Consider the following 461,373-nt stretch of genomic DNA (forward strand, 5'->3'; position numbering starts at 1 on the left):
GAGATCCTGGCCGCCAACGCCGCCGACGTCGAGGCCGCCCGCGAGTCGGGAACACCCGAGGCCATGCTGGACCGGTTGGCACTCAACCCGCAGCGGGTCGACGGCATCGCAGCCGGGTTGCGTCAGGTCGCCGGGCTGCCCGATCCGGTCGGCGAGGTGTTGCAGGGCCGTACCCTGCCCAATGGGCTGCAGCTGCGTCAGCAGCGGGTGCCGCTGGGTGTGGTCGGCATGGTCTACGAGGGCCGCCCCAACGTCACGGTGGACGCCTTCGGGCTCACCCTCAAATCCGGGAATGCCGCTCTGCTGCGCGGTAGTTCGTCGGCGGCCCGGTCCAATCAGGCCCTGGTGACCGCGCTGCGTTCGGCACTGGCCTCGGTCGGTCTGCCCGTGGATGCGGTGCAGTTGCTGCCCAGCCATGACCGCGCCAGTGTCACCCACCTGATCCAGGCCCGCGGGCTGGTCGACGTGGTGATCCCGCGCGGGGGAGCCGGCTTGATCGAGGCCGTGGTGCGCGATGCGCAGGTTCCGACCATCGAGACCGGTGTCGGCAATTGCCATGTCTACGTTCATTCCTCGGCCGACGTCGACCTGGCCGAGAAGATCCTGCTGAATTCCAAGACCCGGCGCCCCAGCGTCTGCAATGCCGCCGAGACCCTGCTGGTGGACAAGGCGCTGCAGACGACCGTGCTGCCCCGGCTCACCGCCGCGCTGCGCGAGGCCGGGGTCACCGTGCACGCCGACCCGACGGACGAGGAGCTGCACACCGAATTCCTCTCGATGGACATAGCGGTCGCGGTGGTGGACGGGCTCGACGGCGCGATCGCCCACATCAACGAGTACGGCACCGGGCACACCGAGGCCATCGTGACTACGGATCTTGCTGCGGCCCAGCGCTTCACCGAACAGGTGGACGCGGCCGCGGTGATGGTCAACGCGTCCACCGCGTTCACCGACGGAGAGCAGTTCGGTTTCGGCGCCGAGATCGGCATCTCCACCCAGAAGCTGCATGCCCGCGGACCGATGGGCCTGCCCGAACTGACCTCGACCAAATGGATCGTGTGGGGAGACGGTCAGACCCGCCCGGCTTAGCCGCCGACCAGATAGAGACCAGGAGACCACATGAGCGTGCCCGCTCGCCCCGCTCGTCCCGCTCCGCTGTTCACCGACATCGACGATGTCGCGCGGCGCCTGGCGGAGACCGGCTACCTGCCCGATACCGCCACCGCGACAGCGGTTTTCCTCGCCGACCGGCTGGGCAAGCCATTGCTCGTGGAAGGGCCCGCGGGCGTAGGCAAGACCGAGCTGGCCCGCGCGGTGGCCGCAACCACCGGCTCCGAACTGGTCCGCCTGCAGTGCTACGAGGGTGTCGACGAGGCCCGCGCGCTCTACGAGTGGAACCACGCCAAGCAGATCTTGCGGATCCAGGCCGGGCAGAACGCAAACGGCGGCGACTGGGACCAGACCAAGATGGACGTGTTCAGCGAGGAATTCCTGCTGACCCGCCCGCTGCTGACCGCGATCAAGCGCACCGACCCGACCGTGCTGCTGATCGACGAGACCGACAAAGCCGACATCGAGATCGAGGGCCTGCTGCTGGAGGTGCTCTCCGACTTCGCGGTCACGGTCCCGGAACTGGGCACCATCACCGCCGAGCGGCCGCCGTTCGTCCTGCTGACGTCCAACGCCACCCGGGAACTCTCCGAGGCGCTCAAGCGTCGCTGCCTGTTCCTGCACATCGACTTCCCGGATGCCGATCTGGAGCGCCGCATCCTGCTGTCCCGCGTGCCCGAACTGCCCGAGCACATCGCAGCCGAGCTGGTGAAGATCATCGGCGTGATGCGCGGCATGCAGCTCAAGAAGGTGCCGTCGGTCGCCGAGACCATCGACTGGGGTCGCACCGTGCTGGCACTGGGCATGGACACCATCGACGACGAGATGATCGCCGCCACCCTCGGTGTGGTGCTCAAACATCAGTCCGACCAAGTCAAAGCGGCCGGCGAACTGAGGCTGAACTGATGGGACTGAACTAGTGACCCCCCGCCGGGTTCGACCGCCCCAGCCGCTGGCCCCGCACGGCTTGCCGGGGCATCTCGTCGAGTTCGTCGAAGCCCTTCGTGGACAAGGCATCTCGGTCGGTCCGTCGGAGACGGTAGACGCCGGGCGGGTGATTACCGTGCTCGGGTTGGGCGATCGTGCGGCGTTGCGCGAGGGCATTGCCTGCGCGGTGCTGCGACGCCCCGATCACCGCGACACCTACGACGCGATGTTCGACCTGTTCTTCCCGGCGGCGCTGGGCGCGCGCACCGTGCTCTCCGATGACGAGACCGGAGCAGAGGGCGACACAGCGGACCGCCTCCAGCTCCCGCCCGAGGACATCGAGGCGATGCGCGACGCGTTGGTGCAGATGCTGGCCGACAACGAGGATCTGGCCAATCTCGATGACCGCATGGCGGCGATGATCGCGCGGATCGTCGAGGCCTACGGCCGCTACAACTCCAGCCGTGGCCCGTCGTACTCGTCGTATCAGGCACTGAAGGCCATGAGCCTCGACGATCTGGAAGGCCGGCTGCTGGCCGGACTGCTCGCCCCCTACGGTGAGGAGCCCACGCCGACCCAGGAGGAGATCGCCAAGGCGCTGGCCGCCCAGCGCATCACCCAGCTGCGCAAGATGGTCGAGTCCGAGACCAAGCGGCGCACCGCCGAGCAGTTGGGCCGCGACCACGTGCAGATGTACGGGGTGCCGCAGCTGGCCGAGAACGTCGAGTTCCTGCGCGCCTCCGGCGAGCAACTCCGTCAGATGCGTAAGACCGTGCAGCCGCTGGCGCGAACGCTGGCGACGCGGCTGGCCGCCCGGCGCCGCCGGTCGCGGTCGGGCGAGATCGATCTGCGTAAGACGCTGCGCAAGTCGATGTCCACCGGCGGTGTGCCGATCGACGTCGTGCTCAAGAAGCCCCATCCGGCCCGTCCCGAGCTCGTGGTGCTCTGCGATGTGTCGGGCTCGGTGGCCGGGTTCAGCCACTTCACCCTGATGCTGGTGTCGGCGCTGCGCCAGCAGTTCTCCCGGGTTCGGGTCTTCGCCTTCATCGACACCACCGACGAGGTCACCGATATGTTCGGTCCGGAGGCCGATCTGGCGGTTGCGGTGCAACGCATCACCCGCGAGGCAGGTGTCTATACCCGCGACGGGCACTCCGACTACGGGCACGCGTTCGTGTCGTTCCTGGACAAGTACCCCAACGTGTTGTCCCCGCGCAGTTCGCTGCTGGTGCTGGGCGACGGCCGGAACAACTACCGCAACCCCGAGACGGCACTGCTGGCACACATGGTGTCGGCCAGCCGGCATGCGCACTGGCTCAACCCGGAGCCCAAGCACCTGTGGGGCAGCGGGGACTCGGCGGTGCCGAAGTACCTCGAAACCATCCCGATGCACGAGTGCCGCTCGGCCAAGCAGTTGGCCGCGGTGATCGACGGTTTGCTGCCGGTCTGAGCCCGGCCGGATTCGCGCGGGTGCCAGGGCGGGTCAACGCTCCCGTAAGCTGCCTCTTTGTGGCAAGACGGCGCAGGCTGGGTGTGATGGGTGGGACGTTCGATCCCATCCATAACGGGCACCTGGTCGCCGCCAGTGAGGTGGCCGACCTGTTCGAGCTGGACGAAGTGGTGTTCGTCCCGACCGGTCAGCCGTGGCAGAAGCACGACCGGCGCGTGAGCGCTCCTGAGGACCGGTATCTGATGACGGTGATCGCCACCGCGTCCAACCCGCGTTTCTCGGTCAGCCGGGTCGACATCGACCGGGGTGGGGCGACCTACACCAAGGACACCCTGCGTGATCTGCACGATCTCAATGCCGACAACGACTTGTACTTCATCACCGGAGCCGATGCCCTGGCCTCGATCCTGTCGTGGCAGAACTGGGAGGACCTGTTCTCCATGGCGAGGTTCGTCGGCGTGAGCCGACCGGGCTACGAGCTGGACGGTGAACACATCGAGGCGGCGCTGCGAGAGCTGCCGCCGGACACACTGACATTGGTCGAGGTGCCCGCGCTGGCCATCTCGTCCAGCGACTGCCGCAAGCGGGCCTCCGAAGGCCGGCCGATCTGGTACCTGGTGCCCGACGGCGTGGTGCAGTACGTGGCCAAACGCGGGTTGTATTCCGCTGACGGGAAGGGTGAACACATCATGGAGCCGGTTCGATGAGCGCGACTGCTGAGGCCGTGGAGATGGCGACGGTGGCTGCCAAGGCCGCCTCGGCCAAGCTGGCCGACGATGTGGTCGTCATCGACGTGTCGGATCAGTTGGTGATCACCGACTGTTTCGTGATCGCGTCGGCCTCCAATGAGCGTCAGGTCAACGCGATCGTCGACGAGGTCGAGGACAAGATGCGGCTGGCCGGGTACAAGCCCGCGCGCCGCGAAGGTACCCGCGAGGGGCGTTGGACGCTGCTCGATTACGTGGACATCGTCGTACACATCCAGCATCAGGACGAGCGGGAGTTCTACGCCCTGGAACGGCTGTGGCGCGACTGCCCGACGGTTCCGGTCGAGCTGGAATCACCCGAGGTCGACGAATGAGGACGCGATGACGGTCCGTCGGCTGGTGCTGTTGCGCCACGGCCAGACCGAGTACAACGCGGGCAGTCGGATGCAGGGTCAGCTCGACACCGAGTTGTCCGATCTGGGCCGCGACCAGGCCGCGGCGGCGGCCGAGGTGCTGGCCAAGCGTCAGCCGCTGCTGATCGTGTCCTCGGATCTCAAGCGTGCCCTGGACACTGCGATGGCCCTCGGTGACCGTGCCGGGATCCCGGTAGCCGTGGACAAGCGGTTACGTGAGACGCATCTGGGGGACTGGCAGGGTCTGACGCACCAGGAGGTGGACACGGCATCCCCGGGCGCCCGCTCCGCGTGGCGCGAGGATGCGCGGTGGGCGCCACACGGTGGTGAAAGCCGCGTCGACGTGGCCGACCGCAGCATTCCGGTTGTCGCTGAACTTGTTGCCGGGCAACCCGATTGGGGCCAGGACGGGGTCGGTGGCGGGGCAGACCGCCCGGTGGTGCTGGTCGCACACGGCGGGCTGATCGCGGCGCTGACCGCGGGCCTGCTCGGCCTGCCGGTGGACAACTGGCCGGTGCTCGGCGGCATGGGTAACGCCAGTTGGGTTCAGCTGTCGGGACATTCCGAGGATTCCGGGGACACGGTGGACTTCGAAGCGATCCGCTGGCGGCTGGATGTGTGGAATGCCTCGGCACAGGTGGCCAACGATGTCCTCTGATCACGTGCCGTCAGAGACCCGGCGCACCCTGCTGGTGTTCTGTGACTCCCTGTCCTATTTCGGCCCGACCGGCGGGCTGCCGTCCGACGATCCGCGGATCTGGCCCAACATCGTGGCCGAGCAGCTGGGCTGGGACGTCGAACTCATCGGCCGGATCGGGTGGACCTGCCGCGACGTCTGGTGGGCCTCGACCCAGGATCCGCGGGCGTGGGCGGCGTTACCTCGCGCCGGCGCGGTGGTTTTCGCCACCAGCGGCATGGACTCGCTCCCTTCACCGTTGCCGACGGCGCTGCGCGAGCTGATCCGCTATGTGCGTCCGGCCTGGCTGCGACGCTGGGCGCGCGACGGCTACGGCTGGCTTCAGCCGCGGTTGTCGCCGGTCGCCCGCGCAGCACTGCCCCCGCATCTGACGGTCGAATACCTTGAGATGACGCGCAACGCCATCGATTTCAACCGGCCGGGTATTCCGGTCGTGGCCTCGTTGCCGTCGGTGCACATGGCCGACACGTACGGCAAGGCCCATCACGGTCGTGAGCCCACGGTCAAGGCGATCACGGCCTGGGCGGCCGAACATGACGTGGCGCTGGTGGACCTCAAGGCCGCGGTGGCCGACGAGGTGCTCAGCGGGCGGGGCAATCCCGACGGCATCCACTGGAATTTCGAGGCCCACCGGGCGGTGGCCGAGTTGATGCTCAAGGGCCTGGCTGAAGCCGGTGTGCCGCAACTGGATTCCACCGACTGACGATGGCGGTCATGGTGGTGACCGACTCGACCTCGCAGTTGCGGCCCGAGTTGTGTGAAGAGTGGGGCATTCGGCAGGTGCCGTTGCATATCCTCGATGACGGCAACGACCTGCGTGACGGGATCGACCCGATGCCGTCGGGCATCTATGACCAGCCCCGGGTCACCACGTCTGGGGCGTCGCCGGCCGATCTCGCCGATACCTATCGCCAGGCGCTGGCCGACAGTAGCGGTGATGGTGTTGTTGCAGTCCATATTTCGGCTGCGCTGTCGAGTACCTACAGCACCGCGGCGGCGGTGGCCCGCGAAATCGGGCCGGCCGTGCGGGTGGTGAACTCCCGTGCCGCCGCGATGGGGGTGGGCTTCGTCGCCCTGGCCGCGGCGGAATCGGCCCGTGGCGGTGGAGCACTCGACACCGTTGAGGCGGCGGCTCGCGCCGCGATCCCGCGCGGGAAGGCGTTCATCGTCGTACACCGACTCGACAACCTGCGGCGCAGTGGCCGGATCGGTACGGCGGCATCGTGGCTGGGTACCGCGCTGTCACTCAAACCACTGCTGCGTCTGGATGTGGATGGCCGACTGGTGCTGTCACAGCGCATCCGGACGACATCGAAAGCGCATGCGGCACTGGTCGATCAGATCGTCGACGCGGCGGGGGACCGTGCCGTGCGCGTGGTCGTGCACCATGTCGACAACCCGGACGGTGCCGAGGAGATCGCGGCGGCACTCACCGACCGGTTGCCGAAGCTGGGATCCCTGTCGGTGACCGACATGGGCGCGGTGCTCGCAGTGCACGTCGGTGGCGGAGCGGTGGGTGCGTGTATCACCGTGGAGGACGCTTAGCCCGTCCGGCGATTGCCGACGCCGCTTTCTACATCAGGGTTGTGGATTCGGCGGCGCGCACAACCGTCAGGTGGAAAACGGCGTTACAGTCGCGGTGATGCGCCTGAGCTAGCCGGCGAAGCGGCCGGTGACCGGCGGTAGGTCCTTGAGCGTGAGGATGCCCGGCGCTGCTGCCACCACCGCAGGCACCGCGTTGGTGACCGGTAGCGCGGTGTAGATCATGCCGAGCCCGTTGAGGCTGACCTCGCTCCAGTCCTTCGAGGGTAGGCAGTACACGACAGTGCGCATGTTGGGGACGCCGAACACCTGGATCACGTGACCATGCGCGACGGGCTTCGGCGGGGTGACGTGATTGCCCATGATCCAGTTGAATCCGACGCTGACGACGTTCTTCTCGCCGACCCAGCCGCGGTGGTAGCCGTACACACTGGCCACCGTGCCCTTGGGGATCTGCATGAAGCCCAGATCGGAATCCTCGGTGGCCGGGGTGAACGTGACGTCGAACGTGATCCGGTCCAGCTTGGCGCCGATGGCGTCGGCCATCATCGCCGCCGACTCGGCGAACACCTCACTCTCGAGGCGGACACTCTCGGCCAGTCCCGGTGTCTCGGGATCCTGTCCGAATCCCATTGCGGCCATGGTTCCGGCCGATTCGTAGACCCCGCAGTCCACGGACTCGGTGATCCGGATTTCGTCGACGCTCTCGCACGCGCTGGACAGCACCATGCCCATCATGTTGGTCAGGCCGGGATGGGCCCCGCTGCCGAAGATGGTGGAATTGCCTGTCTGGCAGGCTTTCTCGATGCGTTCCCGGTCTTCGGGGGCTTGCTTGCCGCCGGTGATCCAGGCGGCACTGGAACACACGTTGATCCCGGCCTCCAGTAGGCGGACCAGTTCGTCGATGCTGGGCCAGATCGGGTTGTAGCAGCAGGCATCGGGCTTCAGGGCGATCAGGTCGTCGATGGAGTTGGTGGCCTTGATACCGGTGGGCTCGGGTCGGCCGGCCAACTCGGCGGCATCGACACCGACCTTGTCCGCGCCGTAGGCGTATACGCCGACCAGTTCCATGTCGTCGCGGCCGATGATCGCGTGCAGCGACCGCCGACCGATGTTGCCGGTGGTCCATTGGATGACCCGAATCGGCCTATCCGTTGCGGTCATATCGCCTCCTCGTTGAGCCCTGCACTGGACCTAGACACTATCGGGGACTTGTTCACTCGCGATAGGCACACCGTCGTCGCACAATCGAACTGTGGGGCGGGCTCGCCCCGGCGACACCATGAATCGAGGTCAGATCATGGACATCCTCTATGCCCTCGCTGCGGCCGGGGCTGGCGCCATCGCCATGCTCTGGCTCGGCGTGAACAACATCCGCGTGGTCAGGCAGTACGAGCGCGGCGTGGTCTTCCGGTTCGGCCGGGTCCGGGCCAACATCCGGCAACCAGGGCTGACGATGCTCATTCCCGTCGCCGACCGATTACAGAAGGTCAACATGCAGATCATCACGATGCCGGTGCCCGCGCAGGACGGCATCACCCGCGACAACGTCACCGTGCGGGTTGATGCGGTCATCTACTTCAACGTGCTCGACCCCGTGCGGGCGGTCGTCGACGTCCAGGACTACATGTCGGCGATCGGTCAGGTGGCGCAGACCTCACTGCGGTCGATCATCGGCAAGAGCAACCTGGACGACCTCCTGTCCAACCGGGAGCGGCTCAATCAAGGTCTCGAACTGCTCATCGACAACCCCGCTGTGGGCTGGGGGATTCACATCGACCGGGTCGAGATCAAAGACGTGGTGCTGCCGGATTCGATGAAGCGGTCCATTGCGCGTCAGGCCGAGGCGGAGCGCGAACGACGGGCCCGAGTCATCACCGCCGACGGTGAACTGCAGGCGTCCGAGAAACTCGCCGCGGCCGCCGATGTGATGTCGGCCGACCCGGCGGCCCTGCAGCTGCGGCTATTGGAGACGGTCGTCGAGGTGGCCGCGGAGAAGAACTCCACCGTGGTCCTGCCGTTCCCGGTGGAACTGCTGCGGTACCTGGAACGGGCCACGCCCCAGCAGCAGTCCTCCACCCGCGCAGTGGGATAGCGACGGCGGTAATCCACAACGCGAGATTCATCCACAGCCTCCCGGTGCCGCAGGCCCCGCCGCCCGGAATCGTCATGACCCGGACCTACCGTCGCGGGCATGGGAACCGAATTGTCGATGGAGCGGCTTCACCGTCTGGGGAGTGGCCGTCCGGGCACCGAGCCTGATCGCGACACCGACGGTGACGACGAGGCGCATCGGGACACCGAGTCGGAGAGCGCCCTGTCGAGATGGCTGCCCGATACGGCACCGGCAGCCGGCCCGGGCTGGTTGACCAGGGTGCGTGCCGACCCGGGCCGTGCCGGCGCACTGGCGCTGGCCGGCGTCGGGGTCCTGGCGATTCTGGTCACCGTCTTCACCCTGATCCGTCAGCAGCCACCGCCGGTCGCCTCGGTGAATCTGCCACCGGTGCAGATGGTTTCGTCGGCCGGTCCGACACCGGCAGGTGACGCTCCGGGCGGGCCCGTGGTGATCAGCGTGGTCGGGCTGGTGCACAAGCCGGGCCTGGTGACCCTGCAGCCCGGGGCCAGAATTGCCGACGCGCTGGAAGCCGTCGGTGGGCCACTCGACGGTGCCGACCTGATCGGGTTGAACATGGCTCGCCGGGTCGGTGACGGGGAACAGATCGTGGTGGGTATCGACGCGCCACCGGGCGAACCGAGGACCATGGGCAGTTCGGTCGCGGGTGATGCGCAGGCTTCGTCCCCACCTGGCGCGCCGCAGAAAGGGGCGCCGAAAGCCAGCGCCGGTGCGCCGTCAGGGCCCGTGGACCTCAACACGGCGACGGTCGAGGACCTCGACGCGCTGCCCGGCGTCGGCCCGGTGACCGCCGAGGCGATCGTGGCCTGGCGGGCCGCCAACGGTCGGTTCGACAGTGTCGATCAACTCGGTGACGTCGACGGCATCGGTCCGGCACGGCTGGAGAAGCTACGTGAGCTGGTCCGGGCGTGATGTTTCCGACGGTGACGGGCCGCCCGGCGACGGGTGGGCCGCGGGGCAGCCACTGGATCTGCGTCTCGTCCCGGCCGCGCTGACCGCGTGGTCGGTGTCGGCGGCCGCGATCGTCTGGCACCCGGGCGCCGCTGTGGTGGCGGGTCTCGGCGCCGTCGGGCTGACCTGGTTGGCCGCCCGGTGGGGAAACGGTGACGGCGCGGGCGTAGCCGCGGCCGTTCTGGCCGTGGCGGCCGTCGCTGCCGGATTCGCGGTCGCGGTGGGACTGCGCGTGCATCAGGTCGAACATCATCCGGTCAGCCGTCTCTACGGTGGAACCGCGACGGTGGAGGTCGTTCCCGCCGAGACACCGCGGACGATCAAGGGCGGGCGGTTGATGTTCCGTGCTGCACTGCGTCGGGTCGACCGGGCCCCGATGTCGGGGCGGGTCCTGGTGTTCGCACCACCGGGCTTCGGCGAGGCGGGTCCGGGACGTCCGGTGACATTCCGGGCCGCCGTGGGGCGCCCAGACCGCAGGGATCTGAGTGTGGCCGTGCTGGCAGCGTCGGGACAGCCGTCGCTGGGGGAGGCCTCGGCCGTACAGCGCATCGCCCAGCAGATCCGTGCGGGCTTCGCAGAAGCGGCACGTGCGGCGCTGCCCGCCGATCAGGCAGCCATGTTGCCCGCATTGGTACTGGGGGATACCTCGACGGTCACCGGCACGACCACCGCGCAGTTCCGCACGTCGGGTCTCACCCATCTGACCGCGGTGTCGGGCGCCAACGTGACCATCGTGTGCGGGGCGCTGTTGCTCAGCGCGGCATTGGTCGGGCCGAGAGCCGCCGTGCTGCTCGCCGGCGCTGGATTGGTCGGCTTCGTCATCGTCGTGCAGCCCTCGGCCAGCGTCCTGCGGGCTGCCGTGATGGGTGCGGTGACCCTGCTCGCGGTGTTGACCCATCGGCGACGACAGGCGGTGCCCGCGCTGGCCGCCGGCGTGATCGCTCTGATGATCGCGGCCCCCGAACTGGCGGTCGATATCGGGTTCGCATTGTCGGTGTGTGCGACGGCGAGCATCGTCGTCCTCGCCCCGGTGTGGTCCGGGCGGTTGCAGGCCCGTGGCTGGCCGCGCCCGATGGCGGCAGCGGTCAGCGTGGCGGTGGTGGCCCAGTTGGTCACCGCCCCACTGGTGGCCGGGATCTCGGGAACCGTCAGCTTGGTGGCTGTCGCCGCCAATCTCGCAGTGGCCGGGGTGATTCCGCCGATCACGGTCCTCGGTACCGCGGCGGCCGTGTGCTCGACGGTCTGGCCCGGCGGAGCCCAACTACTGATCCGGTTCACCGGACCGGAGCTGTGGTGGCTGCTGTCGGTGGCCCGGTGGGGTTCGGCACTCCCGGCGGCCGCCCTGCCGTCGCCCTCCGGGTTGGCCGGTGTGGTGTCGGTGGCGTTGGGAGGGGTGGCGTTGACGGTGTTGTGGCGGCTGCGCTGGGTGCGTCGCGGGTTGGCCGCGGTGGTGTTCGGCCTCCTGGCCTGGGCACTGGCGGGCCAGGTGGTCGGAGCTGTCGGTTCGGCGTGACACGATCATCGGTGTGAGTCAACAGATCGACGGCCTGCACCTGGTTTTGGGCGATGAGGAACTGCTGGTCGAACGAGCTGTCGGCGCGGTGCTGCGGGCTTTACGGGGGCAGGCCGGGTCCGACGACGTTCCGGTGGACCGGATGCGGGCCGGCGAGGTCAGCACCAGCGAGCTCGCCGAGCTGCTGAGCCCGTCGTTGTTCGCCGAGGAACGCATGGTGGTGCTGGAGGCCGCCGCCGAGGCGGGGAAGGACGCCGTGGCCCTGATCTCCTCGGTTGCGGCCGATCTGCCGCCCGGCACCGTCCTGGTCGTCCTTCACTCCGGGGGCGGGCGAGCCAAAGCGCTGGCCGATCAACTGAAAAAGCTTGGTGCACAGGTGCATCCATGTGTGCGTATCACCAAGCCGGCAGAGCGTGCGGATTTCGTGCGCGCCGAGTTCCGCGCGCTGCGGGTGAAGGTTTCCGACGATACGGTCACCGCGGTACTCGACGCGGTCGGGTCGAACATCCGTGAGCTCGCCGCGGTGTGCTCACAGCTGGTGGCCGACACCGCCGGTCAGGTGGACCCTGTGGCGGTGCGCCGCTATCACAGCGGCAAGGCGGAGGTGAAGGGCTTCGACATCGCGGACAAGGCGGTCACCGGAGATGTCGCCGGTGCGGCCGAGGCGTTGCGGTGGGCGATGCTGGCCGGTGAGCCGCACGTGGTGCTGGCCGACGCGCTGGCCGAGGCGGTGCACACGATCGCGCGGGTCGGTCCGCTGTCGGGGGACCCGTACCGGCTGGCCGGCGAACTGGGCATGCCGCCCTGGCGGGTGCAGAAGGCGCAGAAGCAGGCGCGCAGGTGGTCACGCGACTCGGTGGCCGAGGCCATGCGGGTGGTCGCCGCGCTCAATGCAGACGTAAAGGGCGCAGCGGCAGATGCCGACTACGCCCTTGAGACAGCGGTACGCCGGGTGGCGCAACTCGCCACCCGGTGAACCGGGAATAGCTATTCGGGGGAAACCCGGAGATCAGAGCTTGTTCAGCGCCAGAGCGAGGGCCGACTTCTTGTTGGCGGCCTGGTTGGCGTGGATGACGCCCTTGCTGGCGGCCTTGTCGAGCTGGCGGTTGGTCGACACCAGCAACGCGGCGGCCTTGTCCTTCTCGCCCGCCTCGACGGCCTCGCGGAAGCCGCGCACAGCCGTACGCAGCGAAGACCTCACCGACTGGTTACGCAGCCGACGACGCTCGTTGGTGAGGATGCGCTTTTCCTGCGACTTGATGTTGGCCACGTAAAAATTCCTTCGTAGTTCTCTAGCTGGGGTTACCGAAAGTCTGGGTGCGCACACCCGCACTGCGGGCAGCGACTGTTCAGGTTACCAGCGAGGCGTCCGAACTCCCAAAGCGGCGCCGATCGCACCGGGGCTGCCTGCGCTCTGATTCGCCACCTTAATGCCACTGCAATCAGCCTTTGGCCTGCCGAAACGGACGCGCTGGGCCGGGCATTCATCGATCAGGGCATCTATTCGGGTGAGGCCGCGGATCTCGATGTGGTCGTGGGGATCACCCGGCCGGCTTGACCCGGCCCGCATCGCGCGGTCCGGCACACATCCCGGGGTGGACCTGTACGCGGTGCAGATCGTCGCCGAGCTCGATCTGCCGGTCGAATTCGGTGGCCGCCAATGCCCGCCACTGGTCCTCGGTGCCCGGAGCGATGGCCGGTACGTAGTGGGTCAGGATCAGGATGCCCACCCCTGCCCGGGTGGCGGTGGCGGCCGCCTCTTCCACCGAGGAGTGGTAGTCGCAGATGTCGCGGATCCGTTGCATCGGAAGCTGATTCACGAGGTCTTTGCGAATCACGGTGTGTACCAGGGCCCCCGCGCCTGCGGCCAGGACATCGAGGCTCTCGCACGGCACGGTGTCGCCGGCCAGTACGACCGACGCTCCGGCATGTTCGACCCGGAACCCGATGGTCGGGGTCACCGGCCGGTGATCGGTGGGTGCGACCCGGATGTGCACGCCGTCGTGGTCCCACACCGCTCCGTCGGTGTATTCGTGTACCTCCACCGGTGGCGGCCCCGTGAGGTCGGCGTGATGGGCGATGCGGTAGCCGACGTCGAAACCGAACGCCTTCAGCGTCGCCGCCACGACTTCGGCGGTCCCCGGTGGGCCGATGATCGGCAGCGGTGGAGCGTCCGGGGTGAAGGTGCTGACCCAGCGGGTGATGATCACATCGCCCAGGTCGGCGATGTGATCGCTGTGCAGGTGTGTCAGGAGCAGTGCGCTGAGCTGGTTGGCGCCCAATCCGACTGCCGCCAGTCGTTGTAGGACGCCGCGCCCGCAATCGATCAGGAAGGCCTGATCGCCCGCGCGCGCCAACGTGGCCGGTCCGGCCCGCTCCGGATCGGGAATGGGGCTACCGGTGCCGAGCAGTGTGACCTCGATCATGGCCCCATTCCTACCCCGATCCAGACCGAGCGGGCGTGGCTTCTTCCTAACTGACGAACACCGCTTTAGCCTGGTGTGAGGTGGATCACGATCGGAGGCTGCCGATGCGAATCGCGGACGTGCTGAAAAACAAGGGCACGGCGGTGGTGACGATTTCGCCCGAGACCACGGTGACCGAATTGTTGGCCGGGCTGACCGAGCTGAACATCGGTGCCATGGTGGTGATCGGGCCGGGCGGCCTGGCCGGCATCGTCTCGGAGCGTGATGTGGTGCGCAAGCTGCACGAAAGGGGCAGCAGCCTGTTGGCGCAGCCCGTGTCGGAGATCATGACCACGGTGGTGGCGACCTGTACGCCGCGCGACACCGTCGATCACCTGAGTGCGCTGATGACCGAGAACCGGGTGCGCCATATCCCGGTGCTCGACGGCGGCCGGCTGGCCGGCATCGTCAGCATCGGCGACATCGTCAAGACCCGGATGGAAGAACTCGAGGCGGAGCAGGAACAGCTGCAGGCCTACATCACCCAGAGTCGTTGATACACCGGCATTCGTAGTTGTGCGATGGTGGGCGGGTGGCTGCCGTCGATGTCCGTCCGCCGAACAAGACTGACGTGAAGCCGCTCGCCGCGGTGCTGGGCCGAGCCTTCTACGACGACCCGGTGATGTCGTGGATGTTGCCGGACGACCCGCATCGGAGACGGGCGCTGGCCCGGATGTTCGCCACCATGACCCGCCATCATTTCCTGGCCGCGGGAGGCAGTGAGGTGGCGGTGCGGGCAGGCGTCATCGGCGCGGCGGCACTGTGGGATCCGCCCGGGTGCTGGCGGCACACCCCATGGCAGGAGTTGCTGATGATGCCCGGCTTCGCCCGGGCCTTCGGACGCCGGGCCGGTCGGGGTCAGCAGGTCGCCGGGTTGATGAAGAAGCATCATCCCGAGGAGCCGCATTGGTACCTCGCGGTGATCGGGAGCGATCCGATGGTCCGCGGCGGTGGTTTCGGGCACGCCCTGATGCGATCGCGTCTCGATCGCGTCGACGCTGAACATGCGCCGGCCTACCTGGAGTCGAGTAACCCCGACAACGTTCCGTACTACCTGCGTTTCGGGTTCGAGGTCACCGGGGAGATCGTCCTGCCCGACGGCGGTCCCGTCATGACTGCGATGTGGCGCCGGCCGCGCTGAAGCCGGTCAGCCCCAGGAGTACTGAGCACGCAGTCGGATTGCGACCGCTTCGAACCGGCTGCGGTCCAGGATTGCGCCTTCGCGGCGAATGCCTTCCTCCGGCACGTCCAGCACCCGGTCCAGTCGGACCCAGCTCGGCCTGCCCTCGTAGTCCCAGGAGCCGATCCCGATGCCGATCCAGTCCGGATCGTCTTGGTGGTAGTCCTGGCTGGACAGCATCAGCCCCAGCAGGGTGCGCTGATCGCGGCCCACCACCAGGACGGGGCGATCCTTGCCCTGGGTCGGATCGTCCTCATAGACCACCCAGGTCCAGACGATCTCGCCCGGATCGGCCTGCCCGTCCAGATCGGGGGCGTACACGACTTTGCGGGCTCGATGGGCGGTGGGCACGGTGTGCTTCGACACCGGACGTCCCGCGGTGATCGCCTGCGGCGGCGGGGCTGCGGCGGCGGCGAGCACCCCCAGGCCCAGCTTGATGCCCTGCTGAAGGCCTTGCTGGATGCCCTGCTGCACCGTCCGCGGCACGTTGTCGGTGGTCTGAAGCTGGCGGACGAACTTCGGGGCCTCGTTGAACACCAGGTTCCCGGCGCCGTCCCTGACGTCCTTGAGAACCTGTTGGAACGCCTTCCACTGCGACGCCATGGTGTCGAGCATATGCGAGTGGATCCTTGGCGATTGTGTCGCAAGGGTGCTTGCTCGATACCCTGGAGACGCACAGCACCTGCTTGACACCCGCGCTCACCAGGAGATTCCCATCAGCAGCTTCGCCGACAAGACGTTCACTGCGCCGGCGCAGATCAGGAACTTCTGCATCATCGCCCACATCGACCATGGCAAATCGACGTTGGCGGACCGGATGCTGCAGCTCACCGGCGTCGTCGACGACCGGTCGATGCGGGCGCAGTACCTGGACCGGATGGATATCGAGCGTGAGCGCGGGATCACCATCAAGGCGCAGAATGTGCGGTTGCCGTGGGAGTCCAAGGGCGAACAGTTCGTTCTGCACCTGATCGATACCCCCGGCCACGTCGACTTCACCTACGAGGTGTCCCGGGCCCTGGAGGCCTGTGAGGGTGCGGTGCTCCTGGTCGACGCCGCCCAGGGCATCGAGGCGCAGACGTTGGCCAACCTGTACCTGGCGCTCGATCGGGACCTGACGGTCATTCCGGTGCTCAACAAGATCGACCTGCCCGCCGCTGATCCGGAGCGCTACGCCGGGGAACTCGCGCACATCATCGGCTGCGAGCCGTCCGACGTGCTGCGGGTGTCCGGCAAGACCGGCGCCGGCGTGGCCGAGCTGCTCGACGAGGTGGTCCGGCAGGTGCCGGCGCCGACCGGTGATGCCGACGCTCCCGCCCGGGCGATGATCTTCGACTCGGTCTATGACATCTATCGCGGCGTGGTGACCTACGTACGCGTCGTCGACGGCAGGATCACGCCGCGCGAGAAGATCGCGATGATGTCCACCGGCGCCACCCACGAACTGCTCGAGGTGGGCATCGTCTCACCGGACCCGAAGCCCAGCGACGGTCTCGGCGTCGGCGAGGTCGGCTATCTCATCACGGGTGTGAAGGACGTCCGGCAGTCCAAGGTCGGCGACACCGTGACCACGGCGCGCAAGGGCGCCACCGAGGCGCTGACCGGCTACCGGGAACCACGGCCGATGGTCTACTCCGGGCTCTACCCGGTCGACGGCTCGGACTATCCGGTGTTGCGCGAGGCGCTGGACAAGTTGCAGCTGAACGACGCCGCGTTGACCTACGAGCCCGAGACGTCGGTGGCGCTGGGCTTCGGATTCCGCTGCGGCTTCCTCGGCTTGCTGCACATGGAGATCACCCGTGAACGGCTGGAGCGCGAGTTCAACCTGGACCTGATCTCCACCGCCCCCAACGTGGTGTACCGGGTGATCAAGGACGACGGATCCGAGATCGTCGTGACCAACCCGTCGGACTGGCCCGAGGGCAAGGTGCGGGAGGTCTACGAGCCGGTGGTCAAGACCACGGTGATCGCGCCCAGCGAGTTCATCGGCACGATCATGGAGCTGTGCCAGTCGCGGCGCGGTGAACTGGGCGGCATGGACTACCTCTCACCCGAACGTGTCGAGCTGCGCTACACCATGCCGCTGGGCGAGATCATCTTCGACTTCTTCGACTCGCTGAAGTCCCGCACCCGTGGTTACGCCAGCCTTGACTACGAGGAGGCCGGCGAGCAGCAGGCCGACCTGGTCAAGGTCGACATCCTGCTCCAGGGTGAGGCCGTGGACGCGTTCAGCGCCATCGTCCACAAGGATTCTGCGGCGGCCTACGGCAACAAGATGACCACCAAGCTCAAGGAGCTCATCCCTCGTCAGCAGTTCGAGGTTCCGGTCCAGGCTGCGATCGGCGCGAAAATCATTGCCCGCGAGAACATCCGGGCGATCCGGAAGGACGTGCTATCCAAGTGCTACGGCGGTGACATCACCCGTAAGCGCAAGCTGCTGGAGAAGCAGAAAGAGGGCAAGAAGCGCATGAAGACCATTGGTCGCGTGGAGGTTCCTCAGGAGGCGTTCGTCGCGGCCCTGTCCACCGACGCGGCCTCGGACAAGCCCAAGAAGTAGTCGGGACCCGGCATGGGGTGGCCGCGGTGAGCGAGCAAGACCGCATCCGTTGGGACGCGGCGTATTCCGACCACGAGTCGGTTGCCGCGCCGGCTCTGCCGCAGGCCTTCGTCGGCCTCACTGACCGGTTTCCGGTGACCGGTTCTGCCCTCGATGTCGCGTGCGGCACCGGCCGGGGTTCGGTGTGGCTGGCTCAGCGCGGGCTGGCCGTCTGGGGGCTCGACGTGTCCGCCGTGGCGATCACCGAGGCGAGGCAGGCCGCCGCACGCCACGGGGTGGCAGAGCGCTGCCGTTTCGATGTCGCCGATCTCGACGAAGGTCTGCCGGCCGGACTGCCGGTCGACGTGGTGTTGTGCCATCGCTTCCGTGACCCTGGGCTCTACTCGTCCCTGGCCGCCCGGCTACGACCGGGCGGCCTGCTGGCCATCTGTGTGCTCAGTGAGGTCGGCGCGGAGCCGGGCCGATTCCGGGCCGTTCCGGGTGAGCTCGAGGCGGCCTTTGCCGGTCTGGAGACCCTGGGTGCGGCCGAGGGGGACGGCCAGGCCTGGCTGGTGGCCCGGGCACCCGCTACTGCGCGTTGACGGGTACCCGTCGGGCCTGTGCCAGCAGTTCACCCCAGGCGTTGAACGCTTCGGCGTACTCGGCCGAGGTGCCCGAGCTGCCACCGGCGAGGTCGACCAAAGCCTTTGCGATGCTGCCGATTCCGATGCCGGTGCGCTGCATCACCCTTACCAGCTCGGCGAACGCCTGATCCGGCGCGCAACCGCGCAGGGCGACCAGAACACCGATCGCCACGTCGATCTTGATGCGTGAAGTGTCGTCTGCACGGAGGCGGTTGTAGCTCATGGCCTGATGGTGCTCGCTCTGTATCGGCGGATCCAGAGATCCGCGCACGGTGATTGTGTCCGGAGGGGTGGCTTCGGTCGGCGACAATAGCCGTATGTCCTGCCGAACCGTGATGGTTGCTCTGGTCGCCGTGTCACTGCTGACGGCAGGATGCGCACAGATGGTCGACGGCCGTCCCCTGAGGGCGCAGGACTCCGTTCCGGTGGTCGACGAAACCCTCACCGATTCCGGACTCGAGGATCTCCTGGTGTCGCCCGAGGAAGCCGGCGAGATCATCGGTGTGGCGGGACTGGAACCCATGGAATTTCGCGACATCAGCGACACGTTGAACGTCAACAGCAACAGATTGTCTGAGGAGGATTGCCGCGCAGTGGTTTTCGGGGCACAGGAGGCGGTATACGCGGATTCGGGATGGACCGGGGTGCGTGATCAGGTGCTGACTACGCCGAAATCCAGACAGAGCGTGGAACAGACGGTGGTGCTGTATCCGTCGGACGATGAGGCTCGCGGATTCTTCGACTCGGCGAGGCAATCGTGGCAGGCATGTGCCGGACGCACCATCTCCGTCGGTACCGGACGTTTGATGACGCACTGGGATATCGCCGATGTCGTCGCCGAGGAGTCCCTGTTCACCCAGTTCTCGACCGAACAGCAACAGCCCGAGTGGCCGTGCGATCACGCGCTGGCGGTGGCCTCCAACGTCGTCTTCGAAACCTGGGCGTGCGGAGTGGGCATCGGTGGCAACCAGGCAGCCGCCCTCGCACTGCGCATGGCAGACAAGGCGGCCGCTCAGTAGCCGGCTACATCGGCGCGTTGGCGGGCTGGAAGACCCCGGAACTGTCGGACTCCTCCTCGGCGCGGATGACGTGCACCACGGCGTTGATCAGGGCCAGGTGAGTGAACGCCTGCGGGAAGTTGCCCAGGTGGCGGCCGGTGCGCGGCTCGATCTCCTCGGCATACAGGTGTAGCGGGCTGGCGAACGAGAGCAACCGCTCCAGCAGGTGCTTGGCCCGGCTCACCTCACCGATCTCGACGAGTGCCGACACCAGCCAGAACGAGCAGATGGTGAAGGTGCCTTCTTCACCGGACAGGCCGTCGTCGGTCTCATGGACCCGGTATCGCAACACCAGGCCGTCCTCGGTGAGTTCGTCGGCGATGGCCAGCACCGTGGCCCGCACCCGCGGGTCATCGGAGGGCAGGAACCGTGTCAACACCGCCAGCAGCAGCGAAGCGTCCAGCGCGTCGTCGCCGTAGCGCTGGGTCAGCACACCGCGGGAATCGACGCCGCGGGCCAGGATGTCGGCCTTGATCTCCTCGGCGGTAGCGCGCCACTGCTGCGCGTAACTCTTCTCGCCCTGCAGCTCGGCCAGCTTCGATCCACGGTCCAGCGCCACCCAGCACATGATCTTGCTGGACGTGAAGTGCTGCGGTTCGCCGCGCACCTCCCAGATTCCGCGGTCGGGTTCCTTCCAGTGCTTGATGGCTTCCTCGACCTGATTCTTCAGCACCGGCCACAGCGCCTCGGGGATCTGCTCGCGCGACCTCGCGTGCAGGTACACCGAATCGAGCATCGTGCCCCAGATGTCGTGCTGCATCTGGTTGTAGGCGCCGTTGCCGATCCGCACCGGCCGGGCGTTGTCATAGCCGGAGAGGTGGTGCAGTTCTTCTTCGACGAGGCTGCGTTCACCGCCGACGCCGTACATCACCTGCAGCGGGTGGCGTTCGCCGTTGTTCGCACCCGACACGTCGGCGATGAACGAGAAGAAATCGTCGGCTTCCCGGTCGAGCCCGAGGGTGTACAAACCCCACAACGCGAAGGTGGAGTCTCGGATCCACGAGTAGCGGTAGTCCCAGTTGCGTTCGCCCTGAGGGGTTTCCGGCAGTGACGTGGTGGGGGCGGCCAACAGTGCGCCGGTCGGCGAGTAGGTCAGTCCCTTGAGTGTCAGCGCGCTGCGCTGCAGGTACGACCGCCAGGGGTGGTCGGGGAAGTCGCCGATGTTGATCCACTGCCGCCACGACTCACTGGTCGTCCACATCTTGTCCGAGGCCTCTTCGAAGGTCTGCGGTGCGGGATGTTTGGACCAGCTCAGCGCGACGAACACGTTGTCGCCCTCGGTGAGCCGGGTGCGGGCACGTGCCTCGCGACCCTCGATGCCGATCCGCAGGTTCGTGGTGAGCCGCATCGTGGGGTGCGAATCCGGGTTGCGGCTGGCGCGGGCGATGGCCTCGCCGTAGGCCGGGCCGGAGTACTCCCACGATGCGCTGACGCGGTGGTAGTCGAACGCCGGCTCACAGTTCATCACCAGTTCGACGGTGCCGCTGACACAACGCACGGTGCGCAGCAGGATGTGCTCGGCGTCCCAGTCCATCGGGGTGCGCCGGTGCGTGCGTGAACGGGTGTCGAGGTCATGCCACGGACCCATCACCAGCGCGTCGCGCACGATCAGCCAGCCGGTGTGGGTCTGCCAGGTGGTCTCCAGGATCAGGCTGCCCGGCAGGTAGCGCCGCGCCGACGGGACGGTCACACCGTAGGGGCCGAGCCGGAAGTGGCCCGCATTGCGGTCCAGGATTGCGCCGAACACGCTGGGGGAGTCGGGCCGCGGTACGCACAGCCACTCCACCGACCCGGCCGAGGAGATCAGGCAGGTGTTCTCGCAGTCGGACAGGAAGCCGTAGTCGGCGATCGGCGGGAACGGGTTCCGCAGCGACGCGCCCGGCGAGTAGGGCACCGGGGCGGTCGCCGCCAGCGGCGCTTCGGGTGCCTTCGGAGTATCACGAGTCTTGTCGAGTGCCGCGACGACATCCGTGGGCTCGGTGTGTTGCAGAACCATCCGCACATCATCATCTGCGGATACAGGTGCCGTCTACCCGTGACACGCGTGTCGGACGTTACGGGTGCGACGGGATGAACACAGGGCGCCGTCGGCGATCGCCTAGGCTTGCCCCATGGCGGCAATCCTGAACTGGTGGGACGGCGTCGAACTGTGGCTCACCGGGCTGCCGTTCGTCGTGCAGACCGCGGTGGTGATGCCGGTGGTGTTGGCGTTGGCCTATGGCAGCGCGGTGGTGCTCGACGGCACGCTGGGCTGGGGAATCACGGGGTTGCGGCGGTTGCGCCACGCCCCGGCGGACGAAGTGGGAGCCGAATGAACGGTATGCCGCGCTCACGTGTCACTTTGATCTTGGTCTTGCTGGTCGTCCTGGTCATCGTGATGTGGTGGTTCACCCGCTGACTCCAGGCCCCGAATGCTCAACGGGCGCGACGCCGGAATTCTGATATTGTTCCCGCCATGTATTCAGCGTCCGGCAAGCTTGGGAGCCATGTCCTGGCTCTCATTGCCGTGGGTTCATGCGCTGTTGCTGACGTCGCCTGTTGTCGCTGACCCCCACCCGTCTGCGGTGTGGTGTCGGTGGCGGTTCTGTGCCCGGACGCTCCTTCTCTTGCGTCCCTCGCCTTCTTTCACCTTTCCGCATGACCGACCTCGTAATGTCCTCAGTCTGCAAGAAAGGTCATCCGTGCCTGTCAACATGCCCCATTTCCCTAAGTTCTGGCGTACCGCCACCGTCCTGGCCACCACCGGCGTGCTGGCCGTCGGGTGCGCCGGCGGCGCCAGTGATGTCGTCGGCGCCGATCAGGGCGCTGCGAATGCCAACACCACCCTGACGCTCGTCGCCTACGCGGTGCCCGAACCGGGCTGGAGCAAGATCATCCCGGCGTTCGCCGCCAGCGAGGAAGGCAAGGGCGTTGCCGTGCGCACGTCGTACGGCGCCTCGGGCGATCAGTCCCGGGCCGTGGCCGACGGCAAGCCGGCCGACATCGTGAACTTCTCCGTCGAACCCGACGTCGCCCGGTTGGTCAAGGCCGACAAGGTGGCCGACGACTGGAGCGCAGGAAACACGAAGGGAATCCCGTTCGGTTCTGTGGTGTCATTGGTGGTGCGCAAGGGTAACCCCAAGGGCATCAAGGATTGGGATGACCTGCTGCAGCCCGGGCTCGAGGTGGTCACCCCCAGCCCGCTGAGTTCGGGTTCGGCCAAGTGGAACCTGCTGGCCCCATATGCGGCAAAGAGTAACGGTGGCAAGGATTCTGAGGCCGGTCTCGACTTCGTCGACAAGCTGGTGACCGAGCACGTCAAGACGCGCCCGAGTTCGGGCCGCGAAGCCACCGATGTGTTCCTGCAGGGCACCGGCGACGTGCTGATCAGCTACGAGAACGAGGCGATCAATGTCGAGCGGCAGGGCAAGGCCGTCGAGCACGTCAATCCACCGCAGACCTTCAAGATCGAGAACCCGGTGGCGGTCGTCAAAAACAGCGCCCACGCCGACAAGGCCAAGGACCTGCAGAATTTCCTGTTTACCCCCGAAGGCCAGAAGCTGTGGGCAGAGGCCGGATTCCGTCCCGTCGACCCGGCGGTGGCGGCGGACTTCGTCAAGGACTTCCCGACGCCGGCGAAGCTCTGGACGATCGCGGATCTGGGTGGATGGAATGAAATCGACCCGTCGTTGTTCGACAAGGACAACGGTTCGATCACCAACATCTACAAGCAGGCGACTGGATGACGGCAGTTAAACAGACCGATGCAGCCCAGTCCTTTCCGGCTGCGCCCACACCGGGGGATTCCACCGGCGGCGTGCGGCCCGGCCGCTACGGCAGCACCTCGCTGCGCGTCGGCGCGGCCTCGATCTGGCTGAGCGTCATCGTGCTGCTGCCGTTGGCGGCGATCCTGTGGCAGGCGGCGGGCGGCGGGTGGAATGCCTTCTGGTCGGCGGTCACCTCGAACGCGGCGCTGGATTCGTTCCGGGTGACGCTGACCATCTCGGCCGGCGTGACGGTGGTCAACCTGTTCTTCGGCCTGGTGGTGGCGTGGGTGCTGACCCGCGACGACTTCCCGGGGAAGCGGCTGGTCGATTCGGTGATCGACCTTCCCTTTGCCCTGCCGACGATCGTGGCGAGCCTGGTGATGCTGGCGCTGTACGGGCCGGCCAGCCCGGTCGGACTGCACCTGCAGCACACCAAATGGGGTGTCGGCATCGCACTGCTGTTCGTGACGCTGCCGTTCGTGGTGCGCTCGGTGCAGCCGGTGTTGCTCGAACTCGACCAGGAGACCGAGGAGGCGGCCGCCTCGCTGGGTGCCAGCAACCGGGTCATCTTCGTCAAGGTGATCCTGCCGGCGTTGCTGCCCGCCCTGCTCTCCGGGGCCGGCCTGGCGTTCTCGCGGGCCATCGGTGAATTCGGTTCGGTCGTGCTGATCGGCGGTGCGATTCCCGGCGAGACCGAGGTGTCCTCACAGTGGATCCGGACCCTGATCGAGAACGACGACCGCACCGGTGCCGCGGCGATCTCCATTGTGCTGTTGCTGATCTCGTTTGTGGTGTTGTTCGTGTTGCGGGCGGTGGGATCCCGCGCGGCCAAACGTGAGGAGCTTTCGGCATGACGCTCTCGCCACGGGTGCGCTACCTGCTGCGCTTTCTGGCGTTGGCCTATGTGGCGGTACTGGTGGCGGTCCCGGTCGGGCTGATCCTGTGGCGCACCTTCGGGCCCGGTGTCGGCGCGTTCTTCGCCTCGGTGGGCACGCCGGCGGCGATCTCGGCGCTGAACCTGTCGCTGTTGGTGGTGGCGATCGTGGTGCCGCTGAACGTGTTGTTCGGTGTTCCGACCGCTTTGGTGTTGGCGCGCAACCGGTTCCGCGGTAAGAGCGCCCTGCAGGCGGTCATCGATCTGCCGTTCGCGGTATCGCCGGTGGTCGTCGGTGTCGCGCTGATCCTGCTGTGGGGATCGGCGGGACTGTTGGGCTTCGTGGAGAACGATCTCGGATTCAAAATCATCTTCGGGTTCCCGGGCATCGTGCTGGCCAGCATCTTCGTCACGGTGCCGTTCGTGATCCGTGAGGTCGAACCGGTGTTGCACGAGATCGGCACCGACCAGGAGGAAGCCGCGGCGACACTGGGATCGACCTGGTGGCAGACGTTCTGGCGGATCACCCTGCCGTCGATCCGGTGGGGTCTGACCTACGGCATCGTGCTGACCATCGCCCGCACTCTGGGGGAGTTCGGTGCGGTGATCATGGTGGCGTCGAACCTGCCCGGCACGTCTCAGACACTGACCCTGCTGGTGGCCGACCGCTACAACCGCGGCACCGCCGAATCGGTGTACGGGGCGTACGCCATCTCGACTTTGCTCATGGCGGTGGCCGTGATCGTCCTGGTTGTCCAGGTGATCCTCGACCGACGCCGAATCAAGGCCGCGCAGTAGGCCGCAGAAGGAGACAAGAGCTATGACCGACGCGATCGTGGTTCGGGGCGCCAACAAGCATTACGGCGATTTTGCGGCGCTCGACAACATCGACTTCGAGGTGCCGTCGGGTTCGTTGACGGCACTGCTGGGCCCGAGTGGTTCGGGCAAGTCCACCCTGTTGCGCGCCATCGCGGGCCTGGATCAGCCCGACACCGGGACCATCACCATCAACGGGCGGGACGTCACCGGGATACCGCCGCAGCGCCGCGATATCGGATTCGTGTTCCAGCACTATGCGGCGTTCAAGCACCTGACGGTCCGCGACAACGTGGCATTCGGCCTCAAGATCCGTAAGCGTCCCAAGTCCGAGGTCAAGGAGAAGGTCGACAACCTGCTGGAAGTGGTGGGACTGGCCGGTTTTCAGACCCGCTACCCCAACCAGCTCTCCGGCGGTCAGCGCCAGCGGATGGCACTGGCGCGGGCGCTGGCGGTGGACCCGCAGGTGCTGCTGCTCGACGAGCCGTTCGGCGCGCTGGACGCCAAGGTGCGCGACGACCTCCGGACCTGGCTGCGCCGCCTGCACGACGAGGTGCACGTCACCACGGTGCTTGTGACGCACGACCAGGCGGAGGCGCTGGATGTGGCGGACCGGATCGCGGTGCTCAACAAGGGGCGCATCGAACAGGTCGGCTCGCCGACCGAGGTGTATGACGAGCCTGCCAACGCCTTCGTAATGTCGTTCCTCGGCGCGGTGTCCGAGCTCAATGGAATTCTGGTGCGGCCGCATGATATTCGGGTCGGGCGTACGCCCGAGCTGGCCGTTGCCGCCGGTGACGGCACGGCCGAGGCCACCGGGGTGCTGCGGGCCACCATCGACCGGATCGTGATGCTGGGCTTCGAGGTGCGAGTCGAACTGACCGGTGCTGCAACCCATGTGCCGTTCACCGCCCAGATCACCCGCGGTGACGCCGAGGCGCTCGGGTTGCGGGAGGGCGACACGGTCTATGTGCGGGCTACGCGGGTTCCGCAGATCGCCGGGGGCACGCAGAGTCTGGCGAGCAACGAAGCGCTGACCGTCCACTGAGACGGTCAGCGCCGGCGACGCCGGGCCAGAGGATCAGGCCAGGGTCAGGAACAACTTCTCCAAGTCGGCGACGTCCATCGGCGCGGCACCGTCCGCACGCGTGCCGGCCATGCACTCGCGCAGGCTGGTCGCGACAATCTTGAATCCGGCCCGGTCCAGCGCGCGGGAGACGGCGGCGAGCTGGGTGACCACGTCCTTGCAGTCGCGGCCCTGCTCGATCATCGAGATCACGCCGGCCAGCTGGCCCTGGGCGCGACGCAGCCGGTTCAGGATGGCCGCGATGGACTCTTCGTCGCAGACCATGGCCTTCCCGGTGGAAGCCGCTGTGGATGCTGTCTTCTCGATTGAACTCATGCTGTAGTTCCCTTCGGTTATGTAGCGACGGTAGGTGGTCCGAACAGTGCCCGCATCGGACACCAGTGGAATCGTCGGCAGCTGAATCTGCCCAATGCGGCAAGTCCGATCAGCGTGGCGGTGACCAGTCCGGCTATCGGGTGCAGTTCCTCACCAAGGATCACCGCGGCCATGATCAAGACGAACCAGCCGAATCCTTGGCGCAGCGCATCAGGATTCACCCGCGACGTCAGCCGAGCGCCGAGCAGGCTGCCCAGCACCGCGGCGGCGGTGACCATGGCGGCCACCGGCCAGTCGATGACGACGCTGTTCAGGTGACCGGCCAGACCGGCGAAGGAGTTCAGTGCAATCACGACCAGTGAGGTGCCGACCGCGACCGGCATCGGCAGCCCGGCCAGCATGACCAGGGCCGGTACCACCAGGAAGCCGCCTCCGGCGCCGACGGCGCCGGTGGCCAGGCCCACGCCGAGCCCCAGTGCGGCGGTCTTGGCGACCGAGGTCCGGCCCGCCGGCTCGGATGTGGCGGCGTTGCGGCCCTTGATCATTGCCAGCGCAGTGGCGATCATCATGACCGCCAGCCCGATCAGTAGGACCGATCCCGGGACGAAGCGCCCGACGGCGCCGCCCGCATAGGCCCCTGCAATCCCGGCCCCCCCGAACAGCAGGGCACTGCGCCACCGGACCCGGCCCGCTCGTGCATGTGAAATGGCGCTGACCGTGCTGGTGACCCCGACCACGACAAGCGACGTGGCGATCGCCTGCTTGGCCTCCATACCGGCGACGTAGGCCAGCAGTGGAACGGTCAGGATCGAGCCGCCCCCTCCGAGGAGTCCGAGGGACACCCCGACCAGGACGGCCAGCACGACAGCGACGGCGATCATGCCAACATGCCGGAAGGTGTTTGCTTGGAACCGATCAGCTGCTCGACGACGCTCTGGGCATCGCACGACGCACCCCGGTTGTAGGGCAGCTTCGCCAGCATCATGCCCATGGCGCAGGTGTTGGTCAGCGCTGCGGTGGACAACCCCGCACCGATTGCCGCGGCAACCCACTTCAGCTTGGGTGCCGCGATGCTGCCCAGGACGCTGCTCAGCACGATCGACCCCGCAACCAGGCGGACCTGGCGTTCCAGGTCCCACCGCTGCGCACCGCGACGCACCCCGAATCCCTTGTCCTGCCAGGCGGTCATGCCGCCGTCGAGGATCGCGACATTCGGTAGACCGGCGTCGCGCAGGGTCTGGCCGGCGGTGCCCGCCCGCTGCCCGGAGCGACAGATCAGCACGACGTTCTCGTCGAGGTGCTGGGCGATCTCGTCCCGGTGTTCCTGCAGCAGATCCAATGGCACGTTGTAAGCGCCTGCGATATGGGCGGTTTCGAATTCGCCGGGTGTGCGGACGTCGATGAGCCGCGGGCCGTTACCGGTCTGCTTGAGTTCGTTCAGTTCGGCGGCGTCGATGGTCGACGTGGTGGACATCAGGCGAGACCTTTCAACATCAGGTTCCAGTACATGGAGGGCAGCCCGTACTTCTTCAGCAACCAGTACGGCCGGTGCGGCTTGACCGGATCGAGCAGGGGGAAGGACGGTTTGAGCGCGAAGTCGTAGTCGAACTCGGCCAGCAGCATCTCGCGCGAAGAGGTGACGATGGGGCAGGAGGCGTAGCCGTCGTAGGCCCCGGGCAAGGGGCGACCGCTGAGCACCGCACCGATGTTCTCCACGACGGCGGGGGCCTGCTTACGAATGGCTGCACCGGTTTTCGAGTTCGGCGACGAACCCGCGTCGCCGAGGGCAAAAACGTTCGAGTAGCGCACGTGCTGCATCGTGTGTTTGTCGATGTCCACGTAGCCGTTGGCGTCCCCGCCGACATGGCTCGTGGACAGCGGGCTGTTCTTGATCCAGTCCGGTGCCGACTGGTGCGGGACCGCATGTAGGACGTCGTAGGGCAGGGTGGTCTCGATGCCATCGGCGAGGTTCGTCATCGTCGCCTTGCGTGAAGCCGAATCGATGGACCGCACTTCACTTCCGGTGTGCAGTGTGATGCCGTAGTCGGCGATGACCTTGTCCAGGTTGTCGGCAATCGCGGGGATGCCGAAGATCCGCGGGGTCGGGACGACCAGGTGCACGTCGATGTCGTCGAGTACGCCTTCGCGTCGCCAGTGGTCGCAGGCCAGGTAGGCGATCTTCTGGGGTGCGCCGGCGCACTTGATCGGTCCCGAAGGCATGGTGAACACCGCGGTGCCGGATCGGGTGTTGCGGATGAATTCCCATGTGCGCGGGGCGAGGTCGAAGCGGTAGTTCGACGACACGCCGTCTTTGCCGAGGGTGTCGGTCAGGCCTTCGGTGCGTTCCCAGTCGAGCTGGATGCCTGGGGCCACGACCAGCACGTCATAGCCGTATGTCGTCCCATCAGCACATGTGACGGTGTTGCCGTCCGGGTCGACGGAGGTCACCGCGCTCTTGATCCAGGTGGCGCCGCGCGGCATCACGGACGCTTCGGCACGCTCGGTTTCGGCGGCTGTGGCCTGCCCGCCACCCACGAGGGTCCACAACGGCTGGTAGTAGTGCTTGTCGGACGGCTCGATGATCGCCACGTCGGTGTAGTGCTTGCGCAGCAACCGGGCCGCCACGGTGATCCCGGCCGTGCCGCCGCCGATGATCAGGACCTCATGCTTGGTTGGGGTGGACATACTGCTGGTGTGCTCCTGTTTCTTGAGAAGGTGTGGGTGGTGCCGGTTTCAGGCGACCTGGTGCATCTCGGACCAGGCGCCGTAGCCACCCAGGATGTCACTGACGTCGCTGAAGCCATGTGACCGCAGCAGGCTCGCGGCCACCGAGGACCGGTAGCCCCCAGCGCAGTACACCACGGTCGGGCGCTCTGGTTCGAGCTCGCCGATCCGTTCGGGCAGCTGGCCCACGGGAATGCCGATGGCACCTGGGATCATGCCCGCCTCGGTCTCACCGGGATTGCGGACGTCCACGATCTGCAGGCCGGCGACTTCGGCAGCGCGTTCGTCGAATGCCTGCGCGGTCAACCGCGAGGCCACCTCCACGTCGTCGCGGTGGGTGAACATCGTCTGCTCGGGTCCGTCCAGGTAACCGCTCACCCGATCGAATCCGATGCGGGCCAACCGGTTCTTGCCTTCCAGCTCCTGCCCCGAATCCGTGATCAGGATGATGTCGGTATCCGGTTTGACCACCGAACCGGCGAATTCCGCGTAGCGGCCGGCCAGCCCGATGTTGATTGCGCCGCGCAGGTGCCCGAGCGCGAACTCCTCGGGGTCGCGGCCGTCGATCAAGACCGCTCCGCCGGCCTCCGCCTCGCGTACCTGCTCATAGTCCATCGCCGGTGGGGGCGTGGTCTCATCGAGCAGTTCGCGATCCTTGCGGTTCAAGATCGCGTCGTACACGAAGTAGCCGGGGGCGGGCGGTTGTCCGGCGGTGACCAGCTCGATGAAGGTCTGCTTGTCCGGTGCACGCAGGGCGTAGTTGGTCTGCTTCTGCTCACCCATGGTGGACGACAGTTCGGTGGACAGGTTCTTGCCACAGGCCGAACCCGCGCCGTGGGCCGGGAAGACCCGGGTGGCATCGGGCAGCGGTATCAGTTTCTCGTGCAGCGAGTGGTACAGCTTGTCGGCCAGTTCGTCCCGGGTGAAGCCGATCGAGGCCAGCAGGTCGGGGCGACCGACATCGCCGATGAACAAGGTGTCACCGGTGAGCACGCCGTAGGGCTCGGTGTCGTCGGCGTGTTCGTAGACGACGATGCTCATCGATTCGGGGGTGTGTCCGGGGGTGTGGCGGAATTCCAGGGTCACGTCACCCAGTGAGTACCGCTGGCTGTCCTCGACGCCCATGAAATCGAACTCGGGTGCGGCGACCGACGAGTACACGATGGTCGCGCCGGTCGCGTCGGCCAGCTCGAGGTGGCCGGAGAGGAAGTCGGCGTGGAAGTGGGTCTCGATGACCAGCTCGATGTGCAGCCCCAACTTTTCGGCGTCGGCCACGTATTCGGAGACGTCGCGCTGTGGGTCGACGACGACGGCGCGTCCGGTCGATTCGTCGCCGATCAGGTAGGACGCGTGGGACAGACAGTCCAGGTAGTACTGGATGAACTTCATTGTTCGACTCCTCGGTGGGCGGGCCGTATACCTACGGGGGTATACCATTGGATCCCAATATACCCCTTGGGGTATAGGAGTCAAGCTGACAAAGGCGCCCTCGGTGGGTGTCCGAGGGCGCCTTTGATCTGCGGGTCAGGCGGCGAAACCGGCGCTGCGGGCGGCCAGTGCCTCTTCGTAGCGATCCAGCACCGTGGCCGCCACCAAGCGGTGCGGACCGAGCGGTTCAGCCATCGGAATTCCTGTAGCGCAGGCGAATTCAGCGACCCGATCGGTGATGCGGCCATGTGCCAGAAACCAGGGGGCGATCACCAGGCGACGGGCGCCGCGTCGGCGCACGCGCTCGACGGCCTCCGGCAGGGACGGCGTCTGGCCTGTGGCGAATGCCACCTCGGTGCCGGCCCAGCGGGTGCCCTCGGCGAGAACACCGGCCAGAGCCGCCGTACGCGCATTCGCGGCGGGATGGGACGATCCCACGCCGACCAGGATCACGCCGAGGTCGGCGTCGAAGCGGGACACTCCCACCGCGGTCAGCCGCTCCCGCACCACCTGCAGCAGACGGGGATCATCGCCGAGCACGTCGGCCTGGGTTACCACGGCGCCCGAGCCCGCGATCAGCTCGGGAATGTCGACCCGCGCGTGATAGGCGCTGCCTAGCAGCAGCGGCACCACCACGGCGCCCGGCGCGACGTCGGGCAGCACCTCGGTGAGGTTGGGCGCGTTCTGCTCACAGAACGCCACCCGTACCTCGGTGTCGGGCAGCAGGCGGCGCAGATGCCCGCCGATGGCGTGGGCGTTCGCCGACGAACGCGGGTCTGCGCTGCCGTGTGCGGTGAGAACGAGTGTCATGAATGCCTCACGAGGCGTGCAGCCCGCACTCCGTCTTGGACTGACCGGACCACCGGCCGCTGCGCGGATCGGCGCCGGCCTCCGGTTTCGCGGTGCACGGCGCGCATCCGATGGACGGATATCCTTCGTAGACAAGGGGATTGACGAGGATATCGTTGGCGTCGATGTAGGCCTGCATTTCCTCGTCGGACCAGGCCGCGATCGGGTTGATCTTGACCAGGCCGAAGGCGGCGTCCCAGCTGATCAACGGGGCGTTGGCGCGGGTCGGTGCCTCCACACGGCGAATGCCGGTGACCCAGGCGGTGTAACCCGCCAGGGCCTTGCCCAGCGGCTCGACCTTGCGCATGCGGCAGCAGGCGGCAGCGTCGCGGGCGAACAGGTCCTTGCCGTGCAGCTCGTCCTGCTGGGCCACCGAGTTCTCGGGGTGCACGTTGACCACGTTGACGCCGTACACCTGCTCGACGGCGTCACGGGTGCCGATGGTCTCGGCGAAGTGGTATCCGGTGTCCAGGAACAGCACGTCGACACCGGGCCGTACCTTGGCCGCCATCTCGACCAGGACGGCGTCCTGCATGTTGGACGCCACGACGTAGTTGCCGCCGAAATGCTTGTCGGTCCAGCGCAGTAGCTCCTCCGCGCCGGCGTCTGCCAGCTCGGCCGCACCGCGCTCAGCGAGCTCGATCAGTTCCGTCTCAGTCAATGTGGTCACCTCAAGTCGTCTTCGTCGGCACGAACGGCCCACTGGGCGAAACGCTCGCCGCCCTCGCGTTGTTTCACGAAATTGCGGACGATCCGCTCGATGTAGTCGCCGAGCTCGGTGGCCAGCACCTTGTGCTGGCGCAGCTTGCGTCCGAAACCGCTGTCCAGACCGAGGCTGCCGCCGAGATGGACCTGGAAGCCTTCCTCGGGACCGTTGCCGTCGTCCACCATCTGGCCCTTGAAGCCGATGTCGGCGACCTGGATGCGGGCGCACGAGTTGGGGCAGCCGTTGATGTTGACGGTGACGGGCACGTCCAGCTCGGCGTTGAGGTCGCCCAGCCGTGCCTCGAGCTCGGGCACCAGTGTCTGGGCCCGGCCGCGGGTGTCGGCGAAGCTCAGCTTGCAGTACTCGATGCCGGTGCAGGCCATGAGGTTTTGACGCCAGTGCGAGGGCTGCGACTGCAGGCCCAGCGCGTCCAGGCCGGCGCGCAAGGCATCGAGCTTGTCGTCGGCGACATCGAGGATGATCAGCTTCTGGTACGCCGTCATCCGGGCGCGGTCAGAACCGGCGGCCTCCATCAGATCGGCAACCTTGGTCAAGATGGTGCCCGAAACCCGCCCGGCGATCGCCGAGACGCCGACAGCGTTGAGGCCGTTGCGGATCTTCTGCACGCCGACGTGGTCGACGGTGTGTGGCACCTGCTCGGGCGCCGGGCCGTCGATGAGGGGGCGCTTCAGGTATTCCTGCTCGAGAATTTCCCTGAATTTTTCAACGCCCCAGTCCTTGATCAGGAACTTCAGCCGGGCCTTCGAACGCAGACGGCGGTAACCGTAGTCACGGAAGATCCCGACGACGCCGGCCCACACTTCGGCCACCTCGTCCAGTGGGACCCACACGCCGACGCGCTGCGCCAGCATCGGGTTCGTCGACAGGCCGCCGCCGACCCACAGATCCAGGCCGGGCCCGTGCTCGGGGTGGTTGACCCCGATGAACGACACGTCGTTGATCTCGTGGGCGACATCCTGCAGACCCGAGACGGCGGTCTTGAATTTGCGCGGCAGGTTGGAGAATTCCGGATTGCCGATGTAACGCTCTTCGATCTCCTTCAGCGCGGGCGTCGGGTCCAGTACTTCGACCAGCGAATCGCCGGCCAACGGCGAGCCCAACATGCCACGCGGGCAGTCACCGCAGGCCTCCATGGTCTGCAGCCCGACCTCGTCGAGGCGGCGCCACACCTCGGGGATGTCCTCGATACGCAGCCAGTGGTACTGCAGGTTCTCCCGGTCGGTGATGTCAGCGCTGTCGCGTGCGAAGTCGACCGAAATCTGTCCGAGGGTGCGGATGGCCTGCGCCGACATCGCCTTGCCGTCGGTGCGCACCCGCATCATGAAGTACTCGGCCTCGAGCAGGTCGGCGTTGTCGTCACCGGTGAAGGTGCCGTCGTAGCCTTCGGTGCGCTGGGTGTAGAGGCCCATCCACCGGAATCGGCCGCGCAGGTCGTCCATGGCGATGCTGGCAAAGCCATCACGCGAGTAGACGTTGAGGATGCGGTCACGCACATTGAGTGCGTCGTCTTCCTGCTTGAACTGCTCGTTGTGGTTGAGCGGCTCGCGGTTGCCGAGCGCCCACTGGCCTTCATCGCGGGGGCGTTTGGCGGGGCGGGCGGGGGCCTCGGGGGTTGTCACTGTTGTGCTCCTTGGAGAATGGAGCTGGCATGTAGACCGCGCAGATCACCGGTGGCTGACCGGCGGCGCAGATCCGGTGCCAGCTGAGACTATGGGGCGGGCGGGGTCCGAAATCAACGCATGATTCAGGGCAGACAGCAACAGCTACATACGCGCTTGAAATCGACATGCCGACGAGCCACCAGCGCAATGCGGGTGGAGCTGTTGTGGGCGGCAGTCACGCCGGCCATTCTGCCAGATTGTCGCCACCGGCCCTAACCGGGCCATATTTGCGCTCGGGGTGAGCGAAAGTCGTCGCTGGACAGTCTGGGAAAATCAGATCATGAACACCCGCACGGCACCCGTCGGTCAACCGCAGTTGGTCCCGATGCCGGGGCGCGCGTTCGGCATCTATATCCACGTGCCGTTCTGCGCGACGCGATGTGGATACTGCGACTTCAACACCTATACGCCGGCCGAATTGGGGGGAGCGAACCCCGACGGCTGGCTGGCCGCGCTGCGCATCGAACTGGCCCTGGCGGCCGCCACCGTCGGTTCCGTACCCGTCCAGACGGTGTTCGTGGGCGGTGGCACACCTTCGTTGCTCGGCGGTGCCGGTCTGGCCGCGGTACTCGGTGCGGTCCGTGACAACTTCGAGCTGGCTGCCGACGCCGAGGTGACCACCGAGGCCAACCCGGAATCCACCTCTCCGGAACTGTTCGCGATGTTGCGCGAGGCCGGCTACACCCGGATATCGCTGGGCATGCAGTCGGCCGCGCCGCAGGTCCTGGCGGTGCTGGACCGAACGCATTCCCCGGGTCGCGCGCCCGCGGCGGCCCTGGAGGCCAGGGTCGCAGGGTTCGAGCACGTCAACATCGACCTGATCTACGGCACGCCGGGGGAGACCGACGACGACCTGCGGCGTTCGATCGACGTTGCGGTGGGCGCGGGTGCCGACCATGTGTCCGCGTATTCGCTGATCGTCGAGGACGGCACGGCCCTGGCTCGCCGAGTGCGCCGCGGCGAGGTCATCCGGCCCGACGACGACGTACTCGCGCAGCGCTACGAACTGCTCGACGGCCGGCTGTCGGCGGCGGGTCTGAGCTGGTACGAGGTGTCGAACTGGAGCCGCGAGGGCGGCGAGTGCCGGCACAACCTCGGCTACTGGGGCGGTGGCGAATGGTGGGGCGCCGGACCGGGAGCGCACGGCTTCCTGGGTGCTACCCGATGGTGGAACGTCAAGCACCCCAATGCTTATGCGCAGTCTCTCGGCGAAAATCGGTTGCCGATAGCTGATTTCGAGGAGCTCGGTGCTCGTGACCGGCATGTGGAGGAAGTGATGCTGCGGGTCAGGGTGCGCGACGGCCTTCCGGTGGCGCTCCTCGACGCCGACGAACTGGCTCGCGCCGAAACGCTTTGTGGCGAAGGTCTTCTTCTTCGGCGGGGCGATGCCCTGGTGTTGACCGACCGTGGTCGCCTGCTCGCCGACGGAGTCGTGCGCGACCTGCTGGGGTAGGGCGTATGTGAGTGAGCTAACAGCGGACCGCGGTGACGGGCGATGTCGAAAAAGGCCGGTGCTGTAGCCTCGCCGGCTGACATAAGTGCACGTCACCGCCGCGGGGCGGCTCCCCGCGGGCTCCCGGTTTCGGTTCGGGGTAGAACCCCTGATCGGTTGGGCGGTGTGCCACTATTGTCCGCATGTCGGCACCCTATTTAGGCAAGCCTATCCAGACTTATGCCCGATCGGGATCCTGCTGACATGGCACTCGAGGCTTCTACCCCCGAACCCATTGCCGTAATCGGCATCGGTTGCCGCGTCGCGGGCAACGTCGCAAATCCAGCGGACTTCTGGAATTTCCTGCTCGAGGGCCGCAGCCACATCACCGAGGTGCCGCAGGAGCGCTGGGAGCCGTACCTACGGCGTGACCCACGCAACGCGGCCATCCTGCGCGAGGTCACCCGACTCGGAACCTTCCTCGACGATCTGGCCGGCTTCGACGCCGAGTTCTTCGGCGTATCGCCGCGTGAGGCCGAGGTGATGGATCCCCAGCAGCGGATGGCGCTCGAGGTCAGCTGGGAGGCGCTCGAACACGCCGGAGTGTCGCCGCGGGCGCTCGCCGGTAGCGACACCGCCGTGCTGATGGGCGTCAACTCCGACGACTACGGCAAGTTGATCATGGAAGACCTGCCCGGGATCGACGCCTGGACCGGCATCGGAACCTCCCTGTGCGGTATCGCCAACCGCGTTTCGCACCTGCTCGATCTCCGCGGCCCGAGCGTGGCGCTGGACGCCGCGTGCGCGGCCTCGCTGGTCGCAGTGCACCAGGCGTGCCAGATGCTGCGGGCCGGTGAGACATCGCTGGCGCTGGCCGGCGGGGTCAGCGCGTTGATCGGTCCGGGCCTCACCCGCGTGCTCGACGAGGCCGGAGCCACCGCCCCCGACGGCCGCTGCAAGACCTTCGACGCTGCCGCCGACGGTTACGGGCGAGGTGAAGGCGCCGGCGTCGTCGTGCTCAAGCGACTCGCGGACGCCCAGCGCGACGGTGATCGAATCCTGGCCGTGGTGCGAGGCGGTGCCACGGCGCAGGACGGCCGCACCGTGGGCATCATGTCGCCCAACGGAGCTGCCCAGGCGGACATGTTCCGGCGCGCGTGCGAGATGTCGGGTGTCGACCCGGCCGGCATCGGATATATCGAGGCGCACGGAACCGGAACCCCCACAGGCGATCCCACCGAGGTCGGGGCACTCGCCGAGGTGTACGGCACCGGGCGTGCCGATCAGGACCGGTGTCGCATCGGGTCGGTCAAACCCAACATCGGCCACCTCGAGGGCGGCGCCGGGGTGATGGGCCTGATCAAGACGGTCCTGGCGTTGCACCACGAGACGATCCCGCCCACCGCCGGGCTGCGCCAACTCACCGGCGCGGTGGACTGGGCCAACAGTGGCCTCCGGGTGCCCACCGAGCCTGAGCCATGGGCGCGGACGGACACCCCACGTCGGGCTGCGGTGTGCAGCTACGGCTACGGCGGCACGATCGCGCACGTCCTGCTGGAAGAGGCTCCGGCGGCCGCGCAGCCGTTGGTGGACAGCCTGTCCGGCCCGGTGATCGTCCCGCTCTCGGCGCGTTCGGGTGCGCGGCTTGCCCGGCAGGCCGACGCGCTGGCCGATCGCCTGCGGGCCGGGCACCACAATGTGGCGTCGGTGGCGGCCACCCTGTGGGTGCGGCGTGCGCACGAACCGGTCCGGGCCGCGGTGATCGCCGAACACCGGCATGAACTGATCGCCGGCCTCGATGCACTGGCTCGCGGTGAATCCGGCGCCGGCCTGGTCACCGGCGAACTCCCGGGCGGGCAGGCCCGCGACGCGGTGTGGGTGTTCTCCGGACACGGCTCGCACTGGGCCGGGATGGGTCGTGAACTGCTCACGGCCGAATCGGCTTTCGCTCGCGTCATCGACGAGGTCGACGAGGTCTTCGGGCGTGAGCTCGGGTTCTCCGCCCGCGCGGCGCTCAGCAGCGGTGAGCTCGGCGGCACGGACCGGATCCAGGCGCTGACCTTCGCGATGCAGGTCGGGCTGGCCGCGGTCCTGCGCGAGCGGGGAGCGCGGCCCGCCGCGGTGATCGGGCACTCGGTCGGCGAGGTGGCGGCGTGCGTGGTCTCCGGGGTGTTCGACCTGAGCGAGGGTGCGGCCGTGGCCTGCTACCGTGCCCGCGGCTTCCGGTCCGTGATGGGTTGTGGCGCCATGGCTTTGGTTCGGTTGCCGTTCGCCGAGGCGCAGCAGCGGTTGGGTGGCCGCACCGATGTGGTGGCGGCCATCAGCGCGTCGGCCGAGTCCTGTGTGATCTCCGGCCTCACCGACGCGGTCGAGGACGTTTGTGAATCCTGGGCCGAGCAGGGCGTCGTGGTGCGCCGGGTGAATACCGACGTGGCATTCCACAGCCCCGCGATGGATGACCTGACCGGCGCGCTGGCCGCGAACGTGGCCGGGCTTCAGCCCCCGCGGGATGCGGCGATCCCGCTGTACACCACGGCGTTGGCCGATCCGCGCTCCACCGCACCTCGCGACGCCGCCTACTGGGTGCAGAACCTGCGCGGGCAGGTCCGGTTCGCCGAGGCTGTCACCGCCGCGGCCGAGGACGGCCACCGGCTGTTCCTCGAGGTCTCCGCTCATCCCGTCGTATCGCATTCCATCGTCGAAACCCTGCTGCATCTGGGCATCGACGACCACGCTGTCGTACCGCTGCTGCGTCGCGACACATCCGAACTGCCGGCTGTCACGACCGCGATCGCATCGCTGTACTGCCACGGAGCCGAGATCGAACATGGTGTCGCCGAGACTGATTCGTGGGACGCCGACCTGCCGGCCACCCAATGGCAGCACCGGCACTTCTGGCGGATTCCCACCGCAGCGCCCGGCGGGCGGGCGGTGCACGACACCACCAGCCACACGCTGCTCGGCGGGCGCACCGAGGTGGCCGGAACCGTCACCACCCGTATGTGGCAGACCCGGTTGGACTTCGACACCAGGCCCTATCCCGGCGACCACCCGGTCCAGGGCACCGAAATCGTTCCTGCCGCAGTGTTGTTGAACACCTTCCTGACGGCAGCCGGCGCCGCGCTCACCGATGTGCGGCTGCGCACGCCGGTCGCACCGGCGCGTGCCCGCGACCTGCAGGTGGTGCTGGCCGACCGCGAGCTGACGCTGGCCTCGCGGCTGGCGGACGCGGACGAGGATCAGGACGGCGGATGGTTGACGCACAGTAGTGCGGTGGTTGCCCGTGATGACGCTGACGAGACCGCCGGCATGACTGTCGACCTCGCTGCGGCCCGGGCACGTTGCCCCGAACAGTTGGCGCCGCGCCACGTGATCGACACTCTCGCCGAGCTCGGCGTCGCAGCCATGGGATTCGATTGGGACATCAAGGATCTGCACCGTGGTGAGGGCGAACTGCTGGTGCGGGTGAGTTCCGCGTCGGATGGTGCGCGGCCCGGCACCTGGGCCTCACTGGTGGATGCGGCCACGTCAGCCGCCTCCACCAGCTTCGACGGCCCGCCCCGACTGCGGATGCCCGCCCGAATCGAACGCGTGCAGGTTTGGGGTGCACCGCCGGCCACCGCGCTGCTGTCGGTGCGGCGCAGGCCGGACACCACCACCACCGACGTGGCGATCACCGATGAGTCCGGATCGATACTGCTGGCGATCACCGGGATGACTTTTGAGGAACTCGAGAATCCGGGGCGCGAATGGTCGGCCACCGACGTCCGCCGGATCGTGCACCGGGTGGCGTGGAATCCGGTCTCGGCGCGCGACGAGGGGCCACCCACCGGGGTGGTGCTGATCGGCGGGGACGTCGACCGGCTGGAGACCGCGGTCGACGACCTGACCGCGGCAGCGGTGCCCTACCTGGCGCTCGAAGGCCCCGCCGAACTGGAGTCGGTCATCGAGTTCGGCTCGTTGCCAAGCGAACTCGGTGATTCCCCGGTGGTGTTGGCGTTGCCGCGAGACGATGACTCGCCAGAGGCGGCCGTCGACCTGGTGACCACTACGCTGGCGCTGCAGCAGCGCTTGGGCCTGTCGGCGCGACTGTGGGCGCTGACCGTCGGCGTGCACGAAGGAACCAATGTGACCCACGCCCCGCTGTGGGGACTGGGGCGGGTCGCCGCGGCCGAACATCCGCAGTTGTGGGGCGGTGTCGTCGATGTGGCCGACGGATGCCTGCCGCTGGCAGCGCTGGGATCGCTGGCCGGACACGGCGTATTGGTGGTCCGTGACGGGGTGGCCATGGCCGCGCGTCTCTCGACATCCGGCGGGGGTACCGCCGACCCGATGGAGTGTGTGCCGGGCGGCACGTACTTGATCACCGGCGGGACCGGAGCATTGGGTCTGCGGATGGCCCAGCGCCTGGCCGATCTCGGCGCCCGCCGTCTCGTCCTGTTGTCCCGCTCAGGCCTGGGCGACCGGTCGGCCTGGGCGGACGACACGCCCTCGGCGGCGATTCGCGCGGTCACCGCACTGGAGGATCGTGGCGTGTCGGTCACGGTTGCCGCGGTCGACATCGGGGCACCCGGGTCGGCCGACGCCCTGCGCGACGTGCTGCGACCGCTGCCACCGGTACGCGGTGTCATCCACGCAGCGGGGGTGGAAGCCGGTGCGTTGCTGATGAATACGACCTCCGACGAGTTCGCCACGGCCATGCACCCCAAGGTGAACGGCACGCTGGTGCTGCACGAGGTGTTCCCGCCCACGCAGCTCGACTGGATGGTGCTGTTCTCCTCGTGCGGCTACCTGGCCGGTTTCCCGGGGCAGGCCGCCTACGGCTGCGCCAACTCGTTCCTCGACGTGATGGCCCGGCACCGGCGCAGTCTCGGGGACCGCACCACGGCCGTCGCCTGGACGGCGTGGCGCGGACTGGGGATGGGCTCGGCATCGGAGTTCGTGGCAGCACAACTCGATGCGCTCGGCATGGGCACGGTCGCCGCCGACGACGCGCTGCTGGCGCTGGATCTGGCGATGCGGGAGGACACCGCCAACGTCGTCGTACTGCCGGTCCTGCCCGCGGCTGCGGCGGTGCCGATGCTGGCCGATGTAGCGCCTGAGGATGAGCCTGACGACGACCCGTCACCGGCAGCGGGAGAGTACGAGCCTGATCAGCTTGCTGCCCAGGTATTGACCGCGGTGGCAAGCCAATTGGGGCTCGCGGAGTCCGATGTCAACGTCGACCTGCCGCTGGTGGAACTGGGCGTCGACTCGATCATGACGGTGCGGTTGCGCCGTCACCTGGAGAAGCAGACCGGGTTGTCGTTGCCGCCGACCCTGTTGTGGGAGCACCCCACCGCGGCGGCGGTCACGGCCAGGATCATCGAACTGCTGGACCCCGACGCGAAGCGAGAGGTGCGGGCGGGACATTAGCCGGTGATCGCGGCGATCAACTTTTTCTTGTCGACCTTGCCCACCGCGGTGGTGGGCAGGGTCGGCATCGGGACCAGCACATCGGGCCGGGCATGGGCTGACGCGCCCCGCTGGTCGAGAAACTCGTTGAGCTGAGCCAGGTTGATCGGTGCACCCCGGAAAACCACCGCGGCACAGATTTTTTCGCCGAGGTAGTCGTCGGGCAGGGCCACGGCGGCGGCCGCGTACACGGCGGGGTGGGTCAGCAGGTGGTCCTCGAGGTCGGTGGCCGACACGGTCTCGCCGCCGCGGTGGATGACGTCCTTGATGCGGCCGGTCACCTCGACGTAGCCGGCCCGCGGTCCGTCGGTGAAGATCCGGACCCGGTCGCCGGTGCGGTAGAAACCGTCGGGGCTGAACGAGCGGACGTTGGCCTCGTCGGCGCGGTAGTAGCCGTTGAGTGTGTACGGTCCGCGCACCAGTAGCTCGCCCTCCTGGCCGGGCGCGACCTCGTGGCCGTCCTCGTCGACCACCCGCATCTCGTCGTCCGGTGACATCGGCCGGCCCTGGGTGTGTTCGACCACGTCCACCGGATCGCCGGGGCGGGTGAAATTCAGCATCCCTTCAGCCATTCCGAAGATCTGCTGCAGTCCCGGGCTCAGGCCCTCGCGGATGAAACGGGCCTCCTCGGGGGACATCCGCGAGCCACCTACCTGGACCACCCGCAACGAGGTGGGCAGCACCGGTTCCCAGTCGCAGGCCTGCGTCCAGAGTTTGGCCAGAGCGTTGACGAGGCCGGTCACCGTGACGCCGTGGGTGTCGATCAGGGCGAAGGCCGACTCGGGACTGGGGTCGTCGGTGTAGACCGTCGTCGCCCCCACCGTCATCGAGCCGAGCAGGCCGGGGCAGGCGAACGGGAAGTTGTGGCCGGCGGGCAGAACCGCGAGATACACGTCGTCGTGCACCATGTCGCACGCCTGCGCGCACGCCGCGGCGTTGTAGAGGTAGTCGTCGTGGGTGCGGGGGATGAGCTTGGGTAGCCCGGTGGTACCGCCGGACACCAGCAACACTGCCGGGCCGCTCGTATCGACGGCGATGTTCGGTGGTTCCGGGTCATCGAAATCCTTGAGAGCGGACCAGGATTGGAAGGGGCCGGGGTCGCCGTCGACGAGGACATGGCGCAACCGTGGGTGTGCGGAAGCGAGTTGAGCGGCCAGATCGCGGTAGTCGAATCCGGCGATGACGTCGGGGATCACCAGTCCGACGGCTCCGCTGACATCGGCGAAATGGCCCAGCTCGGCCGAGCGGTGACCGGGGAGGCACAACACCGGTACCGCCCCGGCACGAAGCAGACTGAACGCGGCGACCGCGAATTCGCGTGTGTTGGGCAGCTGCACCAGGATGCGGTCACCCGGCGTGATGCCTTGGTCGGCGAGCGCGGCGCCGATCCGGTCGGCGAGGGCGTCCAGTTCGGCGAAGGTGTGGCTGCCGGTGGCGTCGACGACAGCAGCCTTGTCGGGCCAGCGCTGCGCGGCCTCCCGCAGGATGCTGTCCAGTGCTTTGCCCTGCCAGTAGCCGGCTTGGCGGTACACCTCGGCACGGCCGTCGGGGAACCGTGTGAATCCGTTTGCCAGTTCGTCCTGTGCGCGGTCAAAACCGGTGGTCATCGGTGTTCTGGCTCCCGTCGGGTGAGTGTGTCGGCAGATCGAATATAGGGTAACCTCCGCTAAGTTAGGGCAGCCTTTACTAATCATTTGGAGGATGGTGAGCGTGGTGGCGACGAGTTCCCAGACGGTCCGCGACGAGGTCGCCGAACTCCTGGGGGTCAGCGCCGACGCGGTCGATCCCGATGCCGACCTGATCGCCTCCGGGCTCGATTCGATCCGGATGATGTCGCTGTCCGGCCGGTGGCGTAAGCAGGGCATCAATGTCGGATTCGCGACCCTGGCGGCCAATCCTACCGTCGCCGCCTGGATCGAGCTGGTTGCCGAGCACGCTCCCGATGCGCCGGCCGAAGCGCCCGTCCCCGACACCGTCCCCGACACCGCCGGCGCCGGCGAGGAAGGCGACACCTTCCCACTGGCACCCATCCAGCATGCCTTCTGGGTGGGCCGTAACCAGGATCAGCAACTCGGTGGTGTCGGTGCGCATCTGTACGTCGAATTCGACGGAGTCGGAGTCGATCCGCAACGGCTGCAGGCTGCAGCGGCGCAACTGGCCGCGCGCCATCCGATGCTGCGGGTCGAGATCCTGCCCGACGGCACCCAGCGGATCGGCAATCGGCCACTACCGGTCACCCTCTACGACCTACGCGACCTGGATCAGGCTGCGGCACAAGCGCAGTTGGAGTTGATCAGGGAATCCAAGTCCCATCAGATGCTGCACGATGAGGTGCTGCAGCTGAGCCTGTCTCTGCTGCCCGGTGGACGCACGCGTCTCCATGTCGACATGGACATGCAGTGTGGGGATGCCGTGAGCTACCGCAATTTCATGGCCGATCTGGCCTCGTTCTACCGCGGTGTCGAGCTGCCCGGGCTGGGCTACACGTACCGCGAATACCGCGCCCGGCTGACAGCCACGGCGCCGCCGCCGTCGGAGCAGGACAAGCAGTGGTGGGCCGAGCGGGTGCCCGATCTGCCGGATCCGCCTGCGCTGCCACTGGTCCCGCTGTCCGATCAGCGCAACCCGCACCGCAGCATCAGGCTGTGGGAAACCCTCGACGTGCCGACCCGCGACGCATTGTTCGCGGCGGCGCACCGGCGGGGCATCACCCCGGCCATGGCGGTCGGGGCCTCGTACGCCAATGCGTTGGCGCACTGGTCGACGCAGTCGCGGTTCCTGCTGAACCTGCCGATGTTCGGTCGGGAGCCCTACCACCCGGACGTGGAGAAGCTGGTCGGTGATTTCACCTCCTCGCTGCTCCTCGACATCGACCTGACCGGGGCAGATACCGCCATGGCCCGGGCCAGGGTGGTGCAGGAGACGCTGCACGCCACCGCCGCGCATTCCTCGGTGTCCGGGCTCGATGTGCTGCGCGACATGAGCCGCCACCGCGGCAGCCAGACCCTGGCCACCATCGTCTACACCAGTGCGCTGGGACTGGGCGACCTGTTCGCCGGCGACGTCACCGACCACTTCGGGGCGCCGGTATGGACCATCTCGCAGGGCCCGCAGGTGCTGATCGACGCCCAGGCCACCCCGCTCGCCGACGGCCTGATGATCAACTGGGACGTCCGGGTCGAGGCGTTCCGGCCGGGCGTGGCCGAGGCCATGTTCGCCTACCACCTGGCCGAACTGCGCCGCCTGGCCACCGATGGCGCGGCCTGGGATGCACCCGACCCGCCCGCGGCCTCCGAGTCGCAGCGTCGGGTGCGGGCCGAGCTGAACGCGTCGACCTCGACGCCCGGTGGCGACGTGCTGCATTCCGGATTCCTGGCCAACGCAGCCTCCACCCCGGATGCGCCCGCGGTGTTCTGCAGCGCCGGGAACCTCACCTATGGCGAGCTGCAGGACAAGGTGCTGGCCGTGGCCGCCGCCCTGCAGTCTCGCGGCGTGTGCCGCGGCGAGGTGGTCGCGGTGCTGGGCCCCAAGAGCGTCGAACAGGTCATCGCGCTGCTGGCCGTCTCGATGGTCGGCGCCGCGTATCTGCCGGTCGGGGTGGATCAGCCCGCCGATCGGGCCGCGCGCATCCTGCACACCGGCGGGGTCGACTTCGCCCTGGTCTGCGGTTCGGGGCCGGAGCATCCCGACCTGCCGCACCTGACCGTGGCCGATGCCGAGATCATCGGTGACCCAGCGCATTTCGAGCCGGTCGAGGTTGTGCCCTCGGACCTGGCATATGTGTTGTTCACGTCCGGCTCCACCGGTGAGCCCAAGGGCGTCGAGATCACCCACGACGCGGCGATGAACACCATCGAGTTCATCAACGACCACTTCGAGATCGGCCCCGCAGACCGTTGCCTGGCGTTGTCGCACCTGGAGTGCGACCTGTCGGTGATCGACGTCTACGGGACGCTGCGCTCGGGTGGCTCTCTGGTCGTCGTCGACGAGGAGCACCGTCGCGATCCGGATGCCTGGGTCACGCTGATCGACGAGCATCGGGTCACCGTCCTGCACTTCCTGACGGGCTGGCTGGAGATGCTGGTCGCGGCCGGCACAGCCGGCACTGCGGTGGGCACCGGTTCTCTCGCTTCCCTGCGGGCGGTTCCCACCGGCGGCGACTGGGTGCGTCCGGACCTGGTCCGGGCGTTGCGTGCCGCGTCGCCGCAGGTGCGTTTCGCGGGGCTGGGCGGGGCTACGGAGACCGCGACCCACAACACGATCTTCGAAGTCGGGTTCGGTGACGACGCGCTGCCCGCGCATTGGACCTCGGTGCCGTTCGGCGTGCCGCTGGCCAACAACTGCTGCCGCGTGGTCGATGCACGGGGCGAGGACTGCCCGGACTGGGTTCCCGGAGAGTTGTGGGTCGGCGGTCGCGGTATCGCCCGCGGGTACCGCGGCCGGCCCGACCTGACCGCCGAACGGTTCCTCGAGCACGACGGGAGCCGCTGGTACCGCACCGGGGATCTGGTGCGGTCATGGCCCGACGGCACGCTGGAATTCGTCGGCCGGGCCGACCACCGGATCAAGGTCAGCGGGTTCCGCATCGAGCTGGGGGAGGTCGAGGGCGCGTTGTGCCGCGTTCCCGGCGTGGATGCGGCCGTTGCGGTGCTGGTACCGGTCGACGGCGGGCACGATGTGCTCGGCGCGGTCGTCCGTGCGGATCGGACCGGCAGCGATGCGGAATCGGTGGCTCAGGTAGTCGCCGGGGCCATGGCCGAGCTGGTGCCCGCCCACATGATCCCGCAGGTGCTTCTGGTCGCCGACGAGATTCCCTATGCCCGGGGCAAGACCGACCGCACCGCAGTGGTCCGGATGCTCTCGGCGGTCGGCGCCCCCGAGACCAGGGGCTACCGGGCGCCGTCGGACCCGCTGGAAACGGCCCTGTGCGCGATCGTCGGGGAGGTTCTCAAGCAGACCGGTGTCGGGGCCGACGACGATTTCTTCGCCCTCGGCGGGGACTCGGTGCTGGGTACGCAGCTGGTGGCCCGGATCCGGGACTGGCTGGACACCTCGACCGTCATGGTCGCCGACGTCTTCGCGGCGCGAACGGTCGCGAAGATGGCCGCGCTGCTGACCGGCCGGGAGGCGGGTTCAGACCGCCTGCAACTGGTGGCCGAGCTGTACCTGGAGGTCACCGGCATGGACAGCACCGACGTCGCCTCCGAGTTGGCACGCGCGGCCCCAGAACCCGCGTTCGGCAACTAAGGTTAGAGTTACTTCAGTTAGGGCAGGCTTTGCTTATCGTCAGGAGGTCGTAGTGGACGCCGTGACCGAACCGCTGCACCAGGGTTTCTTCACACACACGCAGGCCGCGCCCGCCGACATCGCGGTCATCGGGCCGACTACCCGGTGGACCTATGGTCAACTGCGCGAGCAGGCGCTGGCGGTGTCCGGCGCACTCGCGGTGGCCGGTGTGCACGTCGGCGACCGGGTCGCTGTCGTGGGCCCCGCCGGTCTGGACACGGTGATCGCCACGCTGGGAATCCTCGCGGCAGGCGGAGTCTGCGTGCCGATCGAGACCACCGAGCCGGCCGAGCCGGTCCTGGACCGGACCGGTGTGCGGATGGCGCTGTTCACCGGAGACGGCCCGCCCAGCTGGCTGCCGGCGCTCACCGTCTCCGAGGCGCTGCGCATCGGCTCCCGCACGAGTGGCGTCAGCCCGGTGCGTTCCGCGCCCGGTGACCCGGCGTTCCTGGGCTCGGTCGATGAGTCGGGGTATGCGGTGGTGACCCACGCGGCCGCTCACGACGCCGTCGTGGAACTCGGCAACCGGCTCGACGTTCGCGGCGGTGGCCGCATCGCCGCGTTCTCGGCTGCGGGCGCTGCGGCTCCGATCCTCATGGTGCTCGTGGCACTGACCTCCGGCGCCGGCATCGTCGTCGCCGACGATGCGCCGCGCCGCAACCCCGAGCGGGGGATGAACGGCTTCGCCCTCGCGGTGCGGCATCGGGATGCGGTGGCTGCTCTCGACACCGCCCGGCCGTCGTGACCGGGCCGGACACCCAGATCACCGTCAAGCCCTGGGTCAAGCGTTATTCAGGGGACCAAAGTTCAACAGCCACACTGGTTTTCCCGCATGCCGGCGGAGCGGCGTTGGCCTACCGCGGATTCGGGACGGCGCTGGCTGCGGCCGGGTCCGATGCCTATGTCATGCAGTACCCGCAGCGTGGGGATCGGTTGTCCCACCCGGCGGCACCCACGGTGGGCGACCTCGCCAGAGATCTTTTCGATGCGGCCGATTGGGCCGGCGTCGGATCGATCCGGCTGTTCGGACACTGCATGGGCGCCGTGGTGGCCTTCGAATTCGCGCGGATCGCGGAACGCGCAGGCGTGGTGATCGATGCCCTGTGGGTGTCGGCCAGCGAGGCGCCGTCGGCCGTGGCGACCGCGCCGGCACTGCCGATGGCCGAGTCGGAGATCCTCGCCGAGATGGTCGACCTCGGCGGCACCGACCCTGCGCTGCTCGCCGACGACGACTTCGTCGAACTGCTGTTGATGGCCGTGCGGGCCGACTACGCGGCGTTCAACCGCTACGCGTGCGACGCCGAGGTGACGATCGCCGCGGACATCTACGCCCTGGGCGGAGAAAGTGATCACCGCATCAGCGAGGACATGTTGCGGCGCTGGGAATCTCACACCGCGGGTGCCTTCACGTGCTCGATGTTCGACGGCGGCCATTTCTATCTCAACTCCCAGCTGGAGGATGTGGCGGAGCTGGTCAATGAGCTCTAGCCGCCGGCTTCCCGGGCCCGATATCGCCGACCCGGTGGTGATCGTGGGGATGGCGCTGGAGGCGCCGGGTGGGATCGACACCGCCGACGACTACTGGTCTCTGCTGGCCGAGCAGCGCGAAGCGCTGGGCAGATTTCCCGCCGACCGCGGTTGGTCCGTTCGCGAGCTGTTCGACGGCTCGCGCCGCGACGGGTTCAAACGCATCCACGACCTCGGCGGATTCCTTTCCAGCGCAGCGACATTCGATCCCGCATTTTTCGGTATCTCGCCGCGCGAGGCGGTGGCGATGGATCCCCAGCAGCGCATCGGGCTGCGGATCGCGTGGCGGGCGCTGGAGAACAGCGGCATCAACCCCGACGACCTGGCCGGGCACGATGTGGGGTGCTACGTCGGTGCGTCGGGCCTGGAGTACGGGCCCGCGCTGTCGGAGTTCTCCCACCACAGCGGCCATCTGATCACCGGCACCTCCCTCGGCGTAATCTCCGGCCGGATCGCCTACACGCTGGATCTGTGCGGCCCGGCGCTGACCGTCGACACCTCGTGCTCGTCGGCGTTGACCGCGTTCCACACCGCCGTTTCCGCCGTGCGCGCGGGGGACTGCGACATGGCGTTGGCCGGTGGTGTGTGCGTGATGGGCACACCCGGGTACTTCGTCGAGTTCTCCAAGCAGCACGCGCTGTCCGATGACGGGCACTGCCGGCCCTACAGCGCACACGCCAGTGGCACGGTCTGGGCCGAAGGGGCGGCAATGTTCGTCCTGCAGCGCAAATCGGCGGCCGTCCGGGACGGTCGGCGCATCCTCGCCGAGGTCCGTGCGACCGCGGTGAACCAAGATGGCCGAACCACCGGTCTGACCGCACCCAGCGGCGCCGCTCAGCAGCGCCTGTTCGCCAAAGCGATCGAGCAGGCTGCCGTGCGCCCGGAGGACGTCGGCATGATCGAGGGACACGGCACCGGAACCCGACTCGGCGACCGGACCGAACTACGTTCGCTGGCACAGACATACGGCTCCACAAAGCCCGGTTCCGGCGCGCTGCTGGGCTCGGTGAAATCCAACCTCGGGCACGCCCAGGCAGCCGCGGGCGGGCTCGGCCTGGCGAAGGTGATCCTGGCTGCCGAGCGTGCGGCCATCCCGGCCACCCTGCACGTCGACGAGGTCAGCCGGGAGATCGACTGGGACAGTCAGGGTTTACGGCTGGCCACCAAGCTGACCCATTGGCCGGCGGTCAACGGTGAGCGTATCGGTGCGGTGTCGGCTTTCGGGATGAGCGGCACCAACGCCCACGCGATTGTCGCGGTTCCCGAGGGCCCAGAGGTTGCCGCATGAGCGAAGCTTGCGAGCGAATCGTGCTGCCTGAGTGCGAAGTCCACTCTCCTGGGTGCGAAGCCGACGCCCTGCCCGACGGGCGCACACCCGTGCTGCTCAGCGCGCACGCCGAGGATCTGATCGGAACCGACGCGGCGGCCATCCTGCGCTATCTGGATTCGCGTCCCGAGGTGAGTGCGGCCGATGTCGCCGCCACCCTGCGGTCCACCCGGCGCCTGCGCCGCCACCGCGCTGTGGTCCGGGCCGCCGACCGCGATGAGCTCGCCGAAGGCCTGCGTGCGTTAGCCGAAGGCGCCGATCATCCGCTGGTCACCCGCGCGCACGGTGGGGCGCAGTCATCGGGTTCGGGTGCACGCATCGCCTTCGTGTTTCCCGGTCAGGGCAGCCAGTGGCCGTCGATGGGCGTGCAGGCCTACGAGCGGCTGCCTGCCTATCGGGCCGAGGTGGACCGGTGCGCCGCGGAGTTCGAGGCCGCCGGCGCCGGGTCACCGCTGGATTACCTCCTGGCTGAGCCGGATTCGGGCGTGGTCACCAACGATTTCTCCCAGGTGCAGATCCAGGGCGCTCAGTTCGTCCACGGTGTCGCACTGGCCCGCGTCTGGCGGTCCTGTGGTGTGCTGCCCGACATCACCGTCGGTCACAGTCTCGGCGAGATCGGGGCGGCCTACGTGGCGGGCACCATCACCCTTTCCGACGCGGTGGCGGTGGTGATCGCCCGCGCGACCGTGCTGGACCGGTTGACCGGGCCCTACCGCGTCGCGGTGCTCGGGATCACCCCCGACGAAGCGTCGAACGTGATCGCCGAAACTCCCGGTTGGCTGGAACTGTCGGTGGTGAACTCCCGTTCATCGGTCGCGGTGTCGGGGGAGACCGACGCGGTGGCCGCCGCCGTGGCGACGGTGGCCGGACGCGGAGGTTTCGCCAAGGAGATCGAGATGTGGTTCCCGGCGCACACCACCGCGCTGGACGGGTCGCGCGGTGAGCTCGAATCGATGTTGCCCGTAGCGCAATTCAATGAATCCCCGGTGCAATTCATCGGCTCGGCCACCGCAGACGTCGTCGAGGCCGGCACCGGATTCGCCGACTACTGGTACACCAACCTGCGTAGCACTGTGCGCTTCGACCGGGCCATCGACAGGTCGGCTCGTCGGGGAGCCCGAATATTCGTCGAACTCTCCGCACATCCGGCGCTGCTGTTCGCGATGGGCGACCTGCTCGACGACGACGCCGAACTCACCGGCGGTCCGGCGGTGATGGTGGGATCAGGCCGGCGCGACGAACCGATCACCGACCGACTCAGTACCAACATCGTCTCCGTCGCGATGGCCGACCCCGGTTACCGCTGGGACGATGTGCCGAATCACGGCGAGCGGTCGCTGCGCAACTTCCCCTTCGCGCCGATGCGGGCCGAACATCTCTGGGCCGCACCGCAACCGCTTCCTGCGGTGGCCGGATTGACCGTAGGCGTGGAGCACTGGGAGCAGTGGCCTCTGCGCGCTCTGCCGGGACACCGCCGCGTCGCTGTGCTCGACCTCGCCGCCGGGCAGGGGCCAGCGGCCGCATTGAGCCGCGCGGTCGAGGAGAACGCCCAGACCACGGCCGTCGCGCCTGCCGATGCCGATCTGCTGATCGTGGTGGCGCCGGTATCCGAGGACCTCGACGCGGTGGCTGCGGCAGAAGCCGTGAGCCGCCGCGTGGACGAGGGTCTGCTCGGCTATGTCCGGGCGGTCACTCCGGACACCCGCGACGTGTGGCTGGTCACCGTCGGTGCCGAACAGGTGAGCCGCGCCGAGCGGTCACGGCCCGAGGCAGCGGCGCTGGCCGCGATGCACCGCAGCCTCGGCTACGAACATCCCGACCAGACCTTCCGTCACCTGGACCTGGCCGATTCGGCCCCCGACCCCGCCCACGCGGTGACTGCCATCACGGCGATGGTGACCGAAAGTGACGATATCGCGCTGCGGGACAACGGTTCCGGACTCACAGTGTGGCACCGTGGAATGCGCGACGACACCTCCGGTGGACGGTCCTGGACCGCCGAATCGGGGGCGTTCGACGAGGTGGTCATCACCGGCGGCGCCGGGGCGGTGGGCCTGCACTTCGCTCGCCACCTGGCCGAACACGGGGCCCGGCGCATCGTGTTGCTCAGCCGCGGCGGCCTCGATGACACACACGTGGCCGAACTGACCGCCCTCGGCGCCGAGATCGTCGCTCCGCGGTGCGATCTCACCGATCCGGCACAGATCACCGCGACGGCTGCCGAGTGGGCAGTCGGCCCGGCGTCGTTGGTGATCCACGCGGCCGCGTCCGCCACCATCGCCCCGGGCGGGGAGCTGACCGGCGCGACAGTGCGGGATACGTTCGCGGCCAAGGTGAGCGGCCTGGCCAACCTGACGGCGGTCTGGCCGATGCGCCCGGATACCCGGATCATGTTGTGCTCCTCGGTGTCCGGCCGGTGGGGCGGATACGGTCACGCCGCGTACTCCGCGGCCAACCGGCTGCTCGATGCCCTGGGCGGGCAGCTACGCGAACAGGGCCGGCACTGCACCTCGGTGCGGTGGGGACTGTGGCCGGGGGACGGCATCATCGATTCCGGTGAGGTCAGCCGGGTCGAGCGGTCCGGTCTGCGGGCCATGGAGCCGGACCTTGCGGTGGAGGCCGGGCTGCGCGATTACCCGGCCGATCCGTTGGTGTTCACGGCTGATGCCGACCGGCTGCAGACCTTCCTCGGTGCCAGTGACATCGCGAGCAGTTCCCCGCAAGCAGGAGGGGAGGCGGCCGAGGCGGCAGTGGCGGCCGACGCCACCGGCGCGATGCGGATCGCGCTGGGGGCCGTGCTGAAACTCGATGACCCCACCGGACTGGATCTCGACACGTCGCTCTTGGATCTCGGCGTCGACTCCCTGCTGGCGATCGACCTGCGTAAGAAACTCAAGAAGGCTACCGGCCGTGCAGTGCCGCTGGCCGACATCCTCGGTGGTGCCACCGCCGCCGAATTGATCGAGCATTTGGAAAGACCTGAAAAGGAAGCATTTTCGCGTGACTGACATGGTTAGTGCCGATCCGGCGGCCCCCCGCACCTCCGACGCGCGTCTGGAGCTGATGCGGCGCAGGCTTGCCGAGCGCGGCCTCGCGTCAGCATCGGGGGAACCCGGGCAGGCTGAGGTCAGCGGCGATAGCTCACCGGTCGATCCCACGGCGCTGTCCGACGGGCAGCGCCGGATGTGGTTCGTACAGAGCTTCGACCCGAGTGGGGTACTGCTCAACATCTGCCTGTCCTACCGGATGGGTGGGGCGATCGATGCCGAGCGGCTGCACGAGGCCCTGAACGCGGTGGCACAACGGCACCCGATCCTGCGCACGACCTACCACGCCGACGAGAACGGCGAGCCGACGGCGACGGTGCACGACGACCTCGCCCCTGGATGGTCTGTCCACGATCTGTCGGACAAATCTGAGCGGGCGCGCAAACTACGCGTCGAGGTGCTGGCCCAGCGGGAGTTCGGCACCGCGTTCGACCTGGCCGGTGACTCGCCGTTGCGGATCACCCTGATCAAGACCGGGCCGACCGAGCACATCATGTTGCTCGTCGCTCATCACATTGCCTGGGATGACGGTTCGTGGCGGGTGTTCTTCACCGACTTGACCCGGGCCTACTCCGGGGTGCAGCTTCCCGACCGGCCGCGGGTGACGGTTGCCGATGCGCCCGACGGCGACGAGGATCTGGCGTACTGGCGTGAGGTACTGGCGAACCTGCCCGAGCCGCTGGAGTTGCCCGGCCCGGCAGGGTCGGTGGTCCCCAACGGTTTTCGGTCCCAGCGCAGCACCGTGCGGTTACCCGCCGAGACCGTAGGGCAGGTGTCGGCACTGGCCCGCGAGACCGGCGCCACCCCCTACATGGTGCTGCTGGCAGCGTTCGGCGCGCTCGTCCACCGCTACACCCACGCCGACGATTTCCTGGTCGCCACCCCGGTGTTGAACCGCGACACCGACGGAACCATCGGCTATTACGGCAACACGGTCGCAATGCGGCTCCGGCCCCAGGGCACACTCGGGTTCCGCGAACTGGTCGCGGCCACCCGGGACACCGCCATCGGTGCGTTCGCGCATCAGCGGGTCAACCTCGATCGGGTGGTGGCTGAACTCAACCCGGACCGGCGCCACGGCGCCGAACGGATGACGCGGGTGAGCTTCGGGTTCCGTGAGTCCGACGGCGGCGGGTTCCGTCCGGACGGTGTGACGTGTGAACGTGCCGACCTGCGTGGCCAGCACACCCAGCTGCCATTGGGTTTCATGGTCGAACTGGACGCCGCGGGTGCGGTGGTGGAGGCCGAGCACCTCACTGAGGTGATGGATGCCGAGCTGGCCGCGCAGATGCTGCGGCACTTCGCAGTGCTGCTGGACCGCGCGCTCGCCGAGCCCGACCGGCCGCTGTCGGCGCTGGACCTGTTCACCGCCGAGGACGCCGAGTGGATGCGCGCAGTGTCGACCGGTGAGCAGTTCGACACGCCGGGAACCACCCTGGCCGCGCTGGTCACCGAGCAGGCCGCCCGTACCCCCGATGCCATCGCGGTGGTTTACGAGGGCCGCCACTACAGCTACCGCGAGATCAACGAGTCGGCGAACCGGTTGGCGCACTGGCTGATCGAGCAGGGCATCGGTACCGAGGACCGCGTCGCGGTGCTGCTGGAGAAATCGCCCGAACTGGTCATCACCGCGCTGGGCATCGTCAAGGCCGGCGCCGTGTACCTACCCGTCGACCCGACCTATCCCGAGGACCGGCTCACCTACATTCTCTCCGACTCCGACCCGAAAACCATTCTGCGCGAGCCGGTCGACGGATTGGCGGACTATCCGGCCACCGACCCCACCGACGCCGAGCGGATCCGGCCGCTGTGCCCCGACAACACCGCATATCTGATCTACACGTCGGGGTCCACCGGCCTGCCCAAAGGCGTGCCGGTGCCGCACCGGCCGATCGCGGAGTACTTCGTGTGGTTCGGTGGCGACTATCAGGTCACCGCGGCCGAACGTCTGCTCCAGGTGGCCTCACAGAGCTTCGACGTGTCGATCGGCGAGATCTTCGGCATGCTGGCCGCCGGTGCGCGCCTGGTGATCCCGAAGCCGGGCGGGTTGGGCGACATCGGATATCTCACCGACCTCCTGCGCGACGAGGGCATCACCTCGATGCACTTTGTCCCGTCGTTGCTGGGACTGTTCCTGTCCCTGCCGGGCGTCAACGAGTGGCGCACCCTGCAGCGGGTGCCGATCGGTGGAGAGGCGCTGCCCGGGGAGATCGCCGACAAGTTCCTCGCCACGTTCGACTCTCTGCTGCACAACTTCTATGGGCCGACCGAGACGGTGCTCAACTGCACGCGCTACAAGGTCCAGGGCAAGCAGGGCGCACGGATCGTTCCGATCGGCACGCCGAAGATCAACACCACGATCCACCTGCTCGATAATGCGCTGCAGCCGGTTCCGGTCGGTGTGATCGGCGAGATCTACATCGGCGGAACACATGTCGCGCACGGGTATCACGACCGCCCGCGACTCACCGCGGAACGGTTCATCGCCGACCCGTTCAATCCCGGTGCCCGGATGTACCGGTCGGGCGACCTGGCCCGGCGGAACGCCGACGGTGACATCGAATTCGTCGGCCGCGCCGACGAGCAGGTCAAGGTCCGAGGCTTCCGCATCGAACTGGGTGAGGTCGCCGCGGCCATCTCCGTCGACCCGTCGGTGGGACAGGCCGTGGTGGTGGTCAGTGACCTGCCGTCGCTGGGCAAGAGTCTGGTCGCCTACATCACGCCGGCCGCCGATGTCGCGCGGGTCGAGATCGACCGGATCCGGGCCAGGGTGACGGCTGCGCTGCCCGAATACATGATCCCGGCCGCGTTCGTCGAGCTGGCGGAGATACCGATCACGGCCCACGGCAAGATCGACCGCCGGGCACTGCCCGAACCGGAGATCCAGTCGGCCACCGAATTCCGTGCCCCGGATACCGATACCGAGCATGAGGTCGTCGAGTTGTTCGCCGAATTGCTCGAGCGTGACCGGGTCGGAGCCGACGATTCGTTCTTCGACCTCGGCGGTCACTCACTACTGGCCACCAAACTGGTTGCCGCGGTTCGGGCCCGCTGCGGTGTGGAACTCGGTGTGGCCGATGTCTTCGAGAACGCCACGGTGGCCGGGCTGGCCGCCAAAGTCGACGAACTGCGTTCCTCGGGCCTCGGCTCCGGCCTGCCGGCCATCGTGGCCACCGCCCACGACGGCCCGTCGCAGATGTCGGCGGCACAGCACCGGCAGTGGTTCCAGTTCCGCATCGACGGACCCAACCCGGTCAACAACGTGCCTTTCGCGGCACGGCTGACCGGACCCTGCGATGTCGAGGCACTGGCCACCGCAGTCAGCGATGTGGTCGCCCGCCACGAGATCCTGCGCACGACTTACCGCGAAATCGACGGTGTGCCATACCAGGTCATCGACCCGGCGGGCCCGGTGACGGTCCGCCGTGCCGGTGGCTCCGGCGAAGACTGGTTGCAGGGCGAACTGGACGCCGAGCGGCGGTACTGCTTCGACCTGGAGAACGAGTGGCCGATCCGGGCCGCGGTGCTGTCCACTCCGGATGCGCACGTGCTGTCGTTGATGGTCCACCACATCGCCGCCGACCACTGGTCGGGCGCAGTGCTGTTCACCGATCTGATGACCGCCTACCACGCCCGCCGGGCCGCGGCGGCGCCAGACTGGGTACCGCTGCCGGTCCAGTACGCCGACTTCGCGGACTGGCAGGCCGAGGTGCTCTCGGGCGACGGCGAGCGCGTCGAGGAGCAACGCGCCTACTGGACAAAGCAATTGGCCGGACTATCGGGGGAGCCGGACGTCGAGAACGGCCTGCAGCCGGACTTCCCGAGGCCGCCGGTGCCGACGGGCGAGGGCAAGGCGCTCGACTTCAGTATCGATCCGGCAGTCCGGGGCAGGCTCGTCGAGCTCAGCCGTGAACTCGGGGTCACCGAGTTCATGGTGTTGCAGGCGGCCGTCGCAATCGCCCTGCACAAGGCCGGACAGGGCACCGACATCGCGTTGGGCACCCCGGTGGCCGGGCGTACCGCCCCCGAACTCGATGCGCTGGTTGGGTTCTTCATCAACATCGTGGTGCTGCGCAACGACTTGTCGGGCAACCCCACACTGCGTGAGGTGCTCCGACGCTCGCGCGATATGGCGCTGGCCGCCTACAAACACCAGGATCTGCCGTTCGACCGGGTCGTCGATGCGGTCAGCCCGGTGCGTTCGCTGGCGCGCAACCCACTGTTCGGTGTGGTGGTGCACGTGCGTGAGGACATGTCGGCCGAGCAGGTCATCGATACCGGTGCCGACGGTGAAACACGTTTCGCCGCACTGGAACCCACCTTCGACGTGGCCCACGCCGACCTGTCGCTCAACTTCTTCGCCGAAACCGGCGCAGGCTATCGGGGCACCGTCATCTACCGCACCGAGCTCTATGAGGCGGCCACCGCGCAACGCTTCGTCGGCTGGCTGGGACGCATCGTCGCGGCATTCGCCACCGACGCCGAGCAGACCGTGCGCGACATCGTGGTGGTCGATGGGGCCGAGCAGGACCTGCTGGTCGGCGACTGGAGTCGTAAGGCCGTGCCGCCGGCCGGACTGCCGCAGATCGAGGGCGCGACCCGCGTCTACGTGCTCGACGAATGGCGGCAGCCGGTGGGTATCGGTGTCGTGGGCGACGCCTACTACGCGGGTGGCGCGGTAGACGAGGCGGCCGGCGCGGCCACCGGGGTCGACGCAGATCGCTTTGCGCCCAGTCCGTTCGGGGACGGGCAGCTGTACCGCACCGGGGACCGGGCCCGCTGGACCACCGACGGGCGGCTCGAGCCGATCACCAGCGGGGAGCCGCGTCTGCAAGGGCTGCTGGAAGCGCTCGACGGGGTCGCTGCCGCCGCGACCCGGTACTGGGACGTTCGCGGCACCACGACGCTCGCGGGCTACCTGGTGCCGGCGCCAGGCACTGTCGACACCGAATCCGTTCTGGAGACAGCGCGGGCCGCGCTGCCCGAGGAGTTCGCCGGGGCCGCGTTGACGGTGGTCGATGCCATCGAACCCGCCACCCTGACCCGTCCACGCATCACCGCGACGGCACCGGCCGAGCCGCCGGCCACTCCGACCGAGGAGACCCTGGCGGCGATGCTGGTGGCCCTGCTCGGTGTCACCGAAGTGGGACGGTATGACGACTTCTTCACCCTCGGCGGCGACAGCATCCTGGCGGTGCAGCTCGCGGCACGGGCCAGGGATGCCGGCGTGGCGATGACGGCCCGCATGGTGTTCGAATACCCCGGGCTGGCCGATCTGGCCGCCGCGATAGACAGCGCAGGCGCGGTGGCCGCCGACGTCCGCCACGAGCCGATGTCCGCATCGGGCCTGTCACCCGACGAGCTGGCCGCGCTGACCGCGGGATGGGGTCAGGATCAGGGGGTCTCGACGTGACGACCACCGGAACGCCGCCCGGCGTCGAGGACGTCCTGGCGCTGAGCCCGCTGCAACAGGGGTTGTACTCGCTGGCCGGCCTGACCGAGGGCGACGGCGGGGCCGACCCCTATGTCATCGCGATGGCCGCCGATATCGACGGGGAATTGGACGCCGAGCTGCTGCGGGCCTGCGCCGAGGCGATGCTGGTGCGCCACCCCAACCTGCGGGCCAGCTTCTTCCAGGGAAACCTCAGCCGCCCGGTGGCGGTGGTCCCGTCGGCCATCGACTTGCCGTGGCGGCAGGTGCAGGCCGATGACGAGCAGACCGTCGCCCTCGAAGCCGAGGAACGCGCCCGGCGGTTCGACCTCGGACGCGGGCCGCTGATCCGGTTCCTGCTGATCGAAAAGCCCGGGCAGCGTTGGCGTCTGGTGATCGTTGCCCACCACATCGCGATCGACGGTTGGTCACTGCCGGTCTTCGTCGGTGAGCTGATCGCGCTCTACGGAGCCAAGGGCGATGTGGCCGCGCTGCCCTCGGCGGTGCGCCCGTACCGCGACTACATCGGCTGGCTGGCCGGACGGGATCAGGCGGCCGGTCGGGCGCGGTGGCAGGCGCACCTGTACGGCATGGACGCCCCCACGTTGTTGTCGCCGGTGCTGTCCGGACAAGCGGCCGAGCCGGGTCTGCCGGCACGCACCGAGGTGACCCTCGACGAGAAGCAGTCGGCCGAGATCTTCGACGCCGCCCGGCGACGGGGCGTCACGGTCAACACCCTGTTCCAGATGGCTTGGGCGACAATTCTTTCGGTCTTGACCGACCGTACCGACGTGGTGTACGGCGTCACCGTTTCGGGTCGGCCTGACGAGCTGGCCGGTGTCGAGTCGATGGTCGGTCTGTTCATCAACACGGTGCCGCTGCGGGTCAGGGTTGATCCCATGCTGCCGGTGGGGAATCAGTGCCTGGCGCTCCAGCGAGAAGCTGCCGAGCTGCGCGAGCACAGCTACCTCAGCCACACCGAGTTGCGGTCGCTCGGTGGGATCGGCGAGCTGTACGACACGCTGCTGGTCTACGAGAACTTCCCACCCGGCGGGCTGGTCGGCAGCGACGAGTTCGCTCTCGGTGGGGCGGTGCTGCGGCCCGCGGCCCTGGAGAGCCTGTCGCACTTCCCGGTCACCATCGCCGCACATCCCACTCACGGCCGGCTCACAGTGCTCGTCGAAACCCTCGACGGGGCACTGGGCCAGCTCGATCCGCGGGCTCTGGGACAGCGGGTACTGACCGTCGTGCAACGGCTGTTGGACAGCTGGGAGCGTCCGCTGCGCGACGTCGCGGTCACCCTCGCTGATGAGCCGCAACCTGCCGGTGCGCCACCGATCACCCAGCGGGACAGTGGTTTACGTACCGGCTTTCACGCCGCGTTCAGTGAGATCGCCGCCGAGCGACTCGGTTCGGTGGCTTTGAGCTGGGACGGGGGAGAACTCAGCTACCGCGAGCTCGATGACGCCGCGGGTCGCCTGGCCGCTGAGCTGACCCGGCGCGGGGTGGGCGACGAAACTCCGGTGCCGATCCGGTTGCGTCGCGGGCCCGACTACGTGGTGGCGATGCTCGCCGTGCTCAAGGCGGGCGCGATGATCGTGCCGCTCGATCCGGCGATGCCCGATGAGCGGGTGGCCGAGATCGTCCGCCAGATCGGAGCGGGCGGGCCGGCACCGATCGTCGTCGACGAGGCGCTGCTGGCCTCGGCCGGTACCGAGTCGGATGCGGACTACCCGTCGGCGCCGGTGTACCCCGGGCAGGGCGCCTACATCGTGTTCACCTCAGGCACGACCGGAAAACCGAAGGGTGTCATCGGAACCCATCAGGCGCTGCTGGCCTACTCGGCAGATCATGCCCGCCAGGTACTCCGTCCGGCGGCCAAACGCCTCGGCCGTCCGTTGCGGGTGGCCCACGCGTGGTCCTTCACGTTCGATGCGGCCTGGCAGCCGTTGGCGGCCCTGCTCGACGGGCACACCGTGCACATCGTGTCCGACGAGGTGCAGCGCGACGCCGAGGCGCTGGTGGAGACGATCGGGCGCTTCGCGATCGACATGATCGACACCACGCCGTCGATGTTCGCCTCGTTGCGGGCCGCGGGCCTGCTCACCCAGGTGCCGCTGGCGGTCCTGGCGCTCGGCGGTGAGGCGATCGACACCGCCACCTGGCGCGGGATCCAAGCCGAGTGCGAGCGCACGTGGATGTCGGCGCACAACTGCTACGGCCCGACGGAGACGACGGTGGAAGCCGTCGTGGCGACGATCGCCGAGTACCCGCAGCCGGGTATCGGGCGTCCCACGGAGTCGACCGCGGCCTACGTGCTCGACAGCTGGCTGCGCCCGGTGCCTGACGGTGTGTGCGGTGAATTGTATTTGGCCGGTGGTCAATTGACCCGTGGCTATCTCGGCAGGCCCGGAGAGACGGCGGCACGGTTCGTCGCTGATCCGTTTACCCCGGGCGCCCGCATGTACCGCACCGGTGACGTGGTGCGTCGACGGGTGGACTCTGGTGCTCTTGAGTTTCTTGGCCGCAGCGACGATCAGGTCAAGATCCGTGGCTTCCGGGTGGAGCCCGGAGAAGTGGCCGCGACGCTGCACTCCCATCCCGGGGTGCGGCACGCCCACGTGGCGGTACGGCAGCACCGCAGCGGACCGCGCCTGATCGCGTATGTGGTGACCGAGGCTCCGGTCATCGAGTTGCGCGGGATGCTGACCGACACCCTGCCAAGGCATCTGGTGCCCCACCACATCGTGGCGGTCGACGAGATCCCGCTGACCACCAACGGCAAGGTCGACGACACCGCACTGGCGGCACTGGGTACCGGCGCACGCTCCGAGGGGGCCGAGCATCCCGCCACCGAAACGGAGCGGCTGCTGGCCCAGGTGCTGGCCGACGTGTTGGGAACCACCGGCGGCGCGGGCGTCGATGTCACCGCAGACTTCCTCGATCTCGGGCTGGACAGCATCGTGGCCCTGTCGGTGGTGCAGGCGGTGCGACGCCGTGGCGTGGCTTTGCGCGCCCGGCTGATGTTGGACTGCGCGACAGTTCGTGAACTCGCGGCAGCGATTGATGCCGATGCGGCCGCCGCCACCGCGCAGGCTCACGACGTGGCCGACGGAGCCGCACCCGAGACCAGTCCGATCCCGTTGCTGCCCAACGGGCGCTGGCTCTACCAGTACGGTGATCCGCGCCGGCTCGCCCAGACGGAGGTGTTCCGGCTGCCCGCCGGGATCACCCGCGCGCAGCTGGAAGCCCTGCTGCGCAACGTGATCGACGGGCACGAGGTGCTGCGCACCCGCTTGGACCGCGAGACCCTGACCCTGGCCCCTCATGCGCCGGCGCAGGTTCTCTCGGAGGCGACCGGGTCGGGTGATCTCGACGCCGCGGTGGTCGAGCAGGCTGACCTCTCGGTGCAACGCCTGGATCCGCAGCAGGGGTTGATGCTCGACGCGGTGTGGCTGCACCACCCGCAGACGGACGGCGGCCTGTTGATCCTCACCGCGCACGTGCTGGCGCTGGATCCGGCATCGTGGCGGATCCTGGTCGGTGAGCTGGAAAATGCCTGGCATGCACTGGCATCCGGGCGATCACCGCTGCCGGTGCGGGAACACACCTCGCTGAGGCAGTGGTCACGGCTGCTGTCCGAGCGGGCGGCCGCACTCGACACCTGCGCCTTCTGGGAGCGGCAGTTCGATGGTGGCGATCCGGACATCGGTGCGCGCCGGGTCGATCCGTCCGCTGACCGGATGGCCGATGTGACGATCACGATGGCCTTCGCCGAGCCCGACGTGACGGCCCGATTGCTCACCGGCGCGGTGCCGGTGACCGAGGTGCTGGCCGCGGCGACGGGTCGTGCGCTGAGCAATTGGCGTCGACATCGCGGCCAGTCGACCCCGGCGCCGTTGTTGGCGCTGGAAACCCACGGCCGGTCGGATGCGGCGGTGTCAGATCATGACGAGGTCGATACCGGCGACACCGCCGGGTTGCTCAGCATGATCTATCCGTTGCGGTTGGCCACCGACGATGCCCGTGGGGTTGCCGCGCAGGTGGCGGCGATCCCGGGCGATGCGATCGACTACGGGCTGCTGCGGTACCTCCGCGAGGACACCGCCGAACGACTGGGCACGCACCGGGATCCGCAGGTCCTGCTCAACTATCTGGGCCGGATCGAACTGGATGCGGCCGACCATGCCCTACTGCAGGACCGTTCGTTGCAGGCCGGGGTGACCGCGATCCCCGAACCGAATGTCGCTGTGCGCCATGAACTGACGATCATGGCCGCGGTGATCGACCGCGGCGGGTCGGCCGTGCTCGGCACCCAATGGCGGACGTTGCCCGACATTCTGTCCGCCGAGGACATCGCCACTCTGCAGGCGATGTGGGCGGACGCGTTACGAGAGGTTTTGCGAGAGGTGACCATATGAGTTCCCCATCGACTCCCACCCTGGCCGTCATCGGAGCCGGGCCCAAGGCCATCGCGGTGGCGGCCAAGGCCGCCGAGTTGCGCGAGATGGGGGTGGCCGCCCCCGAGGTCGTCGTCGTCGAACGTGCCGGGGTGGCCGCCAATTGGCAGGCCGTCGGCGGTTGGACCGACGGCAACCATCGCCTCGGTACCGGCCCCGAGAAGGACGTCGGCTTTCCCTACCGGTCGTCGCTGGTGTCGCGGCGCAACGCCGAGCTCGACGAGCGGATGACCCGGCACAGCTGGCAGGCCTACCTGATCGCCACCGGCGGTTTCGCCGAATGGGTGGACCGGGGCCGGCCCGCACCGACCCACAAGCGCTGGAGCCAGTACCTGGGCTGGGTGGCCGAGACCATCGGGCTGAATGTGGTTTCCGGTGAGGTGGAACGTATCTCGGTAGACGGAGATGCCCACCGGTGGGTACTGCACACCGCCGAGGACACGATCGGTGCCGACGGCCTGATGATCACCGGACCCGGTCAGGCCGAACGTTCGGTGCTGCCCGGTAATCCCCGGGTGATGTCGATCGCGCAGTTCTGGCATCAGGCCGGTAAGCACGAACTGATCACCGCCGAACGGGTGGCGGTGATCGGGGGCGGCGAGACCGCCGCGTCGATGCTCAACGAGTTGTTCCGCCACCGGGTTTCGACGATCACGGTGATCTCGCCGACGGTCACGTTGTTCACCCGCGGTGAGGGGTTCTTCGAGAACACGTTGTTCTCCGACCCGACCGGATGGACCGGGCTGACGCTGGCCGAGCGCCGGGATGCCCTGGCGCGCACCGACCGGGGCGTGTTCTCGGCTCGGGTGCAGGACGCGTTGTTGGCCGACGATCGGATCCGTCACCTTCGTGGCCGGGTTGCGCACGCGGTGGTGCGCGACGAGCGGATCCGGTTGACGTTGTCGACCAGTCCCAGGAGCGAAGCGTCGGGGGAACCTTCAGAGACCGTCCACGGCTTCGACCTGGTGATCGACGGGTCCGGCGCCGATGCGCTGTGGTTCGCCCCGTTGTTCAGCCAGGACGCGCTGGACCTGCTCGAGCTGGGCGTGGGTGGTCCGTTGACGGGGGACACCCTGCAGGAGCACGTCGGTCATGACCTGGCCCTGACCGATGTGTTCCCCAAGTTGTTCCTGCCGGGGTTGGCCGGGCTCACCCAGGGCCCGGGCTTCCCGAACTTGAGCTGTCTCGGCCTGTTGTCCGATCGGGTACTGGGTGCGAACCTGGCCCACCCCTCGATGAGGAGAGTCGATGAGTTCCAATCCGTTCGATGACGAGAACGGCACGTTCTACGTACTGGTCAACGATGAGGAGCAGCACAGCCTGTGGCCGGCGTTCGCCGATATGCCTGCCGGCTGGCGGGTGGCCTTCGGCGAGAGCAGCCGTGATGACTGCCTGAGCTACATCGAGGCGAACTGGGCGGACATCCGGCCCAGGGGCTTGCGCGAGGCGATCGGCAGCTGACGCGACCCGGCCGGATCAGGCCGGGTTGGGCGCGAGCGCGTCCATGTCGAACAGTCGGGCATGCAGGATGGTGCGATTACGCAGGGCCGAGCGCACCGCCCGGTGCAACCCGTCCTCCAGGTAGATGTCGCCGCGCCACTTCACCGCGTGCGGGAACAGGTCGCCGTAGAACGTCGAGTCCTCGGACAGCAGCCGGTCCAGTGCGAGCACCGTGGTGGTCGTGACCAGCTCGTCGAGGCGCAGCTGTCGCGGCGGGATACGGGACCAGTCCCGGTGGGAGAGCCCGTGCTCCGGGTACGGTTTGCCCTCTTGGACGCCCTTGAAGATCATCGCCGGCCCGCCTCCGTCACAGTGGTGCGCGGTGTTGCCATCGGCATAGTCGCCTAGGTTAATACCCTGATGGGGAATTGCCTGCGCCGGTGTCATCTGGAGTGACGGCCCGGAGCGTTTCACCGCTGAATCGGTAAACCCGCCGCTGGTCAGTAAAATGGATCAAGCAAAACACTCACATCGCTGCTGCGAAGGGTAGGTGAACAGGTGGGGAGTGCCGACGAGCGTCGTTTCGAGGTGCTGCGTGCCATCGTCGCCGACTTCGTGGCCACCAAGGAGCCGATCGGCTCCAAGACCCTGGTGGACCGTCACAACCTCGGCGTGTCGAGCGCCACCGTCCGTAATGACATGGCGGTGCTCGAAGCCGAGGGCTACATCACCCAACCGCACACGAGCTCGGGCCGGGTGCCCACCGAGAAGGGCTACCGGGAGTTTGTCGACCGGATCGACAACGTCAAGCCGCTGTCCTCGTCGGAGCGCCGGGCGATCCTGTCCTTCCTGGAATCCGGGGTAGACCTCGACGACGTGCTGCGCCGCGCGGTGCGGCTGCTGGCGCAGCTGACCCGGCAGGTCGCGATCGTGCAGTACCCGACGCTGTCTGCCTCGTCGGTCCGCCACCTTGAGGTGGTGGCGCTGACGCCGGCGCGGTTGCTGCTGGTGGTCATCACCGATTCGGGGCGCGTCGATCAGCGCATTGTGGAGCTCGGCGACGCGATCGACGAGCATGAGCTGTCCAAATTGCGCGAGATGCTGGGGCAGGCACTGGAAGGCAAGCCACTGACTGCGGCGTCGATCGCGGTGAGCGATCTGGCCACGCACCTCAACGGCCACGGCGCTCTGGCGGATGCCGTCGGCCGATCGGCGACCGTGCTCGTCGAGACGCTCGTCGAGCACACCGAAGAACGACTGCTGCTGGGCGGCACCGCCAACCTGACCCGCAACACCGCCGATTTCGGCGGATCGCTGCGATCGGTGCTGGAGGCGCTCGAGGAGCAGGTGGTGGTACTGCGGCTGTTGGCGGCCCGGCAGGAAGCGGGCAAGGTAACCGTACGGATCGGTCATGAGACCGAGGCCGAGCAGATGCTGGGAACATCGGTGGTGTCCACCACATACGGCAGCTCGGGCAAGGTGTACGGCGGAATGGGTGTGGTAGGTCCCACCCGAATGGACTACCCGGGAACGATCGCCAATGTTGCGGCGGTTGCTCTTTATATCGGCGAAGTCCTCGGTACTCGGTAATGCAGCCGGTCTATCCGGCATAGAAAGGTCAGGCAAATCAGCGTGGCACGCGATTATTACGGCTTGCTCGGAGTGAGCAAGGGCGCGAGCGATTCAGAGATCAAACGCGCCTATCGGCGGTTGGCGCGTGAGCTGCACCCCGACGTCAACCCCGACGAGGAAGCCCAGAGCCGGTTCACCGAGATCCAGGTCGCCTACGAGGTGCTGTCGGATCCGGAGAAGCGTCGCATCGTGGACATGGGCGGCGACCCGATGGAATCGGTCGGTGGAGCGCCCGGCGGCTTCAGCGGGTTCGGTGGGCTCGGCGACGTGTTCGAGGCGTTCTTCGGTGGTGGAACCGCCTCACGCGGGCCGATCGGCCGGGTCCGGCCCGGTGCGGATTCACTGCTGCGCATGCGGTTGGACCTCGAGGAGTGCGCCACCGGCGTGACCAAGCAGGTGGCCGTGGACACCGCGGTGCTGTGCGATCTGTGTCAGGGCAAAGGCACCAACGGCAAGTCCACGCCGGTCGCCTGCGATACCTGTGACGGTCGGGGCGAGATCCAGACCGTGCAGCGCTCGCTACTCGGTCAGGTGATGACGACCCGTCCGTGCCCCGTCTGCGGGGGAATCGGTGAAGTCATCCCTGATCCGTGCAACCGCTGCGGCGGTGACGGCCGGGTGCGCGCCCGCCGTGAGATCAGCGTGAAGATCCCGGCCGGTGTGGGCGACGGCATGCGGGTGCGGCTGGCCGCGCAGGGCGAGGTCGGACCGGGCGGCGGACCCGCAGGCGATCTGTACGTCGAGGTCCACGAGAAGCAGCACGAGATCTTCGTCCGCGACGGTGACGATCTGCACTGCACGATCTCGGTGCCGATGGTCGACGCTGCGCTGGGCACCGCGGTCACCGTCGACGCGATCCTCGACGGACCCACCGAGCTGACCATCCCGGCGGGCACACAGCCCGGCGCGGTGACCACATTGCGCGGCCACGGCATGCCGCATCTGCGTTCCGGGGTGCGCGGTGATCTGCATGCCCATATCGATGTGGTGGTGCCGTCACGGCTGGAAAGCAGCGATATCGACCTGCTGCGCAAGCTGAAGGAAAACCGCGGCCGCGATGTGGCGGAGGTACGTTCGACGCAGTCCTCGGCGAGTTCCGGCGGGTTGTTCAGCCGGTTGCGTGAGACATTCTCCGGCCGCTGACGCTGTGAGTGCAGCGCTTTTCTACGTCGACGCGCTGCCGGGCGCGGGGGAGCTCGCCGTCGTCGACGGCGACGAGGGCTTCCACGCGTCCAATGTGCGCCGCATCCGCGTCGGCGAGCAGATCGATCTGAGCGACGGCGCCGGGACGCTGGCCCATTGCGTCGTCGCGGACACCGCCAAGGGCCGGTTGTCGGCGACGGTGACCGAGCGGGTCGCCATCGCGGCGCCGCGCCCGGCTGTCACCGTGGTTCAGGCGCTGCCCAAGTCGGATCGCTCAGAGTTGGCCGTCGAGCTGGCCACCGAGGCCGGTGCGGACGGCTTTGTCGCCTGGCAGGCGACTCGGTGTGTGGCCCGCTGGGAGGGCCCGAAGGTGGAAAAGGGCCTGCGGCGCTGGGAGGCGGTGGCCCGCTCGGCGGCCCGCCAGTCACGGCGGGCGTACGTCCCGGCCGTCGAGGGCGTGGTCTCCACGGCTGCACTGACCCAGCGTGTCGCCGACGCCGTGGCCGGTGGTGCGGTGGTGCTGGCGTTGCACGAATCAGCCGCCGAGCCTTTGGCCGAACTGCCTCTGGCCCAAGCAGATTCACTGATGCTCATCGTCGGGCCCGAAGGTGGCATCGCCGATGAGGAGATCGCCGCTTTCGCCGCGGCGGGAGCGAAGGCCGTCCGCCTGGGCCCGACTGTCCTGCGGACGTCGACGGCCGCGGCCGTGGCGCTGGGGGCGATCGGTGCGCTCACTGCGCGCTGGGAAATCTAGCGCCCTCGGTATCTAGCACCCTCGGTACGGCCGGATTCGCATTACGCTCCAATCGTGAGTTTGCCGCCCCAGGGCCAGCCGCCCCAAGGCTCGCCGTCGCCCTACGGGCAGCAGCCCCCGTACTGGCCGCCACCACAACCGCAACAGTGGCCCGGCGCGCCGGGTGGTCCGAGCCCGTGCGGGCCGCCCTCGTACGGTCAGCCACCGAACTGGCCTCCGGTCGGACCGCCACCTGCGCCGAAGAAATCGGGACTCGGCAAGGTGATCGTCGGCATCGTGGTTGTCCTGAGCGTCTCGATGCTCGCCTTGGTGGGCTACGGGCTCTTCAAGGTGGCTGATGAGGGGCAAGACCGGACTGCCTACTCGGCGTCCAGTTTTTCCGCTGTCTGCGAGAACGACCGGATCAGCACCGCCCCGGAATACGGCAAGCCCTACAACATCGCGGCCTTCTACGAAGGTCTCGGAATCATGGACGAAACCTGGTTGCCGGTCCCTTCCGACAAATGGGCCGGGTCCGACGAGTTTTCCGAGATCAACGCGGTCGCCTGTCTGGAGCGAACGAAGGGTAGCGAGGCGAAATCCACGTCGTGCGACTATGACGATGACGGGAACAGCATCACCGTCGACTACTACTCCGCCGAATACGGGATCGAACTCCGCGAGGCCAAGACCGGCAAGGTCATCCGGGACCTGGGAACAGTGTCAGGTACTGCCGGCTCCTGTCCGTTCATCGCCTCGTACGATCGCCGGTCTCAGAAGATGTACGCCGCTCCCGACGGTGACGCCGTGGCGGCCAAGTTGGCGGAATTCGATGGCTAGCCGCCCCACATCACCTCGTTGACCTGTGCGTTTACTCGGTCGGCGGGTCCGGCTCGCCAACCGTGACGCGCTGATCGCCGCCGGCCCGCTCAACCATTGGGGCGTGTTGTTGACCAGCGGTAAACTGGCAACAGTACGACGGCAGCCAGCCGTTACGAGAACACGAAAGCAGGCACAAACTCCACGTGACGCCCCGCGACACGACCGCTGACACGTCGGCCACCCCATCGGAATCGGTCCGCAGCAGCATCACTGTTCCGCCCGACATCATCGTGGGCCTGCTCGGCTCCGCCGATGAGAATCTGCGGGCACTCGAAAGACTTCTGATCGCCGACATTCACGCCCGCGGCAATCAGATCACCCTCACCGGCGAGCCCGCTGACGTCGCGCTCGCCGAGCGCGTCGTCGCCGAGCTGATTGCCGTCGCCTCCCGCGGGCAGGCGGTGACTGCTGAAGCGGTGCGCCACAGCGTCGCGATCCTGACCGGTACCGAGGACGCGTCACCGGCCGAGGTGCTCACGCTCGACATCCTGAGCCGCCGCGGTAAGACCATCCGGCCCAAGACGCTCAACCAGAAGCGCTACGTCGACGCCATCGACGCGCACACCATCGTGTTCGGCATCGGCCCGGCCGGTACCGGCAAGACCTACCTGGCGATGGCCAAGGCGGTCAGTGCCCTGCAGTCCAAGCAGGTCAACCGAATCATTCTGACCCGGCCCGCAGTGGAAGCCGGTGAGCGCCTTGGTTTTCTGCCCGGCACATTGACCGAGAAGATCGACCCGTATCTGCGGCCGCTCTATGACGCGCTGCACGACATGATGGATCCGGCTGCCATTCCGAACCTGTTGGCAGCCGGGGTGATCGAGGTCGCGCCGCTGGCGTTCATGCGCGGGAGAAGCCTCAATGACGCGTTCATCATTCTCGACGAGGCGCAGAACACCACCGCCGAGCAGATGAAGATGTTCCTGACCCGCCTGGGGTTCGGCTCGAAAATCGTTGTCACCGGCGATATCACGCAAGTCGATCTGCCCGGCGGGGCGCGATCGGGCCTGCGGGCTGCGATGGACATCCTCGACGGGCTCGATGACATCCACTTCGCCGAGCTCACCAGCGCCGACGTGGTCCGACACCGCCTGGTGTCGGAGATCGTCGACGCGTACGCCCGACATGAGGAGCCGGCATTGCTCAACCGTTCCCAACGCCGTTCATCGAACGGGCGGCCGCGTAGATGAGCATCGAGGTATCCAACGAGTCGGGCATCGATGTCTCCGAGGACGAGCTGATCAGCGTCGCGCGCTTCGTCATCGCAAAGATGGACGTGCACCCGGCGGCTGAGTTGTCGATGGTGCTGCTGGACAGTGCGGCGATGGCCGACCTGCACATGCGGTGGATGGACCTGCCCGGTCCCACCGATGTGATGAGTTTCCCGATGGATGAGCTGGAGCCCGGGGGCCGGCCGGATGCGCCCGAGCCGGGTCCGGCGATGCTCGGTGACATCGTGCTGTGCCCGGAATTCGCCGAGCAGCAGGCCGCCAACGCCGGGCACTCGCTCGGTCAGGAGTTGGCGCTGCTGACGGTGCACGGTGTGTTGCATCTGCTCGGCTACGACCACGCCGAACCGGACGAGGAGAAGGAGATGTTCGCGCTGCAGCGTCAGCTCCTCGAGGAGTGGGTGGCTGATCAGGTCGAGGCCTATCACACCGACCGTCAGAGCGAGAAAGACCAGCGGTTGCTGGACAAGTCCCGATATTTCGACGAATCGTGACCGGCATACTTCCGCTGCTCGGCGCCGTGGTGCTGGTCGGGTTCGGTGGCCTTTTCGCCGCCATCGATGCCGCCCTGTCCACGGTCTCGATCGCGCGGATCGAGGAGCTGGTCCGCGAGGAGCGTCCGGGTGCCGCGCGGCTGAGCCGCGTAGTCGCCGAGCGGCCCCGCTACATCAATCTTGTTGTACTACTCCGCATTACCTGCGAGATCACCGCCACCGTGCTGCTGGCGTCCTATCTCGACGGGCATCTCGGCGTCGGATGGGGCCTGGTGGCGTCCGCCGCGATCATGGTGGTGACGAGTTTCGTGGTCATCGGCGTCGGTCCCCGCACGGTCGGCAGGCAGAACGCCTACTCCATCGCGCTGATCTCAGCCTTACCGCTGCAGGCGATCTCGGTGCTACTCGCGCCGATCAGCCGCCTGCTGGTGTTGATCGGTAACGCGCTGACTCCCGGCCGCGGTTTCCGCAACGGGCCGTTCGCCTCCGAGATCGAGTTGCGTGAGGTCGTCGACCTGGCGCAGCAGCGCGGCGTGGTGGCCGACGAGGAACGCCGGATGATTCAGTCGGTGTTCGAACTCGGCGACACCCCGGCCCGCGAGGTCATGGTGCCGCGCACCGAGATGGTGTGGATCGAAAGTGACAAATCAGCGGGTCAAGCGACGTCGTTGGCGGTGCGCAGCGGACATTCCCGCATCCCGGTGATCGGCGAGAACGTCGACGACATCGTCGGCGTGGTCTACCTGAAAGACCTTGTCCAGCAGACCTATTACTCGACCAACGGCGGCAGCGACACCAACGTGGCGCAGTTGATGCGTCCGGCAGTATTCGTCCCGGACTCCAAGCCACTCGACGAGCTGCTCAAGGAGATGCAGCTCGACCGCAACCACATGGCGCTGCTCGTCGATGAGTACGGCGCGATCGCCGGTCTGGTCACCATCGAGGACGTGCTTGAGGAGATCGTGGGCGAGATCGTCGATGAGTACGACGTCGGCGAGGTCGTTCCGGTGGAGGACCTCGGTGATCACGAGTACCGCGTGTCGGCGAGGCTACCGATCGAAGACCTCTGTGAGCTCTACGGCAGGGAGCCTGACGAAGACCTGGAACCGGACACCGTCGGCGGTCTGGTTGCGTTCGAGCTGGGACGCGTGCCGCTGCCCGGAGCCGAAGTCATGTGGGAAGGCCTGCGGTTGCGCGCCGAGGGCGGTTCCGACCACCGCGGACGGGTGCGGATCGGCACAGTTCTGGTCAGCCCGGCTGAATCCGAGAAACAGGAGACCCGAGATACAGATGAGTGAGCTCGACGCAGAAGACAACAAGCTGGTGGTGCTGGCCCGCGGCGCGATGGGCCGCGCCGAGGCTTCCACCGGTGCGGCGGTGCGCGACCAGGACGGCCGTACCTACGCAGGTGCCCCGGTGAACCTCGCCGCGTTCCAGTTGACCGCGTTGCAGTCGGCAGTGGCCGCTGCGGTGTCCAGCGGTGCCACCGGGCTGGAGGCCGCGGTGCTGGTGGGCGGCTCCGCCGACGACGCAGGCGTCGTCGCCGTGCGGGAACTGTCCGCCGACGCCGTGGTGATCGTCACCGACCTGGCAGGAGCCCCGGTATGACTGAATTCCGTTCCGGCTTCGTCTGTTTCGTCGGCCGGCCCAACACCGGCAAGTCGACGCTGACCAATGCATTGGTGGGGCAGAAGGTCGCGATCACCTCGAACCGGCCGCAGACCACCCGGCACACCATCCGTGGCATCGTGCACCGCGAGGACTTCCAGATCATCCTGGTAGACACCCCGGGGCTGCACCGTCCGCGCACATTGCTCGGGCAACGGCTCAACGAGCTGGTCAAGAACACCTATTCTGAGGTGGACGTGATCGGTATGTGTTTCCCCGCCGATGAGCGCATCGGCCCCGGTGACCGCTGGATCTATCAGCAGATCCGGGCGGTGGCACCCAGGACCACGCTGATCGCCATCGTCACCAAGACCGACAAGGTGCCCAAGGACCGGGTCGCCGAACAGTTGATGGCCGTCAGCGAACTCCTGGGGCCGGACGCCGACATCGTGCCGGTGTCGGCCACCGCGGGCGAACAACTCGATGTGCTCACCGATGTCCTCGTCGCCAAACTGCCGCCGGGTCCTGCCTATTACCCCGACGGTGAGCTGACCGACGAGCCCGAGGAAGTACTGATGGCCGAGCTCATCCGCGAGGCCGCCCTCGAAGGCGTGCGCGACGAATTGCCGCACTCGCTGGCCGTCGTTATCGAGGAGGTCGAGGAAAGGCAAGACCGAGACGACCTCATTGACGTGCGCGCCATCCTCTACGTCGAGCGTGACAGCCAGAAGGGCATCGTCATCGGTAAGGGCGGCGCCCGCCTGCGTGAGGTCGGCACAGCCGCCCGCACCCAGATCGAAAAGCTGCTCGGCACAAAGGTTTATCTCGAGCTGCGGGTCAAGATCGCCAAGAACTGGCAGCGTGATCCGAAGCAGCTTGGGCGCCTGGGGTTCTGACTGGCTTGGCGGTCGAGCGTGATGATCTCGGTGCGGGTGGCACCGCGCCTCGCTATTTACTCATCACCACGAGAACCGCGATCAGGATCGCTATCGCGACAAAGATGATGCCGAAGATCATGAGAGAGGTCTTGACGCGGTCTCGTGCGGTGTTGCCTAAGCCTTGCGATGAGGCGTCGGTGGCGAAGAACATCAGGTTGTCCAGAATCCGCCAAACCCGCGAATTTCCGTCGTCCTGCCTGGCGGCAGGCTGAGGGGGGACGGGCGGCAGTGGGTAATACGAGGCTTGCGGTTGGGCGGCGTAAGGCTGAGCGGGCGGGTAACCGCCGTTGGGTGAAGCGTTGGGCGGATAACCGTATCCGTAGGGTCCGGGCGGCGGCGGTGGCGCGGGCGGATTCGGCCCTGGTGGAGGTTGCTGCTGGGGGTGGTACGGATCCGGATAGCTCATTGCGGTACTCCCCTTGCCCTTTCAATAGCGTGCAAAAATCTTACATGGCCGACCAATTGGGGCCGATCAGCACTGCCGCCCCGGCCATTGTCAACGCGTCTGCTGACGATCAGTGTTCGTCTCGCAGATATGCGGCCATCGCCTCGGCCTGGGCCGCCTCGGCTTGGGCAGGTGTGGGCAGATCGATCATGTTGTCGATGAACTGTGCTGCGCGGCCATGGCGACCTAAATCAACACCACAACCAGCATCAGAATCGCGAACCCGACAAGAGCGACGCCGATGATTATCAGCTGGGTCTTGACACGGTCGCGTGCGGTACTGCCCCGTTCCGAGGAGCCGCTGACGAGACTCAACAGGTCGTCCATGATCCGCCAACCCCGCGAGTTACCGTTGTCCCGCTTGGCCTCTGGCTGAGGAGGGACGGGCGGCGGTGGGTAATACGGGGGGTGTGGCTGTGCGCCATAAGGCTGAGCGGGTGGGTAGCCACCGTTGGGCGGGTAACCGTATCCCTGGGGTCCAGGCGCTCCGGGCGGATAGGGCCCGGGCGAAGGTTGCTGCTGGGGGTGGTACGGATCCGGATAGCTCACTGCGCTGCTCCCCTTGCGCTATTCGATCGCCTGAAAAATCCTATATGACTGAACAACCCGGGCCGATCAGTGGTCGTCTCGCAGATATGCGGCCATCGCCTCAGCCTGGGCCGCCTCGGCTTGGGCAGGTGTGGGCAGGTCGATCATGTTGTCGATGAACTGTGCTGCGACGTCCTGATCCATCCCCTGATACATGAGCAGGCTCTGGACCATCGCGCGCTGAATTGCTCGACCCTGTATGTTGGCCAGCTTCGCAGTGGCCATGATGTCGCGGGCGAGGCCCGACTCGGTCATCGAGGTTATGGACGAGGACAACTCGACCCGGTTGATCGCGCCTGAGATCGTGGCTTGTGCGGTGATCGTCCCGGCGGGGTTGGTTACTCCGAAGGTGACAGGCCCCGACGTATCGTCGGAGTCATCGTGATCGGGCATGGGTGCAAGCGCATCAGCCGTTGGGCCGCTGGGGGTTTCGTCGACAGCTAACGCGTCGAGCCCTGACCAGTCGTCGTGGTTTTCATGGCTCTGCCCGTCGTCATCGAAACCGAGTGCATCGAGGTCGCTCGGGAATTGTTCGTCATCGGGATCGTCATCGTCCCAGGTGTGATCGGTCATGTGATCAGCAGTGCATGGTCCGGCCGAGGTTGCCGGACTCCTGCGTGTCGGTCTGGTCGTACTGGGAGGCTGCCGTCGTCAGCTTTTCGGCCAGGTCGTTGGACGTGTTCATCATCGTTTCGGAGGCGGATTTGCGGGCTTCGTTCGCTTCGCACAGGGCTTGTTGGGAGGACCAGCAGATCGGGCCGTGTGTTGCCAGCACTTTCCATTCCACAAACGATGTCGTATCGCCGGCCGCGGAGAATCCCGCCGCGGCCGTGTCGTGGATGGTCGAAATCTGTCGGAGGTCCGAGGTGAGAACTGTCAATTCGCCAGACATGAATTGATCCTTTCGCGGTTACAGTCCGGTCGGGAGATGCTGTGGGACGGCCGCATTCGTGGCTCCGGTGTCGAATGAAGCGTGGATCGGCGCACGACCGGCGTGCGATTCGGCACCTGCCGCGGCACCGGATTGTTCGGAGACGGTTTCGGGCTGGCCGTCACCGGTCTCGCCGACTTTCTCCTCGTTTGGTTCCTGCTGATCGGCTTGCTGTACTGCCTGAGTCACGGCCTGGGCAACCTGTCCTGCGGCACCCGCGAGACCGCCGAGTATGCCACCGCCGCCGCTGCCGGAACCGCCACCCATCTGAGGAAGCGATGGCATACCGCCCATTCCGGCGCCAGTGCTCGCGGCGTTCGTGGCGCCGGAAGGCATGCCCGTCGTGCTGGGCATCGTCGGCGTCGCCGGTGACCCGCTGCCGGCACCTGATCCACCGCCGCTGCCGCTGCCTGATCCGCTGCCTGATCCGTCGCCGGATTGGCCCCCTGAATCCCCAGTGCTTGTGGGTCCGCCCGGGCTACCGGGGTTGCTTGGTACGGGCGGAGTGCCCGGGTTGTCGGGCTCAGTCTGGCTGCCCGAGTCAGACGGTGACGCAGTTGAACCCGTTGATGGCGCCGCGCCCACCTGGCGGTACTTCTCGGTGGCTTCGCGTATCTGCGCGGCATTGTCTTGCACGTAGTTCATCAGGTTGCCAACCGTGAGGCCGGCGAATCCGCTCGCTGTCGCTACCGCAGCGATCTGGAGCGCAATTGACTCCGGGGCTCCCAAGACGGTGGCTTCCAGTGCCATTGCCACCGGAATCACCGCGGCCAAACCTTTTGACGCCCAGTCGACTTCACGGCGGGCATTGTCGACCTGTTGGGCCTGGGTGGACAAGATTCGCACGATGTCGTTGTCGGCTTCCAGCATGGTTGTCGCACGTTGGATCTGGTGCGAGTTTTGCGCCGTATAGGCGTCAGAAGCGGAGCCGGACCATGTCTCGGTGGGGTAGGCGCTCTCGAGGTTCTTCCCGTTGGACTGGAACAATTTGGCACCGTCGCTGAAGGCGCCACCACCATCTGGGCTACCCTCACCCATGCTTGCGCTGGTTGCCATCAGGACGTACAAGCCGCCTTGGATCACCGGTGTGGCAATAGCTGAGGGGACGAGCAACTGCGACCACTTGCCGGCGTCCCCAAGCAGACCGACCGCGCCCAGCGGATCGCCCTCCATGAGCTTCTTGAGGTCGCTGAAGGTGGTAAAGGCCAGCGTCCCTACCTTGAACTTGCTGGGCCCCTTGCTGCTCTCACCGCCCTCCGAACTCATGCTTGCGCCCGCGTATCGCCCATGGATTCATCAGTGTGCACGCCGATTGACCCTCCCGACAGCTTCAACGAATTTCGTCGCGGCGGCCCCACACCGCGCACTTGAGCGTAACAACGAGTCTGATGCGTTCATCGCACCAATTTCCCGGCTCGGCTCCTAACCAGCTTGTCCGTCAAGCGTATTGATCGCGGCGGCCGCCTGTGACGCATCCGTCTGCGACGGGGCATTCCACCAGATCTCGGGTTGCTTGGCGGCCCAGCCGGTGATCGCCTCCAACTCTGCGGCCAGCGAGATCAGCAGCGGCTCACTGTCGGCGGGCCCCATCAGTTGGACGCCGATCGGCAGGCCGTCGGAGGTGAAGCCGGCGGGCACGTTGATCGAGGGCCAGCCCAACAGGTTCCACGGCCACGTCACCGGGCAGGCGGCGATCGAGGCGCGCTCGGTGGCCGACCACCCACGACGGTCGAATTCGTGTGTGAGCGGCGGAGGTTGGGCGGTGGTCGGCGCGATGATGACGTCGACGAGGTTGAAGATCCAGGAGATGCGGCGCTGCGCGGCGGCCTCGTGTGCCCGGGCCTTGCGCAACACGTCCTGTGACAACAACCGGCCGATCCGCATGTTGGCCACGGTGCGGTCGTCGTAGGCCACGTCGCCGAGTCGGTCGGTCCAGTCCAGCAGGCCGGCCGTGGAGCGGGCCAGGAAGTCCCATGACATCCGCAGGCTGTAGTTCGGGTCTTTTTCCACCACGCTGTGGCCCAGTTGTCCGAGTTGATCGGCGACGGTCTGCAGTGCGTCGCGGATCTCGGGGTGCAGGGTGGCCCGGAAACCGGTGAACGGGAACTTCGTCGACATGGCGACCCGCAGCGGGCCGGGTGCGCGGCCGACGTATTCGGCGGCCTGGATCGGTGCCGGCTTGTGCAGATCACCCTCGGCGTTACCGGATGCGGCGTCGAGCACGAGCGCGGCATCGGTGACGGTGCGGGCCAGCACCCCGTTGACCGTGATCCCGTTGAACGCCTCGGGCAGCGGCCAGGTGGAGATGCGTCCGCGCTGCGGCTTGATGCCGACCAGGTGCGTCCACGCCGCGGGGATACGGACACTGCCTGCACCGTCGGATCCGATGGCGGCGGTCACCAGGCCCGCGGCGACGGCCGCGGCGCTGCCGCCCGAGGAGCCGCCCGGGCTGTGCTTGCGCGACCACGGGTTACGGGTGTGGCCGAACCCCGGCCCACCGGTGAACGGCCATTGCCCGAGCTCGCAGCTGTTGGTCTTTCCGACGATCACCGCTCCGGCCGCCTTCAGGCGGCGCACCACCTCGGCGTCGTCGGTGGCGACGCGCGTGGTGCCATCGGTGCCGAACCGGGTGGGCGTCCCGGCGACGTCGACGTCGTCCTTGACCGCGATCGGGATTCCCAGCAGTGGGAGTTGTTTGCCGGCTGTGCGAGCCGTGTCGGCCCTGGCAGCGTCGGCCAGCGCCTGCTCGGTCAGCACGACGCGGAACGCGTTGAGGGTGGACTGGCTCGCTGAGATGGCGTGCAGCGACTGCGCTACCAGTTCCTCAGACGTGACTGCGCCGCTGGCAAGTTGGTAGAGCTGATTGGTCAGGGTGGGAAACCGGGCAGAGCTTGAGTCGGAAGTCGCAGATTTGGCCATCACTTTCGAGAATATCGGCGGTGCGTAACGGAACCTGTCCGGCCATGGTGCGACACTGTCACGATGCGGCTGTACCGGGACCGGGCGGTGGTGCTGCGCCAGCACAAGCTCGGCGAAGCCGACCGGATCGTCACCCTGCTCACCCGCGACCATGGTTTGGTGCGCGCGGTGGCCAAGGGAGTCCGGCGTACCCGCAGCAAGTTCGGTGCGCGGCTGGAACCGTTTGCCCACATCGACGTGCAACTGCACCCGGGGCGCAACCTCGACATCGTCACCCAGGTGCAGGCCATCGACGCGTTCGCCGCTGACATCGTCAGTGATTACGGTCGCTACACCAGTGCCTGCGCGATGCTGGAGACCGCCGAGCGACTGGCCGGAGAGGAGCGGGCACCGATGCCCGACCTGCACCGGCTCACGGTGGCTGCGTTGCGTGCGGTGGCCGACGGCCGCCGGGCCCGCGAGTTGGTGCTGGATTCCTACCTACTGCGGGCGATGGCGATCGCCGGGTGGGCGCCGGCGCTGACCGAGTGCGCCCGCTGCGCCGCGCCGGGTCCGCACCGGGCATTTCACGTCGCTGTCGGCGGCAGTGTGTGCGTGCACTGTCGGCCCAGCGGATCCAGCACTCCGCCCCAGCCCGTACTGGAACTGATGTCGGCGCTGCACGAGGGTGACTGGGACTACGCCGAGGCATCCACATCGGGGCATCGCAGTCAGGCCAGCGGGCTGATCGCGGCGCATCTGCAATGGCACCTGGAGCGGCAGCTGCGGACATTGCCTCTGGTCGAGCGGGCGTACCGGATCGATCGGACAGTCGCCGAACAGCGCGCGACGCTGGTCAGGCAGGATATGGTCCATGGTTTTGAAGCGGGACAAGCAGGGCAAGACCACCTACCCACAGCTGCCCCCGGCGCCTGAGGACTATCCGGTCTTCCCGGATACCTCGACGTGGCCCGTCGTCTTCCCTGAAATCCCGGCCGGTACCAACGGCCGCTTCGCCCGCCCGCCCCAACACACGTCCAAGGCGGTCGCGCCCCGGATCCCTGCCGATCAGGTGCCCAATCACGTCGCCGTGGTGATGGACGGCAACGGTCGGTGGGCCACCCAGCGCGGCCTGGGCCGCACCGAAGGCCACAAGATGGGCGAGGCGGTGCTGATCGACATCACCTGCGGTGCCATCGAATTGGGTATCAAGCACTTGAGCGTCTACGCGTTCTCCACCGAGAACTGGAAGCGCAGCGCCGAAGAGGTCCGGTTCCTGATGGGGTTCAACCGGGAGGTGGTGCGCCGCCGCCGGGAGAACCTGAACGCCATGGGCGTGAACATGCGCTGGGTCGGATCGCGGCCCAAGATGTGGCGCAGTGTCATCAAGGAGTTCGACATCGCCGAGCAGATGACCGTCGACAACGACGTCATCACGGTCAACTACTGCGTCAACTACGGTGGTCGCACCGAACTCGTCGAGGCTGCCCAAGCACTGGCTGCCGAGGCCGTCGCGGGCAAGATCAATCCGAGCCGGATCAGTGAGGCGTCTTTCGCCAAGCATCTGCACCGCCCCGACATCCCCGACGTGGATCTGTTCATCCGGACGTCGGGGGAGCAGCGGGCCAGCAACTTTCTGCTGTGGCAGTCGGCATACGCCGAGTTCGTGTTCCAGGACAAGCTGTGGCCCGATTACGACCGGCGCGACCTGTGGGACGCATGCGAGGAGTACGTGAACCGCAACCGTCGCTTCGGAAGGGCTTGATATGGCCGGGTCCGGCGGGCAGGAGCGCAGCGACCGGGGAATGTCACTGCTGGAGCGGTTGTCGTCGGTACTCGGTGAGGTGATGTCCGTCGTCGAGGAAGCCGACGAAGCGCTGACCGTGACGGTCGACGGTTCGGTGGCCTCGGTGCGGGTGGTGGCCATCGCCGAGGACCTGGAGCTGGTGTCGCTGACCCAGCCGCTGGCCTGGGACCTGCCGCTGAACAGCAAGATTCGCGAACGGGTGTCCGACCATGCCAGCAAGACCATGTTGGGCACGGTCGTCCTGGTGGAAAAGCTGGTCGAGACGCCCACCAACGGCGCAACCCCCAAAGGCGCTGCGCGCAAGCGGCCGGCCAAGAAGGTCGCCGACGTGATGCTGCGCTACAACTTCCCGGCCGCCGGACTCACCGACGACGCGCTGCGCACCCTGATCCTCATGGTGCTTGCCACCGGCGGCGACGTGCGTCGGGACCTGATGTCGTGACTGCCGACGAGCGCTCGCGCGAGGAACCGACGTGAGCGCGGTCATCCGGATCGTCGCGGCCGTAGTGGTGGACGAGCACCACCGGTTGCTCCTCGTCCGCAAGCGTGGGACCACGGCGTTCATGCAGCCCGGCGGGAAGATAGAGCCGGGGGAGCAGCCAATCGAGGCGCTTATCCGCGAGGTCCGCGAGGAGCTCGGGGTCGGATTCGATCCCGCGGCTGCTGATGAGCTCGGCCATTTCACCGCCGCCGCCGCCAATGAACCCGGCCACTCCGTCGATGCGTGGCTGTACCTGGTGAGCCTCGACGGCGAGCCGCGGCCGCAGGCCGAGATCGCCGAGATGACCTGGATCGACCGTCACACACCCGGTGACATCGAGTTGGCGCCGCTCACTCGCGACGTCGTGTTCGGGCTGGTACGCGATCGGGCTTAGCTGCCCCACGTGTGAAGCGCCATGGCGGAAAATCGGCCGTGGGACCGCCTCCACGCTTCATAGGTGGAAAGTCGGTCAGTTGACCCCGTCGCCGCAGGCGCGGCACATGCCGAAGATCTCGATCGTGTGGCTCACGTCGGAGAAACCGTGTTCGCGGGCCACGTCGGCGGCCCAGGCCTCGACCTGGCCGCCCGAGATCTCGACGGTCGCGCCGCAGGCTCGGCACACCAGATGGTGGTGATGGTCCTCAGAGCAGCGCCGGTAGACCGACTCACCGGTGTCGGTGCGCAGCGTGTCGACGATCCCGGTGGTGGCCATGGTCTGAAGGGTGCGGTACACCGTGGTCAGGCCGATTCCCTGGCCGCGGCGACGCAGCTCGTCGTGCAGCTCCTGGGCGGAGCGGAATCCTTCGGTCTCATTGAGCAGGTCGGCGATCGCCGCGCGCTGCCGGGTGGACCGGACTGCCCCCGTCATGGGTGATCCTCACCGGCGTGGGCCACGGCGTCGGCGACGATGTGGGCCAGGTGGTGATCGACCAGGTGGTAGAGGACCTCGCGGCCGGCCCGCTCGCTGGCCACGACTCCGGCCTGCTTGAGAATCCGCAGGTGCTGGCTCACCAGCGGCTGCGGCACGTCGAGTGCGTCGACCAATTCGTGCACGCAGCGCGCCGACTGCTGCAGCTGCAGCACGATCGCGATACGCAATGGGGCGGCCAGTGCGCGCAGCAACTCGCCCGCGGTGGCGAGGACGTTGCGCGAAGGCATTTCGGGCGCCGGGGCAGTGTTGGGCTCGCGGGCGTCGTCGTGCTGGTTCTCCGCCAAATTGGAAATCGTTTTCATTACGGGCCAGAATACATGCGCGATATTGCATGTCAACCGGCCTGGCGGTCACGCCGGATTATCGCTGTCGACGAGCGGGTGGCTACGCTGATGCACCGTGGCATCCATCATCGATACCGTTGCGAACCTGGCGAAACGCCGTGGCCTTGTCTTCCAGTCCGGAGAGATCTACGGCGGCACCAAGTCCGCGTGGGACTACGGGCCGCTCGGTGTCGAGCTCAAGGAGAACATCAAGCGCCAGTGGTGGAAGTCCATGGTCACCGGCCGCGACGATGTCGTCGGTCTGGACAGCGCGATCATCCTGCCGCGCCAGGTGTGGGTCGCCTCCGGCCACGTCGAGGTCTTCAATGATCCGCTGGTGGAGTGCCTGAACTGCCACAAGCGTCATCGCCAGGACCACATGCAGGAGGCGTACGCCGCGAAGAAGAGCACCCGCGACACCGTCGTGGATCCAGACACCGTCTCGATGGCGGAGATCGTCTGCCCCGACTGCGGCACCAAAGGGCAGTGGACCGAGCCGCGCGACTTCAACATGATGCTCAAGACCTACCTCGGACCGATCGAGTCGGAGGACGGCCTGCACTATCTGCGCCCAGAGACCGCTCAGGGCATCTTCGTCAACTTCGCCAACGTGGTGACCACCGCGCGTAAGAAGCCGCCGTTCGGCATCGGCCAGATCGGCAAGAGCTTCCGCAACGAGATCACCCCGGGCAACTTCATCTTCCGCACCCGCGAGTTCGAGCAGATGGAGATGGAGTTCTTCGTCGAGCCGTCCACGGCGCCGGAATGGCACAAGTACTGGATCGAAACGCGGCTGCAGTGGTACGTCGACCTCGGCATCAACCGGGACAACCTGCGGCTGTACGACCATCCCAAGGAGAAGTTGTCGCACTACTCCGACGGCACCGTCGACATCGAGTACAAGTTCGGTTTCGCCGGCAACCCCTGGGGTGAGCTGGAAGGCATCGCCAACCGCACCAACTTCGACTTGACCACGCACTCAGAGCATTCCGGTGCCGACCTGTCGTTCTACGATCAGGGGACCGACACCCGCTACGTGCCGTACGTGATCGAACCCGCGGCCGGCCTGACCCGCTCGCTGATGGCGTTCCTGGTCGACTCCTACACCGAGGACGAGGCCCCGAACGCCAAGGGCGGGGTGGACAAGCGCACCGTACTCAAGCTCGATCCGCGCCTGGCCCCGATCAAGGCCGCGGTGCTGCCGTTGTCGCGCAATGCCGACCTGTCACCCAAGGCCCGCGACCTGGCTGCCGAGCTGCGCAAGAACTGGAACGTCGAATTCGACGACGCCGGTGCGATCGGCCGCCGCTACCGCCGCCAGGACGAGATCGGCACACCGTATTGCGTGACAGTCGATTTCGACACCCTGGAGGACAACGCGGTCACCATCCGTGAGCGCGACGCCATGACCCAGGAGCGCATCGCACTGGACAAGGTGTCGGACTACCTGGCCGTGCGGCTCAAGGGCGCCTGACCGCTAGAAGCGGCCGCCGCCGCCGCTGTAGCTGCGGCCCGACGAATGTGACGAGCCGCCATAGGATGTCGGACGTCCCATGCCGCGGCCGCCCCCGAAACCTCCTCCGAAACCTCCTCCGAAACCGCCGCCCCCGCCGCGCAGGATGTTGCCGATGAGGATGCCGCCGAGCACCGCGCCCATGTCCGAGCCTCCGCCGCCTCCGCCGTACTGGGAGGTGTAGGACCGCTGTGCCGTTCGCACGTCGTCGTTGGCCAGGCGTTGCGCCTGTGCGGCCAGCGTCGAAGCGCCGTTGGCGTGGGCTACCGCCTCGTCGGGATTCTCCGCGCGCTTGGCCGCGGCGGCCTGAAGCTGCCGTTGGGCCTCGGCCAGCCGGGTGCGTGCCTCCGGGCCAATGCTGCCGCGCCGGGTCTCGATGAAGTCCGACACCGCCTTGATCCGTGACTGGGCGGTGAACAGCGCCTGCTCCAGTGCACGGGCCAGCCGTTCGGCTGCCTCCTGTTGTTCGTGCACGCCGGCCAGCAGTTGATCGAGTTCGGCGTCGGCCTTGGTCAGCCGGGTGAAGGTACCCAGCGGGTCGGCCTTGCCGTTGGCCGTAGCGTCGTCGGCAGCCTTCTTCGCCGCGTCACGGACGGTACTCAGCTTGTCGGCCTGCGGCGTACCGGATTGCCCCAGAAGTGCATTCGCCTGGTCGATGCCGGCCTGGATATCGGTGATCGCCGCGGGTAGATCGGCCAGCGCCCGGTTGATATCGGAGGCCGCGCTGTCCACGGCGTCGAGCAGGGTCCGGGTCTGATCGAGGGCGGACTCGGCCGAACGCACCGCATCTACCAGCGCGGTCTGATCGTCGGCCGGCCGGGATACCAGGTTGCGGGCGGTGCTGATGTTGCGGTCGGCGAACGCCAGGCGTTCCTTGGCGAGGTCCACATTGGTCGACACCGAACTCAGTGCGGTGGAGTCGAATTGGGTGTGCAGGTTGGCAAGTGTCTGGCCGCTCGGTTCGATACGGGCGGTCAGGCCGACCATCTGTTGGGTCATGGCGTCGAGCCGGGTCGGGGCGTTGATCACCAGATCGCGCAACTGCTCGAAGGCCTGGCTCTGCGCGTCCAGTTCACGGTCGGCCCTGGCCGCCGACACCACCACCTTGGTCAGCAGATCCCGCTGTTGCAGCGGTGTCTCGGGGACATCGTCATCGAGCGTCTGACGCACGGTGAATGCTTGGGCCAGAGCCTTTTTCGCATTCTCCAGGGCCATACTGAACGGTTCGGTGCGCTTGGCGCCGAACTCCTCGACAGCCAGTTCCAGCTCGGCTTCACTGGTGCGGACGGCATTGTCGACGTCGACGACGATCGAGCGGGACAGCTCGTCGAGCGCCTCCAGCGGCACCGAGGCCAACGCGGTGGCGTCGGTCGGATCGACCCGCTTGGCGGCCTCGAACTCGGCGCGGCGGCGCTTGGCCCGGCGCCGGCGCGACCACCACCACAGCAACCCGACCAGTACCAGCAACACGCCAAGGGCGATCAGCATGCCCGGCCACGAGATTCCGGCTCCCGCCGGCGCGGCGGGAGGATTGGCCTTCAAACCGTTGGCGGCGGCGATGGCCGCGCCGGCCCAGTCGTCACGACGCAGGGCCGGTTCGACGCTGTTGCGTCGAATGTCGTCGGCGCGGGCATTGCCACCGGGGACGGTGCTCGGCACCTGGAAGGCGTACGACCGCGCGTTGGTGGCGACCGCCAGCAGCGCGTCGTCGTCACCGAGATCGCTCAGCTGAATCGTGCTCTGCGCCCAGCCCGACTGGTTCTGGCCGGAGAAGTCATCGACGAAAACCACCCACAGCTGAATACGTTTGGTGTCGTAGAGCTGGTCGAGGGCACGCTCCACACTGGCGCGCTGAGCGGCCGACAAGACCCCGGCGTGGTCGGTGAGTTGGGTGGCCAACCGCAGTGGCGGCTCGGCCGCGGCACCGGGGGCAACCAGCAGCCCTGTCATCAGGATCGCGAGCAGCGCAGAAAGCAGACGGGCGATACGCATGACCGCCAATCTAATGCGCTGCGGGGTCGGCGCGTCGGTTCCTGGCAGACTGTGCGTCGGTGAACGGGGATACGCAGGCCGCCTATGACGACTTCGACCGGCAACGTCTGGTGGTCGAGTCGCCGAAGGGTGCCGCGCTGCCCGGGACCGACACCGAGCACCGCACCGACTTCGCCCGTGATCGGGCCCGCGTGTTGCACAGCGCGGCGCTGCGACGGCTGGCCGACAAGACCCAGGTCGTCGGGCCACGACATGGGGATACCCCGCGCACCCGGCTCACGCACTCACTTGAGGTGGCCCAGATCGGTCGCGGAATGGCGATCGGGTTGGGCTGTGATTCGGACCTGGTGGACCTGGCCGGCCTGGCCCACGACATCGGGCACCCGCCCTACGGGCACAACGGCGAGCGTGCGCTCGACGAGATCGCGAAACCCTTCGGCGGATTCGAGGGCAATGCCCAGAACTTCCGGATCCTCACCCGGTTGGAGCCGAAAGTTCTTGATGCCGAGGGACGTTCTGCCGGGCTCAACCTGACGAGGGCCGCGCTGGACGCGGTGGCGAAGTATCCGTGGCCCAGCTTCGGCACCCGCAAGAAATACGGCTTCTATGACGACGACGCCGAGGCCGCCGAATGGATGCGCGCCGGCGCGCCCGCCGAGCGGCCGTGCCTGGAGGCCCAGGTGATGGACTGGGCCGACGACGTCGCCTATTCGGTGCACGACGTCGAGGACGGCGTGATCTCCGGGCGCATCGACCTGCGGGTGCTCGGCGATCCCGACGCGGCGTCCTCGCTGGCGGACCTGGGTGCCAAGAACTTTCCCAGCGTCACCCACGATGATCTGCTGGCCGCCGCCGAGCGGCTGTCCCACGTGCCGGTGGTGGCGGCGGTGGGGCGCTACGACGGAACGTTGGCGTCCTCGGTTGCCCTGAAGACGTTGACCAGCGAACTGGTCGGGCGTTTTGCCAATGCGGCGATCACCCAGACCCGGGCGGTCGCCGGGGGAGCGGTGCTACGTCGTTTCGATGCCGAGCTGACGGTCCCGCCTCTGGTGCGCGCCGAGGTGGTCCTGCTCAAGATGCTGGCGCTGCAGTTCATCATGTCCGACCACCGGCACCTGCAGATCCAGGCTGATCAGCGCACGCTCATCCACGAGGTCGCCCTGGCGCTGTGGGCGCAGGCCCCGGGCAGCCTGGACCCGCAGTTCGCGCCCGAGTTCGACGCGGCCGCCGACGACGGCGCCCGGTTGCGCGTGGTGGTCGACCAGATCGCGTCCTACACCGAGAGCCGGTTGGAGCGAGTGCATGAGGCGCGCTCACCGAGACCTCTAGAATGAGCCGGTGGCCGGCCGGATTTCAGATCGCGATATCGCGGCCATCCGTGAAAAAACCCGCATCGAGGATGTCGTCGGTGACTACGTCCAGTTGAGGCGGGCCGGGGCCGACTCGATGAAGGGTCTGTGTCCGTTCCACGACGAGAAGTCACCGTCGTTCCACGTGCGGCCGAATCACGGCCATTTCCACTGCTTCGGCTGCGGCGAGGGCGGCGACGTGTACGCCTTCATCCAGAAGATCGAGCACGTGACCTTCGTCGAGGCGGTCGAGTTGTTGGCCGACCGGGTCGGCTACACCGTCACCTACACCGGCGCGTCGACGACGAATGTGCAGCGTGACCGGGGCAGCCGCAGCCGGTTGCTGGCCGCCAATGCCGCCGCCCAGGAGTTCTACGCCGAGGCGCTGACCTCGGATGAGGCCGCCGAGGCGCGCAAGTACCTGACCGAGCGCAACTTCGACGCGGCCGCCGCCGCCCAGTTCGGGTGCGGGTTCGCACCGTCTGGGTGGGACAAGCTGACAAAGCACTTGCAGCGCTTGGGTTTCGAGTTCAAGGAGTTGGAGGCGGCCGGGCTGAGCCGGGAGGGCAAGCGAGGGCCGATGGACCGGTTCCACCGGCGGCTGCTGTGGCCGATCCGGGTGTCCTCGGGCGAGACCATCGGCTTCGGCGCACGTCGGTTGTTCGACGACGATCAGAACCAGGCCAAGTACGTCAACACCCCCGAGACGGTGCTCTACAAGAAGTCGCAGGTGCTGTTCGGGTTGGACCGCGCCAAGCGGGACATCGCCAAGGGACATCAGGCCGTCGTCGTCGAGGGCTACACCGATGTGATGGCCATGCACATGGCCGGGGTGACCACCGCGGTGGCGTCATGCGGCACCGCGTTCGGCGAGCAGCACCTGTCGATGCTGCGCCGGTTGATGATGGACGACAACTTCTTCCGCGGCGAACTGATCTACGTGTTCGACGGCGACGCCGCGGGCCAGGCTGCCGCGGTGAAAGCGTTCGAGGGCGAGCAGAACCTGTCCGGGCAGTCGTTCGTGGCGGTGGCGCCCGACGGGATGGATCCGTGCGATCTGCGACTGCGGTCCGGCGACGGTGCGGTGCGCGATCTGGTGGCCCGGCGAACACCGTTGTTCGAGTTCGTGATTCGCAGTGCACTGGCCGAGCACGACCTGGACAGTGCGGAGGGCCGGGTGACGGCGCTGCGGCGCTGCGTGCCGATCGCGTCCCGGATCAAGGACCAGACGCTGCGCGACGAGTACGCCAGGCAGCTGGCCGGCTGGGTCGGCTGGGACAACGTCGCGCAGGTGATCGGCCGGGTGCGGGAGGAAGCCAGCGGCGGCCGCAAGGACTCGCGACGTCAGCCTGCGCGGCAACAGGCCAGTCCCGCGGCGGCTCCTGTGGCGCGCCCCAATCCGACCGATCCGACGCTGTGGCCGCAGCGCGAGGCGCTCAAGGCCGGTCTGCAGTATCCGGCGATCGCCGGGCCGGTGTTCGATTCGCTGACCGTCGAGAGCTTCACCCACCCCGGGTACACCGCGTTGCGTTCGGCGATCGAGGCGGCCGGCGGCATGTCGTCGGGCATATCCGGGGCCCAGTGGATCGAGGCCGTTCGCGAGCAGACCACCTCCCCGGCCGCGGCCGGCCTGGTCAACGAACTGGGCGTCGAGGCGATCAACGTCGAGGACGACGAGCACCTGCCGCGCTACATCAGCAGCGTGCTGGCCCGCCTGCAGGAGGTCTGGGTGGGGCGCCAGATCGCCGAGGTGAAGTCCAAGCTGCAGCGCATGTCACCGGTGGAGCAGGGAGATGAATATCACGCCCTGTTCGGTGACCTGGTGGCCATGGAGTCCTACCGGCGCAGCCTGCTCGAACAGGCCAGCGGCGACGACCTCACTGCGTGATTTCCCGCATCGCGATAGGCTGAGGCGCAGTCGGGCCCAACAGACGCGAAAGAGGCACCCCCGGTGACACGTTTCAGCACGCGGACGCGGCGGTTCGTCGCCGCCGGCGCATTCGTCCTGGCTGCCGGTGCTGCTGCGGGCGCCCCGGCGCTCATCTCGACGTCTGCCCCCGGCCCCGAGGTCACGGCGCAGCCGGCCTGCCTGGCCTGGTTCGGCAACAAAGAGGACGGCAAGTGCCTGTCCTACTCCAACGGCATGCCTGCCAACATCGGCACACCGTGGGTCGGCGCCGGCGGCAATGGCGGATTCGTCACCGGGCCGCTGCTGCCCGGAACGTCGATCAATCAGGGGATCGGCTAGCAGCCCTACCAGCTGGACTTTTTGGCGCGATGCGTCGCCGAACCGTCGGTGCTCTCCTTTGGGGCGAGCACCGACGTTTCTGCGTCGATGGGGGTCATCGTGAGGAACTGCGGATCCGGCGAGACCTGCTTGGCGATCTTGCGCCGTCCGGCGTCGATCGCCGCCTTGGTGGCCGGATTGGCGGTCACCGCGCGGTAGGTGCTGGCGATCTGCTCATAGCGACGTCGCCCGGCCTTGGCGCCGAGCACGTAGCCGACGGCGATTACGGCGGCATAGCGGATCACAGAATTCCTCCCACAACGACGTGCCTCCCAGACGGCAGGTGTGTGCCCTCCATCCTGCCTCAACTCCACCCCGCCGCGCCCGTCTGGGCGCGAGTTGGCGGCAGCGGCGGTCGGTACGCTAGAGTCAACGCTCGGCCGCGGTGCTTCCGCGGAAGGTAGTCCCCTGTAGCTCAATTGGCAGAGCTCCCGACTGTTAATCGGGCGGTTATTGGTTCGAGTCCAATCGGGGGAGCAAGTTCTCGAATCCCAGTCCTATGACTGGGGCCGGGCCTGCGCCTGGCGCGCCGCCTGGGTCAGCGCCTCCACCAGTGGATTGGACGCCGATGCGAGGGCATTCCGCTCCTCGTCGGTCAATTGGTAGAACGTCCACACGCCCCAGGCCGCCGGCCGGACATACACCGTCACCTGTTGCCGGTTGTTCGCCAACACGGCCGGGACGGGTACTGCGCGATCGAGGGTGGCCGCGCTGGCCATCTCCTCGGCGATCTGTTGGACGTTGACTGATTCCTGCAGTTGGTACAGCACGGCCTTGTTGGCGGGGCCTTCCATGGCGAGGAACCAAGCCATCAGTGTCTCCTAGGGGTAGTGGTCTTCGACGGATCGCGGGTCGGATCGTCAACAGTGTCGCCTATCGGCGCGCCGCCGTCAGCTCACTTGCTGAGCCGCTCCGATTCGCTACCCTCGGGGTGTGCACCCACGGCTGATCGTCATCGTCGCCTTCATCGGTCTCTTTGCGGTTGGTTGCGGCTGGGGTCCGTCGTCCGCGCCGCCGCCCAAGCCCGATACCTGCGCACCGACCGACGGGCCCAGCGCCGACACGGTCGCCGACCAGATCGCCAAACTGCCCGCCCCTGAAGCGGGTCGGCAGTGGACTCAGGTCAACACCGGCCACACCACCAACTGCCGGCTGTACTGGGTACAGGTGGGCCAGTCCAACCCCGAGCCCAACAGCGCCGGGCAACTGCTGTTCTTCGACCGGCAGACCCCGCTCGGCCCGGCCACCCCGGAGCCCCGGCCCTACCTCAACGTGATCACCAATGCCGACGACACCGTGGTGGTGAACTACCAGTGGCAGCAGGGCCATGATTCGCCCACCGCGCCGACCGGCATCGCCACCGTGCGGTTCCGGATCGGAGACGACGGCAAACTGGTTGCCGTCGACCCGATTCCGAAGCCCTGAGGCGACTCAGCCGTTGACCAGTTCGGCGGGGTCGAGCATCGCGGCGTAACGCAACTGCTCGGGGATGCCGAACCCGTCGACGAGCGTTTCGATGTGCGGCCGCAATGAGCGGCAGCGTTCGTTGATACCGCGGGTGACGGCCTTGGCGCGTTCTGTCGACAGGAACCGGTGCTCGATGAACCAGGCCTTGTCGTCCTCGATCACCGACAACGTGTACAGATCGCAGACATCGGAGAGCAGTTCGCGGGCGGTGTCGTCCTCGCAGGCGTCGATGCCTGCGACGAAAGCTTCCAGGACGACCCGGTCGATATGGGCCTGTGCGGCGTGCAATACGTGGTCCTGCACGGCGTTGAACGCGTCGAAGGCCGACATCTCCTTGGCCTTGCCCTGCAGTCGCCGTGCCACCGAGGCCAGCATGTACTCCTCGCGGTCTTCGAACATCTTGACCTGGGTACCGCGGTTGAACAGGCTGCCTTCCTCCTCGTTGTCCTGGCGGGTGTCCAGGATGGTTTGGATGATGGTCTGGGCTGCAGTGCGTTTGACCACCCGCTCACCGGCGAAGTTCGCCGCGAACCGCACCCATTCGACCGGGCTCATCCCCTTGATGTCGTCGGCGTAGGCGGTGAGCAGTTCCTTGGCCACCAGTTGGGTGAGCACATGGTTGTCGCCCTCGAAGGTGGTGAACACATCGGTGTCGGCGCGTAGGGCGATCAGCCGGTTCTCGGCGAGATAGCCTGCGCCGCCGCAGGCTTCCCGGGCTTCCTGGATCGCGCGGCTGGCATGCCAGGTGTTGGTGGCTTTCAGTCCCGCGGCGCGGGCCTCCAGTTCGCGCTGCTCCTCGGCGTCGGGATCGTCGGAGGTCTGCAGCTCATGGCATTTGGCCACCAGTTCGTTCTGGGCGAACTGCAGCGCGTAGGACTTCGCGATCAACGGCAGCAGCCGGCGCTGGTGGACCAGGTAGTCCATGATCAGCACCTCGCTGTCGGCGTCGGGGGCCTCGAACTGCCTGCGTTCCAACGCATACCGGGTGGCGATGTCGAGCGCCACCCGCGCGGCCGCGGCGGCACTGCCGCCGACGGTGACCCGTCCGCGGATCAGCGTGCCCAGCATGGTGAAGAACCGGCGGCCGGGGTTCTCGATCGGCGAGCTGTAGGTGCCGTCGGGCGCGACGTCCGCGTAGCGGTTGAGCAGGTTCTCCCGTGGGATGCGTACCTGGTCGAACACGATGCGTCCGTTGTCGACGCCGGGCAGCCCACCCTTGTAGTGGCAGTCCGAGGTGGTCACCCCGGGCCGGTCGTTGCCGTCGCCGTCACGGATCGGCACCACGAAGCAGTGCACGCCGTGGCCCTCGCCGTCCGGGGTGATCAGCTGGGCGAAAACCGCTGCCACCCGAGCACTTTCGGCCGCTCCGCCGATGTAGTCCTTGCGGGCGTTGGGGGTCTCGGAGTGGATGACGAATTCCTGGGTGGCCGGATCGTAGGTGGCCGTGGTCTCCAGGGACTGCACGTCGCTGCCGTGCCCGGTCTCGGTCATCGCGAAACAGCCCGGCAGTTCCAGGCTGATCAGCGGGCGCACGTAGGCCTCGTGGTGACGTTCGGTACCCAGGTTCTCGATGGCGCCGCCGAACAGGCCCCACTGCACCCCGGCCTTGACCATGAGCGACAGATCGCTCATCGCCAGCATCTCGATCTGGGTGATCGCCGCGCCGACGTCACCATTGCCGCCGTGTTGTTTACGGAAACCGTCTACGGCTGCGCCGGCGGCCGCCATGATCTTGAGCTGCTCGCCCACCTTGGTCCGGGCAATGGTCGTGTTGGGGGTGTAGTGCGGTCGAAAGACCTCGTCGGAAAGCCTGGCCCTCATGGCGTTCTTGACGTCGCGCCAACGGCCGTCCAGCGCGTTTCGCAGATGCTCAGCAGTGGAAGTCATATCCGACGGTAACGCGTTCAACGATCAGGCGGGTCCGTTGAAACGAAGGCAAGCCTTCCTGGACAAGTGAGACCTTGCCGCGCAAGACTGGCGCTATGCCGGAGTCGGTCGGTAAGTCGCTGTCTCCCACCGGCTTGCCGCATGTCAGCTATCACCGGCATGCCGATGTGACCGGGGGTTGGCTTCGCGCAGCGACCTTCGGTGCGATGGACGGTCTGGTCAGTAACACCGCGTTGATCGCCGGTGTCGGGGCGAGCGCTTCCGCCCAGACCGTGGTGCTCAGTGGTGTCGCAGGTCTGTTGGCGGGGGCGTTCTCGATGGCGCTCGGTGAGTACACCTCGGTGACCACCGCCAACGAGCAGGTCGATTCCGAAGTCAAGGTGGAGCGCACGTCGTTCCGTAAGAACCCGCAGGCTGAGCAGGCCGAACTCGTGGCCATGCTTCAGGAGATGGGGATGACACCAGAAACGGCGGCGAAGGCCACCGAGGAAATCCACCGCGACGAGAATCGGGCGCTGAACTTTCATCTGGTGCAGGAGTTGGGAGTCGACCCCCGGGAGAAGCCGTCGCCATGGGTGGCCGGAGGGGCGTCGTTCGTGTTGTTCGCGATCGGTGCGATCATCCCACTCATCCCGTACCTGCTCGGCTTCGAATCGTTGTGGGCAGGGCTTGCCTGCGGTGGTGTGGGCCTGTTGATCGTCGGCGGTGTGGCGGCGACGTTCACCCGTAAGCCGGTGGCCATCGCGGGCCTGCGGCAACTGCTGTTCGGCGCCGTCGCGATCGCGGCCACCTATGGCGTCGGCATCCTGGTCGGCGCCGCCGTCACCTGATGTTGTACCGAATCCTGGCGGCCGGCCTGCTGGTCCTGGCCGGTTGTGCTCCCGCGCGTGCCACCGCGTATTTCGAGTTTCTCGGCCAACGTCAGATTTCTGCTGCTGAGGTGCTAGACGGCACGGTGATCGGCGGATTGTCGGGGATCAGCTACGACCCGGTCGCCGATCTGTACTACATCATCAGCGACGACCGTTCCGCCAACGGCCCGGCGCGTTTCTACACCGCACGGATCACAATGTCGGACAACGGCATCGGTGATGTCGAGTTCGTCGGCACCCATCCGTGGCTGGACCGTGACGGACAGCCGTTTGGCCCGTTGGACTTCGGCAGGTCCGACGGCGAGGCGGTGCCACCGGTCATCCCCCCGGACCCCGAGTCGATCGCCTTCGATGGACACCGACAGCGGTTGTACTGGACCAGCGAAGGGGAGCGGCGGGTCGACGGGCGCGGCGGGCCGCTTCTCCTGGACCCGTGGTTGCGGACCGCCGGGCTCGACGGCAGCTTCCTCGGCGAGTTCAGACTGCCCGAGGCCCTGCGGATGTCGGCCGGTGACCACGGTCCGCGCCGCAACAGCGCGTTGGAGGGGCTCACGCTGACGCCGGACGGACGGTATCTGTGGGCGGCCATGGAGGGACCCGGCTACGACGACGGCCCGCCACCCGACGAGCAGCACGGTGCCTGGGTCCAGGTGATCCGCTTCGTCGCGGACTCCGGGGTGGTCGACGGCCGGTACACCTACCCGCTGGACCCGGTCACCGCCGGTCCGGGCGGGGACAACGGGCTGTCCGACCTGGTGGCGCTCGACGACGGCACCTTCCTGGTGGTCGAGCGCGGCTTCGGCACCCATGTGGCGGTGCGCATCTACCGCGCGAGCCTGGTCGAGAGCTCCACCGCGATGACGAAGACACTGCTCGCCGATCTGACCGCCACGCCGGGACTGGCACCGCTCGACAACATCGAGGGAATCACCTTGGGGCCCAAGCTGGCCGACGGTCGGCAATCGGTGATCGCTGTCAGCGACGATAATTTCTCGCCTGCTCAGGTGACCCAGTTTCTGCTGTTCGCGCTGTAGGCGTGTGTGCCGCATCGAGATTGACACCAGGGTCGTGAATCTCGCGGCAGATTCATACGGTCAATGCAACATCCGTCAATGTGGGGGTTGCAATGCCGACTGGTTATCGGGCGCCGTGGTGGTTGAAGCGGCAGTTTTTTGATCTGGTGTGTGCCGGGATGTCGGTGCTGGAGGCCGAACGTCAACTCGGTGTGTCACGCAATGTCGGGCGGGCGTGGTGGCGTAAGGCTGGCGGTATGAGGCTGCGAATTGGCAAAGGTGATCTCGGGTTGGCCGAACCTGGTGACCTCACCCGTGCCGGCGGACGTGGTCACCGGCTGAGCTACGACGAACGCGTCCTGATCATGCGGGGGCTCGATCAACGACACCCACAGGCTGAGATTGCCCGCCAGCTCGATCGCGATCCCAGCGTCATCTCACGCGAGATCCGGCGCAATCGCACTGCGGCCGGGGACTATCACGCAGGGTTGGCTCATGCCAGAGCTAGTCAGAAAGCCAAGCGGCCCAAAGAGTTCAAGCTCAACGACACCCGGGTGTGCGCCGCCATCGAAACCTGGATGGATGACGGGTGGAGCCCGAAACTGATCGCCGAGATGTTGGCTCGTGACCATCCCGATGACAGGCTGACACGGGTGAGCCACGAAACCATCTACAAGTGCCTCTACGTGCAAGGCCGCGGCCAGCTACGCGCCGATCTGAACAAGTGCTTGTCGACTAAACGCGCCGCTCGCAAGCCCCGGGGCAGTACCGAGCGACGCGGGAAGTTCAGCGATGTGATCACCATCAGCCAGCGGCCCGCCGTGGTGGATGACCGTGCCGTGCCCGGGCATTGGGAAGGTGACCTGATCCTGGGCGCCGCAGGTGGCAGCGCAATCGGGACCCTGGTCGAGCGCAGCACCCGATTCACCATCTTGCTGCACCTACCGCACGATCACACCGCCGATTCGGTGGCCACCGCGATGATCGAGGCGATGAACGAGCTGCCTGCTCACCTACGTCGCACGATCACCTGGGATCGCGGCAGCGAGATGGCCCGCTGGCACGACATCAGCCTGGCACTGCAAGCGCCGGTCTACTTCTGCGATCCTCATTCACCCTGGCAGCGGGGCAGTAACGAGAACACCAACCGGCTGCTGCGGTTCTGGTTCGAAAAGGGCACCGACCTGTCCGGCTACACCAAAGCCGACCTCAAAGGAGTCCAAGACAAACTCAACACCCGACCCCGACCCACCCTGGACTTCGACACCCCAGCCCAACGTTTGGCCACTCTCCTCGATCAAGCTGCCTAACCGCGTTGCACTAACCACTTGACTTCGAGCGCCGAATCACGACCCTCACGTCAATCTCGGCGAGCGGACCGACTGCACGCGCCCTATTTCAACAACGCGTGGCGATCGAAGAAGAAGTATGTGTATGCCGCGGTGAGCCCGCAGACGAGGGTGGCCACCAGCAGCATCTGGGATCCGCTGACCACCACGCTGATGAAGCCGCCGACGATTGCGCCGCAGGCGAATCCGGCCCATAGCAGGAAGTATCCCAGCCAATCGCTCGCGTGGCCCCCGCTGAGATGGCGCTCGATGCCTTGGCCCATCTTGACGAGCGTCCCGGTCACATAACTCAGCGGGATCGACACCTCACCGTCGTTGACGAACGACGTGTTCAAGGCGCCGACACCAAAGGCTACGAACAGGATTGGAACGAACGGAACATCGTGGGCCGTCCAGCCCCGCATGACGGTGTCCACCACGGTGGACACCGCGAGCACAACCGTGGTCAACACCGTCGCGCCATGGGGATGATTCACCCAGACGTGGCGGCGGAACAACGATGCGATCACCACTCCGCCGACAAAGGCGGCCAGCAGCCAAGCTGCGCCGATCGCCAGCCACGTCTCGTCCTGGAACAGTCCGAGGAAAACCCGCTCGGTATTGCCTGTCATGAAGGTGACGAAGTACCCCGCGGAATGGGTGAACGCCACTGCTCCCAGCAGTCCGGCCAGGCCGGCCAGAATCCACGACAATCGTTCCTCGCTGTCGAACAGTTGCGACATGTCACCCATTGTGGGGAGCTTTGCGGCCCCTCGAGTCAGGATTCGCCAGCCTCGCGGCTCTCTAGCTGTCGCTGCCCACCGTGACGGCAGTTGCCTCGTCGGTGAGTTCGTCGAGCTCGTCTTCCTCTTCGTCGATGTGGACGAGGTGCGGCCGCGTCAGGAACAGCACACCTGCGCCCAACAACACCGCCGCCGCACCCACCCAGTACGGCAGGTGCACGCTGACGTGCTCTCCGAGCACCCCGGCCAGCCACGGTGCAACGGCGGCGCCGCCGAAACGCAGGAAGCTGTAGGCCGCCGAGGCCACTCCGCGTTCGACCGGCGCGGCCTTCATGACGGTCTCGGTGATCAGCGTGTTGTTGATGCCGATGAACAGGCCGGCGACCACCACACCCGATGCCAGCACGGTCTTGGAATCCGTCCACACCGCCATCACGGCCAGTACTGCGGTGAAGGCGAGCAGGTTGAGGATCAACACCCGCACCGTGCCGAAGCGGTGTTGGAGCCGCGGGGCGACGACCACCGAGGTGAAGGCCAACGCCAGCCCCCAGCCGAAGAAGATCAGCCCGATCTGGTGGGCGGTCATGTCCAGAGGGAAGGGGGTGAAGGCCAGCAGGGTGAAGAAGCCGAAGTTGTAGAGCAGCGCGGTGAGCGACACACCCAACAGTCCCCGGTGGCGCAGTGCCCGGAACGGGTCGGCCAGCGTGGTGGCACGGGCGGCCCGCGGGGTGGCGGGCAGCAGGAAGGCGGTGATCACCAGGGCGAAGGCCATCAGCGCCGAGACGCCGAAGAACGGGCCGCGCCAGGAGATCGAGCCGAGCACGCCGCCGACCAGCGGTCCGATCGCGATGCCCAGCCCGAGTGCCGCCTCGTACAGGATGATGGCTTGTGCCACAGAGCCTTTCGCGGAGTTGACGATGGTGGCCAGCGCGGTCGCGATGAACAGGGCGTTACCCAGGCCCCACAGTGCGCGCCACCCCACGATCTGCATCACGGTGTCGCTCATCCCGGCCAGGCCGGCGCCGGCGATGATGATCACCAGGCCGAGCAGCAGCGTGTGCTTGGGCCCGATACGACTGGACACCACGCCGGTGATCAGCATCGCCACGCCCATCACCGCCATGTAGCTGGTGAACAGCAACGACACCTGCGACGGTGAGGCGTCGAGGTTGTCGGCGATCGGTTTGAGGATGGGATCGACCAGTCCGATACCCATGAAGGCGACGACGGAGGCGAAAGCGACGGCCCATACGGCCTTGGGTTGGCGCCACATGGGGCGGTAACTCCTAACTGGGGTTGGGTGAGAGCGGATGCTCGTCGACGTCGGCGAGCATCCGGCGGATGATTCCGACGGAGTGCGCCAGCGTCCGGCGCTCCTCGGCGGTGAGCCGTTCGAGCCGCGGGTTGATGGTCGCGGCGCGGTCGGCCCTGGCTTGCTCCAGGGTCTGCCGGCCCTTCTCGGTGATAGCGATCAGCACTGCGCGGGCATCACCGGGATCGGTGGTGCGGGTAACCAGGCCGGCGTCTTCCAGGCGGCGAACCTGGGTGGTCATGGTCGGCTGCGAGCAGTGGTCGAGCAGCGCGAGGTCGGAGATGCGGGCCTCGCCCTGATCCTCGATGGTGGACAGCAGCCGGGCCTGCGCCCAGGGGACCGGCAGTCGGGTGCGTTGGGTGGCCAGTCGGTTCAACCGGGCGACGACCGACAGCAGGTCAGCGCCTAGCTCGGACTCGTCGGTTAGCGTGACATCCTCGGTCGGGGTCGACATGCCGATCATGTTTACATAGATTTACTATGTAGTAAACCCGCTGGGCGTGCTCTCGCTCACACCACGTGCAGCCGACTGCGGCGATCGCGGCTGGCAGAATCGAACGATGACCGCGATACCCCCGGCGACGACGCCTCGGCGCGGCCTCACACCCGGCGAGCTGGCGCAGGCTGCAGTGATGGCGGCCCTCTGTGCGGCCACCGCGATCATCGCGGTGGTGGTGCCGTTCGCGGCCGGCCTTTCGGTGCTGGGAACGGTGCCCATGGGTCTGCTGGCCTACCGCTACCGGCTGCGGGTACTCCTCGCGGCCACCATCGCCGCGGGCACCATCGCCTTTCTGATCGCCGGGATGGGCGGCTTGATGACCGTCATCGACTGCGCCTACATCGGTGGGCTGACCGGTGTGGTCAAGCGTCGCGGCAAGGGCACGGCCACAGCGTTCGGCACGGCGATCGTGGCCGGCGCGATATTCGGGATGGCGGCCATCGCCGCACTGTCTGTGTTGTCACGGCTGCGCAACCTGGTCTTCGACTCGCTGACTGCCGGGATCGAAGGACTGGCCAACGTCCTGGAACAGATCCCGCTGCTCGACGTGACGGCCGAACCGCTGCGAACCTCCTTCGGCACGCTGTTGGATTACTGGCCCGTGCTGATGCTGGTCCTGGGCATCTTCAGCATCACCTCGGTCAGCATGATCGGCTGGTGGGCGCTTTCACGGATCTTGGCGCGGCTGCTCGGGGTCCCCGATGTCCACAAGCTCGACGGCGGCGACGACTCGGCGGTCATCGGGCCGGTACCGGCCCGCCTGACCGACGTACGGTTCCGCTATCCGGGGGTCGGGCGCGACGCACTGGGGCCGGTTTCGATGGAATTCCAGCCCGGCGAACATGTTGCGGTGACCGGACCGAACGGCTCGGGCAAGACCACACTCATGCTGATGCTGGCCGGGCGTCAACCCACCTCGGGCAGCATCGAGCGGGCCGGCGCCGTGGGACTGGGTCGCATCGGCGGCACCGCAGTGGTGATGCAACATCCGGAAAGCCAGGTGTTGGGCACTCGGGTGGCCGACGACGTGGTGTGGGGCCTGCCCGTCGGCGCGACCGCCGACGTTGAGCGCCTCCTGACCGAAGTGGGGCTCGACGGCCTGGCCGAACGTGACACCGGAGGGCTGTCCGGTGGCGAACTGCAGCGACTGGCTGTTGCCGCGGCACTCGCCCGCGAACCCTCGCTGCTGATCGCCGACGAGGTCACCAGCATGGTGGACCAACAGGGCCGCGACACCTTGATGAACGTCCTGTCCGGGCTGACCGAACATCATCAGATGTCGCTGGTGCACATCACGCACTACAACGACGAGGCCGATTCCGCCGACCGGACGGTGACGCTCAGCGGCAACGGCGGCACCGCCGACAACACCGACATGGTTCAGACCTCCGCCGTGCCCCGGGAAGGGACGCGCGCCACGGCGGGCGCCGCGCCGGTGCTGGAGCTGACCGGAGTCGGCCACGAATACGCCAACGGAACCCCATGGGCGAAAACAGCTTTGCGGGACATCACGTTCACCGTCAACGAGGGTGACGGAGTGCTGGTGCACGGCCTGAACGGTTCCGGGAAGTCGACCCTGGCCTGGATCATGGCCGGGCTGACCGTCCCCACCTACGGCGCGTGTCTGCTCGACGGGGTGCCGGTGTCACAGCAGGTGGGTTCGGTGGCGATCTCGTTCCAGGCTGCCCGCCTGCAATTGATGCGCAGCACCGTCGGGCGCGAAATCGCCTCGGCCGCAGGCTTCTCGGCGCGGGAGAACGACCGCATTGCGAGCGCACTGGAGATGGTGGGGCTGGATGCGGCACTGGCCCAGCGGCGCATCGACCAACTCTCGGGCGGTCAGATGCGTCGGGTGGTGCTCGCCGGGTTGCTGGCCCGGTCGCCACGCGCGCTGATCCTCGACGAACCCCTGGCCGGTCTGGACGCCTCCAGTCAACGGGGGCTGCTGCGGTTGCTGGAGGATCTGCGCCGCAACAATGGGCTCACCGTCGTCGTCATCTCGCATGACTTCACCGGCCTGGAGAGTCTCTGCCCGCGCACGCTGCACCTGCACCACGGTGAACTCGCCCTTGCTCCGACGACTGCCGGGGGTTCGCGATGACCGCTCCGACCCGAGGACAACGTAAACCGGTCGTTCTGTTGCGTCCGGTCCCCGGCGACACCGTCATCCACCGACTGTGGGCCGGCACCAAACTGCTCGCGGTGGCGGCCATCGGCGTTCTGTTGACCTTTTATCCCGGATGGGTGCCGATCGCCTTCGTCGCGATACTGGTTCTGGTGACCGCGAGGCTGGCGCACATTCCGCGTGGCGCGCTGCCGTCGATCCCGATCTTCCTGTGGGTCCTGCTGGTGCTGGGCGGGGCGCTCGCCGCGCTGGGCGGCGGTGCCCCGATGATCGACATCGGCTCGGTGCAGGTCGGCCTGGGCGGGCTGCTCAACTTCCTTCGGGTCACCGCGCTGGCGATCGTGTTGATCGGGCTCGGCGCGCTCGTGTCGTGGACGACGAACGTCGCCGACGTCGCCCCGGCGGTGGCCACCTTGGGCCGCCCCCTGCGGCGGCTACGCATTCCGGTGGATGACTGGGCGGTGACGATTGCGTTGGCGCTGAGGGCTTTTCCGATGCTGATCGACGAGTTCCGCACGTTGTACGCGGCGCACCGGCTGCGCCCGGTCGAACCGGCCGAGACGTTCCGGGAGCGGCGCAGACAGCGGGTGGCCAATCTGATCGATCTGCTCGCCGCCGCCGTCACCGTGGCGTTGCGCCGGGGCGACGAGATGGGTGATGCCATCACCGCACGCGGTGGCGCGGGCCAGATCTCGGCGGCCCCGTCAGGGCCCAGGGCTCGTGACTGGATCGCCTTCGCCATCCTCGTCCTGGTCTGCGGCACTGCCCTGGCCCTGGAGCTCACCGTCCTGCCGACCAGCCTGCCGCGGCGGTGACGGCGGCCCGGTCCGCGACCGGGTCAGCCGGATGGCGACGTAGACGACCGCAGCCGCGATGACGAAGGCCGCCAGCCACGGCAGCAGCAGGCCGAACAACATCACGAATCCGGTGGCCGCTGACACGAAGCCGTGCCAGCCGCGCTCGACCTGGCCCCAGAACCCCTGATACTGCGGGGCGGGGCCACCGATCTGCTCGGCGGTGATGTCGAGATTGACCGTGCTGTAGTCGATCTGGTCGCCGAGCTGGGTGCGCTGCGCACGCAGGCTGTCGAGGTCGGCCTGGCGCTGCGACAGGGCGTTCTCGGCCGCGATCAACGCCTCGGGGTCTTTGGCGTCGCGCATGATCCCGAGCAGCCGGTCCACCGAAGTCTGCAACGCATTGATGCGGGCGTCGAGATCGACGCGCTGCGAGGTCACATCATCGGAGCGGACCTCGACGGTCTGCACCGTGCCGAGTTTCTTGAACCCGTCGAGGGTGCCCTCCAGTTTGGCGGCCGGTACGCGCAGCGCCAGGGAGATGTGTGCCCGGCCGGAGCTGGAGCCGGCGTCCTCGGAGCGGCTGTCCACCCGGCCACCGGCATCTGCGGTCAGTGCTACGGCCTTGTCGGCCACCGCAGCCGGGTCGCCGGTGGTGATCGACATCGATGCGGTCTTGACGATGTCCCGCTTGACGTCGGCGGGTGCCGGGGCCTCCTTGAACCCGGCACCGCTTTCCGGTGCCGGTGCCGAAGGCGCGAATCCGGCGTCGTTCGGCGGTGCCGCCGGGGCCGAGGAGGTGGGGGAGTGCCCGGCCGCGCAGGCCGGGGCGGCGGCCAACATGGCCGCGGCGAACAATGCCACCGTCACGCGGTGGCGGCATGCACTGGTGTGCCTGGGCATCAGCCCAATGTAGGCGATGTGGTCAGCGTGCGGCTGCCGTATTGGCGGCCCATTGAGCGTCGGCCAGGGACTTCTCGACATCGCGTCGGCCCAGGAACATCTCGTCGAAATAGGGCTGGAGGGCCTGATATCCGGCCGGGAAGCCGGCCGCTCCCGGCGCCGGGATCCGCGGACCCCGCAGCACCCGGAAGAACGGGCTGACGTCCACCCCGCGCGCTTTCCAGTAGTCGTGGTAGACGGGTTGGGCGGCCAGCACGGCCGGGATGGCGGCGCCTTTCACCCCGAGGAACTCGCTGCCCTGTTTGCTGCCCATCCACGCCAGCACCTCCCGCACCGAACCCGGGTGGCGGGTCGCCGAGTTGGCCGCTGCGGCAATGCCATTGGTGACACTGACTCGACCTTTGGGGCCGGTGGGCAGCATGACCACGCCCCACCGGAACCGGGCCTGGTTCGCGATGGCCGCCAGGTTGTAGGTGCCGGACTGGAACAGCGCCATTCGGCCTTGCAGGAAGGTGTTGCGGGAGAAGTCCCCGTTGCTGTTGGTGGCCGAGGCCGGTGGGGCGACGTGATCGTCGTTGATCATCCGTACCAGATACGTGAACGCCTCGACGGCCTGCGGGTTGTCGAAGGCGAATCGATCGCCGATGGTGAAGATGCCACCCGCCGAGCCGATGTAGTTGAGGTAGATGCCCTGAAGGTCGTTGGCGGCGTTGTAGCCCCACTGCCGGATCCGACCGGGGTCGAAACCCTCGGTGCCGGCTGTGCGGCCCTGCTCGTCGACGGTGAGCCTGGCGGCCAGCGACCGCAGGGTGTCGTCGGGTCCGTTCGACCAGCGCAGCGTGGTCAGTTCGGCGAGGTCCACCCCGGAGGCGTCGAGCAGGTCGGCGTTGAAATACACCGCGATACCGGCGTCGGTCAGTTGCGGAACGGCCCACAGGGCGTCATTGCGGGTGAACTGGTTGACCACCGAGGGTTCCCAGGCTCGGGCGGCGTTGGCGCCCAACGTCTGTCCGATGTCGAGCAGCCGGCCGTTGTCGGCGTACCCGGCCAGGTAGGCATTGGACAGCCAGAAGATGTCATCGGCACTGCCGCCTGCCACATCGGTGCGCAGGCTGTCGAAGTAGGACGAGTAGGCGACGGTGTTGACCCGCACGTCGATGTCAGGATGCTCGCGGGTGAACTCTGCGAACGACTCCCGGTAGGCGGCCGCCACCTGCGGGTCCCACAGCCGCACGGTCACCACGGTGCGACCTTCGGGTTCGGTCGTGTGGCCGAGCAGGACGGCAGCGACCAGCAGGACGGCCATGGTCAATGCCAGGCCGGCGGCCGCCAGCGTGGAGCGCCTCATTTGATTCCCGTCACCACGATCGAACGGACGATGTTGCGCGAGAACGCGATGAACAACACGATCAGCGGGACGATCGCGACCGTGGTGGCCGCCATCACCAGCGTCCACTGCGCGTTGTACTGCGTCTGCAGCCCGGCCGTCGCGACCGTGAGCACCTGCCACTTGCTGCCGCTCGTGATCACCAACGGCCACAGGAAGTTGTTCCACTGGCTCACCACGGTGATCAATGCCAGGGTCACGAGGATCGGCCGGCTGGCCGGCACCACCACGTGCATGATCACGTCCAGGGTGTGGGCGCCGTCGAGGCGGGCCGCGTTGATCAGATCGTCGGGAATCGATCGAAAGTACTCGCGCAGCAAGAAGATCGCGTACGGCGAGCCGAACATGAACGGCAGCACCAGCGCCCAGAAGGTATTGCGCAATCCCGCCTCGGCCATCATCAGGTACAGCGGCACCACGGTCACCGTCGCAGGCACCATCAGCGTCGCGATGTAGATCCAGAACAGGGCGTCGCGGCCGGGGAACCGCAGCCGGGCAAAGGCATAGGCGGCCAGCACTGAGAACACCAGTTGACCGAGCAGGATCACGGCGGTCATCAACGCGGTCACCACGATGGCGCGACCGAATCCGGCGTCGGACAACCCGACGTAGTTCTCCAACGTCGGCGGCGCGGGCGGTGATAGCGGGGGATCGGTGGCGAACTGCTCGGCCGAGGTGAAGGAGGTGAGCAACCCGAGGCCGAAGGGCAGCAGCGTGATCACCGCGCCGAGCAGAAGGCCCACGTAGATCAGTGCGTTACGTGAGGTCATAGCTGATCCTGCGGCGGAAGTAGACGTGCTGGAGCAGCGTGATGCCGACGAGGATGACGAACAGCACAATCGCCATCACCGAGGCCCGGCCCACCGCGGCCGCGCCGAACGCCTCGGCATAGATCCGGTGGGCCACCAGATCGGTGCGACCCTGGGGCCCGCCCGCGGTCAGGGCATACACGGTGTCGAATACCTGCGCGGCACTGACGATTCCGGTGACCAGGACGAAGAACATGGTCGGGCGCAGCATCGGCAGGGTGATGTGACGGAACCGCTGCCAGTCTGTCGCGCCGTCGGTGCGGGCGGCGTTGTGGACATCGGCGGGAATGTTGAGGATGCCGGCCAGGAAGAACAGCGTCACGTAGCCGACATTGGTCCACACCACGACGGCCGACACCACCGGCAGCGCCAGTCCGGGGTCGGTGAGCCACTCGATCGGCCGGCCCAGCACGGTGCTCAGCGCACCGTCGGTGGGGGCCAGGATCCATTTCCACAACACCGCGATCGCCAGCGGTGCACAGATCCACGGCAGCACGTACACGGTGCGGAAGAATCCGGTGCCCGGCAGTTCCCGAGCCAGTAGCGACGCGGCGATCAGGCCCAGCACGGTCTGCGTCGGCACCACCAGCAGCACGAACAGCAGTGTCACCCCCAGTGAGGTGGCGAACGACGAATCGGTGAGCACCGACGTCCAATTGTCCAGCCCCACATACTCGATCGGGCCCAGTAGATCCCACCGCTGCAGGCTCAACCAGACCACGACGAGCATGGGCAGCAACAGAAAGGTGACGACGCCGAACAGGCTGGGGGCGACAAGCGCGTACCCCAGTGCGGTCGTGCGGACACGCGAGGTGGCCATCGAATCATTAAAGCGGTTCGTCAGCTGCCGGCGCCACGGTGGGCAGGTACAACGTCCAAACGCGTCGAGGCCATCCCGGACGGGGCGATCATGCGCAGATGACGTACTCACCTGACTGTTCCGGAATCGAAGACCCGAGGGCGCACTTGTAGCTGGTAACAGCAACAGATGGACCGGGGGCCAATTCATGAGCACAGCGCAGCCAGCCCGCAGGGGCAGCGTGACGTCCACCGTGGCACAGTCGGCGATCTTCACCGTGTTCGGCGTGGCCGCGATGGTCTTCGGTTCGCTGGTCGGTCCGGTTGCCACGGCCCACGCCGCCGACGGATGCGCCGACGTCGAGGTCGTGTTCGCCCGCGGCACCAACGAGGCGCCCGGGGTGGGAGCCACCGGGCAGGCGTTCGTCGACGCGCTCACTGCCGACCTACCCGGCAAATCTGTGGACGTGTACGGGGTGAACTACCCGGCGTCACTGAACTTCGGCCAGGCTGTCGACGGGATCGCTGATGCGAGCAACCGGATCCAGTCGATCGCGGCAACGTGCCCGGCGACGCAGATCGTGCTGGGCGGTTATTCGCAGGGCGCTGCGGTGGCCGGCTACACCACCGCCGGCAGCGTGCCCGCCGGATATGTCCTGCCCGCCGGCATCAGCGGCCCGATGCCGGCATCGGTTGCCTCACACGTCGCGGCCGTGGCGCTGTTCGGAACTCCCGACGACTGGGTTCTGGGCCTGGCCGACCGAAGCGCACCACCCATCGCCATCGGTGCGCCGTACGTGGCCAAGACGATCCAGCTGTGTGCCCCCGGTGACCCGGTCTGCTTTCCCGGTGGCCTGAATCGTGCCGCCCACAGCTCCTACAGGGACAACGGTATGGCCGTCCAGGCAGCCGACTTCGCGGCCCGGCGGCTGGGCGCGGGTGCTCCGGCGGCAACCGTGGTGCAGGCCGTGGGCGGCATGAGCTAGCGCTCGAGCCCCTGAAACCCGGCAACGGTGTCGGCCAGGGTGATTCGTGGATCGCGGTAGGTGATGCCGAGGTCGCGTTCGCTGGGTGAATCGTCGGAGGCCGGCATCTGCGTGTAGTACTGCATCCCGGCTTCCGTGAACGGCGTCTGGAACGGCAGGAACGGACCCATCCGGTCGAGCACCTGCCCGGCGACGCGCAGGACGGTGTCGGGAACCGGGACGGCGAACATCGTCTTGTCGCCAACCTCGGTGAGCAGCTTGGCCAACTGGTCCACCGGAATGCGATGACCGCCGGCCATGTACCGGCGGGGCCCGCGACCGGGTTCGAGCAGCGCCACATGTAAGGCCGCCAGGTCACGTCCGTCGACGATGGTCCACGCTGCGCTGCGACCGGGAATCGCCCCGAGTTGCAGTGCGGCGGCCACCCCCTCGCCGGCCTCACCGAACTGGTTGCCGACCGGTGGACCCATGACCATGCCGGGATAGGTGATGTTGACCGGTGCGCCGGCGTCCTGCATCCCGCGGGCATAGATCTCGACCTGGGCCTTGGACCGGCCGTAGCCGTCCGTCCCGCCGAACACCGGCAGGTCGGCTTCCAGCGTGTCCACGTCCGGATTGAACAACGCGGTAATGCTCGACACATGGATGATCGGATCCAGGCCGAGTTCTGCTGCGCCGCCGAGCACATTCCGCGCACCGTCCATGTTGGTGCTCATCATCTGCGCGGTCTGGCTGGGATCGGTGGCGACCAGCGCCGCACTGTGCAGGACGGCATCGCAGCCCTCGAGTGCGAGCATCACCGAGTCGCGGTTGGTGATGTCGCCGACGGCATGGTCGGAGACGTCGACTCCGAGCTTGGCGACACTGGTGTGCAACCGGTCCGGGTTGCGCACCAGAAACCGAACGGAATGACCGGCGTCCGCAATCGCTTTCGCGCTCCACCCGCCGACAAACCCGGTACCGCCGGTGACCAATACGCGCATGACGCCAACCTCCTAGCGAACGAACAACTCGTCGCACAGACGCTAGTAGGTCAGGGGGCGCAACGAAGCGGTTTCAGCCCTGTGCCGGATATGTCGGCTCAGCCGCCCCTCAGCGTCGCGAGCTCCTTCATGTTCGCCCACCCCTGCTGCTGCGCCTCATCGAGGAAACTCGGCAGCGGCGCGCGCAGTTCGGGCAGCACCTCATGGTCGAGCAGCGCCTGCAGGGCGGCCTGCTTGGCGTTGTGGCCGGCCTGGTTGTCCAGCTCCCAGACTCCTGAATCGGTTGTGTAGTCGTATAACTCGTGGTGGATGGGCCGCGAGGTGTCGATGTCCATGCTGCCGGGTTTCCAGTACGTGTACATGCCGAGCTTGGCTTCGGGGGTACGCACGGCGACGATGTGGCTTGGTGCGGAGGTCGGGATGTCTGTCGGTGGGCCGGCTGCGCCGAACACCTTCTGTGCGAGCGGTGATTTCAGCAAGGCCGCCATCTCCTCCACCGACATGTCGTCGGTGGCGTGCGCGATCCACGGCCGGCCCGGAGCCGCCGCATCGGCGGCGATCCCGGCGATGTCGGCGCGGCTCGCCAGGTAGGAGTAGCGGGAGTCGGACCGCCAGCCCGTGCCACCGTGCGCGATGGTCAGCAAGAGCGGAGCCAGGTCGGCGCTGGAAGTCAGCTGGGTGCGGCTGTCGCCGGGGTCGGGTGTCAGGTGACCCGACGGGTCGCGGATGTAGAGCGGCACCCGGATGCTCTCTTCGTAGACCGCGGCGCCCTTGCCACGCAGGCCGTGCGACCCCGCGTACTCGCCGTGGTCGGAGGTGAACACGACGACGGTGTTGTCGTCGACATCCGGCCGCGCCGCCAGGATGTCGAGCACCCGGCCGATCTGGGTGTCCACCTGTTGATGCAGCCACAGGTACATGTCCAGGCAGCGCGCCCACTGCGCGGCCGCCTCGGGCCCGGTGTAGTCCATCGCGCCGGTCATCAACGGCGACATGAAGTTCATGTAGTCGATCTGCAATTGGGGTTTGCCCCGGCGGCGCAGATCCTCAGCGGTCTCGAAGTTCACCGGCTTGGCACTGAACCGGTGTGGAACATCTTCTGGCAGAGGATTTTTCGGCCACCAGCAGATGTCGTGCGGATTGACCAGGGACACCGTGGTGCACCATGGGCCCTCGTTCGCGTGGGCGTCGAACCACCCGGCGAACTGATCGACGATCGAAGGATCCTGCGCCAAGCCCTGATTCGGCGCGCCGTTGGGGGACGGGTAGGTGCCGCCGGAGAAGCCGTGGACATCCAGGCCGTCGGGGGTGTTGTCGGCCACGCTGCCCAGGTGCCATTTACCCCACCACCAAGTGCGGTATCCGGCATCGCGCAGCATCGTGCCCCAGGTGGGGAAGCGGGCCGCCAGCGTCGACTCGGTGGGGCCTTCGCCGGTGTAGAGGCACCCGGTCTGGTGTGAGTACAGCCCGGTGGTCAGCACCCCGCGCGACGGCGTGCACATGTTCGACGCGCTGTAGTGCGAGCCGAACGACGTGCTGCGCGTCCGCAACCGCTCGAGGTTCGGCAACAGCGCGCCCAGCTGCTGCGCATCGGGGAACCACTGGGGTGCCCGCATCTGGTCGACGATGACGACGAGGATGTTGGGCTGCCCGGCAGATTCGGGCCCGCGCCGCCCCAGCAGTTCGTAACCGCCGAATCCGACCGCGGCTGCACCGGCGGCCGCCGCCGCACCACCTAGGACTGTCCGCCTGCTGAGCTCTGCCATGTCCTCACGGTAGGCCTCGCTACGATCGGTCGGGTGTTGACGGCTCAAGATCCAGTGACCTGGGAGCCGCGGCGCATCGCCGTCGCCGGGGTGACGGGGTCGGGCAAGACGACTCTTGCGGCGCGACTGTCGCACGAGTTCGACCTGCCGTACGTCGAGATCGACAGTCTCTATCACGGGCCCGGCTGGGAACCCCGACCCACGTTCATCAGCGACGTCGAGCAGTTCATCGCGGGCGATTCCTGGGTGATCGAATGGCAGTACCGCGCCGTGCGCAGCCAGATCGTGACGCGCGCGGACACCCTGTTGTGGCTGGACCTGCCGACCCCGGTGGCCCTGCGCCAGTTGACGCGTCGCACCCTTCGCCGACGCCTCGGCCGCCGCGAGTTGTGGAACGGCAACATCGAACCGCCGCTGCGCACGATTTTCACCGACCGTGACCACATCTTGCGCTGGGGATTCCGGACCCGAAACAAGCTCCGCGACACCATCCCTGCGCTGGGATCGCAGGTGCCCCATCTGCACATCGTCCGCTTCACCCGCCACCGCGATGTCGAGGCCTGGCTGAGCCGCATTGCTCCCGCCTGAACCATGTCGCCCCGCAGCGCCGCTACCGTAGGAGCGTGACAGCTCAACGACGTGTGGACGCCGACTTCCTGGAGCTGCCCCGGTTCGAGTTGGCTGACGCGGCACTGTCCGCGGCAGCCGCCGCCGGCGCCAGCTATGCCGATCTGCGGATTCACCGCATCACCACCGAGATCATCCAATTGCGCGACGGAGAGTTGGAGATGTCTGTGGTCAACCGCGAGGTGGGGTTGGCGGTGCGGGTGATCGTCGATGGCGCGTGGGGATTCGCCTCCCATGCCGAACTGGCACCCGAGGTGGCGGCCGAGACGGCCCGCCGCGCTGTGCAGGTGGCCACGACGCTCGCGCCACTGAACGCCGAGCGCATCGAGTTGGCCGCCGAGCCGGTCTACACCGATGTGACCTGGGTGTCCGATTACGGTGTCGACCCGTTCATCGTCCCCGCCGCCGACAAGATCGCGCTGCTCGGCGACTACTCCGGCCGGTTGCTGGCGGCCGACGGTGTGGACCATGTGTCGGCGGGCGTGCACGCGGTCAAGGAGCAGAGCTTCTACGCCGACAGCTTCGGATCCTCGATCACCCAGCAGCGGGTGCGGGTGATGCCGACGATGGAGGCGGTCGCCGTCGACTCGGCCGCCGGGTCGTTCGAGACCATGCGCACACTGGTCCCACCGATGGCGCGGGGCTGGGAAGCGCTGGCCGGCGACGACGTGTGGGACTGGACCTCTGAGCTGGCCGAGCTGCCGACGCTGCTGGCCGAGAAGACCAAAGCCCCGTCGGTCGTCGCCGGCCCCACCGACCTGGTGATCGACCCGTCCAACCTGTGGCTGACCATTCACGAATCCATCGGGCACGCCACCGAATACGACCGGGCGATCGGCTATGAGGCGGCCTACGCCGGGACGTCGTTCGCCACCCCGGACAAACTCGGCACCATGCGCTACGGCTCGCCCGTGATGAACGTGACTGCCGACCGCACCGTGGAATTCGGCTTGGCCACCGTCGGATTCGATGATGAAGGGGTGCAGTCCCAGAGCTGGGACCTGGTGCGCGACGGCGTCTTCGTCGGCTATCAGCTGGACCGGGTGTTCGCCCCGCGACTTGGAAAGGCCCGCTCCAACGGCTGCTCGTATGCCGACTCGCCACACCATGTCCCGATCCAGCGGATGGCCAATGTGTCGCTGCAGCCGGGGCCGGAAGATCTCAGCACGCAGGATCTGATCTCGCGGGTGTCCGACGGCATCTACGTCGTGGGCGACAAGTCCTGGTCAATCGACATGCAGCGGTACAACTTCCAGTTCACCGGCCAGCGGTTCTACCGGATTCGCGACGGCCGGCTGGACGGGCAGTTGCGCGACGTGGCGTACCAGGCCACCACGACCGATTTCTGGGGTGCGATGGAGGCTGTCGGCGGACCGTCGACCTGGCGCCTGGGTGGGGCGTTCAACTGCGGCAAGGCCCAGCCCGGGCAGGTGGCGCCGGTCAGCCACGGCTGTCCGAGCGCGCTGTTCCGCGGCATCAATGTACTGAACACCCGGACGGAGGGCGGCCGATGATCGGCGCACAGCAGGCCATCGACATCGCCTTGGCCGCAGCGGATCCGGGCACAGAAACTGTAGTGCTGGTGACCGATCGGGCCGATGCCTCGCTGCGGTGGGCCGGCAACTCGATGACTACCAACGGCGAGACGGTCAGCCGCACTGTCACGGTGATCTCGATCGTGCGCCGCGGCGAGGCGGCCCATGTCGGGTCGGTGCGTTCCACCGAGGTGGACCCGGCGGTGATCCCGGAGTTGGTGGCCGCTGCGCAGCGCGCGGCGCTGGCCTCGCCCGAGGCGCGGGATGCCGCACCGCCGCTGCCGGGCTTCGGGGTTCCGGCCGACTGGGATGCACCGGTGGCGGGAACGGGTACGCAGGTGTTCACCGGCATCGCCGATGACCTGGCCAAGGGTTTCGCCGGTTCCGACCAGCTCTACGGATATGCCCGCCACGTCATGGAGACCACGTTCGTGGCTACCTCGACCGGCCTGCGCCGTCGTTACACCCAGCCGACCGGGTCGGTGGAGATCAATGCCAAGCGTGACGGTGCCAGCGCCTGGGCCGGGGTGAGCACCGCGGATTTCGTTGATGTGCGGGTGGATTCGCTGCTCGACGAGTTGTCGCTCAAGTTGGGTTGGGCGGAGCGGACCGTCGAACTTCCGGCCGGCCGGTACGAGACACTGATGCCGCCCTCGACGGTGGCCGACATGATGATCTACCTGACCTGGACCATGGACGGCCGTGGGGCGCAGGAAGGGCGCACCGCACTGTCGGCACCCGGCGGGACCCGGGTGGGGGAGAAACTCACCGATCTGGGGCTGACGCTGTACTCGGACCCGTTCGCGCAGTCATTGGCCTGCCAGCCGTTCGTCGCAGTGCCGAGTTCCTCGGAGCGGGTGTCGATCTTCGACAACGGCATGGACATCGGCCGGGTGGACTGGATCCGCGACGGCGTGGTCAATGCGCTGGCCTATCCACGGGCGGTGGCTGCCGAATACGGCACACCGGTCGCGGTGCCCGCCGACAATCTGCTGATGACCGGTGGCACAAACGAATTGGCAGATATGATCGCCGGCACCGAACGCGGCCTGCTGCTGACCACACTGTGGTACATCCGCGAGGTCGACCCGACCGTGCTGCTGCTCACCGGGCTCACCCGGGACGGCGTCTACCTGGTCGAGGACGGCGAGGTGACCGCCGCGGTGAACAACTTCCGCTTCAACGAGAGTCCGCTGGACCTGCTGCGGCGCGCCACCGAGGCCGGCCTCAGCGAGATCACCCTGCCGCGCGAATGGGGCGACTGGGCAACCCGCGCGTCCATGCCGACGCTACGGATCCCGGATTTCCACATGTCCTCGGTGAGCCAGGCGCAATGAACTAAGTGCTATCGCAACGGCAATTCACGACATACGGTCCCTCACACTGGGCCGTACTCGCCGTGTTTGTCGTCGGCGCGGTGCTGGCGATCTGGCTCGGACGCCGTCAGACCGGACGTCAATCCCGGGTCTTCGGCCGTATTCTCGGCGCCCTGACGGCCACGATCTACGTCGCGATATTCGTTTACACGCTCACTCCGCCGTCGATCCAACGTTCGGTACCCCTGCAATTGACCGATCTGGCGACCGTCGTGGGTGCCTACGCGCTGTGGTCGCAGCGGCAGTGGGCGTTCGTGCTCACCTACTACTGGGGGCTGGTGCTGAGTACTCAGGCACTGATCTCGCCGGTGCTCAAGAGCCCGGACTTCCCGCACTACACTTTCCTGGCGTTCTGGTCGATTCACCTGCTGGTGGTCTGGGCCGCGATCTATTTGACCTGGGGTCGTGGGATGCGTCCCCGGTGGCGCGACTACCGATTGGCGGTGGCGGTGACCGCGGCGTGGGCAGCGGGAACCATGACGTTCAACGGAATCGCAGGCACCAACTACGGCTTCCTCAACGCCAAACCCGCCACCGCGTCGCTGCTCGACCTGATGGGGCCGTGGCCGGTCTACGTCCTGGTCGCCGGCACCCTGGTGCTGGTGGTGTGGGCGCTCATGACGTGGCCCTGGAAACGGGCCGCGTAACCGCACGCCGTCGGGCCCGGTGGTGGATACTGCCGGTGTGTCTGCCGATCTGCTCCGCGAGTTGACTGACCTGGTTGCACTGTCCCCGCCCACGTTGGCCGATATCAACGCCGACGTGCGTGAGGTGTGTGCGTCGACGCTGGCGTTGCCGCCCCTGCCGGCGGAGACCCGCGGCGGCGCCGTCGATCCCATGGTCACCGAGTTCGCCGAGCAATTCAGCATCGACGTCGCCGGCATCACCACGGCGCAGCGGGCCGCGTTCTCCGATCTGCTCGGGCCCGACGTGTTCACCGTGGCGATGCTGATCTTTGTGGCCGACTTCGTGCCCCGGATGCGCGCCGGATTGTCCGCCCTTGGTGTGGGCTGGCCGGCCGAACCCGTCGCCTGGGACCACGAAACCGACCCGGCCAACTATGTGCTCGACACCTTCATTCCGGCCGTCGGGCGGATGACTGCGCTGGACCCGGTGACCTCCGAGATCGTGCGCCTGCGCGGGGCCCGCCAGCACAACTGCCGGCTGTGCAAGTCGCTGCGGGAAGCCACGGCGTTGGAGGCCGGCGCCACCGAGTCCGACTACGACGGCATCGACGACTTCGAGAGCTCCGATCTGTCCGACCGGCACAAGGCTGCGCTGCGGTACGTCGACGCGCTGATCTGGACGCCGGCCCAGGTGTCGGGTGAGGAACTGCGCCAACATTTTTCGCAGGACGAGGCCGTCGAGCTGACCCTCGACGTCATGCGCAACGCCTGCAACAAAGTGGCCGTCGCGCTGGGCGCTGACGCGGCCCGGGTCGAGGAAGGCACCGAGCAGTACCGCCTGGGTGCCGACGGCCAGCCGATCTACAGCTGAGCGTCTCAGCCGAGATTCAGACCCGGGTAGATCTGGTCGAGCACCGTGGGCAGCAGCGCGTTGGCTGTTGTCTGCCCCTCCGTCGACAGGGTCAGGTTTGTCCAGATCACCAGTGCCACATCATTGTCCGGGTCAAAACCGATGAACGAGTTGTACCCCGGCATCTCGCCGCCGTGGTAGTACATCGCAGCGTGCGGCCCGTACCGTTGAAAGCTGATCCCGTAGCCGTACTGCTGCCAGTCGGGACGGTCCGGATCTTCGGGGCGCAGGCTATCCCGCCACCGCTGGGTGAACTCGTCGTCGAACACCGTGCCGGTGACCAACGCCCGCATCCAGATGGCCAGATCGTCGGCCGTGGAGATGACGCCGCCGGCCGCGGTGGCATACGACGGATTTTGACGGGTGTAGTCGATCGGCTGCACGGTCCCGGCTCGCGCTGCGGCCGCCAGATCTGCCGGGTAGTCCTCATCGGCCAACGCGTACAACGTCTTTCCGTACATGTAGCCGTGCGAGTACGGCTGGGGAAGGGAGGTATCGCCGGCTGCGGGCAACGTCGTGGCGTCCATGCCGAGCGGGCCGAACAGGCGGCGGTCGAACTGCCCGGCCAGCGGGGCGCCGCCGGCCTTCTCCGCCACCAGGCCCAGCAGCGCGTAGTTGGTGTTGCAGTAGTCGTAGGCGGTGCCCGGTGGGGCCGTGGGCGGATGGGCGAACGCGATGGCCAGCACCTGTTCCGGGGTCCAGGCCCGGGCCGGCTCGGCGTCGAGTTGGGCCGAGAGCTCCGGGGCGAACGTGTAGCAGTACAGCCCGCTGCGCATCGTCAGCAGATCGGCCAGGGTGATGGTGTCGCCGTGGGGCACGCCAGGCACATACGCCGAAATCGGGTCGTCGAGGGTGAGCTTGCCGTCCTGGGCCAGCAGCAGGATCAGCGCGGCGGTCATGGTTTTGGTGTTGGATGCGATGCGGAAATGGGTGTCGGGTTGTGGCGGAGATGTCGTGCCCAGTTCGGTGGTGCCGACCTCGGCGGTGAAGGTGCCCTGCGGGGTCTCCAACAACACCAGTGCCCCGGGCACCCGAAGCTTGGCTGCGGCATTCTCGACAATCGTCTGGAATCGGTCCGCGTCAATGTTCTGGAGGGCCGGCGGCTTGGGTGACGCGCAACCCGCCACGATCAGCGCCGCAGCGACGATGAGGCGCGAAGACTTCATCGCCCTGACCTCGCAATCGGCGCAAGCAGTTCCAGAACGTCGTCGACTTCGGCGTCGGTGGTGGCCCACGAACAGACGAACCGAACGGTGGGGCGAAGCGGGTCGGGACGGTGCACGGCGTAACTGGCCGAGACTGTGGCATGGGCAAGAGGTTCGAGGTCGACGAACACCTCGTTGGCTTCGGTGGGGGTGGACAGCCTCAGACCAAGCGCGTGGAAGCCGGTGCTGAGCCGAGCGGCCATCCGGTTGGCATGGGCCGCGGTCTGCAGCCACAGTCCGTCGTTCAGCATCGCCTCGAACTGGGCCGCGACGAAGCGCTGCTTGCTGGCCAGCTGTCCGATCTGCTTCTGTACGAAGTGAATTCCGTCGAACAGATCGGGGCGGCGCACCAGGATCGCATCGCCCATCAGCATGCCGTTCTTGGTGCCGCCCACGGTGACGATGTCAGCGTCCGCGATGGCCGCTGCCGGAGGGACCTCCAGGGCGGCAATCGCATTGGCGATACGGGAGCCGTCGATGTGGACGAGCAGGTCGAGATCGTGGGCGTGGTCGATGAAGGTCTTGATGGCGTGCGGGGTCCAGAGCCGGCCGTTCTCGGTGGACTGGGTGATGCTGACGATGCGCGGTTGCGAATGGTGCACCGGTCCGCGACGGAGCACCGCGATGTCCAGCGTCGCCGGGTCGATCAGGCCGTCATCGCTGGACAGCTTCGTCAACGGGGCACCCGACAGCCGGACCGGCCCGCCGGCTTCGTCGACCAGTGAATGCGCGATGTCGCTGCACAGGGTCTCCTGCCACGGCCGCACCGCCGAGGCCAGCGCGATGATGTTGGCGGCAGTGCCGGTGAGCGCGAACAGCACCTCGGCGTCGGGGGAGTCGAATGTGGCCTTGAGGGCTTCGGCGACGCGCTGGGTGACCGGGTCGTTCCCGTAGGACGCGGTGGCGTCGGTGTTTGCCGCGACGATCGCGTCGATCACTCGCGGGTGAGCGGGCGCGGCGTTGTCGGAGGCGAACGCGTGGGAAGGCACGTCCGCCATGATCCCACCGCCGACCGTTACTTCGAGGCGACCTTCTTCTTGATGAACAGCGCCGGCAGCACCACCGTGGCCACGGCCGTGACCAGCCAGACCACCACGGTGGCTCCGATCCAGGAGCCGACGCCGCGAATGCTGAGGCCGTGGGTGAGCAGTGCGGCCAGGGCCAGCGCCACCAGGGTGGAGACCAGCCCGATGCCGCCCAGGAATGCCGACGCGTAGCGGCTGGCCATTTTGAGGAAGAACGGCGACAGGATTGCCTGCGCGACGGCGAAGATCACCACCGTGGTGACAAAACCCCACACCGACACCGAGACGCCGGGCACCAGCCACGCGGCGACCAGCAAGCCGAGGGCCGATGAGCCCAGGAAGATCGCTATACGCAGAAGAAAGCGGACCATCCGGTGAGCGTAACCGCGACGGGCCCGCCTGCGGCCCCTCATTGGCATCCGCGTCCGCGCTGTGTGCGACCATATTGCGGCGCAGACGCGCCTGGGGGCGGTAGCTCAGTTGGTTAGAGCCGGGGACTCATAATCCCTTGGTCGCGGGTTCGAGCCCCGCCCGCCCCACTCAACAGCCCCACTCTGAACAGCCCCTGAAGGCTTGCCACGAGAGGTGAGGGCCCGGCAGAGCCCTCCGCGTCGAAGTTGATGGTGTTTCGATAACGGTTTCGGAAAGTCTTCGATCGTTATGAGAAATGTTCTGCGCCGAGTATGTCGTTGCTGTTTCCCTGGATTTATCCATTACGGGTCGACACCACCCTGGCTCGATGTGGCGGCGCAGAAATGGGGGAACGACGAATGCGCATTGCGATTACCGCGATCACCATTGCTGCTGTTTGCGCCCTTGTTGCGGGCTGCGGTCAATCAACGGAACAAGCGGCGGAGAACACTCCGACAACGCCGATGATTACGTCGTTTCCTCCGACGCCGCTGAGACAGAAAACGCTGCCCCGATTGTTGCTTGCGCCCGAACAGATCAACGCGGCAATGGCTGCGGGGGGAATGGCCGTCACGGGTACCGACTCTCAAATGTCCGATGACAGCGGGACGATGGCGCCCCGCGAGTGCCTCGCGGTCGACGGTGCCGCGCAGGCGCCCGTGTATGCCGACAGTGGATTCACCGACGAGCAAGAGGTGTCGTTGAGCGAGCCGGACGTCCTTGCTCACTACGCCAAGCAGGCTGTGGTTCGGTTCGCCGACGCCGACCAGGCCAGGGCCTTCTACGACGCCTCAGTTCAGCAGTGGCCCGCGTGCAAGCACTACACCCACACCCAGACGGGCACTATGTGGGACGTGGGTCCTTACTCCACCGACGGCGGCGTGCTGAGTACGGTGACTACCCAGTCCAACGCCCGGGCAGGCGGGTGGGCTTGCGGTCGGGCGTTGACCGCGAACAACAACATCGTGGTCGACGTCAACACGTGCAGCGCGAACCCGGCGGATTCGGCAGTCAAGATCGTCAAGCAGATCTCCGCGCGGGTCGATGCACCGCCCATTATTTCATAGGCCCGTTGCCGTCAGGGAAGTCGTCGCTTGCTTGGGACTGCACCCGAGCGAAAGGTGTTGCACCGCCACACGTGAACGTCGGCAGAAGTTCCCGGCTCCCACCGGTCTTCTGCCGACGCTCAACGTCACGCCTGGGTGACGGTCGCCCGTCCCCGCGGTGCTAGAACCAGACTTTTCGTCCGCCGACCGGACGGCCGACCGCTCCGAGAATCCACAGGATGACACCGATTACCAAGAGGATTCCGCCGATGGTGTACAGGATCGATATGCCGGTGAAATAGCCGATCAAGAGAAGGATGATACCGAGCACGATCATGGTCAATCCGTTCGACGTAGGAACCCCGTGGGGCTGTCGGCGACAGGAATTGCCATATCCGTCGATTTTCAAACGTGCGGGCGCGTAGGCGCCGCTAGCATCCTCGATCATGGCGGATATGCACCGGCGCACAGTGTTGCTCGGGGCGGGAGCGTTCTTGTGCTGCTGCGGCGCACGTTCGCATTGGCGCAGGACGCCCGGCAGCGTGGCAGCGCCCCCTACGGTGCGCTGCGGGCGATCACCGTGATCGGCCCGCTGCTCGAAGATGAAGCCGCACAACCCCATGAGGGCTATTGGCACTAGCGCCCGGCCCCGTCGTCACGGTGGAGGCGGTGGCGGAGGTGGTGGCGGAGGTGGCGCCGGCAGCGTGATCGGCGGCAGCCCCGGGATCTCGATGACGTTGGGCGGCGGGGGTGGGCCCAACTGGTTGAGCAGGTCCCCGGGCGGCGGAGGTGGCGCCTCGGGCGGGGGAATATAGACCGGCGGTGGCACATATCCCGTGCTGGTGTTGATCGTGATGATCGAGCCGGGAATGGTCCTGCCCTTCGGAGTTGTGCCGACCACCGAACCTCTCGATGCATTGCTGTTGACGGCGGTCGGTTGGTCGGCAACTCGGAAACCGGAGTCCAGCAGGCGTTTACGCGCGTCGTCAACCTTCAAACCGGTCACACTCGGCACTTCGCCACCGGGGCCCCCATCGACGTAGCGCGGGTCGGTGGGAGGCAGCGCGACGGGGCCGAAGTCGTCGGCGATGGGACTCATTGCGGCATACCAGGTCAACGCCGGCTCCGTACCGCCGAACAGGGTGCCGTCGCCGCATTTGCGCAGCGGGTACGAGCACAGTCCCGACGGTGACGACGAGTCGTCGAAGACGTAGTTCGCGGCGGCGTACTGGTTGGTGAAGCCGAGAAATCCCGATGACCGGTGGGCCTCGGTGGTGCCCGTCTTGCCCGACATCGGCAGCTTCCAACCGACCGAACTCGCTGCGCCGGCGGCGGTTCCGCTCTGGGCATCCTTGCTCAGAGCGTTGGCCAACGTATTGGCAAGGCCCTCCGGTACCGCCTGATCGCACGGAACGGTCTCCACGCCCACTTCATGCCCGTTGCGATCGAACATCTTGTCGATCGGGCTCGGGGGGCACCAGGTACCGCCTGAGGCCAGGGTGGCGCCGACATTCGCCAACTCGAGCGCATTGAGCTCGAACGGGCCGAGTGTGAAGGATCCGATGTTCTGCCGCTTGACGTAATCGGCGATGCTCTCGTTGGATTCGGGGTTGTAATCGTGGGCGCTGCCGGGGTCGGCGTAGGACCTCAGGCCCAGCCGGACCGCCATGTCCACCGCACGCGGTACCCCGATCTGTGAGATGAGCTTGGCGAAAGCGGTATTGGGTGATTGCGACAAGGCGTCGGTGACACTCAGCGGGCTGCGGAAACCGTGAACGTTGCGCACACACCACGTTTCCTTCGGACACCCGGGCGTGTCGCTGCTCCCCAGGCCCTTGCCGAGAAACGTTCCGGGGACATCGAGTGGGGAGTTGATGCCCATGCCCATATCGAGTGCGGCGGCGGTGGTGAAGATCTTGAAGATCGACCCGGCACCGTCACCGGCCAACGAAAAGGGCTGCGGCTGCACGGTTTGGTTGGCATCGCGATCGAGCCCGTAGGTGCGGCTGTCGCCCATCGCGACCAGTCGGTGGGTGTCCTTTCCTGGCGTGATCACGCTCATCACGCTCGCGACACCCGCCGCGTTCGGGTCTGCGTACTTCTCGATCGCGGACTGGACGCTGTTCTGCACCTTGGGGTCCAGCGTGGTGCGGATCAGGTACCCATTGCGCGCGACGTCTTTCATGGTGAGCCCGGCACGCGCCAGGTATTGCAGCACATACTCGCAGAAGAAAGCGCGATTCCCCGCAGCGATGCAGCCTTGCGGAAGCGGATCGGCCTGGGGGAGTACCCCCAGCGGTGTCGCCTTGGCAGCGCGCAACTCCTCGGCACGGTCCGGCAGATAGTCGATCAAGGTGTCGAGCACGACGTTGCGCCGCGCCAGGGCGCCGTCGGGATTGGTGTAGGGGTTCAGCGCGCTGGTGGACCGCACCACACCGGCCAGCATGGCGGCCTGCGGCCAGGTGAGATCAGCGGCGTCCACGCCGAAGTAAGTACGTGCGGCGTCCTGAACTCCGAAGGATCCGTTGCCGAACGACACGAGATTCAGATACCTGGCCAGGATCTCGCTTTTGGGGAGGACCTTGTCCATCGCCAGAGCGATTCGGATCTCGCGCAGCTTGCGCACGGGACTGACCTCGACCGCGGCCCGGCGCTCACCGTCGGTGTTCGCGTTGACCAGGAGGTTGTAGTTCTTGACGTATTGCTGCTCGATGGTCGACCCGCCGCGGACCTCTTCGATGCCCCGCAGGTAACCGAAGAGCCCGTTCAGGGTTCCCTGGACATCCACACCGTTGTGTTCGACGAAGCGCTTGTCCTCCACCGAGACGATCGCCAACTTCATGGTGTCGGCGATCCGATCGGGAGGAACCATCCATCGACGCTGCTCGTAGAGCCAGGCGATCGGTTTGCCCGAGGTGTCGACCATGGTGGTGACGATTGGTGCGTCACCTTGGAGCACCTCGGCGGAATCCTGTGCCACGGTGTCGGACAGGCGCGCCGTCATGATGCCGACGCTGCCGACGACGGGGAACATCAACACCGCCACAAGCAACCCGGCCAGCACACAGTGCATGGCCAACTTGGCAACCGTAGACCGCGACCGCGGCGGCGGGTCGGACATGCCCTCAAGCGTAAGGCGATCAACGGTCTGCGATGGATATATCGCACGCAACACGTTGGCTACGTTGTGATTTCAGAACCCCAGAATGTCGAATATGAACGGATTGGCTTGGGGCGACGTCCGTTGTCTGTGGTGATTCGGTACCCGGATGCGCAACGGGACCGGCGGAGCGCCGCTAACGATCGCCGCGACTACAGTTCGGATTTGCCGGTTTGGCGGGCCAACTGCACACGTCGATGTAGGTCTTGTTGGCATAGCCGCCGCCGTCGAACACCCCGTAGGCATCGCCGTGGACGCCGGTGTAGGTGGCGCCGCCGCCTCCGCCGCCGCCCGAGGTGATGATCGTGGTAACCGTCCACCCCTTGCTCTGGAGCGCGTTCTTGTACGCGGTCATCACATCGGTCGGTGATCCGTTGACCTGGTAGTGCAGGTGGATCCCACCGTCGGCGATCTCGTCGGGGCCCCTGCTCTGCTGCACGTCCGCCGGTGTGGGCAACAGCGACGCCACTGCGGCGCCGTCACTGGCCGCGGTGGTGGTGGTCGTCGTGGTGGCGGCCGGTGCCGTGGTCGTGGTGGCCTCGGCTTTCTCGGTCACCGGGCTGCAGGCCGTGGCGGCCAGGCCGATTGCCATCGCCCCGATGAGGCAGGTTGTGGTGTGCTTCGGCATGCGCATCCCCGTTCGTTTTGCCGCACCGTACCAATGCCGGCCAGGGCGTTTGGAGGATATTGACGCCCGGAACGGCCAGGTAGTTCCGATGGCAACAACCGTCCAGCTGTTTGGCTGTCGTTGCCCGAATGTCGACTGCCGGGCAAGCAACGGTTCACCTGCGGCTTCAACGATGTGTCGATGAGACGCAGGTGGTTCGCGGTGGCGGCAGCATTGGTGTGCACGGCAAGCTTGGCCGCGGGGTGTGGCGGCAAGGATGACGACGCCTCGCTTCCGCTGCTCGATCCCGCCGCCGACGGCACCCTGTCCGAGCACGGCGGCGCAACCCGCGCCGGCGACGACCGCAGCCTGCTGATCGCGGACTCCATCAAGAACACCGGCGCCAAGAACGTCATCCTGCTGATCGGTGACGGGATGGGCGACTCCGAGATCACGGTGGCCCGCAACTATGCCCACGGCGCGGGCGGTGCCTTCCCCGGTCTCGACGCCTTTCCACTGACCGGCCAGTACACCCACTACTCCCTGAACAAGGACGGCAAGCCGACCTACGTGACCGACTCGGCGGCCAGCGGAACGGCGTGGGCCACCGGTACCAAGACCTACAACGGTGCCATCTCCGTGGACATCCACGGCACGGATCAGAAGACGCTGCTGCAGCGTGCCAAGGACGCGGGCAAGGCCACCGGTGACATCTCCACCGCCGAGATCCAGGACGCCACCCCGGCGGTGCAACTCGCGCACGTCACCGGACGCAAGTGCTACGGGCCGGATGAGACGACCGCGAAATGTCCGACCAATGCCCTGGAGAAGGGCGGCAACGGATCGATCACCGAGCAGCTACTCACCACGCGGGCCGACGTCGTGATGGGCGGCGGCGCCGAAACGTTCCAGCAGGTCGCCAAAGCCGGTGACTACCAAGGCAAGACACTCGAGGTTCAGGCCAAGGAACGTGGCTTCACCATCGTGCGCAACACCGATGAACTCGGAAAGTCCGACAAGGCTGACCAGGATGCACCGTTGCTCGGCCTGTTCGCCGAGGGGAACATGCCCACCCGCTGGAATGGCCCCGTGGCCGGCAAGGGCGGCTACCTGGAGCCGGCGGTCGAATGCAAGGACAATCCGGACCGTGGCGCATCGGTGCCCACGCTGGCTGCCATGACCGAGAAGTCCATCGACCTGCTCAAGGGCAATGGGAACGGATTCTTCCTGCAGGTCGAGGGCGCCTCGATCGACAAACAGGACCATGCCGCCAACCCCTGCGGTCAGATCGGCGAGACCGTCGACCTTGACGAGGCCGCCAAGGTGGCCCTCGACTTCGCCAAAGCGAACAAGGACACCCTGGTCATCGTCACCGCCGACCACGCCCACAGCAGCCAGATCGTCGAGACCATGAGCGTCGACGACGTCCGTGATGCCGCCGCCGAGGCCGAGCTGCCGTTCGAGGTCACCCGCGACGCCATCTACCCGGGCCTGACCCGCGTGCTCCACAGCAAGGACGGCCAGGACCTGACGATCTCCTACGGCACCTCGGACAACCTCGATGCCATGGACCAGGGGCACACCGGTTCCCAGGTGCGCATCGCGGCCTACGGTCCGGGCGCGGCCAATGTCGTCGGGTTGACCGACCAGACCGACCTGTTCTTCACGATGACCCGCGCCTTGGGTCTGAACGGCAACTGACCTCGCGGAGCGCGGTGTGATTCGTGATGGTTCCGTGGCGGTGCGGGTAGGCATCCTGACGGTGCTGAAACTTCAGGATGTCGGGGTTCAGTGCGGTGCCCTCACGAATCTCGATGGCCCGCGAGATCGTGTTGTCAGCATCCCAGGCCGCCGGACCCTCGAGCACAGTCTCAATGTGCGGCATCAGCGCCTCGCTGATCTCCCATGTCGCGGAGTTCCACAGGTAGGACGGGCTGTGGTCCACGGCGTAGTAGTAGACGTCGTCGGCGACCTTGCAGACCGGGTCGGCGAACGAGGTCGGGTGCGCCCAGCTGAACCCCATGCCGACATCGCAGGAGACGTCGACGAGCACGCTGCCAGGGCTGAACATGGCCAGATCATCTTCGGTGACGAAGATGAGGGGAGCGTTGGGATCCTGCAGCACGCAGTTGACGACGATGTCGTTCTCGGCCAGGAAACGAGCCACCGGCACCACGCCGTCCTCTGCTGTGTCGGCCCACGTCAGCTCGGGAGTTTCCTTGTCGCGTCCCATCTGCACGATCTGCGTTGAGTGGATGGGTGATCCGACGGCCGCCACCTCACGGTTGGTCAGGACGCGGACATCATCGACGCCGTGGGCGTTGAGTGCGGTGACCGCGCCGCGGGCCGTCGCACCGAATCCGATGACGGCGGCGCGGAGCCGACGACCGTAGCTACCGGTGATGCCGGCCAGTTGCATCGCGTGCAGCACGGAGCAGTAACCCGCGAGCTCGTTGTTCTTGTGGAAGACGTGGAGACCGAATCCACCGTCGGCCTGCCAGTGGTTCATTGCCTCGAAGGCGATCAGCGTCAGCCGGCGGTCAATGGCGACCTGCGTAAGGGCGGCATCCTGCACGCAGTGTGGCCATCCCCAGACCACCTGTCCGACCCTCAGCTCCGCCAGGTCCTCGGCCTGCACCTTGGGCAGCAGGATGATGTCGCAGTCCGCGATGATCTCGTCACGTGTCTTGATTCCGCCGACCAGCTCGGCCAGTGCATCATCAGTGGCGCCGAACTCCTCGCCGTAGCCGTGCTCAAGAAAGATCCGCTGCCGTAACGATGGATCGATCCTGCTGAAGTGCGCTGGGTGGATGGGCAGCCTGCGCTCGTCAGGCTTCCGGGAGTGGGCCATAACGCCTAGCGAAAGCGGTTGCACCTCAGCGTTTCTGGTCATGCAGTGCCACCTCGATGGACTGCGCCTTGGATCTTCGAGGAGAGATGTCAGACATCGCTGGGCCCCTTGACTGTGAGGGCCTGAGTGGTCCCGATGTCCTTGACACTACGCGGCGCGGAAGGCCGCCGGTGCCATCAGCGGCCGGTGCGCGCCATCGCCTGCGCCACCACGCCGCGCGCCGGACGCTGACGCACCAGCTGCGGCCACCAGAACCAGCGGCCCATCAGCGCCGCGATCGACGGAGTCATGAACGACCGGATCACCAGGGTGTCGAACAACAGGCCCAGTCCGATCGTCGAGCCCACCTGGGCCACCACGATCATCTCGCTGACCACCATCGACATCATGGTGAACGCGAACACCAGACCGGCGGCGGTGACAACCGATCCGCTGCCGCCCATGGCCCGGATGATGCCGGTGTTGATACCGGCGGGCAGCTCTTCCTTGAGTCGCGCCACCAACAACAGGTTGTAGTCCGCGCCGACGGCCAACAGCACGATCACCGCCATCGCCATCACCATGAAGTGCAGTTCGATCCCTAACAGGTGCTGCCACACCAGGACCGACAATCCGAACGACGTTCCCAGCGATATCAGCACCGTGCCGACGATCACCGCCGCGGCGACCAGGCTGCGAGTGATGATCAACATGATGATGAAGATCAGGCACATCGCCGAGATCCCGGCGATGATCAGGTCGTAGTTGTTGCCTTCCTGCATGTCCTTGAAAGCCGATGCGGTACCGCCCATATAGATCTTGGAACCCTCGAACGGTGTGTTCTTGATGGCTTCCTTGGCGGCCAGCTTGATGTCGTCGACCAGCCCGATGCCTTCGGGCGTCAGCGGGTCACCCTGATGAGAGATGATGAAGCGCACGGCTTTTCCATCGGGGGAGATGAAGCTGTCCATGCCGCGCTTGAAGTCGGCGTTGTTGAAGATCTCCGGCGGTAGATAGAAGGTGTCGTCGTTCTTGGAGTCGTTGAACGCGGTGCCCATGGCGGTCTGGTTTTCCTGCATCGCGGCCATCTGATCCTGCAGACCCTTCTGGGTCTGGTTCATCGTCAGCATCATCGTCTTCATCGTCCGCATGCTCTCGATCTGCGGCTGCATCATGGTGGCCATCTGCGGCATCAGGGCGTCGAGCCGATGCATGTCGGGCATCATCTGCTCGATGGTCTCGGTCATGCTGTCGACGCCGTCGAGGCCGTCGAACACCGAGCGCATAGACGCGCAGACGGGGATGTTGTAGCAGTGCGGTTCCCAGTACAGGTAGTTGCGCACCGGGCGCAGGAAGTCGTCGAAATCGGAGATGTGGTCCCGCAGTTCCTTGACGTCGACGACCATCGTGTCCATCTTGCCGACCATGCTGTGCGTGATGGAGCTCATTTCGCCCATCAGCGTGATCATCTGATCCATCGTGTCGATGGTCTTCTGCATCTCGTCGGCCTGCAGCAACATGTCGTCGGCGCGGTCAGTGAGGTACTTGCGGTTCATGGTCTGCATGACCCCGCCCATGCTCATCTGAGCGGGAATGGTGCTGAACTCCAGCGGTTCACCCTGCGGGCGGGTGATGGCCTGCACGCTCCCGACCCCGGGCACCTCGAAGATCCGCTTGGCGATTCTGTCGATCACCAGGAAGTCCGCGGAATTGCGGATGTCGTGATCGGTTTCGATGAGCAACAACTCGGGGTTCATCTTCGCCGCCGAGAAGTGCCGGTCGGCCGCGGCGTAGCCCTCCTGCGCAGGCAGATCGGTCGGCAGATAGTTGCGGTCGTTGTAGTTGGTCCGGTAGCCCGGCAGGGTCAGTAGCCCGACCAACGACAGCAGGATGGTGCCCAGCAGCACCGGGCCCGGCCAGCGGACCACGAAGGCTCCCAGCCGCCGCCAGAAGCGGATGCGCATGGCGCGTTTGGGTTCGAGCACCTTGCCGAACCGGCTGGCCACCGTGATCACCGCCGGCCCCAACGTCAACGCCGCCACCACCGTGACGGTCATGCCGACGGCCATCGGAATACCCAGGGTCTGGAAATAGGGCAGCCGGGTGAAATGCAGACACAATGTCGCCCCGGCGATTGTCATACCGGAGCCGAGCACCACGTGCGCGGTGCCGTGGAACATCGTGTAGTACGCCTGTTCTCGGTCCTCGCCGACGCTGCGGGCTTCCTGATATCGCCCGATCAGGAATATCGCGTAATCGGTGGCCGCGGCGATCGCGAGCGTGACCAGAAGCTGTGTCGCGAACGTCGAGAGGCCGATCAGGTTGTGGTATCCCAGGAATGCGACGAAGCCGCGGGCCACCGACAGCTCGATCACCACCATCGCCAGCACCAGGAGCACCGTGATGATGGACCGGTACACCAGCAGCAGCATCGTGATGATGACGAGGAACGTGACGCCTTCGATGATCTTGACGCTGCGGTCGCCGGAGATCTGCTGATCGGCTGCCAGGGCGGTGGGCCCGGTGACGTACACCTTCAGCCCCGGCGGTGGGGACAGCTCCGCGATCAGCTTCTGGACGGCTTCCACCGATTCGTTGGCCAACAACTCACCCATGTTGCCGGCCATGTACACCTGCACGTAGGCGGCCTTGCCGTCATTGCTCTGGGCGCCGGCCTCGGTCAGCGGATCGCCCCAGAAGTCCTGGACGTGCTCGACGTGTTTCTTGTCGGCTTCCAGCCGGTCGACCATGTCGTTGTAGAACCGGTGCGCGTCGTCGTTGAGCTTGTCGTCGGCCTCCAGCACGATCATCGCCGAGCTGTCGGAATGGAACTCGTCGAACACCTTGCCGACGCGCTTCATCGCGATCACCGACGGTGCCTCGTCGGGGCTCATCGACACCGAGCGCATCTGACCGACCACCTCGAGCGGGGGAACGGTCACGCTCAGAAACGCGAGCAGAGCGATCCAGCCGACAATCACCGGAATGGCGAGTCGACGGATCCATCGAGCAACCCCCGTGTGGGGGGCTCTGAATTCGGCCATCAGGAACCCTTGGTGGTCGGTGGGGAGAGCACGATGCAACGGTCGGGCACTGTGCGAAGGCTGACCTTACTACGTCGTGTCGTTCCCACCGTCTTACCAGACGGGGCGGGGCGGTGGGGCGCCAGCTTTCCCCACCACCGAGCTACACGCCGACCGAGTCGACCTCGCCGACGCGGCCCAGCCGCCACTGTCCCTCGCCGAGCAGTTCCAGGTGGGTGTTGTGATGGCGGTGCACGGTGGCGCGGTGGGTGACGCTGACCAACACAGTGTCGGGCAGCTCGCGACGGATCAGGCTGTAGATCATGAACTCCAGTGGTTCATCGAGCGCCGAGGTCGCCTCGTCCAGGAACGCCACCTTGGGTTTGGTCAGCAGCAGCCGGGCGAATGCGACGCGCTGCTGTTCGCCGGGGGACAGCACCTTGGCCCAGTCGGCGTCCTCGTCGAGCCGGTCGACGTAGCGCGGCAGCGCGACCGCGAGCAGGGCATCTCGCAGCGCCTTATCGGGCAATTCTCCGGGCTGGTGCGGGTAGGACACCACGGTCCGCAGATCGCCCAACGGAATGTAGGGCACTTGCGACAGGTACAGCGTTTCGTTGTCGCCCTGGGGGCACCGCACGGAGCCTGAGGCGTAGGGCCACAGCTGGGCGATGCTGCGAAGCAGGGTGGTCTTGCCGGTCCCCGATTTGCCGGTGATGATCAGCGCCTCGCCGGTGGCCAGGGACAGCGTGAGATCGTCGATCAACTGCTCACCGGCCGGGTTGCGCACTTCCACGTCGTCGAGTTCGACCAGGTTGTCGGCGCCTTCGGAAAGCTCGGCGACGTCCAACTTGGGCAGCGCGCGGCTCTGCTCGTCGGCGGTCACCAGGCCGTACAGGCGGATGATCGAGGCGCGGTAACCCGCGAACGTGTCATAGGAATTTCGGAAGAACGACAACGCGTCCTGGATGGCACCGAAGGCGGCCACCGACTGATTGACCGTCCCGAGCTGGATCTGGCCGGTGAACAATCGCGGGGCCTGCAACATCCACGGCAGCGGAATGATGATGTGGTTCATCGACAGGTTCCAGCCGGTGAAGGCCATGGTCCGGTTGACGAAGTGCTTGTAGTTGTCGACGACGGCCGTGAAGCGTTCCCGCAGCTGGGACCGCTCGACCTTCTCACCGCGGTAGAGCGCGACCGACTCGGCCGCATCGCGCAGCCGCACCAACGCGTAACGGAAAGCGGCGTTGAACTTCTCGTTGTTGAACGACAGCCGGATCAGCGGACGACCGAGCGCGAACGCGATCACGGTGGCGAACGCGACATAGACGAACACCGACCAGAACATCGCGCGCGGTATCTCGACACCGAAGAGGTTGAGCTCACCCGAGAGGTTCCACAGGATCGAAGTGAACGAGATGACCGAGACGATCGACGAGATCGCGCCGAACGGCAGCGTGCCGTTGCTGGTCTGATGCGGGGTATTGGGCTGCGGGCCCGAGAGCGCGGTGAACACATCGATGTCGGCCTGGATGCGCTGATCGGGGTTGTCGATGGTCTTGTCGATGAACCGGGACCGGTAGTACGCACGGCCGTCGAGCCAGTCCCCGGTGAGCCGGTCGGTCAGCCAGGCGCGCCAAGCCAGCATGAAGCGCTGCGTCATGAACAGGTCGACCAGCACCCGGGTGACCAGGATCGCGGCCAACACCATAAAGGTCGCCAGGGCAATCCAAAAGCCCTTGATCCCTGAGCTTCTCACCTCGTCATTGCCAATGGCCAAGCCCTCGACGGCGACCTGGGCGGAGGTGAACAGGTCGTTGCCCTGATAGCTGAACAACACCGACAGTCGCACGTTGATGATCACCGACAACAAGATCGCCGCCAATGTCAGCCACGGCTTGAGGCTGTGTCTCCCGGTGAAATAGGCACCGGTGACGGCCCAGAACTGGTGGCCCCAGGTGGTGAAACGAGCGATGAGGGTCAGCACGGCCAGAGTGCAGACCGCCGTGATGGTCCAGGCCTGGGCGAGCCACCACAGGGAGTGCAGCAGCTCGCTGCTCCAGTCGATCGAGGGCGAGAACGGCTTGACCTGGTTCACCGGGTCCCTCCTCATCTGCCGACGGACCTGCGTGAAGCTACCGCAGTCGGGCGTCGCCCGCGTCCATCCACGCCGCACCCGCTTCCGCAGTTGGGCGGCGGATTGCTGCTCGATCGTGACTGCAATCCGCCGCAGCGACGGCTATGCGGCGCGGTCGAGCAGCTCGAACCCGCACGCCGGCCCGCACGGTCGGCCGGATACCTCGATCCTGTGCCGCTGCAGCACCGCAGCGATCTTGCCGGCGGTCTGACATGGCCGGTCGAAAACCTGCGCGTAGGACAGCCTGACGGTGGACCGGCCGTCGACTGCGGCGTCGAGATCCCGCTCGAAATCCTGGTTCCGCGCGGCCACCGAGTCGTGGAACAGGCGGCCATCGAGTTCGACCACCAGCCGTTCGCCGTACTCTGAATCGCGATAGCAGACACCCACCGATGAGGCGGACCGCTTCTGTCGCGTGGCCCGCGGCAAACCATGCGCTCGCTCGACACGAACGAGATAGCCGTGCTCAAGCACCGAGCATGTGCCGTCGGCGATATCGAGCAGTACCGCCCGCAGCCATCGGCGACGGCGGAGCCGCCCCCGTGAATCGAGGGCTTGCAGCAGCCGCTGTGCGGTCGTTCGACGCGATTGGCAGGCATTGGCCAGGACTGCAATGGCATCGAGTTCTGAGCCGGCCCGGCAGGCGACGTCGAGTGCGGCGTCCTCGTAACGCATCCGCGGCGGCCCGACGTTCCACAGCGCACGCTCTTGGAGGTGTGCGACGCGGTGAATGCGGACGCCGGCCGGCTCAGTCAATGTCGACCGTTGTCGCTCGATGGCGACATGGATGAGGGACGTTTCGGCGCCCAAGGCCGATTCGAGGCACAGTGCCGCCGGTGCCGCGTAAAGCACTGCAGCCCAGGTGCGTTGCGACCAGGTCGGCGGGCCGGTGTGATCGACGTAGACGCCCGCAGACACCCGCGCCCACTCGTTGCGCCGGAGCAACCGCCGGATCTCATGCTCCTGAAAACCCGCAGCCAGCGCCTGTCGACGCGAGATCACCCCGTCCTGTTGGCGGAGCGCATCGTCGATGTCCACGCTTCGATACTTGTCGAGCGGCGCGACCGCCACCAGAGCACTACGGTGATCTGTGGATAACCCTTTACGCGGCGGATCGCTGCCACATAGTGACTGCAAACCGCCGCGTTGAGCCGGACTACTCGAGTAACGTCGCAGATGCCTGACCGCTCGGACAGTGAGGAAAACTGTTGGTGCTCTACGTGTTTCGTTGTGAGTCTGGCTGCGCTTCCACGGAGCAGCGGTTTTCGATGAATGCCCGCCCAGACGCCATCGACTGCCCGGACTGCGGGGGGCCTGCCCGCCGCATGATCTCCTCGCCGAACCTGGGCCGCGGCCCCTCGACCGCCATGGCGCTACAGGACACAACACGAGCGTCGGCCGACCGTCCTGCCGTGGTGGCCGGACTGCCATCCGGCGGCCGGCGGCAGAAGATCACCACCAACCCGCTCCATCAGAAGTTGCCCCGTCCCTGAAGTCCTGAAGGAGTACCAATGCCTGATGTTGTGTTCCCGCTCGACTCGACCAAGAAGTTCACCGATCAGGAGAAGCTGGGCCACAACCGCTGGCACCCTGACATCCCGGCGGCGGTGACGGTCAAGAAGGGCGACTCGTTCCGGGTGCACTGCCGCGAGTGGTTCGACGGTGCCATCGTCAACGACGATTCCGCCGACGACATCCTCAACGCACCGCTGACCACGGTGCACGTCCTCTCCGGCCCGATCGCCGTCGAGGCGTGCCAAACCGGGTGACCTGCTGATCGTCGACATCCTCGACGTCGGCCCCATCCCGCAGGAGGATTCCGGGCCGCTGGCCGGCCAGGGCTGGGGCTACACGGGCATCTTTCCCACCCAGAACGGCGGCGGATTCCTCACCGAGCAGTTCCCCGACGCCTACAAGGCGATCTGGGATTTCTCCGGCCAGAAGGCCACCTCACGCCACGTCCCGCACGTCGAGTTCACCGGCATCGTGCACCCCGGCCTGATGGGCACCGCGCCCTCGACCGGGCTGCTCGCGAAGTGGAACAGCCGCGAGGCCGCCCTGATCGCCACCGACCCCGACCGGGTGCCGCCGCTGGCCCTGCCGCCCGAACCGCGTGACGCGATCCTCGGCGGGCTGGCCGGTGATGCCTTCACCACGGCCGCTGCCGAGGCGGCCCGCACCGCACCGCCGCGGGAGAACGGCGGCAACCAGGACATCAAGAACCTCACCAAGGGCAGCCGGGTGTTCTATCCGGTGTTCGTCGACGGGGCGAACCTCTCGGTCGGCGACCTGCACTTCTCGCAGGGCGACGGTGAGATCACCTTCTGCGGTGCCATCGAGATGGGCGGCTTCATCGACCTGCGCGTCGACGTCATCCCCGGCGGCATGGAGACCTACGGTGTGAGTGAGAACGCAATATTCATGCCCGGCAACACCGACCCGCAGTACTCCGAATGGATCGCCTTCTCCGGCACCTCGGTCACCCTCGATGGTGAGCAGCGCTACCTGGACTCGCACCTGTCCTACCAGCGAGCCTGCCTGCACGCGATCGAATATCTGACGAAATTCGGCTACAGCCCCGAGCAGGCGTACCTGCTGTTGGGCGCCGCACCCATCGAGGGGCGCCTGTCCGGCGTGGTCGACATCCCGAATGCCTGTGCGACGGTGTACATCCCGACGGCGATCTTCGATTTCCCGATCGCGCCTTCGGCCTCGGGGCCGACGAAGATCGACCCGGGTATGGGGGCCCCGCACTCGTCGTTCGGCTGACGGGTCCCGGACACCGGTCGCGGCGGGCCGGGCCAAAGTCGAACTATCCTCGTCATCGAGATCAGTCCGATAGGTCAGATGTGCCCGCCCCCGACCCGGGGGCTTGGCGCAACCGGAAAGGATCGCGCAATGACCCCGCCCCCTGGTGCCTCGCGCCTCGGCACCCGGTTCGGACCCTACGAGCTGAAATCGTTGATCGGTGTGGGTGGCATGGGCGAGGTGTACCGCGCCTACGACACGGTCAAGGAACGCATGGTGGCGGTCAAACTGCTGCGCACCGAGATCGCCGCAGACGCGAACTTTCAGGAGCGGTTCCGGCGTGAATCCCGGGTGGCGGCCCGGCTGCAGGAACCCCACGTCATCCCGGTGCACGATTTCGGGGAGATCGACGGCGTCCTGTACATCGACATGCGCCTGGTCGAGGGTGCCAGCGTCAAGGAACTGCTGCGGACCAACGGCCCGCTCACCCCGGAAGGCGCCACCGCGATCGTCACGCAGGTGGCTGCGGCGCTGGACGCTGCGCACGCCGACGGCTTGGTGCACCGCGACATCAAGCCGGAGAACGTGCTGCTCACCCCCGACGATTTCGCCTACCTGGTGGATTTCGGTATCGCTCACGTCGGGGGTGAGGCGAGCGTCACGATGACGGGCATGCTGATCGGATCGAGCGCCTACATGGCGCCCGAGCGGTTCTCCGGCGGCCCGGTCGGACCGGCCGCCGACGTCTATGCGCTGACCTGCCTGCTCTACGAGATGCTGATCGGCCGGCCACCTTTCGAGACCGGTGATCTGCGCCAGCTGATGAGTGCGCACATGTTCGCGCCGGCGCCGCGGCCCAGCATCATGCGACGCGGCATACCGCGCGCATTCGACGAGGTGGTCGCCAAGGGCATGGCCAAGGACGCCGTGGATCGCTATTCCAGCGCCGGTGAACTGGCCAAAGCTGCCCGCGCGGTGGTCGGCTCTGCCAGTTCGGTTGCAGCACCGGCACCGGCACCACCGCCGCGACCGGCACCGCCGCCGAGCACACCGGGAACCCGCGAGTTCTCCTCGATCTACCCGAACCCGGATCACACCGGTTTCACCCCGTATCCGCCGGCGCCGCCCCCACCCCAGGTACCGCCGGCCCCCGTGCGTACAGCGCGGTTCAGCCGGACCCAGGTGATCCTGATCGTGGTGTCGGTGGGCCTGTTCGGGATTGCCGCCGTGCTGGCCGCGGTTCTGGCCAGTGGCGGCGATGGCGCCTCCACCCGCGAGACGCTGGCCGTACCGTCTTCGCCGAGCTCGACGTCCGAAGCGCCGACGAGCACCACCAAGGCCGGTTCGGCGACGGCCGACGTGAGCGGCACCGACGAGCAGGGCTTCATCGACCACACCGCGCGCTGCGTCGAGGGAACCACCCCCGCTGCGGTGATCCGGACCGCGTCCTCGCTGGCGGTGATCTGCCAGAGCGGCAGCGATTCCTTCTCCTACCGCGGTGAGCGTCTCAGCGACGGTGCCAATCTCCAGATCCCCACGGCCGAGCGTTCCGGCAACGGTTTCGTGGCGACCAATCCCGCCGACGGTGCACGCTATGAGGTCGGGCCCGACGGACTCACCATCAGCAGTAACGGCCACGTCGATTCGTCTGAACCGCCTCTGGAGTACGGCCGGCGCTGACGCGCTCAGGAGGCGGTTTTCACCGCGGTGGTGCTTGCGGCAACCGGGGCGTAGACGTCCACCGGATTGGCTTTGCCCTTGAGGGACAGCCCCGGGCGGGCCTCGAAACCGCCTCGGTCACCGGTGAGTTGACTCAGCGTGGCCGCCGTGAGCAGCACGGTGTCGCCAGTCTGACGGGTGGCGGATTCCACCCGGGAGGCGATGTTCACCGCGTCACCGATCACCGAGAACTCCAAACGGCCTGCGCCGCCGACATTTCCGGCGACCACCGGCCCTGAGTTCAGCCCGACGCCCACCGACAGCGTGCCGCTGAACTCGTCGTGAACGGCGTCGGCGATCTGTAACGCTGCGCCAAGGGCGTCGTCGGCGTGCCGGTCCTGGTGCCGGGGCGCGCCGAAGACGGCCATGAGGCCGTCGCCCGCGTACTTGTCGACGTGGCCGCCGTGGTCGTGCACGATCGGGACGATCCGCTCGAACAGCCGGTTGAGCGTGGTGACGACCTCGGTGGGCTGCAACTGCTCGGCGAGCGTGGTGAATCCGCGGACGTCGACGAACATGAGCGTGACGTCCACCTCCTGGGCTTGCACCGACCCGGAGGCGCGCAGAATGTGTTCGGCCACATCGCGATCCACGTAGGTGCCGAAGGCGTCGCGGATGCGTTCCCGTTCGGCCAGGCCCGCCGTCATGGTGTTGAAACCGGCTTGCAGTCGCCCGATCTCGCTGGCGTCGTCGACCTCGACCCGCGCAGTGAAGTCGCCTGCCTGAACCTGGGCCAGGGCCCGGCGCAACGCGGTGACACGCTCGGTGACCGACCGGATGGCGATCAGGATCGCGAACAGTCCGACCACGATCGCCACCGCCACCAGGATCAGGATGGCCGCGAAGCTGCGTTGGGCCCGGAAGCCGACGTTTGCGAGGTAGCCGACCGCTAGTACGGCGACGCCGATCAGCGGCACCCCGGTGGCCAACAGCCAGGCCATCACCAGCCTGCGCCCGATCGTCGGCCCGAATCGCCGGTCCGGCGTGGTGCCGTCGAGGGCACGAGCCGACACCGGCCGCATGACCCGCTCGACGATCAGGTACCAGACCGCGCTCGTCGAGATACCGCCCAATGCCACGACGCTGAAGATGTACACCGCGGTAGTCACCTGCTGACTGAGCGCCAGCGAGCCGAAGATCACCGCGCCGACACCCCACACCGCGGCCGACAACCGCACCGCCTCCCCGGAGGCGCCCAGCGTCATTCGCTGTTCCCGTGGGGTGGGCCGGCGGCCCTCGCTGAGCCAGGCGGTGCCGGCGGCGAACCGGTGGCGCCGCACCCGCATCATCACCGGGACCGCGACTGCGAGGAACACGATGAGTACCGCGCCGCCGCGCGTCAGCAAACGGTGGGTGTCCGCCGGGCTCAGCACGATGGGGGCCGCGAAGGCCAGGAAGGCGCCGACTACCCCGACGCCACCGGCGCTGACCACGGCCGCGCTGAGTACCCAGCGCCTGAAGGTCTGATGACGAAGTTCAGCCCCGGCGTCGCGGGCGATGACGTCGGGGGCGACAGCGACGGGCTTCCTGCGCTGGGACAACCCGTGAACAGTGGCGTCCATGCGCTCAGCTTGCGCGCATAACCACAACGGTAACTAGCGTAGTCGGCTACCTGTCTGCGGCCGATTAGTCTGGAATCGGACGCACGAATACCGGACCGCACGTACGGAACAAAGGGACGCAAATGAAGGTAGTGCTCGGGTATGACGGGTCGCTGGCGGCTACCGCGGCGATCAACAACGGTGCTGCGCTGTTCCCGGCCGCCGATGCGGTCGTCGTCTATCTGTGCACGCCACCGTTCGGCAGCAAGGGGCTGAGGGCCCGGTTGCGGCACTCCGCGCGCAACGTCGACGAGTTGATCGATCTCGTCGACAGCGAAAGCGAGCATGAGGCCGCGCGCCTGGTCGACACCGGCGTGATCCTGGCCCGGGCCGCCGGCTGGAATCCCGAAGCGCTGGTCAAGCGCACCTGGGCGGGAGAAGGCCTGGGGCTGGCACAGGTGGCCGAGCAACTTGAACCCGATGTTCTGATCGTCGGAGCCCGCGGCGCAGGCGCCAGCGACTCGAAGATGGGCAGCGTGTCGGACCTGGTGGTGCACCACTCACCCCGCGCGGTGCTCGTGGTGTCCCAGAACATGATCTCCGCTGAATACGACGCGGTCGCCGACGGGCCGGTCGTGGTCGGCATCGACGGCTCGGCCGGTTCCGATCGGGCGCTGGCCGCGGCCGGCGCGTTGTTCCCCGACCGTGAAGTGATCTCGGTCGGGGTGGACGACGGCAGTGCGGTCGACGTCGCCGCTGCCCAGCCCGGGCATCGCGTGCCCAGGTTCCGTGGATCCGGCGCCGGCGCCACCGCCGATGCACTGGTGGCTTTTGCCGACGATCAACGGGCCGGTGTCGTGGTGGTGGGTTCACGCGGCCGGTCGGCGTTGAAGAAGGTGGTGCTGGGCAGCGTGGCAGCAGCGACGTTGCAGCGCACATACCGGCCGGTCCTGGTGGTGCCCGGCGGCTAGCGGGAGGTGCTCATCCCGCGGTCTTACCGGCATCGACGATGTAGACCGCACCGTGTACGGCGGACGCGTCGTCACTGGCCAGGAACGCGATGGTCTTGGCGACATCAGCCACGTCCATCATTCCGCGGGGTGCGGCGATCCTCATGATCAGATTCCAGTCGGCGTCCTCCGGTGCGGCGAACTCGGTGGTCTGCGGGGTCAGCATGCCGCCCGGGCACACCGCGTTGACGCGGAGACGCTCCGAGGTGAACTCGATGGCCAGGGCACGGGTCAGCCCGACGAGTCCGTGCTTGGCCGCGCAATACCCCGCGGAGTAAACCTCGCCCTCGATGCCCGCGATGGACGCGACGTTGACGATGTTGCCGCCGGCCTCCAACAGCTGCGGCAGCGCCGCCCGGCACAGGAAGAACGGCCCGTTGAGGTTGACCGCGAGATCCTTGTCCCAGTCCTCGTCGGTCACCGATACGGTGTGCCGCATCTGGTGAAATCCCGCGACGTTGATCAGTGCGTCGAGTCGGCCGAACTTCTCTACGCACTGCGCCACCGCGTCCCGGCAGGCCTCCGAGGAGGAGATGTCCACCGACGCGTAGGCCCCGCCGGGCACATCCTCGAACACCGTGGCCATCCGTTCGGCGTCCCGGGCCACCCCGAACACCTTCGCCCCACGTGCAGCGAACAATTGGGCCACCGCCGCGCCGAGTCCCGATGAGGCACCGGTGACCAATGCGACCTTTCCATCCAGAGCAGTCATGGTTCACACCTTCTCACGCGGCCCGGCCGGCGGAACCGCGGCCAGCAGGGTGCGCGTGTAGGCGTGCTGTGGTGCGCTGAACAACTCGGCGGCGGGGCCGTATTCGACCACCTCGCCGGCCCGCATCACCAGCACCTCATGGCACATCCGGTGCACCACCGCCAGATCGTGTGCGATGAACAGATAGGTCAGGCCCAGCTCGCGCTGCAGATCCGACAACAGGTCGAGCACCCGTGACTGCACCGACACGTCCAACGATGCGGTGGACTCGTCGAGGATCAACACGTCGGGTTCGGTGGCCAGCGCCCGGGCGATGCTGACGCGTTGGCGTTGCCCTCCGGACAGTTCGTGCGGATAGCGGGACGCGAAATCGGTTGGCAGGCCCACAAGTTCGAGCAGTTCGACGACCCGCCCGGCGCGAGCCTGCCGTCCCGAGGTCAACCGGTGCACGCGCAGCGGCTCGCCGATCGCCGAGCTGACCCGGGCCCGCGGATCGAGTGAGGCGAACGGGTCCTGGAACACCAGGCTGATCCGACGGCGCAGTTCCCGCCCGCCTGCCAGTACGTCATCCCCGGCCAGCGTTGCCGTACCTACCGACGGTGTGGCCAGCCCGGTCAGGACGGCAGCCACCGTCGACTTGCCCGACCCCGATTCGCCGACGATCCCCAGCGTCGTCGCCCGTCGGAGCTGAAACGAGACGTCCTTGACGGCCCGGACTGAGCCGTAGCGCACCTCAAGCTCGTTGGCCTGCAACAGAACCGGGGTGTCGGCCGGGGCGGGGTCAGGTCTGGGGCCGTCGAGCAAAGGGCGGGCGGCCAGCAGTTCGCGGGTATACGGGTGCTGCGGGTGATCGAACACCTGCAGGATCGGTGCCTGCTCGATGACCGCACCGTCGCGGAGCACGGTGACCTCGTCGGCGACCTGGCCGATGACCCCGAGGTCGTGGCTGATCCACACCACCGCGGTGCCGAACTGGCGCTGCAGATCGCCGACGAGATCGATGATCTGGGCCTGGGTGGTGACATCGAGCGCGGTGGTCGGTTCGTCGGCGATGAGCAGTTCCGGATCGCAGGCCAGGGCGATCGCGATCATCACCCGCTGGCGTTGCCCGCCGGACAGTTGATGCGGGTAGGCATCGAGGCGCTCCTGGGGCAGCCCGACCGCCTCGAGCAGCTCACCCGCGCGGGCGTGGGCCCGACGACGGGTCATCTTGCGATGTGTCTCAAGGGTTTCGGTGATCTGACGTTCCACGGTCAGCAGTGGGTTCAGCGACGTCCCCGGATCTTGGAAGACGAACCCGATCCGGCTGCCGTGCACCGCGCGCAGTGCGCGGGCCGAGGCGCCGATCAGTTGGGCGCCACCGGCCAGCGTGCTGGCACCGGAGACCACCGCACCCGGTGCGTCCAACAGGCCGGTGGCGGCCAGCACCGTCATCGACTTGCCCGACCCGGACTCGCCGACGATGCCCATCGTCTGCTCACGATGGACCTCGAACGACACGCCCGCCACGATCTCGCGGCGGCCGATCGCCACCCGCAGGTCGTGCGCATGGAGGACAGGGCCCATTGCCGATTTCACTGCCGCCCCGCCCTTCTCGCCTCGATCGCGGTGCGTTGTTTGGGATCGAGCACATCGCGCAGCCCGTCGCCGAACAGGTTGAACGCCAACACCATCACGAAGATCGCCGCGCCCGGAAACACCGCCATCCACCAGGCCAGCGTGACAAATCCCTGGGCATCGAAGATCATCCGGCCCAGCGACGGCTGCGGCGGCTGGATACCCAGTCCCAGAAACGACAGTGCGGCCTCGGCCAGGATCGCGAACGCCAGGGACAGGGAGAGCTGAACGATCAACGGACCGGCGATGTTCGGCAGGATGTGCCGGATCAGGATGTAGCCGTCACCGGTGCCCATGCTCCGTGACACCGCGACGAATGGTTCCACCCGCACGCCCAGCGCCGAGGCCCGGGCCACCCGCGCGAAGATCGGGATGTAGACGATCCCGATGGCCAGCATCGTGGTGGTGATGCCGGGGCCGAGGACCGCCACGATCGCCAGCGCGAGCAACAACACGGGAAAGGCGAACATCACGTCGACGACACGCATCACCACGGTATCGATCCAGCCGCCCCGGTAACCGGCGAGCACACCGACCATCACGCCGATCCCCGCGGCCAGTGCCACCGAGACCACCGCGACCCGGAGCGACGCGGCGATCGCCACCAGCACCCGCGAGAACACGTCGCGGCCAAGCTCATCGGTGCCGAACCAGTGGGCGGCGCCGGGGCCCTGCAGCGCGCTGGGCACGTCGATGTCGTTGATGCCGTAGGGCGCGATCCAGGTGGCGGCGACCGCGATGACGAGCACGGCCAGAAGCAACCCGGCGCTGATCGCCGTCACCGGATTCGACAACAACAACCGCCAGGACGGCACCCGCGACGTGGTGGACGTCATGACAGCCGGATCCTCGGGTCGACGATCGCATACAGCACATCCACCAGCAGGTTGATCACCAGGAACAACACCGCGATCAACAGCACCGCGCCCTGGATCACCGGATAGTCGCGTGCCGCAACGGAATTGAACACCAGCCGGCCAAGGCCGGGCCAGGCGAACACCACTTCCACCACGATCACGCCTCCCAGGATCGTGGCCAACTGGATTCCGGTGATGGTCAACACCGGAAGCAGGGCGTTGCGCACGATGTGACGGAAGGTGACGACCGGCGGCGGTAGGCCCTTCGACCGGGCGGTTCGGACATAACCCATGGCGGCGACCTCCAGCACCGCGGAGCGCACATAGCGCGTCATGATCGCGCCGGCCACCAGTCCGACCGTGAGTCCGGGCAGAACGATGTGGCGCAGCCAACCGCCCGGGTCAGTCAGGAGCGGCCGGTATCCCGAGGTCGGCAACCAGCCCAGCGTCGAGGCGAACAAACCGATCAGCAGGATGCCCAACCAGAAATCCGGTATCGATACGCCGAACTGGCTCGCGATCCGCACGAGCGCATCGCTGACCCGGCCCTCCCGCAGCGCCGCGAAGATCCCGGCGGGCAGCGCGATCGCCAGGGCGATGAGGATGCCGACCACCCCGAGGGATAACGTTGCCGGCAGTCGGTCGAGGAGGGTGACGGTGACCGGGTCGCCGTTGCGGAAACTGACCCCGAGATCACCGGTCAGTGCCGAGCCCAGATAGGAGAAGAACTGCTCGACGATGGGTCGGTCCATCCCGCTGGCCGCACGCAGTGCGTCGTAGGCCTGCGGGGTGTAGCGGGTGCCCAGGGCAATCCGGACCGGATCACCCGGCACCAGGTGCACCAAGGCAAATACCACAATCAGAACCCCGATGAGCACCACCGCCGAGTAGAGCAGCCGCCGACCCAGGAACGCCAGGATCGGAGAACTCCGCAATGCCTTCTTGGTCACCGGGTTTCCCCTCGGTCAAGATCGGCGGTGCGGAACCGGACGGCACCGTCGCGGCGCACCTGATACCCCGACAAATTGTCGGCCCAGGCCTGGATCACCGACGGGTTGTACAGGTAGATGTAGCTGGCCTGATCCGCGATCCGGGTTGCAGCCTTGGCGTAGAGGTCTTTTCGCTTGGCGGCATCGGTTTCGGTGCGGCCGGCGTCGAGCAGCCGGTCGACCTCGGGGTCGGCGAACTTCTGGGCGTTGCTGGTGCCGTGCGAGTGATGCTGGGCGTAGTAGAAGTCGTCCGGGTCGATGTTGCCCAGCCAGCCCATCATCAGCATGTCGAAGTGGCCGGTGTTCTGCTCGTCCAGCCAGGTCGCGAAGTCCACGGTGCGGATGTTCACGGTGATACCAAGCGGCGCAAGGTTGTCGGCGATGATCTGGGCTGCCGTCACCGTCTCGGGGTACTCACTGGTCACCAACATGTCCAGATCGTGCGGGGCGGCACCGGCTTCTCGGAGGAGGCCACGGGCTGTCTCTACGGAGTAGTCGTACCGGTGGTAATCGGTGAACCACGGACTGCCGCGCGGGATCGCGAGTTGATTGACTTCGGCGGTGCGGTAGCTGGTAGCCGCGGCGATCGCTTCCCGGTCGATGCCGTACGCGATGGCCTGACGCGCCCGGGGGTCGTTCCAAGGCGGCCGGGCCTCGTTGAGCGCCAGGTACCAGTAGTCGTTGCCCGGCGTGACCGCCAGCGTCAGCGAATCGTCGTTGCGCAACTGGGCTACCCGCTGTGGTGGTACCGCATCCGTCCAGTCGATCTCGCCGGCCTGCAGCGCCGAGAGCGCCGTCGTCGCCTCGGAGATGAACCGGAACGTCACCCCGGATACCGGGGGAGTCCCTCCCCAATAGTTCGGGTTCACTTTCAGTGTGATCGAGTCGCCGCTGCGGCGTCCGGCGAACGAGAACGGGCCGGTGCCGATCGGATGGGTGGCGATCTGGCCGCTCTCGACATTGGCCCGTTGCACGATCGCCATCCCCTTGAACCCGCCGAGGTTGGTCAACAGGTTCGGGGTGGGATGGCGGACCGTGACCCGCACGGTCGCCGGATCGAGCGCGGTGACGCTGCTGACCGCACTGAACTTGTCGACGTTGGTCAACTGCTCATCGATGATTCGCCGGTAGGAATACACCACGTCGTCAGCGGTCAGCGGTGTGCCGTCATGCCAGCGCACGCCGTCACGCAGGTGAAAGGTCCACGCCAGTTGGTCGTCGCTGACGTCCCAGGTTCGGGCCAGTGCCGGCCGCATCTGCAGGTTCTCGTCCGGTTCGACCAGCGTGTCGAAGACGTTCTCCAGCACCTCGAACGAGAAGTAGGCACTGGTCCGGTGCGGGTCGAGTTGATCGGGTTCGCCCGCGATGGCCGCGATGAGGTTGCCCGACGCTTCGTCGCCCAGGTTGACGCGGCTGCCCGTCGAACACGCCGCCGAGCAGGCAGCCAGCAGGAACACCAGGACTGCTGCCAACGCTTTAGCCGCTGGTCGTGCGGTCACGATCTCTCCAGGATCACCGCGGGCGATCCGTTCGTGCGCTCACCCGCTAGGGCCGTCACATGGCCCGGTCTGAGGTGTCCCTACCCATACCGGTGACGGCGCTGATGAAGACTGCGATACTCACCCATTGTGACCTTCAAGCGCATGGCAGCAGCAGCCGCCCTGACAATCGCCGCCGCGACGGGGCTCGGTGTGGGGTCGGCGAGCCCGGCCCACGCAGAACCCGTGATGCAGGGTGTTTACAACTACACGCAGGAAGGGCTGGGTAATGAGACCTGGTCCATCTACCCGTCGTGCGTCCCGACGGTGGGCGATCTGCGTGAGCCTCTCGAACTGGCCGTGGCGTGCCGGTTGCACGTCGAGTCGACACGTGGCACCAAGGGCGGCGACGCCCGGCTGACGGGCGGACAGTGGGTCTTTTCGACTGCGGTGCTCGAGGGCATCCAGTGCAAGGACGGCAGCTGGGAGCCGATCAACGAGACCTACAAGTTCGACGACGTGGCGCTCACGGGCACCCGCAGCGTGGCCAACAACGAGGCCTGCGGCGGCACCCTGGCACCGGCGGTCCACACCTTTCCGTTCACGTTGAAATTCGATCGGCCCCTGCCGATTCCGAACAACCTTTATCCGATGAATTGTCAGACCTGGGGCCTGCGCTTGTGCATATGAGCGGTGCCGTCCCGCTGATCGATGGCAAGGTATGCGACATCACCGGTCCGGGACGCACTGACCGGTTCGGGGTGACCGCCACCGATCTGGGTGCGTCGATCATCGCGCCCAACGGCAAGTTGGTGTCGGTCTTCGGGGACACGTTCTCCGGCAGTCGTGTCGGGAAGGGCGACTGGCGCTCACCGGTGGTCCTGATCGGCACCGGCGACGCCAACCACGAGATCGTCTACGAATCCGCCGGGGGAGCAGACCCCGAGTACGCGCGGCAGCTGTGGCACTACCTCCACGACGACGAGGCATCCGGGTGGCGGCGCGGTGGCATCAGCACCGTGATCCCGTCGGATCTGCTGCGGGTCGGCGACTCGCTGTACCTGCACGCGATCGTCAATCATGGCTTCGGCACGGTCATCTGGACCGAGATATGGCGCTCCGACGACAGCGGGGTGTCATGGACCCATCTGGGTGAAGAGGCGAAGTTCCCGGCGGATCTGCACGATGGCCATGCCCAATGCTGGTCGTGGGACTTCGATCCCCACGACGGTTGGGTGTACGTGGTGGCAACGGGATTCCAACGGGACAAGGGCATCATCCTGATGCGGGTCCGCCCCGATCAGATCGGCCGACGGTCGCAGTACTCCAGCTGGGGGTTCGCCAACGGACGGTGGCAGTGGGGGCGTCAGGCCACGCCGATCACCCCGCCGGACGAGACGTGGGGTGAGCTGACCTTCCGCCGCACCGCTCCGGGCAGATGGGTGCTAGGCGGATTCCTGGCGTCGTCCTACGCACTGGGCTACCGGGTGGTGTCCTCTCCGGTGGCCAACATGTACACCACCGGAGTCCAGACACCGATCACCGGATCGTCGTGGGACGCCGAGGACCACGCGGACAGCAAGGTAGCCCAGTTGTACGGCGGCTACCTGCTGCCGGGCTCCCGCTTCGGCATCACCGGCGGTGTCGGACTGGTGGTCTCACAGTGGCGCACGGACACCGGGTGGCCCTACCGGGCAATGCAATTCAAGTCGAAGCTGAAGGACACGTCCAAGAAGCCGCAGCGGCCGGATCCGATCAACCTGTGAGCGATCAGGCGGTAAAGCCGCCGTCGACGTTCCAGTTCGCCCCGGTGACGTAGCCCGACTCCGGGCCGGCCAGGAAGCTCACCACGGCCGCGATGTCGCTGGTATGCCCGTAGCGTCCCAGCGCGGTCGTTTGCCTTACGACATCGGCGAATTCACCTTCGTCAGGGTTCATGTCGGTGGCGATCGGACCCGGTTGCACGTTGTTGACGGTGATGCCGCGGGGCCCAAGGTCACGTGCCAGCGCGCGCGTCAGGGAGGAAACCGCCCCCTTGGTCATCGCGTACACGGCGGTTCCACCGGTGGGCACCCGATCGGCGTTGATGCTGCCGATGTTGATGATCCGGGACCCCTGACCGAGATGGCTGACCGCAGCGCGGATGGCCGAGTACACCCCACCGATGTTGATGGCGACCAGCCGGTCGAACTGCTCCTGCGGGAACTCGTCGATCGGTGCCAGGTAGGCGGTTCCGGCATTGTTGACCAGCACGTCCAATCCGCCGAGCGCACCCACCGCCTCCTCGACGGCATTCGACACCTGTGCCGGATCGGCGCTGTCAGCCTGGATCGCGACGACCTTCGCGCCGTCTGCGCTCAACTCGGCGACCAGCTTGTCGGCCTCGGCGGCAGAGGCCCCGTAGGTGAACGCCACCGCGGCGCCGTCAGCGGCGAGCCGCCGCACGATCCCTGCGCCGATTCCGCGGGATCCGCCGGTCACCAGTGCGCGTCGTCCGGCCAGTGTGGTTGTGCTCATCGGAGTCCCTCTCGTGGTGAGTTCGAAGCTGTGCGAACCGATCGATTACTAAGGACATGCGGCCGCACGATATCGATGCCGGGTGTGACCGGTATCACCGTGCGAACATCTGCCGACGGGCTGGCCGGAACCGCCACGGGGAGCTAGGTAGTACACCTAAGGTGAACGCCGTGACGAAACGAGTTGTGGTCTGGGGCACCGGTTTTGTGGGCAGTATGGTGATCGCCGAGATCGTCAAACATCCCTTGTTCGAGCTGGTGGGGGTGGGTGTCAGCAATCCGGAGAAGGTGGGCCGCGACGTCGGCGAGATCTGTGGCCTGGGCGCCCCGGTCGGTATCACCGCGACCGACGATATCGACGCACTGATCGCGTTGAAGCCCGATGCGCTGGTCCACTACGGGCCGACCGCCGCCCACGCCGACGTCAACATCGACGTCATCACCCGGTTCCTGCGGGCCGGCATCGATGTCTGTTCCACCGCGATGACCCCCTGGGTGTGGCCCAAGATGCACCTCAACCCGCCCAACTGGATCGAGCCCATCACCGAGGCGTGCGAGGCCGGCGGGGCGTCGTGCTTCACCACCGGGATCGACCCGGGTTTCGCCAACGACCTGTTCCCGATGACCCTGATGGGCCTGTGTTCGGAGGTGCGTCAGGTGCGGGCATCAGAACTCCTGGACTACACCAATTACACCGGCGACTACGAGTTCGAGATGGGCATCGGCAAACCGCCTGAGCACCGCGCCCTGCTGGAGAACCCGGACATCCTGATCTTCGCCTGGGGCGCAACGGTTCCGATGATCGCGCACGCCGCGGGGATCGAACTCGACGAGATCACCACCACGTGGGACAAATGGATCACCCCGGACGAACGCAAGTCGGCCAAGGGCATCATCCCGGCCGGCAACGTCGCTGCGGTGCGGTTCACGATCAACGGTGTCTACCGCGGCGAGAACCGGATCCAGCTCGAGCACGTCAACCGGATCGGCCTGGACGCGGCACCGGACTGGCCGTCGGGAATCGACAACGACGTCTACCGCGTCGACATCGAGGGCACTCCGAGCATCTCCCAGGAGACCGCGTTCCGGTTCACCGACTGCTCCGGCCGCGATGCCGCCGCCGCGGGCTGCCTGGCCACCGGCCTGCGCGCCCTCAATGCCGTACCCGCGGTGAATCAACATTTGCCCGGATGGGTCACACCTCTGGATCTACCGCTGATTCCAGGGTTCGGCACCATTCGCTAGGTAACGCGCGCCGCGTCAAACGAGATGGACTACCGGATAGGGTTCTTCTCGAAACGGGGTGACATGGCTGACGGGATCGGGTTGTCGATCGGATCGACAAACCTCACAGCGGTAGTGGTGGGCCGCGCCGCGGTGACGCGGTCGCCGGTGCTGACGCTCTTCCCGCATCGGGCTGCCGAAGTGGGGGTACCCAGCGAGAACCCCAACCTGAACGAGCGCGGTCTGATCCTCACCGACTTCGTCGAACGGGTGGGGGACCCGGTCGGGATGCTCGCCCCCGACGGCTCGTCGCACCGGGGCGAGACCGTGCTGGCCGACGCCTTGGCGGCGCTGCTCCGCGCCCTGACCGGGGGACGACCACCCGCCGATCCGATCACCGTCACCCATCCCGCGCATTGGCGGCCGAACCAGGTCGAGGCGCTGCGCACCGAGCTGGCGGCTGTCGGCGGTTTCGGTGATCCGGTGCTGGTGCCCGACGCGGTGGCAGCGCTGGTCGCACTCCAGGACAACCCCGGGGTGCCGACGCGTGGCGTGATCGCGGTGTGTGACTTCGGGGGCAGCGGAACCAGCATCACCCTCGCCGACGCGGACAACGGGTATAGGCCGATTGCCCCGACCATTCGGCATTCCGACCTGTCCGGTGACCTGATCGACCAGGGTCTGCTCACCCATGTGGTGAACGACCTGTCCGCCGCCGGGTCGATCGATCTGGCCAGCACCTCGGCGATCGGCTCGCTCGGTCGTCTGCGCACCGAATGCCGGCGCGGCAAAGAACGGCTGTCCACCGAATCCGTCACGGCGCTGGTCGCCGAACTGCCGGGGCACCGCAGCGACGTACGGCTGAACCGCAACGAACTCGATGACGTGCTCGCCCAACCGCTGCGCGAGTTCATGTCCGTCCTTGGGGGTGCGATAGAGCGCACCGGGTTGCGCACCGGCGAGCTGGTGGCGGTGGCCTCCACCGGCGGGGGCGCCCGGATCCCCGCGATCACGACGACGCTGTCCGAACACCTCCGCCTGCCGGTCATCACCGCGGCCCAGCCGGAGCTGACCCCGGCCATCGGCGGTGGCCTGATCGCGGTGCGCGGCACCGTGGAGGACGGGAGAACCGCCATGGCCCCGGCGTCGGCGGCAGCCCCGCCAACGCAGGCCGCGGCTTTGGTGGCGCCCGAACCTCCGGCGGCGTCGCAGGCGTTGGCCTGGTCGGATGCTGAGCACCTGCCTGACGTCGCGCCGGTCGATGACTACCGCGCCGAGGAATACGGCGACGATTACGGGGCCGACTTCGACACCGGATTGGACACTGGATTCGACGCCGCAGGCGGACGGACCACGGCGCGACCTCAACTCGAGTTCGGCGATCGCGAGCTGACCGAACGCGACGAGATCGCAGCCCGGCCCTGGTATCGCCGTCCGCCCGTGATTCTGGGTGCCGGCGCCGCCGCCGTGCTGGTTGTCGTCCTGGCGGCGTTGGTGACTGTTATGGGGAGCGACGAGCCCACCCGTCCGGCGTCGACCTCCAAGGCAGTCACGTCGACGACGGCGGCCCCGGACGAGCAGGCGCCTGCCGTGCCGGTCGACGAACCCGTCACCGACCAGGCACCGCAGACCGTCACGCACGAGGCGCCGGCCCCGCACACCGTGACCCAGACGGTCGAGCAGCCCGCTCCAGAGGCTCCGCCGGTGACGCAGGACCCGCCGCCCGCCGAGACGACGCCTACACCGACGACGACGGAAGCGCCGCCGACGACCACGCAGCCGCCGACCACCACGCAGCCGCCCACGACCACCACGCAGGCGCCGACCACCACTCAGGCGCCCTGGAGTCCCACCGCCCCGTATCCGACGATCCCCGGCCTACCGTGGGTGCCGGCGCCGGGTGGCGGTCATACCGGGGGCTGACGTTTCACGTCGGCGTGCGGGCTAGGTGCAGCAGTTCGGGTCGAGCACCACGCATAAGGCCTGCAGGGCTTCGGGTTTCACCCGGTGAAAGACGTTCATGCCGCGCCGATCGGAGATCACCAACCCGGCCTTGCGGAGTTGGCCCAGGTGATGGCTGACCGTGGATTCGGCTAGGCCGAGCACCGCGGCGAGATCCCCGCTGGTCTCCTCCCCGGGGCGCGAACTGAACAACAGCGACGTGATCTTCACCCGCACCGGGTCGGCCAGGGCTTTCAGCCGCATAGCCACCTCCAGCGCATCGGCGTCGCTGAGCGGCCCGGCGGCCACCGGAGCGCAGCACACCGGGGCGGACATGTCGATCACGGGCAGCGCTTTGGGCATGGCATCTATCTTGCCACAGTTCTTGACATATATCGAAAAGGTGGCATTCTAGCGTGACGCGTCAGTTCGATATATGTCTCAGCCCTAGTGGGAGGTTCCTCATGTCCCGTGTTCAACTCGCCCTCAACGTCGACGATCTCGACGAGGCGATCACGTTCTACTCCAAGTTGTTCAACACCACCCCTGCCAAGGTGAAGCCTGGTTACGCGAACTTCGCGGTCTCCGAGCCGCCGCTGAAGCTGGTGCTGCTGGAAAACCCTGGCAAGGGCGGCACCATCAACCACCTCGGCGTGGAGGTCGAATCCAGCGAAACGGTGCATGCCGAGATCGCCCGACTGACCGGTGAAGGCCTGTTCACCGACGAGGAGATCGGCACCACGTGTTGCTTCGCCACCCAGGACAAGGTCTGGGTGACCGGCCCGGCCGGCGAGAAGTGGGAGGTCTACACCGTGCTGTCCGACTCCGAGACGTTCGGCACCAGCCCGCAGCTGCTCGCTGACGGCGAGCCGAGCGAGGGTGGGGTCTGCTGCGGCGGCAGCGCGGCAGACGACGCTGATCCCCAGACGGCGAAGGCGACATCCTGCTGTTAGCCGTCCCAGTCTGGGCCAGGTGGCGGTCGTCATGTCGCGGTTCTCCGCTCGTCGAAACCCAACGGCCGGACGGCAGTCAGTGTTCACCGACCACGCACTTGCAGGCGGTATCGATAACTGTCAATATCGATGTATGTCGAAATCATCGGATCCCATCGACGACGCGTGCTGCCCACCCGGGGCACTGCTGCGTGAACCCCTCTCGGCGGCGCAGGCCACCGACATGGCGGTCAAGCTCAAGGCCCTGGCCGATCCGGTCCGCCTTCAGTTGTTCTCGGCGATCGCCAGCCGCGCCGGCGGCGAAGCCTGTGTCTGCGACATCTCGGCCGGGGTGGAGGTCTCCCAACCCACGGTGAGCCATCACCTCAAGGTGCTGCGCGATGCGGGCCTGCTGACCTCACAGCGCCGGGCGTCGTGGGTCTATTACGCGGTGATACCCGAAGCGCTGGCCAGCCTGACCGTGCTGCTCGGCGTTGATGCGGCAGCGGGGGTGCCGGCATGACCGACACCGCCACGACGTCAACACCGGTGGTCGGTAAGCTCTCCACCCTGGATCGGTTCCTGCCGGTCTGGATCGGTGCCGCCATGGTCGCCGGCCTGCTGCTGGGCCGCTGGATCCCGGGTTTGAACACCGCACTGGAAAAGGTTGCGATCGACGGGATTTCACTGCCCATAGCCCTCGGTTTGTTGATCATGATGTACCCGGTCCTGGCCAAGGTGCGCTACGACCGCCTCGACACCGTCACCGGCGACCGCAAACTGCTGCTCTCCTCGCTGCTGCTGAACTGGGTGCTCGGCCCGGCGTTGATGTTCGCGCTGGCCTGGCTGCTGCTACCGGACCTGCCCGAATACCGCACCGGCCTGATCATCGTCGGGCTGGCCCGCTGCATCGCCATGGTCATCATCTGGAACGACCTGGCCTGCGGCGACCGAGAAGCCGCCGCCGTGCTGGTCGCATTGAACTCGATCTTCCAGGTCATCATGTTCGCCGTGCTGGGCTGGTTCTATCTCTCAGTGCTGCCCGGCTGGCTCGGCCTGGAACAAACCACCATTTCGACATCACCGTGGCAGATCGCCAAGTCGGTGCTCATCTTCCTCGGCATCCCCCTGGCCGCCGGCTACCTGTCGCGCCGCATCGGCGAAAAGGCAAAAGGCCGCGACTGGTATGAGTCGACGTTCCTGCCCAGGATCGGGCCGTGGGCGCTCTACGGGTTGCTATTCACCATCGTGATTCTCTTTGCCCTGCAAGGCGAACAGATCACCAACCGGCCCCTGGACGTAGTCCGCATCGCGCTGCCCCTGCTGGCGTATTTCGCGATCATGTGGGGTGGGGGCTACCTGCTCGGCACCATCTTGGATCTCGGCTACGAGCGCACCACCACCCTGGCATTCACCGCCGCGGGCAACAACTTCGAACTGGCCATCGCGGTGGCCATCGCCACATACGGCGCCACCTCCGGACAAGCACTGGCCGGCGTGGTCGGGCCGCTGATCGAGGTGCCGGTCCTGGTCGCCCTGGTCTATGTCTCCCTGGCGCTACGCAAACGGTTCGGCCACCACACCTCCCAACACCTCCCCGCCACTGGCTCGACGACCAGAACGGAACCCACCCCATGACTGACAGCCCCGTCACCCGACTGGAAACCGAGTTCGCAAACAGCTTCAGCGACGGCAAACCCACCGTGCTGTTTCTGTGCACCCACAACGCCGGCCGCTCCCAAATGGCCCTCGGTTACTTCACCCACTACGCCGGCGACAACGCGATCGCCTGGTCGGGCGGCTCGGAACCCGGCAACGAGATCAACCCGGCCGCCATCGAGGCGATGGCCGAGGTTGATATCGACATCAGCGGCGAATACCCCAAACCCTGGACCGACGAGATCGTGCAAGCTGCCGATGTCGTCATCACCATGGGATGTGGGGACGCCTGCCCGATCTTCCCCGGAAAGCGCTACGAGAACTGGGAACTGCCGGATCCGGCCGGCCAAGGCCTCGACGCGGTCCGCCCGATCCGCGACCAAATCGACCAACGCGTTCACCAACTGCTGGCCCAGCTGAACGTGCCCATCACCCAATAGCCGCCGAAAGCGCAAGGGAACACACCCCGGCGCCGTCACCGCACGCATGTACGAAACCCACCCCAGAACCCTGACCCGCACCGACACATAGCGCGGCCCACGCCCACTGCACTACTATCTGCGTATGAATGCAGATAGCGGAATAAGTGGGCCGCTCGCTGAGGACCAGGCCGGCCTGGTGGTCGAGGTGTTCCGAATGCTGGCCGATGTCACCCGCATTCAGGTGCTGTGGGCGCTGACCGTGGGGGAACGCTCGGTGACCGAGCTGGCCGAGCAGGTGGGTAAGCCAGCGCCGTCGGTGTCGCAACATTTGGCCAAACTGCGGATGGCACGCCTGGTGCGCACCCGACGCGCGGGCACCACGATCTTCTACAGCCTGGAAAACGAGCATGTGCGCCAACTCGTGGTCGATGCGGTGTTCAACGCTGAGCACGCAGGCCCGGGCGTGCCGGCCCATCACCGCCACGACCCCGGCGTGCGCACGGTGGGTCAGCGATGAGTGACCACGACCGCGAAACCGGAACGGCCTCAGCGTCTTCCGGTGGCCACGGCGCTCGCCATGGCCATGGCGGCGGGCAGCGTGCCCATTCACGCCATCACGGGGCAGGGCATCGTCATCGGGCCGGACTGCGTGGGGTGCTCGCGGAGATCTTCGCCCCGCACAGCCACGACTCCGCCGACAGTGTCGACAGCGCCCTGGAGTCCAGCGCGGCCGGAATCCGCGCGGTGAAGTTCAGCCTGCTAGTGCTGGGCGTGACCGCGATCGCCCAGATCGTGATCGTGGTGATCTCGGGGTCGATCGCGCTGGCCGCCGACACCATCCACAACTTCTCCGATGCGTTGACCGCGGTCCCCCTGTGGATCGCGTTCGCGTTGGGTGTCAAAGCCGCAACACGGCGCTACACCTACGGCTACGGCCGGGCTGAGGATCTGGCCGGTGTGTTCGTGGTCGCGATGATCGCGTTGTCGGCGATCATCGCCGGCTACGAGGCGGTACTGCGGCTGATTCATCCCCAACCCATCGACCACCTCGGATGGGTGGCCGCGGCCGGGGTCATCGGCTTTATCGGCAACGAATGGGTGGCGCTGTACCGGATCCGCGTCGGCCGTCGGATCGGATCGGCAGCACTGGTGGCAGACGGATTACACGCCCGCACAGACGGATCCACCTCCCTGGCCGTGGTGTTGGGCACCGGCGGTGTCGCGTTGGGGTTCCCGCTGGCTGATCCGATCATCGGATTGGTGATCACCGTGGCGATCATCGCAGTGCTGCGCACCGCGGCCCGTGATGTGTTCCGCCGGTTGATGGACGGTGTGGATCCGGCGTTCGTTGACGCCGCCGAGCGATCATTGGCGGCATTGGCTGGAGTGCGGGGGGTGCGTAGTGTGCGGATGCGCTGGATCGGGCACCGCCTGCATGCCGACGCCGAGCTCGACATCGATCCTGCGCTGACGCTGGTGCAGGCGCATCGCATCGCCCACGACGCCGAACACGACCTCATCCACGTGCTACCCAAGCTGACCACCGCACTCATCCACGCCTATCCCGCTGATGATACGAACACGGCTGACAAACACCGCCACGGCGCGAAATGTGCACCATTGCAACACTATTGATCATGGGATAGGTGAACGGGTCGCGCTATCGGTGCCCCGGGGGTAGGGCGCCGATGTCGAGGTTGTGTGCGGCTGCGCTTGTCGCCGGTGAGATTGTCAGGCCGGGCAGGGGTTGGGTACGTGCAGCGCGGATAGCGTTGAGGATGACCAGCACTTCGGCGAATTCGTGGATGAACACCACGGTGGCCAGGCCGAGCACCCCGAACGCGGCGAGCGGGATCAGTGATCCGATGATGGCCAGCGAGAATCCGATGTTTTGTACCATGATTTTTCGGGCGTGCCGCGTGTGGACCAAGACCTGCGGCAGGTGGCGCAGGTCTTCACCCATGAGCGCGACATCGGCGGTTTCGATCGCGACATCGGTGCCCATGGCTCCCATGGCGATTCCGATGTCGGCGGTGGCCAACGCGGGGGCATCGTTGACCCCGTCGCCGACCATGGCGATCGGCTTGCCACGAGCCAGCTCGGGCAGCAGCCTGGCCTTGTCTTCGGGCAGCAGTTCGGCATGCACGGTGGTGATGCCGGCCTGGGCCGCCAGCGCGTCGGCGGTGCGCCGGTTGTCGCCGGTGAGCATCGCCACCTCGATCCCGATCCGGTCCAAAAGCTGCACGGCCTCAGCGGCTTCCGGGCGCAGTTCGTCACGAACGGCGATGGCGGCGATGACGCGGCCGTCGCGTTCGAGAACCACGACGGTGGCACCCGCATCTTGCAGACGTGTCACATCGTCAGTCAGCGGGCCCGGTGGAATCCAGCTGGGCTTGCCGAGCCGGATCGTGGCGCCCTCAGCATGGCCCTGGATTCCGTGCCCGGCGATCGCGGTCACCTCGCTGGCCGGTGCGGTGTCCTCGGCGGCCGACAGGATCGCTTCGGCCAGTGGATGTTCGCTTCGGGCTTCCAGCGCGGCCGCGGTGCGCAGCGCCTGCGCCTCGGTGACACCGCCCACCGTGACGGTCGTGACGACCCTGGGTTTGTTGCGGGTGAGGGTACCGGTCTTGTCCAGGGCGACAACTTTGATCCGCCCGAGTTCTTCGACCGCCGCCCCGCCTTTGACCAGAGCACCTTGGCCGCTGGCGGCGCCGATGGCCGCGACCACCGTCAGCGGCACCGCGATCGCCAATGCACAGGGGGAGGCCGCCACCAGCACCACCAATGCTCGCTCCAGCCACAGCGTCGGATCCCCGAGCAGGGCACCGATCCCGGCGATCGCCGCGGCGAGCACCATGATCGCCGGCACCAGCGGTTTGGCGATCCGATCGGCCAGCCGTTGGCCGGCACCTTTGCGTTCCTGGGCTTGCTCGACGAGATGCACAATGCGGGCCAGTGAACTGTCGGCGGCCAGTGCGCTAACCGTGACTTCGATGGCACCGCCGCCGTTGATCGCCCCGGCGTGCACATCGCTGCCGGGTCCGGCCTCGGCCGGGACCGATTCGCCGGTGATCGCTGAAAGGTCCAGGTTGGTGCGGCCCGAGATGATCGTCCCGTCTGTTGCCGCGCGTTCCCCAGGCCGCAGCACCATCACATCGCCGAGCGCCAAATCCTCGGGCGACACGGTCATTTCGAGGCCGTCGCGGATCACCGTGGCCCTGGGCGGCACCAGCGACAGCAGGGCGCGCAGGCCGCGGCGGGTACGGGTGACCGCGTAGTGTTCGAGGCCCTCGGCGATCGAGAACAAGATTCCCAGCAACGCCGCTTCGGCGATCTGCCCGAGCGCGACCGCCCCGACCGCGGCGATCGTCATCAGCGTTCCCACGCCGATGCGGCCGTGCCGCAGGTTGCGTAGCGCGTCAGGCGCGAAGGTGGCCGCGCCGATCCCCACCGCCACGACTTCCATGGCCAGCGACCAGGATCCGTGTCCGGCCCGGGCGAGCAGCCATCCGGCCGCGAGCGGCACCGCGGCCAGCGCGGCCAGTTGCAGTTCGCGGACCTGCCACAGGTTCTCGGGGCCGGCGTGTGGCTCATTCTCCCGGGGCCCGCAGCATGCGTCAGACACGGTCGGTCTCGATGCGCGCAGTCGTCCCCAAGACCGCGGCGGTCAGCGTGCGACCGCGCTCAGTCAGCCGGTACATCACCAGCCGTCCGTTGCGGCGCGAGACCACCATGTCGGCGACCTTGAGTTGGCGCAGGTGATGGGACACCAGGTTTTGCGGGGCCCCGACAACCCAGGCCATATCGCAGACACACATCTCCTCACCGTCATGCAGGGCGGCGGCGATCCTCAGACGTGTCGGGTCGCCCAGAGCCCGGGCGGCCGCGGCGGCGGGTTCGACGTGCCCCAGGTCGGGCAGGGCGGTGCGGATCGCCTCAGCGTGCGGCAGATCCAGGCACAACAGGTCGCAAGCGTCCACCGATTCCTCATCCATACTCATATCCTAATGTATGTTGATATGACTACGGAAGGAAGCGTTGATTGCCCGTTCCGGTCGCATCTTGCTCACTGCGTTCGTGATCGCCGCGATGGCAACCGACCAGGTGCCGCACGTGGGGTAAGTCCTACTCACCTATGCCGAAAGCCTGTCCGGTGCAAGGTTTCGCACGCGAATCCAACCGCACCAGCAGGCACTTCGTCGGCTCACTCCTACGGAATGTGCAGCGATGGGGTCGGCCCGGACTACCGGCGGGGCGATGAAAGCGATCAGAAACACCACGACACCGACAACGCGGGTTGCGATGCCGATAACACTGAGGGCTACGACTGCTTCTCGCAGGCGATGCCGTCGCCGTCGCGGTCGAGGTGGTCGGCATAGCCGGGATCGTCGGTCGTCATGTTGGATCGGCCGTCGGCGTAGGCGTCCTTGCAGTACCGATACGGCGGATCGGCCTGCGCCATGGGGGCTGTACCAATGGCGCCGCCGATGAGGGCCGCTGCGACGGCGAAGGCACGAAACATGTGAACCCCGTGTCATCTTGAATTGATGAACTCGTAAGTAAGCGCATGGTAGTACGCGCAACCCGGCGCAGGGCACGTTTGCTGAGGAATCCCATCGGTTGTGCCCGGCGAGACCGGCGGGCCAGAACCAAGCGTCCCCGCACTGGCATCCCGGGCGGCGGCCGACCAATATGGACGGGTGCACAATGGCTGGCCGACATGTGAAAACCGCGCCGAGGGCGCCTCGTGAGTACCGGCGCCGAAGTGGTGGTGAACCGCCTGCTCGCCGAAGGTGTCGACGTGTGCTTCGCCAACCCGGGCACCTCGGAGATGCACTTCGTCGCCGCGCTGGATGCCGCCCCGGCCATGCGTCCGGTGCTGTGCCTGTTCGAAGGCGTCGCGACCGGAGCTGCTGACGGGTACGCCCGCATCGCCGGCACCCCCGCGGCGACCTTGCTGCACCTCGGCCCCGGAATGGCCAACGGTCTGGCCAATCTGCACAACGCCCGGCGCGCGTTCACGCCGGTGGTCAACGTCGTCGGCGATCATGCGACCTACCATCAACCGCTCGACGCGCCGCTGGAATCCGACATCGACGCGCTCGGGCGCTGGACACAGGGTTCGGTGCACCGGCCCGAATCGGCCGCCGACCTCGACGCCGCCGTCCACGCCGCAGTGCACAGTGCGACCAGTACACCCGGACGGGTCGCCACCCTGATCCTTCCTGCGGACTATTCCTGGGGCAGCACGCCGCAGAACCTCTTGTCGGACAACGGTGTCGGGGGATCGGAAACCGGCGACGCCGACACGCTCCTGGACGCCGCGGGCGCCGCCGAACTGCTGCGCGCCCAGGGGGAGCGTGCCGTGTTGTTGCTCGGCGGTGCCGCCACCCACGCCGACGGTCTGCGGGCGGCAGCGCGAATCAACGCGGCCACCGGGGCGCGCGTCCTGGTCGAGACCTTTCCGGCCCGGCTGACTCGCGGGCAGGGGGTGCCTGTCATCGAGCGCCTCGGCTACCTCGCCGAGCAGGCCACCCAACAGCTCTCGGGGGCAACACATCTGGTGTTGGTCGGGGCGAAGTCCCCGGTGTCGTTCTTCGCCTATCCGGGCAAGCCGAGCGTGCTGGTGCCCGACGGTACCGAAGTCAGCACCCTGGTTGTCGATGAATTGGTCGGCCTCGCCGACGAATTGGGCGGGGTGGCGCCGGCCCCAGCGCAACCCGGCCCCGCCGAGTTGCCGACGGGACCGCTCAACCCGCAGAACCTGGCGCAGGTGATCGCCGCGCTGCTGCCCGAGAACGCGATCATCTCGGATGAGGCCAACACCAGCGGCGTGTTCCTGCCGGCCGCCACCGCGTCGGCCCCGCGCCACGATGTCCTCACCCTCACCGGTGGCGCGATCGGGCAAGGCCTGCCGGTGGCAGTCGGAGCCGCGATCGCCGCGCCGCACCGCCCGGTCATCGCCCTGCAGTCCGACGGCAGTGCCGCATACACCATTTCGGCGCTGTGGACGATGGCTCGCGAGCAACTCGACGTCACCGTGGTGATCCTGAACAACCACGCCTACGCCATCCTGCAACTCGAGTTGTTACGAGTGGGTACCCAGGCCAACGGGGAACGGTCGCGCTCACTGCTCGACCTGAGCCGTCCCGACATCGACTTCGCCTTGATAGCACAGGGATTCGGTGTCCCGGCTACTCGGGCCACCACCGCGGAGCAACTCGCCGACCAGTTCCGCACGGCGCTGGCCGAGCCGGGGCCGCACCTGATCGACGCTGCGCTGCCGACCTGGTCGCCGGGTTGATCACTGGCTCGGCCGGCGCTTCTCCAGTACCACCGCTGCGATCGGAATGCGCATCTCCTCGGGCTCGGCGGACAGTCGCGCCGCGATACCGGCATGCAGCCGGTCGTAGAAGACCGGCAACCGGTCCGGGTCACCCTCGATTGCCGCGCCCAGATCGGCGAACGCGGTGAACCGGCAGAAATCGGCCCAACGGGTCCCGAAAGCGCTTGCGCCCCTGTCGCCTTGGTAGGCAGCGAAGATCCGGTCCTGCGCGTCGATCACCTCCACGTGCTGGATCTCCAGCCGCTCGAACCGGCCCGACGGGGCGAATGGTGCGGTGAAATCCACCGCGCGCCGTCCGGCGATCGGAAGTGACATCCGGGTCACCTCCTCGGCGCTCACCACACCGTCGGTGATCAGCTCGGTCAACGCGCCGGCGATGGAGCGGAACAACGGGCGATACCCCACGTCGCCGTCATCGTCCAGTGCGGTCGTCAATACCACCAGCCGGCCACCCGGATACAGCTCGCGGCCGCGAAAAGCAATGAATTCGTGCCAGTCGTGAGCGGCCTGCCTGGCATAGGCCGCGCGCACCCGTTCGTCGTTGCTGTAGGCCGCGACGACGTGGTCGGTGACCGGCATCGGCACCGTGCTCAGTCTCGCTACTGCCCATGCTGACCAGCCGAGGTGGACACTGTTCGAGGGCAGGATCTGGCTGTAGAACGACCGGCCGATCGCCGAACTGAAGGTGGCCGAATCCCGGTGCCGATAGGACTCCGGATCCTCCTCCAGGATTCGGAACATCGTGGTGAAGTCATTGTCGGCGACATCGGTGTGCGTCACCAGAACCGAGTGCTCGGGGCGGGTGCGGCCGCGGACGGCCGCGATGGCGGCATTGATCGGTTGCATCGAATTCTGCGCAGTGCCGGCCCCGTAGTCGGCGATGACGATCGGCTGTGGCGGCGTCGGGATCGGTACCGTGTGCGCCGCCAGCTGCAAAAGGCTGATCGCCGAACTCATTCCGGCGGTGTGCGGGCGGGGTGTGGTTCGGCGCGGCTTGGCCATGGCTAGGTTCGCCGTCGCCGCCGCAGCAGCAGTCCGATGAGAATGCCCATGACGAAGATGATGACCAAGATGAACCACATCGGCGACTCGACGGTCACCCACAGCACGTGAACACCCACCCGATCACGGTTCTGCGCGACGAAGATCCCAGCCAGGCCGACCAGGAACAAGGCAACCCAGTAGCGGAGTGCCACCCGGCGTGCCGGTCCTGCGGTCTCGGGGGCATCCGACTCGTCGCGGGGCATACCTCGACGGTAACCCGCGACTCACCGGCCATGACACACTTCGGAAGTGAAAAACGGAGGGGGAGCCGCGCGGACGGCGATCATCGTGCCTACCGCGCCACCACTCTCACCGTGGGCGGCAAGGGGCTGATGGTCCCTCCGATCCAACTGGACATCACACCGCCGGCCGGAGTGGCCAAACCGCTTATCACCGATTCGATGAGCAGTTCATCGAAGACCAACCGGGAAATCACCGTGCGGGTCTTCACGGCCCACATCAAGCAGGCCGGCACCTACCGTATTGACGCCAAGGCATCGGTCTTCGAATCTCAGAATCCCCGGTTGATATTCGGGCACAGCAGCCCGTACTACTGGGTGATGTGGCCCTTCATCGGGATGGCGATTCTCGCCGGCGTCGCGCTCGCCCTCTCCGCCGTGTGGGCGCAACGCTCGGGCAAGCGGGCGTATCCGGTATCCACCTTCACACCGACGTATACGCCGACCGATGTCGGGATCCAGGTTCCCAACGATCAGGCGGTCCGGATCGAACAGCTCAAAACCATTGCTGGCCTGCGTGATACCGGTGCGCTGACCGAAGCCGAGTACGAAGGCGAGAAGCGCCGGATCCTGGGCAGCTGAGGCTGCCCGGCCTGTCAGTGCCCGCGGGCGACCCACTCGTCGTAGTGCACGATCTCGTCACCGATGGTGGTGGTGTCGCCGTGGCCGGTGTAGACGACGGTCTCGCCGGGCAGCATTCCCAGCCGCTTGGAGATCGAGTCCAGGATCGTCGGGAAGTCGGAGAACGATCTTCCGGTGGCGCCCGGCCCGCCCTGGAACAGGGTGTCGCCCGAGACCACCGCGTTCAGCTCGGGGATCGACCAGCAGACTGATCCGGGGGAGTGTCCCGGGGTGTGCAGGGCGTGCAGCTCGATGCCGCCGGCGCGCAACACCAGACCGTCCTCGACGGTGTGAAACTCACTGTCGGGGTGGACGGCTCGCCACAGCATCTCGTCGGCCGGGTGCAGCAGCACCGGGGCGTCCAACGTTTTGCCCAATTCGGGAGCGACGGTGATGTGGTCGTTGTGGCCGTGCGTGCACACCACCGCGACGACGTTGCGCCCAGCCACGGCCTCGATGATCGGGGCGGCGGTGTGGGCCGCGTCGAACACCACGACATCTTTGTCGTCACCGACGACCCAGATGTTGTTGTCGACGTCCCAGCTGCCGCCGTCGAGTTCGAATTTTCCGCTGGTGACGACGCGCTGGATCTGAGAGGGCCCGCTCATTTCTTCAGCACCACCACGGACCGCAGCACCTCACCGGCGTGCATCTTGTGGAACGCATCCTCGATCGCGTCGAGGCCGATGCGCTCGGAGACGAACTTCTCCAACGGCAGCCGGCCCTGCAGGTACAGGGAGATCAGGGTGGGGAAGTCGCGCTCGGGCAGGCAGTCGCCGTACCAGGAGGACTTCAAAGACCCGCCGCGGGAGAAGAAGTCGACCAGCGGCATCTCCAGCGTCATATCCGGGGTCGGGACGCCGACCAGCACCACGGTGCCGGCCAGGTCGCGGGCGTAGAACGCCTGCTTCCAGGTTTCGGGGCGGCCGACCGCATCGATCACGACGTCGGCACCGAAGCCGCCGGTGAGGTCCTGGATGGTCTTGACCGCATCGAGCTCACGGGCGTTGATGGTGTGGGTGGCACCGAACTCGCGGGCCACGTTCAACTTCCGGTTGTCGACATCGACGGCGATGATCTTCTTCGCGCCGACCAGGGCGGCACCGGCGATCGCGGCATCACCCACACCGCCGCAGCCGATCACCGCGACGGTGTCGTCACGGGTCACCGCGCCGGTGTTGATCGCCGCACCGATGCCGGCCATCACCCCGCAGCCCAGCAAGCCGGCCACCGCCGGGTCTGCCGCGGAATCGACCTTGGTGCACTGACCTTCGTGCACCAGGGTCTTGTCGGCGAACGCGCCGATACCGAGCGCCGGGGTCAGCTCGGTGCCATCGGTCAGCGTCATCTTCTGGGCCGCATTGTGGGTGTCGAAACACAGATGCGGGCGACCCCGCTTGCAGGCGCGGCATTCCCCGCACACCGCGCGCCAGTTCAGAATCACGAAGTCGCCGGGCTCGACGTGGGTCACGCCCGCACCGACGGACTCCACGGTGCCGGCAGCTTCATGCCCCAGCAGGAACGGGTATTCATCGTTGATGCCGCCCTCGCGGTAGGTCAGGTCGGTGTGACACACCCCGCAGGCGAGGATGTCGACCACCACCTCACCGGGACCCGGATCGGGGATGACAATGTCGACCAGTTCGACCGGCTGACCTTTGGACCGGGAAATCACACCTCGCACCGTCTGGCTCATGCCTATAACTTAATCGACACCGGACAGGTGTCCAATTGCCGACCGGCGCTCGGCGTCCGTGGAATCCCGGCCCGGCGGAGCATCCTCGCGTTACCGTGGGTTGTGGTCGACGATCGAACCCAACTGCTGGTGGTCGCACGCTCGGCGTATCGGCGAAATGACTGGCGCACCAGCTACGAATCCTTCAGTCGCGTCGACGGGGTACAGACCCTCGGCACCGACGATCTGGCGGTGTACGCCGCCGCGGCCTGGCGTCAGGGCTACGGCCGCGAATCCGTGCGGATCAACGAGCAGGTCCACACCCGCTTGCTGCGCACGGACCCGGTGCAGGCGGCGATGAAGGCGGCCGAGCTCGGCCTGGCCTGGTTGGCCCGCGGGCACGTGGCGCTGGCGGGCAGTTGGGGGCACCGAGCGCAGGCACTGCTCGACGGCATCCCGTTGACCACCGCGCACGGTTACCTGGCGTACCTGCTCGCCGTGACGGCGGCCGATGCCGGCGATCACGTGCGGTTCGCTGCGGCGACAACACGCTTGGCTGCCGTGGCCGCAGAACTGGACGATGCGGCTCTGCTAACGCTCGCGCAGGCGCTGGGCGGCATGGCGGCCGGCGCCGCCGGTGACCCGGCCGGGTATCAGGCCCTCGATCAGGTGCTGCTGCCGGTGCTCGACGAACCGGTGCCGGTCGAATGGGCGGCAGACGTGTACCGCCGGGCGTTGAATCTGGCGCACCGCCGGGGCACCGCTGATCGGGTGACTTCCTGGTCGCAGTCGATGCAGCGGTGGTGTGAAGCCACCGAACCGGAATCAACACAGTCGTCCTACCGCGCGGTCTGTGACGTGCACCGGCTCTCGGCGGTCGCCGACGGCGATCCGGGTGAGCTGGTGCGGCGGGTGGTCGGCCTGCGTCGCCTGGTCGCCGATGTGGATGCGGTGGCAGCGGGCCTGGTCGAGGAATTGCTTTCGCGGAGCTTGGCAGCGAGTCGGGGGCGTGCCGGATAGATTTGGCCGCGATGAGCGTCGCCGAAGTCCTCCGTGTAATCGATACCTGGCCGGTCGACTCGGCCGCCGCAGCCGTGGTCGGCCCGTCCGGGGTCCTGGCCGACCGTGGCGACACGAGCAAGGCCTTCACGTTGGCCTCGGTGACCAAACCGCTCGTGGCGCGGGCCGTGCAGATCGCGATCGAAGAGGGCGCGGTCGAACTGGACACTCCGGCCGGCCCGCCCGGTTCGACGATCCGCCACTTGTTGGCGCACGCGTCGGGGGTGTCCATGAGTTCGGCCGAGGTGCTGGCGCGCCCGGGACAGCGCCGGATCTATTCGAATTACGGATTCGAACTATTGGCCCGCGCCGTCGAGGACGCCGCCGACATCGAGTTCGGCCGCTATCTGACCGAGGCGGTGTTCGAGCCTCTGCAGATGTCCACATCGACATTGTTGGGCGGGACGCAGGCGGCCGGGTTCGGCGGCGTGTCGACCGTTGCCGACCTCGCCGCGTTCGCCGCCGAGTTGCTTCGGCCGGCACTGGTGTCACAGCAACTGCACGACGACGCGGTGACGGTGCAGTTTCCCGGGCTCGACGGGGTGCTGCCGGGGTTCGGGGTGCAACGGCCGAACGACTGGGGGTTGGGGTTCGAGCTCCGGGACGGCAAATCGCCGCACTGGACCGGATCGGCAAACTCGCCGCGCACGTTTGGACATTTCGGCCAATCGGGCACGTTTCTGTGGGTCGATCCGGCCGCTGACCTGGCCTTGGTGGTGCTGACCGACCGCGATTTCGGGGACTGGACCTACCCGCTGTGGCCGGCAATTTCTGATGGTGTGCTGAGAGAAAACGGGACAGACTAGCGCAACACTGGCCTCACGGGGCACAATAGACACGCGCGACACAGACAACTGCATGCTCGATCGGAATACCAGGCCGTTGGGGAAGACGTCCCTCGTATCCGAAGGAGTAGCAGATGCGTGCGTCGAACCAATTCGCCGATGCGGCGACGGGCGTGGTGTATGTCCATGCCTCACCCGCAGCGGTGTGCCCTCACGTTGAGTGGGCGTTGTCGTCGACCCTGTCGGCGCGGGCGAACCTCAAGTGGACGCCGCAACCGGCCATGCCCGGCCAGTTGCGCGCGGTAACCAATTGGGTTGGGCCCGTCGGCACCGGGGCGCAGCTGGCCAATGCCCTGCGCTCCTGGTCAGTGCTGCGCTTCGAGGTGACCGAGGATCCCAGTTCCGGAGTGGACGGACACCGCTGGTGCCACACCCCCCACCTCGGCCTGTGGAGCGGTGCCATGAGCGCCAACGGCGACGTCATGGTCGGCGAGATGCGGCTGCGGTCCCTGATGGCCGGCGGCGCCGACATGTTGGCGGCCGAACTCGACACCGTCCTCGGTACTGCATGGGACGAGTCTCTGGAGCCCTACCGCAACGGCGGTGACGGCGGCGAGGTGTCCTGGCTGAACCGGGGCGTGGGATAGTTCGTCAGCCACGCGCCCAGAGGCAGTAGCCGCTGAGCTTCGTCGTGAACATGTGATCGCTGACCTCGAAGGTCAGTGACTGCCCCGGCTCGGCGCTGAACGTTGCGGGCTCCGACGTCTCGCCGGCGCCCAGGACGTCGACAACCTCGACGCTGCACCGTGCCTCGACGGTCTGCGGTGTCCCCGTCCACATGCCCGCCCGGGCTTCCGGGTTCCGCCGGCCCTGTCCGTGCAGGATCACCGGGGGCCCGGTGGTCAGCCAGTGGTCCGACGAGGGATAAGGGCCACCGAATGTCTGCCAACTGGCTCCATCGCATAACAGCAGGCGCCGATTGTTGCCGAGTTGTCCGGGATCTACCGGTGTGAGCGCCCCGGCAAGGCTCTCGGTGCACGCCGAGTTTGGTTGAGGCGCCGTGGTTTCGGATGGCCCCTGCGGCACCGGTTCGGGTTCTGCCTGTGCGCACGCACTTGTGCTGAGTGCGGCAGCCACAGTCAGAGCTGCCGCACTCAATGCCAACGCGCGAGACATCGGTTTATACCGAAATCGTCTTCATCGACGACAGGTCGGTGCGCATCAACCGGACGTTGTAATCACCCCAGTAGGACAGGTTGTAGTACAGGTATTGCGAGTTGTCCTGCACGACATTGCCGTTCTCGTCGACGGTGTTGAAGTAGTCGGTACCCGACATCGGATGGACCATCGGCGCGTACATACCGGAATTGGACGTCCCGTTGTTGTTCACCAGCTTCGTGGTATCCGACCATGAACCCTGGGGTGAATCGGACACCCGCATCACCACGTTGTTGCCGCCGTCGGTGTAGAGCACGACGTACTTGCCGAGATACTCGTTGTACTGCACCGACATTTCGCTGACATTGCCGCCCGTGGGCAGGCCGCCGACCCAGATACCGTTGGCGATCTTGGTGAACAGCCCGAGCGTGAAGAAGTCGGCCACCTTGTAGAGCGTCGGCAGGAAATCGGTACTGCTGGAGCCGAACACCGGGGCCGCGGCCGACGGGTCACCGGTCACCCACTTCCCGGCGCCGCTGGAATCCTCACCCGAGAAGTACTCGTAGGCATCCAGATTGCCGATCTGATCCTTCTGCACCCGGGCCACGTAGGCCGAACCCTGCCGGCCCGACGGTGTTCCGTACACGTAGACGTACGGGTCGGCCGGGTCGTCCGACATCACCAGAGCGTTCTGCTGGAAATGCTCGTCGCCGGGGACATAGGCCGGGCCCGCGCGGAGCCAGCCCGAGGACCGCACGGTGTCACGGTCGACGGTCCAGGTCTTGCCGCCGTCGTCGGAGTAGGCGATCGCCGAGTAGTTGGTGGTCCAGCTGCCCGGATTGTCCCAGGTGCGGATCGACATCACGGTGGCGTACTGCCGGTAACCGCCCACGGCGCCGGGGTTTTCGATCGCGATCGCCGACGTCGGGATCATGGTGTAGGTGGAGCCGAACAGTCCGTTGAGGCCGCCCGGATCGTAGATGATCTGTGCTGCGCCGGCCGGAGCACCGCCGGTGCCGTACCACGTCGGCGTGCCGGGATTGCCGGGCCCCGCGCCCGCGTGGATCAGCGCGTCGCTGAATTGCAGACCGTTGGACATATCGGTGTCGGAGGTGCGGAACAACACGTTGTTGCGCCAGTCGCCGGTCATGCCCGGCCCGCTGTAGGTATCGCCGAACAACGTGTAGATGACCGACTTTCCGGTCACCGGATCGGTGTAACCGCTGTCCCACATGATGCCCAGATCGGTGCCCGCCACGTACCAGTGATCGGTGACGCCGGAGCCGGTGACCCACGGGAGCTTGATGGTGGCGCCTTCCAACGACGCCGGGACCGCAGGCTTGGCTGTCAGATCATCGGTCTGCACCGCCGCGTTGGGGGCGGCCGCTGCCATCGGCTGGATGTCGCCTTCGGCCACCGTCGAGGCGGCATCGTTGGCCGAGATGACGCGGGAACTCAGCGGGTTGATCGACCGCTCGAATTCCTTACGGGTCCAGGCCATCATGGCCCACAGTGCGGGGGACTGGCCGGGGCCGACCGGGCCGGTGCCCGCGCCGAACGGTGCCAGGCCGACCACTCCCAGCAGGGCCGAGACGACTGGCGGTGCGATGACCTTGGGCGCGGTGGGCTCGGGCGTCGAGGGCGGTGCCTGCGGGACGACAATGCTCTTCTTCACGACGGCGGGGACGTCGAATGACGTGACCTCGTTGCGCACGGTCGACACGGTGTCGCGGCTGCGCCGGTCGATGTCCTGGGCCGCCTCCTTGAGGCGTACCACCACGGTGTTGGGTCGCACCGTGCGCTGCAGATCGGGCGCAGACGTCGCAGCTTCCGGGGTGATCCGGGAGTTATCGGGTTTGTCGGCCTTCTTGTCGGTGTCGGTCTTCTTGTCGGCATCGGGGGCGTTGGTGAGTGCGCCCTGAATCTTGCTCCGAACCTTGGTCGCCCGGTTCCGCAGCGGGGTGCGCGCGGAATCCAGACTGCTCTGCGTCTGCTTGATCGCGTCCCCGGCGTCGTTCAGGCCGGACTCGACATCCTTGCGGATCCGCTCGCCGATCTTCGACAGTGCACCGGACGGAGTGGTGCTCGGCTTCTTGATGCCGGCGGTCTTGCTCGGGCGCTTCTTCGTTCCCGGGCTCGGGGCGGAGCCGTCGGAGTTGCCCGCGGTCGATGTGCCAGGGTTGCCGGGTCCGTCTTCGGCCCAGGCGATTCCGGTCCCGGAGGTCAGGGCCGTTCCGATGCCCAGAGCAACGGCGAGTGCGCCGACGCGGCCGATGTATTTGGTCGATTCCATGACGCTCCGTACCAGTCCACTCAGTCATTACCCCGGCCCAGACGAAACGTACCCCGTACCGTTCACGGTGTCGGGCAAACACGCCGAATCGCCGAAATACGGCCTCAACTGCGAGCCTTCGCAGTTACCTGATGCGGTAGTGGGCGGGGTCCGGGGCCGACAACATGCGGGTGAGGGTGGCCCGATCGAAGGGCCACAGGTCGATGGTTCCGGCGTCGGTGAGGTACCACGAATTGCACCCGGTGTTCCACACTGTCGGACCGAGGCCGTCGGCAACCGCGGCGTTGAATTCGTCGGTGGCCTGCTCGGTGATCTCGACCTCGGAGAGTTCGGCGTTCGCAAACCGCTTGAGCCAGGCAACGATGTATCCGGCGGTGAGTTCGGCGGAGTACTGCAGCGGAATCGATCCGGTCGGCGAGTTCGGGCCCAGCACGGTGAACAGGTTGGGAAAGCCGGGGATCGCCGTCATGCGGTACGCCCGTGGGCCTTTGACCCAGGCATCGTCGAGCGTGATGCCGTCACGCCCCACGATGTTCATGGGTCGCATGTAGTTGTGCGCCTGAAATCCGGTGGCCAGCACCACGACATCCACGTCGTGGTTCGCGCCGTCGGCGGTGCGGATACCGGTCGCGGTGAATTCCTGGATGGGATCGTCGATCAGGGTGGTGTTGGGGCGTTTGATGGCGCGGTAGTACGAGCCCGAGACCACCTGCCGTTTGCACAGCGGCTCGTAGTCCGGGGTGAGCTTCGCGCGGAGCGCCCGGTCGCGGACCTGGGCGGCCAGGCTCCAGCGTGCATAGGACTGCACCAACTTGCGTCGCCACGACGGCGTGGTGACGACATCGGCGAGGATGTTGGATCCCCACTGCAGCCGCCGGAAGAGAAAGTCGTGCCACCCCGGCCGCCGCTGCAGGACCTTGGCGAGCACCGACGACTGCCGCAGCGACATCGGTGCCCACAGGATCCACTGCGGCGATCGGGCGAAGTGCAACAGCGTCCGGGCCTTCGGCTGCAACGCCGAAACCACCTGCACACCGGTCGATCCCGTACCGATCACGGCGATGCGCCTGCCTTCGGTCACCACCTCCGGATCCCATCGCGCGGTGTGCACGATCTGCCCGCCGAAGCTGTCCATACCGGGAATCTCGGGGATGGAAGGGTGATGCAGCACGCCGGTCGCGCAGATGACGAAATCTGCTGTCAGGGTGTCCCCGCCACCGGTGGTGACCGTCCACGACATCGTGGTGCTGTCGTAACGCGCCTCGGTGACTTCGGTGTTGTACCGCAGATGGGTGTCGAGACCGAAACGCTCGACGACGTCGCGGTGGTAGCGCTGAATGTCCTTACCAGTGGCCCAGATGTGGCTCCAGTCCGGTTTCGGTGCGAAGCCGAACTGGTAGATCTGGGACGGCACATCGCAGGTGAGTCCCGGGTAGCGGTTCCAGTGCCACACCCCGCCGACGTCCGAACCCTTCTCCAGGACCGTGAAATTCGTGAATCCGGCTTGTTTGAGCGTGTAGGCCGTGGCGATGCCGGCCATCCCGGCGCCGATGATGACGATGCGGACCTCGCGACTCATCGGGCCTCCTCGCTGACGGTGAGCGCACGCCGGACCGTGGCAGGTGCGGTGCGCATCGATGCCTCGAATGCCGACTTTCGTCGGCCACGGCGCATGAAGTGTGAACCCAGGCCCGCGAGGTCTGCCGCCTCAGGCCGAATCACCACGACCTGTGTGCCGCGGGCTCGCACCGCCGCCAACTCCCGGTCCAGTCCGTCCGACATCGGTCGGCGCAGCAGTCGGTGCTCCAGCAGTCCGCCGAATCCCGGTGCACGCGTGCCCGGTTCGGACGCCATGGGGGTGATCACGTAGATGGTGTCGGCTTCGTCGGCGCCGATCAGATCGACCGACGCAGTCGATGCGGCGCCGCCGTCGACGAAGTGCCTGCCGCCGATCGTCACCGGTGGCATCCAGCCCGGCACCGCCCAGGATGCGCGGAGCGCTTCTCCCGCGGTGGCCGCGGGAGCTCCCGGCGCCCCGAACACGACCCGCTCGCCGCGCTGATAGTCGAATGCGACCATCCGGATGCCAGGACGCTCCGGCCATCCCGAGGGACCCGAGAATGCCTGGGCCAGCCGCTGCAACCAGGCCGCGTTGCCGCGTCCCACCGGGGCGATGCCGGTGGCAGCAGCGAGACCCCGTTGGCTGCCGAGCAGCCGAGGGTTGAGCAGGCGGGGCACCGGAATGGGAGGCACGCTGGGTGGCGTGTCCGCGATATGCCGGCGTAGCCGCTCATCGGTGGAGGTACCGCGGTGCATCGCGACGAGATCGCTCACCGTGGCGCCGCCGCCCAGCATCGTGACCAGCTCGGCTCCCGCCGAAGTGCCTTGGAGAACCGCGGCGTCGCGCGGATCCCACCCGGTCTGTTCGGCCAGGGCCTGCAACGCTGCGACCGTCCACGCGCCTCCGATGGTGCCCCCGCAGCCGATCGCCAAGGCCGTGGTCATCGGTTCACCTCGGAATCAGGCTGTGTGGCGTGGGCTTTCGACTGCCGGTCAATACGTTGCAGGTATGCGGACCGGCCCTGTTCGTCGAGCTTGGTCAGGGCGCGGCGGTCATCGATCCTGGTACGCACTGCGCTCTGGAGCGCTTCGGGTACCAGGGCGTCGACGAGGGCCCACCCGGGAGCGACCCAACCCGGCACCGACGTGCGGGCAGCACGGGTGCGGACGGTCTTGAGGATCGCCCGGGCGACGTCATCGGGATCCACGGTGGGAAGGCCGCTTCCGAGCTGCACACCTGAGGCGAGCTCGGTGCGAACCGCCGACGGCAGCACGGCCGACACGGAGACCCCGGTGCCCGCGTACTCGCGACGCGCGGCCAGTGAGGCGCCCAGTGCGGCGAACTTGCTGGCGTTGTAGGTCACCATGCCGGGGATCGGGATCATGCCCGCCATCGACGCCACATTGACGACATGACCGCGACCGCGGGCCACCATCGATGGGATCACGGTGCGCATACCGTTGAGGACGCCGCGCACGTTGACGTCGAGGATCAGGTCGGTGGTGGCCTCGGGCTCGGCGTCGAACGCACCCAGCGGCATGACCCCGGCGTTGTTGACCAGGATGTCGATGCTGCCCGATTCCCCGACGGCGTCAGCGATGAATCGATCCCACGACGACCGCTGCGTGACGTCGAGGTGTGCCGTCCGGCAGCGGGGGATACCGGCCGCGGTCGTCGCGGCCACATCCGCATCGACATCGCCGATCCAGACCGTGGCGCCACGGGCGGAAAACAGCTCCGCCGTCTTGGCACCTATGCCGCGCGCCCCGCCGGTGACGATGACGATTGCCCCGTCCACCGACGCCTGTCGCTGTGAAAACCGCACGTCATGCCTCCCCTGAAGTCATCTCTCGGCCATTCGCATACCCACGGTATCTGAATACTTTGAGTTAATTCAATACCCAAAGTCCGCTTGGATCTATCATCGGCGCATGCCGCGGCTGACCAGGGCTCAACGCCAGGAACGGACGCGGGCCGAGCTGTTGGAGGCGGCCAAGCAGCGTTTCCTGCGCCACGGCTACGCCGGCACGAGCCTCGAGGACATCGCCGAGGATGCGGGCTTCTCAAAAGGTGCCGTGTACTCCAACTTCGGCAGCAAGCCCAACCTGTGCCGCGATGTGCTCGAACTGATCCACCGTGAGAAACTCGGCGCGCTGGCCGCACTCGCGATCTCCGACCATGAGATGGAGAACCGTGTCGCGGCGATGGGCGACTGGCTGGAGCGCACCGCAGGCGATGTCGGCTGGACCATGCTCGAACTCGAATTCGCGGTGCTGTCCCGCAACAACCCCGAACTCGCCCAGATGGTCACGACGCTGCGCGATGACGCCGCACGGATGGTGATCGGCGTCCTGCGGTCGATGTCGGCCGAACTCGGCATCACCGAAGCGCAATTGGTGAACAGCGATGTCGCGGCGAGCCTCGACGATCTCGGCAATCTGCTGCTCAGTGCCGGGATCGGCCTCGGTATCCAGCGGGCCATCGATCCTTCGGTGCCGGCGCGGCCGTTCACCGACGCGTTCGGGAACCTGGTGAAACTGCTTGCCGCCCTTGGGTCTTCGACCCAATCGGCGGACTGATACCGCTGTATCCACACGAAGGAGTCATGGATGGGTTCACCAACTGCCGCACTGTCGACGCGACGCCCCAGTCGCAGCTCACGTATGTGTTATGGCATCGCCCGCCGAACCCTACTCGTCCAGGTACGCAAATCGGTTTCCTACCAAGGAGATCGATCCGTCGACGATCGGCTCACCGCGATCGGGCGTCGCATCAACACGCTCGCGCAACTCCAGCGGCTTCGCCCGCGGCGGGGGCTACGGGTCAGCCGGATCACGCTCGGTCGGGTCAACGTCGAGACCATCCGCACCGCTGAATCGGCGCACCGCCCGCTCTCTGACGGTGCCATCCTCTACCTGCATGGCGGAGGATTTTTTCTCGGTGGCTTCGACACCCACTCGCACGTCGTGGTCGCGCTTGCCCGGCGGACCCAACTTCCGGTGGTGCACGTCGAGTATCGACAGCACCCCGATGTCACCGTCGACGAGTCCATCGCGGACTGCCTGCGCGCCTACCGCTGGCTGTTGGATCAAGGTGCGGATCCGGCAAAGACCGTCATTGCGGGTGATTCGGCCGGTGGATTCCTGGCGTTCGCCACCGTTCTCGCCGCCCAGGCGCAGGGGATCGGCGCACCGGCCGGCGTCATCGGCGTCAGCCCGCTGCTCGAACTCGACGGGGAACGGCGCTCCGGCCATCCGAACTTCAGTGCGGACCGGATGGGGATCGGACTTGCCCTGCCGATGATCGTCGAATGCGTCGGCCCCAAGAACTCGGACGGTGATGCCCTGTCACCGGTCAACGGGGTGCTCGACACGTTTCCACCGAGCCTGATCATCGCGGCCGAATCGGAGGCTCTGTGTTGCGATGCCGAACGCATGCATGAGGTGCTGACCGGATTGGGGCGGACCAGCACCCTCAAGGTCTGGCCCGGTCAGCTCCACGCATTCCCGGCGTTCCTGCCGTTCCTACCGGAGAGCCGTGAGGCCCGGGACTGCATGGTGGAGTTCATTCAGGACTGTTTGGGCACGAGCAGACGCAGTGCCCCGGGTACGGCCGAGACCGACACCGGCAGCGGGGCCGCGTAATCCCCGTCGGCGTAGGCATTGATACCGGGGCATTCGACATGAATTGTCTTGGCGCGCTTGGTCGTCACCTCGTCAAGGTCGACGTGGGTGCCCTTGAAAACGGTCGGGAACAGGCGGATCAACCTCGTGCGGGACGCCGAGGAGATCATCGTGACGTCGAGCAGTCCGTCCGAATGGTCGGCGCCGGGGCAGATCAACATGCCGCCGCCGTAGCTGCGGGTGTTGCCGAACGCCGCCAGCGTGAGGTCGGTGCGGATCTCCGGGCCGTCGTCGAACGTGAGCCGGAACGGCAGCAGCCGTAGCTTCGAGATCTCTGCGACCATCGCGACGTTGTAGCGCATCCGGCCGTGCGGCCAGCGCATCCGGTTGGTCCGGTCGCTGACCAGGGAATCGAATCCCGCGGCCATCACGGTGCCGAACCATTTGACCGCACCCGACGCGTCGACGATGCGGCCCAGGTCGACGGTCACCGTGTGGCCGTCGACGACGATATCGGCGGCCGCCTCGGGATCGTCTGTCGGCAAACGATATTCACGGGCATGATCGTTGCCCGTCCCGGCCGGGACGATGCCGAGTGGGACATCACCGTTGGCCAACGCCTGTAACGCCAGTGAAATCACCCCGTCGCCGCCGACCACCACGAGGGCGTCGGTGCCGCGGTCGAGAGCCTCGTCGACCAGCGTGCGGGCGTGTGCGGCGTCGGTCCCGACGATCGCGCACACGTCGATGCCGCGCCGCTGGAGTTGCGCGATCGCCCGCTCGGCCGCATGCGGCGCATTGCCGTGCCCCGACAGGGGATTGGTCAGGACCGTGACCCGATTCACGGAATCAGCTTGCCCGGGTTGAGAATTCCGGCCGGATCGAGCGTGGCCTTGACGGCGCGCAATACCTCGGCGCCGAGGTCGCCGATCTCCTCATGCATCCACGGGCGGTGGTCCGCACCGACGCCGTGGTGGTGGGTGATGGTCCCGCCATTGTGGACCATGGCCTCTGACGCGGCTTTCTTGGCGACCTGCCATTGTTCGATCGGGTTGCCGCGCTGGGCGGCGACGACCGTGAAGTACAACGAGGCGCCGGTCGGATACACATGCGAAATGTGGCACATCACCAGGGCCGCCGTGCCGGAGTCGGTGAGCGCGGTGGTCAGGGCGTCGGTGACCGCGGCCTTCAGGGTGGCCAGGTTGGACCACGTGGTGGCGGTCTCCAGCGTCTCGCACAGCGCGCCCGCTGCCAGCAGCGAATCGCGGAGGTACGGCGCGTTGAACCGGCCGTGTTCCCAGGCTCGGGCCGGACCCTCACCGAGCGAGGTGGCGCCGTGGGCTTCCAGGACTCCGCGGGTCTCCTCGTGGCGGCTCTCGGCGTGCGCCGCAGTGCCCTCGAACAAGGTGATGGCCAGGCAGCCGCCGGTGATGGTCTGCTCGCCGATGCTTTCCGTGGTGGCCAGGTTCACCCCGGTCTCGGCCTCGTCGGACAGTCGGATGACGGTCGGGCCGGTGCCGGTCTGGGTGATGGCCCGCAGTGCCTCGGCGCCGGTGGCGAAATCAGGGAAGGACCAGGCCTCGTAGCGCGTGGTCTCGGGCACCGGGTGCACGCGAACCCGCACCCGGGTGATGACGCCGAACACCCCTTCGGAACCAAGGAGAAGTTGACGTAGATCCGGTCCTGCGGCTGAGGCCGGGGCCCGACCGAGGTCCAGCGTCCCGGCCGGGGTCACGGTACGCAGGCCGCGGACCATGTCGTCGAATCGGCCGTAACCGGCCGAATCCTGCCCCGAGGATCGGGTGGCGGCGAACCCGCCGATCGTGGCGAACTGGAAGCTCTGCGGGAAATGGCCCAGGGAGAAGCCCTGTGCGCCGAGCAACGCCTCGGCCTGCGGTCCGGTGACGCCCGCGCCGAGTTCGGCCTCACCGGTCACCTTGTCGAGGCTGTGCAGCGCGTCGAACCGGCGCAGATCGAGTGCGATGACCGCGGCGAAATCACCGCGCACCGGATCGAGACCGCCCACCACGCTGGTCCCGCCGCCGAACGGGACGACAGCGATCCGGTGTTCGGTGCAGTAGCGGAGCACCTCGGCTACTTCATCCTCGCTACCCGGGAGCAGTACCGCATCGGGCGCATCCTGAATGCCGGAGTCATTGCGGCGCAACAGGTCCAATGTGGATTTTCCGCCGGCGTGCAGTAGCCGGGACGTGGTGTCGGTACCGAGGTACGTGGCACCGACGATGGTGGCGAGTGCCTCCCGGTCGGCATCGGGCAGTGCGGACGGCCGCAACTGCACCTGCTCGGGCGTCGGCTCTGCGGCCGGCGCGGCGTCGACACCCAGAGCCTGCTGGAGCAGGGCCCGGATTCCGTCGGAGAGCGGCTTGGCTGCGTTCGGGTCGCCCCAGGCATTCCACTTCATCGGAGGCAGAAACTGATCGGCCGGCTGAGTCATGCGTTACAGTATTACATATGATGTCAATCAGTAACGAGAGATCGCTGAGCGACCAGATCTTGGATGCTGCCGCGAGCTGCGTGCTGGCCTTCGGCGTCGACCGGGTCACCCTGGCGGAAATCGCCCGCCGGGCCGGGGTCAGCCGCCCGACCGTGTACCGGCGCTTCCCCGACACCCAATCGATCCTGGCTGCGCTGCTCACCGCGCGGATCGTGCGTGTACTAGACGACACCGTGAATCACGGGACGGGCCGGGCCTCCTTGGTGGATCGCATCGTCACCGTGGCCGCGCGGGTGCGTCACGACGAGGTGATCATGGCGGTACTGCACTCCGCACCCGACGTGGCGATGGTCTACATCGCCGAGCGCCTGGGTACCAGCCAGCAGATCCTGATCGATGCGCTGGCCGGGGATCTCAAGCTCGCCCAGGAAGCGAGCACCGACCATGACCGGGTCCGGGCGGGCGATCCGCGCCAGCTGGCGACCATGTGCCTGCTGATCACCCAGTCGGCCATCCAGTCCGCGCAGATGGTCGAGCCCATCCTCGACGCCGACGCTCTGGCGGCCGAGCTCACCCACGCACTGAACGGATACCTGACATCATGACCGGCCCGACTGCACTCAACCGCACCAGGCGCACAATCGAACTGGCCGCACTCGCCGACGGGCAACCGGTCGACGTGATCGTCATCGGCGGCGGGATCACCGGTGCGGGTATCGCGCTGGATGCCGCCACCCGAGGACTGAGTGTGGCGCTGGTGGAGAAGCACGATCTGGCGTTCGGAACCAGCCGGTGGAGCTCGAAACTGGTGCACGGTGGTCTGCGCTACCTCGCCACCGGCAACATCGGGATCGCGCGCCGCAGTGCGATCGAGCGCGGAATCCTGATGACCCGCAACGCACCCCACCTCGTCAAGGCCATGCCGCAACTGGTGCCGCTGTTGCCGTCGATGGGCCGGGGGTCACGGGCATTGGTACGGACCGGCTTCGTGGCCGGCGACGGACTGCGCAGGCTCGCCGGAACCAGCGCGTCGACCCTGCCGCGGTCACGCCGGGTCGACCCGCGTCGTACGGTCGAACTGTCGCCTACCGTGCGCACCGAGGGTCTCGACGGTGGCCTGCTGGCCTACGACGGGCAGCTCATCGACGATGCCCGCCTGGTGGCGGCGGTCGCCCGCACCGCCGCGCAACATGGGGCCCGCATCCTGACCAGGGTGTCGGCCAGTGCCGCCGGCGCCACCTCGGTGCGCCTGACCGACGAACTCACCGGGGATTCCTTCGTCGCGACCGCGCGGGCGGTCATCAACGCCGCCGGAGTGTGGGCCGGCGATCTCGATCCGGCGCTCACCCTGCGGCCCAGTCGCGGAACGCATCTGGTGTTCGATGCGGCGGCATTCGGCAATCCCACCGCGGCCCTGACCATTCCGATACCGGGGGAGCTGAACCGCTTCGTCTTCGCGATGCCCGAACAACTCGGCCGGGTCTACCTCGGGCTGACCGACGAGGACGCGCCGGGACCCATTCCCGATGTGCCACAACCGACTCCGGGCGAGATCGACTTCCTGCTGAAGACCGTCAACACCGCGCTGGCCACCGAGCTGACCACCTCAGATGTGCGAGGGGCCTACGCCGGGCTGCGACCACTGATCGACACCGGGGAGGGCAACACCGCCGACGTGTCCCGCGAGCACGCGGTGGTGGAGTCGGCGAACGGGGTGATCAGTGTCATCGGCGGGAAGCTCACCGAATACCGGTACATGGCCCAGGATGTGCTCGCCCGGGCGCTGGCCCTGCGCGGGCTCACGGCCTCCGACTGCCGCACGGCCAACCTGCCGCTCGTCGGAGCCCCGGCCAATCCGGTGTCTGCCCTGCGGTCGGAACATGCGCTGCCGTCGTCACTGGTCGCCCGGTACGGAGCCGAGGCACCCAACGTGATCGCCCGGGCGCGCTGCGCACGGCCCACCGAACCGGTGGCCGAGGGAATCGACGTCATCCGCGCCGAGTTCGAGTACGCCGTCACCCACGAAGGGGCCCTGTGTGCCGACGACATCCTCGACCGCCGCACCCGCATCGGGCTGGTCAGCGCGGACCGGGACCTCGCCGCTGAGGCGGCCGCCGAGATGATCGCCGAGTTCGGGGAAGCCGAATAGTCGCAGAACGCCGAATGGCCAGTTATCACACAATTTCTCGTCGAAAGCGTGCAATAACCGGCCATTCGGGCCGAGCAAGTGGTTACAGCGGGATGTTCTTGTGGCGGCCGCGCCGGTGCGGGGCCTCGGCCAGCGCCTGCGTCAGCTTGCTGCGGGTGTGGGCCGGATCGATCTTCTCGTCGACCACGCCGATCTCGATCGCGGAATCCACACCGCCGGCGATGCGCTCGTGCTCGATTGCGAGTTCCTCGTGCAGTGCCTCACGCTCATGCTCCGGAGCGGCGGCCAGCTTGCGCTTGTGCAGGATGCCGACAGCGGCCTTGGCGCCCATCACCGCGACCTCGGCGTCCGGCCAGGCGAACACCTTCGTGGCATTGAGCGAACGCGAGTTCATCGCGATGTAGGCGCCGCCATAGATCTTGCGGGTCACCAGGGTGACGCGGGGGACCGAGGACTCACCGAAGGCGTGCAGCAGCTTGGCGCCGCGGCGGACCACGCCGCCCCACTCCTGATCCACGCCGGGCAGGTAGCCGGGGACGTCGACGACGACGACCAGCGGAATGCCGAAGGCATCGCACAGCCGTACGAAACGTGCTGACTTCTCGGCACTTTCGGAGTTCAGGCAGCCGCCGAGGCGCAGCGGGTTGTTGGCGATCACGCCGACCGATCGACCCGCCAGCCGGCCGAGACCGACCACGATCGAGGGGGCCCACTTGCCCTGGAACTCCTCGAAGGGCACGCCCTCGTCGAGCAACGCCTCGATGATCGGGTGAACGTCGTAGGCGCGGCGAGCCGACTCGGGCATCAGCGCGGCCAGGTCGGTGTCGCCGGCCTCGGCCTTGGCGCGATCGAAATGGCCCTGCTGGCTGAACAATCCGACCAGACGGCGACCGCGCTCGTAGGCGTCGAGCTCGTCGTCGGCCACGATGTGGCACACACCGGACTTCTTGTGGTGGGCGTCGGGGCCGCCGAGCGACACCATGTCGACATCCTCACCGGTGACACTGCGCACCACGTCCGGGCCGGTGACGAACACCTTGCTGTCCGGGGCCATGATGATGACGTCGGTCAGGGCGGGACCGTAAGCCGCACCGCCGGCGGCGAAACCGACGACCACCGAGATCTGCGGGATGTAGCCCGACGCCCGGATCATCGCCTCGAAGACCAGGCCGACCGCATGCAGCGCCTTGACACCCTCGGCCAGTCGCGCGCCGCCCGAGTGCCAGATGCCCACGATCGGGCTCTGCTCCTCGATGGCGGTGTCGTAGGCGTTGACGATGTGGGCACAACCCTCGATACCCATGGCGCCGCCCATCACGGTGCCGTCGGTGCAGAACGCAATCGTACGAACGCCGTTGACCGTGCCTGCCGCGGCCAGCAGGCCGGAGCGATCCCGCTCGTGCAGCAGTTCGACGCTGCCGTCATCGAAGAAGGTCTGTAGACGCAGCAATGGATCGCGCGGATCGAGCGATTCTGCGGTTGTCTCGGGGGCCATGATCGTCATTGATGTCTCCTTAGTGGAAAGTGCCGGTTCTCAGTACTTCCCGAAGGCGAGCGCGACGTTGTGCCCACCGAATCCGAACGAATTGTTGATGGCGTATTTGAAATCACCCTGCCGCGGCTCGCCGGCCACCACATCCAGATCGATCTCCGGATCGAGATTGCGCAGGTTGAGCGTCGCAGGGATGACGCCATCCCGCAGTGCCATGACCGTCAGGATGGACTCGACCGCACCGACCGCACCGACCGAATGGCCGAGCGCGGCCTTGGGCGCGTAGACCGCCGGCCGGTGGCTGCCCATCGCATTGTTGATTGCCTGGCCCTCGGCCACATCGCCGACCGTGGTGCCGGTCGCATGCGCGTTGACGTGGTCGATATCTGTGGGCTGCAGACCCGCCAATTGAATGGCCCGGGTCATGGCGTAGCCGGCCTGCTCGCCGTTGGGGTCCGGCGCCACGATGTGGAAGCCGTCGGAGGTGACGCTCGCGCCCATGATGCGGGCCAGGATGTTGGCGCCGCGGGCCTTGGCGTGCTCCTCGGTCTCGATGACCAGCAGGGCCGCGCCCTCGCCGAACACGAAACCGTTGCGGTCCTTGTCGAACGGGCGACAGGCGCCTTCGGGGTCATCGTTGGTGTTGGACAACACGATGCGCATCTGGGCGAACCCGGCGATCGGCACCGCTTCGATCTTGGTCTCGACGCCACCGCAGATGGCGATGTCGGCCTCGCCGAGAACGATGTTGCGCCACGCGTTGGCGATTGCCTCGGAACCGGACGCGCAGGCCGAGATCAGGGTGCTGACCCCGGCCTTGGCCTTGCGGTCCAGTCCGACAGCTGCTGCCGGCCCGTTGGGCATGAACATCTGGACGACCAGCGGTGAGACGCCCCGCAGGCCCTTGTTCCGCATGTTGTCGTAGGCGAAGACAAGTTCCTCCGCCGAACCCATGCCGGTGCCGATCGACACCGTCAGTCGTTTGGTGTCGACCTCCGGGGAGCCGGCATTGGCCCAAACCCGGCGGCCGAGCACCGTCGACATCTTTTGCAAATATGACAGTCGGCGCATTTCGACACGCGTCAGATCGTGTTCGAAATCCTCAAGGAGGTGCCCGCCGATACGAACCGGCAGGTCGTACTCCTCGATAAACGGATCCGTCAGCGTACGGATGCCGCTCTGACCGTCCAGCAACTTCTTCCAAGTGCTCTCGGCATCGGTTGCCAGCGCCGTCGACATGGCTACGCCGGTGACAACCACATCGGGTAGACCCTTACCCGTGGACAATCCCGCCATATTTGCTGCGTAGTTCCTTCCGTGCTTTTACCTCGGTCGGTGCCTTCAGAGGTCACCTATCGGGTTTTTCTACCCGAGTCAGTACTTCCCGAAGGCCAGAGCCACATTGTGGCCACCGAACCCGAACGAGTTGTTGATGGCGTACTTGTAGTCGCCATAACGAGGCTCGCCCGCAACCACATCGAGATCGATCTCGGGATCTGGTGTCTCGTAGTTGAGGGTCGGGGGGATGACCCCGTCCCGCAATGCGAGCACCGTCAACACCGACTCCAGCGCGCCGACCGCGCCGATCGAGTGGCCCAGTGCCGACTTCGGACCGTAGACCGCGGCGTTCTGACATCCGGCAACCCGGATGGCATTGGCCTCGGCGGTGTCACCGATCGGGGTGGCCGTGCCGTGGGCATTGACGTGGTCGATGTCCTTGGCCTCCAGGCCGGCGGTTTCCAGCGCACGCTTCATCGCGGCGCCGGCCCGCAGGCCGTTGTCGGCCGGAGCCACCATGTGGAACGCGTCCGAGGTGATACCGGCACCCATCAGCCGAGCCAGCGGCTTGGCGCCACGGGCCAGGGCGTGCTCCTCGGTCTCGATGATCATCATCGCGCCGGCCTCGCCGAACACGAAGCCGTCACGATCCTTGTCGAACGGCCGGGAGGCGGCCGCGGGATCGTCGTTACGGGTCGACATGGCGCGCATCATCGAGAACGCTGCGATCGGCAGTGCTTCGATAACGCCCTCCACGCCGCCGACGACGGCGAAGTCCGCGTCGCCCATCACGATCTGACGCCAGCCGTGGGCGATGGCCTCAGAACCTGACGAACACGCCGACACCGGGGTGATGACCCCGGCGCGGGCGCCCAGCTCCAGGCCGGCGACCGCAGCCGCACCGTTGGGCATGATCATCTGAACGGCGAGCGGGCTGACCTTGCGGATCCCGCCCTGGTTCATCGCGTCGTAGGTTTCGACGATCTTCTCGCCACCTCCGAGGCCGGTGCCGATCACGACCGCGAAACGATCTGGATCGACCTCGGGCGCGCCCGCGTTCTGCCACAACCGCCTGGACAGCACGAGCGACAAGCGCTGCACGTAGGAATTGCGGCGCAGCTCGACGCGGGTCAGCTGGCTCTCGATGTCATCCACCAGGTGACCACCGATACGCACCGGAAGGTCCCACTTGGTGACGAAGTCGTCGGTCAGCTCACGGATGCCGCTTTCTCCGGCCTGGAGGCCCTTCCACGTGCTCTCGATGTCAGCAGCGAGCGCCGTGGTGGCCTCCACGGCGGTCACCACGACGTTCGGGAAGCCTCCGTTAGCAGTGGAAGGTTTGGTCATTCCGAGCCAAACTTCTCGCGCAGGGCGGCGGCGGCCTCGGGGTTCTCTTCTTCGAGCTTCTGGATGTAGGAGACGACGTCACCGACGGTGCGCAGGCCGGCCAGATCCTCGTCGGGGATCTTCACGCCGTACTTGTCCTCGGTCTGCACGGCGATCTCCACCATCGACAGCGAGTCGATGTCCAGGTCGTCGACGAACGACTTCTCCGGGGTCACCTCAGACGGCTCGATGCCGGTGACCTCTTCGATGATCTCGGCGAGACCGGCGATGATTTCTTCTTGGCTGGCCACAGTGGCTCCTTCTTGTTGTTGATAGCGCCCTCCAGGTTGGAGGGCATTTCGAGACGTTCGGTTGTTACTGCTATTCAGTTGTCGCTGGATTTACAGCTCGTCCAAACCATCCAGGTCTGCTGGGGCTTTAATAGCCCTGGTCGGCGCGCCCTTTAATTCACGCTTGGCGATCCCGACCAGTGTGCCCGCCGGCGGGAACTCGACGATCGCGGCGCGCTCGGCGGCCTGGAAGCGGTCCCGGATGGTGGCGGAGCACAGATCCCAGCGCACCGGCTTGGTCAGCTGGGCGACCAGCTTCTCCATGGCATCGGCAGCCGAGGTGACCGGCCGGCCGTCCGCGTTCGACAAGAGTGTCGCGGTGGGCTCAGAAGTTGTTACCTGCTCCACCGCGGCGGAGTACCCGTCCAGCGCGGAAGCCATGTACCGGGTGTGGAACGCGCCTGCGGTGGCCAGCTGACGGACGCGGGCCTTGGCCGGCGGATCCTCGGCGAGCTTCTCCAGGGCCGAGATCGCTCCGGCGGCCACGATCTGGCCGGCGGCATTGCGGTTGGCGGGGATCAGGTCGAGCGACTCCAGCCGGGCCAGAACCTCGGCCTCATCGCCGCCGAGCACCGCGGACATGCCGGTCGGCTCGACCGCGCAGGCCTTGGCCATCTCGGCGCCACGGGTGGCGGCCAGCTTGACCGCATCGTCGGCGGAGATGACGCCGGCAATGGCGTAGGCGGCGATCTCGCCGACGGAATGGCCCGCGACCAGCGTCTCGGCGGTCTCGGGCACACCGCGTTTGGTCAGTTCCTCATAGGCCAGCAGCGTGGCGGCCACCACCAGCGGCTGCGTCACCGCGGTGTCGGTGATCTCCTCAGCAGTGGCGGTCGTTCCCAGGCGCGCCAGATCCAGGCCGCTGATCTGCGACCACGTGGCGAGGCGGTCAGCTGCACCGGGCAGCTCCAGCCAAGGGGAGAGCATGCCGGGCGTCTGCGATCCCTGTCCGGGAGCGAGCAATGCGAGCACGGGTTGAGGCACGTCATTAAGAGAACACTGTGAAGACGGTTTTGTGGGGTGTAAGAGATTATGAACCTTGTCTTATGTTTTTGTAGGTTCCCCACAAAAGTGCACGTGATGCGACATTGCCTTCACCGGAGCGACATCTGTCACAGCTGCTCGGGCGTCGATCGGGTCCAGCTCAGACGCGTTGTCTGGCCGAATGTGCCGGGCGAATCGCCGGTATCACGATGGTTCCCGCAGCTGGCGTGTTCGGCTGGTAGGCCTGTTTGCTCAGTCTGCCGGCTGTCGAGGCCACACGCAGCACATAAGCGTCCCGCGGCACCGCAGGATCGCGGCCGGTGAAATCGCCGATCCGTTTCAGCCGGTAGCGCACCGTGTTTGGATGAACGAACAATTTGCGCGCACAAGCTTCGATAGCACCCCCGGAGTCCAAGAAGGCGTCCAGGGTCTCGGAGAGTGCCGGGCCGGCATCGGCCAACGGGCGCATGACCTCGCTCTCCAGTGCCGCGATGGCCGTCGTATCGCCCATCAGGGCCCGTTCGGGTAGTAGCTCGCGCGCGGCCACCGGCCGGGGTGCGCCCGGCCAGCCGGCCACCGCGTTCATCCCGGAGATCGCCTCGGTGGCGCTGCGGTGCGCGGCCGTCAGCGTCGGCGAGGTCGGCCCGGTCACCACCGGGCCGTCGGCGAACACCGACAACAGGTCGGCCAGAAAGCGGTCGGTTGCTGAGAGCGTGCCGGACACGATCGCCACCAACCAGGTGCCGTGCACATCGGACAATGCCGTCCGGTCGTGGCGCTTCACGACGTCATGGATGTCGTCGCGGGCCAGATCCAACCGATCCGGACGCGGCAGGCCGACGATCACCGTGGCCGGCGCGGTCGCATCCCAGTTCAGCGCCGCGGCCTGGGACTGCAACTCGGGCCCGGTATCGCCGCGCACCACGGCGTCGACGACATTGGCCTCCATCCGGAGGTCCCAGGCGCCACGGGCCTCGGCCTGGTCGGCGTAGGCGCTGGCGGCTGCAAACGCCAGGTCCCGGCTGTAGCGCAGGATGCCCGCGGTCAGCGCATTGAGCTGCTCCTCGGATCGGGCCAGCAGCGGCACCACCTCCTCGAAGAACTCCATCGAGGTCCGCACCATTTCGACCGACTGGCGCAGCGCGATCCGGCGCCGCAGGTCCTGCGGCACCACTTCGAAGGCCTGGGCGGTATAGCTGACGTCGCTGGTCGGGTCCCGCATCCATTCGACGAAGTTGACCACGGCGGTCTGCACCACCAGCTGCACGCTGGCCCGCTGCGACGCGTCGAGATCATTGAAGAAGTCGAGACGTTCGGCCATGGCGTGTACCGCCTCGGTGGCCAGCCGGCCCGAATACTGCTTCAACCGGCGCAGCGTCGAGTCAGGCACGCTCGCAAGGACCTCGACCGTGGATTTCGGCGGAATGAACCGCTTGTCGACCATCCCTAAAAGCTACGCCACTTTTCTGGTGGATTCCTCCAAGCGCTCCCCGGCGAGCAGACGCTTAGGTACCCGAAATGTCGAGATTCGGGGTACCTCGGCGTCTGCTCGCGCGGAGAAACTAGGCGCTGCCGGTGTCGACGTAGGACACCGCGGCGGCGAACACGTCGTCGATCTTGTACTGCTTGGCCGCCGCGATGGCCACCGACGGGTCGATCTCGCCGTCCCGCGCCAGCCCCTCCAGCGCCGCCACCACCACCGACTCGGCGTCGGTGTTGAAGAAACGCCGAGCCGCCGGTCGGGTGTCGGAGAAGCCGAAGCCGTCGGTACCCAACGTGATGTACGTGCCCGGGACCCACTGCCGGATCTGCTCGGGCACCGCACGCATCCAGTCCGACACCGCCACCACCGGGCCGGCCGCATCGGCCAGCGCGCTGGTGACATGCGAGACGCGGGCCGGCTGATCGGGATGGCGCAGCCGGTGGCGCTCGATCTCCACGCCCTCCCGGTTGAGCTCGCCCCAGCTGGTCACCGACCACACATCGGCAGCCACGTCCCAGTCCGCGGCCAGCATGTCCGCCGCGCGCAGCGCCTCAGGCATCGACACGCCCGACGCCAGGATCTGGGCGGTGTTCGTGCGTGGCTCGGGAGCCCGGCGGTAGCGGTACATACCGCGCAGCAAGGCCTCGGTGTCCAGGTTGGCCGGCTCTGCGGGCTGCACGTAGGGCTCGTTGTAGATCGTGATGTAGAAGTACACGCTCTCGGCGTGCTCTCCGTACATCCGCTGCAGACCGCTCTCGATGATGTGGGCGACCTCGTAGGCGAACGCCGGGTCATAGGTCACCGCAGCCGGATTGGTCGATGCCAGCAGCAGCGAATGGCCGTCGGCGTGCTGCAGGCCCTCGCCGGTCAGCGTGGTGCGACCGGCCGTCGCCCCGAGCACGAAGCCCTTGGCCATCTGATCGGCCGCCGCCCACAGGCCGTCGCCGGTGCGCTGGAACCCGAACATCGAATAAAAGATGTAGATCGGGATCATCGGCTCGTTGTGGGTCGAGTACGACGTGCCCACCGCGGTGAACGACGCGGTCGAACCCGCCTCGTTGATGCCCTCGTGCAGGATCTGGCCGATCTCGGATTCCTTGTAGGCCAGCATCAGTGCCGAGTCCACCGAGGTGTACAGCTGCCCGTTGCGGTTGTAGATCTTCAGGCTCGGGAACCACGAGTCCATGCCGAAGGTGCGAGCCTCGTCGGGGATGATCGGCACCAGGCGTGGGCCGATGTTCTTGTCCCGCAACAGTTCCTTGAACGTGCGCACCGTCGCCATGGTCGTGGCCACGGCCTGATTGCCGGAGCCCTTCTTCAGTGCCGCGTAGGCGTCGGCCGCGGGCAGCGCCAGCGGCGTGGTCTTGTTCCGACGGGCCGGGACGAACCCGCCCAGGGCACGGCGCCGGTCCAGCAGGTACCGGATCTCCGGGGTTTCCGGTCCCGGGTGGTAGTACGGCGGCAGGTAGGGGTCCTGCTCGAGCTGCTCATCGGTGATGGGCACCCGGGTGACGTCGCGGAAATCCTTGAGGTCTTGCAGCGCAAGCTTTTTCATCTGGTGCGTGGCGTTGCGGCCCTCGAAGTGGCTGCCCAGTGTGTAGCCCTTGATGGTCTTGGCCAGGATGATCGTCGGCTGACCCTTGTGCTCCATCGCGGCGCGGTAGGCGGCATACACCTTGCGGTAGTCGTGACCGCCGCGCTTGAGGTTCCAGATCTCCTGGTCGGTCATCGGCTGGACCAGGGCCTTGGTGCGCGGATCGCGCCCGAAGAAGTGGTCGCGCACGTAGGCGCCGTCGTTGGCCTTGTAGGTCTGGTAATCACCATCAGGCGTCGTATTCATCAAATTGACCAACGCGCCGTCACGATCGGCGTGCAGCAGGGCATCCCACTCGCGGCCCCAGACCACCTTGATGACGTTCCAGCCGGCGCCGCGGAAGAACGACTCCAGCTCTTGAATGATCTTGCCGTTGCCGCGTACCGGGCCGTCCAGGCGTTGCAGGTTGCAGTTCACCACGAAGGTCAGGTTGTCGAGTGCCTCGTTGGCCGCCACCTGGATCAGGCCGCGGCTCTCCGGCTCATCCATCTCGCCGTCGCCGAGGAATGCCCACACGTGCTGATCGGAGGTGTCCTTGATGCCGCGGTCATGCAGGTAGTGGTTGAACCGGGCCTGGTAGATCGCATTCATCGGACCCAGGCCCATCGACACCGTGGGGAATTCCCAGAAGTCGGGCATCAGGCGCGGATGCGGGTACGACGGCAGGCCGCCGCCGGGATGACTGTGCTCCTGTCGGAAACCATCCAGTTGGTCGGTCGTCAGGCGGCCTTCCAGGAAGGCGCGCGCGTAGATGCCGGGGGAGGCGTGCCCCTGGATGAAGACCTGGTCGCCGCCGCCCGGGTGGGACTTGCCGCGGAAGAAATGGTTGAACCCGACCTCATAGAGCGACGCCGACGACGCATACGTCGAGATATGCCCGCCCACACCGACTCCTGGGCGCTGGGCGCGGTGCACCATGATGGCCGCGTTCCACCGGATCCAGGCCCGGTAGCGGCGCTCGACGTCCTCGTCGCCGGGGAACCAGGGCTCCAGGTCGGTCGGGATGGTGTTGACGTAGTCGGTCGACGTCAATGCCGGAATCGCGACGCGCTTCTCGCGGGAACGTTCGAGCAGGCGCAGCATCAGGTACCGGGCTCGGGCCGGACCGGATCGCTCCAGCAACTCGTCGAACGACTCCAACCATTCTGCGGTCTCGTCGGTGTCGATATCGGGAAGGTATGAGGCAACCCCCTCCCGGATGACCCGTACCCGGTCGGGTTCGGCTGTGGTAGAGGAGTTTTGGGCCAGATCCTGGCGCACGAACTCGGTGGTCAACTTCCGCTCCTTGTTAGGCGGTAACAACTGACGGTGCTTGTGGCACCTTCTATCGTCCACCCATCTTGCCGCCTCCGCGCCGCTGGGGGTGGCGGTGCGTAAGTTACCCATGAGTTGCCTTGTGAACCGGTAACGTCTGCAGATCGTGCCGGTTGATGGGCGGTTTGGGGCAAAGGCGAGGATCGCCGCGTCCGTACTGGGCGGTGCGGCGATGATCGCGATGGTCGTGGTGGGTTGTACGTCCGTTACCGGCGGTACCGCGCAGGGTGATCCGTCGGCCGCCCCCGTGTATCGGGCGTCGGTGAAGGCGTCGATCGAAGAATCCTCGTTGAGCTCGGTGACCCGAGAATCCGAACGTCAGGCCTCACTGACCACGCGCGCCGTGCACACCGTGTGCGAGGACCTCAGCACCTCCGCCGTCGACGCGGTGAATGCGGTCAACGGCTACGTCGAGGCGGTCAACAACGGTGGCGACACCGCCGCCAAGGCCGGCCCCGCGATCGACGGGCTCAACCGCAGCGCCGATCTGGTCGGTTCCGGCCTGTCCGACGCGCTGTCCCCGGATCTTCACGCCGCCCTGACCGAATGGATCGACTCGGCGAGAGTCCTCGCCGCCGCGATTTCCGGCCATGTCGGCCCGGACCAGTTCAACTCCGCATCGCAGCGCTCGAACACCGCTCGAGAGAACGCATTGACCAGATGCGACAAGGCTTACTGACAGGTGAGCGGACAAACTCGCCCGCCGGACGCCCGCACTGATGCCTCGCCGTGCGACGATAGGACGCAACTCGCATCGCGCAGGCGACTGAACGAGCGATGGTCAAAGTCTTGAGATAAGGCTCGAACAACGGTTAGGAGGACCGACGGTGGTCGCGGCGGGGACGGACTCAGGCCCGAACTACGCCCAGATACTGGGCATCCAGAAGGATCAGATAGTCCAGGAACTGGGTTGGGACGAGGATAGCGACGACGACATCCGGGTCGACATCGAAGAAGCGTGTGGCTCAGAGCTGCTCGACGAAGATTCGGACGAAGTCGTCGACGTGGTTTTGCTCTGGTGGCGGGACGACGACGGGGATCTCGTCGATCGACTCATGGACGCCATCACTCCACTCGCCGAGGACGGCGTGATCTGGGTGGTGACGCCGAAAACCGGTAAATCCGGGCACGTGCTGCCCGCAGAGATCGCCGAATCGGCGCCGACGGCCGGGTTGATGCAGACCTCGTCGGCCAAGTTGGGGGACTGGACGGCGAGCCGCTTGGTGCAGCCGAAATCGAAGGCAGCGGGAAAACGGGGATAGTGCTCGCTGTCGGTGCCTCGGCGCCCGATTTCACGCTCCGGGACCAGAACGGCAGGCCGGTCACGCTCAGCGCGTACCGCGGTGTCAAGGACGTGCTGCTGGTGTTCTTTCCGTTGGCGTTCACCGGCGTATGCGAAGGCGAACTCGGAGAGATCCGCGACAAGCTGCCGCTGTACGAGAACGATGACACCGCGACCCTGACCATCTCGGTCGGCCCGCCTCCGACGCACAAGATCTGGTCCACCGAAAGTGGATTCCTGTTCCCGGTGCTCTCGGATTTCTGGCCGCACGGCGCGGTCAGCCAGTCCTACGGCGTGTTCAATTCCGATGCCGGATACCCGAACCGTGGCACATTCGTCGTCGACAAGACCGGCAAGATCCGCTTCGCCGAGATGATGGACCCGGGTCAGGCACGAGATCAGGAAGTGTGGCGGGAGGCATTGGCGGCCTTACGGGCCTGAGGAGGCTGTCAGTCTGTCCGGGATTTCCGGTCACGCCCCTGCGGCGTGTACCGTGCCTGCGACGGGGCGCGTAGCTCAGTGGTAGAGCTCTGGTTTTACACACCAGCGGTCGGCGGTTCGATACCGTCCGCGCCCACCAAGTTCATCATCAGCCCGTCAGGCGGCTTTCAGTGCGGGACAACGGCTCAGGCCGCCTGCGTCGCGATCAGAACGCTGTGGCTGTGGACAGCGTCACCCCTTGCAGTGCAGGTCGACGTAGACCGTGGTGTAGCGCGTCAGATTGCCCACCTGGCCGGCCGGTCCCCGGATGATCCAGTTGTGCTTGATGTCGTGGCCAGGACGCACTTTGGAGACGTTGCACTTATCCAACGACCCGGTGCCGACCTTGGCGACGATGACGTTGTAGCCGTCGGCCCGCAGTTGGTCGATGGTCTCTTGCGCGGACGGGTTCGACGGTGCGGCGACCGCGGGAGCGGCCACCATCAAGCCCAGGGCCGCTGCGCCTCCGAGAATCGCCGCTGCGCCTCCGAGAATCGCCGCAGCGCCTGTCACTCGGTTATATTGCGGTCCTTTCATCATTGGAAACACCACCTTTCGAGTAGGTGAAATATCCTTCAGTCTAGGTTTGAATAGAGGTGATATCGACCACCTCATATCGAAATCACATTATTTCACCGGACGGTACCCATGGAGAATTCATACGAATCGAATGGTCAATTCATAGAGGGCGCAGTGAAAACAATGGCCAGCGTCATATCTGTGCGCCGACGGCGGTCGACCTGAATTATGTTCTACGCTGTCATTGGCCTGACCGCAGCATGTATCCGACTCCGCGAACGGTGTGGATGACCGGCGAATGGCCGGTGTCGATCTTCTTCCGCAGATATGAGATGTAGAGATCGACGATGCTCGACCGACCGTCGTATCCGTAATTCCACACCCGGTCCAGAATCTCGGCGCGACTGAGCGCCCGGCGCGGGTTGCGCATCAAGTAGCGCAGCAGCTCGAACTCGGTGGCGGACAACGACACGGGTACCCCGTCACGCAACACCTCACGGCTGGCGTCGTCGAGCACCAGATCACCCACCTGTAGCGTTTCGACCTCGGGTGATGTCACGTCACCGGACCTGCCCAGCAGGCTGCGCAACCGCGCCACCAGCTCTTCGAGGCTGAACGGCTTGGTCATGTAGTCATCGGCTCCCGCCGCCAGCCCCGGTGTGCGGTTCATTACCGAATCGCGGGCAGTGAGGAGCAAGGTCGGCGTATAGCTGTCGGACTCCCGGACGCGTCGCAGAACCTCCAGGACGTCGATATCGGGCAGCATGACGTCGAGCACCACGACATCTGGGTCGGTCTCATCGAAACTTCTGACAGCTTCCCGGCCGTTGCGTGCGACCTCCATCACCCAGCCCTCGTAGTGCAGGGCCATCTTCACGAGGTTGGCCAGCGCCGGCTCGTCGTCCACCAGCAGAACACGGATGGGTGAACCGTCGGCACGGTGGATGCGCGCCTGCTGACCGGGGACTGCCCCGTGGGGTCGCTGCACACCTGTGACAGACACCGACGTCATGATTCTATTTTCCAGGCGACGGCTATCGCTGTCACCGAGGTCATATCGACTCCTAATGTGCGCAGCTCGCGATACGTTGAATGACGCGACGAACTGCATTCGAAGCGCAAATATTTGGGTTCCCTATGCGTCGGCCCGTATTGCTTGACGCCACTTTCCGACGATAAATAGCCTGGTATTGGAAAACGGGTAAGCGATGATCGCCTACCCGCGGGTGAATTCGTTCGTGAATATTGCACAGCATTCTTTTGGTGTCGACCGCGCGGCGATGAAAAGCCGCCTCGCCGACGTTGCCGTTTCGGGTCTGATTCGGCGCCGACCATCGACCGAAGGAGCCTGCCATTGCGCAGCGACTGACGCCGGCGACACAGCAACCCGCCGACGAGCCCGTCGGACCGTCGAAGCAGTCGCGTCTGCACTCACTGCTGCGCTATGACCTGCCGGCGTCGCTCGTCGTTTTCCTCGTCGCGCTGCCGCTGTCGTTGGGTATCGCCGTTGCCTCCGATGCACCTGTGCTCGCCGGAATCATCGCCGCGATCGTCGGCGGCATCGTGGTGGGCATTCTGGGTGGCTCACCTCTGCAGGTCAGCGGACCGGCCGCCGGGCTGACGGTCATCGTCGCCGGACTCGTCGCCGAGTTCGGTTGGGCTGTCACTTGCGCGATCACGATCTGCGCGGGTGTGCTCCAGGTCCTGCTGGGGCTCAGCCGGATTGCCCGCGCGGCGCTGGCGATCTCCCCGGTCGTCGTACACGCAATGCTTGCCGGCATCGGAGTCACGATCGCCTTACAGCAGACTCACGTGCTGCTCGGCGGCGACTCCGCGAGCTCGGCCTGGCGCAACGTCACCGGACTACCCGGGCAGATACTCGATGCGCACGGGCCCGGTACTTTCCTCGGCGTGCTCGTCATCGGCATCCTCGTCGGATGGCGCTGGATGCCCGCGCGGGTCAAGGTGGTGCCCGGACCGCTCGTGGCGATCCTGGGCGTGACGGTGCTCTCGCTCGTCGCGCCCTTCGATGTCTCGCGGATCAGGATCGACGGCTCGCTAATAGATGCCCTGCAACTCCCGGACCTGCCCGGCGGCAATTGGGGTGCATTCGCCACGGGCGTGCTGACGGTGGCGCTGATCGCCAGCGTGGAAAGCCTGTTGTCCGCCGTGTCGGTAGACCGCTTGCAAAGCCGCGCTCCACGCACCAATTTCGACCGTGAGCTGCTCGGTCAGGGCGTGGCCAACATTGCGTCGGGCACCATCGGCGGCCTGCCGGTGACCGGTGTGATCGTGCGCAGCTCCACCAACGTTGCCGCCGGCGCCCAGACCCGCGCATCAGCGATCCTGCACGGCGTGTGGGTGCTGGCGTTCGCAGTGCCGTTCGCGGGCCTGGCCAAGCTGATACCCACGGCGGCGCTGGCCGGTCTACTCATGGTGATCGGCATACAACTGGTCAAATGGGCCCACATCAAGACGGCCTGGCGCACCGGCGACCTCGCGGTCTACCTCGTCACGATCGTCGGTGTGGTGTTCCTCAACCTGCTCGAGGGCGTGCTGATCGGCCTGGCACTCGCCATCTCGCTGACCGTCTGGCGGGTGGTTCGGGTCAAGATCACTGCCGATCCGGCCGGCGACGCGCAGTGGCGCGTCGTCATCGACGGTTCGGTGACTTTTCTGTCGCTCCCGAGACTCAACAGCGTGCTGGCGTCGGTGCCGGAGGGGTCGCATGTCACCGTCGAAATGTCGGTCGACTTCATCGACCATGCCGGTTACGAGACCATCGACTCCTGGCAGCGTCAGCAGGTCGCGTCGGGCGGCAGCGTCGATATCCACGACGTCGGCGCGGTCGAGATGGACAGTGCCGTCGCTGGGCCACCGATGCGCGGATTCACCCCCATCGACAAACGCACCGGCGTGGTGCCCTGGAGTTCCTGGCAGCCGCGGCTGCGGCCGTCGGTGCTGCACGGGCTGGCGGTCTATCAGCGCCGCACCGCGCCTTACCTCCGGCCGCACCTGCAGGAGTTGCAGCATGAACAGCGTCCCGAGACGCTGTTCATCACGTGCGCCGACTCGCGGATCGTGCCCAACGTGATCACCAGCAGCGGACCCGGCGACCTGTTCACCGTCCGCAACCTAGGTAACTTCATCCCGACCGGGCGGCAGGACGTGTCGGTGGACGCGGCGATCGCGTTCGCGGTGAAGGCCCTCGATGTGTCGTCGATCGTGGTGTGCGGACATTCCAGCTGCGGCGCCATGAACGCGGTATTGCGCGATGGCCCAGGCCAATCCACCGGTGACGAAGTGCTGGACACCTGGCTGGAGTATGCACGGCCGACACTGGCCGCCTTCGACGGGGGCTGCCATCCGATCGCGCAGTCGGCAGCCGCCGAAGGGTTCGACGCCGTTGATCAGCTGGGCATGGTGAACGTGGTGTTGCAGGTGCAGACGCTGACCGAGCATCCGCTGTTGCGCGAGCGCTATCAGCAGGGTCGGCTCGACATTCTCGGGTTGTTCTATGACATCCCGAGCGCGGCGGTGCTCCGGGTGACGCCGACCGAGGTCAGCGCATTCGATCTAGGACGCGCGCGGTCGTAGTGGCGTACCCGGATCGTCGTGGCGTGCCTCGTCATTCCTTGGGGCGCAACATATATCCGACACCGCGCACGGTGTGGATCATCGGCTCGTGGCCGGCATCGACCTTCCTGCGTAGGTACGAGATGTAGAGGTCGACGATGCCCGATTTGCCGCCGAACCCGTAGTTCCACACTTGTTCGAGTATCTCGGCGCGACTCAGAGCCCGCCGCGGATTACGCATCAGATACCGCAACAGCTCGAACTCGGTCACGGTCAGCGTCAACGCCGCACCGTCGCGAGACACCTCGTGGCTGGCTCCGTCGAGCACGATGCCGCCGACTCGCAGCACCTCGTCGACCGGCGGTGCAATATGGCTGGACCGGCGCAGCAAACCCCGCAGCCGGGCGACGAGCTCCTCCAGGCTGAACGGCTTGGTCATGTAGTCGTCGGCGCCGGCGGTCAACCCCGATACCCGATCCACCACCGAATCACGCGCAGTGAGAAACAAGGTCGGGGTGTATGTCTCGGCTGCCCGCACTTGCTGCAAGATCTGCATCCCGTCGACGTCGGGCAGCATGATGTCCAGCACGACGACGTCGGGCTCAGTGTCGGTGAACAGGGCCATCGCGTCGCTGCCGTTGTGGGCGACGTCCACGGTCCAGCCCTCGTAGCGCAGCGCCATCGTGACCAGGTTGGTCAGCGCCGGCTCATCGTCGACCAGCAACACCCGGATCGGTGACCCGTCAGCACGATGCATCCGGGGTAGCTGACCCAGCATTGCCTGCCGGGGTGCTTGTCCACGTGGAGACACCGACGTCGCCGCCATAACACCATTGTCCGGAGGCATAGATGACTGTCACATGGTTCATGCCAAATTCATATTCTGGCAGTTCGAAGGTGGATGCCGGGGTGCTCCGCACCGATCGGACCAAAGATGTTCGGCCGCAACTCAAACGGGGATGGTCGAGCGCCCCAGCACTGCGGCCAAGGCCCTGGCTGAATTTCGGCCCTACGACCACACGGCCTTCGCGCGCTGCAGTGCGAGCCGACGGCCGCGCATGGCGGTCTCTCCCCAACATGACGGGCTCTCCTCGGAGAACTTCAGGTTGACGAATCCGGTGAGGTCGGCCCTGATTACGTACTTCAACGGAACCGGGCCGGTCTTGGATCCATCGGTCGGGCAGCGCACACCGGGGTTGATGCGCTCACCGACCCACGCACCCTTGTGCCGATCGGCGGCGGGGTCCCACAGCAGGTCCAGTTGCCACGAGCCCTCCGACTCGGGCGAGACCACGTGCAGGCACCGGGGGCCGCAATCGGACAGCGTCCAGTTGTAGGGTTCCGGCGCCCGGTCGCCCGACGTTTCGGTGACGGTGTAGACGCCCGGTCGAGGCAGCGGCGGGGCCGGCACCTCCGGGGCGGCGGCCGGCGGGCCGGATGACTGCAGGCCGCCGAGCGCGAATCCGATTGCCAGCGAAACGGCAACCAGGACAATGGCGTCTTTCAAAAGGGACCTCCGCGTCGGATCATATCCGCGCGTGTCGGCGATACCCTGCGCTATCACCCGTGTTCAGTTCCCGGCGAAGAACTCCAGGGCGATGCCGTCGGGATCGCGGAAGCTGAGTCCGGACCCGTACGGGGCGTCCACGATCCCGCCGTGGACGATGCCCAGCCCGTCGAGTCGGTCCACCCAGGCCTGCAGTTCCGCACGCGATGCGCAGCCGAAGCCGACGTGGTCCAGGCCGACCCGGAACTCGCTGAAACGTCCATCGGGAGCCGGGGTCTGGTGTTGATGGACGCCGAACAGCGTGCCGCCCTCCAGCAGCCACACCAGGTGATGGAAACCGGCGTCGGTGTCCTCGTCGAGCACCGGATCGGCGTCGAACAGGGCTCGGTACCACGGCCCGCTGACCGCCAGATCCCGGACGGTGACCGCCACATGAGCCAGTGCCGGAAACGCCATGATTCGCCCTCCTGAATCAGTCGGAATCAGACCACTCGTTTGCCGAGACGGTCACGGATCCGCATGTCCCACAGATAGATCTGATAGCCCAACAGCCACACCTCGTGCGGGATCACGCGATCGGCGACCCGCAGGCCGATCAACAGCCTCTCGAAACGCCGCTGCTGATCGTCCGTCCAGCCCAACTGCATATGGCTGCGGAACTCGGCGGGCAGGAATCCGGTGGTGGCGAACAGGTTGAACCGGCCGGCCAGCAGCCGCAGCGGAGCAGGCAAGAACGCCATCGCGGCGACCCCGTACAAATGCTCTCGCACCGGCAGGTCGATCCGCAGGTCCTGCAGCGACTGCTTCCAATACGCATCGAAGGCGTCCCGGTCTTCCGGCCACATCTCGTCGCGCACCTGCAAGGTGGTGCCCAGCGTGCGGGCGTCGGCGTAGATCGCGTCGGCGGACTCCTCGTCGAGCGGACCGTAGAGGAACTCGTGCATATCGATGTAGTAGCGGTACAGGCAGGCCGCCACCCACAGTTGCAGGCGCGGATCGAAAGCGTTGTAGGACACCGGGCTTGAGGCCCGTGAGCGGACCAGCGCGTGCACCTTGTCGATCTGGGTGCGCAGCAGCCTACGGTCGGCGTCGGTTCCCATGGTGGCCGCGGCCAGATAGGTGCCGGTGGTGCGGGCCCGTTTGAACGGATGCTTGTAGACGTTGCCGCTGTCGACCGGGCTCTCCAGCACCCCGTAACCGACACCCGGGGACGCCAGTTGCATGATGACGTTGGCCGCGGGCAGCAGCGCCGCCGCCGGGTTGAGCAGATCGGTGACCCGTCGCGGGCGTTGTGGCGGACCCAGCCTCATGACATCGAGTAGACCACCTTGTGAGACGCTGCCGGGGTGTTTGCGCCGAGAAGTCCGCGGGCGTGCCCGCCGGACTGGCACCGCCGAGCCGCCGGTATCGCCGTCGGGTTCCTGGCTGACCTGCTGCTGGGCGATCCCCGTCGCGGACATCCGGTGGCCGGGTTCGGCACGGGCGCAGCACGGTTGGAAAAGCTGATCTACGCCGACAACCGTGGGGCAGGTGTGCTGCACACCGGGCTGCTGCTCGGGGGTCTGGCCGGGCTGGGCTGGGCGGCGGGACGTGGTGACCGCATCTGGGTGACCGCGGCGGCCACCTATATCGCGCTCGGCGGAACCTCGCTCAACCGGGTGGGCGTCCAGATGTCGACGCGGCTGCAGACCGCCGATCTCGACGGTGCGCGTGCCCTGTTGCCCTCGTTGTGCGGGCGGGATCCGGCCGCGCTGGATCCTTCTGGTCTGACCCGGGCCACGGTGGAGTCGCTGGCCGAGAACACATCTGATGCCCAGGTGGCGCCGCTGTTGTGGGCGGCGATCGGCGGAGTGCCCGGGGTGCTGGTGTACCGGGGCGCCAACACACTGGACGCGATGATCGGGCACCGCTCGCCGCGGTACAACTACTTCGGTTGGGCGGCAGCCCGATTCGACGATGTACTGAACTACCTTCCGGCCCGGCTGACCGGGGTGCTGGCGGTGCTGTGCGCACCGGTGGTCGGCGGTTCACCGGCCGCGGCGTTGCGCGCGTGGCGACGCGACGCATCCCGCCATCCCAGCCCCAACGCCGGAGTGGCCGAGGCGTCGTTCGCCGGCGCGCTCGGGGTGCGTCTGGGTGGCCCGACGCAGTACGCGCATCAGCTGGAGATCCGGCCCACGCTGGGCGACGGGCGCATGCCCGAGGTAGCCGACGTGGCCCGGGCGGTGCGGCTGTCGCGCGCGGTGCAGGCCTCGGCGGCGGCCGTGTCGGTGCTGCTCGTAGTGGTCAGCGGCGCTTGCCGTAGCGGTCGGCGATCTTCTCCTCGCCGGTGAGTTCCCGGGGCGGTTCCTTCTCGGCCGCCTGGGCCGCTGCCCGTTCGCGCCTGCGCTGCTGCAACTCGGCGTAGACGAAGTAGCCGAGACCGAGCGGGGCGACGATGCCGAACGCGATCCACTGGATGCCGTAGGACAGGAACGGCCCGGCGTCGAGGTGCGGAAGGGAGATCTCCCCGAGCCCGCCCGGCTGGTCGGCCACCAGCTGCAGGTACGACCCGGTCAGCGGTACGCCGGTGAGCGAGGCGATCTGCCCGGTATTGATCGAGTACACCTGCTGTGCGCCGTCGTCGCTGCGGAACGGCGTCTTGCCCGGGATGAGGGCTTCCTCGTCCCGCAGACGCGCGGTGATCGACACCTGACCGGTGGGTGCGGCCGCGAACTCGGGCACCTTGTTTCCGTCGATCGGTTCGATGAAGCCCCGATCGACCAGCACCACCGGCCCGTCGTCGACGGCGAACGGGGTGAGCACTTCGAACGCCGGTGCGCCGTCGACCACCCGCAGCCGGACCAGCACCTCCGCCTTGGGCAGGTAGTGCCCGGTAGCGGTAACCCGCTGCCACTGCGCGTCGGGGGCGGCCGAATCCTGCTGTGGCAGAAAGGTGGTCACCGGAACCGGGTCGGCCTGCAGTGAATGCGTGATCTGGTTGTTCTCCCGCGAAGTCGAGGTGTTCTTGCCCAGCTGCCACGGCGCCAGCACCGTGAAACACAAGTAGGCGAAAGCGACCACCACGATGAAGAACGCCACCCATTGCGGTCGTAGCAGGAAGGCCAAGCGTCGCATCAGACTGCCGTTCCTCGGATTCCCCGCTCGGCCAGCGTCGCGTCGATCCAGGCGTGCAGACCGGGCAGGGATGACTCGATCACGGTGAACACATCCTCGAAATCCGTCTTGCCGCCGTAGTACGGATCCTCCACATCGAGGGCATGCGCTCCCGACCGCGGGTCGAACGAGCGGAGCATCCGCAGCCGGTCGCTCGTCACGCCCAGATCGGTCAGGATGCGCGTGTGATTGCGGCCCAACGCGACCACCATGTCGGCACCGAGATGGTCATCGCAGACCTGGGCGGCGACGTGATCGCTGGGATAACCGCGCTCACGCAACACCAGGCAGGCGCGGCTGTCGGCGCCGTCACCGGCGTGCCAGCCGCCGGTACCACCGCTGGTCACCCGAACCACGTCGGCCAGGCCGCGTTCGCCGATCTGGTGGGCGAACATTTTCTCGGCCATCGGGGACCGGCAGATGTTGCCCGAACACACGAATGTCACATGTAGCAACTCAGACACCGAGCACCTCCCGAAGGGCCGCGACGGTATCGACGTGGGCGTGCGCGGTCGCCCCAGCGAGCCCCGTGGGGCCGTCGAAATCTGCCGCGCCATAACCCCAGCCGACCACCACGGTGCCGATCCCGTGCTCGGCTGCACCCTCGACATCGTGCATCCGGTCGCCGACCATCAGGACGCGCTGCGGCAGGGGTTGCAGTTGGGCCAGTGCGTAGGCGACGACGTCGGCCTTGGCCGCCCGGACGCCGTCGGGGCTGGCCCCGGCGATCACCTCGAAGTAGCCGTCCAGGCCGAAATGCTCCAGGATGCGCCGCGCGGTGGGCTCGGCCTTCGAGGTGGCGACCGCCAGCCGCACCCCTGCGGACTGCAGATCTGCCAGCAGCGCCTCGACGCCGTCGAACAGGCTGTTCATCGCCCAGCCGCGGCTCGTGTAATCGGCGCGGTAGGCCGCGATCGCCGTGTCGGCATCGAAGCTCACCTCGCCCAGACTCAGCGCCTGCAACGTCTCGTGCATGGGCGGGCCGACGATGCGTCCGGCCAGGTCACCGTCCGGGATCCCGGCGCCGACGTGGGTCAACGCGTGGCGGAAACTCGACACGATCCCGGCCGCTGAATCGGTCAGGGTGCCGTCGAGATCGAACAGCACCAGCTGCGGTCGGGTGAGTTCCAGCGTGTCAGTCACGTACCCATTCTCCCGTATGTCGCCGGGAGTCCTCCGGATGCCCAGTTGAGGACCTCTGACCACTAGTGTCGTGCTGTGCCACACCCACCCCGCGCAGGCGCCCGCTACCACGGCGACCAGGCCGCATTGCCGGGCATGCTGGACTTCGCGGTGAACGTCCGCCCCGGTGGTCCGCCGTCCTGGCTGACCGACCGGCTCGCGGCCCGGCTGCCCGACCTGGGCAGCTACCCGAGCCAGGCCGATCAGCTCCGCGCCGTCGAAGCCGTCGCGGCGCGCCACGGCCGAAGTGAAGACGAAGTGGCACTGCTGGCCGGTGGGGCCGAAGGATTTGCCCTGCTGGCCGGACTACAGCCACACCTGGCCGCACTGGTGGCCCCGTCGTTCACCGAACCCGAAGCCGTGCTGGCCGCGGCCGGTGTGCCGATCCAGCACGTGGTGCTGCCGTTCCCGTTCACACTGGCGGGCAGTGCGGTGCCGGACGAGGCGGACCTGGTGGTGATCGGCAACCCGACCAATCCGACCGGGGTGCTGCACCCTGTCGACGCCATTCTGGCGCTGCGCCGGCCAGGCCGACTGGTGGTGGTGGACGAGGCATTCGCCGACGGCATTCCTGGCGCGGCCCAGACGCTGGCCGGAGAATCGCTGCCTGACGTGCTGGTGCTGCGCAGCCTGACAAAGACCTGGTCACTGGCCGGGCTACGGGTGGGATACGCGCTCGGTGCGCCCGACGTACTGGCCCGGCTCACCGCGCCGCGCCCGCACTGGCCGCTGGGCACCCTGCAACTGGAGGCCATCGCAGCGACCAGCAGCTCCGAAGCGGTGGCTGAGGCCGACACCGGGGCCCGTCGGCTCGCCGAACTTCGGGCCGCGATGGTCGCCGGGCTCGAGGCGCTCGGACTGGGCGTGGTGGCCGGCGAGGCGCCGTTTGTACTGTTCACCGTGCCCGACGCCGAGTTGATGCGAAAACATCTGGAAAGCAAAAGCATCGCAGTACGGCGTTGCGATACTTTCGTGGGCCTGCCGGATAATTACCTGCGTGCCGCGGTGCGGCCGGAATGGCCCGCACTCATCGACGCCATGACGGAGGTACTGCAATGAGCGCGCGACCGGCCGGGGTGCCGTTGGCCGACGTGATCGCCGCCCTGGACGCGGCGTACCCGCCGCACCTGGCCCACGATTGGGACTCGGTCGGGTTGGTGTGCGGGGACCCCGACGAAACCGTCGAATCGGTGACGATCGCGGTCGACGCAACCGAAGCCGTGATCGACGAGGTGCCCGAGCGCGGTCTGCTGCTGGCCCACCATCCACTGCTGCTGCGCGGCGTGGACACGGTGGCCGCCGACACGGCCAAGGGCGCCCTGATCCACCGGCTGATCCGCACCGGACGGGCCCTGTTCAGCGCTCACACGAACGCGGATGCCGCGTCACCCGGAGTATCCGACGCATTGGCCGAGGCGCTGGGCCTGACTGTCGAGGCGGTGCTGTCGCCGGCGGCGCCGGGCCCCGACCTGGACAAATGGGTGGTGTTCGTGCCGGCCGCGCACGCGGTGAGAGTGCGGGCGGCGTTGTTCGACGCCGGAGCCGGGCGCATCGGCGACTATTCGCACTGCAGTTGGAGCGTGCCCGGTACCGGGCAGTTCCTGCCGCACGACGGGGCCGCCCCGGCCATCGGCGAGGTGGGCACCGTCGAGCAGGTGGCCGAGGACCGGGTGGAGGTGATCGCGCCCTCGCGGCTGCGCGCTACCATCCTGTCCGCCCTGCGGGCCGCCCATCCCTACGAGGAACCGGCCTTCGACATCATCGCGCTGGCGCCGATCCCCGGCGACGTGGGAATCGGCCGGATCGGGCGCTTGAACCGGCCAGAGCCGTTGTCGGCCTTCGCCTCCCGGGTACGGGTCGCGCTGCCGGCCACCTCGTGGGGGGTGCGGACCTCGGGGGATCCCGACGCCATCGTGTCGCGGGTCGCGGTGTGCGGGGGAGCGGGCGACTCGCTGTTGGGCACGGTGGCCCGTACCGATGTACAGGCTTACGTCACCTCAGATTTACGGCACCATCCCGCCGACGAGCATCGACGCGCCTCACCGGTCGCGCTCGTCGACGTGGCGCATTGGGCCACCGAGTTCCCCTGGTGCGCCCAGGCCGCCGGAGTGCTGAACGGGCAGTTCGGTGACGCACTTGAGGTGCGGGTGTCCTCGGTGCGCACCGACCCGTGGAACGTCGAGTGCTGACCCGCAGTAAACGTATCAACGCAGAAAAATCCTATAGCTACATGAAAGTCAGGGCATGAAAGCCGAAGTAAAACAACAACGTTCGCTTCTCGCGCTGACCGAGGTCGATGCCGAACTCGGGCGCCTCGAGCACCGCGCCAAGCACCTGGCCGAACAGAAGAAGGTCGACGAGGCGCAGGCTGAGTACGCCGCCGCAGGCGACGGGGTGGGCGTTCTGGGTATCGCCCTGGAAGACCTGGAAGCCCAGGTGACCAAGCTCGAAGGTGAGATCGACTCGGTCCGTCAGCGTGAGGACCGCGACCGCAAGCTGATCGACGGTGGCACGGTCGGCGCCAAGCAGGTTGCCGAGATTCAGCATGAGCTGGAAACCTTGCAGCGCAGGCAATCCAGCCTGGAGGACTCCCTGCTGGAGCTGATGGAACGCCGCGAGGAACTGTCGGGGCAGCAGGCCGCGGCGTCGCAACGCATCGACGAGATGCAGGCCGCGCTGTCGGCGGCCCAGCAGGCCCGCGATGCCGCACTGGTGGAAATCGACGCGGCCAAGCATCAGGCCGCGACTCGTCGGGCAGGTCTGGTCGGTCTCATCGATCCCGAACTCGTCGATCTCTACGAACGGCAGCGGTCCCGCGGCGGGGCGGGGGCCGGACTGCTGCAGGGCCGGCGCTGCGGTGCCTGCCGGATCGAGATCGACCGCGGCGAGAGCGCCCGGATCGCCGCGGCCGCCGAAGACGACGTACTGCGCTGCCCGGAGTGCGGAGCAATCCTGTTGCGGTTCAAACAGTGAAGGTTCTCGTCGAGGCCGACGGCGGGTCCCGGGGAAATCCCGGACCGGCGGGCTACGGCACGGTGGTGTTCGATGCCGAGCACGCCGCGGTATTGGCCGAACGCAAGGAAGCGATCGGCCGAGCCACCAACAACGTCGCCGAATATCGCGGCCTGATCGCCGGTCTGGAGGCCGCCGCCGAACTCGGCGCGGCCGAGGTGGCGGTGTCGATGGATTCCAAACTCGTCGTGGAACAGATGTCGGGGCGCTGGAAGGTCAAGCATCCCGATCTGATTCCGCTGCAGCGTCGAGGGGCTGAGCTGGCCGCGGGTTTCGATCGGGTCAGCTACTCGTGGATTCCACGGGAGCGCAACAGCCATGCCGACCGGCTGGCCAACGAAGCGATGGACGCAGCCGCGGGCATCGTCGACGCGAAGCCCGCCGCCGAGGTCGCGCTGTCCGCGCCCGGGTGGACCGGCGCCACCGGATCTCCCACCCGGCTGTTGCTGCTGCGCCACGGCCAGACCGAATTATCCATCGCGCGGAGGTATTCGGGGCGTGGCAATCCGGTGCTGACCGAGGAAGGGCGCAGGCAGGCCGATGCCGCCGCGCGCTATCTGGGCGCACGCGGGGGAGTCGCGGCGGTGGTCAGCTCGCCGCTGGAGCGGGCGTATGAGACGGCTGCGGCGGCGGGCAAGGCCCTCGGTGTCGATGTCCGTGTCGACGACGACCTGATCGAAACAGACTTCGGCGAGTGGGAAGGATTGACGTTCGCCGAAGCCGCGCAACGGGATCCGGAACTACACCGGCGCTGGCTGCGTGACACCAGCGTCGAGCCGCCCGGTGGCGAGAGCTTCGATGCCGTCGCACACCGGGTCCGTCGGGCCCGCGACCGGATCATCGCCGAGTACGGTGACGCAACGGTTCTCGTGGTGTCACACGTGACGCCGATCAAGACCATCCTGCGGCTGGCGCTGGACGCCGGTGAGGGCATCCTCTACCGGCTGCACCTGGATCTGGCCTCGCTGTCGATCGCCGAGTTCTACTCCGACGGAGGTTCATCGGTGCGGCTGGTGAACCAGACCGCCTACCTGTAAGTCAGGCGTGCAGGTGTAGTTGCTCGCCGTGCGGGCCGAGGATGGTGATCGCCTCGACCGGGCCGTCCACGGCCCCGAACCAGTGCGGTGTCCAGGTCGAGAATTCCACGGCCTCACCGGGATTGACGACGAAGTCCTGTTCGCCCAGGATCAGGCGCAGCTGTCCGGACAGGACGTACATCCAGTCGCGACCCTCGTGGACGGGGAATTCGGCGGGCGGCTTGCGGCGCTTGGCGCTGATCCGGATCTTGTAGGCGTGCAGGCCGCCCGCCGGGCCCTGCCGGGTCAACGGCCAGTACGTGATGTCGTGGTGGGTGTGTGAGCTGCCGGTGACGCGGGGGTCCTCGGCCTGCGGTGCGCGCAGCAACTCGTCGGTGGTCACCGACAGTGCGGCGGCCAGGCGGGGCAGGTGGTCCAGGGCCAGTCGGCGTTTACCCGATTCCAGCCGGCTCAGCGTGGAGACGTCGATCTGTGCGCGGCGGGCGACGTCTTCGAGGGTGAGCCCGCGTTCGGCCCGCAACTCGCGCAGACGACTCCGGACCACGGCGTCGATGTCGGCGGGATCGACTGATTTTGCCTCCATGGCAAATCAGCTTGGCATTTTGCCATGTATTGGGCAACCTGGAGGGCATGGACAACATCTGGGATTGCGTCATCGTCGGCGGCGGGGCCGCCGGGTTGAGTGCGGCGCTGGTACTGGGCCGGGCCCGGCGCCGCGTGCTGCTGGTCGACGCGGGAGATCAAAGCAACCTGGCCGCACACGGAATCGGCGGCCTGCTCGCCAGCGATGGCCGCCCACCCGCTGAGCTCTACTCCGCGGGCCGCGCCGAGTTGGCTGCCTACCCCACGGTCGAGGTGCGTACCGGCGAGGTCGTCACGGGCGAGCCGGGTTTTGTGCTGGAGCTGGCCGACGGCACCCGCGAGCGCGCCAGGACGGTGCTGCTGGCCACCGGCATGGAGTACCGGCCGCCGAACATCGCCGGGCTCGAAGCACTGTGGGGCGACTCGGTTTTCCACTGCCCGTTCTGCCACGGCTGGGAGATGCGGGATGCGCCGGTCGCCGTCATCGCGCAGGGGGATCGCGCCGTGCACTCGGCGTTGATGATGCGCGGCTGGACCGAAGACCTGATGGTGCTCACCAACGGCGACAGCGGCCTGGACGACGCACAGGTCAAGGCGCTGGACGCCGCCGGAATCGGCATCGACGAGCGGCTGATCGCCCAGTTCGTAGCGGACGACGGCGAACTGGCTGCGGTGGAGTTCACCGACGGCGCCCGCCTGGCCCGGCGCGGCGCGTTGGTTGCCGCCACGCTGCACCAACGTTCACTGCTGGCCACGCACCTCGGCGCCGTTTCGGCACCCGGGCCGATCGCCGTGGACGCACTCGTCGTCGACGCGTTCGCCCGCACCTCGGTGCCAGGGCTTTTCGCCGCAGGCGATCTGGGCGCCCAGATGCCTCAGGTGGCCACAGCGGTGGCGTCGGGCAGTCAGGCCGGCGCCGCCGTCGTGCAATACCTGCTCGGCGAAGACGTCGGCCTACCGGTGCCGCCGTGGCCCGCCCAGACCGCCGTCACCGCCCAGTACTGGGAACGGCACTACGGGCAGCGCGGCCGCATCTGGAGTGGCCGCGTCAACGCCCAGCTGGCGAAGATCGCCGCGGATCTGCCCGCCGGCCGGGCCCTCGATCTGGGCTGCGGCGAGGGCGGTGACTCCGTGTGGTTGGCCGAACAGGGCTGGCAGGTCACGGGAGTCGACGTCTCCGACACCGCGCTCGCGCGGGCCTTGGCCGAAGCGCAGGACCGCGGCGTGGCCGACCGCACCACGTTCGAACGCCACGACCTGTCCGAGAGCATCCCGGACGGCGGCTTCGATCTGGTCTCGGCTCAGTTCCTGCAGTCGCCGATTGCGATGGACCGCGCCGAAGTGCTGCGTCGGGCCGCCGGCGCGGTGGCCGACGGCGGTCTGTTGGTCATCGTCGATCATGGGGCCGCACCGCCCTGGGCGCCCGAGCATGTCCGGAGGTTCCCGTTCCCCAGCGCCGACGAGGTCGTCGACTCACTGAACCTCGATGCCACGCAATGGGAACGCGTCCGGGTGGGTACCGATGAGCGGGAAGCGACGGGGCCGGACGGGCAGCCCGGAACCCTGATCGACAACGTGATGGTGCTCCGCCGCAGAGGCTAGGTCGGGTGTCAGATGAACAGCTTGGGGCGCAGCGCCATTCACATTGAGTAGACACGCTCTATACCGAGGATCGCTGCTCGATGCTGACTGCGATCCTCGGCATAGACACCGAACGCGCCGACTTAGTCGGTGCGCTGGGTCAGCCGGATGCTGTTGCCCGACGGGTCACGGAAGCCCGAGTCGATGCCGTAGGGCATCTGGTTCGGCGGTTCGGTGAATTCGACGCCGCGGGCGCTCAGCTCCTCGTAGCTCTTCTGGCAATCGTCGGTAGTCAGAAACACCGTGCCCGCGAAGCCTTTTGCGGTCAGATCCTGAACCTGCTTGCGGGTGGATTCATCCATCACCGGCTCGCCGGGCACGGCCATCAGCACGATGCCCACGTCGTCCTGCCCGGGCGGGCCGACCGTGACCCATCGAAAGGCGCCCATCTCCTCAGGGAACGAAACATCTTCGCGCACTTCCATTCCGACCTTCTCGGTCCAGAATTTCAGTGCGACTTCCTGATCGTGAACCCACAGGTGTGTGTATGCGATTTTCATCATGGGCCTGACGCTACGTTCGGTCGGGCCCCGTCGTCTTCTCCGTTTGTGCTGTCTTCGCCCGACCCGGATGGGCACGCCGGGTATCCCGCGCCAGGATGCAACTGGGCACCGGAGCGCGGAGCATCGCCGACGGCAGGCCGGCCCGGTAGGCCGCCGGCGGCCTGCCGTACACCCGCGCGAAGCTCGTCGTGAACGAACCGACACTCTGCAGGCCGACCATCACGCAGATGTCGGCGACCGAACGATCGGTGTTGCGCAGCAGTGCCGCGGCCCGCTCGAGCCGCCGGCTCTGCAGGTAGGCCCGTGGCGACTCGCCGAAGGTACGGGTGAACATCCGGCTGAAATGCGCCCGGGACAATCCGGCGGCTGCCGCGAGGTCGTCGACGGTGATCGGATCCGCATAACGGGCGTCCGCCAGGTCTTTCGCGCGGAGCAAATATCGTGCCGGTGGCACCTGTGGCATGCAATTGAGGGTACGGTGATCAGCGCGAACGAGTTGGCCGGGCGGCCGCGGCACCCGGGAAACCGGGGATCGAGGAAAGTCCGGACTTCACAGAGCAGGGTGATTGCTAACGGCAATCCGAGGCGACTCGCGGGAAAGTGCCACAGAAAACAGACCGCCACCCGAGCCCTTGTGGCAAGGGGGGTAAGGGTGAAACGGTGCGGTAAGAGCGCACCAGCACCCCGGGTGACCGGGGTGGCTAGGCAAACCCCACCCGAAGCAAGGCCAAGAAGGCCGCAACCTGGTTGCGGCCGCGCAGGCGTTCGAGGGCTGCTCGCCCGAGCCTGCGGGTAGGCCGCTCGAGGCACCCGGCGACGGTGTGTCCAGATGGATGGTCGCCACCGGCCCTCCTGGTAACAGGAGAGTCGGCACAGAATCCGGCTTACAGGCCAACTCGTTCGCCCCCAGCCCTCGGGCCCCTAGTGGGCCTTGCGCACCGCCTTGGCCAGCTTCTTCAGCGCGTCGTCCAGCAGCGCCCGGGACTGCTGAGCGGTGTCGTGCTCCTGTTGGTAGAGCAGCCCGTAGGTGAAGGTGTCTTCACCGGCGGCATGTGCGGCATCGGCCTGGGTGCTCAGATGCGCCTTGCTCACCACGCTGTCCTGGTGGTCGCCCAGCAAGGTCTGGATGCTCTTCGCCCGATCGGACACCTTGTCTGCCCCGGTGGCCGCCGCGGTGTAACGAAGCCGCTTGGCGCCCTTGCGAATCCGGTGTAGCGCCTCGTCCTTTTCCTCGGCGCTGGCATCGTCGGCCGCCACCGCCGCGGCAGCCTTGGCGGCCTTGCGAACCCGCTTGTACGCGGCGTCGATGGATACGGAAGTTGCAGCGGCGTCCGTGGATTCCGGCTTTTCGGCGCTGACCAACTCCTCCAGAGCGTCCAGCAGTCGGAAGTAGCGCGGCGACCGTATCGCCAGCAGCGAACGACGCCAGCCCGCGGTGTAGCGGCGGTTGGCACCCTCGACGAGTCGCTGGCGCACCGGGCCCCGGATCAGCTCGGCGGGCATCTCATCGAGCGCGCGCTGGTAGCGCTCACCCAGCACCTCGGCATCGCGGGCCACCCCCAGCACCGCGGCCAACGCCCGCAATTCGTCGAGCACCCAGCCGTCGTCGTCCAGTCCGAACGAGTCCTTGGATTCCTGCAGCAGGCTGCGGATCTTGCGGGTCGTCACCCGCATCTGATGTACCGAGTCGTAGGCATCGGCACGTACGGCACGGTCCCACAGCAACAGCTGGTCGACCTGCTCGGCGATGGCCCGGAGCACCGGATCGGCCGGGGGACTCGGGGCCGGGGCCTGATCGGTGCCCAGCACCTTGGCCAGCTTCGAACCATGCCCGGCCGGCTCCGCCCCGGCATCGGCCAGCCGATTCGCCAGCCGATCCATCAGATCGTCGGGTGCATCGGCGATGAGGAGCTCCAACTCCCACTCCCGCCAACTTTGTTGATCGGCTTCCTGTCCGGTGGCCGATGCGGTCACCCGGTCATCGCAGAACTCGGCCAGTGCGACGCCGTCGGCTCCGTGCAGGACCTCGACGCTGCGCTCGGTGCTGATCCGGGCCACCGGAGCCAGCGGACGATCCCGGACGATCGCCAGCACGATGTCGCGCAGATCCTCGGGCACCGTGTCGGTACCGGCGCCCAGCGGCGTACGGATCTCGGTGCGGGTGTCGACGCCGGCCGGAAGCTTCAGGTGCCAGCCCGCATCGGCGCCGCCGGTGCGGCGCCGCAACGTGATGCGATGTGCGGCAAGGTCGCGATCCGGGGTGTCGAAATACACCGCGTCCAGATGCTGCGTTTGAGTGCGCTCAACCTCGGCGACGGCCGACAATCCCTCGAACGACGGCGAGACGGTGCCTTCGGTGACGGCGAACTTCCGCTCGATTTCGGTGTACCTCGCGGTATGCGAACTGCCGGGGGCCATAGTCACCTTCGCTCTGCACCGGAGGCGGGAGATCGGATGGCACCAGCGTGCCATATTCGGGTGGGTGTCACGACCGGTGGCCGGTCACAGCAACATCAAGACTTGTCGCTGCCGCGACCGCGCTGTCGGTCAGGTCGGCACGCGTCTCCTACTGTTGCTGGCATGGGGGCTGACACGACACCGGCGAACGCCGCCACCGGACGCGGGCGCCCGCGGCTGGAGCAGCCACGCAGACCGGGGGCGACGGCCCGTGAGCAGATCCTGGACGCTGCCGCCGAACTGTTCACCAACCACGGGTACGCCAACACCTCGACCCGGCGCATCGCCGACGAAGTAGGGGTACGGCAGGCCTCCCTGTACCACCATTTCGCCACCAAAGACGACATCCTCGACGCGTTGCTGGCCGGCACGGTCGACAATGCCCTGCAGCTGGGCGCCGAGCTGCTCGACAGCTCGGGGCCGACGGCGCAACACCTGCACACGCTCGCGGTCGCCGATGCCCACCAGTTGTGCGCGAGCCGGTGGAATCTGGGGGCCCTGTACCTGCTGCCCGAGCTGCGCACCGACCGGTTCGCACCGTTCCGGCGCCGACGCGCCGAACTGCGAGAGGTGTACCGAAAGTTGTCGGACGCGGTGATCGCCGAATGCGCAGGGCCGCCCGATGCCGCTGACCTGCCGTTCCGATTGGTGGAATCGGTGGTCAACAGTCGCTCCGACGACGTCGAGGGCACACCGTCGCAGCCCTGGGCGATCGGGGCAGGGGCATTGCGGATCCTCGGGTTCGACGGCGAATTCGGCCCGCTGGTGGCCGCCACCGCCGCCCGACTGGGCGTGCGACCGCCGCAAACCCCGGCCCGCTAGAGTTCGGGCCGTGACCGAGCCCACCTATGAAGCCATCTCGTTCGAGCAGTCCGGCGCCGTCGCGCGCATCACGCTGAACCGCCCGGACGCCGCGAATGGCATGAACGACACCATGACTCGCGAACTGGCCGACGCGGCCCGCCGCTGCGACACGCCCGGCACCAAAGCCGTGGTGCTCACCGGTGCGGGCCGTTTCTTCTGTGCCGGCGGCGACCTGAAGTCGTTTTCCACCGCGCCCGACCGTGGTCGCTTCATCAAGGGCGTTGCCGACGACCTGCACCAGGCCATCTCATCATTCGCCCGGATGGATGCCGTGCTGATCACCGCGGTCAACGGCACCGCAGCCGGCGCCGGGTTCAGTCTCGCCGTGGCCGGCGATCTGGTGCTGGCCGCCGAATCGGCCACTTTCACCATGGCCTACACGAAGGTGGGACTGAGCCCCGACGGCAGCGCGTCCTACCACCTGCCGCGACTGGTCGGCCTGCGTCGGGCACAGGAGCTCATCCTGACCAACCGCACGCTCTCAGCCGTCGAGGCTCAGGAATGGGGACTGGTCACCGAGGTGGTCGCCGGAGACGAGCTCGCTGCGCGGGCCACGAAACTGGCCGAGCAGGTGGCGGCAGGTTCCGGCGGATCCAACGGTGCGGTCAAGTCGCTGCTGGTGTCCTCGTTCAAGAACAGCCTCGAAGAGCAGATGGCCGCCGAAGCCCGGTTCATCGCCGAGCGGGCCAACTCCGCCGACGGCCGCGAAGGCGTCGACGCGTTCCTGGCCAAGCGCAAGCCCGAATTCGCCTGACGGGGTTGCGCTCGGCCAGAGAAATCAGTAGCTGTGCTCTTCGGCCGGGAACACCCCGGTCGCCACGTCGTGGGCGTACTGCGCTGCCGCACGGTGCAGTTCGCCGCCCACGTCACCGAAACGCTTGACGAACTTGGCCGTCTTGCCGCTGGTGAGCCCGGCCATGTCCTGCCAGACCAGTACCTGGGCATCGCAGCTGGGGCCGGCGCCGATTCCCACCGTGGGAATGGTCAGCTTGCCGGTGATCTGGGTGGCCAACTCGGCAGGCACCATCTCCAGTACCACCGCGATCGCACCGGCTTCCTGCACCGCGATCGCGTCGTGGATCGTCTGGTCGCCGGAGTCGCCACGGCCCTGCACGCGGAACCCGCCCAGCCCGTTGACGCTCTGCGGCGTAAAGCCGATGTGGGCCACCACCGGGATACCCGCGGCGGACAGCATCGCGATCTGATCGACCATCCGCTCACCGCCCTCGAGCTTGATCGCCTGCGCTCCGGTCTCTTTCATGAAACGGGTAGCGGTGGCCAGGGCCTGGGTGGGGCTGCTCTCGTAGCTGCCGAACGGTAGATCGGCGATCACCAGGGCGTGTGGGGCGCCCTTGACGACCGCACGGGCCAGCGGGATCAGCTCATCGATGGAGATCGGCACGGTGGTGTCGTAGCCGTAGACCACGTTTGCGGCCGAGTCGCCGACCAGCAATACCGGAATCTCGGCCTCGTCGAATACCCGCGCGCTGGAGTAGTCGTAGCAGGTGAGCATCGCCCACTTGTGACCTTCGGACTTCCACTTCTGCAGCGTGAGCGTGCGGACCTTGGTGCGCGGCTTGGCTGCGGCAGAATCGGAAGCGCCGTAAACAGACTGTTCAGACATCGTCGTCCCTTGTGTGGTCGGTTCGATCCTCGACGCCACATGTCGTGGTCCCCGGGTTCGGCTGACAATCGTCAGTCTGCCACTGCGGGTATCGAAGGCAAAAGCGACGTTCGAGTGGATTTCCTCACAGTTTGCCCGCGGAGCCCTAACATCAGCGGCATGCAACGGCTCAGCGGACTCGACGCCAGCTTCCTGTATCTCGAAACCGCCTCGCAGCCCATGCATGTGTGTTCCGTGCTGGAACTGGACACCTCGACGATGCCGGGTGGCTACACCTTCGACCGGATGCGCGACGCGCTCTCGTTGACCGTCAAGGCGATGCCGGAGTTCCGCGAAAAGCTGGCCGACAGTCGGTTCAATCTCGACCACCCGGTGCGGGTGGACGACAAGGACTTCGACGTCGACCGGCATCTGCATCGGATCGGCCTGCCGGCACCGGGCGGGCGCGCCGAACTGGCGGAGATCTGCGGGCACATCGCCTCACTGCCGCTGGACCGGACCAGGCCGCTGTGGGAGATGTGGGTCATCGAGAACGTGGCGGACACCGACGCCCGGGCCGGCGGCCGGCTGGCGCTGATGACCAAGGTGCACCATTCCGCCGTCGACGGGGTGACCGGCGCCAACCTGATGTCGAAGTTGTGCACCACCGAGCCCGACGCGCCGCCGCCCGATCCGGTAGACGGGGTGGGTGGCGCCACCGGTGCCGAGATCGCCATCGGCGGTGCACTGAAGTTCGCGGCCCGCCCACTCAAGTTCGCCAATATGCTGCCGGCCACGGCGACCACGGTGGTCGATACGGTGCGGCGTGCCTTCAGCGGGCAGTCGATGGCGGCTCCGTTCAATGCCCCGAAGACCGCGTTCAACACCAATATCACCGGACGGCGCAGCGTCGCATTCGCCCAGCTGGACCTCGAGGACATCAAAACCATCAAGAAGCATTTCGACGTCAAGGTCAACGATGTGGTGATGGCGCTGGTATCCGGCGTGCTGCGGACGTTCCTCGGCGACCGTGGCGAACTGCCCGAAAGTTCCCTGGTCGCGATGGTGCCGGTGTCCGTACACGACCGTTCCGACCGGCCCGGCCGCAACCAGGTGTCGGGCATGTTCTCCAAGCTGGATACCCATCTCGAGGATCCAGCCGAGCGGTTGCTCGCCATCTCGGCGTCGAATTCGGTTGCCAAGCAGCACAGTTCGGCGATCGGCGCGACGTTGCTGCAGGACTGGACACAGTTCGCGGCACCGGCGGTGTTCGGTGCGGCGATGCGCGTCTACGCGGCCAGTCGGCTGTCGGGGGCCAAACCCGTGCACAACCTCGTCATCTCCAACGTGCCGGGGCCGCAGGTACCGCTGTACCTGCTGGGCTGCGAGGTCAAGGCGATGTATCCGCTGGGCCCGATCTTCCACGGATCCGGGCTCAACATCACCGTCATGTCCCTGACCGGCAAACTGGACGTCGGCATCATGTCCTGCCCGGAATTGTTGCCTGACCTGTGGGATCTGGCCGACGCTTTCCCCGTCGCGCTCGACGAACTGCTCGCGGCTACCCGATAGTGCCGCGGCGCCTCGTGACCAGGCCCGGCCTGCGGCGATGTCACGTCATGGCAGCATGGTGAGCCATGAAGTTCAGGATGAGGTTCGGCGCGCTGCTCGCTGTGACGGCGGTGGCCGCGACGGGCTGCACCCAGGTGGTCGAAGGCCAGGCCAGGATCGCGGTCCCACGGCCCGGAACACCGGTGCAATGGCTGCCGTGCAACGCCGGCTCGGGCGACCAGGTGCAGATCCCCGACAACGCCGAATGCGGGATGCTGTCGGTGCCGGTCGACTACTCCAAGCCCGACGGCGAGATCGCCCGACTGGCGATGATCCGCTTCCCGGCCGCGGGCAAGAAGATCGGCTCGTTGGTGATCAACCCCGGCGGCCCCGGCGAATCCGGGGTGGAATCGGCGGTCGCCCTGTTGTCGGGCCTGCCGCAGCCGGTCAAGGATCGTTTCGACATCGTCGGGTTCGATCCGCGCGGTGTCGGATCCTCGATGCCGGCGGTGTGGTGCAACTCCGACGACGACAACGACCGGTTGCGGGCCGATCCGACGGTGGAATACACCCCGGAAGGCGTTGAGCACCTCGAGAACGAAACGAAGAAATTCGTCCAGCGCTGCGTCGACAAGATGGGCACCGAGTTCCTGGAGAACGTCGGCACCGAGAACGTCGCCAAGGATCTGGATGCGATCCGGGTCGCGGTCGGCGACGACAAGCTGACCTACCTGGGGTACTCCTACGGCACCCGCATCGGCGCGACCTACGCCGAGCAGTTTCCGGAGAAGGTGCGCGCGATGATCCTCGACGGTGCCGTGGACCCGAACGCGGATCCGGTGGAAGAAGACATCCGTCAGGCCGCGGCATTCCAGAAGGCCTTCGACAACTACGCCACCGACTGCGCCACCAAGAACCCCGACTGCCCACTGGGCACCGACCCGGCCAAGGCCGTCGAGGTCTACAAGAGCCTGGTCGACCCACTCGTGGAGCACCCGGCCAAGACCCGCGATGAGCGTGGGCTGGGCTACAGCGACGCCATCGTGGGCACCATCCTGCCGCTGTACTCGCCGAATCTGTGGCGGCACCTGACCGACGGCCTGACCGGGCTGAAGAACGGCAACGGCGATGTGATGTTGGCGCTGGCCGACCTTTACATGGGTCGAGATGCCAAGGGCCACTACAACAATTCGACCGACGTGCGGGTCGCGGTCAACTGCGTCGACAAGCCCGCCATCACCGACCGGGCCACCGTCGTCGACGAGGACCGGCGGGCCCGCGAGGTCGCTCCGTTCTTGAGCTACGGCGAGTTCACCGGAAACGCGCCGATGGGCACCTGCGCATTCTGGCCGGTGCCGCCCACCAGCAAGCCGCATGAGATCTCGGTGAAGGGACTCCCTCCGACATTGGTGGTCTCGACCACCAATGACCCGGCGACGCCCTATCAGGCGGGCGTCGACCTGGCCCGCCAACTCGGGGGCACGCTGGTGACTTTCGAGGGCACCCAGCACACCGTGGTGTTCCAGGGCAACAAGTGCATCGACGACATCGCCACCACATACCTCCTGGACGTGACCGTGCCGCCGCCCGGGACCCGCTGCTGACGATCCAGACGGTCAAGGTCACCGGACGGTCTCCGGCCGATCTCTGCTCGGACTCAGGCGCAGACCCGGCGGCGCCCGCCATGCGACTATGACTGCCGTGTGGTGGGCGGGCAGACGGGCAGCGAGAGCATTAGCGGTGACGCTGCTCAGTGCAACCGCCGTGGTGTACCCGGTCGCCGTACCGGTCGCGGGCGCCGCGCCGGAATCCGGGCCGGAGTGGGGAAGTTGCGCACAATGGGTGCAAGACCCGGCACGGATTCCGACGGCGCAGTGCGGCACCGTCGCGGTGCCCATCGATTGGAGCGGTGCCTGGAATCCGTCTGATCCCCAAGGGGCACAGGCGCAATTGGCCGTCATCCGGATTCCGGCCACCGGCAACCGGATCGGTGCCCTGTTCATCAACCCCGGTGGCCCCGGCGCCTCGGCGGTGGACACCGTCGCCAGTATGGGTGCGGCACTCGCCGGGTCTCCACTCACCGATCATTTCGACCTGGTCGGATTCGATCCGCGCGGCGTCGGACATTCCACCCCGCAGTTGCGCTGCCGCACCGACGCCGAGATCGACGCCTACCGCCGCGAGCCGATGACCGATTACAGCCCGGCCGGGGTCGCCCACATCGAAGACATCTACCGACAATTCGCCCAGCAGTGCCTGGACCGCATGGGTGCGCCGTTCCTGGCCAACGTCGGCACCGCGTCGGCGGTGCGGGACATGGACGCAGTGCGGGCCGCACTGGGGGAGGACCAGATCAACTATCTGGGCTTCTCCTACGGCACCGAACTGGGTGGCGCCTACGCCGAACAGTACGGCGAGCGGGTACGCACCATGGTGCTCGACGGGGCCATCAACCCCAGCCTGGACCCGATCACCAAGAACGTCCGCCAACTCGCCGGCTTCCAGAAGGCCTTCGACACCTACGCCGCAGACTGCGCGAAATCGGCCGACTGCCCGCTGGGCACCGATCCGGCCCAGTTCGTCGGCAGGTTCCAGCAACTGGTCGATCCATTGGCGACGACGCCGGCCTCCACCTCGGACCCGCGCGGACTCGGTTACGCCGACGCCATCACCGGAACCGGCAACGCCCTCTACTCGGCGCGGTACTGGCCCTACCTGACCAGCGGGCTACTCGGGTTGACGCGCGGCAACGACGCCGGTGACCTGCTGTTGCTCGCCGACGACTACTGGCGTCGCGACGAAACCGGGCAGTACCAGAACATGCAGGACGCGTTCACCGCGATCCGCTGCGTCGATATGCCGTTCCCCACCGACCCGGCAGTGTGGGCCGACGCCGATCAGCAGATCCGCGCTGTGGCGCCGTTCATGTCCTACGGCGAGTTCACCGGGTACGCGCCCCGCGACATCTGCGCACTGTGGCCGGTGCCCGCGACGTCGGCGCCGCATCCGATCACCGGGCCCGGACCCGGCAAGGTCGTGGTGGTGTCCACCACCGGCGACCCGGCCACGCCCTATCAGGCCGGGGTGGACCTGGCCCGGCAAATGGACGCGGCCCTGATCTCCTTCACCGGTACCCAACACACCGTGGTGTTCAACGGAGACGCCTGTGTCGACACCGCCGTGCTCGGTTTCTTCGTCAACCAAACCTCGCCGGGCAACCTCTCCTGCTAACTCCTTGCAGGGCTGTAACACAGATTTAACAGCCGATGCCTACGCTGCGCTCATGGACCGCCAGAAGGAATTCGTGCTGCGCACCCTGGAGGAACGCGATATCCGGTTCGTCCGGTTGTGGTTCACCGACGTGCTCGGCTACCTCAAGTCGGTAGCGATCGCGCCCGCCGAACTCGAAGGCGCCTTCGAGGAGGGCATCGGCTTCGACGGATCCTCGATCGAGGGCTTCGCCCGGGTCTCGGAATCCGACACCGTGGCCCGGCCCGATCCGTCCACCTTCCAGGTGCTGCCCTGGACCACCAGCGCCGGAAAGCACTACTCGGCGCGCATGTTCTGCGACATCACCATGCCCGACGGCTCACCATCGTGGGCCGACTCCCGGCATGTGCTGCGTCGCCAGTTGGCCAAGGCCAGCGACCTGGGCTTCAGCTGCTACGTGCACCCGGAGATCGAGTTCTTCCTGCTGCAGCCCGGCCCGGACGACGGTTCGGTGCCGGTGCCGGCGGACAACAGCGGCTATTTCGACCAGGCCGTGCACGATTCGGCCCCCAACTTCCGTCGCCACGCCATCGAGGCACTGGAGCAGATGGGCATCTCGGTGGAGTTCAGCCACCACGAGGGCGCGCCCGGCCAGCAGGAGATCGACCTGCGCTACGCCGACGCGCTGTCGATGGCCGACAACGTGATGACCTTCCGCTACCTGGTCAAGGAGGTCGCCCTGGCCGACGGGGTCCGCGCCTCGTTCATGCCCAAGCCGTTCGGTGAGCACCCCGGCTCGGCCATGCACACGCACATGAGCCTGTTCGAAGGCGACACCAACGCCTTCCACAGCCCCGACGATCCGCTGCAGCTGTCCGATGTGGCCAAGTCCTTCATTGCCGGCATCCTGGAGCACGCCAGCGAGATCAGCGCCGTCACCAACCAGTGGGTGAACTCCTACAAGCGTCTGGTGCACGGCGGTGAAGCGCCCACCGCGGCCTCGTGGGGCGCGGCCAACCGCTCGGCGCTGGTGCGCGTTCCGATGTACACGCCGCGCAAGGCGTCGTCACGGCGCGTCGAGGTCCGCAGCCCTGACTCGGCATGCAACCCGTACCTGACGTTCGCGGTTCTGCTGGCCGCCGGGCTGCGCGGTGTGGAGAAGGGCTACGTGCTGGGCCCGCAGGCCGAGGACAACGTCTGGAGCCTGACTCCCGAGGAACGGCGTGCCATGGGCTATCGCGAGCTGCCGACCAGCCTGGGCAACGCCCTGGAGGCGATGGAGAACTCCGAGCTCGTCGCGGAAGCGTTGGGGGAGCATGTATTCGACTACTTCCTTCGCAACAAGCGCGCAGAGTGGGAGAACTACCGCAGCCACGTCACGCCCTACGAGCTGAAGAACTACCTGTCGCTGTAACGTCGAGTGATGGCCAAGCCTGCGACCGACCGCCCGAAACTGCCCAGCGTCGGTCGGCTCGGGCTGGTGCATCCGCAGGCGGCGGCCGAACTGGAACAGCTCGGCTGGAACACCGAGGCACACGTCGAGTTGTTGTGGTCGTTGTCGCGCGCACCTGACGCCGACATCGCGCTGCTGGCCATGGTCCGGCTGGCTGATGCGCTCGGGACCGGCATCGAGGAACTCAACCGTCAGCTGTTGACCGACAAGGCACTCCGGGGCCGGCTGTTCGGTGTACTGGGATCCTCTGTGGCCTTGGGTGATCACCTCATCGCCCATCCGCAATCGTGGCGGTTGCTCACCGGCGCGGTCGGGCTCCCCGGTGCCGACGAGCTGCGCAGCGTCTTCACCGCAGCCGCACACACTGCCGAGATCGACAAGGGCGCAAGCAGTGCCGTGCCCGCACTGCGGGATCTCTACCGTGACAGGTTGCTGGTCCTGGCCGCCCTCGACGTGGCCTCGACCGTCGAGAACGAGCCGGTGCTGCCCTTCGTCGAGGTCGCCGCCCACCTGTCCGATCTGGCCGACGCTGCACTGGCCGCAGCGCTGACGATAGCCACCCGCGTCGTGTGCGAAGACGGGGTGGAGCCCCGGCTGGCGGTCGTCGCGATGGGCAAATGCGGTGCGCGCGAGCTGAATTACGTCAGCGACGTCGACGTCATCTTCGTGGGGGAGGCCGTCCCCGAAGGGGAAGGTGATGACAACCTGGCCACCGTGACCCGGGTGGCCGGCGAGATGATGCAGTTCGCCGGCGAGGCGTTCTTCGAGGTCGACGCCGCATTGCGTCCGGAAGGCAAACGCGGCCAGCTGGTCCGGACGCTGGAATCCCACGTCGCGTACTACGAGCGCTGGGCGAAAACGTGGGAATTCCAGGCGCTGCTCAAGGCGCGTCCGGCCGCGGGTGACGCCGAACTCGGAAAGGCCTACCTCGAGGCAATGATGCCCATGGTGTGGACCGCCTGCGAGCGTGACGATTTCGTTCCCGAGGTGCAGGCCATGCGCCGCCGCGTCGAGGAACTCGTCCCGGCCGGAGTGCGGGCCCGCGAGCTCAAGCTGGGTACCGGAGGCCTGCGTGACGTCGAATTCGCCGTCCAGCTCCTGCAATTGGTGCACGGACGCAATGACGAATCGCTTCATGTGGCATCCACCGTCGATGCGTTGGCGGCCCTCGGCGATGGCGGCTACATCGGTCGCGACGACACCGCCAACCTGACCGCCTCCTACGAATTCCTGCGGCTCCTCGAGCACCGCCTGCAACTGCAGCGGCTCAAACGCACCCACATGCTGCCTGACGAAAGCGACGACGAGGCGTACCGCTGGCTGGCCCGGGCCGCGCACGTGCGCCCCGACGGCCGCCACGATGCGGCCGGCGTACTGCGCGACGAGCTCAAGCGGCAGAGCATGAGGGTGTCGCGATTGCACGCCAAGCTCTTCTACCAACCGCTGTTGGAATCGGTGGGCCAGCCGGCACTGGGCATCGGCGCAGGCATGAGCACCCAGGCGGCCGAACGACAGCTTGCCGCACTGGGTTACGAGGGACCGCAGAGCGCGCTGACTCACCTGGCCGCGCTCACCGGTCAGACCGGACGGCGCGGCACCGTGCAGCAGGTGCTGCTGCCGACCCTGCTGGACTGGCTGTCGGACACCCCCGACCCGGACTCCGGCCTGCTGGCCTACCGCCGGATCAGCGAGGAACTGGCCGAACAGCGCTGGTACCTGTCGACCCTGCGCGACGAGGGGGCGGTGGCCAAGCGGCTGATGCGGATACTGGGCACCTCGGCCTATATTCCCGAACTGCTGATCCGCGCCCCCGAGGTGATCCTGCTCTACGCCGACGGCCCCAACGGCCCGAAGCTGCTCGACAGCGATCCCGAAAGCCTGGCCCGCGCGCTGGTGGCCTCGGCCGGCCGACACCGGGACCCGGTACGCGCCATCGCTGCCGCCCGCACGCTGCGCCGTGGGGAACTGGCCCGCATCGCCTCCGCGGACGTGCTGGGCCTGCTGGACGTGATCGACGTGTGCAAGGCGCTGACCTCGGTATGGGTCGCCGTGCTGCAGGCCGCGCTCGACGCGGTGATCCGGGCCAACACAACCGAATCCGGTGCGCCGGCCCGCATCGCGGTGATCGGCATGGGCCGGCTCGGCGGCGGCGAGTTGGGATACGGCTCCGACGCCGACGTCATGTTCGTGTACGAACCGAACACCGGCGTCGAGGATTCGACGGCCGTGCGCTGGTCGGTGAGCATCGCCGAACAGGTCAGGGCACTGCTGGGGACACCGAGCGCGGACCCGCCGTTGGAGGTCGACACCGGGCTGCGGCCGGAGGGCCGTAGCGGGCCGCTGGTGCGGACGCTGGCGTCGTATGCGGCCTACTACGAACAGTGGGCGCAACCGTGGGAGATCCAGGCGCTGTTGCGGGCGCACCGGGTGGCCGGAGATCTGGAGCTCGGTGAGCGCTTCCTGCTCATGGTCGACAAGACCCGATACCCCTCGGGCGGGGTATCGGCCGAGACTGTTCAGGAGATCCGCCGGATCAAGGCGCGCGTGGACGCCGAACGGCTGCCCCGCGGTGCCGACCCAAACACACACACCAAGCTGGGCCGTGGCGGACTGGCCGACATCGAGTGGACCGTGCAGCTGCTTCAGCTGCGTCATGCACACAACTTGCCTGCGCTGCACAACACTTCGACGTTGCAGACCCTCGACGCAATCGGCGCGGCCGAGTTGGTTGCCGAGAGCGATGTCGAGTTGTTGCGGGATGCCTGGCTGACGGCCACGCGAGCGCGCAATGCCCTGGTACTGGTGCGCGGCAAGCCCACCGATCAGCTGCCCGGTCCGGGCCGTCAGCTCAACGCGGTTGCCCTGGCGGCCGGGTGGGGCAGCGACGACGGCGGGGAGTTCCTGGACAACTACCTGCGGGTGACGCGGCGGGCGAAGGGCGTGGTCCGCAAGATTTTCGGCGGCGAATAGGGGTAGCGAGTAGGGGTTGAGCCGCCCCGCGTGCACGACGTCGCAGTGGGTGATGTTAATAAGGGCATATAACAAAGTCACTGGGAGTCCGGATGAAGCACACGTTCGACGTCATCACCGCGGCCGAGCACGATCGACTCGAAGCGCTCTATGAGCCGTTCGCCCGTGCCATGCGCGAACTCGTGGATGCCGGAGTGCGTACCGAAGTGGACTCGCAGACCATCGTCGAGGCGACCGCGGCTGTCGAGGCTGTTACCGCATCGCTGCGCCGCGAACAGCGCGACGGCCCGCACGCGATGTTGCACGCCGAGACGAACCGTCCGGTGGTGTGGGCGAATCCGGTCGTCGGCCTGCGCAATGCGATGGCCCCGCCGTTGGTGATCGAACATGCCGAGGACGGCAGCTGCTGGAGTGAATTCATGTTGGGCGCCGCCTACGAGGGTCCGCTGGGGTGGGTGCACGGCGGGATCTGTGCGCTGGTGCTCGACCACATTCTCGGCGAGGTGGCCAGCGGGGGACTGAACGAGCCGCGGTACACCGGCACCATCACATGCCGGTACCGCCGAGGCACGCCGCTGGGGCCGCTGCGCGCCGAGGCGTACATCGACCGGACCGAAGGTGTCAAAACCTTTGCGAGGGGCCACATCAGCGATGGTGACGGGATCACCGTCGAGGCAGAAGGCGTCTTCATCACCCCGGCATGGGCCCGGGATGCCGGATGAAGTTCTACGTGAGCATGGCCTTCATGGACACCCGGGAGGCCGTCGAAGTGGCCAAGGCCGCTGACGATCTCGGCTACGACGGGATGGGCATCCCAGATCACGTGGTGAACCTGGAGACACTGGCCACGCCGTATCCCTACACCAAGGACGGCAAACGGCGCTGGGAGGCATTCACCGACTGGCCGGATCCGTGGGTGATGATCGGGGCCCTGGCGCTGGTCACCACTCGGCTCAAGTTCGTCACCACGGTCTACCTGCCCGCGATGCGTGACCCATATTCGGCGGCGAAAGCCATTGGCACCGCGGCCTATCTGGCCGGCGGCCGGCTGGAACTGGGTATCGGGGTCGGCTGGTGCGAGGAGGAATTCGACCTGCTGGGCCAGCAGTTCGCGCGCCGCGGGAAGCGCACCGACGAGATGCTCGAGCTGATGAAGAAGCTGTGGGAGCCCGGCTGGACGGAGTTTTCCGGCGAGTTCTACTCCACGCCGCGCCTGGAGATGGAGCCCACACCGCCGCGGATCCCGATCTACGTCGGCGGGCTGTCCGATATCGCCCTGCGCCGTGCGGCGCGACACGACGGCTGGATCGGCGATCTGATCTCCACCGAGGCCGCCTTGCAGCGCGTCGACCGGCTGCGTGACCTGCGCGCCGAAAAGGGTTTGACGATGGACGATTTCACCGTCATCACACCGCTCACCGATGCCTTCACCCCCGAGCACTATGCGCGCGCGGAGGCCGGCGGTATCCAGGGCATCGTCACCATGCCGTGGATGTTCTACAGCGGCCCCGGCGCCACCCTGGCCGAGAAGATCGACGGAATGAAGCGGTTCCGCCAAGATCTCGCGCTGGACTAGGTGCGCTTACCGCGCGCCGCATCCAATGCATAAGCGCCGCCACCGATGACGGCGAGCAGCAGGAAACCGAAGCAGAACAAGACGGCGGGTTCGCCACCGTTCTCGATCGGCAACAGGCCTTTGGACTGATGCTCGGTGAAGTATGCGAACGCCATCTGACCCGAGGCAATGAACGCCGCGATCCTGGTGAACAGCCCCACCATGATCAGCAGGCCCAACACCAACTCGATGACGCCGGCGTACCAGTACGGCCAGCTACCGACCGGCATGGCGCCGGTTCCCGAATCGACGGGCCAGGCAAAGAGTTTCGAGGCCCCATGAATGGCGAACATGAAGCCGAGCACGACACGGAACAAGCTGATGACGGCGGGCGAAAGCGAGCCGAGCCGGGTGTCCAGATTGGTCGTCATGGGCTGACAATACGCTCAGACAGTCAGGAAATTCACAGCTCCAGCACCACCGTTACCGGTCCGTCATTGACCAGTTCCACCTGCATATCCGCACCGAAAACCCCCGTTTCCACCACCGCGCCCAACTGCCTGAGCGTGCCGGCGAACTCGGCCACCAGCGGTTCGGCCACCGGCCCGGGCGCCGCCGCATTCCAGGACGGGCGCCTGCCCTTGTCGGTATTGGCATACAGCGTGAATTGACTGATCACCAAGATGGGGGCGCCAACATCGGATGCTGATTTCTCGTCATCGAGAATTCGTAACTGCCAGAGCTTTTCAGCCATCCGTCGGGCCTTGGCCGCGTCGTCGTCGTGGGTGACGCCGACCAGGGCGAGCAGCCCCTGCGGTTGCGGATCGATGGCTCCGACGATCTGTCCGTCCACCGACACGCTCGCAGCGCTCACCCGCTGCACCAGAACACGCATGGGTCCATTGTGCGGGGGAGCGCTGCGAGCAGACGCAAATGTCCCCCAAAACCGGAGTTCTGGGGGACATTTGTGTCTGCTCGCGCTAGGACTTACACGTCGTAGTACAGGCTGAACTCGTAGGGGTGAGGCCGGATCTGGATCGGCAGGATCTCGTTCTCGCGCTTGTAGGAGATCCAGGTCTCGATCAGGTCCTCGGTGAACACGCCACCCTCGGTGAGGTACTCGTGATCCTCTTCGAGGCGGTCGATCACCGCGGCCAGCGAGGTCGGGGCCTGCGGGATGTTGGCGGCCTCGTCCGGCGGCAGCTCGTAGAGGTCCTTGTCGACCGGGGCCAGCGGCTCGATCTTCTTCTTGATGCCGTCGATGCCGGCCATCAGCATCGCCGCGAACGCCAGGTACGGGTTACCCGAGCTGTCGGGGCAGCGGAACTCGAGGCGCTTGGCCTTCGGGTTGTTGCCGGTGATCGGGATACGGACACAGGCCGAGCGGTTGCGCTGGCTGTACACCAGGTTGATCGGGGCCTCGTAGCCCGGCACCAGGCGCTTGTAGGAGTTCACCGTCGGGTTGGTGAACGCCAGCAGCGACGGCGCGTGGTGCAGGATGCCGCCGATGTAGTGGCGGGCCAGGTCCGACAGGCCGGCGTAGCCCGACTCGTCGTGGAACAGCGGCTTGCCGTCCTTCCACAGCGACTGGTGGGCGTGCATGCCCGAACCGTTGTCACCGAACAGCGGCTTGGGCATGAAGGTGACGGTCTTGCCGTTCTGCCAGGCGGTGTTCTTGATGATGTACTTGAACAGCTGCACATCGTCGGCCGCGTGCAGCAGCGTGTTGAACTTGTAGTTGATCTCGGCCTGACCGGCGGTGCCCACCTCGTGGTGACCGCGCTCCAGGATGAACCCGGCGTTGGTCAGGTTGGTCGACATCTCGTCGCGCAGGTCGACGTAGTGGTCGTAGGGCGCCACGGGGAAGTAGCCGCCCTTGGGGCGGACCTTGTAACCGAGGTTGGGGCCGCCGTCGGCTTCGAAGGGCTCGCCGGTGTTCCACCACGCGGACTCGGAATCCACCTCGTAGAAGGTGCCGTTCATCTTGGAGTCGAAGCTCACCGAGTCGAAGATGTAGAACTCGGCCTCGGCACCGAAGAAGCAGGTATCTGCGATACCGGTGCTGGCCAGGTAGTTCTCCGCCTTGCGGGCCACGTTGCGCGGGTCGCGTGAGTACGCCTCACGGGTGAACGGGTCGTGCACGAAGAAGTTCAGGTTCAGCGTCTTGGCGGCGCGGAACGGGTCGATGCGCGCGGTATCAGGGTCCGGCAGCAGCATCATGTCGGATTCGTGGATCGACTGGAAACCGCGGACCGACGAGCCGTCGAACGCGAGACCGTCCTCGAAGACGCTCGCGTCGAACGCGGACGCCGGGATCGAGAAGTGCTGGACGACTCCGGGCAGATCGCAGAAGCGAATGTCGACGTACTCGACGTTCTCGTCCTTGATCAGCTTGAAGATGTCGTCGGACGTCTTTTCTGCCACTTCAGTGTTCTCCTTTACTGGTAACCCGCGGGTTGACGCTAAGGACACGATGTTGCGCAGTCGTCAACCATATGTTGCGCGCAAGTTACGCGATGGCCGCTCCGTGTGACATGAGCTACTCACCGGCACTCAACCGGACCAGCCTATTCTGACCCTATGGCGCGCACGATGGGAACTTGGCTGTCCGGACCGGGACCGTTCGACGCCGGTGACGGCGAGGACACCGAGGATGGCCGGGGCAAATACCCCGGTGAGCGCCTCGGCTTGCCCGAATCCGGCCCCGGCTCGCTTGCCCGCATGGGCCGGCGGGTGGGTGCGCTCTGTATCGATTGGCTGGTGGCCTACGGGCTGGCGGGCCTGGCGATGGCCTTGGGCCTGATTTCGCTGCCGATGCTGTCTACGGCGGTGCTGGTGATCTGGATGGTGATAGGAACGATCGCCGTGCGGCTGTTCTCGTTCACCCCGGGGCAGCTCGCGGTAGGTCTGGTCGTGGTGCCGGCCGACGGACGCGACGGAATCGGCATCGTCCGGGCGTTTCTGCGGGTGGTGTTGATCGCGCTGGTGATCCCGCCGCTCGTGTCCGACACGGATCTGCGCGGCCTGCACGACCGGCTGACGTTCACCGCGATGGTGCGTCGCTAGGAGCAGATCGCGTTACTTGCGGCGGGCGGTGCGCTGCATGCCGCGCATCTTCGCGCCGGCAGGCATCGGGCCCTTCGGCAATCCGGCCGCGCCGGCCTTGGTGCCCAGTGCGGTCAACCGGGACTCGATCGAGTCCATCTGCTTGACCGTGATGTTCGCCGGCAACTTGTTCAGGTGGCGCTCCAGCTTGGACAGCGGCACCTCACCCTCGCCGTTGCCGACGACGATGTCGTAGATCGGGATATCGCCGACCAGACGTGCGGTGCGCTTCTTCTCCTGCGCCAGCAGCGGCTTGACCCGATTGGCCGCACCTTCACCGACGAAGATCACACCGGGCCGGCCGATCACCCGGTGCACGGCGTCGAAATGACCGGTCGCCGCGACGCCGGGGGTGACGCGCCATTTGCCGCGCATGTTGTCCAGCGCCCAGGCCGCGGCGCCCGTCTGGCCCTCGGCCTTCGTGTACACCGACTTCTGGGCCCGGCGGCCGAAGATGATGAACGCGACCAGCGCGCCCAGCACGACGCCGAGGGGGATCATCGTGTACATCGTGAACCCGCCGATGAGCAGGCCGGCGACCACCGAGGCGCCGACGATCAGCACGAACGCGCCGATCATGTACGGCAGGAGACGCTTGTCCTCTTTGCGCTGGATCTGGAATGCCTGCCACAGCTGACTGCGCCGCTGTTTGGAGGCCACCTTGCGGGCAGCCTTCGCCTCGGCCTTTGCCGCTTTGGTCTCTGCGGCAGTGCGGGTTTTCGCCATTGGTTCAGGATACGGGGGGTTGATCCGCGAACCGAACCCGCGCGGCCTGGGCATAGAGCCGGCCCGCACGGTAGGACGACCGCACCAGTGGTCCGGCCAGCACGCCGGCGAATCCCAGGCCCTCGGCATAGCTCGACAACTCGACGAACTCGTCGGGGTGCACCCAGCGTTCGACCGGGTGGTGACGCGGTGACGGCCGCAGGTATTGGGTGATGGTGACGATGTCGCAGCCCGAGTCGTGCAGGTCGCGCAGCGCGGTCTGCACCTCGTCGATGGTCTCGCCCATTCCGAGGATCAGGTTCGATTTGGTGACCAGGCCGACGTCGCGGGCGGCGGTGATCACCGCCAGGCTGCGGTCGTAACGGAACGCCGGACGGATGCGCTTGAAGATGCGCGGCACCGTTTCGACGTTGTGCGCGAACACTTCTGGGCGCGATTCGAAAACTTCTGCCAGCTGGTCGGGGTCGCCGTTGAAGTCCGGCGCCAGCAATTCCACGCCGGTGTTCGGGTTGAGCCGCTTGATGTAGCGCACGGTCTCGGCGTACAACCAGGCCCCGCCGTCGGGCAGGTCGTCGCGGGCCACCCCGGTCACGGTGGAGTAGCGCAGGCCCATCGCCTGCACGCTTTCGGCGACGCGGCGCGGCTCGTCACGGTCCAACTCGGTCGGCTTGCCGGTGTCGATCTGGCAGAAGTCACACCGGCGCGTGCACTGCTCGCCGCCGATCAGGAACGTGGCTTCCCGGTCCTCCCAGCATTCGAAGATGTTGGGGCAGCCCGCCTCCTCGCACACCGTGTGCAGGCCCTCGCGGCGCACCAACCCCTTGAGCTCGGTGTACTCCGGACCCATCTTGGCGCGGGTCTTGATCCACGGTGGTTTGCGTTCGATGGGCGTCTGCGCGTTGCGCACTTCCAGACGCAGCAGCTTCCGACCTTCAGGCACCACAGTCACAGGTTCATCCTACGTTCAGAGCTACTTCCAGTCGTCCGTCCAGCGCATCGCACACCGCGGCGGCGACGCGGTCGGTCACATCCTCGACGGTGATGTGGCGGCCGAGTTCGGCGGTCAGCGATGTCACACCGGCGTCGTCGATCCCGCACGGCACGATCGACGAGAACGCCGACAGGTCACAGTCACAGTTCAGCGCGAACCCGTGCAACGTCGTCGCCCGAGACACCCGGACGCCGATCGCCCCGACCTTGCGGGCCGGCCGGAGCCCATCGCCCGGAACCCACACACCCGAGCGTCCCTCGACGCGGCAGGTCTGCAGACCGAGATCCGCGCACACACCGATGAGTGCTTCCTCAAGGCGCCGAACGAAATTCACCACATCGAGCGGCTCGGTCAGCCCGATGATGGGGTAGCCGACCAGCTGTCCGGGACCGTGCCAGGTGATCTTGCCGCCGCGGTCCGTGTCGACGACGGGCGTGCCGTCCACCGGGCGCTCGTGCGGCTCGGTGCGCTTACCCGCGGTGTAGACAGCGGGGTGTTGCAGCAGCAGCAGGGTGTCGGGACCACCGGCGACCCGGGCGTCGGCGATCTCGCGCTGCAGCGCCCAGGCGGCTTCGTAATCGATCCTGCCCAGGTGCCGCACATCGACGGGAGCCGCGGCCGAGCGGATGGATGTCACAGCCCCGACCGTACGCCCCAGCTCCGCGGGGACCCCAGCCAGCTGCGCGGGGACCCCAGCCAGCTGTGCGGGGACCCCAGCCAGCTGTGCGGGGACCCCAGCCAGCTGCGTGGACACCGTTGTCACAGGTCTTTGGTCGCGGTGGCGTAGGCCAACGCCTCGCCGACGGTGTTGTGGTGAAAGTTGAAACCGGCGCGCTCCAGCGCGGCGGGAATGGCGCGCTGGCCCACCAGCAGTCCTTCGTCGGCGATCTCGCCGAGCAGGGTGCGCAACGCGAAACCGGGAACCATCACCGGCGTCGGCCGGTTGAGGGCTCGGCCCAGTGCCGCGGTGAACTCGGCGTTGGTCACCGGGGCCGGCCCGGTGAGGTTGACCGGGCCCGACAAGCCGTCGGTCGCCATCGCGAACAGCACCGCGCGGACCTCGTCCTCCAGGCTGATCCACGGGATGTACTGCCGCCCGTTGCCCAAACGGGCGCCCAGGCCCAGTGAGAACAGCGGTTTGAGCCGGTTCACCATGCCGCCCGCCGGGGACATGACAAGTCCGGTGCGCAGCAGCACCACCCGCGACCCGGCGGCGACGGCCGGCGCGGTGGCCGCCTCCCAGTCGGCGCACAGCCCGGCCAGAAATCCGCTTCCTTCGGGTGCGGACTCGTCGGTCACCCGGTCCCGGGTGTCGCCGTAGTAACCCACGGCGCTCGCGTTGATCAGCACCGGCACCCCGGCATCGGCTACTGCACCGGCGAGTACCTCGGTGGGCTCGATCCGGCTGTCGCGCAGGCTCTGCTTGAAGGCGCCCGACCAACGTTTCTCGCCGACGCCGACGCCGCAGAGGTTCACCACTGCGTCCACGCCGTGCAACGCCGAAGCGTCGAACTCCCCGGTGTCGGGGTTCCAGAACAGCTCGTCGCCGTTCGATGGTGCCCTGCGAACGATCCGGAGCACCCGGTGATCGGCGGCGCGCAGCGTTGAGACCAGCGCCGAACCGATCAGACCGGATGATCCCGCTATCGCGATGACGGCATCCGCCACAGTGGGGAGCCCCTCCTAACAGCTGTTACAGCCCGAGGTCGGCTTCGAAAGCACCTTCTTCGAGCCTGCGCTTGATGGTAGTCACGAACCGGCCGGCGTCGGCGCCGTCGATCAGCCGGTGGTCGTAGGTCAGCGGCAGGTAGCACACCGAGCGCACACCGATCGACTCGTTGCCGTAGGCATCGGAGATCACCCGCGGACGCTTGACGATCGCCCCGGTGCCCAGCATCGCCGCCTGCGGCGGCACCAGGATCGGGGTGTCGAAGAGCGCGCCCTGGCTGCCGATGTTCGTGATGGTGAACGTGCCGCCGGACAACTCGTCGGGCTTGAGGTTGCCCGACCGGGCCCGGGCCGCGATGTCGGAAATGGCACGCGCCAGCCCGCCCAGCGACAGGTCGCCGGCGTTGTGGATCACCGGGGAGAGCAGACCCTGGTCGGTGTCGACCGCGAAGCCGAGGTGCTCGGCGTCGTAGTAGGTGATCTCCTTGGTGTCCTCGTTGTAGCTCGCGTTGATGTTCGGGTGAACCTTCAACGCGTCGATGACGGCGCGGGCGATGAACGGCAGGTAGGTGAGATTGACCCCCTCGCGCTCGGCGAAGTCGGCCTTCGCCTGGGCCCGCAACGCCACGATCTTGGTCATGTCGACCTCGTGGGTCTGGGTCAACTGCGCAGTCGCCTGCAACGATTCGCGCGTCTTCTTCGCGGTGATCTGGCGAATCCGGTTGGCCTTCTGCGTGGTTCCGCGCAGGTGGGCCAGGGCCGGAGCCGGCGCCGACGAGGCAGCGGGTGCGGCCGCGGCAGGAGCTGCCGGTGCGGCAGCAGGAGCCTGCGGTGCCTTTCTCGCCTCGGCCGCTGCGAGCACATCCTGCTTGCGGATGCGGCCACCGACGCCGGTGCCCTTCACAGCCGCCAGGTCAACACCGTTCTCCGCGGCCAACTTTCGTACCAACGGGGTGACATACGGCGAGCTGTCACCGGCTGCGGGGGCCGCAGCTGCCGGTGCGGCGGGGGCTGCCGGTGCGGCGGGGGCCGGGGGAGCCGCCGGTGTCGGTGTCGGCTCGGGCTTGGGTGCCGGAGCCGGGGCTGCCGGTGCGGGTGCGGGTGCGGCAGGAGCCGGGGCCGGGGCGGCGGCCGGCGCTGCGGCTGCGTCGCCGATCTTGGCCAGCTCTCCGCCGACGGCGACGACGTCGTCCTCCTCAGCGGTGATCGACAGCAGGGTGCCGGCCACCGGGGACGGGATCTCGGTGTCGACCTTGTCGGTGGATACCTCGACCAAAGGCTCGTCGACGCCGACCGAATCGCCGACCTTCTTGAGCCAACGGGTGACGGTGCCTTCGGTGACCGACTCGCCCAGTTCGGGCATCACGATGCTGGTGGCCGGGCCGGATGCGGCGGGTGCCGCCGCGGGGGCGGGCGCGGGGGCGGGCGCCGGTGCGGCTGCAGCGACAGGCTCGGGGGCCGGCGCCGCCGGGGCGGGCTCAGGCTCGGGTTCGGGAGCGGCCTGCGCAGGTGCAGGCGGGGCTGCCGCGGGTGCGTCGCCGGCTTCGCCGATGACCGCAAGCTCGCCGCCGATCTCGACGGTGTCGTCCTCCTGGGCGACGATCTTCGTCAACACACCCGCGACGGGCGACGGGATCTCGGTGTCGACCTTGTCTGTGGACACCTCCAGCAGCGGCTCGTCGAGTTCGACGGTGTCGCCCTCCTGTTTAAGCCAGCGGGTGACGGTGCCCTCGGTGACACTCTCACCTAGCGCGGGCATCTGGACGGAGATGGCCATGTGTATTGACTCCTCGGACGGTCACTTGTGACGACTCGAACTCTGGCTTACCACAGCTAGGTGCACCGGGTGCGGCACCTAGGTGGATTGTCGGACCCATCCTGTCACTGCAGCACCATTCGCACTCACTCAGGGTTGCTGATCCTCTGGCACTATCGGATGAGGGTTTGCAGGGCGGTTCGTCGAACTTCCCCAGAACTGAGGAGATCCGTCCGTTGGGCCTGTTCGATACGTTTCGCCGAGGCCGGTCGGCGCGCGGATCCGGCAGCGACCAGGCTGGGGACCTGCAGTATCTGCAACGCTGGGTGGCTGAACATGTCGGGGTGGAGGCATTCGTCGAGCCCCGCACCACGGTCACCGAGGTGACTGTTGTGCTCGTTGCTGCCGACGGGGAATGGACACGGCGCCGCACGGGCGGCGAGATGGGCGCGCGTCGGCTCAGCGACCGCCTCCAGGTCCCCGTGTATGACGTGCAGAAAGTGGGGTATCCGCAACGGATGCGGGACTTCGATGCGCGTCGCCGCATCGAACGGCAGCGCGCCGTGTACCGGGAGCTCGACGACCGCTAGAGTCGAGGAAACCGATACCTCGGGTATTGGATACTGTTCGTCACAGATACCTCGTGGAGGGTGGACCATGCAGCGCTTCGTCGACAGCCCGGACGGAACCCGCATCGCGGTGTACGAACAGGGGGATCGGCAGCGCCCCACGCTCGTGATGGCCCATGGATGGCCGGATTCGCATGTGTTGTGGAACGGCGTCACCGGCGAGCTCGGAGACCGCTTCCACATCGTGCGGTACGACAACCGCGGGGCAGGGGCCTCGGATGTGCCGAAGCCCGTCAAGGCCTACCGGATGGACCGCTTCGCCGATGATCTGTCCGCGGTGATCGACGCCGTGAGCCCCGGACGCCCCGTGCACGTGTTGGCCCACGACTGGGGGTCGGTCGGGGTCTGGGAGTACCTGAGCCGTCCCGAGGCCTCCGAGCGGGTGGCATCGTTCACGTCGGTATCGGGGCCGAGCACCGATCACTACGGGTCATTCGTACGTGGCCGCCTGGCCCGCCCGTACCGGCCGATCCGGTTCGCCAAGGCGGTGAACCTGGCCTCGCGGTTCAGCTACTGGATTCCGTTCTCGGTCCCTGTTGTCGCGCCGGCGTTGATGCGGCGTGGTGCGGCGCGTCGACTGCAGGCCATCGACACCGCCGGCCCCAAATTTCAGTCCGAGACGCTCGACACTGATGCGGCGAATGGTCTGAAGATCTACCGCGCCAACGCGATTCGATCGTTCACGACGCTGCGGAACGACCACCATGTGACGGTGCCCGTGCAGTTGATCTGCAACGACCACGATCCCGTGGTGCGCGGGCACGGCTATGACGAGTCGTCCAAGTGGGTGCCCCTGCTGTGGCGCCGCGACCTCAACGCCGGCCACTGGGCCCCGTTCTCGCACTGGCGCGCCATCGCGAACGCGACGGGCGAGCTGATCGATCACATCGAGGGCGCCCCGGCATCCCGGGCGCTGCGGCGTGCCCAGGTCGGCCGGTCACGCGAATCCTTCGGCGACACCCTGGTCTCGGTGACGGGCGCGGGCAGCGGGATCGGCCGTGCCACAGCGCTGGCCTTCGCCGCGCAAGGTGCCGAACTCGTGGTCAGCGACATCGACGAGGCTTCGGCCAAGGACACCGCCGGCGAGATCGCGGCGCGCGGTGGGGTGGCACATGCCTACGGCCTCGACGTATCGGATGCCGAGGCGGTGGAGCACTTCGTCGAACAGGTCTGCAGCACGCACGGAGTACCCGACGTGGTCGTCAACAACGCCGGAATCGGCCACGGCGGCAAGTTCCTGGACACCCCGGCCGAGCAGTACGACCGGGTGCTGGATGTGAACTTCGGCGGAGTCGTCAACTGCTGCAGGTCATTTGCCCGCCGCCTCGTCGACCGCGGCACCGGCGGCCACATCGTCAACGTGGCCTCGATGGCCGCCTATTCGCCGTCGGCATCGATGAACGCCTATTCCACCAGCAAGGCTGCGGTGTTCATGTTCTCCGATTGCCTGCGTGCCGAATTGAACTCGGCGGGAGTCGGTTTGACCACGATCTGCCCGGGCATGATCGACACCAACATCATCGACACCACCCGCTTTGACGTGCCCGCCGAGAAACAGGGCCAGGTCGAGCAGTTGCGGGCCCAGACCAAGAAGGCGTTCGCCGCGCGGCGCTACGGCCCGGACAAGGTGGCCAAGGCCATCGTCGCGGCCGTCCGAAAGGACAAGGCGATCCGCCCCGTCACCCCGGAGGCCTATGCGGCATACGGGGTGGCACGGCTGGTGCCCTCGGCGCTGCGCCGGGTCGCGCGTTCGGGATCGCTCTAACCGCTACTGCGGATACGCGGTGAGGTATTCGCCGACGGGGATCCGCGATTCGGCGGCATACCCGATCGGCAGCAGCACATCACCGGCGGTGGTGACGTAGTAGACGTCCCAGCGGTAGTACGCGCCGAACGCCGCGGGATCGGCGGTCATCGCGGCGGCGTAGTCAGTGACCGCCCGCACGTACTCGTCCGCGTTGTTGTACCGGAACAGGGCGTGGTCGGGATCGCCTGCAAAACCGTTGGCGGCCAGGTAATTCCCGGCGGCCATGATGCTGTCCCGAGGTGAGTGGATATCACCGCCCAGGCCGTACGCCGCGAAGGTGGACGGCATGAACTGCATGGGGCCCTGCGCTCCGGCCGTGCTGTCACCGACCACGCTGCCGAAGTGTGTCTCGATCAGATTGATCGCGGCCAGGTATTGCCAGCCCACGCCGGAGGCCGCCTCGGCCTCGCGGTAGGCGCTGAGCAGCACGTCGGCCGGAGTCGGCGGGTTGATGCGCCACGCGGGCAGGGTGTCCTTGGGTTCGGCAAGCGTGGCGAGTTGCCGCCGCGCATCGACATTGTGGTCGTAGAACGCGACAAGTTCGGCCGGGATACGCGGCCGGATGATCCCGTCCCATTCGGGGTGACGGCCGATTGCACGGTAGGCCACCTGTTGGCGGCGGGCGGCCTGCGTCAGCGTCGGCTCCGGAGTCGACGGGTCGCGCAGCGCGCGCTCGTCGGCAACGAGGTCCTCTGCCAGCCGGACGGGGTCCGGAGCCAGGCGCGGCTGCGCCGGGGCGGCCGGCGGCGGGGGAGCCGCATGCGTCGTCGACGTCGTCGTGCCAGGCGGAGTGGATGGCGGCGGGCTCGATGAGTCCGAACAGCCGGCGAGCCCCGCGCCCAACGTGAACGCGATCGCGAGATGCTGGGCAATTCTCGTCATCGTGTTCACGGTGGGCGGGAACATGACTAGCCGTTCGCGGCGATATCTTCCAGGACCGCGAACATCGTGCGCGTCGGCACTCCGGTGCCGCCCTTGGGGGTGTAACCCCAAGGGCTCCCGGTGTTGTAGGCCGGGGCAGCGATGTCGATGTGTGTCCACTGGACCCCGTCGGCGACGAACTCGCGAAGGTACGTGCCCGCCACCAGCATCCCGGCAAAGCGGGACCCGCTGACGTTGGCCAGATCCGCCACCGAGGATTTGAGATCGTCGCGCAGTTCCTCGGGCAACGGCATGGCCCAGGCATTTTCGCCCACGGCCTGCGACAGCGTCGCGACCCGGTCGCGGAACTCTTCACTGCCCATCACGCCCGGCGTGCGGGAACCCAGCGCGACGGTCTGTGCACCGGTCAGAGTCGAGGTCTCGATCAGGTAGTCCGGATCGTCCTCGCAGGCCCGCACGATCGCATCGGCCAGGATCAACCGGCCCTCGGCATCGGTATTGAGCACTTCGACGGTGATCCCGCCGTACTGCGTGAGCACGTCGCCCGGGCGCTGCGCCGTCGCCGACGGCATGTTCTCGGCCATCGGCACGGTCGCGATGACCTCGATGGGCAGTTTCTGCCTGGCCGCCAGCACCACGGTCGCGATGACCGCCGCCGCGCCACCCATGTCTGAGGTCATGTGATGCATATTGGCGGCCGGCTTGATCGAGATGCCGCCGGTGTCGAAGGTGATGCCCTTGCCGACGAGCGCGACGCGCTTGCCCTTCTTGGTGGTGCCCCGGTGGATCAACCGCACCAGACGCGGCGGACGCGAGGAGCCCTTGCCGACCCCCACGATGCCGCCATAGCCGGCCTTGGTCAGGGCCTTGTCGTCGAGCACCTCGACCTCAAGCCCGGCGGCCTCACCCAAAGCCTTTGCCCACTTGGCGAATTCGTCGGGGAACAGGTGGCTGGGCGGGGTGTTGACAAAGTCGCGAGCAGTAGCGACCGCCGAAGCGATGTCCACCGCGCGCTGTGCCTGCGCCTTCGTCGCCGCCTTCGTGTCGGCGGTCAGCGCGGTGATCGCAGTCAGGCCTGCGTCTTTCGGCGCGGTCTTGGCGCTACGGAAGGCGCTGAATCGGTAGGCGCCCAGGATCAGGCCCTCGACGGCGGCTTCCAGGTCGATGTCGGACAGCGTGGTGATGACCGTCTCGGTGCCGTTCAGCGACCGCGCGGCGGTACCGGCGGCCCGGCGGATCACGTCGGCGGGCCACTCGTCGCGCGGCGCGCCCAGGCCGACAACCAGCACGCTCGCAGCCGCGACACCACCCACCACCACCCTGGTGACCTGGTCGGTGCCCCCCTTTGCGCCGAGTGCCTTGAGCGCGACCTCGATCTCGCCGACCGCCTCGGCGTCGAGAAACGGGTTGGCGACGACGGTGGCGGTTGCATCGTCATCCGGCCCGCTGACCACGGGAACGATCAGCACGGCGTCGCTCTTGCTTTTGGGCAGCGACGAACTGACGGTGACATCGGGAACCTGGTAACCGGGATTTGCGGGGCTCACCCCGCCCACCCTAGACGCAGCGGATACGCCGTGACCGGTGCGGCGAACCCCTTCAACGTCAGAGAGCGAGCCGCCGCGAACGCCCGTTCATCAAGGAGCTCACACAGCGGTTCGGATACCAGGATCTGGCTGGGTTCGGCAGCGGCGACGAGACGGGCTGCCCGATTCACCGGATTGCCGAAATAGTCGCCGCCGATGGCCAGCACCTGGCCGAAATCGAGTCCGGCCCGCACCTGCAGGTTGGTCTCGGCAGCCCGAGGGTGAGTCACCAGGTCGATGGCGACCTGTAGCACCTCGGCAGGTTCGGAGCCGACCCACATGATGGCGTCCCCGATGAACTTGACCACGCGGCAGCCGGCGCCCTGCACGACCTCGGTGCTGACGGCGCTGAACTCGTTGAGCAGCGCCGACAGTTCGACGGTGGTCAACATCTGGGTCAGCGCGGTGAACCCAGACAGATCGGCAAAACCGATGCCGCACACCACATTCGACGAGTCGTCGCGGACCACGTGTTCGAAGTAGCTGCGCGCACTCATCACATGATGGCGGTGCACGGCGTCGATCATCGAGCCGATCCGCGGGATGAAGCCGGCGGCCGTCCGGTAGGCCTTGGCGGTGGTGAGCTCATCATGGCTGACGTTGAGTTGGATGTCGGGCGTGCTGGCCCGGCTCATCGACGACAGTGCTTCGGCCAACCGGGCCATACCCGAACCGATGACGCGCAGCAGGCCGGTGGCCTCGACATCGCCGACCAACACCCGCAACTCCGCCCAGGTGCGCAGGGTCTCCAGATCAGCTCGGCTGAGCGTCCTCACCTCGCAGCCGGCCACCGTCAGACCCAACGCGGCCCACGCCCGCTGAACGTCTTCCAGCGGGATGTCGATCTCGGCGGCCACGTCGGCCAGACAGTATTCCGGTGGTCCTGACCACTGCAGGACATCCCCGGCCAGTCCGAACAACCGGCCCCGGGACTCTGCCTCGATCATCTGCTCGGCGGTGAAACCCAACCCGTCCAGGTACTCGATGAGCGGGGCGCGCCCATGCGCGTCGGTGACCCCCGCGGCAGCCAGCGCATCGAAATCGACCACCAGACCAGTGTGCAGTTTGATGGTGTGATTGCGCGGGCAGATTGCGCCCGCAGATTAGGGTTGGGGCCGTGAGTGACGACCTGCTGCACGGACCGCTGGAAGACCGCCACCGCGAACTGGGAGCCAGTTTCGCCGAATTCGGTGGCTGGCTGATGCCGGTGTCCTACGCCGGGACCGTCGCCGAGCACACTGCCACCCGCGACACCGTTGGCCTGTTCGACGTCAGCCACCTCGGAAAGGCCCTGGTCAAAGGGCCCGGTGCGGCCGCCTACGTCAACTCGGCATTCACCAACGACCTGAACCGGATCGGACCGGGCAAGGCGCAGTACACCCTGTGCTGCACCGAAACGGGCGGCGTGATCGATGACCTGATCGCCTACTACGTCTCCGACGACGAGATCTTCCTGGTGCCCAACGCCGCCAACACCGCCGCGGTCGTCGCCGAACTGAAAAAGCATGCTCCCGACGGGCTCACCATCACCGACGAGCACCGCTCATATGCGGTGCTGGCGGTGCAGGGGCCGAAATCCACCGAGGTGCTGGAGGCACTGGGGCTACCCACCGAGATGGACTACATGGGTTACGTCGACGCGGAGTACGACGGCGTGTTCGTACGGGTCTGCCGCACCGGCTACACCGGCGAACACGGCTATGAGCTGCTGCCGGCCTGGGACCGCGCCGGCGTCGTGTTCGACGCCCTGGTGGCGGCGGTGCGCGCGGCCGGCGGCGAACCCGCAGGCCTGGGCGCCCGCGACACGCTGCGCACCGAGATGGGCTACCCGCTGCACGGCCACGAGCTGTCGCTGGACATCTCACCGCTGCAGGCCCGCTGCGGCTGGGCGATCGGCTGGAAGAAGGACGCGTTCTGGGGACGCGATGCGTTGCTGGCCGAGAAGCAGGCCGGCCCGGCCCGAGTGCTGCGCGGCCTCAAAGCGGTCGGTCGCGGGGTCTTGCGCGCCGATCTCGCGGTGCTCGACGGGGACACCCGGATCGGCACCACGACGTCGGGGACGTTCTCGCCGTCACTGAAAGTCGGTATCGCACTGGCCCTCATCGACACCGCCCACGACATTGCCGACGGACAGCACGTGAGCGTGGACGTCCGTGGCCGCGCTGTCGAATGCGAGGTGGTGAAGCCGCCGTTTGTGGCCGCGAAAACACGTTAGCCTCGGGCGATACAATCGCTGCATGACTAGCGGCCAACTCGAGTTCACGGTTTCAGCCAACGCGAATCCGGCGACCGATGCGGTACGCGAATCGATCTTGGCCAACCCGGGTTTTGGCAAATTCCACACCGACCACATGGTGGCCATCGACTACACCGCCGGGCAGGGCTGGCACAACGCACAGGTGATCCCGTACGGGCCGATCGAGCTCGATCCCTCGGCCATCGTGCTGCACTACGCGCAGGAAGTGTTCGAAGGACTCAAGGCCTACCGGTGGGCGGACGGCTCGATCGTGTCGTTCCGGCCGGAGTCCAACGCGGCGCGACTGCGTACCTCCTCACGGCGGTTGGCCATCCCGGAACTTCCCGAGGACGTGTTCATCGAATCGCTGCGCCAGCTCATCGCGGTCGACGAGAAGTGGGTGCCCGAGGCCGGTGGGGAAGAGTCGCTGTACCTGCGGCCGTTCGTGATCGCCACCGAACCGGGGCTGGGCGTGCGTCCCGCCAACGAATACCGCTACCTGGTGATCGGCTCGCCGGCCGGGGCGTACTTCAAGGGCGGCATCAAGCCGGTCAGCGTGTGGCTGTCACACGAGTACGTGCGCGCCTCACCCGGCGGTACCGGTGCCGCCAAGTTCGGTGGCAACTACGCGGCCTCGCTGCTCGCGCAGGCGCAGGCCGCCGACAACGGGTGCGACCAGGTGGTGTGGCTGGACGCGCTTGAGCGTCGCTACGTCGAGGAGATGGGCGGGATGAACCTGTTCTTCGTCTTCGGCAGCGGCGGTACGGCCCGGCTCGTCACCCCGGAGCTGTCCGGTTCGCTGCTGCCGGGAATCACACGAGATTCCTTGCTGCAGTTGGCCACCGACGCCGGCTTCGCGGTCGAAGAACGCAAGATCGACGTCGCCGAATGGCAGAAGAAGGCCGCCGCCGGCGAGATCACCGAGGTGTTCGCCTGCGGGACGGCCGCGGTGATCACCCCGGTGTCGAGGGTCAAATACGGCAGCTCCGATTCGCCGGAAGAGTTCACCATCGCCGACGGGCAGCCCGGCGAGATCACCATGGCCCTGCGCGACACCCTGACCGGGATCCAGCGGGGCACCTTCGCCGATACCCACGGCTGGATGGCCCGGCTGAACTAGCGGTTGCGTCTGCTTTGTCACGCCAGAGTGGCTGCCGACCTCGAGCGTCACGCCAGCGTGACAACCGGGCGCGGTGTCGCGAATGCCGGGGATGGGCGTGACGGCAGCGAGGCGTCAGCAGGTCAGCGAATCGCCAAACCGAGCGCCGTCAGCGTCGTCGTCACCTCGACGGCGGCACCCAACACGTCGCCGGTGATGCCGCCGAACCGCCGCACGCAGTGGGCGACCAGCAGCACCGAACAGCCCACCGCCACCAACACCACGACCGGGCCCTGCCACATCCGTGCGCCGGCCCACGCGGCCGTCGCGGCGACGGCGATCACCCACGCGGCCACCACGGCCATCGGTTGACTGCCCGCCACGGCACCACCCAATGAGCTGCCGGCCGCCGCGGGCACTGAACGGCGGCAGGCGACGACTGCCGCAACGCGGCCGGCGGTGACGGCGACGACGATCGCTACCGCGTCGAGCTGGGCGAATGCCATTGTCTGACAACCGATCACCACGATCACCGCGGCGACGCCGAATGGTCCGGCCGAACCGTCCCGCATAACCGCCAGCGCCCGCTCCGGAGGGCCGTAACACCCCAGACCGTCCACGGTGTCGCAGAACCCGTCGATGTGCAGCCCGCGGGTGGCCAGCAGAAGTACGGCCACCGCCAGCAGGCCGGGCAGTGCAGTACCGGTGCCGAAGGCCCACTGGCCACCGGCCACCACCGCGGCCGCCAGCGCGCCGAGCGTCAGGCCGACCACCGGCAGGGCGGTGAGCGCTCCGCGGCCGATGCCGGCCGACGTTCTCACCGGTAGCACCGTGCCGAACGCGAAGGCCCCGCCGAGCGCGGAAATCATGATGTTGATTCAGGCGGTCCGGCCACTGCAGCCTCATCGAAGGTGGCCATCGAGGCCAGGGTGGCGATCGCGGCCCGCAGGATCGGCAGCGCCACCGCGGCGCCGGTCCCTTCGCCCAGACGCATGCCGAGGTCGATGATCGGTTCCAGCCCCAACTGGGACAGCGCAAGGGTGTGGGCCGGTTCGGTCGACCGATGGCCGGCCTGCCACCACGCCTGCGCGCCCGGTGCCAGGTTCTCGGCCACCAGGGCCGCGGCCGTCACCACCAAGCCGTCCAGCAGAACCGGGGTGCGCCGCACCGCGGCCTGGGCCAGGAACCCGGCGATCGCGGCCAGGTCGGCGCCGCCGCACATCCGCAACAGGCCCAGCGGATCGGCGGTCACGGTGCGGGCCCGGTACAGCGCGTCGCGCACTGCGCCGGTCTTGCGCATCCAGCCGAGATCGTCGATGCCGGTGCCGCGGCCCACGACGACGACGGGTTCGGCGCCGGTCAGTGCCGCCACCAAAGTTGTTGCAGCCGTGGTATTTCCGATTCCCATATCGCCGGCGATGAGCAGGTCCGCTCCGGCGTCGATCTCCTCGTCGGCGATCTGGCGGCCGGCGTTGACCGCCGCCACCGTCTCCTCGGCGCTGAGTGCATCTTCGACCGCGATGTTGCCGGAGCTGCGGCGCACCTTGTGGGCGCCGATCGCGGGAGACAGCGGTTGATCGCAGTCGACGGCGATGTCGGCGACCCGCACGGTGGCCCCGGCCACCTCGGCCAGCACGTTGATCGCGGCCCCGCCGGCGTCGAAGTTGGCCACCATCTGGCCGGTCACTGCGGACGGGAACGCCGAAACCCCCGCGGCGGTGACCCCATGGTCGGCCGCGAAGACCACGACGCGGGCCCGGGTGAGCGCCCGCGGCGGGCATACGCCCTGGCACGAGGCGGCCCAGGCCGCGAGGTCTTCCAGTCGGCCGAGGGAACCGGGCGGTTTGGTGAGCCGGGCCTGACGGGCCCGCGCCGCCGCGGCCGCCTCGGCGTCCGGGGCGGTGACCGGGGCGAAGACCGGATCCAATTCCGTCATGACGGCTCCTTCACCGTGAGCGGGTGGCCGGCCACGACCAGCACCACGCGGTCGCACACTGCGGCCAGGCGCTGATTGACCGTGCCCAGTTCATCCGCGAACCGGCGTCCCGCCTCGGTCGCGGGGACCACGGTCAGTCCGACCTCCGGACTCACCAACACCAGGGGAGCGGCGAACGCATCCACCGCCTGAACGAGGGCGTCGACTTCGGGGCCCACCGGTGTTCCGGTCCAGGCATCCAGGCGGTCCATGGTCGCGGTGAGCCAGCCACCGATGTCGTCGACGAGCGTTGCGGTGCCCGGTGCTCCACCCAGATCGGCGGCCAGGTCCGTCGTTTCCACGGTGCCCCAATGCCCGGGGCGGCGGGCCCGATGCGCGCTGATCCGGCCGGCCCAGGCCGCGTCGTCGTCGGCGGCGCGACCGGTGGCCACGTAACGGACCGGCGCCCCTTCGGCGGTGTGCGCAATGGCCGATTCGGCCCACTGGGACTTACCCGATCGGATACCGCCGAGCACCAGGGTGCGCACTCGTCAGGCCGCCTGGAACGGCATCAAGAGATCTTGTCGCCGCGCTCGACCACCGGTCGTGGTGCCCGCATACGACGCAGCTGCGATGCCCGGCTGGCCGCGTAAAGTCCCAGCTTCCAACCACTTTCGGTGTTGTCAGGGAACTTGTCATCCACCATGCGGTTCACCTTGCGGCCGACGAGCACGCCGTCGACCAGCATGATGACCACCAGGATCAGCATCGCGTAGGACAGGATCTGCTGGAACTTCAGCGATGGCAGCGCCAGCATGAAGAAGATCATGGCCAGCGCCGCAGGCATGAACAGGCCGAGCACGTTGCGGCGGGAGTCGACGACGTCACGGACGTAGCGGCGAACCGGGCCCTTGTCGCGGGGCAGCAGGTAGGACTCGTCGCCGGCCATCATCTTCTCGCGGCGATCGCTCATGTCGGCCCGGCGGGTGAGACGCTCGATCTTGCGCTCTTCCTTCGACAACTTCGGCCCGCGCAGTTCCTTGCGCCGCGCCCGCGCTTCGGCGGAGGTCAGCGGAGCCGGGGCCACCGGCCCGCGTCGTTTGGTGGCGTCGTTGCGCTTGGGCGTCGGCCTGCCCTTGGGCGCGGTGCCCGCCGTTGATTCTGCGGACCCGCCCGCGCTCGTGACCTCGTCGGTCCCGGCAGGTTCGCCTTCGTTGTCGTTCTTACGGCCCAGCAGCTTCACGACTGCCAGGCTACTGCCCGCCGTAGGGGGCCCGGCCACATGCCCCGGCCTGTGGATAAGTCGGGAATAGCGTCGGAACAAGGTACCGTTGAGGTAGTAGACGCGTGGTACACCCGCGCGTTTCCGGAGGACTTCAGCTGTACCGGCATCGGAGATGCCCAGGGCTTAGGGAGAGCTATGACTGTTCAGGACGCCACTTCCACCGAAACCCACGGTGCGACCCTGTCCGATGCTGCGGCGACGAAGGCGAAGGCGCTGCTGGACCAGGAAGGCCGCGACGACCTCGCGCTGCGTATCGCGGTGCAGCCGGGCGGCTGCGCCGGCCTGCGCTACAACTTGTTCTTCGACGACCGCACCCTCGACGGTGACCTCAACGCCGAGTTCGGCGGCGTGAGGCTGGTCGTGGACCGGATGAGCGCGCCGTATATCCAGGGCGCCACCATCGACTTCGTCGACTCCATCGAGAAGCAGGGCTTCACGATCGACAACCCGAACGCCACCGGCTCCTGCGCCTGCGGCGACTCCTTCAACTGACGTGAGCTGACGCCCAGCGGTCAAAACAGGCCGCTGGTGCGCAGCACATACGAGCACACCAGAATGTGCTCGTTCTTCCCGTCCCTCTGCACCAGTAGCTGCGCCACGCCCTGCTGTTCCTCATTCATCGGGCGTTGTCCGCGTGCGGACCCGCTGGCCGGCGCCACCCGCATGGTGAACAGCACCTGGGTTTGGGTGGCCGACCACGGCACGTTCATGTCGATGGCTGTCACCTCGACATGGCTGAACTGCTTGCGGAATGCGTCGCTGGCCAGACTGGCCACCGCGAGGTCAGCCCGACGGTCCTTGACCCCGTCGTACAACCCGCACAGGGTGTGCCGCGCGATCGTTTCGCCGTCCCCGTCGATCAGTGCGTCCAGGTATTCCTGGATCGCGGCCTTCGCCTGCGCGTCGGAGACCACCACCGGTGCCGAAGCTCCGCGGCGGCCGGTGACCAGCACCGCGGTGAGCACACCTCCCAGCGCCGCCACCACCAGCAGGGCGGCCAGAATTTTCGGCCAGCGCCGCCGCTTCGGGTAGGGCACCGGTGGCGGCAGTGTCCCGGGGTAGGCAGACGGCGCGGTCGGCGCCGGTTGGGGATACTGCTGCGGCGGAATCTGCTCGGGGTACTGGTAGGAACCAGTCATCAAATGACGCTCCCCGCGTGATCTGGAGGTGGGTCAGCCGTCTACGGTGACCGGGAATACGGTTATACGCAGGTTAGCGCAACCCGCGAAGTGCGACCGTGCGTGCAGATCGCCAAAAGACTTGCGCGGGTACTGTTATGTAGCCGACTTAACGAAATGAGGGGTGCACTACGTGACCATCGCAGTTACCGGATCCATCGCGACCGACCACCTGATGCGGTTCCCGGGCAAATTCTCCGAGCAACTGCTGGCCGACCACCTGCAGAAGGTGTCGCTGAGCTTCCTGGTCGACGATCTGGTGATCCACCGTGGGGGAGTCGCGGGCAACATGGCCTTCGCGATCGGCATTCTCGGCGGTGACGTGGCCCTCGTCGGGGCCGCAGGTCAGGATTTCGGTGAATACCGGGCCTGGTTGGAAGGCGCCAATGTCGACTGCGGCAGCGTGCTGATCTCCGACAGCGCCTACACCGCCCGCTTCGTCTGCACCACCGATGAGGACATGGCCCAGATCGCCTCGTTCTACCCCGGTGCCATGTCGGAAGCCCGCAACATCTCCCTGGCCGATCTGGTGGCCCGCGTCGGGAAACCGGAGTTGGTGATCATCGGCGCCAACGACCCCGAGGCGATGTTCCTGCACACCGAGGAGTGCCGCAAGCTCGGCCTGGCCTTCGCCGCCGACCCGTCCCAGCAGTTGGCCCGGCTCTCCGGCGAGGAGATCCGCCAGCTCATCAACCGCGCCGCCTACCTGTTCACCAACGACTACGAGTGGGACCTGCTGCTGCAGAAGTCGGGGTGGAGCGAGGCCCAGGTGATGAGCCAGATCGGCATGCGCGTCACCACCCTCGGCGCCAAGGGCGTCGACCTGGTCAGCTCCGACGGCACGTTCGTGCATGTCGGCGTGGTGCCGGAAAAGCATCAGGCCGATCCCACCGGTATCGGCGACGCGTTCCGGGCGGGCTTCCTGACCGGTCGCAGTGCGGGATTGGGCCTGGAGCGCTCGGCTCAGCTGGCATCCCTGGTCGCGGTCCTGGTGCTCGAGGCGACCGGTCCGCAGGAATGGACCTGGGACGCGACCGAGGCAGTGCAGCGGCTCACCGACGCCTACGGTGCCGAGGCAGGCGCCGAGATCGGCAAGGCGCTCGGTAACTAGCCTGCCGAACAGTCACCCGCAAGCGGGTGGAGCCCCCAGCAAAACTGCCCCAAAACCACGGTTTTGGGGCAGTTTTGCGTCTGCTCGCGCCTAGAGCTGTACCGGGTAGTGCGGTTCGGAGATCTGCGGGGTCACGCTGTGCTCGACGAAGATGGCGTGCCACAGCATGAAGATCAGCACGGTCCACAGCCGGCGGCTGTGATCGCTGACGCCGCTGCGGTGCTCGTCGAGCATGGTGCGGACCACGGACCGATCGATCAGGGCGTCGGTTTGGGAGGACGCCGTCATGGCGTACGCCCAGTCCATCAGCTCGCCGGCGCGCAGCCAATGCCGGATCGGCACCGGGAAGCCCAGCTTCGGGCGGTTCAGCACGTGGGGCGGAATGATCGGCTCCAGTGCGCGGCGCAGTGCGTACTTGGTCGTCGAGCGGGTGATCTTCTGATCGACCGGCAGCCGGGAGGCCACCGCGAAAACCTCTGGGTCCAGGAACGGCACCCGCAGTTCCAGCGAGTTGGCCATGGTGATCTTGTCGGCCTTGACCAGGATGTCGCCCCGCAGCCAGGTGAACAGGTCGATATGCTGCATCCGGGCGACCGGATCCCAGCCGCGCGATTCGGCGTACAGCGGACCGGTGACGTCGGTGTGCGTCCATTCCGGCCGGAAGCCCGGCAGTACCGCCCGTAGCTGCTCATCGGAGAAGCTACGGGCATTGCCGTAGTACCGCTCCTCGAGCGTCAGCGAACCGCGGTGCAGCAGACTCTTGCCGCGCATCCCCTCCGGCAGCGGTTTGGACGCCTTGCCCAGCGACTTGCGCACCGGCCCCGGCAGGTAGTCGAAAGGCCTCAGGGACAACGGTTCCCGGTAGATCGTGTAACCGCCGAACAACTCGTCGGCACCCTCGCCGGACAGCACCACCTTCACGTGCTTGCGGGCCTCGCGGGCGATGAAGAACAGCGGCACCAGGGCCGGGTCGGCCACCGGTTCGTCCAGATACCAGACGATCTCGGGCAACGCCTCGACGAACTCCGCCTGGCTGACGACCTTGGTGACATGCCGGGCGCCGATGGCTTCCGCGGACGCGACGGCCACGTCCACCTCGGAGAAGCCCTCGCGTTCGAATCCGGTGGTGAATGTGATCAGCCGGGGATTGTGGCGCATCGCCAGCGCCGCGGTCGCCGTCGAGTCGATGCCGCCGGACAGGAAGGCGCCGACGGTCACATCGGCCCGCATGTGTTTGGCGACGGAATCTTCCAGGGCGGCGGTGATCTCGTCGTAGCGGGACTGCTCGGCACCCTTGACGAACGGCACCGCATTGAATTTCGGCACGAAGTAGCGGGTCACCTCGGGACGGCCACCCGGCTTCAACCGTGCATAGCTGCCTGATTCCAGCCGGCGGATACCGCGGTGCAGCGTCTCGGGTTCGGGCACGTACTGCAGCACGGTGTAGTGCTGCACGGCCCGCTCGTCGATGCCCAGGTCGAGTCCCAGCAGATCAGCCAGGTCCAGCAGGCACTTCTTCTCGCTGCCCACCGCGGTGCCGCCCGGCCCGGTGGCCATGAACAGTGGCTTGATGCCGAACGGATCCCTGGCGCAGAACAATTCACGCTCGACGGTGTCCCACACCGCGAACGCGAACATGCCGCGCAGTCGGCTCAGTGCGCCGGCGCCCCAGTGGTGGTAGGCCGCGACGATGGCCTCGCCGTCACCGTCGGTGTGAAATACCGCACCGAACTCCGCGCGCAGCTCCTCACGCAATTCCAGATAGTTGTAGATCTCACCGTTGAAGACGAGCGCGTAACGGTCCGGCGCCTCTGCGGGTCCCCAGCGCAACGGCTGGTGACTGTGCGCGATATCGATGATCGACAACCGGTTGAAACCGAGCACCACGGCGGCGTCGCCGCTGGTATCCGCCCACGTCCCGGGCTCGTCGGGGCCCCGGTGACGCATCAGGTGGGAAGCGCCCGCCACCGCGTCGACCAGCTGCGATCCGGCGTCGGGGGAGACATCACCCCGGGAGGATTCGGATGGGTCAGTTACCAACGCGAGCAGTCCGCACACCGCGCCAGTATGTCTGATCCGGCGGCTCCACGAGACCACCACCCGGGCCGTTGCGCCGGTCGCTCCGCTCCTGTCGCGACGGCATTCCCGAGTCGCTTCACTCCCGTGGACTGGCGTGGTCTACGCTGCGTAGTATTCGCAAAACAACGACCGGTCGCGGTCGCGAAATACCGATCTAGGAGGCGCCAACGTGACACCTCGCGGGCTTAAGAAGGTGGCCCGAGCGGCGTTGTTGACCATTGTCCTGGGTGGCTCAGCGCTATTGCTGAGCGGCTGCAGCTGGCAGGACGCACTTGCGCTCGGTTGGCCGACCGGAATCACTCCGGAGGGCAAACTCAACCGCGAGCTGTGGATCGGCTCGGTGATTGCGTCCTTCGTGGTGGGCGCCATCGTGTGGGCCCTGATTTTCTGGTCGAGTGCGTTCCACCGGAAGAAGAAGGGCGACACCGAGCTGCCGCGCCAGTTCGGCTACAACATGCCGCTGGAGCTGGCGCTGACGGTCATCCCGTTCCTCATCATCTCGGTGCTGTTCTACTTCACCGTGGTGGTCCAGGAGCGCATGTTGCACAAGGACCCGAACCCCGAGGTCGTCATCGACGTGACTGCCTTCCAGTGGAACTGGAAGTTCGGTTACCAGAAGATCGACTTCGCCGACGGCACGTTCGACTATGACGGTGTCGACGCAGAGCGCAAGGCTGCGATGACGTCCAAGCCGGAGGGCAAGGATGCGCACGGCAACGAGAAGGTCGGCGCGGTGCACGGTCTCAACCCTGAGGACCGCACCTACCTGAACTTCGACAAGATCGAGACCCTGGGCACCTCCACCGAGATTCCGGTGCTGGTGGTTCCGGTGGGCAAGCGCATCGAGTTCCAGCTCAACTCCGCGGACGTGATCCACGGTTTCTGGGTGCCGGAGTTCCTCTTCAAGCGTGACGTGATGCCCCAACCGGTGGCCAACAACTCGGACTACATCTTCCAGGTCAGCAAGATCGAGCAGACCGGCGCATTTGTCGGGCGCTGCACCGAGATGTGCGGTACCTACCATTCGATGATGAACTTCGAGGTCCGGGTCGTCGAACCGGCCGACTTCAAGGCCTACATCGACCAGCGCGAGGCGGGCAAGACCAACGCCGAGGCGTTGGCGGCGATCAACCAGCCGCCGCTGGCAACCACCACGCACCCGTTCGATACCCGACGCGGCGAGCAGGCACCGCAGGCGAGCAAGTAGGGGCTACACGCAATGCATATTGAAGCTCGACTGTTCGAGATCCTCACCGCGTTCTTCGCGCTGTCGGCGGTGGTGTACGCCGTATTGACGGCGATGTTCGCCACCGGTGGCGTGGAGTGGGCCGGTACCACCGCGCTCGCTCTCACCACCGGACTGACCCTGATCATCGGCACGTTCTTCCGCTTCGTGGCGCGGCGTCTCGACACCCGCCCCGAAGACTACGAAGATGCCGAGATCAGCGACGGCGCAGGGGAACTGGGTTTCTTCTCGCCGCACAGCTGGTGGCCGATCCTGATCGCGCTGGCCTTCTCGGTCGTTGCGGTGGGCACCGCCCTGTGGCTGCCCTGGTTGATGGTCGCCGGCATCTGCTTCGTGCTGACAGCGGTTGGCGGCCTGGTCTTCGAGTACTACTGGGGTGCTGAGAAGCACTGACCCGTTCGGACGTGCCGATTGTGGCCTGCTCAAGGTCACAATCGGGCCGTCACTTCATCCGCCACCGGCAGCGCCGGACTCGCCGGCTTCGCCTCGTTCGGTAATGTTGCCGGGGCACTGTCACCAGCGAACGGTTTCGTTCGTCCCGCGTGGCAGTGAAGTTGTCGAGAAGGATAGGCGTAGATGAGCGGGCCGAATCCCCCAGAACCGGGTGCCTCCGGTTCTGATCTGCCGGATCAACCCGGAAAACACTCCGCACCTGAGGTTCCGAGTCAGGTAGCGGGCGCAGGCGCGGATGACAGCGAGACGGATTTCTACTCGCAGGCGTACTCCGCGCCGGAGTCGGAGCAGTTCACCAGCGGTCCCTACGTGCCCGCCGATGTGGCGCTCTACGACTACGACGACTACGACCCGGCGACCGAACTGGTCGACACTGGTCCTCCGCCGCGCTGGCCGTGGGTGGTCGGTATCACCGCCATCATCGCGGCGGTAGCCCTGGTGACTTCGGTAGGCGTCCTGGTTTCGCGCGACGACGACACCACCAACCTGGCAACCCCGCAGCCGAGCAGCACCACGTCGGCGCCGCCGGTGCAGGACGAGATCACCACGACGACTCCACCGCCGCCTCCTCCGCCCACATCGGAGGAGGTGCCGCCTCCGCCGCCCCCGGAGACGGTGACGGTTACCGAACCGCCGCCCCCTGCGCCCGTGCCGACCCACGAGGCGCCCCCGCCGGCCCCAGGTACGACGACGGCGCCGCCGACCACCACCACGACGCAGGCCGGGCCGCGTCAGGTCACGTATTCCGTGACGGGTACCAAGGCGCCGGGTGACATCATCACGATCACCTACGTGGACGGGAACGGAAACCGGCGCACGCTGCGCAACGTCTACATCCCGTGGACCTTCACGATGACCCCGATCTCCAACTCGGATGTCGGCTCGGTCGAGGCGTCCAGTCTGTTCCTGGTCAGCAGACTGAACTGCTCGATCACGGCCAGCGACGGTACGGTCCTCTCGTCGAACGCCAACAACTCGGCCCAGACTGCCTGCTGATGTCCCGGCCGATCAGCGAACTCGACAACACCGACCGGGTTCTGCTGGGCGCGTGTGCCGCGGTGTGGCTCGCCGCGCTGGGTGCCGGAGTGGCGGCCGTCGTGGCCCTGGTGGACCTGGGCCGCAGCCATCCGCAGGGCTCCGAGAGTGCCGACACTCCCTGGCTGCTGTACACCGTGATCGGCCTGTCGGTGCTGGTGATCGCCGGGGCGGTGCCGCTGTTGCTGCGGGCCCGGGCCCAGGCCGGCAACCGCCAGCCCGGACGGCGGCCCCAGCCGCCGGCTCGCTCACCTCGCCCGATCGGGGGTAGCTACCGGGCTGCGCCGGTCGAGATGAGCCGCTACACCACGGGCAACGACGCTGCCGCGGCCGAGGCGGTGTGGCTCCGGTTCCTCCTGGCGACCGTCTGCGCCATCGGGTTTGGGGCAGCGGCCATCGGGTTGGGCACCTATCTCATGGCAACAGGCAGTGACGTGGCTGCCTGGTGCCTCTACGGCCTGGCCGGTGTGGTCACCGCGGGCCTCGTCGCGCTGCCGATCGTGGCGCTGCGGCAGCGCGACTCACCGTCTGTTTAGTCCTCCCCGGTCCGGAACCCGGCCGGTCGTCCAGGTACCTCACCCGCCGTTTGTTCGGCCCCGGGTCAGTCGGCTCAGCCACAACTGCGCTAAGCCCAACTGCTCTAAGCCCAACGTGGGAGTGCCCGCTCGCGCGTGTAGCGCTACGGCGATTCTCCGGCCGGTTCTGCGCCCTGACGCAACGCACGCGGAACACCGCGGAACACCAGGGGCGCAGCAGTGTCCGGCAGCTCCACATAAAACAATCGCCGCAACCTCTCCGGGGAGAGTGTTGCGGCGATTGTTTGGGTGCGACGGCGGGGCCGTCAGTCAGGCTAGGGGAGTGGTCAGTGATGACCGTTGGTGTCCCCGTTGCCATTTCGTTCCTGCTGCTCGCGCAGCGCGGTCAGTGCCTTGTGCTCGGAGGCGTGTGCGGCCTCGGTGAGCGCGTCGTTCTCGACGGCCGGATCGGCGAACAAGAAGCTGCCGGTGCCGGGTGAACCGGCCGACCCGAGCTTGTTCATCCGCTTCGGCAGGGCAGCACCCTGGTACTCCAACGGGATCGGGTGGCCGTGATCGTCGACCGGTCCCAGAGGCTGGTGCAGCTCGACGTAGGCACCGTGCGGCAGGCGCTTGATGATGCCGGTCTCGATGCCGTGCTCCAGCACCGCACGATCGCTGCGCTGCAAGGAGATCGCCCACCGGTAGGTGACGAAGTACACGATCGCCGGGAGCACCACCATGCCGATACGACCGATCCAGGTGGTCGCGTTCAGCGAGATGTGGAACTTGAACGCGATGATGTCGTTCATCGCGGCCAGGGTCAGCACCATGTAGAACGCGATCGCCATGGCACCGATTGCGGTACGCACCGGCACATCACGCGGACGCTGCAGCAGGTTGTGGTGAGCGTCGTCGCCGGTCACCTTCCGCTCGATGAACGGGTAGGCGATCAGCAGGCCGAAGACACCGCCCATGATCAACGCGACCCAGACCACCGCGGGGATGGTGTGGCCGAACGGGTAGAACTCCCATGCCGGCCAGATACGCGCCAGGCCTTCGGTCCACATCATGTAGAAGTCGGGCTGGCTACCGGCCGAGATCTGCGACGGTTTGTACGGTCCCAGATTCCAGATCGGGTTGATCGTCAGCAGGCCACCCATGAGGCCGAGCACGCCGGTGATCAGGGCGAAGAACGCACCCGACTTCACCGCGAACACCGGCATGACGCGCACGCCGACGACGTTGTGCTCGGTCCGGCCGGGGCCGGGGAACTGGGTGTGCTTCTGGAACCACACCAGCGCCATGTGCGCACCGATGAGGGCCAGGATGATGCCCGGGAGCAGCAGGATGTGCAGTGCGTAGAGGCGCGGGATCAGGATCTCGCCCGGGAAGTCACCGCCGAACAGTGCCCAGTGCAGCCAGGTGCCGATGATCGGCATGCCCAGGGTGATCGACGACAGCGCGGCGCGCAGACCGATACCGGACAGCAGATCGTCGGGCAGCGAGTAACCGAAGTAGCCCTCGAACATCGCCAGGATGAGCAGCAGCGAGCCGATCACCCAGTTGGCCTCACGTGGGCGGCGGAACGCACCGGTGAAGAAGATGCGCGCCATGTGCACCATGATCGATGCGGCGAACATCAGTGCGGCCCAGTGGTGGATCTGGCGGACGAACAGACCGCCGCGCACCTCGAAGCTGATCTGCAGTGCGGACTCGTAGGCCCGCGACATCTGCACACCGCGAAGTGGTTGGTACACACCGTCGTAGGTGACGTGCGCCATCGACGGATCGAAGAACAGCGTCAGCCAGACACCGGTGATCAGCAGGACGATGAAGCTGTACAGCGCGATCTCACCCAGCAGGAAGGACCAGTGGGTGGGGAACACCTTGTTCAGCTGGCGACGCACCGCCGCCGAGGGGTGGTAGCGCGAATCGATCGCATCGCCTTGGGCGGCTGCCATCTTGGCAAGGTCAGGGCTCATGATTTGCGCTCCCAGAATGCCGGTCCGACGGGCTCCACGAAGTCGCCGTTGGCGACCAGGTAGCCGTCTTTGTCGATGGTGATGGGCAGCTGCGCCAATGCGCGCGCAGCCGGACCGAAGATCGGCTTTGCGAAGTGCAACGCGTCGAACTGCGACTGGTGGCACGGGCAAAGGATCCGGTAGGTCTGCTGCTCGTACAGCGACGAGGGGCAACCCAGGTGCGAGCAGACCTTGGTGTAGGCGAACAGCTCACCGAAGTTGAAGCTCTCCTGGCCCTTACGCTTGACCACCCTGGACATGTCGGCCGGCTTGATGCGGATCAACATGACCGGGTTACGGACACCCATCGAGATTGCGGTCAGGTGATGCTCGGACTCGACGGTGGTGCCGTCGCCGTCCGACGCCCGCCACGGGAAAACGGTTTCCATGCCACCGGCGTCGAGGTCCTCGGGCCGCATCTTCACGAACGGCGACGAGCCGGGCCGTCCGGTTGCGCGGGCCAGGTAGATCGTCTCGCCGTGGAACCGAGGCGTCCACCCTGAGGTCCACAACTCGGCCTTCTTGCCTTCGGCGGTGGGAACCACGGGCTTCCACGGGTTCTTGATCAACCCGCCGATGAAGGCCACCAGTGTGCCGGCGCCGAATGCACCGAGACCGATACCCAGCGACAAGCCGATCAGCTTGCGGCGCTTGACGGTCGAGCCCTCCATGGCGTCGGTCAGGTTGGCCGCGATGGTCTTGCGGTCCAACTCGGGGGAGCGCCCGTCGTGGCGGTCCTGGACCGAGATCTCCTCGGGAATGAACTTCTTCTGGAACAGCACCGCGCCGATGCCGATCGCCAGGATCGACAGGCCGAAAGTGAGGCCGTACAGCGGGGTGGCCAGCGAGTAGAGGAACTCACCCTCCGAACCGAAGGGCTGGTATTCCCACGGCCAGAACAGGAAGATCACCAACAGCGCCAGACCCGAAAGGCCGCCGAGCAGAAGCCAGTAGGCGACCAGGCGCTCGCTGCGCTTCTCGGCCTTGGTCCCTGCGACCGGCCAGCGCGGCTCCTTGAAGATGGTCTCGACGCCGTCGATCTTGCCGCCGAGCTCGACGAGCTCCTCACGCGACATCTCGGCCAGTTCGGCGTCGGTCGGGATCTTCGGCTTGTTGTCGGTCATGCTCGTGCCCCGATCCACATCGCGATGCCGATAGCGGCGACCATTCCGATGATCCACATCGCCATGCCTTCGGGACCGGGACCGAAGCCGCCGAGTCCGTAGCCGCCGTAGCTGGGCGTCTGAGCCGACTCGCGGACGTAGGCGACGATGTCGCGCTTCTCTTCCGGCGACAGCTGCCGGTCGGAGAACTTGGGCATGTTCTGCGGCCCGGTCAGCATCGCCGTGTAGATCTGTGCCGGCTTGGCATCACTGAGGTCGGGTGCGTACTTACCGGAGGACAGCGCGCCGCCCTTACCGGTGAAGTTGTGGCAGGACGCGCAGTTCAGCCGGAACAGGTCGCCACCGCGGGCCACGTCGGACCCGATCAGCGACTCCTGGGCTACGCCGCCGTGCTCATTGCGCATCAAGGTGGGGCCGCCACCGTTGGCCTGAACGAAGGCGCCGAGGGCGTCGATCTGATCCTCGTCGAAGTGCTCGGGCTTGGCGGGTGCCTGGGCCTCACCGCGCATCGCGGGCATGCGACCGGTCGACACCTGGAAGTACACCGCAGCCTCGCCGGTGCCGATCAGGCTGGGCCCACGATCGGGCACACCCTGCAGGTTGGCGCCGTGGCAGGAAATGCACGACGTGTCGAACAGTTGCTTACCCGTGCGCAGCAGCGCCGACTGCGATTCGTCGGCAACCGCGACCTGCGGTGTGGGCGTCAGCGTGGCCGCAACACCACCTGCGACTGACAGGCCGACCAGCAGCAGGATCCCTGCTGACAGTCGTCGGCGCAGTCGTCGGCGCGACTTGCTGGTCATCGAACCCCTTCTCATCGAATCGAACATCGGCCGGCCGATCAGCGGACGAAGTAGATGGTGGCGAACAGCGCAATCCAGACGATGTCGACGAAGTGCCAGTAGTACGAGACGACGATCGCCGCAGTGGCCTGCGCAGGCGTGAATTTACTCATCTTGGTGCGGGCCAGCAGCAAGATGAAGGCAACTAGTCCACCGATGACGTGCAGGCCGTGGAAGCCGGTCGTCAGGTAGAACACCGATCCGTAGGCACTGCCCGGGATGGTGGTGCCTTCGGCGACCAGGTGGATGTACTCGTATCCCTGGCCCATTACGAAGAACAGCCCCATCAGGAACGTGATCACGTACCAGCGGCGCAGCCCGAACACGTCGCCGCGCTCGGCAGCAAACACGCCCATCTGGCAGGTGAAGGATGACGCGATCAGAACCAGCGTCACCGGAACGGCAAGGGCCAAATTGAGTTCGGTCGGCTCGGGTGGCCAGTTGCCACCGGCTTGCGCGCGCGCGGTGAAATACATCGCGAAGAGTCCAGCAAAGAACATGAGCTCGCTGGAAAGCCACACGATGGTGCCGACACTGACCATGTTCGGTCTGTTCAGCGAATGAACGCGCGACGTTATTGCCGTTCCCGAGGTACCTACAGCGCTCGTCACATCCGCAAGTATGACGCTTTGTAGTTGTCGAACTCCACCCGGGTCGAGCAATTGATCTGAAACGTGTCGCCTTCGGGTCGGCAGGGCCGAAGGGCGCACACCCGTGCAGCGATAACATTCGGCGGTGGCTCCTGCATCTTCACCTCAGTTCCTGCCGGCGGACCCGTCCTCCCGACGCTCGGGGGTGACGCCGTCATGGCCGGCCATTCTCGGGCGCCTGACCACTCAGCAGAGCCTGCCCAACGGTTACGCGGCATGGGCCATGGACCAGATCATGACCGGGGTCGCGACCCCGGCTCAGATCGCCGGCTTCGCGGTGGCGATGAAGATGAAGCGACCGACCTCGGCTGAGGTCGGGGAGCTGGCCGACATCATGCTGTCGCACGCACGCCGAGTGCCGACGGGACAGATCGGTCACGAGACGGTCGACATCGTCGGGACCGGTGGCGACGGGGCCAACACGGTCAACCTGTCGACCATGGCGGCCATCGTGGTGGCGGCTTGCGGCGTTCCGGTGATCAAACACGGCAACCGGGCGGCGTCCTCACTGTCGGGCGGCGCCGACACCCTGGAGGCGCTCGGGGTTCGGATCGACCTGGGCCCGGACGAGGTGGCCCGCAGTGTCGCCGAGGTCGGCATCGGGTTCGCCTTCGCGCCGCAGTTCCACCCCTCGTATCGGCACGCCTCGGTGGTGCGCCGGGAGATCGGGGTCCCTACCGTCTTCAATCTGCTCGGACCACTCACCAATCCGGCGGCGCCGCGGGCCGGCTTGATCGGTTGTGCATTCGACGATCTGGCCGAGGTGATGGCCGGGGTGTACGCCGCCCGTGGTTCCAGCGTGCTGGTGGTGCACGGCGACGACGGTCTCGACGAGCTCACCACCACGACCACCAGCACCATCTGGCGCGTCCAGGCCGGCACGGTGGACCGGTTGAAGTTCGACCCTGCGGCCTTCGGCTTCAAACGTGCCGACATCAGTGAGTTGGTCGGCGGCGACGCGACGGCCAACGCCGCCGAGGCGCGGGCCGTGCTGGCTGGGGCCAAAGGGCCGGTGCGTGACGCAGTCGTGCTCAATGCGGCGGGTGCCATGGTCGCCCATGCCGGGCTAGCCAGCGACGCCAAGTGGGTGCCGGCGTGGGAGGCCGGTCTGAAGCGCGCCGTCGAGGCGATCGACTCGGGTGCGGCCGAACAACTGCTCGCGCGTTGGGTGCGGTTCAGCCTGCAGTTCTGAGTTCTGCTGCTGGGCAGCGGCCAGCCGCGCCGAGCGGGCGGTGGCCGCCCACTCCGCATAGCGGCCCGCGGTCCCGATGCGTGTCGCGTAGCCGGTGTCGGTGCGCACGATGCGGACCCCGGGTGCGGCCAGCCAGCGGGCGATAAGCGCGGTCTCCTCCACGAGTGCGCCGCCCAAAGGCGTTGCGGTGGGCAGGATCACCTGCGCGGCCGCACAGATGGCGTCGACCACCGGCATCGGCGGAACTCCGCGCCCGGCGGTCCCCGCTCCGGCCAGTTGGCCGTGGCGGACCACCGCGAAGTGCCAACCGCCGTCGCCGTCGGCGCGGGCGGCCACGAGTTCGGGGACGTCGGCCAGCGCGCGCAACCGCTGCCCCCGCCACAGCGCCTCGATGGCCACCGCGGCGTGATCACGCAGCCGCGCCGCGCTCTCGTACCGCCGGGCCGCCGCAACCTCGCCGATGTGGATCAATGTGGCGGCGAGGGCACTGTGGTCGGTGCCGTCGACCAGCGCGGTGGCACGTTGCACCGCGGCCGCATATTGCGCGGTCCCGATGTCCTGCGAGGCCGGGCACGGAGACAGTTCGACCTCGGGGCAGCGGTGCGTGGCTGCCGCACCGAAGCGGGCCGTGCAGGTGCGCACCCCGGTGAACCGGGCCAGCAGCGCCGCCGACCGTATCGCGTCGGACCGGGCCGAGAATGGTCCGAAAGCGGTGCGGTGCCCGGGGTTTCGCACCGTCGAGAATCTCGGGAAGGCCTCGTCGGTGAGGGCAACCCACCACCATCGCTGCGGGTACTTGGAGCGCCGGTTGTACGGCGGCGCGTGGGCCGCGAGCAGTCGCAGCTCCCGGACGCCCGCCTCCAGATCGTGGGCGCATTCGACATGGTCGACGACGCGCGCCAGTGAGGCCATCTCCTTCATCCGGGCCCGCGGATCGGCACCGGTGAAGTACTGCCGGACCCGGCGTCGCAGGTCCACCGCCGTGCCGACATAGAGCACCTCGTCGGAAGGTCCACGGAACAGATAGACGCCGGGGCGGTTGGGCAGCCGGTCGGCCAGTGAGCGGTTGCGGCGCTGGGCCGGCGTGACGTCGGGCAGATAGTTCCGGAGGTCGGCGAAGGTGTGGATGCCTTGGTTGCCGACCCGCTCGATCAGCCCGTGCAGAACGTCGACGGTGGCGCGGGCGTCGTCGAGGGCACGGTGGGTGGGTGTGGTGGACGCGCCGAACAACTGCGCCAGCGCCGACAGTTTCACGCTGGGCGCCTCGTCCCGGGTGAGGACGCGGCGGGCGAGTTTCACCGTGCACAGCACCGGAGGCCGCGGCCAGCCGAGCTCCGCACGTTGGGCCGCGGCCCGCAGGAAGCCGATGTCGAACCCGGCGTTGTGGGCGACCAGTACCGCGCCCCGGGAGAACTCCAGGAATGCGGGAAGCACTGATTCAATGCGCGGTGCGTCGCGCACCATCGCCGTGGTGATCCCGGTGAGCTCGACGATCTGCGGTGGGATGGAACGGCCGGGGTCGACGAGCGTGGCCAGCTCGCCGAGCACCTCGCCGCCGCGAATCTTGACCGCACCGATCTCGGTGATGGCGTCGAAGGCGTCGCCCGGTGCCTTCGCAGTGGCCCGGCCCCCGGTGGTCTCCAGATCCACCACCACGAAGGTGGTGTCCGCGAGTGAGATGGTGTCGAAGCCGGCGCCGGGATCGAACTGCAGGGCCAGCTGCTCGGTGTCGGCGGTATTGCGCTGGCCCATGGGGATGACGGTAGATCCAGCCCCCGACAAGCGGGGCCAGGCTCGGCGCACCCGTTGACCTTTCTCGTCGCTGGTTGTCGGTGCACGGCGATACGGTGCGCCCAACACCGATCGAGAGGACGGTCAAGATGACCGGAATGCGCCAGGACCACTGGTTCTACGCCGACGAGCCGTACGGCGACGAACCGGACGCCGGCAGCGTGACCATCGACTGCGACGATTGCGCGGTACGCGGGCCCGGATGCCAGGACTGCGTCGTCAGTGTTCTGCTCGGGGTTCCGGAAACTTTGCTGGATGACGAGCGTCAGGCACTGGAAGTGCTCGCTGACGTGGGCCTTGCGCCGAGGCTGCGGCTCGTCCCGATTCACCGGAACGGTAGGTTCGGGGTCGCCTGACGACACGCAGCGCCTGACTCACAGGAAAATATCCAGGGTCGACTGTTAAATTTGCAGCTTCCGTTGGACAAGCCCGATGCCGTTTCGTAACCTATCTGAGACCTAAGAGCAGTTCGAGGCGGCTCGCCATCGCCATTTGTGAGGACGAAAACTTGAGGCACGAGCGCGCGCACCGGCCCACAAGTCGTGTCAAGCGACCCATCGCAGGTGTCATAGCGGGCTTGATCTTGATACCCGGATTCCTGGCCGCGAGTTCGCACGCCGATCCCGCCGACGATGCCATGGCAAAGCTCAACGAGCTGTCCCGCCAGGCCGAGCAGACCACTGAGGCCATGCACTCCGCCCAGCTCGACCTGAACAACAAGGTTGCGGCACAAGAGGCTGCGGAGAAGAAGCATACTGACGACACCTCGACGGTCGATCAGACCAAGTCGCAGCTGGCAACCTTTCAGTCTTCGGTCAATAAGGTAGCTGCGGCGCAGTACATGGGGGGCCGCACCTCCGGAGTCGATGCCATCCTGACTGCCGACTCGCCGCAGCAGCTGATCGAGCAGCTCGCCGTGCAGCGCGTGATGGCCACCGAGATGTCGGCGCAGATGAAGAACTTCCGCTCGGTGGGCGAGAAGGCCGCAGTGGCTGAGCGGGAGTCGGCCACATCGGCCGCCGAAGCCAAAACCGCCGCTGAGCAGGCCGCCGCAGTGCGCGCCGAACTGCAATCCAAGCAAAGTCAGCTGCAAGTTCAGATCGCCGTCGTCAAATCGCAGTACGAGGCACTCAGCCCGGCTCAGCGGGAAGCGATGAACGCCCTGCCGCCGGTCCCGCCGGTGCCTGCACCCGAGGCGTTGCCGCCGGCGCAGGATCCCGCAGTGTTGGCTGACCCGCCGAACGGTATTCCACCCGGTGACGTTGCCCCGCCCGAAGGCGCAGTCCCTGGTGAGGGCGGCGGGCATTCCGGCACCGTCATCCAGGCGGCGTTGAGCCGCATCGGCTCGCCTTACTCCTGGGGTGCGGCCGGCCCCAGCTCGTTCGACTGTTCGGGCCTGGTGATGTGGGCGTTCCAGCATGCCGGGATCGCGCTGCCGCATTCGAGCCAGGCCCTGGCCCGCGGCGGTCAACCCGTCTCGTCCGACTCGATGCAGCCGGGTGACGTGGTCACCTATTACTCCGATGCCTCCCATGTGGGCATCTACATCGGCGACGGGATGATGGTGCACGCGTCGACCTACGGCACCCCGGTTCGGGTCGCCCCGGTCAACAATGCGCCGATCTACAACGTCCGCCGGTACTGAGGGCACCCAGAAGTCCGGCAGCGGTACCGCACTGAGCGCGCGCCGGCGCCTGCTGGCCGCGTTGTTGCTGGTGGAACTGGCAGTGGCAGCGGCTCTGTTGTGGAAATCCGGCCCGGGCCCGTCACCGCCCCAGGCGGTGCCGCCGGGCATCACCACCGTGTCTGCCGTCCCTGCACCCGATCGGGTCACTGCGCTGGTGCTGCCCGATGGGCGTACCGCCCGGCTGCTCGCCCTCGGCGGGTCACAGTCCTCAGCCCTGCTTCAGCGGCTTCCCGCCGAACTTCCTGACGCAGTCGCCGCAGTTACCGAGTTCTGGGGTCCGGACTGGCCGCGCGACATCGAGATCGCGGTAGCGGGTTCTGATCAGCAGTTCCGGGTGCTGGCCGGCGGAGCCGCCGACATCGCCGCGACCACCACGGCCCAGCGGATCATGTTCGCCCCCGGCGCCGCCGGCATGAGCCCGGCCGCGCTACGAATTGTTTTGCGCCATGAGCTTTTTCATTACGCGGCCCGGTCGCGGACCGCGGCCGATGCGCCGCGCTGGCTCACCGAAGGAGTGGCCGACTACGTCGGCCGACCACCTGCCCCGCTACCCGGTCCGGCGCAGGCGGCGGCACTGGCCCAGCTGCCTACCGATGCCGATCTCGACACACCCGGCGCCGCCCGCAGTCTGGCCTATGACCGGGCATGGTGGTTCAGCCGCTATGTCGCCGACGCCTACGGTGTCCCGAAGCTGCGTGAGCTGTACCTGCGCGCATGCGGATCCGGCCACCCGAATGTGGCCACCGCAGTGCGCGAGACGCTGGGCGCCGACCTCGACGCCGTAGTTGCCGGTTGGCGTCGATGGCTGACCGGATAACCTGTCGCCGATGGACGGCAGAGGGCAGGGGATAGCGCGATGACGCGGGTTTTGTTGGTCACCAACGACTTTCCACCGCGACGCGGCGGTATCCAGTCATACCTGGAGGCGTTCGTCGGCGAGCTGGTGCGCGACGGCTCGCATCAGCTCACGGTGTACGCGCCGAAGTGGAAGGGCTGCGCAGATTACGATGCGGCCGCCGGGTACCAGGTGGTGCGGCATCCGACCACGCTGATGGTCCCCGAGCCGATGGTGGCGACGCGCATGCAGCGGTTGATCGCCGAGAACGACATCGAGACGGTGTGGTTCGGGGCGGCCGCGCCGCTGGCGCTGCTGGGCCCGCTGGCCCGGCGGGCCGGAGCCACGCGCGTGGTGGCGAGCACCCACGGACATGAGGTCGGTTGGTCGATGCTGCCGGTGGCGCGGAGCGCTTTGCGCCGCATCGGAGATGACGCCGACGTCGTGACGTTCATCAGCCGCTACACCCGCAGCAGGTTCGCGTCGGCGTTCGGTCCGCACGCGGCGTTGGAACGTCTGTCGCCCGGCGTCGACACCGACCGATTCGTACCCGACCCGGTGGCTCGCGCCGAGTTGCGTGCCCGCTACGGGCTGGGCCAACGTCCGGTGGTGGTGTGCCTGTCCCGTCTCGTACCGCGCAAGGGCCAGGACATGCTGATCCGAGCCTGGCCGGCCATCCGGCGCCGCATCCCCGACGCGGCGTTGGTCATCGTCGGCGGGGGACCGTATCTGCACAGTCTGCAACGGCTCGCGCACACGCATGACGTGGCGGCCGACGTGGTCTTCACCGGCGCGGTACCCGGCGCGGAATTACCCATGCACCACGCGATGGCCGACGTGTTCGCCATGCCGTGCCGGACCCGCGGCGCGGGCCTGGACGTCGAGGGACTGGGCATCGTCTATCTGGAGGCCTCGGCGTGCGGCGTGCCGGTGATCGCCGGAACCTCTGGCGGGGCACCGGAAACCGTTCTGGACGGCCAGACCGGCACCGTGGTGGACGGCACCGACGTCGCGGCGGTCGCGTCCGCCATTTCCGACCTACTGGCCGACCCGGGCCGCGCCGCCGCGATGGGTGTGGCCGGGCGGCACTGGGCCGTCGACAACTGGCAGTGGCGTTCGCAGGGCGCCCGGCTGACCGGGCTGCTGTCGGGCTGACCCGGGGTTCAGCTGTAGAGCGCCGCGATGTCGGCGGCGAACTTCTCGGCGACCACCTTGCGCTTCACCTTGAGTGTGGGGGTCAGTTCGCCGGTGTCCTCGGTGAAATCGACGGACAGGATCGCGAACTTGCGGATCGACTCGGCATGCGACACCGCCTGATTGGCATCCTTGACCGCCAGGTCGATCTCGGCCAGCAGGTCCGGGTCGTCGGTGAGATCGCCGACCGAGGCGCCGGCGTCCTTGCCGTTGCGCTGCTTCCAGCCGGGGAACGCCTCAGGGTCGATGGTGACGATCGCGGCGATGAACGGCTGCTGGTCACCGACGGCCATGGCCTGGCTGATCAACGGATGGGCCCGCAACCGGTCCTCAAGCAGCGCGGGGGCGACGTTCTTGCCGCCTGCGGTGACGATGATTTCCTTCTTGCGCCCGACGATGGTCAGGAAGCCGTCGTCGTCGATGGCCCCCAGATCGCCGGTGTGGAACCAGTCGTCGGTGAACACCGCGTTGGTCTCGGCCTCGTTGCCCCAGTAGCCGTTGAACACCACGCCGCCCTTGACCAGCAGCTCGCCGTCCTCCGCGAGGCGCATGCTGTTGCCGGGCATCAACTTGCCGACCGAGCCGACCTTGAGGTCGTTGACCCGGTTCACGGTGATCGCCGCGCTGGTCTCGGTGAGCCCGTAGCCCTCGTAGATGCTCAGTCCCACACCGCGATAGAAGTGACCGAGCCGCGCACCCAACGGTGCGCCGCCGGAGATGGCCGCCCGGCATTCGCCACCGAGGGCGGCCCGCAGCTTGCCGTAGACCAGCTTGTCGAACACTGCGTGCTTGGCGCGGAGCAGCAGGCCCGGCCCACCGGTGTCCTGGGCCTTGCTCCATTCGATCGCGGTGTCGGCGGCAATCGCGAAGATCTTGCCTTTGCCGTCGTTGCGGGCGTTCTGTTCGGCGGTGTTGTAGACCTTCTCGAACACGCGGGGAACCGAGACCACCAGGGTCGGCTTGAACACGCCGAAGGTCGGGACGAGGTTCTTGATGTCGCTGGTGAAGCCGAGGGTGACCTTGTTGGTGAAGGCCGCGATGGTGATCGCTCGGGCCAGTACGTGGGCCAGCGGCAGGAACACCAGCATCCGCTCACCCGGGGCCAGCTCATCGGGGAAGCAGGCCTTGGCTCCCCGGATCTCGTAGAGCAGGTTCGAATGGGTCAGCTGGCAGCCCTTGGGCTGGCCGGTCGTGCCCGAGGTGTAGATCAGGGTGGCCGGGTCGGCCGACCGGATGCCGGCGAGACGCTTGTCGAGTTCGGCGGCGTCGGCCGTCTTACCGGCTTCGGCCATGGCCTCCAGGGCGGGGGTGCCTGCACCGTCGATCTGCAGCACCTTGCGCAGCTCGGGCAGCTGGTCGCGGAGCTGCTCCACGGTCTTGGCATGCGATTCGGACTCCGCGAAGACGATCCGCGCCGCGGAGTTCTCCAGGACGAACCGCACCTGTTCGGCCGAGGAGGTCTCGTAGATCGGCACGGTCACCGCGCCGACGGACAGGATCGCGAAGTCGATGATCGGCCACTCGTAGCGGGTGGCCGAAAGGATCGCCACCCGGTCGCCGGGCTGGATGCCCTCGGCGATCAGGCCAAGGGCGACCGAGCGGATCTGACCGGCCGCCTCGGCGCAGGTCACGTCGGTCCAGGCGCCGTCGACCACGCGCCGGAAAATGATGTGGTCAGGGCTGTCGGCCGCGTGCGCGGATACCGAACTGACGACGCTGTCGTGCTCGCCGACGGTAAAGGAGGCGGGCACGCTGTACTCCCGCATGGACTCACGCACGATCTTGCCCTCCAGGCTTGTGATACTCGCTTTGCGAGTCAGCCTAGTCGGCCGCGGTAGGCAGGTGATCGGGCATGTGTGAAGCTAGTCCGCGATGAACAGCATTCAGATCGCCGACGAGACGTTCGTCTGCGCCGATCCGGTCGCCGTGGGCGCCGCGGTCGCCGATCCCGCCAGTTGGCGGCGGTGGTGGCCCGACCTGGTGCTCAAGGTCGTCGAGGATCGCGCCGACAAGGGCCACCGCTGGAGTGTGACCGGTGCGCTGACCGGCACCATGGAGGTCTGGCTGGAGGAGGTGATGGACGGTGTGGTGTTGCATTACTTCCTGCATGCCGAACCCTCCGGTGCCACGGCAAAGCAGTTGGCCGATATGGATCTGGCGAAGCTGAACCATCAGCGCCGCGTGACGGGCAAGGTGATGGCGTTCGGGATCAAACAGCGGTTGGAGTCGGCGCGTCCGGTCGGAGTGTCCCGACTGGCCTGACCGGTGTTGCCGGCGTCTCCCTAACGGGAGGGTAGATTTCTCGGCGAGAGCCAGACATCCCCGCGGGGAGAAGGGTGTGGCGGTGGCCGACAAGACGACACAGACCATCTACATCGACGCTGATCCGGTGACGGTGATGGATGTCATCGCAGATATCGGCTCGTACCCGCAATGGGTCGCCGAATACAAGGAAGCCGAGGTCCTCGAGACCGACGCGCAGGGCAATCCCAAGACCGCGAGGATGGTGCTCGACGCCGCGGTGCTCAAGGACACCATGGTGCTGGCCTACGTATGGCCTGCCGACCGCACCTCGGTGACCTGGTCGCTGGTGTCCAGTTCGCTGCTGCGGTCGCTGCATGGCGCATATCGCTTGGCGCCCAAAGGATCCGGTACCGAGGTCACCTATGAGCTTTCGGTCGATCTGATCATTCCGATGATCGGCCTGCTCAAGCGCAAGGCTGAGCGGCGGCTCACCGACACCGCGCTCAAAGACCTGAAGAAACGAGCAGAGGGCTGAGTGACTTCGCCGGACGGGAGCGCACGGACCCCTGCGAGGATCAGCCTGTTCGTCGGCAAGGGCGGGGTAGGTAAGTCGACGCTGGCGACCGCCACCGCGGTCCGGGACGCCGCGTCCGGTCACCGGGTGCTGATCGTGTCCACCGATCAGGCGCACTCCACCGGCGACGTCCTCGGGATCGCGCTCGCTCCCACCGGGCGGGGGGGTCCGACCCGGGTGCTCAGCGACCTGGACACCGGCCTGACCGACGCCGGCGGCGTCTTGGACGCACTTGCCCTGGACACGCTGGCGCTGCTGGGTGCGCGTTGGGTGGAGACGGCCGGCCCGTTGGCGGCCCGGTTCCCCGAGTCAGATCTGGGAAACATTGCCCCTGAAGAACTTTCGGCACTCCCCGGAATTCAGGAAGTCCTCGGACTGTACGAGGTGGGTGAGCTCGCCGATTCCGGACGCTGGGATCACGTGGTGGTGGACTGCGCCTCGACTGCCGATGCACTGCGGATGCTGACGTTGCCGGACACCTTCGGCTTGTATCTGGAACGAGCCTGGCCGCGGCACCGCCGACTGTCGGGCTCACCCGATGCGGTCAGTGCGGCCATCGTGACCCTGATCGAACGTGTCGATGCCGGTATCCGCCGGCTCGGCACCCTGCTCACCGACGGCTCACGGGTGAGCGCACATCTGGTGCTCACCCCGGAGCGGGTGGTGGCCGCCGAGGCCTCGCGGACCCTGGGATCGCTGGCCCTGATGGGCGTCGAGGTGGCCGAGATCATCGTCAATCAGATTTTGGTGCAGGATGATTCGTTCGAGTACCAGAACCTGCCTGCGCATCCCGCATTCGACTGGTACACCGAGCGGATCGCCGAGCAGCAGGCCGTCCTCGACGGCCTCGACGCCACGATCGGTGACGTGCAGTTGGTGCTCGTTCCGCACGTGCCGGGGGAGCCGATCGGCGCCAAGGCGCTGGGGGAGCTGATCGACGCTGCTCGACAGCGCGACGGGTCGCCGCCGCCGGGCCCGCTGCGGCCCATCGTCGACCGGGAGTCGGGGTCTGGACTCGAAGCGGTGTACCGGTTGCGGCTAGAGTTGCCGCAGATCGATTCGGCCGACCTCACGTTGGGTCGGGTCGATGACGACCTGATCATCGGCGTCGCAGGCATGCGTCGCCGGGTACGGTTGGCCTCTGTCCTGCGTCGGTGCATCGTGACGGATGCCCAATTGCGCGGTGGCGAGCTGACTGTACGTTTTCGTCCGAACCCGGAGGTGTGGCCGGCATGACGGGGTCTCATCCCGAGCTGGGTTCGGAGCTGCGGCAATTGGCGCAGGACATTCTGGACCGGTTGGATCCGGCGGTGCGGTTGGCAGCGGCCGCCCTTGCGGCGTCGGGCGACAGCGCCCCGGGCAAGTGCCAGCAGGTGTGGTGCCCGGTATGTGCGTTGGCCGCAGCGGTCAACGGCGAGCAGCATCCGCTGCTGTCGGTCATTGCCGAGCACAGTGTGGCGCTGCTGACGATGATTCGCGCTGTCCTCGATGAGGGAGCCGACGGTTCTGGCGGTAGCGGCTCGAGCGGAGGTAGCCCGGGACCCGATGGTGGGCCGGACGCTCCGCCGCCCGACGATTGCCCGCCCCCGCCGCCTCCCGGCCGGTACCAGCACATCCCGGTCACCGTACAAGACTGAGCAGACTGAGCAATTTGCTGTACCGCTGAGACTCAGCGGGTATCCAGGACTTGATGTGGTAGCCACAACATGGCCTGGGTACAGTTGTCCCAGAGCATTGCGCGGTGCACCCAAGGTGGAGGGTCCATGTGGTATTGGCTGTTCAAGTACATCCTGTTGGGCCCTATGCTGGCTGTTCTCGGCCGGCCGAAAATCACTGGGCTGGAACATGTTCCAGCCGACGGCCCGGCCATCCTGGCCAGTAACCATCTGGCGGTGATGGACAGCTTCTACCTGCCGTTGGTGGTCAACCGTCGCATCACTTTCTTGGCCAAGCAGGAGTACTTCACCGGTACCGGGATCAAGGGCAGGATTCTGGCCTGGTTCTACACCGTGGCCGGACAGGTCCCGATCGACCGCACCGATGCGGATTCGGCGCAGGCAGCCTTGGCCACCGGCGCCCGCATCCTCGGCGAGGGCAAGCTGCTCGGCATGTATCCCGAGGGCACCCGCTCACCCGACGGCCGCCTCTACAAGGGCAAGACCGGGCTGGCCAGGCTGGCGCTGGAGACCGGCGTGCCGGTGATCCCGGTGGCCATGGTCGGCACCGATGTGGTCAACCCGCCGGGGACCAAGGGGCTGCGGTTCGGCCGGGTCGAGGTCAGATTCGGTAAGCCCATGGACTTCAGCCGATTCGACGGTCTTGCGGGTAACCGCTTCATCGAGCGGGCCGTGATCGACGAGGTCATGTACGAGCTGATGGACCTGTCCGATCAGGAGTACGTCGACATCTACGCGGCGACCCTCAAGGAGAACCCCCAGCAGGTCAACGGTCAGCCGGTCGACACGACCAAGCCCGCGGCCCGTCTGCCGCACGCCGCGGCGGGTTAGGCCGCTTCGCCCCCGCTGAGTTGAACCAGCGGGGCGGCGGGCGCCGCGGTGGTCTGCCCCGACCTGGATGCGGACACGAACGCGAGGACGGCGATGACCGCGAGCGCCCACCACAGGTAGGCGTCACCGGCCAGCTGCCGCATCAACGATGCGGCGGTTTCCTGGTGCGGGGTCAGCAACGCGATGGGCGTCCACACCATCAGGGCGAGTCCGATCAGGGTCACCAGGGCCAGCGCCACCGCGGGCAGGCGGACGTTGCGCATCCGGTAGGCGAGCACGCCGGTCACCAACAGGGTGGGTAGTGACCAGACCCAGTGATGCGACCACGACACCGGCGACACCACCAGGCCGAACATCGCCACACAGATCAGGGTGACCAACGGCGCCTCGTCGGCGCCGGAGCGCAGGACCCGCCGGGCCGCCCAGACCGTCAGGGCCAGCACCGCGAAGCAGGCAACGACCCACAACGCGAACCGCGGCCCCTCGGACAGACCGAGCCGGGCCAGGGTGCCCGCGATGTTCTGGTTGGTGTTGAGGGTCGCCGTGCCGATCCGGTCGGTGTTGCGCACCGTCTCGGTCCAGTACTCGATCGAGTCGGTCCAGGCCAGGACGAACCCGGCGAGTGTCGCGGCCACGGTGGCCACGGCGGTGCGCAGCAGGGTGTGGATGTCGCGGCGCAGCAGGAAATAGAGCAGGAACACCGCGGGCGTGAGCTTGAGCGCGATCGCCAGGCCCAACAGGACGCCGCGCGGCCACGGCGTGCGGCGCGGCACGCAGTCGGCGATCACCAGCGTCATCAGCACCACGTTGATCTGCCCGAACTCGAAGTTCGACCGGATGGGCTCAAGCCAGATGACCGCGGGTGCCACGAGCGCGACCGCCAGCCAGCAGCGCCGCAGCCAGGCCGGCTCGGCGGTGATCGTGGTGTCCGGCCAGACGTCCAGCCGGGTCAGCACGATGACGGTCGAGACGATCAGAAGTACCAAGGTGGTGGCGGTGATCGCCACACTGGCCGCGGGCAACGAGAGCCAGGCGAACGGGGCGAACATGATCGCCGCGAGCGGGGGATAGGTGAACGGCAGGTCCAGGCCGCCCTGGGTGTGGAAGATGGCGCCGTCGGCGTATAGCGGCTGGTTGTCCAGCCACGCCCGCCCGCCCATCCGATATACGTCGATGTCGATGCGATAGGGGACGTGCCCCAGAAGCCGCCAGCCGACCAGGATCAACCCAGCCGCTGTGAGCAACTGAAAAAGCCGCCACCCGATCGTCGGTGCCCAACCAGCCCCACCGGGCGACTGCCGCTTACTCATGTCCTCAACAGACTATCGGGGGCCACCCTCTGACGGCGCATCCGCACTCGCGACGCGCGCGGGGCGGCGTAAGTTCTCTGTCCGTGCATGCGACCGTTCATCTCGATTTCCTCACCCGCGATCGCCTGCCGTTGCTGTGCTGCCTGGTGGCGTTCATTCTCACGTTCTTCGTGACGCGCCTCGTGGTGCGTTACATCCGCCGGAACGCCGGCGACGAACGGCCGCCGAAGTGGTGGCAGCCCCGCAACATGGGGCACGGTTCGGTGCACATTCACCACATGGTGATCGGCGTCGTGCTGGTGATGGTGTCGGGCGTGACGATGGTGACGCTCGCGGTCAACGGCGGTGTAGCGGAGTTCACCGTGGCCGCGGTGTTCTTCGGTATCGGCGCGGCCCTGGTGCTCGACGAGTTCGCACTGATCCTCCATCTTTCGGATGTGTACTGGGCCGAGGACGGCCGTACCTCCGTGGATGCGGTGTTCGCCGCGGTGGCCGTGGCGGGCCTGTTGATCCTGGGTTTCAATCCGCTGTCATTCTTTGATATCGGTATCTGGCGCGAGGACCAGTCGCCGGCCGCCCGGGCGCTCGTGATCGTGGTTGCGGTGCTGACCCTGCTCCTGGCGGTGGTGGTTCTGCTCAAAGGCAAGGTCTGGACTGGATTGGTAGGCATGTTCATAACCCCGTTGTTGTTCGTCGGGGCGGTTCGGCTGTCGCGACCGCATGCGCCGTGGGCGCGCTGGCGCTACACCGGCCACCCCCGCAAGATGCACCGCGCACTGGAGCGGGAGCGCTGGCTGCGCCGGCCCGTGGTGCAGGCCAAGCTGTGGTTGCAGGACGCGATCACGGGCATGCCGAAGTTCCCCGACGACGCCACCGTCGACGCGCAACTGGATCGCGAGATCCACGCGGCCCCCGCACCGGCGTCGTCAACTGTGGCCATCCGTGAGCGGACCGGACGGACCGCCTGATGCGCTACTTCTATGACACCGAATTCATCGACGACGGCCACACGATCGAACTGATCTCGATCGGCGTCGCCGCCGAGGACGGCCGCGAGTATTACGCGATCTCGACGGAATTCAATCCGGACCGGGCCGGCCGGTGGGTACGCAAGCACGTGCTGCCCAAGCTGCCGTCGCCGTCGTCGAAGCTGTGGCGGTCCCGGCGGCAGATCCGGTCGGAGCTGGAGGATTTCTTCGATATCGACGGTGACGAGCCGATCGAGCTGTGGGCCTGGGTGGGCGCCTACGACCATGTGGTGCTGTGCCAGCTGTGGGGGCCGATGACCGATCTGCCTCCGGCGATGCCCCGGTTCACCCGCGAGCTGCGCCAGTTCTGGGAGGAGCGTGGATCGCCGCGGATGCCGGCACGTCCGACCGATGCGCACGACGCGCTCGTCGATGCCCGGCACAATCTGCACCGGTTCGGGTTGATGACGGGGATCGGGCTCCCGCCGGCGCGGGAATCCGGGACCACACAATCCTGAAATCGGCCATTCACCGGCGGCTACCATGAACGGGTGAACTGGACCGTTGACATCCCCATCGACCAGCTGCCGCCATTGCCCCCGCTGACCGACGAGCTGCGTCAACGCCTCGATGCGGCGCTGGCCAAGCCGGCTGTGCAGCAGCCCAGCTGGGACGCGGACGCGGCGAAGGCCATGCGTACCGTCTTGGAGAGCGTGCCGCCGGTCACCGTGCCGTCGGAGGTCGAGAAGCTCAAGGGTCTGCTGGCCGACGTCGCCCGCGGCGAGGCCTTCCTGCTGCAGGGCGGCGATTGCGCCGAGACGTTCGTGGACAACACCGAGCCGCACATCCGGGCCAACATCCGCACGCTGCTGCAGATGGCGGTGGTGTTGACCTACGGCGCCAGCATGCCGGTGGTCAAGGTGGCCCGCATCGCCGGCCAGTACGCCAAGCCGCGGTCGTCCGACATCGATGCGCTCGGCCTGAGGTCCTACCGCGGTGACATGGTCAACGGCTTCGCCCCCGACGCCGCGGTGCGTGAGCATGACCCGTCGCGGTTGGTGCGGGCCTACGCCAATGCCAGCGCCGCGATGAACCTGGTACGTGCGCTGACCTCGTCGGGCTTGGCGTCGTTGGATCTGGTGCACAACTGGAACCGCGAATTCGTCCGGACCTCGCCGGCCGGGGCTCGCTACGAGGCGTTGGCCGGGGAGATCGACCGTGGCCTGAAGTTCATGTCTGCCTGCGGGGTGGCCGACCGCAACCTGCAGACCGCCGAGATCTTCGCCAGTCACGAGGCGCTGGTCATCGACTACGAGCGGTCGATGCTGCGCTTGGCGGACCGGGCCGAGAACCCGGACGGGCCGTCCAAGCTGTACGACCTGTCCGCGCACTATCTGTGGATCGGGGAGCGCACCAGGCAACTCGACGGGGCCCATGTGGCGCTGGCCGAGGTGATCTCCAATCCGATCGGGATCAAGCTGGGGCCCACCACGACTCCGGAGATGGCCGTCGAGTACGTCGAGCGGCTGGATCCGAACAACGAGCCGGGTCGACTGACGCTGGTGACTCGGATGGGCAACAACAAGGTGCGCGATCTGTTGCCGCCGATCATCGAGAAGGTTCAGGCCACCGGCCACCAGGTGATCTGGCAGTGCGACCCGATGCACGGCAACACCCACGAGGCATCGACCGGTTACAAGACCCGCCACTTCGACCGCATCGTCGACGAAGTGCAGGGGTTCTTCGAGGTGCACCGCGCCCTGGGTACCCACCCCGGTGGCATCCATGTCGAGATCACCGGTGAGAACGTCACCGAATGTCTCGGTGGGGCGCAGGACATCTCGGATTCGGATCTGGCCGGCCGCTACGAGACCGCGTGCGATCCGCGGCTCAACACCCAGCAGAGCCTGGAGTTGGCGTTCCTCGTCGCGGAGATGCTGCGCAGCTAGAGCGATTCCGGGCGGGCCGGTCGGCTAGAGCAGTGCGCCGATGTTGCTGCCCAGCGTCCACGCTGCGGTGGCGACCAGGCCCGTCAGGGTGAGTACCGCGATCACCCAGAACACCAGCACCCGTTTGGCGCGTTGGCGCGCCCAGTGGAACTCGCCGAGCTCGATACCGGCGAATTCCCCTGCCCCGAGCGAGTATTCGGCCGCTTCCGGATCGGCCGGGATCGGCGCCCAGTCGTGCTGGTCGCGGGTGATCTCCCGGGTGGGATGGCGCGGTGCGGGAGCAACCGGCGGGGCGGGAGGCGCGGCCGTCACGACGGTCGTGGTCTCCGCGCGGCGATCGTCGGGGGCCCCGAGGTCATGCACGCGGGTGGCGGCCAGGTGCTGTGCCGACTGCTGTGGTGCGGGTACCCGGAATGCCGGAAGGCCGAGGTTGTCGACGATCTCGGCCAGCTCGGCCCGCATCGCGTCGGCGTCGACGAAGCGCTGTCCCGGATCGCGTGCGGTGGCCCGGCGCACGAACTGGTCGAATTGCGTTGGTACCCCGGCGATTACCCCGCTCGGTGCGGGTACATCGTTATCCATGCGCTGATAGGCCACGGTGAGCGCTGAGTCCCCGGTGAACGGCGTGACGCCCGTGAGCAGTTCGTAGGTGAGGATGCCGACGGCGTACACGTCGCTGCGCGGGTCGGCGTCGCCGGTGCTCACCTGCTCGGGGGACAGATATGCCGCGGTTCCCAGGATCACGCTGGTCGAGGTTATCTTCGCCTCGGCGACGGCGCGCACCAGACCGAAGTCGGCGATCTTGACCTCGCCGTCGTCGGAGATCAGGACGTTTTCGGGCTTGATGTCGCGGTGCACGAGGCCGGCGCGGTGTGCCACCGCGAGCCCGCCGAGCAGCGGAGCCAGCACCGCGGCAACCGCGTGCGGGGGCATCGGGCCGCGTTCGGCCAGCAGTTCGCGGAGCGTGCCGCCCTCGACCAACTCCATGACGAGAAACGGGTGTTGATGGTCGAGTCCCTGGTCATAGACGGCAACCAGTCCCGGATCCTTCAACCGGGCCACCGCCTTGGCCTCGCGCCCGAACCTGGTCAGGAAGTGGCTGTCGCCGCTGTAGCGGGAGTCCATCACCTTGAGCGCCACGGGGCGGTCCAGGCGGACGTCGAGGCCGCGGTAGACCGTGGACATGCCGCCGGTTGCGATGGCGGTGTCCACGCGATAGCGCCCGTCGAGCATGGTGCCGACGAGTGGATCCGATTGCTGCTCCACGGGACACATGTTACGAGTTGCGGCCGTGGTCCTAGAATCAGTGTGGTGAGCAGCATTCCGGTCGCCGATGACGTCTTGGACCCCGATGAGCCCGTCTACGACCTACCGACGGTGTCGCGTTTGCTCGGCATCCCGGTCACCAAGGTCCATCAACAGTTGCGCGACGGGCAATTGCTCGCCGTGCGCCGCAATCGCGTCATGGTGGTGCCGGAGATCTTCTTCGACGAGAACGGTCAGGTGGTCAAGCACCTGCCCGGCCTGCTGGTCGTGCTGCGCGACGGCGGGTACCGCGACACCGAGATCGTGCGCTGGTTGTTCACCCCGGACGAGTCGCTGACGATCACGGCAGACGGCCGCACCGACCGGGTGCCGAATGCCCGCCCGGTCGACGCCCTGCATTCCCACCAGGCACGTGAGGTATTGCGCCGCGCGCAGGCGCTAGGTTACTGACGGCTGGTTCTCGGCCGCCGGCTCAGGCTCAGGCCGCTCGGGTGCGCGGTACAGCGAGTACCACGCCACTGCCGCACATGCCGTGGTCAGCAGGACGTGCGCCCATGAGTACATGCCGTGTGCCCCATCGGGTTTCCACATCACCATGATCCAGGTGGACACTCCGGCCACCACCGCGATGGCGGGCCGGGTCTGGATCAGGGCGGCCGCCACCGCCAACGGCCACGTGTAATACCAGGGCAGTGCGGCGGGAACGAACAACACGACCACCGCCATGGCCAGGGCGGTGCCGATGAGGGCTTCGCGGTCGGTGTGCCGGTAGCGCCACCACAACAGCGGCAGGGTGATCAGAATGATGAGGATGCCGATGATGCGGGTGACCTCGAGCACGGCGTAGAAGTTCACCGGGAAGATCAGGCCACCGATGCCGTTGATCAGGTTGGCGGCGGCCGTGGGGACGGTCAGCCAGTTGATGATCTTCACGTTGCCGGCCGCGAGGGCGGACAGCCAGCCCAGGCCGACGCCGGCCAGCCATGACGTCACCGCGAACACCGCGGCGAGGATCGCCATGGAAGCGGCGGTCGCCAGGACGAATGCCCGCACCGGTGGGTGGCCGTGGCGGTCGCGCAACTGGCGCGTCCATACCCAGACGACGAACGGAAGTGCAAGGCCCGCGGTCGCTTTGACTGCGACGGCCATGGCGATCAGGCCGACACCCCAGACGGGGCGTTGCCGGAATGTCAGTGCGATGCCGGCCATCATCAGCCCGACCATCAGCATCTCGTTGTGTACGCCACCCATCAGGTGGATGATCACCAGCGGGTTGAGCACGCAGACCCACAGCGCAGTGGCCGGACTCGCGCCGATGTGGCGGGCGACGCGCTGCGTCGCCCAGATCAGCAACGCCAGGCCGGGCAGCATGCACAGCCGCAGCAGCATGGTGCCCGCCACGATGTTGTCGCCCACCAGCATCGTGACGAACTTCGCGACCAGGATGAAGGCCGGTCCGTACGGCGCGGTGGTCGTCGTCCAGATCGGGCTCACGTTGTCCAGCAGCAGGTTCGGATTCTCCACCGGCCCCACCACGTAGGGGTCGAACCCGTCGCGCAGCAGCGCCCCCTGGGCGAGGTACGAGTAGGTGTCCCGGCTGAACAGCGGAACGCTCAGCAGCAGGGGTGCGAGCCAGAAACCTGTCGTGGCCACCATGGTGTATTCGGTGGCGGTGCGGTCGATCACGCGCCGGCCCAGCCACAGCCAGGCGATCAGCATCACCGCGATGCCGACCCACAGCAGGATCGAGGACAGCACCAGGCCGTGCCCGAATCGCAGCCAGGACAGGTGCAGGGACTCCAGGAGCGGGTCGTGCAATCGGGTGCTGCCCGCACCGAGTCCGCCGATGGTCAGCAGGGTGGCGCCCAGGAAACCCAGCCGGGCCGGGCGGGCATCGGCGGACACCGCGAATGCGGCCAGGCGTGAGAGGTGTTGCGCGACCCCGGTGCTCGAGGTCTCGGTCGGTGTGTGTGTCATGACGTGCTGGCCGTGCTCCTATGCCGACCGGTTCGCCGCGAACCGGGCGATCTCCGCCAGACCGGTCTTTGCCTGGGCGTGAATGGGGGCAGCCGCCAGTGTGTCCAGGGCGCGGTTGGTCAGCAGCTCGATGTGCGCCTCGACCGCGGCCAGGGCGCCCACCGACTCGATGGCCTGGCACAGGTCGCCGACCTGGGCGTCGGACAGCTCGGTGCCCACCGAGGTGCGAAGCAGCGCTGCGGCTGCGGGGTCGGATTTGTCGGCGAGCTCGAGTGCCTCGGCCAGCAGCACCGTGCGCTTGCCGGATCGCAGGTCGTCCCCGGAGGGCTTTCCGGTCACCGCCGGATCGCCGAACACCCCGAGCACGTCATCGCGGAGTTGGAAGGCGACGCCCAGGTCGTTGCCGACCTGGTGGAAGATCTGCTGCACGTCGGGCCGGTCGGCGGCCGCGGCGGCGCCCAGCTGCAGTGGCCGGGCCACGGTGTAGGACGCGGTCTTGTAGGTGTTGACGTTCATCGCCGAGGCCACCGATTCGGCACCGCTGGATTCCGCGACGATGTCGAGGTACTGGCCGCCGAGCACCTCGGTGCGGATATGGCGCCAGACCTGCTGAACGCGCTGCTGCGCGTCGGCGGGGATGTCGGCCGATGCGACGATGTCGTCGGCCCAGGACAACGCCAGGTCGCCGGCCAGGATGGCCGCCGACAATCCGAACTGCCGCGACGAACCGTGCCAGTTGCGGTCGCGGTGCCGGTCGGCGAACAGCCGGTGGACGGTGGGCAGGCCACGGCGGGTGTCCGAGTCATCGATGACGTCGTCGTGTACCAGCGCGCAGGCCTGAAGCAATTCCAACGCGGCGAAGAATCTCAATACATCGGGACCTGCGGGTCGGTCGGCCGGTTCGATCACCGCGCGCCAGCCCCAGTAGGCGAAGGCCGGGCGCATCCGCTTGCCGCCGCGCAGGACGAATTCCTCGAGAGCCTCGGTCAGTTCGGCGTAGTCGGTTCCGATGTACTCGCTGTCGTGGCGGCGCTCACGCAGGTAGTCGCGTAGTTGGTCGGTGACGGCTCCGGCCAGCTCGACGGTTGACGGAGCCGATGTCTGCACGCTCAGCGCCCGCCCCTTTCTGTCGTCAACGGTGTGTCCGGTGAGTGCATTCAGGGTAGAGCGTGCCACGTGTTTCGTATCAAGTGCGTGGCGTAGCGATGCGCTCGGCGGGGGACGGTGCGTGCGGTCAGTCGCTGCCGGCGACCGGGTCACCCGGCTTCGGGGAGGTGTCGCGGCTCATCCAGGCCAAGGCCCCGATGGCGCCGGCGACCAGGAATGCGCCGACGATGAGCCAGATGGTGGCGGTGGTGAAGGACCGGGCGCTGGGATCGGTGTAGCGGGCCTGGGCGCTCATGGTGCTGACGATGCCCGGCCGCAGTTTCCATTCCACGATCGAGGAACTGACCTGGTCGCCGTTGGTCGAGGTCACTTCTCCGGGGAACGACACGGTGAGCAGAACGTCGGCCTGCGGATCGTTGAGTGAGGTGAGGTCCACCCGGCCCTCCAGGATCACCAGGTCACCGGCGCGGCGCAGAGAGATGTCGACACCGGCGGCATCCCGGTTCATGCCGGCCAGCTGGGGCAGCTCGGCGAACGTGAGGTCGGAGAACACCGCCTGGGAGCCGACGAAGTCGTCGCGGCGGTAATCCGAGACGGCGACCTTGGGGGCGAAGGGGAGGTTGTTCAGCAGTTGCGGACCCCGGTCGTCGGCGTCGCGCGGCTGGGCTGCGGCGATGATCTGACCGGACACCCGGTCGTCGGGGGAGACCGTGATCGAGGCGCGGACGCGGACGCAGCCCACCACCATGGGCAGGATCACCAACAACATCATCCACGTGAGCAGGCGGGTGCGGGTGCGGCGGCTCGGTGGTCGGACATGCACGCTGGTCATCGTGCCAGATCTCACAACGGCAGTGGGCGACCGAGGATGGCGAACGGGCGGGGGTCGCCGGCGAAGTGGTAACCGCGGATGACGTCGGTGAAGCCCAGCCGCCGGTACAACCGCCACGCCCGATTGGACTCGCCGATGATCTCAGGGGTCGACAACAGCACGTGAGATTCGGCCCGTCCGGCCAGTAGTTGCCTGGTCAGAGCCTCGCCGAGGCCTTGTCCCTGAGCTCGGGGCTCGATGTGCAGCTCGGTGAGTTCGAAGTAACTGGCCATCAGGTCGGCGATGTGCCCGGGGTTGGCGCCGATTCTCTGCAAACCGGAGATGACCTGTTGTTGCCACCATTGATCCGGCGCGCCGCTGTAGCCGTATGCGATCCCGTTCAGTGGTGCGTCGAGCAGGTCGGCCCGGTCCGGGCCGGTTCCGGATTCCGGATCGGTGTCGGCGGCCTCGACCGCGGCCACACATTTCCAGCCTGCGCGCCGGGTGTGTTCGAGCCACAGCGCGGCGCGCTGCTCCTCGGTTCCGCGTGGGTAACGCATGGCGTCGACGTACACGCGCAGCGCCTCGGGAAGCCGGCGCTTCATGTCGTCCGGCGACAGATCGATGAGATACGTCGCCAATGCCTTCGCCCTTCCGCCCGCCTGGTGTCCTGCCCCACTCATTATCTTCAGCATTATCCGGGCAGAGGACGTTCGGTCCCCTCGACCCGCGTCATCTCACGACGACCTACAATCGACGGCGAACAAGGTGGTACGGCTCGGATCGACCTCGTATCATTAGCGTTAGGTGCCCGTGATTGCGGGCACGTGAAATCTTGACAGCGACGGCGGCGTCGGCAAGGAGGGACGAATGCCACTCTCCGATCATGAGCAGCGCATGCTCGACCAGATCGAGAGCGCGCTCTATGCCGAGGATCCCAAGTTCGCCTCGAGCGTTCGTGGCGGCTCTTTGCGCGCGCCATCAGCTCGGCGCAGGCTTCAGGGCGCGTTGCTGTTCGTCCTCGGTTTGGCCTTGTTGGTAGTCGGCGTGGCGGTGGACTCACTGTGGCTCGGGGGTTTCCCGGCTCTGTCGGTGGTGGGCTTTGTGGTGATGTTCGGTGGCGTGGTGTTCGCCGTCACCGGCCCGCGCGTGGCCGGTGGTCCGGGGCGTACGGCCCAGGGGGCCGGCAATGCGACGCGGCAGCGTCGTCAGCGCGGCGGGTCGTTCACCACCCGAATGGAAGATCGGTTCCGACGCCGGTTCGACGACTGAGCCGTCAGACGGATTCAGGGGGCAGCCCGTAACGGGTTGCCCCCTTTTTTGTGCGTTCTGGACGGCCCGGGCCGGGCGTCGGGGGCCGGTCCAGCGACACGCCGGTGTCGGCTGCCGGGCGGGACCGTGGGGCGGTGTGGGGGAGGACCGCGGATTCTCAGGGAATTTCGCCCCACATCCCCCCACACTGTCACCGCAGGTCTCTACCTGCGGTTTTTGCATTTTCCCGATCCAGGCTTGCGGGTGAAGACGCGCTCAGCGTGGAGATTTGGGGTGTCTAGGTGGGGAGTGCACCCAAACATGGCGGATTAAATGGAGCAAAGTGGGGGATCGTGGGGTAAAGTGGCGGCCAACGGGAAAACGGAGTCCCGTTCGGAGGGCAGAAGGCAAAGCGACTCGGGATCCGAACCGGGTGGCGGGAGGTGTCCAGATGTTTCTGGGTACCTACACGCCCAAGCTCGACGACAAGGGGCGGCTCACGCTGCCCGCCAAGTTCCGCGACGTACTGGCAGGAGGGTTGATGGTCACGAAGAGTCAAGATCACAGCCTGGCCGTGTATCCGCGGGACGAGTTCGAGGAACGCGCACGCAAAGCGGTGGAAGAAGCGAAGGCGAATCCGGAACGCCGCGCGCAGTTGCGGGTATTCGCCGCGGCCGCCGACGAGCAGCGTCCGGATGGACAGGGTCGGATCACCCTGTCGGTGGATCACCGTCGCTACGCAAACCTGTCCAAGGAATGCGTGGTCATCGGGTCGATCGACTACCTGGAAATCTGGGACGCCGACGCGTGGCAGACCTACCAGCAGACCCACGAAGAAAACTTCTCCGCGGCCACCGATGAAACTCGCGACGTTCACTGATGGCGCCGCTGATGCGGCCGCTCAACCGGCGGCCGGCCTGGACTTAGCCCGTGCAGCGAGGCCTCTGCCCGAATTGGCCCTGGCGTACTTCCCCGACGCCAGGTCCGTTAATTCGGACAGAGACCCCGGTGCAGGGGCCATTCCGAGCGGAGGTGTTTCAGCGATGCCAGATTCCCCAGACGAGTCCGACTCCCAGGACCACGGCCACATCCCGGTTCTACTCGACCGCTGCGTCGAATTGCTCGCCCCCGCGCTCACCCGTCACCACGAGGACGGCACGGACGCAGTGCTGGTGGACGCCACCCTCGGCGCAGGCGGCCACTCCGAACGCTTTCTGACCGACTTTCCGGGTCTACACGTCATCGGGCTGGACCGCGATCCCACCGCGCTCGGCATCGCCGGTGCCCGGCTGGCCCAGTTCGGCGACCGGCTGCGGCCGGTGCGGACCCGCTACGACGGAATAGCCGGGGCGATCGCGGAATCCGGCTTCACTCGGGTCGACGGTGTGCTGTTCGACCTCGGGGTGTCCTCGATGCAACTCGACCAGACCGAACGCGGCTTCTCCTACTCCGTGGATGCGCCACTGGACATGCGGATGGACCCCGACGGGCCGCTGACGGCCGCGGACATCCTCAACACCTACGACGCCAAGTCGATCGCGCGGATCCTGCGCGACTACGGCGAGGAGCGCTTCGCCGGACGGATAGCCGACAAGGCGGTCAAACGGCGTGCGCACCAACCGTTTTCCACCACCGGCGAGTTGGTCGAGCTGCTCTACGAGGCGATCCCGGCCCCGGCCCGCCGTACCGGGGGGCATCCGGGCAAGCGCACCTTCCAAGCGCTGCGGGTCGCGGTCAACAGCGAACTGGACTCGCTGCGCGCCGCACTGCCTGCCGCGCTCGCCGCGCTGACCGACGGCGGACGGATCGTGGTGATGTCCTACCAGTCGCTCGAGGACCGGATCGTCAAGCAGGCTTTTGCTGCGGCCACCGCATCGCGGACCCCGCCCGGTCTGCCCATCGAACTGCCGGGCCATGAACCCGAATTCGTCACGTTGACCCGCGGCGCCGAGAAGGCCCGCCAGAGTGAGATCGATCGCAATCCGCGTAGCGCTCCGGTGCGGCTGCGGGCACTGGAAAAGGTGGGGGAAGGGGGCAACCGATGAAGGTCACGCGACCCGAGCAGCTGCGTGAGGCAGACCGCAGGCGTCCGGTGCGTCAACCCGCGCGGGGTGGCGGGCGGCGCACCGATCAGGCCCCGCCGCGCAAGCGCCGGCCAGGTTCCGAACAACGGCCCGCGCGCACGGCACCGGCTGCCGGACCGACTCAGCGGCCGGGTACCCGTCCGGCTCGGCCCAAGAGCACCAGCCAGGCCAAGGCGCGGGCGAAGGCTCGTAAGGCCAAGGCTCCCAAGGTTGTCCGTCCGCCACTGCGGGTCCGGCTGCGGGAACGTCTGCTGATCCGACTCGCCTCGATCGAGCTGAACCCGCGCGTCCTGCTCTCACGTGTCCCGTTCGTCGTGTTGGTGATCGCGGCGCTGGGTCTGGGACTTGCCGTCACGCTGTGGCTGTCGACCGGTTCAGCCGAGCGGTCCTACCAGTTGGGGCACGCCCGCCAGGTCAATCAGGGCCTGCTGCAACAGAAAGAGGCGCTGGAACGCGACGTGCTCGAGGCGCAGGCCGCACCGGCGCTGGCCGAGTCAGCCCGCAATCTGGGCATGATCCCGTCCCGCGATACCGCGCACCTGGTGCAGGATGCAGCCGGCAACTGGACCGTCGTCGGTACCCCCAAGCCCGCCGAAGGGGTACCGCCGCCCCCACTGAACACCCCGTTGCCCGAGGAGGCCCCGCCGGCCCCGCCCGCGCCCCCGGCCCCACGGGTGGTTGATCCGCGGGAGCTGACGGTGCGGGCGCCGCACCCGGGTTCACCTGCAGTTCCCGGTATCCCGGTCCCGCCGGTCGACGCAACCCATGGTGTGCCGGGAGCCGTACCGTCGGTGCCCGGGCCGGTCCTGCCGGGACCGCCCGCGCCGGCACCGGGCGTGCTCGCCGCGCCGGCGCCGGCCCCCCTGGTGGCACCCGCGCCGGTTGATCCCGCGCCACTCGCACCGCAACAGGTCACCGACCCGGCGCAGGCGCCCGTCGCCGGGGTGCCCACCGCGCCCGGGCCGGTCCTGCCTGCACCGGCCGCTCCGGCGCAGGCGCTGGCCGCCCCCGGCCCCGTCGTTCCGCTGGAGCAGTTCAGCCGACCGACGGCCCCGGCGGCGCATCTCCCGGCTGCCCTCGTCAACGCCCCGGCGCCCGCCGTATGAGCCGGCGCCCGGGTGGCCAGGGCCGGTCTCCGAAGCCGCAGCGGGCCAAGAAGGCCTCGTCCGGGCCGGGGCACGAGGCCGGGGTGCGTCGCACGCGGGTCGCGGCTGCCGAAACAGGTTTGCGCAGCTCGTCTTTCGTGTTCCGGCACCGCGCCGGAAACCTGGTCATGCTGTCGGTGCTGGTGATCGCGGCCGTGCAGCTGTTCACCCTTCAGGTGCCGAAGGCGGCGGGTCTGCGCGCCGAGGCAGCCAGCCAGCTCAAAGTCACCGACGTGAACCCGGCCATGCGGGGCAGCATCGTGGACCGCAACGAGGACAAGCTGGCGTTCACCATCGAGGCCAAGGCGCTCACATTCCAGCCGGTCCGGGTTCGCAAGCAGCTGGCCGAGGCCAAGGAAAAATCCAGCGAGGCACCGGATCCGGATCGACGGCTCTCCGACATCGCCAAAGAGGTCGCCACCCGGCTGGACAACCGGCCCGATTTCAAGACCGTGCTCAAGAAGCTCCGGAGCAACGAGACTTTCGTCTATCTGGCCCGCGCGGTTGACCCCGCGATCGCCAGCGCCATCATGGACAAGTTCCCCGAAGTCGGGGCCGAGCGCCAGGATCTGCGGCAGTACCCGGGTGGATCGCTGGCCGCCAACATCGTCGGCGGTATCGACTGGGACGGCCACGGTCTACTGGGGCTTGAGGATTCGCTCGACGCGATGCTGGCCGGTTCCGACGGTTCGGTCACCTACGACCGGGGATCGGATGGCGTGGTGATCCCGGGCAGCTACCGCAACCGGCACGACGCGGTCAACGGCTCCACTGTGCAGCTGACCCTGGATGACGACATCCAGTACTACGTCCAGCAGCAGGTGCAGCAGGCCAAGGATGCCTCGGGCGCCAAGAACGTCTCGGCTGTCGTGCTCGACGCGAAATCCGGTGAGGTACTGGCGATGTCGAACGACAACACGTTCGACCCGAGCCAGGACCTCGGTCGGCAGGAGAGTCGGCAGATGGGCAACCTGCCGGTGTCCTCACCGTTCGAGCCCGGCTCGGTGAACAAGATCATCACGGCCTCGGCTGCGATCGAGTACGGTCTGGCCAACCCGGACGAGGTGCTGCAGGTACCCGGTTCGATCGACATGGGTGGGGTCACCGTCCGCGACGCGTGGAACCACGGCGTGATGCCGTACACGATGACCGGTGTGTTCGGGAAGTCGTCGAACGTCGGCACCCTGATGCTGGCTCAGCGCGTGGGTCCGGATCGGTTCTACGACATGGTCAGCCGGTTCGGGCTCGGTCAGCGCACCGGCGTCGGCCTGCCGGGTGAGAGCCCGGGTCTGGTGCCGCCCATCGATCAGTGGTCGGGCAGCTCGTTCTCCAACCTGCCCATCGGACAGGGTCTTTCGATGACACTGCTGCAGATGACCGGGATGTACCAGACGATCGCCAACGACGGCGTGCGTATCCCGCCGCGGATCATCAAGTCCACGATCGCGCCCGACGGCAGCCGTACCGATGAGCCGCGGCCGGAAGGGGTTCGGGTGGTGACACCGGAGACCGCCCGCACCGTGCGCAACATGTTCCGGGCCATCGTGCAGCGTGACCCGATGGGCTACCAGCAGGGCACCGGCCCGCAGGCGGCGGTCGAGGGTTATCAGATCGCCGGTAAGACCGGTACGGCGCAGCAGATCAATCCGGCGTGTGGCTGCTACTACGACGACGTCTACTGGATCACCTTCGCGGGCATGGCGCCTGCCGATGATCCCCGTTACGTCATCGGCATCATGATGGACGCACCGCACCGCGCCGCGGACGGCTCACCGGGGTCCTCGGCTGCACCGCTGTTCCACAACATCGCCTCGTGGCTGCTGCAACGTCACAACGTCCCGCTGTCGGCCGATCCGGGGCCGCGGTTGACCCTGCAGGCGACCTGACCCCCATCGCCGTGGGTGGTGCGGTCGGTGGACCGCAGATGGGTACTGTGGCATGGCCATGAAGCTGCGTCCCAGCCGTCCCGTCGGCCAATCCCTCGTGCCGCTCGCCGAACAGGTCCAAGCGGTATCCGCCACCGGAAATCCCCTGCCGGATCTTCGGGTGACAGGAGTGACCCTGCGCGGCCAGGACGCCCGGCCCGGGGACCTGTTCGCCGCGTTGCCGGGGTCGGCGGTGCACGGTGCACGGTATTCGGCCGACGCGGTGGCCGCCGGTGCAGTGGCGGTGCTGACCGATGCTGCCGGCGCCGCTGAGTTGGGCGCGCTCCAGGTGCCGGTTCTGATTCACCCGGACCCTCGTTCGGTGCTCGGTGAGGTGGCGTCCGAGGTGTACGGACGTCCGTCGGAACGTCTGACTGTCATCGGGGTGACCGGAACCTCGGGTAAGACCACCACGACATATCTGGCCGAGGCCGGGCTCCGGGCCGCCGGCCGGGTGGCCGGACTGATCGGCACGGTGGGTGTGCGCATCGCCGGACGCGATCTGCCGAGCGCGCTGACTACGCCCGAGGCGCCGGATCTTCAGGCGTTGTTGGCGGTGATGGTCGAAAGTGGTGTCGACACCGTGGTGATGGAGGTGTCGAGCCACGCGCTGACACTGGGCCGGGTCGACGGGATCGTTTTCGCGCTCGGCGGGTTCACCAACCTGTCGCGCGATCACCTGGATTTCCATCCGACGATGCAGGACTACTTCGAGGCCAAGGCCGGCCTGTTCGATCCGGCGTCGCGCAACCATGCCGCCGCCGCGGTGGTCTGCGTGGACGACGATGCGGGCGTGGCGATGGCCGGCCGGGCCGAGAAGGTGGCGACCGTCAGCGCTGCGGGCGCCCCAGCGGACTGGCAGGTGCGCCGGGTCTCGTCGGTCGGCGTCGGGTCCCAGGAGTTCACCCTCGTCGACCCGGCGGGCGTGGCCCACGAGATTCGGATCGGGCTGACCGGTGCCTACAACGTCGCCAACGCGGCGCTGGCGATCGCACTGCTGGACGGGGCCGGGGTGCCGCCCGAGCAGGCGGCCCCGGGACTGCGGATCGCGAACGTGCCGGGTCGGCTGCAGCCGATCGACCGCGGACAGGAGTTCCTGGCACTGGTCGATTACGCGCACAAGCCGGGCGCCCTGCAGGCGGTACTCGAGACACTCAGAGATTCGGGACCGGGCCGCATCGCGGTGGTGTTCGGGGCCGGTGGCAACCGGGATTCGGGCAAGCGCGCGCCGATGGGTCGGGTCGCGGCCGAATTGGCCGATCTCGTCGTCGTCACCGATGACAATCCCCGCGATGAGGACCCCGCATCGATCCGTGCGGCGATCATGGCCGGGGCCGCTGAAGCGCAGGATGGCGCCGAGGTCGTGGAGGTTGCGGATCGGCGGGCGGCCATCGACCGCGCGGTGGCCTGGGCCGGGCCCGGCGACATCGTGCTGATCGCCGGTAAGGGCCACGAGAGCGGGCAGACCGGTGGCGGTCACACCAGGCCGTTCGATGATCGTGACGAATTGGCGGCGGCGTTGGAGGCACTCACCGAAGGGGAGTCGGGCACGTGATCGAGATGACCATTGCCAGGATCGCCGAGATCGTCGGCGGCGAGTTGGCCGACATCACTGCCGACGAGGCTGCCGCGACGCGCATCACCGGCACCGTGGAATTCGACTCCCGCGCGATCGGCGCCGGTGGATTGTTCCTGGCGCTACCCGGTGCCCGCTCCGACGGCCATGACTTCGCGGCGCGGGCGGTGGCGGCCGGGGCTGTGGCTGTGCTGGCCGCGCGCCCGGTCGGGGTACCCGCGATCATCGTGAAAAAGCCCAGTGTCGCCGACGGGGGCGTCGATGTCTCCTCTGGCGCTTTGGAATTCGATACCGACGGGTCCGGTGCGGCGGTCCTGGCCGCGCTGGCCAAGTTGGCAGCGGCAGTGGCCGCCGAACTGGTCGCCGACGGGCTGACGATCATCGGGGTGACGGGATCCTCGGGCAAGACCTCGACCAAGGATCTGCTGGCGGCGGTGCTGGATCCGCTCGGGCAGGTGATCGCGCCGCCGGGCTCGTTCAACAACGAGCTCGGGCATCCGTGGACCGTGCTGCGCGCCACGCCCGAGACCGACTACCTGATCTTGGAGATGTCGGCCCGGCATCCGGGCAATATCGCCGCTCTGGCCGCCATTGCCCCGCCGCAGATCGCGGTGGTGCTCAATGTGGGCACCGCTCATCTCGGTGAGTTCGGTTCGCGCGAGGCCATTGCCAGTACCAAAGCTGAGTTGCCGCAAGCTGTTCCGGCCTCCGGTGTGGTGATCCTCAACGTCGACGACACCGCGGTGGCGGCGATGGCCGGTAAGACCGAGGCCACGGTGGTGCGGGTCTCGCGGGAGCCCGGCTCCGCGGTCGACGTGTGGGCCGGGCCGGTCACCCTCGACGATCTGGCGCGCCCGCGGTTCGCGCTGCACGCGGGCGGTGGGGAAATCGAGGTGGCGCTGGCGGTGCACGGCGATCACCAGGTCGGCAATGCGTTGTGCGCGGCGGCGGTTGCGCTGCAGTGCGGCGCGAGCCTGGACCAGGTGGCTACCGCGCTGGCGGGCGCGGGCCCGGTCTCGCGGCACCGGATGGCGGTCGGCACCCGTGCCGACGGTGTGACGGTGATCAACGACGCCTACAACGCCAACCCGGATTCGATGCGCGCCGGCCTCAAGGCACTGGCCTGGATGGCCCGCCAGGGTGGTGGCGATGCGGGCGGTGACCTGCACGGAAAGCGGCGCAGCTGGGCAGTGTTGGGTGAAATGGCCGAACTGGGCGACGACGCGATAACCGAGCACGACGCCATCGGACGGTTCGCGGTGCGCTTAGATGTGTCTCGGTTAATCGTCGTCGGAACCGGGAGGACTATGAACGCCATGCACCACGGCGCGGTGATGGAGGGTTCGTGGGGATCTGAGTCCACGATGGTCGATGACGCCGATGCCGCGCTTGCCCTGCTGCAGGCTGAGCTGCAGCCCGGGGACGTGGTGCTGGTGAAGGCATCCAACTCGGTGGGGTTGGGTGCCCTGGCCGACGCGCTGGTTTCGGCAGAAGCTGGATCGCCGTCTCCGATGGCAGAAGAAGTTGGGAACGCCGACCGATGAAGCTCATCCTGATCGCCGTCGGTATCGCGCTGACGGTTTCGATCCTGCTCACCCCGGCGCTGATCCGGTTGTTCACCAAGCGCGGGCTAGGGCACGAGATCCGTGAGGACGGCCCGGCCAGCCACGCCAAGAAGCGCGGCACGCCGTCGATGGGCGGTGTGGCGATCGTGGCCGGTATCTGGGCGGCCTATCTGGGCGCCCATCTGGTCGGGGTGGCGCTGGGCGCTGAGGGACCGTCGGCCTCGGGCCTGCTCGTGCTCGGGCTGGCTACGATGCTCGGTCTGGTCGGCTTCGTCGATGACCTGATCAAGCTGCGGCGCTCGCGCAACCTGGGTCTGAACAAGACCGCCAAGACCGTCGGCCAGCTGACTGCCGCGGTGCTGTTCGGCGTGCTGGCGCTGCAGTTCCGCAACGGCGACGGTCTGACCCCGGGCAGCCCGGAGCTGTCCTATGTCCGCGAGATCGCCACGGTCACGTTGGCGTCGTGGGTGTTTGTGTTGTTCTGCGTCGTGATCGTCAGTGCCTGGTCCAACGCGGTGAACTTCACCGACGGTCTGGACGGGCTGGCGGCGGGCGCGATGGCGATGGTGACCGCGGCCTACGTCCTGATCACGTTCTGGCAGTACCGCAATGCTTGCGCCACGGCTCCGGGCCTGGGTTGTTACAACGTGCGCGACCCGCTGGACCTGGCGATCGTCGCGGCCGCGACCGCGGGCGCGTGTATCGGCTTCCTGTGGTGGAACGCCGCGCCGGCCAAGATCTTCATGGGTGACACCGGTTCGCTGGCGCTGGGCGGCATCATCGCCGGGTTGTCGGTGACCAGCCGCACCGAGATCCTCGCGGTCGTCCTGGGCGCACTGTTCGTGGCCGAGGTGACCTCGGTGGTGGTGCAGATCCTGGCGTTCCGCACCACCGGCCGCCGGGTGTTCCGGATGGCTCCGTTCCATCACCATTTCGAGCTGGTGGGCTGGGCCGAGACGACGGTCATCATCCGGTTCTGGCTGCTGACGGCGATCGCCTGTGGTCTGGGTGTGGCCCTGTTCTACAGCGAGTGGCTCACCGCAGTCGGGGCCTGATGGTGGCGGGCCCATCCGGCGGGCGCGGCGGTGGCGACGATCTCTCCCTGCTGACCCCGGGTGCCCCGGTGTTGGTGACCGGTGCCGGGGTGACCGGACGGGCCGTGCTGGCGGCGCTGGCGCCCCTCGGCGTGGCGGCGACGCTGTGTGATGACAATGTCGATGCCCTGCGCGTCCTCGCCGAGCAGGGCACCGCCGTCATCGACCCGGCCGGGGCCATCGCCGGCATCGCCGACTACGCCCTGGTGGTGACGAGCCCGGGATTCCCGCCCACAGCTGCCGTGTTGGCCGCAGCGGCCGGGGCCGGGGTACCGATCTGGGGCGATGTGGAGCTGGCCTGGCGGTTGGATGCCGCGGGTCGTTACGGTCCGCCTCGGCGCTGGCTGGTGGTCACCGGCACCAATGGCAAGACCACCACCACATCGATGCTGCACGAGATGCTGCTGGCCGATGGGCGTCGAAGCCTGTTGTGCGGCAACATCGGTGACCCGGTGCTGGCTGTTCTGGACCAGCCCGCGGAGTTGCTGGCGGTCGAGCTCTCCAGCTTTCAGTTGCACTGGGCGCCCTCATTGCGCCCGGACGCCGGCGTGGTGCTCAACGTTGCCGAGGACCATCTGGACTGGCACGGTTCGATGGCCGCCTATGCCGCCGACAAGGCTCGCGCGCTGGCCGGCCGGGTGGCCGTGGTGGGTCTCGACGATCCGGTGGCCGCCGGTCTGCTGCCGGCCGCCGGGGCACCGGTTCGGGTCGGCTTCCGGCTGGGTGAACCGGCCGACGGCGAACTCGGCGTGCGTGACGGCACGCTCGTCGACCGCGCGTTCGGCGACGGTGTCGAGTTGGCTGATGCCGCGACGATCGGGGTGGCCGGTCCGGTCGGCGTGCTCGATGCGCTGGCGGCTGCGGCGCTGGCCCGTGCCGTCGGGGTGGCGCCCGATTCGATCGCGAGCGCGTTGGCGTCGTTCCAGGTCGGAAGGCACCGTGCCGAGCTGGTCGGGGAGGCCGACGGGGTGCGCTACGTCGACGATTCCAAGGCCACCAATCCGCATGCTGCGCAGGCCTCGATCACCGCGTTCGACCGCGTGATCTGGATCGCCGGGGGCTTGCTGAAGGGCGCTTCGGTCGACGAGTTGGTGCGTGAGGTGGCGAATCGCCTGGTTGCTGCGGTGCTGATCGGACGGGATCGGCAGATGGTTGCCGATGCGTTATCGCGACACGCCCCGGATGTCCCCGTTGTCGAGGTTGTGACGGGGGAGGATTCTGGGGTGCTTGAGACAAATGAGTCTATTGGTGATCATGTGACTCGTGTGATCGACGTCGGGGACCGCTCGGTCTCCGACGCGGTCATGGCGGCGGTCGTCGATGTCGCCCGCGGGCTGGCCGGCGCGGGTGACACCGTGTTGCTGGCCCCGGCAGGCGCGTCCTTCGATCAGTTCAGCGGCTACGGCCAGCGTGGCGATGCTTTCGCCGGCGCCGTTCGCGCCGCGATCGGGTAACCGAGGTGGCCGGCATCCTGGCCCGGTTGCGCCGCCGTGACGGTGCCGCAACGGGCGACAACTCCGATTCAGCCGCAGCCGGATCATCTGAGGCCGCACCCGCCTCGAAAGCCGCGGCTGGATCGTCCGAGGCTCCACGGACCCGGTTCGGCGCCTGGCTGAGCCGTCCGATGACCTCGTTTCACCTGATCATCGCGGTCACCGCGCTCCTCACCACACTCGGTCTGATCATGGTGCTCTCGGCATCGGGGGTGTATTCGTACGACTTCGACGGGTCGCCCTGGGCGGTGTTCGGCCGCCAGGTGATGTGGACGGGCGTCGGACTGTTTGCGTTCTATGTGGCCCTGCGGATGCCGGTGCGCACCCTGCGCCGGATTGCGTTCCCCGGGTTCGCCTTCACCATCGTGCTGCTGATCCTGGTGCTCATTCCCGGAATCGGCAAGGTGGCCAACGGCTCTCGCGGCTGGTTCGTCGTTGCCGGGTTCTCGATGCAGCCCTCGGAGCTGGCCAAGATCGCCTTCGCCATCTGGGGCGCGCACCTGCTGGCGGCCCGGCGCCTGGAGCGGGCCTCGTTGCGCGAGATGCTGATCCCGCTGGTGCCCGCCGCGGTGATCGCGCTCGCGTTGATCGTCGCCCAGCCCGACCTCGGGCAGACCGTCTCGCTGAGCATCATCCTGCTCGGTCTGCTGTGGTACGCGGGCCTCCCGTTGCGGGTGTTCCTGTCCTCGCTGTTGGCCGCGGTGCTGGCGGCCGGCGTGCTGGCACTGTCGGCGGGCTACCGGTCCGACCGCGTGCAGTCCTGGCTCGACCCGGCGGCCGATTCGCAGGGGATCGGCTACCAATCCCGGCAGGCCCGGTTCGCCCTGGCCAACGGCGGTGTCTTCGGTGACGGCCTGGGCCAGGGGACGGCGAAGTGGAACTACCTGCCCAACGCCCACAACGACTTCATCTTCGCCATCATCGGCGAGGAGCTGGGATTCGTCGGCGCAGTGGGTCTGCTGGCCCTGTTCGGACTGTTCGCCTACACCGGCATGCGCATCGCCCGCCGGTCCGCCGATCCGTTCCTGCGCCTGCTGACGGCCACCACCACACTGTGGGTGGTCGGCCAGATGTTCATCAACGTCGGCTACGTGGTGGGCCTGTTGCCGGTCACCGGGCTGCAGCTGCCGTTGATCTCGGCCGGTGGATCTTCGCAAGCCACAACACTTCTGATGATGGGGCTGATCACCAACGCGGCTCGGCACGAACCGGAGGCCGTGGCGGCGCTGCGGGCCGGGCGTGATGACCGGATGACCCGGCTGCTGCGGCTGCCGTTACCCGAGCCCTATGTCCCCACCCGCCTTGAGACCGCCCGCAACCGGCTGCACGACCGTCGAAAGCCATCCGCACGCGGTGCGGGCAAGCCTGCAGGCAAGACTGGCGCCAAGCCGACGGCCGGTAAGCAACAACGCAGGCCGGCCGGATCCGGAAAAGGCGGGACCAAGCAGGGGCAGGCGGGTGCCCGACGCCGCGCGCCGCATGCCGCCGACCGGCCGGTACGCCGGTCCGGACGCGCCGCTGGTCAGCAGCCGCCCGGGGACGGTAAGTCCCCGGTCCGATATGGTGCAGGCCAGCGGAAACAGGGTCAACGGACCCGGACTTTGGAAGGTCAGCGTTACGGGTGAGTGAGGGTAAGGCGGGGCGCGGGATATCTGGTCCTCGGGGGCAGGAGCGCAGCGACCGGGGGATATCCGTAGTTCTGGCTGGGGGCGGCACGGCGGGTCACGTCGAACCGGCCATGGCGGTGGCCGATGCGCTGCGGGATCTCGACCCGCAGGTTCGGATCACCGCTCTCGGAACGGCCCGCGGTCTGGAGACCCGGCTGGTTCCGCAACGCGGCTATGACCTCGAGCTGATCACTCCGGTGCCGCTGCCGCGCAAGCCGTCGGGAGATCTGGTGCGGTTGCCGCTGCGCGTGCGTACCGCGATTCGCCAGACCCGTTCGGTGCTGGCCGGCGTGGAGGCCGATGTGGTGATCGGGTTCGGTGGCTACGTCGCACTGCCTGCCTACCTCGCGGCGCGTGGCGGCTTCGGCGTGCGCGGCCGTCGGCGCGCTGTCCCGGTGGTGGTCCACGAGGCCAACGCGAGGGCCGGCCTGGCCAACCGGGTCGGTGCGGTGTCGGCTCGCCGGGTGCTCGCGGCGGTGCCCAAACCCGGGCTGCGCAAGGTAGAGGTGGTCGGGGTGCCGGTGCGAGCGGCGATCACGTCGCTGGACCGTGCGGCACTGCGCGCGGAAGCCAGGGAATTTTTCGGATTCGCGCCGGATGCCAAGGTGCTCTTGGTGTTCGGCGGTTCGCAGGGGGCGCAGTCGATCAACCGTGCGGTGGCCTCGGCTGCCGAAGCCCTTGGTGCTGCCGGTGTTTCGGTGCTGCATGCGCACGGGCCGAAGAACACCCTTGATCTGCCGCCGGCTGCGTCGGGGGCACCGCCGTATGTCGCGGTGCCGTATCTGGACCGGATGGACCTGGCCTATGCCGCAGCCGATCTGGCAATCTGCCGGTCCGGGGCAATGACAGTTGCCGAGGTGACCGCCGTCGGACTGCCCGCCGTGTACGTCCCGCTGCCGATCGGCAACGGTGAACAGCGGCTCAACGCCCTGCCGGTGGTTTCGGCCGGTGGCGGCATCGTCGTCGACGATGTGCAGCTCAACGGTGAATTCGTGGCCGATACGGTCGCCGGCCTGATGACCGACGACGCGCGGTTGGCGGGGATGACGGCCGCCGCCTCGCTGTCGGGCCATCCCGATGCCGCTCGGCGGGTGGCGCAGGTCGCCCTGGATATCGCACGTGCTCAACGAAAGAGACTGCAGTGAACGGTAATTCACTTCCGGCTGAACTGCAGCGGGTACACATGGTCGGGATCGGGGGAGCCGGGATGTCGGGCGTGGCCCGGATCCTGCTCGACCGGGGCGGCCAGGTGTCCGGATCCGACGCCAAGGAGTCGCGCGGCGTCGTGGCCTTACGCGCCCGCGGTGCCGAGGTCAGAATCGGTCATGACGCGTCGTCACTGGATCTGTTGCCGGGCGGGCCGACCGCGGTGGTCACCACCCACGCAGCGATCCCCAAGACCAATCCGGAACTGGTCGAGGCCCGGCGCCGCGGAATCCCGGTGATCCTGCGCCCGGTGGTGCTGGCCAAGCTGATGGCCGGCTACACGACACTGATGGTGACGGGGACCCACGGCAAGACCACGACGACGTCGATGCTCATCGTGGCGTTGCAGCACAGCGGATTCGACCCGTCGTTCGCGGTGGGTGGCGAACTGGGCGAGGCGGGCACCAACGCCCATCACGGCAGCGGGACGTGCTTTGTCGCCGAGGCCGACGAGAGTGACGGCTCGCTGCTGGAATACACCCCGAATGTCGCGGTGGTCACCAACATCGAGGCCGACCACCTGGATTTCTTCGGTAGTGAGCAGGCCTACACCGCGGTGTTCTCCGCATTCGTGGATCGCATCGCACCCGGCGGTGCACTCGTGGTCTGCACCGATGACCCGGGGGCTGCTGCGCTCGCCGAACACACTGACTCATTGGGGATCCGGGTGCTGCGCTACGGCAGCACGCCCACCGGCGACCTGGCCGGCACCTTGCTGAGCTGGGAACAGCACGGGACCGGGGCCGTGGCGCATATCCAGCTCGCCGGTGAGCCGCACCCGCGCGCGATCCGGCTCGCGGTGCCCGGCCGACACATGGCGCTCAATGCGCTCGGTGCGCTGCTGGCCGGGATCGAGGCCGGTGCGCCGACCGAAGCCGTGCTCGACGGGCTGGCCGGATTCGAGGGGGTGCGACGGCGGTTCGAGCTGGTCGGATCACTCGGCGGTGTCCGGGTCTTCGATGACTATGCGCACCATCCCACCGAGGTCCGGGCCACCCTGGAGGCCGCCAGGTCGGTCGTCGACCAGACCGGTGGCCGGGTGGTTGTCGCGTTCCAGCCGCACTTGTACTCGCGCACAGCGACGTTCGCGACGGAGTTCGGCGCCGCCCTCAGCGCTGCCGACGAGGTCTTCGTGCTCGACGTGTACGGCGCGCGTGAGCAGCCGCTTCCCGGGATCAGCGGAGCCACGGTCGCCGAGTATGTCAGCGCGCCGGTCACCTACGTGCCCGACTTCTCGGCGGTCGCCGCGGCGGTCGCCGCCTCGGCCCGCGTCGGTGACGTGGTCCTCACCATGGGTGCCGGTGACGTGACCATGCTGGGCAAGGAAATCGTGACCGAGCTCGGAATCAAGGCGAATCGCCATGCGCCGGGCCGTCCCTCGACGGATTCGGCGTGACCGAAACGGGCCCCGGCGGTCCTGACGAGGCGGCCGAGGAACCCGGTCCGGCCGAGTCCGGTGAGTCGCCCGTGGCTGAGTCCGACGAGCCCGCGGCTGGATCTGGCGAGGCAGCGGGTGAGTCCGGCGAGCCCGCGGCCGGTTCTGATGTGCGGGACGCCGACTTCGAAGGACCCCGCCGACGCGCCCGGCGCGAGCGCGAGGAACGCCGGGTGGCGCGGGACCGGGCGGTGGCGATCGAGCATGCCCGCCGTGAGGCCAAGCGCAAGGTCAACGGGCAGCCCTCAGACGCGCCGAACACGTTGGCCCGCGGCACTATTCGCGGTCTGAAGGTGCTGTTGTGGTCCGCATTGGCCAGTGTGGTGGCGGTGGCATTAGGTCTGGTTCTGTACTTCACGCCGGCGATGTCGGCGCGCAATGTGCTGGTCAGCGGCGCGGCCGCAGTGCCGCAGGAGCAGGTGCTGGCGACCGCGGCGGTAGCGCCGGGCACGCCGCTGTTGCAGATCGACACGGACGCGGTCGCCGAGCGGGTGGCCATGATCCGGCGGGTCGCCACCGCCCGGGTGCAGCGTGAGTATCCGTCGACCCTGCGGATCACGGTGGTCGAGCGGGTGCCGGTGGTGGTCAAGGACTATCCCGATGGTCCGCATCTGTTCGACCGCGACGGAGTCGATTTCGCCACCGAACCGCCGCCGCCGACGTTGCCGTATCTGGACGCCGACCATCCGGGCCCGGCTGATCCGGCCACCAAGGCTGCGCTCGAGGTGATGTCGGCACTGCCGCCGGATGTGATCGCACAGGTGGGCCGGATCGCGGCCCCGTCGGTGGCCTCGATTGCGTTGACGCTGACCGACGGTCGGGTCGTGGTGTGGGGGACCAACGATCGGACCGAGGAGAAGGCGCTGAAGCTGGCCGCCCTACTGACCCAACCGGGGCATACGTACGACGTGTCGAGCCCAGATCTACCGACTGTCAAGTAGTTCGAGGCAAAATTGCCGCGCGGCGCGTCGGCGCGCCTGCCGCGATCACCGGCGTCGGCCCCCTACCGTTCTGTTTGCGCGGGACTACTTGACATAACTCTAAGCCTATGGTTGAGGTTGAGAGTTTGCAGGACAAGGGTTCCGCGGCCATCAACACCCAACCTGGGAGGAAGACGATCCATGACCCCCCCGCATAACTACCTCGCGGTAATCAAGGTGGTTGGTATCGGCGGCGGCGGTGTCAACGCCGTCAACCGGATGATCGAACAGGGCCTCAAGGGCGTCGAGTTCATCGCCATCAATACCGACGCACAGGCACTGCTGATGAGCGACGCCGACGTCAAGCTCGACGTCGGCCGCGACTCGACCCGTGGACTCGGCGCAGGTGCGGACCCCGAAGTGGGCCGCAAGGCTGCCGAGGACGCCAAGGACGACATCGAGGAGCTGCTCCGCGGCGCCGACATGGTGTTCGTCACCGCCGGTGAGGGCGGCGGCACCGGAACTGGTGGCGCACCCGTCGTCGCGTCGATCGCGCGCAAGCTCGGTGCACTCACCGTCGGCGTCGTCACCCGGCCGTTCTCCTTCGAGGGCAAGCGCCGAAGCAACCAGGCCGAGAACGGTATTCAGTCTCTGCGTGAGAGCTGCGACACCCTCATCGTGATTCCCAACGACCGGCTGCTGCAGATGGGTGACGCCGCAGTCTCGTTGATGGACGCGTTCCGCAGCGCTGACGAGGTCCTGCTCAACGGCGTCCAGGGCATCACCGATCTGATCACCACGCCCGGTCTGATCAACGTCGACTTCGCCGACGTCAAGGGAGTGATGAGCGGCGCGGGTACGGCGCTGATGGGCATCGGCTCGGCCCGCGGCGACGGCCGGGCGCTCAAGGCCGCCGAGATCGCGATCAACTCGCCGCTGCTGGAAGCTTCGATGGAAGGCGCGCAGGGCGTGCTGCTGTCGGTGGCCGGCGGCAGTGACCTCGGCCTGTTCGAGATCAACGAGGCTGCCTCGCTGGTGCAGGACGCGGCCCATCCCGAGGCCAACATCATCTTCGGCACGGTGATCGACGACTCGCTCGGTGACGAGGTGCGGGTCACCGTGATCGCGGCGGGCTTCGACATGGCCGGGCCGAGTCGCAAGCCGGTGGTCAGCCCGAGCGCAGCGCAGACCCAGCCGATCGCATCGGCCCGCTCCGGCAAGGTGACCACGTCACTGTTCGAACCGACGGATGCGGTGAGCGTCCCGGCACACACCAATGGCGCCACCGTCAGCGTCGGTGGCGACGGAGACGGCGGGATCGCCGACGACGATGTCGACGTGCCGCCGTTCATGAGGCACTGAGCGGGGCCCGGCAGCGGGTTCGGAAACCGGGATTGTGACTGTTCGTATTCGGCGGGTGACCACCACCCGCGCCGGCGGTGTCTCGGCACCCCCCTTCGATTCGTTCAACCTCGGCGACCATGTCGGCGACAATCCGGCGGCCGTGGCCCAGAACCGGCGTCGCCTGGCGGCTGCCGTCGGAGCCGACGCGCTGGTGTGGATGAATCAGGTGCACAGTGATCACGTCGTCACGGTGGACGGGCCGCGCGACACTCCGGTCGATAACACCGACGCATTGGTGACGACGACACCGCGTTTGGCATTGGTCGTGGTGACCGCCGATTGCGTGCCGATATTAATGGGCGACGCCCGCGCAGGAGTGATCGCTGCTGTCCACGCCGGACGGGTCGGTGCACAGAACGGCATCGTGGCGAGGACCGTGGAGGCGATGCTGGCCGCCGGCGCGCATGCCGGGGATATCTCGGTGCTGCTCGGCCCCGCGGTCAGCGGAGCCAATTACGAGGTACCCGAAGTGATGGCGGCCGAGGTGGAGGCTGCCCTGCCGGGTGCTCGCACGACCACCTCGCGTGGTACGCCCGGGTTGGACCTGCGGGCCGGAATCTCCCGGCAGTTAAAGAGTTTGGGTATCGCCTCGATCGACGTGGACCCGCGGTGCACCGTCGCCGACCGTGCGCTGTTCAGTCATCGCCGGGATGCGCCGACCGGACGCCTGGCGAGTGTGGTGTGGATGGAGCTGGGCCGCCGATGACGACTGGAACAAGTCCCGAATGAGCCTGGAGTGAGGGTGAGATGAGCACCGTGCAGCGCGGGCGTGATGCCGATCGGACGGCACAGTTGACCGCCGCACTCGGTGCCGCGCGGGCGCGGTTGGCGCGGGCCGCAGAATCGGTCGGGCGAAATGTCAATGAAATTGAATTACTTCCGATAACGAAATACTTTCCGGCCTCCGATGTCATTATTCTCAATCAATTAGGGTGCCTCGCATTTGGTGAATCCCGCGAACAGGAGGCCGCCGATAAAGTCGCTTCTGTTCGCGCGGAATTAACGGACGTTCCGATTCGCTGGCACATGGTGGGGCGCATCCAGCGGAACAAGGCGCGGGCCGTCGCGGGTTGGGCGCACACCGCGCACTCGGTCGACAACACCCGCCTGCTGACCGCGCTGGACCGGGCCGTGGGGGAGGCGCTGGCCGCCGGCACGCGCACCCGGTCGTTGCGCGTGTACATCCAGATCAGTCTCGACGGCGACTCCGAACGCGGCGGAGTCGATGTGAATGTCCCCGCTCTTGTCGACGAAATCTGTGGGTCAGCGAACTCCGCCGAGGCGTTGGAGTTCGCCGGCCTGATGGGAATCCCGCCACTGGCATGGGATCCCGACGATGCCTTCGCACGACTGGACGCCGAGCGGCACCGGGTACAGCGCGACTACCAGCACCGGCTCGAACTGTCGGCGGGGATGTCCGGAGATATCGAAAGCGCGGTCAAACACGGATCGACGTGTGTGCGTGTCGGTACCGCGCTCATGGGGCAACGCCCGCTAACGTCACCGGAAGTAGTCACACCAGTCACATCTTCATCACAGACACCACCACCCCCATCGCCCGCAGAAGGGTCGCCGAGATGAGCACACTGCACAAGGTCAAGGCCTACTTCGGCATGGCGCCGATGGAGGACTACGACGACGAGTACTACGAGGACGACGACCGCGGCGCGGCGCGCAGCTACGCCCGACGTCCCCGTGACGAGCGTTTCGACGAGGACGGCTACGGCTACGAGGGAGCCGAGTACGACGAGGGTCCGGCCTATCGGGGCGGCTATCCGGGCGGTTTCGCCGAGGAGCCGCGGTTCGATGCGCGGATGCGTACCCCCCGCGAATTCGACCGTTCCGCACCGCGTCTCGGCGCACTGTCCGGATCCACCCGGGGTGCGTTGGCGATGGATCCCCGCCGGATGGCGGAGCTGTTCGAGGCGGGCAGTCCGCTGGCGAAGATCACCACGCTGCGGCCCAAGGATTACAGCGAGGCCCGCACCATCGGCGAGCGGTTCCGCGACGGCACCCCGGTGATCATGGACCTGGTCTCGATGGACAACGCCGACGCCAAGCGCCTGGTCGACTTCGCCGCCGGTCTCGCGTTCGCGCTGCGCGGCTCGTTCGACAAGGTGGCCACCAAGGTCTTCCTGCTGTCACCGGCTGATGTCGATGTCAGTGCCGAGCAGCGGCGCCGGATCGCCGAGGCCGGCTTCTACGCCTATCAGTGAGTCGCGACGCCCGTCGCAGCTCGGTGGCGCCGCCACGCATGGCTGATGCCCAACAGGGCACAGGTAGGCTGGCGGCGTCGCACTATCGGTTGACCACGTCTTCTGTGTGAGATGTGTCCGACCGACGGCGACCTGTATCCAATGTCACACATCCTGCTGTAGTGAGGTCGGCTCAGTTGTCGCTGTTCTTCGAAATTCTCGGTTTCGCGCTGTTCGTCTTCTGGCTGCTGCTGATCGCGCGCGTCGTCGTCGAGTTCATCCGGTCCTTCAGTCGCGACTGGCATCCCAAGGGGCTGACCGTCGTGGTCCTGGAGCTCATCATGACCGTGACCGATCCGCCGGTGAAACTTCTGCGGCGCCTCATTCCCCAGCTCACGATAGGCGCGGTGCGCTTCGACCTGTCGATCATGGTGCTGCTTCTCGCGGCATTCATCGGCATGCAATTGGCGTTCAGCGCGGCGATGTAGAACGGTGGGTGAGTGAGTGGGGACACCCGCTCTCGGCGTTTGCCGAATGGTCCACAAATGCGTAAGAAGATTGAAATTCGTTCTTAAAAATAGGCCTCCACTGCAACCGCCGGGTCTGGTGTGACAGGATGGACTCCAGTTGCGATCAAGCGAGGCTTTACACTTTGAGATCGGTTGACGGTCCAAGACTTCAAGGGGGCAGACAATGCCGCTCACACCAGCGGACGTCCATAACGTCGCGTTCAGCAAGCCGCCTATCGGCAAACGTGGCTACAACGAGGACGAGGTCGATGCCTTTCTCGATCTGGTTGAGAATGAGCTGACTCGGCTCATCGAGGAGAACGCCGATCTTCGGCAGCGCGTGTCCGAGCTCGATTCTGAGCTGGCCTCGGCGCGGTCCGGAGCGGGCGGCGCTCAGTCCAGCCAGTCCATCCCGCTCTACGAGCCGGAGCCCGAGCCCACGCCGGCCCCGCAGCCGGTCTACGAGGCCCCGCCGGTGCCGGTCGCCCCTGTCGCTCAGCCGAGCGAGGAAACCGCGGTGCGTGCCGCCCGGGTGCTCAGCCTCGCGCAGGACACTGCAGACCGCCTGACCTCCACGGCCAAGGCCGAGTCGGAGAAGCTGCTTTCGGACGCGCGGGCGCAGGCCGACGCGCTGGTCAGCGACGCCCGCACGACCGCCGAGACCACGGTCTCGGAAGCACGGGCCCGTGCCGACGCCATGCTGTCCGATGCACAGACCCGTTCGGAGACCCAGCTGCGTCAGGCGCAGGAGAAGGCCGATGCACTGCAGGCCGACGCCGAGCGCAAGCACTCCGAGATCATGGGCACGATCAATCAGCAGCGCACGGTCCTGGAGGGCCGCCTGGAGCAGTTGCGCACGTTCGAGCGTGAGTACCGGACACGTCTGAAGACCTACCTGGAGTCTCAGCTGGAGGAGCTGGGCCAGCGAGGTTCGGCCGCGCCGGTGGATTCCAGTGCCAACAACGACTCGGCGGGTGGTTTCAGCCAGTTCAACCGCGGCAACAACTAACCGGCAAGACCGACTTCCTCACACTGTCGTGAACCGGCCCGATCACGGGCCTCCAGACTTAGGGTTGAACGATGTTGATCATTGCGCTCGTGCTTGCCGTCATCGGCTTGGCTGCGCTGGTGACCGCCGTGGTCACCAGCAATGAGTTGATCGCCTGGGTCTGTATCGGTGCCAGCGTGATCGGCGTGCTGCTGCTGATTGTCGACGCATTGCGGGAACGCTCGCGCGGAGGGAACGCCGGCAGCGACGACGACGCCGACGACGAGGCCAATGCCACCGAGACCACGGAGACCTTCGACGCGGTCGAGGCGCCGGTGGATTACCCCGACGACCTGGTTGCCGAACCGGAATCTGATGTCGCCGTGGAGTCCGACGCCGCAGACGTCGACGTCGAGGCCGACGACTCCGCCGAGAAGTACAACAAGAGCTAACCCGCGCCGGGTTCGGTGGTGGGCTCGGCCAGCAGGCGACGAACCTCGTCGTCGCTGACCTGGTGGAAGTCTGCGAACGCCTGGCCGACCGCCTCGAACTGGGGTGGTGTGCTGGTGCAGACCACGTCGTCGGCCTCCTCCAGGAGCTGACTGCTCACCGTCGGTGGTCCGACCGGTACCGCCACCACCACCCGTCGGGCCGCCCGCACAGCCCGGACCGCGGCCAGCATCGTGGCCCCGGTGGCGATGCCGTCGTCGACCAGGATCACCGTTCGATCGGTGACGTCCGGTGCCGGGCGTCCGCCGCGATAGGCCTGTTCCCGTCGCTCCACCTCGGCGGTCTCGTGCCGGATCGTCTCGACGAGGGTGTCATCGTCGATACCGAGGCGGTTCACCAGTCCGTCGTTGATCACCAACCCACCGCCCGAGGCCACCGCGCCCATCGCGAGTTCCTGCCACTGCGGCACACCCAGCTTGCGGACCACGAAGACATCCAACGGTGCATGCAGGTGCGTGGCGACCTCCCAGGCGATCGGCACTCCGCCCCGGGCCAGGCCCAGAACGAGCACCTCGGGTCGATCTCGGTAGGACACCAACTGCTCGGCCAGGACCCGGCCCGCCTCGTGGCGGTCCTGGTAGGTGCGTTCGCTGCTCGCTCGCAGACTCCAGGCGTTCATCAGCATTGTGGCCGGCACTGAAGGCAATTGCGCCGACTGATGTCAGCCTACGTCGATGGTTGCGCCCGGACCACCCGACTGAGGAACCCCCGGACCAGCGTGCGTAGCCGGGCTGCCGCGTCATCGATGAATTCTCTTGTGTGCAAGCGCAATTCGTCGGGGCTGCGGCCGATTTCGGCCAGTGCGCCGTCACGGTCGTGGGCCAGCCAGACCTCCAGCAACGCGGAGTCGAGTTCGGGATGAAACTGCAGCGCCAGTGCCGTGCCCAGTACGAAGGCCTGAGAGGCGGCGGGCGTCCGGGCGATCTCGATGGCGTCCGGCGGGAGTGTCCAGCGGTCGAAATGCCATTGGAACCATCGGCCACCGGGAACCAACCGTTCGTCGTCGGTGGCGACGTCGTACCAGCCCACCTCGGGTAACGGCGACCTGGTGACCGAACCGCCGAAGGCCTGGGCGATGAGCTGACCTCCGAAGCACACGCCGAGCACGCCGACCCTGGCTTTGACCGCCCGGCGCACCATGGCCATCTCGGCTCCGACCCAACTGTTGCGCAGAGCCTCGTCGTGGACAGCCCAGCGGGCGCCCAGCGGAACGATGACGTCATAGTCGGTCGGGTCGGGGAACGTCACCGCGCGGGCGGGGTCGTCGTCCTGCCCGGGCGCAACGACGTCGAAGGTGTCGACGTCGAATCGGCATTCGGTAAAGACATCGGCCAGCATGGCCTCGGTGGCCGTGCAGTCGTTGCGCAGGAACAGGACCTTCGCTGTCACACCGCCATTATGCGATGCCCTCCGAGTTTCCGGTCCAATTATCAGACCTTCAGGCTGCCTCGAAGATCAGCGGCAGTGACGCGGGACCGGTGATGCCGGTCATCGGCTTCCACGGGGCACGCCCCTCGCACCGGGGGTTGTGTAACTTCCGGCTGAGTACGCGCAATGCCTCGGCGAGCTCGACCCTGGCCAGGTGTGCACCCAGGCAGTAGTGCAATCCACCACCGAACGTCATCATGGCCGGGGGACCGATGCGGTTGACATCGAATCGCTCGGGCTCGTCGTACACCTCTGGATCCCGGTTGGCCGCAGCGAAGTTCACCACCACCTGGGTTCCGGCCGGGATGGTGAGGCCGCCCAGTTCGACGTCCTCGCGGGCGATCCGCACACTGCTCAGTGCGATTGGCGTGTGGCGCAACAATTCGTCAACGAAAAGTGGTGCCATATCCGGATTCTCGGCCAGTATCAGCCACTGGTCCGGGTAGTCGCACAGCACCTGGACGGCCGCCGCGAGTTGATTGCGGGTGGTGTCGGTGCCGGCCAGAATGACACCGCCGGCCAGCATCAGCAGCTCGGAATGGGTGAGGCGGTCACCGTCGACCTCCGCCCGGATCAGATCCGAGAGGAGATCGTCGGTGAGGCTGGAATTCCGTTGCACCACCATGCCATCGACGTAATCGTCGAGTTGCAGCCACGCCGCCTCGACCGTGTCGGCGTGGTCGCCGAGGTTCCAGCTGAACATCTTGAAGATGTCATCGGCCCACTGGGAGAACAGATGCCAGTCCCGGCTCGGGGCACCGAGAAGCGCGCAGATCACCGGGATCGGATACTGCACCGCGATGTCGGCGACCATGTCGCAGTGTCCCTCGGACAGGTGAGGGTCCGTGAGTCGGGTGACGATGTCGACGCAGGTTTCCCGTAGTCGGTCGGCGCTGCGGGGCGAGAACGCCTTGGCGACGAGACGGCGCAACCGGGTGTGCGATTCGGCATCGACACCCAGCAGGCTGCTGTTCGCCCGGTCCCACAGCGGCCCGGACGTGATGCCCTGCGCGGCCAGGAACACGCCTCTGGGGACCTCGAAGCGCGCATCGCGCAGAGCGGCGCGGACCAGGTCGTAGCTCAACAACTCCGGACCGTGGGCGCCCATCGCGACCGGGGCGTGGGCGCGGGCCGCCGAGATCAGCCGGTGTACCGCCTCCGGGTCGGTCTCGTGCTCGTAGTCGAGCGGGGGAAGGCCGGCATCGGTTATCAGGGTCATGACAGCCTCCGCGTGATCGGACGACAACCTACTGATAGTGATGCTGGTCCGATTGGCCCCGCGGGTCGTGAGTAGCGGGCTACGTCACCGGCCGACACCTCGCCAGCGGTGCGTACCACCCAGCCCGGGGCCATTAACATGCCCTGAACAGTGGTGATCGGTCTCACCGCGGGCGCATCCGCGCGGTGAGGATCAGTTTTCGTGGCGATAACGTTGCCGGAAAGATCCGACAACACCGCCACCGCACGATGTGGGCATGGCGGATGGCGCGGTCCCGGGTTCGGTCCCGGACACGACGAAGCGCACGGCATGTTCGTACTGCGGCGTCGGCTGCGGTATCGAGGTCACCACCAGGGTCGATGACGACCGCACCGTGATCGCCCGGGTGAGCGGCGACAAGCTTCACCCCGCGAATTTCGGCCGGTTGTGCACCAAGGGGGCGATGCATGCCGAGATGATGTCCGCCACCGATGACCGCCTGGAGTCCGCGTTCCTGCGGTTCACCCGCGACGACGAACTGCTGCCGACACCGGTCGACGACGCGGTGGCCGAGGCCGGACGCCGGCTGCGGGCGATCGTCGACGAGCACGGCCCCGATGCCGTCGCACTCTACGTCTCCGGACAGATGACGCTGGAGGCGCAGTATCTTGCCACCAAGCTGGCCAAGGGCTTCCTGCGTACCGTGCACATCGAATCGAACTCTCGACTGTGTATGGCCAGTGCGGGAACGGGATTCAAACAGTCTCTCGGCGCTGACGGGCCTCCGGGCTCCTACACCGACTTCGACCGGGCCGACCTGTTCTTCGTCACCGGCGCCAACATGGCCGACTGCCATCCGATTCTCTTCCTGCGCATGGCCGATCGACTCAAGGCTGGCGCCAAACTGATCGTGGTGGACCCGCGTCGCACCGCGACCGCCGAACGCGCCGATCTGTTCCTTCAGATCAGACCGGGAACCGATCTGGCGCTCCTCAACGGCCTACTGCATCTGCTCGTGCACACCGGCGACATCGACCGGCAGTTCATCGCCGAGCACACCACGGGTTGGGAAGCGATGCTGGACCTTCTGGCTGACTACCCCCCGGCCCGGGTCGCCGAGATCACCGGCCTACCCGAGGCCGATATCCGCACCGCCGCAGCGATGATCGCCGAGGCCGGCGAGTGGATGAGCTGCTGGACCATGGGCCTCAACCAGAGCACCCACGGGACGTGGAACACCAACGCCATCTGCAACCTGCACCTGGCCACCGGGGCCATCTGCCGTCCAGGTAGCGGCCCGATGTCGCTGACCGGTCAGCCCAACGCGATGGGCGGGCGCGAGATGGGCTATATGGGACCGGGTTTGCCCGGTCAGCGGTCGGTACTCGCAGCAGAAGACCGGACGTTCGTCGAGACCCGGTGGGGCCTCGAGCCGGGCGCGATCCGCTCGGAGGTAGGCCCGGGAACCATCGGAATGTTCGAGCAGATGGAGCAGGGCCTGATCAAGGCCTGCTGGATCATCTGCACGAATCCCGTTGCCAGCGTGGCCAACCGGAAGACCGTGATCAACGGTTTGGAGGCCGCCGAGCTGGTCGTCGTCCAGGATGTCTACCGCTCCACGGCCACCAACCACTACGCCGACATCTTGCTGCCCGCCGCCTTGTGGGCGGAATCAGAAGGTGTGATGGTCAATTCGGAACGCAACCTGACGTTGCTGGCTCCCTCGGTCGCCCCGCTGGGCCAGTCGCGGCCGGACTGGCAGTTGATCTGCCAGGTGGCCGCGCATCTGGGCTTCGCCGAGCACTTCGATTACCGGTCCGCCGAAGAGGTCTTCGCCGAGATCCGTGAGTTCGCCAACGCGAAGACCGGATACGACCTGCGCGGTGCCGACTATGAGAGGTTGCGCCGAACCCCGTTGCAATGGCCGGTCCCGCCGGTCGATGCCCCCGGCGGCGACGACGACCGGCACCCCATCCGCTACCTCAACGACGGCATCAGCCAGGACCTGTTCGTCGACTCCGACGGGAACCGGCCGAGACTGGCCTTCGCCACGCCCTCGCGGCGTGCGGTGTTCCTGGCCCGGCCACACATGGACGCCTCGGAGTTGCCCGATGACGACTATCCGTTCGTGCTGAACACCGGTCGGCTGCAACATCAATGGCACACGATGACCAAAACCGGGAAGGTGGACAAGCTCAACAGACTCAACCCGGCGCCGTTCGTCGAGATCCACCCGCTCGATGCCCTGGAACTCGACATCGTCGACGGTCAACCGGTCGAGTTGACCTCGCGGCGCGGGCGCGCTGTGTTGCCCGCCGTACTGAGCGACCGCGTCCGCGCCGGCAACTGCTTCGCACCATTTCACTGGAACGACGAACACGGGGAGTACCTCGCCGTCAACGCGGTGACCAACGATGCCGTCGACCCGGATTCGCTACAGCCTGAATTCAAGGTGTGTGCGGTCAGCCTGCGGCCGGTCCGGTCGGTCGACGGCGCTTCGGCGCTGCATCCGTTGGCCGCCGAGGTGGGATTGAATTCCACCCACAAGCCCGCCCTGAGTCAGGACGAAAAGATCTATTTGGCCGGGTTTTTCACCGGTCTTCCGGATGATCCCGTCGGCGTTCCGGTCCTTCCGGAAACGGCGCCGCTACGCGCCACCGTACGACTGTGGGTGGACGGGGTGCTGGCGGGACGCTATTGCCGGGCCGGCGCGCAGGACCGGTTCGAGCGGTCCGCAGGAACCGGTCCGATGGTGTTGTGGGCCTCCCAGACCGGCGCTGCCGAGGAATTCGCTGCCGGCCTGGCAGCCCGCATCGCCGGTGCGTCGTTGGTCAACATGGACGAACTCGCGCTCGCAGACCTGGCCACCGCGCGTGACATCCTGGTGGTCACCAGCACCTTCGGTGACGGTGGGCCACCGGACAACGGGGCCGATTTCTGGAGTCGGCTGCAGTCCCCGGACGCACCGCAAATGCACGGGATCCGTTACGCGGTGCTGGGCATCGGTGACAAGTCCTACGACAACTTCTGCGGTCACGCCAAGTCCCTGGACCACCGGTTGGCCGATCTGGGGGCCACCAAGCTTCTCGACCGCGTCGACTGCGAGGCCTATGACGACAAGCCGTTACGGCGCTGGGCCGACGCGGTCACCACGGCGCTGGCAGGTGCCACGCACGCCCCGGCCGTCGTCGGGGCGGCCCGCACCGTCATTCCCATCGAGCCTGATGAATTCACCAGGCCCAAGCCGATTCTGGCGGCGCTGGCGCGCAACGAGCTGCTGACGACGTCGAGGTCGGCAAAAGAGGTGCGCCAGTTCGGCTTCGACGTCTCCGAGTACGACGTCAGCTACGGCGTCGGTGACTCGTTGGGGGTCTACGCGAGCAACGACCCGGCCATGGTGGACGCCTGGCTGGCGGCCACCGCCCTCAGCCCGGATTCGGTGATCGAGGTCGACGGCGTCGAGCAGTCGTTGCGGGACGCTCTCATCTCGTCGTACGACATCTGCCGGGTGACCCCGGATCTGTTGCGGTTCGTCGCGGACACCTGTGGCGACCGTTCGGCGACCAAGATCCTGCGCAGTTCCGGTGAGCGACGCAGCAATTGGCTGCACAACCGTAACGGCCTCGATATCGTCTCCGAGTTCGCGGTGCGCGCTGAACCCGAGGAATGGCAGGAGGTACTGGTTCGGCTGACGCCGCGTAGCTACTCGATCTCCTCCAGCCCGCTGGTCAGTCCGCACGAGATCCAACTGACAGTGTCGGTCCTGCGGTACCGCGGGCCCGGCGGCTCGGCCCGCGGCGGGGTGTGTTCGACCTTTCTCGCCGACCGCGCCGCCGCCGCACCGGTGTTCCTGCAGCGTTCCCCGCATTTCCGCCCACCCGAGGATGCGGGAACCCGGATGATCATGGTCGGCCCGGGTACCGGAGTCGCCCCCTTCCGTGGCTTCCTGCAGGAGCGGCGTGCCTTGGGGCACGGCGGCCGTAACTGGTTGTTCTTCGGCGATCAGCATCGCAGTGAGAACTTCTACTATCGCGACGATCTGGAGGGCATGGTCCGCGACGGTTTCCTGAACCGGCTGGATCTGGCGTTCTCCCGCGATCAGGCCGAGCGCGTGTACGTCCAGCATCGGATGCTGGACAACGGGGCGGACCTGTGGCGCTGGCTGGACGACGGTGCCCACTTCTACGTGTGCGGTGACGCGGGCCGGATGGCCAAGGATGTCGACGCGGCGCTGACGACCATCCTGCGGACCCATGGCGGGATGTCCGAGGACACCGCGCACGACTACAAGCGGGAACTGGTCGCCCAGAAGCGTTACGTGCGCGACGTGTACTGAGATCGGCTACCGGCTCGGCTCATTGCGCCAGGTCGTTCCAGACGATCTTGGCGAGTTCATCGCGGTCGGCCACGTCGAGCTTGATGCAGGCCCGGTAGATGTGGCCCTCCACGGTGCGGACCGAGACGGTCAGTCGTTCGGCGATGTCGCGGTTCGACAATCCCTGCGCGACGAGACCGGCCACCTCGCGTTCGCGTCCGGTCACCGGTAGGGGGCGGGCGGCCGATCGAATCGCCGGGGTGGCGGCGCCACCGCACTTGGACGCCAATTGCAGTGCGTGCGCGGCAGATTCGGTGCTGTTCCGGCGGTGGCCGGCCTTGTCGTGCAGGGGCACCGCCTGGGCGGCGGAGTCCGCCGCCGACAGCAGCAGGCCGGCTTCCTCGAATGCGCCGGCCACCTTGTCCAGTTCGTTCGCGTCACCGGCGGCCACCGCGGCGGCGTGCCGTGCGTAGAGGGCGGGCAGCGGACCGTCCGTCCGGTCGACCAGCTCCAGTAGGCGCCGGGTCACACTGCGGTCACCGAAGCGCGCCGCGCTGTGCAGCGCCTCGGCCTCGACTGCGTACTGGCCGGAGGAATGTGCCGCGTCGGCGGCTGCCCGGGCCAGGTCGATGGCCGAGCGGTGCCCGCCCTTGGCGGCGGCCACCCAGGCCTTGGCGACCATCCGGAGGGGCTCGTGCAGCGCCATGAATTCGCCCGAGTGCTCCTTGGCGTCCTCCAGTGCCCGTTCGGCCTCGACAGGGTTTCCCACCCCGGCGTAGGCGCGGGCCAACAGCAGCCGGCCGGGGAGTTGCCAGGGCAGGGAGCTCTCGGCGTTGAGCGCGGCGAGCGCCTGCTCGATCGCCAGGATGGCATCGTCGAACCGGCCGCTGTGGGTGGCGGCCACGCCGTCCATGATCTTGGCGATGGCCCACCCGGCGAACTGGCCGGCCGAGGAGAATTCGGTGTACTCGGTGGCGCGCTGCCGGGCCAGTTCGAGTTGACCGGTGTAGGCGAGGGCCAGCACCTCGCCGTAGAAGACCATGATCCGGACCATTCCGTCGGTGGTCTTGCGTTGAGCGCTGCACCGCGACGCGATCGGCAGGAATTCATTGCCCCGGCCCACCAACGGCATGGACAGGCCGGCGGCGAATGCCGCGAAATCGACCGCCTGCCGCGGGGCCTCGGGGTCCGCCAGGACCCGTTCGGCGATCTCGAGTCCTTCGGGAATCTTGTTCTGGTGCACGGCCATACCCGCACCGGTCGCGTCGACGATCAGTCGTAGGGTCGGATGGGTGACCCGCTCGCGCAGGAGGACGAGCACCTGATCGGCCCGTGCCACGTCGCCCATGGACCAGAACAGGTTGGACAGCCGCGGAATGCCCCACTGCACGAGCTCCAACTCGGTGAGGTCTGCGGGCGAGAACTGCTCGAGGATGCCGTCGGCCTGTGCCGGATGGCCCTGCCACAGCAAGGCACGGGAGAGCAGTGCAGCCGCGCCGAGTCCACCGCCGTGATCGAAGGCGGCACGGGCCAGTTTCTCGCCCAGCGGAAGGTTGGACAGGAACACCGCATCCTTGGCCGCGGTGATCAGCAGCTCGATGTCGGTGCCCTGGTCGCTCTCGATGGCCAACTCGGCCAACTTGATTCGGCTGGCGGGGGAGTCCAGGTTGCGCTCGTGCAGGATCTTGGCGATGCGGCCCCGCAGTTTCCGGGCAGATGCGGTGCCGACCCGGCGGCGCACTGCCTCGCCGAACAGTGGGTGGCTGAAGCGGACGTTGACCTGGTTGTCGTCGGCCACGATCCGGATCAGGCCGCGCATCTCGGCGGTGTCCACGGCCTCCTCGCCGGCCAGTTCTGCCAGCGCGTCGATATCGAGTGGTTCGCACAGCGACAGCAGCTTCAGCGCGTGCAGGACATCTTCGCCGGCATGCGCCAGTCGTTCGTCGAGCAGTTCGACGAGCCCGGAGGGAATGACGGTGGGGCCGCGGAACTGCCATACCCCGTTGACCTCGGTCAGCGATCCGGCGTCGACCGCGCCCTCGACCATGTTGCGCAGGAACAGTGGGTTGCCGCCCGAGGTTTCCCACATCACGTCGGCGCTGAGCCCCTCCAGCGTCCCGCCCAGGACGATCTCGATGAGTGCGATGCTCTGCTGTTTGGTGAACGGGCTGAGTTCGAAGCGTTGTAGGTAGCCGTCCTTCCAGAGCGAGGTGACGGCATCGGGCACCGGCTCACCACTGCGGACGGTGGCCACCACGTGGCCCGAGCGCTCGACGGCGATCTGGTGCAACAGCGTCGCCGACAGTTGGTCCAGTAGATGTGCATCGTCGATCCCGACGATGGTGTCGCCGTCGGCCACAAGCGATTCGCGTGCCGATCCGATGAGGGCGATGGGGTCGCGTGATCCCGACGGCGACACCCAGTGTGCGAATGCGCCGAGCGGGATGCTGCGCGACGACTCGGTGCACGCGGCCCAGTGCACCTTCTGGTTCAACGATGCGGTGACGGTGCGCGCCAAAGTGGTCTTGCCGACTCCCGCGGCACCGACGAGTACGACTCCGCAGCTGTCCGTCCCGCTGAGGGCGGCCCGAATGGCCTCGTGCTCGGCGGGCCGGTCCAAAAGTTGCCACTGACCAGGCATGGGCCCTGAGTCTAGGGGCACCAGGCCCGGAACGCTGCCGAAAAGGGGGTCGACGGGGAGTCGTGTGTCGGCCGCGGTGGCGAATGTTCTTCCCATTGCAAGTATTTCCCGTTCGCTGGCGTCAGTCCGGAAGTTCGGAGATGTCAGAGGGCTCATGCCGCTCGATGCGGTTCATCCGGTGCCGGAAGTCGCTCGACGCTTCGTACACCTTGAGCTTCAGCCGGTTGATGGACCCCAGCGGCCGGTGGGCCTCCAGGCCACGCCACGAGTTGAACGACAGCACGTCGTCGCCGTACGCGCGGCGCAGTGCGCTGTACGGATTCTGCTCGGGGTACACCACCTTGGCCACCGGCAGGTACGGCGAGTCCCAGGGTTTCGTCGCATCCTCGATCGGCATCTTCTCCGTGTCGAGACACAGTTGCACGCTGAATGTGTACTCCGCGGAGTGCTTTTCGAAGAAGGTCATGATCAGATCGCGATGCTCGTCCTGGCCCGGATTGCGCGGAAGAGTCTGATCGGCAAGCGCTTTGACCTCCGGCGAGGTCGGTTCGTATTTGAAGCGGGCCACGTAGTCGCCGTACCGGATCGGGGCCGACGAGTAGAACGTCTCGCCCAGGATGGGACGATTGGGGGCGACGAATACCGCCAGATTCTCCGGTATCGGCAGGCCGATCTTCTTGAGCGCGCCCAGCAGTTCACTACCGGCCCACAGCGCGCCGTCGGACAACCGGGCCAGCAGGGTGGCGCTCAGCATCCCTAACTTCCGGTACGCGTGGGCGTCGGCGAACAGGAATTCCTCGTGGGTGACGAGCACGAAGTCCTGCGTCACATTCGGTTCGTCGTTCGGGTCCTTCATCGCGCGCTCGCCGTGCACGCCGATGGCCTTGATGCCGAGCCCGCGCACCCCACGGTTCCGGTCGCTGCGCAATACCCCTGAGGTGGTTGAGATGCGGGCGACCACTGGGTAGCTGCGCGCTTGGGCGAACATCCCCTGGGTGAGCACTGCCGGCAGGTCCGGGTTGACGATGAGTTCGCCGCGCAGGATGGCGTGGCTCTTGGCATGCGCGTCGCGCAGTCCGTGCTTGAACTTCTTGTAGGCGCGGGTGTTGTTCTTGTGCAGAGACTCGATGATCTTCTCGATGTCCTCGGCCTCACCCGCCTTGGGTTGCTCGAGATCGTCGCGGTAACGAACCGGGCTGAGGCTTTCGACGATGCGACGTACGTCGGCGGGGGCCATGGCTTCGGTCATGCGGATGCCTTTCTGGTGGGGGAGACAGGGGTCCAGGGGGCGAACGGGTTCGTCACGCCGGCCAGAGCCGGCGCCAGGTCGGGGAAGTGGCGCAACAACACCGAGCGCATGTCGTTGTCCCGGACCCACTTCATGCCGGCGACGGTGTACGTCTCGTCGCGGAAGTCGGTGGTGAAGAAGCGGTCGCTTTCCAGCCGCCGGGTGGCCATCAGGACGAAGACCCGGAATGCGGTGTCGCTGAAGCCGAATCCGGGCGGTTTGGGCTCGGCGTACAGACCGATCATCAGGTCGACCAGGTCGACGTCGTCGCCGTAGGCCTCACGCAGCTCAGCGGCCAGGGCGGTCTCACCGGTCAGCTCCTCGAAGGTCTTCACCGGCTTGAGCCGGAACAGCCTTCGGAACTCGTTGTAGCGCGGGACGCCTCGTTCCCGGCACCGGAGCACGTCGATCGTGGCGAGGTCGATCAGGGTGCCGTCGACGCGGTGCATGTGCTGCAGGTGCCTGGGGAAGTTGTGCAGCGACAACGCCCCGGGATGGGCACGGCCGAACGAGTAGAACAGGTCGGCCATCGGGCTCTCGCCCAGCCGAGCACGCACATTGAGCACCGAGAGTTCGGGTAGCTCGTGCTGCGCGGTGACGCGGTCGTCGGCCAGCGAGCGGAACGTGAACTCGTCGGGAATCAACGGGTGCATCCGGTACACCGCGACGAACTCCTCGGTCAACGAATACGGCACGCCGTGATGTGTGGTCGGTGAGCCCGGGATGCCGTACCACAGGGGACTGCTGCCGAGGCTTCGCCGGAGCCGGGGACCCAGCTTCTCGCCCAGCAGGCCGAACCAGTTGACGCGCATGGCCGTCACCGTGGTCGGGTGCGCGATGATGGCCGGCGTCCAGTCCACGGTGTGGATCTTGGCCATCAGTGCGGAATTGACCAGGCGCGCCTTGTCATAGAGCTGTTGGCCGGTGAGGTAGGGGTACTCCCGGGCCAGGTGGTCGCAGATGGCGTTGTGCTCGCGCATGAACAACGAGTGCAGCAGGGCCAGGCCCACCCAGAAATTCCCCGCGGTGCCGGTGAGGTCAGCCGTCGCTTCGACCTCGGGTGGCGGCAGCCCGGAATCGTCGATACGCAACTTGCCGTGCTCGGGCGCGCGCAGCGCACTGGCGAATGCCGGTGTGGTCCCGTAGATCTGGGAGGCATCCCACCAGTGCGACTCCTGGGTGACGAAGGTGGGCGGGCCGACCGGGCTGAGGTGCGGGTCGGGCGGGGTGCGCTCGACCCGCATCGGCCGCTGCGGCCACGGATCATCGTCGCGCAGCGGTACCACCCAGGGTCGGGCGGCAACCGAGCCATGGGCGAACCAGTCGTGCACCTCGAACTGAATCCACGCCGCGGCCAGCAGGTTCAGTGTGGTCGCGGGCTGAAAAACCTCGCGCGTCAGTAGGGTGCGGCTGATCAGCCGTGGGTTGGGGGAGAGAAGTCGCTGCGCGGATTCGGGGTAGGAGTGTTCGGGCGGGACGTTTCGGCCGAACCGGCAACCCACCGCACCCATCCGGGGGTCTTCGAGATCGTTGTAGGACCCGTCGCGGGTGCGGGCGCCCAGATAGTTGCCGACGCCGGCAGGATCGCCCGGCGGGACCGGGGCGGGCTCGGCGGCATACAGATTCGACGTTCGCAGTTGATGGCGCAGCCCGATCAGAACGATCAATCCAACCGGCTTGGGCAGCCGGGCCCAGCCCACCGTCTGATCGATCTGCTGGGCGATCCTGGCTGCGAGGGTGGCCGCCAGCGATCGCGACCGGGACCAGACAGCGGCGACGAATGCTGGTGCCTGTCTCGGCGTGGTCACCATTCGCTGTTTTCCCTCCGGCCGAAATATCGAGCCTGTTGGCCACGATTGTTGTGCACGGAAGCAGAAATGACATGAGTAGTGGGCTACTCGATCCGACCCGGTCGGTTCCTGCGTGTTTCGAGTAGTCAAATACGCGTGTGCGGGTGGCTCGGCTGAGCGACGATCAATCGACGCAGGAAAACCTGGGGTGGTTGAGTATGCCGAGGAGCGCGGTGAGTTCAACGGGGGAAGTCTGGGCAGATCGGGTGCTCAGCGCATTGGGGGATCTGGATCAGGCCGGCACGCCCGCGGACATGGCGCTGCTGACCGAGACCGTCGCCGCCAGATTCGCGTCCCGATTCGACGAGCGGGACCGGCAGTACGAGAACGACAAACCGTACTGGCACAACCGTGTTCAGGATGCTGTCACCCGACTGCGTCGGAAGAAGCTGGTTGCCGCCAAGGCGCCGAAGAGCGCACGGGTGCAATTGACCGACACCGGCCGCGCAGCCGTCGCGGGTGCCCGCGAACGCGCTGAGGTCGGCGCGGAGCCGGCGGTGCGGGCCGTGGTTCCCTCGGAGGCACCGCCACCGCAAGTGGGGACGCCCGAACCACCCAAGCGTGACCCGGTGCTGGCCGGGGTCGTGACCGCGCCCCTGCGCACGGCGATGGCGCAAGAAGGCGACGCCACGCCCATACCGATCATGATCGAGCTCAACCTGACGTTCCAGCCGTCGGTGGCCGCCGCGATCGCGAAGGTCGAGCGACTGTGGGAATCGGTCGGTGCGGCAGGTATTCCGGTGCCGCTGGCCGATCAGTTCATGGCAGGCGATCTCACGTCGGCCCAGATCAAATCGTTGGTGTCGGCCGATGCCGTCCCGCAGACCTGGTCCGAACGGGCGGTCTACCGGATCTGGCCGGACTTCGAGGTGCACACCCAGATTGACGCCTCCTCGACCACCATCAAGGCCGTCGCGGCCCAAAGGTCGTTCGACAGCTACGGCGAGGGGATCGTCTGGGCCGTGGTCGATTCCGGTATCGACGAGACGCACGCGCACTTCTCGGAATACCAGAACCTACGGCATCCGTCAGTGGTCGATCTGCACCACGACTTCACCGGCGGTGACGCTCCGCTGACCGACACCGATGGGCACGGCACGCACGTGGCCGGGATCATCGCCGGGGGTTTGGTGGGCCGCAAGCCCGCGGACGTCGTGGTGATCGAGAAACGACTCAATGACCCTGAGCACGGTGGTGATCCGATCGCCGCACCACGTACGGTCTCGAATCCGGACCGCCTGGCGGGCATGGCGCCGAAGGCCAAACTGGTGAGCCTCAAGGTACTCGGGCCCGGGGACCAGACCTCCCGGGTGAGCCGGGTGATGCAGGCGTTGGCCTATGTCAGGAAGCTCAACGCCGGAAGTGAGCGGGTGCCGCGGATACACGGCGTGAACCTCAGCCTCGGATACGAATTCGACGCCCAGTGGTACGCCTGCGGCCAGAGCCCGATGTGTATCGAGGTCGACAAGACCGTGCGCTCGGGCGTCGTGGTGGTCGTGGCCGCGGGCAATTCCGGCTATGTGTCACTGAATACGGCATTCAGCAAGGATTCGGTGAAGTTCACCGCGGACATGACGATCAACGATCCCGGTAACACCGAAAGCGCGATCACCGTCGGTTCCACGCACCGCAGCTCACCGCATACCTTCGGTGTCTCGTATTTCTCCTCACGCGGCCCCACCGGGGACGGCCGACGCAAGCCCGACCTGGTCGCGCCGGGTGAACGCATCACCTCGGCCGCGGCCGGAACCCGCCGGGAGGCCGTGACCAACCAGATCGACGTCGAGCCCGACGTGCCGGTGTACGTCGAGGAGAGCGGCACCAGCATGGCGGCCCCGCACGTGTCCGGCGCGATCGCGGCATTCCTGTCGGTGCAGCGGGAGTTCGTCAGCGAACCGGAGGCGATCAAACGCATCTTCGTCGACTCCGCGACCTCGCTGAACCGCGACCCGGCATTCCAGGGCAGCGGCATGGTCGATCTCATGCGTGCGTTGCAATCCGTTTGACCTGAAAGGCACTCCGATGACCAACGATGTGGCAGACCGGATCTGGCGACTGGTGTTCGATGCCGAGGGCCGTCCCGATCCAGCGGTGCTGGCCGATCTCAAGAGTCGGATCGGTGCCGCGGGACTGACCGATCTGATCATCTTCTCCCACGGCTGGAACAACGACGAAGCGGCTGCGGCGTCGTTGTACGAGAGGTGGTTCGGGCTGTTGGCTCCACAACTCGACCCGGCCCGCGCGGTCGGTTTCGTCGGGCTGAGGTGGCCGTCTCAACTCTGGCGTGACGAGCCGATCCCAGATTTTCCCGGACCGGCGGCGCACGACGGCGGGGGTGCGGCCGCGCTGGGTGACGAGGTGGTGGCGACGCCCGCTGGGCCGGTGGCCATCGATCCGGCCCAGCTCGACGAGCTCAAGGAGATGTTTCCCGACGGCAAGGAGCAGTTGGACACCATCGCCGGTCTGCTGGCGGCCCCGCCGAGCAGCGACCGCCTGCCGGAACTGCTCGATGCGCTGCGCGCGTTCAGTGCCGCCACCCAGACCGGGTTCAACGACGGTGAAGGTGATGCTCCGGACGCGGGTCCGGGGATGCTCGCCGAACACCAGGATCCGGAGCAGCTGTTCACCACCTTCGCTGACGAATTGGCTTTTGCTGGTGTGGAATTCGATGAGGACGAGGGCGGGGGAGCGGCTGGCCTCGGTGACATCGCAGGGCGGTTGTGGCGCGGCGCCAAGGAGGCACTGCGCCAGCTGAGCTACTGGAAGATGAAGAACCGCGCCGGTGTGGTGGGCCGGCGCGGGCTCGGCCCCGCCATCGATGTACTGCACGCCGACTTCCCCGAGCTGCGGATCCACCTGGTCGGGCACAGTTTCGGGGCCCGGGTGGTGTCTTATGCCATCGCCGGGATGACCGAGGTTCAACCCTCACCGGTCAAAGCCGTGACCTTGTTGCAGGGCGCGTACTCCCGCTTCGCGTTCACCGAGCGGTTGCCGTTCCGGAAGGGTGCGGGTGAGCTGGCTGGGCAACTGACCCGTATCGACGGCCCGCTGACGGTCTGTTTCTCCAGTCATGACCGGGCGCTGGGGATGTTCTACCCGCTCGCCTCGGCTGCGGCGGGCGAGGATGCGGCCGGGGCCGACGATCCGCTGTTCCGGTGGCGGGCCATGGGATCGCACGGCGCGTACCAGTCGCAGACCCAGAGCCTGGGCACCGTGAATACGACCTACCCGTTCCAGTCCGGTCAGATTCTGAACCTGAATTCGTCGGAGATAGTGGTCGAGGACAAAAGCCCCTCGGGGGCGCACAGCGACATCTTCCACGAGGAATTGACCTGGGTTGCCGCCGCCGCCGGAAAATTGAACCCGGCCTGATTGGGTGTCCGAGGGGTGACTTGTCCCCTTACGACACGATTCGAGACCTTTCACCTGAGTCGATGACCAGGTGCCGAGGTTCTGGGGGTCTCGACGCGGCAGGTCGCGCGGCTCGCTCGTGCGGGGGAGTTGACGGTGACGCGCACGGTGGGTGGTGCGTTGTTGTTGGACGGGGCGTCGGTGCATCGGCTGGCCAACCAGGTACGCCACAACGGGCGCCCGTGGACGCCTGCGACGGCGTGGGCGGCGGGGTTGCTGCTGACCCGTGCTACCCGTGATGTCGACATGATCCTGCATATCGAGACCGGTTCGGCCACATTCGGTGGTGTCCGGGACGAATTGGAACGGCTCGGGTATGGCCTGCGTGAACCCGTCGGCAACGGGCCGGTGCACCGTTTCGGCCGGGGTGCTGGCGATGCCGAGACGGTCGACGTCATGGTCGCCGATCGCCTTCCGTCCAAGCTGCACCCGAAAGTGCTGCGGCGGAAGGTGTTTGCCGTCCCGGGTGGGACTTCGGCACTGCGCAAGACCGTCAACTGCGACACCGTCGGCGAGGGTGTCGTCTTGGTCGAACCTCCGTCTGGCCTACCGGACCCTGGCTGCTTGCTGGCGAGCCGAGCAGGAGGGGCGCACCGACCCTGACGAACTCGGCCGGATTTTGTTGACGTTCAACGAGGTGTGGCGCTCATGGCAGCATCGGCGAGCTCCGCATAGCTGATCGGCGCCAGCTTGAACCGCGCCAACAATGAGGTCAGGGTGATGGTCCTCTGGTCCTCTAGCTCATCGAGCATTTTGGTTGCGACTACGTAAAACTCCCACTGACTCAAGTTCATTGGGTTGACCGTGGCCTTGTCGCCTGCGGTGAGCACACAGAATACGTACACATTCGCTTGACGACAGGGCGGACCGGGAAGCGGTTTGTTGGTCCTCGCGTCCCACCCGGTTGTCTTAGGAATATCGAAGCGGAGCGTCGAATAGTCGTCCTGGTGCCAGGTCTGCAGCCGCGCCGTTGATTTGACCTCGACCTTGATACCGTTCGCTTCGAGGTCGTATGCGTCCCACTCCCGGCGAATAGCGCCATCTACACAGCCGAGCGCGGATCCAACGATGAACTCGGCGAGCAGGCCGCGCAATGCATTCGACAGCAAATCTGATGCGCCCCATTGCCAGAAGGCGGTCAGGGTAGGCGCGATCTCTGCACCGGTTCCCTCGAACAGTTCGGTGCCCTCAAGCCGCAGTGGCTTGTACTCCTGCTGGGAGATATGCAGTGCCATGTTCCTCTCCGAAACGCTGCTGTCGTTGATCTGTGCAATCAGAGCCTAGAGTCGGCGCACCCCAACCTCGCGGGCCCACTGATCGACAGCGGCATCGAACGCGGCGTACAACTGTTCCTCCGTGAGTTTCTCGTGCTGCTCGGCTGCTATGACCAAAGGATCGTGTTGGACGCCGGAAGTGTCCACCTCCGGCGGGGTTGCGCGTAGCGTGCTGAACTGTCCACAGACGCGGCATCGGGAATGACCGGCCACGTATTCACAGCAGTCACAATGCTCGCCGCCGCAACATATTTCGGCGCAGCACCGCACCTCACAGCATGCCAGGGTGTCACCTCCCGCTTCGGTGAGGCCCAGACGCTGACTCGCCAGGTGCGCCGCGTGCCCGCGTCGTGATCCGGCGTCCCGATAGCGACACACGTGCCCGTGCAGCGGCCACACCACTGTGGCAAGATTGCGCGCGCTGCACAGCCGTCGGGCGTCTCGCAACAGGTTTGCACCGCTGGCCCACGCGCGCGCTTCGCTCAGGCAGCCCTCCGCTTCGGCCTCCGCGCCCGCCTTGCGCGCCTGGAGCGCAGAAGCGCTCCACTCTCGCGATTCCTCCAGGTGCTCGGCGTGTGCCGCGGCCAGCGCATCGACGTCGCACCCGTAGATATAGGCAGCTCCGGCCGCGTCGAGCGGCTTGCCCTCGCGGCTCGACATGATGAATCGCCCCGGGTTTGATGCACACGTGGTTATGGGTGTGCAGCCTCTGGTTGGGCTGTGTTTGTAGCGTAGTAGATGGCCTCGTATTCGGTCGGTGGGATGCGGCCCAGGCGGTGCATGAGCCGATCGGTGTTGTACCAGTGCACCCAGTCGGCGGTGAGCATCTCGACGTCGGCCAGCCGTTGCAGCGGGCCCCGTCGGAATGGCGAGTCGTCGCGGATGGCTTCGGTTTTGTACAGCCCTATGGTCGTTTCGGCCAGGGCGTTGTCGAAGGCGTCCCCGACCGTTCCGATTGACGGGATCAGCCCCGACAGGGACAGGGTTTCTCCGAACCGCACCGAGGTGTACTGGGCGGGTTCAATCGGTCGTTGCAACACCGGGTTGTTGGAGTGAGTGTAGCTGTTGGGCAAAGACTTCGGCGGGAGTCTTCCAGCCGAGGACCTTTCGGGGTCGGTTGTTGAGCGTCAGTGCGACCGCTTCGAGGTCTTGAGCCGACCATCGAGATAAGTCGGTGCCTTTCGGAAAGTACTGACGCAGAACGCCATTGGTGTTCTCGTTGGTAGGCCGCTGCCATGGCGAGTGCGGGTCGGCGAAAAACACCTTCGTTCCGGTGTCGAAGGTGAACTGGGCGTGCGCGGCCAACTCTTTGCCGCGGTCCCATGTCAACGTCTGACGCAGCTGCTTGGGTAGCTGTGCCAGTGAGGCGATCAGGGCAGCGTTCATCGCCTCGGCGCCGTAGCCGCTGAGCGCCGGCCCGTTCTTCACCGGCGGCGCCAGACCCCACCCCTCGAGGCGGGGAAGGTGAACCAGCATCACCGAGCGGCTCTTGCGTTCCACCACGGTGGCAATCGCCGACCGGCCCGCACCGATGATCAAATCACCCTCCCAATGCCCAGGAACTGCGCGATCGGCGGCTTCGGCAGGGCGTTTGCTGATCACGACGTCCGCGGTGACATGTCCCTGCGGTTTGTTCTGTGTCCTGGCCCGCGGGACCCGCAGCGCACGACCGGTCCGCAGGCACGCGACCAATTCCCGTTTGAGCGCCCCACGCCCCTCGATGAACAAGGACTGATAGATCGCCTCATGGCTGATGCGCATGGACTCATCATCGGGGAAATCCAGCGGTAAGCGGTGGGCAATCTGTTCCGGGCTCCATGCTGTCGACCACCGTCGGTCTTGTCGGTGCGGCTTGTTGCGGCCGTTCCAGGCCTTGGTCTGCGGACCTGCGACGGCGGTGCCGTCGGGTCCGCGGACACTGCCATCGAGCCGCTGCTGCACGTACTCACGCAGCTGCGGGTTGACTGCCAGTTTCGCGGGTTTCGGGCGCTTTGCTGCTTGCTGGGCCTTCCACTGCGCCACCCCTGCGCGGTACACCTGCGTGCCGCTGCGGGTGGCTGCGTTGCGCCGCAGTTCCCGCGAAACTGTCGAGGGGTCACGCTTGATCTCGCGGGCGATCTCACGCACCCCGGCGCCCTGGGCGCGTAGCAGTGCGATCTCCTCCCGCTCGGCGAACGACAGATACCGGCCCGTGGGCTCATCCAGACTGATCGGCGTCATGCCGCCAGCGTGGTGGAACCACCTGGTCGCCACCGGTGTCGACACGCCGACCTCTGCGGCTGCGTCGTCGGTGGAGACACCCTGGGCGATCAGCCGCCAAAACTGACGCTGCACCGACCGCGACGGGTCCGGGCGCCCTGGTGAGCGCATCGCAGGCCGCAACGCACGGTCAGCCGCCCACTGCCGTCGCCTACCAACCGATTCCGCGTCCTTACGCTTGGCCACACCACACCTCCGTGATCAAGGTGTTGCGACGACCAGTTGAATCCGCCCTGCGACCCCGCATCACTATGATGAATAGTGTTGCCCAGCAACGGATTGCCCTGACTCATTCTGAGTAGCGCGGCGTGCCGGATGGCTTGGCGTACGAACCGATCCTCCTTGCTGGCCGAGCACGTCCAGCCCACGATCCGCCCCGCGTAGGCATCGATGGCGAACGCGGTGTAGACGAACACCCCAGAGGCGAGTCGCACGTAGGTGAAATCGGCGACGAGCAGCATGTTGGGGGCGGGCACCCGGAACCGGCGTTTGACCAGATCCGCAGCGCGGGCTGCGGCCGGGTCAGCGATCGTGGTGCGGACCTTTTTGCGCCGGGTCACCCCCTGCCATCCGTTGGCCCGCATGAGGCGTTCCACGGTGCAGCGGGCCACCGTGATGCCCTGGCGTTGCAGGTGAGCCCACATCTTGACCGCGCCGTACAACGACTCCGGCTTGCGGCGGCCCGCCTCGTCGGGCTCGTAGTAGCCGGCCATCACCTCGGTGATGACGGTGTCCCACAAGGCCCGCGCTGACGGGGGCCGCGACAGCCAGGCGTAGAAGGTTCTCGGAGCGATCTTGCAGCCGTGCTCAGTGAGCACGCGGCAGATCGGAGCGACCCCGAACCGAGCACGATGCTCGGCGATGAACGCACAGATCAACGGCGTCGCGGGTCGCTCTCCCGCGCGAAGAAACTTGTTGCCGCCTTGAGGATTTCGATCGTTTCCTCAAGCTCACGATTCTTACGCTTGAGTTCCCGGTTCTCGCGCGAGATGTCGGTGGATACCCCGTCGCGGACCCCGGTATCGACCTCAGTTTGGTTGATCCACCGCCGCAGCGTTTCGTAGGACACTCCCAACCGCTTGGCGACCGCGGTGATGCAGGCGGTGCGGGTGTCGTACTCCTCGAGATGGTCAGTGACCAACCGGACCGCTCGGGCCTTGAACTCCTCGTCGTATCTCTTCGGCATGATGCGAACTACCTTCCCTCGAAAGAAGGTGTGCATCAAACCCGGGGTGATTCATGATCAGGTAGGCAAGACTGCGGGATTGTTCGGATCCGAATTCGTCGTCGTCGTCGATCATGCCCGCAACGTATTCGAGGGGTCGGACACGCGGTCTCGATGCCGAGTTCAAGAGCCTGAGAAATTCCGCAAGCCAGGGGCGTAGCAGCGGTTCGTGAAGTGCACACCGTCGGACACGAAGAGGGGGGCACGCCAGTGAACGCTCGCGGATTCGTTGCCCGCTCGACGCTGATGAGGGAGGTGATGACATTGGTGCCCGAGGGCGATGCGATTGCCACCACCGGCACTGCTCACCAACTCGGCAAACGAAAAACCCGCTCCGATGCAGATGGAGCGGGTTCCAGCGATTTAGTTAGCTAACAAATTGTGTCCGAGGGGGTGTGTGAGTTCACGACATAGGTGACACCTGAGTCGGGACATGGGTGACACCTGCGATGGCACCTCGATGAGTCGCGTCATAGGTGACAGTCATGATTCATGTCGAAAGCCCGCGTGGTGGTGTTGGAAATCGTCTCCGGTCATCTGTCGGTCAGCGCCGCGGCCCGTACCTACGGGATGTCCCGTCAACACATCCACCGACTGCTCAAACGTTTCCGGGAAGGCGGTCTGGAAGCCGTCGATCCCCGCTCTCGGCGCCCCGCCAGCAACCCCCGTGCAGTCAGCGATGAGGTCATCACCGCGATCGTGCTGCTGCGCGAAAAACTCACCGCACAAGGCCTCGACGCCGGCCCGATCACCCTGCAAGAACACCTGGCCCAACAACAGCTACCGGTGCCCTCGACCTCCACCATCCGACGCATCCTGCACCATCACGGACTGATCGCCCCGCAACCCCACAAACGGCCCCGCAGCTCCTATCACCGCTTCGCCGCCGAACAACCCAACGAATGCTGGCAGTCCGACTTCACCCACTGGACCCTGGCAGACGGCACCGACATCGAGATCCTCAACTGGCTCGATGACCACTCCCGATACCTGCTGTACTGCACCGCATTTACCCGCGTCAGCGGACCCGACATCGTGGCCAGTTTCACCACCCTCATCGACATCTACGGCCCGCCGGCATCCACCCTGACCGACAACGGATCGGTCTACACCTCACGATTCACCCACGGCCACAACGATTTCGAACGACTTATCGCCAGCCTGGGCATCACGCAAAAGAACGGACGCCCCGGCCACCCACAAACACAAGGCAAAATCGAACGCTTCCACCAAACCCTCAAACGCTGGCTGGCCGCCCGCCCCCGACCATCGACCCTGGCCGACCTGCAACACCTGCTCGACGAATTCCGCATCATCTACAACACCGAACGCACCCACCGAGCCCTGCCAGCCGCCACCACACCGGCGCAGGCCTACACCGGCCGACCCAAAGCCACCCCGGACGCAATGATCGAACACTTCCGCATCCGCCACGACACCGTCGATCAATTCGGCAAACTCACTCTGCGCCACGGCAGCCGACTACACCACCTGGGCATCGGACGCCGCCATGCCCATACCCCGGTACTCATTGTGGTCACCACCACCAACGTCACCATCATCAGCAAAACCGGATACCACCTCATCGCTGGCCACCGGATCAACCCCGACCGCAACTACTGGCCCAACCAACAAAAAACCCCGGCCAAAAGACCGGGGAATTCTGTAACCGATGACTCGACTCATGTGTAACCCATGACCCGACTCACCACAATTGTGTCCGAGGGGGGACTTGAACCCCCACGCCCGTTAATAGGGCACTAGCACCTCAAGCTAGCGCGTCTGCCATTCCGCCACTCGGACTTGCCAGCCACTCGGGCTGGGCGCTTAAGGCTAACGGATCGAGTGCCCCAGACCCAAACCGGTGTCCCGGAGCGAATCGGTGGTACGAATGTGACTGTGACTGTCCCCGCCTCCAGCGCGGACGAGGTGGTCGATCTCGTCAGTGCGCTCATCCGATTCGACACCTCCAATACCGGTGACCCGGCCACCTCCAAGCCGGAAGCGGACTGTGCGGAATGGGTGGCCGACCGACTCCGTGAGGTCGGCTACACGACCGAATATGTCGAGGCCGGTGCGCCCGGCCGCGGCAATGTCTTCGCCCGGTTGCCCGGCGCCGATTCCTCCCGTGGCGCGCTGATGATCCACGGGCATCTCGACGTGGTCCCGGCCGAGCCCGCCGATTGGAGCGTGCACCCGTTCTCGGGTGCGGTGAAGGACGGCTACGTGTGGGGCCGCGGCGCGGTGGACATGAAGGACATGGTCGGGATGACCATGGCGGTGGCCCGGCATTTCAAGCGGTCCGGCATCGTTCCGCCTCGCGATCTGGTGTTCGCGTTCGTCTCCGATGAGGAACACGGCGGCACCTACGGCGCCAATTGGTTGGTGGACAACCGACCCGACCTGTTCGACGGTGTGACCGAGGCGATCGGTGAGGTGGGCGGGTTCTCGCTGACCGTGCCCCGCAAGGACGGCGGGGAGCGTCGGCTGTACCTGATCGAGACCGCCGAAAAAGGGTTGGCCTGGATGCGGCTGACCGCACGCGGCCGGGCCGGGCACGGCTCGATGGTGCACGACGACAACGCCGTGACGGCCATCGCCGGTGCGGTGGACCGGTTGGGGCGCCACCAGTTCCCGTTGGTGCTCAATCCGGCCGTGGAACAGTTCCTCACCGCCGTGGCCGAGGAGACCGGCTACGACTTCGACGTGAACTCGCCGGACCTGGACGGCACCATCGCCAAACTCGGTGGGGTGGCCCGGATCGTGTCGGCCACCCTGCGCGACACCGCCAACCCGACCATGCTCAAGGCCGGCTACAAGGCCAATGTGATCCCGGCGTCGGCGGAGGCCGTGATCGACTGCCGGGTGCTGCCGGGCCGCAAGGAGGCCTTCGAGCGCGAGGTCGATGCGTTGATCGGCCCCGACGTCACGCGCAGTTGGGAGCGGGACCTGCCGTCGTACGAGACCACGTTCGACGGTGATCTGGTGGACGCGATGAACGCGGCGATCCTGGCGATGGATCCCGAGGCCCGCACCGTGCCCTACATGATGTCGGGTGGCACCGATGCGAAGTCGTTCCAGCGGTTGGGGATTCGCTGCTTCGGGTTCGCTCCGCTGCGGCTGCCGCCGGAACTGGACTTCGCGGCACTGTTCCACGGTGTCGATGAGCGGGTGCCGGTGGACGCGCTGCAGTTCGGCGCGGGCGTTCTGGAACACTTTTTGCGGAACTGCTGACTGCACGAGTCACGACGACACGAGTCACGACGAGAGGGAACCATGAGCACATCTCCGTACGACAGCCTGCCGAAGCTGCCGACGTTCACCCTGACTTCCGAATCGGTCAGCGATGGCGGGCCGCTGGCCAATGATCAGGTCAGCGGGATCATGGGGGCCGGCGGCTCGGACACCTCGCCGCAGCTGAGCTGGTCGGGCTTCCCGGCCGAGACCAAGAGCTTCGCGGTCACGGTGTACGACCCCGATGCGCCGACGGCGTCGGGCTTCTGGCACTGGGCGGTGGCCGATCTGCCCGCCACGGTGACCGATCTGCCTGCCGGCGCCGGCGACGGCGGCGACCTGCCCGGTGGGGCCGTCACGCTCGCCAACGACGCGAGCCTGCGGCGTTACCTCGGTGCGGCCCCGCCCGCCGGCCATGGTCCGCACCGGTACTACATCGCGGTCCACGCCGTGGGAGTCGAGTCGCTGGGGCTGCCCGATGGAGCCACCCCCGCCTACCTGGGCTTCAACCTGTTCGGGCAGGCCATCGCCCGCGCCGTCATCCACGGCACCTACGAGCAGAAGTAGTGCTCAGCGCGCGGTGGGGTCAGCGGGCAGCTGAACCCACCGCGTCGGTCAGTGACGCGAACCCGCCGGCGTGCAGCCGTCCGGCGATGCCGTCGTGAATCTGTTTGGCCCACAGTCCGCCGCCGTAGATGAACCCCGTGTAGCCCTGGAGCAGGGTCGCCCCGGAGGTGATCCGTTCCCACGCGTCGTCGGCGGTTTCGATGCCGCCGACGCTGATCAGGACGAGCTGGTCGCCCACGCGGCGGTACAACTGGCGCAGCACTTCCAGGGACCGGTGTGCCACGGGGCGTCCCGAGACGCCTCCGGTGCCCAGATCGGCGACACCGGGGGTGGCCAGCCCGTCGCGGGACACCGTGGTGTTGGTGGCAACGATGCCGGCCAACTTCAATTCGACTGCCAGATCGGCGATTTCGTCGATGTCGGCATCGGAGAGGTCGGGGGCGATCTTGACCAGTACGGGCTTGTTGGTCTCCGCCTTGACCGCGGCCAGGATCGGTCGCAGCGACTCCACCGCCTGCAGGTCCCGTAGCCCCGGGGTGTTGGGGGAGCTGACGTTGACGACGATGTAGGCGGCCAGTGCACTGACCAACCGGGTGCTCTCGGCGTAGTCGGCCACCGCGTCGGAGGCCGGGGTGAGTTTGGTCTTGCCGATGTTCACCCCGATGGGCACATCGGGGGTGTGCCGGGCCAACCGGATCGCCAACGCCCCGGCGCCCTCGTTGTTGAACCCCATCCGGTTGAGCAGCGCGTGGTCCTCGGGCAGCCGGAACAGTCGCGGCTCGGGGTTGCCGGGTTGCGGTTGCGCTGTGACGGTGCCGACCTCGGCATACCCGAACCCGAGCGCCCCCCAGGTCTCCAGGCCGCGGCCGTCCTTGTCGAAACCGGCCGCCAGGCCCATGGGGCCCGGGAACCGCACCCCGAACACCGTGCTGGCCAGCGCCGGGTCGGAGGGTGCCAGCCGACCCGCCAGCGCCCGACGCAGGATCGCCGGTCCGGTGACGGCGCGCAGCAGCGCGAACACCCACACGTGAATGCGTTCGGGGGATACCAGGAACAGCACCCGCCGCAGAGCCGCGTACATCACAGCGAAGGCGCCATGGGTGTGCCCGGCATGGATGACGCGGATTTCTTGCGCCGCAACAGCACCCGTCGGCTCCCATCTGTATAGGCCCGCACCCGGGTCAGTTCCCAGCCGCGGTACTCGGCCTCGATCGACAAGCGGATCGAGGCGCTGATCCTGGTGACATCGGGCGGTAGCCGCAACGGAATCCAGTCGTATTCCTCGGAGCGGTCTTCGGCGACGACTCGCTCCCACCCCGGCGGCATCCGGCCCTGCTGAATGGTGGTCATCGGCGACCCGACGCGCTGCCGATCACCTGAACACCCGCTCCCGACCCCGACACCACGTAGAGGGTGTCGGTCTTGTCGTCGTAGGCCAGGGAGTTCGGTTGCTGCACGGTTCGATAACGCACCTTTTCCACCGGTATGCCGGTGGAAAGATCGTAACCAATCACGGTATTGGCCGCGGTCTGCGACACCCAGGCCAGCTTGTCGGATCCGGCCAGTCCGTACGGGGCGGCGGGCACCGGGTAGCGCTGCCGCATGATCAAGGGATCCGCGCCGAACACCAGTAGCTCATTGCCGCGGGTGTCGGCGACCAGGACCCGGCCCTGTGTGTCGGCGGCGAGGGTGGTGGCGCCTTCTCCGGCCCGCAGTGCCTGTGCGGCTTTGGTGCCGCTGGGGTTGACGGCGGTCACCGAGGTTTGCCCGCGATCCAGCACTACCGCGGTGTTTCCTTGTGTGACAAGCGAATCGACCCGCGCGAAGATCTTGAGCTGGGCAGCCACGGTGCGGTCGCTGCCCAATGTGTAGACCGCTCCGTCGGCGCTGCCCAGCACCGGATTGCCATCGGCGCGCAACGCGATCGCGGTGAAGTCGACGCCCTGGGCGCCGTCCACGTCGATTTTGCTGGCCTTGGCGTCGGCCAGGTCGACCCGGAAGTAGCCACCCCGGGCGGCAGCCAGAACGTCACCCTTGCCGTCGACGCTGAGCGCGGTGGCCGCGGGCATCAGCGTCACCTCTCGTGGCGGTCGATTGCCGGTCAGCAGGCTCAGGGTCGACTGGCCTTCGCCGCCTGGGGTCAGAACGGCCAATGTGCCGGTTGCTGGGTCGAATACCGCGCTCGCGGCATGGCCGCGCAATGGCCGGATCTCACCATCCGGGGTGACCGTGACCGGGGGCGAAATCGCGGCCTGAGCGGGTTCGATGGTGGGGGGCGGGGCGTCGGCGGGGTTGGACGTGCAGCCCGCGGAGAGCAGCAGGGCCAGCGCGAGGAGGCCGGCGCGAACTGGCTGACCTGCAAGGATTGGGCGCAACGGATTGCTCTCGATCGTAGATGGATGGTCGGTGACGTGCAGGAATCCAGTTTAGGCATGGCCGTTGAACGGAAATGGTCGCGTCTGCAACCAGCGCGGCATAAGTAGAGGTATGGTTCGGGAATGACCCTCGCCGCAGACCGGGAACTGGGTAACCGAGAGTTTGCTATGGAGGACATTTACACTGGTGTACACGCCAGCGGGTTTGGCCAGGTTGGCGATGGCCGGAGTTTTTCTTTCCACATCGAACGTCAGCAACTCGTGATCGAGGTCTACCGTCCGCGGCTGTCCGGCCCGGTTCCGGTCGCGGACGATGTGGTGGCCATGGCCACCCGCAAACTGACCGATATCGATCTGTCTGACGAACGCAGCCTGTCGGCAACGGTCCGGGACGCGGTCGCCGCCGCGCAACCGGTTTCGCGCGCCGCTCGCTGACACAGCTCACTGCCTTCGTCACGGTACGGTCGTCGTCGTGACTGACGTCGGTGCCATGTCCTGGCTGCAAGTGGTTGTGTTGTCGATTGTCCAGGGGCTCACCGAATTTCTGCCGGTCTCGTCCTCGGGACACCTCGCGATCACCTCGCGGGTGTTTTTCGACGACGACGCAGGCGCCTCGTTCACAGCGGTCGTACAGATCGGCACCGAAGTGGCGGTCCTCATGTATTTCGCCAGGGATATCGGCCGCATTATCAGCGCGTGGTTCGCCGGGCTGACCGACGCCGGTCGGCGAACCCCGGATTACTGGCTCGGGTGGTGGGTGATCATCGGCACGGTGCCGATCGGGGTGTTCGGATTCACCCTTCAGCACTTCATCCGGGATGACATCCGGAACCTGTGGATCATCGCCACGGCGCTCATCGTCTTCTCGTTCGTCATCGCCGCCGCTGAATATCTCGGAAAGCAGACACGCGAAATCCAGGAATTCACCTGGCGCGACAGTCTCATCGTTGGCTCGGCGCAGGCGCTCGCGCTCATCCCCGGCGTCTCGAGGTCCGGCGTCACCATCAGCACCGGCCTTTTCCTCGGCCAGAAGCGGGAGGCTGCAGCGCGATTCGGCTTCCTGCTGGCCATCCCGGCGGTCCTCGGCTCCGGGCTGTACGAACTGCGCCACGTGTTCGAACCCGGCGCCTCGGGAATGAGCGCGACGGTTCCGCAGATCGTGCTCGGCACGCTCATCGCGTTCGTCGTCGGCTATGCGGCGGTCGCCTGGTTCCTGAAATTCCTGGTGTCGCACAGCATGTACTGGTTCGTGGGATACCGAGTGGTGCTCGGTGCGGTGGTGCTGGCCCTGCTGGCTACCGGGGTGGTCGCCGCGCAATGACCTGGACGGAGGAGCAGATATGACGGTGATCCTGCTGAGGCACGGCCGTTCGACCTCGAATACCGCGCACACCCTGGCCGGCCGGAGTGAGGGTGTCGATCTCGATGAGCGCGGTGCCGAGCAGGCCGCCGGCCTCGTCGCACGCATCGGGGAGTTGCCGGTGACCGCGATCGTGCATTCCCCGCTGTTGCGCTGCGCGCGCACGGTGGCGCCGCTGGCCGGGGCACTGGCATTGGAGCCGATCATCGACGAACGGCTCACCGAGGTGGATTACGGCAGCTGGACCGGCCGCGCCATCGGCGAACTGGTGAAGGAACCCCTGTGGTCGGTGGTCCAGCAGCAGCCCAGTGCGGCGGTGTTCCCCGAGGGCGAGGGGCTGGCGCAGGTTCAGGCCCGGGCGGTCGCTGCGGTGCGGGAACGCGACCGTGCGTTGGCCGATGAACACGGTGCCGACGTGTTGTGGCTGGCTTGCACGCACGGCGACGTGATCAAGGCGGTGCTCGCCGATGCGTTGGGTGTGCATTTGGACGGGTTCCAGCGCATCACCGCCGACCCGGCGTCGATGAGCGTGATCCGCTACACCGAGTTGCGCCCGTTTGTGATGCACATCAACCACACCGGTACGCAGTTGAGCGCCGGACTGGCCGCCAAACCCGCCACGGACGCCGTGGTGGGTGGGTCCACCAACTGACCCGCAGCACCGCTACCGGTATTTTGGAAGGTGCCATGGCCCGCGCAATTCACGTATTCCGCACCCCCGACCGTTTCGTGGCCGGGACTGTCGGCCAACCCGGTAACCGCACTTTCTATCTCCAGGCCGTCCACGACAAACGCGTGATCTCGGTGATCTTGGAGAAGCAGCAGGTCGCGGTGCTGGCTGAGCGAATCGCCGCGCTCCTGACCGAGATCAATCGCCGCTTCGGCACGCCGATCCCGCCGGACACCGGTGAAATCGGTGATCTGCTACCGCTGGTCACCCCGGTCGACGCCGAGTTCCGCGTCGGGACGATGGGGCTGGGCTGGGATTCGGAAGCGCAGACCGTCGTGGTGGAGCTGTTGGCGGTCTCCGAAGACGAGTTCGACGCGTCGGTGGTGCTGGACGACGCCGAGGAGGGCCCCGATGCCGTGCGGGTGTTTCTCACCCCGGAATCGGCCCGGGAGTTCGCCACCCGTTCCAGCCGGGTGATCTCGGCGGGCCGGCCGCCCTGCCCGTTGTGCGAGGAGCCGCTGGACCCCGAAGGGCACATCTGCGTGCGCACCAACGGTTATCGGCGCGGTGAGATGGCCGGCTCCGAAGATGACCCAGACACCTAGCCCCGATCCGGGTCCCGACCCCGACGATGGCGCGGTCTTGGCCGACGGCGAGTTGACGGTGATCGGCCGCATCCGGTCGGCGAGCAATGCCACGTTCCTGTGTGAGGCGACTTCCGGCGACCGGCAGGTCCACTGCGTATACAAGCCGATCCGGGGTGAAGCACCGCTGTGGGATTTTCCCGACGGCACCCTGGCCGGCCGCGAGCTGGGCGCCTACCTGGTCTCGGCCGCATTGGGCTGGAATATTGTGCCCCACACCATTATTCGCGACGGACCGGCCGGTCCGGGGATGATTCAGCGTTGGGTGGACCAGCCCGGTGATCAGGTCGGGGACGAGCCGGATTCAGACCCCGATCTGGTGGACCTGCTGCCGGCCGGACACCTTCCGCCGGGTTTCCTGCCGATCCTGCAGGCCTACGACTACGCCGGCGACGAGGTGACGCTGGTGCACGCCGACGATCCCCGGTTGTTCCGGATGGCGGTGTTCGATGTGCTGATCAACAACGCCGACCGCAAGGGCGGTCACATCCTGACCGGGCTGGACGGGTCGGTGTACGGCGTCGACCACGGGGTGAGCCTGCACGTCGAGGACAAGCTGCGGACGGTGCTGTGGGGCTGGGCCGGCAAGCCCGTCGACGACGAGACACTGGCCGACGTCGCAGCGCTGCGCGACGGGTTCGGTGACCTGGCCGACCAGTTGTGCGCGCACATCACCCAAGCCGAGATCGCTGCGCTGCGGTCCAGAATCGTGGGGCTATTGAACAATCCGGTGATGCCGACGCCGGATCGGCGCCGGCCGATCCCGTGGCCGGCCTTCTAGCCGGGCTCTAGCGGGCGCGCCCGAACCCCTCGAACGGATTCCAGGACTGGCTGTTGCGCGTCACGTGCAGGTAGTAGGCGTAGTTCGCGGTCGACATCGCCAGCGCCGCGATGCCGATCCCGATGGCCCGGCCGACATTGTCGCTGACGCCGACCGCGGTGAATACCACCGCCGCCGCCACCGTGAGCCCCAGCAGCGTCAATCCCTTGCGCCACATGCCTTTGACGAAGAAGTAGATCGGACCGAACAGGAACGCCAGGATGTTCGCGTTGAGCCGCATCCGGGCCATGAAGCTGAGTTCGCGGAAGGCGGCCTTGGCCTCGGGGCTTGCGCTCGGCAGGCCGTAGGTGTTGAAGAAATCGAACTTCCAGCGCCACGAGTCGGACAGGTTGTCGACAGGGGTTTGCTCGGTCATGGATCTCCTCTGTGTCAGCGGCAGGAACTGACTTTACTGGCACAACCGGACCCGCCACCGCGCCGATTCGGCGTGCCACCGATACTGATTCGATGCACTCGACCGACGCCGCCCTGGCCGCCGCAGTGGCCGAGGAGGCCGGCGAGCTGCTGCTGGCCGTGCGCGAGGAGATCGGTTTCGACGACCCCTACTATCTCGGCGACGAGGGTGACCGGCGGTCCAACGCACTGATCCTGGACCGGCTGGCCAAAGCCCGCCCCGGCGATTCGGTGCTCAGCGAGGAGGCGGTCGACGACCTGTCCCGCGTGGACGCCGATCGGGTGTGGATCGTCGACCCCGTCGACGGCACACACGAGTTCTCGCTGCCCGGCCGTGAGGACTGGGCCGTGCACATCGCCCTGTGGCAGCGCTCGGTCGGCGTCGACGGGGGCCTGTCGGATGCCGTGGTGGGGCTGCCCGCCCGCGGTGAGGTGTACCGCAGCGACACCGTCAGCCCGCCCAGGCCGCGACGCGACGGGCCGCTGCTGATCACCGCGAGCTCGAATCGGCCCCCGGCGGTGCTGTGGCGGATGCGCGAGCAGCTTGATTTCCGGATGGTGCGCATCGGCTCGGCCGGGGCCAAGGCGATGGCTGTGGTGCGTGGCGACGTCGATGCCTACATCCACGCCGGCGGGCAGTGGGAGTGGGATTCGGCCGCACCTGCGGGCGTCGTCCTGGCCGCGGGCCTGCACGCGTCCCGGCTGGACGGTTCGGAACTGCGCTACAACCGGGCCGACCCGTACCTGCCGGATTTCGTGATGTGCCGCAAGGAGCTGGCACCGATCCTGCTGGAGGCGATCGGGGTGGCCCGTTGACCGACCGGCGGGAGGCTGTCCTGAGCGAGCACCCTAGAGTCGAGGCCATGCAATCGTGGTCGGCGCCGTCAATTCCGGTGCTGGAAGGGCGTGGTCCGCAGCTGCGGCTGTACGACAGCGCCGACCGGCAGGTACGTCCGGTCACGCCGGGACCGACGGCCACCATGTACGTGTGTGGCATCACCCCGTATGACGCGACTCATCTGGGTCACGCCGCGACCTACCTGGCCTTCGATCTGGTGCACCGGCTGTGGCTGGACGCCGGGCACACCGTGCACTACGTGCAGAACGTCACCGATGTGGATGATCCGCTGTTCGAGCGGGCCGATCGTGACGGCATCGACTGGCGTGACCTCGGTGACCGCGAGACCCAGCTGTTCCGCGACGACATGACCGCGCTGCGGGTACTGCCCCCGCACGACTATGTGGCCGCCACCGAGACCATCTCCGAGGTGGTCGAGCTGGTGGAGAAGATGCTGGCTTCGGGCGCGGCCTACGTCGTCGACGATGCCCAGTACCCCGACGTGTACTACCGCGCAGACGCCACCGCGCAGTTCGGCTACGAGTCGGGCTACGACCGGGAGACCATGCTGCGGCTGTTCGGCGAGCGGGGCGGCGATCCCGACCGCGCGGGCAAGGGTGACGAACTGGACGCCTTGCTGTGGCGGGCCGAGCGGCCGGGTGAGCCCAGCTGGCCGTCACCGTTCGGGGCGGGCCGGCCGGGCTGGCACGTCGAGTGTTCGGCGATCGCACTCACCCGTATCGGCTCCGGCCTGGACATCCAGGGCGGTGGCAGCGACCTGATCTTCCCGCACCACGAGTTCTCTGCCGCGCACGCCGAATCGGTCACGGGGGAGCGGCGTTTCGCCCGTCACTACGTCCACGCCGGCATGATCGGCTGGGACGGGCACAAGATGAGCAAGAGCCGGGGCAACCTCGTGCTGGTCTCGCGGCTGCGCGCCGAAGGGGTGGACCCCTCGGCTGTGCGGCTCGGCCTGTTCGCCGGGCACTACCGTAGCGACCGGTACTGGAGCGATGAGGTGCTCGAAGAGGCCAGTGCCCGCCTCAAGCACTGGCGCAGCGCCACCGCGCTGCCCGCGGGTCCGGATGCCACCGATGTGGTGGCCCGGGTGCGCCAGTATCTCGCCGACGATCTGGACACTCCGAAAGCGCTTGCGGCACTGGATGGTTGGTGTACCGATGCGCTGACCTACGGCGGCCATGACACCACGTCGCCGCGTCGGGTCGCCGACACGGTGGATGCGCTGCTGGGAGTCGAGCTCTAGACCTCGTGGGCCGCGCCCCGTTGGGGTACGTTGCGGCCATGGGTTCTGTGAACGGGAAAGTCGTCTTCATCACCGGCGGTGCACGCGGAATCGGCGCCGAGGTGGCCCGCAGACTGCGCCTCAGGGGCGCCAAGCTGGTGCTCACCGACCTCGATGAGGCACCGCTGAGCGCGCTGGCCGCCGAACTCGGCGAGGAGCATGTGTTGACCGCGTTGGCCGACGTGCGCGATCTGCCCGCCATGCAGAAGGCCGCCGACGCTGCCGTTGAGCGATTCGGCGGTATCGACATCGTGATGGCCAATGCCGGCATCGCCAGTTTCGGTTCGGTCATGCACGTGGACCCGGAGGCGTTCAAACGGGTCGTCGACATCAACGTGACGGGTGTGTTCAACACCGTCCGGGCCGCGCTCCCGTCCGTCGTCGAACGCCGCGGGTACGTGTTGGTGGTGTCCTCGCTCGCCGCGTTCACCTCGGCACCCGGGCTGGCCGCTTATCACGCCTCCAAGGCCGGTGCCGAATACTTCGCCAATACGCTGCGCCTCGAGGTGGCCCACCTCGGTGTCGACGTCGGCTCGGCGCACATGAGCTGGATCGACACCCCACTGGTGCAGGACGCCAAGTCAGACCTCTCGGCCTTCCAGGAGATGCTGTCCAAGCTGCCGCCGCCCCTGAACCGGACCACCACCGTCGACGCCTGCGGCGCCGCCTTCGTCAAGGGCATCGAAGGGCGCAAGAAGCGCATCTACAGCCCGCAGTGGGTCGGGGCATTCCGGTGGATCCGGCCGTTCGTCACCACGTCACTGGCTGAGCGCGACATCCTCAAGTTCACCCCGACGCTGCTGCCGAAACTCGACGCCGAGGCGGCCGCGCTGGGGCGTTCGACCAGCGCCCGCATCGAGGCCCTGGAAGAGAAATAACTCTCAAGGCTCAGTGGCCAGTTGTGGCACGCTGCCGAGCGATTTCCGTGTCGTAACCGGCCGCTCGGCGGCTCAGCGCCCAATCTGAATTGGCCGCTCAGCGCCCGCGGCGCCGCAGGTAACGCTCGAACTCGGCGGCCAGCGCGTCGCCGTCGATCTTGCCGAGCGCCTCGTGCATGTCGACCTCGGCGTCGCCGCGCTCCTCCAAGGAGGCGACGTACTCGGCGATCTCCTCGTCCTCGGTGGTCATCTCGGTGACGGCCTGCTCCCATTCCTCGGCGGCGACCGGCAGATCGGCCAACGGCACCTCGATGTCCAGCACGTCCTCAACCCGGCGGAGGAGGGCCACGGTGGCCTTGGGGCTGGGTGGCTGGGACACGTAGTGCGGAACCGCGGCCCAGAAGGTCACGGCCGGAATGCCGGCCTGCACGCAGGCGTCCTGGAACACCCCGGCGATCCCGGTCGGCCCCTCGTAGCGCGTCTCCTCCAGACCGAAGAATTTCGCTGACTCGGCCGAATATGCAGAGCCCGATACCGGCACCGGCCTGGTGTGCGGGGTGTCGGCCAGCAGCGCGCCGAGGATCACCACGGTCTCCACGTTGAGTTTGTCGGCGATGGCCAGCAATTCGGCGCAGAAGGTGCGCCAGCGCATGTTGGGCTCGACGCCGTGCATGAGCACCACGTCCCGGTTGCTGCCCGGGGGACGGCAGTGCGAGATCCGCATCGAGGGCCATACGAGTTCGCGCGTGACGCCGTCGACCTGGCGGATCACGGGACGATTCACCTGATAGTCGTAGAACGACTCGTCATCGATCTCGACGATCGGCTGGGCTTCCCAGATCGCATCCAGGTGGTCCAGCGCGTCACTGGCCGCGTCACCGGCGTCATTCCAACCCTCGAAAGCAGCCACGATGATGGCGTCTTTCAAGTCGGGCAGGTTCATACGCCGGCCGGCGTTCGGATACGACGGTGTCACACCTTCAGCGTAAGCCCTCAGATGGTGCCGATGAGCCCGTTGTGCCCGCGGGTCGCCGCCACGCCGATCAGCTGATTTGATAGACCGACTACCCTGTTGATGTGGCTGCCGTTGACAGCTCCGTCCGCAACATCGACCTGCTCGACACCAGGTCGCAGTGCGTGGTGGTGGGCGACGGCGCGGTAGCGACGAAATGCGTTCGGCAGCAATCTGGTCAAGGCACGCGTTGCCAAGCAGGTCGGGTCGATCGCAGCGACGAGTTGGGCGTCCGGACGTCGATCGGGAGACGACGTAGACTCTTCTGGTCGAGAGGCGTTGCAACGGTGCTGTGAGGGGAAGGGTCCCTTCTCGGTAACCGCCACGCTCGGCAGAGTCAAGGACGCCTTCCGCTACGGAAGGAGTGCACGTGAACGCCTCTGCGCCTATTTCTTCAGGGTCGAACACCTGTGAGCCGAACATCCGCCCCGACTGCACCGACGCACTGACGGCCGCGCTGCACCAGCGGATCATGGTGATCGACGGGGCGATGGGCACGGCAATCCAGCGGGACCGGCCGGACGAGGCGGGCTATCGCGGCGAGCGGTTCAAGGACTGGCCGAGCGATCTTCAGGGCAACAACGATCTGCTGAACCTGACGCAGCCGCAGATCATCGAGGAGATCCACCGCGAGTACCTCGAGGCGGGTGCCGACATCTTGGAGACCAACACGTTCAACGCGAACGCGGTCTCCCTTTCCGATTACGGCATGGCGGACCTGAGCTACGAGCTGAACTACGCCGGCGCGGCCCTGGCACGTCAGTCCTGCGACGAATTCAGTACCCCGGACAAGCCGCGCTACGTCGCCGGCGCACTGGGTCCGACGACGCGGACCGCGTCGATCTCACCGGATGTCAACGACCCCGGCGCGCGCAACGTCTCCTACGACCAGCTGGTTGCCGCCTACCGCGAAGCTGCCGGCGGCCTGGTCGACGGCGGTGCCGACCTCATCATCATCGAGACGATCTTCGACACGCTGAACGCCAAGGCGGCGGTGTTCGCCCTCGAGACGCTGTTCGAGGACCGCGGACGCCGCTGGCCGGTGATCATCTCGGGCACCATCACCGATGCTTCCGGGCGGACGCTGTCCGGTCAGGTCACCGAGGCGTTCTGGAACTCGGTCCGGCACGCCAACCCGATCGCGGTGGGGCTCAACTGCGCCCTCGGCGCGCCCGAGATGAGGCCCTACATCGCCGAGTTGTCGCGGATCGCGGACACCTTCGTCTCCTGCTACCCGAATGCGGGCCTGCCCAACGCCTTTGCCGAGTACGACGAATCCCCGGAGAGTCAGGCCTCCTATATCGCCGAGTTCGCCGAGGCCGGCCTGATCAACCTGGCCGGTGGTTGCTGCGGGACGACGCCGGCGCACATCGCGAAGATCGCCGAAGCCGTCGAGGGCAAGGCGCCGCGGGTGCTGCCGGCGATTCCGGTGGCCACCCGGCTCGCGGGGCTGGAGCCGCTCAACATCACCAAGGACTCCCTGTTCGTCAACATCGGTGAGCGCACCAACATCACCGGCTCTGCCCGGTTCCGCAACCTGATCAAGGCCGAGGACTACGACACCGCGCTGTCGGTGGCCCTGCAGCAGGTCGAGGTCGGTGCGCAGGTCATCGACATCAACATGGATGAAGGCATGATCGACGGCGTCGCCGCGATGGACCGGTTCACCAAGTTGATCGCGGCCGAGCCGGACATCAGCCGAGTCCCGGTGATGATCGACTCCTCCAAGTGGGAGGTCATCGAGGCGGGCCTGAAGAATGTGCAGGGCAAGCCGATCGTCAACTCGATCTCCATGAAGGAGGGCGAGGAGAAGTTCATCCGCGAGGCGCGGCTGTGCCGCAAGTACGGCGCCGCCGTCGTCGTGATGGCCTTCGACGAGCAGGGGCAGGCCGACAACCTGGAGCGCCGCAAGGAGATCTGCGGGCGCGCGTACCGGGTCCTGACCGAAGAGGTCGGATTTCCGGCCGAGGACATCATCTTCGACCCGAACTGCTTTGCCCTGGCGACCGGTATCGAGGAGCACGCGACCTACGGGATCGACTTCATCGAGGCCTGCGCCTGGATCAAGGAGAACCTGCCCGAGGTGCACATCTCCGGCGGTATCTCGAACGTGTCGTTCTCGTTCCGGGGCAACAACCCGGTCCGCGAGGCGATCCACGCGGTGTTCCTGTTCCATGCCATCAAGGCCGGCCTGGACATGGGCATCGTCAACGCGGGTGCGCTGGTGCCCTACGACTCGATCGACCCTGAGCTGCGGGACCGCATCGAGGACGTAGTCCTGAACCGTCGCGAGGATGCGGCCGAGAGGCTGCTGGAGATCGCCGAACGGTTCAACAAGTCGGAAAAAGCCGAGGATCCGGCCGCGGCCGAATGGCGCAGCCTCCCGGTCCGCGAACGGATCACGCACGCCTTGGTCAAGGGCATCGACGCCGACGTCGAGGCCGATACCGAGGAGTTGCGGGCCGAGATCTCCGCTGCCGGTGGTCGCCCGATCGAGGTGATCGAGGGCCCGCTGATGGACGGTATGAACGTCGTCGGTGACCTCTTCGGTGCAGGCAAGATGTTCCTGCCTCAGGTCGTGAAGTCGGCCCGGGTGATGAAGAAGGCTGTCGCATATCTGCTGCCGTACATCGAGGCGGAGAAGCAGCCCGGGGATGCCGACACCACCAACGGCACAATCGTGATGGCGACCGTCAAGGGCGACGTCCACGACATCGGTAAGAACATCGTCGGGGTCGTCCTGCAGTGCAACAACTACACCGTGATCGACCTCGGTGTGATGGTGCCCGCCCAGAAGATCCTGGACGCGGCGAAAGAGCACAACGCCGACATCATCGGGCTGTCCGGTCTGATCACCCCGTCCCTGGACGAGATGGTCAACTTCGCCGTCGAGATGGAACGCCAGGGCCTGGAGATCCCGCTGCTGATCGGTGGGGCGACCACGTCGCGCGCCCACACTGCGGTGAAGATTTCGCCGCGTCGCAGCGGTCCGGTCGTCTGGGTCAAGGACGCTTCGCGTTCGGTGCCGGTCGCGGCCGCGCTGCTCGACGACAAGCAGCGGCCGGCGCTGCTGGAGGCCACCGAGGCCGACTATGCAGCGCTTCGCGAACGGCATGCCCAGAAGAATGAGCGGCCGATGCTGACGCTCCAGATGGCCCGCGCGAACCGGACGCCGATCGAGTGGGACGGTTACACGCCGCCGGTGCCCGCACAGGGTCTCGGCGTGCGGGAGTTCGAGAACTACGACCTCGCCGAGTTGCGTGAGTACATCGACTGGCAGCCGTTCTTCAACGCCTGGGAGATGAAGGGTCGGTTCCCGGACATCCTCAACAACCCGGTCTCGGGTGAGACTGCCCGCAAGCTGTACGACGACGCCCAGGAGATGCTCGACACCCTGATCAAGGAGAAGTGGCTGACCGCCAACGGGGTGATCGGGTTCTTCCCGGCCAACGCGGTCGGCGACGATTTCGAGGTCTACACCGACGAGACCCGGACCGAGGTGCTGACCACGTTGCACAACCTGCGCCAGCAGGGCGAGCACCGGGACGGCATCCCGAACCGGTCCCTGGGCGACTTCATCGCGCCCAAAGAAACTGGTCTGGCCGACTACGTCGGCGCGTTCGCCGTCACCGCGGGGCTCGGCAGCCAAGACAAGATCATGGAGTTCAAGGCAGACCTCGACGACTACAGCGCGATCCTGCTGGAGTCGCTGGCCGACCGGTTGGCAGAAGCCTTCGCCGAACGGATGCACCAACGGGTCCGCAAGGAATTCTGGGGATTTCAGCCCGACGAGCAGCTGGACAACGAGGCACTCATCGGTGAGAAGTACGTCGGGATCCGCCCTGCGCCCGGCTATCCGGCCTGCCCGGAGCACACCGAGAAGGCGACGCTCTGGCAGTTGATGGACGTCCAGGAGCGGGCCGGCATCGAGCTGACCGATTCGATGGCGATGTGGCCCGGTGCCGCCGTCAGCGGCTGGTACTTCTCGCATCCACAGTCGCAGTACTTCGTGGTCGGCCGGATTGCCCAGGACCAGGTCGCCGATTACGCGAAGCGCAAGGGCTGGACGCTGAAGGAAGCCGAGCGCTGGCTCAGCTCCAACCTCGCCTACAACCCGGAGGACTGAGCGTGGGCCTGCGTGCGGTGCTCTGGGATATGGACGGCACGCTCGTCGACTCCGAAAAGTTGTGGGACATCGCCATGCACGCGCTGTATGCGCGGATGGGTGCAGTGCTCACGCCAGAGGTGCGGGAATCGACGGTCGGCGGTTCGTCCGAGACGGTCATGCGCATCGTCTACGACGATCTCGGGCTGGAGCCCGATCCGGCCGCCATGGCCGAATCGGCGGACTGGCTGCACGACTACACCGGTGAGCTGTTTGAACAGGGACTGCCGTGGCAGCCCGGTGCTCAGGAGATGCTCGACGGTCTCACCGCCGCCGGGGTTCCGATGGCGCTGGTGACCAACACCCGGCGCGATCTGGCTGAGCGGGCGTTGAACAGCATTGGCCGCCACTACTTTTCGGTGACCGTCTGCGGCGACGAGGTTCCGAGTGGCAAGCCGGCGCCCGACCCGTACCTGCGGGCCGCGCACCTGCTCGGGGTGCCTGCAGAGCATTGCCTGGCCGTCGAGGATTCGGTCACCGGGACGGCATCCGCCGAGGCCGCGGGCTGCCCGGTGTTGGTGGTGCCCAACGATGTCGAGGTTCCCGTGGGCGCGCGGCGCAGGCACGTCGAAACGCTCGGTGCGCTCGATGTCTCCGACCTGCGGACGATCCACGCCGAGCTGGCGGAGGACAGGGACGTACGCAGCGCCTGACGCGCGTCGAATCCAGCTGCCGGATATGGCCCTACCTGCGGGTCCGCTGTGCCAAGGTGATGGTTACTGGCCACCCAATGTGCGGAGGGGACACGGTATGTCACACGGTCCGGCAGGTGACGGCACTCGTGCGGTTCACGACGACTATTACTCGTCCGGGCGCAGCGCCGCGCGCATCGCGGGAGTGGCTGCCCTTGGCGGGTTGTTGTTCGGCTACGACAGCGCGGTGATCAACGGTGCGGTGGACGCGATCCAGAAGCACTTCGTCATCGACAACAAGGTCCTGGGTTTCGCGGTCGCCTCGGCGTTGCTCGGTGCGGCCGTCGGTGCGCTGACGGCAGGCCGGATCGCCGACCGGATCGGTCGGATCGCGGTCATGAAGATCGCCGCGGTGTTGTTCTTCATCAGCGCGATCGGCACCGGGCTGGCTCCCAGCGTGTGGGTGGTGGTGTTCTTCCGCATCGTCGGCGGTATCGGCGTCGGTATCGCTTCGGTGATCGCCCCGGCGTACATCGCCGAAACGTCGCCGCCAAGGATCCGCGGCCGTTTGGGCTCGCTGCAACAGTTGGCGATTGTCTCGGGTATTTTCCTGGCACTCAGCATCGATGCGCTGCTGGCCCATATCGCCGGGGACGCCACCCAGGAACTGTGGCTGGGTTTGGAGGCCTGGCGGTGGATGTTCCTGTTGATGACGATTCCCGCCGTCGTGTACGGACTGCTGACCTTCACGATTCCCGAATCGCCCCGGTATCTTGTTGCCACACACCGGATTCCGGAGGCCCGCAAGGTGCTCTCGCGCCTGCTGGGGGAGAAGAACCTGGAGATCACCCTGGGTCGGATCCAGGACACCCTGCAGCAGGAGAAACCGGCGGCCTGGCGCGATCTGCGTAAACCTACTGGTGGTGTCTTCGGCATCGTCTGGGTGGGCCTGGGTCTGTCGGTGTTTCAGCAGTTCGTCGGGATCAACGTGATCTTCTACTACTCGAATGTGTTGTGGCAGGCCGTCGGATTCGACGAGAGCTCGTCGTTCATCATCACCGTGATCACCTCTGTCACCAACATCGTCACCACGTTGATCGCGATCGCGTTGATCGACAAGGTCGGCCGCAAGCCGCTGCTGCTGATCGGCTCGGTCGGGATGGCGGTGACCCTGGGCACGATGGCGGTGATCTTCGGAACTGCCAAGACACACGACGTGCTCAACGCGTCGACCGGCCTGATCGAGCAGCAACCTTTCCTCGGCGGGATCACCGGACCGATCGCTCTGGTGGCGGCCAATCTGTTCGTGGTGGCCTTCGGCATGTCCTGGGGTCCGGTGGTGTGGGTGCTGCTCGGTGAGATGTTCCCCAACCGCATCCGGGCCGCGGCCCTGGGTTTGGCCGCGGCTGGGCAGTGGGCAGCCAACTGGATCATCACCGTGTCGTTCCCGGAACTGCGCAACGTCCTGGGCGCGGCGTACGGCTTCTATGCCGTCTGCGCAGTGCTGTCGTTCCTGTTCGTGTGGCGCTGGGTCGAGGAGACCAAGGGCAAGAACCTCGAGGACATGCACGCCGACGCATTGAGCGCCTAGCGGTAAGCCGGCGGGTCTCCGCCGGGCGGCAGCAGGGGAGGCTCGTAATCGTCGATGTACGGCGCACAACCGATGCTGCGGGCGATCTCGAACGCGGCTTCGATCAGCTTGTCGGGCGAGACGGCCCGGTGGGCCGCATAAACCTCGCAGTGCCCGGCGACCACCCAGATGCTGGACAGGTGCTCCTGCACCAGGGCGAATTCGTCGGGGTCGGCTCGGTGCGCCTCATATGTCCCGTGCTCGGCTGCCGCGCCGTAGCGCAACTCCTCGATCTCGGCGGCGAAGTCTTCCACCGGGTGGATCGACACGGTCAGAATCGGGGCCGAGGCCACGTCGGCGCCCCAGGACGCAGACAGGCAGTCGATCGGCCGGATCGGGTTGGCGAGGCGATTGTTCTGAACCAGGCCGTCCACGGTCAGGTGTTTGGCCAGGATCTCGCGGATCGCCGTGACCCGGGAGGTGTAGGTCCGCAGCTCTTCGCCGACTGGTTCGCTCACTCCTCTATTGCACCCCACAAATCCACCCCTGCCGAGCATGAAACAATTCATACCTGTGAAGACTTTCGAGGCCCTGTTCGCCGAACTCAGCGACAAAGCGCGCACCAGACCTGCCGGTAGCGGCACGGTCGCCGCCCTTGACGCCGGCATCCATGGGCTCGGCAAGAAGATCCTGGAAGAGGCCGGCGAGGTGTGGCTGGCCGCCGAGCACGAGAGCGACGAGTCGCTCGCCGAAGAGGTCAGCCAGTTGCTGTACTGGACGCAGGTGCTGCTGATCTCCCGGGGCCTGACCCTCGACGACGTCTACCGGAAGTTGTGAGCCGTGGCCGATCAGATGCTCCGTGTCGCGGTGCCCAACAAGGGCTCGCTCAGTGAAGCGGCCGGCGAGATCCTCTCCGAGGCAGGGTACCGACGTCGGCGTGACCCCAAGGATCTGACCGTCGTCGATCCGGCCAACAATGTCGAGTTCTTCTTTCTGCGGCCCAAGGACATCGCCATCTACGTGGGTTCGGGTCAGCTCGACCTGGGCATCACCGGACGGGACCTGGCCGCCGATTCCGATGCTCCGGTGCGGGAGCGCCTGTCGCTGGGCTTCGGTAACTCCACCTTCCGTTACGCCGCGCCTGCCGGTCGCGACTGGACCACCCAGGATCTGGCGGGCAAGCGGATCGCCACCTCGTTTCCGAATCTGGTTCGCAAAGACCTCGCATCCCACGGCATCGAGGCATCGGTGATCCGACTGGACGGTGCGGTCGAGATCTCGATTCAGCTCGGGGTCGCCGACGTGATCGCCGACGTGGTCGGCTCGGGCCGAACCCTTGGGCTGCACGACCTGGTGGCATTCGGTGCGCCGCTGTGTGACTCGGAGGCCGTGCTGATCGAACGCGACGGTGCCGAGGGCGATGGCAATGCGGCCGCGCGCGATCAGCTGACGGCGCGCGTGCAGGGTGTGGTGTTCGGCCAGCAGTACCTGATGCTGGATTACGACTGCCCGCGTGCGGTTTTGGACAGGGCCACCGAGGTGACGCCGGGGCTGGAGTCGCCGACCATCGCGCCGCTGGCAGATCCGGATTGGGTGGCCGTCCGGGCTCTGGTGCCGCGCCGCGATGTCAACGCCATCATGGATGAGATCGCCGCGATCGGCGCCAAAGCGATACTGGCATCGGATATTCGGTTCTGCCGTTTCTGATCACCGCGTGCTGCGCCTGCATGCGTGTTAGCGTCCGGGGGACAATTCCATGCCTCGGAGGTTGCCATGACGCATTTCCTGGTTCTGTTGTTGGCCCTGCTGATCGGCGTGGTGGCCGGATTGCGGGCTTTCGCTGCGCCTGCCGCAGTGGCCTGGGCCGCAGCATTGAGCTGGATCAACCTCGACGGCACATGGGCCGAGTGGTTGGCCCATCCGATCGTTGTCACCGTGCTGACCATCCTGGCTGTGGTGGAGTTGGTCACCGATCAGTTGCCGCAGACGCCGAGCCGTAAGACCCCGGTGCAGTTCATCGCCCGCCTGCTCACCGGCGCGTTCGCCGGTGCGGTGATCGGCACCGCGTGGGGTTACACCTTCGGCGGCCTGGGTGCCGGTCTGGTCGGTGCCGTGATCGGCACCCTGGGCGGTTATGAGGCCCGCAAGCGTCTGGTCGCGGCCAATGGAGGCCACGACCTGCCGATCGCCTTGGTGGAGGACGCAGTTGCGCTGCTCGGCGCTTTTGCGATCGCCGCTCTGACCGCAGTCGTGTAGTCCCATGGCGCCCGCGCGCAGTTTCGACGCAATAATCATCGGCGCGGGTCAGGCCGGGCCACCGTTGGCGGGCCGGTTGACCGCGGCGGGGCAGACCGTTGCGGTGATCGAACGCAAGCTCGTCGGCGGCACCTGTGTCAACTACGGGTGCATCCCCACCAAGACCCTGGTAGCCAGTGCACATGCCGCACATCTCGCGCGGCGCAGCGCCGATTTCGGTGTCGGCACAGGCGAAATCGACATCGACATGGGCAAGGTCAAGGCCCGCAAGGATGCGATCATGCTGGCCGACCGCCACGGGGTGGAGGATTGGCTCGAAGCGATGGACGGAGCGGTGCTCATCTGTGGGCATGCCCGTTTCGTCGATCCGCACACGGTCGACGTCGACGGTGAGCTGTTGCGGGCAGATCGCATCTTTCTCAATGTCGGTGGCCGCGCGGTGGTTCCAGATTTCCCCGGGTTGGACGGCATCGACTACCTGACGAACGTCGGCATCCTTGACCTCGACGAGGTACCCGAGCACCTGGTGATCGTGGGCGGCAGCTACATCGCCCTGGAGTTCGCGCAGATGTACCGCCGATTCGGCGCCCGGGTCACGGTTATCGAGAAGGGGCCGCGGCTGACCTCCCGTGAGGACGAGGACGTCTCGGCCACCATCGCCGAGATCCTGCGGGCCGAGGGGATCGACGTGGTGCTGGGCGCCACCGGGATTCGGTTTGCCAAGCGGGACGGTGGTTTCGAGGTGACACCCCGTGACGGAGCGGACCCGATCGCGGGGACGCACCTGCTGCTCGCGGTGGGACGCATCCCGAACACCGATGATCTCGGGTTGGAGCACGCCGGCGTGGACCTCGACGGACGCGGTTACGTCGTGGTCGACGATCAGTTGCGCACCACCACCGGGCACATCTGGGCGATGGGGGACTGCAACGGCAAGGGTGCGTTCACCCACACGTCCTACAACGACTTCGAGATCGTCGCCGCCAACCTGCTCGACGATGATCCGCGTCGCGTGAGCGACCGGGTCACCACCTATGCGCTCTATATCGATCCGCCGCTGGGCCGGGCCGGGATGACGGTCGACCAGGTGCGGGCGTCGGGTCGAAAAGCGTTGGTGGGCAAGCGTCCCATGACCAGGGTCGGCCGTGCGGTGGAGAAAGGCGAGACCCAGGGCTTCATGAAGGTGGTGGTGGATGCCGAGACCGAGGAGATCCTGGGGGTGGCGATCCTCGGCGTCGGCGGCGACGAGGTGGTGCATTCCGTCCTCGACGTCATGACGGCGAAACTGCCCTACACCGCCATCTCGCGCACGATGCACATCCACCCCACCGTCAGCGAGCTGGTGCCCACCATGCTGCAGGAGCTGAAGCCGCTGGACTGAACGTGCGGCCGATATTGAGCTGACGCGTCACCAGCGCGACCCGATGCCCGAGGTGGTGGCAGGTCTGGACGTCTGCCGGGTGCACCTGATCGGGCCCGGCATCGACGTCGGTGGCGGCCGCAGCGCCGAGCCAGAAACCGAGTCGGTTGAGATCGTGCTCGCTGCTTGCCGAACTGTTCCAGCCGGCCCCCAAACCCAGGTTCACCCAGTGCATGTGGTGTTGGGCGGCGAAGATCGCCAACGAGTTCAACGTGGCCAGCTTGTCTCCGCTCTTGGCTCCGGAGTTGGTGAACCCGGCCGCCACCTTGTCCCGCCACCTGCCTTCCATGCACCGCCGGCCGGTTTTTTCGGCGAAGGCCTGAAAACCCGCCGACACGTTGCCCATGTAGGTGGGGCTGCCGAAGATCATGGCGTCGACGTTGTCCAGGACATCGAAATCGTGCTCGGTCATGGTCTCGACGTGGATGACGGTGACATCTGCTCCGGCGTCACCGGCGCCTGCGGCGACCGCGTCGGCCAGGGTCGACGTGTGACCGAATCCGGAGTGGTAGACCACCGCAACGGTGGGTGCGGCGATGTCAGTTCCGTTGTGTGGCACCTTCGTCTCCTTCTATGGGGTCCACTGGGCGCCGAGTGATTGAGCGACTTCCTGGTAGCGCTGGGCCCAGTCGGGCAGCGGCTGCCCGCCGAGGTGCGCCTCCAGTCGGTCCAGGTAGGCGTGGGTGCCGGGGTGGAATCCCTGACCGTCGGAGGCCGTCAGGCCGCGGTGGATGAACCTCAGCAGGGTCCCGTCGCCGTCGGGGGTGAGTTCGTAGCGCACGACACCGGGTTCGGGAGCGGACAGGACGGCCTGGCTCCACTCGTGCTCGAAAACCCTTGGCGGGTCCCACACCCGGATCCGTCCGCTCATCGTCTTCTGCTGCGGTGGAATCGGGGGGGAATGCGGAATCAGCTCGATCGTGCCGCCCTCGCGGGCGTCGATGGTCGTTTCGCCCATCCACTGATTGCGCTGTTCGGGATCGGTGATGGCGGCCCATACCGCGTCGACCGAATAGGGCAGCCGTCGCTCGAAATTCAGTGTGGCCCGATCGCCCTCAATGGTGAGTTTGCCTTCGCGGCTGGTCATTTCGTCTCCTTGTGGGTCGCTTTGAGATGACGCTCCAGGGCGTCGAGGTGCTCGGACCAGTAGCGTCGGTACCGTTCGATCCACTCGTCGATCTGGACCAGGCCATCGGCGCGCAGCGCGTAGATCCGGCGCTGTGCGTCGGGTCGTACTTCGACCAGTCCGACTTCCCGCAGCACCCGTAGATGCCGCGACACGGTGGGCTGGGTCAGCTCCGGCAGGGTGGCCACCAACTCGCCGGCGGTGCGTTCACCATCGACGAGGGCGTCGAGCAGGGCCCGCCTGCTCGGTTCGGCGACTGCCTCGAACACATCCATGCATCGAGTATTACACTACGTCTATATAGACGCAAGACGATATAGATGCGGCGCGAGCCTTGCGGCCATGCCTCGTCGGACTAAAGTGGACGGGGGTCGGGTACTCGCTTTGAGCGATGACCGGAAATGGGGTGACATCCCTGTGAAGAATCTTGCGAAAATAACTGCCGGACTTGGTGCGGTGGCGGTGCCGATCGGGATCGCGACTGCCGGAGCCGGGTCGGCATCGGCCGATCCGGGGCTGTGTGTGAATGGCCCGTATGGCTACGCGCAGGCCTGCGTGGACGTTCCCGGCTGGTACAACGGCTGGTATGACGGACCGCGGTGGCGCGGTGGCTGGGACGACGACCAGGGCGAGGACGATTAGCCGCAGGATCGGATCGCGGCGCGCAGCATGCGAAGCTGACCGATCTCGGCAGCGTTCTTCGTCAGCTCGACGTTCAACCACAACGCCATGTCGGCCAGCGACCGGGCCAGTCGATCTCGGAGTGCGGCGCTGGGGGCCGGCCGTCGACGTGGGCCAGGGCGGTCGACCACCAGAGAATCATGTGCCAGGTGAGCCAGCCGATGGTCGGCACCGGAATCGGGTCGGGCTCGATGTCAGCGAAGTCCGCCCACCACCGACCAGACGCGTCCTCGTGCACCGTCCACACCAGCCGGCCGGGCGCCCACAGGTGATCCTCGTCTGACAGCGCCGACAGGTGCAGGTCGGTCAGCGCCCAGGCCAGGTCGAACTGACGGCGCAGCTCGGCGATCACGGCGCCCGCATCACCAGCAGGGTCTGCGCGGAGGTGCCGATAAACCCTTGACGGTCAAAGATTTCCGCCGTCGTCGCACCGATACCGTCCGGGCCGATCGAGCCGCGGGCGCGCACCGCGAAGTCCGAGCCCTCCGGAAGCCGGTGCAGATGCACCGAGGTGTCGGTGTTCATGAAGATGAACTTCTCCGGATCCAGCGCCGCGCCAATGCCATTGGCCGAATCCACCACCAACGCCAGGCGTTGCAGGCCCGTCGTCTCCTCATCGTCGACCACTGGAGTCAACGGGCTCATCCACGCCACCGCCGCCTCGCCGTCGGCGGTACGCTGCCGCCGCCACGACACACTCTCCAGGTAGCCCGGCGCACCTTCCCAGTTGTGAGCCACCTCGTCGGCCTCGCCCTCCACCAACGGTGAAAAGCGGTCGGTGACCACGTCACTGGTGTCGCTGGGGGCCAACAGCCACGCCGTCACCCGGGCCACTGCGCGCCAGCTGCCGTCGGGCCGGGCCGCCTCCATCTCCGAAGCGACCATCGAGATGCGTGACCCCGGCCGGTCCACCCAGGCCCGAACCCGCACCGGTGCAACCGGAATGGCGCCCAGGATGTCGAGCGTCAACCGTCCCACCCGCAGGCCGGAGCCTGCGGTCAACTCCTCGATCGCCTTGGTCAGCAGTGCCAGCGGCGGCGAGCCGTGCTGAATCGCCGGATCCCAGTTACTGCGGGTGTCGGCGGTGGATTCGAACAACTGGTACTCGCCATCGGCACCGAGCCGACGGTAATGACACCCGATCATGCAGCTCCCGATTCTGGCCACCCCGGATACGGCGGCGGGGTGCCGCCGAACGCCGGACACACACTTTGATGCGCGCACCACGAGCACAGGCGCGACGGGTTGGGCCGGAAGTCGCCCGTGGCCCCGGCCACCTGGATGGCCTTCCAGATCGCCATCAGCGTGCGCTCGAACCGCAACAGCTCGTCGAGCTCGGGGGAGTAGTCGAGCACCTGGCCATCGGCCAGATACAACAGCCGGAGCCGCGACGGCATCACCCCACGCGAGCGCAGCAACGCCACGGCGTAGAACTTCATCTGGAACATCGCCTTGAACTCGGCCTGGGCCCACGCCTCGGACGGGGCCTTGCCGGTCTTGTAATCGACGACGCGCAACGCTCCCGACGGTGCCACATCGATCCGGTCGACGAATCCGCGCAACAGCGTGCCGTCGGCCAGCTCCACCTCGAGGCGGTGTTCGCAGGACTGCGGATCGAACCGGGTCGGGTCCTCCAGGCGGTAGTACCCCGACAGCAGGGCCCTGGCCTCGGCCAGCAACGTGGCCGGATGCTCGGTATCGGCCAGCTCGGGCTCGGCGGCCACAACCTGCTCCCAGGCCGGCTCCACCAGATTCAGCGCGGTGTCATGCACCCGCTCGGCCGCGGGCAGCCCGTAGAGCTGCTCCAACGCGGCGTGAACCAGGGACCCGCGCAGCTGGGCGGTGGAGCGCGGCTCGGGGAGTCGGTCGATGGCGCGGAACCGGTAGAGCAGCGGGCACTGCTTGAAATCGCCGGCCCGCGACGGCGACAGCGCCGGGCGGCGCGGCGTCGGGGCCGGTTCCTCACTCACACCCGTAAGCCTAGGACCGGGCTCCGACAAGGTTGCAGAACCCCGGGCAGCCGGCCCGGTACGGGTACTGGCAGGCTGGACATCCGTGGCAGGGAAGAGACCGACCGGACCGTTCGCCGTGGGCGACCGCGTGCAACTCACCGACGCCAAGGGCCGGCGCTACACGATGGTGCTCAATCCCGGCGGGGAGTTCCACACCCATCGCGGCATCATCGCCTTCGACAACGTGATCGGGTTGCCCGAAGGCAGTGTGGTCAAATCGACCAACGGCGACCAGTTCCTGGTGCTGCGACCGCTGCTGGTCGACTATGTGATGTCGATGCCGCGTGGTGCGCAGGTCATCTATCCCAAAGACGCCGCGCAGATCGTCCACGAGGGTGACATCTTCCCGGGCGCCCGCGTGTTGGAGGCCGGTGCCGGATCCGGCGCCCTGACCTGCTCGCTGCTGCGGGCGGTCGGCTCCGAGGGCCGGGTGACGTCGTACGAGATCCGTGACGACCACGCCCCGACCGCCGAGCGCAACGTCATCACGTTCTTCGGTGAGCGCCCCGAGAACTGGGACCTGGTGATCGCCGACCTCGCCGACTACGACGGCCCGGAACAGGATCGGGTGGTCCTGGACATGCTGGCGCCCTGGGAGGTGCTGCCCGCCGTCTCCAGGGCGCTGGTCGCCGGTGGTGTGCTGATGGTCTACGTCGCGACCGTCACCCAGCTGTCGCGGGTTGTGGAGGCGCTTCGCGAGCAGCAGTGCTGGACCGAGCCGCGGTCCTGGGAGAGCATGCAGCGCGGCTGGCACGTGGTGGGTCTGGCGGTGCGTCCGGAACACAACATGCGCGGCCACACGGCGTTTCTCGTCAGCGCGCGCAAATTGGCGCCGGGCGCGGTGGCGCCGGTCCCGCTGCGCAAGAAACGTCATCTCACCGCCGGGCCCGAGTCGGGCGCCTGACCTGACGGCTCAGTCGTCGCTGCGGTGTAGGCCCCGCCGGGTGGACAGCAGTTCCAGTTCGGGACGGCCTGCGACCATTCGTTCGGCGGCATCGAGCACCTCGACCACGTGGTGACGGTCGGCGGCGACGAGCGCGACGCCGATGCCGGCGCGGCGGTGCAGATCGTGGGTACCGGTTTCGGCCGCCGATACAGCGAGCTTGCGGTGTAGCTCGGCGATCACCGGCCGGATGACCGAGCGCTTCTGTTTGAGCGAGTGCACGTCACCGAGCAGCAGGTCGAACTCCAGCCAACCGATCCACATACCCGGGTCAGCGGGGCGGGGTCGGGGCGGGCGGCGTCGATGCTTCGGTGCCGGCACCCATCACCAGCAGTAGGTCGGCGGTGCGTCTGGTCAGCTGCCAGCCGTCGCCGTGCGGGGTGAATTCCATCGGGAAGCTGAATTCGCGCGCCGAATCCTCACCGCCCGCGGTGACCTTGACGGTCGCCACCACGTTGGCCGGGTCGGTTTGCGAGAAGGCCAGATCGGTGGCCTCGAAGATCATGGGGGTGAAGCCGTTGTCGGCCAGCGCGCGGCCGAACTTGTCCAGCGCCTCGGCGTCAGCGGCCGTGCCCTGTTCCACCAGGACGACCTTGTCGGCGCCGGGGACGTTGACGTCGGCCAGCCGGTCCAGCACGCCGGTCAGTGCTTCGGGGGCAGGCAGCGGCGCGGTGGGCAACGCCTCCGGCGCGGTCGTGGACAGCGCGCTGGTTCTCGGGTGCGACGTCGTGGCCGGTTGGTCGCCGCTACTGCACCCACAGACCCCAAGTGCCGCCACGATCGTGGCGGCACCCAGGACTGCGATACGGCTGCGGTTCAATGACCTACTCAGCCGACAGAGGACAGCAGGTTCAAGGCCGATCCCTTGGAGATCTGCCAGCCGGTGGGGCTCGGGCCCGCCACGAACTGGATGTTCTGGGTGGCGGTGCCGCCGGTGTTCGAGGTCGCGGTGACGTCGGCGTACGCCACGCCGCCCTGGTCCTCGATGTTCGCGATGTCGAAGCTCAGCGGGAACTTCCCTTCCGCGGCGGCCTTGCTGTACGCGCGGTCCGCGGCGATGCTCTCGATACGACCGATGCCACCCTGGATGTAGGGGGCCTTGCTGCTGAAAGAGCCGCCACTGGCGAGCGCCTGCAGGGTCTGCACCAGCGGCGACGCCAGCTCCGGTGCCGGGGTGGCCGGCAGCGGCGCGCCGAACACGACCGGCTGGATCGCCGGGGTGGCCGACATGCCGCTGGATGCAATAGAAGTCACACCCGCCGCTGCTCCGCCCACCACGGCGGCGGCAGCAGCTGCGGTGATAAAGCCGGTAACGAGGGTTTTCGAGGCCACGACTGTCCTTTCGATCGGACCAATTGAATTAAGAGGCTAACAGTGGTGCTGGTGTGTCTCGTTCCTAGAGCGCACACAATGGCTGAATCGCCGGTAGCGTTGAAGTTGTTACTGCACCAACTTACGGTGCGGGAGGGAGCGCAATATGAGTGAGTCGGAGCGTTCGGACGGCCATGCCGAGAGTTTCTCGGCCGGCCAGTCGCAACCCATGTCCAGCGATGAGGCCGCCGAGCTGGAATCGCTGCGTCGTGAGGCTGCGGTTCTGCGTGAGCAACTGGAAAATGCGGTAGGGCCCCAGAGCGGATTGCGTAGTGCCCGTGACGTCCACCAGCTTGAGGCGCGCATCGACTCGCTCGCGTCGCGTAACGCGAAGCTCATGGACACCCTCAAAGAGGCCCGTCAGCAGCTGCTCGCCCTGCGCGAGGAGGTGGACCGGCTGGGCCAGCCGCCCAGCGGCTACGGCGTGCTGCTCGGCACCCACGAGGACGACACCGTCGACGTGTTCACCTCGGGACGCAAGATGCGGCTCACCTGCTCGCCGAACATCGAGACCGCCTCGCTCAAGCAGGGCCAGACCGTGCGGCTCAACGAGGCACTCACCGTGGTCGAGGCCGGCCACTTCGAGGCCGTCGGCGAGATCAGCACGTTGCGGGAAATCCTGGCCGACGGCCACCGTGCGCTCGTCGTCGGGCATGCCGATGAGGAACGCATCGTCTGGCTGGCCGAGCCCCTGATCGCCGCCGAGGATCTGCCCGAGGATTCCGAGGCCGCATTCGACGACGACCGGCCGCGCAAACTGCGCCCCGGCGATTCCCTGCTGGTCGACACCAAGGCCGGATATGCCTTCGAGCGCATCCCCAAGGCCGAGGTCGAGGACTTGGTGCTCGAAGAGGTGCCCGACGTCAGCTACAACGACATCGGTGGACTGGGCCGGCAGATCGAGCAGATCCGCGATGCCGTGGAGCTGCCCTTCCTGCACAAGGAGCTCTACCGCGAGTACTCGCTGCGGCCGCCCAAGGGTGTGCTGCTCTATGGCCCGCCCGGTTGCGGTAAGACCCTGATCGCCAAGGCCGTGGCGAACTCGCTGGCCAAGAAGATGGCCGAGGTTCGTGGCGACGACGCCCGCGAGGCGAAGAGCTACTTCCTCAACATCAAGGGTCCCGAGCTGCTGAACAAGTTCGTCGGTGAGACCGAGCGTCACATCCGGCTGATCTTCCAGCGCGCCCGCGAGAAGGCCTCTGAGGGCACCCCGGTGATCGTCTTCTTCGACGAGATGGACTCGATCTTCCGCACCCGCGGTACCGGAGTCAGCTCCGATGTCGAGACAACCGTTGTGCCGCAGCTGCTTTCGGAGATCGACGGCGTGGAGGGGCTGGAGAACGTCATCGTGATCGGCGCCTCCAACCGCGAGGACATGATCGATCCGGCGATCCTGCGACCCGGCCGCCTGGACGTCAAGATCAAGATCGAGCGGCCCGATGCCGAGTCGGCACAGGACATCTTCTCCAAGTACCTGACCGAGCAACTCCCGGTGCACGAGGACGATCTCAGCGAGTTCGGCGGCGACCGGACTCTGACGATCAAGACCATGATCGAGAAGGTCGTGGACCGGATGTACGCCGAGATCGACGACAACAGGTTCCTGGAGGTCACCTACGCCAACGGTGACAAGGAAGTCATGTACTTCAAGGACTTCAACTCTGGCGCCATGATCCAGAACGTCGTCGACCGGGCCAAGAAGAACGCGATCAAGGCAGTGCTGGAGACCGGGCAGAGGGGTCTGCGCATCCAGCACCTGCTCGACTCGATCGTCGATGAGTTCGCCGAGAACGAGGACCTGCCCAACACCACCAATCCCGATGACTGGGCCCGGATCTCGGGCAAGAAGGGTGAGCGGATCGTCTACATCCGCACGCTCGTCACCGGCAAGAGCTCGAGTGCGAGCCGGGCCATTGATACCGAGTCGAACCTGGGGCAGTACCTGTAGTCGGGATCGGCTGGTCGTAATCGGCCCCACCAGGTCGGCGTCGGTGGCAGCATGGTGCTGTGACCACACCGGCGCTGTCCTGGGACGTGGTGGCCGTCGACAAACCCGACGACCTCAACGTCGTCATCGGGCAGGCGCACTTCATCAAGACAGTGGACGATCTGCACGAGGCCTTGGTGGGTGTCAGCCCGTCGTTGCGGTTCGGGCTGGCATTCTGCGAGGCATCCGGTCCACGGCTGGTGCGCCGCAGCGGTAATGATCCCGATCTGGTCGAGTTGGCGGTGCGCAACGCGCTGGCCATTGCCGCCGGGCACACGTTCGTGATCTTCCTGCGGGAGGGGTTCCCGGTGAACGTCCTCAACCCGATCAAGGCGGTTCCGGAGGTCTGCTCGCTCTTTTGCGCCACTGCCAATCCGGTCGATGTCCTGGTGGCCGTCACCCCGCGCGGTCGCGGCATCGCGGGCGTGATCGACGGGGAGCCGCCGCTGGGCGTCGAATCTGACGGCGACGTAGCAGCCCGACGGGATCTGTTGCGCGCGATCGGCTACAAGCTCTGACGGGTCAGGATTCAGCCGTCCGGGTGCGGTAACGGTCGCGCGCCACCAACGTGAGCCGTAGATCGTCGAGCAGTGGGTCGAGGAACCGGGTGCGCTGCTCGGCGTCGGACACTGCCCGGGCGCTGAGGTACATGAACGTCAATGCCGCCAGGAACATGGTGGTCTGGATCAGAGCTTCGGGTACGGGGAACGTCATTCCCAGCAGCTGGCCGTCGGGTGATCCGTTGTGGGTCCAGGCGGCCAGGAGTTCGGGACTGAGCACGATCAATCCCAGTACGAAGAAGATCAGCGCGGTCACGACCGCGACGGTGAGCACCTGGACGATCTGCGAGAGCACGAGTGCAAACACCACATTGAGCCGTTCCGGCTTCGACAGGCCTACCCGCCGCGGCCGGTCGGGCATGTCGGCGAACGGCGTGCCCGCCAGCCGCCGGGCGTCCTCGGGTTCCTTGGCGTCGGGCCGCAGAATAGGCCGCACCCGCTCCAGCGTGCTGGACACGAGGAACACCGTGGCGACCGCGAACAGGAAGAGCAGAGCCAGCCAGAGTCGGGCCCGGCTCAGCGTGGACGCCATCAACCAGACGTAGGTGTTGAAGAACACCAGCACGGTCAGGAGTACCACGGGCAGCGCCCGGACGAACAGGCTGCCGACCGATGTGAGGTTCGAGATCGTCACCTGCGCGGCGAAACTCAGGATCGATCCGATTCCCGTTGCGGTGCAAACCAATACAGCTGCAATGACCGACAGTTCGATGATCAGGTTCACGCCTTCCCGTGCGGTCAGTCCGCCGCAGAATCCGCTCGCCACGATCATCAGGCAGGCCACCGTCGACGCCGCGGTAGCCGCCCGCAGGGTCGGGAGTAGGGACACCGCCCACCCGACCAGGGCGGCGGCCGGGAGCACCAGCAGCAGGACCGCCAGCACGAACCACTCGGTACGGGTCGGGGTGCCGTCGATGTCGATGGTGTGCTTGCCGGTCAGGGTGACCACCAGCACCGAACTCAGCATCACCCACGCGTAGGCGGCAAGGGCCGGCGCCGACCGCGCCCATACCGACCGGACCAGCGCCCCCGGCCGCAACACCGCGGGCAGCCCGTTGGCCAGGAACCAGCGCTCGGCCTCGATGCGATCAGGGAGTCGCGAACTCGCCACGGTTACTCACCGCCACAACCGGGATAGTGGTCATTGCGACTACTGCACCAAGCAATCACCGGTTCGGCAAGCACCCGGGTGGTGACCGGTGCAACGTGTCGCGGCGCACTGCGGGGGGCTGCGCCGACGGCCTCAGCGTCGCTCGAGCTCGAGATAGGCGTCACGCCCGGCCAGGCTGACCGCGACATCGGCGATCAGCGGGTCGAAGAGCCTCTCGCGGTACAACGGATCGACGCTCGTGCTCATGGTGAAGTAAAGGCCGGAGAGCACCGCCACGAACAACGACATGTGCACCACTGTCTGGGGAATCGGGATCGCGATGCCGAACCAGGTTCCGGCGCAGGGCGGGGCGCCGGTCTGGCAGGCCGCCTCTGCCGACCACAGCACGATGACGTCGTCAGGGATGGCAATGATGCCCAACGCCAGGAAGAACGCGAACAGCCCGGTGGTGAACAACACCACCTGGATCGCCTGGGATACCACCATCACCGCCACACGCCGCATGTCGGCCACGGCGGTCATTGTGCTCGATCTCGACGTAGCTGAGGTGATTTCGGACCGGCTGACGTGTCGCTACGGATCGCGTGGTGTTGCCCGTGCTGCCACGTGGCGGCCAACCCAGAGACAACGGCTGCGGGGCGAACCTCCGAGCCTATTCGACTCGAAAATACACTGGGGCGACACCGGCAATTATTAAATTTCGATTGGAATTTCTCACCCGGATTATTCGTTGCGGGTCTTTCCCGGGATGTGCTCGGTTCGATTGTTCGGGTGACCAGGCGAGGAGTGCGGACGACACGCCGAGGCGGTACCGCTGCACCAATGTAACGATTGGATAACGACGCAAATTCCTTTCTGAGATTGAAGAATGGTGAAGTTAGTGCAGGTCAACAGCTATCTCTGTGAACGGATCTGCGCGCCTGGGGCGGTAGCGGCGCTTGATCCCGACAGGGCGGTGTGCTTACGTCGAGGCACCGATGACATGAAACTGACGATGATCGCTGAGAAGTTCGGTGGTGACTTTTAACTCGATATGCGTGTTTTAGAAAGCGTTCCCGGGCGCCATTCCCGGGAAGAATTCCTGCGCCAACCACGGGGTACCGATGCGATTGGCATCCGTGACCTCGCGGAAGCTACCGGGGTGCTGGATGTGAATTCCACTTACGCCTATCTGCTGCTGGCAACCGATTTTGCTGCCACGTCAATCGTGGCTGAACGTGACGGTGACCTGCACGGATTCATCACTGGTTACCACCCGCCGCCGCGACCGGATGTCCTGTTCGTGTGGCAGGTCGCCGTGGCGCCGTCGGCGCAGGGCGGGGGACTGGCCAGCACGATGCTCGACGCGCTCGTACACCGGGTGCGGTCGCAGCGCGACGGAGGTCCGATCACCGTGGAGGCCACGGTCGCTCCGGGCAACACCGCATCGCGCGCATTCTTCGGTGCCTTCGCGCGCCGTCACGGCGTCGCGCTTGTCGAAGACCCGCACTTCGGGTGTGACCTGCTGGATGCAGGCGGAGCACACGAGGATGAGCCGATCCTGCGGATGGGGCCGATCGCCACACCGCTTTCTCGCTGAAATCAGTTATCTGATAACCATTTTGATCCACATTGGAAGGATTTTCCCTTGCTGCTGGCTACCACAGCGCCCCTGACCGAATCTGACTTGCCCGACGTCTTCAGCTCGGTCGAATCCGAGGTCCGAAGTTATTGCCGCAGCTGGCCTGCGGTGATGGACACCGCCAGTGGCTCCTGGGTGACCGATACCTCGGGACGCGCCTACATTGACTTCTTTGCCGGGGCGGGGGCGCTGAACTACGGTCACAACAACCCCGTGCTCAAGGAGCCGTTGCTCCAGTACCTCGCCTCCGACGGGATCGTGCACTCTCTCGACATGGCGACCACGGCCAAGCAGCGGTTCCTGGAGAGCTTCGAACGGCTCATCCTGCGGCCGCGCGGGCTCGATTACAAGGTGCAATTCCCCGGACCGACCGGTGCTAACTCGGTGGAGTCGGCACTCAAGCTGGCCAGGAAGGTGACCGGTCGCGAGTCGATCATCAGCTTCACCAACGCATTTCACGGCATGACCCTGGGCGCGTTGTCGGTCACCGGCAACTCGATGAAGCGGGCCGGCGCAGGCATCCCGCTGGTGCACGCCACCCCGATGCCCTACGACAACTACTTCGGCGGGGTCACCGAGGACTTCCACTGGTTCGAGCGCGTGCTCGATGATTCGGGCAGCGGGCTCAACCGGCCCGCCGCGGTGATCGTCGAAACCGTCCAGGGTGAAGGTGGTCTCAACGTCGCACGGATCGAATGGCTGCGTGCCCTGGCCGAGTTGTGCCGCAAGCGGGACATCCTGCTGATCGTCGATGACGTCCAGATGGGATGTGGCCGCACCGGGCCGTTCTTCAGCTTCGAGGCCGCAGGCATCGTGCCCGATATCGTCACGATATCGAAGTCGGTCAGCGGCTACGGGCTGCCGATGGCGCTCACGTTGTTCCGCCGCGATCTCGACGTGTGGACGCCGGGGGAGCACAACGGCACGTTCCGCGGCCACAACCCCGCATTCATCACCGCCACGGCGGCACTTGAGACGTATTGGGAAAACGACGAATTCAGCGCCGAAACCGTCGCCAAGGGCGAGCTGACCCGGGCCCGGCTGGAAGAGATCGCCGCGGCCCACGACGGAGTGACCGCCCGCGGCCGCGGGATGGCGCAGGGCATCAAGTTCGACCAGACGGACCTGGCCGGGCAGGTGTGCCGGGCCGCGTTCGACCGTGGTGCGCTGATAGAGACCAGCGGGCCGTCCGACGAAGTGGTGAAACTGCTGCCGCCGCTGACCACTTCGGCCGCCGACCTGTTCGAGGGTCTGGACATCCTCGCCGAGTCCGTCGCCGTCACGCTGGCCTGAGGGAGGTTGAAACATGATCGTGCGCACCACAGCTGACATCACCGGAACCGACCGCGATGTGGCCGACGGCACCTGGCGATCCAAGCGGATCATCCTGGCCGGTGACGGTGTCGGATTCTCGTTCCACGAGACGACCATCGAAGCCGGTTCGGTCAACGAATTCCACTACCAGCATCACGTCGAGGCGGTCTGGGTGATCGAGGGCACCGGCGTGCTGACGGATCTGGAGACGGGGCAGCAGTATCCGCTGGCCGACGGAACCATGTATCTGCTCAACAACAATGACCGCCACCGGGTGACCTGCGATGAGCAGCTGCGCATGCTGTGCGTGTTCAACCCTCCGGTGACCGGGCGGGAAGTGCACGACGAGAACGGCGTGTACCCGGCGCCCCAATCGGTGGCATGACGGCAGTTCAGCGAGAAGCCGAAGGCCGTGCGCGCATCCGTCTGCCCAGCGAGGAACCGACTGATCACTACCCGACACGGCTCGACCACGCTATCGAGCCGGTACCGCGCTATGAGCCTGCGGTGTGGGGTGGCGTAGCCGACGGTCCGCTCAGTCAGCTTCACCTGGACGGCTTCTCCGAATACGGGTACCTGGTGGCACCGGACACCGTGTCAGACGACTGGCTGCCGCTGTTGCGGCACGAAATGGACCGGGTTGCAGCCGATCTGGACCCCGACGACCCTCGGGTGATCCGAGAGCCGGGTGGCACGATCCGTTCGATCTTCGAACCGCATCTGCTCAGCGACCTGGTCGCGCAGCTGGTTCGGCTCGACACGGTGTTGCCGATCGCGCGGCAGCTGCTGGGCGGCGACGTCTACGTCCATCAGGCCAGGATCAACCTCATGCCCGGGTTTACCGGGACCGGTTTCTACTGGCATTCGGACTTCGAGACCTGGCACGCCGAGGACGGGATGCCGGCGATCCGCGCGGTGTCGTGTTCGATAGCCCTGACCGACAACTACCCGTACAACGGGTCGCTCATGGTCATCCCTGGATCGCACCAGACGTTCTATCCGTGTGTCGGTGCGACGCCCGCAGACAACCACGACACCTCACTGGTGGCCCAGAACGTCGGCGTGCCCGATCAGACGACGTTGACCAAGGTCGTCGACCAGCACGACATCCATCAGTTCACCGGGCCGCCCGGCACCGCGCTGTGGTTCGACGCGAACCTGCTGCACGGCTCGGGGTCCAACATCACACCGCTGCCGCGCTCGAACGTCTTCCTGGTGTTCAACTCGGTGCACAACGCCCTGACCGACCCGTTCGCCGCGGACCGCCCACGGCCCGAATACCTGGCGGCCCGGGGCGTGCAGGCCGTCGCCTAGGCTGGCCCCATGCAACGGATCATCGGTACAGAGGTCGAATACGGCATCTCCTCGCCATCCGATCCGACCGCGAATCCGATCCTGACCTCGACGCAGGCAGTGCTGGCGTACGCGGCAGCCGCCGGGATTCAGCGGGGCAAGCGCACCCGGTGGGACTACGAAGTCGAATCGCCGTTGCGCGATGCTCGCGGATTCGACCTGTCCCGCGCCTCCGGGCCGGCCCCGATCGTCGATGCCGACGAGGTCGGCGCGGCCAACATGATCCTCACCAACGGCGCCCGGTTGTATGTGGACCACGCCCACCCGGAGTACGCGGCGCCCGAGTGCACCGATCCCATGGACGCGGTGATCTGGGACAAGGCCGGTGAGCGCGTCATGGAGGCCGCCGCCCGCCACGTCGCCAGCGTGCCCGGGGCGGTCAAGCTGCAGCTCTACAAGAACAACGTGGACGGCAAGGGCGCCTCGTACGGAACACACGAGAACTACCTGATGAGCCGGCAGACCCCGTTTTCCGCGGTGATCGCGGGGTTCACCCCGTTCCTGGTGTCACGGCAGGTGGTGACCGGCTCGGGTCGCGTCGGCATCGGGCCCTCGGGTGACGATCCCGGTTTCCAGCTGTCCCAGCGCGCCGACTACATCGAGGTCGAGGTCGGCCTGGAGACCACGCTCAAGCGCGGCATCATCAACACCCGCGACGAGCCGCACGCCGACGCCGACAAATACCGCCGGCTGCACGTCATCATCGGTGACGCCAACCTGGCCGAGACGTCGACCTACCTCAAGGTCGGCACCAGCTCCCTGGTGCTCGACCTGATCGAGGAGGGTCCCCAGTTCGGGCTCGACCTGTCCGATCTCGCGCTGGCCCGCCCGGTGCACGCGGTGCACGTGATCAGTCGCGATCCGTCGCTGCGGGCCACCGTCGCGCTGGCCGACGGCCGTGAGATGACCGCCCTGGCACTGCAACGGGTCTACCTGGACCGGGTGGCCAAACTGGTCGACAGCCGGGATCCGGACCCGCGGGCCGCGCACGTCGTCGAGACCTGGGCCCACGTGCTGGACCTGCTCGAACGCGACCCGATGGAATGCGCCGAAATCCTGGACTGGCCGGCCAAGCTGCGGTTGCTGGAGGGGTTCCGTCAGCGCGAGAACCTCGGCTGGCAGGCGCCGCGGTTGCACCTGGTCGATCTGCAGTACTCCGACGTTCGGCTCGACAAGGGGCTGTACAACCGGTTGGTCGCTCGTGGCTCGATGAAGCGCCTGGTCACCGAACAGCAGGTGCTCGACGCCGTCGACAACCCTCCCACCGACACCCGCGCCTACTTCCGTGGCGAATGCCTGCGCCGATTCGGTTCCGACATCGCCGCGGCAAGCTGGGACTCGGTGATTTTCGACCTCGGCGGCGATTCGCTGGTCCGGATTCCCACGCTGGAGCCGTTGCGGGGCAGCAAAGCCCATGTCGGCGCCCTGCTGGACTCCGTGGACAGCGCCGCCGAACTCGTCGAACAACTCACGAACTGACCCTTTTCCGGCGGTGAGCTATCCCGGGCAATCGGGGTGGCGACCGGTACTGTGGAAGAACCGGTTGGGCGGTTAGCCCGGCCGATCACAATTGCAGGAGGCAGCGATGGCTCAAGAGCAGACCAAGCGTGGCGGTGGCGGCGGCGAGGACGACGACCTCCCGGGCGCATCCGCTGCCGGCCAGGAGCGTCGCGAGAAGCTGGCTGAGGAGACCGACGATCTGCTCGATGAGATCGACGATGTGCTGGAAGAGAACGCAGAAGATTTCGTGCGCGCGTACGTCCAAAAGGGCGGCCAGTGACCTGGTTCGAAAATCTGTCTCTGTCCCAACCCGCCCGCTCCGGAACTCCCGCTCCAGCCATGGACCTGTCGTCCTTCTCTGAACTGCTGCGTCGCCAGGCCCCCGAATTGCTGCCGGTCAACCGTGTCGCCGACGGAGGGGTCAACCCGACCAACGCGGTGCCGCACGGGACGACCATCGTCGCGATCAAGTACCCCGGCGGGGTGCTGATCGCCGGTGACCGCCGCGCCACCCAGGGCAACATGATCGCCGGGCGCGACGTGCAGAAGGTGCATATCGCCGACGAGCACACCGCCACCGGTATTGCGGGCACGGCCGCGATCGCGGTCGAGTTCGCCCGGCTCTATGCCGTGGAGCTGGAGCACTACGAGAAGGTCGAAGGCGTTCCGCTGACCTTCAAGGGCAAGGTGAACCGGTTGGCGACCATGGTGCGCGGCAATCTCGGTGCGGCCCTTCAGGGTTTCGTGGCGCTGCCATTGCTGGTGGGCTACGACATCGACGATGCCAACCCGGTCAACGCCGGGCGGATCGTGTCCTTCGACGCGGCCGGCGGCTGGAATCTCGAGGAAGAGGGCTACCAGTCGGTGGGCTCGGGCTCGATCTTCGCCAAGTCGTCGATCAAGAAGCTGTATCCCCAAGTGGCCGATGCTGATTCAGCGCTCAAGGTGGCCATCGAGTCGCTCTACGACGCCGCCGATGACGACTCCGCCACCGGCGGGCCGGATTTGGTGCGCGGCATCTTCCCGACCGCGGTGCTCCTCGGAGCCGATGGGGCCGAGGAAGTCACCGAGGAACGTATCGCCGATCTGGCTCGCGAGGTCATCGCGCGCCGGACCCGGACGGGTGGTGAGGGGTAAATGAGCTTCCCGTATTTCATCTCGCCTGAGCAGGCGATGCGTGAGCGCTCCGAACTGGCGCGCAAGGGCATCTCCCGCGGGCGCAGCGTGATCGCACTCGCCTACGACAGCGGCGTGCTGTTCGTCGCGGAGAACCCGTCGCGCTCCCTGCAGAAGGTCAGCGAGCTCTACGACCGGGTCGGCTTCGCCGCCGTAGGCCGGTTCAACGAGTTCGACAACCTGAGGCGCGGCGGCATCCAGTTCGCCGATACCCGCGGCTACGCCTACGACCGTCGGGACGTGACCGGTCGCCAGCTGGCCAACGTCTACGCACAGACGCTCGGCACGATCTTCACCGAGCAGGCCAAGCCCTACGAGGTCGAGCTGTGCGTGGCCGAAGTCGCGCACTACGGCGAGACGAAAGCCCCGGAGCTGTACCGGATCACCTATGACGGGTCGATCGCCGACGAGCCGCACTTCGTCGTGATGGGCGGCACCACGGAGCCGATCGCCACCGCGCTGGGGGAGTCCTACGCCGAGAACGCCGATCTGGCCGCTGCGGTCAAGATCGCGGTGGAGGCCCTGGGTGCGAGCAGCAACGGCTCCGAGCCACGCGCGCTGGGCCCGTCCACCCTCGAAGTGGCGGTCCTCGATGCCAACCGGCCTCGCCGTGCGTTCCGTCGGATCACCGGCGCTGCGCTGGAAGCGCTTCTGCCCGAAGCAGTTTCGGACAAGCCGGCCGATGAGAAGCCGTCGGAGAAGCCGAAGAAGTCAGAAAAGTAGGTTGACCACCGCTTCGGCCTCGGTGCCGTCGCGGTAGAGCCGCCACGTGAGGTTCGCCAACTCGTCGGGGTCGATCGTCGGCAGATCACCGGTGCCCGCCATCGCCCGATGGATGTCGCCCCGCTCGATCAGGCCGCTGATGGGCACCACGCTGCTGAGTCCGCCGGCGAACAACAATCCGCCGCCGCCGCGCCACCTGGCCGATGCGTTCATCGACGCGATCGAGGCCGACGGCGCCACGGGTTCCGACATCAGCGGACCGCATGCCCAAAAGGCGGTGGGTGCCTACCTGCAGGCGTTCGAACGCATCCTCGGCGCACCCGCCGGGTCACTGCACGACCCGGCGTCGTCAGCTCAGCGGGAACCGTAGCTTCGCGACGGCGGTCTGGTTCCAGATCTTGGCGCTGATCTCGTCGGGCCGCACGGCGTAGGCCGCTCCGCCGTTGTCGAGGACCGTCACCGCGACGCGGGACAGGACGTCATAGCCGGAATCGTCGTAGTGCAGCGCTCCGGTCGCGGCCTCGATCCGGCCCAGCACATCGACGGTGAAGTTGTACACCAGCGTGTCCACCGCCCCGGCCGTCGCGGCCCGGGTGATGTCGCCGAGATCGCTGGCCACCAGCCCCTTGCTGATGTCATTGCCCAACTCGTCGACCCAGGCGCTGGCCCGCTCGGCATTCAGGGCGGGCAACGACTCACGGATGGCGCCGTCGATCTGATCGGGCCGCAGCTGGTCTGCCGCGCCGGGCACCGCCACGATCTGGCGTTTGTGGTCGAGGCCGCGGTACATGTCGAGCAGCGGGCCGGTCGCAAACAGATACAGCGGCCGCGTCGACGACGGATCGAGCTGTCCCAGTTCGGCATCCACCGCATCGGCGACCCGCTTCGCGTACTGCTCGAGCAACACCTTCTTGCCCTCGTCACCGACCAGGCGCCGCACATGACCCCGGTCGCGCACCGTGGCACGGTTGGTCGCATCAGCCACGGCGACCGCGTACTCGCCGGTGAGATCCAACTCCTGGGCCCGCGTCCTCGCGGTCGCCTGCCACAGGTTCCAGCCGTCGGCGGACAGCGTCAGCGCGTAGGCCTCCTGCGGCGTGGTGACCGCCCGCACCAACTGGCCGATGTCGAAGCAGCTGCCCACCTGCAGCTGGCTGTCCAGGCCGTTGGGCAATACGTAGACCTCGTGGAAGTCATCGGCGATGAAGATGGCCACCGAACGGGACAGGCGCAGCCACAACTCCGATTCGGCGATCTCATTCCAGCGTGCCCGCAGCCGTTCCTCGACGGCATGCCGCGCGCCGGATTCGCGGATCGTGCGCAGTGCCCGGTCTACCGCGCTCTTCGCCGTCAGCACGCTCTTCTCCCGCTCATCCGGTCCCGGTGCGGTTTCCGCGTAGACCGTGATGGCGTGCTCGTGAGGCTCGCCAAGGCGGATCAGGTCGGCAACATCAGGCAGTTCGTAGCGGGTCATCACCACTCCTTTGTGCGACTGGCTCCAACCCTATGCCTGCGAGGGCCGCTGACCAGGGTCAAAAGTGCTAGATCGTCGGCGCCACGAACACGATGGACGAGCTTGCCCACCTTTACCGTCAGGCACCCCGTAAGCTCGATGGCGTGCAGCGACGAATCATGGGCATCGAGACGGAATTCGGTGTGACCTGCACGTTCCACGGCCATCGCCGGCTCAGTCCCGACGAGGTCGCCCGCTATTTGTTCCGGCGGGTGGTGTCGTGGGGCCGCAGTTCCAACGTGTTCCTTCGTAACGGCGCCCGGTTGTACCTGGATGTGGGCAGCCACCCGGAGTACGCGACCGCCGAGTGCGACAACCTGACCCAGCTGGTCACCCACGACCGCGCCGGCGAGCGCGTCCTGGAGGATCTGCTGATCGACGCCGAGCAGCGGCTCGCCGACGAGGGCATCGGCGGCGACATCTACCTGTTCAAGAACAACACCGATTCGGCGGGCAACTCCTACGGCTGCCACGAGAACTTCCTGATCGTGCGGGCCGGCGAATTCTCCCGGATCTCCGATGTGCTGCTGCCGTTCCTGGTCACCCGCCAGCTCATCTGCGGTGCGGGCAAGGTGTTGCAGACGCCGAAGGCCGCCACGTTCTGCTTGAGTCAGCGCGCCGAGCACATCTGGGAGGGCGTCTCCAGCGCCACGACCCGATCGCGCCCGATCATCAACACCCGCGACGAGCCGCACGCCGACGCCGAGAAGTACCGCCGGCTGCACGTCATCGTCGGCGACTCCAACATGTGCGAGACCACCACCATGCTCAAGGTGGGTAGTGCCTCGCTGGTGCTGGAGATGATCGAGGCCGGTGTCCCGTTCCGGGATTTCTCCCTGGACAACCCGATTCGGGCCATCCGCGAGGTCAGCCACGACCTGACCGGGCGGCGTCCGGTGCGGCTCGCCGGCGGCCGCCAGGCCAGCGCCCTGGACATCCAGCGCGAGTACTACAGCCGGGCCGTGGAGTACCTGCAGACTCGTGAACCGAGCACTCAGATCGAGCAGGTGGTCGATCTGTGGGGCCGCCAGCTCGACGCGGTCGAGAGCCAGGACTTCGCGAAGGTCGACACCGAGATCGACTGGGTGATCAAGCGCAAGTTGTTCCAGCGTTACCAGGATCGCTACAGCATGGAGCTGGCCGATCCGAAGATCAGCCAGCTCGACCTCGCCTACCACGACATCAAGCGCGGTCGTGGGGTATTCGACCTGCTGCAGCGCAAAGGCCTGGCCACCCGGATCACCACCGACGAGGAGATCGACGCCGCGGTCAACACCCCGCCGCAGACGACGCGGGCCAAGCTGCGCGGCGAGTTCATCAGCGCGGCACAGGAAGCCGGGCGGGACTTCACCGTGGACTGGGTGCATCTCAAGCTCAACGATCAGGCTCAGCGCACCGTGCTGTGCAAGGATCCGTTCCGGTCGGTCGACGAGCGGGTCAAGCGCCTGATCGCGAGCATGTAGCGCCGGCGTCAGAACAAGCGGGTCCCCGACCGGGTGAACACGAAGCCGTGCTTACCCGCGCGACACGCGAACATCCCGACCGACGGGTCGGGGCCGACCCCACACACCATGCCCGCCTGAAGATTGATCTTGTGCCCCGGCGGCAGTGCCAGGAAGTCGTTCGGATCGGGTGCACTGCCCGGCACCGGAGGATCCGCGGGCACAATCGTCGCCTCGGTATCCGGCCCGAACGACGTCTTCCAGTACCCGCCTCTGTCCGGCCGCGGCCCGTAACACCAGAGCCGGTGCAGATAGTCACGTGAATTGATCGAGCAGCGTTGGCCATCGGGTGTGGTGAAGGTGCTGCCGTTGAAGTACTGGCGGGTGTTCTCGGTGCCGTAGACGTCCTGGACGACGGGATAGCCCGACAGGTCGGGGAAGGCTGCTCGATCTGCCACAGCGACACCGCCCGACACTCGGCTGCAGGCCACGGCGCTGAGGGCCACGGCCGTCACCAGGGCGGCGCGCATCGCGATGTGCATGCCACCTCCTGGCCGCCGACGGTGTTCAACGACGTTGTCCCAGCATGCCACTCGGACCGGCCGCCGTCGCTGACCGGATCCACGGCAATCAGGCCCTAAGCTCTTGAGCGTGACGGTGTCCAAAGTCGAGCGGCTGATGAACCTTGTCATCGCCCTGCTGTCGACCCGCTCGTTTCTGCCTGCCGACAAGATCCGCACCAACGTGCAGGGTTACGCCGACAGCCCCAGTGACGAAGCGTTCTCCCGGATGTTCGAGCGCGACAAGAACGAATTGCGCGATCTGGGCATCCCGTTGGAGACGGGCCGGGTGTCGAAGTTCGATCCGACCGAGGGCTACCGCATCAACCGGGACGAGTATGCGTTGCCCCCGGTCCAGCTGACGAGCGATGAGGTGGCGGCGGTGGCGGTGGCCACTCAGCTGTGGCAGTCGCCCGAGTTGATCACTGCGACGCAGGGGGCCTTGCTGAAGTTGCGCGCCGCAGGCGTGGACGTCGATGCGGACGGGGCCGGTGTGGCCATCGCATCGACTGCGACGCTGCCCGGACTGCGCGGCGCCGAAGGGGTTCTGCAGATCCTGTTGTCGGCGATCGATTCCGGGCATGCGGTGCAGTTCCGGCACCGCGCCTCCCGCAACGTCGACCACACCAGCCGCAACGTCGAGCCGTGGGGTGTCGTCACCCATCGCGGCCGGTGGTATCTGGTCGGCCACGATCGTGACCGCGACGACACCCGTACCTTTCGCCTGTCACGCATCGATCCCGACGTCAGCACGGTCGGGCCGGCCGGCGCGGTGGTCAAACCGGAAGAGATCAATCTGCGTGACATCGTCGCCCGCGCGGTGGCCGAACAACCGACCGGTGAACAGGCCAGAGTGTGGATCGCCGGCGGCCGCGCCACCGCGCTGCGCCGTCAGGCGATCGAGACCGTGCCCCGCACGTTGGGCGGGCGCGCCGGGGAGGAGATCACCGTCGACATCGGAATGTTGGACCGGCTGGCCCGTGAGATCGCCGGCTACGGCGTCGACGCCGTCGCGCTGGAACCGCAGTCATTGCGCGACGACGTGGTGAGTCGGTTGCGGGCGCAGGCGGGTCGCGCATGAGGGCCAGCGAGGAGCCGGAGGCGGATCGCGCATGAGTCAGGTTTCCACCCGGTTGGTCCGGATGCTCAACATGGTGCCGTATTTCCAGGCCAACCCGAAGGTCACCCGCTCGGCGGCGGCGGCCGCCCTGGGGGTGACAGCGAAGCAGCTCGACGACGATCTGCGACAGCTGTGGATGTGCGGGCTGCCCGGCTACAGTCCCGGCGATCTGATCGATTTCGACTTCGAAGGCGATACCGTCGAAGTCACCTTCAGCGCCGGTGTCGATCGCCCGTTGCGCCTGACCTCGACGGAGGCCACCACCGTCCTGGTGGCTCTGCGTTCGCTCGTCGACGTGCCCGGGATGGTCGACCCCGAAGCCGCCCGCAGCGCCATCGCCAAGATCGAATCGGCGGCAGGCAGCCAACGCGCCGGTGTCGAGGAGGGGGTGCCCCAGGAAACCGGGACGGCAGCGGCGGTACGGGCCGCCGTGCGTGATGCTCGAGCGCTGACCTTGGAGTACTACTCGGCGTCACGTGACTCGCTGACTACCCGCACCGTGGACCCGATCCGCGTCGTGCTGATCGGTGACAACAGCTACCTGGAGGCGTGGTGCCGCACCGCCGAGGCGGTCCGGATGTTCCGGTTCGACCGGATCGTCGCCGCCGAGCGCCTCGCCGATGCCGCGGAGCCACCGTCGCCTGCGGTGCAGGCCGGCATCGACACCTCGCTGTTCGATCCCGACGCCGCGGACCCGTCGTTGCCGTCGGCAACGCTGCTCATTGACCCGTCCGCGTCGTGGATGTTCGACTACTACCCGTTACGGGTGGTCAATGAACTGCCAGACGGGGCGTGCGAAGCGGTGATGACGTACGCCTCGCCCGAGTGGATGGCGCGTTTCCTGCTCGGATTCGGTTCGGCGGTGCGGGTGTTGGACCCACCGGACCTCGCGCAGCGGGTGCAGGAATCTGCCGGCGAGGCGCTGCGTGTCTACGACGCCGACAACACACACGGGTAGACTCGGCGCAGACGTCTGGAGGTAACCAAATTGGGTGGTCTACAACCCTGGCACTGGATCATTGTCATCGCGGTGTTCGTGCTGCTTTTCGGCGCCAAGAAGCTGCCGGACGCAGCCCGGTCGCTCGGTAAGTCGATGCGGATCTTCAAGTCGGAGATCAAGGAGATGCAGTCGGATTCTGGGTCTTTTGGGGCCTCCTCCACGGAGACCCCGCCGGCCAAGCCGATCGTCTCCGAGCGGGTCGACACTCCTGCCCCTGAGCAGTCCCCGGACCGCCACACGGCCTGACCGGTCCGGCGCCCGATCGCGGTCAACGTCCCGCGATGACGCAGCGCGTCTACGACCAGGCCGTTAGAACACGCCCGTGACCTCCGGAATCATCAAGAAGCTCGATCCTCGGCGCCGCCGTTCGCGGGTCAACCCCGACGGCACCATGTCGTTGGTCGACCACCTGCACGAGCTGCGCAACCGTCTGTTGATTGCCGTGGCCGCCGTTGTGCTGACGACGATCTTCGGCTTCCTGTGGTACACCCACGGCTTCTTCGGCTTCGAGAGCCTGGGGGAATGGCTGCGCGGTCCGTACTGCGCGCTCCCGGCCTCGGCGCGCGCGACCATCGCACCCGACGGCGAGTGCCGCCTGCTGGCCACCGGCCCGTTCGACCAGTTCATGCTGCGTCTCAAGGTGGCGCTGGCGGCCGGGCTGGTGCTGGCCTGCCCGGTGTGGCTCTACCAGCTGTGGGCGTTCATCACCCCAGGCCTGTACAAGAAGGAACGCCGCTTCGCGATGGCGTTCGTCGGCCTCGGCGCCACATTGTTCATCGCCGGCGCGATCCTGGCCTACGTGGTGCTGGCCACCGCGCTGGGCTTCCTGCTGACCGTCGGCAGCGACGTGCAGGTCACCGCTCTGTCCGGCGACCAGTACTTCGGTTTCCTGATCAACCTGCTGCTGGTGTTCGGCATCAGCTTCGAGTTCCCACTGTTGATCATCATGCTCAATCTGGTCGGCATGCTCAGCTACGAGCGGCTCAAGGCCTGGCGACGCGGACTGATCTTTGGATTGTTCGTGTTCGCGGCGTTCGCCACCCCCGGGTCGGACCCGTTCACGATGCTGGCGCTGGCCTGCGCGCTCAGCCTGCTGCTGGAGTTCGCCATCCAGGTGGCGCGGATCAACGACAGGCGCAAGGCCCGGCGCGAGGCACAGGAGGTGCCCGAGGACGAGGCCGCGCCGATCCCGTCGGCCGAGCCGGTAGAGCAGCCGGCCCCGGTCGCGGGCGCGTCGCGAATCGACATCGACGACGATGCGACCTGACGCCGGTGACCAACCCGGCGGTGAGCTGACCAAGTTCACCGCCGAATATCCCTTTGCTCTCGACGACTTCCAGCTGCGTTCCTGCCGCGCACTGGAAGGTGGGCACGGCGTGCTGGTCTGTGCGCCCACCGGGGCGGGTAAGACCGTCGTCGGCGAGTTCGCCGTGCACCTGGCGCTGGCGGCCGGCGGCAAATGCTTCTACACCACCCCGATCAAGGCGCTGAGCAACCAGAAACACAACGACCTGGTGTCCCGCTACGGCGCCGACAAGATCGGGTTGCTGACCGGTGACCAGTCCATCAACGGTGACGCCGACATCGTGGTGATGACGACCGAAGTGCTGCGCAACATGCTGTACGCGAATTCGCCTGCACTGCACGGACTTTCCTACGTCGTGATGGACGAGGTGCATTTCCTGGCCGACCGGATGCGCGGAGCGGTGTGGGAGGAGGTGATCCTGCACCTGCCCGAAGAGGTGCTGCTGGTCAGCCTGTCCGCAACCGTCAGCAATGCCGAGGAGTTCGGTGGCTGGATCCAGACCGTCCGCGGTGATACCGCCGTCGTCGTCGACGAACACCGGCCCGTCCCGCTGTCGCAGCACATGCTCGTCGGCCGACGCATGTTCGATCTGTTCGAGGGGACGAACACTGCGGGCGGAGCCGCCCCGGCGGCGACATCAACCTTGGTCGACCCGGATCTGTTGCGCCACATCCGTCATCGACGTGAGGCCGACCGACTGACGGACTGGGAACCCCGTGGTCGTGGACGTGGCAGGGGCGGCGGCCGTCCCCAGCTGTACCGGCCGCCGAGTCGGCCCGACGTCATCGCCACCCTGGATTCCGCGGGGCTCCTGCCTGCCATCACCTTCGTGTTCTCGCGGGCCGGATGCGACGCGGCGGTCCAACAGTGCCTGCGGGCGCCGCTGCGGCTGACCACCGACGAGGAACGCAGCCGGATCGCCCAGATCATCGACCGGCGCTGTGCCGATCTCGCCGAATCCGACCTGATCGTGCTGGATTACCACCAGTGGCGCGAAGGCCTGCTGCGCGGGCTGGCCGCCCACCACGCCGGAATGCTGCCGGTCTTCCGGCACACCGTCGAGGAACTCTTCACCGCGGGCCTGGTCAAGGCCGTGTTCGCCACCGAAACCCTGGCCCTGGGCATCAACATGCCCGCGCGCACCGTGGTGCTCGAGCGGCTGGTGAAGTTCAACGGTGAGCAGCACGTTCCGCTGACGCCGGGGGAGTACACGCAGCTGACCGGGCGGGCCGGGCGCCGCGGCATCGACGTCGAGGGCCACGCCGTGGTGCTGTGGCGGCCCGACGACAGCAATGCCGAACCGGCCGAGGTTGCCGGTCTGGCTTCGACCCGCACCTTCCCCCTGCGCAGCTCGTTCGCACCGAGCTACAACATGACGATCAACCTGGTGCAGCAGATGGGGCCCGAACAGGCCCACAAACTGCTGGAACGATCCTTCGCGCAGTACCAGGCGGACCGATCGGTGGTCGGTTTGGTGCGCGGCATCGCGCGCGGCGAGCGGATGATGGGCGAGCTGGCGGCCGAATTCGGCGGCAAAGACGCACCGATCCTCGACTACGTCCGGCTGCGGGCCAAGATCGGGGAACGGGAGCGCGCCCAGTCCCGGGCGTCGCGGCTGCAGCGGCGCAAGGCCGCCACCCATGCGCTGGCCGAATTGCGCCGCGGCGACATCATCACCATCACCCAGGGGCGCCGCGGCGGGCTGGCGGTGGTGCTGGAGGCTGCCCAACGCGACAGCGATGACCCCCGGCCGCTGGTGCTGACCGAACACGGTTGGGCCGGCCGGATCTCGTCGGCCGACTACTCGGGTGCCTCAGCCCCGTTGGGCGCGATGTCCTTACCCAAGCGCGTCGAACACCGGCAGCCGCGGGTCCGTCGCGATCTGGCGTCGGCACTGCGGTCGGCGGCCGCAGATCTGTCGGTGCCCTCGAAGCGTGCGAGCCGTGGCGCCGCAGCACCCGAACGGGATGTCGATCCCGAACTGGCCGGGCTGCGTGAGGAACTGCGTCACCACCCGGCGCATCAGCTGCCGGACCGCGATGCCCAGGCCCGGATCGCCGAACGCTATCTGCGTATCGAACGTGACAACGCCCAGATCCAGCAGAAGGTGAACGCGGCGACGAACTCGCTGGCCCGCACCTTCGACCGGATCGTGACGCTGCTCAGCGAACGCGGATTCATAAAAGCGAACAACGACGGTGAACTCAAGCCGGATCTCAGCGTCACCGATGCCGGCCGACTCCTGGCCCGCATCTACAGCGAGAGCGACCTCCTGGTTGCCGAGTGTCTACGTGCCGGTCTGTGGCAAGGCCTGCAGCCGGCGGAACTGGCCGCGGTGCTCTCGGCGGTGCTGTTCGAGTCGCGAGGAGACAACGCGGGCGGTGCGCTGGGAGCCGACGTGCCCACCGCGGGCCTGCGCCGCGCGCTGGCCCAGACCCGGCGGATGTCGGTGGACCTGCGCGGCGACGAGCAGCGGCACCGGCTGGCCCCGGGCCGAGAACCCGACGAAGGATTCGTCACCGCCATCTACCGGTGGGCCACCACCGGTGATCTGGCCGCCGCACTCGCGGCCTCCGATGTGAATGGGTCGGGCTCGACGCTCTCGGCGGGCGATTTCGTGCGGTGGTGCCGCCAGGTGCTCGACTTGCTCGACCAGGTCCGTAATGCCGCGCCGCAATCGGCCCTGCGCAATACCGCGAAACGCGCTGTCAACGATGTTCGGCGCGGTGTTGTTGCTGTTGATGCGGGGTAGGGTGTGGCAGGCGTTACCGAACAGGATCAAGGAGAACCATGAGCGGACCGCAGGGATCTGACCAGGGACAGCAGTGGCCCGGTCAGCAGCCTGAGCCCGGGGCGGACCAGGCGTCGGGCGCCGAGGCATGGCAGCCGCCGACCCCCGCTTCCGAGGACGCCCAGACCAACGCTCCGGCCTGGCAGCCTCCGGCGTACACGCCGCAGCAGTACCCCTCGTACCCGCCGCAGCCGCAGGGCGTTCAGCAGCCGGATTATTCGCAGCCGCAACAGCCCCAGTACCCCGGGCCTGAGCAGTACGCCCAGCAGGCCTACCCGCAACCCGGCCAGCAGCCCCAGTACGGCCAGGTGCCCGGCTACGGGCAGCCTCCCCAGTACGGCCAGCCGGGTCAGCCGGGTCAGTTCGGTCAGCCAGGGCAATTCGGTCAACCGGGCCAGTACGGCGCCCCCGGCCAGTTCGGTCAGTACGGCATCCCGGGGGCCGAGCAGGGCTCCAAGACGTCACTCGGCGTAATCGGCGGTGTTGTCGGCGGCCTGGTGGCACTGTTGCTGATCATCTTGGCGGTGACCGCATTCTGGCTACCCGGCTGGGCGGTCACGACCAAGCTAGACATCGACAAGGCCCAGAGCGGCGTCGAGCAGATCCTGACCGACAAGACCAACGGCTACGGCGCCACCAAGGTCTCCGGCGTCAAGTGCAACGACGGTGAGAATCCGACCGTCAAGAAGGATTCGACCTTCGACTGCGAGGTCACCATCGACGGCACGAAGCGCAAGGTGACGGTGACCTTCAAGGATGACAAGGGCACCTACGAGGTCGGTCGGCCCAAGTAGCCTTCCCGGGCCACCCGTCGCGGCTCGCGCGGTCGCGTGACCCCACCAGGCGAGATCAGCCGGGCAGCCGGTCCAGGGCCGACTGCAACCGGCTGATCGACGAGGTCACCCCGTACGCCGCGGCCAGTTCGGCGACCCGGGCCGGGTCGTTGGCGGCCAGCGGCAGCTCATCGGTCTCAGCGGGCAGGGCCACAGGCGCATTCGTGGCCACCCGCACCACCGGTTCGGCCGCGGCCAGGTAGTCGGCAGCCGCCAGCAGCTTGGCCCGATGTGCTTTCGACAGTGAGGATTTCGGGTCCTGCGTGGCCTCCTGGATACCCTCCAGCGAGCGGTAGCGGGCCAGCAGCATCGCGGCGGTCTTCTCGCCGATTCCGGGAACCCCGGGCAACCCGTCGGAAGGGTCACCCCGCAGCAGGGCCAGCTCCGCATACGCCGGTCCGGCCCGGTCGATGGGAACCCCGTACTGTTCGGCGACTTCTTCCGGACCGAACTTCGTCGCCTTGGCCAGCCCGCGGCCGATGTAGAGCACACGCACTGCGGGCGCCGGCTCGTCGCGCACGAGTTGCAGCAGGTCGCGATCGCCACTGACCACCACCACCGGATCGTGCTGCTCACGGGTCGCCAGGGTGCCGAGCACGTCGTCGGCTTCGAACCCGGGCGCGCCGGCGGTCGCGATGCCGAATGCGTCGAGCAACTCCATGATCATGTCGACCTGGGGGATGAGTTCGTCGGGAACCTCTTCGACGTCGGGAGTGCCCTCAGGTTGGAGTTGCTCGACCCGGTGCGCCTTGTACGACGGCACCAGGTCGACGCGCCACTGCGGACGCCAGTCCTCGTCGAGGCACACCACCAGCCGGTGCGGACGTTCCCGGGTGATCAGCGTGGCGACCGAGTCGAGGAATCCCCGCACCGCGTTCACCTGTCGGCCGTCGGGCGCCTTGATCGAGGACGGGAGCCCGAAGTACGACCGGAACCACATGCTGGCGCCGTCGAGCAGCAGAACAGGGTCGCTCATTTGATCCTCCCGAAAACGTAGGACGCGGCGGTGACAGCCTTGCCGTCGGCACCCTCGTCGTGCAGGGTGGCCCGCACCGCAACGGTGCCGCCCGCACCGGACAATACCTGGGTGTCGACCCGGAACGGACCGGTCTTGCCGCGGGCGAGGAACATCACGTGTGACGAAAGCCCTTGCAGCGCATCGGTTTTTGCGGCTTTCGCCGCAGCTTCTGAGGCGGCGGTCTCCAGGACCACGAATTGTGGCCCGATGTGCAGTGCCGCGTCGGGTGAGGCCACCTCGACCGCCAGTTCCGGCAGTGTCCAGCGCCCGTCTGGGTGCTTGGCTCCGCCGAACACCTGCCACAGCGGCGGTAGGTCAGGACCGTCGACGATGTCGATGGGGTCGACGGGCATCTTCTCCAGGCCCTCCGGGGGCACGCCGATCGAGATGCCCTGCCCCTCGGTGAGCGCGATGACCCGGTCCGGATGGTCGGCGTCGACGATCACCGACCGGCTGTAGGCCAATTGCCTACCTTGCTTGAGCACTTCGGTGTCCACCCGGATGCGCTTCACGTCGCGCGCCGGGTCCAGGACCTGGCAGGAATGGATCACCGGGTTCGGCACGGCCTCCAGATCGCTCACCCCGCCACTGTCGGGCGAGGAGATGCCCAGCACCGCGAGCAGCAGACCACCGGACGAATTGCGCATGTCGCGGCGCAAGGTCACCGTGTCGTCGACCGGACCCAGATCCATCGAGGAGTAGGAACGCCCGAGGTAGCGGTAGCTCAGCAGGCCGCCCCAGCGCTTGCGCAGTTCGGCGGCGTACGCCGCGGGATCGTCGGTGAGATCGCGGATATCACGCAACATTCCAGCGACAGTAGCCGGTGCGGGGCGCCCGCCTGGACGGACACCACGTAGGCGCAGCGATTAGCCTCGACCCCATGACCGTCAGCCGATTCAGCACCGATGTCTACGCCCACCGTCTTGCGGCGGCCGCGTCAGCCGCCGCGGATGCCGGCCTGGCCGGTCTGGTGATCACCCCGGGCTATGACCTGCGGTACCTGATCGGCTCACGCGCGCAGACCTTCGAGCGGCTGACGGCGCTGGTTCTGCCGGTCGGCGGTGACCCGACCATCGTGGTGCCGCGTCTCGAGCTCGCCGCGCTGCGCGAATCATCTGTCACCGAACTCGGTGTGACGGTACGTGATTGGGTGGATGGACAGAACCCGTACCAGATGGTCGCCGATGTGCTCGGCGGGCCGGGCACCGCAGTGGCGGTGACCGATTCCATGCCCGCCCTGCACCTGCTGCCGCTGGCTGATCTGCTCGGCGTGGTTCCGGTACTGGCCACCGACGTGCTGCGACGGTTGCGGATGATCAAGGATCCCGCCGAGATCGACGCGCTGCGCAAGGCCGGCGCGGCCATCGACCGGGTGCATGCCCGGGTGCCCGCGTTCCTGGCGCCCGGCCGCACCGAGGCCGACGTGGCCGCTGACATCGCCGAAGCGATTGTCGCCGAAGGACATTCCGAGGTGGCGTTCATCATCGTCGGATCCGGACCCAACGGCGCCGACCCGCACCACGAATGCTCGGAGCGTGAGCTGAGCGCCGGTGACATCGTGGTGGTCGACATCGGCGGCCCGTACGAGCCCGGCTACAACTCCGACTCCACCCGCACCTACTCCATCGGTGAGCCGGATCCCGAGGTGGCGCGCCGCTACGCGGTACTGCAGCGGGCCCAAGCCGCGGCGGTCGCGGCCGTGCGCCCCGGGGTGACCGCCGAACAGATCGACGCGGCTGCCCGCGATGTACTGGCCGCCGAGGGGCTGGCCGAGGCTTTCGTCCACCGCACCGGACACGGCATCGGGCTGTCGGTGCACGAGGAGCCCTACATCGTGGAGGGCAACGACCTACCGCTGGAAGCCGGGATGGCCTTCAGCGTGGAGCCCGGCGTGTACTTCCCGGGGCACTGGGGTGCGCGGATCGAGGACATCGTCGTGGTCACCGAGGACGGTGCGGAGTCGGTCAACAACCAGCCCCACGATCTTGTCGTGGTGCCGGTGAACTAGGCCGGGCTCAGCCTTCGCTGCGGTCCAGCAGCTCCGAGGAACCCAGCACACGCTCGATCCGTACCTCGATCACCACGCGACGGGGGTTCACCCGGGGAGTGCGGTAGCGCTGGGCATACCGAAGCTCGGCGTCACGGACCGGGTCGGGCTCGCTGCTGACCGTGGACTTGCCCTCCAACGACAGCCAGCGCGCGCCGTCGACCTGGCTGAGCACCGCGATGCCACGCTCATGCGCGTTGACCGCCTTCTGCGAGCCGCCGTTGGTGATCACCCGCGCGATGTGCGTCTTCGGGTCGAAGGTGAAACCGACCGCCACGACGTGCGGCGAATTGTCCGAGCGCAGGGTGGTCAGCATCGCCAGGTGGCGTTCGGTGAGAAACGCCAGTGCCTCGCTGGTGAGCTTGGTGGTTGCCTTGCCACGAGATGTAGCCATCGGGGTCCACGCTAGCGCAGGACATAATCGCTGCCATGGAGGACACAGCAGACACGGCCGGGATTGCCGGCACGGATCCCCGTGTCGTGGTGATTTTCGGGGGGCGCAGCGAGATCGGCGTCGAAATCGCGGCGCGCCTCGCGGACGGGGCGGTCGTGGTGCTCGCCGCCCGCCGCGCCGGCGAGCTTGTCGAGCAGGTTGCGGCGGTACAGGCGGCTGGTGCCGTGGCGGTACACACGTCAGAGTTCGACGCCGACGACGTCGCCGGCCACACCCGCGTGGTGGAGGAGATCGAAACCGCGCTCGGACCGATCGACACCGCGGTCCTCGCATTCGGGGTCCTGGGCGATCAGGACCGCGCCGAGGCCGATCCGGCCCACGCCGTGGCCGTCGTGCACACCGACTACGTGGCCCAGGTCGGCCTGCTCACCGTGCTCGCGCAGCGCATGCGCGCCAGGGAGCGGGGCCGGCTGGTGGTGTTCTCCTCGATCGCCGGAGCCCGGGCCCGTCGTGCCAACTACGTCTACGGCTCGGCCAAGGCCGGTCTGGATGCGTTCGCGAGCGGGCTGACCGACGCCCTGCACGGCACCGCCGTGCAGCTGCTGATCGTGCGGCCCGGGTTCGTGATCGGCCGGATGACCGAGGGCATGGACCCGGCGCCGTTCTCCAGCACCCCGGCTCAGGTGGCCGAGGCCACTGCCAAGGCACTGGCCCGGGGCAAGAATGCAGTGTGGGTGCCGTGGGTGATCCGGCCGATGATCTTCGTGACGCGGTTCGTACCGCGGCCGATCTGGCGCAGGATGCCGCGGTGATGAGCGCTTGCGCGAAGAACAGAGTGAACTGATGAGCGCTTGCGCGAAGAACAGAGGGCACCGATGAGCCCGACGATCACCGTGGTCGGCATCGGGGCCGACGGGATGGCCGGATTGTCGCGCACCTCGCGCGATGAGTTGGCCGGCGCGACCGTGGTGTACGGGTCGCCGCGGCAATTGGAACTGCTCGATGACAGCGTGACGTCGAACCGTCGGGAGTGGCCGTCGCCGATGCTGCCGGCCCTGCCGACGCTGTTCGACGGAGCAGGCGATGTGCACGTGGTGGCCAGCGGTGATCCGCTGCTGCACGGCATCGGCGCGACGCTGATCCGGTTGTTCGGCGCGCAACGGGTCCGGGTGCTGCCGCAGGTGTCCAGCGTGACGCTGGCCTGCGCCCGGATGGGGTGGACGGTGCCCGACACCGAGGTGATCAGCCTGGTGACGGCTGCCCCGCACACCGCGGTGCGCCGCGGAGGGCGGGCGATCGTACTGTCCCGCGACGCGCAGACCCCGGCCACGCTGGCGCGGCTGCTGAACGAATCCGGCCGGGGCGACTCGGAATTGACCGTGCTGGAGCAATTGGGCGGGCCGGGGGAGCGTCGCCATGACGGCACCGCCCGGGAGTGGGCGACGGTCGGTCCGGTGGGCGTGGACGATCTCAACGTGGTGGCGGTGTCCTACCGCCCCGACGACCGTCGGGCCCAGGCGTTGCCCGACGAGGTGTTCGCCCACGATGGGCAGCTCACCAAGCAGTCCGTCCGGGCGGTCACCCTGGCGACGCTGGGGCCGCGGCCCGGGGAACTGCTGTGGGATGTCGGCTCGGGTTCGGGCAGCATCGCGATCGAATGGTCGCGCAGCGCACCGGGCTGTGCGGCCGTGGCATTCGAACGTGACGCGCAGCGCCGCGAACGGATCGTCAGCAACGTCGCGGCCTTCGGGGTCCGGGTGGATGTGCGGGGTGGTGCGCCCGATTCGCTCGACGGTGCGCCCGAGCCTGACGCGATCTTCATCGGCGGCGGTGTCACCCAACCCGGGCTGTTGCAGGCATGTTTCGACCGGCTGCCCGCGGGTGGGCGACTGGTGGTCAACGCGGTCACGCTGGAATCAGAAGCGGTTGTCGCGCAGTGGTATTCGAAGGAAGGCGGCGAGGTGCGGCGTTATCAGCACTACCAGGGCGGCGCGATCGGCGGGTTCACCGGCTGGCGCCCGGCGCTGCCCGTCACCCAGTGGGCGGTGGCCAAGCCATGACGGTGTACTTCATCGGTGCCGGCCCCGGCGCTGCCGACCTCATCACCGTGCGCGGTGCGCGGCTGCTCGGCAGCTGCCCGGTGTGTCTGTACGCCGGATCGATCATGCCCGACGATCTGTTGGCGTTATGCCCGGCCGATGCGAAGGTCATCGACACCGGGCCGCTGAACCTGGAGCAGATCATCGACGAGTTGGCTGCCGCGGACAAGGCGGGTGTCGACGTGGCACGGCTACATTCCGGCGACCCGTCGATCTACAGTGCGCTGGCCGAGCAGTGCCGCAGGCTCGACGAACTGGGAATCGGGTACGAGATCGTGCCGGGCGTACCGGCATTCGCCGCGGTGGCCGCCGCGCTGGGCCGTGAGCTCACGGTCCCCGGCGTCGCGCAGACCGTGACCTTGAGCCGGGTGGCCACCCTGTCCACGGCGATGCCCGAAGGTGAGGACCTGCACACCTTGTCGGCACCGGGAGCAACGCTGGTGCTGCATCTGGCCGCGGCCCAGATCGACAACATCGTCCCGCAGCTCCTCGATGGTGGGTACCGTCCCGAAACCCCCTGCGCCGTGGTGGCATTCGCCAGCTGGCCGCAGGAGATCGTGTTGCGCGGAACGCTGGCTGACATCGCCGAGAAGATGCACGCGGCCGCGGTGACCAAGACCGCGGTCATCGTGGTCGGCGATGTGCTTGCCGCCGAAGGATTCTCCGACAGCTACCTGTACTCGTCGGATCGGCGTCGGGGAGCCACCCACTGATGAAGGTTCTGTTGCTCGGCGGAACCGGGGAGGCCCGCGCCCTGGCCGCCGCGTTGCACCCTGAGGTCGAGGTGATCAGCTCGCTGGCCGGGCGGGTGCCGGATCCGGCGCTGCCGGTCGGCCCGGTGCGTATCGGCGGATTCGGCGGCGTCGAGGGGCTGCGGCGCTGGCTGCTGGATGCCGCGGTGGACGCCGTTGTTGATGCCACCCATCCGTTTGCGGCCACCATCACCGCGCACGCCGCGCAGGTGTGTGCCGAACTCGGGGTGCCCCACCTGGTGCTGGCCCGGCCGGCCTGGCCCGCGGGCTCGGCGATCGTGGTCGGATCGGACCGGGAGGCGGCCGAAGCCGTGACGGCAAACGGTTACTCGCGCGTGTTCCTCACCACCGGCAGATCCGGCACCCGCGCATTCAGAGATGTCGACGCCTGGTTCCTGATCCGGGCGGTCACCCCGCCGGATCCCGACACACTGCCCGTCGATCACCAACTGCTCCTGTCCCGCGGCCCCTACGACTACGACGGGGAGCTGGCCCTGCTGCGGGAGCATCGCATCGAAGCCCTGGTGACCAAGAACAGCGGTGGGGCGATGACCGAGCCCAAGCTGCGCGCCGCCGCGACGGCAGGGGTGGCGGTGGTCATGGTGGACCGTCCACCGCTGCCGGCCGGGGTGCACACGGTGGCCACGGTCGAGGAGGCGGCGGGCTGGGTTAGGGCCAATACCGTTCAGTTAAGACTACGAGGGTGTAGTTTGTGAGGCATGCCTCGTGCGGGTTGGCGTAAGCCGGAGTCGGATCGTCGGTTGTCGGACTTGGTGTCGGTGGGCGTGCTGACACGGGTGTTCCCGCCGGCGTTGGTTGATGAGGTGATCGCTGCCTCGGGTCGGACTCAGGTGCGTCATCGTGCGTTACCTGCGCGGGTGATGGCCTACTTCGCGATCGGGATGGGCCTGTACTCCGATGGTTCCTATGAAGATGTGTTGTCGCAGTTGACTGATGGTTTGGCGTGGGCTTCTGGGTGGCGTGAGCAGTATCAGTTGCCCAGCAAGTCGGCGATTTTCCAGGCTCGGGAGCGGCTGGGATCTGCACCGTTGGCGCAGTTGTTCGCGCGGGTGGCTGCTCCGGTGGGCAGGCCGAACACGCCGGGGGTATGGCTGGCGGGGCGGCGGTTGGTCGCGATCGACGGGACGTGCCTGGATGTGGCGGACACGCCGGTCAACGAGGAGTTCTTCGGCCGGCCGGGAGTGAACAAGGGTGAGAAGTCGGCGTTCCCGCAGGCGCGGTTGTTGGCGGCCGCCGAGTGCGGCACACATGCGATCTTCGCCGCCACGATTGGCGCCTACCGAGACTCAGAAACCACCTTGATCGAGAACCTGCTCACGGCCTTGACTCCAGGCATGTTGGTGTTGGCCGATCGTGGATTCTTCTCATATGCGTTGTGGCGTAACGTTTCTAGAACCGGGTCAGATCTGTTGTGGCGGGTGAGCACCGGCAGGAACGGCCCCTCTCCGGTGCATGTCGAAAACCTGCCTGACGGTTCCTGGCTGGCGCATCTGCGCGCTGACAAGGACCGGCACAGCGAGCCGATGCTGGCCCGGATCATCGACTACACCCTCGAGGACGGCCGTGAGAATCCCACCGTCTACCGGCTGGTGACCACGATGCTCGACCCGGTCGAAGCGCCTGCGCTGGATCTCGCCGCCGCCTATGCCCAGAGGTGGGAAATTGAGAGCGTCTTCGACGAACTCAAGACCCACCAGCGCGGATCGAAAGTGGTGTTGCGCTCGAAATCCCCGGACCTAGTGCTCCAGGAAATCTGGGGATACCTGTGCTGCCACTACGCGATTCGCTCCCTCATGACCCAAGCCGCCGACCATGCCGGGCGCGATCCTGACCGCCTCAGCTTCACCGCTGCGCTACGCATCGTGCGCCAGTCCGTCGCCCAGCAGGGTGCTTTTTCCCCCTAACCACTCTCGATCTGCAGATCGACACTGGCAGGCGTTCCTCCGTCGCCTCCTTGATCGCCTCATCCCAGCACGACGGCGGCGATCAGCACCACGAGTCATCAAACGCAAAATGCCCAAATGGCACGTGAAAAGAGCACATCACGCGGACTGGCCTGAGCCCCGCCACCCGCCAAACATCTCTATCCACCGCTGTTAACTGAACGGTATTGGGGTTAGGGCCGAAAGCGCAGGCTGACGCACCCGGCCGCAGTAGGCTCCGAACGTGGCGGAGACGTCATACGCACCGTGCGGCGGTCTGAGTCTCGCCTATCAGGTATTCGGCGACGGACCCGTCGAGCTGGTCTATGCCGGGTCGTTCGTCAGTCACCTCGAGGTGTTCTGGACCATGCCCGAGTTCGAGGCCTTCATGGAACGGTTCTCGACCTTCTGTCGTGTCCTGTTGTTCGACAAGGCCGGTGTGGGCCTGTCCGACCCTGTTCCGCAGGTGCGCACCCTGGACGATCGGGCCGCCGAGATCGAGGCCGTGATGGATGCCGCGGGCTTCGAGCGGGCGGTGCTGTTCGGATTGAGCGAAGGTGGGCCGGCCGCCATGGTGTTCGCAGCAACCCGGCCTGAGCGGACTCGGGCCCTGATCCTTGCCGGCACATTCGCCTACTTCGGGATCTCAGGGTGGGACGACTTCGACCGCGATCCCGCCGAGCTGCGGGCGCGGGTCCTTGCCGAGGTGGGTGAGCTCTATGCGCCCACGACCGAGCAGTTCGCCCAGTTCCAGGAGTTCGGTCGCGCCAGCGCCTCGGCGTGGGGTACCGGTAAAGCGCTCAGATGCCTGCTCCCGACGTTCGGGTCGGTCCGCCAACTCGGGATGTTCGAGCGGATGAGCGCCAGCCCGGGTATGGCCCGGGCCACCCTGCAAGCGGCGTTCCGGATCGACGTCCGGCCGATCCTGCCGACAATCGCGGTGCCCGCCCTGGTCATCCATGCCACCGGCGACCTCGTTCCGGTCCAGGGCGGGCGGTATCTCGCCGACCACATCCCGGGCGCGCGGATGCTTGAGCTCGACGGCACCGACCATGCGCCGTGGATCACCAACCCTGACGAAATCAGCAGCGCAATCGAGGAATTCCTCACCGGCAGTCATGCCGCACCGTCGCAGTCCCACCGGGCTCTGCGCACCGTTCTGTTCACCGACATGGTCGCCTCCACACAGCACGCCGCGGCGACCGGCGACGAGCGGTGGCGGACGGTGCTCCATCGAATGGGGGAGATCACCGCAGACCTGACCGGTCGATTCGGCGGCGTCGTGGTGAAGAGCACCGGCGACGGCCACCTCGCCACGTTCGACGGTCCGACGCAGGCGATTCGCTGCGCGGAGGCCCTGCGCGATCAGACCGAGTCCATGGGTATCGAGATCCGAGCCGGCATCCACACCGGCGAATGCGAACTGCTGGACGGTGATATCGGCGGAATCGCGGTCCATATCGCGGCACGCATCCTCGGCCTGGCCGGCGCCGGGGAAATCCTGGTGTCCAGCACTGTCCGCGATCTGGTGGTGGGCTCGGGAACCGGCTTCGAGGACCGCGGCGATGTCCAGCTGCGTGGGGTGCCCGGCACCTGGCGACTCCTCGCGGTGGATCGTCACGGCGCCCGCGCGGGAACACCCGAGGCGGAACTGGCTTCGGTACCGACCCCGGGACCCCGGCCGACGATGCGCCGATCGGATCACGCCATGGCGGTGATGGCGAGGCGAATGCCCCGGATCGTGCGCGGGATTGCCCGCGTCACCCCGGGCGCCCGCCTCACGTGATTGCCGGTCAGGCGTCGATGAGATCGAGCGTGCCGAGCTCGCGGATGGCTTGGCAGCCGCGCTGGGCCATCACCACCATCATGTCGTCGCCGCGTTCGGTGGAGTTGGCGAAAGCGGTGCCGAGCACGGTGATCAGTGGCGCCTGCAACATGCCCAAACGGTAATCCTGCCAACAGGTTTCGCGGTCATAGCCGGTGACGCCGTGGGACAGCAACCGGTCGTGGTAGGCACTGACCAGGTCGGCTTCGGAGGCGGCCCGGACGGCGGGATCCAGGCTGGTTGCGGTGAAGTACGACAGGTCGCGGGCCGGAAGGCCGGAACCGAGGGTCTGCCAATCCACCACGGTGATCCGGGTGCGGTCGGGGTCGAACAGCATGTTGTCCAGACGGTAATCGCCGTGGAGGATGGCGAACCGGTCCGGCTCGGCCAGCAGCCACGGGGTGACCACCGACATCGCCTCGCGCATGGTGTCCTGATCCTCGGCATCCAGGCGCGCGCCGATCTTGTCCAGGGTGATGTCGGCCGCCATCTTTGCGACGTCGCCGAATCCCTTGGCGGAGTCGGGTTCCGGTTTGGGCATGGCGATACCGGGGAAGTTCGCCCATTGCGGGTCGGCCCAGGTCGGCCCGTGCAGATCGGCGAGTGCCAGGACGGCCAGCGTGGCCTCGGCCGGTGTGCACCCGGCGATCTGATCACCTTGTTCAGCCGGTGCCATATCCGCCAGGAGCAAGACGAAATCGGCCCCCTCGCCGGCGATTTCACAGTGATGACAGTGCGGGACCGGGATCTGCACGTGGTCGGCCACGTTGGTGTAGAAGGCGTGCTCGGAGCGATAGCCGATGGCGACGCGGTCACGCACGGTGTCGTCTTGCGACGGCAGCTTCACCGCGAAGGTGCCGGGCAGGCCGGCGTCGTGGCGGTAGGTGACCGAGATTCGGTAGGTGGCACCGGTCTGGCCGGTGCCGATCGGTGCGGTATGTACCGAATCCACTTCGGCACCAAGGATCTTCGACATCCACCCGGCGGTGACTTCGGTGGGCCTGCCCGGAATGGACACAGCGGCCGTCATCGAGATTCTCCGGCTTCGATCGTGCCGTAAATCGTGCCCATCCACATCGCTTCTGCACCTTCCAGTAGTTGCCGGCGGGTCAGTGGCCCGCCGACGATGATCCGTTCCACCAGTCGATCGTTGAGTTCCATCAGCAGGCTCGCCAGCACCGCGGCGTCGGCGCCGTCGGGGGCGCGGCCGGCGGCCCGATCTGCGACGATCACCGCGGCGACAGTGGGGACGAAGGACTCCCGCGCTGCATCCCACATGTCGCGGACGGCACTGTTGGCTCCGCGGGCCTCCCACATCGCCTCAAACAGATAGCGGTGTTCCTCGGCGGTCCTCGCCACCGCCTCGAGCGTGTCGCGCACCCGGGAGCGGGGCGGTTCTGCGGTGTTGGCCAGAACCGTGTTGGCCGCCATCAGGGCCTCGTGCATCGGCTCGAGTAGCGCGGCAACCGCGGCCGCCTTGTTCTCGAAATAAAAGTAGAAGGCCGAGCGTCCGACCCCGGCCGCCCGGGCGACCTCGGCGATGTTGAGTGCGTCGAACCCGGTCTGTTTCAGATGCTCGTCGAGCGCCGCCAGGATCGCGGTGCGGCGCTGATCACTGCGCTGCGGTTGTCGACGGTCGAACGGAGACCGGGTGGCTGCGCCCTCTGGTGCCGTCGGCATGGTGTCCGGCCCTCCCAATTCAACGGGTGTGACGCCGGACACTACCGGTCATTCTGACAGCAGTCAATAAAACTCGACGCGAGTCAGTCGATGGGTCAGCCCGGGTAGTGGCGCGGGGTGAACACCCGGTCCTCGGTGGTGTCACCGGCAGCCGAACCGGCATACCACTGCGTCTGTGACGAGCCGATGATCAGCATGGTGCGCATGTCCACCTGGGCCGGGTCGAGATCGACCAGGCGCACCACGGACACCCGCTCGCCCGGGCCGGGCTCGGCGCCGGAAACGGCGCGCGCGATGACCACCGGGGTACTCGGATCGCGGTACTCCAGCAGCACATCGCGCATGGCACCCACCTGCCAGGTCCGGGTTTTCGACGCCGGGTTGTAGATCGCCAGCGCCAGATCGGCCTTCGCCGCGGCGGTGAGACGGTCAACGATCACGTCCCACGGCTTGAGCCGGTCGGACAGCGAGATCACCGCGTAGTCGTGGCCCAGCGGGGCGCCCACCCGACTGGCGACCGCTTGGGCCGCCGTCATCGCGGGGATCACCCGGACCTCGACGCCGGGCCACTGCTTGGCTTCTTCGAGCACCGCGGTGGCCATCGCGAACACGCCTGGATCGCCGGAGGACACCACCGCCACCGTCCGGCCCTCCTGGGCCAGCTTGCAGGCCAGTTGTGCGCGGGCCGGTTCGTCGGTGTTGTCGCTGGGGTGGTGATGCTGTCCGGCGCGGGCGCCGACGCGATCGAGATACGGGCCGTAGCCGATCAGATCGGTGGCGGCGGACAGTTCGCGGCGGCTCTGCGGGGTCATCCAGTCCGAGTCGCCCGGCCCGAGGCCCACGACCACCACACTGCCGTGCGGGGTGGTGGCCCGCGACCGGCCGGGCACCATCGCCAACGAGAAGTACGGCACCTTGATCTCGCCGCCGTCGCTGCCGACCTCGCCGGCCGGCGATACCCGTTGCCGGTCGGTGCTGGCCCGCTCGACGTAGTACGCCTCGTCCAGCCGTCCGGTCGATTCCAGGGCTTCTCGCACCCGGGTGTAGGACCGGCCCAGCTTGAGCACTACCGCCGCGTCGGTGTCAGCCAGGCGACGTTCCAACTCGGCGGTGGGCAGCGTGCCGGGCAGGATCGTCAGGACGTCATCGCCCTGTACCAGCGGGGTGCCGGTGGCGGCGGAGGCCGCGCTCACCGACGTGACTCCGGGAACGATGACGGCGTCGAACCGCTCGGTGAGCCTGGTGTGCATGTGCATGTAGGAGCTGTAGAACAGCGGGTCACCCTCGGCCAGCAGAGCCACATCGCGGCCGGCCTCGAGGTGCGCGGCGATGCGCTCGGCGGCCGCGGCGTAGAAATCTTCCATCGCGCCGACGTACCCGCCTGGATGCTCGGTGGTCTCGGTGGTGACGGGATAGACCAGGTGCTCCTCGAGTTGGCCTTCCCTCAGATACGGCTCGGCGATGCCTCGGGCGATGCTCTTGCCGTGCCTGGCGCTGTGGTAGGCCACCACGTCGGCCGCCCCGATCAGCCGGGCCGCCTTGACCGTCACGAGCTCCGGATCGCCCGGGCCCAACCCGACGCCATACAGAGTTCCGTGGGTTCCACGTTCTGTCGTCTCGGTAGTCACTCGCGTTCACTCGCAATCGCATTGACGGCGGCCGCGGCCATGGCGCTGCCACCGCGCCGGCCGGTCACCACCAGATAGGACATGCCCCTCGGGCGTTCGATCAGTTCTTCCTTCGACTGCGCCGATCCGACGAAACCGACCGGACCGCCCAGCACGGCCGCCGGGACTGGCGCGCCCTCGTCAAGCAGTTCCAACAGCCGGAACAATGCGGTGGGCGCGTTGCCGATCGCGACCACTGCGCCGCCGAGGCGGTCGGCCCACAGGTCGACCGCGGCCGCCGAGCGGGTGAACCCCAACGTCGCTGCCAATTCGGGGGCGCGCGGATCGGCCACCAGCGAGACGACCTCGTTGTCGGCCGGCAGTCGCGAACGGGTGATCCCGGCCGCGACCATCGACGAGTCGCACAACACCGGGGCGCCGGCCGCCAGTGCGGCATGCGCCCGGGCCACGACATCGTCGGTGTAGGACACATGGTCGGCGACATCCACCTGACCGCACGTATGGATCAGCCGGACCACCACTCGCGATACATCGTCGGGGAACCGCGACAGGTTCGACTCGGCGCGGATCGTCGCGAATGACTGCCGGTAGATCTCGGCGGCGTCACGGATGTAGTCGAGCACCCGAACACCCTACGGGGGCGTGCTACGCAGCCGGTATCCGTCCTCGCCTGCGACCAGCACCTCCCCGACGGGCGGGCTGCCGCAGGCCCGCTCGCAGCCCACGAAATGTCGGTGGGTGTCCCTGGGCGCGTTGACCGCTTCGGTGGCGTCGGCCCGCACATCGGCGGCGGACTTGGCACATCCGGGGCTACCGGTGCAGGCGCTGATCCGCAGCCAGGGTGAATTCTCGTCGAACACGAGCCCGAGCGGGGCCAGCACGCGCAGGGCGGTGTCCGCGACCCCCTCGGGGACGTCGCACACCAGCACCGAACGCCACGGGGTGATTACCAGCGGCGCCTCGATCGCGGCCAGGAAGTGGGCGGTCCGGGCCTGCAACACGCCCAGCGGCACGGCGGCCCCCAGCGCGACGTCGCCATCGCGTTGCTCGATCCAGCCCACCGGGGGTGTCATCGTCGGTGGCCAGGTGGCCCCCGCCGCGGCGCTGGGAGTCAGGCCGTTCAACAGTGCCGAATGATCGTCGAGTTCGGTTATCCGCCAGGCCTTTCCGCGGATGCCGACGAATCGCCTGCCCACCTCGATGAGGGTGGACACCGCGTCACCGGGGTCCAGTCGTACCCCGGTGTCGCGTCCGGCCAGCAACAGTGCGAACGTGCCGTCATCGCGGGCGTGCACCCCGGCGTCGGCGTCGATCCCGGACACGTCGCCGCGGCCGTCATCGAGGCTGAACCAGAACCTGCCCGGCAAGCCGGCCAGCGCCGGGTCGTCCTGGATGGCGCGGTCGAGGTCGATGACGAGGGGGCGGACATCGGTGACGCCGCCCGAACGTCCGGACAGGGGCGAGGCCACGATGTTGCGGGCCCGCTCGTGGGTCGGCGACGGCAGCAGGCCCGCTGCCGTGAGAGCCCTGGCAGCTCCGTCGGTATCGGTCACCGCCCGGATCTGGATGTTGCCGCGAGAGGTCAGTTCCATTGCGGGGGAGCCGAACTGCTCGGCTACCTGGGCCAGCGTCGCCAATTGGGCAGAGGCGATCATCCCGCCGGGGAGTCGGACCCGTACCAGGGCACCGTCGGCGGCCTGATGCACAGTCAGTGCACCCGGGCAGGCGTCCTGATCGCGGGTCCTGGTCATGTTGCCCGCCATCTTACTTTCGATGATTGCTGTGACATCGGTCACAGGTTCGGAAACCTGTTCGGTCGCTTACAGATCGGTGGTTTTCGGCGCCGTTGGCCGTACCGTCTAACGAGATTCCCGGGACCACCGGTACCGGGAAGTTGAAAGCCAGACCCAAGACTCTGACGAAAGGAGCGATTCATGCTCGCATTCGGCGTATTCGCCACATTTGTCCTGGTGCTCGTCGCGACGGCAGGCAAGCCGTACCGGCAGTCGTGGCACGACCGCTTCGGCGAAACCCAGCCCTGACCGTTGTCGATCCGTACGCACCGGCTGCCCCGATCGGGTAGCCGGTGCGGTACGAATGGGGGGTGTTTGCTCCCACTGTCCTGCTGCTGTCGACCTCGGACACCGATCTGATCACTGCCCGCGCCAGCGGGGCCCGCTACCGCTGGGCCAATCCGTCGCGGCTGGTCGCCGGTGAGCTCGAGGAGCTTCTCGACGGTGCGGACATCGCGGTGATCCGGATTCTCGGCGGCTACCGGGCCTGGCAGGACGGCATCGACACCGTGGTGGCCAGTGGACTGCCGACCGTCGTGGTCAGCGGCGAGCAGGCGCCCGACGCCGAGCTGATGGGGCATTCGACCGCCCCGCAGGGCGCCGCCCTCCAAACTCACATCTATCTGGCGCAGGGCGGCCTGGAGAATCTGGCGAATCTCCATGCCTTCCTGTCCGACACCCTGCTGATGACCGGTTTCGGTTTCTCGGCCCCGGTGATCACTCCGAGTTGGGGTGTCCTGGACCGCGCCACCACCGGCGCCGCCACCGGACCGACCGTGGCCGTTCTCTACTACCGCGCTCAGCACCTCGCCGGGAACACCGGCTACATCGACGCGTTGTCCGACGCGATCGAGCAGGCCGGCGGGCGCGCGTTACCGGTGTTCTGCGCCTCCCTGCGCACCGCTGAGCCCGAACTCCTTGAGCTGCTCAGCACCACGGATGCGCTGATCACCACGGTGCTTGCGGCCGGCGGCGCCACCCCCGCAGCAGTCGGTGCGGGCGGCACCGACGACTCCTGGAACGTCGCTCACCTTGCTGCGCTGGATATTCCGATCCTGCAGGGCCTGTGCCTGACCAGTTCGCGGGACCAGTGGTCCGATAACGACGACGGGATGTCGCCACTGGACGTGGCCACTCAGGTCGCCGTTCCCGAGTTCGACGGACGCATCATCACGGTGCCGTTCTCCTTCAAGGAGATCGACTCCGAAGGGCTGATCTCCTACGCCGCCGATCCTGAGCGTTGCGCGCGAGTGGCCGGCCTGGCCGTCCGCCACGCCCGTCTGCGGGCGATCCCGGCAGCGGAAAAGCGTGTGGCCGTCGTGTTTTCGGCCTATCCAACCAAGCATGCCCGCATCGGCAACGCCGTCGGTCTGGACACCCCGGCCAGCGCGATCGCCCTGCTGCGTACCATGCGCGATGCCGGTTACGACATCGGTGAGGCCACCGCCCCCGGCGACCTCGCCAAGATCGGCGGATCCGGCGACCTCGCCACAATTGTCGCCTCCGGCGACGGCGACGCGCTGATCCACTCCCTGATCGAGCGCGGCGGGCAGGACCCGGAGTGGCTGACCGACGAGGCGTTGGCCGCCAATCCGATTCGGGTCCCCGCCAAGGACTACCGGTCCTGGTTCGCGACGCTGCCCGCCGAACTCGCCGACGCCGTCGTGAAGCACTGGGGCCCGCCGCCGGGTGAACTCTTCGTCGACCGCAGCCACGATCCCGACGGCGAGATCGTCATCGCGGCCATCCAGGCCGGCAACGTGGTGCTGATCGTGCAGCCGCCCCGCGGTTTCGGGGAGAACCCCGTGGCCATTTACCACGACCCCGATCTGCCGCCCAGCCACCATTATCTGGCCGCCTACCGCTGGCTGGACTCGTCGTTCCCCGGTTCATTCCGGGCCGACGCCGTGGTGCACCTGGGCAAGCACGGCAACCTGGAGTGGCTGCCCGGCAAGACGCTCGGCATGAGCGCGGCCTGCGGCACCGACGCCGCCCTCGGCGACCTGCCACTGATCTACCCGTTTCTGGTCAACGATCCGGGAGAGGGCACCCAGGCCAAGCGCCGGGCGCACGCCACCCTGATCGATCACCTCATACCGCCGATGGCCCGCGCCGAAACCTACGGCGACATCGCCAAATTGGAGCAGCTGCTCGACGAGCACGCCAATGTCTCGGCGCTCGATCCGGGCAAGCTCCCGGCCATCCGCCAGCAGATCTGGACGTTGATGCGCGCCGCCAAGATGGACCACGACCTGGGTCTGGAGGATCGCCCCGACGAGGAGTCCTTCGACGACATGCTGCTGCACGTCGACGGCTGGCTGTGCGAGATCAAGGATGTTCAGATCCGCGACGGCCTCCATGTGCTGGGGCAGAAGCCTACCGGCGCAGGAGAACTCGACCTGGTGCTGGCGATCCTGCGGGCCCGCCAACTGTTCGGCGGTGAGCAGACCGTGCCCGGCCTGCGTCAGGCGCTGGGCCTGACCGAGGACGGAAGTGACGACCGTGCCGCCGTCGACGCCGCCGAGGCCGGGGCCCGCGCGCTGGTGGCTGCGCTGCAGGAGTCCGGTTGGGACGCTTCTGCGGTGGCGGAGATCACCGACAATCCCGAAGTCGCCCAGATCCTGCGCTTCGCCGCCACCGAGGTGGTGCCGCGGCTGGCGGGCACTGCCTGCGAGATCGACCAGGTGCTGCGCGCCCTGGCCGGCGGCTTCATCGTCTCGGGGCCGTCCGGATCGCCGCTGCGCGGCCTGGTCAACGTGCTGCCCACCGGCCGCAACTTCTATTCGGTGGACCCCAAGGCGGTTCCGTCCCGGCTGGCCTGGGAAACCGGTGTGGCGATGGCGGATTCACTTCTGGATCGGTACCGCACCGACTACGGCCGCTGGCCCCAGTCGGTCGGCCTGTCGGTGTGGGGGACCTCGGCCATGCGTACCGCCGGTGACGACATCGCCGAAGTACTCGCCCTGCTCGGGGTACGGCCGGTGTGGGATGACGCGTCACGCCGGGTGGTCAACCTGGAGGCGATCGACCTGGCCGAACTCGGCCGGCCGCGGATCGACGTCACGGTGCGTATCTCCGGGTTCTTCCGCGACGCCTTCCCGCACGTGGTCACGATGCTCGACGATGCGGTGGCGCTGGTGGCAGGCCTCGACGAGTCGGCCGAGGACAACTACGTGCGCGCCCACTCCCAGGCTGACCTGGCCGAACATGGCGACCAAAGGCGTTCCACCACAAGAATTTTCGGCTCCAAGCCGGGAACCTACGGGGCCGGCCTGTTGCAATTGATCGACAGCCGCAACTGGCGCGATGACGCCGACCTGGCCGAGGTGTACACCGCCTGGGGCGGATTCGCCTACGGTCGCGGGCTCGACGGTGCGCCTGCCGCCGATGACATGAACCGGGCGTACCGGCGCATCGCGGTGGCGGCCAAGAACACCGACACCCGCGAACACGACATCGCCGATTCGGACGACTACTTCCAGTACCACGGCGGCATGGTGGCCACGGTGCGTGCGCTGACCGGGCAGGCCCCGGCGGCCTACATCGGTGACAACACCAGGCCGGACGCGGTCCGCACCCGCACCTTGTCGGAGGAGACCAATCGCGTCTTCCGGGCCCGGGTGGTCAACCCGCGCTGGATCACCGCGATGCGCAGGCACGGCTACAAGGGGGCCTTCGAGATGGCGGCCACGGTCGACTATCTGTTCGGCTACGACGCCACCGCACACGTGATGGCCGACTGGATGTACGAACGGCTCTCGGCCGAGTACGTGCTCGACGACGAGAACCGCAAGTTCATGTCGGAGTCCAATCCGTGGGCGCTGCACGGCATGGCCGAACGCCTGCTGGAGGCCGCGGGTCGTGGCATGTGGGCTAAGCCCGAGCAGGCCACTCTCGACGGGCTGCGTCAGGTGCTGCTGGAAACCGAAGGAGAGCTCGAGGGCTGAGCGCGTCGACTCTGCGGCCAGGGCGCGCCGTTCTCGCACATTTGCGCCCTGTTCGCAGAGCCAACGGCCGCTGGCCTGTTGGCTTAGATTGGGCAGCATGGCTCTCACCTTCGCCGACGTCGCCAAGGCCAACTACGTCCTGCTGACCACGTTCACCAAGGACGGAAGGCCCAAGCCGACCGCGATCTGGGCCGCGCCGTCGCCCGACGGGCTGGTGGTGATCACGCAGGAGGAGTCCTGGAAGGTCAAACGGATCCGCAACACGCCGCGGGTCACGGTGGCGGCATGTGACGTGCGCGGTAACCCCAAGAGTGAGGCCGTCGAGGCCGTCGCGGAGATCCTGCCCAAATCGGCCAATGGCGCCACCTACGACGCGATCGGCAAGCGTTACGGACTGCTGGGCAAGACGTTCAACCTCTTCTCCAAGCTCCGGGGCGGCATGCAGAACAATGTGTCGCTCCTGCTGAAACCGGTGAACTGAGTCCCACCACACGCCCAAGCCGGCCGTTGCTCAGGAACCGAACCGCCCGCCCGACCGTTGACCGAACATGGCTAAGCGGCTGTTTCTGATCTACCTCCTCGTAGAGGTCGCCGTGATGGTGACGCTCGTGGCCACCATCGGGTTCGGCTACACCGTGCTGTTGCTGTCGGCCGCGTTCGTGCTCGGGCTGGTGCTGGCGGGTTCACAGCTCAACCGGCACATCCGCCGGTTGCGCACCGGACTGTCCGGTGGCCTGTCCGATCCGCAGGGTGCAGTGTCCGACAGTGTGCTGGTGGCGCTGGGCACCGTGTTGGTGGTGATTCCCGGATTGGCCAGCTCGGCCGTCGGCGCACTGTTGCTGCTGCCGCCCACGCGGGCGGCCGCACGGCCGGTGCTCACGGGCCTGGTGGCCCGGCGCGTGCCGCTCATCGTCGCCGCACCCGTGGGTTTCGGCGCAGCGACCGGTGCCGCCGGTTTTCGACAGGGGAAAGGCGACTACATTGACGGCGAAGTAATCGACGTCAACGACGTCGATCCGTACCGCCTGCCTCCCAGGGCCTAACCGCCAACCGAAGAGCTTGACCACACTTCTGATCAACGGGCGCATCCACAGCCCCAGCTATCCCGACGCGACGGCGATCGCCGTGCGCGCCGGGGTAGTGGCGTGGCTGGGTACCGACGACGTCGGCCGATCACAGTTTCCCGACGCCGAGATCGTCGACCTCGACGGCGGCTTCGTCGCGCCGGCATTCGTCGACAGCCATGTGCATCTGACCGCCACCGGGCTGAATCTGGACGGCCTGGACCTTCGTGGAGCCACCTCGCTGTCGCATTGTCTGCGGCTGGTGGACGAATACGCCCGTCGGCATCCGGACGGGCTGGTGTGGGGGCACGGCTGGGACGAGTCGGGTTGGCCGGAGCGCACCGGCCCGAGCACCGCCGATTTGGACGGCGTACTGGGGGACCGGGCGGCTTATCTGGCTCGGGTGGATGTGCATTCGGCCGCAGCCACCACCGCGCTGCGCCGGTTGGCGCCCGCGCTTTCCCAGGCCGCCGGATTCGATCCGCAGCGCCCGCTGAGCGCCGACGCGCATCATCTGGTGCGTGCGGCCGCGCGTGAGCAGCTGACCCCGCAACAACGGCATACCGCCCGCGTCGCCGCCCTCGATCACGCGGCCGCGATGGGGATCGCCGCGGTCCACGAGTGCGCGGGGCCACAGATCGGCGGCCTGCTGGACTGGCAGGAGCTGCGGGCTTTGGAGCACGGTGTCGAGGTCGTCGGTTACTGGGGTGAACCGGCCCACGACGCCGAGCACGCCCGCCACCTGATCGCCGAGACCGGAGCGCGTGGCCTGGCCGGAGACCTGTTCGTCGACGGTGCCCTCGGCTCACGCACCGCCTGGCTGCACGAGCCCTACCACGACGCTCCCGACACCTGCGGCAACCGCTACCTCGACGTCGGCGCTGTCACCACGCATGTGCAGGCCTGCACCGAGGCCGGAATCCCGGCCGGATTCCACGTGATCGGCGATGCCGCCGTCGCTGCGGTCGTCCAGGGATTCGAGGCCGTGGTGCAGCGGTTGGGCGGCCCGGCCGTGGCCCGCTGTGGTCACCGCCTGGAGCACCTGGAGATGGTCAACGCCGAGCAGGCCGCCCGACTGGGGGCCTGGGGTGTGATGGCCAGCATGCAACCCAACTTCGATGCCCTGTGGGGTGGCGAAAGTGGCATGTATGCCCAGCGGCTCGGGCTTGACCGAGTTCACCAGCTCAACCCGTTCGCGCTGTTAGCATCCGAAGGCGTGCCCCTCGCCTTCGGCTCAGACACCCCGGTTACCAGCATAAATCCGTGGCAAACCGTGCGTGCCGCGGTGTCACACCGCAGCGCAGGCAGCGCCATTTCGGCTCGGGCCGCGTTCGCTGCGGCGACCCGCGGGGGCTGGCGGGCCGGCGGGCTGCGCGACGGCGTCACCGGGACCCTGACTCCTGGCGCTCCGGCCAGTTACGCGGTGTGGGAGGCCGACGACCTGGAGGTCAGCGCGCCGGCCAACGCCGTCCAGCGGTGGTCCACCGATCCGCGGTCGCGGGTGCCCGCACTACCTCGGCTGGCTGCCGACGCCGACCTGCCGCGCTGCCGTCAGACCGTCCACCGGGGTGTTCTGATCCATGGGCAGTGACCGTCCCCGGAACCGATCCGAACGACCGGGACCCAACGAAACCACCGACGTCATCCCCGCCGTCGAGGAAGACGAACTCGCCGAACTGGATGAGCTCGACGACGTGGCCTTCGACGAACTGGACGAGGACGTCACCGGCGATCCGGTGGCCGACACCGATCCCGATGACGATCCCGAGGACCGTGGGTATCGACTGACGGCGGCGGGCACGCCGGACCGCTGGTCCGTGGTGACCGTCCGGGCGTCGCGATTGGGCCGGGCCGCGGCCGTGCGCTGGGCGCAGTTGAGTGCGGCGGTCGGCGGCGGGCTCGCGATGTGCCTGAGCTACCCACCGACCGGCTGGTGGTGGGCGGCCTTCGTCGGGCTGGCATTGATCAGCTGGGTTCTGACCCTGCGCTCCACCACTCGGGCCGGCGGCTTCGGCTACGGGTTCCTGTTCGGCCTCGCGTTCTACATTCCGCTACTGCCGTGGATCAGCGGTCTGGTCGGCGCGATGCCGTGGCTGGTCCTGGCCGCCATGGAGGCGCTGTTCTGCGGGCTGTTCGGCCTGTCTGCGGTCGTGGTCAGGCGATTGCCCGGGTGGCCGTTGTGGTTCGCCGCACTGTGGGTCACCCAGGAGTGGCTCAAATCGACGGTGCCGTTCGGCGGATTTCCTTGGGGCGTGGTCGGATTCGGTCAGACCAACGGACCATTGCTGGCCATTGCGCGGTGGGGCGGCGCGCCGCTGCTGTCGTTTGCGGTGGCGCTCGTCGGCTTCAGTGCGACGCTACTGGCGTGCGAAATCGCGCGCTGGTGGCGGCACGGCCACAAGCCGGGCTTCCCCGCACCCGCGGTGATGCTGCCCGGGCTGAGCATCACGGTGGTGCTGCTGGCGACCACGCTGCTGTGGCCGCAGGTCCGTCATTCGGCAACCGGCGCGGGCGACGAACAGACCGTCACCGTGGCCGCCGTGCAGGGCAATGTGCCCCGGCTCGGCCTGGAGTTCAATGCCCAGCGCCGTGCGGTGCTCGACAACCACGTGAAAGAAACTCTGCGACTCGCCGACGACGTCCGCGCGGGCAGCGCACCGCAGCCGATGTTCGTGGTCTGGCCCGAGAACGCCTCCGACATCGATCCGATGGCCAACGCCGACGCCGCCGCACAGATCACCGCGGCGGCCGACGCCATCGGGGCCCCGATCCTGGTGGGCACCATCACCAAGGCCGGCGGTTACACCCGGGACAATCCGGTGGCCACCAACACCGTGGTCGTCTGGGATCCCGAACACGGGCCCGGTGAGCGCCACGACAAGAAGATCGTGCAGCCGTTCGGCGAGTACCTGCCGTGGCGCAGCTTCTTCAAGCACCTGTCGTCGTATGCCGACCGGGCCGGCTATTTCGTGCCGGGTGAGGGCAACGGCGTCGTGCATGCCGCCGGCGTGCCGATCGGGGTGGCCACCTGCTGGGAGATCATCTTCGACCGGGCCGCGCGGGAATCGGTGCTCAGCGGCGCCCAGGTGCTGACGGTGCCCACCAACAACGCGACGTTCGACGAGAACATGAGTGCGCAGCAGTTGGCGTTCGGCAAACTGCGGGCCGTCGAGCATGATCGCTACGTCGTGGTCGCAGGCACCACCGGAATCAGTGCGGTGATTGCTCCGGACGGACGCGTACTGGCTCGCACCGAGTTCTTCCAGCCCGCCTATCTGGACAGCCAGATCAGGCTGAAATCAGAGCTGACGCCCGCGACCGAGTGGGGCCCGGCGTTGCAGGTGGCGCTGGTCACGCTTGGAATTGGGGCGTTGCTCGCCGCAATGCTGCACAATGGAGGGTTCGTGCAAAGAATGTTGAGGCGTCGCACAGGCGAAGGCCCGCGACGATGAAGGAGTCACATGACAGTCCCTGGTGAGGGAGCGCAGCGGCCGGGGGAAGCCAGCCCTCGCCGGGACGGTGAACGCCCGAGTCAGCGCACTCTGGTGATCATTCCCACCTACAACGAGCGGGAGAATCTGCCGCTGATCGTCGGGCGTGTGCACCAGGCCACCCCCGAGGTGCACATCCTGGTGGTCGACGACGGCAGCCCCGACGGCACCGGCCAGCTGGCCGACGAGCTGGCGCTGGCCGACCCGGATCGCGTCCACGTGATGCACCGGACCAGCAAAGCGGGCCTGGGTGCTGCGTACCTGGCCGGTTTCGCCTGGGGGCTGGGCCGCGGATATTCGGTCCTGGTCGAGATGGACGCCGACGGCAGCCACGCGCCGGAGGAATTGAGCCGGCTGCTGGACGCCGTCGACGCCGGGGCTGATCTGGCCATCGGTTCGCGATATGTCACCGGCGGTACGGTGCGCAACTGGCCGGTCCGCCGGTTGGTGCTGTCGAAGACCGCCAATACCTATTCCCGGTTGCTGCTGGGCGTCGGTATCCATGACATCACCGCCGGGTACCGCGCGTACCGGCGCGAGGTGCTGGAGAAGATCGACCTGTCGGCGGTGGACTCCAAGGGCTACTGCTTCCAGATCGACCTGACCTGGCGTGCGATCAACAACGGGTTCACGGTCGTCGAGGTACCCATCACGTTCACCGAACGTGAACTCGGGGTCTCCAAGATGAGCGGTTCCAACATCCGCGAGGCGATGTTCAAGGTCGCGGAGTGGGGTATCCGCGGGCGCCTGGACCGCGCCAGGGGTGTCGTGCGTAGTTAGCTGGGAACGCAAAAACCGCGATATGCCCGTGGCGGGCATATCGCGGTTTTTTTGTACGAATCAGCTGCCGCGACGCTTGGTCTTGATCAGGTCGAGGCGCTCTTTGAGCAGCTCTTCGAGTTCTTCGACGGAGCGACGTTCCAGCAGCATGTCCCAGTGGGTACGCGGCGGCTTGACCTTCTTGGGCTCCGGCGCTTCGCCGTCGATCAGGGTGCCCTCGAGGCCGTTCTTGCAGGGCCAGGTGCCGGGAATCTCAGCGTCGTCGGCGAACGGAACGTCGAACTCTTCGCCGTTGTCGGTGCGGTAGCGCGCGACCTGACGCGGCGCCAGGTCATGGTTGCGGTCGGTCTCGTAGCTCACGGCTCCGAGGCGACTGCCTCTCAGGACGCGATCAGCCATCGTCAACACTCCTTGTTCGGCGTATTTGTCCGGAAGTACCAACGCAGCACGGCGTTGCCAAGTTCCCGACTCGACTGTCAATGATACGCGGGTCACGGAGCACGGCCGTCTACAGTCGTGACCCATGGCGCCGCACCACAGAAAGAACCGCCCGCAACCGTGCCGGTGGTGTGGGCGTGAGGTCGCCGATGCCCAGATGGGCCGCCGTCGCCAGTACTGCAGGCAATCCTGTCGGCAGCGGGCCTACGAACAACGCGCCATGGTGAAGGGCACCTCGCTGGCGCCGGATTCGGTGGTGCTCACCGCCGACGAGGCCGCTCAACTGTCCGACCGGGTGTATCAGGTCAGGTGCGCGGCCGAGGATGTCGCGATCGCGGTCGACGAGGGCGCCGGGGTCGACGAATTGCGGCAGCTGTGTGACGCGCTGTTACAGGCAGCGAAGGCCGCCGACGGCTGGCGTTAGTCGGGTGGGCAGCTGAGTTGACGTCCCACGCCCACCGGCGGGGGGACCGGCTTGAGGCAGCCCAGTGGTTCGACGCCCGACGAGTTCAGCAGCACCGCGGACTGGTGCGCGTAGTTGACGCATACCAACGTGGTGTCATCGGCCCGGCATCGGTAGTCACCGAAGGCCAGTGACGTGCCGGTGGCCAGTTCGGCGCCGTCGCCGTAGTTGAACCGGCCCGGATCTCCGTGCAGCGATCCGATATCCACGGTCTCCCCGGCGAAATCGACCCAGCCAGGAATCCACTGACCCTCGACGTCCGACGGTTTCGACGGGAGGCCGTCGGCCTGGATCAGGCATGCCAGTTGGCCGTCGACGTTCTTGTCGGTGGCGCAGCGGGCCTTGCCTGACGGTGCGACGAACGCGACGTCGTCGCCGAGATCGGTGGACTGGCCCGCGCGGGTCGCGGTATGGAAGCCCGACGGATCGGCCGGCTTGCCTGCCTCGACCCACTTGATCACCCGGCTCATCGGGGCACCGGGGGCCGGTGCGGTGGTGGGCAGCGGCGAGGTCGTCGTCGGGGTGGATGTGGTGCTCTTGGTGTGTGGGGCACCGGCCGGCATCGACATTCGGGGCTGTGAGGTCGGCTGCGTCTCGTGCCCCCCGCCCGGTGAGCAGGCGGCCACGAGCGCCGCCAAAAGCGCAGCAGCCCCAACAGTCACAGCGATTCGCATAACCGCAAGGCTAGCGGTCGCGTGCCACGCCCACCGCGTGTCCGCCCCCAGTGGGGTTGTTCGATACGGTCGTCCCATGCACGAGCGGACTGTCCGGGCAAAGATCAGTACTGGCATCGTCGAGGGGTTCACGCGCGACGGCGTACACCGTTGGCGTTCCATCCCTTACGCGAAACCGCCGGTCGGACCACTGCGTCTGCGGGCACCCGAGCCGGCCGAGCCGTGGCCGGGCGTTCGCTACTGCCACGGGTTCGGTTACTGCGCACCCCAGCAACGTCGTTACACGCTCGTCGGTGTGGGCAAGCACCAGCCGATGAGCGAGGACTGCCTGACCCTCAACGTGGTGGCGCCGGAAGAACCGAACTCCGAAGGTCCACTGCCGGTGATGTTCTTCGTGCACGGCGGTGGCTACATCATGGGCAGCTCGGCCACGCCGGTCTATGACGGTGCCGCGCTGGCCCGCCGCGGGTGTGTGTTCGTCTCGGTCAACTACCGGCTCGGCATGCTCGGGTGCGTCGAGCTCTCGTCGCTGTCGACGCCGGAACATCCGATCGACGACAACCTGTTCCTGCGGGATCTGGTGTTGGCTTTGCGCTGGGTACGCGACAACGCCGCGGTGTTCGGTGGGGATCCCGACAATGTGACGATTTTCGGGGAGAGCGCCGGTGCGCACGCGGTCGCGACCCTGCTCGCGGTGCCCGAGGCCGAAGGGCTGTTCGCCCGGGTGATCTCCGAGAGCCCGGCCAGTGGGATGGTCAGTTCCGCGGATGCGGCCGCCGGGATCGCGGATCAGCTCGCCGAATTGGTCAGTCCCGGTGGGGGATCGGCAGCCGCTGCGCTGATGGCCGCCCGCCCCGCCGACCTCGGTCGGGCGCTGGAAGGGCTGATCATGCGCGGTCAGACGGACATGCCGGGCGCCTTTCCGGTCGGTCCGACGTTCGGTACCGAGTACCTGCCCACCGATCCGGTGACGGCGATGGCCGAAGGCAGCGCACACCGGCTTCCGTTGATCGTCGGCAACAACGCCGATGAGGGGCGCCTGTTCACCCGCTTCCTGCCGCTGCTGCCGACCAATGAGCCGATGATCGAAAAACTGTTCGCCCGTAGCGATCCCGAGGAACGCCGGCGGATCGTTGCGGCCTACCCGGACTATCCGAGCAGTGCGGCCTGTGTGCGCCTCGGTGGCGACTTCGCGTTCGCCTCGGCCACCTGGCAGATCGCCGAGGCGCACAGCCGGCACGCGCCCACCTACGTGTACCGCTACGACTACGCGCCGCGCACCTTGCACTGGGCGGGGCTGGGGGCGACCCACGCGATGGAGTTGCTGGCGGTGTTCGACTCGTACCACACGACGTACGGCGCACTGCTGACCGCCGTGGGCGACCGGACCTCGGCCCGGAAGGTCAGTCGTGAGGTGCAGCGGCGGTGGCGTGAGTTCAGCCGGACCGGTGACCCGGGGCCCGGCTGGCCCGCCTACGACACCGATGTGCGGGCGGTATTCGTATTCGACCGCAGGCCACGCGTCGAATACGACCCCCGGGCGGTGCGGCGGCGGGCCTGGGAAGGGTTCACCCTCGCCGAGCGCTGAGTTCGTCCGTTCCACTCTGGGCGATTTGCTGCAGGGAATCCCCCGGATGTGGTTGCGTATTTGGTGTGGACTACCCCCTGGATCCGCTGTCCGCCGACGAGTTTCGCGCGGTGGCAGCGATATTGCGGCGTGAGCACGGGGTCGGGGAGGGCTGGCGGGTTGCCTCGGTGGAACTCCTGGAGCCGTCTAAGGCCGAACTGGCCGCCTTCGACGGTGGCGGCGCGATGCCGGCCCGCCGGGCGGTCGTCATCTGTCTGGATCGAGCGGCCAACGCCACCTACAAGGGCGTGGTGTCACTGACCGATGACCGGGTCGAGACCTTCGACCACGTTCCCGGCGTCCAGGCCAACTTCACCGTCGACGAATTCGTCGAATGCGACGAGGTGCTGCGCCGGCATCCTGACGTGATCGCCGCGCTGGCCAGACGTGGCATCACCGACCTGGACAACGTGTTCATGGACACCTGGACCTACGGGGACGCCGTCGCGCCAGCCGAATACCGTGACCGTCGGATCGGCTGGTCGGACACCTGGTACAAGCAGGCCCCCGGTGCCAATCCGTACGCCCACCCGGTCAGCGGTCTGCACTGCGTGATCGACATCAACACCATGGAGGTGCTGTGCGTCGAAAACAACGACAGCGACGGCTCGTCTTCCGGGATGCCGGATGTGATGGGCGAATACGTACCGCACCACATCCCCGAACGGATCCGGTCGGCCTCCCGCCGGGAGCCGCTCAAGCCGCTGAACGTCACCCAGCCCGACGGTCCGTCGTTCACCTTGGACGGCAACCTCCTGCAGTGGCAGAACTGGTCGTTGCGGGTCGGGTTCAACCACCGCGAGGGGATGACCCTGCACACCGTGCGGTACCGCGATGGCGAGGTGAATCGTTCGGTGGCCCACCGGATGTCGTTCGCCGAGATGGTGGTGCCCTATCGGGATTCCTCGGTCGATCACTACCGGCGGACCGCGTTCGACATCGGCGAGTGGGGTCTGGGCTTCATGACCACCTCGCTGGAGCTGGGCTGCGACTGCCTCGGTGAGATCCGTTATCTGGACGCGGTGCTGCACAACAGCGCCGGTGAGCCATACACCATCACCAACGCGATCTGCATCCACGAGGAGGACAACGCCGTGCTGTGGAAGCACGTCGACCACGATGCGGGGGCCGAGGTGCGCCGGATGCGCAGGCTCACACTGTCATTCCACGTCACCGTCGCCAACTACGAGTATCTGGTGTACTGGCGGCTCTACCAGGACGGCAACATCGAGTGCGAGGTCCGCGCCACCGGGATCATGGTCACCACCCCGTTCCCGGCCGGGCCGACGCCGAAGAACGGCACGCTCGTCGACGAGCGCACGTATGCGCCGTTCCATCAGCACTTCCTGATCGCCCGGTTGGACCTGGACGTCGACGGCACCGACAACACGGTCTACATGACCGAGTCGTACGCCGAACCGATCAATCCGGACAATCCTTACGGGCTGTCGCTGGTGGTGCGCAATCAGGCGTTGCGCACCGAGCAGGAGGGTAAACAGGACGTCAACTTCGCCACCCAGCGGGCCTGGAAGGTGGTCAACACCAACGTCGTCAACGGCCTGGGGACACACCCGTCCTACAAGCTGGTGCCCACTGGGGCGATCCCGGCCATGTTCGACCCGTCCTCGCCGGTGGTGCAACGCGCCAACGTCATCACCCACACGCTGTGGGTGACCCCGAACCAGCCGGACGAACGCTGGCCGGCGGGGGAGTTCGTCAACCAGTCGGTGGCCGATACCGGGTTGGGCGAGTGGACGAAGGCCGACCGGTCGATCGACAACACCGACGTGGTGCTCTGGTACGTGTTCGGCATCCACCACATCACCCGTCCGGAGGACTGGCCGGTGATGCCGGTGGACGTGGTGTCGTTCTGGCTCAAGCCTTTCGGGTACTTCGACCGCAACCCGGCGCTGGACGTGGCGGCCACCCCGCCGGATTCCTGCGCGCACGGTCATGCCAAAGCGGCGCACCACTAGTGATTAGTTGAACTAGTGATTAGTTGACACCTGTCATATGTGATTCGGAACACTGCTAGGTTGCCTGTGTGCAACCGACTCAGACCACTGTCCTGGACCGCCCCGAAGACCTGACCTGCGACTGGCTGACTGCCGCCCTCGGCACCGGTCCGGTCAGCGGATTTAGTTTCGAGCGGATCGGTACCGGGCAGATGAGCGAGTGCTACCGGGTCGTCTTGGAGTACGCGGCCGGCACGACGGGGCCGGCGTCGGTGGTGCTGAAGGTGGCCGCCACCGACCCCAGCAGCCGCCAGACCGGTCTGGCTCTCGGGCTCTACGAGCGTGAGGTGCGGTTCTACACCGATATCGCGCCTGCCCTGGCCCCCGGGCCGGTGGCGCCGTGCTACCACGCCGCGATCGACGTGCAGACCGGCGCCTTCGACCTGTTGCTCGGCGATGCCGTGCCCGCCGTGGTGGGGGACGAGATCCGCGGCGCGACAGCCGAACAGGCCGCCGTGGCGCTCACCGAACTGGGCCGCATGCACGGGTCGAAACCCGGAGCCGAGGCGCTGAACCAGGCGGAATGGCTCAACCGTGAGGCGCCGGTCAACCAGGCCCTGATCGTCGGCCTGTACGCGGCGTTCGTCGACCGCTACGCGGCCCTGATCACGCCGGAGCAGCGCCATGTGTGTGACCGGCTCGTCGAGAGTTTCGACGCCTACCTGGCCGACGAGGGCGCGCCTGAGCGACTCCAGGGTCTGGTCCACGGTGACTACCGGCTCGACAACATGCTGTTCGGCGATGCAGGGGCCGAGCGGGCCCTGACCGTGGTCGACTGGCAGACCGTCACGAAGGGTCCGGCGTTCTCCGACGTCGCCTACTTCATCGGCTGCGCCCTACCTGTCGAGCAGCGCCGCACGCACTACGACGAGCTGTTGACGGCGTATCACCGGGCGCTCGGCACGGACTCGGTGCTGACGCTCGATCAGGTTCGCGACGGTGTGCGCAGGCAGAGCTTCTTCGGGGTGATGATGGCGATCATCTCCTCGATGCTGGTGGAACGTACCGAACGCGGTGACCAGATGTTCATGACGATGCTCGACCGGCACTGCAGTCACGTGCTCGATACCGGGGCGCTGGAAATCCTTGCGCCGCCGACAGTTCCGGAGCCTTTGGTGCCCGCGCCCGAGGATGACGGCAGGCATGAGCCCACCGACGAGTTGCTGTGGAACGAGAGCTGGTACTTCGATTTCGTCGACGCCGAGGGTGGTTTCGGCGGCTGGGTGCGGTTGGGCCTGATTCCCAACCAGGACACCGCCTGGATCAACGTGTTGTTCTGCGGCCCGGATATGCCGACCATCGCGCTGACCGACTTCCATGCCGAAATGCCCGTTGACCTTTCCGAAATACGGGGCGACGGCGTCGAACTCGGGCTGTGGCCGGGTGAACCGATGCAGTCCTACCGGGTCACCGCGTCGGGTAGCGGTCACGCCCATGACGATCCGGCGGCCCTGCTACGTGACGAATCCGGCAGGCCGGTGGCGGTGACCATGGATCTGACCTGGACCACGGTCGGTACGCCGTACCAGTACCGGATCACCCCACGGTATGAGATTCCGTGCACCGTGACGGGAACCGTCACGGTGGGTGAGCAGCAGTACCGCGTCGAGTCGGTGGCAGGCCAGCGCGATCACTCGTGGGGTGTGCGGGACTGGTGGTCGATGAACTGGGTCTGGAGCGCAATGCATCTCGACGACGGCACTCATCTGCACGAGGTGGATCTCGCGATCCCCGGCATGCCGCCGATCGGCATCGGCTACGCGCAACGGGCGGGTGAGCCGCTCGTCGAATTGCAGTCCATCACCACCCGGCACAGTCTGGGCGAGGACGATCTGCCGGTCGAGACCACGATGTCGCTGCAGCCCGGCGATATCGAGTTGACCGTCGACATCAAGGGCCACGCACCGGTGCTGCTGAAGGCGGCCGACGGCCGGGTCAGTCAGTTCCCCCGAGCCTGGGCCACGGTTCGCACCGCCGACGGGCGCACCGGTGTCGGCTGGCTGGAATGGAACCGCAACCTGGGGTAGCGCGGTGCTGCTCACGTGATGCGGAAACGCTTGAGCCGCGCAGTCGCGCCGGAGACCAACTCCAGGCGGCTGCGCGGCACACGCAGATGGGCGGCAAGCAATTTGGTGACCGCGTCGTTGGCCTTGCCGTCGACGGCGCGTTCCTGCACATAGATGGTGAGCGCACCGTCGTCGCCGACCTCGACCAGCGGGCCTTTGCGGCTGCCGGGCTTGACGCGGACGACGACGGTTTCGCTCACACCGTCATCTTCTACCGCGCGACGATCACCGAGGAGCCGTGGCCGAACAGGCCCTGGTTGGCGGTCACGCCGACCTTGGCGCCCTCGACCTGCCGGCCGATGGCCTGACCCTTGAGCTGCCAGGTGAGCTCGCACACCTGCGCGATGGCCTGCGCCGGGATGGCCTCACCGAAGCTGGCGAGCCCGCCGGAAGCGTTGACCGGGACGCGGCCACCGATGGTCGTGGCGCCGGAACGCAGCAACTGCTCACCCTCACCCTTGGCGCACAGGCCCAGGTGCTCGTACCAGTCCAGCTCGAGTGCGGTGGAGAGGTCGTAGACCTCGGCCAGGCTGACGTCCTCGGGGCCGATGCCGGCCTCGGCGTACGCCGCGTCGAGGATCTGATCCTTGAACACGCGCTCCGGTGCGGGCACCACGGCGGTGGAATCCGTTGCGATGTCCGGCAATTCGGGCAGGTGCTGCGGGTAGCGCGGCGTTACGGTGGAGATCGCACGCACCGACGGCACACCCTCCAGCGAGCCCAGGTGCTTCTCCGCAAACGACTTCGAAGCCACGATCAGCGCGGCCGCACCGTCGGAGGTGGCGCAGATGTCGAGCTGGCGCAGCGGGTCGGACACCACCGGGCTGGCCAGCACATCCTCGACCGAGGCTTCCTTGTGGTAGCGGGCATTCGGGTTCTGCAGGCCGTGGCGCGAGTTCTTCACCTTCACCTGGGCGAAGTCCTCGGCGGTGGCACCGTAGAGGTCCATCCGGCGGCGGGCCAGCAGTGCGAAGTACACCGGGTTCATCGCGCCGAGCAGGTGGAATCGCTGCCAGTCCGGATCGTTCTTGCGCTCGCCGCCGACGGGCGCGAAGGCGCCCTTGGGTGTGGTGTCGGCACCGATCACCAGCGCGACATCGCAGAACCCGGCCAGGATCTGGGCGCGGGCGCTCTGCAGTGCCTGCGAGCCCGACGCGCACGCCGCGTAGCTCGACGAGACCGGCACACCGTTCCAGCCCAGTTTCTGGGCGAAGGTCGACCCGGCGATGAAGCCCGGGTAGCCGTTGCGGATGGTGTCGGCGCCGGCGATGAACTGGATCTGCTGCGCGTTCAGGCCGGCTTCGGCCAGGGCCGCGCGCGCGGCGACAACGCCGTACTCGGTGAAGTCGCGTCCCCACTTGCCCCACGGGTGCATGCCCGCGCCGAGGATGTACAGCGGTTCGGGAGTGCTCATGCGATCCTCCAGGCGTGGGTGGTGCGCTCGACGCCCTCGTCGTCGGTGTAGAGCGTCATGGTGGTCAGCTCCATCTCCATACCGACCTTGAGATCGGCGGCGAGGGTGCCCGTGACGACCTTTCCGAGCACGATCAGGCCTTCGTCGGCCAGCTCGACCGCGGCGATCGCGAACGGCTCGAACGGGTCGGTCTTGGGATACGGCGACGGCGGGAGGTACCGGTTCTCCGTGTAACTCCACACCTTCCCGCGGCGGGACAGTGGCACCAGGTCAAGGGTGTCGCTGTCGCAGGCCGGGTTGGGGCAGTTGTTCTCGCGGGGCGGGAAGACGTACGTGGCGCACTGGGTGCACTTGCCGCCGATCAGGTGGGTGGCACCGGCGTCGTCGGTGGCGAACCACCCGTCGATCGCGGGTTGCGAAGATGCTGCTGGCACGAGGCCCAGCCTAAACGATCAAGACCGCGAAACTGAAACGTGTTGCAGTTTCGTCCCGCGGGTCGGGATCACCGTCCCTGGATGTATCTAGCGCGAGCGAGGACTGCGTCGGTTCCGAGTTCCGCACGCAGCCGTACAGGACGTAAGGGTCAACATCGAACTGTCGGCAGTCGAATTCGATCATCGGTGCCGGCGGCAGGTGGTCGATGCGCCAGAGCGGGGTGATGTACCGCCGATTCCAATCAGACTCCGACGGCCACCCAGAACGCCTTATGCGGCGGATTGCAGTCACCACGTGGCAGCGATCCGCCGCGTAAGCGGTCACCGGCAGCGGCCTTGATCGAGATGGCTCGTCGCCGTCTGCGCGTCGGACGCCCCGCATAGAGTGAGGGCCGTGAGCCCCGCGAAGACCGAGACGAAGAACGCGCCGAACCCCTCCGCCGACACCAAGCCCACTCTGATGCTGCTCGACGGCAATTCGCTGGCCTTCCGGGCGTTCTACGCGTTGCCTGCCGAGAACTTCAAGACCCAGGGCGGGCTGACCACCAACGCGGTCTACGGCTTCACCTCGATGTTGATCAACTTGCTGCGCGACGAGCAGCCCAGCCATGTGGGGGCGGCGTTCGACGTGTCGCGCCAGACTTTCCGTAAGGAGAAGTACCCCGAGTACAAGGAGGGCCGCTCCGCCACGCCCGACGAGTTCCGCGGGCAGATCGACATCACCAAGGAGGTGCTCGGCGCGCTGGGCATCACCTCGCTCGCCGAACCGGGTTTTGAGGCCGACGACATCATCGCGACGCTCGCCACCCAGGCGGAGCAGGAGGGCTACCGGGTACTGGTGGTCACCGGCGACCGCGACGCGCTGCAGTTGGTCACCGAAAACATCACCGTGCTCTACCCGCGTAAGGGCGTCAGCGAGCTGACCCGGTTCACTCCGGACGCGGTGGTGGAGAAGTACGGGCTGACCCCGACGCAGTATCCGGATTTCGCGGCCCTGCGCGGGGACCCGAGCGACAACCTGCCCGGCATTCCCGGGGTGGGGGAGAAGACCGCGACGAAGTGGATCGTCGAATACGGCTCTCTGCAGGCACTCGTCGACAACGTCGAGAAGGTCAAGGGCAAGGTGGGTGACTCGCTGCGGGCCAACCTGTCCAGCGTGGTGCTCAACCGTGAGCTCACCGATCTGGTCCGCGACGTTCCGCTCCCGCAGACCCCGGACACGCTGCGGATGCAGGCGTGGGATCGCGACCAGATCCACCGACTGTTCGACGACCTGGAGTTCCGGGTGTTGCGCGACCGCCTGTTCGACACGCTGGTCGCCGCCGAGCCCGAGGTCGAGCACGGATTCGACGTGCGCGGCCGGGCACTCGAGCCCGGTGAGCTGGCCGCTTGGCTGGCCGAGCACAGCCTCGGCAACCGGTTCGGGCTTGCCGTGGTCGGTACGCACCTCGCCTACGACGCTGACGCCACCGCGCTGGCCATCGTGGCGGCCGACGGCGACGGACGCTATATCGACACAGCGACTTTGACGCCCGAGGACGAGGAGGCGTTGGCTCGCTGGCTGGGCGATCCGGGTCCGCCGAAGGCGCTGCACGAGGCCAAGCTGGCGATGCACGACCTGGCCGGGCGGGGCTGGACACTGCGCGGGGTCACCTCCGATACCGCGCTGGCCGCCTACCTGGTGCGGCCAGGTCAGCGCAGCTTCGCGCTCGACGATCTGTCGGTGCGTTACCTGCGTCGTGAGCTGCGTGCTGAAACCCCTGAGCAGCAACAGCTTTCGCTGCTGGACGACTCCGAAGGGGTTGACGAGCAGGCGGTGCAGACACTGATCCTGCGGGCCTGCGCGGTGTTGGACCTCGCCGACGCGCTGGATGAGGAGCTGGCCCGCATCGACTCGTCGTCGTTGCTGGGCCGGATGGAGCTGCCGGTGCAGCGGGCGCTGGCCGAGATGGAGTCGATCGGTATCGCCGTCGACCTGGACCAACTGCAGGAGCTGCAGAGCGAGTTCGCCGACCAGATCCGGGACGCCGCCGAGGCGGCCTATGCGGTGATCGGCAAGCAGATCAATCTCGGGTCACCCAAGCAGTTGCAGGCGGTGTTGTTCGACGAGCTCGAGATGCCGAAGACCAAGCGCACCAAGACCGGTTACACGACCGACGCCGACGCGCTGCAGACACTGTTCGACAAGACCGGGCATCCGTTCTTGCAGCATCTGCTCGCGCATCGTGACGCCACCCGGCTCAAGGTCACCGTCGACGGCCTGCTCAACGCGGTGGCCTCCGACGGGCGGATTCACACCACCTTCAATCAGACCATCGCGGCGACGGGCCGGCTGTCGTCGACCGAGCCGAACCTGCAGAACATCCCGATCCGCACCGAGGCCGGCCGGCGGATCCGTGACGCGTTTGTCGTCGGACAGGGTCCCGACGGGCCGTACGCCGAGCTGATGACCGCCGATTACAGCCAGATCGAGATGCGGATCATGGCGCACCTGTCCCGGGACGAGGGCCTGATCGAGGCCTTTAACACCGGTGAGGACCTGCACTCCTTCGTGGCGTCGCGGGCGTTCTCGGTGCCGATCGACGAGGTCACTCCGGAGTTGCGCCGGCGGGTCAAGGCGATGTCGTACGGCCTGGCCTACGGACTGAGCGCCTACGGATTGGCCAGCCAGCTCAAGATCTCCACCGAAGAGGCGAAGGTGCAGATGGAGCAGTACTTCGACCGGTTCGGCGGGGTTCGCGACTACCTGCGCGATGTGGTCGATCAGGCCCGCAAGGACGGGTTCACCTCGACCGTGCTGGGCCGCCGCCGCTACCTACCCGAGTTGGACAGCACGAACCGCAACGTGCGCGAGGCCGCCGAGCGGGCCGCGCTCAACGCGCCGATCCAGGGCAGCGCCGCCGACATCATCAAGGTGGCGATGATCAACGTCGAATCGGCGATCAAGGAAGCCGGGCTGAAGTCTCGGATGCTCCTGCAGGTCCACGACGAGCTGTTGTTCGAGGTGGCCGAGGGGGAGCGGGACACCCTGGAGGCACTGGTCCGCGAGCACATGGGCAACGCGTATCCGCTGGATGTGCCGCTGGAGGTGTCGGTGGGCTACGGCCGTAGCTGGGATGCCGCCGCGCACTAGTGCCATGACCGAGACCTCAACCATCGAGAGAAACCGCTTCGTCGTCCGGTTGGGTGTCGCGATGGGCGCGGCGAACTATCCGGTCACCCTGGTTCGGCAGATGTTGGAACGGACCTCGGCTGCCTACGGCACGCCCAACGATTACATCGTGCTGCCCAACTATGTACAGGTCACTGGGCCGACGAATGAATCCGGGACGTTGGTCAAGGCCGCGCGCCAGACCGATGAACTGCGGTTCGACCAGACATTTCCGCTGGCCCGGTTGGTATCCGCGGCGATGAAGGGCCAGGTCTCGCCCGTCGAGGGCGAGGCTCGACTGGACAGCATCCTGGCCGCTGGGCGCCGATTTCCCGCATGGGTGACGGTGCTCGGCTACGGGGTGCAGAGCATGGGTCTGGCGCTGGTGATGGAGCCGACGCCGCTCAATCTCCTGGTCGCCACGGTGCTCGGGTTCATGGTCGGCCTTTTCTTCACGGCCGGCCAGCACTTCGGCCAGTTGTCACATCTGGTCCCGGCGGTCAGTGCATTCGCGGTGACCGCGATCTGCCTTGCCGGCGCCCACCGCCTGGGCTTGGACCACGTCAATCTGCGGGCGCTGATTCCGCCGCTGGCGGTGTTCTTACCTGGTGCCGCGATCACGATGGCCGTCGTCGAGTTGACCGCGCGCGACATCATCTCGGGTTCGAGCCGATTGATCGCCGGCTTCATGCAACTGGCCCAATTGGCCTTCGGAATCCTCATCGCCAGCCAGATGCTCGGGGCGGACGGCAGCCAGCTCAGTTCGGAGGCATTGAACAAGATCGGCCCCTGGGCGCCGTGGGTGGGGGTCGCGGTCTATGCGATCGGCGTGATGCTGTTCCTGGCGCCGCCGGCGTCGTTTCTGCCGTGGTTGGCCCTGATCGTCTACACCTCATACAGCGGGCAGTTCCTCGGCGATCTGCTGTTCGGTAGCTATGCCAGCGGGTTCTGCGGGGGTCTGGTCCTGACGGTGGGCGCGCTGGCCATTTCTCGCCGGCCGGGCGCACCGTCGGCGATCACCATGATCTTGCCCGGATTCTGGCTTCTGGTGCCTGGATCCATGGGTTTGATCGGGGTGACCGAGTTGTTCGGCGCCGATGGCGACTCGGCGTTCCCGGCCACCATGATCTCGATGATCTCCGTCGCGCTGGGCTTACAGGCGGGGCTGGTGATCTGGCAAATGGCTCGGCGAAGGTCCTGAACCGGGCGCCCGGTAGTTGGCGAGCCACTGCAGGATCGGTGCGGCCGACCGGGCGGTCGTCACCGAGTACACCTCTTCCTGCTGCAGCGCGTACACCTGCGCATCGCCGAAGCCGCGGTCGATGCGGTCGCGTACGAAGGCCAGTTCGACAACGGCGGCGGCAAATGCCGCGACGGCCTTGCCCGCGGGGCGGCCGCCGGCCGCCGTCGCCTGTTGGACGGCGCCGTGACGGGTTTTCAACGATCCGAGCCAGGTGGCCTCGTTGGGGGTGATGAGTCCGGCGGCGACCATTCCGGGCAACTTGGTGGCCACCACCTGCTGTTCGCGGCGACGGCTGGTCACGGCGACCACGATCATCCCGATGAAGATCGGCACCATCCAGACGATGTAGACGATGAAGTAGGTTCCGGCCCCGACCAGAGACGAGCCGTTCCACAACCCGTGCATCAGCACAGCACCGAGGTAGCCGGCCAGGATGCACAGCGCCTTGCTGATGCCGCTGCGCCGCTGCAGCGCGAAGTACACGCCGAGGGCGGTCATCGTGGTGAACAGCGAGTGGGCGAACGGCGCCATGATCAGGCGCATCGCCGCGGTGAGCAGGGATCCTGCCAGCGAATCCGCGCTGGCGATGTACATGATGTCTTCCAGCCAGGCGAACCCGAGACCGACCAGGCCGGCGTAGACGAGGCAGTCGGTCAGCGAGTTGAGCTCGTTGCGCCGCCTGCCGGTCATCATGATCAGCAGGAACAGGCCCTTGGCGGCCTCTTCGATGAACGGTGCCCGGATCGCCACCGCCGCGAAACTGTGCGTCGATCCAGCGGGGTCGACGCCGGGTGTCGCGAGCAGTGCTTCGCTGAACAGGCTCAATATGAGCGACAGCACGATGGCAACGGCGGCGCCCCAGCCGAAGGCCAGCAGCAACAATCGGGGTGGTTCCGGCTCCCAGCGGTCCAGCCACAGGTAGGCGAACACTGCCCCGGTCATCACGATGCTGGACAGCGTGAGCCCGATGATCGCGCCGACGGGGTTGAGCGCGGTGAACAGCAGTACAAGTGCACCGATGACGACGCCGCAGGCGATGATCGCGGCCAGAGGGGCCCCGACCTTGCGGACCGGCCTGGGCATCGGTGCGGTGATCGGAAACCACGGCCGATGGACGGGGCCGGGAGTCGGGTTGTACGCCACGTGCAGAGCGTAGCGGTGGGTAGCTGCATTCTCGGCACTAGTTCGGCGTTGGTTTCGGCACCCCGGAACCACCCGCCGCGGGGGCGGTTTGTCCTGCGTGCGCCTGGTCGAGTACCCTCGTTACGTATCTGTGCGCACCGCTGGACATCGTTTAGTCGCCGGCACGGATCTGTTCTACCTCAATACATGCAAAATAATTGTCCCTACGAGTGAACCTGTCCGGAGCAACCCACCACATGCCAAGTCCCTCCATCACCTCGCCGCAAGTAGCCATCAACGACATTGGCTCGGCTGAGGATTTTCTCGCCGCGATCGACAAGACCATCAAGTACTTCAACGATGGTGACATCGTCGAAGGCACCATCGTCAAGGTCGACCGTGACGAGGTTCTGCTCGATATCGGTTACAAGACCGAAGGCGTCATCCCTTCCCGTGAGCTCTCCATCAAGCACGATGTCGACCCCAATGAGGTCGTTTCCGTGGGCGATGAGGTCGAGGCACTTGTTCTCACCAAGGAGGACAAGGAAGGCCGCCTGATCCTGTCCAAGAAGCGCGCTCAGTACGAGCGCGCCTGGGGCACCATCGAGGAGCTCAAGGAAAAGGACGAGGCCGTCAAGGGCACCGTCATCGAGGTCGTCAAGGGCGGCCTGATCCTCGACATCGGCCTGCGCGGCTTCCTGCCCGCATCGCTGGTCGAGATGCGTCGTGTCCGCGATCTGCAGCCGTACATCGGCAAGGAGATCGAGGCCAAGATCATCGAGCTGGACAAGAACCGCAACAATGTGGTGCTGAGCCGCCGCGCTTGGCTGGAGCAGACCCAGTCCGAGGTGCGCAGCGAGTTCCTCAACCAGCTGCAGAAGGGTGCCATCCGCAAGGGTGTCGTCTCCTCGATCGTCAACTTCGGCGCCTTCGTCGATCTCGGCGGTGTCGACGGCCTGGTGCACGTCTCCGAGCTGTCCTGGAAGCACATCGATCACCCGTCCGAGGTGGTTCAGGTGGGCGACGAGGTCACCGTCGAGGTGCTCGACGTCGACATGGATCGCGAGCGGGTTTCGCTGTCGCTCAAGGCGACTCAGGAAGATCCGTGGCGCCACTTCGCCCGCACCCACGCGATCGGTCAGATCGTGCCGGGCAAGGTCACCAAGCTGGTGCCGTTCGGTGCGTTCGTCCGCGTCGAAGAGGGCATCGAGGGTCTGGTGCACATCTCGGAGCTGTCCGAGCGCCACGTCGAGGTCCCGGACCAGGTTGTCACCGTCGGCGACGACGCGATGGTCAAGGTCATCGACATCGACCTGGAGCGTCGCCGGATCTCGCTGAGCCTCAAGCAGGCCAACGAGGACTACACCGAGGAGTTCGACCCCTCGAAGTACGGCATGGCCGACAGCTACGACGAGCAGGGCAACTACATCTTCCCCGAGGGCTTCGACGCCGAGACCAACGAATGGCTCGAAGGCTTCGACAAGCAGCGGGAAGAGTGGGAAGCGCGCTACGCCGAGGCCGAGCGCCGGCACAAGATGCACACCACCCAGATGGAGAAGTTCGCCGCGGCCGAGGCCGAGGAAGCTGCTCGTCCGACCTCGTCGTCGTCCAACGGCGCTGGTCGCGAAGAGTCCACTGGTGGCACGCTGGCCAGCGACGCACAGCTGGCTGCTCTGCGCGAGAAGCTCGCAGGCAACGCCTAACAAGTACGGCAACGAACGCCCCGGCCCTTTGGGTCGGGGCGTTCGTCGTTCCAGGGGCCTGACAGACTGTGGGGCGTGCTTCGCATCGGGTTAACCGGCGGTATCGGCGCCGGGAAGTCAACAGTGTCGGCAACATTCAGCGATCTCGGCGGCATCATCGTCGACGGTGACGTCATCGCGCGTGAGGTCGTCGAGCCTGGGACCGAGGGCTTGACCAAGCTGGTCGACGCGTTCGGGGACGGGATCCTGCTGCCCGAGGGCGCACTGAACCGTCCTGCGTTGGCGGCGGTCGCTTTCAGCGACGATGAGAAGCGCGCCACCCTGAACGGGATCGTGCATCCGCTGGTGGCGCACCGCCGGTCGGAGCTCATCGCGGCGGCCCATGAAGATGCGGTCATCGTCGAGGACATCCCATTGCTGGTGGAATCGCAGATGGCGCCGATGTTCCCGTTGGTCATCATCGTCAACGCCGACGCAGAACTGCGCGTCAAGCGGCTCATCGAATATCGCGGGTTCACCGAGGAGGACGCCCGCGCCCGCATCGCCGCGCAGGCGACCGAGGAGCAGCGCCGCGCGGTCGCCGATGTGTGGCTGGACAACTCGGGCAGCCCCGGCGCCGTCGTGGAGCAGGCTCGCGCGCTCTGGCACGAGCGGATCCTGCCCTTCGCACACAACCTGCAGATCCGGCAGCCGGCCCGTCGCGATCCGGCAGTGGTGCCCTACGACCCGACCTGGCCGGATCAGGCCCGCCGGATCGTGGCCCGGCTGAACACTGCGTGCGGACACCGTGCGGTGCGCATCGACCACATCGGTTCGACCGCCGTTCCCGGGATGGACGCCAAGGACGTCATCGATGTACAGGTGACGGTCGGGTCGCTGGATGTCGCCGACGACCTCGCCGATGCGCTGTTGGCGGCCGGCTATCCCGCGGTGCCGGGGATCACCGCCGACACGCCGCACGATGACAACCCGGCGATGTGGCAGAAGCGTTTTCACGCCTCGGCAGATCCTGGCCGACCGACCAATGTGCACATCCGGGTGGATGGCTGGTCCAATCAGCGTTTCGCGTTGATGTTCGTCGACTGGCTGCGGGCCGCCCCGGACGCACAGGTCGACTATGCGGTGGCCAAGCGCGCCGCGCTGGCCACCCCCGACTACACCTTGGCCAAGGAGCCGTGGTTCCTGGATGCCTACCGGCGCGCCCGGGAGTGGGCGGACGCGACGGGCTGGCAACCCTAGATCCCTGAGGCGCACCGGGTTTCGCGCTTGACCGGTCAGTGGTACCAGACGGTGTGTGGGCCACTTTTCTGCGGTAGCGTCTGAGGCGTCCGAAGGGGGGCGCATGTCGAGAGCCAAACCGGCGTTGGTTCCGGTTCGTCAGATTGCCGCGCATGAGCTGGTCGTCGACCAGATGCGAAGGGCCTTGGAGCTCGGTCAGTTCCGGCCCGGTGACCGGTTGCCGAGCGAGCGCGAACTCGCCGACATGCTCGACGTTTCCCGCACCACGGTGCGTGCCGCGGTGGCTGTTCTGGAGCAGGAGGGGCTGATCACCGTGCGGCGCGGCCGTGGTGGTGGGTTCACCGTCCAGGCTCCGAAGTATGACTCGGCCCAGATGCGCCGGGAACTGCGCAGCAACAAGCGCGAGATCCGCGATGCCTTCGACTACCGCGCGATCGTGGAAATCGGGGTCACTCGGATGGCCGCCGAGCGGCGTCGCGCCACCGATGTGACCACACTGCGCAAGCTGCTCAAAGCCATGGAATCCGCCCTACAGATCGGGATGAGCGACCAGTCGGCCCAGCACACCACGGATTTTCAAACCCTGGACTCGGCGTTTCATCTCGGTATTGCACAGGCCGCGCAGAATGACCGGCTGCTCGAGGCGGTTCTGGATGCCCGGCGGAGGATGTGGCTACCTGTCGGTGCGATCTTCGGACGCTTGGAGCCCAACGCCAACGACTATCACGCGGCGATCCTCGAAGCGATCGCGAACCGCGATCCGGACCTGGCCGCCGCGCAGATGGCGGCGCACATCGACGACACCCGGCGCACGGTCGAGTCGTGGCTGAAGCGTTGACGGCCGGCTAAGCGGCCGGCGGCACAGGTTCGGCGGGCTCAGGTTCGGCGGGCGCGGGGACGGTGTCGGTGATGGTGCCGGGTACCGGGACGTTCAACGGGGCGCCGCACGGCAGGCTGCCATAGGTCGGGTCATCCTTGGGCCTGGTCAACCGTGGGCCGACGAAGGTATCGGCCTGGGCGACGATCTGGTCGTCCACCAGGATCTCGCAATGCAGGTTCGCCGAGTAGGGCCAGTCGATGCGGACGGCCATGCCGGCGGTCTCCGGATTGGACACCACACCGGTGGCTTCGAAGATCCGGCCGGGCAGCATGGACGGGTCGGCGGTATTGATGTTGTCGTCGTCGATCTTGTACGCGATGGTCGCGTTGCGCGATACGCCGTCGATCCTGGCGCGGTAGGTGACGTTGTGGAGTTGCTGGTCGGGCAGTGGCTCCACCTGAGGAGGCGCCTCCGGGTCGGCCTGTGCCGCGGCGGGAATCAACAGTGCGCCGGTGAGCAGTCCGGCCAGCGCGGGGAGGATTCCCCAGGGGTACTTAGCTGCACTCATGAATCCCGACCTTACGCTCCCCGCCACGTGAGGGCCATTCCGTTGCCGGACAGCCACCGATCCAGGTGGTATCCGCAGCTCGCCAGGCCCTCGATCGCGGTGACCGCGGTTTGCACCGCCTGCTCGCCGACCTCCGGACTCAGCAGCCCGTGGCGGACCGCGGTGAGCAACTCGTCGACGTCGCACAGCTCGACCTCGCGGCCGGTGCGGACCACGAGGTCCAGGTAGTGGTCCTCGGAATGCCACACGGTCGGACCGGCGGTATAGCTGCCGATGTCGAGGTAGAAGTCCTGATCCCGTTCGTGGCCGGGGCTGAAATGGAACACACTCGCCCGCAACCCGAGCGCCGGCAGCAGCCACGATTCCAGATAGTGGAACTGAGCCCGACCCGGTGTCGGCCGCGCCATGTAGAGCCCCCAGGGCTCAACTGTGTAGACGTCGACGGCCCGCACGATGCCCTTCGGATCGGTGTTTGTGCGGGCCACCAGGTCGAATATCTCGTGTTTGGGTGGGTGGATGGGCCCAACACTACGCGGGGAGTGAACACCGCGGAACTTGTCGGTGCACAGCTCTACGCTGGTGAGCATGGCCTTCGCGACTGAACATCCTGTGCTCGCGCATTCGGAGTACCGGGCAGCTGCAGATGCCGTAGAGGGCCTCGTCCGGGCCGGTGCCCAGTTCGAGGTGGTCAGTGAGTATGACCCGGCCGGTGACCAGCCGGCCGCCATCGACGAACTCGAGCGCCGGATCAGAGCCGGTGAGCGTGACGTCGTGCTGCTCGGCGCCACCGGTACCGGAAAATCGGCGACCACGGCGTGGCTGATCGAGCGGCTGCAGCGGCCCGCCCTGGTGATGGCGCCGAACAAGACGCTGGCCGCGCAGCTTGCCAATGAACTACGGGAGATGTTGCCGAACAACGCGGTTGAGTACTTCGTCTCGTACTACGACTACTACCAGCCCGAGGCGTACATCGCCCAGACCGACACCTACATCGAGAAGGACAGCTCGATCAACGACGATGTCGAGCGGCTGCGGCACTCGGCGACGTCGAGCCTGTTGTCCCGGCGCGACGTGGTGGTGGTGGCCTCGGTGTCGTGCATCTACGGCCTGGGTACGCCGCAGTCGTATCTGGATCGTTCGGTGGAGCTGGAGGTCGGTCAGGAGGTGCCGCGCGACGGGCTGCTGCGGTTGCTGGTCGATGTCCAGTACAACCGGAACGACGTGGCGTTCACCCGGGGCTCCTTCCGGGTGCGCGGTGACACCGTGGAGATCATCCCGTCCTATGAGGAGCTTGCGATCCGGATCGAGTTCTTCGGCGACGAGATCGAGGCGTTGTACTACCTGCATCCGCTGACCGGCGACATCGTCCGGCAGGTCGACTCGCTGCGGATCTTCCCGGCCACTCACTATGTGGCCGGCCCGGAGCGCATGGAGCACGCGATCTCGAGCATCGAGGCCGAGCTTGAGGCGCGGCTGGCGGAGTTGGAGGGGCAGGGCAAGCTGCTGGAGGCGCAGCGGCTGCGGATGCGCACCAACTACGACGTCGAGATGATGAAGCAGGTGGGGTTCTGTTCGGGCATCGAGAACTACTCGCGCCACATCGACGGCCGTGGTCCCGGTACCGCTCCCGCGACGCTGATCGACTACTTCCCCGAAGATTTCCTCCTGGTGATCGACGAATCCCACGTCACCGTGCCCCAGATCGGCGGCATGTATGAGGGCGACATGTCGCGTAAGCGCAACCTGGTCGATTTCGGCTTCCGACTGCCCTCGGCTGTCGACAACCGGCCGTTGACCTGGGAGGAATTCGCCGACCGGATCGGCCAGACGGTATATCTGTCGGCCACCCCGGGGGCCTACGAGATCAGCCAGGCCGGCGGCGAGTTCGTCGAGCAGGTGATCCGCCCGACCGGTCTGGTCGACCCGCAGGTGGTGGTGAAGCCGACGAAGGGCCAGATCGACGACCTGATCGGCGAGATCCGCACCCGTACCGAGCGCGACGAGCGCGTCTTGGTCACGACGCTGACGAAGAAGATGGCCGAGGATCTCACCGACTATCTGCTGGAGCTCGGGATCAAGGTCCGCTACCTCCATTCCGAGGTCGACACCTTGCGCCGGGTCGAGCTGCTGCGCCAGTTGCGGCTCGGTGAGTACGACGTGCTGGTCGGCATCAACCTGCTGCGCGAGGGCTTGGATCTTCCCGAGGTGTCGCTGGTGGCGATTCTCGACGCCGATAAAGAGGGCTTCCTGCGCTCCACCCGCAGCCTGATCCAGACCATCGGCCGCGCGGCGCGCAACGTGTCCGGCGAAGTGCACATGTACGCCGACAAGATCACTGACTCGATGCGTCAGGCGATCGACGAGACCGAACGCCGTCGGGCCAAACAGGTTGCCTACAACGAGGCCAACGGGATCGACCCGCAGCCGCTGCGCAAGAAGATCGCCGACATCCTCGACCAGGTGTACCGCGAGGCGGAGGACACCGAGTCGGTCGAGGTCGGCGGCTCGGGGCGCAACGCCTCGCGCGGCCGGCGCGCACAGGGTGAGCCCGGTCGGGCGGTCAGCGCCGGGATCGTGGAAGGTCGCGACACCGCCAACATGCCGCGGGCCGAATTGGCCGATCTGATCAAGGATCTGACCGAGCAGATGATGACGGCCGCCCGCGATCTACAGTTCGAGCTGGCGGCGCGGATCCGCGACGAGGTTCAGGATTTGAAGAAGGAGCTGCGGGGGATGGACGCGGCCGGCCTGAAGTGATCCGGTGTTGACCTCAACACCGGTTGAGCTTCTAACGTCGTTGTCGTGACCGACACCGTGACGCCTGATACCGGGACCTGGCGGCAGTTGTTGGGTGCCCGGTATCTGGGCGCCTCTACCGTGTTGGCCGGCGGCGTGCTCCTCTATGCAACCAACGAGTTCCTGACCATCAGCCTGCTGCCCAGTGCGGTGGCCGAGATCGGCGGGCAGCGGTTCTACGCCTGGGTGACGACGGTCTATCTGGTCGCTTCGGTGATCGCCGCGACTACGGTCCACTCGCTGCTGATGCGGCTTGGAGCGCGGCAGGCATATCTCTTGGGGCTCACGGTGTTCGGTGTCGGAAGCCTGGGATGCGCATTAGCCCCGAGCATGGAGGTGTTGCTCGCCGGGAGGATCGTGCAGGGCTTCGCCGGCGGACTGTTGGCCGGCCTGGGGTACGCGGTGATCAATACTGCACTGCCGAATACCTTGTGGACCAAGGCATCTGCGTTGGTGTCGGCGATGTGGGGCGTGGGCACACTGATCGGCCCGGCGGCGGGCGGGTTGTTCGCGCAATTCGGGCATTGGCGGTGGGCGTTCGGTGTGCTGGTCGTGTTGACCGTCGCGATGGCCGTCTTGGTGCCCGTCGCCTTGCCGGCCGGGGGCGCGGCATCGGCTGTGACGCCCGGCATTCCGGTGTGGTCGCTGGCTTTGTTGGGTACCGCGGCGATGACGGTCAGCGTGGCGGGTATTCCGCACGACTGGCGGGGGACCGCAGCACTACTGGGCCTCGGGCTGGTGCTGATGGCCGGGTTCCTGTTCGTCGATCGTCGCGCCGGGGCTTCGGTCCTGCCGCCCAGCACATTCGGCCCGGGTCCGCTCAGATGGATCTACCTGAGCCTCGGCGTGCTGATGGCCGCCACCATGGTCGTGATGTACGTGCCGCTGTTCGGTCAACGCCTGGCACACCTGACGCCGGTGATGGCCGGATTCTTCGGTGCGGTGTTGTCGGTCGGTTGGACGGCGGGGGAGATCGTCAGCGCGTCGCTGCGGAACCGGCGGGTTATCGTGCGCACGGTGGCGTTCGCCCCTGTGGTGATGGCCGCGGGCCTGGCCGCCGGTGCGGTATTGATCCGGGACGGAATGACACCGTGGCTGGTGGTGGCGTGGGCTGTGGCACTCATGGTCACCGGTGCCGGAATCGGTATCGCGTGGCCCCATCTGTCCGCGTGGGCGATGGGTAGCGTCGACGATCCGGCCGAGGGACCGGCCGCGGCGGCGGCGATCAACACCGTGCAATTGATCTGCGGGGCGTTCGGGGCGGGATTGGCGGGCGTCGTCGTCAACCTCAGTGCCAACGGTGACGCGTCAGCGGCGCGCTGGCTGTTCGGCTCATTCGCAGTGTTCGCCGTGGCTGGTGCCCTCGCCTCGTTCCGGTCCACCAGCGGGGCTCACTAGCCCGGGCTCTCGCGCGCGATGAGTTTCAGCGGCACCGCGAGTCTCATCCGTATTGGACCGATACGAGGAGTGACTCGATGTCCCTGACACTCAATGCCTACCCAGACGTCGTCACCCGCGGCGAGTGGCGACAGGCGCGTACCAAACTACTGGCCGCCGAACGCGAGGCGACCCACCTGCGCGACGCGGTCAATGCCCAACGGCGCCGGCTGCCAATGGTGAAGGTGGAGAAGGACTACACGTTCGAGGGGCCCGGCGGTGAAGTAAAGCTGCTCGACCTGTTCGAGGGCCGCAGTCAGCTCTACATCCACCACTTCATGTGGATCGATGCGATCGACGCGGGTTGCCCGAGCTGTACTGCCGCGGCTGATCTGACCTTCACCGAAGAGGATCGAGAACTGTTGCACGGCAAGGATGTCACGTTCGCCTGCGTGTCTCGGGCACCCTACGCCAGCATCGCGGCGTACCGCGACGTCCACGGTTGGACGTTCCCGTGGTACTCGTCGCGCGACGGTGACTTCACCTATGACTTCCACGTGACGCTCGATCCGGCTCGCGCGCCGATCGAATACAACTACCAGTCCGTCGACGAGCTCCACGATGCCGGCTTCACCGACGACGACCTCCGGGGCGACTGGCCGGGAGCCAGCGTCTTCCTGCGCCGCGGCGATGAGGCCTTCCACACCTACTCGACCTTCGCCCGCGGACTCGACCACTCCGCGGTGGGGTACCCCTTCCTCGACCTCACCCCGTACGGGCGGCAGGAACCGTGGGAAGACTCGCCGGCCGGGTGGCCGCAGGGTGGGCCGGTGGTCGGTAGGCCGGTGGGGGACTCCGACTAGTTAGTGATCATTGAGATCGAAACTATGGGCCGAGGCCGGATCGGCTGGCACAGTAGCCAATCGATGCGGGTGTGTCTGAGTGGCCAGGAACCGGCCTGCAAAGCCGTCTACACGGGTTCGAATCCCGTCACTCGCTCAATGAGGAGAAAGCGGCACCTCGACCCGAGGTCGAGGTGCCGCTTCCCGTCGCTATCGCTGCGCTAGGCAGGTGAAAGTCACTGCTCTAAACGGTCTTTGACCTTGTTTGAAGCGTCTACGGCGACCTTCTTGTTGCTGACCCAGGTGGCGGATCGTTAACCGGCCGAGGTCAACGAATCGATGCCCTTCTCAACCTTTTTCAGGCCGCTACGAAGCTTGACCGCCTTGATGATCTGCGCAACGCCGATGATGACGAGCGAGACGCCCGTGACAATGGTCAGCATCACGATCGAATCGAACGGCCAAACGAGCACGACCATTCCGGCGATCACGGTGATCACGCCGAGAACGATCTGCCAACCCCGGCCGGGAAGCCCGGGCGCGCCTGAGGCGACGGCGATCTCGGACGCCCCCTGGAAGACGAATCCGATGCCGATCCAGATCGCGAGGAACAACACGCCGTAGCCTTCGTCGAAATGGCGGAACGCCAGCACTGCCAGCACCACCGAGATCGCACCGCTGACGAACAGCAGGGCCCGACTGCCGAACCTCTCGTGGAGGCCGAAGGCGGACGCCACCTGCAGGATTCCCGATACGAAGAGGTAGGCGCCGAACAGTACGGCGGCCACCAGGATCGACACCCCCGGCCAGAAGAGGACCAGGCAGCCAAGGAGTACTGCCGAGAGGCCCCACAGAAGTGCCGTTTGCCACAGGGCGGTCACCAGCTTCGGGGTGACCAACGAGTCGGTTGACGCATTCACGGTGAAGATTCCTTTCGTTTCGACTGCTCGGTAAGTGGAAGTCGGTTAGGGCCGAATGGTTGGCCCAAAGGGTTCGCGGAGAGAAATTCCAATTCTCACAACGGCATTCGCCACACCGATGATGGTAGCCCGCCGGGCGGGTTTCGTCTTTGGTCTGGCGAACATCGAATCGCGCCCGACGGTGTTTGCGCGAACAGGCTCCCCGGGTCGTCATGGATGCCAATCGAGTGGCAGGCCATCATTGCTGGGCAGCCATGGTGGAGTTGGTCGGCGAACACCCCGATATCGGTACCGTCGAAATGGCCGGAGCGTTGCCGGGGGTCGGGGTGGAGTAGCCGCCCGCCGGCTCGGCGATAATGCTGCGGTGCCCATGCTGCTTCTTGCCGACATCCTGTCCACGCTCGATCTGGTCGAGTCGGGTGACGGCATCTTCGTTGCCGAACAACGGGACAACCCCAGCCATCACATTGTGGGTGGGCATATCTCCGCCCAGGCGCTGATGGCGGCCAGCCGAACGGTTCCCGGCCGACTGCCGCACAGCCTGCACGTCTATCTGCTGCGCGCCGGTGACGCCCGGTATCCGGTGCAGATGGAGGTCAGCAGCCTGCGGGACGGCGGATCGCTGTCCACCCGCCGGGTCATCGGCCGCCAAGGCGGTGAGGTGTTGCTGGAAGCGCTCGTCTCGTTCAGCGTTGACATGGACGCCGCCGATTACCATCAACCCCGGCCTGTGGTGCCTGATCCAGAGACTCTGCCCCCGGTGGAGGAGCAACTGCAGGCGTTTGCCGATGAGGCCGGTGGGTACTGGGTGAACCCGCAGTGGATCGAGCGGCGCTACATCGATCCGCCGCCGCGGCTGGCGATCGATCTGCCCGAACCGCCGGCGCGCACCCGGATGTGGTGGCGCGTGGGCGAACCGGTAACCGATGATCCGATCGTCAACAGCTGTCTGCTGACGTACTTTTCGGGCACGGCGTTGCTCGACACGACGGTGACGATGCGGCGTGCGACGCAGGTGAGTGTTTTTTCGGCGCTGATCGACCTGGCCATCTGGTTCCACCGCCCCGCTGATCTGACCGATTGGGTGCTGTCTGACCAGGTTTCACCCAGCGGCATCAACGGGCGCGGCCTGGCCAGTGCGACGCTGTACAACCGCGCCGGGCAACTCGTGTGCTCGACAGCGCAGGAGATGTACTTCGGCCGCCGCCGCGACTGACTCATACTTTCTTCGGCGCTATCCCTCGACTTCAGTCGGGGGATAGCCGATCCCATGGTTCGGTCCGCGTAGCAGACAGTTGATGTCGTAGGCGTGGTTTATCGTGAGGTTCATGCAGTACCAGTCGACACGTAAATCGGTGTTTTCGGTGCACTACCACGTGATTTGGTGCCCGAAGTACCGCCGTGATGTGTTGCGTGGGCCGATCCAGACGCGGTTGAAGCAGATCATCGGTGAGGTGGTCGCCGAGATTCTGAAAGGGCGCTCGTCGCGGCGCCTTAGGCAGGAGTTCGCGCATCTGGCGAGGATGAAATGCTTGTGGTCACCATCGTGGTTTGTCTCTACGGTGGGCGGTGCGCCCTTGGAGGTGGTTGGCCGCTACGTGGAGAATCAGAAACCTACGGCTGGGCGAAAGGTGACGGCTGCATAGCGATGGCGCACCGTTACCGCATGTATCCGACCGCTCAGCAGGCGGTGTTCATGTTGGAACGGCACTGTGCCGATGCCCGTTACGTGTGGAATCTTGCTGTCGAGCAGTTCAATTGGGGGCGCTCTGGTAGATCGGCGCCGGGTCCGGCGGCTCGGCAGAAACAACTCGCTGCAGCCCGGCAGGCGTTTGAGTGGCTGGCGGCGGGGTCGTCGGCGGTGCAGCAGCAGGCCCTGCGGGATTTCGACCGCGCCGTGGCGGGATTCTTCACAGGCACCCATCGCCGGCCGACGTGGCGACGTAAACATCTCGATGAGGGCTTCTGCATTCGCGACAGCCGTGTCGAGCCGGTGAATCGTAAATGGGCGCAGGTGTTCGTCCCGAAACTCGGGCTGGTCAAGTTGCGGCTCTCTCGCCCGCTGCCGGCCGGCAAGCTCGGCATGGCCCGGGTCACCTGCAAGGCGGGCCGCTGGCACGTCAGCTTCCCGGCTCCCCAGCCAGGGGTGCCGGCTGCGGCGGGCCGTGAGGAGTGCATGGTCGGAATCGACCGGGGCGTGAAAACCACGCTCGCACTCTCGGATGGCACGATGCTGCGGGCCCCGGTCATGCGCCGCGTCGAGCAGAACAAGCTGATCCGGCTGCAGCAGCAGCTGGCGCGTTGCCGAAAAGGCAGTATCCGCCGAGGCAAGGTGAAAGCCCGTATCGCCACACTGCACGCGAGAGTGGCCGATCGGCGCCGTGACTGGATCGAGAAAACCACCACCAGAATCACGGCCACCTATGGTGTGGTCGCGGTGGAGAAACTGCCGACTCGGAACATGGTGCGGGCACCGAAACCCAAGCCCGACCCCGAGGTGCCGGGTCACTACCTGCCGAACGGGAAAGCCGCGAAATCCGGTTTGAACCGGGGGATCTATGCGAACTGCTGGGGTGTGATCGCCCAGCGTTTGGAACACAAAACGTCCGCGTCCGGTACCACCCTCATCGAGGTGCCGGCCGCGTACAGCAGTCTGGAGTGCCGCAACTGTGGCCACAGCGTGAAGGAAAACCGTAAGAGCCAAGCGGAATTCCAGTGCGTGAAATGTGGCCACCAGGACCACGCGGACCTGCAGGCAGCCAACACCATCCTCGCCCGGGCCACCCGGCCCGCGCACACCTCCGGACTGGAGGCAACACCCGCCACCACGGGTGTGCTCGCGCAAGCGAGAAGACCCGATGACGCACACGCGGCATAGGGAATCCCGCGATCTTCAGTCGCGGGAGAGGGTCACTCATCGGGTGGACTTGACCACCTGGGCGAAGTTGAACTGCCAGCGTTCCACGATGTGGAAACCCATGCTCTCGGGTACCTGATAGGCCGGAGCGCGGTCCAATCGGGGTCCGGGCTGCAGTCTTTCGCCGCTCTGTCGGCTCGGTACTGCGAGGTCGCGTTCGGACACCGTCCACAAGACCGTGCAGCGACGCACCTGGTCGGCGACGCCCCAGATCCCGAGATGCGCATCCCACAATCGATTCCGTTGCCAGGCCGGCCTTCCTCGACCGGGGTCGATGAGGTCGGCGTAGGCGGCGGGCCGGGCGGCGGTAATGGGACGAATCGGGCCCGGCTTCCACGAGGCGGTGTTGTCGAAGATCACGCAGTCGCCGGGGGATGAGTGCGCCGAGATGACGTCGGCCACCTGGCTGAAGTCCATGCCCTCCTTGGCGTACGGGCCGCGCTGCACCGTCAGGTAGTTGGGCGTCGCCGCGACGGCGAACACCGCCAATGTGGCAGTGATCCATTCCCTGCTGCGAGCCACCGCGACCACACACACGGCGAGCAGCAGCGCCATCCCCGGCGTGGTGAAACAGAGGTAGCGAGGGTAGTAAAGCGGTTGGGCAACAGCCGAATACGCCAGTAACACGGCGGTCGGGGCGACAACCCACACCACGGCCACGGCCACCAGCCGCCGGGTACCGTCATCGGTGGGCCGCCGCCTGGTCAACAGGGGCGCGCTCAGCACGACGGCCGCCAGTACCGCGAACGCCACACTTTCGTCGAAGTACTGGTTGACCAGGACTTCGGCAAACGAATGCAGTCCCAGCGGTGAGATCCACCCGACCTGGAAGCTCTGCGAACGACACCACAAGACGAACGGGACCACGAGGACGACGGCTGCTGCCGTAACCGAGGCCCACCTGATCCGGGTGCGACGCCGGTTGCAGACGATCGCGACGGCCACGGCGTGCGGAACCACCATCAGCACCACGAACATGTTCAGCACGGTGGAGGCCGCCAGCAGCGCACCGTATGACAGCCACACCGCGGTGCGGTCGCGCCGGATGGCGGAGATGAGCAGAACTGTCAGCCAGACCGCGGCCAACGTCGACCAGGAGTAGGAGCGGGCCTCGATACCTGCCCACGTGATCCTCGGCAGCATCGCGAAAAGAATGCCCGCACAAACGGATACCGTCCGGGTACTGAACTGCCGGCCGAGAACCACGACCCCGGCCGCGGCGCCACCGATGGCCAGACAGCTGGAGAACCTGGACCAGAACTCCGTTGCCGGCAAGATGGCGAACCAGCCGTGCATGCCGAGGTAATACAGCCCGTGCACGGCGTCGATGTGGCCGATCAGGTCCCACAGCTGCGGTATCGAGCGGGTCGCCGCCGATATGGTGGCGGCCTCGTCGAACCACAGCGACGGACGGGCCGCTCCCGCCGCGCACAGTGCTACGGCAAACGCCGCCACCGCCAGGGCGTCGATTCGGGCTTCGCGAACGACGCGCCGGTCCGCGCCCTCGGCGCGCTCGTTCAGCGATAAATCCACGTCAGCGATGGTGCAACCCCCTCAGGTGATGGCAAACAATAACCTGAGGCACCCCGACTGGCTTTGTCCGGCAGTGCTGTTACCGACCGGTCACCGGTTCAAATGGGCTGGATCACTCCGGCGGCGAATCGTCCTGGCGACAACCTGGATTCGGCCGAGATCGACTACGTCACGGTCGGCACCGTATTTGTGCCTCCACGCGTTAACATCAGTGCCAATTCGCCGCACCGGACGCCAATAGTGGGTCCAGTTGTCGGCTGGCCGTGCGGGTGTCGTGATTTGCGCCCCTGGTCAGCGGGCGACGGGTTACTGTCTCGGGTGGCGTTGCAACTGACAGTGGGAGGGTATTGATGAGCGCGTATCGAACCGTGGTGGTCGGCACCGACGGATCTGATTCGTCGTTGCGTGCAGTCGACCGCGCCGGTCTGATTGCCGCCGGGTCGAATGCCAAGCTGATCGTGGCAACCGCGTACTTCCCTCAGAGCGAAGACCAGCGTGCCGCCGATGTGCTCAAGGAGGAGGGCTACAAGATGGCGGGCAATGCGCCGATCTACGCCATCCTCCGCGAGGCGACCGAACGTGCAAAGGCGGCCGGCGCCACCGACATCGAGGAGCGGCCGGTTGTCGGCGCTCCGGTCGATGCGCTCGTGGAGCTGGCCGAGGACGTCCAGGCGGATCTGCTGGTGGTCGGCAACGTCGGCCTGAGCACGATTGCCGGCCGTCTGCTGGGCTCGGTGCCCGCGAATGTGGCACGCCGGTCCAAGACCGACGTGCTCATCGTCCACACCAGCTGAGCCGCCGGCTGCCCGACTACCAACCGCGCTCGCGCCACTCCCCGACATGGGGACGTTCGGCGCCGAGCGTGGTGTCGTCGCCGTGGCCGGGGTACACCACCGTGCTGTCGTCGAGACGTCGAATCGTAGATCCCACCACTGATGTGAATGAGATTATCGGCGTTGAACGACTTGAAAGTTCAGCGTGCCTGGCAGGATGCAGCGCGGCTGTCCAGTGAATTTGATGGTTTGCTGGTGCCGCTGATCGCCGCCGCGATGAACGCTGGTGTGGCGCATCCCGCGGCGAAGGACAGCGTGGCCGGGTCACGGAGCCCGAAGACGAAATCGTTGGCGTTCGGGTTGGTAGTGGACACCACGGGCGTCGAGGACTACCGCACGGCGTGGAATGCGTGGGACGCCGATAATGCGTGGGCCGAGCTGCTGAAGGTTGGCGCGAAGATCGCCGCCAAGGATCTGGATAAGCAGGGGCGGCGCGCATCCCGTCACGCCTCGTCGACCGGAAGACGTTGCGCGAGGACGGGACGTATGTCCTCGTCCAGGTTGATCATGAATTGGAGCCGGTCACGACCTCCGAGGCCAGCGCTTAGGATCACATGAAGAAACCCCCGGCCCAAATCACTTGTGGGCCGGGGGTCTTAATGGGGGTCACTTCTCGTGGATAAAGAACATCCCAAACGTATCCGGCCGCACGTGAACGCGTGTCTCTTTGCCATCGACCAAGACCGTTAAGTAGCACCACCCGCCGGGGGGTGTTCCTGTGACAAGTTTGACCACGTGATCCACTGGAGCATCTTCTGGCAACTCCAGATTGACTGGAGCGCCGTGCGGACCGACGAACGACAGAAGCTTAGTCATCAGTCTTCACCACTCGACTGCGAAGCATCCATACGAGGTGGCCGACGCCGTAGATCCCCGTCGCGGCACCCAGTACGACAGTGGTGGTGCTGACTCGCGATGAAAACGCCACGCCAATCCAGCACGAAATAGACATAGCAATCATGGCCAGCGCAGAAGCGAGGTGCGTGCGCTGCACAAGCTGTGGGCGCGATCGCGTACCCCGGCGCATGTACCAGGTGATCGCAAGACCAAGAACAAGTCCCGCGAGAATCGCCAGTGTTAAAGCCCCTATGGGCGTCATCCGCAATGCCTCATCTCGTTCAACGAATTAGCTACCAGCGCGCCACCGCTGAGGATGACTGGAAAGGTGCCACCAAGGGTAAATGGCATGCCAGCTATGCCAATTGCTACACCAGTGGTACCGGCAAGGGTTTGGCCAATATTGTTCCACACGTCGATGTTGTCGCAGGTGGGGAACATCTCAGGTGGACTGGCGTCGATCACCGTGGGCTGTGAGGGTGTCTGCTCGGTCTTGATCACTGGAGGCTCCCACGGGTCTGGGTCACCACCGTCCTGCTTGAACCCGCCCCAGCTGGCGGCTTGCACCGTTGGCCCGCTGAAGCCTATGCCGTCCAGTTCGACGGCCTTTTCCTGGAGGCGCTGACCGACCAGCGAATCGGCCTGTGCAAGCTGGTCGGCGTTCCACTGGATGTTCTCGGCATGCTCGCGGCAGGCGGTGTATCGCGCACTCATCGTGGCGACGTCTATCCGCCTGGTGTCGCGCACCTTCAGATCCTCGCTGACCTGAAACCCGGCTCCCTCGGCCTCGGCAATGGCGTCTACGGTCTTCTGCACGGCATTGCGTTGATCGGTGGCGCTGTCCTGAGCAATCGTGGCAGCTGCCCGCTGAACCTCACCCTGAGTCTGTACGACACGAGCGTCGGAGCTGACGTGGTCATATGCCGCATCGCGCCCCGTGCCGGTCCAGTCGGCATCGCCTACCGTCTGCCGGTACTGGCTGAATAGTCGGTCTGATTCGTCGGCAGCGGCACGCCAGCGGGTTGCCGCGTCATCGAGGTAGGACACGTCCCAGCCGGCGATCTCGGACCGCCTCACAGCGTCACCGCGATATCGTCGGCACCGTCACTGTCGGTGGTCTGATAGCTACCGGTGGCGACCCGGAGGCCATCGGCGAGCTCGGATGCACGGCCAGACTGTCTGTCCCGAACCGACGTCAGTGCCGCGTCCATGGCCGCAACGCCAGCGTGGCCCTGCCGGTTACCGCCGGGACCCCCGGCGGTGCTCGTGGCGAGGCTGGCGGCAACGTCGTCCCCCGTCATCGCCGCCGATGTCAGCCCATCGGTGTTGACCCGCAAATCTGCCACCTACGCCCCCTCAGATCAAAGGTGTGTAGCAACGCTACCAAACGCGCTGACTGGGGCAGCCCGCAAACAAAAGCCGCCCCGTCGATTCGTGACGGGGCGGTTTGGTTTAGGCGAGACTCACTGGTGGCGCTCGATCTCGGCTGCGGCTGCGATCATGTCCTTGCCCCACTCGCGGGCTTGGTCGGCCGTGCACGGATCGGGGACCTTCCCGGCGAACACGACCCGCTCGGCACGATCGTCGTCCCACTGCTGAATGACGATCTTCACGTCGCCGCGCGCCGTGCCATCAAAGAATCTGTACACGCTTGCGCCGTCGTCAATCCACTCGCTGCCCTTGCTGACCGCTCCCGCCGGCACGGGAACATCAGCCAGCCAGGTTTGCAACAGGTTCTCTTGGACGAGGCTGCGAGCGTATGCCACGAGCATCTCGTCCCTACGGGGATGGTCCATGCGGCTAAGCCCCTCCACCTGGGCTTGCTGGTCGGCATCGAGCTCACCGCGGAAGTCATTCCAGTCGTTGGTCATTGGGTGGCCCTTTCTCGCTTCTCTATGTGCGGCGACCCTCTGCGATTCACCAGCCGCGTTCGCGCCACTCAGATAGATGTGGACGCTCTGCGCCAAGGGTTGTGTCGTCGCCGTGGCCGGGGTACACCACCGTGCTGTCGTCGTAGACGTCGAACACCTTGGTGCTCACATCACCCAGTAGCCGCTCGAAGTCGCCCGGCTGCCAGGTCTTACCGACTCCGCCGGGAAACAGGCAGTCGCCGGTGAACAGGTGGGTCACTCCGTCAGGTGATTTCAGGGCCAGGGCGACCGAACCCTCGGTGTGCCCCTGAAGGTGGATCACGTCGAACGTCAGGTCGCCGATCGTGATGGTGTCGCCGTCGGCCAGGATCCGGTCGGGCGTCACCGGCAGTGGCTCGGCGTCGAGGGAGTGCGCGGCCGTCGGTGCGCCGGTGACCTCTGCCACAGCTTTCAGTGCCTGCCAGTGGTCGAAATGCTGGTGGCTGGTGACGATCAGGGACAGCTCGGGGGCCTGCTGCTTGATCACATCGAGGAGCACCTCGGCGTCGTTTGCCGCGTCGATCAGCAGGGTTTTGCCGGTGGAATTGCAGGTCACGAGGTAGGCGTTGTTGTCCATCGGGCCCACCGACACCTTGATGATCGAGGCGTTCGGCAGGGTGCGCCGGGCGGCGGTCTGCGGCTCCTGGTGGCCGGTGTAGGTGTCGTCAACCGCGATGTGAGGGCTGGTCATAGCGCCACGGTATCGGGCTTGTCGGTGGGCGCACATAGCATGGGCGTGAAGTCTGTCGTGGGAAAGGAAACGCGTGGCTGACCGCCTGATCGTGAAGGGTGCCCGCGAGCACAATCTGCGGGGAGTTGACCTCGATCTGCCGCGTGATGCGCTGATCGTGTTCACCGGCCTGTCCGGGTCGGGCAAGTCCTCACTGGCCTTTGACACCATCTTCGCCGAGGGGCAGCGTCGTTATGTCGAATCGCTGTCGGCCTACGCCCGGCAGTTCCTCGGCCAGATGGACAAGCCCGATGTGGACTTCATCGAGGGCCTGTCGCCTGCGGTGTCCATCGATCAGAAGTCGACCAACCGCAACCCCCGCTCGACGGTGGGCACCATCACCGAGGTCTACGACTACCTGCGGCTGCTGTACGCCCGCGCCGGCACCCCGCACTGTCCGGTGTGTGGCGAGCGCATCGCCCGGCAGACCCCGCAGCAGATCGTGGACCAGGTCCTGGCCATGGATGAGGGCCTGCGTTTCCAGGTGCTGGCCCCGGTGGTCCGCACCCGCAAGGGTGAGTTCGTCGACCTGTTCGAGAAGCTCAACGGCCAGGGCTACAGCCGGGTGCGGGTGGACGGCGTGGTGCATTCGCTGACCGACCCGCCCAAGCTCAAGAAGCAGGAAAAGCACGACATCGAGGTGGTTGTCGACCGGTTGACGGTCAAATCCAGCTCCAAGCAGCGGCTGACGGACTCGGTGGAGACCGCGCTGAACCTGGCTGACGGCATCGTCGTCCTCGAGTTCGTCGACCGTGAGGACGACCATCCGCACCGGGAGCAACGCTTCTCCGAGAAGCTAGCCTGCCCCAATGGCCACCCGCTGGCCGTCGACGATCTGGAGCCCCGGTCGTTCTCGTTCAACTCGCCGTACGGCGCCTGCCCGGAGTGCACCGGCCTGGGGATCCGCAAGGAGGTCGACCCCGAACTGGTCGTGCCCGACCCGGAGCTGACCCTCGCCGGCGGCGCCATCGCGCCGTGGGCCGTCGGGCAGAGCGCCGAGTACTTCACCCGGATGCTGTCCGGGCTGGGTGATCAGCTCGGGTTCGACATCGACACCCCGTGGAAGAAGCTGCCGGCCAAGGCGCGCAAGGCGATTCTGGAAGGCTCGGATCACCAGGTCCACGTCCGGTACAAGAACCGCTACGGCCGCACCCGGTCCTACTACGCCGATTTCGAAGGCGTGATGGCGTTCCTGGCGCGACGCATGGAGCAGACCGACTCGGAGCAGATGAAGGAACGCTACGAGGGCTTCATGCGCGACATCCCCTGCCCGGAGTGCAACGGCACCCGGCTCAAGCCCGAGATCCTCGCCGTGACACTGGCCGCCGGGGACCACGGTGCCAAGTCCATCGCCGAGGTGGCCGAGCTGTCGATCGCCGACTGCGCCGATTTCCTGAACGCCCTCACCCTGGGGACGCGTGAACAGGCCATCGCCGGGCAGGTGCTCAAAGAGGTCCAGTCGCGGCTCGGGTTCCTGCTCGACGTCGGCCTGGACTATCTGTCGCTGTCACGGGCGGCCGCGACGCTGTCCGGCGGTGAGGCACAGCGCATCCGGCTGGCCACCCAGATCGGCTCCGGGCTGGTCGGCGTGCTCTACGTGCTCGACGAGCCGTCCATCGGTCTGCACCAGCGCGACAACCGCAGGTTGATCGACACCCTGGTCCGGTTGCGCGAACTCGGCAACACACTCATCGTCGTCGAACACGATCTGGACACCATCGCGCATGCCGACTGGGTGGTCGACATCGGCCCGGCAGCCGGTGAGCACGGTGGCCGGATCGTGCACAGCGGAACATATGCAGACCTGCTGACCAATCCTGAATCCCTCACCGGCGCTTACCTTTCCGGCAAGGAGAGTATCGAGGTTCCGGCTGTCCGGCGGCCCACCGACAAGCGGCGCCAGATCACGGTGGTCGGGGCGAGGGAGAATAATCTCCGCGAGATCGACGTCGCGTTCCCGCTCGGCGTGCTGACCTCCGTCACCGGGGTCTCCGGCTCGGGCAAGTCGACCCTGGTCAACGACATCCTGGCCTCGGTGATGGCCAACAAACTCAACGGTGCCCGGCAGGTGCCAGGCAGGCACACCCGGGTCAACGGACTCGATCAGCTGGACAAGCTGGTCCGCGTCGACCAGTCACCGATCGGCCGCACGCCGCGCTCCAACGCCGCCACCTACACCGGGGTGTTCGACAAGATCCGGTCGTTGTTCGCCGCCACCACCGAGGCCAAGGTCCGCGGCTATCAGCCCGGGCGGTTCTCGTTCAACGTCAAGGGCGGTCGGTGCGAGGCCTGCTCGGGTGACGGCACCATCAAGATCGAGATGAACTTCCTGCCCGACGTCTATGTGCCGTGCGAGGTGTGTCAGGGCGCCCGGTACAACCGGGAAACCCTCGAGGTGCATTACAAGGGCAAGACCATCGCCGAGGTGCTGGACATGTCGATCGAGGATGCCACCGAGTTCTTCGAGCCGATCTCCTCCATCCACCGCTACCTCAAGACGCTCGTCGACGTCGGCCTGGGCTACGTGCGGTTGGGGCAGCCGGCGCCGACGTTGTCCGGCGGTGAGGCGCAACGCGTCAAGCTCGCCGCCGAACTGCAGAAGCGGTCGACCGGGCGCACGGTCTACATTCTGGACGAGCCGACCACCGGCCTGCACTTCGAGGACATCCGCAAGCTGCTCAAGGTGATCAACGGCCTTGTCGACAAGGGCAATACGGTGATCGTCATCGAACACAACCTCGACGTGATCAAGACGTCGGACTGGATCGTGGACATGGGGCCCGAGGGCGGAGCCGGCGGCGGCACGGTCGTGGCGCAGGGCACGCCGGAAGATGTGGCGGCCAACCAGGACAGCTACACCGGGCAGTTCCTGGCGGAGCTGATCGACGTGCCGGCACCGAAACCCAAGCGGCGCAAGGCCAGCGCTTAGCGGCGTCAGCGCTTCGATAGAGGCGAGGGGAACCGGGGAACGGTGCGGGCTCCGGCCAGCCATTCGGTCAGAGCATCCGCGCGCTGCTGCAGCGCGCGGATGCCGTCGCGGCCGATGTCCTCCAACAGGTGCAGCTGGATGCGGCCGTCAGCGTCCTGACCCCAGCCGCCGACGATCCGGCCGTCCCACCATGCGGTGGGCCCGCCGTTGCCGTTGGTGTCGAACACCTCCGGGCGATGATCGCCGAGGTACCAGTCGCGGTCGAACCACCCCATCGTGGTGACGTCAAGGCCGGGGAGCAGGGCCGCCCACGGTTCAGGTTCCGGCTCGACCTCAAGGTCGTCGGCAAGCGCGTAACCGGTTGTTCCGTGCAGATCCACTTCGACCGCGCCGATATCGCGCAACGCGTGACGGGCCCAGGTCAGGGTGTTTCCGAACCACCATTTGATATCGGTGACCGTGGCCGGGCCGAATGTCTGCAACCAGGTGCGCACCAGCTCGGCGCGGGCATGGTCCGGCTCGGCTGCCGGTCCGGTTGTTCCGAGCCAGTCGGAGGCGACCGTCCACCGCGGCCGGGAGGTGGTCCAGGCGCCGTCGTTGGGGCCGCGCACGATTTCCCCCCGCACTCCGAGGACCGTCAAAACCCTTGGAGAAAGCGGAGTTTCACCGCCCCAACGCTTTCCCGGTGCCGGGTCGAAACTGCCGGCGAGCTCGGGCAGCGCGGTGCGCAGTTGTGCGGCAGGGGTAGGCCCGTGCTCGCGCAGATGGGCCAGCACTGCCTGGCATGCCGTGGCGACCCACTGGGAGCCGTCAACCGCCACCCCGGCCTTCTCCACATCGCCGACGAGTTTGCGGTGCTCGGTGCCGGCCACCCGGTCACTGGCCCCGGCCTGCACCAGCGGCAGGTCCTCGGCGCGGACGACCCACAGCGTGCGGCGCATCGCCAGGTGTTTGAGCAACGTGCGCCGGTCATACAGGCCCTGGTTCAGAGCGTCGGTGGTGAACCCGGGCAGCCGGGCCCACAGGGACAGGTAGGGCGTCGAGGGATCAGTCGCATGCAGGCCCACGAAGGCGCCGACGGTGGCGGCGACGGAGGGTGCCGGACGGCTCAGGAAGTGACGCCGGGCCAACCGGGCACGGCGCTCGGCGACGGTGAATGTGCGCACGAATCAGGCGTCGTCCGGCTTGCCCATGGATTCACGGATCTGTTGCAGGCGTTCGGCCGCCGCCTGCTGGCGCTTCTCATACTGCTCCTCGACGGAGCGGCCCTCCGGAGTCTCGGATGCCAGCTCCGTGGCCCCTATCGCGGTGCCGAACCGGGTCTCGATCTTCTCCCGGACCGAATCGAACGTCGGCACCCCGGCGGCGGTGTAGCCGGTGTCGGGCACTTCGACGGGTGCGGCCGGACCCGTGGCCGGAGCCGCGGGAACGATCTCACCCTCCACCGCAGCGGGCTCCTGGGCTTCTTCGGGCTGATCCGGCTGCTCTGGGTCCTTCGTCACGAAATCCACGTTACCTGCGGCAACCGACATTTCTTGGGATCGGTAGCACTTGGGCCCGCCTTCACTTGAGCACACGACGGAGCCATCGGGGCAACGTGCGACGAAGGGGAAGACGGAATGAGCATGAATCGAGTTATCGCCGGCGCCATGGGACTGCTCGCGACCGGTGCGGTGCTGGTGGGCTGCTCGGACGACAAGCCTGCCGACAAGCCCGCCGCATCGGCGAACCAACCGGCCGGTGAATCCAAGGTCAGCACCGGGGGCAACACCCAGGTCAAGGTCGACGGTTCGGACCTGGCCGGCCTCGACCTGAACTCGGTCACCTGTGTCAAGCAGGGCGGCAAGATCAACGTGGCCAGCGCCGCGGTCGGCGGCCAGCAGGGCATCGGTGTGGTGATGACCGACGAAGCCACCCCCAAGGTCGAATCGCTCGGCCTGGTCTATGACGGCAGTGCGTTGGCGGTGAGTGAGGCGATGGGCGTCAAGGTCGGCTCTGCCGACGTCAAGGTCGACGGGGACACCTACACCATCACCGGTGAGGCGTCGGGCGCCGACATGAAGAACCCGATGGCCGGGATGATCAACAAGCCGTTCACCATCACGGTGTCCTGCAGCTGATCGCCCCGACATGGCGGGCGTGCCCGGTGGACCACCTGCCGGGCACGCCCGCTCCTTTTATATGGTGCAGAGGTGACCATCGCCGGCGATCTCGACCGTGCCCGTCACCTCACGCTGGCCGCGGACGAGGAAGCTGCCCGGGACGTGCTGGTGTCGCAGCTGCCGCTGATCGAGCAGGCCGATCGCGACGACTATGCGCTGGAGGTGTTCGCCCAACTCGGTGAGATCTACCTGGTGCGCACCGCGTATGAGGGTGTGGTGGAAAGTATTTCCCGCATCCGCGATTGTCTGGCGATCTACGTCGCGATCCGTGCGGGGCAACGCCCCGACCTCGCTGCCGAGGCCACCATGTCCGATGCCGCGATCGATCACATGATCTGCCGCTACAGCCGCCGGGTGGAGTTCCTCGAAGCCGGTCTGGCTGCCGCCCGCGGCGATCATGAGGGTGCCGCAGCGCATCTGGAAGACTTGATCGAAATCGGTGGAGACTTCGATGATTTGGCTGCTGAGCATCATAATCTGATCTGCCACACCAGGATTCTGATCGCAAGCAGCTTGTGCGACGACGACCTGTACGCCGCCTCGGTGCCGGTGTGGGCCGAGGTGCTCGATGTCCTGCAGAATGCGGGGCCCGACAGTGACGCCGAGACCGATCACCTGTTCGTCACCGGAGCACTCGGCTACGGTCGGTTCTGCATCGAATCCGGTCGCCTGGACGAGGCCCAGCCGTGGCTGCGCCGGGCCGGTGCCCGCGCCGAGGCCCGCGGCTGGAGACTTGCCACCGCCCGCGCCCAACTGGAGCGCGGAGCCGCCGCCTGGTCGGCCGGTGAGTATTCCGACACGCAGGATCTGGTCACCGAGGCCTATCCGGTGATCGCCGAGCATGCCCGTGCTCATGACGTATCCCGGAGTTGGCTGTACTTCGGGCTGATCCGGGTGGGTCTGGGCAGGTTGCGGGAGGCCGACGAGTGCTGGGGGCACGCCGAGCGGCATTGGCGCGAGATCGAACGGCCCCTCCATATCCACCGAATCCTGTTGCAACGCAGCTGGATAGCCCTGTTCCGCGGCGCCTTCGATGAGGCGATCGCGATGGTGGGCGAGGCCAGGGGGCTGCTGGAAGCCTCGCCGCGGCACAGTTGGTTGCAGTACGCGCGGCTGGATGCGCACCTGGGCAACATCTGGCGGGCTGATGCACTGGCGGAGATGGGCATTGACGGTTTGGGCAAACCGGGGCAGAGCTGGGAACAGGTCGAGGCTCGGTACGCCGCGGGGACCGGCACGTTCAACTGTCGCCCGGGTAGCCGCAAGTACCGCCGCGGGATGGTCAAGCTTGATCGGGCTGCCGAACTGAAGATTCCTGCCGCGCTGGCGGTCGATTCGGTGCGCTACACGATCACCGATGCCGGGGCCAGGGCCCGGTGGGCCAACGGTGTGGCGGCTCCGATGATGGCGGGAGCATTCGCGGTGGCCTGGGAATCGGACAATACCGAACTCACCTGTGAACTGATCGAATACCACAGCGCACGAGGAACTTTCAGTACAGATCGAGCGGCCGAGACGGGTACGGCCGCAGAATGGACCGACACCGCCACCGCGGTCGTCCCGGTCGAGGCCGAACTCGCGCCGCAACTCGCCGTCGCGGCCGCCGCCGCACCGGTGGTCGGTGGAGGCGCACTGACCAGGCTCGGCCCGCTGCCCCCGCTGCGGATCGACCCGAGTTCGGGTCCGATATTGAGCCACTACCGTGAGCTGGCACTGCAGCGGTATGGGCGGGACGTCACCGCGCCTGGCGCGGAATGGGCGACGTGGCCGTGACCGACACTCTGGTACTCCGTTTCGCCGACGTCGGCATCGCGACCTATGCCAGCCTGCGCGTGGTGGGGGAGCCGCAACGCTCGGTCACCTGGGTGGTCGAGGAGCCGCACATGGCGGCGGTGGAGGCTGTGCTCAACCCGGCGCTGCCGGATCCGATCGGCCCCGAAACACCGGCCGAGGCAGTCGAACGGGCAGTGGTCACCGGCGCATTCGCCACTCCGGATGCCGAACTCGAACTGGCCCGCCTGCTCGGTTCGCATCTGATCGGGATCGCCGGCTGGCACCTGTTGGCCGATCGCGTCGCCGATGTCCGGCCGGTGCTCTTCGTGACGCCGAGCCCGCGGTTGGGTCGGGTGCCCTGGGGTGAGCTGGCGATGCCGGGTCCCGACGGCTTCCGGCTGATGGAGTTGGTGGATGTGCTGATGGCGGTATCGCCCAACATCGTTCACGCGCCGCGCAGCCCAGCCCGTTGGTCGGATCGACGCGACCGCCCGCCGGTACTGGTACTGGATCCCCGCATTCCCGGACAGCGGCCGGATTCGGCCCTGGGCTCGGTGCTGGGACGCCCGGCACCGCAGACGCCGCTGTCGGAGCACTTCGGTGAGCTGGTGGCCGGGCACGCCGTCCTGCCGAAAGTCGAGGAGGCCGTCGAGCTGTTCCGGCGCACCGATACCGACCGGCGCTGGTTGGCCGAGGCCTGCGCGCAGGACCCGAGCCGGCTGCTCTACGTCGGGCATGCCAGCGCCGCCGACGGTGCCGCCGGGCATGCCGATCGCGCGGCACTGCACCTGGCCGAGAACTCACCGCTGACCGCGGGGGAGATGATTGCGACGCAACTACCGATCCCGCCGCGAGTGGCGTTGCTGGCGTGCGCATCCGGCGGTGACTACCGGTTCGACGAGGCAGCCGGATTGGTCGCCGCGATGATCCTGGGTGGCGCGCAGTTGGTGACCGCGACCCTGTGGTCGCTGCCGACCACGGCCGGGTTCCGCCAATTCAGTCCAGCCGGCGCAGAGGCCGATCCGATGACGGACACCATCGTCGGGGTGGATTCGGCACATCGAGACGACGATGCGGGTGCGGCGGTGAACCGCTGGCAGCGGTCCATGATGCGGCGGTGGCGTGACGGCGACCGGACGGCCAGCCCCCTGCACTGGGCCGCACTGGCCACGTTCACCGTCGACGGCGCCCGCTGAGTCAGACCGGGGTCACACAGACCGCCACCGTGCTCTCATCGCCCGGCCGGTAGTACGCGTCGATCACGTTGCCCGGCGAGACCCTTGCCAGCGCCGATGCCGGGATCAGCGCGCGCTGATGCACCGGGAACTGACCGCCGCCGCGTCGGCTGACCATCAGGTCGAGTTCGACCTCGCGATAGTCCTCGCAGAGGGTCCCGGTGGCCCGCATGCCGGTGACGATTCCGCGGGATCGGGTCCCGGTGCGGATCAGCTCGAGCTGCACCCGGGTCATCAATCCCTTGCGGACCAGCATGTGATCGAATTCGGCCGCCACCTCCCCGAGGGTGGCCAGGCGTTCGTCGGCCTCGTCGTTCCGGGAGACGCACCGCGCCCGGTGGGTGGCGGTCAGCGCGGCGCCGGCGCAGAACAGGCACAGCACGGTGAGCAGCACGGCGTCGGTCATGCCTCCAAGGGTCCGGCTGAGCAACCACTACCGAACCCAACTTCCGCGCCTCTATCCTGGAGCCGGTGAGCATCGGGTCCGAAACGTCTGGAGCGCAGGCCGGCCCCGATCCGGGCGTGAGTGCCGCCCAACCGCGCCGCGCGGTGATCGACCGGGCCTGGCGCGCGCTCGGCCCCGGCGTCGAGGTGTTCAGCGGCGGCGACGGCGGGCCGCTGCGCCGGACCGTCAAACGGATCATCGACCCACTGGTGCTCAGGCTGCGCAGCAACACCCACTATTCGGCACCGGTGCTGGCTCCCGAGGTAGTTGCCGAACTGCACGCGCAGATGATGCGCAGCGGACCGCAGCTGCGGGCCGCAGCAGCCTGGTTCACCGAGCTCAAACAGCAACGCCGACGGCTGCGCATCACCGCCGGCAATGCCCAGGAACTCTATTTCCCGGTGTGTTTCGAACTTGCCGTGACCCGAGGTGCCCCGGCCTCCGACAAAGCGGACGTGGCGACGGAGGTGCTGGCCGGCATCCACCAGGGCCGTGACCGTACCGCCATCGAGGCGCTCAACCAGCATGTGGCCGATCCGCACGTCATCGACCGGTTGCGGCGCCAGCTCGAGCGCAGCTGGCACGACGTCGTCGCCTCCGACGCCATCACCGGGCCGTTCTTCGCCGGGCTGGACACCGTGCTCGGTCGGGCCGACAGCCACCGTGCCGAGGTGGCCCGACAGCGGGTGTGGGCGGCGCTGGTGGCCGATGCCACGCCGTACAACCTGGGCGCCCGGGTGCGGTGCGAGGACGCCGAGGTGCCCTGGTCGATCGTCGATATCGGGCTGAGTTCAGCACTGCCGCAACATCACCCGTCGATCGACGGCCCGGCCGGGGGCGACCGCCCGCTGGACCGCACCGTGGTGGACCGGGTGCGTGCGACATTGCGGCGGGCACTGGACCGCGACGAACTGCCCGACATCCCGCTGCTGTGCGCCGAGGAGGTGGACCGGGCCTGTGCACCGTGGGGGCTGCTGGCCGAGGACAAGCAGGCCGGGTTTCTCGCCGGCATCGAGGTGGCCGTCGACCTGCATCCGCTCGACGCGTCGGCCGCGGGACGTTTCCAGTTGTCGGCACGCATCCAGGCCAGGCTGGCCAAGGAGGCCTACGTCCTGCATGCCCGGCGCTACCTGGCGGCCGGTACGGCGGTGCACCCGCGCCAGCGCCAGGTCATCGACGATCTCTCCGCGTTCTGCCGCCCCTATCTGAGCCGGTTGTGGGCGCGGTTGCACGGCCGGGATGTCTGGCAGGAGTGCTGCGCGGACGTCGACGACCTGCGGTCGCTACTCGAAGGCGTGGCCAGATCGGTCAGCCTGGATCACCGGCAGCGGATCAAGGCGATGCTGGAAGTGCAGGTGGCAGAGTGAGATTGGGTGCAGACGGCGGGCTGTGGAGCAGCGGTCCGGTGGCCGACGATGTGCCTCTGGTTGCGGTACTGGAGGTCAGCGGCGCGGTCCTGTCCTGGGTGGTGGATGGGGGCGCCGGCGAACCACCTTCCATCACCTTCACCGACCCGGAGCGCGCGGACTGGCTGTGGCGGGTGGTCGGCGAGGCCGGTCATGTCGCGCTCCTGGATGCACTGCACCACCGGGAGTTCGGGGAACCGGTGGACCTGGCCGGGGTCGAGGTACTGCCCGGCACGACGGGCGCCTTGCGGCGGTTGGCGATCGGGCACTGGCTGCGGAGATGGTGGCCGGCCAGTGACAGGGACGGTATCGGGGCACTGGAACGCCCGCTGCTCGATGCCGAACTGGCACTGCTGACGGTGACCGCCGAGGATTTCTTCACCGACGACTCCCTGGATTCCGACGTTGCCGGCCTGCTGGCGCCACACCTGGGCATGTTGAGTTCTTATGCTCGCCAAGGTGATCCAAGAGTCGTAGTGCTGGTCGAGGAATGCCGCGAGCTGGCCGGTGAAATCGGGCTGGACTGGCCGGACACCGTTGAGACGGAACCGCAGCGCGACGACTACGCCTTGGCGGCCGGCACCGGCGACGGTGCGGCGGCGGCAGGCGTGATCGCTCGCGGAGCGGACACCGTCGTGTGGTCGGCGGTGCCACCCGGGGTGTTCGACGCCGCCGAGGGCACCATCGAGTGGTCGGTGCTAGGGGACGGTTCGGCCACCGTAGCGATGGTCCAGGTGGCGCTTTCGGGACCGGATTCCCCGGTGGGTATCCAGGTGGGACTGCGCGGCAACGGCTGCGCCGCTTCAGGTTCCCTCGATGCCACGGGTCGCGCAGTGTTGGAGTTGCGTGATCCTGAGGGGCGGAGTCTCACCGAAACCCAGGCCTGGAACCTGGATTGGGCGCGCACCGCGGTCCGAGTCGGCGCCAAGGGTGCCGCCGAGTCCGCGGAAGCGCGGGGCCGGGTGCGGGAGTTCGCGCGGGCCCGGCTCGCCGCGGGCGCCCCCGGGGCCTTCCTCGCCGAGGTCCGCGCCGCCGAATCCGACTACTGAGCGCTATTTGGCGGCGGTCTGGATGAACGCTGCCGACGGCGAGGACTGCGGCAGTCCGGTTGCGGGTACCTGCGGGGTGCCGATCACGCCGGCCAGCCAGGGCAGGGCCGCGGTGAACGCGTGGCTGGCGAACGGCCAGTCGTGGGTGCCCTGGTGGGTCACCACCGCGCACTCGATGCCGTGTTTCGAGCCGAGCGCACACAGACCGTTGGCGGCCTTGGCCTGATCGTTGACGAGGCCCGCGGGCTTGCCCGGCGTGGACGTGTCGTTGACGTCGAACCAGCCGGCCATCTGGTCGTAGAGGCCGCGCCGGTTGATCACCGTGCTCGGGTCGAACGCATCCCACGCGGCGGCGTTGCCGCCGAACAGGCGGTCGATGGTCTGCGCCTTGGTTCCCGAGTTCGGGCCGCTGTCACCGGCGATGTCGACGAACGCGCTGAACAGTTCGGGGTGCATGACCGCCAGGTCCACCGCGCAGGTGCCGCCCATGGACCAGCCGACGATGCCCCAGCCGGAGGCCGTCGTCTTGACCCCGTAGTGGCTGTTCATATACGGAACAACGTCTTTGGTGAGATGGTCGGCGGCGTTCCCGCGCTTGCCGTTGACGCATTCGGTGTCGTTGTTGAAGGTGCCACCCGGGTCGACGAACGCCAGCACCGGCGCGTACCCGTGGTGGGCGGCGGCGAAGTCGTCCATCGTCTTGATCACGTTGCCGGCCCGCATCCAGTCGGCCGGGGTGTTGAACTCCCCGCCGATCATCATCACGGTCGGCAACTGCGGTGCGGGGTTGGAAGCGAACCACGCCGGCGGCAGGTACACATACTCGCCGCGATGTCGGAAACCTGAACCGGTGTTGGGGATTTCGACGGGGATCACACTGCCCTTGGCGGGGATGGTGCCCTGGCGCTGCATGGCCGTCACGGTGACCTGATCGGTCTGGTCGGGGAGTGGACCGGCGGTCAACTGGTTCCATGCGGTCTGCACCCACGGGAAGTAGCCGACCCACAGGTTCAGTGCCAGTGCCGTGCACAGCAGGGTCAAAGGCACTGCCATCACGGCAGTCCCGCGCAGCCACCACCGGCTGCCGCGCCAGCCGGCAGCCAGGACCACGACCGCCGCACCCGTCAGCGCGATCCACACCCACAGGGACCGCGGCGCCGGGTTGCCGGCCAGCCCCTCGGACTCGATGTACCAGTTGGTGCCCGCGACGAGGATGCCGCCCACCGCGGCGGCGAACGGTAGCCAGATGAGCGCCCAGCGGCGGGTACGCCAGCCGATTGCGGCGATCAGCACCACGGCGGTGATGACTTGAATGCTGGTCGGAACCCAGCCGTGCATCAAGGACAGGTGGTGAGTGAAGGTCACAGCAATATCGTGGCCGCCCAATCTTGGGATCGGCTGTGAGGAGCCTGCTAACGCGGTTTGGCCAGAGGAAACGGCAGCGTTTCGCGGATGCTACGGCCGGTTATCAGCATGACCACCCGGTCCACGCCCATACCCAGACCGCCCGTCGGCGGCATCGCGTACTCCATGGCCTGCAGGAAATCCTCGTCGAGTTCCATGGCCTCGGGGTCACCGCTGGAGGCCAGCAGCGATTGTTGCTGCAATCGGCGCCGCTGCTCGACGGGGTCAGTGAGCTCGCTGTAGGCGGTGCCCAGTTCGACGCCCCAGGCCACCAGATCCCAGCGTTCGGCAACCCCGGGGATGCTGCGGTGTGGGCGGGTCAGCGGCGACACCGAGGTCGGAAAATCCTTGTAGAACGTGGGCTCTTCGGTGCGGTCCTCGACGAGGTGCTCGTACATCTCCAGCACCACGGCCCCGGCGTCCCAGTGGGTCAGGTAGGGGATGTGCGCCGCGTCGCAGAGCCGGCGCAGCGTCGCCACATCCGTTTCGACGGTGACGTGCTCGCCGAGTGCATCCGACACCGCGTCGTGCACGGTCTTCACCGCCCACTCGCCGGAGATGTCGACCGGCTCGAGGACTCCGTCGGCACGTGGCCGCTTGAAGACCTGGGCTCCGTTGGCGGCCTGGGCGGCATTCTGGATCAGCTCGCGGCAACCGTCGATCCACACGTTGTAGTCGGCGTGGGCCTGATAGGCCTCCAGCAGGGTGAACTCCGGGTTGTGGCTGAAGTCCACCCCCTCGTTGCGGAACGCGCGGCCCAGTTCGAAGACCCGTTCCACACCGCCGACGCACAACCGCTTGAGGTAGAGCTCGGGCGCGATCCGCAGATACAGGTCCAGGTCGTAGGCGTTGATGTGGGTCAGGAACGGCCGGGCATTGGCGCCGCCGTGGATCTGCTGCAGGATCGGGGTTTCCACCTCGAGGAAACCCTTGGCGTACAACGTCTCCCGGATGGCGTGCAGCGCGCCGCTGCGGGCCCGGATCAGGTCCCGTGCCTCGGTGTTGATCGCGAGGTCCACGTAGCGGGCCCGCACCCGGGCCTCCTGGTCGGTCAGGCCATTCCACTTGTCCGGCAAGGGCCGCAGGCATTTGCCGATCAACCGCCAACCCTCGACCAGCAGCGACTGGGTACCGTTACGGCTCTGTCCCATCGAACCGCTGACCTCGATCAGGTCGCCGAGGTCGATGGTGGCAGTGAACTCGGCGGTGCCGGCCTGCGTCAGCTGGTCGTTGTCGAGTAGCAGCTGAACTTCGCCCGACCAATCGCGCAACTGGGCGAACAGCACGCCGCCGTAATCCCGGACCCGCAGGATCCGCCCGGCCACGGTCACGTCGTCGCCGTCGGCGGATTCCAGCGCGGCCGCGACCGTATGGCTGGGCGCCTGGCCCACGGGATAGGCGTCGACGCCACCGGCCTGCAACTGCCGCAGCTTGGCCATCCGGACCCGCACCTGCTCCGGTAGCCGCTGTTGATCGTCGCCGTCGGCAGGATCGATCGGCAGCCCGGACAGGTCCGGTGCGCTGCCGTCATGGTGCAGCCGGCCCGAATCCACCAGATCGGCCGGGGCCGCGACGTGTTCGCCGGTGTGCTGCTTGCTCCGCCGGGAGAACGGCAGCACCAGGAAGCCCTCGGCGATCACCGAGGCCACTCCGACCCGTGGGATCAGGCGGGCGTCTTCATAGCAGGCATACCGCGGAACCCACTCGGGCTGGTACTTCATGTTCGAGCGGTACAGCGTCTCCAGTTGCCACCAGCGGGAGAAGAACACCAGCAGCGCCCGCCAGAGCCGGGCCACCGGGCCGGCGCCCAATTGTGCACCCTGCTGGAATGCCGACCGGAACATCGCGAAGTTCAGTGAAATGCGGCTGACGCCAATGCCTTCGGACTGCATGCACAGTTCGCTGACCATCAGCTCGATGGTGCCGTTGGGGGATTGGGGGGAGCGGCGCATGACGTCGAGTGAGACCCCGTTGGCGCCCCACGGCACCAGCGACAGCAATGCGACCACCTCGGGTTCTGAGTTTTCTGGTTCGCCGTCCTTATGCTGCACCGCCTCGACGAGCAGACAGTCGCCGTCGGCCGGGTCGCCGAGCCGGCCCAGTGCCATGGAGAAGCCGCGTTCGGTCTCGGTGTCGCGCCAGGCGTCGGCGCGCCGGATCACCTCGGCCATCTCGGCCTGGTCCAGCTCACGGTGGCGTCGTATCCGCACCGAGGTCCCGGCGCGCCGGGACCGGGTGACTGCCTGGCGCACCGCGCGCATGTCCGGCCCGGACAGCCGGAAGGTGTCCGGATACAGGATGGCTTCGTCGCCCAGTTGCAGCGCGTTCAGCCCGGCCGCCCGGAACGCCTCGGCCGCAGCTGAACTGGCACCCATCACACCGGGCGCCCACCCGTAGGTCTGGCACAACTGCAGCCAGGCCGCGATCGCCTGCGGCCACGCCTTGGGGTCACCGACCGGATCGCCGCCGGCCAGGCACACGCCCACCTCGACGCGGTAGGCGATCGCGGCGCGGCCGTTGGGTGCGAACACCACCGACTTGTCTCGGCGCGTGGCGAAGTACCCCAGCGAATCGTTCTTGCCGTACATCTCCAACAGGCCGCGGATTGCCGATTCGTCCTCACCGGTGAGCGCATTGGAGGCTCGTTGTGACTGGAACAGCACCACTGCTGCGGCCATCAGCGCCAGGGCGCCGAACAGGCCGAAGATGGCGTTGAGGAAGGTGTGCGAATAGCCTTCGAAAACCTCGGTCGGCACGGTGGCGAAGCCGCTGACCCGGTTGACCGCATAGGGCAGCCGCCATTCCGGGGCGAGGGTGCCGGGGAAGAGTTCCAAGAGTCCCCAGGCGGCCAGGATGCCGATCGCCATGCCCGCGACCAGCACGACGGCGGACTTGAGCAGGGCGCCGCGGCGCACCTTGGCCCAGAACTGATTACGAGCCAAGACCAGCGCGACGATGGCAGCCAGGTGGAACACCACGCCGATGACCTCGCCGACATCGTCGGCGAAGGGGTCCCCGCCGGTGACGAGATCGCCGAGGTTCCAGCCGATGGCGCCCACCATGTACAGCACCAGGATCCACCAGGCGATCCGCTTGCGGGCCGCCAGCGCAGCGGCCAGCAGCGCCAGGATGAAGGCCCACGACAAGCTGGTGTCGGGAAAGTTGAAGATGTAGTCGTTGACGAACTCTCGCGGCACCTGGATCAACCAGCGCACCGCCGGAGACACGCTGGCGATCAGCGACAGGGTGGCGATGACGCCGACGGTCCAACCGGCGGCCGCAGGAACCCACGAAAACCTCGACGCGGGCCGTACCCCGGTGCGGCCGCCGCGGCTGATAACGGTCATACGCCCGGAGAATAGGCGGTCAACCCGTCAATTGGGCCGATCGCGCGCACAGACACCCTCCAGCGGATTACCAGACCGGGCCGGTGTACTTCTCGCCTGGACCTTTACCCGGCTCTTCGGGGGCCGCGCTCGCCTCACGGAATGCCAGCTGCAGGCTCTTGAGGCCGTCGCGCACGGGGCCCGCGTGGGGTCCGAGGTACTCGGCGGAGGCCGTCACCAGACCGGCCAGCGCGGTGATGAGGCGACGCGCCTCGTCAAGATCGCGGTGCGGGCTATCCTCGGGGTCCTCGGCAGAAAGCCCGATCTTCTCGGCTGCGGCGCTCATCAGCATGACCGCCGCTCGGGTGATCACCTCGACCGCAGGAATGTCGGCCAGGTCGCGTAGCTGCGGAGTCGCTTCGTCGGGCGTTTCGGTCGGATCGGTCATGGCTGCTAGACTGTCATGCGCGACCGTCCCGGCTTATGTCAGGGACAGCAAGTGGAGTCCCACTCCCACCGTTGGCCACACTGGTACAACGGTCCGGTCGCCGGTGTCCTCGGATACCGGTTCTGTACTCCAGGACTGGAGTTGCAGGCGGCGCAAGCCGTGATCGGTCGGCATTGGGCCCTGCTATGAGCAGGGCTTTTCTGTTCTACAGGGCAGAAGTGCGGATGGGTGGGTCTCCTCAGCAGACCCAACATAGGAGGCCCCATCAGCACTGAGACCCGCATCAACGAGCGTATCCGCGTACCTGAAGTCCGCCTGATCGGACCAGCTGGCGAGCAGGTGGGCATTGTCCGCATCGAAGATGCTCTCCGCGTCGCCGCGGATGCCGATCTCGACCTCGTCGAAGTTGCACCAGCCGCTAAACCCCCGGTCTGCAAGATCATGGATTACGGCAAGTTCAAGTACGAGACGGCACTCAAGGAGCGCGAGTCTCGCAAGAACCAGCAGCAGACCGTCGTCAAGGAACAGAAGCTGCGTCCCAAGATCGACGACCACGACTACGAGACGAAGAAGGGCCATGTGGTCCGCTTCCTCGAAGCCGGGTCCAAGGTCAAGGTGACCATCATGTTCCGTGGTCGTGAGCAGTCCCGGCCCGAACTCGGGTACCGGTTGTTGCAGCGACTGGGCGCCGATGTCGCCGATTATGGCTTCGTCGAGACGTCAGCCAAGCAGGACGGCCGCAACATGACGATGGTGCTGGCACCGCACCGCGGCGCGAAGACTCGCGCCAAGGCGGCAGAGCAGGCCGAGCGCCCGGGTGGGCAGCAGGCCGAACCGGCCGCATCAGAAGAACCAGACGTTACGCAGAACTAGTTTCAACACAGAACTGAGGACTCATGCCCAAGGCGAAGACCCACAGCGGAGCATCGAAGCGCTTCCGTAAGACCGGGACCGGCAAGATCGTGCGCCAGAAGGCCGGCCGGCGCCACCTGCTGGAGCACAAGGCGACCAAGCGCACCCGCCGCCTCGACGGCCGCACCGTCGTGGCAGCCAACGACACCGCGCGTGTCACCAAGATGCTCAACGGCTAGATCTGCCGCTCCCCGTACCGAACGAGAATAGGACCATCCCATGGCACGCGTGAAGCGCGCACTCAACGCCCAGAAGAAGCGGCGCACCGTACTCAAGGCCTCGAAGGGCTACCGGGGCCAGCGGTCCCGCCTGTACCGCAAGGCCAAGGAACAGCAGCTGCACTCGCTGACCTACGCCTACCGGGACCGGAAGGCCCGCAAGGGTGACTTCCGCAAGCTGTGGATCACCCGCATCAACGCGGCTGCCCGCGCCAATGGCGTCACCTACAACCGACTCATCCAGGGCCTCAGGCTCGCCGGGGTCGAGGTGGACCGCAAGAACCTGGCCGAGATCGCCGTGAGCGACGCCGCCGCGTTCACCGCGCTGGTCGAGCTCGCCAAGGCTGCTCTGCCGGAGGACGTCAACGCTCCTTCCGGAGAGGCCGCCTGACGCTCACCGAGCGTTCTGCCCGAGTGGCTGCTGCAGTCAAGCTGCAGCGCCACGTCGGGCGCCGCCGCGCCGCACGCTTCCTTGCCGAGGGACCCAACCTCGTCGAGGCCGCGTTGCGGCGCGGACTTGTTTCCGAGGTATTCGCGACCGAGGCCGCCATAGACCGCTTCGGCGCGTTGCTGGCCGACGCGCCGGTGCAGTTCGTCACCGAGCGTGCGGCAAAGGCCTTGTCGGACACCGTGACCCCGGTCGGCCTGGTGGCAGTGTGCCGGCTACCCGAAGTCTCCCTAGACGAGGTGCTGGCATCCGAGCCCCGGTTGATCGCGGTACCGGTGCAGATCTCGGAACCGGGCAACGCCGGTACGTTGATCCGGGCCGCCGACGCGATGGGCGCCGACGCGGTGGTGCTGGCCGGCAACAGCGTCGACCCCTACAACAGCAAGTGCCTGCGGTCATCGGCCGGCAGCATCTTCTCGCTGCCGGTGATCAGTGAACCCGACGAGACGGCGACAATCGCCCGGCTGCAGGCCGCCGGGTTGCAGGTGCTGGCCACCACGGTCGACGGCGAGGTCAGCCTCGACGAGGTGAACCTGGCCGGGCCCACTGCCTGGCTGTTCGGACCCGAAGCCCACGGTCTGCCTACTGAATTGGCTGCGGCGGCCGATCGCCGGGTGCATATTCCGATGCCCGGACACTCCGAAAGCCTCAACATCGCGTCGGCGGCGTCGATCTGCCTGTATCAGAGCGCCCGCGCCCACCGCAGCTAGGCCGAATGGCCAGTTATCCCACGCTTTTTCGCGGTTCGTGTATCGCAAGTGGCCACTCGGCCGATGTGGAACGATGCCGATGGGAGGCCGAGCCATGTGTCAATACTGCGGATGCCGGGACATGCCGTTGCTGCGCGACTACATCGCCGAGCATGAGCGGTCGGTGGACCATGGCCGCGAAGCCGTGCGAGCCCTGGACCGCGGCGACCTGGACGTGGCCCGACAGCGCCTCGGGGCGATGTACGAGGAGTTGCGTTCCCACTGGCGTGGCGAGGAGAACGGGCTGTTCGCCGTGATGCACAGCGACGAGCTCTACGCCGAGCACATCGACCCGTTGGTCGCCGAACACCGGGAGCTGGCCGCGTTCCTCGAGGCCGTCGACCTGTCCGATCCCGCCCACCAGAAGCGAGTTCGCGCGGAGATCGAGGATCTCTATCTGCACATCGCCAAGGAAGAGGATGGGCTGTTCCCGGCTGCGCTCACCGCGCTCGACGGTGTGGACTGGGATGCCGCGATGGCCGGGTGGCGCGAGGCGCACCCGGGTCGCGAGATGATCCAGGGATAGCGCTAGCTGAGCAATCCCCGTGCCACGTGGGTGATCTGAACCTCGTTGCTGCCGGCGTAGATCATCAGCGACTTGGCATCGCGGGCCAGCTGCTCCACCCGGTACTCGGTCATGTAGCCGTTGCCGCCGAACAGCTGCACCGCCTCCATCGCCACATCGGTGGCGGCCTCCGAGCAGTACCACTTGATCGCCGAGGCCTCGGCCAGCGAGACCGGCACGCCCTTCTCGGCGCACTCGATCACCCGGAACAGCATGTTGCGCACGTTGATCCGGGCGACCTCCATCTTGGCCAGCTTGAGCTGGATCAGCTGGAACTGGCTGATCTCCTGGCCCCACAGGGTGCGGGTCTTGGCGTAGTCCGTGCTGAGCCGCAGGCACTCCTCGATGACACCGAGCGCCATCGAGGCGACGCCGATGCGCTCGGCGGCGAAGTTGGACTTGGCGCTGGCCCGTCCGTCCCCGGTCTCGTTGTCCTCGGTTTCGCCCAGCAGCCGGTCCCGGCCCAGGCGGACGTTGTTGAAGAACAGCTCGCCCGTGCGCGAGGAGTGGATGCCCATCTTGCGGAGCGGCTTGGACTGCACGAAGCCCTCCATGCCGCGGTCCAGCACGAACGTCAGCACCTTGCGGTCGCGCTTGTCGGCGCCGTCACCCTCGTCCAGCTTGGCGTAGACCACGACGACGTCGGCGTCGGGGCCGTTGGTGATGAAGGTCTTCTGTCCGTTGAGGATGTAGTCATCCCCATCGCGGGTCACGTACGTCTTCATGCCGCCGAAGGCATCCGAACCGGCGTCGGGTTCGGTGATCGCCCACGCCCCGATCTTCTCGTAGGTCACCAGACCGGGCAGCCACCGCTCCTGCTGTGCCAGGGTGCCGCGGCTCTGGATGGTCGAAACCGTCAGGCCCGAGCTGACGCCCAGGCCGGTGACCAGGCCCATCGATACCCGGCACAGCTCGCTGATCAGCACGAAGCCCATGCCCGGCGATGCGCTGCCGCCAAACATGCCGCCACGGCCGCCCGGCTTGGGCTCGCCGGCCCGCAACGCGGTCAGCCGCTTCTCCAGCGACTCCTTGGCCATCTCGTCGATGCCGAACGCGGCGAACAGCTTTCGAATGATGGGGTAGGGCTCCATATCGCCGCTTTCCAGCTCATCGAGATGAGGCCGGATTTCCTTGTCCACGAACGCGCGGACGGCATCACGAACGGCAATGTCAGTGTCAGACCAATCAAGCATCCCGACAGCCTAGACAGGCGCCAGAGTCAGGCCGCACTGCGCCGGGCGGGTCGCCGCAGCGCCGGCAGGGAGAAGGTGGTGTGTACCAGCGCGCCGGCCCGGTCCAGCAGGGTTTTCTGGCGCGGCAGGTAGTGCATCGGCAGTCCTCTGCGGTCGCGCGGCGGGGCCATGAAGCCCGGTGCTTCCACCAGTGGGCCGTCGGCCGCCGACTTCCCGGCCGCGCGGCGGTAGGCCGACAGAGCGCGCGGGTGCAGCCTGATCTCGTCGGGGACCGCGACGAATGCCAGTTCGACTATCTTGCCGAAGACCCGCAGCAGGACCTCGTCGCCGGGTGTCCAGCGCATGCCGGCCTTCTCCCGCACCGCCGGGTCGAACAGGCCGGCTGCGATCCAGCGTTGTGCCCCGACAAGGGGTTTGAACAGTTGGTCCCACACGGGCGTCGGCATCAACACGAACCACGGTTTGGGGATCCGGATGGTGAAGATGTCGAGGGTGGCGCGGTTGATCTCGAGCTCGTCGCGGCACTTGGCGTCCCAGTACTCCTGAAATTCCTCCCAGGTCTTGGGGACCGGTCGCATGCTCATGCCGTACATGCGATACCACTGCACGTGCTCGTCGAACAGTTGGCACTTCTCGGCTTCGGTGAGTCCGCCGCAGAAGTACTCCGCGGTCTTGATGATGAGCATGAAGAACGTGGCGTGCGCCCAGTAGAACGTCTCCGGGTTCAGCGCGTGATAGCGCCGGCCCTCGCCGTCGACGCCCTTGATGGTGTGGTGAAAACCCTTGATTTGGGCGCCGGTGTCGGCCGCCCGGTCGCCGTCGTAGACCACGCCCATGATCGGGTACACCGATCGGGCCACGCGCTGCAGGGGTTCGCGGAGCAGGATCGAGTGTTCCTCGACACCGGCACCGAGTTCGGGATACATGTTCTGGATCGCGCCGATCCAGACGCCCAGCATCCCGGTGCGTAAGTCGCCGAAGTATTTCCAGGTCAGCGAGTCCGGGCCGAGTGGATCATGCTCGCTGCCGGTCGTGGTCCGTGTGGTCATTGCGTCCTCGTCGATTCGTCATGACGTACATCACAGCTGGGCCCGACGATAGTAGTGACAACGGATGTTGTCTACGACGCCGCGCCGCGGGCGGGTGCACTGTTATTCGGCGGCTATCGCGGCTCCACAGCGCTGTGACCAGGTCGGTTTGCCGGGGCCGGGGGAGCGCGGGCCCACCCGATCGTGGCGCGATTGCCGCCCGGTCGGCGGGCCACTTACCCTTGCGCTGTGGATGGCGAGCCGTTCGATGACCCGTCCGGCGAGGTCGGGGATTTCGAGCAGGCGCCACGGCAGCGCCCCGCGAAGGCGCCCGGCTTGCCGGGTCCCTTGGGGTGGCTGCAGCGCACCAATCGCAGTCCGGCCGTCGTCGATCTGGTCCGGCGGGTGCGCCGGTCGCTGCCCGGGGATCCCGATTTCGGTGACCGCCTCTCGGCGTCGGGTGAAGGCGGACCGCGGGCAGCCGCCCGGGTGGCCGACCGGCTGCTGGACCGTGACGCCGCCTCGCGCGAGGTGAGCCTGGGTGCGTTGCAGGTCTGGCAGGCGCTGACCGAACGTGTGTCGGGAACGCCGGCCAATCCCGAGGTGACCCTGGTGTTCACCGACCTGGTCGGATTTTCGTCGTGGTCGCTCCGCTCCGGCGACGACGCCACATTGCGGTTGCTGCGACGGGTGGCTCAGGTGATCGAGCCCCCGGTCCTCGAAGCCGGCGGTCACATCGTCAAACGGATGGGCGACGGCATGATGGCGGTGTTCTCCGATCCGGAAACCGCCCTGCGCGCGATGCTCGTGGCGCTCGAAGGTGTCAAGAACATCGACCTGGACGGCTACGCGCCACGGATGCGGGTGGGTATCCACACCGGACGTCCGCAGCGCATCGGGTCGGACTGGCTCGGCGTCGACGTCAACATCGCCGCCCGGGTGATGGAGCGGGCCGGCAGCGGCGGCCTGGTCGTCTCCCACACGACGTTGGAGGGCATCTCCGAAGACGAGTTGGCCGAACTTGCGGTGACCGTCAAACGTCAACGGCGCCAGATGTTCTCAACCAAGCCCGAGGGTGTGCCCGATGATCTGGTGATGTACCGGGTGAGAACCTCCGGGCAGTTGCCGGCGGGCTGAAGGCCAGGCGTCAGACGAATGCGGACGCCGACGATTCCACCCAGTCCGATCGCCAGGACTCCGGCGGATCTTCGAGTAGTTCGCCGGGCATGAGCCACTCGTAGATTTCGGCGTAGGTGCGGCTGCCCAGACCGTCGATCCGGCGGTTGAGCATGGCCGGTGACAGGTCGCCGAAGCCGGACAGCCCCATCGAGGCGACGATCTGCGCTGCGCTGGCGACGGTTTCGCGCTGGAAGTTGAACACCCGTGCGGACTTGTCGTTGACGTCGAGGGCGCGGGCACGGGCGCGGTCCTGGGTGGCGACCCCGGTCGGGCAGTGGTTGGTGTGGCATGTGAGTGCCTGGATGCAGCCCACGGCGAACATCATGGCCCTGGCGGACATGGTGAAGTCCGCGCCCTGGCAGACGCGGCTGACGATGTCCACACCGCTGGCCACCTTGCCGGACGCGCCGACCTTGATGCGCTCCCGCAGTCCGGTGCCGACGAGGCAGTTGTGCACCATCATCAGGCCCTCGGTGAGTGGCATGCCGACATGGTCCTCGAACTCGAGCGGTGCCGCGCCGGTGCCGCCTTCAGAGCCGTCGACGATGACGAAGTCGGGCGCTGTGCCGGTCTGCAGGATGGCCTTGCAGATGGACAGAAATTCACTGCGGGCCCCGGCGCACAGCTTGAAACCGACCGGTTTGCCGCCGGACAGGCGGCGCAGCGTGTCGATGAATCCGACGAATTCGGTGGGCGTGCCGAACGCGTTGTGGGCCGGCGGCGAGATCACGGTGCGTCCGACGGGTACGCCCCGGGTGGCGGCGATCTCCGGGCTCACCTTGGCGCCGGGCAACACGCCGCCCAGGCCGGGTTTTGCGCCCTGGGACAGTTTGATCGAGATCACCTTGACCTCGGGCAGCGTCGCCTTGGCGGCGAACGCCTCGGGGTCGAACCGCCCGTCGGCATCACGGCAGCCGAAGTATCCCGATCCGATCTCCCAGACGAGGTCGCCACCGTGGAGGTGGTACGGGCTGATTCCGCCCTCACCGGTGTCGTGGGCGAATCCGCCTCGGGCCGCGCCCCGGTTGAGCGCCTGGATCGCGTTGGCCGACAGCGCGCCGAAACTCATCGCCGAGACGTTGAGCAGCGCGATGTCGTAGGGCTGGGCGCACTCGGGGCCACCGAGCCGCACCCGCGGGGCCAGGTCGTCGGCCAATCGGGCGCGTAGGGAGTGTCGCAGGAACTCGTATCCGGGGGCAGTGACGTCGCGCTCGGTACCGAACGGTTCGTCGCCCTTGGTGCCTTTGGCCCGTTCGTAGACCAGATCCCGGGTCTCGCGGTCGAACGGTGTGCCTTCGGTGTTGGACTCGATGAAGTACTGGCGGATCTCGGGCCGGATGTGCTCCATCAGGAAACGCATGTGGCCGAGGATCGGGTAGGACCGGAGGATGCTGTGCCGGGTCTGCAGCAGGTCCCAGGTGCCCAGTGCCGCCAGCGCGGCGAGGGCTACGGCGGCGATTGCCCAGCCACTGCTGAGGAGCAACGCCGCGGCTATTGCGAGCGCCGCACAGGCCCAGATTCCCGTGACGATGAGGGGACGAATCAGCACGGCCTGAAGGCTAACCGGTGGAAACGGATTCGAAGCGTGATCAGGCCATCGCCTATGATCGCCGGGTGGCTGAGCCGCCCAATGATCTCTCAGAAGAAGCACTGACCAAAGCAGTCAGTGCCGCCCGGCATGCCTTTGAGCTGGCCGGTGACCTCGACGCGCTCGCGCGCGCCAAGACCGAGCACCTCGGTGATCGGGCACCGATCGCCCTGGCACGCCAGGCGTTGGCGACGCTGCCGAAGGCAGACCGCGCCGACGCAGGCAAACGGGTCAACGTCGCGCGCGGCGAGGCCCAGCGCGCGTACGACGACCGGTTGGCCGCGCTGCGAGCCGAGCGCGACGCCGCGGTGCTGGTCGCCGAACGCATCGATGTGACGTTGCCCTCGACGCGCCAGCCGGTGGGCGCCCGGCACCCGATCACGATCCTGGCCGAGAACGTCGCCGACACCTTCGTGGCGATGGGCTGGGAACTGGCCGAGGGCCCGGAGGTCGAGACCGAGCAGTTCAACTTCGACGCGCTCAACTTCCCGCCGGACCATCCGGCCCGCAGTGAGCAGGACACCTTCCAGATCGCCCCGGAAGGATCGCGTCAGGTGCTGCGTACCCACACCTCGCCGGTGCAGATCCGGGCGCTACTGGAACGCGACCTGCCCGTCTACGTCATCTCGATCGGCCGGACCTTCCGTACCGACGAACTGGATTCCACCCACACGCCGGTGTTCCACCAGGTGGAGGGGCTGGCGGTGGACAAGGGCCTGAGGATGGCGAATCTGCGCGGCACGCTCGACGCGTTCGCGCGGTCCCAGTTCGGCCCGGAGGGACGCACCCGGTTCCGTCCGCACTTCTTCCCGTTCACCGAGCCCTCGGCCGAGGTGGACATCTGGTTCCCCGGTAAGAAGGGGGGCCCCGGCTGGGTCGAGTGGGGTGGCTGCGGCATGGTCAACCCGAATGTGTTGCGCGCCTGCGGTATCGACCCCGACGTGTACTCCGGATTTGCCTTCGGTATGGGATTGGAGCGAACCCTGCAGTTCCGCAACGGAATTCCTGACATGCGCGACATGGTCGAGGGCGATGTCCGGTTCTCGCTGCCGTTCGGGGTCGGTGCCTGATGCGCATTCCTTTCAGTTGGCTGCGTGAGGCGGTCCGTGCCGGTGCGCCTGATTGGGATTCCTCGGTCGAGGAACTCGAGCAGACATTCATCCGGATCGGACACGAGGTCGAGGAGATCATCCCGATCGGCCCGGTGAGCGGTCCGCTGACCGTCGGCCGGGTCGCCGAGATCGAGGAACTCGCTGAGTTCAAGAAGCCGATCCGGGCCTGCAAAGTCGATGTCGGTGAAACCGAGCTGCGAGACATCGTGTGCGGAGCAACGAATTTCGCGGTGGGTGACCTGGTGGTCGCGGCTTTGCCCGGCACGGTATTGCCCGGGGACTTCACTATTGCCACCCGTAAGACCTACGGGCGGGTGTCCGACGGGATGATCTGCTCGGCATCGGAGATGAACCTGGGTGTGGACCATTCGGGCATCCTGGTGCTGCCGCCCGGCACCGCGGAACCGGGCACTCCGGCGGCCGACATCCTCGGCCTCGACGATGTGGTGTTCCACCTGGCGATCACGCCCGATCGCGGCTACTGCCTGTCGATCCGTGGCCTGGCCCGTGAAATCGCGTGCGCGCATGACCTGGATTTCGTCGATCTGGCCGACGTGCCGCCCTTGCCCGCTGAGGGCGAGGCGTGGCCGCTGACGGTCCAGCCCGGAACCGGGGTGCAGCGCTTCGGATTACGCCCGGTCACGGGCATCGACCCGGCGGCGGTGACACCGTGGTGGATGCAGCGGCGGTTGACGCTCAGCGGTATCCGCGCCATCTCCCCAGCGGTCGACGTGACCAACTACGTCATGCTCGAACTCGGCCACCCCATGCACGCCCACGACAGCAGCCTGATCACCGGCGGCTTCGATGTGCGGTTCGCCCGGGACGGCGAGAAGGTTGTCACCCTCGACGATGTCGAGCGGACCTTGAACTCGGCCGACGTGCTGATCGTCGACGACGTCGCCACCGCCGCGATCGGCGGCGTGATGGGCGCGGGCACCACCGAGGTGCGCGGTTCCACCACTGACGTGCTGCTGGAGGCGGCGGTGTGGGATCCGGCCGCGGTGTCGCGTACCCAGCGTCGTCTGCACCTGGCCAGCGAGGCCGGCCGCCGTTACGAGCGGTCCGTGGACCCGGCCATTTCGGTTGCCGCCCTGGACCGTTGCGCGACTCTGCTGGCCGAGATCGCCGGGGGCACCGTCGAACCGAAGCTCACCGACTGGCGTGCGGACGGGCGCAGCGACTGGTCCCAGCCGGCTATCGAGATCCCGGCTGATCTGCCCGACCGCACTGCCGGTGTCGAATACGCGGCCGGCACCACGGCGCGGCGGCTGACCCAGATCGGTGCCTCTGTTGTTGAAGCTGCCGGTTCCGGCGTACTCACCGTCACCCCGCCGAGCTGGCGACCCGACATGCGTCAGCGTGCCGACCTCGTGGAGGAAGTGCTGCGGTTGGAGGGCCTGGAGGCCATCCCGTCGGTGCTGCCGACGGCACCAGCCGGACGTGGCCTGAGCGCGGTCCAGAAGCGGCGGCGTGCGATCGGGAAGTCGCTGGCGTTGGCCGGATTCGTCGAGGTCCTGCCCACGCCGTTCCTGCCCTCCGGGGTGTTCGACCTGTGGGGTCTGGGGCCGGAGGATTCCAGGCGATCCGCCACCACCGTGCTCAACCCGCTGGAGGCCGACCGCCCGCAGCTGGCCACCACGTTGCTACCGGGGTTGCTGGAAGCATTGGGACGCAACGTATCCCGTGGCGCCACGGACATAGCGCTGTTCGCGATCCAGCAGGTGGTGCATCCTACGGCCGAGACCCGGTCCGTCGAGCGCATCCCGAATGACCGCAGGCCCACCGACGAGGAGATCGCCGGGCTGGACGCCTCGCTACCGCATCAACCGCAGCACATCGCCGCGGTGCTGACCGGACTGCGTGAGCCCGCCGGACCGTGGGGGCCGGGCCGCCCGGTGGAGGCTGCCGACACCTTCGAGGCGGTGCGGGTGATCGGCCGGGCTGCCGGGGTGGAGTTCACCTTGCGCGCCGCCCAGGAGCTGCCATGGCATCCGGGCCGCTGCGCCGAGGTGCTCGTCGGTGACACCACGGTTGGCTATGCGGGTCAGCTGCATCCGGCGGTCGTCGAACGGACGGGCCTGCCCAAGGGAACGTGCGCCCTCGAACTCGATCTCGATGCCGTGCCGATCGTCGAGGTGCTGCCTGCGCCGTCGGTGTCACCGTTCCCTGCGGTGTTCCAGGACATCAGCGTGGTCGTCGACGATCAGGTGGCCGCGGCCGCCGTCGTCGACGCCGTCCGCGACGGGGCCGGCGAGCTGCTCGAGGACGTCCGGGTGTTCGATGTCTACACCGGCCCGCAGGTCGGCGAGGGGCGCAAGTCACTCGCTTTGGCGCTGCGGTTCCGCGCCGCTGCCCGGACGCTGACCGAGGACGAGGCCAGCGCCGCCCGCGACGCTGCCGTTGCGGTCGCCGGCGAGCGCGTCGGAGCCGTGCTGCGCGGCTGAGTTCCCCACCCGTCCGCTCGCGATTAATGAGTTTGCATCTGCATGCATAACAATGCAGAATTGCAGCATGACTTCGATAGCGGTGGCCGGCGCCAGCGGCTACGCCGGCGGAGAGATCCTGCGATTGCTGCTCGGACACCCGGCCTACGCTGACGGCCGGTTGACCATCGGGGCATTGACCGCGGCCTCCAGTGCCGGGACCACGATGGCCGAGCATCACCCGCACCTGCTGCCGCTGTCCTCACGCGTCCTGGAGGCCACCAATGCCGAGGTGCTGGCCGGGCATGACGTGGTGTTCCTCGGGTTGCCGCACGGTCATTCCGCGGCACTGGCCGAACAACTCGGCCCCGACACCCTGATCATCGACTGTGGCGCTGACTTCCGGTTGACCAGCGCCGCCGACTGGGAAAAGTTCTACGGATCGGCGCACGCCGGCAGCTGGCCCTACGGGCTGCCCGAACTTCCGGGTGCCCGCGACCGGTTGAAGGGCGCCAAGCGCATCGCGGTGCCGGGCTGCTATCCGACCGCTGCACTGCTGGCTCTGCTGCCCGCGGTCGCCGCCGATCTCGTCGAACCGGCTGTCACGGTCGTCGCCGTCAGCGGCACCTCGGGCGCGGGCAAGTCCGCCAAGGTGGACCTGCTGGGCTCCGAGGTGATCGGCTCGGCGCGGGCCTACAGCATCGCCGGCAAGCACCGGCACACCCCCGAGATCGCCCAGGGATTGCGGTCGGTGACCGACAAGGACGTCACCGTGTCGTTCACCCCGGTGCTGATCCCGACCTCCCGGGGCATCCTGGCCACCTGCACCGCCCGCACCGAGGCGTCAGAAGCCGAGATCCGGGCCGCATACGAAAAGGCTTACGACGCAGAGCCGTTCATCCACCTGCTACCCGAGGGGCAGCTGCCCAAGACCGGCTCGGTGATCGGCAGCAATGCCGCACAGGTGGCGGTAGCGGTAGATGAAGAAGCGCAGACCCTGGTGGCCATCGCCGTCATCGACAACCTCACCAAGGGCACCGGCGGAGCAGCGGTGCAGTCGATGAACCTGGCGCTGGGCTGGCCCGAAACCGAAGGACTTTCGATCGTGGGAGTGGCACCGTGACCGAGGCAACCAAGTTGGTCCGCACCCAGGGTGTGACCGCCCCGGCCGGTTTCCGGGCCGCCGGAATCGTCGCCGGTATCAAGGCATCCGGCAAACCGGACCTGGCCCTGGTGTTCAACGAGGGGCCGGATTACGCCGCGGCGGGGGTGTTCACCCGCAACAAGATCAAGGCCGCGCCCGTGCAGTGGTCGCAGCAGGTGCTGACCACCGGCCGGCTGCGCGCGGTGATCCTGAACTCGGGCGGTGCCAACGCGTGCACCGGCCCGCTGGGTTTTCAGGACACCCACGCCACCGCCGAGGCCGTGGCCGGCGCGCTGAGCGACTGGGGGACCGAGACCGGTGCCATCGAGGTCGCGGTGTGCTCGACGGGCCTGATCGGTGACCGGTTGCCGATGGACAAGGTGTTGGCCGGCGTCACCGAGATCGTGCACGACATCGCCGGCGGCCTGACCGGGGGCGAGGACGCCGCGCGGGCGATCATGACCACCGATACCGTGCCGAAACAGGTTGCGCTGCACCATTCGGTGGAATCGGGGGAGAACTGGACCCTCGGTGGGATGGCCAAGGGCGCCGGGATGCTGGCACCGTCACTGGCCACCATGCTGGTGGTGTTGACCACCGACGCGGTCGCCAGTTCGGAGGCATTGGACATCGCGCTCAAGCGCGCGTCGGCACTGACCTTCGACCGGCTCGACGTCGACGGCAGCTGCTCCACCAACGACACCGTGCTGCTACTCGCCTCGGGGGCCAGCGAAATCGCCCCGAGCCAGGACGATCTCAATGAGGCCGTGCTGCGGGTCTGCGACGACTTGTGCGCCCAGTTGCAGGCCGATGCCGAGGGCGTCACCAAGCGCGTCGTCATCACCGTCGTCGGCGCCGAGACCGAAGACGACGCACTCGTTGCGGCCCGGGTCATCGCCCGCGACAGCCTGGTCAAGACCGCGCTGTTCGGCTCCGATCCGAACTGGGGCCGGGTGCTGGCCGCTGTCGGTATCGCCCCGGTGAACCTGGACCCGGAACGGATCAGCGTGTCGTTCAACGGTTCTCCGGTGTGCGTCGACGGGGCCGGCGCGCCGGGCGCCCGTGACGTCGACCTGTCCGGCGAGGACATCGCCGTGGTGATCGACCTGGGCGTAGGAGGCCACAGCGCTTCCATCAGGACCACCGACCTGTCACATGCCTACGTCGAAGAGAATTCGGCCTACAGCTCATGAGTCAAGCCATCGAGCGCGGCGTCAAGGCCCAGGTGCTCGCCTCGGCGCTGCCGTGGCTCAAGCAACTGCACGGCAAGATCGTCGTCGTCAAGTACGGCGGCAACGCCATGACCGACGACACCCTCAAGGCGGCCTTCGCCGCGGACATGGTGTTCCTGCGCAACTGCGGTATCCATCCGGTGGTGGTGCACGGGGGCGGGCCGCAGATCAGCGCGATGCTCAAGAAGCTCGGCATCCCAGGTGATTTCAAGGGCGGCTTCCGGGTGACCACCCCGGAGGTCCTCGATGTGGCGCGCATGGTGCTGTTCGGTCAGGTGGGCCGGGAACTGGTCAACCTGATCAACGCCCACGGTCCCTACGCGGTGGGTCTCACCGGTGAGGATGCGCACCTGTTCACTGCGGTGCGGCGCAGCGTCACCGTGGACGGGGTGGCCACCGACATCGGACTGGTCGGCGACGTCGAACACGTCAACGCCGAATCGCTGTTGGATCTCATTGCTGCGGGCCGGATTCCGGTGGTCTCCACGATCGGTCCGGATATCGACGGCGTGGTCCACAACATCAACGCCGATACCGCGGCCGCGGCACTGGCCGAGGCCCTTGGCGCCGAGAAGCTGGTCATGCTCACCGATGTGGAGGGCCTCTACACCGATTGGCCGGATCGCTCCTCGCTGGTCAGCGAGATCGACACCGAGACCCTGACGCAGCTGTTGCCGTCACTCGAATCCGGCATGGTGCCCAAGATCGAGGCCTGCCTGCGGGCGGTGGCCGGCGGCGTGCCGAGTGCGCACGTGATCGACGGCCGCGTCGAACACTGTGTGCTCGTAGAGCTTTTCACCGATGAAGGAACCGGAACCAAGGTGGTACCCGCATGACGCTCCAGGACCGCTGGGACGCGGTGATGATGAACAACTACGGCACCCCGCCGTTGGCCCTGGCCAGCGGCGACGGCGTCGTGGTCACCGATACCGACGGCAAGTCCTACCTGGACCTGCTCGGCGGGATCGCGGTCAACCTGCTGGGGCATCGCCACCCCGCGGTCATCGAGGCCGTCACGACCCAGCTCAACACGCTGGGCCACACGTCCAACCTGTACGCCACCGAGCCGGGGATCGCGCTGGCCGAGGCGCTGGTGGGACACCTGGGGACCCAGGCGCGGGTGTTCTTCTGCAACTCGGGCACCGAGGCCAACGAAGTCGCGTTCAAGATCACCCGCCTCACCGGTAAGACGAATATCGTTGCGGCCCAAGGTGCATTCCACGGCCGCACGATGGGGTCGCTGGCGCTGACCGGCCAGCCGGCCAAGCAGGCGCCGTTCGAGCCGTTGCCGGGCAACGTCACCCACGTGCCCTACGGGGACTTTGACGCACTTGAGCGCGCTGTCGATTCAGATACCGCCGCGGTGTTCCTGGAACCGATCATGGGGGAGGGCGGCGTCGTCGTCCCGCCCGCCGGATACCTGGCCGCCGCCCGGAACATCACCACGAAGAACGGTGCACTCCTGGTCCTGGACGAGGTGCAGACCGGCGTCGGGCGTACCGGAGCGTTCTATGCCCATCAGCACGACGGCATCACGCCCGACGTGGTGACCCTGGCCAAGGGCCTGGGCGGCGGGCTGCCGATCGGGGCCTGCCTGGCCATCGGCGCGGCCGGTGATCTGCTCACCCCGGGCCTGCACGGCAGCACCTTCGGCGGCAACCCGGTGTGCACCGCCGCGGCGCTGGGCGTGCTCAAGGCTCTGGCAGACGGGGACCTGATCGCCCGGGCCGGGGTGCTCGGCAAGACCCTGAGCCACGGCATCGAGGAGCTCGGCCATCCACTGGTCGATCACGTGCGCGGCAAGGGCCTGCTGCAAGGTGTGGTCCTGACCGCGCCCAGCGCCAAGGCCGTCGAAGCCGCGGCCCGCGACGCCGGCTTCCTGGTCAACGCCGCGGCCGCCGACGTGATCCGCCTGGCGCCCCCGCTGATCATCACCGAACCGCAGATCGAGACATTCCTGTCCGCTCTGCCCGCCGTCCTCGATACCGCTGTGGAGGCTAGTTCATGATCCGGCATTTCCTGCGCGACGACGATCTGTCGCCCGATGAGCAGGCCGAGGTGCTCGCCCTGGCCGCCGAACTGAAGAAGGCGCCGTTCTCGCGGCGCCCGCTCGAAGGCCCGCGCGGCGTCGCAGTGATCTTCGAGAAGAACTCGACCCGCACCCGGTTCTCGTTCGAGATGGGCATCGCCCAGCTCGGCGGGCATGCCGTGGTGGTCGACGGACGCAGCACCCAGCTGGGCCGGGAGGAAACCCTCGAGGACACCGGGGCGGTGCTGTCCCGCTACGTCGACGCGATCGTGTGGCGGACTTTCGCCCAGGAGCGGCTGACGGCCATGGCGTCGGGCGCCTCGGTCCCGATTGTCAATGCGCTGTCCGACGAATTCCACCCCTGCCAGGTGCTGGCGGATCTGCAGACGCTGGCTGAGCGTCGCGGGAAGCTCAAGGGCCTGCGGATGACGTACCTGGGTGACGGTGCCAACAACATGGCGCACTCGCTGATGCTGGGCGGGGTCACCGCGGGCATCGATGTCACCATCGCCGCACCCGCCGGGTTCGAACCGGACCCGCACTTCGTCGACGCAGCCAAGCGCCGCGCCAGTGAAACCGGAGCAACCGTCACCCTGACCGATGACGCACAGGCCGGGGTCGACGGGGTCGATGTGCTGGTCACCGACACCTGGACGTCGATGGGCCAGGAGAACGACGGGCTCGACCGGGTGCGGCCCTTCCGCCCGTTCCAGGTCAACGCCGACCTCCTCACGCGTGCTGACCCGGAAGCCATTGTGCTGCACTGCCTTCCGGCGCATCGCGGCTACGAGATCACCGACGAGGTGATCGACGGGCCGCAGAGCGCCGTGTTCGACGAGGCCGAGAACCGGCTGCACGCACAGAAGGCCATGCTGGTGTGGCTCCTGGAGCGAGCGTGACGTGAGTGCACCGACCCGCGTCGGGCGTCAGGCCCGCATCATCGCCCTCTTGTCGGCCAGGCAGGTGAGCAGTCAGACCGAACTGGCCGCCCTGCTGGGTCAGGAGGGCATCGAGGTCACCCAGGCCACGCTGTCGAGGGACCTGGAGGAACTGGGCGCGGTGAAACTCCGTGGCGCCGACGGCGGCGTCGGTGTGTATGTGGTGCCCGAGGACGGCAGCCCGGTGCGGGGGGTGTCCGGCGGCACCGAACGGTTGACCCGCTTGTTGGGGGAGTTGCTGGTATCGACCGACGCCAGCGCTAACCTTGCCGTGCTGCGCACCCCGCCCGGGGCGGCGCATTACCTGGCCAGCGCGATCGACCGCGCCGCCCTGCCGTATGTGGTCGGCACCATCGCCGGTGACGACACCATCCTGATGGTGGCGCGCGCACCGATGACCGGGGCCGAACTTGCCGACACCATCGAAAACTTGAAATAGAGCCCGAAACAAGGAGATTGCTCATGTCCGAACGCGTCATCCTGGCGTACTCCGGAGGTCTGGACACCTCGGTCGCGATCAGCTGGATCGGTAAGGAGACCGGCAAAGAGGTTGTCGCCGTCGCCATCGATCTCGGCCAGGGCGGTGAGGACATGGAGGTCATCCGGCAGCGGGCCCTGGACTGCGGTGCGGTCGAGGCCGTCGTGGTCGACGCCCGTGACGAGTTCGCCGACGAATACTGCCTGCCGACCATCAAGGCGAACGCGCTCTACATGGACCGCTACCCGCTGGTGTCGGCTATCAGCCGCCCGCTGATCGTCAAGCATCTGGTGGACGCGGCGCGTAGCCACGGGGGCACTGTCGTCGCGCACGGTTGCACCGGCAAGGGCAACGATCAGGTGCGCTTCGAGGTCGGATTCGCCTCGCTGGCCCCCGAACTGGACGTCATCGCACCGGTGCGCGACTACGCCTGGACCCGTGAGAAGGCCATCGCGTTCGCCGAGGAGAACGCGATCCCGATCAACGTCACCAAGCGTTCGCCGTTCTCGATCGACCAGAACGTGTGGGGCCGCGCGGTGGAGACTGGGTTCCTGGAGGACCTGTGGAACGCCCCGACCAAGGATGTCTACGACTACACCCAGGACCCGACGGTCAACTTCAACGCCCCGGATGAGCTGATCATCAGCTTCGACAAGGGCCGCCCGGTGGCGATCGACGGTCGCCCGCTCAGCGTGCTGCAGATCATCCAGGAGCTCAACACCCGCGCCGGCGACCAGGGTGTCGGCCGGCTCGACGTGGTCGAGGACCGTCTGGTCGGCATCAAGAGTCGCGAGATCTACGAGGCGCCGGGCGCGATGGTGCTGATCACCGCGCACACCGAGCTGGAGCATGTGACGCTGGAGCGCGAGCTGGGCCGGTACAAGCGTGGCGTGGACCAGAAGTGGGGCGAGCTCACCTATGACGGCCTGTGGTTCAGCCCGCTGAAGCGGTCCCTGGAGGCGTTCGTCGAGCACACCCAGGAGCACGTCTCCGGTGACATCCGGCTGGTCCTGCACGCCGGGGGCATCATCGTCAACGGCCGCCGCTCGGGTGAGTCGCTGTACGACTTCAACCTCGCCACCTACGACGAGGGCGACAGCTTCGATCAGAGCGCGGCCAAGGGCTTCGTGCTGCTGCACGGTTTGAGCTCCAAGATCTCGGCCAAGCGCGACCTGGGCCTGTAAGTGACATGAGCACCAACGACGGAACCACCAACGAGGGATCGCTGTGGGGCGGCCGGTTCGCCGACGGCCCTTCGGCAGCCCTTGCCGCACTGAGCAAGTCGACCCACTTCGACTGGGTGCTGGCGCCATATGACGTCATCGCGTCCAAGGCCCACGCCCGGGTCCTGCACCGGGCGGGCCTGCTCACCGATGAGCAGCGCGACGGGCTGCTCGCGGGCCTGGACAGCCTGGGTTCCGACGTCGCCGACGGCAGTTTCGAGCCGCTGGTCACCGACGAAGATGTGCACGGTGCGCTGGAACGCGGGCTGATCGACCGGGTCGGGCCGGATCTCGGCGGCCGGCTGCGGGCCGGACGTTCCCGCAACGACCAGGTGGCCACGCTGTTCCGGATGTGGCTGCGCGACGCCGTCCGGCGCGTCGCCGACGGCGTCCTCGAGGTGGTCAACTCCTTGGCGGTGCAGGCCGCGGCGCACCCGACGGCGATCATGCCGGGCAAGACGCACCTGCAGGCCGCCCAGCCGATCCTGCTCGCGCATCATCTGCTGGCCCATGCTCATCCGCTGCTGCGAGACGTGGACCGATTACTCGACTTCGATGACCGCACCGCGGTGTCGCCCTACGGGTCGGGGGCGCTGGCCGGTTCCTCGCTGGGCCTGGACCCTGACGCGATCGCCGAGGATCTCGGATTCGCCTCGGCGGCAGACAATTCCGTCGATGCCACCGCGGCGCGCGATTTCGCCGCCGAAGCGGCGTTCGTCTTCGCCCAGATCGGGGTGGACCTGTCCCGGCTCGCCGAGGACATCATCCTGTGGAGCACCACCGAATTCGGCTACGTCACGTTGCACGACTCCTGGTCGACCGGCAGTTCGATCATGCCGCAGAAGAAGAACCCGGACATCGCCGAGTTGGCCCGCGGTAAGTCCGGGCGGCTGATCGGCAACCTCACCGGTCTGCTGGCCACGCTCAAGGCGCAGCCCCTGGCCTACAACCGGGATCTGCAGGAGGACAAGGAACCGGTCTTCGACTCGGTGGCGCAGCTGGAGCTGCTGCTGCCGGCGATGGCCGGACTGGTCGGCACGCTGACGTTCGACGAGGCCCGGATGGCCGCGTTGGCTCCGGCGGGTTTCACACTGGCCACCGATATCGCCGAATGGCTGGTCCGCCAAGGGGTTCCGTTCCGGGTTGCCCATGAGGCGGCCGGGGAGGCCGTGCGAGTCGCGGAGGGACGCAGCGTCGGACTCGACGAGCTCACCGACGACGAGTTCGCCGCGATCAACCCGGCGCTCACCGCCCAGGTGCGCGAGGTGCTGACCGTGGAGGGTTCGGTCAACGCGCGCAGCGCGCGAGGCGGTACCGCACCGGTCCAGGTCGCCAAACAACTCGGCGTGGTCCGTAAGACCACTGAGGAGCTACGAATCCGGCTGCGCCCTTAGCCGAGCTGCTCGCCGAGTTCGAACCAGCGTTCCTCGACCTCGGTGACTTCGTTCTCCAGCGCGCGGATGGCGGCCACTTTGACCGCGAGTCCCTCGAAATCGGACTGGTC

At 67.1% G+C, this 461,373-nt stretch carries 424 protein-coding genes, 5 tRNA genes, 1 other RNA gene and 8 pseudogenes (2 of these 438 only partly in view); 252 read left to right on the forward strand and 186 right to left on the reverse strand.

Going from position 1 to position 461,373, the window contains the following annotated elements; genetic code table 11:
* The 8 genes in view from JOF57_RS05745 to JOF57_RS05780 are tightly spaced (at most 59 nt apart) and all read left to right on the forward strand, a layout consistent with a single transcriptional unit that may run on beyond the window.
* Positions 1-1,089 carry the 3' portion of a glutamate-5-semialdehyde dehydrogenase gene (locus JOF57_RS05745; RefSeq protein ID WP_209914601.1) on the forward strand. 171 nt of this gene lie to the left of the window's left edge, so the window shows 1,089 of its 1,260 coding nt (coding positions 172-1,260); its start codon lies beyond the left edge, outside the window; the stop codon is at positions 1,087-1,089.
* Between the two features lie 30 nt (positions 1,090-1,119).
* The gene (locus JOF57_RS05750) at positions 1,120-2,016 is read left to right on the forward strand and encodes an AAA family ATPase (protein WP_209914604.1); all 897 of its coding nucleotides are present in this window, start codon (positions 1,120-1,122) and stop codon (positions 2,014-2,016) included.
* 13 nt (positions 2,017-2,029) lie between these two features.
* Positions 2,030-3,487, forward strand: coding sequence for a vWA domain-containing protein (locus JOF57_RS05755; protein ID WP_209914607.1), 1,458 nt, complete (start codon positions 2,030-2,032; stop codon positions 3,485-3,487).
* A gap of 59 nt (positions 3,488-3,546) precedes the next feature.
* Positions 3,547-4,194, forward strand: coding sequence for a nicotinate-nucleotide adenylyltransferase (nadD, locus tag JOF57_RS05760; protein WP_209914609.1), 648 nt, complete (start codon positions 3,547-3,549; stop codon positions 4,192-4,194).
* Positions 4,191-4,568, forward strand: a complete 378-nt coding sequence (gene rsfS, locus JOF57_RS05765) for a ribosome silencing factor (protein WP_209914613.1) — start codon at positions 4,191-4,193, stop codon at positions 4,566-4,568. The genes nadD and rsfS overlap by 4 nt, the downstream gene beginning before the upstream one ends.
* Before the next feature lie 7 nt (positions 4,569-4,575).
* Positions 4,576-5,265 carry a glucosyl-3-phosphoglycerate phosphatase gene (gpgP, locus tag JOF57_RS05770; RefSeq protein WP_209914616.1) on the forward strand — a complete coding sequence of 230 codons (690 nt, stop codon included), beginning with the start codon at positions 4,576-4,578 and terminating at the stop codon, positions 5,263-5,265.
* Positions 5,255-6,007 carry a diglucosylglycerate octanoyltransferase gene (octT, locus tag JOF57_RS05775; protein ID WP_209914619.1) on the forward strand — a complete coding sequence of 251 codons (753 nt, stop codon included), beginning with the start codon at positions 5,255-5,257 and terminating at the stop codon, positions 6,005-6,007. Before gpgP ends, octT begins: the two co-directional genes overlap by 11 nt.
* 2 nt (positions 6,008-6,009) lie before the next feature.
* The gene (locus JOF57_RS05780) at positions 6,010-6,849 is read left to right on the forward strand and encodes a DegV family protein (protein WP_209914621.1); all 840 of its coding nucleotides are present in this window, start codon (positions 6,010-6,012) and stop codon (positions 6,847-6,849) included.
* Between the two features lie 108 nt (positions 6,850-6,957).
* Here JOF57_RS05780 and JOF57_RS05785 read toward each other — a convergent pair whose 3' ends face one another.
* A complete protein-coding gene (locus JOF57_RS05785; protein ID WP_209914623.1) occupies positions 6,958-8,010 on the reverse strand; it encodes an NAD(P)H-dependent amine dehydrogenase family protein in 1,053 nt (350 codons plus the stop codon).
* A 136-nt stretch (positions 8,011-8,146) separates the two neighbouring features.
* Between JOF57_RS05785 and JOF57_RS05790 the strand changes: the two genes are divergently transcribed.
* The 4 genes from JOF57_RS05790 to holA all read left to right on the forward strand — a co-directional run bounded on the left by JOF57_RS05790 (position 8,147) and on the right by holA (position 12,420).
* Positions 8,147-8,941, forward strand: a complete 795-nt coding sequence (locus tag JOF57_RS05790; protein ID WP_209915849.1) for an SPFH domain-containing protein — start codon at positions 8,147-8,149, stop codon at positions 8,939-8,941.
* 99 nt (positions 8,942-9,040) lie between these two features.
* A complete protein-coding gene (locus JOF57_RS05795) occupies positions 9,041-9,892 on the forward strand; it encodes a ComEA family DNA-binding protein (RefSeq protein WP_209914627.1) in 852 nt (283 codons plus the stop codon).
* A gap of 52 nt (positions 9,893-9,944) precedes the next feature.
* On the forward strand, positions 9,945-11,444 hold the full coding sequence (locus JOF57_RS05800) for a ComEC/Rec2 family competence protein (RefSeq protein WP_234937967.1): 1,500 nt from the start codon (positions 9,945-9,947) through the stop codon (positions 11,442-11,444).
* Positions 11,445-11,457: 13 nt separating this feature from the next.
* On the forward strand, positions 11,458-12,420 hold the full coding sequence (holA, locus tag JOF57_RS05805; RefSeq protein ID WP_209914633.1) for a DNA polymerase III subunit delta: 963 nt from the start codon (positions 11,458-11,460) through the stop codon (positions 12,418-12,420).
* Between the two features lie 33 nt (positions 12,421-12,453).
* On the opposite strand, the gene rpsT is transcribed toward holA, so the two are convergent.
* Positions 12,454-12,714, reverse strand: coding sequence for a 30S ribosomal protein S20 (gene rpsT / locus JOF57_RS05810; protein WP_209914636.1), 261 nt, complete (start codon positions 12,712-12,714; stop codon positions 12,454-12,456).
* A gap of 271 nt (positions 12,715-12,985) precedes the next feature.
* A complete protein-coding gene (locus JOF57_RS05815; RefSeq protein WP_209914638.1) occupies positions 12,986-13,870 on the reverse strand; it encodes a ribonuclease Z in 885 nt (294 codons plus the stop codon).
* A 104-nt stretch (positions 13,871-13,974) separates the two neighbouring features.
* On the opposite strand from JOF57_RS05815, the gene JOF57_RS05820 reads away from it, so the two are divergent.
* Both JOF57_RS05820 and JOF57_RS05825 read left to right on the forward strand, forming a co-directional pair.
* Positions 13,975-14,406 carry a CBS domain-containing protein gene (locus tag JOF57_RS05820; RefSeq protein ID WP_209914641.1) on the forward strand — a complete coding sequence of 144 codons (432 nt, stop codon included), beginning with the start codon at positions 13,975-13,977 and terminating at the stop codon, positions 14,404-14,406.
* Positions 14,407-14,441: 35 nt separating this feature from the next.
* Positions 14,442-15,050 carry a GNAT family N-acetyltransferase gene (locus JOF57_RS05825; RefSeq protein WP_209914644.1) on the forward strand — a complete coding sequence of 203 codons (609 nt, stop codon included), beginning with the start codon at positions 14,442-14,444 and terminating at the stop codon, positions 15,048-15,050.
* 6 nt (positions 15,051-15,056) lie between these two features.
* Here JOF57_RS05825 and JOF57_RS05830 read toward each other — a convergent pair whose 3' ends face one another.
* On the reverse strand, positions 15,057-15,704 hold the full coding sequence (locus tag JOF57_RS05830) for a type II toxin-antitoxin system PemK/MazF family toxin (RefSeq protein WP_209914646.1): 648 nt from the start codon (positions 15,702-15,704) through the stop codon (positions 15,057-15,059).
* A 67-nt stretch (positions 15,705-15,771) separates the two neighbouring features.
* Between JOF57_RS05830 and lepA the strand changes: the two genes are divergently transcribed.
* Both lepA and JOF57_RS05840 read left to right on the forward strand, forming a co-directional pair.
* Positions 15,772-17,646, forward strand: a complete 1,875-nt coding sequence (lepA, locus tag JOF57_RS05835) for a translation elongation factor 4 (RefSeq protein ID WP_234937970.1) — start codon at positions 15,772-15,774, stop codon at positions 17,644-17,646.
* A gap of 26 nt (positions 17,647-17,672) precedes the next feature.
* Positions 17,673-18,227 (forward strand): class I SAM-dependent methyltransferase, encoded by a 555-nt coding sequence (locus JOF57_RS05840; protein WP_209914649.1) that lies wholly within the window; start codon positions 17,673-17,675, stop codon positions 18,225-18,227.
* On the opposite strand, the gene JOF57_RS05845 is transcribed toward JOF57_RS05840, so the two are convergent.
* On the reverse strand, positions 18,214-18,492 hold the full coding sequence (locus JOF57_RS05845; RefSeq protein WP_209914652.1) for an ANTAR domain-containing protein: 279 nt from the start codon (positions 18,490-18,492) through the stop codon (positions 18,214-18,216). The two genes, JOF57_RS05840 and JOF57_RS05845, sit on opposite strands and share 14 nt — an antisense overlap.
* Positions 18,493-18,586: 94 nt before the next feature.
* Here JOF57_RS05845 and JOF57_RS05850 point away from each other — a divergent pair, with 94 nt between their 5' ends.
* Positions 18,587-19,288, forward strand: coding sequence for a sensor domain-containing protein (locus JOF57_RS05850; protein ID WP_209914654.1), 702 nt, complete (start codon positions 18,587-18,589; stop codon positions 19,286-19,288).
* Between the two features lie 4 nt (positions 19,289-19,292).
* Here JOF57_RS05850 and JOF57_RS05855 read toward each other — a convergent pair whose 3' ends face one another.
* Positions 19,293-21,323, reverse strand: a complete 2,031-nt coding sequence (locus JOF57_RS05855) for a glycoside hydrolase family 15 protein (protein ID WP_209914657.1) — start codon at positions 21,321-21,323, stop codon at positions 19,293-19,295.
* Positions 21,324-21,438: 115 nt separating this feature from the next.
* On the opposite strand from JOF57_RS05855, the gene JOF57_RS05860 reads away from it, so the two are divergent.
* The 6 genes from JOF57_RS05860 (at position 21,439) to JOF57_RS05880 (ending at position 25,811) form a co-directional block, all read left to right on the forward strand.
* The gene (locus JOF57_RS05860; RefSeq protein WP_209914659.1) at positions 21,439-21,642 is read left to right on the forward strand and encodes a hypothetical protein; all 204 of its coding nucleotides are present in this window, start codon (positions 21,439-21,441) and stop codon (positions 21,640-21,642) included.
* A 140-nt stretch (positions 21,643-21,782) separates the two neighbouring features.
* Entirely contained in the window at positions 21,783-21,875 is a 93-nt protein-coding gene (locus JOF57_RS31400; RefSeq protein WP_407666539.1) for an Ms4533A family Cys-rich leader peptide, read from the forward strand.
* Positions 21,876-22,020: 145 nt separating this feature from the next.
* Positions 22,021-23,052 (forward strand): sulfate ABC transporter substrate-binding protein, encoded by a 1,032-nt coding sequence (locus JOF57_RS05865; protein WP_209915853.1) that lies wholly within the window; start codon positions 22,021-22,023, stop codon positions 23,050-23,052.
* Complete coding sequence (gene cysT / locus JOF57_RS05870) at positions 23,049-23,927, forward strand: sulfate ABC transporter permease subunit CysT (RefSeq protein WP_209914662.1); 879 nt, start codon at positions 23,049-23,051, stop codon at positions 23,925-23,927. The genes JOF57_RS05865 and cysT overlap by 4 nt, the downstream gene beginning before the upstream one ends.
* Positions 23,924-24,745, forward strand: a complete 822-nt coding sequence (gene cysW / locus JOF57_RS05875) for a sulfate ABC transporter permease subunit CysW (RefSeq protein ID WP_209914665.1) — start codon at positions 23,924-23,926, stop codon at positions 24,743-24,745. Before cysT ends, cysW begins: the two co-directional genes overlap by 4 nt.
* A 22-nt stretch (positions 24,746-24,767) precedes the next feature.
* Positions 24,768-25,811 (forward strand): sulfate/molybdate ABC transporter ATP-binding protein, encoded by a 1,044-nt coding sequence (locus JOF57_RS05880; protein WP_209914669.1) that lies wholly within the window; start codon positions 24,768-24,770, stop codon positions 25,809-25,811.
* Positions 25,812-25,844: 33 nt separating this feature from the next.
* Here JOF57_RS05880 and JOF57_RS05885 read toward each other — a convergent pair whose 3' ends face one another.
* The 9 genes from JOF57_RS05885 to JOF57_RS31405 form a co-directional block, all read right to left on the reverse strand.
* Positions 25,845-26,114 (reverse strand): metal-sensitive transcriptional regulator, encoded by a 270-nt coding sequence (locus tag JOF57_RS05885; RefSeq protein ID WP_209915855.1) that lies wholly within the window; start codon positions 26,112-26,114, stop codon positions 25,845-25,847.
* A 68-nt stretch (positions 26,115-26,182) separates the two neighbouring features.
* Positions 26,183-27,046 (reverse strand): sulfite exporter TauE/SafE family protein, encoded by an 864-nt coding sequence (locus JOF57_RS05890; RefSeq protein ID WP_209914672.1) that lies wholly within the window; start codon positions 27,044-27,046, stop codon positions 26,183-26,185.
* A complete protein-coding gene (locus JOF57_RS05895; RefSeq protein WP_209914674.1) occupies positions 27,043-27,639 on the reverse strand; it encodes a rhodanese-like domain-containing protein in 597 nt (198 codons plus the stop codon). The genes JOF57_RS05890 and JOF57_RS05895 overlap by 4 nt, the downstream gene beginning before the upstream one ends.
* Positions 27,639-28,850 (reverse strand): NAD(P)/FAD-dependent oxidoreductase, encoded by a 1,212-nt coding sequence (locus JOF57_RS05900; protein ID WP_209914676.1) that lies wholly within the window; start codon positions 28,848-28,850, stop codon positions 27,639-27,641. The genes JOF57_RS05895 and JOF57_RS05900 overlap by 1 nt, the downstream gene beginning before the upstream one ends.
* Before the next feature lie 48 nt (positions 28,851-28,898).
* A complete protein-coding gene (locus JOF57_RS05905) occupies positions 28,899-30,278 on the reverse strand; it encodes an MBL fold metallo-hydrolase (protein WP_209914679.1) in 1,380 nt (459 codons plus the stop codon).
* Between the two features lie 135 nt (positions 30,279-30,413).
* A complete protein-coding gene (locus JOF57_RS05910; protein ID WP_209914682.1) occupies positions 30,414-31,127 on the reverse strand; it encodes a sirohydrochlorin chelatase in 714 nt (237 codons plus the stop codon).
* 7 nt (positions 31,128-31,134) lie between these two features.
* Positions 31,135-31,836 carry a phosphoadenylyl-sulfate reductase gene (locus tag JOF57_RS05915; protein ID WP_209914684.1) on the reverse strand — a complete coding sequence of 234 codons (702 nt, stop codon included), beginning with the start codon at positions 31,834-31,836 and terminating at the stop codon, positions 31,135-31,137.
* On the reverse strand, positions 31,833-33,512 hold the full coding sequence (locus JOF57_RS05920; protein WP_209914689.1) for a nitrite/sulfite reductase: 1,680 nt from the start codon (positions 33,510-33,512) through the stop codon (positions 31,833-31,835). Before JOF57_RS05920 ends, JOF57_RS05915 begins: the two co-directional genes overlap by 4 nt.
* A gap of 125 nt (positions 33,513-33,637) precedes the next feature.
* A complete protein-coding gene (locus tag JOF57_RS31405) occupies positions 33,638-33,742 on the reverse strand; it encodes an Ms4527A family Cys-rich leader peptide (RefSeq protein WP_372508126.1) in 105 nt (34 codons plus the stop codon).
* Positions 33,743-33,834: 92 nt separating this feature from the next.
* Here JOF57_RS31405 and hemW point away from each other — a divergent pair, with 92 nt between their 5' ends.
* A complete protein-coding gene (hemW, locus tag JOF57_RS05925) occupies positions 33,835-35,007 on the forward strand; it encodes a radical SAM family heme chaperone HemW (protein WP_209914692.1) in 1,173 nt (390 codons plus the stop codon).
* A gap of 243 nt (positions 35,008-35,250) precedes the next feature.
* Positions 35,251-40,401, forward strand: a complete 5,151-nt coding sequence (locus JOF57_RS05930) for a type I polyketide synthase (RefSeq protein WP_209914694.1) — start codon at positions 35,251-35,253, stop codon at positions 40,399-40,401.
* Here the strand turns inward: JOF57_RS05930 and JOF57_RS05935 are convergent.
* Positions 40,398-42,047, reverse strand: a complete 1,650-nt coding sequence (locus tag JOF57_RS05935; protein WP_209914697.1) for a (2,3-dihydroxybenzoyl)adenylate synthase — start codon at positions 42,045-42,047, stop codon at positions 40,398-40,400. The two genes, JOF57_RS05930 and JOF57_RS05935, sit on opposite strands and share 4 nt — an antisense overlap.
* Before the next feature lie 94 nt (positions 42,048-42,141).
* Here JOF57_RS05935 and JOF57_RS05940 point away from each other — a divergent pair, with 94 nt between their 5' ends.
* Genes JOF57_RS05940 through JOF57_RS05980 form a run of 9 tightly spaced genes read left to right on the forward strand, consistent with a single transcriptional unit; the run spans position 42,142 to position 62,979 of the window.
* On the forward strand, positions 42,142-45,687 hold the full coding sequence (locus JOF57_RS05940) for a non-ribosomal peptide synthetase (RefSeq protein ID WP_209914700.1): 3,546 nt from the start codon (positions 42,142-42,144) through the stop codon (positions 45,685-45,687).
* Positions 45,688-45,739: 52 nt separating this feature from the next.
* Positions 45,740-46,471, forward strand: coding sequence for an AMP-binding protein (locus tag JOF57_RS05945; protein ID WP_209914703.1), 732 nt, complete (start codon positions 45,740-45,742; stop codon positions 46,469-46,471).
* Positions 46,468-47,214 carry a thioesterase II family protein gene (locus tag JOF57_RS05950; protein WP_209914708.1) on the forward strand — a complete coding sequence of 249 codons (747 nt, stop codon included), beginning with the start codon at positions 46,468-46,470 and terminating at the stop codon, positions 47,212-47,214. The genes JOF57_RS05945 and JOF57_RS05950 overlap by 4 nt, the downstream gene beginning before the upstream one ends.
* Entirely contained in the window at positions 47,204-48,541 is a 1,338-nt protein-coding gene (locus JOF57_RS05955; RefSeq protein ID WP_209914711.1) for a beta-ketoacyl [acyl carrier protein] synthase domain-containing protein, read from the forward strand. Before JOF57_RS05950 ends, JOF57_RS05955 begins: the two co-directional genes overlap by 11 nt.
* Positions 48,538-51,588, forward strand: a complete 3,051-nt coding sequence (gene mbtD, locus JOF57_RS05960) for a mycobactin polyketide synthase MbtD (protein WP_209914714.1) — start codon at positions 48,538-48,540, stop codon at positions 51,586-51,588. Before JOF57_RS05955 ends, mbtD begins: the two co-directional genes overlap by 4 nt.
* Position 51,589: 1 nt before the next feature.
* Positions 51,590-57,040 (forward strand): non-ribosomal peptide synthetase, encoded by a 5,451-nt coding sequence (locus JOF57_RS05965; protein WP_234937974.1) that lies wholly within the window; start codon positions 51,590-51,592, stop codon positions 57,038-57,040.
* Positions 57,037-61,479, forward strand: a complete 4,443-nt coding sequence (locus JOF57_RS05970; RefSeq protein WP_307869968.1) for a non-ribosomal peptide synthetase — start codon at positions 57,037-57,039, stop codon at positions 61,477-61,479. Before JOF57_RS05965 ends, JOF57_RS05970 begins: the two co-directional genes overlap by 4 nt.
* Positions 61,476-62,789 (forward strand): NADPH-dependent L-lysine N(6)-monooxygenase MbtG, encoded by a 1,314-nt coding sequence (gene mbtG, locus JOF57_RS05975; protein WP_209914723.1) that lies wholly within the window; start codon positions 61,476-61,478, stop codon positions 62,787-62,789. The genes JOF57_RS05970 and mbtG overlap by 4 nt, the downstream gene beginning before the upstream one ends.
* On the forward strand, positions 62,767-62,979 hold the full coding sequence (locus tag JOF57_RS05980; protein ID WP_209914726.1) for an MbtH family protein: 213 nt from the start codon (positions 62,767-62,769) through the stop codon (positions 62,977-62,979). Before mbtG ends, JOF57_RS05980 begins: the two co-directional genes overlap by 23 nt.
* A 15-nt stretch (positions 62,980-62,994) precedes the next feature.
* On the opposite strand, the gene JOF57_RS05985 is transcribed toward JOF57_RS05980, so the two are convergent.
* Positions 62,995-63,309: a type II toxin-antitoxin system VapB family antitoxin gene (locus JOF57_RS05985; protein ID WP_209914729.1), complete on the reverse strand. Its 315-nt coding sequence runs from the start codon at positions 63,307-63,309 to the stop codon at positions 62,995-62,997.
* 207 nt (positions 63,310-63,516) lie between these two features.
* Between JOF57_RS05985 and hrcA the strand changes: the two genes are divergently transcribed.
* The 9 genes from hrcA to era all read left to right on the forward strand — a co-directional run bounded on the left by hrcA (position 63,517) and on the right by era (position 71,575).
* A complete protein-coding gene (gene hrcA, locus JOF57_RS05990) occupies positions 63,517-64,548 on the forward strand; it encodes a heat-inducible transcriptional repressor HrcA (protein WP_209914732.1) in 1,032 nt (343 codons plus the stop codon).
* Positions 64,549-64,590: 42 nt separating this feature from the next.
* Complete coding sequence (dnaJ, locus tag JOF57_RS05995; RefSeq protein ID WP_209914735.1) at positions 64,591-65,733, forward strand: molecular chaperone DnaJ; 1,143 nt, start codon at positions 64,591-64,593, stop codon at positions 65,731-65,733.
* Between the two features lie 4 nt (positions 65,734-65,737).
* On the forward strand, positions 65,738-66,487 hold the full coding sequence (locus JOF57_RS06000) for a 16S rRNA (uracil(1498)-N(3))-methyltransferase (RefSeq protein WP_209914737.1): 750 nt from the start codon (positions 65,738-65,740) through the stop codon (positions 66,485-66,487).
* 54 nt (positions 66,488-66,541) lie between these two features.
* A complete protein-coding gene (locus JOF57_RS06005) occupies positions 66,542-67,306 on the forward strand; it encodes a hypothetical protein (RefSeq protein WP_209914740.1) in 765 nt (254 codons plus the stop codon).
* 185 nt (positions 67,307-67,491) lie between these two features.
* Positions 67,492-68,538: a PhoH family protein gene (locus tag JOF57_RS06010; RefSeq protein WP_209914743.1), complete on the forward strand. Its 1,047-nt coding sequence runs from the start codon at positions 67,492-67,494 to the stop codon at positions 68,536-68,538.
* Positions 68,535-69,071, forward strand: coding sequence for an rRNA maturation RNase YbeY (ybeY, locus tag JOF57_RS06015; protein ID WP_209914747.1), 537 nt, complete (start codon positions 68,535-68,537; stop codon positions 69,069-69,071). The genes JOF57_RS06010 and ybeY overlap by 4 nt, the downstream gene beginning before the upstream one ends.
* Positions 69,068-70,369, forward strand: a complete 1,302-nt coding sequence (locus JOF57_RS06020) for a hemolysin family protein (protein ID WP_209914749.1) — start codon at positions 69,068-69,070, stop codon at positions 70,367-70,369. The genes ybeY and JOF57_RS06020 overlap by 4 nt, the downstream gene beginning before the upstream one ends.
* Positions 70,362-70,679: a cytidine deaminase-like protein gene (locus JOF57_RS06025; protein ID WP_209914752.1), complete on the forward strand. Its 318-nt coding sequence runs from the start codon at positions 70,362-70,364 to the stop codon at positions 70,677-70,679. The genes JOF57_RS06020 and JOF57_RS06025 overlap by 8 nt, the downstream gene beginning before the upstream one ends.
* Positions 70,676-71,575, forward strand: coding sequence for a GTPase Era (gene era / locus JOF57_RS06030; RefSeq protein ID WP_209914755.1), 900 nt, complete (start codon positions 70,676-70,678; stop codon positions 71,573-71,575). Before JOF57_RS06025 ends, era begins: the two co-directional genes overlap by 4 nt.
* Before the next feature lie 52 nt (positions 71,576-71,627).
* Here era and JOF57_RS06035 read toward each other — a convergent pair whose 3' ends face one another.
* From JOF57_RS06035 to JOF57_RS06060, 6 genes are all read right to left on the reverse strand, one after another.
* A complete protein-coding gene (locus tag JOF57_RS06035) occupies positions 71,628-72,023 on the reverse strand; it encodes a hypothetical protein (RefSeq protein WP_209915948.1) in 396 nt (131 codons plus the stop codon).
* 225 nt (positions 72,024-72,248) lie between these two features.
* Positions 72,249-72,389, reverse strand: coding sequence for a hypothetical protein (locus JOF57_RS06040; RefSeq protein WP_209914758.1), 141 nt, complete (start codon positions 72,387-72,389; stop codon positions 72,249-72,251).
* A gap of 288 nt (positions 72,390-72,677) precedes the next feature.
* Complete coding sequence (locus JOF57_RS06045; RefSeq protein ID WP_209914761.1) at positions 72,678-73,223, reverse strand: hypothetical protein; 546 nt, start codon at positions 73,221-73,223, stop codon at positions 72,678-72,680.
* Between the two features lie 4 nt (positions 73,224-73,227).
* Entirely contained in the window at positions 73,228-73,542 is a 315-nt protein-coding gene (locus tag JOF57_RS06050; protein WP_209914764.1) for an ESX-1 secretion-associated protein, read from the reverse strand.
* Between the two features lie 18 nt (positions 73,543-73,560).
* Positions 73,561-74,847, reverse strand: coding sequence for an EspA/EspE family type VII secretion system effector (locus tag JOF57_RS06055; RefSeq protein WP_209914767.1), 1,287 nt, complete (start codon positions 74,845-74,847; stop codon positions 73,561-73,563).
* Between the two features lie 156 nt (positions 74,848-75,003).
* Positions 75,004-76,500, reverse strand: coding sequence for an amidase (locus JOF57_RS06060; protein WP_209914770.1), 1,497 nt, complete (start codon positions 76,498-76,500; stop codon positions 75,004-75,006).
* A 63-nt stretch (positions 76,501-76,563) separates the two neighbouring features.
* On the opposite strand from JOF57_RS06060, the gene recO reads away from it, so the two are divergent.
* From recO to JOF57_RS06080, 4 genes are read left to right on the forward strand one after another with little or no spacing between them, the layout of a single operon-like run.
* Positions 76,564-77,415: a DNA repair protein RecO gene (gene recO / locus JOF57_RS06065; RefSeq protein ID WP_209914773.1), complete on the forward strand. Its 852-nt coding sequence runs from the start codon at positions 76,564-76,566 to the stop codon at positions 77,413-77,415.
* Positions 77,354-78,244, forward strand: coding sequence for a decaprenyl diphosphate synthase (locus JOF57_RS06070; protein WP_209914776.1), 891 nt, complete (start codon positions 77,354-77,356; stop codon positions 78,242-78,244). The genes recO and JOF57_RS06070 overlap by 62 nt, the downstream gene beginning before the upstream one ends.
* 40 nt (positions 78,245-78,284) lie before the next feature.
* Positions 78,285-78,728, forward strand: a complete 444-nt coding sequence (locus JOF57_RS06075; RefSeq protein ID WP_209915858.1) for a hypothetical protein — start codon at positions 78,285-78,287, stop codon at positions 78,726-78,728.
* A 31-nt stretch (positions 78,729-78,759) separates the two neighbouring features.
* Positions 78,760-79,161 (forward strand): NUDIX hydrolase, encoded by a 402-nt coding sequence (locus JOF57_RS06080; RefSeq protein ID WP_209914779.1) that lies wholly within the window; start codon positions 78,760-78,762, stop codon positions 79,159-79,161.
* 75 nt (positions 79,162-79,236) lie between these two features.
* Here JOF57_RS06080 and JOF57_RS06085 read toward each other — a convergent pair whose 3' ends face one another.
* Together JOF57_RS06085 and JOF57_RS06090 are read right to left on the reverse strand one after the other, a co-directional pair.
* The gene (locus JOF57_RS06085; protein WP_209914782.1) at positions 79,237-79,635 is read right to left on the reverse strand and encodes a Fur family transcriptional regulator; all 399 of its coding nucleotides are present in this window, start codon (positions 79,633-79,635) and stop codon (positions 79,237-79,239) included.
* On the reverse strand, positions 79,632-80,000 hold the full coding sequence (locus JOF57_RS06090) for an ArsR/SmtB family transcription factor (protein WP_209914784.1): 369 nt from the start codon (positions 79,998-80,000) through the stop codon (positions 79,632-79,634). The genes JOF57_RS06085 and JOF57_RS06090 overlap by 4 nt, the downstream gene beginning before the upstream one ends.
* A 97-nt stretch (positions 80,001-80,097) precedes the next feature.
* Between JOF57_RS06090 and JOF57_RS06095 the strand changes: the two genes are divergently transcribed.
* Entirely contained in the window at positions 80,098-81,495 is a 1,398-nt protein-coding gene (locus tag JOF57_RS06095; RefSeq protein ID WP_209914787.1) for a glycine--tRNA ligase, read from the forward strand.
* A gap of 3 nt (positions 81,496-81,498) precedes the next feature.
* Here the strand turns inward: JOF57_RS06095 and JOF57_RS06100 are convergent, their stop codons facing one another.
* Positions 81,499-83,526 (reverse strand): TPM domain-containing protein, encoded by a 2,028-nt coding sequence (locus JOF57_RS06100; RefSeq protein WP_209914790.1) that lies wholly within the window; start codon positions 83,524-83,526, stop codon positions 81,499-81,501.
* Positions 83,527-83,585: 59 nt separating this feature from the next.
* On the opposite strand from JOF57_RS06100, the gene JOF57_RS06105 reads away from it, so the two are divergent.
* From JOF57_RS06105 to JOF57_RS06115, 3 genes are all read left to right on the forward strand, one after another.
* Positions 83,586-84,860: a deoxyguanosinetriphosphate triphosphohydrolase gene (locus tag JOF57_RS06105; RefSeq protein WP_209914794.1), complete on the forward strand. Its 1,275-nt coding sequence runs from the start codon at positions 83,586-83,588 to the stop codon at positions 84,858-84,860.
* A gap of 4 nt (positions 84,861-84,864) precedes the next feature.
* Positions 84,865-86,763, forward strand: coding sequence for a DNA primase (gene dnaG / locus JOF57_RS06110; RefSeq protein WP_209914797.1), 1,899 nt, complete (start codon positions 84,865-84,867; stop codon positions 86,761-86,763).
* Between the two features lie 63 nt (positions 86,764-86,826).
* Positions 86,827-87,123, forward strand: coding sequence for a DUF7155 family protein (locus JOF57_RS06115; protein ID WP_209914800.1), 297 nt, complete (start codon positions 86,827-86,829; stop codon positions 87,121-87,123).
* A gap of 5 nt (positions 87,124-87,128) precedes the next feature.
* Here JOF57_RS06115 and JOF57_RS06120 read toward each other — a convergent pair whose 3' ends face one another.
* The gene (locus JOF57_RS06120) at positions 87,129-87,407 is read right to left on the reverse strand and encodes a hypothetical protein (RefSeq protein ID WP_209914803.1); all 279 of its coding nucleotides are present in this window, start codon (positions 87,405-87,407) and stop codon (positions 87,129-87,131) included.
* Between the two features lie 159 nt (positions 87,408-87,566).
* On the opposite strand from JOF57_RS06120, the gene JOF57_RS06125 reads away from it, so the two are divergent.
* Positions 87,567-87,639, forward strand: a tRNA-Asn gene (locus JOF57_RS06125).
* A gap of 20 nt (positions 87,640-87,659) precedes the next feature.
* Here JOF57_RS06125 and JOF57_RS06130 read toward each other — a convergent pair.
* A complete protein-coding gene (locus JOF57_RS06130) occupies positions 87,660-87,974 on the reverse strand; it encodes a hypothetical protein (RefSeq protein ID WP_209914806.1) in 315 nt (104 codons plus the stop codon).
* Between the two features lie 121 nt (positions 87,975-88,095).
* On the opposite strand from JOF57_RS06130, the gene JOF57_RS06135 reads away from it, so the two are divergent.
* Entirely contained in the window at positions 88,096-88,587 is a 492-nt protein-coding gene (locus JOF57_RS06135) for an LppP/LprE family lipoprotein (RefSeq protein ID WP_209914809.1), read from the forward strand.
* A gap of 6 nt (positions 88,588-88,593) precedes the next feature.
* Here JOF57_RS06135 and JOF57_RS06140 read toward each other — a convergent pair whose 3' ends face one another.
* Positions 88,594-90,516, reverse strand: coding sequence for an acyl-CoA dehydrogenase family protein (locus tag JOF57_RS06140; protein ID WP_209914813.1), 1,923 nt, complete (start codon positions 90,514-90,516; stop codon positions 88,594-88,596).
* Between the two features lie 95 nt (positions 90,517-90,611).
* Between JOF57_RS06140 and JOF57_RS06145 the strand changes: the two genes are divergently transcribed.
* From JOF57_RS06145 to JOF57_RS06155, 3 genes are all read left to right on the forward strand, one after another.
* Positions 90,612-91,346: a VIT1/CCC1 transporter family protein gene (locus tag JOF57_RS06145; protein ID WP_209914816.1), complete on the forward strand. Its 735-nt coding sequence runs from the start codon at positions 90,612-90,614 to the stop codon at positions 91,344-91,346.
* On the forward strand, positions 91,346-92,422 hold the full coding sequence (locus JOF57_RS06150) for an esterase-like activity of phytase family protein (protein WP_209914819.1): 1,077 nt from the start codon (positions 91,346-91,348) through the stop codon (positions 92,420-92,422). The genes JOF57_RS06145 and JOF57_RS06150 overlap by 1 nt, the downstream gene beginning before the upstream one ends.
* Before the next feature lie 92 nt (positions 92,423-92,514).
* Positions 92,515-93,711: an IS30 family transposase gene (locus tag JOF57_RS06155; RefSeq protein WP_209914822.1), complete on the forward strand. Its 1,197-nt coding sequence runs from the start codon at positions 92,515-92,517 to the stop codon at positions 93,709-93,711.
* 83 nt (positions 93,712-93,794) lie between these two features.
* Here the strand turns inward: JOF57_RS06155 and JOF57_RS06160 are convergent, their stop codons facing one another.
* The 3 genes from JOF57_RS06160 to JOF57_RS06170 all read right to left on the reverse strand — a co-directional run bounded on the left by JOF57_RS06160 (position 93,795) and on the right by JOF57_RS06170 (position 96,238).
* Positions 93,795-94,472 carry a YoaK family protein gene (locus tag JOF57_RS06160; RefSeq protein ID WP_234937734.1) on the reverse strand — a complete coding sequence of 226 codons (678 nt, stop codon included), beginning with the start codon at positions 94,470-94,472 and terminating at the stop codon, positions 93,795-93,797.
* Positions 94,473-94,533: 61 nt separating this feature from the next.
* Positions 94,534-95,745, reverse strand: a complete 1,212-nt coding sequence (locus JOF57_RS06165) for an MFS transporter (RefSeq protein WP_209914828.1) — start codon at positions 95,743-95,745, stop codon at positions 94,534-94,536.
* 13 nt (positions 95,746-95,758) lie between these two features.
* A complete protein-coding gene (locus JOF57_RS06170; RefSeq protein ID WP_209914831.1) occupies positions 95,759-96,238 on the reverse strand; it encodes a MarR family winged helix-turn-helix transcriptional regulator in 480 nt (159 codons plus the stop codon).
* Between the two features lie 106 nt (positions 96,239-96,344).
* On the opposite strand from JOF57_RS06170, the gene JOF57_RS06175 reads away from it, so the two are divergent.
* A complete protein-coding gene (locus JOF57_RS06175) occupies positions 96,345-98,384 on the forward strand; it encodes an ABC transporter ATP-binding protein (RefSeq protein ID WP_209914834.1) in 2,040 nt (679 codons plus the stop codon).
* A complete protein-coding gene (locus JOF57_RS06180; protein ID WP_209914837.1) occupies positions 98,381-99,223 on the forward strand; it encodes a CbiQ family ECF transporter T component in 843 nt (280 codons plus the stop codon). Before JOF57_RS06175 ends, JOF57_RS06180 begins: the two co-directional genes overlap by 4 nt.
* Here JOF57_RS06180 and JOF57_RS06185 read toward each other — a convergent pair.
* The 4 genes from JOF57_RS06185 to JOF57_RS06200 all read right to left on the reverse strand — a co-directional run bounded on the left by JOF57_RS06185 (position 99,113) and on the right by JOF57_RS06200 (position 103,121).
* Positions 99,113-100,045 (reverse strand): DUF4349 domain-containing protein, encoded by a 933-nt coding sequence (locus tag JOF57_RS06185; protein WP_209915860.1) that lies wholly within the window; start codon positions 100,043-100,045, stop codon positions 99,113-99,115. The two genes, JOF57_RS06180 and JOF57_RS06185, sit on opposite strands and share 111 nt — an antisense overlap.
* A gap of 82 nt (positions 100,046-100,127) precedes the next feature.
* Positions 100,128-101,453, reverse strand: a complete 1,326-nt coding sequence (locus JOF57_RS06190; RefSeq protein WP_209914840.1) for an ABC transporter substrate-binding protein — start codon at positions 101,451-101,453, stop codon at positions 100,128-100,130.
* Positions 101,450-102,262, reverse strand: a complete 813-nt coding sequence (locus tag JOF57_RS06195) for a carbohydrate ABC transporter permease (protein WP_209914843.1) — start codon at positions 102,260-102,262, stop codon at positions 101,450-101,452. The genes JOF57_RS06190 and JOF57_RS06195 overlap by 4 nt, the downstream gene beginning before the upstream one ends.
* Complete coding sequence (locus JOF57_RS06200) at positions 102,249-103,121, reverse strand: carbohydrate ABC transporter permease (protein ID WP_209914846.1); 873 nt, start codon at positions 103,119-103,121, stop codon at positions 102,249-102,251. The genes JOF57_RS06195 and JOF57_RS06200 overlap by 14 nt, the downstream gene beginning before the upstream one ends.
* Before the next feature lie 274 nt (positions 103,122-103,395).
* Here JOF57_RS06200 and JOF57_RS06205 point away from each other — a divergent pair, with 274 nt between their 5' ends.
* Positions 103,396-104,085, forward strand: coding sequence for a cutinase family protein (locus tag JOF57_RS06205; RefSeq protein ID WP_407666556.1), 690 nt, complete (start codon positions 103,396-103,398; stop codon positions 104,083-104,085).
* On the opposite strand, the gene JOF57_RS06210 is transcribed toward JOF57_RS06205, so the two are convergent.
* Together JOF57_RS06210 and JOF57_RS06215 are read right to left on the reverse strand one after the other, a co-directional pair.
* Positions 104,082-105,068, reverse strand: coding sequence for an NAD-dependent epimerase/dehydratase family protein (locus JOF57_RS06210; RefSeq protein WP_209914851.1), 987 nt, complete (start codon positions 105,066-105,068; stop codon positions 104,082-104,084). The genes JOF57_RS06205 and JOF57_RS06210 overlap by 4 nt on opposite strands.
* 98 nt (positions 105,069-105,166) lie before the next feature.
* Complete coding sequence (locus JOF57_RS06215) at positions 105,167-106,834, reverse strand: sulfatase-like hydrolase/transferase (RefSeq protein WP_209914854.1); 1,668 nt, start codon at positions 106,832-106,834, stop codon at positions 105,167-105,169.
* Between the two features lie 33 nt (positions 106,835-106,867).
* Between JOF57_RS06215 and JOF57_RS06220 the strand changes: the two genes are divergently transcribed.
* From JOF57_RS06220 to JOF57_RS06240, 5 genes are read left to right on the forward strand one after another with little or no spacing between them, the layout of a single operon-like run.
* Positions 106,868-107,422, forward strand: a complete 555-nt coding sequence (locus tag JOF57_RS06220; RefSeq protein ID WP_209914858.1) for a P-loop NTPase family protein — start codon at positions 106,868-106,870, stop codon at positions 107,420-107,422.
* A gap of 35 nt (positions 107,423-107,457) precedes the next feature.
* Entirely contained in the window at positions 107,458-108,975 is a 1,518-nt protein-coding gene (locus JOF57_RS06225; protein ID WP_209914861.1) for a TldD/PmbA family protein, read from the forward strand.
* Entirely contained in the window at positions 108,972-110,333 is a 1,362-nt protein-coding gene (locus JOF57_RS06230; RefSeq protein WP_209914864.1) for a metallopeptidase TldD-related protein, read from the forward strand. The genes JOF57_RS06225 and JOF57_RS06230 overlap by 4 nt, the downstream gene beginning before the upstream one ends.
* 5 nt (positions 110,334-110,338) lie before the next feature.
* On the forward strand, positions 110,339-111,019 hold the full coding sequence (locus JOF57_RS06235) for a YwaF family protein (RefSeq protein WP_209914866.1): 681 nt from the start codon (positions 110,339-110,341) through the stop codon (positions 111,017-111,019).
* 37 nt (positions 111,020-111,056) lie between these two features.
* Positions 111,057-111,869 (forward strand): carboxymuconolactone decarboxylase family protein, encoded by an 813-nt coding sequence (locus tag JOF57_RS06240; protein ID WP_407666540.1) that lies wholly within the window; start codon positions 111,057-111,059, stop codon positions 111,867-111,869.
* 5 nt (positions 111,870-111,874) lie between these two features.
* Here the strand turns inward: JOF57_RS06240 and JOF57_RS06245 are convergent, their stop codons facing one another.
* Genes JOF57_RS06245 through JOF57_RS06255 form a run of 3 tightly spaced genes read right to left on the reverse strand, consistent with a single transcriptional unit; the run spans position 111,875 to position 114,509 of the window.
* Positions 111,875-113,074: a serine hydrolase domain-containing protein gene (locus tag JOF57_RS06245; protein WP_209914869.1), complete on the reverse strand. Its 1,200-nt coding sequence runs from the start codon at positions 113,072-113,074 to the stop codon at positions 111,875-111,877.
* Positions 113,071-114,111, reverse strand: coding sequence for a threonine aldolase family protein (locus JOF57_RS06250; RefSeq protein ID WP_209914871.1), 1,041 nt, complete (start codon positions 114,109-114,111; stop codon positions 113,071-113,073). The genes JOF57_RS06245 and JOF57_RS06250 overlap by 4 nt, the downstream gene beginning before the upstream one ends.
* Positions 114,112-114,128: 17 nt before the next feature.
* Entirely contained in the window at positions 114,129-114,509 is a 381-nt protein-coding gene (locus tag JOF57_RS06255) for a phage holin family protein (RefSeq protein WP_209914875.1), read from the reverse strand.
* 94 nt (positions 114,510-114,603) lie between these two features.
* Between JOF57_RS06255 and JOF57_RS06260 the strand changes: the two genes are divergently transcribed.
* Both JOF57_RS06260 and JOF57_RS06265 read left to right on the forward strand, forming a co-directional pair.
* Positions 114,604-114,677, forward strand: a tRNA-Ile gene (locus JOF57_RS06260).
* Positions 114,678-114,821: 144 nt separating this feature from the next.
* Complete coding sequence (locus JOF57_RS06265; RefSeq protein ID WP_307869969.1) at positions 114,822-115,616, forward strand: sensor domain-containing protein; 795 nt, start codon at positions 114,822-114,824, stop codon at positions 115,614-115,616.
* 160 nt (positions 115,617-115,776) lie between these two features.
* Here the strand turns inward: JOF57_RS06265 and JOF57_RS06270 are convergent, their stop codons facing one another.
* Positions 115,777-116,043 carry a hypothetical protein gene (locus JOF57_RS06270; protein WP_209915950.1) on the reverse strand — a complete coding sequence of 89 codons (267 nt, stop codon included), beginning with the start codon at positions 116,041-116,043 and terminating at the stop codon, positions 115,777-115,779.
* Positions 116,044-116,091: 48 nt separating this feature from the next.
* On the opposite strand from JOF57_RS06270, the gene JOF57_RS06275 reads away from it, so the two are divergent.
* Positions 116,092-116,235: a hypothetical protein gene (locus JOF57_RS06275; RefSeq protein WP_209914878.1), complete on the forward strand. Its 144-nt coding sequence runs from the start codon at positions 116,092-116,094 to the stop codon at positions 116,233-116,235.
* Between the two features lie 15 nt (positions 116,236-116,250).
* Here JOF57_RS06275 and ponA2 read toward each other — a convergent pair whose 3' ends face one another.
* Together ponA2 and JOF57_RS06285 are read right to left on the reverse strand one after the other, a co-directional pair.
* Positions 116,251-118,716, reverse strand: coding sequence for a transglycosylase/D,D-transpeptidase PonA2 (ponA2, locus tag JOF57_RS06280; protein WP_209914881.1), 2,466 nt, complete (start codon positions 118,714-118,716; stop codon positions 116,251-116,253).
* Between the two features lie 175 nt (positions 118,717-118,891).
* Positions 118,892-119,383, reverse strand: a complete 492-nt coding sequence (locus JOF57_RS06285; protein WP_234937735.1) for a hypothetical protein — start codon at positions 119,381-119,383, stop codon at positions 118,892-118,894.
* Between the two features lie 180 nt (positions 119,384-119,563).
* On the opposite strand from JOF57_RS06285, the gene phoA reads away from it, so the two are divergent.
* The gene (gene phoA / locus JOF57_RS06290) at positions 119,564-121,063 is read left to right on the forward strand and encodes an alkaline phosphatase (protein WP_209914888.1); all 1,500 of its coding nucleotides are present in this window, start codon (positions 119,564-119,566) and stop codon (positions 121,061-121,063) included.
* On the opposite strand, the gene JOF57_RS06295 is transcribed toward phoA, so the two are convergent.
* The 4 genes from JOF57_RS06295 to JOF57_RS06310 form a co-directional block, all read right to left on the reverse strand.
* Entirely contained in the window at positions 121,026-122,255 is a 1,230-nt protein-coding gene (locus JOF57_RS06295) for a N(5)-(carboxyethyl)ornithine synthase (RefSeq protein ID WP_209914891.1), read from the reverse strand. The genes phoA and JOF57_RS06295 overlap by 38 nt on opposite strands.
* Before the next feature lie 134 nt (positions 122,256-122,389).
* Positions 122,390-125,236 (reverse strand): MMPL/RND family transporter, encoded by a 2,847-nt coding sequence (locus JOF57_RS06300; RefSeq protein ID WP_209914894.1) that lies wholly within the window; start codon positions 125,234-125,236, stop codon positions 122,390-122,392.
* Between the two features lie 142 nt (positions 125,237-125,378).
* Positions 125,379-127,313, reverse strand: a complete 1,935-nt coding sequence (locus tag JOF57_RS06305) for an ABC transporter ATP-binding protein/permease (protein WP_307869970.1) — start codon at positions 127,311-127,313, stop codon at positions 125,379-125,381.
* A 141-nt stretch (positions 127,314-127,454) separates the two neighbouring features.
* Complete coding sequence (locus JOF57_RS06310; RefSeq protein WP_407666541.1) at positions 127,455-128,423, reverse strand: type IV toxin-antitoxin system AbiEi family antitoxin domain-containing protein; 969 nt, start codon at positions 128,421-128,423, stop codon at positions 127,455-127,457.
* Between the two features lie 197 nt (positions 128,424-128,620).
* Between JOF57_RS06310 and JOF57_RS06315 the strand changes: the two genes are divergently transcribed.
* The 3 genes and pseudogenes from JOF57_RS06315 (at position 128,621) to JOF57_RS06325 (ending at position 131,780) form a co-directional block, all read left to right on the forward strand.
* Complete coding sequence (locus JOF57_RS06315; RefSeq protein ID WP_234937736.1) at positions 128,621-128,845, forward strand: FmdB family zinc ribbon protein; 225 nt, start codon at positions 128,621-128,623, stop codon at positions 128,843-128,845.
* A gap of 18 nt (positions 128,846-128,863) precedes the next feature.
* Positions 128,864-130,121: pseudogene (gene fmdA / locus JOF57_RS06320) on the forward strand (formamidase).
* A 129-nt stretch (positions 130,122-130,250) separates the two neighbouring features.
* Positions 130,251-131,780, forward strand: coding sequence for a serine/threonine-protein kinase (locus tag JOF57_RS06325; protein ID WP_209914903.1), 1,530 nt, complete (start codon positions 130,251-130,253; stop codon positions 131,778-131,780).
* 5 nt (positions 131,781-131,785) lie between these two features.
* On the opposite strand, the gene JOF57_RS06330 is transcribed toward JOF57_RS06325, so the two are convergent.
* Entirely contained in the window at positions 131,786-133,381 is a 1,596-nt protein-coding gene (locus JOF57_RS06330) for an adenylate/guanylate cyclase domain-containing protein (protein ID WP_234937737.1), read from the reverse strand.
* A gap of 122 nt (positions 133,382-133,503) precedes the next feature.
* Here JOF57_RS06330 and JOF57_RS06335 point away from each other — a divergent pair, with 122 nt between their 5' ends.
* A complete protein-coding gene (locus JOF57_RS06335; protein WP_209914907.1) occupies positions 133,504-134,331 on the forward strand; it encodes a universal stress protein in 828 nt (275 codons plus the stop codon).
* Between the two features lie 10 nt (positions 134,332-134,341).
* On the opposite strand, the gene JOF57_RS06340 is transcribed toward JOF57_RS06335, so the two are convergent.
* Genes JOF57_RS06340 through JOF57_RS06360 form a run of 5 tightly spaced genes read right to left on the reverse strand, consistent with a single transcriptional unit; the run spans position 134,342 to position 140,017 of the window.
* On the reverse strand, positions 134,342-135,082 hold the full coding sequence (locus JOF57_RS06340) for an SDR family NAD(P)-dependent oxidoreductase (RefSeq protein ID WP_209914910.1): 741 nt from the start codon (positions 135,080-135,082) through the stop codon (positions 134,342-134,344).
* Between the two features lie 3 nt (positions 135,083-135,085).
* The gene (locus JOF57_RS06345) at positions 135,086-136,648 is read right to left on the reverse strand and encodes a dipeptide ABC transporter ATP-binding protein (protein ID WP_209914913.1); all 1,563 of its coding nucleotides are present in this window, start codon (positions 136,646-136,648) and stop codon (positions 135,086-135,088) included.
* An 8-nt stretch (positions 136,649-136,656) separates the two neighbouring features.
* A complete protein-coding gene (locus JOF57_RS06350; RefSeq protein WP_209914916.1) occupies positions 136,657-137,535 on the reverse strand; it encodes an ABC transporter permease in 879 nt (292 codons plus the stop codon).
* Positions 137,532-138,506: an ABC transporter permease gene (locus tag JOF57_RS06355; RefSeq protein WP_209914919.1), complete on the reverse strand. Its 975-nt coding sequence runs from the start codon at positions 138,504-138,506 to the stop codon at positions 137,532-137,534. The genes JOF57_RS06350 and JOF57_RS06355 overlap by 4 nt, the downstream gene beginning before the upstream one ends.
* Entirely contained in the window at positions 138,503-140,017 is a 1,515-nt protein-coding gene (locus tag JOF57_RS06360; RefSeq protein ID WP_209915870.1) for an ABC transporter substrate-binding protein, read from the reverse strand. The genes JOF57_RS06355 and JOF57_RS06360 overlap by 4 nt, the downstream gene beginning before the upstream one ends.
* Before the next feature lie 171 nt (positions 140,018-140,188).
* On the opposite strand from JOF57_RS06360, the gene JOF57_RS06365 reads away from it, so the two are divergent.
* Entirely contained in the window at positions 140,189-140,713 is a 525-nt protein-coding gene (locus JOF57_RS06365; RefSeq protein ID WP_209914922.1) for a hypothetical protein, read from the forward strand.
* Positions 140,710-141,789: a glycoside hydrolase family 183 protein gene (locus tag JOF57_RS06370; RefSeq protein ID WP_209914924.1), complete on the forward strand. Its 1,080-nt coding sequence runs from the start codon at positions 140,710-140,712 to the stop codon at positions 141,787-141,789. Before JOF57_RS06365 ends, JOF57_RS06370 begins: the two co-directional genes overlap by 4 nt.
* Positions 141,790-141,793: 4 nt before the next feature.
* On the opposite strand, the gene JOF57_RS06375 is transcribed toward JOF57_RS06370, so the two are convergent.
* On the reverse strand, positions 141,794-142,540 hold the full coding sequence (locus JOF57_RS06375; RefSeq protein ID WP_209914927.1) for a 3-oxoacyl-ACP reductase family protein: 747 nt from the start codon (positions 142,538-142,540) through the stop codon (positions 141,794-141,796).
* A gap of 161 nt (positions 142,541-142,701) precedes the next feature.
* Here JOF57_RS06375 and JOF57_RS06380 point away from each other — a divergent pair, with 161 nt between their 5' ends.
* Both JOF57_RS06380 and JOF57_RS06385 read left to right on the forward strand, forming a co-directional pair.
* Positions 142,702-143,784, forward strand: coding sequence for an NAD(P)H-dependent amine dehydrogenase family protein (locus tag JOF57_RS06380; RefSeq protein WP_307869971.1), 1,083 nt, complete (start codon positions 142,702-142,704; stop codon positions 143,782-143,784).
* 63 nt (positions 143,785-143,847) lie between these two features.
* Entirely contained in the window at positions 143,848-145,686 is a 1,839-nt protein-coding gene (locus tag JOF57_RS06385; RefSeq protein WP_209914930.1) for an Hsp70 family protein, read from the forward strand.
* A gap of 21 nt (positions 145,687-145,707) precedes the next feature.
* On the opposite strand, the gene JOF57_RS06390 is transcribed toward JOF57_RS06385, so the two are convergent.
* Positions 145,708-146,067, reverse strand: coding sequence for an Rv2640c family ArsR-like transcriptional regulator (locus JOF57_RS06390; protein WP_209914933.1), 360 nt, complete (start codon positions 146,065-146,067; stop codon positions 145,708-145,710).
* Between the two features lie 101 nt (positions 146,068-146,168).
* On the opposite strand from JOF57_RS06390, the gene JOF57_RS06395 reads away from it, so the two are divergent.
* From JOF57_RS06395 to JOF57_RS06420, 6 genes and pseudogenes are all read left to right on the forward strand, one after another.
* Positions 146,169-146,657 carry an ArsI/CadI family heavy metal resistance metalloenzyme gene (locus JOF57_RS06395; protein WP_209914936.1) on the forward strand — a complete coding sequence of 163 codons (489 nt, stop codon included), beginning with the start codon at positions 146,169-146,171 and terminating at the stop codon, positions 146,655-146,657.
* 133 nt (positions 146,658-146,790) lie between these two features.
* The gene (locus tag JOF57_RS06400) at positions 146,791-147,159 is read left to right on the forward strand and encodes an ArsR/SmtB family transcription factor (RefSeq protein WP_209914939.1); all 369 of its coding nucleotides are present in this window, start codon (positions 146,791-146,793) and stop codon (positions 147,157-147,159) included.
* Positions 147,156-148,274, forward strand: coding sequence for an ACR3 family arsenite efflux transporter (arsB, locus tag JOF57_RS06405; protein ID WP_209914942.1), 1,119 nt, complete (start codon positions 147,156-147,158; stop codon positions 148,272-148,274). Before JOF57_RS06400 ends, arsB begins: the two co-directional genes overlap by 4 nt.
* A 47-nt stretch (positions 148,275-148,321) precedes the next feature.
* Positions 148,322-148,735, forward strand: a pseudogene (locus JOF57_RS06410) (arsenate reductase ArsC); the annotation flags it as partial.
* 124 nt (positions 148,736-148,859) lie between these two features.
* The gene (locus JOF57_RS06415; protein WP_209914944.1) at positions 148,860-149,234 is read left to right on the forward strand and encodes an ArsR/SmtB family transcription factor; all 375 of its coding nucleotides are present in this window, start codon (positions 148,860-148,862) and stop codon (positions 149,232-149,234) included.
* Positions 149,231-150,352, forward strand: a complete 1,122-nt coding sequence (locus tag JOF57_RS06420) for a cation diffusion facilitator family transporter (protein ID WP_209914947.1) — start codon at positions 149,231-149,233, stop codon at positions 150,350-150,352. Before JOF57_RS06415 ends, JOF57_RS06420 begins: the two co-directional genes overlap by 4 nt.
* Before the next feature lie 25 nt (positions 150,353-150,377).
* Here the strand turns inward: JOF57_RS06420 and JOF57_RS06425 are convergent, their stop codons facing one another.
* From JOF57_RS06425 to JOF57_RS06435, 3 genes are all read right to left on the reverse strand, one after another.
* A complete protein-coding gene (locus JOF57_RS06425; protein ID WP_209914949.1) occupies positions 150,378-152,342 on the reverse strand; it encodes a heavy metal translocating P-type ATPase in 1,965 nt (654 codons plus the stop codon).
* A complete protein-coding gene (locus JOF57_RS06430) occupies positions 152,335-152,712 on the reverse strand; it encodes an ArsR/SmtB family transcription factor (protein WP_209914952.1) in 378 nt (125 codons plus the stop codon). The genes JOF57_RS06425 and JOF57_RS06430 overlap by 8 nt, the downstream gene beginning before the upstream one ends.
* 326 nt (positions 152,713-153,038) lie before the next feature.
* Entirely contained in the window at positions 153,039-153,239 is a 201-nt protein-coding gene (locus JOF57_RS06435) for an excalibur calcium-binding domain-containing protein (protein WP_209914954.1), read from the reverse strand.
* A 225-nt stretch (positions 153,240-153,464) separates the two neighbouring features.
* On the opposite strand from JOF57_RS06435, the gene JOF57_RS06440 reads away from it, so the two are divergent.
* Positions 153,465-155,021, forward strand: coding sequence for an acetolactate synthase large subunit (locus tag JOF57_RS06440; protein WP_209914957.1), 1,557 nt, complete (start codon positions 153,465-153,467; stop codon positions 155,019-155,021).
* Here the strand turns inward: JOF57_RS06440 and JOF57_RS06445 are convergent, their stop codons facing one another.
* Complete coding sequence (locus JOF57_RS06445; protein WP_234937738.1) at positions 155,022-156,065, reverse strand: class I SAM-dependent methyltransferase; 1,044 nt, start codon at positions 156,063-156,065, stop codon at positions 155,022-155,024.
* A gap of 2 nt (positions 156,066-156,067) precedes the next feature.
* Positions 156,068-156,310: an LPXTG cell wall anchor domain-containing protein gene (locus tag JOF57_RS06450; protein WP_209914961.1), complete on the reverse strand. Its 243-nt coding sequence runs from the start codon at positions 156,308-156,310 to the stop codon at positions 156,068-156,070.
* 30 nt (positions 156,311-156,340) lie between these two features.
* On the opposite strand from JOF57_RS06450, the gene JOF57_RS06455 reads away from it, so the two are divergent.
* Positions 156,341-156,928: an SHOCT domain-containing protein gene (locus tag JOF57_RS06455; protein WP_209914964.1), complete on the forward strand. Its 588-nt coding sequence runs from the start codon at positions 156,341-156,343 to the stop codon at positions 156,926-156,928.
* A 14-nt stretch (positions 156,929-156,942) separates the two neighbouring features.
* On the opposite strand, the gene JOF57_RS06460 is transcribed toward JOF57_RS06455, so the two are convergent.
* Both JOF57_RS06460 and JOF57_RS06465 read right to left on the reverse strand, forming a co-directional pair.
* Positions 156,943-157,575, reverse strand: a complete 633-nt coding sequence (locus JOF57_RS06460) for an MBL fold metallo-hydrolase (RefSeq protein WP_209914966.1) — start codon at positions 157,573-157,575, stop codon at positions 156,943-156,945.
* Positions 157,572-158,663, reverse strand: coding sequence for an S-(hydroxymethyl)mycothiol dehydrogenase (locus JOF57_RS06465; RefSeq protein ID WP_209914969.1), 1,092 nt, complete (start codon positions 158,661-158,663; stop codon positions 157,572-157,574). Before JOF57_RS06465 ends, JOF57_RS06460 begins: the two co-directional genes overlap by 4 nt.
* A 102-nt stretch (positions 158,664-158,765) precedes the next feature.
* On the opposite strand from JOF57_RS06465, the gene JOF57_RS06470 reads away from it, so the two are divergent.
* From JOF57_RS06470 to JOF57_RS06480, 3 genes are all read left to right on the forward strand, one after another.
* A complete protein-coding gene (locus tag JOF57_RS06470) occupies positions 158,766-159,662 on the forward strand; it encodes a chemotaxis protein CheY (protein WP_209914971.1) in 897 nt (298 codons plus the stop codon).
* 11 nt (positions 159,663-159,673) lie between these two features.
* Positions 159,674-160,507, forward strand: coding sequence for a serine hydrolase domain-containing protein (locus JOF57_RS06475; RefSeq protein WP_209914973.1), 834 nt, complete (start codon positions 159,674-159,676; stop codon positions 160,505-160,507).
* Positions 160,508-160,620: 113 nt separating this feature from the next.
* Positions 160,621-161,133, forward strand: a complete 513-nt coding sequence (locus tag JOF57_RS06480; RefSeq protein ID WP_209914976.1) for a DUF3145 domain-containing protein — start codon at positions 160,621-160,623, stop codon at positions 161,131-161,133.
* Between the two features lie 4 nt (positions 161,134-161,137).
* Here the strand turns inward: JOF57_RS06480 and JOF57_RS06485 are convergent, their stop codons facing one another.
* The 5 genes from JOF57_RS06485 to JOF57_RS06505 form a co-directional block, all read right to left on the reverse strand.
* Positions 161,138-161,662 carry a hypothetical protein gene (locus tag JOF57_RS06485; RefSeq protein ID WP_209914979.1) on the reverse strand — a complete coding sequence of 175 codons (525 nt, stop codon included), beginning with the start codon at positions 161,660-161,662 and terminating at the stop codon, positions 161,138-161,140.
* A 4-nt stretch (positions 161,663-161,666) separates the two neighbouring features.
* A complete protein-coding gene (locus JOF57_RS06490) occupies positions 161,667-163,937 on the reverse strand; it encodes a glycoside hydrolase family 183 protein (protein ID WP_209914982.1) in 2,271 nt (756 codons plus the stop codon).
* 124 nt (positions 163,938-164,061) lie between these two features.
* Complete coding sequence (locus tag JOF57_RS06495) at positions 164,062-165,516, reverse strand: flavin-containing monooxygenase (RefSeq protein ID WP_209914984.1); 1,455 nt, start codon at positions 165,514-165,516, stop codon at positions 164,062-164,064.
* On the reverse strand, positions 165,513-166,442 hold the full coding sequence (locus JOF57_RS06500; protein WP_209914987.1) for a patatin-like phospholipase family protein: 930 nt from the start codon (positions 166,440-166,442) through the stop codon (positions 165,513-165,515). The genes JOF57_RS06495 and JOF57_RS06500 overlap by 4 nt, the downstream gene beginning before the upstream one ends.
* A complete protein-coding gene (locus JOF57_RS06505) occupies positions 166,439-167,323 on the reverse strand; it encodes an SDR family oxidoreductase (RefSeq protein WP_307869972.1) in 885 nt (294 codons plus the stop codon). Before JOF57_RS06505 ends, JOF57_RS06500 begins: the two co-directional genes overlap by 4 nt.
* A gap of 106 nt (positions 167,324-167,429) precedes the next feature.
* Between JOF57_RS06505 and JOF57_RS06510 the strand changes: the two genes are divergently transcribed.
* Both JOF57_RS06510 and JOF57_RS06515 read left to right on the forward strand, forming a co-directional pair.
* On the forward strand, positions 167,430-168,077 hold the full coding sequence (locus JOF57_RS06510) for a TetR/AcrR family transcriptional regulator (RefSeq protein ID WP_209914989.1): 648 nt from the start codon (positions 167,430-167,432) through the stop codon (positions 168,075-168,077).
* A gap of 30 nt (positions 168,078-168,107) precedes the next feature.
* Complete coding sequence (locus tag JOF57_RS06515; protein ID WP_209914992.1) at positions 168,108-169,142, forward strand: alpha/beta hydrolase; 1,035 nt, start codon at positions 168,108-168,110, stop codon at positions 169,140-169,142.
* On the opposite strand, the gene JOF57_RS06520 is transcribed toward JOF57_RS06515, so the two are convergent.
* Together JOF57_RS06520 and JOF57_RS06525 are read right to left on the reverse strand one after the other, a co-directional pair.
* Positions 169,067-169,966, reverse strand: coding sequence for a diacylglycerol kinase (locus tag JOF57_RS06520; protein ID WP_209914996.1), 900 nt, complete (start codon positions 169,964-169,966; stop codon positions 169,067-169,069). The genes JOF57_RS06515 and JOF57_RS06520 overlap by 76 nt on opposite strands.
* Positions 169,963-171,543, reverse strand: coding sequence for an FAD-binding oxidoreductase (locus JOF57_RS06525; protein WP_209915878.1), 1,581 nt, complete (start codon positions 171,541-171,543; stop codon positions 169,963-169,965). Before JOF57_RS06525 ends, JOF57_RS06520 begins: the two co-directional genes overlap by 4 nt.
* 50 nt (positions 171,544-171,593) lie before the next feature.
* Between JOF57_RS06525 and JOF57_RS06530 the strand changes: the two genes are divergently transcribed.
* A complete protein-coding gene (locus tag JOF57_RS06530) occupies positions 171,594-172,181 on the forward strand; it encodes a TetR/AcrR family transcriptional regulator (protein ID WP_209914998.1) in 588 nt (195 codons plus the stop codon).
* Positions 172,178-173,725: a glycerol-3-phosphate dehydrogenase/oxidase gene (locus tag JOF57_RS06535; RefSeq protein WP_209915002.1), complete on the forward strand. Its 1,548-nt coding sequence runs from the start codon at positions 172,178-172,180 to the stop codon at positions 173,723-173,725. Before JOF57_RS06530 ends, JOF57_RS06535 begins: the two co-directional genes overlap by 4 nt.
* Positions 173,726-173,807: 82 nt before the next feature.
* Here the strand turns inward: JOF57_RS06535 and JOF57_RS06540 are convergent, their stop codons facing one another.
* From JOF57_RS06540 to aceE, 7 genes are all read right to left on the reverse strand, one after another.
* Entirely contained in the window at positions 173,808-175,229 is a 1,422-nt protein-coding gene (locus JOF57_RS06540) for an acyl-CoA carboxylase subunit beta (protein ID WP_209915005.1), read from the reverse strand.
* A 30-nt stretch (positions 175,230-175,259) separates the two neighbouring features.
* Entirely contained in the window at positions 175,260-176,513 is a 1,254-nt protein-coding gene (gene kasB, locus JOF57_RS06545; RefSeq protein ID WP_209915008.1) for a 3-oxoacyl-ACP synthase KasB, read from the reverse strand.
* 78 nt (positions 176,514-176,591) lie between these two features.
* Entirely contained in the window at positions 176,592-177,842 is a 1,251-nt protein-coding gene (kasA, locus tag JOF57_RS06550; protein ID WP_209915012.1) for a 3-oxoacyl-ACP synthase KasA, read from the reverse strand.
* Positions 177,839-178,132: a meromycolate extension acyl carrier protein AcpM gene (gene acpM / locus JOF57_RS06555; protein WP_209915015.1), complete on the reverse strand. Its 294-nt coding sequence runs from the start codon at positions 178,130-178,132 to the stop codon at positions 177,839-177,841. Before acpM ends, kasA begins: the two co-directional genes overlap by 4 nt.
* A 90-nt stretch (positions 178,133-178,222) precedes the next feature.
* Positions 178,223-179,143 carry an ACP S-malonyltransferase gene (locus tag JOF57_RS06560; RefSeq protein WP_209915880.1) on the reverse strand — a complete coding sequence of 307 codons (921 nt, stop codon included), beginning with the start codon at positions 179,141-179,143 and terminating at the stop codon, positions 178,223-178,225.
* Between the two features lie 172 nt (positions 179,144-179,315).
* Complete coding sequence (locus JOF57_RS06565; RefSeq protein ID WP_209915018.1) at positions 179,316-180,599, reverse strand: PucR family transcriptional regulator; 1,284 nt, start codon at positions 180,597-180,599, stop codon at positions 179,316-179,318.
* Positions 180,600-180,717: 118 nt separating this feature from the next.
* Positions 180,718-183,507 carry a pyruvate dehydrogenase (acetyl-transferring), homodimeric type gene (aceE, locus tag JOF57_RS06570; protein ID WP_209915021.1) on the reverse strand — a complete coding sequence of 930 codons (2,790 nt, stop codon included), beginning with the start codon at positions 183,505-183,507 and terminating at the stop codon, positions 180,718-180,720.
* Positions 183,508-183,718: 211 nt separating this feature from the next.
* Here aceE and JOF57_RS06575 point away from each other — a divergent pair, with 211 nt between their 5' ends.
* From JOF57_RS06575 to JOF57_RS06590, 4 genes are all read left to right on the forward strand, one after another.
* Positions 183,719-184,225, forward strand: coding sequence for an Rv2240c family protein (locus JOF57_RS06575; protein WP_209915024.1), 507 nt, complete (start codon positions 183,719-183,721; stop codon positions 184,223-184,225).
* 148 nt (positions 184,226-184,373) lie between these two features.
* Positions 184,374-184,808 (forward strand): DUF3052 domain-containing protein, encoded by a 435-nt coding sequence (locus JOF57_RS06580; protein ID WP_209915026.1) that lies wholly within the window; start codon positions 184,374-184,376, stop codon positions 184,806-184,808.
* Positions 184,808-185,269, forward strand: coding sequence for a peroxiredoxin (locus tag JOF57_RS06585; RefSeq protein ID WP_209915029.1), 462 nt, complete (start codon positions 184,808-184,810; stop codon positions 185,267-185,269). The genes JOF57_RS06580 and JOF57_RS06585 overlap by 1 nt, the downstream gene beginning before the upstream one ends.
* A gap of 64 nt (positions 185,270-185,333) precedes the next feature.
* A tRNA-Val gene (locus JOF57_RS06590) sits at positions 185,334-185,408 on the forward strand.
* 92 nt (positions 185,409-185,500) lie between these two features.
* Here the strand turns inward: JOF57_RS06590 and JOF57_RS06595 are convergent.
* Together JOF57_RS06595 and JOF57_RS06600 are read right to left on the reverse strand one after the other, a co-directional pair.
* On the reverse strand, positions 185,501-185,821 hold the full coding sequence (locus JOF57_RS06595; protein ID WP_307869973.1) for a hypothetical protein: 321 nt from the start codon (positions 185,819-185,821) through the stop codon (positions 185,501-185,503).
* Positions 185,822-186,068: 247 nt separating this feature from the next.
* On the reverse strand, positions 186,069-186,839 hold the full coding sequence (locus JOF57_RS06600) for a response regulator transcription factor (RefSeq protein ID WP_234937739.1): 771 nt from the start codon (positions 186,837-186,839) through the stop codon (positions 186,069-186,071).
* Between the two features lie 341 nt (positions 186,840-187,180).
* On the opposite strand from JOF57_RS06600, the gene JOF57_RS06605 reads away from it, so the two are divergent.
* The gene (locus JOF57_RS06605; RefSeq protein ID WP_209915886.1) at positions 187,181-189,424 is read left to right on the forward strand and encodes a SulP family inorganic anion transporter; all 2,244 of its coding nucleotides are present in this window, start codon (positions 187,181-187,183) and stop codon (positions 189,422-189,424) included.
* A gap of 31 nt (positions 189,425-189,455) precedes the next feature.
* Here the strand turns inward: JOF57_RS06605 and JOF57_RS06610 are convergent, their stop codons facing one another.
* The 4 genes from JOF57_RS06610 to JOF57_RS06625 form a co-directional block, all read right to left on the reverse strand.
* Positions 189,456-190,229 carry a response regulator transcription factor gene (locus tag JOF57_RS06610; protein WP_209915031.1) on the reverse strand — a complete coding sequence of 258 codons (774 nt, stop codon included), beginning with the start codon at positions 190,227-190,229 and terminating at the stop codon, positions 189,456-189,458.
* A gap of 183 nt (positions 190,230-190,412) precedes the next feature.
* Positions 190,413-190,910 carry a hypothetical protein gene (locus tag JOF57_RS06615; RefSeq protein ID WP_209915034.1) on the reverse strand — a complete coding sequence of 166 codons (498 nt, stop codon included), beginning with the start codon at positions 190,908-190,910 and terminating at the stop codon, positions 190,413-190,415.
* A gap of 63 nt (positions 190,911-190,973) precedes the next feature.
* Positions 190,974-191,366 carry a VOC family protein gene (locus JOF57_RS06620; protein WP_209915037.1) on the reverse strand — a complete coding sequence of 131 codons (393 nt, stop codon included), beginning with the start codon at positions 191,364-191,366 and terminating at the stop codon, positions 190,974-190,976.
* 26 nt (positions 191,367-191,392) lie between these two features.
* Positions 191,393-192,220, reverse strand: a complete 828-nt coding sequence (locus JOF57_RS06625; RefSeq protein WP_209915040.1) for an oxygenase MpaB family protein — start codon at positions 192,218-192,220, stop codon at positions 191,393-191,395.
* Between the two features lie 36 nt (positions 192,221-192,256).
* Here JOF57_RS06625 and JOF57_RS06630 point away from each other — a divergent pair, with 36 nt between their 5' ends.
* Positions 192,257-193,243 (forward strand): cobalamin biosynthesis protein, encoded by a 987-nt coding sequence (locus JOF57_RS06630; protein ID WP_209915043.1) that lies wholly within the window; start codon positions 192,257-192,259, stop codon positions 193,241-193,243.
* Here the strand turns inward: JOF57_RS06630 and JOF57_RS06635 are convergent.
* From JOF57_RS06635 to JOF57_RS06645, 3 genes are read right to left on the reverse strand one after another with little or no spacing between them, the layout of a single operon-like run.
* Positions 193,197-194,027: an SURF1 family cytochrome oxidase biogenesis protein gene (locus JOF57_RS06635; RefSeq protein WP_209915045.1), complete on the reverse strand. Its 831-nt coding sequence runs from the start codon at positions 194,025-194,027 to the stop codon at positions 193,197-193,199. The genes JOF57_RS06630 and JOF57_RS06635 overlap by 47 nt on opposite strands.
* Positions 194,027-194,530, reverse strand: coding sequence for a low molecular weight protein-tyrosine-phosphatase (locus tag JOF57_RS06640; RefSeq protein ID WP_209915047.1), 504 nt, complete (start codon positions 194,528-194,530; stop codon positions 194,027-194,029). The genes JOF57_RS06635 and JOF57_RS06640 overlap by 1 nt, the downstream gene beginning before the upstream one ends.
* Positions 194,523-195,209: an HAD-IA family hydrolase gene (locus JOF57_RS06645; RefSeq protein ID WP_209915050.1), complete on the reverse strand. Its 687-nt coding sequence runs from the start codon at positions 195,207-195,209 to the stop codon at positions 194,523-194,525. Before JOF57_RS06645 ends, JOF57_RS06640 begins: the two co-directional genes overlap by 8 nt.
* A 75-nt stretch (positions 195,210-195,284) precedes the next feature.
* Here JOF57_RS06645 and cobC point away from each other — a divergent pair, with 75 nt between their 5' ends.
* The 4 genes from cobC to JOF57_RS06665 are packed head-to-tail and all read left to right on the forward strand — an operon-like array spanning position 195,285 to position 199,297.
* A complete protein-coding gene (cobC, locus tag JOF57_RS06650; protein WP_209915053.1) occupies positions 195,285-196,307 on the forward strand; it encodes an Rv2231c family histidinol phosphate aminotransferase CobC in 1,023 nt (340 codons plus the stop codon).
* Positions 196,304-197,437 (forward strand): Nif3-like dinuclear metal center hexameric protein, encoded by a 1,134-nt coding sequence (locus JOF57_RS06655; protein ID WP_209915056.1) that lies wholly within the window; start codon positions 196,304-196,306, stop codon positions 197,435-197,437. The genes cobC and JOF57_RS06655 overlap by 4 nt, the downstream gene beginning before the upstream one ends.
* A gap of 55 nt (positions 197,438-197,492) precedes the next feature.
* Positions 197,493-198,221, forward strand: a complete 729-nt coding sequence (locus JOF57_RS06660) for a zinc ribbon domain-containing protein (protein WP_209915058.1) — start codon at positions 197,493-197,495, stop codon at positions 198,219-198,221.
* Positions 198,218-199,297, forward strand: coding sequence for a bifunctional RNase H/acid phosphatase (locus tag JOF57_RS06665; RefSeq protein ID WP_209915061.1), 1,080 nt, complete (start codon positions 198,218-198,220; stop codon positions 199,295-199,297). The genes JOF57_RS06660 and JOF57_RS06665 overlap by 4 nt, the downstream gene beginning before the upstream one ends.
* Before the next feature lies 1 nt (position 199,298).
* Here the strand turns inward: JOF57_RS06665 and JOF57_RS06670 are convergent, their stop codons facing one another.
* Positions 199,299-199,880, reverse strand: coding sequence for a type II toxin-antitoxin system RelB family anti-toxin (locus JOF57_RS06670; protein WP_209915064.1), 582 nt, complete (start codon positions 199,878-199,880; stop codon positions 199,299-199,301).
* Positions 199,881-199,927: 47 nt separating this feature from the next.
* On the opposite strand from JOF57_RS06670, the gene JOF57_RS31315 reads away from it, so the two are divergent.
* Complete coding sequence (locus tag JOF57_RS31315) at positions 199,928-201,481, forward strand: bifunctional NAD(P)/FAD-dependent oxidoreductase/class I SAM-dependent methyltransferase (RefSeq protein WP_209915066.1); 1,554 nt, start codon at positions 199,928-199,930, stop codon at positions 201,479-201,481.
* A gap of 122 nt (positions 201,482-201,603) precedes the next feature.
* On the opposite strand, the gene JOF57_RS06680 is transcribed toward JOF57_RS31315, so the two are convergent.
* Positions 201,604-202,023 carry a VOC family protein gene (locus JOF57_RS06680; protein ID WP_209915069.1) on the reverse strand — a complete coding sequence of 140 codons (420 nt, stop codon included), beginning with the start codon at positions 202,021-202,023 and terminating at the stop codon, positions 201,604-201,606.
* Positions 202,024-202,033: 10 nt separating this feature from the next.
* Positions 202,034-202,486, reverse strand: coding sequence for a helix-turn-helix transcriptional regulator (locus JOF57_RS06685; protein ID WP_209915072.1), 453 nt, complete (start codon positions 202,484-202,486; stop codon positions 202,034-202,036).
* Between the two features lie 29 nt (positions 202,487-202,515).
* On the opposite strand from JOF57_RS06685, the gene rnpB reads away from it, so the two are divergent.
* Positions 202,516-202,926, forward strand: an RNA gene (gene rnpB, locus JOF57_RS06690) — RNase P RNA component class A.
* Between the two features lie 18 nt (positions 202,927-202,944).
* Here the strand turns inward: rnpB and JOF57_RS06695 are convergent.
* On the reverse strand, positions 202,945-204,441 hold the full coding sequence (locus JOF57_RS06695; RefSeq protein WP_209915888.1) for a CYTH and CHAD domain-containing protein: 1,497 nt from the start codon (positions 204,439-204,441) through the stop codon (positions 202,945-202,947).
* 162 nt (positions 204,442-204,603) lie between these two features.
* On the opposite strand from JOF57_RS06695, the gene JOF57_RS06700 reads away from it, so the two are divergent.
* Positions 204,604-205,302 (forward strand): TetR/AcrR family transcriptional regulator, encoded by a 699-nt coding sequence (locus tag JOF57_RS06700; protein WP_209915075.1) that lies wholly within the window; start codon positions 204,604-204,606, stop codon positions 205,300-205,302.
* Positions 205,303-205,312: 10 nt separating this feature from the next.
* Positions 205,313-206,098 (forward strand): enoyl-CoA hydratase/isomerase family protein, encoded by a 786-nt coding sequence (locus JOF57_RS06705; protein WP_209915078.1) that lies wholly within the window; start codon positions 205,313-205,315, stop codon positions 206,096-206,098.
* Between the two features lie 24 nt (positions 206,099-206,122).
* Here JOF57_RS06705 and panB read toward each other — a convergent pair whose 3' ends face one another.
* Positions 206,123-206,968, reverse strand: a complete 846-nt coding sequence (panB, locus tag JOF57_RS06710; protein ID WP_209915080.1) for a 3-methyl-2-oxobutanoate hydroxymethyltransferase — start codon at positions 206,966-206,968, stop codon at positions 206,123-206,125.
* 159 nt (positions 206,969-207,127) lie between these two features.
* Between panB and JOF57_RS06715 the strand changes: the two genes are divergently transcribed.
* The 7 genes from JOF57_RS06715 (at position 207,128) to JOF57_RS06745 (ending at position 217,707) form a co-directional block, all read left to right on the forward strand.
* Positions 207,128-208,519 (forward strand): WS/DGAT/MGAT family O-acyltransferase, encoded by a 1,392-nt coding sequence (locus JOF57_RS06715; RefSeq protein ID WP_209915082.1) that lies wholly within the window; start codon positions 207,128-207,130, stop codon positions 208,517-208,519.
* A gap of 65 nt (positions 208,520-208,584) precedes the next feature.
* On the forward strand, positions 208,585-210,102 hold the full coding sequence (locus JOF57_RS06720; RefSeq protein WP_209915085.1) for an alpha/beta hydrolase: 1,518 nt from the start codon (positions 208,585-208,587) through the stop codon (positions 210,100-210,102).
* 88 nt (positions 210,103-210,190) lie between these two features.
* Positions 210,191-211,729 carry an alpha/beta hydrolase gene (locus JOF57_RS06725; RefSeq protein ID WP_209915088.1) on the forward strand — a complete coding sequence of 513 codons (1,539 nt, stop codon included), beginning with the start codon at positions 210,191-210,193 and terminating at the stop codon, positions 211,727-211,729.
* Between the two features lie 52 nt (positions 211,730-211,781).
* The gene (gene glnA / locus JOF57_RS06730; protein ID WP_209915091.1) at positions 211,782-213,122 is read left to right on the forward strand and encodes a type I glutamate--ammonia ligase; all 1,341 of its coding nucleotides are present in this window, start codon (positions 211,782-211,784) and stop codon (positions 213,120-213,122) included.
* Positions 213,123-213,131: 9 nt separating this feature from the next.
* A complete protein-coding gene (locus tag JOF57_RS06735; RefSeq protein ID WP_209915094.1) occupies positions 213,132-216,131 on the forward strand; it encodes a bifunctional [glutamine synthetase] adenylyltransferase/[glutamine synthetase]-adenylyl-L-tyrosine phosphorylase in 3,000 nt (999 codons plus the stop codon).
* A 92-nt stretch (positions 216,132-216,223) separates the two neighbouring features.
* Positions 216,224-216,853, forward strand: a complete 630-nt coding sequence (locus JOF57_RS06740; protein ID WP_209915096.1) for a PaaI family thioesterase — start codon at positions 216,224-216,226, stop codon at positions 216,851-216,853.
* Positions 216,850-217,707 carry a TIGR03619 family F420-dependent LLM class oxidoreductase gene (locus JOF57_RS06745; RefSeq protein WP_209915099.1) on the forward strand — a complete coding sequence of 286 codons (858 nt, stop codon included), beginning with the start codon at positions 216,850-216,852 and terminating at the stop codon, positions 217,705-217,707. Before JOF57_RS06740 ends, JOF57_RS06745 begins: the two co-directional genes overlap by 4 nt.
* On the opposite strand, the gene JOF57_RS06750 is transcribed toward JOF57_RS06745, so the two are convergent.
* The 3 genes from JOF57_RS06750 to glnA (JOF57_RS06760) form a co-directional block, all read right to left on the reverse strand.
* Positions 217,704-218,117 (reverse strand): DoxX family protein, encoded by a 414-nt coding sequence (locus tag JOF57_RS06750; protein ID WP_209915102.1) that lies wholly within the window; start codon positions 218,115-218,117, stop codon positions 217,704-217,706. The two genes, JOF57_RS06745 and JOF57_RS06750, sit on opposite strands and share 4 nt — an antisense overlap.
* A gap of 32 nt (positions 218,118-218,149) precedes the next feature.
* Positions 218,150-218,581: a D-aminoacyl-tRNA deacylase gene (gene dtd / locus JOF57_RS06755; RefSeq protein WP_209915105.1), complete on the reverse strand. Its 432-nt coding sequence runs from the start codon at positions 218,579-218,581 to the stop codon at positions 218,150-218,152.
* A 92-nt stretch (positions 218,582-218,673) separates the two neighbouring features.
* Positions 218,674-220,110, reverse strand: a complete 1,437-nt coding sequence (gene glnA, locus JOF57_RS06760) for a type I glutamate--ammonia ligase (RefSeq protein ID WP_209915108.1) — start codon at positions 220,108-220,110, stop codon at positions 218,674-218,676.
* Between the two features lie 156 nt (positions 220,111-220,266).
* Between glnA (JOF57_RS06760) and JOF57_RS06765 the strand changes: the two genes are divergently transcribed.
* Entirely contained in the window at positions 220,267-220,752 is a 486-nt protein-coding gene (locus JOF57_RS06765; protein ID WP_209915111.1) for an RDD family protein, read from the forward strand.
* Between the two features lie 12 nt (positions 220,753-220,764).
* On the opposite strand, the gene JOF57_RS06770 is transcribed toward JOF57_RS06765, so the two are convergent.
* The 5 genes from JOF57_RS06770 to sucB all read right to left on the reverse strand — a co-directional run bounded on the left by JOF57_RS06770 (position 220,765) and on the right by sucB (position 225,953).
* Positions 220,765-221,517 (reverse strand): DUF4191 domain-containing protein, encoded by a 753-nt coding sequence (locus tag JOF57_RS06770; RefSeq protein ID WP_209915114.1) that lies wholly within the window; start codon positions 221,515-221,517, stop codon positions 220,765-220,767.
* 4 nt (positions 221,518-221,521) lie between these two features.
* On the reverse strand, positions 221,522-222,466 hold the full coding sequence (gene lipA / locus JOF57_RS06775) for a lipoyl synthase (protein ID WP_209915116.1): 945 nt from the start codon (positions 222,464-222,466) through the stop codon (positions 221,522-221,524).
* 4 nt (positions 222,467-222,470) lie between these two features.
* Positions 222,471-223,145, reverse strand: coding sequence for a lipoyl(octanoyl) transferase LipB (lipB, locus tag JOF57_RS06780; protein WP_209915119.1), 675 nt, complete (start codon positions 223,143-223,145; stop codon positions 222,471-222,473).
* Between the two features lie 122 nt (positions 223,146-223,267).
* The gene (locus JOF57_RS06785; RefSeq protein WP_209915122.1) at positions 223,268-224,176 is read right to left on the reverse strand and encodes a TIGR01777 family oxidoreductase; all 909 of its coding nucleotides are present in this window, start codon (positions 224,174-224,176) and stop codon (positions 223,268-223,270) included.
* A gap of 25 nt (positions 224,177-224,201) precedes the next feature.
* On the reverse strand, positions 224,202-225,953 hold the full coding sequence (gene sucB / locus JOF57_RS06790) for a 2-oxoglutarate dehydrogenase, E2 component, dihydrolipoamide succinyltransferase (RefSeq protein ID WP_209915125.1): 1,752 nt from the start codon (positions 225,951-225,953) through the stop codon (positions 224,202-224,204).
* A gap of 215 nt (positions 225,954-226,168) precedes the next feature.
* On the opposite strand from sucB, the gene JOF57_RS06795 reads away from it, so the two are divergent.
* Both JOF57_RS06795 and JOF57_RS06800 read left to right on the forward strand, forming a co-directional pair.
* Positions 226,169-226,522, forward strand: a complete 354-nt coding sequence (locus JOF57_RS06795) for an oxidoreductase (protein ID WP_209915128.1) — start codon at positions 226,169-226,171, stop codon at positions 226,520-226,522.
* 67 nt (positions 226,523-226,589) lie between these two features.
* Positions 226,590-228,326, forward strand: a complete 1,737-nt coding sequence (locus tag JOF57_RS06800) for an SDR family oxidoreductase (RefSeq protein ID WP_209915131.1) — start codon at positions 226,590-226,592, stop codon at positions 228,324-228,326.
* 3 nt (positions 228,327-228,329) lie between these two features.
* On the opposite strand, the gene JOF57_RS06805 is transcribed toward JOF57_RS06800, so the two are convergent.
* From JOF57_RS06805 to JOF57_RS06815, 3 genes are read right to left on the reverse strand one after another with little or no spacing between them, the layout of a single operon-like run.
* On the reverse strand, positions 228,330-229,250 hold the full coding sequence (locus tag JOF57_RS06805; RefSeq protein WP_209915133.1) for a lytic transglycosylase domain-containing protein: 921 nt from the start codon (positions 229,248-229,250) through the stop codon (positions 228,330-228,332).
* 26 nt (positions 229,251-229,276) lie between these two features.
* On the reverse strand, positions 229,277-230,797 hold the full coding sequence (locus JOF57_RS06810) for a leucyl aminopeptidase (RefSeq protein WP_307869974.1): 1,521 nt from the start codon (positions 230,795-230,797) through the stop codon (positions 229,277-229,279).
* Positions 230,794-231,885, reverse strand: a complete 1,092-nt coding sequence (locus tag JOF57_RS06815; RefSeq protein ID WP_209915138.1) for an adenylate/guanylate cyclase domain-containing protein — start codon at positions 231,883-231,885, stop codon at positions 230,794-230,796. The genes JOF57_RS06810 and JOF57_RS06815 overlap by 4 nt, the downstream gene beginning before the upstream one ends.
* A 68-nt stretch (positions 231,886-231,953) precedes the next feature.
* Between JOF57_RS06815 and gcvT the strand changes: the two genes are divergently transcribed.
* Together gcvT and JOF57_RS06825 are read left to right on the forward strand one after the other, a co-directional pair.
* Positions 231,954-233,051, forward strand: a complete 1,098-nt coding sequence (gene gcvT, locus JOF57_RS06820; protein WP_209915140.1) for a glycine cleavage system aminomethyltransferase GcvT — start codon at positions 231,954-231,956, stop codon at positions 233,049-233,051.
* 22 nt (positions 233,052-233,073) lie between these two features.
* Positions 233,074-234,192, forward strand: coding sequence for a branched-chain amino acid aminotransferase (locus JOF57_RS06825; RefSeq protein WP_209915143.1), 1,119 nt, complete (start codon positions 233,074-233,076; stop codon positions 234,190-234,192).
* A 122-nt stretch (positions 234,193-234,314) separates the two neighbouring features.
* Here the strand turns inward: JOF57_RS06825 and JOF57_RS06830 are convergent, their stop codons facing one another.
* The 4 genes from JOF57_RS06830 to JOF57_RS06845 are packed head-to-tail and all read right to left on the reverse strand — an operon-like array spanning position 234,315 to position 237,329.
* Positions 234,315-235,040, reverse strand: coding sequence for an adenosylcobinamide-GDP ribazoletransferase (locus JOF57_RS06830; RefSeq protein ID WP_209915146.1), 726 nt, complete (start codon positions 235,038-235,040; stop codon positions 234,315-234,317).
* Positions 235,037-236,107: a nicotinate-nucleotide--dimethylbenzimidazole phosphoribosyltransferase gene (cobT, locus tag JOF57_RS06835; protein WP_209915149.1), complete on the reverse strand. Its 1,071-nt coding sequence runs from the start codon at positions 236,105-236,107 to the stop codon at positions 235,037-235,039. Before cobT ends, JOF57_RS06830 begins: the two co-directional genes overlap by 4 nt.
* Positions 236,104-236,634 (reverse strand): bifunctional adenosylcobinamide kinase/adenosylcobinamide-phosphate guanylyltransferase, encoded by a 531-nt coding sequence (locus tag JOF57_RS06840; protein WP_209915152.1) that lies wholly within the window; start codon positions 236,632-236,634, stop codon positions 236,104-236,106. The genes cobT and JOF57_RS06840 overlap by 4 nt, the downstream gene beginning before the upstream one ends.
* 23 nt (positions 236,635-236,657) lie before the next feature.
* The gene (locus JOF57_RS06845) at positions 236,658-237,329 is read right to left on the reverse strand and encodes a DUF3043 domain-containing protein (RefSeq protein ID WP_209915156.1); all 672 of its coding nucleotides are present in this window, start codon (positions 237,327-237,329) and stop codon (positions 236,658-236,660) included.
* A 177-nt stretch (positions 237,330-237,506) separates the two neighbouring features.
* Here JOF57_RS06845 and JOF57_RS06850 point away from each other — a divergent pair, with 177 nt between their 5' ends.
* Positions 237,507-237,863, forward strand: coding sequence for a HesB/IscA family protein (locus tag JOF57_RS06850; protein ID WP_209915159.1), 357 nt, complete (start codon positions 237,507-237,509; stop codon positions 237,861-237,863).
* Positions 237,864-237,883: 20 nt separating this feature from the next.
* On the opposite strand, the gene JOF57_RS06855 is transcribed toward JOF57_RS06850, so the two are convergent.
* Positions 237,884-238,510: an Rv0361 family membrane protein gene (locus JOF57_RS06855; protein WP_209915162.1), complete on the reverse strand. Its 627-nt coding sequence runs from the start codon at positions 238,508-238,510 to the stop codon at positions 237,884-237,886.
* 172 nt (positions 238,511-238,682) lie between these two features.
* Here JOF57_RS06855 and JOF57_RS06860 point away from each other — a divergent pair, with 172 nt between their 5' ends.
* Positions 238,683-239,660 carry a carbohydrate kinase family protein gene (locus tag JOF57_RS06860; RefSeq protein WP_209915165.1) on the forward strand — a complete coding sequence of 326 codons (978 nt, stop codon included), beginning with the start codon at positions 238,683-238,685 and terminating at the stop codon, positions 239,658-239,660.
* Between the two features lie 90 nt (positions 239,661-239,750).
* On the opposite strand, the gene asnB is transcribed toward JOF57_RS06860, so the two are convergent.
* Positions 239,751-241,718, reverse strand: a complete 1,968-nt coding sequence (gene asnB, locus JOF57_RS06865) for an asparagine synthase (glutamine-hydrolyzing) (RefSeq protein ID WP_209915168.1) — start codon at positions 241,716-241,718, stop codon at positions 239,751-239,753.
* 190 nt (positions 241,719-241,908) lie between these two features.
* On the opposite strand from asnB, the gene ctaC reads away from it, so the two are divergent.
* The 4 genes from ctaC (at position 241,909) to JOF57_RS06885 (ending at position 245,009) form a co-directional block, all read left to right on the forward strand.
* Positions 241,909-242,946, forward strand: coding sequence for an aa3-type cytochrome oxidase subunit II (gene ctaC / locus JOF57_RS06870; RefSeq protein ID WP_209915170.1), 1,038 nt, complete (start codon positions 241,909-241,911; stop codon positions 242,944-242,946).
* Positions 242,947-242,958: 12 nt separating this feature from the next.
* Positions 242,959-243,378, forward strand: coding sequence for a cytochrome c oxidase subunit 4 (locus JOF57_RS06875; protein ID WP_209915173.1), 420 nt, complete (start codon positions 242,959-242,961; stop codon positions 243,376-243,378).
* Between the two features lie 183 nt (positions 243,379-243,561).
* On the forward strand, positions 243,562-244,434 hold the full coding sequence (locus tag JOF57_RS06880) for an MmpS family transport accessory protein (protein WP_209915176.1): 873 nt from the start codon (positions 243,562-243,564) through the stop codon (positions 244,432-244,434).
* Positions 244,434-245,009 carry a DUF2561 family protein gene (locus tag JOF57_RS06885; protein WP_209915178.1) on the forward strand — a complete coding sequence of 192 codons (576 nt, stop codon included), beginning with the start codon at positions 244,434-244,436 and terminating at the stop codon, positions 245,007-245,009. The genes JOF57_RS06880 and JOF57_RS06885 overlap by 1 nt, the downstream gene beginning before the upstream one ends.
* 326 nt (positions 245,010-245,335) lie before the next feature.
* Here JOF57_RS06885 and qcrB read toward each other — a convergent pair whose 3' ends face one another.
* Genes qcrB through ctaE form a run of 4 tightly spaced genes read right to left on the reverse strand, consistent with a single transcriptional unit; the run spans position 245,336 to position 249,589 of the window.
* Positions 245,336-246,973, reverse strand: a complete 1,638-nt coding sequence (gene qcrB, locus JOF57_RS06890; RefSeq protein ID WP_209915181.1) for a cytochrome bc1 complex cytochrome b subunit — start codon at positions 246,971-246,973, stop codon at positions 245,336-245,338.
* Positions 246,970-248,136: a cytochrome bc1 complex Rieske iron-sulfur subunit gene (qcrA, locus tag JOF57_RS06895; RefSeq protein WP_209915183.1), complete on the reverse strand. Its 1,167-nt coding sequence runs from the start codon at positions 248,134-248,136 to the stop codon at positions 246,970-246,972. Before qcrA ends, qcrB begins: the two co-directional genes overlap by 4 nt.
* The gene (gene qcrC, locus JOF57_RS06900; protein WP_209915185.1) at positions 248,133-248,939 is read right to left on the reverse strand and encodes a cytochrome bc1 complex diheme cytochrome c subunit; all 807 of its coding nucleotides are present in this window, start codon (positions 248,937-248,939) and stop codon (positions 248,133-248,135) included. Before qcrC ends, qcrA begins: the two co-directional genes overlap by 4 nt.
* Positions 248,940-248,977: 38 nt before the next feature.
* On the reverse strand, positions 248,978-249,589 hold the full coding sequence (gene ctaE, locus JOF57_RS06905; RefSeq protein ID WP_209915889.1) for an aa3-type cytochrome oxidase subunit III: 612 nt from the start codon (positions 249,587-249,589) through the stop codon (positions 248,978-248,980).
* 151 nt (positions 249,590-249,740) lie between these two features.
* Here ctaE and trpD point away from each other — a divergent pair, with 151 nt between their 5' ends.
* A complete protein-coding gene (trpD, locus tag JOF57_RS06910; protein WP_234938017.1) occupies positions 249,741-250,820 on the forward strand; it encodes an anthranilate phosphoribosyltransferase in 1,080 nt (359 codons plus the stop codon).
* Here trpD and JOF57_RS06915 read toward each other — a convergent pair.
* Positions 250,758-252,572 (reverse strand): annotated as a pseudogene (locus tag JOF57_RS06915) (DEDD exonuclease domain-containing protein); the annotation flags it as partial. The gene trpD and the pseudogene JOF57_RS06915 overlap by 63 nt on opposite strands.
* Positions 252,573-252,700: 128 nt before the next feature.
* Between JOF57_RS06915 and JOF57_RS06920 the strand changes: the two are divergent.
* The 4 genes from JOF57_RS06920 to pimB all read left to right on the forward strand — a co-directional run bounded on the left by JOF57_RS06920 (position 252,701) and on the right by pimB (position 256,288).
* Positions 252,701-252,967 (forward strand): hypothetical protein, encoded by a 267-nt coding sequence (locus JOF57_RS06920; RefSeq protein WP_407666542.1) that lies wholly within the window; start codon positions 252,701-252,703, stop codon positions 252,965-252,967.
* Positions 252,968-253,119: 152 nt separating this feature from the next.
* Positions 253,120-254,256 carry a peptidoglycan hydrolase RipC gene (ripC, locus tag JOF57_RS06925; RefSeq protein ID WP_209915194.1) on the forward strand — a complete coding sequence of 379 codons (1,137 nt, stop codon included), beginning with the start codon at positions 253,120-253,122 and terminating at the stop codon, positions 254,254-254,256.
* Positions 254,225-255,115, forward strand: a complete 891-nt coding sequence (locus JOF57_RS06930; RefSeq protein WP_209915197.1) for a peptidase — start codon at positions 254,225-254,227, stop codon at positions 255,113-255,115. Before ripC ends, JOF57_RS06930 begins: the two co-directional genes overlap by 32 nt.
* Positions 255,116-255,154: 39 nt before the next feature.
* Positions 255,155-256,288, forward strand: coding sequence for a GDP-mannose-dependent alpha-(1-6)-phosphatidylinositol monomannoside mannosyltransferase (gene pimB / locus JOF57_RS06935; protein WP_209915200.1), 1,134 nt, complete (start codon positions 255,155-255,157; stop codon positions 256,286-256,288).
* An 8-nt stretch (positions 256,289-256,296) separates the two neighbouring features.
* On the opposite strand, the gene JOF57_RS06940 is transcribed toward pimB, so the two are convergent.
* The gene (locus tag JOF57_RS06940) at positions 256,297-258,093 is read right to left on the reverse strand and encodes an AMP-dependent synthetase/ligase (protein WP_209915893.1); all 1,797 of its coding nucleotides are present in this window, start codon (positions 258,091-258,093) and stop codon (positions 256,297-256,299) included.
* 106 nt (positions 258,094-258,199) lie between these two features.
* Here JOF57_RS06940 and JOF57_RS06945 point away from each other — a divergent pair, with 106 nt between their 5' ends.
* From JOF57_RS06945 to JOF57_RS06965, 5 genes are all read left to right on the forward strand, one after another.
* Positions 258,200-258,589: a polyketide cyclase / dehydrase and lipid transport gene (locus JOF57_RS06945; RefSeq protein ID WP_209915203.1), complete on the forward strand. Its 390-nt coding sequence runs from the start codon at positions 258,200-258,202 to the stop codon at positions 258,587-258,589.
* 82 nt (positions 258,590-258,671) lie between these two features.
* Entirely contained in the window at positions 258,672-259,106 is a 435-nt protein-coding gene (locus tag JOF57_RS06950; RefSeq protein ID WP_209915205.1) for an SRPBCC family protein, read from the forward strand.
* Positions 259,107-260,381, forward strand: coding sequence for an ArsA family ATPase (locus JOF57_RS06955; protein ID WP_209915209.1), 1,275 nt, complete (start codon positions 259,107-259,109; stop codon positions 260,379-260,381).
* A complete protein-coding gene (locus JOF57_RS06960; protein WP_209915212.1) occupies positions 260,378-260,782 on the forward strand; it encodes a hypothetical protein in 405 nt (134 codons plus the stop codon). Before JOF57_RS06955 ends, JOF57_RS06960 begins: the two co-directional genes overlap by 4 nt.
* Before the next feature lie 126 nt (positions 260,783-260,908).
* Positions 260,909-261,652 carry a lysophospholipid acyltransferase family protein gene (locus tag JOF57_RS06965; protein ID WP_209915216.1) on the forward strand — a complete coding sequence of 248 codons (744 nt, stop codon included), beginning with the start codon at positions 260,909-260,911 and terminating at the stop codon, positions 261,650-261,652.
* Here JOF57_RS06965 and JOF57_RS06970 read toward each other — a convergent pair.
* Positions 261,649-262,962: a glycosyltransferase 87 family protein gene (locus tag JOF57_RS06970; RefSeq protein WP_209915219.1), complete on the reverse strand. Its 1,314-nt coding sequence runs from the start codon at positions 262,960-262,962 to the stop codon at positions 261,649-261,651. The two genes, JOF57_RS06965 and JOF57_RS06970, sit on opposite strands and share 4 nt — an antisense overlap.
* Before the next feature lie 83 nt (positions 262,963-263,045).
* Here JOF57_RS06970 and JOF57_RS06975 point away from each other — a divergent pair, with 83 nt between their 5' ends.
* The 3 genes from JOF57_RS06975 to JOF57_RS06985 are packed head-to-tail and all read left to right on the forward strand — an operon-like array spanning position 263,046 to position 265,879.
* Positions 263,046-263,930, forward strand: a complete 885-nt coding sequence (locus JOF57_RS06975; protein ID WP_209915222.1) for a hypothetical protein — start codon at positions 263,046-263,048, stop codon at positions 263,928-263,930.
* Entirely contained in the window at positions 263,930-264,448 is a 519-nt protein-coding gene (locus JOF57_RS06980) for a polyadenylate-specific 3'-exoribonuclease AS (RefSeq protein ID WP_209915224.1), read from the forward strand. Before JOF57_RS06975 ends, JOF57_RS06980 begins: the two co-directional genes overlap by 1 nt.
* Positions 264,449-264,481: 33 nt before the next feature.
* Positions 264,482-265,879, forward strand: coding sequence for a class II 3-deoxy-7-phosphoheptulonate synthase (locus tag JOF57_RS06985; protein WP_209915227.1), 1,398 nt, complete (start codon positions 264,482-264,484; stop codon positions 265,877-265,879).
* Positions 265,880-265,903: 24 nt separating this feature from the next.
* On the opposite strand, the gene JOF57_RS06990 is transcribed toward JOF57_RS06985, so the two are convergent.
* Positions 265,904-267,154 (reverse strand): protein kinase domain-containing protein, encoded by a 1,251-nt coding sequence (locus JOF57_RS06990; protein WP_209915232.1) that lies wholly within the window; start codon positions 267,152-267,154, stop codon positions 265,904-265,906.
* 36 nt (positions 267,155-267,190) lie between these two features.
* Here JOF57_RS06990 and JOF57_RS06995 point away from each other — a divergent pair, with 36 nt between their 5' ends.
* On the forward strand, positions 267,191-267,595 hold the full coding sequence (locus JOF57_RS06995) for an Rv2175c family DNA-binding protein (protein ID WP_209915233.1): 405 nt from the start codon (positions 267,191-267,193) through the stop codon (positions 267,593-267,595).
* Here JOF57_RS06995 and JOF57_RS07000 read toward each other — a convergent pair.
* The 4 genes from JOF57_RS07000 to JOF57_RS07015 form a co-directional block, all read right to left on the reverse strand.
* Positions 267,584-269,122, reverse strand: coding sequence for an alpha-(1->6)-mannopyranosyltransferase A (locus tag JOF57_RS07000; protein ID WP_209915235.1), 1,539 nt, complete (start codon positions 269,120-269,122; stop codon positions 267,584-267,586). The genes JOF57_RS06995 and JOF57_RS07000 overlap by 12 nt on opposite strands.
* Positions 269,123-269,140: 18 nt before the next feature.
* On the reverse strand, positions 269,141-270,229 hold the full coding sequence (gene idsA2, locus JOF57_RS07005) for a bifunctional (2E,6E)-farnesyl/geranyl diphosphate synthase (RefSeq protein WP_209915895.1): 1,089 nt from the start codon (positions 270,227-270,229) through the stop codon (positions 269,141-269,143).
* Between the two features lie 127 nt (positions 270,230-270,356).
* Positions 270,357-271,061, reverse strand: a complete 705-nt coding sequence (locus JOF57_RS07010) for an LppM family (lipo)protein (protein WP_209915237.1) — start codon at positions 271,059-271,061, stop codon at positions 270,357-270,359.
* A gap of 11 nt (positions 271,062-271,072) precedes the next feature.
* On the reverse strand, positions 271,073-271,681 hold the full coding sequence (locus JOF57_RS07015; RefSeq protein ID WP_209915897.1) for a GNAT family N-acetyltransferase: 609 nt from the start codon (positions 271,679-271,681) through the stop codon (positions 271,073-271,075).
* Positions 271,682-271,910: 229 nt separating this feature from the next.
* Between JOF57_RS07015 and JOF57_RS07020 the strand changes: the two genes are divergently transcribed.
* The 20 genes from JOF57_RS07020 to JOF57_RS07115 all read left to right on the forward strand — a co-directional run bounded on the left by JOF57_RS07020 (position 271,911) and on the right by JOF57_RS07115 (position 293,949).
* Positions 271,911-272,312: an SCO2097 family morphological protein gene (locus tag JOF57_RS07020; protein WP_209915239.1), complete on the forward strand. Its 402-nt coding sequence runs from the start codon at positions 271,911-271,913 to the stop codon at positions 272,310-272,312.
* Between the two features lie 430 nt (positions 272,313-272,742).
* Entirely contained in the window at positions 272,743-273,171 is a 429-nt protein-coding gene (gene mraZ, locus JOF57_RS07025; protein ID WP_209915241.1) for a division/cell wall cluster transcriptional repressor MraZ, read from the forward strand.
* The gene (rsmH, locus tag JOF57_RS07030) at positions 273,149-274,336 is read left to right on the forward strand and encodes a 16S rRNA (cytosine(1402)-N(4))-methyltransferase RsmH (protein ID WP_407666543.1); all 1,188 of its coding nucleotides are present in this window, start codon (positions 273,149-273,151) and stop codon (positions 274,334-274,336) included. Before mraZ ends, rsmH begins: the two co-directional genes overlap by 23 nt.
* The gene (locus JOF57_RS07035) at positions 274,333-275,481 is read left to right on the forward strand and encodes a cell division protein FtsL (RefSeq protein ID WP_209915245.1); all 1,149 of its coding nucleotides are present in this window, start codon (positions 274,333-274,335) and stop codon (positions 275,479-275,481) included. Before rsmH ends, JOF57_RS07035 begins: the two co-directional genes overlap by 4 nt.
* On the forward strand, positions 275,478-277,406 hold the full coding sequence (locus JOF57_RS07040) for a peptidoglycan D,D-transpeptidase FtsI family protein (protein ID WP_209915247.1): 1,929 nt from the start codon (positions 275,478-275,480) through the stop codon (positions 277,404-277,406). The genes JOF57_RS07035 and JOF57_RS07040 overlap by 4 nt, the downstream gene beginning before the upstream one ends.
* A 52-nt stretch (positions 277,407-277,458) precedes the next feature.
* Entirely contained in the window at positions 277,459-279,000 is a 1,542-nt protein-coding gene (locus JOF57_RS07045; RefSeq protein ID WP_209915249.1) for a UDP-N-acetylmuramoyl-L-alanyl-D-glutamate--2,6-diaminopimelate ligase, read from the forward strand.
* Positions 278,997-280,565, forward strand: coding sequence for a UDP-N-acetylmuramoyl-tripeptide--D-alanyl-D-alanine ligase (locus JOF57_RS07050; protein WP_209915251.1), 1,569 nt, complete (start codon positions 278,997-278,999; stop codon positions 280,563-280,565). The genes JOF57_RS07045 and JOF57_RS07050 overlap by 4 nt, the downstream gene beginning before the upstream one ends.
* Positions 280,562-281,641 carry a phospho-N-acetylmuramoyl-pentapeptide-transferase gene (mraY, locus tag JOF57_RS07055; RefSeq protein ID WP_209915252.1) on the forward strand — a complete coding sequence of 360 codons (1,080 nt, stop codon included), beginning with the start codon at positions 280,562-280,564 and terminating at the stop codon, positions 281,639-281,641. The genes JOF57_RS07050 and mraY overlap by 4 nt, the downstream gene beginning before the upstream one ends.
* On the forward strand, positions 281,641-283,134 hold the full coding sequence (murD, locus tag JOF57_RS07060) for a UDP-N-acetylmuramoyl-L-alanine--D-glutamate ligase (protein WP_209915899.1): 1,494 nt from the start codon (positions 281,641-281,643) through the stop codon (positions 283,132-283,134). The genes mraY and murD overlap by 1 nt, the downstream gene beginning before the upstream one ends.
* A gap of 5 nt (positions 283,135-283,139) precedes the next feature.
* Positions 283,140-284,798, forward strand: a complete 1,659-nt coding sequence (ftsW, locus tag JOF57_RS07065; RefSeq protein WP_209915255.1) for a putative lipid II flippase FtsW — start codon at positions 283,140-283,142, stop codon at positions 284,796-284,798.
* 23 nt (positions 284,799-284,821) lie between these two features.
* Positions 284,822-285,985 carry an undecaprenyldiphospho-muramoylpentapeptide beta-N-acetylglucosaminyltransferase gene (gene murG / locus JOF57_RS07070; RefSeq protein ID WP_209915902.1) on the forward strand — a complete coding sequence of 388 codons (1,164 nt, stop codon included), beginning with the start codon at positions 284,822-284,824 and terminating at the stop codon, positions 285,983-285,985.
* On the forward strand, positions 285,982-287,442 hold the full coding sequence (gene murC, locus JOF57_RS07075) for a UDP-N-acetylmuramate--L-alanine ligase (protein ID WP_209915257.1): 1,461 nt from the start codon (positions 285,982-285,984) through the stop codon (positions 287,440-287,442). Before murG ends, murC begins: the two co-directional genes overlap by 4 nt.
* Positions 287,439-288,422, forward strand: coding sequence for a cell division protein FtsQ/DivIB (locus JOF57_RS07080; protein ID WP_209915259.1), 984 nt, complete (start codon positions 287,439-287,441; stop codon positions 288,420-288,422). Before murC ends, JOF57_RS07080 begins: the two co-directional genes overlap by 4 nt.
* A 180-nt stretch (positions 288,423-288,602) precedes the next feature.
* On the forward strand, positions 288,603-289,763 hold the full coding sequence (ftsZ, locus tag JOF57_RS07085; protein WP_209915261.1) for a cell division protein FtsZ: 1,161 nt from the start codon (positions 288,603-288,605) through the stop codon (positions 289,761-289,763).
* Positions 289,764-289,797: 34 nt separating this feature from the next.
* Positions 289,798-290,511 (forward strand): peptidoglycan editing factor PgeF, encoded by a 714-nt coding sequence (gene pgeF, locus JOF57_RS07090; protein ID WP_209915263.1) that lies wholly within the window; start codon positions 289,798-289,800, stop codon positions 290,509-290,511.
* 41 nt (positions 290,512-290,552) lie between these two features.
* On the forward strand, positions 290,553-291,386 hold the full coding sequence (locus JOF57_RS07095; protein WP_209915265.1) for a YggS family pyridoxal phosphate-dependent enzyme: 834 nt from the start codon (positions 290,553-290,555) through the stop codon (positions 291,384-291,386).
* Positions 291,383-292,021 (forward strand): cell division protein SepF, encoded by a 639-nt coding sequence (locus JOF57_RS07100; protein WP_209915267.1) that lies wholly within the window; start codon positions 291,383-291,385, stop codon positions 292,019-292,021. Before JOF57_RS07095 ends, JOF57_RS07100 begins: the two co-directional genes overlap by 4 nt.
* Before the next feature lie 176 nt (positions 292,022-292,197).
* Entirely contained in the window at positions 292,198-292,488 is a 291-nt protein-coding gene (locus tag JOF57_RS07105) for a YggT family protein (protein WP_003880337.1), read from the forward strand.
* 205 nt (positions 292,489-292,693) lie between these two features.
* A complete protein-coding gene (gene wag31, locus JOF57_RS07110; protein ID WP_209915269.1) occupies positions 292,694-293,518 on the forward strand; it encodes a DivIVA-like cell division protein Wag31 in 825 nt (274 codons plus the stop codon).
* A 71-nt stretch (positions 293,519-293,589) separates the two neighbouring features.
* Positions 293,590-293,949 (forward strand): hypothetical protein, encoded by a 360-nt coding sequence (locus JOF57_RS07115; protein ID WP_209915271.1) that lies wholly within the window; start codon positions 293,590-293,592, stop codon positions 293,947-293,949.
* Here the strand turns inward: JOF57_RS07115 and JOF57_RS07120 are convergent.
* From JOF57_RS07120 to JOF57_RS07130, 3 genes are read right to left on the reverse strand one after another with little or no spacing between them, the layout of a single operon-like run.
* Positions 293,946-294,626, reverse strand: coding sequence for a phosphoribosyltransferase (locus JOF57_RS07120; RefSeq protein WP_209915273.1), 681 nt, complete (start codon positions 294,624-294,626; stop codon positions 293,946-293,948). The two genes, JOF57_RS07115 and JOF57_RS07120, sit on opposite strands and share 4 nt — an antisense overlap.
* Positions 294,627-294,673: 47 nt before the next feature.
* Positions 294,674-295,396: a type 1 glutamine amidotransferase gene (locus tag JOF57_RS07125; RefSeq protein ID WP_209915275.1), complete on the reverse strand. Its 723-nt coding sequence runs from the start codon at positions 295,394-295,396 to the stop codon at positions 294,674-294,676.
* 49 nt (positions 295,397-295,445) lie between these two features.
* Positions 295,446-296,654, reverse strand: a complete 1,209-nt coding sequence (locus JOF57_RS07130) for a cytochrome P450 (protein WP_209915277.1) — start codon at positions 296,652-296,654, stop codon at positions 295,446-295,448.
* Between the two features lie 256 nt (positions 296,655-296,910).
* Between JOF57_RS07130 and JOF57_RS07135 the strand changes: the two genes are divergently transcribed.
* Positions 296,911-300,969, forward strand: coding sequence for a bifunctional nitrate reductase/sulfite reductase flavoprotein subunit alpha (locus JOF57_RS07135; RefSeq protein ID WP_209915279.1), 4,059 nt, complete (start codon positions 296,911-296,913; stop codon positions 300,967-300,969).
* Positions 300,970-300,988: 19 nt separating this feature from the next.
* On the opposite strand, the gene JOF57_RS07140 is transcribed toward JOF57_RS07135, so the two are convergent.
* The 3 genes from JOF57_RS07140 to JOF57_RS07150 form a co-directional block, all read right to left on the reverse strand.
* Positions 300,989-303,589, reverse strand: coding sequence for a LuxR C-terminal-related transcriptional regulator (locus JOF57_RS07140; RefSeq protein WP_209915281.1), 2,601 nt, complete (start codon positions 303,587-303,589; stop codon positions 300,989-300,991).
* Positions 303,590-303,710: 121 nt separating this feature from the next.
* Complete coding sequence (locus JOF57_RS07145) at positions 303,711-304,838, reverse strand: catalase family protein (protein WP_209915283.1); 1,128 nt, start codon at positions 304,836-304,838, stop codon at positions 303,711-303,713.
* The gene (locus tag JOF57_RS07150) at positions 304,835-306,688 is read right to left on the reverse strand and encodes a peroxidase family protein (protein ID WP_209915285.1); all 1,854 of its coding nucleotides are present in this window, start codon (positions 306,686-306,688) and stop codon (positions 304,835-304,837) included. Before JOF57_RS07150 ends, JOF57_RS07145 begins: the two co-directional genes overlap by 4 nt.
* A 212-nt stretch (positions 306,689-306,900) precedes the next feature.
* Between JOF57_RS07150 and JOF57_RS07155 the strand changes: the two genes are divergently transcribed.
* The 3 genes from JOF57_RS07155 to JOF57_RS07165 all read left to right on the forward strand — a co-directional run bounded on the left by JOF57_RS07155 (position 306,901) and on the right by JOF57_RS07165 (position 310,741).
* Positions 306,901-308,733, forward strand: coding sequence for a S8 family serine peptidase (locus JOF57_RS07155; protein ID WP_307869975.1), 1,833 nt, complete (start codon positions 306,901-306,903; stop codon positions 308,731-308,733).
* 16 nt (positions 308,734-308,749) lie between these two features.
* On the forward strand, positions 308,750-310,099 hold the full coding sequence (locus tag JOF57_RS07160) for an alpha/beta fold hydrolase (RefSeq protein WP_209915288.1): 1,350 nt from the start codon (positions 308,750-308,752) through the stop codon (positions 310,097-310,099).
* 135 nt (positions 310,100-310,234) lie between these two features.
* Positions 310,235-310,741 carry a hypothetical protein gene (locus JOF57_RS07165; protein WP_209915289.1) on the forward strand — a complete coding sequence of 169 codons (507 nt, stop codon included), beginning with the start codon at positions 310,235-310,237 and terminating at the stop codon, positions 310,739-310,741.
* A gap of 26 nt (positions 310,742-310,767) precedes the next feature.
* On the opposite strand, the gene JOF57_RS07170 is transcribed toward JOF57_RS07165, so the two are convergent.
* The 5 genes and pseudogenes from JOF57_RS07170 to JOF57_RS30825 form a co-directional block, all read right to left on the reverse strand.
* Entirely contained in the window at positions 310,768-311,373 is a 606-nt protein-coding gene (locus tag JOF57_RS07170; RefSeq protein WP_209915290.1) for a hypothetical protein, read from the reverse strand.
* A gap of 45 nt (positions 311,374-311,418) precedes the next feature.
* Positions 311,419-312,072 (reverse strand): hypothetical protein, encoded by a 654-nt coding sequence (locus tag JOF57_RS07175; RefSeq protein ID WP_209915291.1) that lies wholly within the window; start codon positions 312,070-312,072, stop codon positions 311,419-311,421.
* 32 nt (positions 312,073-312,104) lie between these two features.
* A pseudogene (locus JOF57_RS07180) lies at positions 312,105-312,428 on the reverse strand (integrase core domain-containing protein); the annotation flags it as partial.
* Between the two features lie 4 nt (positions 312,429-312,432).
* Positions 312,433-313,782, reverse strand: coding sequence for an IS30 family transposase (locus JOF57_RS07185; protein ID WP_234713714.1), 1,350 nt, complete (start codon positions 313,780-313,782; stop codon positions 312,433-312,435).
* Between the two features lie 122 nt (positions 313,783-313,904).
* A pseudogene (locus tag JOF57_RS30825) lies at positions 313,905-314,857 on the reverse strand (IS3 family transposase); the annotation flags it as partial.
* Positions 314,858-315,388: 531 nt separating this feature from the next.
* Here JOF57_RS30825 and JOF57_RS07200 point away from each other — a divergent pair.
* Positions 315,389-316,588: an IS481 family transposase gene (locus JOF57_RS07200; protein WP_209912946.1), complete on the forward strand. Its 1,200-nt coding sequence runs from the start codon at positions 315,389-315,391 to the stop codon at positions 316,586-316,588.
* Positions 316,589-316,613: 25 nt separating this feature from the next.
* On the opposite strand, the gene JOF57_RS07205 is transcribed toward JOF57_RS07200, so the two are convergent.
* A tRNA-Leu gene (locus JOF57_RS07205) sits at positions 316,614-316,699 on the reverse strand.
* A gap of 96 nt (positions 316,700-316,795) precedes the next feature.
* On the opposite strand from JOF57_RS07205, the gene JOF57_RS07210 reads away from it, so the two are divergent.
* Both JOF57_RS07210 and JOF57_RS07215 read left to right on the forward strand, forming a co-directional pair.
* Entirely contained in the window at positions 316,796-318,130 is a 1,335-nt protein-coding gene (locus JOF57_RS07210) for a M20/M25/M40 family metallo-hydrolase (RefSeq protein ID WP_209915294.1), read from the forward strand.
* Positions 318,131-318,172: 42 nt separating this feature from the next.
* Positions 318,173-318,697 (forward strand): YbhB/YbcL family Raf kinase inhibitor-like protein, encoded by a 525-nt coding sequence (locus JOF57_RS07215; RefSeq protein ID WP_209915295.1) that lies wholly within the window; start codon positions 318,173-318,175, stop codon positions 318,695-318,697.
* Between the two features lie 19 nt (positions 318,698-318,716).
* Here JOF57_RS07215 and JOF57_RS07220 read toward each other — a convergent pair whose 3' ends face one another.
* Genes JOF57_RS07220 through JOF57_RS07230 form a run of 3 tightly spaced genes read right to left on the reverse strand, consistent with a single transcriptional unit; the run spans position 318,717 to position 321,072 of the window.
* Positions 318,717-319,778, reverse strand: coding sequence for a quinone-dependent dihydroorotate dehydrogenase (locus JOF57_RS07220; protein ID WP_209915904.1), 1,062 nt, complete (start codon positions 319,776-319,778; stop codon positions 318,717-318,719).
* Positions 319,778-320,047 (reverse strand): DUF5703 family protein, encoded by a 270-nt coding sequence (locus JOF57_RS07225; protein WP_209915296.1) that lies wholly within the window; start codon positions 320,045-320,047, stop codon positions 319,778-319,780. The genes JOF57_RS07220 and JOF57_RS07225 overlap by 1 nt, the downstream gene beginning before the upstream one ends.
* Positions 320,044-321,072, reverse strand: coding sequence for a YncE family protein (locus JOF57_RS07230; protein WP_209915297.1), 1,029 nt, complete (start codon positions 321,070-321,072; stop codon positions 320,044-320,046). The genes JOF57_RS07225 and JOF57_RS07230 overlap by 4 nt, the downstream gene beginning before the upstream one ends.
* Before the next feature lie 123 nt (positions 321,073-321,195).
* Here JOF57_RS07230 and JOF57_RS07235 point away from each other — a divergent pair, with 123 nt between their 5' ends.
* The 5 genes from JOF57_RS07235 to JOF57_RS07255 are packed head-to-tail and all read left to right on the forward strand — an operon-like array spanning position 321,196 to position 324,527.
* Positions 321,196-321,507: a hypothetical protein gene (locus JOF57_RS07235; RefSeq protein ID WP_209915299.1), complete on the forward strand. Its 312-nt coding sequence runs from the start codon at positions 321,196-321,198 to the stop codon at positions 321,505-321,507.
* 55 nt (positions 321,508-321,562) lie between these two features.
* A complete protein-coding gene (locus JOF57_RS07240) occupies positions 321,563-322,393 on the forward strand; it encodes an undecaprenyl-diphosphate phosphatase (protein ID WP_209915906.1) in 831 nt (276 codons plus the stop codon).
* A 19-nt stretch (positions 322,394-322,412) separates the two neighbouring features.
* A complete protein-coding gene (locus JOF57_RS07245) occupies positions 322,413-323,084 on the forward strand; it encodes a histidine phosphatase family protein (RefSeq protein WP_209915301.1) in 672 nt (223 codons plus the stop codon).
* A 35-nt stretch (positions 323,085-323,119) separates the two neighbouring features.
* Positions 323,120-323,707 (forward strand): Rv2134c family protein, encoded by a 588-nt coding sequence (locus tag JOF57_RS07250; protein ID WP_209915303.1) that lies wholly within the window; start codon positions 323,120-323,122, stop codon positions 323,705-323,707.
* Positions 323,691-324,527 carry an Rv2133c family protein gene (locus JOF57_RS07255; protein WP_209915304.1) on the forward strand — a complete coding sequence of 279 codons (837 nt, stop codon included), beginning with the start codon at positions 323,691-323,693 and terminating at the stop codon, positions 324,525-324,527. Before JOF57_RS07250 ends, JOF57_RS07255 begins: the two co-directional genes overlap by 17 nt.
* A 7-nt stretch (positions 324,528-324,534) precedes the next feature.
* Here JOF57_RS07255 and JOF57_RS07260 read toward each other — a convergent pair whose 3' ends face one another.
* Positions 324,535-324,942, reverse strand: a complete 408-nt coding sequence (locus JOF57_RS07260; protein ID WP_209915306.1) for a DUF2628 domain-containing protein — start codon at positions 324,940-324,942, stop codon at positions 324,535-324,537.
* 92 nt (positions 324,943-325,034) lie between these two features.
* Here JOF57_RS07260 and JOF57_RS07265 point away from each other — a divergent pair, with 92 nt between their 5' ends.
* Genes JOF57_RS07265 through JOF57_RS07275 form a run of 3 tightly spaced genes read left to right on the forward strand, consistent with a single transcriptional unit; the run spans position 325,035 to position 327,999 of the window.
* Positions 325,035-325,796 carry a 3'(2'),5'-bisphosphate nucleotidase CysQ gene (locus tag JOF57_RS07265; protein WP_209915308.1) on the forward strand — a complete coding sequence of 254 codons (762 nt, stop codon included), beginning with the start codon at positions 325,035-325,037 and terminating at the stop codon, positions 325,794-325,796.
* Between the two features lie 47 nt (positions 325,797-325,843).
* Positions 325,844-327,082 (forward strand): cysteine--1-D-myo-inosityl 2-amino-2-deoxy-alpha-D-glucopyranoside ligase, encoded by a 1,239-nt coding sequence (gene mshC, locus JOF57_RS07270; protein WP_209915311.1) that lies wholly within the window; start codon positions 325,844-325,846, stop codon positions 327,080-327,082.
* Between the two features lie 38 nt (positions 327,083-327,120).
* Entirely contained in the window at positions 327,121-327,999 is an 879-nt protein-coding gene (locus tag JOF57_RS07275; protein ID WP_209915312.1) for an SDR family oxidoreductase, read from the forward strand.
* A gap of 97 nt (positions 328,000-328,096) precedes the next feature.
* Here JOF57_RS07275 and JOF57_RS07280 read toward each other — a convergent pair whose 3' ends face one another.
* Positions 328,097-328,942, reverse strand: a complete 846-nt coding sequence (locus tag JOF57_RS07280) for a PAC2 family protein (protein WP_234938028.1) — start codon at positions 328,940-328,942, stop codon at positions 328,097-328,099.
* A 50-nt stretch (positions 328,943-328,992) separates the two neighbouring features.
* Entirely contained in the window at positions 328,993-329,193 is a 201-nt protein-coding gene (locus JOF57_RS07285; RefSeq protein WP_209915317.1) for a hypothetical protein, read from the reverse strand.
* A 188-nt stretch (positions 329,194-329,381) separates the two neighbouring features.
* On the opposite strand from JOF57_RS07285, the gene metH reads away from it, so the two are divergent.
* The 3 genes from metH (at position 329,382) to JOF57_RS07300 (ending at position 335,399) form a co-directional block, all read left to right on the forward strand.
* Entirely contained in the window at positions 329,382-333,137 is a 3,756-nt protein-coding gene (gene metH / locus JOF57_RS07290) for a methionine synthase (protein WP_307869976.1), read from the forward strand.
* Positions 333,138-333,145: 8 nt separating this feature from the next.
* Entirely contained in the window at positions 333,146-333,829 is a 684-nt protein-coding gene (locus JOF57_RS07295) for an HAD family hydrolase (protein ID WP_209915910.1), read from the forward strand.
* Between the two features lie 97 nt (positions 333,830-333,926).
* Positions 333,927-335,399, forward strand: a complete 1,473-nt coding sequence (locus JOF57_RS07300; protein ID WP_209915318.1) for a sugar porter family MFS transporter — start codon at positions 333,927-333,929, stop codon at positions 335,397-335,399.
* On the opposite strand, the gene JOF57_RS07305 is transcribed toward JOF57_RS07300, so the two are convergent.
* On the reverse strand, positions 335,396-335,896 hold the full coding sequence (locus JOF57_RS07305) for a DUF7956 family protein (RefSeq protein ID WP_209915320.1): 501 nt from the start codon (positions 335,894-335,896) through the stop codon (positions 335,396-335,398). The genes JOF57_RS07300 and JOF57_RS07305 overlap by 4 nt on opposite strands.
* A 37-nt stretch (positions 335,897-335,933) precedes the next feature.
* Here JOF57_RS07305 and JOF57_RS07310 point away from each other — a divergent pair, with 37 nt between their 5' ends.
* From JOF57_RS07310 to JOF57_RS07325, 4 genes are all read left to right on the forward strand, one after another.
* Entirely contained in the window at positions 335,934-336,215 is a 282-nt protein-coding gene (locus JOF57_RS07310) for a phosphoribosyl-ATP diphosphatase (RefSeq protein ID WP_209915322.1), read from the forward strand.
* Positions 336,216-336,230: 15 nt separating this feature from the next.
* On the forward strand, positions 336,231-337,085 hold the full coding sequence (hisG, locus tag JOF57_RS07315) for an ATP phosphoribosyltransferase (RefSeq protein WP_209915912.1): 855 nt from the start codon (positions 336,231-336,233) through the stop codon (positions 337,083-337,085).
* Between the two features lie 66 nt (positions 337,086-337,151).
* Entirely contained in the window at positions 337,152-337,634 is a 483-nt protein-coding gene (locus JOF57_RS07320) for a DUF4126 family protein (protein WP_209915324.1), read from the forward strand.
* Between the two features lie 4 nt (positions 337,635-337,638).
* Positions 337,639-339,015 carry an FAD-containing oxidoreductase gene (locus tag JOF57_RS07325; RefSeq protein WP_209915326.1) on the forward strand — a complete coding sequence of 459 codons (1,377 nt, stop codon included), beginning with the start codon at positions 337,639-337,641 and terminating at the stop codon, positions 339,013-339,015.
* Here JOF57_RS07325 and JOF57_RS07330 read toward each other — a convergent pair.
* From JOF57_RS07330 to JOF57_RS07340, 3 genes are read right to left on the reverse strand one after another with little or no spacing between them, the layout of a single operon-like run.
* The gene (locus JOF57_RS07330; RefSeq protein ID WP_209915328.1) at positions 338,966-339,613 is read right to left on the reverse strand and encodes a flavodoxin family protein; all 648 of its coding nucleotides are present in this window, start codon (positions 339,611-339,613) and stop codon (positions 338,966-338,968) included. The two genes, JOF57_RS07325 and JOF57_RS07330, sit on opposite strands and share 50 nt — an antisense overlap.
* A 12-nt stretch (positions 339,614-339,625) precedes the next feature.
* Positions 339,626-340,141, reverse strand: coding sequence for an SRPBCC family protein (locus JOF57_RS07335; RefSeq protein ID WP_209915330.1), 516 nt, complete (start codon positions 340,139-340,141; stop codon positions 339,626-339,628).
* Entirely contained in the window at positions 340,138-340,455 is a 318-nt protein-coding gene (locus JOF57_RS07340) for an ArsR/SmtB family transcription factor (RefSeq protein ID WP_209915333.1), read from the reverse strand. The genes JOF57_RS07335 and JOF57_RS07340 overlap by 4 nt, the downstream gene beginning before the upstream one ends.
* Before the next feature lie 142 nt (positions 340,456-340,597).
* Between JOF57_RS07340 and JOF57_RS07345 the strand changes: the two genes are divergently transcribed.
* A complete protein-coding gene (locus JOF57_RS07345; protein WP_234937743.1) occupies positions 340,598-340,822 on the forward strand; it encodes a hypothetical protein in 225 nt (74 codons plus the stop codon).
* On the opposite strand, the pseudogene JOF57_RS07350 reads toward JOF57_RS07345, so the two are convergent.
* The 3 genes and pseudogenes from JOF57_RS07350 to JOF57_RS07360 form a co-directional block, all read right to left on the reverse strand.
* Positions 340,819-341,213: pseudogene (locus JOF57_RS07350) on the reverse strand (DinB family protein). The gene JOF57_RS07345 and the pseudogene JOF57_RS07350 sit on opposite strands and share 4 nt — an antisense overlap.
* Positions 341,210-342,007: a thioesterase family protein gene (locus JOF57_RS07355; protein ID WP_209915335.1), complete on the reverse strand. Its 798-nt coding sequence runs from the start codon at positions 342,005-342,007 to the stop codon at positions 341,210-341,212. The pseudogene JOF57_RS07350 and the gene JOF57_RS07355 overlap by 4 nt, the downstream one beginning before the upstream one ends.
* Positions 342,004-342,831 carry a RecB family exonuclease gene (locus JOF57_RS07360; protein WP_209915337.1) on the reverse strand — a complete coding sequence of 276 codons (828 nt, stop codon included), beginning with the start codon at positions 342,829-342,831 and terminating at the stop codon, positions 342,004-342,006. Before JOF57_RS07360 ends, JOF57_RS07355 begins: the two co-directional genes overlap by 4 nt.
* A gap of 85 nt (positions 342,832-342,916) precedes the next feature.
* Between JOF57_RS07360 and JOF57_RS07365 the strand changes: the two genes are divergently transcribed.
* A complete protein-coding gene (locus JOF57_RS07365; protein ID WP_209915339.1) occupies positions 342,917-343,777 on the forward strand; it encodes a tRNA (adenine-N1)-methyltransferase in 861 nt (286 codons plus the stop codon).
* 9 nt (positions 343,778-343,786) lie between these two features.
* Here the strand turns inward: JOF57_RS07365 and JOF57_RS07370 are convergent, their stop codons facing one another.
* The 3 genes from JOF57_RS07370 to JOF57_RS07380 are packed head-to-tail and all read right to left on the reverse strand — an operon-like array spanning position 343,787 to position 345,148.
* Entirely contained in the window at positions 343,787-344,080 is a 294-nt protein-coding gene (locus tag JOF57_RS07370; protein ID WP_209915340.1) for a DUF503 domain-containing protein, read from the reverse strand.
* Between the two features lie 7 nt (positions 344,081-344,087).
* Positions 344,088-344,636, reverse strand: coding sequence for a lipoprotein LppK (locus JOF57_RS07375; protein WP_209915342.1), 549 nt, complete (start codon positions 344,634-344,636; stop codon positions 344,088-344,090).
* 8 nt (positions 344,637-344,644) lie between these two features.
* Positions 344,645-345,148: an MTB12 family secreted protein gene (locus JOF57_RS07380; RefSeq protein WP_209915344.1), complete on the reverse strand. Its 504-nt coding sequence runs from the start codon at positions 345,146-345,148 to the stop codon at positions 344,645-344,647.
* Positions 345,149-345,293: 145 nt separating this feature from the next.
* Here JOF57_RS07380 and arc point away from each other — a divergent pair, with 145 nt between their 5' ends.
* Together arc and JOF57_RS07390 are read left to right on the forward strand one after the other, a co-directional pair.
* Positions 345,294-347,135, forward strand: coding sequence for a proteasome ATPase (arc, locus tag JOF57_RS07385; protein WP_209915346.1), 1,842 nt, complete (start codon positions 345,294-345,296; stop codon positions 347,133-347,135).
* A gap of 59 nt (positions 347,136-347,194) precedes the next feature.
* Positions 347,195-347,692: an adenosine-specific kinase gene (locus JOF57_RS07390; protein WP_209915348.1), complete on the forward strand. Its 498-nt coding sequence runs from the start codon at positions 347,195-347,197 to the stop codon at positions 347,690-347,692.
* A gap of 4 nt (positions 347,693-347,696) precedes the next feature.
* Here the strand turns inward: JOF57_RS07390 and JOF57_RS07395 are convergent, their stop codons facing one another.
* Both JOF57_RS07395 and JOF57_RS07400 read right to left on the reverse strand, forming a co-directional pair.
* A complete protein-coding gene (locus JOF57_RS07395) occupies positions 347,697-348,845 on the reverse strand; it encodes a hypothetical protein (protein ID WP_209915350.1) in 1,149 nt (382 codons plus the stop codon).
* Between the two features lie 132 nt (positions 348,846-348,977).
* Positions 348,978-349,340, reverse strand: a pseudogene (locus JOF57_RS07400) (hypothetical protein); the annotation flags it as partial.
* A 538-nt stretch (positions 349,341-349,878) separates the two neighbouring features.
* On the opposite strand from JOF57_RS07400, the gene ectA reads away from it, so the two are divergent.
* From ectA to prcA, 8 genes are all read left to right on the forward strand, one after another.
* Positions 349,879-350,424, forward strand: a complete 546-nt coding sequence (gene ectA, locus JOF57_RS07405) for a diaminobutyrate acetyltransferase (protein WP_209915352.1) — start codon at positions 349,879-349,881, stop codon at positions 350,422-350,424.
* Positions 350,425-350,472: 48 nt separating this feature from the next.
* Positions 350,473-351,759: a diaminobutyrate--2-oxoglutarate transaminase gene (gene ectB / locus JOF57_RS07410; protein ID WP_209915354.1), complete on the forward strand. Its 1,287-nt coding sequence runs from the start codon at positions 350,473-350,475 to the stop codon at positions 351,757-351,759.
* A 13-nt stretch (positions 351,760-351,772) separates the two neighbouring features.
* Positions 351,773-352,165: an ectoine synthase gene (locus JOF57_RS07415; protein WP_209915356.1), complete on the forward strand. Its 393-nt coding sequence runs from the start codon at positions 351,773-351,775 to the stop codon at positions 352,163-352,165.
* Positions 352,162-353,094: an ectoine hydroxylase gene (gene thpD, locus JOF57_RS07420; RefSeq protein ID WP_234937744.1), complete on the forward strand. Its 933-nt coding sequence runs from the start codon at positions 352,162-352,164 to the stop codon at positions 353,092-353,094. Before JOF57_RS07415 ends, thpD begins: the two co-directional genes overlap by 4 nt.
* Positions 353,095-353,103: 9 nt before the next feature.
* Complete coding sequence (gene dop, locus JOF57_RS07425) at positions 353,104-354,612, forward strand: depupylase/deamidase Dop (protein ID WP_209915358.1); 1,509 nt, start codon at positions 353,104-353,106, stop codon at positions 354,610-354,612.
* Between the two features lie 106 nt (positions 354,613-354,718).
* Positions 354,719-354,913: a ubiquitin-like protein Pup gene (locus JOF57_RS07430; protein WP_003880265.1), complete on the forward strand. Its 195-nt coding sequence runs from the start codon at positions 354,719-354,721 to the stop codon at positions 354,911-354,913.
* A complete protein-coding gene (prcB, locus tag JOF57_RS07435; protein WP_407666544.1) occupies positions 354,910-355,770 on the forward strand; it encodes a proteasome subunit beta in 861 nt (286 codons plus the stop codon). Before JOF57_RS07430 ends, prcB begins: the two co-directional genes overlap by 4 nt.
* Positions 355,771-356,532 carry a proteasome subunit alpha gene (prcA, locus tag JOF57_RS07440; protein WP_209915360.1) on the forward strand — a complete coding sequence of 254 codons (762 nt, stop codon included), beginning with the start codon at positions 355,771-355,773 and terminating at the stop codon, positions 356,530-356,532. It abuts the gene before it with no gap.
* On the opposite strand, the gene JOF57_RS07445 is transcribed toward prcA, so the two are convergent.
* Positions 356,521-356,679, reverse strand: coding sequence for a hypothetical protein (locus JOF57_RS07445; RefSeq protein WP_209915362.1), 159 nt, complete (start codon positions 356,677-356,679; stop codon positions 356,521-356,523). The two genes, prcA and JOF57_RS07445, sit on opposite strands and share 12 nt — an antisense overlap.
* On the opposite strand from JOF57_RS07445, the gene JOF57_RS07450 reads away from it, so the two are divergent.
* Positions 356,672-356,902 (forward strand): hypothetical protein, encoded by a 231-nt coding sequence (locus tag JOF57_RS07450; RefSeq protein WP_209915363.1) that lies wholly within the window; start codon positions 356,672-356,674, stop codon positions 356,900-356,902. The genes JOF57_RS07445 and JOF57_RS07450 overlap by 8 nt on opposite strands.
* On the opposite strand, the gene JOF57_RS07455 is transcribed toward JOF57_RS07450, so the two are convergent.
* The gene (locus JOF57_RS07455; RefSeq protein WP_209915365.1) at positions 356,882-358,006 is read right to left on the reverse strand and encodes a baeRF11 domain-containing protein; all 1,125 of its coding nucleotides are present in this window, start codon (positions 358,004-358,006) and stop codon (positions 356,882-356,884) included. The genes JOF57_RS07450 and JOF57_RS07455 overlap by 21 nt on opposite strands.
* A gap of 143 nt (positions 358,007-358,149) precedes the next feature.
* Between JOF57_RS07455 and pafA the strand changes: the two genes are divergently transcribed.
* Positions 358,150-359,508, forward strand: coding sequence for a Pup--protein ligase (gene pafA, locus JOF57_RS07460; RefSeq protein WP_209915367.1), 1,359 nt, complete (start codon positions 358,150-358,152; stop codon positions 359,506-359,508).
* Between the two features lie 8 nt (positions 359,509-359,516).
* Here pafA and JOF57_RS07465 read toward each other — a convergent pair whose 3' ends face one another.
* The gene (locus JOF57_RS07465; RefSeq protein ID WP_209915369.1) at positions 359,517-360,029 is read right to left on the reverse strand and encodes a hypothetical protein; all 513 of its coding nucleotides are present in this window, start codon (positions 360,027-360,029) and stop codon (positions 359,517-359,519) included.
* A gap of 109 nt (positions 360,030-360,138) precedes the next feature.
* On the opposite strand from JOF57_RS07465, the gene JOF57_RS07470 reads away from it, so the two are divergent.
* The 6 genes from JOF57_RS07470 to JOF57_RS07495 all read left to right on the forward strand — a co-directional run bounded on the left by JOF57_RS07470 (position 360,139) and on the right by JOF57_RS07495 (position 367,058).
* The gene (locus JOF57_RS07470; RefSeq protein WP_209915371.1) at positions 360,139-361,128 is read left to right on the forward strand and encodes a helix-turn-helix transcriptional regulator; all 990 of its coding nucleotides are present in this window, start codon (positions 360,139-360,141) and stop codon (positions 361,126-361,128) included.
* Between the two features lie 31 nt (positions 361,129-361,159).
* Complete coding sequence (locus JOF57_RS07475) at positions 361,160-362,125, forward strand: helix-turn-helix transcriptional regulator (RefSeq protein WP_209915373.1); 966 nt, start codon at positions 361,160-361,162, stop codon at positions 362,123-362,125.
* A gap of 30 nt (positions 362,126-362,155) precedes the next feature.
* Positions 362,156-362,413 carry a Sec-independent protein translocase subunit TatA gene (gene tatA / locus JOF57_RS07480; protein WP_209915375.1) on the forward strand — a complete coding sequence of 86 codons (258 nt, stop codon included), beginning with the start codon at positions 362,156-362,158 and terminating at the stop codon, positions 362,411-362,413.
* A gap of 76 nt (positions 362,414-362,489) precedes the next feature.
* Entirely contained in the window at positions 362,490-363,434 is a 945-nt protein-coding gene (gene tatC / locus JOF57_RS07485; protein ID WP_209915377.1) for a twin-arginine translocase subunit TatC, read from the forward strand.
* Positions 363,424-366,225: a DEAD/DEAH box helicase gene (locus tag JOF57_RS07490; protein WP_209915379.1), complete on the forward strand. Its 2,802-nt coding sequence runs from the start codon at positions 363,424-363,426 to the stop codon at positions 366,223-366,225. Before tatC ends, JOF57_RS07490 begins: the two co-directional genes overlap by 11 nt.
* 38 nt (positions 366,226-366,263) lie before the next feature.
* A complete protein-coding gene (locus JOF57_RS07495; protein WP_209915380.1) occupies positions 366,264-367,058 on the forward strand; it encodes a DUF4333 domain-containing protein in 795 nt (264 codons plus the stop codon).
* A 55-nt stretch (positions 367,059-367,113) separates the two neighbouring features.
* Here JOF57_RS07495 and JOF57_RS07500 read toward each other — a convergent pair whose 3' ends face one another.
* Positions 367,114-368,073, reverse strand: a complete 960-nt coding sequence (locus tag JOF57_RS07500; RefSeq protein ID WP_209915382.1) for a 5'-3' exonuclease — start codon at positions 368,071-368,073, stop codon at positions 367,114-367,116.
* Positions 368,070-368,921 carry a hypothetical protein gene (locus JOF57_RS07505; protein ID WP_209915384.1) on the reverse strand — a complete coding sequence of 284 codons (852 nt, stop codon included), beginning with the start codon at positions 368,919-368,921 and terminating at the stop codon, positions 368,070-368,072. Before JOF57_RS07505 ends, JOF57_RS07500 begins: the two co-directional genes overlap by 4 nt.
* Positions 368,922-368,995: 74 nt before the next feature.
* Between JOF57_RS07505 and JOF57_RS07510 the strand changes: the two genes are divergently transcribed.
* Positions 368,996-370,123 carry a M24 family metallopeptidase gene (locus JOF57_RS07510; RefSeq protein WP_209915386.1) on the forward strand — a complete coding sequence of 376 codons (1,128 nt, stop codon included), beginning with the start codon at positions 368,996-368,998 and terminating at the stop codon, positions 370,121-370,123.
* Positions 370,124-370,130: 7 nt separating this feature from the next.
* Here JOF57_RS07510 and JOF57_RS07515 read toward each other — a convergent pair whose 3' ends face one another.
* The gene (locus JOF57_RS07515; protein WP_209915388.1) at positions 370,131-370,556 is read right to left on the reverse strand and encodes a F420-dependent biliverdin reductase; all 426 of its coding nucleotides are present in this window, start codon (positions 370,554-370,556) and stop codon (positions 370,131-370,133) included.
* A gap of 35 nt (positions 370,557-370,591) precedes the next feature.
* Between JOF57_RS07515 and JOF57_RS07520 the strand changes: the two genes are divergently transcribed.
* The 6 genes from JOF57_RS07520 to JOF57_RS07545 all read left to right on the forward strand — a co-directional run bounded on the left by JOF57_RS07520 (position 370,592) and on the right by JOF57_RS07545 (position 377,136).
* Positions 370,592-371,368, forward strand: coding sequence for a decaprenylphospho-beta-D-erythro-pentofuranosid-2-ulose 2-reductase (locus JOF57_RS07520; protein ID WP_209915390.1), 777 nt, complete (start codon positions 370,592-370,594; stop codon positions 371,366-371,368).
* 63 nt (positions 371,369-371,431) lie between these two features.
* A complete protein-coding gene (gene cbiE, locus JOF57_RS07525; RefSeq protein ID WP_209915392.1) occupies positions 371,432-372,616 on the forward strand; it encodes a precorrin-6y C5,15-methyltransferase (decarboxylating) subunit CbiE in 1,185 nt (394 codons plus the stop codon).
* The gene (gene cobM, locus JOF57_RS07530) at positions 372,613-373,368 is read left to right on the forward strand and encodes a precorrin-4 C(11)-methyltransferase (RefSeq protein WP_209915394.1); all 756 of its coding nucleotides are present in this window, start codon (positions 372,613-372,615) and stop codon (positions 373,366-373,368) included. Before cbiE ends, cobM begins: the two co-directional genes overlap by 4 nt.
* Positions 373,368-374,123, forward strand: a complete 756-nt coding sequence (locus JOF57_RS07535) for a cobalt-precorrin-6A reductase (protein ID WP_209915396.1) — start codon at positions 373,368-373,370, stop codon at positions 374,121-374,123. Before cobM ends, JOF57_RS07535 begins: the two co-directional genes overlap by 1 nt.
* Positions 374,124-374,126: 3 nt before the next feature.
* Positions 374,127-375,332, forward strand: coding sequence for an IS4 family transposase (locus tag JOF57_RS07540; protein ID WP_209915397.1), 1,206 nt, complete (start codon positions 374,127-374,129; stop codon positions 375,330-375,332).
* A 262-nt stretch (positions 375,333-375,594) separates the two neighbouring features.
* On the forward strand, positions 375,595-377,136 hold the full coding sequence (locus JOF57_RS07545) for an adenylate/guanylate cyclase domain-containing protein (RefSeq protein WP_209915399.1): 1,542 nt from the start codon (positions 375,595-375,597) through the stop codon (positions 377,134-377,136).
* A 7-nt stretch (positions 377,137-377,143) separates the two neighbouring features.
* On the opposite strand, the gene JOF57_RS07550 is transcribed toward JOF57_RS07545, so the two are convergent.
* The 5 genes from JOF57_RS07550 to cobG form a co-directional block, all read right to left on the reverse strand.
* Positions 377,144-378,205, reverse strand: a complete 1,062-nt coding sequence (locus tag JOF57_RS07550) for a phosphotransferase family protein (protein ID WP_209915401.1) — start codon at positions 378,203-378,205, stop codon at positions 377,144-377,146.
* Positions 378,202-378,855, reverse strand: coding sequence for a TetR/AcrR family transcriptional regulator (locus JOF57_RS07555; RefSeq protein WP_209915403.1), 654 nt, complete (start codon positions 378,853-378,855; stop codon positions 378,202-378,204). Before JOF57_RS07555 ends, JOF57_RS07550 begins: the two co-directional genes overlap by 4 nt.
* Positions 378,856-378,950: 95 nt before the next feature.
* Positions 378,951-380,483, reverse strand: coding sequence for a precorrin-2 C(20)-methyltransferase (locus tag JOF57_RS07560; RefSeq protein WP_209915405.1), 1,533 nt, complete (start codon positions 380,481-380,483; stop codon positions 378,951-378,953).
* A complete protein-coding gene (locus JOF57_RS07565) occupies positions 380,480-381,106 on the reverse strand; it encodes a precorrin-8X methylmutase (RefSeq protein ID WP_163660685.1) in 627 nt (208 codons plus the stop codon). The genes JOF57_RS07560 and JOF57_RS07565 overlap by 4 nt, the downstream gene beginning before the upstream one ends.
* 9 nt (positions 381,107-381,115) lie before the next feature.
* Positions 381,116-382,234, reverse strand: coding sequence for a precorrin-3B synthase (cobG, locus tag JOF57_RS07570; protein ID WP_209915407.1), 1,119 nt, complete (start codon positions 382,232-382,234; stop codon positions 381,116-381,118).
* A gap of 353 nt (positions 382,235-382,587) precedes the next feature.
* On the opposite strand from cobG, the gene cobN reads away from it, so the two are divergent.
* The 6 genes from cobN to JOF57_RS07600 all read left to right on the forward strand — a co-directional run bounded on the left by cobN (position 382,588) and on the right by JOF57_RS07600 (position 391,558).
* Positions 382,588-386,223 carry a cobaltochelatase subunit CobN gene (cobN, locus tag JOF57_RS07575; protein ID WP_307869977.1) on the forward strand — a complete coding sequence of 1,212 codons (3,636 nt, stop codon included), beginning with the start codon at positions 382,588-382,590 and terminating at the stop codon, positions 386,221-386,223.
* Between the two features lie 97 nt (positions 386,224-386,320).
* Positions 386,321-386,704, forward strand: a complete 384-nt coding sequence (locus tag JOF57_RS07580) for a PPOX class F420-dependent oxidoreductase (RefSeq protein WP_209915411.1) — start codon at positions 386,321-386,323, stop codon at positions 386,702-386,704.
* Positions 386,705-386,771: 67 nt separating this feature from the next.
* On the forward strand, positions 386,772-387,266 hold the full coding sequence (locus JOF57_RS07585) for an FxsA family protein (protein WP_209915413.1): 495 nt from the start codon (positions 386,772-386,774) through the stop codon (positions 387,264-387,266).
* Positions 387,267-387,282: 16 nt separating this feature from the next.
* A complete protein-coding gene (locus JOF57_RS07590) occupies positions 387,283-388,878 on the forward strand; it encodes an amidohydrolase (protein WP_209915415.1) in 1,596 nt (531 codons plus the stop codon).
* A complete protein-coding gene (gene lnt / locus JOF57_RS07595; RefSeq protein WP_209915417.1) occupies positions 388,868-390,739 on the forward strand; it encodes an apolipoprotein N-acyltransferase in 1,872 nt (623 codons plus the stop codon). The genes JOF57_RS07590 and lnt overlap by 11 nt, the downstream gene beginning before the upstream one ends.
* Positions 390,740-390,748: 9 nt before the next feature.
* Complete coding sequence (locus JOF57_RS07600; RefSeq protein WP_209915419.1) at positions 390,749-391,558, forward strand: polyprenol monophosphomannose synthase; 810 nt, start codon at positions 390,749-390,751, stop codon at positions 391,556-391,558.
* 60 nt (positions 391,559-391,618) lie between these two features.
* Here JOF57_RS07600 and JOF57_RS07605 read toward each other — a convergent pair whose 3' ends face one another.
* Positions 391,619-391,957: an RNA polymerase-binding protein RbpA gene (locus JOF57_RS07605; protein ID WP_209915420.1), complete on the reverse strand. Its 339-nt coding sequence runs from the start codon at positions 391,955-391,957 to the stop codon at positions 391,619-391,621.
* Between the two features lie 124 nt (positions 391,958-392,081).
* On the opposite strand from JOF57_RS07605, the gene JOF57_RS07610 reads away from it, so the two are divergent.
* Positions 392,082-392,420, forward strand: a complete 339-nt coding sequence (locus tag JOF57_RS07610; protein ID WP_209915422.1) for a hypothetical protein — start codon at positions 392,082-392,084, stop codon at positions 392,418-392,420.
* On the opposite strand, the gene JOF57_RS07615 is transcribed toward JOF57_RS07610, so the two are convergent.
* Positions 392,417-393,133 carry a hypothetical protein gene (locus tag JOF57_RS07615; RefSeq protein ID WP_209915424.1) on the reverse strand — a complete coding sequence of 239 codons (717 nt, stop codon included), beginning with the start codon at positions 393,131-393,133 and terminating at the stop codon, positions 392,417-392,419. The genes JOF57_RS07610 and JOF57_RS07615 overlap by 4 nt on opposite strands.
* A gap of 76 nt (positions 393,134-393,209) precedes the next feature.
* Here JOF57_RS07615 and JOF57_RS07620 point away from each other — a divergent pair, with 76 nt between their 5' ends.
* The 3 genes from JOF57_RS07620 to JOF57_RS07630 all read left to right on the forward strand — a co-directional run bounded on the left by JOF57_RS07620 (position 393,210) and on the right by JOF57_RS07630 (position 398,802).
* Positions 393,210-394,721 carry a carboxylesterase/lipase family protein gene (locus JOF57_RS07620; protein ID WP_209915426.1) on the forward strand — a complete coding sequence of 504 codons (1,512 nt, stop codon included), beginning with the start codon at positions 393,210-393,212 and terminating at the stop codon, positions 394,719-394,721.
* Positions 394,722-394,786: 65 nt separating this feature from the next.
* Complete coding sequence (locus JOF57_RS07625) at positions 394,787-396,736, forward strand: primary-amine oxidase (protein WP_209915428.1); 1,950 nt, start codon at positions 394,787-394,789, stop codon at positions 396,734-396,736.
* Between the two features lie 68 nt (positions 396,737-396,804).
* The gene (locus tag JOF57_RS07630) at positions 396,805-398,802 is read left to right on the forward strand and encodes a DUF7064 domain-containing protein (RefSeq protein ID WP_209915430.1); all 1,998 of its coding nucleotides are present in this window, start codon (positions 396,805-396,807) and stop codon (positions 398,800-398,802) included.
* A gap of 11 nt (positions 398,803-398,813) precedes the next feature.
* On the opposite strand, the gene JOF57_RS07635 is transcribed toward JOF57_RS07630, so the two are convergent.
* From JOF57_RS07635 to JOF57_RS07645, 3 genes are read right to left on the reverse strand one after another with little or no spacing between them, the layout of a single operon-like run.
* Complete coding sequence (locus JOF57_RS07635; RefSeq protein ID WP_209915432.1) at positions 398,814-399,041, reverse strand: DUF167 domain-containing protein; 228 nt, start codon at positions 399,039-399,041, stop codon at positions 398,814-398,816.
* Positions 399,042-399,052: 11 nt separating this feature from the next.
* Positions 399,053-400,255 carry a lipid-transfer protein gene (locus tag JOF57_RS07640; protein ID WP_209915434.1) on the reverse strand — a complete coding sequence of 401 codons (1,203 nt, stop codon included), beginning with the start codon at positions 400,253-400,255 and terminating at the stop codon, positions 399,053-399,055.
* On the reverse strand, positions 400,252-400,689 hold the full coding sequence (locus tag JOF57_RS07645) for a Zn-ribbon domain-containing OB-fold protein (protein WP_209915436.1): 438 nt from the start codon (positions 400,687-400,689) through the stop codon (positions 400,252-400,254). The genes JOF57_RS07640 and JOF57_RS07645 overlap by 4 nt, the downstream gene beginning before the upstream one ends.
* A 394-nt stretch (positions 400,690-401,083) precedes the next feature.
* Between JOF57_RS07645 and polA the strand changes: the two genes are divergently transcribed.
* Together polA and JOF57_RS07655 are read left to right on the forward strand one after the other, a co-directional pair.
* The gene (gene polA / locus JOF57_RS07650) at positions 401,084-403,822 is read left to right on the forward strand and encodes a DNA polymerase I (RefSeq protein ID WP_209915438.1); all 2,739 of its coding nucleotides are present in this window, start codon (positions 401,084-401,086) and stop codon (positions 403,820-403,822) included.
* A gap of 4 nt (positions 403,823-403,826) precedes the next feature.
* A complete protein-coding gene (locus tag JOF57_RS07655; protein WP_209915440.1) occupies positions 403,827-405,041 on the forward strand; it encodes a threonine/serine exporter family protein in 1,215 nt (404 codons plus the stop codon).
* On the opposite strand, the gene JOF57_RS07660 is transcribed toward JOF57_RS07655, so the two are convergent.
* Complete coding sequence (locus tag JOF57_RS07660) at positions 404,994-406,226, reverse strand: PrsW family intramembrane metalloprotease (protein ID WP_209915442.1); 1,233 nt, start codon at positions 406,224-406,226, stop codon at positions 404,994-404,996. The genes JOF57_RS07655 and JOF57_RS07660 overlap by 48 nt on opposite strands.
* Before the next feature lie 236 nt (positions 406,227-406,462).
* Between JOF57_RS07660 and rpsA the strand changes: the two genes are divergently transcribed.
* The 3 genes from rpsA (at position 406,463) to JOF57_RS07675 (ending at position 409,985) form a co-directional block, all read left to right on the forward strand.
* Positions 406,463-407,908: a 30S ribosomal protein S1 gene (rpsA, locus tag JOF57_RS07665; RefSeq protein WP_163660723.1), complete on the forward strand. Its 1,446-nt coding sequence runs from the start codon at positions 406,463-406,465 to the stop codon at positions 407,906-407,908.
* Positions 407,909-407,983: 75 nt separating this feature from the next.
* A complete protein-coding gene (gene coaE, locus JOF57_RS07670; RefSeq protein WP_209915444.1) occupies positions 407,984-409,147 on the forward strand; it encodes a dephospho-CoA kinase in 1,164 nt (387 codons plus the stop codon).
* A 103-nt stretch (positions 409,148-409,250) separates the two neighbouring features.
* The gene (locus JOF57_RS07675; protein WP_209915446.1) at positions 409,251-409,985 is read left to right on the forward strand and encodes a FadR/GntR family transcriptional regulator; all 735 of its coding nucleotides are present in this window, start codon (positions 409,251-409,253) and stop codon (positions 409,983-409,985) included.
* Positions 409,986-409,992: 7 nt separating this feature from the next.
* On the opposite strand, the gene JOF57_RS07680 is transcribed toward JOF57_RS07675, so the two are convergent.
* Together JOF57_RS07680 and JOF57_RS07685 are read right to left on the reverse strand one after the other, a co-directional pair.
* Entirely contained in the window at positions 409,993-410,535 is a 543-nt protein-coding gene (locus tag JOF57_RS07680) for a hypothetical protein (RefSeq protein WP_209915447.1), read from the reverse strand.
* 11 nt (positions 410,536-410,546) lie between these two features.
* Positions 410,547-411,053, reverse strand: a complete 507-nt coding sequence (locus JOF57_RS07685) for a ribonuclease FAU-1 family protein (protein ID WP_163669502.1) — start codon at positions 411,051-411,053, stop codon at positions 410,547-410,549.
* Positions 411,054-411,120: 67 nt separating this feature from the next.
* Here JOF57_RS07685 and uvrB point away from each other — a divergent pair, with 67 nt between their 5' ends.
* The 4 genes from uvrB to JOF57_RS07705 all read left to right on the forward strand — a co-directional run bounded on the left by uvrB (position 411,121) and on the right by JOF57_RS07705 (position 415,707).
* A complete protein-coding gene (uvrB, locus tag JOF57_RS07690; protein ID WP_209915449.1) occupies positions 411,121-413,292 on the forward strand; it encodes an excinuclease ABC subunit UvrB in 2,172 nt (723 codons plus the stop codon).
* Between the two features lie 45 nt (positions 413,293-413,337).
* Positions 413,338-414,729 (forward strand): MFS transporter, encoded by a 1,392-nt coding sequence (locus JOF57_RS07695; RefSeq protein WP_163660733.1) that lies wholly within the window; start codon positions 413,338-413,340, stop codon positions 414,727-414,729.
* Between the two features lie 77 nt (positions 414,730-414,806).
* Positions 414,807-415,571, forward strand: a complete 765-nt coding sequence (locus JOF57_RS07700) for a DUF899 domain-containing protein (protein ID WP_163660735.1) — start codon at positions 414,807-414,809, stop codon at positions 415,569-415,571.
* Positions 415,572-415,636: 65 nt separating this feature from the next.
* Positions 415,637-415,707 (forward strand) — tRNA-Cys (locus tag JOF57_RS07705).
* Between the two features lie 157 nt (positions 415,708-415,864).
* On the opposite strand, the gene JOF57_RS07710 is transcribed toward JOF57_RS07705, so the two are convergent.
* Positions 415,865-416,470 (reverse strand): HdeD family acid-resistance protein, encoded by a 606-nt coding sequence (locus tag JOF57_RS07710; RefSeq protein ID WP_372508121.1) that lies wholly within the window; start codon positions 416,468-416,470, stop codon positions 415,865-415,867.
* Positions 416,471-416,840: 370 nt separating this feature from the next.
* Between JOF57_RS07710 and JOF57_RS07715 the strand changes: the two genes are divergently transcribed.
* The 3 genes from JOF57_RS07715 (at position 416,841) to JOF57_RS07725 (ending at position 419,348) form a co-directional block, all read left to right on the forward strand.
* Positions 416,841-417,686 carry an acyl-CoA thioesterase gene (locus JOF57_RS07715; RefSeq protein ID WP_209915919.1) on the forward strand — a complete coding sequence of 282 codons (846 nt, stop codon included), beginning with the start codon at positions 416,841-416,843 and terminating at the stop codon, positions 417,684-417,686.
* 112 nt (positions 417,687-417,798) lie between these two features.
* On the forward strand, positions 417,799-418,116 hold the full coding sequence (locus tag JOF57_RS07720) for a transposase (RefSeq protein ID WP_163660739.1): 318 nt from the start codon (positions 417,799-417,801) through the stop codon (positions 418,114-418,116).
* A 2-nt stretch (positions 418,117-418,118) separates the two neighbouring features.
* Entirely contained in the window at positions 418,119-419,348 is a 1,230-nt protein-coding gene (locus tag JOF57_RS07725) for an RNA-guided endonuclease InsQ/TnpB family protein (RefSeq protein WP_273544636.1), read from the forward strand.
* 36 nt (positions 419,349-419,384) lie between these two features.
* Here the strand turns inward: JOF57_RS07725 and JOF57_RS07730 are convergent, their stop codons facing one another.
* Positions 419,385-420,920 carry a glycosyltransferase family 39 protein gene (locus JOF57_RS07730; RefSeq protein ID WP_209915453.1) on the reverse strand — a complete coding sequence of 512 codons (1,536 nt, stop codon included), beginning with the start codon at positions 420,918-420,920 and terminating at the stop codon, positions 419,385-419,387.
* A 350-nt stretch (positions 420,921-421,270) separates the two neighbouring features.
* On the opposite strand from JOF57_RS07730, the gene JOF57_RS07735 reads away from it, so the two are divergent.
* Positions 421,271-421,714 carry a universal stress protein gene (locus JOF57_RS07735; RefSeq protein WP_163660746.1) on the forward strand — a complete coding sequence of 148 codons (444 nt, stop codon included), beginning with the start codon at positions 421,271-421,273 and terminating at the stop codon, positions 421,712-421,714.
* Between the two features lie 16 nt (positions 421,715-421,730).
* Here the strand turns inward: JOF57_RS07735 and JOF57_RS07740 are convergent.
* Positions 421,731-421,832, reverse strand: a pseudogene (locus JOF57_RS07740) (MBL fold metallo-hydrolase); the annotation flags it as partial.
* Positions 421,833-421,876: 44 nt separating this feature from the next.
* Here JOF57_RS07740 and JOF57_RS07745 point away from each other — a divergent pair.
* Positions 421,877-422,311, forward strand: coding sequence for a hypothetical protein (locus JOF57_RS07745; protein WP_209915455.1), 435 nt, complete (start codon positions 421,877-421,879; stop codon positions 422,309-422,311).
* 537 nt (positions 422,312-422,848) lie between these two features.
* On the opposite strand, the gene JOF57_RS07750 is transcribed toward JOF57_RS07745, so the two are convergent.
* From JOF57_RS07750 to JOF57_RS07765, 4 genes are all read right to left on the reverse strand, one after another.
* Positions 422,849-423,637, reverse strand: coding sequence for a hypothetical protein (locus JOF57_RS07750; RefSeq protein ID WP_179964464.1), 789 nt, complete (start codon positions 423,635-423,637; stop codon positions 422,849-422,851).
* Between the two features lie 26 nt (positions 423,638-423,663).
* Complete coding sequence (locus tag JOF57_RS07755; protein WP_163660750.1) at positions 423,664-423,936, reverse strand: type VII secretion target; 273 nt, start codon at positions 423,934-423,936, stop codon at positions 423,664-423,666.
* A gap of 117 nt (positions 423,937-424,053) precedes the next feature.
* Positions 424,054-424,461: a hypothetical protein gene (locus tag JOF57_RS07760; protein WP_163660752.1), complete on the reverse strand. Its 408-nt coding sequence runs from the start codon at positions 424,459-424,461 to the stop codon at positions 424,054-424,056.
* A gap of 46 nt (positions 424,462-424,507) precedes the next feature.
* On the reverse strand, positions 424,508-425,191 hold the full coding sequence (locus JOF57_RS07765; RefSeq protein ID WP_209915457.1) for an MBL fold metallo-hydrolase: 684 nt from the start codon (positions 425,189-425,191) through the stop codon (positions 424,508-424,510).
* Positions 425,192-425,264: 73 nt separating this feature from the next.
* On the opposite strand from JOF57_RS07765, the gene uvrA reads away from it, so the two are divergent.
* Positions 425,265-428,159: an excinuclease ABC subunit UvrA gene (gene uvrA, locus JOF57_RS07770; RefSeq protein ID WP_209915459.1), complete on the forward strand. Its 2,895-nt coding sequence runs from the start codon at positions 425,265-425,267 to the stop codon at positions 428,157-428,159.
* 5 nt (positions 428,160-428,164) lie between these two features.
* On the opposite strand, the gene JOF57_RS07775 is transcribed toward uvrA, so the two are convergent.
* Together JOF57_RS07775 and JOF57_RS07780 are read right to left on the reverse strand one after the other, a co-directional pair.
* Positions 428,165-429,325: a winged helix DNA-binding domain-containing protein gene (locus JOF57_RS07775; protein WP_209915461.1), complete on the reverse strand. Its 1,161-nt coding sequence runs from the start codon at positions 429,323-429,325 to the stop codon at positions 428,165-428,167.
* Positions 429,326-429,328: 3 nt separating this feature from the next.
* Complete coding sequence (locus JOF57_RS07780) at positions 429,329-429,691, reverse strand: hypothetical protein (protein WP_234937746.1); 363 nt, start codon at positions 429,689-429,691, stop codon at positions 429,329-429,331.
* 93 nt (positions 429,692-429,784) lie between these two features.
* Between JOF57_RS07780 and JOF57_RS07785 the strand changes: the two genes are divergently transcribed.
* The 3 genes from JOF57_RS07785 to JOF57_RS07795 all read left to right on the forward strand — a co-directional run bounded on the left by JOF57_RS07785 (position 429,785) and on the right by JOF57_RS07795 (position 433,290).
* Complete coding sequence (locus JOF57_RS07785) at positions 429,785-430,279, forward strand: lipoprotein LpqH (protein WP_209915923.1); 495 nt, start codon at positions 429,785-429,787, stop codon at positions 430,277-430,279.
* Between the two features lie 72 nt (positions 430,280-430,351).
* Positions 430,352-432,094, forward strand: a complete 1,743-nt coding sequence (locus JOF57_RS07790) for a hypothetical protein (RefSeq protein ID WP_209915463.1) — start codon at positions 430,352-430,354, stop codon at positions 432,092-432,094.
* A complete protein-coding gene (locus JOF57_RS07795) occupies positions 432,076-433,290 on the forward strand; it encodes a CHAT domain-containing protein (protein WP_209915465.1) in 1,215 nt (404 codons plus the stop codon). The genes JOF57_RS07790 and JOF57_RS07795 overlap by 19 nt, the downstream gene beginning before the upstream one ends.
* Before the next feature lies 1 nt (position 433,291).
* Here JOF57_RS07795 and JOF57_RS07800 read toward each other — a convergent pair whose 3' ends face one another.
* On the reverse strand, positions 433,292-433,735 hold the full coding sequence (locus JOF57_RS07800) for a hypothetical protein (RefSeq protein ID WP_209915467.1): 444 nt from the start codon (positions 433,733-433,735) through the stop codon (positions 433,292-433,294).
* Positions 433,736-433,800: 65 nt separating this feature from the next.
* Between JOF57_RS07800 and JOF57_RS07805 the strand changes: the two genes are divergently transcribed.
* Together JOF57_RS07805 and JOF57_RS07810 are read left to right on the forward strand one after the other, a co-directional pair.
* Positions 433,801-435,141, forward strand: coding sequence for a hypothetical protein (locus JOF57_RS07805; protein ID WP_407666545.1), 1,341 nt, complete (start codon positions 433,801-433,803; stop codon positions 435,139-435,141).
* Positions 435,138-436,229, forward strand: a complete 1,092-nt coding sequence (locus JOF57_RS07810; protein WP_209915469.1) for a hypothetical protein — start codon at positions 435,138-435,140, stop codon at positions 436,227-436,229. The genes JOF57_RS07805 and JOF57_RS07810 overlap by 4 nt, the downstream gene beginning before the upstream one ends.
* A 3-nt stretch (positions 436,230-436,232) precedes the next feature.
* On the opposite strand, the gene JOF57_RS07815 is transcribed toward JOF57_RS07810, so the two are convergent.
* The 3 genes from JOF57_RS07815 to JOF57_RS07825 form a co-directional block, all read right to left on the reverse strand.
* The gene (locus tag JOF57_RS07815; RefSeq protein ID WP_209915471.1) at positions 436,233-437,594 is read right to left on the reverse strand and encodes an alpha/beta hydrolase; all 1,362 of its coding nucleotides are present in this window, start codon (positions 437,592-437,594) and stop codon (positions 436,233-436,235) included.
* A gap of 47 nt (positions 437,595-437,641) precedes the next feature.
* Positions 437,642-440,980, reverse strand: coding sequence for a bifunctional lysylphosphatidylglycerol synthetase/lysine--tRNA ligase LysX (gene lysX / locus JOF57_RS07820; RefSeq protein WP_209915472.1), 3,339 nt, complete (start codon positions 440,978-440,980; stop codon positions 437,642-437,644).
* A 67-nt stretch (positions 440,981-441,047) separates the two neighbouring features.
* The gene (locus JOF57_RS07825; RefSeq protein WP_209915474.1) at positions 441,048-441,407 is read right to left on the reverse strand and encodes a DUF1844 domain-containing protein; all 360 of its coding nucleotides are present in this window, start codon (positions 441,405-441,407) and stop codon (positions 441,048-441,050) included.
* A gap of 228 nt (positions 441,408-441,635) precedes the next feature.
* Between JOF57_RS07825 and infC the strand changes: the two genes are divergently transcribed.
* From infC to JOF57_RS07850, 5 genes are all read left to right on the forward strand, one after another.
* Entirely contained in the window at positions 441,636-442,280 is a 645-nt protein-coding gene (gene infC / locus JOF57_RS07830; RefSeq protein ID WP_209915476.1) for a translation initiation factor IF-3, read from the forward strand.
* A gap of 23 nt (positions 442,281-442,303) precedes the next feature.
* Positions 442,304-442,498 carry a 50S ribosomal protein L35 gene (gene rpmI, locus JOF57_RS07835; RefSeq protein WP_163660776.1) on the forward strand — a complete coding sequence of 65 codons (195 nt, stop codon included), beginning with the start codon at positions 442,304-442,306 and terminating at the stop codon, positions 442,496-442,498.
* 40 nt (positions 442,499-442,538) lie between these two features.
* The gene (gene rplT / locus JOF57_RS07840) at positions 442,539-442,928 is read left to right on the forward strand and encodes a 50S ribosomal protein L20 (protein ID WP_163660778.1); all 390 of its coding nucleotides are present in this window, start codon (positions 442,539-442,541) and stop codon (positions 442,926-442,928) included.
* A 23-nt stretch (positions 442,929-442,951) separates the two neighbouring features.
* Positions 442,952-443,695: a TrmH family RNA methyltransferase gene (locus tag JOF57_RS07845; protein ID WP_209915477.1), complete on the forward strand. Its 744-nt coding sequence runs from the start codon at positions 442,952-442,954 to the stop codon at positions 443,693-443,695.
* A 121-nt stretch (positions 443,696-443,816) separates the two neighbouring features.
* Positions 443,817-444,260 (forward strand): hemerythrin domain-containing protein, encoded by a 444-nt coding sequence (locus JOF57_RS07850; RefSeq protein WP_209915479.1) that lies wholly within the window; start codon positions 443,817-443,819, stop codon positions 444,258-444,260.
* Positions 444,261-444,262: 2 nt separating this feature from the next.
* On the opposite strand, the gene JOF57_RS07855 is transcribed toward JOF57_RS07850, so the two are convergent.
* The gene (locus JOF57_RS07855) at positions 444,263-445,492 is read right to left on the reverse strand and encodes an acyl-CoA dehydrogenase family protein (RefSeq protein ID WP_209915481.1); all 1,230 of its coding nucleotides are present in this window, start codon (positions 445,490-445,492) and stop codon (positions 444,263-444,265) included.
* Between the two features lie 26 nt (positions 445,493-445,518).
* Positions 445,519-446,541: an oxygenase MpaB family protein gene (locus JOF57_RS07860; protein ID WP_209915483.1), complete on the reverse strand. Its 1,023-nt coding sequence runs from the start codon at positions 446,539-446,541 to the stop codon at positions 445,519-445,521.
* Between the two features lie 228 nt (positions 446,542-446,769).
* Here JOF57_RS07860 and JOF57_RS07865 point away from each other — a divergent pair, with 228 nt between their 5' ends.
* Positions 446,770-447,657, forward strand: a complete 888-nt coding sequence (locus JOF57_RS07865; RefSeq protein WP_407666546.1) for an adenylate/guanylate cyclase domain-containing protein — start codon at positions 446,770-446,772, stop codon at positions 447,655-447,657.
* 10 nt (positions 447,658-447,667) lie between these two features.
* Here JOF57_RS07865 and JOF57_RS07870 read toward each other — a convergent pair whose 3' ends face one another.
* The gene (locus tag JOF57_RS07870; protein ID WP_234938057.1) at positions 447,668-449,245 is read right to left on the reverse strand and encodes an FMN-binding glutamate synthase family protein; all 1,578 of its coding nucleotides are present in this window, start codon (positions 449,243-449,245) and stop codon (positions 447,668-447,670) included.
* A 68-nt stretch (positions 449,246-449,313) separates the two neighbouring features.
* Here JOF57_RS07870 and pheS point away from each other — a divergent pair, with 68 nt between their 5' ends.
* From pheS to argH, 10 genes are all read left to right on the forward strand, one after another.
* A complete protein-coding gene (gene pheS / locus JOF57_RS07875) occupies positions 449,314-450,357 on the forward strand; it encodes a phenylalanine--tRNA ligase subunit alpha (RefSeq protein ID WP_209915487.1) in 1,044 nt (347 codons plus the stop codon).
* A complete protein-coding gene (gene pheT, locus JOF57_RS07880) occupies positions 450,357-452,846 on the forward strand; it encodes a phenylalanine--tRNA ligase subunit beta (protein WP_209915489.1) in 2,490 nt (829 codons plus the stop codon). The genes pheS and pheT overlap by 1 nt, the downstream gene beginning before the upstream one ends.
* Before the next feature lie 67 nt (positions 452,847-452,913).
* Positions 452,914-453,948, forward strand: a complete 1,035-nt coding sequence (gene argC, locus JOF57_RS07885) for an N-acetyl-gamma-glutamyl-phosphate reductase (RefSeq protein ID WP_209915490.1) — start codon at positions 452,914-452,916, stop codon at positions 453,946-453,948.
* Positions 453,945-455,162 (forward strand): bifunctional glutamate N-acetyltransferase/amino-acid acetyltransferase ArgJ, encoded by a 1,218-nt coding sequence (gene argJ / locus JOF57_RS07890; protein WP_209915492.1) that lies wholly within the window; start codon positions 453,945-453,947, stop codon positions 455,160-455,162. The genes argC and argJ overlap by 4 nt, the downstream gene beginning before the upstream one ends.
* Positions 455,159-456,037: an acetylglutamate kinase gene (argB, locus tag JOF57_RS07895; RefSeq protein ID WP_209915494.1), complete on the forward strand. Its 879-nt coding sequence runs from the start codon at positions 455,159-455,161 to the stop codon at positions 456,035-456,037. Before argJ ends, argB begins: the two co-directional genes overlap by 4 nt.
* Positions 456,034-457,209, forward strand: coding sequence for an acetylornithine transaminase (locus JOF57_RS07900; RefSeq protein ID WP_209915496.1), 1,176 nt, complete (start codon positions 456,034-456,036; stop codon positions 457,207-457,209). The genes argB and JOF57_RS07900 overlap by 4 nt, the downstream gene beginning before the upstream one ends.
* A complete protein-coding gene (argF, locus tag JOF57_RS07905; protein ID WP_209915498.1) occupies positions 457,206-458,129 on the forward strand; it encodes an ornithine carbamoyltransferase in 924 nt (307 codons plus the stop codon). Before JOF57_RS07900 ends, argF begins: the two co-directional genes overlap by 4 nt.
* Position 458,130: 1 nt before the next feature.
* Entirely contained in the window at positions 458,131-458,607 is a 477-nt protein-coding gene (locus tag JOF57_RS07910; RefSeq protein ID WP_163660805.1) for an arginine repressor, read from the forward strand.
* 23 nt (positions 458,608-458,630) lie between these two features.
* Positions 458,631-459,830, forward strand: a complete 1,200-nt coding sequence (locus tag JOF57_RS07915) for an argininosuccinate synthase (RefSeq protein WP_209915500.1) — start codon at positions 458,631-458,633, stop codon at positions 459,828-459,830.
* Between the two features lie 5 nt (positions 459,831-459,835).
* Positions 459,836-461,263: an argininosuccinate lyase gene (gene argH / locus JOF57_RS07920; RefSeq protein WP_209915502.1), complete on the forward strand. Its 1,428-nt coding sequence runs from the start codon at positions 459,836-459,838 to the stop codon at positions 461,261-461,263.
* On the opposite strand, the gene JOF57_RS07925 is transcribed toward argH, so the two are convergent.
* Positions 461,260-461,373: the 3' end of an ABC-F family ATP-binding cassette domain-containing protein gene (locus tag JOF57_RS07925; protein ID WP_209915505.1), read on the reverse strand. 1,680 nt of this gene lie beyond the right edge of the window; 114 of the gene's 1,794 nt are visible here — the last part of the coding sequence; its start codon lies off the right edge, out of view — the gene reads right to left on this strand; it ends in the stop codon at positions 461,260-461,262. The two genes, argH and JOF57_RS07925, sit on opposite strands and share 4 nt — an antisense overlap.

The organism is Mycolicibacterium lutetiense (assembly GCF_017876775.1).
Classification (GTDB): Bacteria; Actinomycetota; Actinomycetes; order Mycobacteriales; family Mycobacteriaceae; genus Mycobacterium; species Mycobacterium lutetiense.

Coding starts and splice junctions, on each gene's coding strand:
- uvrB (WP_209915449.1), top strand. CDS start 411,121: ATGGCCTTCGCGACTGAACATCCTGTGCTCGCGCATTCGGAGTACCGG.
- JOF57_RS07095 (WP_209915265.1), top strand. CDS start 290,553: ATGAGCACCGTGCAGCGCGGGCGTGATGCCGATCGGACGGCACAGTTG.
- gpgP (WP_209914616.1), top strand. CDS start 4,576: ATGACGGTCCGTCGGCTGGTGCTGTTGCGCCACGGCCAGACCGAGTAC.
- JOF57_RS07415 (WP_209915356.1), top strand. CDS start 351,773: ATGATCGTGCGCACCACAGCTGACATCACCGGAACCGACCGCGATGTG.
- JOF57_RS07020 (WP_209915239.1), top strand. CDS start 271,911: ATGCCACTCTCCGATCATGAGCAGCGCATGCTCGACCAGATCGAGAGC.
- JOF57_RS06655 (WP_209915056.1), top strand. CDS start 196,304: ATGAGCGCGCGACCGGCCGGGGTGCCGTTGGCCGACGTGATCGCCGCC.
- JOF57_RS06430 (WP_209914952.1), bottom strand. CDS start 152,712: ATGGATGAGGAATCGGTGGACGCTTGCGACCTGTTGTGCCTGGATCTG.
- mbtG (WP_209914723.1), top strand. CDS start 61,476: ATGAGTTCCCCATCGACTCCCACCCTGGCCGTCATCGGAGCCGGGCCC.
- JOF57_RS07275 (WP_209915312.1), top strand. CDS start 327,121: ATGGGTTCTGTGAACGGGAAAGTCGTCTTCATCACCGGCGGTGCACGC.
- prcA (WP_209915360.1), top strand. CDS start 355,771: ATGAGCTTCCCGTATTTCATCTCGCCTGAGCAGGCGATGCGTGAGCGC.
- phoA (WP_209914888.1), top strand. CDS start 119,564: ATGAGACGCAGGTGGTTCGCGGTGGCGGCAGCATTGGTGTGCACGGCA.
- JOF57_RS06295 (WP_209914891.1), bottom strand. CDS start 122,255: ATGACCAGAAACGCTGAGGTGCAACCGCTTTCGCTAGGCGTTATGGCC.
- lnt (WP_209915417.1), top strand. CDS start 388,868: ATGGGCAGTGACCGTCCCCGGAACCGATCCGAACGACCGGGACCCAAC.
- JOF57_RS06475 (WP_209914973.1), top strand. CDS start 159,674: ATGAGCGTCGCCGAAGTCCTCCGTGTAATCGATACCTGGCCGGTCGAC.
- JOF57_RS07450 (WP_209915363.1), top strand. CDS start 356,672: ATGGGCACCACGCTGCTGAGTCCGCCGGCGAACAACAATCCGCCGCCG.
- JOF57_RS07150 (WP_209915285.1), bottom strand. CDS start 306,688: ATGGTGACCACGCCGAGACAGGCACCAGCATTCGTCGCCGCTGTCTGG.
- JOF57_RS05940 (WP_209914700.1), top strand. CDS start 42,142: ATGGTGAGCGTGGTGGCGACGAGTTCCCAGACGGTCCGCGACGAGGTC.
- JOF57_RS06250 (WP_209914871.1), bottom strand. CDS start 114,111: ATGGCGGACGTGCCTTCCCACGCGTTCGCCTCCGACAACGCCGCGCCC.
- JOF57_RS06670 (WP_209915064.1), bottom strand. CDS start 199,880: ATGGAGGCAAAATCAGTCGATCCCGCCGACATCGACGCCGTGGTCCGG.
- JOF57_RS05980 (WP_209914726.1), top strand. CDS start 62,767: ATGAGTTCCAATCCGTTCGATGACGAGAACGGCACGTTCTACGTACTG.
- JOF57_RS06765 (WP_209915111.1), top strand. CDS start 220,267: ATGGCGCGCACGATGGGAACTTGGCTGTCCGGACCGGGACCGTTCGAC.
- JOF57_RS07490 (WP_209915379.1), top strand. CDS start 363,424: ATGCGACCTGACGCCGGTGACCAACCCGGCGGTGAGCTGACCAAGTTC.
- JOF57_RS07760 (WP_163660752.1), bottom strand. CDS start 424,461: ATGACCAACGACTGGAATGACTTCCGCGGTGAGCTCGATGCCGACCAG.
- JOF57_RS05910 (WP_209914682.1), bottom strand. CDS start 31,127: ATGACACTCGTTCTCACCGCACACGGCAGCGCAGACCCGCGTTCGTCG.
- mshC (WP_209915311.1), top strand. CDS start 325,844: ATGCAATCGTGGTCGGCGCCGTCAATTCCGGTGCTGGAAGGGCGTGGT.
- JOF57_RS07335 (WP_209915330.1), bottom strand. CDS start 340,141: ATGACCAGCCGCGAAGGCAAACTCACCATTGAGGGCGATCGGGCCACA.
- JOF57_RS06325 (WP_209914903.1), top strand. CDS start 130,251: ATGACCCCGCCCCCTGGTGCCTCGCGCCTCGGCACCCGGTTCGGACCC.
- JOF57_RS06340 (WP_209914910.1), bottom strand. CDS start 135,082: ATGACTGCTCTGGATGGAAAGGTCGCATTGGTCACCGGTGCCTCATCG.
- JOF57_RS06315 (WP_234937736.1), top strand. CDS start 128,621: ATGAATGCCCGCCCAGACGCCATCGACTGCCCGGACTGCGGGGGGCCT.
- JOF57_RS06150 (WP_209914819.1), top strand. CDS start 91,346: ATGTTGTACCGAATCCTGGCGGCCGGCCTGCTGGTCCTGGCCGGTTGT.
- JOF57_RS07540 (WP_209915397.1), top strand. CDS start 374,127: ATGCCTCGTGCGGGTTGGCGTAAGCCGGAGTCGGATCGTCGGTTGTCG.
- JOF57_RS07610 (WP_209915422.1), top strand. CDS start 392,082: ATGGCGCCGCACCACAGAAAGAACCGCCCGCAACCGTGCCGGTGGTGT.
- JOF57_RS07185 (WP_234713714.1), bottom strand. CDS start 313,782: ATGCGCTCACCAGGGCGCCCGGACCCGTCGCGGTCGGTGCAGCGTCAG.
- mraY (WP_209915252.1), top strand. CDS start 280,562: ATGAAGCTCATCCTGATCGCCGTCGGTATCGCGCTGACGGTTTCGATC.
- JOF57_RS31405 (WP_372508126.1), bottom strand. CDS start 33,742: ATGGCCGGCGTGACTGCCGCCCACAACAGCTCCACCCGCATTGCGCTG.
- JOF57_RS07355 (WP_209915335.1), bottom strand. CDS start 342,007: ATGATCGGGTGTCATTACCGTCGGCTCGGTGCCGATGGCGAGTACCAG.
- JOF57_RS06155 (WP_209914822.1), top strand. CDS start 92,515: ATGCCGACTGGTTATCGGGCGCCGTGGTGGTTGAAGCGGCAGTTTTTT.
- qcrA (WP_209915183.1), bottom strand. CDS start 248,136: ATGACCGACAACAAGCCGAAGATCCCGACCGACGCCGAACTGGCCGAG.
- JOF57_RS06045 (WP_209914761.1), bottom strand. CDS start 73,223: ATGACCGATCACACCTGGGACGATGACGATCCCGATGACGAACAATTC.
- cbiE (WP_209915392.1), top strand. CDS start 371,432: ATGAGCCCGACGATCACCGTGGTCGGCATCGGGGCCGACGGGATGGCC.
- rpsA (WP_163660723.1), top strand. CDS start 406,463: ATGCCAAGTCCCTCCATCACCTCGCCGCAAGTAGCCATCAACGACATT.
- JOF57_RS07240 (WP_209915906.1), top strand. CDS start 321,563: ATGTCCTGGCTGCAAGTGGTTGTGTTGTCGATTGTCCAGGGGCTCACC.
- ybeY (WP_209914747.1), top strand. CDS start 68,535: ATGAGCATCGAGGTATCCAACGAGTCGGGCATCGATGTCTCCGAGGAC.
- JOF57_RS06230 (WP_209914864.1), top strand. CDS start 108,972: ATGATCGGCGCACAGCAGGCCATCGACATCGCCTTGGCCGCAGCGGAT.
- JOF57_RS05955 (WP_209914711.1), top strand. CDS start 47,204: ATGAGCTCTAGCCGCCGGCTTCCCGGGCCCGATATCGCCGACCCGGTG.
- mraZ (WP_209915241.1), top strand. CDS start 272,743: ATGTTTCTGGGTACCTACACGCCCAAGCTCGACGACAAGGGGCGGCTC.
- JOF57_RS07250 (WP_209915303.1), top strand. CDS start 323,120: ATGGCCCGCGCAATTCACGTATTCCGCACCCCCGACCGTTTCGTGGCC.
- JOF57_RS07495 (WP_209915380.1), top strand. CDS start 366,264: ATGAGCGGACCGCAGGGATCTGACCAGGGACAGCAGTGGCCCGGTCAG.
- JOF57_RS06365 (WP_209914922.1), top strand. CDS start 140,189: ATGGCAGCAGCAGCCGCCCTGACAATCGCCGCCGCGACGGGGCTCGGT.
- JOF57_RS06735 (WP_209915094.1), top strand. CDS start 213,132: ATGGCCAAGCCTGCGACCGACCGCCCGAAACTGCCCAGCGTCGGTCGG.
- JOF57_RS07455 (WP_209915365.1), bottom strand. CDS start 358,006: ATGACCCGCTACGAACTGCCTGATGTTGCCGACCTGATCCGCCTTGGC.
- JOF57_RS05790 (WP_209915849.1), top strand. CDS start 8,147: ATGGACATCCTCTATGCCCTCGCTGCGGCCGGGGCTGGCGCCATCGCC.
- JOF57_RS07140 (WP_209915281.1), bottom strand. CDS start 303,589: ATGCCTGGTCAGTGGCAACTTTTGGACCGGCCCGCCGAGCACGAGGCC.
- JOF57_RS07340 (WP_209915333.1), bottom strand. CDS start 340,455: ATGGATGTGTTCGAGGCAGTCGCCGAACCGAGCAGGCGGGCCCTGCTC.
- JOF57_RS07605 (WP_209915420.1), bottom strand. CDS start 391,957: ATGGCTGATCGCGTCCTGAGAGGCAGTCGCCTCGGAGCCGTGAGCTAC.
- JOF57_RS06625 (WP_209915040.1), bottom strand. CDS start 192,220: ATGAGGCTGGGTCCGCCACAACGCCCGCGACGGGTCACCGATCTGCTC.
- ectA (WP_209915352.1), top strand. CDS start 349,879: ATGCGTGTTTTAGAAAGCGTTCCCGGGCGCCATTCCCGGGAAGAATTC.
- JOF57_RS07915 (WP_209915500.1), top strand. CDS start 458,631: ATGTCCGAACGCGTCATCCTGGCGTACTCCGGAGGTCTGGACACCTCG.
- JOF57_RS05905 (WP_209914679.1), bottom strand. CDS start 30,278: ATGAAGTTCATCCAGTACTACCTGGACTGTCTGTCCCACGCGTCCTAC.
- JOF57_RS07795 (WP_209915465.1), top strand. CDS start 432,076: ATGGGCGACGTGGCCGTGACCGACACTCTGGTACTCCGTTTCGCCGAC.
- JOF57_RS07765 (WP_209915457.1), bottom strand. CDS start 425,191: ATGACCAGCCCTCACATCGCGGTTGACGACACCTACACCGGCCACCAG.
- ftsZ (WP_209915261.1), top strand. CDS start 288,603: ATGACCCCCCCGCATAACTACCTCGCGGTAATCAAGGTGGTTGGTATC.
- JOF57_RS07580 (WP_209915411.1), top strand. CDS start 386,321: ATGGCTCTCACCTTCGCCGACGTCGCCAAGGCCAACTACGTCCTGCTG.
- JOF57_RS07465 (WP_209915369.1), bottom strand. CDS start 360,029: ATGCACATCGCGATGCGCGCCGCCCTGGTGACGGCCGTGGCCCTCAGC.
- JOF57_RS07260 (WP_209915306.1), bottom strand. CDS start 324,942: ATGACCGAGCAAACCCCTGTCGACAACCTGTCCGACTCGTGGCGCTGG.
- JOF57_RS07120 (WP_209915273.1), bottom strand. CDS start 294,626: ATGAACGCCTGGAGTCTGCGAGCGAGCAGCGAACGCACCTACCAGGAC.
- JOF57_RS06525 (WP_209915878.1), bottom strand. CDS start 171,543: ATGAAGTGGAATGCCTGGGGCGACCCGAACGCAGCCAAGCCGCTCTCC.
- JOF57_RS05750 (WP_209914604.1), top strand. CDS start 1,120: ATGAGCGTGCCCGCTCGCCCCGCTCGTCCCGCTCCGCTGTTCACCGAC.
- rsmH (WP_407666543.1), top strand. CDS start 273,149: ATGAAACTCGCGACGTTCACTGATGGCGCCGCTGATGCGGCCGCTCAA.
- JOF57_RS07825 (WP_209915474.1), bottom strand. CDS start 441,407: ATGACCGATCCGACCGAAACGCCCGACGAAGCGACTCCGCAGCTACGC.
- JOF57_RS07200 (WP_209912946.1), top strand. CDS start 315,389: ATGTCGAAAGCCCGCGTGGTGGTGTTGGAAATCGTCTCCGGTCATCTG.
- JOF57_RS07550 (WP_209915401.1), bottom strand. CDS start 378,205: ATGACGGCCGCTGTGTCCATTCCGGGCAGGCCCACCGAAGTCACCGCC.
- JOF57_RS06185 (WP_209915860.1), bottom strand. CDS start 100,045: ATGTTGGCCGCCGCCCCGGCCTGCGCGGCCGGGCACTCCCCCACCTCC.
- JOF57_RS06130 (WP_209914806.1), bottom strand. CDS start 87,974: ATGGCTTGGTTCCTCGCCATGGAAGGCCCCGCCAACAAGGCCGTGCTG.
- JOF57_RS07780 (WP_234937746.1), bottom strand. CDS start 429,691: ATGTCGGTTGCCGCAGGTAACGTGGATTTCGTGACGAAGGACCCAGAG.
- JOF57_RS06515 (WP_209914992.1), top strand. CDS start 168,108: ATGGGTTCACCAACTGCCGCACTGTCGACGCGACGCCCCAGTCGCAGC.
- JOF57_RS06270 (WP_209915950.1), bottom strand. CDS start 116,043: ATGATCGAGGATGCTAGCGGCGCCTACGCGCCCGCACGTTTGAAAATC.
- JOF57_RS06025 (WP_209914752.1), top strand. CDS start 70,362: ATGAGTGAGCTCGACGCAGAAGACAACAAGCTGGTGGTGCTGGCCCGC.
- cobM (WP_209915394.1), top strand. CDS start 372,613: ATGACGGTGTACTTCATCGGTGCCGGCCCCGGCGCTGCCGACCTCATC.
- cobT (WP_209915149.1), bottom strand. CDS start 236,107: ATGACGGAATTGGATCCGGTCTTCGCCCCGGTCACCGCCCCGGACGCC.
- JOF57_RS06435 (WP_209914954.1), bottom strand. CDS start 153,239: ATGTTTCGTGCCTTCGCCGTCGCAGCGGCCCTCATCGGCGGCGCCATT.
- argB (WP_209915494.1), top strand. CDS start 455,159: ATGAGTCAAGCCATCGAGCGCGGCGTCAAGGCCCAGGTGCTCGCCTCG.
- JOF57_RS06190 (WP_209914840.1), bottom strand. CDS start 101,453: ATGAGGCGCTCCACGCTGGCGGCCGCCGGCCTGGCATTGACCATGGCC.
- JOF57_RS05930 (WP_209914694.1), top strand. CDS start 35,251: ATGGCACTCGAGGCTTCTACCCCCGAACCCATTGCCGTAATCGGCATC.
- JOF57_RS06210 (WP_209914851.1), bottom strand. CDS start 105,068: ATGCGCGTATTGGTCACCGGCGGTACCGGGTTTGTCGGCGGGTGGAGC.
- JOF57_RS07475 (WP_209915373.1), top strand. CDS start 361,160: ATGAGTCAGGTTTCCACCCGGTTGGTCCGGATGCTCAACATGGTGCCG.
- JOF57_RS07035 (WP_209915245.1), top strand. CDS start 274,333: ATGAAGGTCACGCGACCCGAGCAGCTGCGTGAGGCAGACCGCAGGCGT.
- JOF57_RS07510 (WP_209915386.1), top strand. CDS start 368,996: ATGACCGTCAGCCGATTCAGCACCGATGTCTACGCCCACCGTCTTGCG.
- qcrB (WP_209915181.1), bottom strand. CDS start 246,973: ATGAGCCCTGACCTTGCCAAGATGGCAGCCGCCCAAGGCGATGCGATC.
- recO (WP_209914773.1), top strand. CDS start 76,564: ATGCGGCTGTACCGGGACCGGGCGGTGGTGCTGCGCCAGCACAAGCTC.
- JOF57_RS31400 (WP_407666539.1), top strand. CDS start 21,783: ATGTATTCAGCGTCCGGCAAGCTTGGGAGCCATGTCCTGGCTCTCATT.
- JOF57_RS07515 (WP_209915388.1), bottom strand. CDS start 370,556: ATGGCTACATCTCGTGGCAAGGCAACCACCAAGCTCACCAGCGAGGCA.
- JOF57_RS06715 (WP_209915082.1), top strand. CDS start 207,128: ATGCAACGGCTCAGCGGACTCGACGCCAGCTTCCTGTATCTCGAAACC.
- JOF57_RS07620 (WP_209915426.1), top strand. CDS start 393,210: ATGCACGAGCGGACTGTCCGGGCAAAGATCAGTACTGGCATCGTCGAG.
- JOF57_RS05850 (WP_209914654.1), top strand. CDS start 18,587: ATGTCCTGCCGAACCGTGATGGTTGCTCTGGTCGCCGTGTCACTGCTG.
- JOF57_RS06880 (WP_209915176.1), top strand. CDS start 243,562: ATGAGCGGGCCGAATCCCCCAGAACCGGGTGCCTCCGGTTCTGATCTG.
- JOF57_RS07585 (WP_209915413.1), top strand. CDS start 386,772: ATGGCTAAGCGGCTGTTTCTGATCTACCTCCTCGTAGAGGTCGCCGTG.
- qcrC (WP_209915185.1), bottom strand. CDS start 248,939: ATGACCAGCAAGTCGCGCCGACGACTGCGCCGACGACTGTCAGCAGGG.
- rpmI (WP_163660776.1), top strand. CDS start 442,304: ATGCCCAAGGCGAAGACCCACAGCGGAGCATCGAAGCGCTTCCGTAAG.
- dop (WP_209915358.1), top strand. CDS start 353,104: ATGCAACGGATCATCGGTACAGAGGTCGAATACGGCATCTCCTCGCCA.
- rplT (WP_163660778.1), top strand. CDS start 442,539: ATGGCACGCGTGAAGCGCGCACTCAACGCCCAGAAGAAGCGGCGCACC.
- JOF57_RS07135 (WP_209915279.1), top strand. CDS start 296,911: ATGGCGGATGGCGCGGTCCCGGGTTCGGTCCCGGACACGACGAAGCGC.
- JOF57_RS06685 (WP_209915072.1), bottom strand. CDS start 202,486: ATGCCACAGGTGCCACCGGCACGATATTTGCTCCGCGCGAAAGACCTG.
- JOF57_RS06205 (WP_407666556.1), top strand. CDS start 103,396: ATGGTCTTCGGTTCGCTGGTCGGTCCGGTTGCCACGGCCCACGCCGCC.
- JOF57_RS07505 (WP_209915384.1), bottom strand. CDS start 368,921: ATGTTGCGTGATATCCGCGATCTCACCGACGATCCCGCGGCGTACGCC.
- JOF57_RS07100 (WP_209915267.1), top strand. CDS start 291,383: ATGAGCACACTGCACAAGGTCAAGGCCTACTTCGGCATGGCGCCGATG.
- JOF57_RS06195 (WP_209914843.1), bottom strand. CDS start 102,262: ATGACCTCACGTAACGCACTGATCTACGTGGGCCTTCTGCTCGGCGCG.
- sucB (WP_209915125.1), bottom strand. CDS start 225,953: ATGGCCATCTCCGTCCAGATGCCCGCGCTAGGTGAGAGTGTCACCGAG.
- JOF57_RS06850 (WP_209915159.1), top strand. CDS start 237,507: ATGACTGTTCAGGACGCCACTTCCACCGAAACCCACGGTGCGACCCTG.
- JOF57_RS06085 (WP_209914782.1), bottom strand. CDS start 79,635: ATGACGGGGGCAGTCCGGTCCACCCGGCAGCGCGCGGCGATCGCCGAC.
- JOF57_RS07850 (WP_209915479.1), top strand. CDS start 443,817: ATGCCGTTGCTGCGCGACTACATCGCCGAGCATGAGCGGTCGGTGGAC.
- argH (WP_209915502.1), top strand. CDS start 459,836: ATGAGCACCAACGACGGAACCACCAACGAGGGATCGCTGTGGGGCGGC.
- dtd (WP_209915105.1), bottom strand. CDS start 218,581: ATGCGTGTTCTGGTGCAGCGGGTGAGCGCTGCGAGCGTGTCGGTGGAC.
- cysT (WP_209914662.1), top strand. CDS start 23,049: ATGACGGCAGTTAAACAGACCGATGCAGCCCAGTCCTTTCCGGCTGCG.
- JOF57_RS05865 (WP_209915853.1), top strand. CDS start 22,021: ATGCCCCATTTCCCTAAGTTCTGGCGTACCGCCACCGTCCTGGCCACC.
- JOF57_RS06480 (WP_209914976.1), top strand. CDS start 160,621: ATGCGTGCGTCGAACCAATTCGCCGATGCGGCGACGGGCGTGGTGTAT.
- JOF57_RS06485 (WP_209914979.1), bottom strand. CDS start 161,662: ATGTCTCGCGCGTTGGCATTGAGTGCGGCAGCTCTGACTGTGGCTGCC.
- cobG (WP_209915407.1), bottom strand. CDS start 382,234: ATGACCAGGACCCGCGATCAGGACGCCTGCCCGGGTGCACTGACTGTG.
- panB (WP_209915080.1), bottom strand. CDS start 206,968: ATGTCTGAACAGTCTGTTTACGGCGCTTCCGATTCTGCCGCAGCCAAG.
- JOF57_RS06090 (WP_209914784.1), bottom strand. CDS start 80,000: ATGAAAACGATTTCCAATTTGGCGGAGAACCAGCACGACGACGCCCGC.
- JOF57_RS05815 (WP_209914638.1), bottom strand. CDS start 13,870: ATGATCGAGGTCACACTGCTCGGCACCGGTAGCCCCATTCCCGATCCG.
- JOF57_RS06940 (WP_209915893.1), bottom strand. CDS start 258,093: ATGCGGGAGTACAGCGTGCCCGCCTCCTTTACCGTCGGCGAGCACGAC.
- JOF57_RS07175 (WP_209915291.1), bottom strand. CDS start 312,072: ATGTCGAGCCGCGAGGGCAAGCCGCTCGACGCGGCCGGAGCTGCCTAT.
- murD (WP_209915899.1), top strand. CDS start 281,641: ATGGTGGCGGGCCCATCCGGCGGGCGCGGCGGTGGCGACGATCTCTCC.
- JOF57_RS06750 (WP_209915102.1), bottom strand. CDS start 218,117: ATGACGACCAATCTGGACACCCGGCTCGGCTCGCTTTCGCCCGCCGTC.
- JOF57_RS05890 (WP_209914672.1), bottom strand. CDS start 27,046: ATGATCGCCGTCGCTGTCGTGCTGGCCGTCCTGGTCGGGGTGTCCCTC.
- JOF57_RS06070 (WP_209914776.1), top strand. CDS start 77,354: ATGGTTTTGAAGCGGGACAAGCAGGGCAAGACCACCTACCCACAGCTG.
- JOF57_RS06530 (WP_209914998.1), top strand. CDS start 171,594: ATGATGTCAATCAGTAACGAGAGATCGCTGAGCGACCAGATCTTGGAT.
- JOF57_RS05935 (WP_209914697.1), bottom strand. CDS start 42,047: ATGACCACCGGTTTTGACCGCGCACAGGACGAACTGGCAAACGGATTC.
- JOF57_RS06385 (WP_209914930.1), top strand. CDS start 143,848: ATGGCTGACGGGATCGGGTTGTCGATCGGATCGACAAACCTCACAGCG.
- JOF57_RS07115 (WP_209915271.1), top strand. CDS start 293,590: ATGTTGATCATTGCGCTCGTGCTTGCCGTCATCGGCTTGGCTGCGCTG.
- JOF57_RS06565 (WP_209915018.1), bottom strand. CDS start 180,599: ATGGTCGACAAGCGGTTCATTCCGCCGAAATCCACGGTCGAGGTCCTT.
- JOF57_RS06170 (WP_209914831.1), bottom strand. CDS start 96,238: ATGTCGACCCCGACCGAGGATGTCACGCTAACCGACGAGTCCGAGCTA.
- JOF57_RS06720 (WP_209915085.1), top strand. CDS start 208,585: ATGAAGTTCAGGATGAGGTTCGGCGCGCTGCTCGCTGTGACGGCGGTG.
- JOF57_RS06345 (WP_209914913.1), bottom strand. CDS start 136,648: ATGGGCCCTGTCCTCCATGCGCACGACCTGCGGGTGGCGATCGGCCGC.
- JOF57_RS05785 (WP_209914623.1), bottom strand. CDS start 8,010: ATGACCGCAACGGATAGGCCGATTCGGGTCATCCAATGGACCACCGGC.
- JOF57_RS07735 (WP_163660746.1), top strand. CDS start 421,271: ATGAGCGCGTATCGAACCGTGGTGGTCGGCACCGACGGATCTGATTCG.
- JOF57_RS06060 (WP_209914770.1), bottom strand. CDS start 76,500: ATGGCCAAATCTGCGACTTCCGACTCAAGCTCTGCCCGGTTTCCCACC.
- JOF57_RS06335 (WP_209914907.1), top strand. CDS start 133,504: ATGAAGGTAGTGCTCGGGTATGACGGGTCGCTGGCGGCTACCGCGGCG.
- JOF57_RS07170 (WP_209915290.1), bottom strand. CDS start 311,373: ATGGCACTGCATATCTCCCAGCAGGAGTACAAGCCACTGCGGCTTGAG.
- JOF57_RS07900 (WP_209915496.1), top strand. CDS start 456,034: ATGACGCTCCAGGACCGCTGGGACGCGGTGATGATGAACAACTACGGC.
- glnA (WP_209915091.1), top strand. CDS start 211,782: ATGGACCGCCAGAAGGAATTCGTGCTGCGCACCCTGGAGGAACGCGAT.
- JOF57_RS05965 (WP_234937974.1), top strand. CDS start 51,590: ATGGTTAGTGCCGATCCGGCGGCCCCCCGCACCTCCGACGCGCGTCTG.
- JOF57_RS07370 (WP_209915340.1), bottom strand. CDS start 344,080: ATGTGGATCGGTTGGCTGGAGTTCGACCTGCTGCTCGGTGACGTGCAC.
- JOF57_RS06990 (WP_209915232.1), bottom strand. CDS start 267,154: ATGTGTCCCGTGGAGCAGCAATCGGATCCACTCGTCGGCACCATGCTC.
- JOF57_RS06180 (WP_209914837.1), top strand. CDS start 98,381: ATGACCGCTCCGACCCGAGGACAACGTAAACCGGTCGTTCTGTTGCGT.
- JOF57_RS06695 (WP_209915888.1), bottom strand. CDS start 204,441: ATGGCCCCCGGCAGTTCGCATACCGCGAGGTACACCGAAATCGAGCGG.
- JOF57_RS06660 (WP_209915058.1), top strand. CDS start 197,493: ATGAAAGCCGAAGTAAAACAACAACGTTCGCTTCTCGCGCTGACCGAG.
- JOF57_RS06965 (WP_209915216.1), top strand. CDS start 260,909: ATGTGGTATTGGCTGTTCAAGTACATCCTGTTGGGCCCTATGCTGGCT.
- JOF57_RS07600 (WP_209915419.1), top strand. CDS start 390,749: ATGACAGTCCCTGGTGAGGGAGCGCAGCGGCCGGGGGAAGCCAGCCCT.
- JOF57_RS06285 (WP_234937735.1), bottom strand. CDS start 119,383: ATGCCGAAGCACACCACAACCTGCCTCATCGGGGCGATGGCAATCGGC.
- argF (WP_209915498.1), top strand. CDS start 457,206: ATGATCCGGCATTTCCTGCGCGACGACGATCTGTCGCCCGATGAGCAG.
- octT (WP_209914619.1), top strand. CDS start 5,255: ATGTCCTCTGATCACGTGCCGTCAGAGACCCGGCGCACCCTGCTGGTG.
- JOF57_RS06200 (WP_209914846.1), bottom strand. CDS start 103,121: ATGGCCACCTCGCGTGTCCGCACGACCGCACTGGGGTACGCGCTTGTC.
- JOF57_RS07700 (WP_163660735.1), top strand. CDS start 414,807: ATGTCCCTGACACTCAATGCCTACCCAGACGTCGTCACCCGCGGCGAG.
- JOF57_RS07855 (WP_209915481.1), bottom strand. CDS start 445,492: ATGCTTGATTGGTCTGACACTGACATTGCCGTTCGTGATGCCGTCCGC.
- rsfS (WP_209914613.1), top strand. CDS start 4,191: ATGAGCGCGACTGCTGAGGCCGTGGAGATGGCGACGGTGGCTGCCAAG.
- JOF57_RS06055 (WP_209914767.1), bottom strand. CDS start 74,847: ATGAGTTCGGAGGGCGGTGAGAGCAGCAAGGGGCCCAGCAAGTTCAAG.
- JOF57_RS06920 (WP_407666542.1), top strand. CDS start 252,701: ATGACCGGAATGCGCCAGGACCACTGGTTCTACGCCGACGAGCCGTAC.
- lysX (WP_209915472.1), bottom strand. CDS start 440,980: ATGACCGTTATCAGCCGCGGCGGCCGCACCGGGGTACGGCCCGCGTCG.
- JOF57_RS07040 (WP_209915247.1), top strand. CDS start 275,478: ATGAGCCGGCGCCCGGGTGGCCAGGGCCGGTCTCCGAAGCCGCAGCGG.
- JOF57_RS06610 (WP_209915031.1), bottom strand. CDS start 190,229: ATGGCGGCGACGTCGGTGTCTCCACGTGGACAAGCACCCCGGCAGGCA.
- JOF57_RS07555 (WP_209915403.1), bottom strand. CDS start 378,855: ATGCCGACGGCACCAGAGGGCGCAGCCACCCGGTCTCCGTTCGACCGT.
- JOF57_RS06040 (WP_209914758.1), bottom strand. CDS start 72,389: ATGGACGACCTGTTGAGTCTCGTCAGCGGCTCCTCGGAACGGGGCAGT.
- JOF57_RS07145 (WP_209915283.1), bottom strand. CDS start 304,838: ATGACCGAAGCCATGGCCCCCGCCGACGTACGTCGCATCGTCGAAAGC.
- JOF57_RS06970 (WP_209915219.1), bottom strand. CDS start 262,962: ATGAGTAAGCGGCAGTCGCCCGGTGGGGCTGGTTGGGCACCGACGATC.
- JOF57_RS06885 (WP_209915178.1), top strand. CDS start 244,434: ATGTCCCGGCCGATCAGCGAACTCGACAACACCGACCGGGTTCTGCTG.
- JOF57_RS06825 (WP_209915143.1), top strand. CDS start 233,074: ATGACTAGCGGCCAACTCGAGTTCACGGTTTCAGCCAACGCGAATCCG.
- JOF57_RS07500 (WP_209915382.1), bottom strand. CDS start 368,073: ATGAGCGACCCTGTTCTGCTGCTCGACGGCGCCAGCATGTGGTTCCGG.
- pimB (WP_209915200.1), top strand. CDS start 255,155: ATGACGCGGGTTTTGTTGGTCACCAACGACTTTCCACCGCGACGCGGC.
- JOF57_RS07000 (WP_209915235.1), bottom strand. CDS start 269,122: ATGACACACACACCGACCGAGACCTCGAGCACCGGGGTCGCGCAACAC.
- JOF57_RS07215 (WP_209915295.1), top strand. CDS start 318,173: ATGAGCACATCTCCGTACGACAGCCTGCCGAAGCTGCCGACGTTCACC.
- JOF57_RS06770 (WP_209915114.1), bottom strand. CDS start 221,517: ATGGCGAAAACCCGCACTGCCGCAGAGACCAAAGCGGCAAAGGCCGAG.
- JOF57_RS07615 (WP_209915424.1), bottom strand. CDS start 393,133: ATGCGAATCGCTGTGACTGTTGGGGCTGCTGCGCTTTTGGCGGCGCTC.
- JOF57_RS06495 (WP_209914984.1), bottom strand. CDS start 165,516: ATGAGTCGCGAGGTCCGCATCGTCATCATCGGCGCCGGGATGGCCGGC.
- JOF57_RS05830 (WP_209914646.1), bottom strand. CDS start 15,704: ATGCTCGACACCATGGCGTCGCAGTGGAAGGCGTTCCAACAGGTTCTC.
- JOF57_RS05795 (WP_209914627.1), top strand. CDS start 9,041: ATGGGAACCGAATTGTCGATGGAGCGGCTTCACCGTCTGGGGAGTGGC.
- JOF57_RS06700 (WP_209915075.1), top strand. CDS start 204,604: ATGGGGGCTGACACGACACCGGCGAACGCCGCCACCGGACGCGGGCGC.
- JOF57_RS07310 (WP_209915322.1), top strand. CDS start 335,934: ATGAAACAATTCATACCTGTGAAGACTTTCGAGGCCCTGTTCGCCGAA.
- JOF57_RS06265 (WP_307869969.1), top strand. CDS start 114,822: ATGTCGTTGCTGTTTCCCTGGATTTATCCATTACGGGTCGACACCACC.
- JOF57_RS06945 (WP_209915203.1), top strand. CDS start 258,200: ATGAACAGCATTCAGATCGCCGACGAGACGTTCGTCTGCGCCGATCCG.
- JOF57_RS06415 (WP_209914944.1), top strand. CDS start 148,860: ATGAATGCAGATAGCGGAATAAGTGGGCCGCTCGCTGAGGACCAGGCC.
- JOF57_RS06050 (WP_209914764.1), bottom strand. CDS start 73,542: ATGTCTGGCGAATTGACAGTTCTCACCTCGGACCTCCGACAGATTTCG.
- pheT (WP_209915489.1), top strand. CDS start 450,357: ATGCGCATTCCTTTCAGTTGGCTGCGTGAGGCGGTCCGTGCCGGTGCG.
- JOF57_RS05880 (WP_209914669.1), top strand. CDS start 24,768: ATGACCGACGCGATCGTGGTTCGGGGCGCCAACAAGCATTACGGCGAT.
- JOF57_RS05895 (WP_209914674.1), bottom strand. CDS start 27,639: ATGTCCACCACGTCGACCATCGACGCCGCCGAACTGAACGAACTCAAG.
- JOF57_RS07785 (WP_209915923.1), top strand. CDS start 429,785: ATGAATCGAGTTATCGCCGGCGCCATGGGACTGCTCGCGACCGGTGCG.
- JOF57_RS06830 (WP_209915146.1), bottom strand. CDS start 235,040: ATGATTTCCGCGCTCGGCGGGGCCTTCGCGTTCGGCACGGTGCTACCG.
- JOF57_RS07800 (WP_209915467.1), bottom strand. CDS start 433,735: ATGACCGACGCCGTGCTGCTCACCGTGCTGTGCCTGTTCTGCGCCGGC.
- JOF57_RS06620 (WP_209915037.1), bottom strand. CDS start 191,366: ATGGCGTTTCCGGCACTGGCTCATGTGGCGGTCACCGTCCGGGATCTG.
- JOF57_RS07325 (WP_209915326.1), top strand. CDS start 337,639: ATGGCGCCCGCGCGCAGTTTCGACGCAATAATCATCGGCGCGGGTCAG.
- JOF57_RS06075 (WP_209915858.1), top strand. CDS start 78,285: ATGTCACTGCTGGAGCGGTTGTCGTCGGTACTCGGTGAGGTGATGTCC.
- JOF57_RS05900 (WP_209914676.1), bottom strand. CDS start 28,850: ATGTCCACCCCAACCAAGCATGAGGTCCTGATCATCGGCGGCGGCACG.
- JOF57_RS06500 (WP_209914987.1), bottom strand. CDS start 166,442: ATGACCACGGCCTTGGCGATCGGCTGCGGGGGCACCATCGGAGGCGCG.
- hemW (WP_209914692.1), top strand. CDS start 33,835: ATGAACACCCGCACGGCACCCGTCGGTCAACCGCAGTTGGTCCCGATG.
- JOF57_RS06160 (WP_234937734.1), bottom strand. CDS start 94,472: ATGTCGCAACTGTTCGACAGCGAGGAACGATTGTCGTGGATTCTGGCC.
- JOF57_RS06035 (WP_209915948.1), bottom strand. CDS start 72,023: ATGAGCTATCCGGATCCGTACCACCCCCAGCAGCAACCTCCACCAGGG.
- JOF57_RS06370 (WP_209914924.1), top strand. CDS start 140,710: ATGAGCGGTGCCGTCCCGCTGATCGATGGCAAGGTATGCGACATCACC.
- hisG (WP_209915912.1), top strand. CDS start 336,231: ATGCTCCGTGTCGCGGTGCCCAACAAGGGCTCGCTCAGTGAAGCGGCC.
- JOF57_RS06460 (WP_209914966.1), bottom strand. CDS start 157,575: ATGAGCGGGCCCTCTCAGATCCAGCGCGTCGTCACCAGCGGAAAATTC.
- JOF57_RS07860 (WP_209915483.1), bottom strand. CDS start 446,541: ATGACCACACGGACCACGACCGGCAGCGAGCATGATCCACTCGGCCCG.
- JOF57_RS06535 (WP_209915002.1), top strand. CDS start 172,178: ATGACCGGCCCGACTGCACTCAACCGCACCAGGCGCACAATCGAACTG.
- JOF57_RS05820 (WP_209914641.1), top strand. CDS start 13,975: ATGCGAATCGCGGACGTGCTGAAAAACAAGGGCACGGCGGTGGTGACG.
- JOF57_RS06390 (WP_209914933.1), bottom strand. CDS start 146,067: ATGCCCAAAGCGCTGCCCGTGATCGACATGTCCGCCCCGGTGTGCTGC.
- JOF57_RS07235 (WP_209915299.1), top strand. CDS start 321,196: ATGACCCTCGCCGCAGACCGGGAACTGGGTAACCGAGAGTTTGCTATG.
- cysW (WP_209914665.1), top strand. CDS start 23,924: ATGACGCTCTCGCCACGGGTGCGCTACCTGCTGCGCTTTCTGGCGTTG.
- JOF57_RS06490 (WP_209914982.1), bottom strand. CDS start 163,937: ATGGAATCGACCAAATACATCGGCCGCGTCGGCGCACTCGCCGTTGCT.
- JOF57_RS06455 (WP_209914964.1), top strand. CDS start 156,341: ATGACACACTTCGGAAGTGAAAAACGGAGGGGGAGCCGCGCGGACGGC.
- JOF57_RS06465 (WP_209914969.1), bottom strand. CDS start 158,663: ATGAGCCAGACGGTGCGAGGTGTGATTTCCCGGTCCAAAGGTCAGCCG.
- JOF57_RS07520 (WP_209915390.1), top strand. CDS start 370,592: ATGGAGGACACAGCAGACACGGCCGGGATTGCCGGCACGGATCCCCGT.
- JOF57_RS06635 (WP_209915045.1), bottom strand. CDS start 194,027: ATGCGACGCTTGGCCTTCCTGCTACGACCGCAATGGGTGGCGTTCTTC.
- JOF57_RS07220 (WP_209915904.1), bottom strand. CDS start 319,778: ATGTACGCGGCTCTGCGGCGGGTGCTGTTCCTGGTATCCCCCGAACGC.
- arsB (WP_209914942.1), top strand. CDS start 147,156: ATGACCGACACCGCCACGACGTCAACACCGGTGGTCGGTAAGCTCTCC.
- JOF57_RS07160 (WP_209915288.1), top strand. CDS start 308,750: ATGACCAACGATGTGGCAGACCGGATCTGGCGACTGGTGTTCGATGCC.
- JOF57_RS07225 (WP_209915296.1), bottom strand. CDS start 320,047: ATGACCACCATTCAGCAGGGCCGGATGCCGCCGGGGTGGGAGCGAGTC.
- JOF57_RS07535 (WP_209915396.1), top strand. CDS start 373,368: ATGAAGGTTCTGTTGCTCGGCGGAACCGGGGAGGCCCGCGCCCTGGCC.
- JOF57_RS07245 (WP_209915301.1), top strand. CDS start 322,413: ATGACGGTGATCCTGCTGAGGCACGGCCGTTCGACCTCGAATACCGCG.
- JOF57_RS06350 (WP_209914916.1), bottom strand. CDS start 137,535: ATGACGTCCACCACGTCGCGGGTGCCGTCCTGGCGGTTGTTGTTGTCG.
- JOF57_RS07320 (WP_209915324.1), top strand. CDS start 337,152: ATGACGCATTTCCTGGTTCTGTTGTTGGCCCTGCTGATCGGCGTGGTG.
- JOF57_RS07280 (WP_234938028.1), bottom strand. CDS start 328,942: ATGAACCTGCCCGACTTGAAAGACGCCATCATCGTGGCTGCTTTCGAG.
- JOF57_RS31315 (WP_209915066.1), top strand. CDS start 199,928: ATGGACAACATCTGGGATTGCGTCATCGTCGGCGGCGGGGCCGCCGGG.
- JOF57_RS06215 (WP_209914854.1), bottom strand. CDS start 106,834: ATGGCAGAGCTCAGCAGGCGGACAGTCCTAGGTGGTGCGGCGGCGGCC.
- JOF57_RS07430 (WP_003880265.1), top strand. CDS start 354,719: ATGGCTCAAGAGCAGACCAAGCGTGGCGGTGGCGGCGGCGAGGACGAC.
- JOF57_RS06725 (WP_209915088.1), top strand. CDS start 210,191: ATGACTGCCGTGTGGTGGGCGGGCAGACGGGCAGCGAGAGCATTAGCG.
- JOF57_RS06175 (WP_209914834.1), top strand. CDS start 96,345: ATGACCGCGATACCCCCGGCGACGACGCCTCGGCGCGGCCTCACACCC.
- JOF57_RS06930 (WP_209915197.1), top strand. CDS start 254,225: ATGCGCCGATCTACAACGTCCGCCGGTACTGAGGGCACCCAGAAGTCC.
- JOF57_RS07725 (WP_273544636.1), top strand. CDS start 418,119: ATGGCGCACCGTTACCGCATGTATCCGACCGCTCAGCAGGCGGTGTTC.
- JOF57_RS06805 (WP_209915133.1), bottom strand. CDS start 229,250: ATGACGAGAATTGCCCAGCATCTCGCGATCGCGTTCACGTTGGGCGCG.
- JOF57_RS06855 (WP_209915162.1), bottom strand. CDS start 238,510: ATGACTGGTTCCTACCAGTACCCCGAGCAGATTCCGCCGCAGCAGTAT.
- JOF57_RS07010 (WP_209915237.1), bottom strand. CDS start 271,061: ATGACCAGCGTGCATGTCCGACCACCGAGCCGCCGCACCCGCACCCGC.
- JOF57_RS06575 (WP_209915024.1), top strand. CDS start 183,719: ATGATCGCGATGGTCGTGGTGGGTTGTACGTCCGTTACCGGCGGTACC.
- JOF57_RS06445 (WP_234937738.1), bottom strand. CDS start 156,065: ATGGCCAAGCCGCGCCGAACCACACCCCGCCCGCACACCGCCGGAATG.
- mbtD (WP_209914714.1), top strand. CDS start 48,538: ATGAGCGAAGCTTGCGAGCGAATCGTGCTGCCTGAGTGCGAAGTCCAC.
- thpD (WP_234937744.1), top strand. CDS start 352,162: ATGACGGCAGTTCAGCGAGAAGCCGAAGGCCGTGCGCGCATCCGTCTG.
- wag31 (WP_209915269.1), top strand. CDS start 292,694: ATGCCGCTCACACCAGCGGACGTCCATAACGTCGCGTTCAGCAAGCCG.
- JOF57_RS06740 (WP_209915096.1), top strand. CDS start 216,224: ATGAAGCACACGTTCGACGTCATCACCGCGGCCGAGCACGATCGACTC.
- JOF57_RS06875 (WP_209915173.1), top strand. CDS start 242,959: ATGCATATTGAAGCTCGACTGTTCGAGATCCTCACCGCGTTCTTCGCG.
- JOF57_RS06800 (WP_209915131.1), top strand. CDS start 226,590: ATGCAGCGCTTCGTCGACAGCCCGGACGGAACCCGCATCGCGGTGTAC.
- JOF57_RS07255 (WP_209915304.1), top strand. CDS start 323,691: ATGACCCAGACACCTAGCCCCGATCCGGGTCCCGACCCCGACGATGGC.
- argC (WP_209915490.1), top strand. CDS start 452,914: ATGACTTCGATAGCGGTGGCCGGCGCCAGCGGCTACGCCGGCGGAGAG.
- JOF57_RS06540 (WP_209915005.1), bottom strand. CDS start 175,229: ATGACGATCATGGCCCCCGAGACAACCGCAGAATCGCTCGATCCGCGC.
- kasA (WP_209915012.1), bottom strand. CDS start 177,842: ATGACCAAACCTTCCACTGCTAACGGAGGCTTCCCGAACGTCGTGGTG.
- JOF57_RS06100 (WP_209914790.1), bottom strand. CDS start 83,526: ATGCGTATCGCCCGTCTGCTTTCTGCGCTGCTCGCGATCCTGATGACA.
- JOF57_RS06245 (WP_209914869.1), bottom strand. CDS start 113,074: ATGAAGTCTTCGCGCCTCATCGTCGCTGCGGCGCTGATCGTGGCGGGT.
- JOF57_RS06680 (WP_209915069.1), bottom strand. CDS start 202,023: ATGATGAAAATCGCATACACACACCTGTGGGTTCACGATCAGGAAGTC.
- JOF57_RS06450 (WP_209914961.1), bottom strand. CDS start 156,310: ATGCCCCGCGACGAGTCGGATGCCCCCGAGACCGCAGGACCGGCACGC.
- JOF57_RS07045 (WP_209915249.1), top strand. CDS start 277,459: ATGGCCATGAAGCTGCGTCCCAGCCGTCCCGTCGGCCAATCCCTCGTG.
- JOF57_RS07715 (WP_209915919.1), top strand. CDS start 416,841: ATGCTGCTTCTTGCCGACATCCTGTCCACGCTCGATCTGGTCGAGTCG.
- JOF57_RS06395 (WP_209914936.1), top strand. CDS start 146,169: ATGTCCCGTGTTCAACTCGCCCTCAACGTCGACGATCTCGACGAGGCG.
- JOF57_RS07655 (WP_209915440.1), top strand. CDS start 403,827: ATGACCGAGACCTCAACCATCGAGAGAAACCGCTTCGTCGTCCGGTTG.
- era (WP_209914755.1), top strand. CDS start 70,676: ATGACTGAATTCCGTTCCGGCTTCGTCTGTTTCGTCGGCCGGCCCAAC.
- JOF57_RS06300 (WP_209914894.1), bottom strand. CDS start 125,236: ATGGCCGAATTCAGAGCCCCCCACACGGGGGTTGCTCGATGGATCCGT.
- JOF57_RS05860 (WP_209914659.1), top strand. CDS start 21,439: ATGGCGGCAATCCTGAACTGGTGGGACGGCGTCGAACTGTGGCTCACC.
- JOF57_RS07265 (WP_209915308.1), top strand. CDS start 325,035: ATGCACTCGACCGACGCCGCCCTGGCCGCCGCAGTGGCCGAGGAGGCC.
- JOF57_RS06600 (WP_234937739.1), bottom strand. CDS start 186,839: ATGACGTCGGTGTCTGTCACAGGTGTGCAGCGACCCCACGGGGCAGTC.
- JOF57_RS07680 (WP_209915447.1), bottom strand. CDS start 410,535: ATGAGTGCAGCTAAGTACCCCTGGGGAATCCTCCCCGCGCTGGCCGGA.
- JOF57_RS05885 (WP_209915855.1), bottom strand. CDS start 26,114: ATGGTCTGCGACGAAGAGTCCATCGCGGCCATCCTGAACCGGCTGCGT.
- JOF57_RS07720 (WP_163660739.1), top strand. CDS start 417,799: ATGCAGTACCAGTCGACACGTAAATCGGTGTTTTCGGTGCACTACCAC.
- JOF57_RS06400 (WP_209914939.1), top strand. CDS start 146,791: ATGTCGAAATCATCGGATCCCATCGACGACGCGTGCTGCCCACCCGGG.
- JOF57_RS05845 (WP_209914652.1), bottom strand. CDS start 18,492: ATGAGCTACAACCGCCTCCGTGCAGACGACACTTCACGCATCAAGATC.
- JOF57_RS06960 (WP_209915212.1), top strand. CDS start 260,378: ATGACGGGGTCTCATCCCGAGCTGGGTTCGGAGCTGCGGCAATTGGCG.
- JOF57_RS06145 (WP_209914816.1), top strand. CDS start 90,612: ATGCCGGAGTCGGTCGGTAAGTCGCTGTCTCCCACCGGCTTGCCGCAT.
- JOF57_RS06980 (WP_209915224.1), top strand. CDS start 263,930: ATGCGCTACTTCTATGACACCGAATTCATCGACGACGGCCACACGATC.
- JOF57_RS07640 (WP_209915434.1), bottom strand. CDS start 400,255: ATGAGCACTCCCGAACCGCTGTACATCCTCGGCGCGGGCATGCACCCG.
- arc (WP_209915346.1), top strand. CDS start 345,294: ATGAGTGAGTCGGAGCGTTCGGACGGCCATGCCGAGAGTTTCTCGGCC.
- JOF57_RS06255 (WP_209914875.1), bottom strand. CDS start 114,509: ATGGTCCGCTTTCTTCTGCGTATAGCGATCTTCCTGGGCTCATCGGCC.
- JOF57_RS07300 (WP_209915318.1), top strand. CDS start 333,927: ATGTCACACGGTCCGGCAGGTGACGGCACTCGTGCGGTTCACGACGAC.
- JOF57_RS05985 (WP_209914729.1), bottom strand. CDS start 63,309: ATGATCTTCAAGGGCGTCCAAGAGGGCAAACCGTACCCGGAGCACGGG.
- JOF57_RS06165 (WP_209914828.1), bottom strand. CDS start 95,745: ATGTGGCGCCAACCCAAGGCCGTATGGGCCGTCGCTTTCGCCTCCGTC.
- ponA2 (WP_209914881.1), bottom strand. CDS start 118,716: ATGTCCGACCCGCCGCCGCGGTCGCGGTCTACGGTTGCCAAGTTGGCC.
- JOF57_RS06745 (WP_209915099.1), top strand. CDS start 216,850: ATGAAGTTCTACGTGAGCATGGCCTTCATGGACACCCGGGAGGCCGTC.
- JOF57_RS05780 (WP_209914621.1), top strand. CDS start 6,010: ATGGCGGTCATGGTGGTGACCGACTCGACCTCGCAGTTGCGGCCCGAG.
- JOF57_RS07130 (WP_209915277.1), bottom strand. CDS start 296,654: ATGACCCTGATAACCGATGCCGGCCTTCCCCCGCTCGACTACGAGCAC.
- JOF57_RS07675 (WP_209915446.1), top strand. CDS start 409,251: ATGTCGAGAGCCAAACCGGCGTTGGTTCCGGTTCGTCAGATTGCCGCG.
- JOF57_RS06330 (WP_234937737.1), bottom strand. CDS start 133,381: ATGGACGCCACTGTTCACGGGTTGTCCCAGCGCAGGAAGCCCGTCGCT.
- JOF57_RS06510 (WP_209914989.1), top strand. CDS start 167,430: ATGCCGCGGCTGACCAGGGCTCAACGCCAGGAACGGACGCGGGCCGAG.
- JOF57_RS06375 (WP_209914927.1), bottom strand. CDS start 142,540: ATGAGCACAACCACACTGGCCGGACGACGCGCACTGGTGACCGGCGGA.
- JOF57_RS06140 (WP_209914813.1), bottom strand. CDS start 90,516: ATGACTTCCACTGCTGAGCATCTGCGAAACGCGCTGGACGGCCGTTGG.
- JOF57_RS06420 (WP_209914947.1), top strand. CDS start 149,231: ATGAGTGACCACGACCGCGAAACCGGAACGGCCTCAGCGTCTTCCGGT.
- kasB (WP_209915008.1), bottom strand. CDS start 176,513: ATGGCGGGATTGTCCACGGGTAAGGGTCTACCCGATGTGGTTGTCACC.
- JOF57_RS05855 (WP_209914657.1), bottom strand. CDS start 21,323: ATGGTTCTGCAACACACCGAGCCCACGGATGTCGTCGCGGCACTCGAC.